Here is a 461,373-nt window from a genome sequence, read left to right as displayed (position 1 = left end):
CCTCTGAACGAGACTTTAATCCCTTCGTATTCCGTACGGAATAGAACTTTTGCGGAACTCAATAGCTGTTTGTTGAGTAGTTCCGTGGGAGCTACATCCAGCGTGATCAGATTGGCTTTTTGATCGAGGTCGATAATGGTCGTCAAAAACGATTGGTTATGCTCGCCAAAGTGCGCGGAAATGATGCACTTCTTCTTTATCAAATCGCTCAGATGACCAAATACCAATTTGGCGCTTCTAACGAGGTAGTCGGATTCTTTTTCCATTAAATTGCTAAATATTGCGGTTCGGTGAAGGCACTATTGTAAAATAGCGCTGATTATAGTGTATATGACGGGAGTTTTGATGGGTTGGTTGCTATTGTTCGCCGCAGGTTGCTCGGAAATCGTGTTTGCCGTGAGTCTTAAATACAACGATGGGTTTACCAAATTATGGCCGAGCGTAGTGACCGGGGTGTCCGGGGCCGGCAGTTTTTATCTGTTAATGTTGGCGATCAGAACCTTACCGTTGGGTACAGCTTATGCGGTGTGGACCGGAATGGGGGCGGTTGGTGTTGCCATCATTGGGATTTTTTTATTTAAAGAATCGGCGGATTGGTTCAGATTGGCTTCGATTCTACTGATTATCATCGGTATCGTCGGCTTGAAGCTGACGCATGTGGAATAATGCTGCATTTACTGTCGCAATTACCATTGCAAGCAGCTGTCGTCGAACGTATAGGCGACGGTGACGATGTTGTTCTGATGGACAATGCTGTTTGCGCCGCTTTGGGCGGTCATGGCGGAAATGTGTTATTGCAGCGTCTACTTGCCGCAAACTGCCGGATTTTTGCGTTGAATGAAATGTTGCAGGCTCACGGTGTAGAGCCGCAGTTTCTGCTGTCTGGCGTCGAGCAGGTTGATTACGCGGGCTTGGTCGAGTTAACCGTCAAAAATCCGGTGATTCATTCGTGGTGTTGACGTTGGACGGCGTCGTGCTGGAGACCACTGATGACGGCTTTCTGCGGGATGCGAAACAATGGAATCGAAACGTCGCGGATGAGCTGGCCCGGCTTGAATCCATCGAAGTTACCGATGCGCATTGGGAAATCCTATTGTACATTCGCGACTACTATAGGCAATTTCAACATCTGCCCAACGCCCGGATGTTTGTGGCGGCTATCCGCAAGCAATTCGGCGAAGAAAAAGGCAATAGCCGTTATTTGCAAAAACTGTTTCCGCAAGGGCCTTTGAAATACGCCTGTAAAATTGCCGGCTTACCGAAGCCGCCTACCTGTTTGTGAAAATATTTTCGAGAGATTTTAATGAGTAATCCCCGCGTTGGATTTATTAGTTTGGGCTGCCCTAAAGCCTTGGTCGATAGCGAGCAGATTTTGACCAGGCTGCGTAGTGAAGGCTACCAAGTCTCGCCGAACTATAAAAATTCTGATTTAGTAATCGTCAATACCTGCGGCTTTATCGATGCTGCGGTTGAGGAGTCGCTGGATAGCATCGGCGAAGCCTTGGCGGAAAACGGCAAGGTCATCGTCACCGGTTGCCTGGGTGCCCGGCAAGACGAGATTTTGGCGCGGCACCCACAAGTGCTGAAAATTACCGGTGCGCATGCTACCGACGAAGTGGTATCGGCGGTACATGAATACTTGCCGCCAGCGCATAATCCGTTTACCGACTTGGTGCCGCCGCAAGGCATCAAGCTGACGCCCAAGCACTACGCCTACCTAAAAATCTCGGAAGGCTGCAATCATCGATGCACGTTTTGTATCATTCCGTCGATGAGGGGCGATTTGGTCAGTCGTCCCGTAGATGAAGTTATGTTGGAGGCGGAGCGGCTGGCCGATGCCGGCGTTAAGGAGTTGTTGATCGTTTCGCAGGACACCAGCGCTTATGGTCTGGATTTGAAATATCAAACTCGGCGTTGGCGCGGGCGAGAATTACAGACTCGGTTTTACGGCTTAGCCGAAGCATTGGGCGAACTGGGTATTTGGGTGCGGATGCATTACGTCTATCCGTATCCGCATGTCGACGAAGTGGTGCCGCTGATGGCGGAAGGTAAAATCCTGCCGTATCTGGATATTCCGTTTCAGCATGCGAATAGCCGGATCTTGAAATTGATGAAACGCCCAGCCGCCGCGGAAAACAATCTGGAACGTATCCGCGCCTGGCGGAAAATTTGCCCCGATTTGACGATACGCAGTACCTTTATTGTCGGTTTTCCGGGTGAGACTGAACAAGAATTCGAAGAGTTGCTGCAATTCCTAAGCGAAGCGCAAATGGATAGGGTGGGGTGTTTTGCTTATTCGCCGGTGAAGGGCGCAGCAGCTAACGAGTTGTCGGATGCTGTACCGGAAGAAGTCAAGCAAGAGCGCCTGGCGCGTTTTATGGAGCATCAATCGGCAATCAGTGCCGAGCGCTTACAGCGTCGGGTCGGCCGAATCGAAACCGTGTTGGTGGATGAAGTGGTTGAAGAGGGGGCTGTAGCGCGCAGCCGTAGCGACGCACCTGAAATTGATGGTCAGGTGTTTATCGATGGCGCAAGCCATTTACAAGTCGGCGATTTCGTCGATGTCGAAATCGAAGAAGCCGACGAGTATGACTTGTGGGGTAAACTGATCTAACGAAAAAGCCGCTGGTTAGGCGGCTTTTTCAGTTCAATTTACAGCGGTGTTACGTTTTCCGCTTGTGGGCCTTTTTGGCCGTTGGTCACTTCCATAGTGACTTTTTGGCCTTCTTTCAAGGTTTTGCGGCCATTGCCGTTGATGGCGCTGAAATGTACGAATACATCTTTGCCGCCTTCTTGCTCAATGAAGCCGAAGCCTTTTTCATCATTGAACCATTTTACTTTGCCTTCTACTTGAACTGACATAAATCTCTCTTGCTAATAAAGTGCTATTCGCTGGTTTGTAACTAGGGTTGGTGAATAAAGCAGGTAGTGGAAAACAATGTTTGTTGATCCGATTGCAGACTTGAAAAGCGACAACTATACCGAGCTAAATCGGCTTCATTATACATCGCAATCGGTGGGTATCCACAAAAACTAGCTAGATTTTGCGCGCTAAATGAATGTGACAACAGTTTGTCAAGCGCAATTGTGGCGTTGTCAAACCGGGCTAACGTAGATAGCCAGTGGCTAAGGTGTGGCTAAGATATTGAAATAAATTGACTTTTGTGTGGCTTCGGTTCTCGGTGACTTCGCCCGAACTCGAATTCGGGCGGCCGTAAGCACAAAACGGCGGTCAGTAAAAAATGCAAAATAAATACTAAATTTTGCAATTGACCTATTGGGCAGTCGTCTAAAACGGCTGATTTTTTAATAAATTGCGTTAAAAATAGCTGCCGTTCAGCAGAAAATGCGCGGCTATGCTACCGAAAAAACCGATCAAAATGACCGGCATCCATTTCAAGTGGGCGCTAAATGTGTATAGACCTTTCAATTGCCCCATCAAACCCACTCCCGCTGCTGAGCCGATTGCCAGCAAGCTGCCGCCGACGCCGGCAGTCAATGTGACCAGCAGCCATTGGCCTTGCGAAATGTCGGGATGCATGGTCAGTACCGCAAACATGATAGTGCCGTTGTCGATGAACGCCGACAGAATGCCGACTACGATATTGGCAATGGTTGGGTCCATGCCCACATACAATACGTCCGAAGCCATGGTCAAATAACCGATGAAACTCAAGCCGCCGACGCTGATCATTACCCCGTAAAAAAATAACAAGGTGTCCCATTCCAGCGTGGCAACGCTTTTGAATACGTCGAATTTCTGACTTCGCTTGGTGTCGGGAACTGCGACGTTAAACAGCTTATAGACGTGGGCGAAATCGCTAATTTTGCCGTTGTCTTTGTTAGCGGTTTTTTGCAGGTAGAAACCTAGGAATTTTAGGTAAGTCAGACCCGCCAACATCCCCGCTGCGGGAGGCAATTTCAGCAAGTTTTCAAAGCAGACAGCTGTAATAATAGTCAGCAAAAACAACACGATCATGGTTAATGCACCGCGCTTCATTTTTGGCGCTTTACCCACGGCAGCCGGCTGTAATTTGGGGATCCAGAAATGCATGATACCGGCCGGCAAGGCAAAATTGACGACTGCCGGAATGAATAAAGAATAAAAATCCTTGAACGGCACCACGCCGCTTTGCCAGACCAGCAGGGTGGTGATGTCGCCGAATGGACTAAACGAGCCGCCGGCATTTGTAGCGACCACCACGTTAATGCAAGCCAGCGTAACGAAATTACGGTTATCCTTGCCCATGGCTGCGATTACGGCCCCCATAAGCAAGGCCGTCGTCAGGTTATTGCAAACCGAAGACATAAAAAACGACATGATGCCGGTAATCCAAAACAATTTTCTGTAACTGAAGCCTTTACTTAGTAGCCATACCCGCAGATTGTCGAATACGCCTCGATCTTCCATCGCGTTGAGATAAGCCATCGAAACCATGATGAACAAAAACAATTCGGCATAGCCTTCGAGGCATGCGCGGAAGGCGTGGCCGGCCTGCTCGCTCATGCCATTGCTAACGTAGATACCGGCTATGAATGCCCAGATCAAACTGGCTGCGAGTACCATGGGTTTGGATTTATTGAGTTCGGTAACTTCTTCGGTCATCGCCAGCATATAGGCGACCGCAAAAATGGCGATGGCCAGATATCCGACCCAATGTTTAGTGAGATTGAGGGCTTGCGCGGTTTGTTCGACGTCCGCCCAGGCGATCAGCGGCGAAAATGTGAGTAGCAACAATAGAAGAATGCGCGAAAACACGGGTGAACTCCTTTCAATAACTGGGTGCTGGACAGTCGCGGCGGCGGACGAGCTCTTCGGCCGTGACTGTTTTTGCCTCGTTAGCGGAGCTGCGGACGAGGCGGTCACTATATTACAAAGTTTGTAACGCTTAGTTTAGCAACGATTAAACGCCACACATGCCGGAGCTGCGTGGCGTTTATCCTGCTTGCCGTAGTCTACCGGGGATCAGCTGAAAATCTTAAGCTTCCAGCAAATATGTTAGCCACAGCGAGGATAGTTTTTCCTGTACCGTGTTTTGTCGCAAGCGGGCTTGCAGGTTGGGAAAGTCGACGTAATCCAATGCCTGGTCCTGGTTGTAGCAAGAGTACATAAAGCTTTCCTCGCCGCTTTCTGGATCGATGTGTTTACACAGGCATTGGGCGCAGACGCCTTTCATCATGCACTGCATCGGCGAGTTGATCGAGCCGATCGCTTCGTGGCCTTCTTTCAGATACGGTTTCAGCGCGGCAAAACGCGCCGCTTTGACAGCCGCCATCATCCGGTCGGAACCGATTACGATCAGGTGATCTACATCTTGCAGTTTCAAGCTGGTTTCGCCCAGTTCGCCGGTAGCGTAGGCAACCATCGCTTCGACGATATTGCCGACGAAGGTTTTATCTTGCGGGCGAGTGACCGGAATCGCGTCGTTACCGGGGCGTTTGTCTACCGCCCAGACGATGACGTCGGACGCGTCTTCAATGTCCGGCACCTTGAACAAGTCTTCGCGGTTACGATAACCGGCAAAATACAATACCTTGTTGCCGGCGGAGCGCATGGCTTTGCCGATTGAGAATAATACCGCGTTACCCAAGCCGCCGCCCAATAGCAGCACGGTTTGGTTGTGCGGGATTTCGGTGGGTGCGCCGGTCACGCCCATCAATACCAGCGGGTCGCCGATTTTCCAGGTGGCGCACAGGCGGCTGGAGCTGCCCATTTCCAACGCAATCAAGGACACCAGACCTTTTTCTTTGTCTACCCAGGCGCCCGTCAAGGCCAAGCCTTCCGCAGCTAGCGTGGTGCCTTCGACCACGGGGGCCAGCGATTCGTAGTTTTGTACCCGGTAAAACTGGCCTGGTTCGAAATGTTTTGCCGCGGCAGGCGCTTTGATCACCACTTCGATGATGGTTGGCGTCAGGCGGTTTACTTCGACGACATGTGCCAAGAAAGCGGCATCCAGCTTGTTCTGTAAATCGCGCAGCTTTGCGTCGCGTTGCGGCTGTTGCGCGGCCTCTAATGTGCCAATCTCGTCGGCGAATAGCTTAACAATATAGGGGTAGCCGTCTTTGGCGCTGGCCATCGCTTTCACCACGTTACCGGCATAAACCGGATGATTGTCGCCGTAAAACGTAATGTAACGGCCGGCACTGTGGTACGAGGTAAACGGCGCCGGTTTGCCGACTTTGACTTGCTCATCGTCGGCCATCGGTACCAATTCGGCTTTGCCTTGCAACCAGTCCGGTTCGTGACGTTTGTAGAATTTGCGATCCATCACGAAAGTCGCGGGGTGCTCGGATTGGTAAATCGTGTTCGGCGCGGTACCGGCGGCGATAAATAAACCGCGCAGCTTTACTTCCACTTCATCGGTTTTCCGCCATTTGCCTTCCTGCTCGGCCAGTTTCTCGAAACGCACGGCTTGCAGATGGCCGTATTGGTCTTCGATGGCTTCCAGCGGACTCATGCCTTCGGCCAGATAAATGCCTTCCGACAGCGCTTCGTGGATTTCTTCGTGGTTTTGGCGGTAGGCCGGCGAATCCTTAATGCCTTTGCGATAGAACAGGGTCACACCGCCCCATTGTTTCAGAAAGGGCAGGAAGTTAGGGGTTTCGCCGGCGGTGGCAGCGCGTTGGCGCTCCTGTTCGACCACGCGGCCATGCGCCAAAAACTCTTCCAGAATTTCCAGTTCTTCGGCATCGTAGCGGCTCCGCACCGAGGCTTCGCCGTATTTGGCGACCAATTTGTCGTAGCGGTGCAGAATCTTGCTGACTTGAACAGGATAATAGGCCAATAACTCGGTGGTAGTGTCAATCGCAGTCAAGCCGCCGCCAATCACGCCGGCGGGCAGGCGCACTTGCAGATTCGCCAGCGAGGACTCTTTCGCCGCACCGGTCAATTGTAGGCCCATCAAGAAATCGGACGCCTTACGGATGCCGCGGATCAGGTTATTTTTCAGATCGATCACGGTCGGTTTGCCGGCGCCGCTGGCAATCGCAATATGATCGAACCCCAGTTCCCAGGCTTCGTCTATGGTGATGGTGCCGCCGAAACGCACGCCGCCGTAGCATTTGAAAGCGTTACGGCGCAGCAGGGTCAGGTAAATGACTTTCAAAAAGTTTTTATCCCAACGTACGGTAATGCCATATTCGGCCACGCCGCCGAAACCCAGCAACACCCGCTTATCCAGGTCTTCGTACAGACTTTGAAAGTCCATGATAGGCATCGGTACGTTATCGCGGTCGCCGGTCAGATGCAGCGGCAACGGTTCGATTTTCAATGCGTCGATGCCGACTACGCCGAAGCCTTCGTTCAACAAATAGTGCGACAAAGTATAACCGGCCGGTCCCATGCCGGCGACCAGCACGTTCTTGCCGTTATAAGGCAGGGCGGTGGAGCGTTTGATATTCAGCGGGTTCCAACGGGTCAACAGGCTGTAAATTTCAAAACCCCAAGGCATGAACAGCACATCGGTCAACACATTGGTTTCGATTTGCGGAATATTCACCGACTCGGTTTTTTGGTAAATACAGCCGCGCATGCAGTCGTTGCAAATCCGGTGGCCGGTGCCTGGGCACATCGGGTTGTCGATGATGATCATCGCCAGCGCGCCGATATTGTCGCCCTGACGTTTGACCACGTGCATCTCGGAGATTTTTTCTTCCAGCGGACAGCCGGTCATCAACGCGCTCAAGTGATTGGTTTTGAACGTACCGTCTTTTTTGTTTTTGATGCCCTTGGAGCAGGAATCGTTATCCCGGTCATGGCAGTAAATGCAATGATCGACTTCATAAAGTGTTTGACGTTGGTTGAAGCGTTTGTCGGTCAGGGCGAAGCCGTCTCGGCGGCGATGGTGGTGATCGTCGCAAGCCCAAACGTCGTAACCGTTTTGCGAAACGGTTTCGTGTTCGACCAGATTTTCCAGATTGGTTTTTTCCGGAATTTTGAAACTTAACCACTTGGCAACCACGGCTTGTAATTCAGGAACCTGTTTGGCGGCGAAGCTCCAACGGCTAACGATGTCGAGCAGTCCCGCAACCAGCGCGGCTGGACTGTCGTAACCGCTGAGCTGGTCTTTGAACGCAGCGATGTCGGTGTCGTTCAATTCCGCTTGTTGCGACAGTCGCCACAAGTCCGCACCCAATTGACTGACGGCCAGTTCCGCATCGGTTTTGAATAATTCCTGCTTGCCGGCGGCGCGGAGCAAGCCGTCCAGCTGTGTGCGCAGTGCGGCTATGTCCCAGCCCTCAATGGTTTGGCCTTTGAATAACTTGCTCAAATTACCGACGATTTCGGTGCGATAGACAAATACCGCGTCGAATTCATTGCGAATATTGCCGATTTGCTGCTCGCGCACATCGCTGACATTGAATAAACGCGCGACAAAAGTGCCGACCAGCGGCGCCATTCTTACCAATAACTCGGAAATTTCCTCCGGCTTCATGCCGTCGCCGCCGCAGCTGCGGTATGCAGCGATTTCCGCAAACAAAGCGGCGTCGTGCTGTTGTACCGACTGATCGAATGCCGCCAGTAAATCGGCTAGGCGTTGAGCATCGTACAGATCTTTATATTCAAAGCCGGGGATGCCGAGAGTAAGTTGGGTCAGGTCGCGAGTATTTAGCTTTTGTGTCATCAAGTTGTTCCGTGAGCGTTCGCTTGAAGTTGTAAATGAAATTCGGATTAAGGCATGTCGTCAACGACGCTGTCTTTGGCTGGCGGCATCAGATCGTCTCGGCTCAGGCCCAGGCTCAAGGCCAGTGAGCTGGCGATATAAATCGACGAATAGGTGCCTTTGACGACGCCGATCAGCATGGCGATCGCAAAGCCGTGGATTGTTTTACCGCCGAGGAAGGCCAGGGCCAACAGGGTTAAAAATACGGTCAGTGAAGTCAGAATGGTTCTGCTTAGCGTGTCGTTCAGGGCGGTGTTGACGATTTCGTTAATCGATTCTTTGATCCGGCTGCTGCGGACGGTTTCCCGGATACGGTCGTAAACCACGATGGTGTCGTTGATCGAATAACCGATCAGCGCCAGGATGGCCGATAGCACGGTCATGTCGAATTCCCAGCCAAATACCGAGAAAAAGCCCATCGTAATAATGCTGTCGTGGAATAAGGCGGCGATAGCGCTCAAAGACAGTTTCCACTCGAAGCGAATGCTGACGTAAACCATGATGCCGACAAAGGCGAAGAACAGTGCCAGTCCGCCGTCGTTGACCAAGTCTTCGCCGACTTGTGGGCCAACGAATTCGACGCGGCGAAGTTCGCCCGGTTGGCTTTGACTGCTGTTAGCGATGCTGAGTACTTTTTCGCTCAGTTCTTTTTGGCTGATGTTTTCCACCGGCTTCAGGCGAATCAAGACGTCGGCCGCACTGCCGAAATGTTGCAGATTGGCATCGGCGAAGCCTTGTTGCTCCAACGTACTGCGCATTTTATCCAGATCGGCGGCCTGGTTGTAATGCAATTCGTAGACGCTGCCGCCGGTAAAGTCGATGCCGAGATCCAGGCCCTTCACGAAAAACGAAACTATGGAAATTAATAACAGGGTGCCTGAGAAGTAAAACGCTAGTTTTCTTTTGCTGAGAAAATCGATGTGTCGAGCGGAAGTCATGCCAAGGTTCCTGATAAATAGTTAAAGATTGCTATCCGGCCGCGTCGGCGCTAAGGCGATATAAACGTAGCTTGCGGACCATAAGGCCGTGAATTGTACTATTTTCTCCAGAAAGTAGGAGTAAAAAGCACGACCAGGGTAAACACCTCCAGGCGTCCGAGCAACATCGTCGTCGAACAGACCCAGGTCTGAAAATCGTTCAGACTGGAAAAGTTGGTTGCCGGGCCTAGCTGATTTAGACCGGGACCGGCATTGTTGATGCAGGCAATCACGGCGCTGAGTGCGGAAATCGGGTCCAGTCCGGTAAAAATCAGCGTGAAAGTCATTACCACGATCGAAATAAAGTACAGAAAAATAAAGGCCAGGACCGCGAAGATAATCTTGTTGGCGATGGGGGTGTCGCCGATGCGGATAGGGTTGACTGCACGTGGATGCAGAATGCTGAAAAGCTCGCGGCCAGCCTGCTTCCACAATAATAAGGTGCGGAACATCTTGATGCCGCCGCCGGTTGAACCGGTGCAGGCCGACACGCAGCTCAGGTAAAGCATCCACCAAGGTACAAACGGCGGCCACTTGTCGAAGTCAACGCTGGCAAAGCCGCAGTCGGTGGCGATCGATACCAGGTTGAAGGTAACGTGGCGCAGGCTGCTAAAGAAATCCGGATATGTTTCGAAATGCCAAAGATAACCGGCGCACAGCAGAATGCTGCCGGCTATCAAACCCAGCATCGGCATCGCTTCCGGGTCTTGTAAATAGGGTTTCGGACTGCGGTGGTGTAACACCGTGTAGTGAGTGCCGAAATTCATTGCCGAAATCAGCATGAATACGGTCAGCACCAATTCGACGGCAACGGAGTCGAAATAACCGATGCTGGCATCGTGCGTGGAAAAGCCGCCCAAGCCTAGGGTGGAGAAGGCGTGGCAAATCGCATCGAACCAGCCCATGCCGGCGATTTTTAGGGACACAATACAAACCACGGTGATGCCGGCATAGACCAGCCAGAGCAAGCGCGCGGTTTCGGTGATGCGCGGTGTTAATTTGCTGTCTTTCACCGGTCCGGCAATTTCCGCCTTGTACAGTTGCATACCGCCGACGCCCAGCAAGGGCAGAATCGCTACCGCCAGCACAATGATACCCAAACCGCCTATCCAAACCATTTCGTGCCGCCACAGATTCAGCGACGGCGCCAGCGTATCGAGGCCGCTCAATACTGTCGCGCCGGTGGTGGTGAATCCCGACATGGTTTCGAAAAACGCATCGGTAAACGATAGTCCGGGCATGCCCCAGATTAAAGGCAGCGTGGCTGCCGCCGACATCAATATCCAGAACGATGCCACCAGCAAATAGCCGTCCCGGGTTTTGACATCGCCGCGAAAGCGCATCGTCAAGCCCGACAGCAGGCTGCCGACGCCGATATTCAGCGACATGCCATTTACGAAATGATCGACCATACCGTCTTCGAAATACAGCGATGCGGCGATTGGTAACGCGTAAGTGACGCCGAAGACCATCAAGATCAGGCCGAGAACAAATCCTAGAGTGCAAAAACGTTGCATAGTGCCCTGAATAAAACCGAAAAGGTTCTGCCGTGTTGTTATGGATCGCAGCTCTCGAACGCTCTACGGAGCAGAACGTGTCGCAGCCGGTAATTGTAACAAACAATCGGCGAAAGTGACCTGTCACATAAGCTTAAACAAAGCTTCATCTTATTGTCATAAAGCATCTCTAAGCTGGACTCGTCGTCAAGGAGAAACCTGTTTGCAAGGGAAAATCGATAATTTCCAACTACTGCACGAAGCTCGCGGTCGACGCGTGCGGTAATTAACGAGGGCCGGACCATGAAGCTGATTTACTCGATCCACAAATACGATGTGACTCTATTTACCTGGCTAAACAACGTCATGATTCATGCCGGCTTGGTACGCCTGTGCCGGACTATTTCCAGAACCGCCGACGGGGTTTTGTACGTTCTGGTAGCGGTCTGGCTGTATTGGGATCAGGGCATACACGACGGTCTGTTGCAGGCCATGATCTTGGCGTTTTTGATTGAACGGCCGGTTTACCTGTTGTTGAAAAAGGGCTTCAAACGCGATCGTCCGCAACAGGCGTTACAGAATTTTTGCAGCGTGATCAAGCCTGCCGATCAATTCAGTTTTCCGTCCGGGCATACCTCGGCGGCATTCATGGTGGCCACGCTACTGGGCTATTTCCTGCCGGATTTGCTGCCGATCCTCTATCTGTGGGCTGCGCTGGTTGGATTTTCCCGCGTCGTGTTGGGGGTGCATTTTCCCAGCGACACACTTATGGGTATGGTTTTGGGCGTTAGTACAGCAATTTTTAGTCTCGATTATCTTTTATTATGAAAATATTTTATGGCGTGCAAGGCACGGGTAATGGCCACATCACCCGTGCCAGAGTCATGGCGAAAGAACTGTATGCAGCCGGTTTCGACGTCACCTTTCAGTTTACCGGGCGGCCGGCGGACAAGTATTTTGACATGGACGTGTTTAACGGTTATCAAGTCAAAACCGGCTTGACTTTCAATACTCACAACGGTCAGGTCAGTTATGTGAAAACCGCATTGGAAGCCAGCCCGATTCGGTTTGTCAGGGACATCAATAGCCTGGATTTAAGCGGCTACGATTTGGTTATTAGCGATTTCGAGCCGGTTACCGCCTGGGCCGCGAAAAGGCAAAAGAAAAAAGTGCTGGGCATCGGTCATCAGTATGCGTTCAGACACAATATCCCGCGTGCCGGCGGCGATCCGATTGCCGAGCAGGTGATGAAATATTTCGCGCCCGCCGACATCGGCATCGGCTTGCACTGGCACCATTTCGGTCAGCCGATTTTACCGCCGATCATCGAAACGCCTGAGTTTCCGCAACATACCCAAGCCAATAAGATTTTGGTGTATCTGCCCTTCGAAGACCCACAAACGGTAGTCAAGCTACTATGCCCGTTCGAAAATTTCGAGTTTCATGTTTATTCGCCGGAGCCGGCCGTTTCCAAATACCCGCATATTAGTTGTAAGCCCTTGTCGCGGGACGGTTTCCAACGAGATTTATACGATTGTGCCGGCATCATCAGCAATGCCGGTTTCGAATTGGCGAGCGAGTCCTTGCAATTGGGTAAGAAGATTTTGGTGAAGCCGCTGCATGCGCAAATGGAGCAGATTTCCAATGCCGAAGCCTTAAAACAATTGGGCTACGGCCAAACCATGTTCGATCTCGACGACGTCACAATCGCGGACTGGCTGCATAATCCGCATGCGGTGCATGTTACTTATCCGAATATCGCCAAGGTGATAGTGCAGTGGCTCATGGACGGTATGCCGGCGATGGATGCCGAATTCACGGAGCAAGTCTGGGCTTCGGTTGAGGTGTTACAGATCAAGCATTAGTGGGGAGGGGGCGGTTTTGAACGTGCCCGGCGTCTGCTAACTATATTGCAGCGTAAGGCTGCTTAACTCAAAAGGTGTATTGCCAATTCGGACCGGCCCTTAGTCCTTATCTTCGTCCGGAATCGATCCTTTCAATTGTTGCGACAGCAGGGTTTGTGCGCCGGTGATCACGATTTCTTCGCCAGGCTGTAAGCCGCCGGCCACGAAATATCCTTGGTTATTGGTGCTGTATTGCCTGAGCAGGCGGCGGCTGAACTGGTTGGTGTCGGCTTTCACAAAGGCAAAAGCCTGGCCCAAGTGCCACACCAAGGCGGATTGCGGAATATTGACCCCGCTACTGGTTTGGCCACCCTCCGGAATCCAGGCGGTAACGTGGGCGCCGAACGGCAAACGGCATTCCTCGCACTTGAAAAAATAGCGTTGACCTTGTGAAAGCGGATCGACTTGCGGTGCTGCGGCAATTAAGGCGGCGGGTTTGGCGGCTTGGCGTTGGCCGCGTTCGTGGATATGGATAACGCTGACGGTCGGGTCTAGCTGACTATTGGCGGGCAAGGTGATTATCAGCAACTGCGCGCGATGTTCCAGCAGTTGCGTGGCGTTTTTATCTTGTGCTTTGGTAAACCAGTTGCTTAGGGTGGCGCCCCAAACCAGCCGGCTGTTGGCGGCGATTAGCTGTTGTTGATAGTTGTTGGAGGCCAGGTTGGCTTTGTCGGCCCGCCAGATGGCTTGTTGTTCCTGCAGGCGGCGGGTGGAGACGATGTCTTGCTGGTGCAGGTCGCGCGTGCGGTTCAAATTTTGCGCGGCTTCGCTATAGCGGGCCTGCGCGCTGTCTTGTTGGGCGCTGGCAGCCAAGTATTGCTGACGGATGTTGAGTAACGGTTCGGGATTGAGTACCGTGCCGTATGCAATAAATTCCGGCGTTTGCTGCGCGGCAATTAGCGTTTGAGTCTGAATGCCTGCTAATTTCTGGCCGGCTTGATCCAACCGTAATATATTGGGGTCGGTGTTTGGGCGGGGCTGCTGGGCTGCGATGATGTTTGGCTGCGCATCGTCGTCGTCCGCCGATGCGGCGTTCGGAAGCAGACTGAAAACGCCAAGGCAGCCGGCGAGAAAAAGTGCTATTCGCATGATTTTTGTGGATGTGGGTTATAACGCCTCAATGGCCTGACTAAGTTAATTAATCGCCGATTGGGCGGAGATTATAAAGTTTGAGCCGACGGGGCCTGTAATTTTTTGTTGTGTAAAAAAAATAGCCGGTTATCCTTTTCGATTACTGTTACGGCTTGAGGGAAATGCTAATGAGTGAAACACCAGAAAACTTGAAATATGCCGAAACCCACGAGTGGGCCAAGCTGGAAGACGGTAATGTCGTGCGCGTCGGCATCACCGACTTTGCCCAGTCCGAATTGGGCGACATTGTCTTTATCGGCTTGCCCGATGTGGGCAGGGCAGTGAAGCAGGGCGAACAACTGGCGGTGGTCGAATCGGTAAAAACGGCGTCCGACCTGTTCAGTCCGGTCAGCGGCAGCGTGGTCGAGATCAACGATTCGGTGTCGGACGAGCCGGAACAGGTCAACGATGGCGCTTATCAAACCTGGCTGTTTGCCATTAAAGCGGATAATCCGGCCGAACTCGATAGTTTGTTGGATGCGGACGCTTACCGAAATTTGATTGAGGATTAGGAACAGCCAATGGCAAATCAAAATGCAAAAGGATTTAAACGGCTGATTAATGCCTGTTTTTTCTCGGTTGCCGGTTTCAAAGCCACCTGGCAACACGAGGAAGCATTTCGGCAGGAAGTGGCGTTGTTCGTGGTAACGACGCCGCTGGCGATTTGGCTTGGTCAAACCGCAATCGAGAAGGTCTTGTTAATCGGCAGCGTGGTCTTGGTGCTGCTGGTGGAGTTGTTGAATTCCGCCGTGGAGGCTGTGGTGGATAGGGTGGGTTTCGAGCATCACGAACTGTCCGGGCGCGCCAAGGATATAGGCTCGGCGGCGGTGATGCTGTCCTTGATCTGGGCAGGCGCGACCTGGGCGTTGATTTTGCTGTAAGCGGCAAGACCACGAAACCAAGGCGAAAGGGGAGCTTTCATTTTTCGTCTTGTGCCCGTTTCCAACATCCGTTACCTTAGGGCCGCTGAAATCGTCTAACAAGGATAATAATGAGTGCATTGATCTGTGGCTCCATGGCCTACGACACCATCATGGTGTTTCACGACAAATTTAAACATCACATCCTCCCCGAGAAAGTGCATATGCTCAATGTCTCTTTCCTGGTGCCGGCCATGCGCCGCGAATACGGCGGCTGTGCCGGTAACATTGCGTATAACTTGAAATTGTTGCAGGAAGAGCCGTCCATCATGGCGACCGTCGGGCACGATTTCGAACCCTATGCGCAATGGCTGAGCCAATGCGGTATTTCCAGCCGGTATATCAAGGTGCTGGACGATCATTACACCGGCCAAGCCTATATCACCACCGACGTCGATGATAATCAAATCACCGCTTTCCATCCCGGTGCGATGAGCTTTTCGCATTTAAACACTGTGCCGGCAGACTCGGGCATAACCGTTGGTATTGTCTCCCCGGACGGTAAACAAGGCATGCAGGAGCACGCGCAGCAGTTTGTCGATCAAGGCATTCCGTTTATTTTCGATCCCGGCCAAGGCATGCCGATGTTCGATGGCGACGAGTTGTTGGCATTTCTGGAGCTGGCCAATTACGCCACTTTCAACGACTACGAGTCGGAATTGATGCAGCAGCGCACCGGTTTGAGCCTTGAGCAAATCGCCGAAAAAGTCGATGCGTTGGTGATCACTTTGGGCGGTAACGGTTCGAAAATCTATACGCGCGGCGAAATTATCGATATTCTGCCAGCCAAACCCAAACAAATTCTGGATCCCACTGGTTGTGGCGACGCCTATCGTGCCGGACTGCTGTACGGTTTGATCAACGATTATGACTGGGATGTGACGGGGCGCATCGCTTCCTTGTTGGGTGCGATCAAAATCGAACATAACGGCACCCAGAACCATACTTTTACGGTAGCCGAATTCAAACAACGCTATCAGGAAACCTTTGGTTCGACATTTTGAGTTTGACTAAAACCCAGGAACTGCTGGCTTTGATGGCCCGCTTGCGCGATTCTGAGCAGGGTTGCGCTTGGGACGTCAAGCAGGATTTTTATAGCCTGATTCCCTACACGATCGAAGAAGCCTATGAGGTGGCCGACGCCATCGAACGTGAGGACTTCGACGATTTGCGCGGCGAATTGGGCGACTTGTTGCTGCAAGTGGTATTTCACTCTCGGATTGCCGAAGAACGCGGCTTGTTCGATTTCGAGCAAGTGGCGGCGGCGATTGGCGAGAAGCTGGTCACTCGGCATCCGCATGTGTTTGCCGACGTCAAATTCGACAACGACGAACAGCGCCAACAAGCCTGGGATGCGGCCAAAGCCAAGGAACGCCGCCTGAAACAGCCCGCACAGCAAACCGAAAGTGTATTGGCCGGCGTTGCGCAAAGCCTGCCGGCGCTGGTGCAATGCGAGAAAATTCAAAATCGCGCCGCCAGCCACGGTTTCGACTGGCCGGCAGCCGAGCCGGTGTTCGACAAGGTGCGCGAAGAGTTGCAGGAAGTCCATGAAGCTTGGCAATCCGGCGATCAACCGCACATACAGGAAGAAATCGGCGATTTGCTGCTGGTAGCCGTAAATCTGGCCCGGCATCTAAAAGTCAATCCGGAAATCGCCTTGCGCGAAGCCACTAAAAAATTCACCCGCCGCTTCAATTACATCGAAAAACAGGTAGAGGCCTCCGGCCGCGAGCTGCGCGATTGCGACTTGGCGGAGCTGGACGGCTTGTGGAACGAAGCCAAACGATATTTGAAGAAAGTTTAAAGATATGAAAACCGCCGTGCTCCGTGGGTGTTTGTTAGTCTATTGCATAGTATTTGCCGTATCGGCACATTCGGAGCTATTGGGCAGAATCTCCGACGAAACTGCCCCCGTCGCTACCCCAGCTGAGCGCAAAGCCGCTAAAAACAACGACAGAAAAATCATCTACCGGGTGATTTGTTCGGCCGAAGACAAAGACTTGCCGGATTGTGATCAATCCGCAGTGGATGACGGTAGCAGCGCGGCGGAATTGCCCATGCCGGATTTGCCGCCAGATAGCGAGGATGCTTTAGAGAAGCCGGAGTCCGCAACGCTAGGCGAATCGGAAAAACCGGAAAGCACGCAAAATGTTTCGTCCAAGAAACCGGCCAAACAGAAAAAATCCGCGAAAAGTGGTCGCGGCAAGAAACCGGCTGGCAAAAAACACCCCCACAAGTAGTGTCCGTGGCAGCATCGTGGCGCTCGGCGGCTAAATCATAAGTTGAAATATCCTTAAGATTGGAACTGCCGGGCCGGTTTACGGTCGAGTAGATCTAAACTTGTATGAGGCTTTCCATGAAACACCCCGTTACACCTACTATCCCCGCATCGGAAATTACACCGCGCGAGCTGTTTTACCAGCGTCGGCAATTTATGCAGTTGGCGCTGGGCGGTTCGGCAGCGTTGCTGGCTGGTGCGGCATTCGGTGGCGAAAAGCTGGCGAATAGTGTCTCCGAAACCTATGGTTTGACCGATCAACTGACGCCCCTAAAAGACGTTACTCGATACAATAACTTCTACGAGTTCGATACCAGCAAGGAAGGGCCGGCCAAAATGGCCGGCAGCCTGAAGACACGGCCGTGGACGGTCAGCGTGGAAGGGGAAGTTCGCAAACCGAAGCAATTCGCCATCGAAGATTTACTGAAACTGGCGCCGATGCAGGAACGCATCTATCGCTTGCGTTGCGTGGAAGCCTGGTCGATGGTGATACCCTGGTTGGGATATCCCTTGGCGGAACTGCTGAAACAGGTGGAACCGACCAGCGAGGCCCGTTACGTGGAATTCGTCAGTCTGCAAGATCCCGAGCAAATGCCCGGCCAGCGCCGGGCGGTCTTGGAATGGCCGTACCGGGAAGGCCTGCGCATCGACGAAGCACAACATCCTTTGACTTTACTGACTTTTGGTTTATACGGCGAAGTATTGCCGAATCAAAACGGCGCACCGGTGCGCATCGTCGTACCCTGGAAATACGGCTTCAAAAGCGCGAAGTCCATCGTCAAAATCCGTTTGTTGAAACAGCAGCCCGCCACCAGTTGGATGCAGGCCGGCCCGAACGAGTACGGTTTTTATGCCAACGTTAATCCCGAGGTCGATCATCCGCGCTGGAGTCAGGCCAAGGAACGCCGGCTCGGCGATTTTCTGAAGCGGCCGACTCTGCCGTTCAACGGCTACGCCGAACAAGTGGCCGGGCTTTACGCCGGCATGGATCTGGTTAAAAACTTTTGAATTGTGAGTGGGAAGAGCTTGGACGATAGATCTTTGCGTAGTTTGAAAATCGTGGTGTTTTTGACTGCTCTGATACCCTTGGCGTTATTGCTGATCGCAGCCTGGCAGGATGATTTGGGTGCCAACCCTATCGAAAAAATCACGCATAACACCGGTTACTGGACGTTGACGTTTTTGTTGATCAGCCTTAGTGCGACGCCGTTGCGGCAAATTAGCGGCGTCAATTGGCCTATCCGCCTGAGACGGATGTTGGGACTATTTGCGTTTTTTTACGCTTGCTTGCATTTTTCTACCTATTTGGTTCTGGATCAGTTTTTCGACTGGGCGGCAATCGGCAAGGATATTCTGAAGCGCCCCTACATCACTATCGGTTTCGCGGCATTTGTACTGTTAATTCCGCTGGCCGCGACCTCCACCAATGCGATGCAACGCCGGCTCGGCGGCAAGAATTGGAAACGTTTACACCGTTTGACTTACTTTATCGCCGTGGCGGGGGTGGTGCATTTTGTTTGGTTGGTAAAAAAAGATTTGAGTAGGCCGTTGTTGTTTGCCGCCGTGCTGGCCTTTTTGTTGGGGATTCGTCTGTTTAAACATTTTCGTACCCGTGCGGATAGGGCTTATTCCTCGATTTAGTCTAGGCTTATGGGTTTAATACGTTGCAAAGGGTTGCTCAATTGCAAACAATTAGACCGAATGTTATTGACTTTGAAGCCTCCGGGTTTGGCTTCGATAGTTATCCCATCGAAGTCGGGGTGGTGCTGGGTTCCGGACAAAAATATTGCGCGCTGATCAAGCCTGCCAGCAATTGGCTGTATTGGGACGCGCAGGCCGAACAAGTTCACGGCCTTAGCCGCGACACCTTAATCAGCCGCGGGAAATCGATTGCGTTGGTCGCGGCCGAATTGAATGCATTCCTTGCCGATCAAACCGTTTATAGTGATGGCTGGGTGGTGGATAAGCCCTGGCTGTCGCGCTTGTTTTATCAATCCGGCGTAAAGCCGACGTTTTATCTGAGTGCGCTGGAAATGATACTGAAAGAAGCGCAGATGGACATCTGGACCCAAACCAAACAGCAAGTTATCCAGGATTTGGCGTTGATGCGGCACCGGGCCAGCACCGACGCACTCATTATTCAAGAAACTTATGCCCGCACCCGGCAGCTGGTTACTGGAGGCGACTATTCATCGGCCTGAACCGCTACGGATGCGCCGAGCCTGCCCGAATTGTCAATCGTTTTGCAGCTTTTTATAAAAGCATTGGAGCCGTTATGAGTACCACAGTCGCACTTTCGGAAGCCGAACTACGGAATATCGACGCCTATTGGCGAGCCTGCAATTATTTGGCGGCCGGGATGATTTATTTGCAGGATAACCCGCTGCTTAGGGAAGCCTTGGAGCCCAAGCACATCAAGCGCCGGTTGCTGGGACACTGGGGATCCAGCCCAGGGCTGAGTTTTTGCTACATCCATTTGAACCGGTTGATCAATAAATACGACCAAAATACCTTGTTCATCGCCGGCCCCGGCCACGGCGCGCCCGGCGTTTTGGCGCCGGTCTATCTGGAAGGCACCTATAGCGAGATTTATCCGAACAAAGGCGAAGATGAAGAGGGCTTGCGCCAGTTCTTCAAAGAGTTCTCCTTCCCGGGCGGCATTGGCAGTCATTGCACGCCGGAAACACCGGGTTCGATTCACGAAGGCGGCGAGTTGGGTTACAGCATTTCCCACGCGTTTGGTGCGGCTTACGACAATCCGGATCTGTTGGTGGCGGCCGTGGTCGGCGATGGTGAAGCCGAGACGGCGGCGCTGGCCACGTCCTGGCATTCCAATAAGTTTTTAAATCCGCTTCGCGACGGGGCAGTGTTGCCGATCCTGCATCTGAACGGCTATAAAATCAATAACCCGACCTTGCTGTCGCGCATCTCTCATGCCGAGCTGGAGGATCTGTTCAAAGGCTACGGCTGGACGCCGTATTTTGTGGAAGGCAGCGATCCGCCAACCATGCATCGGACCATGGCGGAAACTTTGGAAACCTGTCTCGTCGAAATCCGCCGCATCCAGCAGGAAGCCCGCGCCAGCGGTAATCCGAGCCGGCCGCGTTGGCCGATGATAGTGTTACGTTCGCCCAAAGGCTGGACCGGCCCGAAAACCGTCGATAATCATAAAGTCGAAGGCTTTTGGCGTTCGCACCAGGTGCCGCTCAGCGAGGTGCGCGATAACCCGGAGCATTTACAGCAATTGGAAGCCTGGCTGCGCAGTTACAAACCCGAGGAACTATTCGATGCCGACGGCCGCTTGCGGCCGGATCTGAGAGCCTTGGCGCCTAAAGGCAATCGCAGAATGAGTGCTAATCCGCACAGCAATGGCGGCATTTTGCGCCGTGCTTTGCGGATGCCGGATTATCGTGACTATGCGGTCGCGTTGCCTGGCCCCGGCAAGATTCTGGCCGAAAACACCCGGCCATTGGGTAAGTTTCTGCGCGACATCATGGCGGAAAATATGCACAATTTTCGCGTGTTTGGCCCTGACGAAAATTCGTCTAACAAGCTGGATGCGATCTACGAAGTCAGTAAAAAAACCTGGCTGGCCGATACCTTGCCGGAAGATGCCGATGGCGGCGAACTTGCCGCCGACGGCCGCGTGATGGAAATGTTGTCCGAGCATACCTTGGAAGGCTGGCTGGAAGGGTACCTGCTGACCGGTCGCCACGGCTTCTTCTCGACTTACGAAGCCTTTGTCCATGTGATCGACTCGATGTTCAACCAGCATGCCAAATGGCTGGCGATGACGCAGGCCATTTCCTGGCGGGCACCGGTTTCGTCCTTGAATCTATTGATTACTTCCACGGTCTGGCGCCAGGATCACAACGGCTTTACCCATCAGGACCCGGGCTTTCTGGATCTGGTGGTCAACAAAAGCCCGAAAGTGACGCGGATTTATCTGCCGCCAGATGTCAACTGCCTACTGTCGGTGGCGAATCATTGTCTGCAAAGTACCGATTACATCAACGTGATTGTCTGCGACAAGCAAAAGCATGTGCAATATCTGGATATGGATGCCGCGATCAAACATTGCACCAAAGGCATCGGCATTTGGGAATGGGCCAGCAACGACGAGGGTGGCGAGCCGGATGTGGTGTTGGCCTGCGCCGGCGACATTCCCACCAAGGAAGCCTTAGCGGCGTCGATGCTGCTGCGGGATCACTTTCCGCACCTGAAAATCCGCTTTGTGAATGTGGTGGATCTATACAAACTGACGCCGGCCGGCGAGCATCCGCATGGTTTGAGCGATAGGGATTTTGATAGCCTGTTTACTGTCGATAAGCCGGTGATTTTCAATTTTCACGGTTATCCGTGGTTGATCCATAGGCTGACCTATCGGCGCAATAATCACAAAAATCTGCATGTGCGCGGTTATAAGGAAAAAGGCAGTATCAACACGCCGCTGGAGTTGGCCATTCAGAACGAGATCGACCGTTTCAGCCTGGCTATCGACGTGATAGACCGCATCCCGGCGCTGCGTGTCGCCGGAGCGCACGTCAAGGAAAAACTGCGCGATAGACAGATTGAATGCCGGAATTACGCCTACGAAAACGGCGTGGATTTGCCGGAGGTTGATAACTGGCTGTGGCCTTGATAGCCTATGCCGCCGGTCGCGACTCCGAGTTGCGATTGGCTGAGAATCAGGAGCCAGGGGTGGCCCGAGCCCAATAATTATAAAAACGATCAAATCGAGAGCCCGCATCATGAAACTGGAAACCCAATTTAGCAATTCGCAATTGAAACGAATCAACGTGCAAGCGATGCTATACATGTGTTCCTGTCCGTCGCAGGTCAGTGCACAGATCGACAGCCTGCGCCGGCTGTTCGACTATCAGGCCAATTGTTCCGAGCGCAGTCGAGGCGAGGTACAAACCCAGGTGCATCGGCGCATTGCCGATGCCACCCAAAAAGCCCATCTGATTATGGAACAGTGTCTGAAAGATGTGCTGGATTTGGAGGGGTGGGATCCGGAAACCCTGGAAATGCCGGCCGGCCTGCGGGCCTTACTGGAGCAGGAGCTGGACGACGAGTAAAGGACCGGTGGGAGACCGGTCCGTGGTGTCCGGCGGGGGGCGGATAAGGCCGATTGTCCGGTTAATTCGCCGGCTGGGTAGGCATTAAATCCAGCCTTGCTCGGTCGGATTTTTGGCGTTTGCCGCAAGGGCTGTTTGTCGGGCTGTGTTTATCACTGTCCGTATTTTTGTTCCATTTGGCGGGATAAAGCTTCGGCTTCCGCGTCAGACATGTTTTCCAATTCCTGCAGGGTTTTGCCGGTTACTTGCTTCACCGCCGCCTCGCCTTGGCCTTGACTCAGCGCATTGTGGGCTTCCTGTGCCGCGCGATTGGCCTCTTCCGTGGTTTGTTTAAGCTTGGCGTCGTATAAGCGATTCACTTCCGCATCTGATTTGCCCTTGGCCGCCGTTCCCAGGCTTTGGCGCTTGCTGTCCATTATTTCCCTGTTTGCTTTGGCATTGGCTTCGCCGAGCATTTTTTGCGTCTCCCGTTCCCTGGCTTGTTCGGCGCGTTGCGCGGCTTCGCGCTTGGCTTGTTCCTGCGCTTCCAGTTCCGGATCCCAATCCGCTAGGCAGTTGCTGCTAAGTACGCTTAGCAAAATCAGCATGATAACGCGGTTCATAAGTACTTCTCCTGGTGCTGCGGTGGCCGTCGGCTAGTTGGAGCTTGATGCCGTTTTCCGCATTAATTATTGTGAGTTAATTCCATCCAAAATCTTCGCGGACGGTTATTCACTGTAGTCGTCCCCCCTTAAATCTGTCAACCAAGAGCGGCACGGATTTAAGGACCCGCCATGCTTAAATCCAAATTTGTGTCGTATTTCCGGCAATCTTTGTATGGTTTTGTTGGATTTGTTAGTTAGCAGACAGAAGCTTTGTCTGGCAAAACGTCAATTGTCTCACTATCGTAAAGGTTTTCGCGGCGCCATATGGCCGGCATGGATGTTGCTCCGGCTTTGCGGTGCAGCGCCGGTAGCGAAGCTTATTCGGCGCTGCCACCTAAATAATAACAATCAAACGTTTTCAACCGTCCTGAATATCCGGTCGGCACAGCTGCGGGGACGGCTTTGAAAACTTGCTGTTGAAGATACTGGATAACGACAATCGCGCGCTGCCGTCAAGCCAGTCACTTCGATTAGCCACAACGACGACTGGAGTGTCCATGATCGAAACCTTTTACGATGTGATGCGCAGGCAAGGCATCACCCGCCGCAGTTTTCTGAAATTTTGCAGCTTAACTGCCGCTTCGCTGGGCCTGTCGCCGGCTTTCGCGCCGAAAATAGCCCATGCCATGGAAACCAAACCGCGCATCCCGGTGTTGTGGTTGCATGGTTTGGAGTGCACCTGCTGTTCGGAGTCCTTTATCCGTTCGGGTCATCCGCTGGCCAAAGACGTGATTCTCTCGATGCTATCGCTGGATTATGACGACACCATCATGGCTGCCGCCGGTCATAACGCTGAAGCCATCGTCACCGAGATTGTCGAGAAATACAAAGGCAATTACATCCTGGCCGTAGAAGGCAATCCGCCACTGGCCGAAGACGGCATGTATTGCATCATCGGCGGCAAGCCGTTTGTAGAACAACTGAAATACGCGGCAGAAAGCTGCAAAGCCATCATTTCCTGGGGCTCATGCGCCTCCTGGGGTTGCGTGCAGGCCGCGAAGCCCAACCCTACTCGCGCCACGCCGGTACACAAAGTACCTGGTTTGGCCGACAAACCCATCATTAAAGTGCCCGGTTGCCCGCCGATTGCCGAAGTGATGACAGCGGTGGTTGCCTATCTCTTAACCTTCGACAAGTTACCGACCTTGGACAAACAAGGCCGGCCGCAAATGTTCTACAGCCAGCGCATCCACGACAAATGCTACAGACGGCCGCATTTTGACGCCGGTCAGTTCGTCGAGCAATGGGATGACGAAGCCGCCCGCCAAGGCCATTGTCTCTACAAAATGGGTTGCAAAGGGCCAACCACCTATAACGCCTGCTCAACAGTCAAATGGAACGAAGGCACCTCCTTTCCGATTCAATCCGGCCACGGCTGTATCGGTTGTTCCGAAGACGGTTTCTGGGATAAAGGCAGCTTTTACGACCGCCTCACAGGTATCAATCAATTCGGTATCGAAGCCAATGCCGATGTGGTCGGCGGTACGGCCGCAGCGATTGTGGGTGCCGGCGTTGCCGCGCATGCTGGTTTGACGGCCTTGAGTCGCGCTAAACAAGCCGGGGATAAACAACCAGGAGCAGAACAATAATGACAGTCCGAAACACCCCCAATGGTTTTAATTTAAATGATGCCGGCCGTCGCGTCGTGGTCGATCCGGTTACCCGCATCGAAGGCCACATGCGCTGCGAAGTCAATATCGACGACGACAATATCATCCGTAACGCCATCTCCAGCGGCACCATGTGGCGCGGGCTGGAAGTGATTTTAAAAGGCCGCGATCCGCGCGATGCCTGGGCCTTCGTGCAACGCATCTGCGGCGTCTGCACCGGTACCCACGCCCTGACATCGGTGCGGGCGGTCGAAGATGCCTTGAAAATCAAGATCCCGGAAAACGCTAATTCGATCCGCAACATCATGCAGCTTAGTCTGCAAGCGCACGATCATTTGGTGCATTTCTATCATTTGCATGCCTTGGATTGGGTAAACCCGGTCAATGCCTTGAAGGCCGATCCGGTGGCCACTTCGGCTTTGCAGCAACAAATTTCGCCCAGCAATCCCAAGTCCTCGCCGGGCTATTTTCGCGACACCCAAAACCGGCTGAAAAAGTTCGTCGAATCCGGTCAGCTTGGCCCGTTCAAGAACGGTTACTGGACCAATCCCGCTTATCTGTTGCCGCCGGAGGCCGATTTGCTGGCGGTGACCCATTATCTGGAAGCGCTGGATTTTCAAAAAGACATTATGAAAATCCGCACCATCTTCGGCGGCAAAGATCCTCATCCGAACTGGCTGGTCGGCGGCGTACCTTGCGCGATCAATCTGGACGGCGTCGGTGCGGTTGGCGCGGTGAATATGGAACGTTTGAATCTGATTTCTTCGATCATCGACCGCACCATTACCTTTATCGACCAGGTTTACATTCCTGATCTACTGGCTATCGCCCAGTTCTACAAAGGCTGGTTGTACGGTGGTGGATTGTCCGGCGCTAGCATGCTGTCTTACGGTGACATCCCGGACAAAGCCAACGATTATTCCGCCGCCAACTTGCTGATGCCACGCGGTGCGATCATCAACGGCGATCTGACCAAAGTCCACGAAGTCGATTTGACCGACCCCGAGCAAATCAAGGAATACGTGCCGCACTCCTGGTACAAATATCCTGACGAGGCGCTGGGATTGCATCCTTGGGACGGCATCACCGAACCGAACTACAAAATCGGCGCTAAAACCAAGGGCGACCGCACCAACATCCAAGAGCTGGACGAAAGCGCCAAATATTCCTGGATCAAAGCCCCGCGCTGGCGCGGCCATGCGATGGAAGTCGGTCCGCTGGCGCGCTATGTGATCGGTTATGCGCAAGGTAACAAGGAAATTACCGAGCAAATCAATTTTGTGCTGAAAACTCTGGACGTGCCGGTCAGCGCCTTGTTCTCGACCTTGGGCAGGACAGCGGCACGAGGCCTGGAAGCGCAATGGGCCGCCGGCAAGATGCGCTATTTCATGGACAAGCTGATGACCAATCTCAAAGCCGGTGATCTCAGTACCGCCAATGTCGAGCGTTGGGACCCGGAAACCTGGCCGAGCAGCGTCAAGGGTGTGGGTTTTACCGAAGCGCCACGCGGAGCTTTGGGTCACTGGTTGAAAATCGAAGACACCAAAATCGCCAACTACCAATGTGTGGTGCCGACCACCTGGAACGGTTCGCCGCGCGATGAGCAAGGCAATATCGGCGCGTTCGAGGCTTCGTTGATGAACACCAAAGTCGAAGTGCCGGACGAGCCGGTGGAAATTTTGCGCACCCTGCATAGTTTCGACCCGTGTCTGGCCTGCTCGACGCATGTGATCAGCCCCGACGGTACCGAATTAACCCGCGTCCAAGTCAGATAAGGAATAGCCATGAAAAATTTGTGTTCGATTCTGTTCCTGCTAGCGCTGGCCGGCAATGCCCAAGCGCACAGTCATCCCGGTGTCGACAGCTTAATGCATGCGTTGGAACATCTGTTTTTGATCCAAGGCCTATCCATGCCTTACGCATTGGGCGCCAGTTTGTTGGTTCTGGTGTTGGCGGTGGCTGCGGTATGTTGGGCGAGCCGGTGGCGGAGACCGTTATGAGCGCGCCGCTCGCCCCTGTTTATGTCTACGAACTGCCGGTCAGGCTCTGGCACGCTGTTAACGCGCTGGCGATCACGGTGCTTGCGGTAAGCGGTTATCTGATCGCATCGCCGTTGTCCTCTCCGGTCGGCGAAGCGAGCGAGCATTATCTGATGGGCTATATCCGCTTCGCGCATTTCGCCGCAGGCTATGTGTTGGCGATTGGGTTGTTGGGGCGTTTGTACTGGGCCTATGCCGGCAACGAACATGCCCGGCAGATTTTTCTGCCGCCCTTGCTGCAAGCCCATTTCTGGGACGGCGTCTTACAAGAAGTGCTGTGGTATGCGTTTTTGACCAAGTCGCCGCGCCACTACATCGGTCATAACCCGCTGGCAATCTTGGCGATGCATTTCGTGTTGGTGTGGGGCTCGTTATTCATGATCTTCACCGGCTTTGCCTTGTACGGCGAAGGCGAGGGGCAGGGTAGTTGGCAATACACGCTGTTCAGCAGTTGGTTGTTGCCCTTGTTTGGCGATAGCCAAACCGTGCACACCTGGCATCATCTGGTGATGTGGTTCATCGTCTGCTTCGTGTTGATTCATATCTACGTCGCGGTGCGCGAGGACAAATTGTCCGGGCAAAGCATGCTGTCCACCATAGTGAACGGGTGGCGCACTTTTAAGGACGACAAGCCGGTGGACGATGCTCATTAAATTCGTAGGGTGGGCACGGTTTTGGTGCCCACGCGGAATCGAACGGTGGGCACTTGACTGCGCCCACCCTACGTTTGTCTAAGCGGGTCATGGCAAGTACTTCATCCAACATTCTACTACTCGGCATCGGCAACCTGCTCTGGGCCGATGAAGGTTTTGGCGTGCGGGTCATCGAGCATCTGCAAAAGCACTACCGTTTCCCGGATAACGTGCAGGTAGTCGATGGCGGTACCCAGGGCGTGTATCTGATCGAGCATGTGCAGGCGGCGGACGTATTAGTGGTGTTCGACGCGGTGGATTACGGCTTGCCGCCGGCCACTATCAAACGGGTAGAAAACGACGAGGTGCCGAATTTTCTGGGCGCCAAGAAAATGAGTCTGCATCAAACCGGTTTTCAGGAAGTATTGGCGCTGGCGCAAATGCTCGGTCAATACCCGCAGCATTTGCTGCTGATTGGCGTGCAGCCGGAAGAGCTGGAAGATTACGGCGGCAGTCTGCGGTCCGCCATCAAGGCGCAGATTCAGCCGGCTATTGATATGGCTTTAGCGTATCTACAAGACTTTGGCGTGAGTGCGGAGTGTGTGGATCTGCCTGGCGAGTTAGCCGATCCGATCTTGAACATTCAACGCTACGAACAAGAACGCCCCTCGCCCGACCAAGCCTGCCGCTTGGGTGACGACCGCATCGTATTATCCGCCGCGTTCGAAGTGAAACCGCCTTCCGCTTCCGATATGCCCAGCCTGCAAGTCGATGTCGATTATCGGGGCAAATACTGATGTGCATCGGCATCCCCATGCAAGTCATCGAGCCGCGTGGCAGTGCCGCGCTGTGCGAGTATCGCGGCCAAACCACCCTGATCGACATGATGTTGGTTGGCGAACAAGCCGCCGGCACCTGGTTGCTGGTGTTTTTGGATGCGGCGCGAGAAGTTATCTCCGCAGAACGAGCCGCGCAAATTGCCGATGCCTTAGAAGCCATGCGCTTAGCCATGCAAGGCGAAACCAACTTCGATCATTTATTCGCAGACCTGGTCGACCGCGAACCCGAATTGCCGGAGTTTTTAAGAACATGAGCACACCCTTGCTGGAACAACTGCAAACCCGCCACGGCCTGCCGCTGCTGGATGCCGACGGTTATGATTTGTTCGTACACGGTCATGACACCGTCGTACTGTTCTTTGCCAACGATCCGGTGACGTTTCCGGAAAGCCATGATGTGGCGGTGATTTTGCCGGAGTTATTAAAAGCCTTTGCCGGGCGCCTGCATGGCGCGCTGATCGACAAATCCATCGAACGCGAGTTGCAGGCCAGATTTAGATTTACCAGTTGGCCGTCCTTGGTGTTTTTGCGCGGCGGCGAGTATTTGGGCGTGATTACCGGGATTAAGGATTGGGCGGAATTCGGGCAAGAGTTTGCCATGATTTTGGCCGCCGAGACGGGGCAGCCGCCGGGGTTTGATCTTGGCAAGGTTTGTGGTGTTGGGCATGCTTAGCTAGTTTTTGACGGTGCTTGCTATCAATGTTCGAAGGTTTTGAATAACTTAACGGTCTAATTCCCTCTCCCTGCGGGAGAGGGCTAGGGTGAGGGGAATCTCATCGGCTCTTTAACAATTTGGTGTCGTTATCGCGACGAATATGTCGTTAGTTTTCTTATTTCTAACCTCCAGGTTGGAAACTTTTGCCTTGGAAGCTCTAGCTTCCGTGTCTTGTCGAGTAGATGTGTCGCTGTCGCGACGGGTGTTTTAAAGTCGGGTCTCGGCCCGACAGCCGAGATACTTTCTTTTGCTTGGCCAAAAGAAAGTATCCAAAGAAAAGGCCACCCGACATTCCGCCTTAATCCTGTGCTTCTCGCTTTTGGCGAGGGTTTTCGGAAGGACCATTCCTGGCCCTCCGAAAACGAGCGGCATCCCTGCCGCTCCCCTGCGGGCTGATCTCACCAAAAGCTGCGATGCTCGGGGCGGAATAACGGGAATTGACCCTCGCGAAATTTAAAGTTGTTACGAAATTTTGTAAGTTAGACTTGCGATGTTGTTGTAGGATGCTGCCGACTACATACAATGTTGCGCTAAGAATTAATACGATATTTGACGGTATTAATTATTTGGCTTTATCAAAGGATTAAATTTGATGTCTCCTAACTTAACAGAAACTCAGAAAAAAGAATTAACTAAATTAGAAGGAAAATTAAAAGTTTCATCAAGAGTTGGTAATTATGAGGAAGCAATAAAAATTACCTCAAAGATCCAGGAGCTTCTAAGACCAACAGGGCATGAAACAAGATTAATGGAGTCGAAGAATAGGCTGTTTGAAACAGCGATGGTTGCAGGTAAATTTGGCACAGCTAGTCGAGGATTTATTGGTGTAAGAAAAAAGGTATCATCCAAAACAAGATTATATTTAGAGGCAACAGCACTATTGGCAATTTGCTATATCAGAAGCAAGTCATTAAGTGAAGCAAGACCTTATATGATAGAAGCTTTAAATTGCGCAAAAAATATTAAGTCCGAACGCAAAAGGAAAGAATTCAGGATTTATTTATCAAAACGTTTTGAAGATGAGGCTATTTTAGCCTCGCTCTCTAGCGACGATAAGCTAAATTCCTATGTCGATAGAATTCAAGAAGATGCCGGTCTATTGGTAAGACAAAAACATGAAGATGATATATTGATTCAGTTGGGGCAATCGGTCTCTGATAGTGCCTTAGACTTTATAGAAAGTGTTCATGTTGAGTCAATAAAACAGCTTTCCTATGATGAAAGAATCAAATTACCTTCTCCTAAGGAAAGTAGAAACACAATATTTTTTGGTAAAAGAGTTTTTGAGGTTTTTCAAGGTGTGTTGTGGAGAGCTTTATGCGATAAAAGCAGTGAGGTTTACAAGCTTTGGTTTACCAACGGAATTAGTGCGGTTTTAGATAAAAAGTACCTTACAACTGCGATAATAGGAGCAATGGCCGAAGTCAAAGTTGGTGCTTATGCAATTGCAGTTTATGTTACCGCAATAATAATAAAAATTGGAATTGAAACCTATTGCCAACTTGCTAAACCTCATTCCGTAATGGATTGCAGATGATTAGATGACTTTCAGATTTTAATCCTTGAACGGGCAAATCCTGTCGCTAGGCTAGGTTAGGCAAAATTGCCCACCCTTCATTTTCCGAGATTCCTTTTAATTTTTGGAACGGTTTTGGTCCCGTTATTCCGCCCCGAGCATCGCAGCTTTTGGCGAGATCAGCCCGCAGGGGAGCGGCAGGGATGCCGCTCGTTTTCGGAGGGCCAGGGATGGCCCTTCCGAAAACCCTCGCCAAAAGCGAGAAGCGCAGGATAAAGGCGGAATGTCGGGTGGCCTTTTCTTTGAATACTTTCTTTTGGCCACGCAAAAGAAAGTATTTCGGCTGTCGGGCCGAGACCCGACATGCAAAACCAGCCTCGCGATAGCGACACCAAATAAAACAAACACCTCTTAATTCAACAAACCACCAAAACATGACCAGCATATCTCTCCCAATTTTCGGCCAAGGCAGCCAACCCGCCGAGGAAGATGGCGTCGAACTCGACTATCTAGCGATGCCGGAAGAAATGACCACCTACCGGATGCCGACGATTTCGGTGGACTTGAACGCGGCCGATCTGGCGCAGGCCAAAACCGTGTCGCAGCAACTGGAACAGGATTTAGCGACGTACCCGGCAAACAGCCAAACCATAGATTTGATAAGTCTGGATCAAACCAATCGCCAGTTCGTCGACGAACTGCTCGGCGAAGGCGAAGTCAGCATGCTCTGTAACGGCGCGCAAATCCTACGGATTCAGGAATCGGTGTTGGCCGGTGTCTGGCGTTCTCAGCTCCTTGATGCGCAAAAGCAGATTGTCACCGATATTTTGGAGGTCGGCATCATCCCTCAAGCCATCCTGCAAACCGCATTTAACAATGCCGCCGAGAGCATCAGCACCGACATGAGCGCCTTACCGGACGGGGTAATGAATGCGCCGCCGCTGTTGGCGGAATTGAACGCCAAGATCGCCGAGTATCAACCCGGCACCGAAGCGCATATCATCAACCTGAGCCTGCTGCCGCAAACCGAGCAGGATTTGGCGTTTCTGGAACAACGTTTGGGCAAGGGCGCGGTGACGATTTTGTCGCGCGGTTACGGCAACTGCCGGATTGATGCTACCGCCACCCGCAACGTGTGGTGGGTGCGGTATTTTAATTCGCAGGACACCTTGATTCTGAATACGCTGGAAGTCAGCGAGGTACCGAATGTGGCGTGCGCGTCGGCGGAAGATATTGCCGACAGCCACCAACGCTTGCAGGAAATCTTGCAGGTGTATTTGTGAGCGAAGGCTTTTTCGCCGGGGCTTACGGCGGCGATGCTTCGCGCTTGCCTCCAGAGGCCAAGCTGGAATGCAAGATTTGCTGGCATGTCTATGACCCGGCCGAAGGCGATGCGGTTTGGCAAGTGCCGCCTGGCACTGCCTTTGTCGATTTGCCCGACCATTGGAGTTGTCCGCAATGTGGCGCGCCGAAGCAGGGCTTTTTGGTGCTGGACGACTAAGTATGCACTGGCAGGACGGTGAGCAGATTCGGCGGACCTTGGAAGTGGTGTTTAACGACATTCTGACCACGCGGATGCACGATATGCCAGTGTTGAATCCAGCTTTAGTGGTGCGGGCGCTTGGGTTTACTCGGTACAACGCCGATTGGGCTGGCGTGTTGATTACGCCGTGGTTTATGAATGTGTTGCTGCTGCCGAGCGCGGAGAGCCGGTGGGTAACGCAAGTGCCGGGTACCAAGTTTGAACAGGCCTTTCCCTACGGTGGTTTTGAGTTTACCGTTGCTGACGAGGCGCAACTGGCACGCTACGCGCAGTGTTCGTTGTTTTCGCCGATGTTTCAATTTGCCGATCAAGCGGCGGCAGTGGCTGCGGCAGACAGCGCGTTGCAGGCCCTGCTGACCGGTCCCGCGCCGCGCGCGATCAGCCGCCGCGATTTGTTGCGCGGCAATCTGGCAAGGCCTTAGGTGACGCCGGCTGGCGAGATTTCTATCGAAGTGACGCATCGAGCCGGCCAGGTCTGCTCGGTGAAAATAGGCTCAACCCGGCCTGACGCGGCGCGGGTGTTGATCGGTAAAACGCCGGAGCAGGTGTTGAGCATGGTGCCGCTGCTGTTTTCTTTATGCGGCAATGCGCAAGCTTACTCGGCGTTATTGGCCTGCCGCGCCGCCTTACGGATGCCCAGCCAGCCGCAAGCAGCCGCCGCTCGGGAATGTTTGGTTCAGCTAGAATCTGTGCGTGAACACGCCTGGCGGATATTGCTAGATTGGCCTGGCTTGCTGGGCGGGGCGGCGGATAAAGACACCGTTGCCGGTTTATTGAAGCTGGATAGGCAGTTCAAATCATGCCTGTTCGGCGACTCCGAGGCGTTTGAGCTGGATAGTCGTTTGCAGATTGACGCAGTGAGTCTGCAAGGTTTACTGGATGAGTTGACCGGTTTGATTGATCGAGCCATTTTTGCTGGTGGGCAAAATCGCTTTCTGGCTCTGACTGACGAAGGGCAACTGCAAGACTGGCTGGATGGCAACATGGCGCTGGCCGCGCAACTGTTGAATACGCTGTACCTACGAGAGTGGCAGGCGTTGGGGAATAGCCATGTGGCCGGTTTGCCGAGCTTGGACCCGGCTGAACTGAACAGGCAGATGCAAAACATCGATCTATCGGCGTTTTGCCGGATGCCGCAGTGGCGGGGTCAGTGTTGCGAATCGACGCCATTGAGTCGTCAGCAAAGAGGGTCGTTGCTCGCGGATTTACACAGCCACTACGGCAATGGTTTGCTGCCTCGCTTTGTTGCCGTGTTATTGGAGGTGGCTGCTATCCCGCAGGGCTTAACACCATCGCTTGGAACGATGCCGGTGTATGCCGCCGATGGTGTCGGTCTGGCTCAAGTACAAGCAGCGCGAGGCTTATTGATTCATCGCCTGGAGTTGCGCCAAGGCCGGGTGTACGATTACCGCATCGTCGCGCCTACCGAATGGAATTTTCATCCCGACGGCGTGCTGGCCCAAGGCTTAAAGTCTTTGCGAGCCGACGATGCGGATGGCTTGTGGCGGCAGGCGGAATGGCTGATCGACGCGGTCGATCCTTGCGTGCAATACCGGCTTGTACTGACGCCGGAAAACTAACAGAGTATCAATATGCATGAAATGTCGCTCTGCGAGAGCGTGTTACAGATCATCGAACAACAGGCTAAGGCCCAGCATTTCGCCAAAGTCAAAACCGTGTGGCTGGAGATTGGCGCCTTGTCCGGTGTGGAGCCTGACGCGATGCATTTTAGTTTTGAAGTAGTGATGCAAGGCTCGTTGGCGGAGCAGGCCAAGCTGGAAATTATCCCAGTGCCGGGCGTGGCTTGGTGTATGCCGTGCGGCTGCGAGGTGTTGGTGCAACAGTTATACGACGAATGTCCGCACTGCGGCAGTCATCAATTACAGATCGTCGGCGGCGATCAAATGCGGATTAAAGAACTGGAGGTAGAGTAATGTGCGGCGTATGCGGCTGCGGCGAGGGCCCTATTCACTCGCACGACGAACCACATGATCACGAGCATGCTCATGATCATAGCCATGACCACGGACATCACCATCATCACGAACATAGCGCGGAACATGCTCATGCGCCGGGTTTGACTCAGGCGCGGATGGTACAAATCGAACAGGATATTCTCGCGAAGAACAATCGTTATGCCGACGAAAACCGCCGCTATTTCAGCGAGCGCGGGATGTTGGCTTTGAACTTGGTTTCTAGTCCGGGTTCCGGCAAAACCACGCTGTTGACTGAAACCATTCTGCGGTTGAAAGACGAGTTGAGTATCGCGGTGATCGAAGGCGACCAACAAACCGCTCGCGATGCCGACCGCATTCGCGCTACCGGCGTGCCGGCCTTGCAAATCAACACCGGCAAGGGTTGCCATCTGGACGCGCACCGGGTTGGTCATGGCTTGGAAAGCCTGAATTTGCCCGAACATAGCCTGCTGTTCATCGAAAACGTCGGCAATCTGGTGTGTCCATCGGCTTTTGATTTGGGCGAAGCGCACAAAGTGGTAATCCTGTCGGTCACCGAAGGCGAAGACAAGCCGATCAAATACCCGGACATGTTTCATGCCGCCGATCTAATGATCCTGAACAAAACCGACCTGTTGCCGTATCTGGATTTTGACAGTGCCCAATGCATTAGTTACGCGAAGCAAGTTAACCCGCGCATCAAGGTCTTATCGCTATCGGCCAAGACTGGTGAAGGCATGGAAAACTGGCTGACCTGGCTGCGCGCCGAGATGGCTTTGCAGCGGATAGCGTATGCTTAACCGACTTTGCCGCAAATTTTAATACCGCTATGTGCCTAGCCCTGCCTGCTCAAATTACAGATATTGATTTTGCAACCCAGATGGCAACAGCCTCAGTGGATGGCGTCAAGGTGGAAGTGTCGTTGGCTTTGGTGGATGATGTAAAAGTCGGCGATTACGTGCTGGTGCACGTCGGTTACGCGTTGAACAAGATCGACGAGGACGAAGCGTTGAAAACGCTGGCATTGTTTGCCGAAGCCGGTTTGACCGCCTCATGAAATACATCGACGAATTTCGTCAGCATGACGTGGCCAAGCACCTGGCGCAAGTCATTGCCCAGACTGTTAAGCCTGAGAGGCATTATCGCTTGATGGAATTCTGCGGCGGTCATACTCATGCGATTTTTCGTTACGGCGTGCAGGATTTAATGCCGAGTAATGTCGAGTTCATTCATGGCCCCGGCTGCCCGGTGTGCGTGCTGCCGACGGGACGCATCGACAACGCGATTCAGCTGGTCGAGCAGCATGATGTCATTCTCTGCACCTACGCAGACTTGATGCGGGTGCCGGGTGGCGGCAGGCAAAGTCTGCTCAAAGCCAAAGCGGCCGGCGGCGATATTCGCATGGTTTACTCCACTCAAGATGCTCTAAAGATTGCCCGCGACAATCCGGGTCGGCAACTCGTGTTTTTCGCGATTGGCTTTGAAACCACTACGCCGCCGACTGCCGTTGCCATTAAACAGGCACAGACCGAAGGGCTGACTAATTTCTCGGTGTTTTGCAACCATGTTCTCACCCCGTCAGCAATGCAGGCTATTCTGGATGCGCCAGAGCCGGTGGCTATCGACGCTTTTCTTGGCCCCTCGCATGTCAGCAGCGTGATCGGTAGCAAACCCTACGAAACCTTCTCTGACCATTACGCCAAACCTATTGTTATCGCCGGGTTCGAACCACTGGATGTGATGCAGTCGTCGTTGATGCTGATTCGGCAACTCAACGATGGCCGGCATGAAGTGGAAAACGAATACAGCCGGGCGGTGACGCGCGACGGCAACGTCAAAGCGCAAACCTTGATGGCGGAGGTGTTTGAGCTGCGTCCGCAATTCGAATGGCGCGGTCTGGGACTGATTCCGAATAGTGCGTTGAAGCTAAAAGCCGATTACGCCGAATTCGACGCCGAACGCCGCTTCGATATGCCGGCTATCAAGGCTAGCGATGTGAAAGGCTGCGAATGTCCGGCTATCCTGCGTGGGGCGAAAAAGCCGCAAGATTGCAAATTGCTGGGCACGGTTTGTACGCCGGAAAACCCGATGGGCTCGTGTATGGTATCGTCGGAAGGTGCCTGTGCCGCTTATTGGAGTTATGGTCGGCTGCGACAAGGCTAAGGTGAGTTTTTAGAAGAGGTGGACACCGATAGAAATGCCCACCTTGATTCGTCCCGTTTTACGGCGGGATGAGTGAGCCGGGCTTATTTATAGATTTCCGCTGCAGCCGCTTTTAATTTTGCTTCGTTGCCTTGCATGGGTTTCATCATATCGTTTTTAGACGCTTTAGCACCTGCGACTAATTCGTCGGCGGTTTTGAATTTGGCTTTTAAAGCGTCAACAGCCGGCGCTACGGAACCGTTGTGGCAACCTTTACAGGTGTCCGCTTCGCCAGCTGTAGACAGGGATGGGGTTAAGGCGACGGTAGCGACTGCCAGCATTGCAAATAGTTGATTTTTCATTGTAAGTTTCCTCGTGGTTTTAATTATTGTATTTATCGGCATCGCTTCAACACTTTATGAAAGGTGTGGCATGTGCAACCGATGGTGCGGATGGACTTAATCATCAGCGGAAGTTTTCTATCACAGCATGAAATTCGAAGCAAACATCTCGAATTTTTTAATTCACGGCAGAATTATGCGGAAAGTGGATTTGGTCTTATCTGCAAATTACTTTAAGCATTCCAGCCTTGGAATTAAGTTCACTAACGAGACCTAAACCGTGTCAGAGCGCTACGCAACCCCTTTAAATCTTAAATCCGGCTACGTCGATCTCAGCCACGGTGGCGGTGGCAGGGCGATGGCGCAGTTGATCGACGAGCTGTTCATCAAGCATTTTGATAACGAGCTGTTGCGTCAGCATAACGATCAGGCTTTATTCAATCTGCCGGCTGGACGCTTGGCGATCAGCACCGACGGCCATGTCATTTCCCCGTTGTTTTTTCCTGGAGGCGACATCGGTTCCTTGGCGGTGCACGGCACGCTGAACGATGTGGCGATGTCCGGTGCCAAACCCTTATATCTCTCGGCAGCTTTTATCTTGGAAGAGGGTTTACCGCTGGCTGATCTGGAAAAAATCGTCATCAGCATGGCCGCCGCCGCCAAGGCTGCCGGCACGCCGATTGTTACCGGCGATACCAAGGTGGTGGAGCGCGGCAAGGGTGACGGCGTGTTTATCACCACTACAGGTGTGGGCCTGGTGCCGGATAGCGTGACTATCGCCGGCGACCGAGCTGAGCCGGGTTGTGCGATTTTAGTCAGTGGGTCGATTGGTGATCACGGTGTGGCGATCATGGCCAGCCGGGAGAATCTGCAATTTCAGACCACTATCGTTTCCGATTCAGCGGCCTTGCATGGTTTGGTCGCCGATTTGGTGGCAATCGCACCAACGTCCATACGCTGCTTGCGTGATCCGACACGCGGCGGGCTGGCCACCGCTTTAAACGAGTTGGCCAAACAATCCGGTGTCGGTATGGTCATCGACGAAGCCAAGATTCCGGTCAAAGCCGAAGTCAAAGCCGCCTGCGAAATTCTTGGTCTCGATCCTTTATACGTGGCCAACGAAGGCAAACTGGTCTGCATTTGCGACGCCGCTGCCGCCGACGACTTGTTGACCGTAATGCAACAACATCCGCTGGGCCGTGACGCGGCTATCATCGGCCAAGTTGTCGAAGATCCGCACGGATTCGTGCAGATGACCACGGCTTTCGGCGGGCGGCGTATCGTCGATTGGCCGGTTGGCGAACAGTTACCGCGCATCTGCTGATGCCCGGTAAGGCGATCCGCGCCCGAGGCGTGGTGCAGGGCGTCGGCTTTCGGCCGGCGATCTGGCATCTGGCACGCCAACATCGCCTGACCGGCTCGGTATGGAACGATGGCGAAGGCGTAATGATTCATGCCTTCGGCACAGACCAGGATCTGGCCGTCTTTGTCGCGCAAATACCCTTGCAGCTACCGTCGCTCGCTCGCCTGGATAGCTTGGAAGTTGGAGAGCTGGCCGGCTCCGCGCCTAGCGAATTTCAAATTGTTGCCAGTCGCCACAATGGCATTGATACCCCCATCTCGGCCGATGCCGCGACTTGCCCGGATTGTTTGGCTGAAATAGCCGACCCGCTAAATCGCCGTTACCGCTACCCCTTTACCAACTGCACCCACTGCGGCCCGCGTCTTTCCATCGTTAGGAATGTACCTTACGACCGCTGTGATACCAGTATGGTGGAATTCCCGATGTGCCTGAATTGCCAACTGGAATACGCCGATCCTTCCAACCGGCGCTTTCACGCCCAGGCCAATTGCTGTCCGGTATGCGGGCCGAAATTACGGTTGGAGGATAAACATGGTCAGATCCTGGCTGCGGCAGATCCGCTTTACCGCGTTGTCGAATTGATCCGCCAAGGCTACATTGCCGCCATCAAAGGTCTGGGCGGCTTTCATCTGGCTTGCGACGCGAGTAATGCGGAGGCCGTTGATAGGCTCAGACAACTTAAGCGCCGTTACGCCAAACCGTTTGCGCTGATGGCCAGGGATATTGCTATGGTAAGCCGTTATACGTCCGTCAGCCCTCAGGAACTGTCAGCATTACAGGAGCGCGCCGCGCCGATTGTATTATTGCGAGCTGGCAGCGAAGCCTTGGCTGCCGGCGTTGCACCCGGCGATGACAAGCTAGGCTTCATGTTGCCCTATACGCCATTACACACCCTACTGGTGCAAGAACTGGATGCGCCTATCGTGTTGACCTCGGGCAATATTTCCGACGAACCGCAATGTACCGATAACGCCGATGCGCGGGAAAAACTGGCCGGCATTGCCGATTATTGGCTGCTGCATGACCGGGAAATTGTTAATAGACTGGACGATTCGGTGCAGCGATTGATGGACGGCCGGATGCGTACGCTGCGCCGGGGGCGCGGCTATAGTCCCGAGGCTTTGAGGTTGCCGCCGGGTTTTGCAGAGTCGGGCAACATTCTGGCGATGGGCGGCGAGTTGAAAAACAGCTTTTGTTTGCTGAAAAACGGCCGGGCCATCGTCAGCCAGCACATCGGCGATCTGGAAAACGCCGCCGTGCAACAAGACTACCGGCAAGCCATCGATTTATACAGAAAGCTTAACGCCTTTCGACCGGTCAAAATTGCGGTTGATAAGCATCCGGGTTATCTGTCGACCCAATACGGACAGATTCTGGCTGCGACCGAAACAGCGGAATTCAGCCGGCGTCCAGCATCATCATGCCCATCTCGCGGCTTGCCTCGCGGAGTATGGCGTTGGGTTGGATGAGCCGCCGGTATTGGCGGCGATCTTCGATGGCCTGGGCATGGGGGAGGATGGCAAATTATGGGGCGGCGAGTTCTTGCTCGGCGATTATCGCCGTTACACCCGGCTCGGGCATTTTCAGCCTATCGCCTTACTCGGCGGCGCTCAGGCTATGCGCGAACCCTGGCGGAATACTTATGCGCAACTGCGGCACTATTTCGATTGGAAAAGGTTACAGAACGATTATGCGGACGTGGAAATCATGCAGTTGTTGGCGGTTAAGCCTTTGGCGACGCTGGACACGATGCTGGCAAAAAATCTCAACTCGCCGCTCAGCAGTTCCTGCGGCCGTTGGTTCGATGCTTTCGCGGCTGCATTAGGTTTACATGCCGACCGGGTCGATTACGAAGGCCAGGCAGCGATAGCGTTGGAAGTATTGGCGACTCCAGTTTTTGCCGAAGAACAGCCTTACCCGCGAGCCTGGGATATTGCCAATGGCACCGGCCTGAAAGTGCTAAGCTGGCAGGGCTTATGGCAAGCGGTGCTGAATGATCTGCAAAGCGGTACCGACAAGGCTCGCATCGCTGCCCGTATCCATCATAGTCTCGCCGCCGAGACGGTCGATGTGTTGAATGGCTTGAGCGGCCAAACCGGCGCGAATAGCATCGTCTTAAGCGGCGGTGTATTTCAAAACCGCTTGTTGCTGGAAGCCGTGAGCGAGCAATTGCGCCAACGCGGTAAAACAGTATTGGCGCCGCAACGTTATCCAATGAATGATGGTGGATTGGCCTTGGGGCAGGCTGTGATTGCGGGAGCTTCGAAAAGCTAACAAAAGAGCCTATTCTTTCCACTAAACCTGCTTCTCAAAAGCCACATCAAACCGGCCATAACGCTGCAAAATCGCCGGCAACAGCAATAAATTCAATATGGTCGAAGACACCAAGCCGCCGATGATGATGGCGGCCATCGGCCCCATGATTTCCCGGCCCGGATTATCGCTGCCGATAGCGATCGGCAGCATGGCCAGTGCGGTAACCAATGCGGTCATCAGGATCGCCGGCAGGCGTTCCTGGGCGCCGCGAATCAAGGTCTCAGTCGACCAAATCTGGCCTTCGAGTTCAACCAGATGCCGGTAATGCGAGATCAGCATGATGCAATTGCGCACGGTGATGCCAAATAGCGTAATAAAGCCGACGAAGGAGCCGACCGACAGCGTGGCGTCGGTGATCACGACCGCGGCGACGCCGCCCAATAAGGCAAACGGCAGGTTCAGCAAGGTCAGCAGCATATGCCGCAGGCTGCCCAGTGCGATAAACACGAAAATCAACACGCCGGCGCCGGCCAGCAGGGCGTGAATAATCAGTGTCTCGCGGGCCTTGGCTTGTTCCAGCGCGGCGCCGATGAACTCCGGGTAGCTGCCGTCGCGCCAACTTAGCTCGTTTTGTACCCGCTGTTTCAGCTCCGCCATAAATGCGTCCATGTCGCGGTCTTTTACCTTGCTGGTGACGGTCTGAATCCGCTGCGCGCCCTGGTGCAGAATGTTGTAACGGCCTTCATCGTGGCGAATTTCCGCGACTTCTCCAAGCAGTACCCGCTGGCCTTCGCTATTTTTTAACGGCAACTGAGCCAGATAGTCCGGCTGACTGCGCCATTCCGGCGCCAGCGCCACCGCGACATTGAAAATCCGGTTGCCTTGCAGATTTTTACCGACGATGCGGCCCTCGTAAGCCGTTTGCAGCGCGGTCATCACCTGCGCCGGGCTGATGCCGCGAAACTTTAATTGTTCCAGATTCAATTCGACTTGCAGCAAGGCCGTGGCCGGTGGTGAGCGTAGTTGCACATCTTCCGCGCCGGGGATGGTATTGATTAGAGCGGCGAGTTGTTGGGCTTTGCGGTCCAATTCGGCTAGATCGTTGCCGTAGATATTGACGACCACCGGCGCGGTGTAGCCGGAAATGGTTTCGTCGACCCGTTCGGTCAAAAAGGTGTTGGCTTCGTAATTGATACCGGGGAACTGTTCCAAAATGTCGCGCAAGTTGTCCAGCACCTGTTGCTGATCCGGGCCGGCCAAGGGTTTTAGCCGTACTTCGTATTCGCTGTAATGACTGCCGTAGGTATCGGCGCCGCGTTCGGCGCGGCCGGCCCATTGCGATACCGACTCCACGCCGTGAATGGCCATGATGCGTTCGGTGAGTAAGCTGCCGACGCGGATGGATTCCGGCAACGATGTTCCCGGTACGCTGGCTGTATGCACGATGAAATGGCCCTCGCGTAATTCCGGCAGAAATTTATGATCCAGGCGTAGAAAGGCGGCGATGCCGATCAAGCAGGCAAGCGCGCCTATTACTGCCACGGTCTTGAAATGGCGGATTGCCCAGAGCAATTGCATGGCGTACAGCGGTTTAAGCCGCCGCAACACGGGCGGGTCGCTGTCGTCCGGTAATTTGTTCAGGAAGAGTAAGTGGCATAACGCCGGGGTTAGCGTCAGCGCCACCAGCAGCGACATCAAAATCGCCAGAATATAGGATACGCCCAGCGGGGCAAACAGCCGGCCGCTGACGCCATCCAGTGTCAGCAGCGGCACAAACACCAAGGCGACGATGAAGCTGGCGTAAACCACCGAGCTGCGCACCTCCAGCGAGGCGTGATAAATCACCGTTTCGGCGCTGTCAGGGAAGATTTTTAAACGGTTTTCGCGCAGGCGTCTAAAGATGTTTTCGGTGTCGATGATGGCATCGTCCACCACCTCGCCCAAGGCAATCGCCAAGCCGCCCAAGACCATGATGTTCAGATTGACGCCGCATTCCAGCAGTACCAGTGCGGCGGTCAACAGCGACAAGGGAATGGCGGTGGCGGCAATAAAGGCGCTACGCAGATTGAATAAAAACACGTACAGCACTGCCAGCACGAATAGGCCGCCGATCAGTAAATGCCCGGACAGATTATGCACGGAGGTTTCGATGTAATCGGCCGGCCGAAACAGATGTGAATAAAAATCCACCGCCTGTTGTTTGAAGATCGGTTGGAATTCTTCAAGCACCGCTTCCACTTGCCGCGATACCGATAAGGTATTGGCGCCGTATTGGCCGATCACCATCATCACGATGCCGGGCTTGCCCATGATTTGCGCTGCGCCGATAGGCGGTTCCGGACCGTAAGCAATTTGTGCGACGTCGCCCAGCGTGATGTTCATGCCGTCTTGGCGTTTGACGATCAGTTGCTTGAACTGTTCGGGATTGGCCGGCTGGCCGCTGATTTGCAAGGTAAAACGCTGATTGGCGTTTTCGATAAAGCCTGCGCCGTTCATTTCCGCCGCGCCGGCTGCCGCAGTGACAATGTCGTCTATCGACAGATTAAAACGTTGCAGGGCCGCCGGTTGTAACTGCGCCTGTAATTGCTGAATGTCGCCGCCGAACACATTCACGTCGGCGACTCCTGGTACCGCGAGCAGGCGAGGGACTAGAGTCCAGTCCACCAGGCTGCGAAGCTCCATCAGGGTCTTGCTGTCGGAATGCATGCCTATCGTCAATACCGTGGCCGACGAGGACGACAGCGGTACCGCAACCGGCGTGCCTATGCCAGCCGGCAAGCGCTGGCCCAGACTGTTCATCCTTTCGCTGACCAATTGCCGATTGCGGTAGACATCGCTGTTTTCGTCGAACGTCGCGGTGACAATGGACAAACCTTGGATAGACTGCGAGCGTAAGGTTTGTAAGCCTATCAGACCGCTGATGGAGTTTTCGATTTGTTGGGTGACCAGTACTTCCACTTGCTCTGCGGCCAGGCCGGGTGCTTCGGTCTGGATGATGACTTGTTTCGGCGAGAACTCCGGGAAAATATCCAGGCCGGCGTTGGTCAGGCGGTAAATTCCGTAAGCGAATAGCAGTAGCGCTAGGGCGACGACGATGCCGGAATAACGAATGGAAAAACGGACCAGGAGTGCAAGCATGAAGTTGGGAACGGTTAATGTAGCGGGCTATTGTGCCTGTTTGCCCGGCGTTGGTCTATTGCAGGCCTACGCATTAGATTAGGGGCAAGTCGGCAACAAGAATAGCGTCAGGTAGTAAGGATTGGTTTTTCCGGCTTTTTCTCGAAACGCCGAATTGCGCACACGCTGCTGTATTTATCGACTATTGTATGAAGTCGTGAATGGCTTGCGGTCGTTGTCGCGGCTTTGGCAAAGAGGTAGATCATGTCGGTCCCGAATTTGTACAGATGTGTTTTGTTGGTGTTGGTGTTGGTATTGGTTTGCCAGCCGACGCGAGCCGAGGATGATGCGCGGGCGGCTAACGGCACCACTGTCGGCGATTGGTTGAGCCGGCAATGGCAACGAATTGTCACGCCAGCCGCCAAGGCCAGTTACAGTCCCAGTTTTAGCGACCGCAGCCCGCGGCCGCTAAAAGAATATATCGTCGGCATTCATCCGCTGCATAATCCGAAGCGGCTGTTTGCCGTATACGGGCCTATCGTTGAACGTATTAATCGCGATTTGCCCGAGGTGAGAATAAGGCTGGAAGCGTCGCGCAATTATGAGGAATTCGATAAAAAACTCTACAGCGGCCATTTCGATTTCGCGATGCCCAATCCTTATCAAACCGTGCGCTCGCTAGCGCATGGCTACCGTGTATTCGGCAAGATGGCCGACGACGAGGATTTTCGCGGCATCATTCTGGTGCGCAAGGATAGCGGTATCCGCCTGATCGGCGATTTGAAAGGCAAGGCCATAGCCTATCCGGCCGCCACCGCGCTGGCGGCTACCATGATGCCGCAACAATATCTGCATAGTCATGGCCTCAACATCAATACAGATATCGAAAACCGTTATGTGGGTTCCCAGGAATCGTCCATTATGAACCTGCTGCTAGGTGATGTTGCCGCCGCGGCCACGTGGCCGGTGCCCTGGAAAGCCTTTATGGTCGAACATCCGGAGCAGGCCGCGCAGTTGGAAGTCAAATGGCAGACCGAGCCTATGGTAAACAATGGCTGGGTCGTCCGTGCGGACGTGCCGGCCACTTTGGTCGAACGCTTTGCCAGGCAACTGTTTAGTCTGCAAAACGACGAAGCCGGCCGCAACTTGCTGCAAGCAGTCCCGGTTTCGCATTTCGAGTCGGCTACCGAGCAGGCCTATCAGCCGGTGCGGGCCTTTTTGGAGAACTTCAACCGTACGGTACGGCCGATCGAACAATGAGTAACTGTCCGCGCCTAGGCTTTCGACATTGGATAAGAGCGTCGTTGAAACGGCAACTGGCGATAGCGTTCGGCAGCGTGGCTTTGACGGCTATGTTGGGGCTGGCGGGTTTGCTGTTGCGGCAACAGTGGCACTTTCTCGACGAGGCCAACATTCGCCGGGCCATGGCCTTGGCAAACGGTCTGGCCCGCAGCGGCGAATCCTGGGTATTGGCCAACGACCTCGTTGGACTCGATGAAATTGTGCGGGGCTACGCCGATATGCCCAGCCTGGAGCGTATCTTCGTGCTGGATCCGAGCGGCAAAGTATTGGCATCGACTAAACCCGGAGAAGTGGGACGCTATGTGAGTGATGCTGTCAGTCTGGAGTTGCTGACGCAGGTGCCGCAAACTCGAGTCGTGATCGTCAGCAGTAATCTGATCGATGTCGCGGCGCCTGTCATGGTTGAGCAACGGCATGTCGGTTGGGCGCGAGTGGAATTGAATCAACACGATACCAAGGCCAGTTTACGCGCGTTGGCCGTCAATCATTTCGAGTTTATTGCGATTACCTCATTGGTGCTGATGGCCTCCTCGCTCTGGCTGGGGCAGCGGATGAGCGATCGTTTGCGACAATTGGGCGGCGTAGCCCAGCGCATTGCCGACGGCGAACGTTCGGTGAGGGCGGCCAATGGTGGTGCTGCCGACGAAATCGGCCATTTGGCCGACAATGTCAATCATATGTTGGACACCATCAGCCGCTCCGAGCAAGATCTTGGCAAGTTAAACCGGGTTTATGCGGCTTGGACCGAATGCGTCAATACCATAGCCCGCGAGCCAAGAGAATCCGTATTGCTCGAACGGCTTTGCCGGATTTTGGCGGAAACCATAGGTTTACGCTTGGTATTCATCGGTTTTACCGATGTCGGAGGCGATTGGGTAGACATTGCTGCTGCCAGCGATTGGGACATGTCTTTTTTGAAAGCCTTGAAGGTGTCCGCACGTGCGGATAGGCTGGAAGGCCAAGGTTCTTGGGGGCGGGCCCTGCGTAGCCGGCACCCGGAAATTTTGAATGACTTTCAATCCTCGCCCAGCACCGAACTTTGGCACGCGGCGGCGGCAGCGGAGTCGATCCGCTCGGTCGCCACGTTTCCGTTATCACGCGGCGGCAAAGTTGTTGGCGGGATTGCGGTCTACTCGGTCGAACTGGATTTTTTCAATGCCGACATGATCGCGTTGCTAAACGGTTTGAGTCTCGATATTTCCTTGGCGTTGGATAATATCGATCGCGAAACTCTTCGCCGGCAAACGGAGACCGAGTTGAGACTGGCGGCGTCGGTGTTCGAAAATAGTCAGGAAGGCATCATCATTACCGACGCGGAACAAGTCATCATCCGCGTCAACTCCTCTTTCTCCAGCCTGAGCGGATACAGTGCGGAGGAAGTCCTCGGACAAACGCCGCGAATTCTGGCTTCCGGCCGTCAAGACCGGCTGTTTTACCAGGCCATGTGGGAGCGCATTGCCACGCAGGGCTATTGGCAAGGCGAAATTATCAATCGGCGCAAAAGCGGCGAGCTGTTTCCGGAATGGTTGTGCATCACCCGTGTGCTGGATGCGGAGGGCGGCGTTACGCATTACGTCGGTACTTTTGTCGATATCACCGATCGAAAACTCGATGAAGAACGGATACACAAACTGGCGTTTTACGATCCGTTGACCCAGTTACCCAATCGCCGTTTACTGGTGGAACGTTTACGTCAGGCTTTGGTGGAAAGTCAGCGCAGCCAGTTGTATGGCGCGCTGATGTTCATGGATCTGGATCGCTTCAAGATACTAAACGATACCCAAGGCCACGATCTGGGCGATCAGTTATTGATCGAGGCCGGTAAACGCATCACCGAATGTGTGCGTGAACAGGATACCGTGTCCCGGCTTGGCGGGGATGAGTTCGTGGTAATGCTGGAAGCCTTGAGCGAAGATCAGGGTAGCGCCATTGCGATTGCGCAACGTATCGGCGACAAGCTGCTGGCAGCCCTCCGCCAACCCTATCAGCTGGCTAGACTTGACCGCGAAGGCTTGCCGGTATCGGTACTGCATCACTCCAGCGCGAGTATCGGCATGACCTTATTCCGGGGGACGGCGGTTTGCGGTGACGATTTGCTGAAGCAAGCCGATGTGGCGATGTATCAGGCCAAGCAAGCCGGGCGTAATAAATTATGCGCCTACAATACTCAGATGCAGGCACACATCAATGCGCGCGCCGTGCTGGAAACCGAGCTGCGCCAAGCTATGCAAGATCGGCAATTTACCCTGCACTACCAGGTTCAGGTGGATGTCGTTGGCAAAATCATCGGCGCCGAGGTTTTGTTGCGTTGGCGTCATCCGACGCGCGGCTGGGTGGCGCCGGACGAGTTCATTCCGCTGGCTGAAGAGACCGGGCTGATCAATGAGTTGGGCGAATGGATTTTGGCCGAAAGCTGCAAAACGCTGGCGGCTTGGGCGCAAAACCCGGCAACGTGCGGATTGACGTTGGCGGTAAATGTCAGTGCCAAGCAATTCGGTCAAAATCATTTCGTGGAGCAACTGACAGGATTGTTCGAACGCTTTGGCTGCAATCCGCAACAATTTAAACTGGAAATTACCGAAAGTCTGGTGCTGGGCGAAGCCGAGGAGACAATTGCGGTGATGCATAGGCTGCGGAATTTGGGCGTGAGTTTTGCGATGGACGATTTCGGTACGGGCTATTCGTCCTTGGCTTATTTGCAACGATTGCCATTGTCGCAGTTGAAGATCGATCGTTCGTTTGTCCGCAATTCGGCAACCAATAATAACGACGCCGCCATCATTCGCACGATTCTGGCATTGGGCGAGAGTTTGGGAATAGCCGTGATTGCCGAAGGCGTGGAGACCGAGCAACAGTTTGCCTATTTACGGACCTGCGGCTGTCACTATTTTCAAGGTTTTTTGTTCGGCGAGCCTGAAGCGCTGCCCGATTTCCAACGGCGGATCGGCAGAGGAAGCGAATAAGTGCGGGATGTGCTGGCTGGTGTTTCCAGGATAAACAAAGCGAAGGGGCGTCGTGCAAACCGGGCGCAGATAGTCGTCTCCAATCAAACTCCGTATTTCCCGCCTATTTTATGTAGCTGCTTTGCCGAACCGGTAAAAGTGGGTTAGCATCGTGTCTATCACCTCACTATGGAGTCCAGAATATGGATAGTCAGCATATCGATTTGCACCGCTCGATTATTTCCTTGAGTTGCGCGCTGGATTTGGTCGGTATCGATGAAGTGAAGCATGGCAAGCGGGTGGCGATGATGGCCTGGCATATTGCCGGTAAACTGGATTGGCCGGCGGTGGACAGATTGAGTATTTTGTATGCCGGCATGCTGCACGATTGCGGAGTGGCCAAGGTGCGCGAGCATCGGCAATTGACCGAGTCACTGGAATGGGATGGTGCTGAGGCGCATTGCTTACGCGGCGCGGAGTATCTGGAAGCCTGTCCGCCCCTAGCATATCTGGCGGAAGAAATTCGTTACCATCACACGCGGTGGGAGGATTTACTAGAGTTAGCGCTGTCGCCCAGGATTAGGTTACGTGCCAATTTACTGTTTTTGGCGGATCGTATCGATGTACTGCAGGCGCCGTATCTGGCGAGTGAGCAAATTTTGGTGGCCGCGCCGAAAATTGTCGAACGTTTACTAAGTTATTCGGGATCGTTGTTCGCGCCGGAATTACTGACGGTGTTTGCCGAGTTGGCGAAAAGTCAGGCGTTTTGGCTGGCGATGGACCCGGATTATCTGGACGAGGACTTGCGAGAGCTGGGGCGGGATTTGCCAACGGTGGACTTGGCTTATCCGTCGTTGCGGGAAATGGCGCGGCTGTTCTCGCGGGTGGTGGATGCGAAAAGCCCTTATACCGAGCAGCATTCGGAGCGAGTCGCGCAAATTGCCCGGCAATTGGCTCTGGATTTGGGGGTAACAGGCTGCGATCTGGATCAGGTGGAAATTGCCGGTTTGTTGCACGATATCGGCAAGCTGCGGGTTTCCGAGGATATTATCGATAAGCCGGGCAGTCTGACCACCGAGGAGCGGGCCTGCATGCAGCGGCACAGTTACGATACATACCGGATTTTGCAGCGGGTATTTACCGACTCCAAGATCCCGCAATGGGCGGGTTTGCATCATGAAAACCTACTTGGGGATGGTTATCCGTTCAAGACTATCGGCAAGTCATTGGAACTGGAGTGCCGGATTATCAGTGTGGCCGATATTTTTCAGGCCTTGGCGCAATCGCGGCCGTATCGGGAGGGCATGCAACTGGCGGAAATACTTGAGTATTTGCGGCAGAGAGTGGAGGACGGGGTGCTGGATGCTGAAGTCGTCTCGAAGTTAGCCGAGAATTCGGATCACTACTACGAATTGGCTCAGGGTGATTGCCTGATGGATTAGTGCCTGATGTGAGTTATTTTCGTGCAAATATCAAGCGTCATTAGTCATTACACAAAATAGGTCTTCGGCCATTGCCGGCTCAAGTCTTCATGCGGATGGCCTATTTTTGCGAAGTGGATTTTCGATGAACTTTAACAATAACGAATCGACTTGACCCGAACGACTACTGCCTAAACTATCTTAAAATAGGGAGGCATAACTTTAGACGGGTGCCTTTTCCCTGCACACTTTCGATCTTTAACTCACCTCCTAAATATTCCGCACGCCGATTCTGGTTGCGCAAACCGCGCCCCAAGGTGGCGGTATTTAGGTCGAATCCACAACCGTTGTCTTCAATATAAATTTCGACATGATCTTCCGATACTCGGGTGGCCAATCTTACGCGGTCGGCGCGAGCATGCTTAAGCACATTGGCTAAGGCTTCTTGCACTAATCTCAGTACATGCAGGGCGTCAGGCGGTTCCAGCCAGGGCAGTTCCGGTAAATCATGGATGTCCCAGTCCAAAGTTAGGCCGGCATCTGCCAGGCGCGGCCCCATGCGATAACGGATTGTGGCTAACAAAGTCACCAGATCATGCTCCATCGGCTCCAATGAGTCGATCACCAAGCGCAGGTCATCCACACAGCCGCGCAAGGCGTCGATGACGGCTGATTGCGGCAAATCGTCACGTTCAATGGCGCACAGAGTAGCCAATAGAGTCGAGCCCAGGCCATCGTGCATGTCATACATCAACCGTTGCCGCTCCAATAATAAGGCGTTTTCACGCTCGACACACACCAATTGCTTCTGCTGCCGAGTCAATGCTTCGTTAAGGTCCCTAGCACGGTGGCGTTCGGTCATTGTGTTGTGGATAGCCGCTTGCATCCGCAAACCATATAAAAGAACCAAGCTTATTACTGCCAGAAAATAACCCGCGTAGACCAACTCGCTACGGAAGGCCAGCGCCGAGGTGTTTAGCAGCATCACCGGCAGTACTGCGCAAATCAGCATCTTTTGTGTGCAAGGCGAATTAACCACGCAAAACACCAGCATCAAATTGAAAAGACTGACGTAAGCAAATACTGTCGGTATTGGCGGAGATAACAGCCAGGGCAGCGAACCCCAGACGATGCCGCTAACAGCGCCCGAAAACAATAGCCACGGCATATAGCGAGGAATCGCCTTCACTAAGGATTCCTCGGATTCCATTTTCCACGAGACAAACGATTGCGCTAAATAGTTACCAAAGGCCGCTATACACCAAACCAATTGCAAATGCCGGGGCCAATACTCGCCCCAAACATACAAAACGGCCATGGTAAGCAGCGATACCGCCAGCAAAGACATGCGCCAGTGCGCCAAAAACAAGGCCACTGCATCGACACGGGTTCGCTCTCTCAGGCTTTCCTCTAAAGCCACCGTATTCGATTCAATCACGCAACAGCCCCAACTTGCGCGCTTCATAAATCGCTTCGCTCTTGCTGTGGACCTGTAATTTCAGATAGATGCGTTTCACGTATGTGCCGACTGTGTTGCTGGACAACTGCATCAAGCCGGCGATTTCTTCGTAGCTATAGCCCTTGCTGCTCATTTCCAGCACTGTGCGTTCCTGAGTCGACAAGCGTTGCGTCTCCAAGAATTCACCACCGTTGTTCTGAAAGCGCTTGATCAGCAGCTGTCGGGCTATCGCCGGGCTAATCGGGCTGCCGCCCTGATACAAGGCCCGAATCTGTTCGACAATATCCAAGCTGCTCGCGCCTTTGAGTAAATATCCCGTGGCCCCTGCTTCGATACATTGCAGCACATGGCGTTCATCGCCAAACACGGTGATCACCATTACATCGCAGCGTGGCAAAAACTGCCGGGCCCAGCGGATCAATTCGATACCGCTGCCGCTGGGTAAGCCAATATCAACCAAAAGCACATCCGGTTTAGTCTGTTCCAGCAGGCGGCGTCCGGCCGGCAAATCGTCGGCCACGCCCGCTAAACGCAAATCGGCGGCGCTAGCAATGGCATCAGCAAAAGTCGCGCGGAATTGCGGGTCGTCTTCGACGATAAGGACAGAATGGCTCATGGTTTGAGTCTATCACTCAACGGCGGCCCTGGTGATCGTTACCCTGGAAAAACTTTAGGATTTGTCCCGCCTATACGGGACAGGGCTGGCTAGACAAACGGGCTTGGAAACAGAAGAATGTGCTCGTGTTCACAACCCAAGGTAATTCGTTGTCAGCATCACAGAGCTCCTGGTCGCGTGCTGGTATGCCGAAACTCAGTGGATCTTAACCCATAAAACCCAGCCCGCAGATTGCGTTCAGCCGGGAGATTTTTGTAAATAACGCCCAAGAGGAAAATATGCAAAGCAACGCCATACCCATCAATTCAATGCTGCTAACTATGCTGTGCTGCTCGGCTATATCCACTGCCCATGCCGGTTATGCCGCAATATCTCTCGATGCTTCAGCCCAAAATTATATTTATGACTTTGCTACTTACACCGGCGTTGCTAACAGTGTTCAGACGCCTGGCAATTGGGGCGATGTAGCCAATGGCTACTATGATACCGGTGACGTGGTGGGTGACAGGGGTAACCATGCGGGTGTTAGTGGCTCCATCTACACCAATGTCGCGCCGATAATCTCGCTACAAGGCTATGCGGTTTCGGCCGCTAACGGGCCACATCATTGGGTCTATGAGGATAGATTAAGCGCTAGCTTCTCGGGCGCAGGCACCATCGGATACCTTGTCAACGTCACTGGTCCAGGTGGCTATGTTCCTGTTTTTATCTCGGGTAAGACATACGGTCATAAGACCAGTGGTGTTGGCTTTGGCGGAGAGATTAAGAGTTATCTCGACTTGCAAGAAGTTAAGGCAAATGGGATTTTCGATTCACAGGCCGATGCGGCGACTTCAACCTATAACCACTATAACGCATCAAATGGAGATTATAACTACCATGCCAATTTCGGGAATGAGTTTGGCAAAAACAATGACGATAGCTTCTCGACTTCGTTTGTTTACGAGATTTATGTCCAGGCGAATACGACTTTCAAATCGTTGATGACGGCCAGTATTCAAGGGCTTGCCGGAGAAGGTGACGGCCAAGCGTCGGTTTATATGGATCCCTACTTCTATATAGACCCGGTCTGGCTGCAATCTCATCCTGGGTACAGCTTGCAAACTGAATCGGGATTCGGCAATTCAGCCGCAGTACCCGTGCCCGGTGCAATCTGGTTGTTTGGTTCCGGCTTGTTGGGGTTTTTGAGTTTGAAGCGTCGGCATAACTGAAATTGAAGCGGTCGTTTTCAGTGCTGAAGGTTATCCGTTTGACAGTATTTGCCAGGCTGATAACCATAGTTCAGCGCTTTAAATCCTCATTTTGTTACATTCGCATTCGGCAATTGCGGCTTTGTCTTCTGTAACGCCGCGCCTTTTAAGAGAAATATTGACCATGAAATTGTCCCCAATTCTAGCGACACTGGCACTTACCACGGCGACGGCGGGCAGTTACGCTAGTCCGGTAACAGTAACGGCGAACTTTACCCAATTCACTATGGGCGGCTTCGCCAGTGCAGCCGCTACCTTCAACAACCAACTATCGGTCAATGGCACACCTATTGATGTTTGCGGCGGCGATTCCACGTGCGCGGGTGCTATCAATAACCCCTCTAGCATAACCGTCGGCCTATCGGGAAATTCAGTCAGCTTCGGATACGACCAAAACCGGTTTCCGACAGCGCGCATGAATGAATTTTCCTTCAGCGGTAGCCCGGTGGAGGTGGCTGGCCTGGGCCCTGAAAACCCGTTCAAGCTGGGCAGTATTACTTACACCAATGGTATGTTCTATTCATTGGCATTTCTGGACTTTACCCTGACCACCCATTCCAATGACGCAGCTTTGGACAATCACATTTTCAGTGGCCGTATCCGTTTAGATACCAACCAGTCTCTTACTTTTCCCGCCGATCCGTTTGTTGAGGCCGATTATTTTACCGTGAGCCAACAAGGGGGCGGCACGCTGACTACCATGGGTAGTGTGCGGGTATACGATTATGGCTATTGCCCCGCAGGTACCGGGCCAGCTTGCAATACGGGTTCCGTTGACTTAATCGGACACATCAATTCACTTGACTTGGACAATTTTGCCAATCCTACCGGCGGCGCTTTTTTAAATGCCAGTACCACTTCAACGCTCGCACCGGTGCCGATAACACCTGCAGGAATACTTTTTGGGTCCGGCTTATTTGGTCTGCCAATATTCAGAAAAAGGCATAATGCTAGATTATGATAACTTGGTCCGATGACTGGCAAAGCGGGCGATGCGGTAACGGGTTTGTTTGCAATTATCCTCAAACTGATTAAGTCTCCCCGGTTGGCGGTTTGATTTCAAGTTGTTTCGTTTTGCGTCAATTTAGCCTCAGGTTGTTTGCCTAGTGCGCCTAAATTTACGCCTGGTTTTAACTTAAATACCTGCCTATTTGGCGCCGGCGAATGGCGGCAATTCCCGCCAACGCCGAACCGAATAAAAGCAACGATGGCGGCAACGGCACCGTCGCCACTGAGTCATCAAATCCTTGTGCCCTCACTCGGGAAGGGTCGCCGTGGCGCCCTTTACGCTTCTGATTATCGAGACCTTCTAATTCTCGTTGTTCAGGCGTCAGAGAAGGTATTGGCGGCGGCTGGTCCAGGGCAATTAGCGTAATCGGCGGATCAGAGGGCGACGATGTTGACGGGGTTGGCTGCACCGTACTTGGAATGGTCGTCGGTAACGCCTCGTTAAATCCAATGTTGTCTATTGAGAAATCCCATAAATTGCCGGCATCGGAAGTAATAGTAATCACCGACCCGGCCGCCGCAAATCCTATTTGACTGGTTCCACTACTAAGATTTGGCGCCAGTAAAAATGAGCTGGAATGTCCAAGGTTATCTGAAACGGTATAGGTCACGTTAAAAACCTGTCCGTTATACACATCCAGGTAGAAGTTAGAAATCGGATTTGCAAATTTCAGAACAATGGCAGGCGAATAGGCATGAGCCGGTGCCGGATAAGTTGTACCGAAAAATGCAGTGCCATACAGCGAAGTATGGTTTGCCGGTAAAAAGGTCTCATTAGTCAATACCGTCCCACCGGTAATTGAAACCGTTGGCGTAGCACTATCTCCCGTTGCAATATTCAAATCTCTTGTTGGGCCGGCCGAAAAATAGGTATCGGGGCCAACAAGCGAGAGCGAATCAAAGTCGATAATTGAAGCGTTCGCACCGCCACTGGTCGTTGCTGCACAGCAAGCAATTGTGGCGCGTAAAATGTTATGAATATTCATCAGTCATTCCCGAAATAGAATTGAAATCATGGGTTCCTAGGCAGTGAATCCGTCACGCCACATGAATAGTTCATTCTGACAAAGTACTTTTTGTATTTTCGGAAAATCGCAAACTTGAAAAGTTACCGAGAAGCCACGCTAGCGCAGGCAGCTAGGCTGTGTTAGCCCATGTCTCTGCGACTTGCGACCTCATAGAAATATCCAATATCAATAATCGCTCGATTCTGTCCGCAGCCGTTAAAAGTTAAGACGCCTTTAAGTTCATCTGGGTAGTTTAAAGACCAGTTCATGGGATAGTCACCCGCTTGGTGAACAAGATGAAAGCATTTGCGTTAACTTTTGAATAAGGATCGTGCCGTGAAAAAAATGACAGCGATTGGATTAGTGATGATTTTTACCAGTGGAACAGTGATGGCTGATGGTTTTAGATTGGTTTATGGCTATGACAGAGTCGATGCCATGGCGGACAGAGAAATATACGCTATAGATGCCCAAGAACAGGCAGATGTCATGCACGAACTCAGAGAAGGCGACTACAGGGAAGCACAGCAAATTATCCAGCAAGATGAAGCTATTAAGGACGAAATTCGTCGAGAGGAAGCAATGTACGACGCTGCCCGAGACATGAATAGATTCAACGCCGGTTACGGCGGGTACTATGACTACTCCGGATGGTAATAAAAGCGGGACCGTTCCTTGCCTCAAACCAGAACGCTCTATTGCTTTTTACGGCGAGATCCGAACGACAGTAAGCTTTTGCGCGCCTCGGCGGGAGTTTGCCGCTGCCGCTATTGGGGCATAGCCGGGTATAATCCGCCGCTATTGTTTGCAACCGTTCCGTGCCATGTCCGAAGATTATTATTTCACTCCCGATCAAGCTGTCGAATCCTTAAAAGTGCCGCCGCATTCCATTCAGGCCGAGCAATCGGTATTGGGTGGCCTGTTACTGGACAATCAAACCTGGGACTCGGTGGCGGACAAGGTGGTCGAGAATGACTTTTACCGCCGCGATCATCGCCTGATTTTCCGGTCCATCGCTCAACTGGCTGAAAAGCAAGACCCCTTCGACGTGGTGACTTTATCCGAAATACTGGAAACCACCGGTGAGTTGCAGGATGTGGGCGGTCTGGCCTATTTGAGCATGCTGGCGCGGGACACGCCCAGCGCCGCGAATATTGTCGCTTATGCCAATATTGTCCGCGACCGTTCGGTGCTGCGGCAATTGATTCATGTCGGTACCGAAATATCTGATTCGGCGTTTACCACCGAAGGCCGGGAAACCGCGGATTTACTGGAAAACGCTGAGCGCAAGGTATTCGAAATTGCCGAACAACGCCAGCGCGGCCAGGGTGGTTTCCATTCCATCAAGTCCTTGTTGGCCAAAGCGATCGATAAAATCGAAACCCTTTACGAACTGGACGGCGATATAACCGGGGCCAGTACCGGCTTTACCGATCTGGACGAAAAAACCTCCGGCCTACAGCCATCCGACTTGATCATCGTCGCCGGCCGGCCGTCCATGGGCAAAACCACTATCGCGATGAATATGGCCGAGAACGTGGCGCTGAAAAGCGGTATGCCGGTGGCTGTATTCAGTATGGAGATGCCGGGCGAAGCCTTGGCGATGCGGATGATGTCGTCGTTGGGCCGTATCGATCAACATAAGGTGCGCACCGGTAAACTGGACGACGACGATTGGCCGCGTTTGACTTCGGCGATCAACCTGCTCGCGGAAACCAAGATGTTTATCGACGACACGCCGGCCTTGACACCGACCGAGGTCCGTTCCCGCGCCCGCCGTTTGACCCGTGAGCATGGGCAATTAGGTTTGATCGTGCTGGATTATCTGCAATTGATGCAATCGCCATCCAGCGGCGACAACCGGGTGCAACAGATTTCCGATATTTCCAGAGGCCTAAAGGCTTTGGCCAAAGAGTTGAATGTGCCGGTTATCGCGTTGTCGCAGTTGAATCGGAATCTGGAACAACGCCCCAACAAACGGCCGGTTATGTCCGACTTAAGGGAATCCGGTGCGATCGAGCAGGACGCCGATTTGATCATCTTCGTTTACCGCGACGAGGTGTATCACGAAGACAGTCCGGACAAGGGGATTGCCGAGGTGATCATCGGTAAGCAGCGGAACGGACCGTTGGGTACGGTAAGGCTGACTTTTCTGGGGCAATATACCCGCTTCGAGAATTTTGCCGGCGTCTATAACGGCCCGGAGGATTACGAATGACGCCTGCGGCTTTTGTGCGTTTGGATTTGGAGGCAGTGCGCCACAATCTGGCGCAAGTAAAGCGTTACTCGCCGGACAACAAAATCATGGCGGTGATCAAGGCCAATGCTTACGGGCATGGCATGGATCGGGTGGCTGGCGTATTGGATTTGGCGGATGGCTTTGCGGTGGCGCGGGTGGACGAGGGTGTCAGACTGCGTCAGGCCGGATTTAAACAAGCCATCACCGTGTTGCAAGGTTTTGTCTGCGTGGACGAATTGCTGCAACTGTTGAAGTTTCAACTGGCGGCGGTAATTCACACTCCACAGCAACTCGCCATTTTACAACAGCAAGCTTACGCCGTAGGCAAACTTGCGGTTTGGTTAAAAATGGATACCGGCATGAATCGCCTGGGTTTTAAAGGCACCGACTTCAGTGCCGCTTACCGGCAATTGCAGGGTTGCGCGCTGGTCGAACAACCGATCAATCTGATTACGCATTTCGCCAACGCAGATGATTTGCTGGACGATAAAACTCGCCGGCAAATCGATTTGTTTAACGATGCGGTAAAAGACTATCCCGGCGCATGCAGCATTGCTAATTCCGCGGGGATTATCGGTTGGCCCAATGTCCGTTTCGGTTCCGCTCAGGACAGGGCCAGCGATTGGGTGCGGCCGGGATTGATGCTATACGGTTGTTCGCCGTTTGCCGGCAAAATAGGCGCGGATTTTGGGTTAAAACCGGTGATGAGTCTGCATTCCAGGCTGATCGCGGTAAAGGATGTAGCGGCCGGGGAAACGGTGGGCTATAGCGGTACTTGGCAGTGCCAAACCGCGACCCGCTTGGGGGTGGTATCAATCGGTTACGGCGACGGCTATCATCGCCACACCAAAAGCGGCGCGCCGGTGCTGGTTAACGGCCGGCGGGTGACGCTGATCGGCAGGGTGTCCATGGATATGATTACCGTCGATTTGCACAGTCAGCCTGACGCGCAACCCGGCGATCCTGTCACCTTATGGGGCGAAGGGCTGCCGGTCGAGGAAATCGCCCGCCATGCCGATACCATCCCTTACACCTTGCTATGCGGCATTACTCAGCGGGTGCAAGTGATTGAGCAAGGTTTGAGCGACGACCTTCAGACTGTTACTTCCACTTCATAGCCGGCAAATTTGCGTATATTGATTACGCCGGTATCGAACAACAAATACTGGCCCTTGATGCCTTCCAAGATGCCGGACACCAGCGGCTCTTTATCGAAATTAAACGATTTCACCTTGCTGGGGTATTGCAACACCGGGTAGTCCAGGTTCAGGGATTCGGCATCGCTGAGCAATTGCGGCGGACTGTCCGGAAACTGCGCGGAGATGCCTTGCAATTGATCCGCGCATTCCTTCAGCAATTGATCGCGGACGGCGGCCAAATCTAAGGGTACGGTGTTGTTTTTCAGCATTTGCTGCCAGCTGGTTTTATCGCTGACATGTTGCGCCAAGGTTACCTCGATCAAGCCCGATAGATGGCGGGATGCGACTTTGAAAACCGGTAAAGCTTGCACCGCGCCTTGGTCGATCCAGCGGGTTGGAGTTTGCGATTGCCTAGTGATGCCGACTTTGATGCCGGAAGAATTGGCCAGGTAAACGATATGCGGTTGAAAGCAAAACTCCTCGCCCCAGCTTGGTTCGCGACAGGTGCCGGCGGCGTAATGGCAGGTTTCCGGTTTCATGATGCACATATCGCACTGCGCCAGCTTGATGAAGCAAGGGTAGCAATAGCCTTGATTGAAGCTTTTGTTGGTTTTTTTTGCGCAATGCACGCAAAAAATCTGGCCGCTGTAGCGTAGCGACAGTTTTTTACCCAATAAGGGGTTCAATTCGATTTCCTGTTCGCCGATTGGCAAGCGGTATTGCACTGGCTCGGCCAATGCGCTGGTCATTTTTCGCAGACTGCCTAACACCTTATTTAATCCCGATAGCCCAATAACGGCGGCTATAATGACAGCGTTTTCAGCTTACTCAAAGAGGAATTGATGTCATTTATGCAAGTTGCCGCCGGCGGCAATATTCCCTTCGAAATAAATGTGGTGGTCGAGATTCCTGCGTTCAGCGATCCGGTCAAATACGGAGTGGATTAACACACCGGAGCCTTAACCGTGGACAGATTCATGGGCACCGCGATGCAATTTCCTGCAATTACGGTTACATCCCGCAAACCTTGTCCGAGGACAGCGACCCGGTGGATGTGATGATCATCACATCCACGCCCACGCCTTTGCTAAGCGGTTGCGTGATCAATTGCCGGCCGGTAGGTGTTTAGAAAATGATAGACGAGGCCGGTCCGGACCCTAAATTGCTGGCAGTGCCGGCGCCGCGCTTGACGCCGTTTTACAATCATGTTGCCGATTACAAAGACTTGCAGCCGGATAAGCTGGCTAAGATCACCCACTTTTTCCAACATTACAAAGATCTGGAAGAAGGGAAATGGGTCAGCGTGGAAGGCTGGGGCGGGATTGAAGATGCGCGGCAGGACATTTTGGCTAGCGTCGGCCCCTACAATAGCTGGCGTAGCGGCCGCCGCTGATCCGGTTTTCCGGGGACATTCAATTTTCTTGTGAGAGTTTCATTTTTTTTGCGCGATACATCGCGCTGTCGGCTCGTTTGAGTAAGTCGGTACCGCTTTGACCATCGTTGTGATAGATAGCCGCACCGATGCTGGCGGTGATTGAAACCGGTTTGCCATTGATGATGCAGGTTTCCGCCAACTGGGACTGGATTTTTTCTATTACCGCCGCGACACTGTGATCGGCTTCGACTTCGCCCAACAGTACCAAAAATTCGTCGCCGCCGTAGCGGCAAGCGGTATCGCCATAACGAAGGCAAGCCGATAAGCGTCCCGCTACTTCTTTCAGTAACTGGTCTCCAGCGGCGTGTCCGAGTTCGTCGTTGATGTTTTTGAATTCGTCCAGATCGATAAATAACAGCGCGACCGGTTGTTGCTGGCGATCGGCTTGGGCCATGGCTTGCTGTAGTCTATCCTGCAACAAAACTCGATTGGGGAGGCCGGTTAACTCGTCGTGATGGGCGCAATGCAGCGCTCGTCTGTAGTTTTCGTTACTTTCCAGCAGTTGCTGTTCCAAGGTTTTACGCGCATCGGCAAGGGATTCGATTTGCCGGCGGGCATCGGCCAGTTGCTGTTGGCTGATCGCCAGCGCACGTTCCAGCGCGGCAATCTCAGTGCGGCTTTGGTTTAATTGGCAACATGCGCTGAGGCTTTCGCATTCCGGTATGTGGCTGAGCCAACGTTGGGCGATACCCGATGAAATCGCCGTTGGCTTGTGGGGTTGATGCCTGATTTGCATATCCATCACAGCACCTCCATCAGAACGGATAGCGCAACGCCGGTTGAATCGATGGCAGCCACTGCTGCGACGGATAAGATCGAATTATCAACTTTCATGGCAAAAACCTTTATGAATTGAGTGGCCAAAAATCTCGTTAACCGAGGATTGTTGGCTTTATAGGATCAATTCTTATGCCAGGAGTTTTGGTCTTGAGAGTGGCTGTAGTTAACTACTTGTTGTTTAAAGGATTTGTAGCGAATGAAAAGATCGGATGGGAGCTAGGTAATGCGATGTCTTGGGACTCAGGGGATACGGCATGTCGTCAGTATTACGAAATACCGTATTTCTAAGCTTCGGTAGCTTAGGCGAGTTGGCGATAACTTAGGTTTTTTGTTCGATAAGCAGATTTTTTTGCAGTTCTTGCGGCGGTACCGGATGAGTCGGTTTTTGATACGCAGCCAGAATTTGTTTCACATAGTTGCGGGTTTCTTGATAGGGAGGGATTCCCTGATAGCGTTCTACCGCGCCTTCGCCGGCGTTATAAGCGGCCAGCACTAAATCGACTTTACCTTCGAAATGCCGTAACAGCCAGTGCAGATAAGCGGTGCCGCCTTTGATGTTTTGAATCGGATTCCAGCTGTCTTTCACCCCAAAACGCTCAGCGGTTTCCGGAATCAGCTGCATCAGACCTTGGGCGTTTTTGCCGGATAACGCGCTAGGGTTGAAAGCTGATTCGGCTTGAATTACCGCCATGATCAGTTGTGGATCGATACTGTAAATCGGTGCAATCTCTTTAACCCAGGCTTCGACCAGTTCGCGCTTAGGATTGGGTTCGGCAACCAGTTTAACTTTGGGTTCCGGTACCTGCGGTTGGCAGGCTGGGTCGTCACTGGGGGTGACATCGCCAAAACGGGTTAGCATTTGTTGCGCATGTGTGTCGCCATGCTCTGCGGCTAATTTAAACCAATGACTGGCTAGCGGAATGCTGCGGGCTACGCCACGGCCATTGAAATACATAAACCCCATGCTGTAAGCCGATTCGGCATCGCCTTGTAACGCGGCCTTGCAGTACATGTCAAATGCTTGGCGATAATCTTGCTTGACCATCCGGCCGTGTTCGAAATCCGCAGCGGTTTTGCGGATTTGTTCCAGATTAGCCGGCGCCACGTCCTGGGCGTTGCCGATCTGGGCGGCGAGACCTAAACAGATGGCAAGTAGCGATTGGCGTTTCAAGTTCATAAAATTCTCGATCTGTATTGCTGAGACTAGGCTCTTCTAAACCCGGCCGGAAAAGGATTAAGTCGTCAATCCTCCAAGCTTCCAGCTACCGTATACATTGCAAGTGCTTGATCGCCCTTATGGCCGAGATTCCATGCAATTGCACAAATTGCATCCCGTGGGATGTTGGTAAACCTTGAAGTAGTTCCGGGGCGGCCGAGGGTGTTAGCTTTATCGGAACTGCTTCAAGGCTGACCGCACTATACCCTCTGTTTCGCCGAGGCTATATTGCCCATATGGGCAGGTCAGTGTGGCGGGAATATATCACAGGGCTGGGTTTGGGGCGATTTAAAGGATTGTTTTTGTATGGGTTATGGCAATGTATCCATAACAACGGTGGGTTTTGAGGTTGGTCCCATGAAAAATATTTGTGCTTGGGCTATTTAGCCTACGGCATATTCAGAAACGAATGACACAAGGATCAAGCTGGCAAGAATATCCCCTTCAATTCTTCCGGTACCAAGGCGTAATTCCGCCATATCCGCTCGACATCGTCCTGGTGATGCGGCCCAAAGCGGTTTGGAAATTTCTTTAGCAAGGCCACTCCGTTGGTCATTTGTGCGCGATGTAACGCGGCAACCGCCTGAATCACCAGCAACAAATTGTCGTCGGCGATGGGGGCTTCCCGCTCCAGATAATCATTGACCATAGCGGCCAGTTCGATGGACGGCATTTGTACCGGTAGAAATAGCATCCACTTTTCAATTTCATGATCGGACGTGGTACGCATCACTTCGCCCAGGGTTTTATAGATAGGTGTCTCGCAACGCGAATAAGCCCAGAGATAATTTAATACCCAGCCCCTGTCTTCTGCCGTCAAGTTGCCCATCTGTAACACCGGTTCCGCCTGACGCCGCAACTCGTCGGCCACATCCAACAGTTGATACTTGCCGACAAAATCACTGGCCAGATATTTCAGATTGGGATGGCTTTTCGGTTCTACCCAGGTATTGAGAATTTTGATGATCTCCTTGGGCCGCATATTTACCAGGGTGTCGAAAAAATCCATGCTTTCGGTAAAGGTGTACTCGTTGCTCTCCGGTCTGGCCGGATACATCAGGGTTGGCGTCTGATTGATCTGGCTGGCTATCTCCTTCAACAAGCGGAATACTTCGACAGGCGTAAGTACGCTATAGGCTTTGAGCGCCTGATAAACCTGCTCCTGGCTCTCATGCAGCAAATTCTTCAAAATCTCTTCGCGAAACAAGTGCGAGGTATATTCATAGGTCAAGCCGATGACTACCGCCACGATCATGGCGATCGACAAATGCTCGGCCCAGTTCTGCAGCACCTTCGGCAGCATCGGTTCAAAATATTTCAAGAAAAACGCGAACAACAAAATAATGCCAAAGATCAGAAAAGGCACGGCGGCATAAGACGTGTGGTTAGTGGATCGCATGATTGTTCCTCAAAGAAATCCTGATTGGCAGGCTGGCCTTTCGTAAGCCATTTGGCATTGCTTGTTGGTTTATCCTGCCGGGATAAAGGTGATTCCGGTGTTTACCGGGCACGGCAGAGGCTTGAGCTTATCAGCTTTAGATGTGTGGCATACGGTGTAAGTGATTAAGTTTTCGTTAAATTTGGAGGAGGCTTCGGGCTCGCCGCGTTTAGTGGCCTGGGTATTTGGAAATGAGGTGTCGCTGGAGGGGGTTTCACGGAGTGTGCAACGTGTGGCGTGGCGGTTATGACGCAGAAAGTCTCCGGCGAACCGTTTGGCAGGCCGGCGGGTGAAACTTTATGACTTGAAAGCCATTGCTGTCGGTTTGCAGCGCCAAGGCGGCCCGCAAACTCGAGTTCACGACCGGCAGCAAGCACAGCCGGCAGGTATATGAAAATCGACTACAACAGTGCTTTACCGTGGCGATGCCAAATCCATACCGCTAAACCGAAGCAGGACTTTTCAACGATCTTGACTGGAATATTTTCAAAAGCCGTCCGACACAGATATGATTCCTTTGCTGGTTTTGGCAAATGATGCCCGCAACAATTCCTTTATCGAGCAAACACATGACTAATTGCCTGTATTGCAACACTCCCTTGAGTAGGCACGAGCAATTCGCCGGCACCATCTGCGGTAACTGGCGCTGTCGAGAAAAGTTTCTGGAAAACCAGTTGGCTGGCTATCGTCGCGAAGCTGCCCAAGCGTTGGATCTTGCCCAAGCCGAAACTTTTCCCATTGCCGTTGTGCCGTATTGGGAGCCAAAATTAGTCCCGCTAGCACCGGAAGACCGTCAACTGCTGGCGGATTTTTTACACGGGCTGATTGTCTCGGAGTTCTCCGAGGGAGTATCCAGCGAGCTTATGTTAGATTCTAGCCAGCCGGACTCTCCCGATATGACCGCTCAACTAGGTCTGGTGTGTGCCGTATGCCAGGGCTTCTGCTGTTTTCATGGCGCGGCCAATAATGCCTTCCTCGACCATAAGACGCTAATGCGTTTCGTAACTGAAAAACAGGGCCTGGAACTATGCGAAGTGGTGTCTATTTACCTGGATTACCTGCCTAAAGAGCATTGTCACAACGCCTGTCTATACCAGGGCGAGCAAGGCTGCGTCCTGCCCCGCGAAATGCGCGCGGATATCTGTAACAACTATCAATGCGGCGGTTTGCGAACTGCCCGCGAACGGTTCGCGACAAGTGCAGATAACCGTGCTTTCGTCGTCGTCCGTCACGACCATAAAATCCTGCGCTCGGCGTTCATAAACGGCCCCTCAATTCTTCACTACCCGCCTAAAGCATGATTTTGCGTTCAACTCCCCGGCTTCCGGAATGCCAATATACCGGCGAGCGACAATACTTTCTTTATGCGCAGTAAATGTAATTATCAGGCTTACATAGAGGTACTGTTACAGCAACAATAATGCCGGATCAATCCTTTCCATAAAGATTTTCCGATAGCTTTCCGCCTTACGCACCTGCATGCTTTCCATCGGATTGTAATCGTCGGTAATGATGATGCCGTCGGTATCGGTCATCGCATACTCGTGATCCTTCAGCCATTGCACAGCGCGATCTTGATTCGGGTCAACCGGCGTAAGATTGAGCTCTTGCTTGGACGCCAGGAAAATGAAATCGGTAAATTCCTGTTTTTCCGTGATGAATACACGGATATTCGGCAGCACGCTGGCCAGCGTCTTATAAACCGAAGTGACGGCATTGGCGCCTTCGCCCTTGGTATAGCCGACGTAGTTCAGAGCGAGTACGCCTTGCTCACTTAACATGCCTTTTAGCTCGCGCAACATTTCTTGGGTCAGCATGTGCGTGGGTTCGGAGCCGCCGGTAAAGCAATCGTGAACGATGAAATCGTACTGCTTGTGCAGTTTTTTGATTTCATAGCGGGCGTCGCCTACTAAAAACTCGCCGGTCGGTTTGAAATTGAAATAGTTTTGCGCCGCATCGGCGACCGCCGGATCGATTTCGATGGTGTCGGTGGTCAAGCCTTTGGCCTTTAAGTCGCGGGCTACATGACCGCCGCCCAAGCCAATCAATAAGGCTTGGCTGGCGTTGGGACGAAACAGCGGCGGCACCAAGCCGATAATGGTTTGATAACCCAGCAAGCTGCGGCCGTGGGCTTTTTCCACGGCGCTGAGCACGGAGGAATCCGATAGCAGAAGTCTGAAGCCCTTACGTTCGTCGTCCACTACCCGCACCCAGCCGTAAATGCTTTCTTCTTCGTGCAAGACGGTAAAGTCTTTGCTGACGCGTGCCGGTTTGGCGTATCCGTTGGCAGTCAATGTGCTGGTTAGAACGGCGGCAAGCAACAAGGGCAGGGTGGAGTTGCGTGCGGCAAATTTTTGCTTTTCCAGTACCATGAGGATAGTGGCCAGTAACAGCAACAGCATGGCTAGGCAAAACACGATCGCGCGCGTGCCGAACTGCGGCAACAAATAAAAAGCCAGCAATAAGGTGCCAATCACACTGCCTACTGTACTGATTGCGTAGACCGAGCCGACGGCTCTACCGACGCCCTTTAAGTCGCGAGTAGCCAGCTTGATGACGAACGGGCCGACCATGGCTAGCGATGTCAAAGGCAGGGTAAATAGTAACAAGGCGCTGGCAAATGCACCGCCGCGAATACCCAAGGGATTAGTGGCGGCCAAAATCGGGCCGTTGATAAACGGAATCAGCGCGGTCGATACCGACGCCAAAAGTATGACATGGTTAAGCCGTATGCTCTGGTAACGGTCTGTTAGAAAGCCGCCTAAGTAGTAGCCCAACGCCAATGCGATCATCGTGACCGAAATCAACGCAGTCCAGACAAATAAGCTGACACCGTAATAGGGCGCGATGATGCGTGTGCCCAACAATTCCAAAATCATTACCGCGCCGCCGCTAAAGGTGACCGTGGCAAATAACAGCAGGATATTAGTGGTGGCGGAAGCCGTAGAGCTTGTGGTTTGCATGGTTTTACGGTGATGTGGTTTAAAGGGGGTGGAGGCAATTTATCTAGGTCATGGACGCTAAACCGATCAGGCTGGCAAGTATTTTCCGAAAATGAGGTAGTTCTTACTTGCCAACGGCGGCGGTTGAAGATTTACGAGTGATCAGAACATATAACTCCAAGTAGCGGAGAACGCGCCGTTACGTTCCAGTTGGTAGCCGTTAACGTAATCTTTGACCGGTTGCAGCCACTCTATACTTAGGCTGTGGCCGGCAAATCCGCCGCCGGGCGGCCGCAAATTAAGACCCAGACCAATATCCCAATAGTGTCCGCCGTAATTTTGCGTGTAATCGACAGTCGACGAGGTGTTATGGGCAATTAGACTACCATCCCGATAAGGGTCGGTAGGGGTGCCGGTTCCGAGTCGCTGGTATTGCGGCAGGTCGCCTTTGACTTTGTCCTGTTGGGTGTAAACGCCGCGTACGGATGCCGACAGCCAATTAAAAATGTTATAACCGCCCCATACGGTCGATTGGAAATTATCGCCCAATGCGTAGCCGGATTTATTACGTTCTTGCATGCGCTTCGTCGCGTTGAATTGAGCTCCCCAAGAAAAATCCTCATATTGTCCGGTGTAGGTCACACTGGGTTTGAAATCCCAAGTACCGCTGCCTGGCATCATGCCGATATCGTGCAGGATGGTAATTTCGTTCGGATAGTCATAGCCGGCGGTTTGGCCGTGTTTGATCTCCACGCTTCCGGTCGGCGCGCTGCCGCCTATGCCGACATGGAAATGATGGTTGGAGTCGTCATACAATTTAAACATCGCAGTGAAGATCGTATCGCTCAGCTCGAATACGTTGTGTTGCATCCCGGCAAACATCGAGTGAGAATCGGACGATAAATGTTGTTCCGAGTTCTCCACGTGGCCTTTGACCGGTTGTCGCAGGTCGTTGCCGAAAGTCATGTCCATATCCATCAATTGCGGCATCAGCATTAAGGTCAGCCAATCGGTCGGTGCGTACATGATGTCAAGCATGTGCATGCCCATATGCATATCCGCCGGGTGCACTAAACAACCGCGGTGAGAGGCATCGGGCCTATAGCCCGGGCAGCCGAATGCATTGACTTGTTGATCCGTGACGGCATCGCTGCCATGCAACATATTGCCGGCCTGGCCGTTGTACATGTAGCGGTAGCCAAACATCACATCGCCGGCTTGATCCAACATATGCGCGTACATGACACCCGCGGGCGGGTGAGAACCATGGTGCATATGATGGTGATGGTGGGCATGCTCGTCTTCGCCGAACAAACTGCCATCGAACAGACTGCCCGGCGCCGACAAGTCAACATTGATGCCGCCGTGCGCCAAGTAATAACTCATATCTGCGTAGTCGCCGGAACCGCCGCCGCCCAGTTTCAAGCCGCCTTCATGCGTGTAGTACTCGATACCCGCTTCGACTTTCACGCCTTTGGCAAACTGTTTGGACAGGGTGAGGCTACCGCTCAACGAGCCGAAAGCCGACAAGCGGTAATCGCTGGAATAGTGGCCGTCGGCGCGAGGCGCCAGGAAATAAGGGGCGAAAAATTCGGCTTGCGATTGCGAGTAATATCGGACGCCCGGCGTGACGGTTATGCCGTAGGGCAAGGATTGGTACCAAGTTAGCTCGAAGGTATGTGAATTGACCTTCCAGTCATCGGTGTAAAATCGATAATCGAAATGCAGCGATGCATCCAACTGTGGAATGTGCTGGTTTACCCCCGTCGAAAACGACAGTTGATTACGCTCAGATGGTCTTACCTCTCGGAACAGCTCGGGGCCAACGATTTGCAGTTGGGTGATCGAGTTCCAATCCACCGGGTGATTATCGACCGCATCGCTGATTGCCACGTATTCTTCGGGCGTGATTTCACCGCGGATATAAACAGTCTTATACGGATTGCTCAGATAACCGGATTGATGCGTGAAGCTGGTTCCGGCATTCAATATCGTGTTTTTGCCCAAGATTTGCGAAACACCGAAATTGACTGAATGGAAAATACTGGTTTCGTCCAGCCGCGGATTTGCGGCGCAGTCCACGCTGGGATCGGCGCAATCCGAGGAAATAATGTGCGGCAATTTGTTGCCTTGCGTCAGGGCCGGGGCATGCGAATGTCCGGCGTTACGCCAAATACTGTTGCCGGTGACGCTGTAACCTAAAGACAAGGTGGTTAATTTATTATTCAGTTCTTGGCTTAAATTCGCCGAGCCGAAATTGGAGACAAAATCCGGCTCGTCCGATAAGCCGCCGGAGAGGGCTAGCGTCGTGTTATCGAAATAATATTTCAGGCCGACGGTCGGCTGGCTTCGCGTCTCTAAAGGCTGAGTCTGGAAGACTTGTTTGGTACGGCTGTGTTCGATCGGCACATTCAACAAGGCGCGATAAGCGGTCAGTTTGTCGGAGACAGACGCTATAGCCTGAAAAGCGGCAAATTGTTCCAGACCTTCTTGAGTTAAACCGCGTGCCGTGGTTTGGCTGGCGGAGGAAATGACGTCCGCTTTGTAATAAGTCAGCGGCAGTACCGGATCGTTTGGCGCATACCAATTATTACCGTTTTTGTCTATGTTTGTCGGGTAAACTAAAGGATTAGGATTAACCACCGCTTTTTGCCAACCCTCGTCGCCGGGTTGGAAAAAGCCGGGGGAGCCGCTCGCGATCCACCAAGCACCCGGATCGGCATCCTTGGTCATGATTTCCGGGACGCTATAAGCTGGCGAGGCACCGGTATAGGTATCCCTGTCCAAGCTGAAATTCAACTCCAAACGATCGGTCAGCGGCACGATACCATCGGCATGGTAAATATCCACCCGCATCCGGTTGTTACTTTCTTGATAGTGTCCATACTCCACGCTGCCTTCGGCTTTGGTGACAGGCACCGCCGCGATGGCGTTCAACCCAGGCAGGCTAAGGGCGGCGGACGTTAGAGCGGCTAAAGCAGCATGCTTTTCAGGCTTAATTACAGCCACAACCCCCCCCGCTACCTGTCAAGCCACCTTGGGAGGCTTCCCTGCTGGTAAAAATGTGATCGCGCAGATGATTTAATTTGGGGTTAGGATCCAGCGCCATCTCTTCTTTGGCCAGATTGCCCCTTTCCCAAGGCGATACGCTGGTGCATCCCTGACAGCTTAAGGTGCCGGCTAACACCAGCAGTTTTAGCGCTAAAAGACCGATACGCATGTAGGCTACTCGGCGAGCAAGCTGGTGATTTGTTCGCGAATATGGGTCTGGTCGCCGTCGCGATAGCCCAGGTGAATGTTGCGAACCTTGCCGGTTTTGTCGATAAAAAACGAGGAAGGCATGGCTTGTACCCCAAAAGTGCTCGGGCATTCGCCTTTGGCATCAAAGGCCATTTTGTAATCCACGGGATGGGCTTGCAGAAATTGACGTGCAGTATCGCTGTCTTCGTCGACATTGATCGCAATCACCTCAAAATTTTCGTTTTGATGCTGGTTGCGCAGGGTGTTTAAAAAAGGCATGGACTTTTGGCAAGGTCCGCACCAAGTCGCCCAAAAATCTATCAGTATCACTTTGCCTTTATAGGCCGAAAAATCCAGTGCTTGCTGGTTTTCCAATACGGCGGGACAGTTTGGTACGGCTTGTCCTTCCTGTATTGCATGGCATACGGGGCTGGCTAGCAATATCAGTCCGGCAAAGGTGTTTAGGTATTTCATCGGCTTACAATATTAACGGGGTAATCGGCTGATTTTAACATCAAGGATCTCAATGCCTAATCATCAAAATTTTGGCGCTAGTGATTTTTGTCCGTTGCTGTTGCACTGTTCGCCGTCCCGCCCTATTTGGGCTATTGGTGAACTCAGAAGTTTCGTTAAGGTTGCTTGCAGTCATTGCACTTCAAATAGCAGCGTTTTGCGTTGTGTTCGCCGAATGTCGGGCGCCGAGATTTGAACTGAAATTGCCGAATACAAAGAAAGCAGGCCTAAGCCTGCTCCTTGAATCTGGATAAGCAAGTGAGTTATTGCATCTTGCTTATCCATTTTTTTAACGCTTCCTCCCAAGGTTTATTTGCCGAAAAACGCAGTGTTTAGGCAGTAACAAGGGTAATTAAGCGTGGCTTTTACGACGGTTCAAGCCCAGGAAGCCGATCATCGCGGATACAAACATCCACGCTGCGCCAGGCAGTGGCACCGCAGTAACTTGGAAGCCGGTGATGCTCAAACTACGGGCTAAACGGTCAGCTGTATAAGCGGCAGCAAATGAACTGCCTGCAGTGGCGCCGCCAGCGAAAATATCGCTGTAAAGCTGAGCGTAATCAGCCCCGTTCGCGCCGCCAATCGCCAAGGTGTAAATGCCTGCCGCCAGTTGGCCTGACCAACTGACTTTGTTGTCAACTAAGCCATCCGCACCCAGGATTGCAGTAGTGCCGCCGGAAGAGTTGGTGAAGCTAGAGCCGGTTGCTGCGTCGGCACCGGAAATTCCTGTGTATACGATGGTGGCCACTTTAGGTGTATCCAAACCGCCCAGGTAGTTGGGGCCATGAGTGTCGGTCGCGCCGGTGGTGCCGTTATTACCGGTGGTGATATTGCCGTTGGTATCGAATACGCCCCACAGCCCGGTCGGATTGCTAGGTGTGCCTGCGGCCGCGCCGCCGCGCAAACCGTTGACGCCGGCAAATGGGGACCAGGAAGCGAAATCTTTGGCAGTTGCCAAATAAGCCGCAGTATCCGGATCGGTAGCTACCGAAGCCACATCGCCCACGCCGTCATGTGAAGCTCCTGGAACAACGCCTTTGTACAAAGAAAACCCTGGGTTCAAAGTGCTGGCGCCGTTGCTGTTACTCAAGCCGTTAATGGTGAAACTTACGAGAGAGTCGCTGTTCAGGATGAAGTAACGGAAGCGGACGTCGTGGGTGTTGCCCAGGCTATCAGGATTCAAGCCAGCCAGATAACCGCCGTTGCTGGATGCGGTTGCGGTGAAGTTGCTGGCCGCGCCGTAAGCGCTGCTGACTGCAGTGGTGCCGGTGAGTGGGTCGTATGTGCCTGCGCCTTGATATAAGGCGCTGCCGTAACCGACGTGCGCCATTGCCGATCCGGAAACCAGTGCCATACCGCCCAGGATTCCTAACATAGATGCTTTTAGAGCAAAAGATTTCATAACTTCTTTCCTTTTTACATTTTTATATGTTGTCATGATTAGGTTCCCGATTAAGTTACCGTCTTAATGGGAAGCCAGTCGTTTGCAACCCGGCCATCCTGAGTCTCTCCCAGCTCAGCATCCGTGGCTTTCCGACTCCACCTCGCGGTGGATGTGGCGATAGTACCGTCCTTGGTTGAACGTCCTGTTCTATCCAAATTCCGTTAACTAAACTGTGTCAAGCGGCTTGGTAAGTCGCTTTGTTACGGCGATTGAGCCAAAAACCGCTTATGGCGCTAACGAACAGCCAAGCGGAAGCCGGTAGCGGAACCGCAGTGACACTCAAGGAAATGGTGCCGGGCAAATTGGTGTTCGGGCAGCTTACGTTGCTACCGCAATTCACGTTACCCGCCGCGGCGATGGTGTAATCGCCGGCGCGCAGAAAGTAATTGCTTAAGGTGGCAATGTTGGCGCCGCCAGTAGTGGCTACGTGAGTTTGGTATAGGATGACTGCCCATGCGCCTTCTTCATTCGCCATACTCCAATCGTGCAGGGCATCGAATTGCCCTTTGAAATTGTGAATATTGGCTGTGTCGCGGAAGGGTGAGACATGACCGGCGGCGTCCGTGGTCACACCGTTATCCACCGGCGACGCATCGTATACCGTGTGAGGTGTTGGTGTGGCGACGAAGTGGTTAGGGTTTAACGGATCGGTAGTGGCGTCATCATGCGCCTCATCGGGTAGCAATCCGGCGTACAGGCTGAACGATGGGTTTAGCAAGCCGGTGTTGCCGTCGTCGCTGAAGTTAATCGTTATTTTTGAATCCTGGGTCAAGTGGAATTTAAAAAACTGGCCTTGAGCCAATTGATGCGTATCACCTAAAGTTTGAGTCGTACCGTCATACCAGCCGTAGTTGCTGAAGGTGCCGCCATTGACGCCGCCAGGGGACAAGAAAGGATCGCTAAGATCCACATAATCGACATGCGCCGCCGCCGGCGCAGCTACGGCAATCAATGCCGCGGCGCCCAAGGCCTTTACAGAGAGCGCCAAGGCGCTGCTGCGTTTGGAAAGAAATTTGTTTAGCATTAATCACCTCTTAAATAATGTTCAGTTAAGCCAGTCTACGCCCCGACATAGCTTGTAATTCGCGTCCTGTGCGACCTAGGGTTCTTTACCAAGTCCTGGCGCATGTCAAGCGGGTGTCTTATCATTGAGCAATGCGCATGCCATAACGGTAAGGCATTGTTTTTATTGGCTTGGGTATTCGCTATTGGTTTTTAAATAATTAAACTGTGTTATATGGCATTTTGATTGTGGCATTACCCCTGATTTTGCGGCGAGTTTCAAAATGGCGACCATCGCTCGTGCATGGAGTTTTGCAAAATAGCTATGAGGTTGGCGGTTGGCGTGGCTGCGTCAGCCGATTTGGTATTATTCGGAAAGTCGGTGAGGATCTTGAGTCGACTAGCGTTAAATAGTCGCGCTAGGAATGGGAAGGAAGGAGCATCCTTGCTCCTGGTGGTCCGTAACTAAAAACCGGTCGGCATTGCGCCGCCGGCTGAAATCGCAAAAAGCTTAGGCGGCGACGCTTGTTTTGCGGCGGTTTAAGCCCAAGAAGCCTAACATCGCGCTGCCGAACAGCCATACAGCGCCAGGAACCGGTACGGCTGCGGCTGTGGCAACGGCGGAAAACTGCAAGTGACCATGCAGGTTGGTTAAGCCGAATGAATCGACCGAGCCCAGTGTGCCCAAAGAGGCGTTGGCAAGCGCGTTCAGTGCGCCTGAAGCAGCAATAGTGTAGTTGCCGGCTGTCAGAGTGATGACCAAAGTTTCTAAGGTATCGGCGGCGTTGCTGCTAAATCCCGCTGCTGACGCAGCATTTCCGTTGACGGCTTTTAAGAACGCGATGTTACCCCAGTCGCCGGAAACGTTGGATTGACCCCAGTTGGCCAAGGCATTGAACTGGCCGACATAACTTTGAGTGTTGCTCAGGGTATTGCGGTATGACGAGGCTATGCCTTGGGAATCGACTGGCGCTGTTTGCGAATCGAGCGCATCCTGTCTTTTGCCGCCAGGCACGACAACCGGATTAAGTTTTTCGTTGGCATCGTCGTGTCCCTGGTAATTCAGTACGCCGCTATATAGGCTGAAGGCAGAGTCAATATAGGTTCCGTCCGAGTCCACGTTCCATTTAATGGTGACCTTCGAGGTTTGGTCCAGACGGAAGTTGAAGAAGTCAACTTTGTGGCTGTCGCCCAGTGTGGGGTTGGTGCCATTACCCCAACCGTAGTCGGTGACATCGTTCACGTCAACGGTCGCCGAGCTGGCGGCGGAGGTGTAATTTACATTGGTAAAGCTGCCGACGCCGGTATAGGATTGGTTGGTCGCGTTCCAAAGGTTTGGATTATTTAAAGGGCGGTCGCTGGTCGCGCTGATGGCGCCGCCGATGCCGTTGGCGGCACGCTGGGCAGCTGTCAGGCTTGATCCGCCCAATGCCAATACTGCCGCGGGTGTTGCGCCGTATTGAATTTTAGATGCTGCCTTGCCGGCAGTCGTCAAATCGCCGATTTGTGCACCTTGATTGAGGTCGTAATATTCCACATGCGCGAAAGCTTGTTGGCCGGCGCCTAACACAGCAAGTGCGATACCTAGGCTTAGTTTCGCCGTTAAGCTGTTTTTAGTCTTGATGGGGCGGGTGTTTGGTGTTTGATCGATCATGTTTACTCCTAAAAGAACTTAAGAAAAATTGAATACATTTCTGCCTTCCTGGTTGGCACGCCCCCTGGTTGTCGAACGCTGCAAGCTTGATCTCTCTCGCAGTTTGCCCGGTGGTTGTACTGCCAAGGCATGCTCAATCGGTATCTGGGTTTGTTCAGAATGCGAAGGCTGGCCTAGCTTTAGGTCTGAGCTTCTTCCCGCTTCTGATAAGGAGACGATGTGAGCCTTTGTTTAAAAGCAATATTTAAGCCAGTATGATTGCGCCCGGTATATCCCGTTTCACCGCTATGTCTAAGGAGGTTAAAAATAAAACTATGTTAAATAACTACATAAATACGGCATTTGCCTTGTTTGTGCGTTTCTCTGTGTGTGCCTCGGCAAGTACTGTTTTTAGTAAAGTGCGACTGAAAGTTTTTGAGTCGGTTTGAGTTTCGTGTTTGGTGGTGCGTAAGAATTCGATTCGGCATGATTTCGCAGTTGGAGTTGGCTGCACTGTCTGCGGCTTTTGGAAGCAAGTGTGTATTGGCCTTTATTTTGCTGCGATTTGTTGCTATTTTGTGGCAAGCCGGGATAGAACGGAAATTAACTAGGAGATATTCATGCAAAAAACCGATAAAACACCGTTATGGGTGTTTTTGGCCTTATCCAGTATCGAAACTCGCCGGGGAGCGTTATTGTTGATCTGGAGCAGTATTGTTTTTACTTTTTATTGCGTACCCTGGGGGCTTTATTTTGAGAATAACGCTTGGGTTGCCAAGCTATTTTTGATTGATGATTGGGAATGGTTTGCAATGATGCTGCCTATGACTTTTTGGTATTGGTTGAGCATGCGATGGGTCGATAAAAACGGCGGTTGGAGTTTGGCCAGAGCCTGAGTTCGCCGGGTCAGAAGTATAACTGTAGAGGGTATAGCCCACTTTGCGGTTTGATTCGTTATTTCACGGTGTGACGCACGGTAAATCTTGTTTGAGCTGAGTCGCGGACTCCGGTCAATTTGTAGCGTGTTTATCCATGATTTTGTGAGTTTAAAACTGTTTGCCATTCGAGGTTTGATACGGTTTGTCTGTTAGTGCATCGGGCAAACCGGGTTAATATGCGCTCCATACCCCTAGCTCAATCCGTTCAACATTTATGCTTTCACATATCCTGCCTAAAGCCGAAATATCCATTCGGGAAAACCTGCGCTGGTTATACATTCTCAGGAATTTGATGCTGTTTGCCGTAACCGTCGCGGTGTTTATCGCGGTGAATGGTTTAGGTATTAACTTGCCGCAAAATCAGCTATGGCTGGCGATTTTTGCGGTTTCGATTCTTAATCTATACACTTGGTTGCGGCTGAGAACGCCGGAAGAGGTCACCGAGCACGAGATCTTTTCGCAAATCTGTATGGATGTGCTGGCACTGGCTTATTTGCTGTATCTGACGGGTGGTGCCTCCAACCCGATCATTTGGGTGTTTTTGCTGCCTTTAATCGTGACCGCCATCATGTTGCCGCAGGCCTATGCCTGGAATATGGTGATCATTACGTCCTGTGTGTACACGGTACTGATCGCCTACAACGTACCCTTGCCGGCTGTGGAGCCGCATATTGCGCATCCGGCAATGGCTGAGATGACGCCGGAAATGACGCTGCAAATGCACTTGATGAACGACCGGCGCTATTTCAATTTGCATGTATTTGGTATGTGGTTTGGTTTTGTATTTAGCGCCGGCTTGGTGGCTTTTTTCGTGGTCGAACTCTCCAAAACGCTGAAAGAGCGGGAGCGCAATTTAGCTGATGCGCGTGAGAGTGCATTACGCGACGAACGGGTGGTGTCATTGGGTACCTTGGCCGCTAGCGCCGCGCACGATATGGGGACGCCGCTGGGTACGATTGCGATATTGACGCATGAAATGGCGGAAGAACTGTCGGAACATCGTTATCCCGATCTGCATCAGAAGCTGGTGATTGTGCAGCAGCAGATCGATCGCTGCAAACAGGCTTTGTCCGTGATGTCCGCCTCGGCAGGCGAGATGCGGGCGGAATCCGGCAAAGTGATGCTGGTGAGCGAGTATATCGACGAGGTGCTAGGGCAATGGCGAACGCATAAGGCTGCTACCCGGCTCAAGTTATTTATATCGCCGGATGTGGATATGGACGCGCGCGTGATTGCGGAGCGTACTGTGACGCACTCCATTATCAATATTCTGAATAACGCTGCCGAGGCGTCGCCGATTGATGCCGGTATCGAGTTTCATGTGGAATGGAACGAGGACACTTTAAACTTGAAAATCAGGGATTTTGGGCCAGGCTTGCCTGCGGAATTTATCGAGTTTGCCGGGCATCAACCGGTCAAAAGCAATAAGCAGGGTATGGGCGTTGGCTTGTTCTTGACCTATACCACTATCAAGCGGCTCGGCGGTAAAATACAGTTCAGTAATTTAGAGTCGGGTGGCGCCTGTGTTGAGATCAGTTTGCCGCTATTAGCTAAGGAGAGTACGCATGAACCAATTACCTACGGATAAGCCCAATTTATTGCTGGTTGATGATGACGTCACCTTCTGTTCGGTGTTGAAGCCGGCGCTGGAAAAGCGCAATTTTCAAGTGACTGTCGCCAATGATGTGGATACGGCAATGAAGTTGGCGGAGCAAACCGAGCCTGAATACGCGGTGATCGATTTGCGGATTGGTTTTGACTCCGGTCTGGAAATGGTCAAGAAATTGATTTCCCTGGATGACAATACCCAAATTGTGATGCTGACCGGCTTCGCCAGTATTGCTACCGCAGTAGAAGCTATCAAATTGGGTGCGATTCATTATCTGACCAAGCCGGCCAATGCCGATGAGATTGTCAGTGCCTTATATAAAAACGAAGGCGATGCGTCGGTAGCGATCAGCGATAATCCGCTATCGGTGAAGCGTCTAGAGTGGGAACATTTACAAAAAGTACTGATGCAACACGACGGCAATATCTCCGCCGCCGCCAGAGCGTTGAATATGCATAGAAGAACCTTGCAAAGAAAGTTGGAAAAAAAGCCGGTAAAGGAATGATGCGACTGGCTTTGTTTTGAACAAGAGAGCATCATTTTTGTATTTATTACAATTAATCGTTGCAAAGCAGATATTTTTAAGTATAATGGGCGGCTCATTCGGGGTCGTTAGCTCAGCCGGTAGAGCACCGCACTTTTAATGCGATGGTCGTGCGTTCGAATCGCACACGACCCACCATCGAATGACTTGAAAATCAACCAGTTAGCTTGCAAAGGCGACTGGTTTTTTTATGTCTTCAAGTTTTGTGTGCGCAAAATGTGCTGATTCGGCGATACGGTTGGCGTATTCGGCCAGATGCTCTGGCGCAAGGTGTGCGTAACGTAACACCATCGAATAATCACTCCAACCGCCTAACTCCTGCAACACATTAAGTGGCGTTCCTGCCTGCACATGCCAGCTTGCCCATGTATGGCGTAAATCATGCCACCTGAAGCTATCGATGCTGGCGCGTTGAAGTGCTTTTTTCCAGGCGTTGCCGCCGGCTTTCAGCACCGGATTACCTTTGAACGTAAACACATAGCGATCATGTTGGCCAATCTGTTGACGGATCACCGCGATAGCATCCGCATTCAACGGAATACCAATCGCTTTTTTCGCTTTGGCCTGGTCGGGATGAATCCAGCACACCTTGCGTTGCAAGTCGATCTGGTTCCATTCCAAGCCGGTGACGTTAGATTCGCGCAAACCCGTCGCCAAGCTAAACCGCACCATCGCGGCCAAGTGTGCCGGTAATTCAGCACACAATCGCTCCGCTTCCTGGCGTGTGATCCAGCGAATCCGCTTGTTGTCCTCTTTCAGACGGCGAATTGCCGGCGCCTTGTCAATCCAGCCCCACTCGCGTTCGGCTTTTCGAAGCACCGCTCGAATTAGGGCGGTGACTCGGTTAGCGCGTCCGGGCGTGGCATGGTCCAGCTTGTCGGCGATAATGGTTTCCACGACCTCGCGAGTGATGCTGTTCAACGGTTTACCGGACAAAAACGGGTCCAGATAGCGAAACATCACCACATCATCGTTCAACGAACGCTTTTGCGATTCATTGATCCACTTGACGACGGCATCTTCCCAGACAAACTGGGGTTTATGGCCCAGTTTGATCTGATCCCACAACTGCGCCTTATGCTTATCGGCTAACTCTTGCGCTTTGCGCTTGTCGTCAGTTTTAGCAGATTGGCGTATTGTTGTGCCGTCTGGTGCGGTAAAGCGATACCACCAGAATTGACTGTTTGGTCTTTTAAAGAGCATGTAGATTCTCCTTGCCCTACATCCTGCCGGGGACGAGTGTACTGTGATCTGATCCAGTCGATCAAATCCTGTTCGATAAATACCCAACATTTACCCGGTTTGGCTGCCGGAATGTCACCCGCTCTGGCTTTCTGCAAAATCGTCTGAGGGTGCAGTTTGAGTAACGCAGCCGCTTGATGTAGGTCTAACGTGTTCATGGGATTTCTGTTAGTCCGTCGGCTGATCGTCATCGCCAGAAACCAAGGGGCCCAGGGATTCTCCGCCCAATTCCAGGCGAGAAGGGGCGCCATTGCGTCTGAGTATTTCAATGACTCTTTCCTCACTGCCTTCTACTTCCACCATGACATTGATCATTTTGCCGTAGGCTTGGGATAGGTAGTAAGTCAGGTGGTGGTAGCTGATGTTCGCCGTTTTGCGGGTGGTGCGGATACGTTCCTGAATCAGATGCACCCACCCCATGCAGGCATAAGACGCCGCTAAATATTTGCCCGGCTCCAGAATCACATCCCAGGGAATCATCCGGTCTCGGTTGTGCAGTTCTAGTTCCCAGCGCACCCAAGGGCTGGATTTATCGCCCAGTTGTTTGCCTTTCTCGTAAACTCTGAGCAACTTGCCATTTTTCCGTTTGCCAACGTAGAACGTGCGACCGCTACCGTCGGCCTCGATCCAATTGCCCTGTTGATTGCATGATGGCTTATTGCCGCCGGCGTTGAATAAACCGGCTTTGTACCAATCCACCGCATCATCCACGGACGGCTCACCGTCGAACATGTCCACGGCGCCATCCCAGCGGGTAATCCGGCCTTGTAAGACTTCATGGAATAAGTGATAAACAGAACCCCAGTCACCAATTAGCGCGCAAGCAGAACCCGGCAGGCTAACAAAGGCTGTGTCACGTTGGCCGCCGTAAGCGAACATACCACCGGTTTTGCCGATGTCGAAGGAACGCTTGTAGCCGTGTAAGCCTTTGCCGCGATCAGCCAGTGACCCGAAAGCAATACCCAGGTGCAGGCGGAAATACTCGACTAATTGGACGATGTTTTCTTGAGTGGGGTTGAAAGCAAAGGTTGTATTTAAAAAATCGGTCAACGCCGCTAACGGTTCGCCGTCAGGTTTAGCAATGGGTGTCGAAATCAATTTCGATTTGCCACCGCCAATGGCAAAACGTTCAAATGTTTCTCCCGATTCAGGGTGTTCTTGAAAACTTTCCCCCCGTATTACCAGACGGGGGAGAACTCGCCCGGCAGTGCTGCAAATTCCAGTTCACCGCCGTGCCGTGCCGGATGCGGCTCCGCGCCGCACTCCGCCACCGGCGCGGCGGTTCCTTGGTATATGGGATTGCTTTTTGGCGAAGGCTCTCCGCCGACTGAAAATCTTTGTTGTTTGTCTTGCATAAAACACCGTTTTGGCTTCGGCGGAATGGAGTCATCCCGCAACGGTTGGGTAATTTATGCATTTGTAAGTCGAACCTCGACACCGTGAATTAATATTTCACAGTGTTGACATTCGGTTCATTATCTGGAAATCACGATAATCCCGTAACCTATCACCGAGAGCTTTTTCGGTTTCTATACGGTTCTCATAGCGTTCTAGACCCAACTGATCGCAAATGTCTAGGATTTCGCGATGCTTCAGATCATCGAGCCAGCGCATCGATTCGAGTATGGTAAATAACATGTATAGCAATCGGTGCCGGATTTTTCCTTTAAATTGTGGAGATTGGAGGCGGTAATTGAGCGGCCTGAGAAAATTTTCTTCACCTTCTCTTTGAGCCCTTAAGTACCGATTTTTGAAGTAAGGGATCTGTTCTAGGATGTTTCTATCGATATGGGCCGCCAAGTAAAATGAATCATCATTGCCTGTCATGGCTTCGTTAACCAATTGGGTCAATTTCCGACCGTGAACCATCAGCGCAACAAAATTATGGAAGCTTGCCAGCCCGAATGAGAGAGTGAGCTGAAAGGTTCTAATGGCTTTTTGCTGTTCTTCAATGGGGAGTTTTTCGAACTCAAGTTGAGCTTTAGCTCGTCCGGCAGTTGACCAATCAAGTGCGTCAAGATGGACGAACTTTTCATCCATCCATTGCCCAAATTCGGTTGACTCCTGGAGAGTTTGATTCAGAAATTCCGACTGCTCTTCTACCGGACGAGAGGTCAATTCCGTTAAAAACTGGTTAATTTTTTCGTCATCATCAAAAAATGCTCGAAATAGAGCTGTATGAATTCTGGCTTCATCTTGGTAGAGTTCAGGGTAATTTAGGCATTTAAGGCGAGTAGTCAATTCATGCATTCTTGGTGAAAAACGAATCCATCCTCGACTAGCGCCAAAGGCTTTGAACATGAAGTCGTAATCCGGAAGACAAGAGCCATAGAATTGGATCACATGTTCTAAATCAGGTCGGGCTATACGTTTTTCCATTAACAAAAATTTGGCTAATTGGTTTCAATATGGGTATGTCCTGTGTTCCGGCCACCCATCCACAGGAACCTCCCGCCTCTGGGGCTGCCGCTACGCTGCCCCGGCGGGTCCCTCCTGTGGATGGCTGGCAATGGTGGTATAGTCTGTCATTTAACCTGCAATCATGGAAGTTATGTTAAACGTATTCCAAACTTTGCTTTGCGTAGAGACCCCCGTATGCTTTTAAAGATTAAAAATTTTATATGTCTGGATGATGTCGAAATCGAAGTAAATGATTTGACTATAATTATTGGTGAACAAGCATCCGGAAAAAGTATAACTAGCAAAGTGTATTTTTTTTTGAGGGAGGTTGTTTCTAACGAAATAATAGACTCTATAGTCAATTTATCCGGCCTAAAATCGTTACAATCCTCACTTAAAAAAGAGTTTTCTAGTCTATTTCCAGATTATTCTTGGAAAAATCAGGATTTCACAATATCTGTATCGAACTTAATTCAAAAAGAGGGTAATGGTCCTGACATACTGATCTCTCATGCGAGTGGTAACGGGATTAAGTTTTCGTTCTCTGAAGAATTTAAGTTTGAATACAAAAAAATCACGACATACTATAAAAAGCTAAAAACTGAGCGTGAACAGGCAAGAGCTACTGACGATGATGAACTATTCCTGGGTCGTGATATGTCACCGTTCAGGTTATTTCGGAATTCTATAGAGCAGACAAATACAAATTTTCTATTTGAAGATGTCACTTACATTCCATCAGGAAGATCATTTTTCTCTACCATTAGAGATAATGTGTTTGGTTTTTTATCTGAAAATATTGGCATCGACCCTTTCTTGAAGAGCTTTGGAAAGTATTACGAATTTGCAAAAAGCATTGGCCCAATGCGTGAGGAAAAACATAAGGATTCACTTGCTGAGTTTGATACCCTTTCACGATCAGTGCTTAAAGGCAAATTCTCGATTGAGAATAAAAAAGAATGGATTGTTTCATTAGAAAGGAGAATTTCTGTAGCTAATGCATCTTCTGGCCAACAAGAAGCGCTCCCTCTACTACTTGTATTGCGTCAAGAATTAATGACGATTGGATCATCTAACATCAGAACAATTATTGTTGAAGAGCCTGAGGCTCATCTATTTCCTGTTTCACAAAAAGCTGTTGTAGATATCCTGTTTTTATTGAAACAAAAGAAAAAAAATCTTAATTTTTTAATAACAACTCATAGTCCATATGTGCTTTCGTGTATAAATAATGGAATACTTAAAGCCAACGGAAATGTGAAGGTTGATGCGTATTTTATTGCAAATGGGGCAGCAATAAAAATTGTAGATGAAGATTCTGGACTAATTAACGGAGAGGATTTGGATAAAATCTCAGCTGAGATAGCAAATGAATTCTATGCAGCCCTAGAGAATAAGTAATGAGGATTGTAGTGTGTTCTGAGAAAGGGAGGAGCTTTGAGCTCCAATCTCCAAAAAACTGGCAGTCTGAAAAAATAAAAATAGATGGAGGACTTATAAGTGGAAATGAAACTGAAAAATGCGATTATGCGATAACTGTTAAAAATAACTTAGACAATAAATATTTATTTTTTATTGAGCTCAAGGGACACGACTTAATGAAAGCTATTTCCCAACTCGAAAGTACTATTAATCAATTAATAACACATTTTCCTGATTTTCCAGATAGACAAGCGCATGCTGTATGTTCGAGAATTATTCCTAACGTAACAACTACTGCACAAATTGCGGCAGTGCGATTTAAAAAGAAACATGGTTTTCTATTAAAGTGGCATTCTCAAAAAGGAATTGTTTCGATTAAGAGCTAAGCGACCTAAATATTAGCTCCTGCCGTAGCTAAATCGTAGCTACGCCAGATACTAAGTAGATTTTTTCTAGTTGTTTAGGACTGTTTTTAGCTACAGCGAACATTGCAAGGTTTTGATTTAATTGGATGTTAAATGCAAATCTGATATTTGTAATCAGCCGGTCGACGGTTAGGGTCCAATCGCCAGCTCCATATTTATCAAAGGCTTAGGTGTTTTCAATCTTGGCCTTTTTTCTTGCCATGGATAAATGTAGACACAGTGGAGACGCCAAGTTTTCTGAAAAAATTCTTATCACATGCTGAGTTCGACCCATTCCTGCCTATCGCTCCATCTGGTTCACTGACAGCAATTTGATGTTTATCTGTCATAATCGGCAAGTGTAAGCTGAATCCAATGCTTGAATCGGCACAGGCCTGGGGGCGGGTGTTCAAACGACTGAAATTGTCTACTGAGAAGTTGTTTGAGGTGTGATTTAGGTAAGTTAGCCTAACCATAAGAACCAGCGATTTATAAATGTTATTTTAGTAAGCCATTGACCATCTTTTATTTAAAATGATTACAGCAGCCAATTTGATTGTTGGACTTTCTTTGCTTATTTCTGCATTTATGCTTGTTTGGCGTAAATTTAATGACTTTGGAAGCAAAGAATCAATAACACTTGTAGGACTTGGATTCTTAACTGGATTTTTTTTAGTGGCTGGCGATCGGATAACTGAATTGTCACTTGGAGACCTTAAAATATCAGCTGAGAAGGATGCAAGTATTATTAAGAACGCACGCATTGATGCCGAGGAAAACCTGAGACAAATCACAGAACTAAAAAATAAAATAAATAAAATTGAAAATGATACTCCAATATCTACAAGAATAACCTTGAACAATGATGAAATAAAAAGAAAGCAAAATAAAATTACTTACAATAATGAGAATATAATAAAACGAAAAAAAGAAATTTCTGACAATAGCGGCAATGTAGAATTCGAAAAATATTCGCTAGAACTTATAAAATCCGAGATTGCTAATTTTGAAAATAGTAATACAAATATTAATAACGAAATATTTAAACTAAATGAGGATAACAAAAAATTAGAAAAAGAGTTAGCCCGGTAGGATGCGGTAAACAACGTGTTCCGCATCATTCGCGATTGGTACGGTTCGTAAACTCACCACACCCTTCGCCTGCTTTTGGATAGACATTTACCGTTGGCACCATTGTTTCGACAGGCGGGTTTTGGCCGGTAGCCGAAATAGGCGCGGTTTTTTGTGTGCGTAAAATGTGCTTTTCTGTAATGCACATTCCTGATTTATCAGGCTTTGCGAGACTCAGAATGAACGATTGGCAGGACGTAAGGCGTTGATTTAATAGAACTTAATATTTCAGTTTCGGTCTTTTAATGCGATGGTCGTGCGTTCGAATCGCACACGACCCACCATCGAATGACTTGAAAGTCAAGCTGTTAGGCGAAAGCCTTTCGGCTTTTTTTATGCCCGTTAGAAAATTTGGGACACTAGTGGGACACTTCAAGTTAACAAATTACAATAAAGTGCAATACTAAAGGGCTAGCATTGATCGGCAAACAAACCTCAATCATCACTAAGGCGACGGGTGTCCGTTTCTATTAGATCACTACATTAAATTAAAGGCGCAATGTCGACGCAATCCGTGGTTTCAGCATACCCTACCGGAACCATGGATTGCGTCTGAGTAAACGAGATGTCGATTGGTCGAACTAAGCTCGGTATTTATTCGTCCGGGCTGCCGATAAAGCGATAGACCAATGCGCCCAATACCGCGCCGATAATTGGTGCCAGCCAGAACAGCCAGAGCTGCGCCAAGGCCCAATCACCAACATAAACCGCCACACCCAGGCTGCGGGCCGGATTGACCGAGGTGTTGGTGACCGGAATGCTGATCAAGTGAATCAAGGTCAGCCCCAAGCCAATCGCGATAGGGGCTAGGCCAGCGGGCGCACGGGTGTCGGTGGCGCCGAGGATGATCAGTAAAAACATCATGGTCATTACCACTTCGGTAATCAGCGCGGATAGCAGGGAGTAACCGCCCGGCGAATGTTCGCCGTAACCGTTGGAGGCAAATCCCGCAGCCACATCAAAGCCGGCCTTGCCGCTGGCGATTAAATACAACACGCCGCCGGCAGCAATCGCGCCGATCACTTGCGAGACAATGTAAGGCAACAATTGATTGGCCGGAAAGCGGCCGCCCATCCACAAGCCAACCGATACCGCCGGATTGAGATGGCAACCGGAAATATGGCCGATGGCATAGGCCATGGTCAGTACCGTCAAGCCAAACGCCAGCGAAACGCCGAGCAAGCCGATGCCCACATTCGGAAACGCCGCAGCCAAGACCGCGCTTCCGCATCCACCAAGAACCAACCAAAATGTCCCGAAGGACTCGGCTACATACTTTTTCATATGACTCTCCCGTGTGTTGTTATTGTTTTGCCTGTCATCGATCACTTGTTTTTGCTTAACAATCAATCGGCTAGCGCACTGTATTCTGTGTCTTTGTGCGATGTCAATCACAAAAAACGGCTAGATTCTTGCTTGGTGCTTGCTATTTTCATCTAGCTGCCCAATTGCGTGGAATGGTACGGGAATTGTGCCGCCAGAATTACGGAAGAATTAGTCCGGGAAAGTTTGTTCCGTATGGCTAATTTCCCTATTCGATGTGAGAATTAGGGTTTATCACCTTTCCCGACATTCTTCCCGGTTAACCCATGTCCGATATTTCCCAACACGGCCACAGTACCAATTTAGTCGGTATGGCGACGGCTTGTATGGCCAGTCATCTGTTTAATGATTATCCGAAGCCCTTGCATATCGCCGGCACCCGCGAGTCGGCGCCCGGATTATTCGAACAGTTGGCAGGCCAAACCACGTTGGCCGAGTGCGGGCGGGTATTTCAAGATTATATGTGCGTGGTGTTTGGCTTCGAAACCGAGCAGCGCTTGAGTGACGATGCCGAGGGCCGGCGCCGTTATCGCAACAGCTATCTGCGTCTGATTCAGGATTGGGGGCTGGATTCCAATAATGCGCAGGGCGCGGTGCTGAAGGGGTGGGTGGAAAGCCGTTTTGGTTTGTTCCCGAATTACCATAAGCAGCAGATCAGCAGTTTTATGAGCAAGGACTGGGTAACTTACATCGAAGAAAAGATGAACAGCCGCTATCACAACAATTGCATCTACATGCAGCTGGATTTGCTGTACGAGTTTTGCCAGTGGGTGATTGAGCGTTTTCAGGTGCCGGCTGCGACCCACAAAACCCTGTATCGCGGCGTCAATGCCTTGGATGATTGGGTGGTTAAAGATCAGGACAAACAGCACAAGATCGTTCGCTTCAACAGCATAGTCTCGTTTACCGACCGCAGCAGCATCGCCAGCGAATTCGGCGGTTATATATTAGAAGTGGAGGTGCCGATGGTGAAACTGGTGTTTTTTAGCGACCTACTGCCGCACCACGCCTTACGCGGCGAAGCGGAATATTTGGTAATCGGCGGCGATTATCGAGTGACGGTGCTGCGATGAATGAGCAATTATTGAATCGGGCCTTGGGCGCTTACTTAGGTTTTGCTTGCGGCGACGCGTTGGGGGCGACAGTGGAGTTTATGTCGCCCAAGCAAATCCAGAAGCGTTACGGCGTGCACACAGAAATGATAGGCGGCGGCTGGCTCGGCCTGGAGCCGGGGCAGGTTACCGACGACACGCAAATGTCGCTGGCCTTGGGGCAGGCCATCCTCGATCATCAAGGTTGGAATTTAAAGGCCGTCGCCGACAATTTTCTGGCTTGGTTGGAAAGCGATCCACCCGACGTTGGCAATACCTGCCGGAGAGGCATCGTCCGCTATCGCGACGACGGCGTGTTAATTGGCCTGCCGCGCGAAGACGAGGCCGGTAACGGTGCCTGCATGCGTAACTTGCCGGTGGTGCTGGCGACCTTAAATCGGCCGGAGGATTTCGAATCATGGAGTTTGGAACAGAGTCGAATTACCCATCACAACCCGCTGTCCGATGCCGCGACTTTGGCTTTAGGGCACATGACCAATGCGTTGATTAGCGGACAAGGACTTGAGCCCTGTGTGCTGCAAGCCGAAGGGTTGATCGGTCAATACAGCGAATTTGCCTATAGTCCGTATCCGGGCAAGGCCTCTGGCTACATCGTCGATACCGTGCAGACGGTGCTGCATCATTTTTTCAACACCGACAGTTTCGAGTCTTGCCTGATCGCCACCGTCAATCAGGGCGGCGATGCCGATACCACGGGGGCGTTGGCCGGAATGTTGGCGGGGGCGAAGTACGGTTTGGATCAGATTCCGGCGCGCTGGCTAGAACGGTTGGATCGGCAGGTTGTCGCCCATATACGGCGACAAGTGGCGGTATTAGTTCAGTTGGGTGAGTGAATAAGTTGCCGGGCACCGCTCGCGATCTATTTTCAGGCTGGTCTGTCGGGTATCGTAAGTTCTTTTAAAGATTAGCGATGCGGCTGATCACGTTCAGTTTGACCCCACTTCCGCGGCCGTCATACTGAACGACACGTGGTTTTCCTGTCCGATCAGTTCCAGAAACCGGTTGAATTCGGCAATTTTCTCAAGTGGAACCAACGTCCGAGGCATCTGCAAGTCGGTATAGGCGACTACACGGTTGCCGTCAAGGCGGTAATGCCGGTGCAGAGAACCCCATCGTGACACGTAATCGATCTTGGGGCCGACATTATTGACCTTTTTACCGGCGTATAATTGGTAACGGATTTCGCTGTGGTAATGGATGCCTCTAAATTGGTATGGATAGTACTTATTTTGTGTCTTCACGTCTTTAACTAATGAGCTCATCCACGGTTCAATATCGCGGTAGGTTTTGAGTAGCAATGGGTCGAAGACATTACGGTATTCAGCAGTCGAAACGACTGCCACAGTGGAGTCGGCCATATCCAGGCCCTGCACGCTGAAAGCCGGTTTTGCTTTCTCGCCCATCACCGACCGGTAATCCTCGTATAACCACTGTTCCCGCTCCGCTTGGGATTTAGCCAACAATGAACGCCGCACCCCGGCCGCCCAATGCGTGTCGTATTGCCGTTCCAAGGTCTCGGCGACGCTGCCGTCGTCGTTTAGTTGATTATCCGCTTCGGTTCGCACGACCCAGGTAAAAGGTTCGCTATCCAAATTATGCGGAGCGGTCGCATCGTGTCCTACTACCAACGCCACTGCTCCCTGAAGGTTGAAGGGCAAATGGCCGCCGCCGGTGTCGGAATCGGTCAAGTCCACGCAAATCTCGCCAGTTTGTCCCGATTTAACACAGGCCAACATATGGTTGAAATAAATACCGCTTGGCAATGGCAGCTTGGCAAGCGACATGCGTCCGGTGGATGTTAGCACCGGATACGCGTCCAGCCCGGCATCGCGGGCCATTTCGACGAATAGCATGGTCTTGTCTTTACAATCGCCGTAACGGCGTTCCAGCGTGGCCGTGGTCGGTCTGGGAATTACGCCGCCCTTGCCGCGTTCGAGTCCGATATAGCGAATATCGCGCGAGACAAATGCGCTCAAGCGGCTGACAATTTCGCGAATATCGCTGGCGCCTCCGCGCAACCGCATCGCTAAATCCGCAATCTTGTTGTCGTGGCTCAAGGCCGGCTCGGCCAACTTATAGATGCTCTCGGAAACCGCCGCCCAACTGTTCGGTTCCGCCAGAATCAATGTCGGCAATAGGTCGACAGGGGGCGGCATTTGATTTTCGCTGGGAATCGGCACGGACGCGTCCCGAGTCGAGCAGGTTAATTCCTGCCGGCCTTCCCGGCAATCCAGTTTGGCGTAATCGGTCTGCCACGCCGGTCTTTGAGCCTCATCGTTCCAATGTACTTCGGCGGCAAAATGCTCAAGCGGGTAAAAATTCTGCGGATACAGGATTCGCGCCCACGGCATTTGCAGTTTATTGCGGTCCGAGATTACCCGGTAACGCAATACGGCGATACTGCCTGGTCTGAGCTGAGCAAATGGAACGGTCACGTAAATCGTATCGGTAAAAATATTGTAGCTATTCTGATTGTTCAACTGTAGCGTGTTTGGATCGACGTCGGCCACAGTCCCGTCCGGTTGCACCACATAGGCTGCTTCGATTTCCGCTCGCTGATGGTTGGCGTCCAACCAAAATCCGTTGTTACCGTCGCTCTCTATGCCCTTTGCCGTCAGATACAACTGGGTAACGTTGACGGTGTCTCGCACTAGTTTATTGCGGTCTAGATGCAGATCATGGGTCTCGTCGAGCACCACGCTGCCGTAACCCAGTTGTTTCATTACGGCAATGCGTTCTGCCGGAGGTGCTAGCTGTAAATAGTCCCTATGCTGGGTTGCCGGCAACCAGCGCACCAAGTTTGGCGTATAACCGGACAATTTCAGATCCGTACCAGCCGCTACGTTACTGCAAACGCCGGCCTGCAATAAAAAAAAGACTAAGAGAGTTATCGTCTTCATGATTTTTTCCCTGTGCCGGCCAAACGAAAGCTCTCGATCAATTGCGACGCACTGGCGTTTGGTAGCGTTGCAGCGTGGCCGAGCACTTCAAATACTCGCGCCGGCGTCAGCACGGTAGCGACAACCAGAGGTGAATCGCGGGACACCATGCCTCCCTTCTGGCTGTAACGAGCCAATGATATCGGAGTGTCTTCGGTGCCGACCGCAAAGCTTCTACTTTCCTGAACGTCATACGCGCTCCAATTGGCGGCAATAAGCGCTTGGCGCTGGTCGACGAAACCATTCAGCGTTTGTTGTTGGCTGGGACTGATCCGCACCACGACCCACTCGCCGGTAGTTTTGTTGATCAGCTCCATGTCGGTATCGGGATATAAGGTTCCCCGGGCGACCATCCGCCACTGCCGATCCGGAATCGTCAGGTAATACTCGGCGCCGGGTCCGGAAACCGGCTGCCCCGCAGCCAAGGCGGAGGCTATATAGTAAGCGAACTCAGTTTTGCTGCCGATCAAAGCCAGGGCGATGATCGGCACACCAGCCAAAAACACGCCGCGCTGCCGCCAGCTGTAGCTGTTGGTAGGTTCTCGCCATTGAGCCGATTGTGCGTTGCGTAGCCGATTCGTCCAAGCGTTCAAAATCAGCCACGGCAACGCAGACATTGCACAGCTCAACGCAAACAAAAACCGCGGCATTGCGAAATTGGTCAATGTCGCGCCAACCAATATTAACGCCAATATGGCTGGCGAAAACTTAAAAAAGATGCCTTCTTTACGCCCTAGCCGTTCGACTTGTCTGGCGATTTGGTAAAACACGTTGAAGTTGTAAAGCGGAATCAGCATTTGCCAGGCGCAACGTTTCGGATTTAACTGCGAGCCGCCCAACGCGCGTAAATCGCTGACAATGCGGTACAGCAAAAAGGGTGAATACAGCATAGAGCTGAACATCATCAGCAATAATAGGCGCCAAGTGCTTTGCGGAGGGTATAGCAGCAGCGGTCCATTTTCGGCGATTGCGACTGGCGCGGGAGCCGCTTCCGCCTCAGGAAAGCCATGGGCTATCAGCCACAAGCGACGGTGGCGTTTATGGCCGACCCAAAATAACGGTACCGCCAATAGCGTAAAGAGTGTGATAAAAGCAAGGGTTCCGGTGATTTTATTGGCGTCTGCACTCCGGTAGGCGTCGTGCAGCACCGACAATGAAATTACTACCAACCCTAAAAGCAGGTTCGCGAAAACAAACCAAAAACCGGCTCGATAGCGCTTGATAGCTGCGTATCCGGTGTACAAAGTAATCAGGCCGTATCCAGCCGGACCGATATAACCTAAAATTTCGCTGCTGTGAATCGACTGGCTGGAGCCGATTCCCGACCAAACGGCTAATCCTAGATAAAGCAAGCTTTGTGCATACAAGCCGAAGCGGCCCTTTTCGCGGAGTTGTTCTTCCATGACTATACCCAAATGATTAATTCTGTTTGACTGTTGAGGATTTAAGCGCATTGTGCCGGTTGCAGGAATGCGCAACTGAGTACAAACTCTAAATCCAAAAGCGGTGTTTGACAATCTGATCTGCACTTTGTCCGCAAAGCCCAAATGCCTAATACAAGCCGCATTTCGGTAATCCCTGGCGATTCAAGTTAGGAGTTTCGCCTACGTGCGCGCACCAAATGTCGGCATTTGAACCTAATTTTATGACGCGGAGGTTATTTGCCGTCATTCATCTGAGTGTTGCCAGCAGAGAAAAAATTTTGGCTTACTTCATTGCTATGCCTGTTTTTTCACCATTTGTTCTTGTGATGCTGGACCAGCGAAGACACCTATGCGATTAGATTGGCAAAGCTTAAGGTCATGTCTGTCGGCGGTTAATAACCCGTTAAATACTTCAAACTCCCAGGCAGTGATTTGGTCGTTACCAACCGCTAGGGCACCGATAGTTCTTTTACCGGGTAAAGCGAAAAAGTGTTTATGGAGCAGCTTAGACCCAATTTCGGTCAACGCTGTGGGATAAATAAAAGTGCCTTTGGTGAGGAATGTGTCCCGTTGCTGTCAAGCCGATACTCTTACAACATACTCAAACACAGGCTATACCTTTAAAGTGCTTGCCTATTGCACCAATCCAAACTGCTTAAGCAGCCACTCCAAATAAAGCGCCAACCCCGGCAGTTAACCCCATCGCTAACGCTCCCCAAAAACTCACTCGCACGCCTGCAACCAGCATCGAAGCGCCACCAACGCGGGCGGACAGAAGTCCGAGAGATACTAGCAGCAGCAAGGAGCCTCCCGCGACGGCCCAAATCAAAACTGTTGCAGGCGCCAACAATACGAGCAATAAAGGCAAGATTGCGCCAACCGAAAAACTGCCAGCCGATGAAAAGGCCGCTAAAACTGGGCGCGCGGCGGTGGTGTCGGTGATGCCGAGTTCGTCGCGGCTATGCGCGCCTAATGCATCATGAGCCATAAGTTGGCGGGCGACTTCGGCTGCCAGTGCTTCGTCCAGGCCGCGTTCGACGTAAATGGCGGTCATTTCGTCATGCTCGTGTTCCGGATAGGCTGCTAATTCCCGGCGCTCGCGCTCCAGGTCGGCGTGTTCGGTGTCTGCTTGCGAGCAAACAGAAACGTATTCGCCGGCGGCCATGGACATCGCGCCTGCTACCAGCCCGGCAATGCCGGCGATCAGGATATGTTTGGCATCCACGCCGGCTGCTGCGACACCCAATATCAGGCTGGCGGTGGAGACGATGCCGTCGTTGGCGCCCAGCACGGCCGCGCGGAGCCAGCCAATGCGGTGATTTCTATGTCTTTCAATATGCATGTGGCTTCTCGTTGCCCAATAAAGTGAGGATATGCTTGGATAGTAACCTGATTTTCCGGTCTAGGCCGAGCATTGTTGTCGGCTCCGAATGAACTAGATTGGTGCGTTACTTCCTGATTCGCCGTAATCGGCCTAGAATAACCGGCTCATATCTACTGTCATTGGTTGTCGATGAAAGATCAGTCGTTTACTTTCGAGCAAATTCATATCGAAGTCGCCCGCAATGCGTCCGACGATTTCAACCTGTTTCATGACAAGCATAAATGGCTGCAGGTCACGCACAATCCGTTTAAAGGGCCGATTGTGTTGGGGTTTCAGTTGAATACGCTGATCGAATATCAGATTCGCTTATATCGGGAAGCGCATCACGAGGATCAAATCATCGCCGACAATCAACTGCGCTTTAGCAATTATCAGATAATTTTCGTCAATGCCTTGCGGCCGCGACAGGAAATGACGCTGGATATAAAGAAGACCCTGATTGCGACGATACCCGAGCTGACGTTGACTAACCGCATTGCTATCAAGTCGCAAGGCAAAACTATCTTGCTTGGGTATAAAAAAGAAACCAAACATCCATTGTTTTTGGCGGATACCGATTTAAGCGGCCTGCCGGATTTAAATACGCTGCCCGACAAAACCGTCGTACCCGGCACCGAGTTTTTTCTGAAGCGCAAGTGGATGAATAACGGCAATGTGAAGAACTTTCTGTCGGGTTCTTTCGCGGAACAGTCCGATTATTTCGACGAGTTGTTGCAGGTGGCGCAATATCCGGAAGTGTTTCCGTGCAGTTTGACGTCCGGCGCGTTGTTGGAGAAAGCGCAGTTGGAAAATCACGATTTCAAGCGCAATCCGATGGTCTACACCTCACACGACATTTCGGTGGACCGCGTACATCTGGCAACGCTGAAAAACAACGGCAAGCTGCATATTCTGGTCAAGCAATTGCCGGAGTCGCCGGACAAAACCCTCAATCACACCAGCATCATGCTGCGTACCTATGAATGTTTTGGGGTGTTGGAGAACAAGGCGGTTTTATTCAGGATCAAACTTAATTTAGTGCCGTTGGAAGAAATTATCAAAAATTTGAGTGCGAAAACTTAGCGGCAGGCCGCGAATTGCCTAGTCGCGGGCGAATGTTGTGAATTTTTTGGAACATAAAGTATAATCCGCGCTGTCGTTAGGCAAGGCCAGTGACGAGATTGCAAATTCAATTAATACAACACTAAAGATAAGGTAAGTGCTCGCAGTCAGGCATTTGCATTGTTCGAGGAAAAAAATATGAGTAATATCGAAGAACGAGTAAAAAAGATTGTCGCGGAACAATTAGGCGTAAAAGAAGAAATCGCAAACGATGCGTCTTTTGTTGACGATCTTGGCGCTGATTCTTTAGACACAGTTGAACTCGTCATGGCTCTGGAAGAAGAATTCGAATGCGAAATTCCAGACGAAGAAGCTGAAAAAATCACCACAGTCCAATTGGCTATCGATTATATCAACGCCAATCTGCAATAAGTTGTTTCCAAAAGTTAGTGGATGGTTTCCATCCACTAGCCGATTTATCTCCCTTCTCTGGTTGTCTTGTTTATTTACCGGTAGTTTACTGTGAGCACACGTCGAGTTGTTATAACGGGCTTAGGCGCCATTACGCCGTTAGCCAATAATGTTGCCGATACCTGGGATGGCATTGTCAACGGTAAGAGCGGCATTAGCCCGATCGATTCATTTGACATATCCCCATTTGCAACGACGTTCGGCGGTGTGATTAGAAACTTTAATATCGGTGACTACATAGCCGAGAAAGATGCCAAACGTATGGACGGCTTCGTGCATTATGGTATTGCGGCGGGCTGTCAGGCGATTGAAGATTCCGGTTTTGAGGTCACCGAAGAAAATGCCGAGCGTATCGGCGTGGCGATCGGCGCCGGTATCGGCGGTATCACCGGCATCGAAGAATGCTATGCCACCTATGTAGGCGGTGGGCCAAGGCGGATTTCGCCGTTCTTTGTGCCCGGCAATATCATCAACATGATATCCGGTAACCTGTCGATCAAATACGGTTTGAAAGGCCCTAACTTTGCAATCGTCACCGCCTGTTCGACCGGTACGCATAACATTGGCGACGCTGCGCGTTTGATCAAATACGGTGATGCCGACGTGATGGTGGCCGGCGGTGCGGAACGTTGCACCACCTCGCCGACCGCGATGGGCGGTTTTGCTTCGGCAAAAGCCTTGTCACGGCGTAATGACAGCCCCACCACGGCCAGCCGGCCCTGGGACCGCGACCGCGACGGCTTCGTCCTCAGCGACGGTGCCGGCGTAGTGGTGCTGGAAGAATTGGAGCACGCCAAGGCGCGCGGGGCGAAAATTTATGCCGAGCTGGTCGGTTACGGTATGAGCGGCGATGCTTACCACATCACCTCGCCATCCGAAGGCGGCGAAGGTGCTGCGCGCTGTATGCGCAACGCGATGCGTGACGCTAAAGTTAACCCGCAAGACGTGCAATATATCAATGCCCACGGTACCTCGACGCCTGCCGGTGATATTGGCGAAACCCATGCGATGAAATTGGCGCTGGGCGATTCCGCTTATAAAGTAGCAGTTAGCTCCACCAAATCGATGATCGGTCATTTATTGGGCGCAGCGGGGGGGATCGAAGCGGTGTTGACGGCCTTAGCCATCAAGCACCAAATTGCACCGCCGACCATTAATTTGGAAAATCCGGACCCGGAGTGCGATTTGGATTATGTGCCGAACACCGCCAGAAACATGAGCATTGATGTAGCCATTTCCAACTCGTTTGGATTTGGCGGCACCAATGGTTCGCTGGTTTTCAAGCGTTACCAATAAGCGCTTTCGCTTCAACAGTGTCTGGCTATGTTTTTATTAAATGGCGAGCACAGACACTGTGTCGATGTTTCTGATCGAGGTTTTCAATACGGCGACGGTTTGTTCGAGACCATTGAAGTATTGCAGGGTAAGCCATTATTTTTTGATCGGCATCTAAAACGGTTAGCCACGGGGTGTCGGCGATTGTTAATACCGATGCCTGACTGTTCGCTACTCGAAGCCGAGGCGCGGCAACTTTCCCTCGCCGCGGACCGGGCAGTTCTAAAGTTGATTGTCACGCGCGGCAGCGGTGGTCGCGGTTATCGGCTGCCGGACCAAATCCTCCCTACTAGGCTATTCAGTCTGCATCCTTATCCCGATTACCCACAGCAGTTTCAAATTGACGGCATTACCGCGCGTTTTTGCCGACAGCGCTTGGCGATGAATCCGAGTTTGGCCGGTATCAAGCATATGAATCGCTTGGAACAGATTTTGGCTAGAGCCGAATGGCAGGATCAGGCGATTCAAGAGGGTTTGATGCTGGATACCCAGGATAATGTCGTCGAGGGTACGATGAGCAATCTGTTTATCGTCAAGGCCGGTAGTCTGTATACTCCGCCTTTACTGCAATGCGGAGTAGCGGGCATAGTGCGGGAGTTAATTATCGAATTCGCGCAACGGCTCAAACTACCATTGGTGGAACAGTCTATCGAGCAGGCCGCCGTTTTGCAGGCTGACGAAGTATTCGTCAGTAACTCGGTGATCGGTATCTGTCCGATCAAACGGCTGGAAACGCAGGATTTCAGCGTTGGCGTCATCACCCGGCGTCTGCAGGATCTGTTCAATACGGCCCGAATGGCGGAGGTATAACGGTGTTCAAAAGCATAATCGCGTTCACGTTGATGATGGTGCTGTGCTTGGTATCGATTTGGGCCGGCATGCATTATCACCTGATCTTGAAGAAACCGGTGGTGCTGACCGAGACTGTCATTGAAATCAAAAAAGGCGATACGCTGGAATCGGTAGTTAAAAATCTGAGCACCCGGAACGTGACAGTGAATCGCTTATGGTTCCGGCTGTTTGCTTATCGGAAAAATCTGGATCACTTATTGAAAGTTGGCGAGTATGTACTGGCAAAAGGTTCCACCGCCGCCGATATTCTGCAACAACTGACCGATGGCAAAACCCGGCAATATTCGATTACCTTTCCGGAAGGCTGGTCGTTCAAACAGATGTTTCAAACCATCAAAAGTAACCCCAATCTGCAACATACTCTGACCGATAATCAACTGGAAGATTTGATGGCGCAAATCGGCTCGGATAAAAATCATCCCGAGGGTTTGTTTTTTCCGGATACGTATTTCTTTGAAAAAAATACCTCCGATGTCGATTTATTGAAGCGCGCACATGACCGGATGCAAGCGGTACTGAATGAAGAGTGGCAAAAGCGCGACCACGGCGTGCCTTTGGAAAACCCGTATCAGGCTTTGATTCTCGCCTCGATTGTCGAGAAAGAAACCGGTGCCGGCGAAGAGCGCAGAAAGATTGCCGGGGTGTTTGCCCGCCGCTTGCAGAAAGGCATGTTGTTGCAAACCGATCCGACCGTTATCTACGGCATGGGCGACGACTACCATGGTGATATTCGGCATAAGGATTTGCGTGAGCCGACGCCTTATAACACCTATATCATCGAAGGTTTACCGCCTACGCCGATTGCGATGCCGGGCAAGCAGGCCATCGTTGCGGCCTTGCATCCGGATCATGGCGATGCCTTGTTTTTTGTCGCCCGCGGCAATGGCCGACATGCTTTTTCCTCGACCTTGGCGGAACACGAAAAATACGTCGATCAATATCAACGATGACACGCGGACGATTTATCACATTGGAAGGTGGCGAAGGCGTCGGCAAGTCCACCAATCTGCAATTTATCAAGCAACTGTTGGCGGAACGGAGCATTCCGTTCGTACTGACCCGTGAGCCGGGCGGTACCGGCATTGCCGAAAAGATTCGCGGGATTTTGTTGGAACGGCAAGAGGAAAGTTTGACCGAACAGGCCGAGTTGCTGCTGGTATTCGCTGCGCGAGCCCAACATATTCAACAAGTGATTTTGCCGGCTTTGCAACAAGGACAGTGGGTGGTGTGCGACCGTTTTACTGACGCCACCTATGCGTATCAAGGCGGCGGCCGCAATATGGATCTGCAAACCATAGCCTGGCTGGAAAACACCGTGCAAGGCCAATTAAGGCCGGATTTGACCTTTGTCTTCGATGCGCCGATAGAAGTCGGTATGCAACGCGCCAAGCACAGGGGCGAGTTGGATCGCTTCGAAACCGAGCAGTTGGCGTTTTTCGAAAGAGTCCGGCAAGCGTATTTGCAACGCGCCGCCACGGATCTGCATCGTTACAAGATTATCGATGCCAGCTTGCCTCTGCACGAGGTGCAACGGCAGTTGCGTAGCGAGCTGGCCGGCTTGTGATGTCTACCTATATGGGGATTTATCCCTGGCAACAGGATAACTGGCGGCAACTGCACGCTTATATCCAGCAACAACGCATTCCGCAAGCCTTACTATTCTCCGGCGCGTCCGGTCAGGGCAAACGGCATTTGGCCGGATATTACGCCCGAACCCTATTGTGCCATGCACCGCTAGCCGATGCGAGTGCATGCGGGCATTGTGTCGGCTGTAAATTGTTCGATGCGCATACGCATCCCGATTTTCTGACGATAGAGCCCGACGAAGCCGGCAAGGCCATCGGGATCGATAAAATCAGGCAGCTAATCGTCAAATTGGCGTTGAAGCCGCAGTACGACGATGCCTATAGAGTGGTGATTATTCAACCGGCTGACGCATTAAATACTGCTTCGGCGAATGCGTTTTTGAAGTGCCTGGAAGAGCCGACCGAACGCACTTGTTTGTTGTTGATCAGCGAGCAACCTAGCCGATTGCCGGCGACGATCCGTAGCCGTTGCCAGAAAATCGATTGCGCAACGCCCGCGCATGAACTGGCGATGAGTTGGTTACAGCAGCAGGGTGTCGGAGAACAGGCTGAGTTGTTATTGACACTGGCCCAAGGTTCGCCTCTATTGGCGAAGCACTATGCTGAACAGAATATGGTTCAGCTTAGACAGCAGTATTTCGAGGCCTGGTTGCAGATCGCGCAAGGCAAGGAAAATTTATTGACGGTAGCCGAACTTTGGCAGAAACAGGAAAAAATCGACTTGGCCGTGGTTTTGTTGTGGATGGCAAGCTGGGTTGCAGACATAGTCAAATACGCGTACCGGGCGGAATCGCCGGCGATTGCCAATCCGGATCTGAAAAATGCCTTGCAAGCCCTTGCCGAGCGGCTAGAATTGAAACGCCTCTATCGGTTTTACGATAATGTACTTACCACCAAGTCGCAATTGAACACGCAACTTAATAAACAATTGATGGTCGAGCAGCTATTGATTAGTTGGTCGCAACTGAATAGACAATAAGCGTATGGCAGAATCAGCAGCACCCAGACAAGGTATCTTGTCCTTATCGATCAAGGATAAAAATGCGCTGTATGCGGCGTACATGCCGTTCGTGAAAAACGGCGGTTTGTTTATTCCGACCAAGCGCGAATACGAGATGGGCGAGGAGGTGTTCATGTTACTGAATTTAATGGACGAAACCGAGCGCTTGCCGATTGCCGGCAAAATTATCTGGAAAACGCCTTCCGGCGCGGAGGGCTATCGAGCCGCCGGTATCGGTGTGCAGTTCAGCGATCAGGACGGCGGTGCTGCGAGGAACAAAATCGAAACCTATCTGGCTGGTGCTCTGGAATCGGATCGTTCCACGCATACGATGTAAATTTCCCTGTGGGCGGGGTTGTTCCGCCCGTTTTAACTTTTCGCAATTCTCATGTTCATCGATTCCCACTGCCATCTCGATCGCATCGATCTGGCGCCTTATGCTAACGATTTCAACACCTTTGTCGATGCCGCGCGGGCTGCCAAAATCCGCCATATGCTGTGTATCGCCATCGATATGGAAGCCTATCCGGCAATGCTGGAACAGGTGATGCCTTATCCGGATATTTCCTTGTCGGTGGGTGTGCACCCGAATGTCCATGATGGCCGCGAGCCGACGCTGGATGACTTATTGCAATTGGCAGATAACGAAAAAGTGATCGCCATCGGTGAGACCGGTCTGGACTATTTTCGCAGCGAAGGCGATCTGGAATGGCAATTTCAGCGGTTTCGAACGCATATCGCCGCTGCCAAAATCCTCAACAAACCTTTAATTATTCATACCCGCGAAGCCGGGCAGGATTCGTTAGATGTACTGAGGGAAGAGGGGGCGGATCAGGTTGGCGGTATTATTCATTGCTTTACCGAAGATTGGGCGTATGCGGAAAAGGCTTTGGACTTGAATTTTTATATCTCTTTTTCAGGGATTGTGACGTTCAAGAACGCGGAAGCAATCAAGGATGTGGCTCGTAAGATTCCTGCCGACCGCTTTTTGATTGAAACGGATTCACCTTATCTGGCACCAGTACCGTATCGCGGTAAACCGAACTACCCGACCTATGTGCGCTATGTAGCGGAACACATCGCCGATTTGCGCGAGACTTCGGTCGAAGCAATTGCCGAGCAATCGACCGAAAATTTTTATCGTTTGTTTGCCGGGTCTTCAGCGGATAGGTTATGTCAGGCCAGCAAAAAAAACGGCCGGGTCTGAGTGATAGACCGGCCGTTTAGAGAGGTGGGGTATAACTCTCATTCCCCAAAGGGGCGCATACAAGAGTTGACGGCAGTCTACTGAAGCTAAACAGTTCTGAAAATGTGGCATATTGCCGCGTGACAAATTGTCGCTAGCCTAGTGTTTAATCCGATTCTTTAAAATGCTGTCATTGCATCGTCAACTTCTTGGTATCGCCTGTTCTAGCACAATTATTTTTCTCACAATATGGATCTGGAATTAAGTAGTCCGCTAGGTTGTTTTCAACTCAAGCGCCTGCCGTTTCGCAAAAACGAATTGTTACGGGCTTGGGACGCAGCGGACGAATATGTTCTGAATCATTTGGCTGCCGCAGGTATTTCGGCGCATGCCAATATCGTGATACTCAACGACAGCTTTGGTGCGTTGGCGGTTTCGCTTAGCGTTTACCAGCCAACAGCCATTTCCGATTCGTGGCTATCGCAACAGGCGACGCGAAACAACTTGGCATTGAATGGTATTGCTGGCGAGCAAGTGCGTTTGTTGGATAGCTTGTCGATACCGGAAGCCGGTATCGATTATCTGCTGATTAAAATCCCCAAAACACTAGCTTTGCTGGAGTATCAGCTGCTCAGGCTTAAGCCGTTGTTAAAGGCCGATTGTCAGGTGATCGCCGCCGGTATGGTGAAGGCCTTGCCGCCAAGTGCCTGGAAATTGTTGGAGCGTCTGATTGGGCCCACGCAACCATCCTTGGCGGTTAAAAAAGCCAGACTGATTTTTGCCAGTGTCGATCAAAATCTACAGTTGCCGGAAAATCCTTATCCCACACGCTATCAACTGGAGAATAGCGAACTTGCGATCTGCAATCATGCCAATGTTTTTTCCCGCGACAGTCTGGACATAGGCACTCGCTTTTTATTGGAGCATCTGCCGCAGAATCCTACTTATCGGGATTTTATCGATCTGGGATGCGGCAATGGCGTTGTCGGGGTGATGCTTGCCAAGCAAAATTCCCAAGGGCGCATCGTTTTTATTGACGAATCGTTTATGGCTATCGCCTCGGCTAGGGAAAATTTCGCGGCTGCTTTTGCCGATAGCCGGGAAGCGGATTATTTAGTCGTCGATTGTTTAAGTGATTATCCGGAGAACAGCGCGGATTGCATAGTCTGTAACCCGCCGTTCCACCAGCTGCACACGATAGGCGATCATATCGCCTGGCAGATGTTCCAGCAGGCGCACAAGGTGTTACGTAAGGGGGGCGAGTTGAGGGTAATCGGCAATCGCCATTTGAACTATCATCTGGCCCTGAAGAAATTATTCGGCAATTGCCGACAAGTTACGGCTAATGCCAAGTTCGTGATTTTCAGCTGCTTAAAGTGCTGAGCTATTCGATGTTTTTATAATGCAGCGAAGAAATCTGTTCGGACACAATGCCAATTAGAAATATAAATAAAGACGACAAAAACAGCACCGCGCTCATATTGGTAAAGCGGTTCTCCGTGAAATAGGTGTAGCCGTAATAGCCTGCTCCCAAGCTGAACACCGCACTACTGATCGGCAGAAATAGACGCATCGGTGAAAACAATACACCGATGCGCAAGATAATGATAAAGAACCGAAGACCGTCATGCATTAGTTTGATATGACTTTTGCCGCTGCGTTTACCGGCGTGAATCGGTACATAAGCGACCGGAAACCCGGAACGAAAAAATGCCATCGTGCTGGTCGTGGGATAAGAAAAACCGTTGGGTAACAGATACAGAAATTTGCGGAACTTGCTGGCCTTGGTGGCACGAAATCCGGAGGTAAGATCCTCTATTTTGTGGCCGGTCATCAGCGATGCCAGCTTGTTGTAAAACTTATTCGCCACACGTCGGAATAAAGAGGCGTGGCTACCGGAGTTTCGGGCGCCTACTACCATGTCGTAGCCGTCGTTTAGTTTGGCGAGCAAGGCCGGGATATCGCCGGGATCATGCTGCCCATCGGCATCCATAAACACCAAAATCTCGTTTTTCGCGTTACGGGTGCCAGTTTTGATGGCCGCGCCGTTGCCCATACTGTAAGGATGGTCAATCACCGTTACGCCGGCGGCGCGAGCGATGGCTGCTGTATCGTCCGTGGAGCCGTCATTTATCAGCAGTATTTCGGCATCAGGGTAGAGCAAGCACAACATTGGTAAAAAATTCGGTAGATTTTTCGATTCGTTTTTAGCGGGGAGCACGATGCTGATCGAGGGCGTGTTATTCATGAGTATCCAAAGGTTGGCGGGGAAACGTGCCGAAATGTGGAAAACAGTCTAGCAGAATTAAATATTACAGATACCTGATTTAGGGTTACTGAAACTGGTCTTTCAAAAGGCGTAATTTGGCAAACGTAGCTAAGACGGATTGTTCCGTCATATCAATATGTCGGCGAATATTGGCATCGTCTTCCCTGAAAAAAGGATTGTTCGCCAATTCCTGGCCTATAGTGGAGGGAAGTGTGGGGAGATTTTGTCTCCGCAATTCGGCGACTTCCGAAATCCGTTGCCGTAATTGCGGATTGTCCGCGTCAACTGTCAGCGCAAAACGGCCATTAGCGGCGGTATATTCGTGCGCACAGTAGATGCGGGTTTCGGCCGGCAAGGTTTTCAGTTTTTGCAACGAATGCCACATCTGTTCCGCGCTGCCTTCGAATAAGCGGCCACAGCCTAGCGAAAACAAAGTGTCTCCACAAAGCAAAGTCTGGCTATCGGCGTTGTAATAAACGATATGTCCCACGGTGTGGCCGGGCGTATCGATGACCCGAAACGCCTGATTGCCGAGTTTTACAACATCCCCGTCGCTAACCGTAATATCGATCCCGGGAATGCGTGCCCGGTCTGCCGCCGAGCCGACGATCTTGCAATCAGTCTGCTGCTTGAGTTGCAGATTGGCGCCGACATGGTCGCCGTGGTGATGTGTGTTGAAGATGTAATTCAGACGCCAGCCGTTTTTTTTCAGCGCATCCAGCACCGGCCCGGCTTCCGCCGGATCGACTGCTGCCGTTTCGCCGTTGACTGGCTCGTGTAACAGGTAGATGTAGTTATCGGTAAGGGCGGGGATGATAAGGATGTGCAGCATGATATTTCCTCCAAACATGGCGAGAGCTATACATCGTGGAACAAGCCCGGGTTTTAATTGGCTATTTCGCAGAGGCGATAAATTGTGGAGATTCCGGCGAAGAGTTTTAGCGCAAAGCGTATTGCGATTGAGCAATACGCTTTGTAGTGGTTAAGCACAAGCCGCTTCAATTTTCGCCAAGATGCCCTTGGCATCGAGTCCGCACAGTGCCAGCAACTCCTCGCGGCTACCCTGTTCGACAAACCGATCCGGCAGGCCGATATTCAACACCGGCATCAGGATTTTCTGCGCTTGCAAGAACTCGTTTACCGCGCTGCCGGCACCGCCGGCAATGACGTTCTCTTCGACAGTGACGATCACATCGTGGCTTTTCGCCATTTCCAGAACCAGTGCTTCATCGAGCGGTTTCACAAAACGCATATTTACCACCGTAGCCCCCAGTTGCTTGCCGGCTTCCACAGACGGCGCCACCATGCTGCCCCAGGCCAGAATCGCAATCCGGCTACCTTGATGTTTGATTTCTCCCTTGCCAATCTCCAGTGCAGTCAACGCCTTGTCTACCGTGGTCCCTGGTCCCTTGCCGCGCGGATAGCGCACCGAAGCCGGACCGTTGTGTTTGAAGCCGGTGGTTAGCATCTGCCGGCACTCGTTCTCGTCGGCTGGCGCCATGATCAGCATGTTCGGAATACAACGCATATAGCTATAATCGAACGCCCCCGCATGGGTCGGACCGTCCGGTCCCACCAAGCCCGCCCTATCCAATGCAAACAGCACATCCAGATTCTGCAAGGCTACGTCGTGGATTAATTGATCGTAAGCGCGTTGTAAAAAAGTCGAATAAATTGCCACTACCGGCTTCGCGCCCTGACAAGCCTGACCGGCCGCCAAAGTCACCGCATGCTGCTCGGCAATCGCCACATCGAAATAGCGCTTCGGAAACTGCTGGGAAAACGCCACCAAGCCCGATCCTTCGCGCATCGCCGGCGTAATCCCCAATAGACGCTCATCCTGCTTGGCCATATCGCACAACCAAGTACCGAACACTTCCGTGTAGGTCGGATGCGGCGAAGGCGCGGCTTTAGGCAAATAATCCTTCGTCGGATCAAAGGCCGGCACCCCGTGATAAGCCAAGGGATCTTTCTCGGCCGGCGCATAGCCCTTGCCTTTCTTGGTCACCACATGCAAAAACACCGGACCGGTCAAATCCTTCAGCTTCTCTAGCGTGGATACCAACATCTCCACATCATGACCGTCGATGGGGCCGAAATAATTAAAGCCCAACTCCTCGAACAAAGTACCCGGCACAATCATGCCCTTCACATGTTCTTCCGTCTTCCGGGCCAATTCCCACACCGACGGCATACTGGCCAAGGCCTTCTTGCTCTCTTCCCGCACCGACGAATAAAACTTACTCGACAACACCTTGGTCAGATAATTATTCATTGCCCCGACCGGCGGTGAAATCGACATATCGTTATCGTTCAGAATCACCAACAGATTGGCATTGACATCGCCGGCATGATTCATCGCCTCATAGGCCATGCCGCCGGTAATCGAGCCGTCGCCGATAATCGCCACCATCTTCTTATCTTCGCCGCGTAACTGCGAAGCGATCGCCATTCCCAGCGCCGCACTGATCGACGTCGACGAATGACCCACCCCAAACGCATCGTACTCGCTCTCCGAACGGCACGGAAACGCCGAGACCCCGCCTAACGTGCGAATGGTCGGCATCCGGTCCTTGCGGCCGGTCAAAATCTTATGCGGATAGGCCTGATGCCCCACATCCCAGACCAACTGATCGGATGGCGTATCGAACACATAATGCAGCGCCACCGTCAGTTCCACCGTACCCAGGCCAGCGGAGAAATGCCCGCCGGAGAGACTGACGGTGTGGGTCAGGTAAGCGCGTAACTCGTCCGCTAAGGCTTTGAGTTGCTCCGGTTTCAGTGCGCGTACGTCCGACGGACTTTGGATGGATTGAAGTAACGGAAATTCGTTAGTCTGTTTCATAATCAGTACAGGGGTTCACGATAGAACATCAGAATGACGCCTATCTGGAATAAGGCGAATACTGAAATAAATCCGGCAATGTTTTTGCCGGGCGAATCTAGCTTAAGTTCCAGCCAGCGGCCACAGGCCAGGATTAGCGAAAACACACCCATCATGGTATGGCCGACCTGAATCAAAAAGGCAGTTTTAGCCTCGAAACCGACATGCGAATGTGCCAACAGCATCATGCCACCGAACGCCGCCAGCAACGGAAACATGTAAGGCATGAAGCCGCTGTTATTGTTAAGACGGGCTCTGACTTCAATCAAACCCAGCACAAATACCAATAACGTAGCGATCCGGTGTTGCAGGATTTCGCCGTTATTGAATGTACTTTCCCAGAAGCCGATGGGGCCGAGCGGCCAGCTTTCCGCGTCGCTGCGGAAGAACAGGAATACACCCAATGCCATGAACCCGACCGGCCAGAAGCGCGCCCAACTATGGAAGCGGCCGGAGAACGACAACATGGCAAAGAAGCTCATTGTCGCCAGGAAAATCCCCGAGATATTATGGTTGTAATCCGACCAAGCGGTAGCAGCTTCTGATGGAATCTGGCCGACAATGGCTACCCGTCCGGCTTCACCGGCGATCAAGGCTTCATGCGTTGGCGATTCCCAGCGCGGCAAGCGCGGATGGAACATGTTCAGCACTTCTTCGAAGCTGGCGGTCAAGTGCGGAATATCGACTGCGGGCGGTTGCGAGGCCAAGCTGGCGGCAGTGAACAGGATGGTCAGCAGAATCAGGGTTTCCGCTTCGATGTAATAAGGTACCCGAGCGGTAAGGGCATACAGACTGCGGCTGGTAAAATAGGCATTGACGGCTTGGCGATTTAACCAGGCAAAGCCCAGTGCCAAGCCCAACATGATGATTTTTACCAATAACAGATTGCCGTAACCCGCGCCGATGAAGCCCTGGAAGGTTCGGATGTAGTACCAAGCTAGCGGCGTGCCGGTAACCAGTAATACGACGACAGCGCCGATGCCGACTGCCGAGAAACGTTTCAATAATAAAGGCCAAACTTCAACCGCTATTGCGTTGCGTTTTTTCAAACCCCATAAAGCCAGGATTTGAAAAATACCGCCCACCCAAGTGGCTGCGGCGATCTGGTGAGTGACGGTGAGCGTCATCAACAGGCCTCGATCTTCCAAGCGGCTGGCGCCATGCACCAGCCAGGCTGCGGAAATGACCAGCGGCACGATAATCGCGGTCGACAGCACCCAGAACTGTTTGGAGCGAGGATTGCTTTTCAAGGCTTGCCGGATGAACAGCGCCAAAATAAATGCGCAGGTGGCGCGCGCTAAACCGGCCTGGAATTGCACCGTTTGGAAAAACGCCGGAAACGGCGATTTGCCCAAGGTCACGGCCATCAGCCAGATTTTCAGGCCGATTTTCGATAATTGGGTAATTACCAGTGCTTTGCTGCCGAAATGAATCAGGTTGACGGTTTTGGTCAGCAGAGCGGAGTTATATAGCGCTTCTTCGTGCCAGGGGCGCAGCACAAGCAGGCCCCACAGCAAGCCGCCGATGGTGATGGAATAGAAGGTGAGATCGACGCCGCCTATCAGTGAGTCTAAATAATTTGCAATGCCTTCCATGCGGATCACTTGGTTGGTTTAACGAAAAAACGTAACAGGTCTTCGCTGAGATGACCGTCCGCGGCAAATATCTTCAATTTGATCGCATATTCTCCCGGCTCCAGGGCAGGCAGGTGCAACAATACTTGCCCGGGTTTTTCACCTGGCGTAGCAGTGATGGTTTGCATTTTGTCGCCGGCGCTGACCAGGAATACTTCCGATAAATCCAGTTCCACTTTGGAATTGAACGATAGCTCCACATCGCTGGCCAGATTGACCGGTACCGGTTTAAGTTTTAACGAATTATGTGTGACGACCGCGTGGCCGAAAGCGGTGTTACTGGCGATCAGCGCCAATGCGAACAAAGCAGGTTTGAAAACATTCATGTATGGCACCTTATTTTTTGTTTTTCAGAGCGTGACCGGCCAGGTTTTTACCCAGCGTCCAGATCGAACCGGTAACGTTGTGTGTATCGGCAATGGTTTTTTCCACGGAATTGACAATCCAGTCGCGATCTTTTTGCGTCAGCGTCAGCGGCGGTAAAAATTTGACCACGTTCATGCCGTGACCGGCCACTTGCGCCAGTACGCGGTGCTCCTTGAATAGCGGGATCAGGATCATCTGGCAGAACAGGCCTTTGTTGGCGGCCTCCAGCATGGCCCAGGCAGCTTTTAATCCCAAGCTTTTCGGCGACTGGAATTCGATCGCAATCATTGAGCCCTTGCCGCGCGCTTCTTTCAGAAACTCGTATTTCGGTGTCATCGCATTGATGGTGGCGATGATGTCTTCCCCGACTTTGGCGCTGTTTTCGACCAGTTTTTCTTCGTGAACCACATGCAATGCAGACAGGCCGGCGGCCATCGCCATATTGTTTTTCGAGAAGGTCGAGCCATGCACGACGGCTCTATCCATACGGTTGAACACGGTGTCCATGATATGCGTGGTCATCGCTACGCCGCCGACAGGTATGAAGCCGCCGGACAAGGCTTTCGCCATCAGAATCATGTCCGGTTTTACACCCCAGTGCTCGATAGCCCAAAACTTGCCGGTGCGGCCGATGCCGGTCTGGATTTCGTCGGCAACAAATAAAGTGCCGTATTTTTTGCACAAGCGCTCCACTTCCGGCAGGTAGTTATCGTCCGGAATGTTGACGCCTTTGCCTTGGATGGGCTCGACGATGAATGCCGCTACATCTTTGTTGCTTAAGGCTTGTTCCAGCGCAACCAAATCGTTGAACGGCACCGAGGTACATTCCGGCAGCAGCGGGCCGAAGCCTTCACGGAAGATGTGTTCGCCGGTCAAGGATAGCGAGCCCATGGTCAAGCCGTGATAGCCGTGGTCGCAATGTACGATGCGCGAACGCTTGGTGGTGTAGCGGGCGAATTTGATCGCTGCTTCCACCGCTTCGGTACCGGAATTGCAGAAAAACATCTTTTCCAGATTGTCCGGGCAGGTGGCGAGAATTTCCTTGGCCAGCAGGCCGCTCAGCAGGGAAACGTCCATCTGTACCAGACTGGGTAATTCCAGCGTCAGGGTTTCTTGCAGGGCCTTGATAATGGTCGGATGGTTGCGGCCCATCGCAAATACGCCAAAACCGCTCAGCAAATCCAGATATTCGTTGCCGTCTTCGTCGTAAAGATATTGGCCGATCGCTTTTTTATAATTTCTGTCGTAACCGATAGTGCGTAAAACTCGTACCATCTGGTTGTTTAGATAATGCTCATGCAGGTCGAATTTCTCGTCGAAATGCTGAGTAAAAAGATCGGCAATGCTAAAAGACATGTAATACCTCGTAAATGCTTGGTTTATTCCCGGGTTGCGCTATCTATCCCGATTGCTAACCCGTCGATAATTCTCTGGTCTGTACTAAAAAGCGCTGATTTCGTTAAGTTGTTTAGCGATAGTTTTCAGGGTTTTTTGCGCGGCATGGAAGTGCAAACCTAGTTTGATCAAACCGGACGCTTCCCAGGGGTGGGTTAGCAAAAAACGCAATAGTTTGCTGAGCTCTACCTCGCCTTGGCTGTTTAAGGCTTGCGTCACCGCTTGCGGTAAATCCATGCCAACCGGGTCGGCAATCGTGCGAATCGCTAGGCAAGGCAAGTTCGATTGCTCGGCGACTTTGGCCATAGCGCAGCTTTCCATGTCCAACGCAATTGCGCCGGTTTGCCGGTAAATTTGTTGTTTATCGCTACTGTTGCTGACGATATGGCTGCTTTCCGCTAATTTTCCGTTGGAAATCGGAAATTGTTTATCCAACAACTGATGCAAATGCTTGCGCCAGCGGGGGTCGGTGTCGAACACGCGCTGTTGCTCCGATAACAGTTGCTCCGCCAACATCAGGTCGCCAGGCTTTAACTGTGGCGATAAGGCTGCCGCGCAACCCCAGCTGATTAATTTTTTGGCGCCGTTGGCAATTAATAAGTGCGTGGCTCGTTCTGCATTGGCTGGGCCGGCTCCGGCAAACGCCAACAAAATATTGTCGGCTAGGCTAACACAATCACCCTGAGCCAGTTTGCGGCTGGTCAGGGTGGAGAGCTCTTCCGGTAGCGCAACAAGAATTCCTATGGTCACTGCTTGGCTAATTCGTTACGGTATCTGGCCAAAGCCCACAATGGGAAGAACTTGTCATAGCCGTGATATTTCAAATAAAACACCTTGGGAAAGCCTGGAGCAGTAAAGCAGGGGTCGTTCCAAACGCCATCCGCCTGTTGACTGCGCAGCAGGAAGTCGATGCCGGCTTTGACTTCGGGGCTATGAACTTCGCCCGCGGCGATCAAACCAAGCACGGCCCAGGCGGTTTGGAATGCGGTGCTGAAATGGTAGCGGCCACGGAATTTTTTATCGTCGTGATAGCTCAGGTTGTCTTCGCCCCAGCCGCCGTCTTCGCGTTGTACGCTTTTCAGCCAGGCCGCTGCTTTGGTGTACATTGGGTCTGTTTTCGGCACATTGGTTTGTTCCAGGCCCAGCAAGGCAGACCAGGTGCCGTAAATGTAATTGGTGCCCCAGCGGCCGAACCAGGAGCCGTCGGCTTCCTGATCACCCCGGATGTAGTCGATAGTGCGTTGCAGCGCCGGTAAATATTCGTCGTGATCTTTCGCAACCCGGGCCATCAACATCGCGCAGCGGGCGCTGACGTCTACAGTTGGAGGGTCGAGCAGGGCGCCGTGGTCGGCGAATGGAATTTCGTTCAAATAATAATAGGTATTGTCCACATCGAAGGCGCCGTAGCCGCCGTTTTGCGATTGCATGCCGACGATCCAGCGCGTCGCTCTGTGGATGGATTCGTCTAGTTCAGGCAGATTGGAATCGGCCATGGCAAAGCCCACTACCGCAGTGTCGTCGACATCGGGATAATGCGGATTGGCGAATTGAAACGCCCAGCCGCCGCCGGCCAGGTTGGGGCAGCGTACTCGCCAGTCGCCAGGTTCGTCGGACAATTGTACGCTTTTCAGCCAGTCGTAAGCATGAGTCAAGCTGGCTGCATTGCCGGCTTTGTCGGATTCTTGCAGCGCCAGCGCCGCCAGTGCGGTATCCCAAACCGGGGACAGGCAGGGTTGGCAATAGGCGTGGTCATCCTTGATCACCAATAGTTTGTCGATGGACTGGCGAGCGATCAAGACATTAGGGTGATCGGCCGGGAAGCCCAGCAGCAGCATGGCTTGGTAGGCATTGACCATGGCTGGAAAAATTCCGCCGAGGCCGTCTTCGCCGTTCAAACGCTCGGTAAACCAATTGACGGCTTTTTGGATAGCATGCTCGCGCACACGTTGTGGAATCAATGGCTGGGTGATGCGGCCAAACTTATCCAAGCCCAGGAAAAATTTGTTGAGCAGGGTCCGTTCCGGAAAATAATGTTTTTCCTCGTCCGGGTGAACCACGAACAATTCCAATACATTGACTTTATGCGGGTTTTTAGCTTTGGCCTTTAAAGTGCACATGATGAACAGCGGTACCATCACCGTGCGCGACCAATAAGACACTTTGTCTAGGTGGAACGGAAACCAGCTGGGCAGCAGCATGATTTCCACCGGGATATAAGGTACGCCGCGCCATGGCAATTGTTCGAAAATCGCCAGCGCAATGCGAGTGAAGACGTTGGCGCGTGCGGCGCCGCCTTGACTGAGTATCCATTCCCGCAGTTTGACCATGTGCGGCGCGTCTATGGAGTCGCCGGCCATTTTTAGTGCGTAATAAGCTTTGACGCTGCCGCTGATGTCGCCGGGGCCGCCGGTAAATAGCGGATAACTGCCGTCTTCCGCTTGACGGCTGCGCAGGTAAACGGCGATTTTGGCTTGCAGTTCTTCGTTAATATCGTCCAGATAATGCATCATCATGATGTATTCGGACGGTATGGTGCAGTCGGCTTCCAGTTCGAATACCCAGTAACCCTCGGGGCTTTGCAAGGTCAATAATTTGGCTTGGGCGCGTTCAATAGCTGCATTGAGTAAACCAAGGCCGGTTTTGCTGTTGCTGGAGTTGTTTGTGTCGTGGCTGCTGGTATCTATATGGGCTTCAGTAAACATAGTGATTCCTTATTGTCCAGTGTGCGATATAGGTGAATAGTGCCAATCCGGCGTTTTCAAATTACGGCTGGTCAGGTTAAAAAGCAGAGATAGCAGCATATTGCTGCGCACCGTCAGCTTGGTGGCGACAATGGTGGCTTTGACACTGTTGCGGCTGATTTTGACCTGATTGGATTCGTTGAAATTAAGGTTTGCCTTGATTTTCTTCAAGGTCAGTACGGCCATGCCCAGCGCCCACAAACAAAAATTGCGGATGCCGGTCTCATGGCTAGGCAGTAATTGAGTGTAGGTCAATGCGTTCTGCAGATGGCCATGGGCGATAGTCACCAAGTGGCTCAGGCCGAGTCGGAACTGCTCGTTGTTGGTGGTGGGAGTCAGTTCGGCCAGATTGAAACCGGTTTCGGTGAAAATGTCTTGCGGTAACCAGCACACGCCGCGTTTGGCGTCATCCCAAATGTCTTTCAGGATATTGGTCATTTGCAGGCCTTGGCCGAACGATACCGAGAGTTTTAATAGCTCTTCGCGATGCGTGGCGATTTCCGGCGAATAATGGCAGAACAACTTCGCCAGCATCTCGCCGACGCAACCGGCTACGTAGTAGCAATAGTCGTCCATGTCTTTCATGGTTTTCAAGCCGGCATGCAAATCCAGGGCTTGATAGACGGGCATGCCGTTAGCCATGGTTTCCACGCAACAAGCCAGTGCTTCGATTTGCGGAGCGTCCAGCGAGCGGGTTATCGCGATGACGCGTGGTACCAAGTGAATCAGGCTGTGTTCGGCCGGAATGGTTTGTTCAGACAGTAACGGTGCTAACTCAGCACTAAATATTTCCGCGTTATTGCCGGTTTTGACGATGTCTATAAACGCGCTGCAAAAATATTTTTTTTGTGCGGGGCTAAGGGATATTTCGTCCTCAATGGTGTCAACAATACGGCACAGTAGATACGCGTTCGCCACGGCCGGATAAAGCTCGCCAGGCAGTTGCGGAATAGTTAGTGCAAAAGTACGCGATACGCCTTCAAGCAGAGTGGCTTGAAGCTCGCTGTCCGACAGTTGTCTGAGCAGCTCCGGATTGTTGATTGTTGTTTGAAGTCCGTTCATATGCTTTTGAAGCTAACTATTAGTAGGCTAAATGATAGACTGTTTGTTGGTGTTTTGCAAAGCGATGTTGCTTTACGGCAAATTTGCGAAAAAGTTGGTGGCTTTTGGATCTGTATAAGGGTAATTTTTATGTGTTTGTTATTGTTTTGGAAATATAAATTAGGTTTTTAAATAGGGTTTTCCGGCGTGGTCTTAGATATGTTGGATGTGGTTTTCAAGTGAGGCTTAGTAGTGCTTGTTGTTTTTTGCGTATTTTAGCTGGAGTATGTTGTGAAAAAGTAGTATTCTAGCCACATCTAAATGTGCGCCTTTCGGCTAATTGACGGTCTTTGTTGGCCGCAAAGGTCGTCGCTCATGGAATGGTGATCGGTTTACGGCTGTTGTTTTTTTGAAACAGTCGTGTTTGCTAGAAGTCTTGATAGTTTTTCGGAGAATAATGCTGTGAGTGTTCCTTTACGTCAGCAATTGGCTGTAGGTAGTTATCTGATCAAGCAAAAAATTAAAGGGGTGAAAAAATATCCTTTGGTTTTGATGCTGGAGCCCCTGTTTAGATGCAATTTGGCTTGTGCGGGCTGCGGTAAGATCGATTATCCCGACGATATTCTCGACAAGCGTTTGTCAGTCGAGGAATGTTTGGCTGCTGTCGATGAGTGTGGCGCACCCATGGTCTCTATCCCGGGCGGTGAACCATTGATTCACAAGGAAATGCCGCAGATCGTGGCCGGTATCGTAGCTAGGAAGAAGTTTGTTTATCTTTGCACCAATGCGCTGTTGTTAAGAAAGCGCATTAACGATTATACGCCATCGCCTTATCTGACGTTCTCGGTGCATCTCGACGGATTGAAAGACAGACACGATACTTCGGTTTGCCAAGAAGGCGTTTTCGACATTGCTGTCGAAGCTATCAAGCTGGCTTTGAGCAAAGGTTTCAGAGTTACAGTCAACTGCACGCTGTTTCAAGGTGAAACGCCGGCAGAAGTTGCGGAATTCCTGGATTACGCGATGGAGTTGGGTGTAGAGGGTATAACAATAGCGCCTGGGTTTAGCTATGAACGCGCGCCCAAGCAGGATGTTTTCATTAAGGGGCTTGACGTTAAAAACCTGTTCCGGGGTATTTTTAAGATTGGTAAAACTCGTAAATGGAAGCTGAATCACTCGTCGTTGTATCTGGATTATCTGGCCGGCAATCAAAGTTACGACTGCACGCCTTGGGGCAATCCAACCCGTAACGTATTTGGTTGGCAGAAACCCTGCTACTTGTTGGCCGACGAAGGTAATGCCGGTTCATTCAAAGAGTTGCTGGAAGACACACCCTGGGATAAATACGGTACCGTGAAAAATCCTAAATGCGCAAATTGCATGGCGCACTGCGGTTATGAAGCAACAGCGGTTGAGGATACTTTGGCGCATCCCTTGAAAGCGTTGTGGGCTGCGGTTCGCGGACCAAAAACCTCGGGCGAAATGGTTGCCGAGAAAAAGCCTGAGTTTACCGCTTCTTTTAAAAAGTCGGCAATTTCTGAAATTCCGGTGAAAGTTGAACCCTAAGAAGGCTTTGGGTAGTTGTTCTCATCAACAGGTTTTTATAACGGCTATGTTTAGAAAAGTATATTTCAGCTTAAGTTTGTTGTTGCTTGTCTGTTTTTCTCCATTGACCATGGCCGAAGAAATCTCCGCTCGGCAGGTCGTCGATGAGTTTCAAAATCAGCTTTTGGGCGTGATGAAGCAGGGCAAGGAATTGGGTTTCCAGGGACGTTACGACAAACTTGATGTGGCGGTAAAAAAGAGTCACGACCTGCCTAAAATCGCCAGGATCGTCGTCGGCAAGCAATGGGAGGAGTTGACCGCGGAGCAGCAGAATAAGCTGGAAACCGTGTTCAGCAAGCTTAGCGTTTCCGCCTATGCCCATAACTTTAAAGACTATTCAGGCGAATCTTTCACCTTTGCCTCGGAAGAGGAAACCGGCAGAGGCGGTGTGGTGATCCATACGAACTTGCACATTCCAGGGGAAAAGGATGTCAAGTTCGATTACATGATGAAGAAAAAAGACGATAGCTGGCAGATTATCAATATAATAGCCGATGGTGTCAGTGATTTGGCATTGAAAAGATCGGATTACACCAGCGTATTAAGCCGTGACGGCTTTGATGCTTTGATCGCCAAAATCACCGAGAAAATTGAAAGTTACGCAAAACAATAAGTTTGTTAGGAATCGTCAGTAATGTATAACCCCAGTTATCAAGGCAACAGCCAAGCATCCCTGCTGTGGGCCGTGTTATTTTCAAGCGCATTGTCGGTAACCGGGTGTGCTACTCAGGATCAGCGTCCGGTGGAGGCCACCAGCGCTGCCGCGGGCAAGATAGATGCGGCCGATCCTTATGAAGGCTTTAATCGTTCCATGTACGGTTTTAACATGGGCTTGGATAAGCATTTACTTAAGCCGATTGCTAATGGCTATAAAACCGTAACCCCCGATTTTATGCAAACCGGTGTTAGCAATTTTTTTACCAATCTTAAAGGTATTAACGTTGTACTAAACGATTTCCTGCAAGGTAAATTTGGACAAGGCGCTTCCGATACAGGCCGTTTCTTGACCAATTCCACCGTAGGCTTGCTCGGTTTATTCGATGTGGCCAGCGAACTGGGATTGCAAAACAATGTCGAGGATTTTGGACAAACACTCGCGGTATGGGGTGTCGAGCAAGGTCCGTATTTAGTGCTGCCGGTTTTGGGGCCGACTACTGTTCGCGATGGCGCCGCAATTGTGGTGGATAAAGCCGCCAATCCCGGCACTTATGTGCCAGGCACCGGTATTGTCGAAGGTATCAATGATAGAGCAAATGCCGAAGGTGCGCTGAATTTCATCGATGAGGCGGCATTGGACCCCTACGTGTTTACCCGTGAATCATTTTTGCAATATCGCAAAAACTTGATTAATGACGGTAAGACCGATTCTACCAATTATGACCTAGATATCGACGGGGATGTCGATGTCGGTGAAATTGCGCCGGCTAAACCTAAAGAAAATAACGGCGTGCAAAAGCCAAAATCCGATAGCGGCAAAAAGGCGCCAGGGCATGTACAAAATACCATAGAGGCGAATCCCAGTAGTGCGAAGCCCAATGGCACCGCGTTCGATAGCATGTCCTCGTCGTTCGATAAGGCGGCTTTGGAGTTTGAAAAAGCCTCGGACAAAATGGATCAGATTAGTAAAAAAAAAGACGGCATAAACACCGTTAATTTTGTTTGACGAGACGCAGGAATGCGTCTCTGTAGTATTTCTCAATAGTGCAGCAAGGAATGCACTTCATAATTTTCCAGTTTCTCCCGCCCCTGCAGGAAATCCAGTTCCACCACAAAAGCGCAAGCCACTACCGTAGCTCCTAGCTTTTCGATCAACTCGCAGCTGGCTTTGGCTGTGCCACCGGTTGCCAATAAATCGTCGATTAGTAAAACTTTATCGCGGCTGTCCACCGCATCGATATGCACTTCCAGTTCCGCCGAGCCATACTCGAGGTCGTAAGATACACTTTGTACATCGTAAGGCAGTTTACCCGGCTTTCTGAGTGGAATAAACGGTATGCCCAATTCCCATGCGACTAAGGAGCCGAAAATAAAGCCGCGCGCTTCCATACCGGCAACTGCGGTGATGTCGCGACCTAAAAACGGGTGAAGCAACTGATGCACTGTCAGGCGCAATGTCGCGGGATCTTTGACCAGCGGTGTTATATCTTTGAAAATGATGCCGGGCTTTGGAAAATCCGGAATATCGCGAATCTTGTTTCTCAATCTGTCCATAGTCTTACCTTATTGGTTAAGCACAAGCCGCTTCAATTTTCGCCAAGATGCCCTTGGCATCGAGTCCGCACAGTGCCAGCAACTCCTCGCGGCTACCCTGTTCGACAAACCGATCCGGCAGGCCGATATTCAACACCGGCATCAGGATTTTCTGCGCTTGCAAGAACTCGTTTACCGCGCTGCCGGCACCGCCGGCAATGACGTTCTCTTCGACAGTGACGATCACATCGTGGCTTTTCGCCATTTCCAGAACCAGTGCTTCATCGAGCGGTTTCACAAAACGCATATTTACCACCGTAGCCCCCAGTTGCTTGCCGGCTTCCACAGACGGCGCCACCATGCTGCCCCAGGCCAGAATCGCAATCCGGCTACCTTGATGTTTGATTTCTCCCTTGCCAATCTCCAGTGCAGTCAACGCCTTGTCTACCGTGGTCCCTGGTCCCTTGCCGCGCGGATAGCGCACCGAAGCCGGACCGTTGTGTTTGAAGCCGGTGGTTAGCATCTGCCGGCACTCGTTCTCGTCGGCTGGCGCCATGATCAGCATGTTCGGAATACAACGCATATAGCTATAATCGAACGCCCCCGCATGGGTCGGACCGTCCGGTCCCACCAAGCCCGCCCTATCCAATGCAAACAGCACATCCAGATTCTGCAAGGCTACGTCGTGGATTAATTGATCGTAAGCGCGTTGTAAAAAAGTCGAATAAATTGCCACTACCGGCTTCGCGCCCTGACAAGCCTGACCGGCCGCCAAAGTCACCGCATGCTGCTCGGCAATCGCCACATCGAAATAGCGCTTCGGAAACTGCTGGGAAAACGCCACCAAGCCCGATCCTTCGCGCATCGCCGGCGTAATCCCCAATAGACGCTCATCCTGCTTGGCCATATCGCACAACCAAGTACCGAACACTTCCGTGTAGGTCGGATGCGGCGAAGGCGCGGCTTTAGGCAAATAATCCTTCGTCGGATCAAAGGCCGGCACCCCGTGATAAGCCAAGGGATCTTTCTCGGCCGGCGCATAGCCCTTGCCTTTCTTGGTCACCACATGCAAAAACACCGGACCGGTCAAATCCTTCAGCTTCTCTAGCGTGGATACCAACATCTCCACATCATGACCGTCGATGGGGCCGAAATAATTAAAGCCCAACTCCTCGAACAAAGTACCCGGCACAATCATGCCCTTCACATGTTCTTCCGTCTTCCGGGCCAATTCCCACACCGACGGCATACTGGCCAAGGCCTTCTTGCTCTCTTCCCGCACCGACGAATAAAACTTACTCGACAACACCTTGGTCAGATAATTATTCATTGCCCCGACCGGCGGTGAAATCGACATATCGTTATCGTTCAGAATCACCAACAGATTGGCATTGACATCGCCGGCATGATTCATCGCCTCATAGGCCATGCCGCCGGTAATCGAGCCGTCGCCGATAATCGCCACCATCTTCTTATCTTCGCCGCGTAACTGCGAAGCGATCGCCATTCCCAGCGCCGCACTGATCGACGTCGACGAATGACCCACCCCAAACGCATCGTACTCGCTCTCCGAACGGCACGGAAACGCCGAGACCCCGCCTAACGTGCGAATGGTCGGCATCCGGTCCTTGCGGCCGGTCAAAATCTTATGCGGATAGGCCTGATGCCCCACATCCCAGACCAACTGATCGGATGGCGTATCGAACACATAATGCAGCGCCACCGTCAGTTCCACCGTACCCAGGCCAGCGGAGAAATGCCCGCCGGAGAGACTGACGGTGTGGGTCAGGTAAGCGCGTAACTCGTCCGCTAAGGCTTTGAGTTGCTCCGGTTTCAGTGCGCGTACGTCCGACGGACTTTGGATGGTGTTAAGGATCGGGAAGTCGGAGACTGTCATTTTCAAAAAAATTCCTTTATATGGTCGCGTCGCTACATTTGGCGCCCGCTATACAGGCGCCAGTTGAAAGTCCGGGAGATTGCGGCGCAGGAAGTATAAATCGTGCTGGTAGCGGTGATTAGTGCGTACGTTCGATAATATACAACGACAAATCGCGCAGCAAATCCGCTTCGCTTCCAAAGCCGGCCAGGCTGGCGACGGCTTGTTCATGCAGCTCCTGGGCTTTTTCCTTGGCTCCTGCCATTCCCAATAGTGCCGGGTAAGTCGGTTTGTCGTTATCGACATCCTTACCCTGGGTTTTGCCTAGCGTAGCCGTATCGCTTTCCACGTCGAGGATGTCATCTTTGACTTGGAACGACAGACCTATGCATTTGGCGTAATGATCCAGCTTTTTAGCCACATCCGCGTCCAGATCCGGTTTGGATAAAGCTGCCAGATTAACACTGGCGCGGATTAAAGCCCCGGTCTTGTGAATGTGCATATTTTCCAGTTCCGGTAAAGTCAGCTTGTGTCCGACCGAGCCCAAGTCGATGGCTTGGCCTCCCACCATGCCTTGCGAGCCGCTGGCTCTGGTCAAGGCTGCGATCATTTTGACTCGCGCTTCCGCGCCAGCCAAAATGGCTGAGTCGTTGGCCAATACGTCAAATGCCAGTGCCTGCAGGGCATCACCCGCTAAAATGGCGGTAGCTTCATCAAAAGCTTTGTGACAAGTAGGTTTACCTCGGCGCAGATCATCGTTATCCATTGCCGGCAAGTCATCATGAATCAACGAGTAAACATGGATGAACTCAACCGCACAAGCCTGCGCATCCAAAACATCTTCGCTTAAGCCCAACGCCTGGCCGGTGGCGTAAGTCAGCAACGGCCGGGTGCGCTTGCCGCCGTCCAACACGCTGTAACGCATGGCTTGATGCAGGGTTTGCGGCAGAATGTTCTCACCGGGCAGCCTGGCGTCCAGCGCCCGTTCGACGCGGTTTTGACAGGCAATAAGATAGGCTTTTAAGTTACTCATCGGTAAATGGCTCCAAAGTTTGCTGGCCGTTTTTTTCTATTAAAATTTGGATTTTCTGCTCGGCGTCTTGTAAAGCTTGCTGGCAGGTGCGGGTTAATCTGATGCCGCGTTCGAAGGATTTTAGGGATTCTTCCAGAGAAATATCGCCGCGTTCCATTTGCTCGACCAATTTCTCCAGTTCTTCCATCGCCTCCTCAAATTGGGATGCGCTTTTACGTCTCGACATATAATGTGGCTTGCGGTGCTCAAAAATGACCGAGCATTATAGTATGAATTAACAGCAAACGATGAGTAACAATGAGTAACGAATATAACGCCGCGGCGATTGAAGTACTGAGCGGCCTGGACCCGGTGCGTAAACGCCCCGGAATGTATACCGACACCACCCGCCCCAATCATTTGGTTCAGGAAGTAGTGGACAACAGCGTGGACGAAGCGTTGGCCGGCCACGCCAACACCATTAATGTCGTGCTTTATAGAGACGGTTCGGTGCGGGTGGACGATAACGGCCGAGGGATGCCGGTGGATATTCATCCCGAGCAGGGTATTCCGGGCGTGGAAGTGATCCTCACCCAATTACACGCCGGCGGCAAATTCTCCAACAAAAACTATCAATTTTCCGGCGGTTTACACGGTGTCGGCGTGTCCGTGGTGAATGCCCTGTCGGAAAAACTGCTGGTAGAAATCAAGCGCGGCGGTGGCGTGTATCAGATGGAGTTTGCCGGCGGCAACAAAGTCAGCGAACTACAGCAGAGCGGCACGGTCGGCAAGAACAACACCGGCACCAGTGTGCATTTCTGGCCGGACGGTAAATATTTCGATTCAAATCGAGTGTCGGTCAGCAAACTGAAGCACGTGTTGCGCGCCAAGGCAGTGTTGTGTCCGGGTTTGAAAATCACCTTAAACTCCGAACTTAGCGACGAGCACTTCGAATGGTGCTACCAAAACGGCTTGCAGGAATATCTGCTGGACCGCGTCGGTGATGCCGAAATCTTCCCGCAACCACCGTTTATGGCGAATATGGCGGCCAGCAACGAAGCGGTGGAGTGGGGCATAGTCTGGACGCCGGACAGCCTGCCGGAAACTATCGCCGAGAGTTACGTGAACCTGGTGCCGACCGCTCAAGGCGGCACCCATGTCAACGGGCTAAGGGCCGGTCTGACCGAAGCGATGCGCGAGTTTTTAGATTTTCGCAACTTGTTGCCACGCGGTGTGAAGATCGCGCCGGAAGACGTCTGGGAAAGCTGCCATTTTGTGTTGTCGGTAAAACTGGAAGACCCACAGTTTTCCGGACAAACTAAGGAAAGGCTCAGTTCGCGTGAGTGTGTGACTTTTGTCTCCGGCGTCGCCAAGGATACATTCAGCTTATGGCTGAATCAGCATCCGCAGGAAGGCGAGAAAATCGCCGAGATTATCTTGGCTAGCGCACAGAAGCGTTTGAAAGCCGGCAAGAAAATCGTCCGCAAGAAAATCACCAGCGGCCCGGCTTTGCCCGGCAAATTGGCCGATTGTTCCGGACAGGATCTCAGCCGTACCGAGTTGTTTTTGGTCGAGGGCGATTCCGCTGGTGGGTCGGCTAAGCAGGCCCGCGACCGCGAGTTCCAAGCTATCATGCCCTTGAGAGGGAAGATTTTGAACACCTGGGAAGTCGATTCCGGCGAGGTGATGGCGTCACAAGAGGTGCACGACATCGCTGTGGCGCTGGGCATAGAGCCGGACAGCAACGATCTGCAAAATCTACGCTACGGCAAGATCTGCATCCTGGCCGATGCCGACTCCGACGGTAACCACATCGCCACCTTGATTTGCGCACTGTTTTACCAGCATTTTAATGCCCTGGTCAGGGCGGGGCATGTATTTGTGGCGATGCCGCCGCTGTATCGTATCGACGTTGGTAAAAAGGTGTTTTACGCGCTGGACGAATCGGAGCGTCTGGGTGTGTTGGCGCGAATCGAAGCGGAGAAACTCACCGGCAAGATCAATATTCAGCGCTTCAAGGGCCTGGGCGAGATGAATCCATCGCAATTGCGAGAAACCACGATGAATCCCGATACCCGGCGATTGGTGCAGTTGACTATCGAAGAAAACGACGACACCCGTGAGCAGATGGACTTATTGCTGGCAAAGAAGCGTGCCGGCGACCGTAAGAGTTGGCTGGAAGACCGGGGCAATTTAGCGCAAATATAAGTGCGATAGGCACGTTGGGCGGTGTTGGAAAATCCCGCCCTTTCAGCCGGATTTTAGATGTCCATCAACAACATCGGTATGCCGTACGTCAGCACGAAATAACCGAAGGCATATATCACGCTCACACTGGTCGGATGGTTGAAAAACGCCCGAAAAATGTAGCTGACGATGGCGATGTACCATGTGACCAAAAACACCGCGATGCCGATGCCGATTTCCTCATGATAGGGATAGTGTTTTAGTACTAACCAGTAATCGAGAATTTCCGCGCCGATGGCCAAAGTCATAATGAAATTCTCGCAAACGAAAATCGACGTATACAACTGATTAAAGCAGCCCCACTTTTTCTCCATTAGCAGCAGAATAGCGATGGAGCCGAAAGCCATGATGGTTCGGCCCAGTACTTCCAGAGTGCCGTCGGCTGGGTCGGCGATCAAGCCTTCGACGACAATCCCGGAGATGAGATAAAACACCACGTTTTTCCACATAAAGGATTTGGGTGGGACTAGCTCGGTGGGATTGTTCAGGAACCAGCAAGAGGAAAGGTATTTGAGGAATAAGGTCATGTGCGGGGCTCAATAAAGGCGAATTTATCGAATCGAAAAAACCGTCCATTATAGACGCGCTGTACGTTAATCGCGGTTTTGTGCGGATTGTCGGCAGAATTTGCTGCGTAGTAGGCAGTTATAAAACAAGTCGCTGCCTTGATTCGCGGGTTTTCTATTAAACCTTGCAGGCCTTAGCTCCGAGTCGATTGTATAATCCGCTCTCGCTTCTTAATGCTGTAATCGTCTTTTCCGGCGTGGGCATTAACGTATCATTAAATCGAGTTCCCGTCGTAACGGACGGTGATTCCAACCTACCCCGGAAACCTCATGATAGAAATTGGTAAATTCAACACGCTTACCATAACCAAAATACGCGATACCGAACTGTGTTTGGATGGTGGCGAGATGGGCGATATTGCGTTGGCTGACAAACAGCCGCCTGCCGCTAGTAAAGTCGGCGATAGTTTGCGGGTGTTTGTTTACATAGACGGCAAAAACCAAACCATAGCGACCACGCAAGTTCCGAAAGCGCAGGTGGACGAAGTGGCTTTTTTAAAAGTGGTTTCCCTCAGTCACGCCGGCGCATTCATGGATTGGGGGCTGCCGAAAGATCTTTTGGTACCGTTTAGCGAGCAAAAAACCAAAATGGTGGAAGGCAGGTTTTATCTGGTGCGGCTGTTTCTGGACGAAAATAATCGTATTGCCGCCTCCATGGTGCTGGACGATTTTATTCAGGATCAGGCCTTTTATTATAAAGACGGACAGGTAGTGGAGCTGATCATTGCCGACGAAACCGATTTGGGTTTCAAAGCGGTGGTGGATAATCAATATTGGGGCGTGCTGTATAAAAGCGAGACATTTCAGCCTTTGCAGAGAGGCCAGAAATTGACCGGCTATATCAAAAAAGTCCGCCCCGATCACAAGCTGGATTTGGTGCTCAGCCAGGAAAAATACGGTCAGAAAGTCGATGCCACGTCCGAAAAAATACTGGCTATCCTAGCCACACGCGGCGGTTACGTGGCTTTGACCGACAAAAGCGAACCGGAAGTTATTTACGACACCTTCGGCGTCAGCAAAAAGGTTTTCAAGCAAGCAATCGGCGGCTTATACAAACAACGGCGGATTGTGATTGAGGAAACTGGAATCCGCCTGGTCGAGCAAGCCTAACTCGCACTATATCTAAGTAGATACGCACATCTGCGGGGCAGAAACAGAGATTGCGTCTCTGCCCTTCAAACGCGGTGCCTAGGGCCTAGATTGCGAGAACACGTAATCGGTTTTTTGCTCGGATGCATGGCAGGCAAAACAGGATAAGCCGCCGTCTTTGACTAGCCGTTCGGTTTTGCTATTGCCGGCAAAGCCCTCAAAGCCCCAGCCGCCGGTCGCGGCGAATTTTTTCGCGTCTTTCAGCATCACGCCGACCAGTTTGCGTTCGCCTTCCTGGATGGTTTTATCTTTTTCCTGGTATTGCAATAAATCAAATACCAGCACCGAGCCGTCGGCATATTTACCGGCCTTCAAACCGGCTTCCGCTTGTTTATTAGCGTAGACATGGTGCAAGCCTTGAAACGGATTTTCCAATGCATGGCCCGGTTGTATCAACATACTTTTCGTATGCAGCCAGTGCCGATAGCCCTCCGGAAATGGTACGCTTTGATCGGCGGCGAACGCGGTAACGGCAATCGTGCTTAGCAAGCCGGCCATCAGAATTGAAATGCTTTTTTTCATGATCGTATCCCCCATAAAAATAAAACGCGTTAATAATTTCGAATCGAAACTATATGGGCATTTTTAGGCGAATTTTAGCGTTTTGTCAAATTGATATTGATACGCTATTAATTCGCCTGGGTAGGCGACGCGAAGGGGAGCTAAGCAGAATGCGGCGCTGGAGGGATAGGCTAGAAGCCGGTTAGCAATTGCGAGATATTGGGTTGCAAGAGTATGCAACCCAAGTCGCCGGACGATTAAATTTTGCCGTCCAAACCCATTTGAAAATATTTATGGGTAATCTTGTCCTGATTTTCCAATAGCCAATCGATATCCGGGGTATTGGTCATCGCTTTATGAATCGCTTTGGCCATGGCTTGGCGATGAATATCAAACAAAATCTGGTGGTCCAGGTTGTTGTCCTTGATCACGCTGGGATTCAACCATACCGAGCAAATGATGCCCAGATCATTGGCTTTCTCCTTGGGAATATCGCCGGCCCGCACCGCATCCAGCACACCATTGGCGATGGCTGCCTGCACGGTACCCATCAAAATATTGGTGTAGCGGCTGTTTTTGACCGTGACCTTACTAACCATCAAAGTCACCGGCCGCACCTGAATATCGGTGTTTAAAATCGCAAACACCCGGGTATGACCCTGCACTTGATCGCCGGTCAAGGTGGCAATCGCGGTGCCGACCGGTCCGTCCAGTTCGCCGATGATGATCTCCGGTTCCGCTGCGGTGCCGGCCGGGCCGCCCGCCACCAGGGCTTCGCCGGTACGCATAATGATTCTTTCGCTCATGTTGGTCTCCAAAATAATGTTGATGTTTGCAATTTTTCTTGAGTGAGGGTTTTAAAAGCTAAGCCTCGCCGCTCAACACCATCGCCCCATACTCTTCCGGCGTAATAACCCCGCCCAGATTCTCGGCTACTTGGCTATCGCAAGCCGGCAACACATCCTGCACCGCGTCGATACGTTTCCATTGCGGCAAAGGCGTTTCCTGATTGGCTTGCGGCACGTATTTTGAGCTGGCGACGCGGCTCATGCGATGGATATAACGCGGACAATTGATAAATATCTCGCTGATCGCCACCCGCACGATTAGCTCGGCGCCAGGATAATTAGCCAGCAGCGGATCGTTGGCTTGTATACGCGCGTCGCCATGCACTCGAATCCGATGCGGGGTTTCGAAATCGATGAATAACATGCCGATTTTCGAGTTGCCGTTGATATTGCCCATCGACAAAAACATGCCATTGCCGTCGTAACTGGGGAACGCCAGTTCCTGCGGACTAACCACCTTCACTAGGCCGGGATTACCGCCTTTGTATGAGCAAGTTGGGTAACCGCGCTGATCTATCGTCGTCAGAAAGAAAAAATCCCGGCTCTCGATAAACGGCTGATGCTGTTCGTTGACCTGCTGTTCCACGATGATTTGCTCCAAGCGATCCGCCAGATTCACGGTGTCGTGTTGCGCTTGCAATTGGCGATGCTGCGGGCTGTAAAAGTCGCTCATGGGCGGTGCTCCTGGTTGGGTTGGTGCGGCGATTCTAACAGGAATGGCGATAAGGCAGGTTTACGGTTGGATGACGCGGAGCGTGGGAACGATAAAAATCCGCGTGGGCACAAAAACCGTGCCCACCCTACACAGTGGTAGGTTACATACTGGCATCCGTTAGAGACGGAGTGAATCTTTGCCGGTGGCGGGGTTTTTTCCCGTATGCCGCGCCGAGTACCGGAGCTTTCGTCGGGAACAGCCCGAAGGGGCGATGCAGGGATGCATCGCGTTGCCGAAGGGGCAGGAAGCCCCTTTCGGCAACCCCCGGCGAAAGCGAGGAGCGCAGGGAACAAGCGGCATCCGGGTGTCTTTTCTTTTGGATACTTTTCTTTGGACAAGCAAAGAAAAGTATCTCGGTTGTCGGTCCGAGAACCGACATTAAAACATTCGTCGCGATAGCGACACAAACTCCAAACTTCTGTGTGGGCCAAAAAGCCGTGCCCACCCTAAGTATCTATATCGCTGCTTGGATATGGCCCCGTTTAATGCCGCTACATGCATTAACAAAAGAATATCCAAAGGAAAATTAGCTACCTTGCAGGGCTGAGATCATTCTATCTAACTGTATAGACATTCTCTCCCACTGGCTTTCCATTTGTTCGCGCATCTCAGCTAGATATGCTGTGAGGCCCAGATCTCGACGTATCTCAATTATTACTGAGATTTGTTGCTGTCCAACAATACGCATATCTATGAAAAGTTGGCGGCAGAACTGAATGTTGAGGTTATTAAAATCTGCCCATGCATCCTGCCGAGCTTCTGCGTAATTTTGGGTTTGTGCTTGATACGATGCAAACGCACGCTCTAGGGCTCCGAAGACCTGCTCGTTGGATTGGGCGCTCTCATTAAATCTAGCCATTTCTGATAGAACGCGTTGCACCTCAAATTGAGCCTTATTGTAGAGATCATCATTGATGGCAATGGCTAATTTGGCTTTTTGAAGAGGTACCAGGCGTTCCATGAGTCTTAGCAGCAGCTCCCCGTAGGTGCCAACCAATTGATTTACAAGGAGTGCGGTCTTGGGTTCGGCTACGAGTTGCAACTTCGATGCCGCTGCAAAGAAACCTTGAAGACCGTCGGCAGCATTAATTTTGGTTAGATCTGCTTGGGGTAATGATGCCAAATGACTGTTCGCCTTGGTTAATTCTTCAACCGCTTCTAAATACACTTCCTTCCGCATTGATGCAGTACGTTCTTTTGCTTTCTCTGAGGCGTCATGTTTGAGCTGAATCCTTAACCGTGTTGTATTGCTGCGGTTAGAAATAAGCACCCCGCAAAGGGTGAGCAAAGAAGCGATGATGCCAGACCATACTACGTCTGGTAAGAGGTGAAATAGTTGAGTGAACATGGACATATTTTTTGTTTGCCTAGAGGCTATTTTTAACATTCCCTCCATGCAACCCACATTCCTTCTTCGCCGCATCCTCCCACCACCAGCGCCCAGCCCGCTCGTGCTGATTCGGCAACACCGGCCGGGTGCAAGGCTCGCAGCCGATACTGATATAGCCGTGTTTGTGTAGCTCGTTAAACGGTACCTGATAGGCTTCGATGTAATCCCATACCTGCGCCGATGACCAGTTCAGTAGCGGGTTGAATTTGATCAGTTGCTTGCCGGGGCCGGAGAAGCCGGCATCCAGCTGTAGTTCCGGGATGTCGCCGCGGGTGTCAAGGCTTTGGTCCTTGCGTTGGCCGGTGATCCAGGCGTCCAGCGTCGCCAGTTTGCGTTTCAGCGGTTCGACTTTGCGAATGCCGCAACATTGTTGGTGGCCGTCTTCGTAAAAGCTGAACAGACCTTTTTCTTTGACAAAGGCGTCCAGTTGTTCTCGGTCCGGACTCAAGATGTCAATGGCGATGTCGTAATGCTTGCGCACTTGTTCGATGAAGCGGTAGGTCTGCGGATGCAGACGGCCGGTATCCAGCGAAAAGACTTGAATGTCCTTGCGGATTTGCAAGGCCAAGTCGATCAGCACTACGTCTTCGGCGCCGCTGAAGGAGATGGCGATGTTGTCGAAATTGGCCAGCGCGGTTTTTAAAATGGTGCGCGGGTTTTTGCCTTGCAGTTCGGTTTGGGCGGTGGCGAGGTCGAATGCGGTCATCGGTTCAGCTCTGGGCAAAGTAACGGGATAAAAATTCGTCGAAGTCCAGTGTGTCGTTGGCTTCGATGTCGGCTTGTTTTTTCAGCGAGGCGGCGGCCATGCTTTCGAATTGGCGTTGGGTGTCGTCGTCCAGCGGTTCGGCGTTGAAATAATGTTTATGCAGCGCCGATGTGTTGCTGGCAAAGCAGCCGAACTCCTGGCCGTTTTCGCGCATGCAGGCCAGGATGCGCGCCGACGGCGTCAGTGCCGGATTGTCCACCACCGCCAGCTGATGTTGCAGGGCCAATTGATAAGGCCGGTCCAGGCTGCCTCTATCCAGTATGGCGCAGATGGCCTGCATCTCGTACAGAATGTCGTGAGCCCAGTCGTGCAAGGTAATGGCTTGGCCGTTGCGGTTTAACTGCAATCCGGGTTGGCGGCCCTGGTTGGCGACCAGCAATTGATTGCTGTTATTCACCTGAAATTCGTCGCGGCCTTGCGGCGGGCTTTCGTGCAATAGGCAGTACAACAAAAATGCCTCGATGAAGCGGGCGGTGCTTTCGTCTATACCGATGGGGTTCAGCAGATTCAAGTCCAGCGAGCGCATTTCCACATACAACACGCCGCGGCGTTTCAGCGCCAGCGTCGGCTTCTCGCCAGATTTGGCGATTTGCTTGGGGCGCATGGTGCTGTAAAACTCGTTTTCGATTTGCAGAATGTTGGCGTTCAGCTGCTGATATTCGCCGTCCACCTTGACGCCGATGGCTTCGTACTCCGCATAAGGCGTGTTGATGGCGGAACTCAGGCTGTTCACGTAGCCGTCCAGCGAGTTGTAATCGATTTTTAAGCCCGCCTGGTTTTTGCTTTTATAACCGATGTCGCTCATCCGTAGCGATGTGGCATAAGGATGAAATACGGTGTGCTCGTCGAATTCCTTAAATTGTTCCATCAACTGCGGACGGCTTTTGAAAAAGGTCTTGCAGATGGCCGGCGAGGCGCCGAACAGATACAGGATCATCCAGCCGTGGCGGTGGAAGTTGCGGATCAAGCCAAAATAGGCGTCGGAAATAAAGCTTTCCAGGCTGGCTTCGCTGGCGCTGTGCCGATGCAATACCGGCCACAGGTCTTCCGGTACCGAATAATTGAAATGGATGCCGGCGATGGCTTGCATCGTGCGGCCGTAGCGATGCCATAAGCCCTTGCGGTAAACGTGCTTCATCGTGCCGATATTGGACTTGCCGTATTCGGCAATTGGAATGCTCAGGTCGCCGTCTATGCCGCATGGCATGCTGGTGGCCAGCAACATCTCCTCGCCCAAATGCGGATAAACGAATTGATGCAGCTGATGCATGTAATGCAAGGTTTGCTTGATGTCCGCAAACGGCGGAGTGATGAATTCCAGCAGCGCTTCCGAGTAATCGGTGGTGACGTAAGGGTGGGTCAATGCCGATCCAAGCGCTTTGGGATGGGGCTTTTGCGAGATTCCGCCTTGTTCGGTGATGCGCAGGCTTTCTTTTTCTATGCCCTTTAGACCCTGTTTCAGCAAGTATTGTTGATCGTGGTCGATCAGGTATTTAAGACGGTCGGGGAGCTGGCTGTAAATAATATTCATAGAAGATTGTGGGTGCCTTGAGCGGCTTGAGTAAGCGGCGCATTATAAAGGTTGGCGGTTAGTATATTGAAATTGGTATGTGCATAAAGGGAGGAAATAGGGGGCGCGCAATCCTATTTCAAGGTTTGCCGGGTCTGCGCGGCAAAACCAGCCTGATTTTTGGGCTTGGGCTATTTGATTTTGCGGGGTTGATCTGTGTTCTAATAGCGTTTTGACCATCTGCCTGTTTCTTTCGCGGCATTGATTTTTCACGTTCCGATTCATGACCAATAATCCCGCCCTGCAAACCCTGCGCAGCATCTTCGGTTACGACAGTTTTCGCGGCCAACAGCAACAGATTATCGAGCAATTGCTCGGCGGCCAGGATGTACTGGTATTGATGCCGACCGGTGGCGGTAAATCTTTGTGTTATCAAATTCCGGCTCTGGTGATGGATGGCGTCGGTATCGTGATTTCGCCGCTGATCGCGTTGATGCAGGATCAGGTCAGCGCCTTGCATCAATTAGGCGTGAAGGCGGCCTATTTAAATTCCACGCTGGCTTTGGAACAGGTGCGCGAGATTGAGCAACAGCTGCAAAACGGCGAGCTGGATTTGCTGTACATCGCGCCGGAGCGTTTATCCAATGCCAGAACCCAGGCCTTGTTTGCCCGCTGCAAGATTGCATTGTTTGCGATCGACGAGGCGCATTGCGTGTCGCAATGGGGCCACGATTTCCGTGCCGATTATCTGCTGTTATCGGTATTGCACGAACAGTTTCCGCAAGTGCCGCGCATTGCCTTAACCGCGACCGCCGACGAACGTACCCGTCAGGAAATCATTAGCCGTCTGGCATTGGAACAGGCCCAAGTGTTTGTCAGCGGCTTCGACCGGCCTAATATTCGCTATAGGATCATCCAGAAAGACAATGCCCGGCAGCAGCTGCTGACTTTTATTCGTAGCGAACATGCCGGCGATACCGGCATCGTCTATTGCCTGTCGCGCAAAAAAGTCGAAGAAACCGCCGAATGGCTGAATGACAAAGGTCTGAAAGCCTTGCCGTATCACGCCGGTATGGATCATCGGGAACGGCAGAAAAATCAGCATCAATTTTTGATGGAAGACGGTTTGATTATCGTCGCTACCATTGCTTTTGGCATGGGCATAGACAAGCCCAATGTGCGCTTTGTGGCACATCTGGATTTACCGAAAAGCGTGGAAGCTTATTACCAAGAAACCGGCCGGGCCGGGCGGGACGGTCTGCCGGCCAATGCCTGGATGGCTTACGGCTTGCAGGACGTGCTGACGCTGCGGCAAATGCTTAGCGCCTCGAATGCCGATGAGGCGCATAAGCGTATTGAGTTGCATAAACTGGATGCGATGCTGGCCTTATGCGAAATGGTCAGTTGCCGGCGTCAGGCGCTGCTGGCTTACTTTGGCGACGTGTTGGAACAGGGTTGCGGTAATTGCGATACCTGTCTGGAACCGGTGGAAACCTGGGACGGCAGCGTTGCCGCGCAGCAAGCCTTGTCTTGCATCTATCGCACAGGGCAGCGCTTTGGCGTGACGTATTTGATCGATGTGTTGCTGGGTAAAGCCGACGACCGCATGCGCCAATTCGGCCACGATAAACAGTCGACCTTCGGTATCGGCAAAGCGCTGGACGAGAAGCAATGGCGCTCGGTGTTTCGGCAACTGGTCGCCAAGTCCTTGGTGGAAATCGATTTCGAAGGCCACGGCAGCCTGAAGCTGACGGATGCCTGCCGGCCGGTATTACGCGGCGAGCAAACCTTGATGCTGCGCAAGGACGTGCAAATCGCCAAGACCCGCCGCGAAAAAGCGGAAAAGCGCCAGCCGGGCGGCGCGGCGGACAGCGCCTTGTGGAATGCCTTGCGCGCCAAACGCAAAGAGCTGGCCGACGAGCAGGACGTGCCGCCGTATGTGATTTTTCACGACGCCACTTTGATGGCGATGGTCGATGCCCGGCCGCGCAATCATCAACAGCTGAGCATGTTGTCCGGCATCGGTCAGCGCAAGCTGGAGTTATACGGCGATGAATTTCTAGCGGTGCTTGCCGAGTTCGACGACGAACCGCCGGTGTCGGCCACCGATACGGTTGCGGAAAGTCTGGATTTATTTCGATTGGGTTATAGTGTCGAGCAAGTCGCCAAGCAACGCAGTCTGAGCGAGGACACTGTTTACAATCACATGGCCAAAAGCCTGGAGTTGGGCTTGGTGGCGCTGGGTGATGTGTTGAATTTGTCGCCGGCGGAAGTCAGCGAAATCGAGGCGGTATTGTTAAATTTGCCGGAAGAGCAGCGTAATGCGTTGAAGCCGGTCTACGAGCAACTGGGCGGCGCCTACAGTTACGGAATTTTGCGTTGCGTCAGAGCGGCTTTACAGCAGCAGTTGGGTTGAACTTGCCGTTGCTGAAACGGTATTCGGTTTTCAGGCAATGATCCAGCCACTTTTGCAAAAAATAGTTTAAACGCCATTTGTAATTCCTGATTTCCACCAGACTGCCGGGATTTTGATAGACCTTGTCCACCGTCGGTCGGTCGATGTCGCGCAGCACTTCTGCCAGTTGCGCATCCAGATAAATCCGAATTTTCACCGCCGGCACGATTTGTTCCGATAGCTGTTGATCGAAACAATGGCTGAGTTCGATCGTCAGGGTGTAGGGGTTGCGTTCCAGCACTTCCAGATATAGCGCCGGTTTGTTCCGGGTCAGGCCGACGGCGGTCTTATCGAAGGAACGCAGATTCGGAATCAGCCTGAACAGCTTTTGATAATTGGATTCGCAGATCTTTTCCAGACAAAGCGCGGTGTTGACCGGTTGCACCAGGCTCATGCTTAATCTTCCCGATAACAGGCGTTGGCGCTGGCGGTTTCCCACAACACCACTTGATCGACGTTAAAGCCCTGTTGTTTGACGTGCAGGTAAATCATCTTGCTCAGTACTTCGGCGGTCGGATGTTCGTCGATAGCCAAAAACTGCTCGTTGTTGGCGACCAGCGCCGGGATGATGGGATCGTCTTTGTGCAATAGAAAGTTGTGATCCAATATCTTGTCGATGAACGCCTCCACGCAGTCTTTCACGTCCGAAAAGTCGCAGACCATGCCTTGCTCGTTGAGGTTGTTTTGTTTGATCGAAATGCTGGCCTTGACGCTATGGCCGTGCAGGTTACGACACTTGCCCGGATGGTTCATCAAGCGATGGCCGTAGCAAAAATAAACTTCTTTGGTGATGATATACATAGCGTGCTACGTCCCTGCGATGAACGGGTGTTGTCCTTAATTGCCTTTGATGCTCTTGATCGAGGCGGCTATTTCATAACTGCCGTCGCCTTGTTTGACACTGCGTACCACTTCGATAAAAGCCGTCATCGGCGGGGTGATTTGGGTTTTCGGCATGATGCTGACTTCCATGGCCAAACCGATGTCGAAGGGCTTATCGGCAATAAACGAGACGCCGGCGCCGCTTAACGTCGTGCATTTGCCGGTGCTGACTTCGTTGGAATCGGCTAGCTTGTAGGTAATCTCACAGTCCACATCCATGCGGATGTAATCGCGTTTTTCATCATGAGTCAGCATTGGGTTCCCCCGATTCGGATTAGCATTGGTTGGGTAAAAAATCAGTCGTACGGAGTTTACTATAAAAAACCGTGGCTCTGGTTAGGAAATAGTGGCTTATAAGCTCAGGATCGCCGGGTTTTTTGGACAGGCTGTGACGCAGTTGGCAAACGCGCGAGCCGCCGGTCCGGCGGTTTTATTGCCTGACTATCCCAGGCTATTTGTGTAAAATTCCGCCACTTTTCAATACAGACAGCGCAGGCAGCAGCATGAGTAAATCCATTGTCCTTACCGGTATCACCACCACCGGCACGCCGCATCTAGGCAATTATGCCGGGGCGATCCGTCCGGCGATCAATGCCAGCAAAGACGAACACGTCAGGCCGTTTTATTTCCTGGCCGATTATCATGCGCTGATTAAATGCAACGAACCGGCGCGCGTCAAACAATCCAGCTTGGAAATTGCCGCGACTTGGCTTGCACTGGGTTTGGATACCTCTAACGCGGTGTTTTACCGGCAATCCGATGTGCCGGAAATCCTGGAACTGACCTGGATGCTGACTTGTGTTACCGCCAAGGGCTTGATGAACCGAGCCCATGCCTACAAAGCAGCCGTGGCCGAAAACGAGGAAACCGAAGGCAACGATCCGGACAAAGGCATCACGATGGGCTTGTTCAGCTATCCGATCCTGATGGCGGCGGATATCTTGATGTTCAACGCCAATAAGGTGCCGGTCGGCAAGGATCAAATCCAGCATATCGAAATGGCCCGCGATATCGCCAGCCGCTTTAATCATATCTATGGCGAACATTTTGTATTGCCGGAAGCGGTGCTGGACGACAATGCCGCGACCTTGCTGGGCCTGGATGGCCGCAAGATGAGCAAGAGTTACAACAACACCATTCCCTTGTTCGAGCCGGAAAAGAAATTGCGCAAATTGATCAACAAGATCAAAACCAATTCCCTGGAACCGGGCGAACCGAAAGACCCGGAAGGCTGCACGCTGTTCGGTATCTATCAGGCATTCGCGAATCAACATGAACTGGATGCGATTCGTCTGCGTTATGCGGAAGGCATAGCTTGGGGCGAGATGAAGCAAGTGTTGTTCGAGAAAATCAACGACGAAATCGCCCCTGCTCGCGAACGCTACGAAGCCTTGCTGGAAGCGCCGGAACATATCGAGCAACAACTGCGGGAAGGTGCCGAGAAAGCCCGCGCGATCACCCGGCCGTTTATCAATACCTTGCGGGAAGCGGTGGGAATTTCCGGATTGGCTATATAACGGACTAAGCCCGTAGAGACGCAAAATCCTTCGGGATAGGTGTGTGTCTTTACATCCCTCACCCTAGACCTCTCCCGGGGGGAGAGGAGGATTTTTAGAGGTTCCCTGAAATTGTTCAAGGATGAGCGTACCCAATGTCCATCATCGCAATCTACATCATCAAGCTGCTTTTGCTGCCGCCTGCCTCTCTGGTCATCCTGGCGCTGATCGGAGTACTGTTTAGCAAACGCAAATGGGGGAAGCGCATGGCGATAGTTTGTCTGACCTTGTTATGGTTGCTGAGTTTGCCGATTGTCGTTAACCAATTGGCCAGGCTGTGGGAAAGGGTGCCGCCGCTCTCCGTCGAAGACGTGAGGGAGTTCAAACCGGAAGCGCTGGTGGTGATAGGCGGCGGTTTGGAATACGCTGCTCCGGAGTATTCAGGACAGGCCACTTTACATGTCAGGACCTTGCTCCGCGTGCGCTATGCGGCCAAATTATCTTGGGAACTGGGTCTGCCGATTCTGGTATCCGGAGGCGGGGCATTGGATCCGGAACAGTCGTCCGAAGCGGATGTGATGGCGCAAACGCTGGATCGCGAGTTTAAAACCCCGGTCGCCTGGTTGGAGCGCTACAGCAGCAATACCGCGGAAAACGCCCGATTCAGTCGCGAGGTGTTGAACGAGTTCGGCATCGATAAAATCGTGCTGGTCACCCAGGCCTATCATATGCCGCGCGCCGCCTTGGAGTTTCGCAAAGCCGGGTTTGAAGTGTTGCCGGCACCGACGGCGTTTATCGGTCACGAAGGCGAATCCCGCGTGCTGGACTGGTTGCCGTCGCCGACAGCGTGGGCCAACAGTTTCCTGCTGGCGCATGAAATGATCGGCATGTTGTGGTATCGGATTCGCTATTAATCCGGCTCAGGCTTGGCGGCTGACCAGCCAAGTCCGATCATCGACGGCGCGGGCGCCGGGCAATTGGCTATAATGCCGTTAGCTTTGCTTATCTGATGCCAACATGTCCAAATCGTCAACCAAGGAGGGTTTCCGTCGCGCGGCGGAAGCGCCGCCGTTACCTACCAACCCCTGGCGTTTCATCCTGTTTAGTCTGCGGCCGTTCCGCTGGCTGTTACTGTTGATGCTGGTATTGGAAACCGGCCAGGCCGCCGGCGGCATCCTGGTGCCTTATGCCATTAAAGCCTTGATGGACGCGGTGGCTGTTCAGCCGCCCAGCGCCGATTTGCTCGAGACTTTTCGCGAACCCTTGCTGTTTTTGGCTGGTTTGAATGTGGCGGAAATCCTTTTCAGCCGCAGCAGCGGCGCGGTACTTATCACCATGGGGCCTTTATTGCGGCAGCGCACCGCCCGTTTGCTGTTTGCCTATCTGCAGTGCCACGCCCCGCGCTATTTTGGTAATCACTTTGCCGGTGCCTTGGCGCACCGGATCAGCGAAACCGCGATGAGCGTCAATCACACCACCTGGTCCATCATCTGCGACTTCTGGCCGATCGCAGTGACTTTTTCGGTATCGGTGACTTTGCTGCTAACGGTACATCAGGGCTTGGGTTTGTTCGTGGCTTGTTGGGTGCTGATCTATGTTTTGGTTTCATACTGGCTGGCGACCCGCTGCCAACCTTACGCCCAGGAGTTCGCCGCGACCCGCAGCATGGTCAATGGCAAGGTAGTGGATGCGGTGACCAATATTCTGAATGCTAAACTGTTTGCCCGTCTGGATCACGAACGCAAATATTTGGACAGCTTTCTGGATACCGAACTGAAGAGCGCCCGCCGCACCTTTTGGTATATGGAGAGGGTGCGCTGGTTTCAGTTTACTGCCGCCGCGATCCTGAAAATCGGCACTATCGCTTATGCGTTGCAACTGTGGCAGAACGGCGAGATCAGTGTTGGCTCGTTTGCGATGAGTACCGGTCTGGCCTTATTGGTGATAGGCGATGCCCGCAACCTCAGCCGGCGCTTTCTGGAGTTTTTCGAGTATGTCGGCAATGTCGCCAACGGCGTGGAGACCATCATCCAAAGCCACGAAATCGTCGATTTGCCGGATGCCGAACCCTTGCAAATTACACAGGGCCGCATCGAGTTTAAAGACGTGAGCTTTAGCTACGAGCCGGGCCGGCAGGTGTTCGATCAGCTGAATGTGGTGATAGAACCCGGCCAGCGCGTCGGCCTGGTCGGCTTTTCCGGCTCCGGCAAATCCACTTTTGTGAATCTGATTCTGCGCAACTTCGAGCCGCAAGCCGGGCAAATCCTGGTCGACGGCCAAGACATTACTTTGGCTACTCAAGACTCGCTGCACGCCCAGGTGAGTTTGATTCCGCAAGATCCCAGTCTGTTTCACCGCAGCCTGAAGGAGAACATCGGCTACGGCAAACTGGATGCCGACGACGCGCAAATCGGCTTTGCCGCCAAGCTGGCGCATGCCGAGGAGTTCATCGCCGGCATGCCGGAAGGCTACGAGTCGCTGGTCGGTGAGCGCGGCGTCAAACTGTCCGGCGGCCAACGCCAACGCATCGCCATCGCCCGGGTGATGTTGAAAGATGCGCCTATTCTGATCCTGGACGAAGCTACCTCCAGTCTGGACTCTGTCACCGAAAAAACCATCCAGGAAAACCTGGACCGGGTGATGGGCCGTAAAACTGTCATCGCCATCGCCCACCGCCTCTCCACCATCGCCCACCTGGATCGGGTGCTGGTGTTCGATCAAGGCCGTATCGTCGAGGACGGCAGTCATCAGGAGTTGCTGGATAAACAGGGCTTTTATTATCGGCTATGGACGATGCAGGCGGGCGGGTTTTTGCCGGAAGATGCGTTTTAGTCGATCCAAACAAAAAAAGAGTAGGGTCGGGAAGCGGAGCTGCCGAGACAGCGTTCCCAAGCCGGAGCTTGGAAACTAGGCAGTGGAGCCAATTTCCTGAATGATTCGGCTAGGAAGTCAAACCATCTAACTAATTCGCTGAACGCTTGAACTTGGAGCGAGAGCGATCGAGAAATTTTCTCGAACCATCCGGCTTACAGCTCTAATGTTGGAGAAATTTCCCTGAACGATGCTGTTTGGAGCCCCGTTGGCCGAGCTTTTTTCCGCATCGAAGGCCGATAGAGCCGGAGAGACTGCGGTGGAGAGGCCGGATTCGGCGCCGGTCGCGCCCTACTTGGCGATATTTATGTGTCAGCTGGCGCTTCAAGCCCTTAACAAAAATCCAACACCGCTTTCCCCCTGTGAAATTTTTCATATGACGCCGCCAGCGAACGCGGTGAAGTATGTCTGACGAAAAAACGTCGATTATCAAACTATAAGCGCTAATTCGGGAAAGTTTTGCCGTTTCCGGCACATCCGAACCCCGGCAGTCTTAATACTCGGTTTTGCCGGGACGGCGACTGTTTCGAGCGGCGCTTTTTAGCCATTTACTTTTTGGAGATCAACTATGTCAAAGCAAATAGTCCGAGCGGCTTTTATATCCGTGCTGATGGCGGTATTCGTGCCGAATGCCTTCGCTACCTTAATCAATTTCGACGACGTGGCCAACGGCACCGTTATCAATAACCACTATGCCGGTGTGACGTTCTCGAACCCCTTGGGGCCGGCCGACATCTACGCCAGAAGCAGCAGTGTTAACAACAGCGCATCGAATGTGGTGTCGGTATTTCAAACCGGTATCCCGGCATTCGACGCCAGATTCGGTGCGGTCGAAGTGTTATTTTCGCAGGCACAGAAATTTGTCAGCATCGACGCAGCCATCCTTCGAGCACCGGAAGGACTCGGCAACCCGGCAAATTATCCGAAGCTGGAGATCTACGACTCCGCGCTGCACTTTTTGACGGCTGTGGCTTGGAATTTCAATCTCACACCGCAACCTGGCGTCGGCGGTCTCTCGGCTTTCCAAACCTTGAGCTTCGATGCGGGTTCCAACAATATCGGCAAAGTGCGTTTCTTATCCGGCCAGCCTAACGGTGGCCCGTCCAATTTCGGTTATTTCGATAATCTCAATTACACCGTGGTGCCCGTGCCTGCCGCCATCTGGCTGTTCGGCACCGCGCTGAGTGGATTTGGATTGTTTGGCCGCAACAAACGCCGATTGGCGGCCTAAGCCGGTTGCTCGGGAAGGAATAAGTCCGAGGGCTGAGCTTTATGTCAACGCTCACTCCCTCGGACAATTTACAATAGCGGCTGAATTGTTGGGTTTTTGTTGGGGGCATCCAACGGGTTAAGACTTTTGCCGCAACCCGATAGAATGTTCAGGCGATACTCAAAACCGGCTTTATGCTTCCGCGGGAGCGCTCAAGCCCTTGATAATATCCAGCACCGCTTGCGCATGGCCTTCATGGTTAACGCCGTACAGCGCTTCAACCAGCTTGCCGTCTTTATCGATAATGAACGTCGAGCGGACGATTTTCCATTTTTTCACGCCGTCTTTTTCCACTTCCTGCCACACGCCGTAGGCATCGCAGAGGCCGCCGGAGGTGTCGGCCAGGAGTTGCACATTCAGGCCGTATTTGGCGATGAAGTCTTTATGGCTTTGGCAATCGTCCTTGCTGACGCCAATGATGACGGTGTCCTGGGCGTCGAATTCAGCGGCCAGCGCGGTAAAGTCGTTGGCTTCTATGGTGCAGCCGGGGGTGTCGTCTTTCGGATAGAAGTACAGTACGACGTTTTTTTCGCCCTTGTAATCGGATAGATAAATCAATTTGTTGTCTTGATTGGCGGATCTGAAAAAGGGCGCTTCCTGGTTTTTTTCTAATAATTGCGACATGCGATTCTCCTCTTGATTTCGGCCGGATAAGCTCCGGTGCTTGGGCTGCCGGCGGCGTTTGGCGGCGCCGGGTTTTCACGACGGTGAGTCGTTGAAACTGAAAGGCTTCTTGCATAAAGCCCGAATGCGGCGATTATGTACCAACTGTTTCGTTGGCTTCTACCACAAAAGCGGTGGGACAAAGGTAAAGGGGATGTAAGCCAGGATGGAGCGGAAGGATAAATTGCTGTAAGCATTCAGCACGAAGCTCAAGAATTCCTCTCCAGAGGAAGAAGGCAGGGTGAGGGGGCAAAACAAGGCGTTGCGCCGAATAATGACGAATTGTTAAGCGGTTCGTGGTTAACTAGGCTCACCACGAACGGCTAGACTAAATAGCATTGGGCGCCAGGCTCAAGCCCATTGCTCCTCGATTTGACCGTCATGTCCGCAAAATACCGCGCGGGTCAGGCCGCAAAAAATGCCGTGTTCGACGATGCCCGGCACCGCGTTCAAGCGTTCGTTCAAGGTTTTGCCGTCGATATTGGCTTCGAACACGACGTCCAGCACCAAGCTGCCGTGCGAAGTTACCGATAGGCCGTCTTGATTCGGCGTTTGCCGCAAAGTACCGTGGCCGCCGATGGCCGCGACACTGCGTTGCACCAGCTTCCAGGCAAACGGCGTCACTTCTATTGGGATAGGAAAATTCTCGCCGATGCGTTTCACGCGTTTGCTGTTGTCGATCAGGACTAAAAACGAGTCCGCTGCTTTGGCCAGCAATTTCTCGCGGACCAGATCGTAACCGCGGCCTTTCAGTAAAGTCAGATCCTGCGCGACTTCGTCGGCGCCGTCCACGTAAAGGTCCAGGCCGTCGATGTGGTCGATGGCGATCATAGGCAACCCCAGTTGTTGGGCCTTGATGGTACTGACCACCGAGCTGGCTACCGCTTTGAATTTCAAGCCTTCCTGTTGATGGCGGCGGGCCAGTTCCTCAATGAAAAAATTAGCAGTGGAGCCGGTTCCCAAACCGACGATCATGCCGTTTTGTACCTGTTGGACGGCATGTTGGGCAACGAGTTGTTTGTCGTTCATGATCCGATCCTGCTGAGTTGTAAAGAAATCTGTATTGTTGCCGGGGCGAATTTAATCGTTCCCTACATTCTGAATGTCTATTCGTAATTGTTCAGCGAACCGCAAAACTTTACAAATTGCCTCTCTCCCGCTGGAGAGGGGCTGTTGCGCTTCGCGCTGGATAATTAGGCCTACTCTTCCAGTTTGAGTACCCGCGCTTCCAGTGCCTTAAACTTTTGCATCAATTCCGGCAATTTGGCCAGTGCCGCCAACTCTTTCCAGGCCACTTTGCGATCCTTGGCCGGGCTGCCGAATACTTGCGCGCCGGGATCGATGTCGCCGGAGATGCCGCTGCGCGCCATCACCACCGCCCGCGCACCGATCTTCACGTGGTCAGCCACGCCAGTGCTGCCGGCCAGAATCGCGCCGTCTTCGATGGTGCAGGAGCCGGAGATACCGGACTGGCCGCAGATAATCACGTTGCGGCCGACGATGTTGTTATGACCCAGTTGCACCAGATTGTCGATCTTGCTGCCGGCGCCAATGCGGGTCGCGCCCAGCGCGCCGCGGTCGATACAGGTGTTGGCGCCGATCTCGACGTTATCGTCGATTTCGACGTGGCCGACATGCGGCACCTTGACGTGCTGATTGTCTCGAAATTTATAACCAAAGCCGTCGGCACCGATTACCGCGCCGGCATGGATAATCACATTGTTGCCGATGATGCTGTGGTCGTAGATCACTGCGTTGGGGTGGATATGGCAGTGCTTGCCGATGGCGACATGGTTGCCGATCCGGGCGCCGGCTTCTATCGTGCTGCTGTCGCCGATGCTGCTGTCATTACCAATCGTGGCGAATGGGCCGACATGCACGTCAAAACCCAATGTCGATGTTTCAGCCAATACCGCGTGTTCGGACACCTGTCGTTTAAATACCGGTTCCGGATGTAACAATTTCACTGCGTTTAAAAAGCTGATTTCCGGATCCTTGCAGATCAGTAGCGTCAGGTTTTCCGGAATCTCGCCGTCCACCAGTTGTTCGGCGATAAAGCAGGCCGAGGCCTTGGAGTCTTTCAAATATTTTTTGTATTTACCGTCGCTAAGCACGGTGACTTGATGAGGATGGGCGGACATGATGTCGGCCGCGGAATTAATAAACAGGGTTGCGTCGCCGCCTTGGGTGGTGGCGTCGCAGCGCTGGGCAAGTTCCGTAATGAGCATGTACTATCCTATTTCCAAATGCCAATAATATGAGTGAAGTCGTCGGTCCAGGGTTGCAGACCGAACGTCAGCGGCAGTTTCTGCCAGTGCCCGAGCCGGCTTTGTTGCAGGCGTTGCAAGCGCTCGGGCTGTTTCGCTATCACCACCCAGTCGGTGGCAATGACTAGAGGGACATCGGTTTCCGGTTTAAATTCCTGCAGCAAGGCCGTCAGATGCAATTGGTTGACATGGTCGGCCATGACTTTTTTCAAAGCCAGATGGCGGTTGGTGATATGAAAGGCCAGCAAGCCGTTGTCTTTCAACTTGTTGAAGTATAGCTGCAATGCCTCGCGCGTGAGCAAATGCGTAGGCACCGCGTCCGAACTGAAGGCGTCCATGATCAATAAATCGAAGCTGGCGTCGGCCTCCTTCAGTAGCGATTGCCTGGCATCACCGACGATCATTTCCGCCTGCTTGTTGCAGCGGCTCAGGTAGGTAAACCAGGCCGGATTTTGCGCTACTTCCACCACCAGCGGGTCGATTTCGTAGAATTTCCACAACTGGCCGTCCTTGGTGTAGCAGGCCAGCGCGCCGGCACCTAAGCCCACCGCGCCGATGTGCCAGTGCTGGTTTTCACCGTCAAATTCGGCAAACAGCTGGCCGATAGGGCCGGGCCGGCTGTAATAGGTCAAGGGCGTGGTGACGTTGGCGGCGGTCAGGCGTTGCGCGCCGTGCTTGGTGGTACCGTGATACAACTCGCGGACTGTTTCCGGCCGTTGGTTTTCGTCGGGGATGACGGTGTTGCGCACCGACATTACGCCGAAGAATGTGCGTTTCTGGTAAATGGTATTGGAGGCCATGCTGTGCAGGCCCAAAGTGAACAACAAAATCACCCCGGTCAACACGCCCAAACCGATGGGGCTGTGCCGCAGTGAATAACTCAAGCCGGCCAGCAGAATCAGCGCGCCGCCGATCAAGTCCAGGTAGTCGAACAACTGCTCGGTAGTGAAATAAATCGTCAAGCCGACGATCAGTACCAACACCGGGAAAATCGGCTGCAAAAACCATTTTCCCTTGAACAAGCCCGGGCGCAGCAGCAGGGCGGCAACGATCATGATCGGGTATTCGTATACCGCATTGAAGATAAACGGCGCGACGAAGGTATTGAACAAACCGCCCAGCATGCCGGCAAACGACATCACCAGATAAAAGCGGGTCAGATATTGCGGATGCGGACGGCTTTTGGCCAATTCGCCGTGGCAAACCATCACCGCCAGGAAGAAGGCCAGCAAGTGCAGAATCAAATCCAACCAGTAAGGCAATGTGGCAGGGTTGATGAAGGAATAAGCGATAAATACCGTCAATACCGCCGGTTGCGCAGCCAACATCCACGGACGGATGCGGTCGGCCCAGGTACTGAACACCAGAATGAAAGTCAGCAAGTACAGGGTTAGCGGTACGATCCACAGCAAGGGTACGGCGGCGATGTCGGTGCTGATGAACTGCGTCAAGCCCAGCAATAAACTGGACGGTACGAAAGCCAGCGCCAGCCAGCGCAATTGCTCTAGTGTTGATGGCGGTTCGATGCCGGCGTCAGTTAAAACGTCCTCGTCTTCCTTATCGGCTTGGCTGCGCCAGAAGCTGATCGCGCACACTAAAATCAACGCGCACAAGCCGATATAACCGCCGCTCCAAATCAGTCTCTGATTGGCCAAGCCTAGATTCGGTTCGATCAGAAACGGATAGCTCAACAAAGCCAGCAAACTGCCGGCGTTGCTGGCGGCGTATAGATAATAAGGATCGTCACTGCTGTGGTGACCGCTATGCGAAAACCATTTTTGCAGCAGTGGCGCGGTAGTGGAGACCACGAAGAACGGCAGACCGATAGCCAGGAACAAGGTCCACACCAGCCATAAAGTCGGGTCACCGTCGGTGGGTGGCGCGGAATCCGGCGGCAACGCTACCGGCAACGCAATCACGCTGAAAACCAGCAAAGCGGTATGAATCTGAATCTGCCGTTGACTGCCCAGCCGCGAACTCAGCCAATGCGCATACAAGTAGCCCAGAAACAGCAGCGTTTGGTAAAACACCATGCAGGTGTTCCACACCGCCGGCGTGCCGCCCAACAGCGGCAGCAACAGCTTGCCGAACATCGGTTGCAGCACGAACATCAGCGTGGCGCTGATAAACAGGGTGGCGGCGAATAAAATAACGGGAGAAATCAAAGCTTTGGCGGTGGGTTGCGGAGTGTTATTCATTGTAATTATGCGAGTTCCGTACGTGTCCTGGCCCAATGATAAAGCATTTGGCTTTTAAAGTGGTTTTGGATGAAGCTAAGAGAGCTAGCTACTTGGACATCAACACCTTTACTGAGACCGTATTGGAATGACGTTGTTATCAGCGATTAGTTGTTCTTCACGGTAATTGCTTGATAGACTCGTGCGCCACCTGTGACAGTAGTTATGAAAAAATATATCTTTCCAATAAATGTTTACTAATACCTCATACGACGATGTCGCAAATCAGCTTTCAATGGTCACTACGTGGCTATCGTCTCTAGGCATATCACATAAGCGAACCCGACTCGGTGACTATGAGCGCGCACTGAGTATCCTCAAGGAATCTGATAACCGCGAGTCGATACTCATGGGACGGTTACCGGCGATCACAAACGCGATCTATGAAGCATTTGAGTTGATTGATATTTACAGCTCTTTATCAGGTAAATACGATCGACAGGTTTCCGGTCATCTTCATTCCATTGTTGCTGGCCCTAGCTCATACTCCGATGAACGCTCAAGTTCATCGTCAAACAGAGCTCGGAATGAAGGATTTGAACTTGCTGTCATGGGGTACCTTGCTCAAGCCAATATCCCTCTACAATTCGAATCTTCAGCAGACGTTACTTGCAATTTTGGCAATCGAACTCTGTTGTTTGAATGCAAGCGACCTCAATCTCCAGGAGCTGTGGACCGTCGAATAAAGGAAGCGGTTGATCAACTGAAGAAACACATCAACAACGCGAAGAAAGTAAAGCGTCGAGGACTTGTTGCAGTTGATATAACTAAGGTGTTGAACCCTACCTTTCAGATTTTCATTACGTCAACCGAAAAAAGCATCAGCGACTCGATGGAGGCTCGGGTCGATCAGTTCATAGCCGAGCACGAACATTCATGGATAAATCCCCGATGTAATCAGACGATTGGTGTTCTTATTCGGCTTTGCCAGATGAACATTGTCGAGTATTCAGGGCAGTCGAAGTTATTCCATGGGCGACAATTAGCAATTAAACCGTTCAATGGAGCGGGTTTTCTCAACCACAACCTATTAAGTGAGCTCACACAAAGCCTAGCGACGAGAAAAAGTCAGTAGGATGCGGTAAACAAAGTGCACCGCATCAATTGCGATTAGTGCGGTTAATAAACTCACCACGCCTTACGTACTATTGAACCAACAGTACTTGCCTAAACCTGATGAATCCAGTCAATATCAAAGCTATTAAAAAAATCACCCTGAAAAAATGTCTACCAACACCGTCCAAACCATCGCCCAACAAAGTCGCGCCGCGTCGCGCCAATTAGCATCGGCCTCCGAATCGACCCGCAATCTGGCTTTGGCGAAAATGGCCGAGGCGCTGGAGTCGGTCAAGCAGCAAGTGTTGGACGTCAACGCCCAGGAAATCGTCAAAGCCCGCGACGAAGGGCAATCGGACGCGATGGTGAAGCGGCTGACGATAGACGACAAAACCTTTAATTACATGTTGTCCCGCCTGAAAAAGGTGGCGCAGTTGCCGGACCCGTTGAACCGGATATTGACCGGCCATACCAATCCGGCCGGGCTGCGGGTTTACAAAAAATCGGTGCCGCTCGGCGTGATCGGTATCATTTACGAGTCGCGCCCCAACGTCACCAGCGATGCCGCCGGGGTGTGCATCAAAAGCGGTAACGCGGTGATCTTGCGCGGCGGTTCGGAAGCGCTGCAAACCAATGCCATACTCACCGACGCGATGATTGCCGGCGCCGTCGCAGCCGGTCTGCCAGAACATGCGATACAGATTATTCGTACCCCCGGCCACGAAGCGGTCGGCGAGCTGTTGAAAATGGACGAATACATCGATGTGTTGATTCCGCGCGGCGGTAAAGGCTTGATCAAGCGTATCGCTGAAGGCACGCGGATTCCGGTCATCAAGCATTACGACGGTATTTGCCACCTGTATCTCGCTGCCGATGCCGATGCCGATCCGGAGCAGGCGGTCGCGCTGGCGGTCAATTCCAAATGCCAAAGCGTGCAGGTCTGTAACGCGCTGGAAACCCTGCTGGTGGACAGCGCATGCGCCGGACAGCTATTGCCGCTGCTGCAAACGGCATTTGCCGAAAACCATATCGAACTGCGCGGCTGCGAACAAACACAAAAGCTGTTGCCCGGTGTAACTCCTGCGACCGAAGAAGACTGGCATACCGAATACTTGGCGCCTATCCTGTCGGTGAAGATCGTGGATGGCATTCAACAAGCCATAGACCATATCAACCGCTACGGTTCCGGCCACACCGACGGCATCGTCACGCAAAGCCTGAGTATGGCCCGGCAGTTTGAAGAACAGGTGGATTCGGCGTCGGTGATGATTAACGCCTCGACCAGATTGTCGGGCGGCGGCGATTACGGCTTGGGCTCGGTGGTTGGTATCAGCACCGACAAACTCCACGTGCGCGGCCCGGTCGGGCCGGACGAATTAACAACGTACAAGTGGGTGGCGTATGGAGACGGGCATTTGCGGACTTAGAAACCGGTCGTAAAGCGCTGGGCCGATCAACGGTTTCTGTTATTAATATTGTGTTGATACTCAAGAGACTCGGTTAAATTGTAGCCATTATCGTTAAATAGCGCGCCGGTAAAAAACAGGCGCATGTCTATAATCCAGCCAATTTGTTTTTGCTTATTGTTTTCGACAATAATCGTAGAAAGCTTCTGATTATTATCGATAACCTGGGTCACAACCGTTTTCGGGTTGTTAAAGTCTTCTTTTAATGCGCCGGATACTATGCGTTGCGCGGACTCTAAAGTCAGCACTTGAGTGGAATTAGGCGTTGCCGTGTTTTTGTTATTTATAAGCGATTGCGCTTTAAAATAACCAATATCGTAGGCAAACTTAAATATCAGGCTAATTATAATGGCTACGCCCCAAACAGAGAGGCCGATTTTTAATCGCTTTCTGACGCGAGGGTTTGATAGTTTTTGTAGAAAAACTCGGAATTTCATTTTAGTTTGATGCGGTGGCGTTATTTGCCATTCGTTATTTAATATTAAGGTTCGCAGGGTTCGCAGTGGGGCACGAAACACTAGCCGGCACAAGTAACGCCCTCCATGCCTGAAGAGGCTTGAAACGCAGGTATTTAGCGCGTTGCCGCCCATTATCACATTGTAACAACATGTAATCTTTACGTAAGGCTAATTCGTGGCAGGTGTAAGGTTCAGACTACGTCGTCAAATGGTACGACTAGGTTTTGCTGACCGCTCCGTGGTTAATCGTTTATTTCGGCAATTGTATGAATCCATGTTGGTCGAGCGGAAAGAACGGATTGAAGCAAACCTCCCAGAGAAATCCGTCGGGGTCGGCGAAATAGCCTCTGAAGCCGCCCCAAGCGGCTTTTTCGCCGGAACGAACCAGCTTGCCGCCGGCCGACACCGCTTCCAACAAGGTTGTGTCGACCTCCATTTCGGAAGCTACGTTGTGGGCGAGAGAAAATCCGGGAAAGCCGGATCCCTCGGACGATAGGTTCGCATCGTCCGCCAGCGATTCCCGGCCAAACAAGGCAAAGCCTATGGTCCCGACTTGAAAAAATGCTACTTGCTCCTGGCTGCCGGACGATTCTTGCCACCCGAGCGCTTGGTAGAAACGACGGCTCCGGTCCAGGTCGGCTACGCCCAGGGTGACAAAACTGATGGTCTGTTTCATGACATTCCTTGTTACGTTAAAAGAGCCGTATTGACGGCCCATGTATTGCCGATTAGCGAAGAGAGTCGGCAATGCCGGTAAGCTTAACCAATTGGCAGCACTCTGCCAATAACCGGCCGATCCGGTTTTAACGTTATGCTGAACGCTTCTTTGGCGCTAATGTCGGTTTCGAAGCTAAATTCCCTGACAAAACTGGCGATGATCAGCAACATTTCCAGTTCGGCGAAATGCTTGCCTATGCAATTGTGCAAGCCGCCGCCGAACGGGAAAAAAGCGTATTTGTGCCGTTCCGCCGCCGCGGTGTCCAGGAATCTATCCGGGTTAAACTCTTCGGGCTTATCCCAAAGCCGGGGGCTGTGGTGTGTGGTATACATGCTCAGCAAGACCGTAGTGCCCTTGGCGAAGCTGTAGTCGCCGAGTTCGATATCCTGAACGGTTTGCGTGGACAACGCCGACGTGGGCGGGTAGAGGCGCAAGGTTTCGTTTAGCGCGGCTTTGGTATAACGCAGTTGACTTAGGTGAGCCGAATTTAGCGGCTCGTTTGGCAAGGCGCGGATTTCGGCGGCGATCTTGTTACGCACCTGCTCATGCTTGCCGGTTAGGTAAAAAAACCATAACAGCGTATTGATCGTGGTTTCCTGGCCGGCAAAGAACAGATTGACGGTTTCGTCCTGCAACAGTTCGGCCGGCATCGTGTATCCGGTAGTCCTGTCGCCGGACTGAATCAGTTGCGATATCAGGTCCGGTCCGGGGTTTTCCCCTTTCTCCGCGATTGCCTCGCGGAGAAAGGCTTTCAGATAATCGACTGCGGCATGGTAGCGCTTGGATTTTAACGGGATGAAGCGTTTCACGCGGTTGCCAAAAATAATTTCGCTGCCCAATTGCACCGGTAATTCCTGACAGATTATTTCGATAACTTTGATCAGCTCCGCGCTATTGCTAAGGCTATCCACCGGTTTACCGAGCAGGATGCGGATAAAAATCCGCTGAATCAGATTCTTCATCGCCGTGGTTAAATCGATAGGGCTATTGGCTGCCATTTTCAACTTGTCTGCCGCGGCGGCGGCTTCCTCGGTCATGATCAGCTCATAGCTTTTAACGGCTTCTTTCGTAAACAAGGGCTGCATCAAACGGCGTTGTTTACTCCATACGCCGTTTTCGCTGTTGACCAGGCCGTTACCGAACAGCACTCGCTTGGCGTCGTAAAGAAAGTCCCTGTTCAGCAAACCTTTGCCCTCCAGATTAAAGATTTGTTCGATGTATTCGGGGGCGCAGACGTATAGTATTTTTCTGCCAAAAAGCCGTCCGAGCACCAGTTCGCCGTATTTGTTGTGGATCCAGGCCAGGGTTGTCAGCGGTCGCCAGATCAACTGCAGCATCGGCATAATCACGGAATGTTCCGGTAACGACGGTTTTTTCATTGGGTTTTGCGGCGTCAAGTTGTCCATTGGTTTGTATTTCAAGCGTGCTGTTATCGGCTTTGTTACATAAGTTGATGCAATCCGCAACGCTCTCGGTGAAATGGTGCCAGCGCGGCTGGCCGGCGGAATTTAATTGATGGGGTTGGAGACCAAATCGCGATGATGTTCCCGCTACCTGCTATTTTTGCCTTCATGGGTATTTCGAGGATGCTATGACGGTGAATTTTCTAATTAATAGGCAGACTAATGATAGCCTGTTGCTAAAGTCCATGAGCCGCGGACTAACCCTTTGCCGACAAGCCTGCCATGAATGAAATTCTGCGCTTTTTTTCCGACAATAATTTAATGCCGCATGGCTATTGCCTGAGCTGGTCGCCCGGGCTGTTGTGGACCTTTGTGCTGAGCGACGGTCTGATTTTTGCGATGTATTTTTTGTTGCCGATTGCCCTAGGTTATTTTGCGCTGAAACGGTTGGACTTTCCCTATATCCGGGTACTTTGGTTGTTTGCGCTGTTTATCCTGGTCTGCGGGGCCACGCATCTAATGGACGTGGTTGTGCTTTGGGTGCCCTGGTACGGGTTGGATGCAGTGTTGAAAGCGCTGACCGCCGTCGTGTCGGTGATTACGGTGGCGGTGCTATTGCCGTTGATTCCGAAGGCGTTGCAATTACCCAGCCCCTCGCAGTTACGCGAGGTCAACGCACGTTTACAATTGGAAATTGCCGAACGCGAACGGGTTGAGCTGGCGCTAACAGCCGCGAATGAATTGCTGGAGCAGGGCTTGGTCGCCGAACGTACGCAGTCGGCCGCCGTGTTGAATACTTCGGATGACGCGATAGTCGGTAAAAACCTGGATGGAATCGTCACTAGCTGGAATGCCGCGGCCGAACGAATATTCGGTTATAGCGCCGCCGAAATCGTGGGGCAACCGATTACGCTGCTTTTCCCGCCGGAGTTGCTGGCAACCGAGCAAGAACTGTTGACGCGCGTGGCGCACGGGGAGCTGATTTCCAATTACGAAACCCAGCGTATACGTAAGGATGGCCGCCGGATCGAGGTGCTCACGACGATTTCGGCGATCAAGGACAGGGACGGTACAGTGATCGGTGCGTCGAAAATAGTGCGCGATGTTACCGAACACAAACGGATCGAGGCCGCTTTGCTGACGAGCGAGGCTAATTTCCGTAAATTGTTCGATATCGCGCCGGTGCCGATGGCACTGGTTGCCGCCGATGGCGGTATGCTGGCCATGAATCAAGCTATATTGCGGACGTTCGGCTATTCCTTGACGGAAATTCCGACCATTGAGGACTGGTGGCAATATGCCTATCCCGACCCCGGTTACCGGCGATCGGTCATCGAAAAATGGCAAGCCTTACAGTTGCGCGCGGCCGAAGAAAATGCGCCTATCGATTCGCTGGAATATCAAGTGACCTGTAAAAATGGCGAGGTGCGCACGGCGATCATTTCCGGTATCACTATGGGTGATAATTTGTTGGCAACCCTGGTAGACATCACCGAACGCAAGCGAGTGGAGGACGAGTTGCGTAAGCTTTCGCTGGTGGTCGAACAAAGCCCGGAAAGCATCGTCATTACGGATTTGGAGGCGCACATCGAGTATGTCAACGAAGCCGTCATCCAAACTACCGGCTATGCGCGCTCGGAGTTGATGGGGCGAAAAGTCAATCTGCTGAAGTCGGGTAAGACCAAGCCCGAATGTTTCGTCGCGCTTTGGGACAATTTGACTAATGGCCGGTCCTGGCATGGCGAATTTATCAACAAACGCAAGGATGGTAGCGAGTTTGTGGAATCGGCGATTATTTCGCCGATCCGGCAGGAAGACGGCCGGATTAGTCATTACATGGCCATCAAGGACGATATTACCGATAAAAAAGCGATGCAGGAAGAATTGGAGCATTACCGCGAAAAATTGGAAGAGTTGGTTGTCGAGCGCACCGAACAACTGGCGGACGCGATGAAGGCGGCGGAAGTGGCGAATGTCTCCAAAAGCGCGTTTTTGGCGAATATGAGCCATGAGATCCGCACGCCGATGAATGCGATCATTGGTTTGACCCACCTGTTGCAAAATACCGCACTGGAGGCCAAACAGCGCGAGCAATTGAGCAAGATCGGCACTGCCGCGCAACATCTGCTCGGTATCATCAACGACATCTTGGATTTTTCCAAGATCGAGGCCGGCAAGCTGGTTCTGGATATTTGCGATTTCGATCTCGATCAGGTTTTTAAAAGTTTGAACGACCTGATTTGCGATCGTGCCGCCGAAAAAGGGCTGGAAGTGATAGATCGTATCGATCCGGCCCTGCCGCTGGTCTTGCGTGGCGATCCGATGCGGTTGGAGCAGATCCTGATCAATTTCGCCAGCAATGCGGTGAAGTTTACCGATGCCGGCCACATTGTGTTTAGAGCCCGTTTAGTCGATAAAAATACCAGCGGTATTATTGCAAGATTTGAGATCAGCGATACCGGCATTGGTATGAATAAGGAGCAATGCGGTCGTTTATTTCAGGCATTCGAGCAGGCCGATTCTTCCACCTCGCGCCGCTTTGGCGGCACCGGCCTGGGCTTGGCGATTTGTAAGCGTTTGATCGACATGATGGATGGCATAGTGGGAGTGGAAAGCGAACTCGGCCGCGGAAGTACGTTCTGGATGGAGTTGCCTTTCCAGTATGCGTTGAATCCCAAGCCGGCCATGCCCGCGGTTATTCGTGAAGGCCTGAACGTGTTGGTGGTCGACGACGTGGCCGAGGCACGGGATGCAATCGCGCAGATGTTGACGGGTTTCCAGGCTAAAGTTAGCACGGCCGACTCCGGCGCGGCTGCGATAAAAAGCGTTAGCGCTGCAATCGATGCGGGCGTGTCGTTCGATCTGATATTAATGGATTGGATGATGCCGGATATGAATGGTCTGCAAACCGCTCGCCGAATCATCGAACTGATGGGTGCCTGTTCGCCGAAAATAATGCTGGTCACTGCCTACAGTTACGACGGTAATATCGAGGAATTGCGAAGCGCCGGTATTGTCGGGCATATTGCCAAACCGCTGACGCTGTCTACTTTGCACGATGGTATCGCTGCGGTGCAAACGGGCTGGCTGCGCCAGGCCAGAACCGTCTCCAAACATCCGGATATATCGACGCTGCAAGGACGTCGCGTGCTATTGGCGGAAGATAATCCGATCAATCAGGAAGTGGCGCTGGAACTGTTGCAGGAAGCCGGGTTGCTGGTCGATTTGGCCGTCAACGGCCGGATCGCTTGCGAGATGGCCGCCAATAATGCCTACGACCTGATATTGATGGACGTACAGATGCCGGAAATGGATGGCATTGCCGCCAGTCTTGCCATCAGGCAACTTCCCGGACGGGAAAAAACGCCGATACTGGCGATGACGGCCAACGCATTTGAAGAGGACAGACAAGCCTGTTTGGCGGCGGGGATGAACGACCATATACCCAAGCCGGTCAATCCCAATGTACTTTTTAGCGCGATGTTGCGCTGGATAGCGATGCCGACGGCGCACGATATTGCCCGGCCAAAGGTTGTAGAGACGGCGTCCCCTAAGGATAGCGCCGAGGCCTTGCGTGCCCGTCTGGCGGGGATCTCCGGGCTGGATCTGGCGGCCGGGCTAGATAACGTTCAAAATAAACTGCCGTTTTATCTGCGCCAATTGCGGCACTTTACCGAACGTCATGCCGACGAAGCGGTGAATATCCAACACTTGTTGGCGGCAGGCGATTTGCAGGCGGCGCAGATCGCCGCGCATTCCCTGAAGGGAGCCTCGGCTACTCTGGGCGTGACGCAAATTAGTCAGGTCGCGGCGGCTATAGAATTGCCGCTAAAGCAAAAAACCGCGAACACGGCCGAGCAACTGGCCGTTCCGCTACAGCAGTTAGCCGAGCAACTGGCGCGTTTTATCGCCGAGGTGCAAGCCGTAGTGCCGGCGTCTAGTCCGAACTTGGAGTTTGGCTTGTCCCCGTACTCCGCTGAGCACCTGCGCGCGGTAATCGACACATTGAGCAACTTGCTGGCGGAAGGTAATATTCAGTCCCAGGTATACCTGCACGACCATCGGGCGGAGCTTTACCAGGCCTTGGGCCGCGAAGTGGCCGAGGTGTTGAGCCGAGATGTCGAGGTGTTTGCGTTCGATAAAGCGCTGGAGGCGTTACGATGCAGTCGTGATTAGGCGGCCAGTCGCAGGCGGCGTTTACCCGTTTTTACAATTCCTTTGCCCAGATTTACCGGTGTGTCGGCGATAATGGCTTCGTCGACCATACCTCTGACCTTTGCCGGAGCCGCAAAACCATGCCCAGTTGCTTTACGTTCTCTCGTTTGCTGATTTGTTGTTGGGTATTGCTATGCTTCCCGGCATGTTCCTCGCGGCCGACCTTGCCCAGTCAGGAGGAGCAACAGGAAAAACTGGCGGAAGCGCTGAGCAACGGCGGCTATAAAACGGCGCGCAGTTTTGCAATCGACAGCAACCGCGATATCTGGACCTATCAGCAAACCGAGCTGGAAGTGGAAATTATCGCGCCTACCGCGCCGGGTAATTATCCCTTGATTATATATCTGCCCAGTTTGGGCGAAAACGCCGGCGGGGGCCGGCTATGGCGGGAGACTTGGGCCAAGGCGGGTTATGTGGTGTTTAGTATGCAGCCGGTAGAGATCAGTTTGGCGCTCAAAGCCTTGGAAGCGGAGCGCAAATTCGACGATCCGCATGAATTGCCGAATGACGAAAACATGGATATGGCGGACGAGAATATGGAGCCGCGTCCGGAAGAAGAGCGCGGCGGCTGGTTCACCGAGAAGCGGAAGCGACCTTCGCGGACCGCCCGCGAAAGCGAATTGCGTTTTGTCGGGCATCAGTACTTTGCCCCAGAAAATCTCAAAACCCGGCTGGAACAGCTGTATTGGACTTATCGCCAATTAAAAACCCGTAACGATTTGCGGCAACCCTTGTATGCCGCCGCCGATTTGTCCAAAGTGATTTTGGCCGGCTATGATTTAGGGGCGCAAACGGTGACTGCGGCCTTGGGCGAGAATTTCGGCACCGGATTGCCGCACAGCGACGAGCTTAAACCGGCTGCGGCGATTGTGTTGAGTCCATCGCTGGATTTGGCGGAAGGCAATGTGCGTACGCGGTTTCAGAAATTGGATTTACCGTTGTTGGCGATTACCGGCAGCGAGGATAACGATCCGTACGCGATTAGCTCGGCTTCGGTCAGAGTTGCGTTATGGGAGCAAGCGCCTGGCCGGTAAATATTTATTGTTAATGCGCGGTGCCGGACACCGTTTGTTTGCAGGTAACGAAATGGGCGGCCGTTTTGGGTTGAGCGGATCGAGGCGGGGAGATGCCGGCATAGGCGGCATGGAGCCCGGCGGTCATGGTGGCGGGCGCCGTGGCATGAACGGCGGCGGTCCGGGCGGCGGCATGTTCGGCAAGTCCGAACATTTAGATCCCAACCTGGGTTACAAACAGGTCGCGGCAATCGCCAGCGTCTCCAGCGCATTTTTGGATATGCTGATCAAAAAAGATGAGTTTGCCCAAGCCTGGTTGAATGAAAAAGCCGGTAAGTGGCTGCAGCGGGCCGGCTCCTTGCAAATGAGGTAGAGTTTCCGTTCAGATGATGCCTTAGGCGGTCGCTCCGGCTTTTGCCTGCCATTGCCGCCGCAATTTCTCGCGATGAATGTATAGCCACTGAATGGCGATGATCGGAATCCCGGATTCAATTTTGCCGGCTTCCAGCAATTGAAACACCTCGTCGAATTTTAGGGTACTGACGCGGATGTCTTCGTCTTCTTCGTCCAGTCCGTGAATGCCGCCGACTTGGCTGCTATCGACCATGCCGCAGAATAGCGTGATCCATTCCGAAGAGCCGCCGGGGGTGGTGAAGAATTGCATGATTTCTCTCAGCTCCCGGATTTCGCAGCCGGCTTCTTCGCGGGCTTCGCGATACGCGACTTCTTCGGCGGTTTCGCCTTCTTCTATGGCGCCGGCCACAATTTCCAGCAACCAAGCCCGTTCCGGCTGCAAGACCGCACCGACCCGAAATTGCTCGATCAATACCACGTCATCGCGGTCGGGATCGTACAGCAATACGGCCACGCAGTTGCCGCGGCGGAACAGTTCCCGTTTTAAAGGCTGGCTCCAGCCGCCGGCGAACAGGGTGTGTTTCAGAGTGTATTGTTCCAGCCGGAAAAAACCCTCGTACAGGGTTTGGGTATCCAGGATTTGAAAGTGCTTGTCGGTCATCGTCCGTAGCTCACCCGATAGATCACGCCCAAGCTGTCGTCGCTGATTAACAGGCTGTCGTCCGGCATTTGCAGGATGTCGTTCGGGCGGCCTAAGACGGTGCCTTGCGCAGTCAGCCAGCCGTTAATGAAGGGTTGTTCGTTGTAGGCTTGGCCTTCGCGGAATTTAACCACATTAACCTGATAGCCTTGCGGTACGGTGCGATTCCAGGAACCATGCTGGGCTACGAATAGTTGCCGGAAATAGGTGTCCGGGAATTGTTTGCCGGTGTAAAAACGCATACCCAGCGGAGCGATGTGGGCTTTATATTTCCAGGCGGGTGCCTTGAATTTGTAGCATTGCTTGTCTCCGGCAAGCTCGGGGTCGGGGATGGTGCCGGCGTGGCAGTAAGGGAAGCCGAAATGTTCGCCTTTCTGGTTCCACTCGTTCAATTCGTCGGCTGGCACGTCATCGCCTAAATAGTCGCGGCCGTTGTCGTTGAAAAATAGATGGCCGCTACGGGTTTCCCAATCGAAACCCACGGTGTTGCGGATACCGCGCGCCAGAATTTCCATATCGCTACCGTCCGGATCCAGACGAATCAACGCGCCGTAAATAGGCTTATCCGAGTCGCAGACATTACAAGGTGCGCCGACCGCCGTATACAGTTTGCCGTCCGGGCCGAAGCGCAGATATTTCCAGCCGTGGTGGCGGTCGGACGGAAATTGATCGTATACCGTGACCGGCTTGGGCGGGTTGGCCAAGCGTTGGCCAATGTCGTCGAAGCGAATGATGCGTTGAATTTCCGCGACATATAGCGTGCCATCCTTGTAAGCTACGCCATTCGGCAGATTCAATTGTTGGGCAATGACATACTTTTGTTCGGCGACGCCATCGCCGTCTTTGTCTTGCACGGCATAGACGCTGCCCTGCCGGGAGCCGACATAGACCACGCCATTGTCGCCCAGCGCCATTTGCCGGGCGTTCGGGACATCGTCGGCGAAAATTCTGATGTTAAACCCCGGCGGCAGGCGCAGTTGCTTTAGCACCGCCTCATGTTCCGGGGTGGCCGCCAGGCATGGAGGCGCCACGGCAAACAGCATCAACAGCGACTTAATTAGTTTCATTTTTTTGTCCCTCAAGTAAACTTTGAAAGATGTTAACACTCTATAGCCTTGAATTTAATCTTTCAGCTCCCCAGATTAAACCCACTTTATAACAACAGAGGAAAGTTACGCCATGATGAGAATATTGCTATTTCTGGCCACCAACGTGGCCATTATGATCGCGATCAGCATCATATTTAACGTATTAGGCTTGAAAGGCGCGCTGGATGCTCAAGGCGTAAATTTGAACATCGAAGGTCTGCTGGCGATGTCGGCGGTAATCGGTATGACCGGTTCGGTGATTTCGCTTTTCATGTCCAAATGGTCGGCTAAAAACGCGATGGGCGTCCATGTTATTGAGCGTCCGCAAAATCAGACCGAACAATGGTTGGTCGGCGTGGTGGAACGCCAAGCCCGCGAAGCCGGTATCGGCATGCCGGAAGTGGGTATTTTCGATGCGCCGGAAGCCAATGCTTTTGCTACCGGCGCCAGCCGCGACAATGCCTTGGTGGCGGTCAGTACCGGTCTGCTGCGCAGTATGAACGCGGATGAAGTGGAAGCGGTCGTCGGCCACGAGATCAGTCACGTCGCCAACGGCGATATGATTACCATGGCCTTGATGCAGGGGGTGGTCAATACCTTCGTCTATTTCTTCGCCACCATTATCGGCTACGTGGTGGACCGGGTGGTGTTTAAAACCGAACGCGGTTACGGTCCGGCGTATTACGTGACGCAGATGGTTGCACAAATCGCCTTGTCGATTTTGGCTTCGATGCTGGTGATGTGGTTCTCGCGTTACCGCGAATTCCGCGCCGACGCCGGCGGTGCCAATCTGGCGGGCCGGCAAAAAATGATAGGCGCGTTGCAGGCCTTGCAACGTTCGCACGAACCGGCCGAATTGCCTGGCGAGTTGGCCGCATTTGGCATTAACGGCGGTGGCGTGCAACGCTTGTTCATGAGTCACCCGCCGTTGGAAGAACGTATCGCGGCCTTACAAAACGCTCGTTAAAACGCTCCTTTGCCGCGCCGGATATCCTCCGGCGCGGCTTTTTTATGGCCAATCAATACATTCGTTTCAAGCTCGCTTTGAGTTACGACCAATATCTGGCCGTCTATCAAGGCGTAGCCAAAACCGTGACCACTGTTGCCGACGACGGCCGGCGCATCGTGTTTCCAGCCGGCAATGTTCAGCGCTATTTAACCAAGGCCGGCATACAAGGCCATTTTGAAATGGAACTGACCGCACAGAACAAGTTCATCGGCATTAAAAAGCTCGGGTAGGCCGTTCGGTCCCGCCCAGCTCGGCGGAAAAGGCCAATTGGTCCGTCGCGCAGACATGTTAAGATTTATGCACCGATATGCCATGAGCCATGCGGCTCATGTAACTAACACGATGCGGATCAATGAACGGATGGAATGAGATGGCAAACACCCTAAGCTGGCATCGCATTACGCTATCTCGCCAGGAATACGAATCCGGCGAATTGGCCATACTGTTTGGTGCATTTCGCGCGGCCTATGTGGCTAGAAACGGACCCGCCGGCATGGCTATGTTTGGAAACTGGAGCAACGATGGAGATCGCTATCTGGTTTATACCTCGCCACGATCGGCAAAACATATCCTCCCTCTATTAGATGCGTATTCAGCGCGTCGGATCGATGCTCCAGAACCGTCCGGCTTGTCTTTAATCTATGGCGACGAATCCGGTCTCTCCTCCTTCGGGGCCGAATTGGAAGCCTGATATCGGTTTTGCCGGAGCGGTTCGGCATTGCGCAGCTAAAAAGGTCGAAAAAGTGAATATCCTCGCCCAACTCCACACCGATATTGAAACGCGCGTCAACGCCATTCGCGAGAGCAATCCCGACTGGTTATGCCGCCAAGGCTGTGACGGTTGTTGCCATCGGCTCGCCGAAGTGCCCAGGCTCACTGCCGAGGAATGGGATTTATTGCAACAGGGGTTGGAAGCGTTGACGCCGGAGCAACTTATGGAAATCGGCCGGGGAATTGCCGCATTGGCCGGCCAGGTATCGCGTCCCATCGTCTGCCCGATGTTGGATCGGGCGCAAGGCGCATGCTTGGTCTATGCCCATCGCCCGGTCGCTTGCCGGACCTACGGATTCTATGTCCAGCGCGACCTGGGGCTATATTGTAAGGATATCGAAGCCCGCGTCGCCGACGGTGCGTTGGCCGAGGTAGTCTGGGGCAACCACGATTCTGTCGATCGTTGTCTCAACGATCTGGGCGAATTCCGCGAATTGCCCGAGTGGTTTGCAAAATGGCGGGAGTGTGAGTGAAATAATGTTCTCGGCCCGTACCCGTCTGTCACGATTTGTGAGTCTATAGTTGCTCAAGTTCGATAACAGGTCATTCGGTCGCTCTGGGTTGTGCGCCCAGCAAAATTGGACAAGGCCAAATTCCGCGGTAGATTTCTGAGTCCGGTCAGCCGAATCGGCTGTAAATTGGCGTTTAAGCAATCATGTAGGAGGGAAGATGGGACCGTATTACCGAGGTACATCGCAAAGCACTGGGGCGTTTTTCGACATGTTTTATCAACATCCGATTTTGATGTTGGCCTTGGTGGTTGCCACTGTCGGTGCGGGTTTTTTCATTATGCGGCGAAAAAACTCCGAGTAAGAACCGGTATTAGCCAATACTCACTGGAGCTGATCGAGCTCCAGTCTGCGTAGTTTAGGTGCCAATTTGGCAGTAACCGCGACTACCAACAGCGTCATTCCGCCGCCGAATAGTACTGAAGGCACCAAGCCGAGCAAGCGCGCCGCGAGTCCCGACTCGAATGCGCCCAGTTCGTTGGACGAACCGATGAAAATACCGTTGATAGCCGCTACCCGGCCGCGCATGGTATCCGGCGTGGCCAGTTGCATGATGGTGGTGCGCATCACTACCGACACCCCATCGCAAGCTCCGGACAGCAGCAAGGCAAAGCCCGCAACCCAGAAGTTGGTGGATAGCGCAAAGCCGATCATGCACAGGCCAAATCCCGCCACGGCAATCAATAGCCAGCGTCCGGCGTGCTTGTTAAGCGGATACCTGGCCAGGAATAAGCCGGTGATGACGGCGCCAATGGCGGGCGCGGCACGTAAAATTCCCAAGCCTTCCGGGCCGTAATGAAATATGTCGCGAATGAAAGCCGGCAGCATCGCCACCGCGCCGCCGAACAAAACGGCAAACATATCCAGCGACTGTGCGCCGAGAATAATCTGGTTGCTAAATACAAAGCGCAGGCCTTCGGCAATGCTGGTAAAAATCGGCGCGCCTTCCGCCGCTGGCGGTTCCTTGATACGCAACGACAGTAAAGCCAGCGCCGCCAACACGCACAAGCCGCCGGCGATGCCGTAAGCCGCGGTCTTGCCGGTCCAGCCGACTAGAATTCCGCCCATTGCCGGGCCGGCCACCAGGCTGAACTGAAACGCCGAACTGCCTAAGCCAGCTGCCCGCGCATAGTTCTCGCGTTGTAAGACCAGCGCAAACAGTGCGCTATACGATGGGCCGATAAAGGCCCGCGCCACGCCGGTCACGGCAATGGAAGCGTATATCAATAACACCGGATTGCCCGGAATCCATTGCGCCGCCACAGCTGTCAACGTCAAAGCATTTAGCGCCAACAATAAACAGGCTGAAATCGCGAACCAGCGCCGAGAGTAATGATCGACGGCATAACCGGCAAAGAGTGCGCTGCAAAAATAAGGGATAACTTCGGCCAGGCCGATCAAGCCCAGCGCCAGCGGGTCGTGGGTTAGTTCGTAGATATGCCAGCCCACCACAATCGCCACGATTTGATAGGCCAGCACGATCAGTACGCGAAAAGTTAAAAGTTTTAGAAAAGCGGGGTTTGAAATGCCTAAAAAATGCATGAATATCCATTGTCGAAGTTCGACAGTTCTTGGCCGGAGGGCCGAGTTTTCTGGTGTTATTGGGTGCCGAGCGCTTGGCTTTGTGCCAATTGAATCGGATTATTTAGCCGCGATCTGTTTAGCGCTGGCGAAAGCGGATGTCGCCAAATAAAGCCTTTTGCTCGCGCGGCTGGCAACGCCAGTATTGCGGTGGCGCGTCCACTTGCCCGCCCAACTTGGCGGCGGCATGCCACGGCCAGCGCGGATCGTACAGAATGCCGCGCGCCAAACCGACCATATCGGCCCGGCCTTCTGCGACGATGGCCTCGGCGTCTTCGGCTTCGGTAATTAGGCCGACGGCGATGGTGGGCAGGCCGGTTTCTGCTCGGATGCTTGCCGCCAGCGGCACTTGGTAATTTGGGCCGACCGGGATTTTTTGTAATGGCGACAGGCCGCCGCTGGAGACATGGATAAATGCGCAACCGCGCGCTTGCAAGGCTTTAGCAAAGGTTACGCTTTGCGCTAAGTCCCAGCCGCCGTCCACCCAGTCGGTCCCGGATATCCGAACGCCGATCGGCATTTTGGAGGGCACTGCCGCCCGCATCGCCTCGAATACCGCCAGCGGGAAACGCATGCGGTTTTCCAGTGAGCCGCCGTATTCGTCGTCGCGCTGATTCGATAAGGGCGAGAGAAATTCGTGCAGCAAATAGCCGTGGGCGGCGTGAATCTCGATGGCGTCGATGCCCAGTTTATATGCGCGCTGCGCCGCAGACACAAAAGCCTGCAAGGTGCGTTGCAAACCGGCCGTATCGAGTGCGGTTGGCGCCGGGTCGTCCGGCGTAAAGGCCAAAGCCGATGGGGCAACAGTCGGCCAGCCGCCTTGCTCGGTATCGACCAAACCGCCGCCATCCCAGGGTGCGGCGGTGGAAGCTTTGCGGCCGGCGTGAGCGAGTTGAATCGCAATAGGTATTTTCGAATATTTTCGCACCGCGCTTAAAACGCGGGCCAGGGCGGCTTTGGTGGCGTCGGACCAGAGGCCTAGATCGGCGGGGGAGATACGCCCCTCCGGTTCCACGGCGGTGGCTTCGATAATCAACAGGCCGGCGCCGGACATCGCCAGATTCCCCAGGTGCATTAAATGCCAATCGCCGGCTTCGCCGTTGACAGCCGAATATTGGCACATGGGCGCGATCACAATTCGGTTGGCTAGCGTAATCGAGCCGATTGTAAAGGGCGAAAAAAGCTGACTCATGCTGATGTCCTTTTGGAATAGGTGATATTGCAACTGTTTGGCCGCAGTCTACGAGGTCGATTCGCGCTTGGCAATTGCAAGCGTAGTCACGATGTGTTGTTGTCGGCAACGCGGCTGGCGGCGACTGAAATTGCCTGGAATGGCGGCGGCGGTTGCCGTTTTCGCTGTAACCGGGCCCGGCTTGCTATAATGCCGGCTTTTCCAATTCATCGGATCGATAATTGTGGACGTTAAACAGTACATGCAGCAATTGGGACAACAGGCCAGAGCGGCCGGCCGTGAGATCAGCAAGGCCGAGAGCGGGCGGAAAAATGACGCTTTATTAAAAATCGCCGAAGCGATAGCCGCCGGTAGTGCCGAGATTGCAGGCGAAAACCGCAAAGACTTGGAAGCCGGTAAACAGAACGGCATGGATGCTGCCTCTTTGGACCGTCTGGAACTGACGCCGGCTCGCATTCAGGCGATGATTGAAGGTCTGAAGCAAGTGGCCGCGCTACCCGATCCGGTCGGGGAAATTACCAACCTGAATTATCGGCCCAGCGGGATTCAAGTTGGACAGATGCGTGTGCCTTTAGGCGTGATCGGCATCATTTATGAGTCAAGGCCTAACGTTACCGTCGATGCGGCGGCTTTGTGCTTGAAATCGGGGAACGCCTGTATTTTGCGCGGTGGCTCCGAGTCGATTCATTCCAACCGGGCCATTGCGGTCTGCATCGCCAGCGGTTTGGCCGAGGCGGGTTTGCCGCAGCAAGCGGTGCAAGTGGTGGAAACCACCGATAGGGCGGCGGTCGGCGAACTGATTACCATGAAAGACTATGTAGACGTGATCGTGCCGCGCGGCGGCAAAAGCCTGATCGAACGTATCAGCGCCGAAGCGACAATACCTGTGATCAAACATCTGGACGGCATTTGTCATGTGTACATCGACGGTAAGGCCGATATCGACAAGGCCGTGGCGATAGCGATGAATGCTAAAACCCATCGCTACGGCGTCTGCAATGCGATGGAAACCTTGTTGGTGGCGGAAAGCATTGCCGCCACGGTGTTGCCGATTCTGGCCGAACAATACGCTGCCAAAAGCGTGGAACTGCGCGGCTGTTTGAAAACCTGTTCCTTGATTAAAAACGCCGTACGCGCCAGCGAAGAAGACTGGCATACCGAATATCTGGCGCCGATTTTGGCTATCAAGATCGTTGCGGACATCGACGAGGCAATAGCGCACATCAATACTTACAGCTCCGCGCATACCGAGGCCATTGTCACCGAGGACTACACCTTGGCGCGGCGCTTTTTGCGCGAGGTGGATTCCAGCTCGGTGATGGTCAATGCCTCTACGCGTTTTGCCGACGGCTTTGAATACGGATTGGGCGCGGAGATTGGGATTAGTACAGACAAATTGCATGCGCGCGGTCCGGTTGGTTTGCATGGTTTGACCTCGCTGAAATACATTGTGTTGGGCGACGGGCATATCCGCCAATAATGATTGGCGTTTACGGCGGCACATTTAATCCGGTCCATTACGGCCATTTGCGTACCGCGCTGGAAGTGAAAGAGCTGTTCGATTTGGAGCAGCTGCGCTTGATTCCCTGTCATGTGCCGCCGCATCGCGACGAACCCGAAGTGCCGGCGCACTTGCGTTTGCACATGCTGGAAGCCGCTGTCGCCGGCACTGATGGCTTTAGCGTCGATCGGCGCGAGCTGGATAGGGCGGGCCCATCTTATATGGTGGATACGCTGCATTCCTTGCGCAACGAAATAGGCGGCACGCCTTTGCTGCTGTTTATCGGCGCCGATGCCTTTGCCGGCTTGGAGCGTTGGTATCAATGGCAGCGCTTATTCGATTACGCGCACGTCGTGGTGATGACCCGGCCCGGCTATGCCGAATTGGGTGTGTCGGCGTTTTTGCAACAGCGTATCCGCGCAGACCGTACGCAATTAAGCCGGCAGGCAGCCGGGTATTTAGTTTTTCAAGAAGTCACCGCGCTGGATATTTCGGCTACCGCCATCCGCGAGTTGGTGGCGGCCGGACGCGATCCGCAATTTTTACTGCCGGACCGGGTCATCGAATTGATTCGGCGGCATCATCTCTATCAAACCCCCATTCATCACACAGGAAATTGAATGCAAACAGAAGCATTACTCAAGCTGGTCGAAACCGAACTCGACGACCGCAAAGGCTTAAACATTAAGACTATCGATGTGCGCGGCAAAACCAGCATTACCGATTACATGGTCATCGCCACCGGCACTTCGTCCCGTCACGCCAAGTCGCTGTGCGATTACGTCATCGAAAAGGTTAAGGAACAAGGGCAGCAGCCATTGGGATTGGAAGGCGATCAAAGTTCCGACTGGATACTGTTGGATTTGGGCGATGTGATTGTGCATGTGATGACCGGTCAGGCCCGGGAATTGTATCAACTGGAAAAGCTCTGGTCCGTGGCCGGCGACAAGACCCATAGCTAGCATGGCTGGCGTCATCGGCCGCAACGACAGAAATTTTTTGCGGATGATGCTTGGATTCTGCAATTTGCCCTCAAGAAAAACCCCAAGTAGTCGATGACTTAGACGAGTCCATGAGGAGGGGTCATGAAAGCGTGCAAAGCTGTTTGGTGGGTATTGGCATTGTTAGCCTTAAGCGGTTGCGCCTCAGTCGGGGGCAAAATCGCCGAAGCGCCGCTTGCCGGTAAAACGTTGCGTGCCACGGGATACAGCCATTTCGACGATAGCGGCAAACTAGCGGCGAATCAGCGCTGGTTACAGGCGCAACAAACTGCAAAACTCGATGCTTATCGGGGCTTGGCCGATTTGCTGTATCAAGAAAAATTGAGCAATCAAACCACGGTCGGTGCGCAGGTGATGCGTGACGAGGCGTATCGGATTTACCTGGATAGTTATTTACGCGAGGCTCATGCGGCCGATTACCGGACGGTGCGAGATAGTTTAAAAACCACCTTGGAATTGCATCTCAGCGCCCGTTTCTACCGTTGCATGTCCGGCGATACCTTGCTTGTGGGGCAATGCCTGCAAGAAGACAATAAATCGGGATTTACCCGGCTGGGATATAAAACCGCGACAGTAACGTCCGCCAATCTCGCCTGCGGCGCTCGGGATTGCAGCGATCAATATTACGTGCAAGGCTTCTCCAAGCAGCCGGGTGCGGTTGACGAGGTGCTGTTGGATGCCGGTCTTTACGATGTGGAATGGACAGCCAACACCGGTTTGCGTACAGTGCTTCAATACTTGTTGATCAACGGATTTTTAAATGCGCTATAAAGGTTGCCTGACTGGATTGTTGATTGTTTTGCTCACTGCGTGCGGTGCCGGCAACGATAACCGCCGTAGCGATGAGAGTGCTGCGCCGTTAGCGGGTCGGCAGGTTAGCGTACAAGGTAGCGCGCCAATCGCCGGCGGCGGTATGGAAGAGGCTCGCCGCGCCGCCATCGACGCGGCGGTGAGTAACGCGGCGTTGCAACTTAAGCGCAACAATAATTCGGCGATGCTGGTCAGCGACATTAAGGTGGTCGACGAATGGCAGGACGCCGATCTCTACCACGTACAAGTATTGGCAATGTTGTCCGATAAGCAGCGTTGCGGATCGCCGTACCGCAAGAAAATCGTCGCCACCGGCTTTCCGATCATGAATACCGAGCAAATTAGCGGTACCGAGAGCCAGGATTTATATAGCGGTATTCCCAGGGAAATTAATAATCATCTGATGGAAACCGGCGATTTTATCGGCCGTAATCTGACCAATACGTCCTTGTACAGCCGGCCGGATATGGCGCCGGAGCTGCGCTTTGCCGAGGGCACCGGCGAATCGGTTATTCTGAATATCGCCAAACAGCAGAACGCGCAGTTTGTGTTATCCGGCGTGATTCGCGATTTTCGCGTGGAATCCACCGAATATGTGCGCGGTAGCGGGGCGCTGGCGGATTTGAAAGCTTTGGTTCGGGATTTCGTCGCCCGCCGCAGTGTTGGGATCGATGTGTATGTTTACGATGGCTTCAGCGGTGCCTTGCTGTTTCAACATCGATATACCGATTCGATTGTCGGCGACGTGTCCTTACCGAACGGTTATACCGTGGGTAGCGACCGTTTTAACTCAACGCCCGCCGGGCACGCCATCGGCGGGATTATTCAACAAGCCAGCGAAGACATTCACAAACTTTTCGGCTGTTATCCGTTTGCCACCAGGGTATTGCAAGCCGGCAATAATCGGATCGTGATTGCCGCCGGCGCCCAGGATAAAATTAAAATGGGCGATAAGTTGATGATCTATTCGGCCTCAGCCGGGGCGGCGGCTGGCGCCGGTTTGGGCGATTCCCAAGGTATCTTGACGATAACCGACGTTAGCGCCACCACCGCGGTCGGTTCGCTCGACTCAACAGCTGTTGTCGGTGCGGTAAAGCCGGGCGACTGGGTGAAAAGCTTCGCTACGCCTTGACAGGTGCATCGCTCAATTCCAGCAAACGTTCAATGTCCTTGCTGATGCCGGCCGGCGTGTCTATCGGCGCATAACGTTTGAAAACCTTGCCGTCTCGGCCGACCAGAAATTTGCTGAAATTCCATTTGATCGCGTTAAAGCCCAGAATGCCCGGGGCGGCGGTTTTCAAATACTCGAAGAGCGGATGCGCGTTACTGCCATTGACGTCGATTTTTTCGAACATCGGGAAGCTGACGCCGTAATTGAGTTCGCAAAAGTTGGCGATTTCTTGGCTGGTGCCGGGTTCTTGCTGGCCGAACTGATTGCATGGAAACCCCAATATTATCAATCCGCGGCTTTTATAGGTCTGATACAAGGCTTCCAAACCGCGGAATTGCGGCGTGAAACCGCACTGACTGGCGGTGTTGACGATTAGCAGTACTTTGCCGCGATAGCTTTCCAATGCGATGGTTTCGCCCCGAATGTCGGTGGCCGAGAATTGATATAGGGAATTCATTTAAGTGATGATCCGATATGGGCTGAGTTAACGCTCATAGAGCATGGTGTTGAATAACAATCTTTGGATATTTCGCTTAGGGTATCGCCAACCCGAATTGCAAGACTGTTAGACAAATCACAGCCGAGCCTACCGTTCTCCGCGGGATTGTCAAAAACCTATTGCCTATTGCGCGGTGTCGTCGTTTACCGCGCAGACTAGGTTCAAAAACCACGCTTAAAACTAAACGGGTTTCTCGGTAGGGAATTTAAATTTTACCCGAAGGTTCCACTCCTCGGTCATTCTTTATCGGAGTGACCGGGCCCCGTTTTGCCTGACTATAACTGTCGTTGTTGAAATCCGCGACAATTTCCTAGCGCTTATTACCTTGCCAGTCGTTGTTGCAGTAGGGCTTGTACCAAACTGTCGTGGTGGCGTTTCAATACCGAATCGGTAGGCCGAGGCGGCAATTCCGCTTCAATCTTGCTACGCAAAATCGAGTCATCCGGAATATTTGCCGTGTCGCTGTCTGCTGGCTGGGTGGAAGTTTGTGGCTGACTGAATTCCGGCTCGTAAACTGCCTGAGGTCTCGCAATTTTGTGCAGCGTTTCGTAGTGGCGACGCAGCACCGAATCGGTTGGGTACGGATTGCTCAGGGCGTCTTTTTCCGCTTGTAGGGCGGCCAGATAATGCCGTTTTAATACCGAGTCTTCGGGTATTTTTACTGTTGCGGCCTCAGTTGCCAGCGGACTGGTGGCGACCGGTTTTTCCGCTGACGCGACAACGGCGGCTGGAGCGGATTCAACTACCGGCTCCGGTGCCGGGACTGCCAATAGCTGCTCAGTTTGTTGCGTAACAGGGGCAACGGGCGACGGTGTATTCGTTTGCGATTCAGCCGCCGCGGTATTCGTAGATGTAGGTTTGCTCTCGGCCGGTTTGCCGGTTGGCAGGTGCTTGCGCTTCCAGACTTGCCAACCTACCAGCAATACTACGCCTACGATTAGTAAAAGTTCTAACATGATCTGTCCCCCTGAATTTAGTTATTAATCCAATTCGCTAACGCCTGGGGCATTACCGAATGGCTTTTTAGTGTCGCTTCCCGAACATCGATTCCGCCGAATGATGGTAGAGATATAATTAAATCGCAGCGCTTTATACCATAGATCGTTGAAATAGTTGATGCTTGCGCTGGCAATGACGGCGGAGCTTGGCCGACGGATTAGGCCGTGTTGCGTTTATTGACGGGGAAGAAACTGTTCAAGCAAAGTCCCCGCTTGTACGGGGACTGGCTAAATAAGGTATCGATCGCAGCGTTTACGGCGCTGAGTCCGGGACCGACGTTGGAGCCGCCGCCTTTGGGCTTGGGGGCATAGTGGGTGCCTCCAAGGCGGCGGGCGCAGGGCTCGGATTGGGGGCGCTACCAAGTGAAGCGGAGTTGTCGGGTGCTGGCGGTGAATTGGGATATGAACTTGAGGTCGAGGCTGGAGCGGGTCCGGCACTCGTGTTGCTGGACGGTGAATCGCTTGGCACAGAGGGGGGGACAGGAGCCGAACTATAGCTAGAGTGCGGTACTGGTTCCGAAGCAGGTGTCGAACTGCCGGACGATGAAAATGTATTAGTGGGTGTTGAAGAGCTTGAGCTTGGCGCAGACGCTGGAATCGGGTCGGCGCTTGTATCGCTCCTGGACGGCGAACTGGTAAATGATGAAGAGTTCGCAATGGGCGCATCGCCAATCCCTGGCGTGGTAGCCGGATTAATCGGTGACGGTTCGGGGCTTGAAGAAGGCGTTGTGGAGTCGCGTTCAGGCGAGGTGCCTGAAGAGGGCGACAGGCGATCTTTAGACTCTAAAATTGTTTGTAGCGGTGGCGAATGAGAATCGGCTGAATTCAAGTCGCGGTGGTAAGTAGCGGGCAGAGCAGTGTCTTTTACGCTCAAAGAATCCGTTAATGCGGGTGCCTGACCGCCGGTACTTAGCGTGGCGGCATTAGCGGGGTCGCGGGTATTGGGCGCAGCGTCGGGAATAGGCGGTTTTTTTGCCGTTGTTGTGCCGATCGGCGTTTGCGACGAAGAATCGCTTGCGGACGGTGTCGTCGGTGCTGCTATTTTGCCGGTGCCGGCACTGTTGTCCGAGTCCGAAATGGCGGTTGTCTCCTTGTTCAAAATCGGTGGGTGTACATTTATGTCCCGAACTTTTGCGTGATCTCCGCTTGGATGATGGCCAGTATCGGTATGGGTAATAGCTTCTTTTTGCGTGTCCGCGCCGAAAGTGCTTGGCGACGCCGGCTCCTGATTGTCGAGCCTGGCTTCTACTGGATGTTTGTGCTTACCGGTAGGACGGGGAAGCGCGTTGCCGACATCGCTATGGTCTGTAGCCGCATGATGTTCGTCGTACAGCCCAGCGTCGTGTTTGTGCGGGATACCCGGCTCTTCGCCTACGCCCGGGTGTGGGCGGTTCACGTGCTGATATGGGTGGCCGTGGATAGTGTCCGGTATGCGCTCGGGATGAGGACGATCACGGCCAAGATGCCTATCTTCGTGGCGGACATGAATGTCCGGGGTCGGCCGTTCGGGTGGCCGGGCTTTGGTCGAACAATCACTAGTGGCGGTATCAGTGATGTATTCGTCGTGTGAGTGATAGGGTGTCCAATGGCAAACGTTCCCGCGATCCACTTGCCGCGCGTCCGTGTCCCTTAAGCTCAATTTTATTTCGTTCGCGGTGGAACCGGTCACCAGCAGTTGGTAAGCCGAGCCGGCTGCCGCGCTAAAGTCTAAGGCGCAATTGTGTTCCCGCTCGGTAAATTTGAATAATCCTTTGCATACCGTCGTCCGGGTGCAGCTTTCGCTGCGATCTTCCCTAATGTACCGGCTATCTGATGAAGTACAGCTCTTGCCGCCGATCAGCGCCGTATTGCTCTCCGTGTACTGGGCGGATGCATGGTGCGGGCCGGGTAACAGAGAAATGGAATTGAAGCGAGTTAACTCTTGCCGGTCGACTTCGATTTTATAATCCACGGTATGTTTCCAATCCTCATCAAGCCTCGTTGCCAAATTAAGCGGGAATATCCAGAACGGTGGCAACCAAGATATGGATGGTGACGACAAGGGAAACTGTCGCGATTTGGTCGTTAGATAATTCCGGCCCCGGATAAGTTTGCGTGGCGCAGGCCGACAAGCCGGTACTACAAGAAATCAGTATGGCGCGGTATATCAGTGAAGACATGGTAAATCTCCGTGGCAGTGGTGGCAGAGGAAAATCCGCTTAACGGCGTTTAGCCGGTTGTTTAGGTAATTGAAATTTGTCGGTGTAATTTTGTGGCCCGATGCGGCGCCGCCACTTTTAGCCTGGGCGGTTTGTGTGCGGTTTCGCCTGTGGCGGGCTGCAACGCACAAACCCTGGGATTTCGCGGTAGTAGCCGGATGACTATGTTGTCGCCTATTTGCAAATTGTTGTATGGTGGCTGCGTAGCCAACTGTTCGCCTATCCAGACCATGTCTCGGTAATCGAAGCGATAAGCGATGAATTCACGGGGTCTGGTTGCCGTGCCCAATTGCCAGCGATCGATGATTTGTCCGGTTGCCGGCACGCCATCGTTTGCCAGTTCTTCCGCACGGGTTACCAGTTGTTGCGCGTAACCTATAAACTTTCGCGACAGCAAGACCCCGAGTAAACCCAACCCCAATTCGAAAGCCAATTCGCTGTCGATTTGCACCCATGGAATTTTCAGTTGGCTGGTTTCATCGAAGCGCCTGAAAAGCATGCCGAGATACAGTCCCCAAAAAACCGTGATTACGGTAATCACGCCCCAGCGCTCCTCTCTGGCAAAGTGCGGAGGCACGACGAATGGTTGGCACCGTCTGAGTTTGATGTCTATATCGTTGGCGTTTGTCATCGCAACCTCGCTTGCTTAAATTGGATTTGGCTGTCAGGGCCGGATTGGCCCGGCGGCGCACTGTTTTTCGCGCTTATCTTCAGTATTTTCAGAATCGCAAAGAGTTGTCCGCAGGCTTGCGGTAGTGGCGGGTTTTCAGTGACGAATCACCGGAATTGTTAGATTAAAGGCCATGCCGGTTCCCGCCAACTGCGCCGGATTGACGCTTGGCAAATCGGTATTTCAGGGTTAATCCGGGCTTAAGGAATCTTTGTTTAATTTCCTGCAAGACGCGCCGTTACCGGCGGAAATTTAGATAAAGAAAATCCAGCAAATCCGGCATGCCGAGAATCGCGGCTGCATAAAGTCGAGGTCGCCAACATGCATTACTCCGCCGACATGATGTTTCACTGGCTGGACAACACCGCCCAGTTGTCGCAACGGGTTTGTGTGGTGTTAATCGCGGCCCATGTGCTGATTCGGATGGAATGGCTCAGACAGGCGTTGCGCGGCGATCCGCAGTATTGGCGGAACCGGTTGATCTGCTCGACGTTTTTCGGTGTGTTTGCGATTATCGGTACGCACAGCGGATTTTTGCTGGATGTACATCAGGTGGGTAAGCGTATAGCCTGGCCAGCCGATTTGTCAGATACATTGAAGCATACGCAAGCGGTCATAGGTTTTCGGGATTTGATGGTATTGGCCGCCGGTTTGAGCGGCGGTCCGTGGGTAGGTTTCGGCGCCGGATTGTTTGCCGGTTGGGAGCGTTATCTGCTGGGCGGATTTGCCGGTTCCGCCAGCGCGTTCTCGACCGTAATCCAAGGGCTATGGGCCGGTTACGCATTTTCATGGCGGCCGTGCTGGGCCACCGGCATGCGCGGTGCGGCGTTTATCGCACTGACCGGCACTATCTTGCAGAAACTGATATTACTGCTGTGGGTGCAGCCTTATGTCGACGCCCAAACTCTGGTGTTGGAAACCGCGATGCCGGTAGCGGTGGTGAATACGTTGGGTGTGCTGCTGTTTTTATTCGTGATGCAGGATCTGGAGCGCGACAGGCTGCGGAATCAAGCGCAGCAGGCGGAGCTTAGGGCTTTGAACGCGCAAATCGAGCCGCATTTCATGAATAACACCTTAAATGCAATTAAAGCCCTGATACGTCGCGATCCGGAGGCGGCCTCGCAATACGTGGTGAAACTGGCGCGCTTTCTCGACGATACTCGCCGTAGCGTCGGTGCCAACTCGATTTCCCTGCAGCAGGAGTTGGCGCAGGTGGAACGTTATCTGGCTTTTCAGGGGCTGCGGTTTCCGGAGACTTTTCAGTTCCAGCGCAATATCTCGCCCCAGCCTTTGCATTGCCAATTGCCGCCACGCTGTTTGCAAACCCTGGCCGAGAATGCCTTGTTGCATGGTATGCAAGGTCTGACCAGGCCGCTAAAAATCGATATCATCGGTGTCGATCACGGCCTGACATTGACATTGCGGGTTAGCGACAACGGTAATGGCATTCCGGCGCCACGTCTGTCGGAGCTGGGCAAACGCCCGGTCGATTCGGTCAACGGCAACGGCAGCGCGCTCTATCATTTGCGGCAGAGTTTCAATCTGGCCTTTCCGCGGCAATCGACGCTGACCGTCAATAGCTGGGAAGGCCATGGCACCGAAGTTATTTTGACCATACCCAAGAGGAGTACGCCATGGTAGGTAAACGATCCGTGATGATAGTCGATGACGAGTATCTGGCCCGCGACGAATTAAAAAACATACTCAAGCGCCGACACCCGGATTTCGATGTGGTAGCCGAAGCCGCCAGCGCACAAGAGGCCTGGGCGCTGCTTAAAGATTATCCGGGCATAGACGGCGTATTTCTGGATATTCATATCCAAACCGAAAACGAACGCGCCGGTCTGGATTTGGCTTACGCGATCAACCGCCTGGCCGATGCGCCGTGGATCGTGTTCGTTACCGGCCCAGACCGTGTAAAAACGCACAAATTGAGATTGTTCGAGCATGGATAAGGCATTTAGTGGGGTTCTAAAGCTGCCGTGGAATGTAGGAGAGAGCTTCGCTCGAGACAAACAAGAATTTACCATTTCCAAAATGGAACCCTGGAAAGCCTTGTTGACAGATGGGCTTTACACAACCGTACTCTGAAATAGCCACTAACCGGCTATGGTTGATTCATTAGGACGACACAATGCCATCTTGGCTTTTATACCGTCAATCAGCGCTGTAAGACCTATGATATTGATCACTCGCTTCAAATTATAGGCCAGCACATGCAAGCTCATTTCGGTACGAACGTGCGCCAAGGTTTTCATCAGAAAGTGAGTAGCCCCCATCCAGGCTTTGAGCGTGCCGAAAGGATGTTCGACAGTTTGTCGGCGAATTCTCATGCTGTCAGGTGCCAAGTCCAAGCGAGTTTGCATGGCGTCAAGAATGTCCTCATGCTCCCAACGCTTGACGCGCCGTTGGGGGCTGGGCGTACATTGCTCCTTGAGCGCACAGTTTTGACAGGCCGAACTCCAGTAACAATGTAATTTCAAGCCTTTCTCAATAGTGGAAAAGCGCCAAATCAAAGCCTCCCCAGCCGGACAGCGGTATTCGTTTTTCTTGCTATCAAAAATGAAATCAGCTTTGCCAAAACGGCCATCGGCTGTGGCGATTGATGTCACGGTCTTAGGCACAATCGCGGTAATGCCGGCTTCGTGGCAGGCGAGGATTTCTTCGCCTTTGAAATAACCGCGATCGGCAATGACGGTTAAAGCGTCAACCGCCATGGCACTGCGGGCTTTTTTCGCCATGTTGGAAAGCTGGCTGCGGTCCACACCCTCATTGATCACCTCGTGCGCCACAATCAGATGATGCTTAGTGTCAACAGCGGTCTGAGCGTTATAACCCACGATGCCAGTACCCCGCGTTTTCATGGAACGGGCATCGGGATCAGTCAGGGAAATCTGTTTGTCGGGTGTTTGGTTGAGCTGAACTTCAACGTCTTTCAGGGCTTTCATCTGCGCTTTTAGGGCAGCAATTTTATCTTGCAAACGCTCGGTTTTTGCCTCTGCCACGGCGGGTTCTTGCCGATCGGCGCTATCCAGTTCAGTCAAATATCGATTGATACTGGATTCGATTTCTTCCATACGCCGTTGCAATTTGGCGCTGGTGAAGTTGCGATCGCGGTTATTAACGGCTTTGAACTTGCTGCCGTCTATGGCCACCAGAGCTTCTGAAAATAAACCCAGCTGCTGACAGAGCATGACAAATTGGCGGCAGACGTTACGGATGGCTTTACCGTTCTCTTTGCGGAAAGTGGCGATGGTTTTGAAATCCGGCATCAAGCGTCCGGTTAACCACATCAACTCGATATTACGCTGCGTTTCTTTCTCCAAACGACGGCTGGATTGGATGCGATTAAGGTAACCGTAGATATAAATCTTCAGTAAAACCGCAGGGTGATAGGCGGGTCTGCCGGTAATAGCGGGTTGAACACCTTCGAAACCGAGTGGCTTAAGATCCAACTCATCCACAAAGACATCAACGACACGGACGGGATTGGTCTCCACCACATAGTCATCCAGACTTTCAGGTAGCAAGGTAATTTGAGTGCGACATTCACCTTTAATGAATCGATTCATCGGCTAACTCCAATCAATAAACCCTGAGCCAAATTATACCAAAGCTGGCGTTTTGACACAGTCTGGGCCATCCGCAAACCGCTATGGAAGCGCATCGTTTGCATCCGGCGCATTATCTGCTCAAGCCGCTGGAGGACAGCAAAATCGACGAAGCTTTGGATTGGATACGTCAAAAGCAAGCGCCGTCTGTTACGCCGGTTTATCCGCAGCCTAAACGTATCATGATCAAACATCGCATCGACTCCAGTTTTGATGCGCACGAGTGGCATACCGAATGCGTCGACCCTGGAGAAATCGTGTTTATTGCCAAGAATAAATCGGTGAATAACCTGAAAATCCAGTTAGCCAACGGCAATGTGTTGGAACGGGTCAACGGCACGATCAAGGACTGGGAAAACAAATATGCCGGCTTGGGACTTGTGCAAATTCACAGAAGTCATCTGATCAATCTAACCCACTTAAAAAGTCTGAAACCGCGCGGCAACGAAGGGGAGGATTACAAGGTGGCGCTGAAAAATTGTCCGAGTGAATTGGCGGTTGGACCGGAATATTTGGAGTTATTTCGGGAAAAACTGCATAAAGGCGTGCTTTAGGGGGCGACGGTGTCATCGAAACTGGTTGCCTAGAACAAGAGCTTGCCGCTAGGTTTTGCGACGCAGTCAAGATTATCCGCGGTTTCATCCGTTACAATAGCCTGAATTTACCGTGAACCCCGACCACCGAACTCAATGAACGATTCGATTATTTATGCGCTGGATTTTGACGGCGTGATTTGTGACAGCGCGATTGAAACCGCCATCACCGGCTGGAAAGCCGGCTCGACGATTTGGAGCGATATGCCGACGGATGTGCCGCCGGCTATCATCGAGCAGTTTCGTGAAGTGAGGCCGATTATCGAGACCGGTTACGAAGCGATTTTGATCATTCGTCTGATGCACATGGGCAAGAGTACTGCCGCCATCTATGCCAACTATGCCGCCAAGGTACAAAAGATGCTGGATGAGATCCATTTGAGCGTGGATGATTTGAAAAAACTGTTCGGCGAAACCCGGGACAATTGGATTGCCGCTGACAGTGCCGATTGGATAGCCAATAATCCGCTGTATCGTGGTGTTGCCGAAAAATTGCGCCGACTGGGGCAACAGCATGTTTGGTACGTAATCACCACCAAGCAAGAACGTTTCGTGAAAAAAATCCTGGAAGCCAATGACATAGAGCTGCCTGACGCGCGGATTTTCGGTTTGGACCGTAATATGAGCAAACCCGAAGTGTTGAAAGGGTTGAAAGCCCAGTACCCCGGTCAGTCGATTTATTTTCTGGAAGACCGTTTGCCGTCCTTGCGTAATGTGCAAAAACACCCGGAATTAGCCGATGTGAAGCTGTTGTTTGCGCTGTGGGGCTACAATCTCGCCGAAGATCATGCGCTGGCCGCGCGGGAAGCAATTGTGTTACAGAAATTGGATGACTTTCTTGACGGGGGAGCGGCATTGGGGTAGCTGGAACTGCGATAGGCCAACGCGTCATTATGCTTGATGCGAGGGCTATTCAAAGAGCAACTCCTATCGCCGTGACAACGCAGGCAAGAGCCGACGCCATCGCACTTAATCTCGGCGGCAATACTGCCGCGCCATTTATCAATAATGCCTTAATTCCGGCTGCGATGGCGTCTGCCGGCACCGGTCGGCTAAACCGGTATGAGCTTTCGTGCTAAATCCTACAAATCTTAAAAATCGTCATTCGGCAATTGTCGTATTTACGACATTGTCGGATGAAGGCGCCGCCAAAACCGTCGTTTCCACGAATTATTCCCGATCTGAAATTAAGTCAAAATCCTTGTCAACCATGGTCTTGCTAAGGTTTTAATCATGCTGGCAAGTGTTTTGCTTGGAAGCTGTTAAATACCTTTCATTCATTACCATTCATTGGGGATTTAAGCAGATGCTACTTGAAAAATATGACAGCCAAGGGCTTTTATGGATTACAACCTTAGTCGGCAAAACCAGTAAAGCCGGGCTTTCCGCGTTTCGCGGCGACTTGGTATTGGTCGAAGGCGAATTGCGCGAAGGGTCGACTAATATCCGCGACCGGAAAACTCCGGAGATGGTGATTAATCAATCGGCGATATTGGCCGATGCCGACAAGATTTTGTTCATCAACGGCCTGTTTTTTCAATTGGAAGATTTACCGGTATTCGTCGAAAAATATAAAGAGGCCTTGACCCCGGAAACCACCACCCTGTTTTACGTGCAAAACATCGCTAAGCCGATGCAAATCGTTTTAGATGGCGTGGTATTCAATTTATTGCCTCATCAGGAAGGTATGATCTGGAACTTGATGTTGGAAGAGCTTTATATCGAAAAATCCGATTTAAAAGGCCAATCCGGCGAAGACAAGGTGATTACCGCTTATGAAGCGGCCAAGGGCTATAAAATCAAAGCCGAGCCGATCAGCCTGGAGGCTGCGCTGTCGCAAACTATCGAAGTTAAAAAAGATTTAGCCGGTGGCCCGGTTTAGGTTTGGCGTCTTGAGCCTTGCGAGGATGTTAGTGCTATGAAAACTTTCAAAACTATCTCCACGGCCGATTCCGAACAGCTGATTGCCGAACAGCAACCGATGATTCTGGATTGCCGCGATCTAAAGGATTATCGGGCCGGGCATATCGAAAATGCCATGCATGTCCACGAGCAATTGCGCGATTCGCTGTTGAAAAAAGCCGACAAGGCCAAACCCTTGCTGATTTACTGCTATTACGGCCATGCCAGCGAGCATTTGGCGGAGATGTTCGGCGACTTCGGCTTTCAACAGGTCTACAGCTTGGCCGGCGGCTATGCCGACTGGAAAGAACAGCACAAACTTTAAAGGTGACGCTATGGAACAATTATCACGAGATCTGGCTTTGCGTATCGCACTGGCTTCGCGGATTTTGCCGGGAGTAGACGTACCGAAGTTGATCGGTGTGTTGCACGAAAAAGTCGGCTCGCCGTTGGATGACGAGAAACTGAAATCGATTACCGTTACCAACCTGAAGACCGGCATCGGTAGTCTGGATGGCGAGGAAGACGGCGAAGATATCGGCATCGGTCTGGAAAACATCAAGTTGGCGGTCAGGTATTTGTGGGGCGAGGAAGACGAAGATGAAGGATTGCCGGAAATCATGCCTTACAAGGAGGGCGATATTCCGGAATCGATTCGGGTGGCGATTGCTTCCAATAGCGGTCAGCTATTGAATGGGCACTTTGGTTCTTGCATCCGGTTTTTGGTCTATCAGTTGTCGAGAAACGATATGCGCTTGATCGATATTCGCTCTACTGTGGAAGCCGATAGCGCCGATGACAGAAATCTGTTCAGGGCTAATATGATCAAGGATTGCCATGTATTGTTCGTGCAATCGATCGGCGGACCGGCGGCGGCCAAGGTGATTCGCGCCGATATTTATCCGATCAAGGAACCGGATGTGATCGACGCGGTGGAAAAGCTCACCGAGTTTCAGAAAGTGTTTGATGCCGCGCCGCCTTGGATGGCAAAAGCCCTGGGTAAAAGTGCCGAGGAGCGGAAGCGGTTTGCTCATCAGGAATAAACTCTCGTAAAGTAATCGCTTATCCTCTCGATTGAGAGGGTAAGCTCAAAGGCTATTCTAGAAAGCTCCGTTTTTCGGTTAGCCATGTGGGCTGAGAGCTGATAAAAAAATTATTGCTTCTCCATGGTCTTGATAAACGCATCCGCCTCGTTAATCGATTTTTCCATCTCCACTACCAATGCCGATACGTCGGATTTAACCGATTCCAGCTGGCCTTTTAGCGATGCTATGGCCTGGGCGTTCAGGTTATGTTTCAGATACAGCACCTGATCGCGAAACACGCTGAGCACCGGCTCGATTTTGGTTTCGGCTTTGCGCATCGCAGTGATCAATTGCTGGTAGTGAGCTTTAGTGGCAGTTAACTTTTGCTGACTGTTCCGTCTTAGCGAGGCATTACTGTACTGGCCAAGTTCGGTTTCCCATTCGCTAAATAGCGCACTCGAAACGTCTTCGATATCGGCGATGCGTTTGTTGACTTCCTCGGCCTTTTTCACGCTGGCTTCGTATTCGCCGTTAAGTTTGTTGTAGGTCGCTTCCAAATCGCCGCCTTTGAAATCGGTCATCACGGTGAATTGTTCCAGCGCAGATTTAAATTGTTGCTTGGTTTCCTCTTGTGTGTCGCGGGCTTTTTCCACGCGATGCACCATCACTTCGCGTTTGGGAATGCCGATTTTCTCCAGGCCGCTGTAATAGGCGCTGGAACAGGCTGTTAGGCCAAGCACCGTCAATAAAAACAACATAAAACGCGAATTGAATTTCATAAAAGCTCCTTGGATTGATGTTCGTATTATAAGTTTGAGTAGGTGTGGTTCAACTCAAATAGGTTGGCGGGTAGACCGAGTGTAAACATTCGATTGTGAATAAATTCACATATTCGACTTCGAATTTTATTGTGCGATAACCGGTAATAGTCAAAAGCCATATTAAATCAGGGCTGTAGAGGATATCTATGATTTTTAAAGTTAAATAATGCGATTTCTATTCAAAATTTATCTATTGCCTATGGCGAAGAATCGGGTTTTAGGTTTTACTTAAGTCGTGTTTTAGAGCAAGGTCTTAAAAAAATTTCCGGGATGCTTTTTAATTAAAAACATTATCGACGGATTTAATTATTATTTTCTACATTAGGTGGCAAAAATGAACGAATTAAAAAAAGATGTGTTTATCGGTTCTGTATCATTTTTAGGTATAGTCGCATTCGTTTCAGGGCAGTTTATATTGTCGACAATGATGTTTGGCGTGGCGGCAATATGGAGTACGATTTTATTAAATAATCGTGTGCAAACGGTTAAGAGTTGAAGGCTTTCTCCTATTGGCGGAGACTTACAAACGATCTTCCATCAGTCGTTTGTTTTTATACTCCCGTAGCTTTAGGTTATGGGAGTTTTTTTGATCAATGTATTTACACTAGCATGGCCGCCAATCTATAGTTTCCGTAAAAAATCCAGTTTCTCTTTTATTTTTATTTCCAAGCCCCGTTCCACCGGAAAGTAATAACGTCGGTTTTTCAAAGTATCCGGAAAATAAGTTTCACCGGCGGCATAAGCATTTTTTTCGTCATGCGCATAGCGATATTCCGCGCCGTGTCCTAATTCCTTCATTAATTTGGTTGGTGCGTTGCGCAAATGGATGGGTACTTCCAGTGAACCGCTATTGCGGGCGTCGGCCATCGCGGCTTTATAAGCGACGTATACCGCGTTGCTTTTCGGTGCGCAGGCCAAATAAACGACGGCTTGCGCTAGAGATAGTTCGCCTTCCGGGCTGCCTAAGCGCTCGTAAGCGTTCGTGGCGTTTAACGCTAATTCCAGGCCGCGAGGATCGGCATTGCCTATATCTTCCGATGCCATACGAATCACTCGGCGGGCGATATACAAAGGGTCGCAGCCGCCGTCCAGCATTCTGGCAAACCAGTACAGCGCGGCGTCCGGGTCGGTACCTCGCACCGATTTATGCAAGGCAGAGATTTGATCGTAGAAAATATCGCCGCCCTTATCGAAGCGGTTGGCATGGCCTTGCAGCACTTCGTCCAGCACTTCCCGATTGACGATTTCCCGGCCATCAATATTTTCCGCCAGATCGGCGGCAATTTGCAGGATGTTTAAACAGCGGCGAGCGTCGCCATCAGCCGCTTTGGCGATCATAGCCAATACTTCGGTTTCGATCTGTAAATTACGGCTACCCAGTCCGCGGTCTTGGTCGGTCAAGGCATTCAGTAGCAAAGCTTGTAAGTCCTCGATCTCGATGCTGCGCATCACGTAAACCCTTAAACGTGACAGTAAAGCGTTATTCAATTCAAAAGACGGGTTTTCCGTCGTGGCGCCGAACAAAATAATCGCGCCGCTTTCGATGGGCGCCAACAACGAATCCTGCTGGCTTTTAGAAAAGCGGTGAATCTCGTCGATAAACACCACGGTATTCAGGTTGCGGCTGAGTTTAACTTCTTCCGCCTCGGCCACTGCCGCCCGGATTTCCTTGACGCCGGCCATTACCGCCGACAATTCGATGAAATGGCAGTGTGCGCTGGCGGCGATGATTTTGGCTAGCGTGGTTTTACCGACGCCGGGCGGTCCCCAGAACACCAATGAATGCGGCATGCCTTGTTCTATGGCGACACGTAGCGATTTACCCTTGCCAAGCAGGTGTTGTTGGCCGATGAAATCGTCCAGCGTAGTTGGCCGCATCCTGGCCGCAAGCGGTGCATAGGCGGTGGTATCGAAGGCTGTGGTGTTATTCATTTGTTGAGGCTCGGTAAAACAAATAGGCAATGGCGGCATTTTTCATTAGAATTGCCGGCCATTTTATTGATTCTGATGCCGGATTGACATGGATTTAAAATTCTTAGATTTCGAACAGCCGATTGCCGAACTGCAAGCGAAGATAGAAGAGCTGCGCAAGGTGGAACTGGATAATAATTTCGACATTTCCGAAACTTTGAAGCAGCTCGAGCAGAAATGCGAAAGTTTGACGGAAAGCATTTTCGCGGATTTGTCCGACTGGCAAATCTCGCAATTATCCCGGCATCCCGGTCGTCCGTATACCCTGGATTACATCGATCTGATATTCACGGAATTCCATGAACTGCACGGCGACCGCTCCTACGCCGACGATCCGGCGATAGTTTGTGGCATGGCGCGTTTGGAAGGTCAGCCGGTTGTCGTGATCGGGCATCAGAAGGGCCGCGATACCAAGGAAAAAATTTATCGCAATTTCGGTATGCCGCGTCCGGAGGGCTATCGCAAAGCCTTGCGGGTGATGAAATTAGCCGAGCGATTCAAGCTTCCTATCATTTGTCTGATTGATACACCGGGCGCCTATCCGGGGATAGGCGCCGAAGAGCGCGGCCAAAGCGAGGCGATCGCCCGCAATCTGTTTGAAATGTCGAAATTGCGCACACCGGTGATTTGCACGGTTATCGGCGAGGGCGGTTCCGGCGGCGCATTGGCGATTGGCGTCGGCGATAGATTGCTGATGCTGGAATACAGCACTTATGCGGTTATTTCGCCGGAAGGTTGCGCGTCGATATTATGGAAAAGTGCCGACAAGGCCCAATTGGCGGCGGAAGCGATGGGTATTACCTCGGATCGGGTGCGCGAACAAGGTTTTCTGGACGAAGTGATTCGCGAGCCGGTGGGTGGCGGTCATCGCAATTTCGATAAAATTGCCGCTAATCTAAAAGACGCCTTGTCCAGGCATTTGACCGATCTGAATCAGCAGGCGGAAAATATGGATTTGCTGCTGGAAAGACGCTATCAACGTATCATGCGTTTTGGTTCGTACATCGAAGAGCCGGTTAAATAAAGTCGCTAAGCGCTTGAGTGGATTGTTCAAAAAGGCCGAGTCGAATCGGCCTTTTTTTGTGAGTAAAACATGCCCGATCTTAATTCGCAGATCATTGCTCCGTTAGTGCCGCTCTCGTGCCGAAAAGTATTCGTCGCTTACAGCGGCGGCTTGGATTCGCATGTGCTGTTGCACATGTGTGCCGCATTGCCGATGCTGGTCGGCAAAATCGTTGCCGTCTATGTTAATCATGGTTTGCAAGCCGCGTCTGCGGCATGGGGCGAGCATTGTCGGCGGCAAGCGGCAGAGCTGGGGGTGGCTTTTCAGTTGCTGCGGGTCGATGCGAAAGCGGGCGGGGGCGAAAGTCCGGAAGCCGCTGCACGCGAAGCGCGTTACCGGGCGTTTCGGGAATTACTGGATATCGACGATATTATCCTGGTTGCTCAGCATCGCGAAGATCAGATGGAAACCTTGCTTTTGCAATTGATCAGAGGCGCGGGGGTAGCCGGCTTGGCCGGTATGTCGGTTGTCAGTGCTTTCGGAAAGGGGCAAATATTGCGGCCCTTATTGGATGTGGCCAAGGACGAGATACGGGATTATGCGCAAAGGCATGGGTTGCTCTGGGTGGAAGACCCCAGTAATCAAAGTAGCGATTTTGATCGCAATTTCTTGCGTAACGAAATCCTGCCATTGTTGAAACAGCGCTGGCCGTCGCTGGACAAAACCGTGGCGCGTTCGGCCAAGCTATGCGGAGATGCGGCGCAGATGATAGGAGATTGGGCCGAGCAGACTTTGCAGACGGTTTTTGATCCGGCCGATGGCAGTATCGATATCGCCGCTATACCGGCTATCTCCGCGGTGCAGATGAATTGCCTTTTGCGGCAATGGTTGAGCAGGATGGGTCTGAAGCCGCCTAGTCGGGCTGTGTTGCAAACGCTAGTCGATCAGCTGGTCGGCGGGCGGCTGGATGCGATGCCGCAAATCAATATTCAAGGTCATTCCATCCGGAAATATAGGCAAAAATTGTATTGCCTCTCCGCGGAACGATTGCAAAAGGAAACTCAGTCCACGACCTGGAAGCAGCAGCATGCGCAGGTAACGTTACGCAATGGCTATGTATTGTGTAGAGCGAATGCCTCGGTCGGGCTATCTAAAAACTTGTGGCATAACGCAGAAGTGACGGTGGCGCCTCGGCAAGGCGGTGAAAGCTTGAAATTGCCGGGCCGAGTCGGCCATCATTGCCTAAAAAAACTCTATCAGGAGGCAGGGGTTCCGCCTTGGGAAAGAGATGTTCGGCCGCTGATTTATCTGAATGGCCGGCTGGCCGGGGTAGCCGGCTTATGGGTCGCGGAATGGGCTTGGCTTGACGCGGTCGACGGCTGCTACCAATTGGATTGGCGTGTACCCGAAAGCATGTGATGATAAGTAACAAAATGCGTTAGGAGGCGTCATGTTGATGTTCCCAGAGATACTTCAGGCCGTTATTGTTGGCATGATGATCGCGATTCCGGCGATTCTGATTTACAAAAAAGCCGGTTTGAATCCGGCGTGGGCTGCGCTGGTGTTTTTGCCGGTCTTTGGTTTGTTGATCGTGTTTTTGCAACTGGCCTTCCAAGCTTGGCCGAATGCTAAAAAGGGGCGTTAATCATGGAATTGTTTTTTGTGCTACTGCCGGCATTCGTCCTGTTTTGCTTATGGTTGGGCTACCGTATTTTAGAAAAGGCCGGATTTGATGGGCGGTGGGCGCTGGTTTTATTGGTGCCGGTGCTGAACATCATTATGATCTGGGTATTTGCCTTTAGCGCTTGGCCCAATCTGCAGCGCGGCGTAGAGCAAGATTTATAAGCGGCGTTTTGCATATGGCGGAAAAAACGCTCGGTAAATTTCCGGCTATTTTCATTCCGGTGCTGTTATTTATTCTGTTCGATACCGTGGCACTGGGTTTGAATTTCTGGATTTCCGCAAAGCTGGAAAAGAGTGCGGTGGCGATTAATTTATCCGGCCGCCAACGCATGTTGTCACAACGCATGACCAAATCCTTGCTGATGCTGCAAGTCGCGCAAACCGAGGGTCAAAAACTTAGCGCCTTTACCGAGTTTTCTAATGCTGTTGACTTGTTCGATAAAACTTTAACTGGTTTTCTACAGGGCGGCATGACCTTTAGCGGTGACGGTAAGCCGGTTTATCTGCCTGCTACCGAAGCGCCCGATACGCAAATGATTACCGGCTCGGCGGTTCAGCTTTGGACTTTGATCCACAAACAGTTATCGCCGGTGGAGATTGGCGGTGCCGGTGTCGGCGCTGAGGTTTTGCGGCCGGCATTGGATGCTTTGTTGATGCACAATACGCAATTGTTGGGCTTGATGAACGATCTGACCACCGCGTTGGAGCTGAATGCTACCAGGGAAGTGTATTTTCTGCGCACCTTGCAAGTCAGTTTGCTATTGCTGGCGCTGTTGAATTTTGCCTTAGTCTGCAAGCGATTGCTGGCGCAGGTCAGACAATCGCAGGGCAACGTCCAGGCCTTGCGCAATATCATCGATTCCATCGAGACGGGTATTGTACTGTACGACGGCGACGAACGTGTGCGTTCGGCCAATAAGGCCGCCAATCAGCTATTCGGCTACAACGATCAGGCCTTGGTGGGAAAACCCTTAAGGCAACTGATATTTGCGGACAATACCCGAGTGTTGGGACTGCGGTGCGATAGCTCTACCTTTGTCGCGAAAATCAACACGCAAACTTTGTTCGAATTTAACGATCAGATCAGTTTATGCACGATTACCGATGTCAGCGAACAGGAACGCAAGGAAAAGCGGTTAATGTATCTGGCGTTTCACGATCAGCTCACCGGTTTGCCCAATCGCGGCCTGCTGGTGGAGCGTTTGCATCAAGATTTATTGCGCGCCAAGCGCGATTCCACGTTTTTGGCGGTGCTGTTTCTGGATTTGGATGGCTTTAAAGTCGTCAACGATGAAATGGGGCACGACGCCGGCGACGAATTGTTGAAAGCGGTTGCCAAGCGTTTCGAACAATGTTGTCGTGAGGTCGATACTGTGGCGCGTTTAGGTGGGGACGAATTCGTGTTTGTCCTGACGTCGTTGCACACGGTTCTGGCGGCCAAGCAAGTGGCGCAAAATGTGTTAAAGGCTGTCAATCAAGCATTTTTGATTCATGGGCAGGCGGTGAAAATCGGTGCCAGTATCGGTATCGCCATGTATCCGACCGATCATTCCGAAGTCGAGTTATTGATTAAGTGCGCGGATGATGCCATGTATTTGGCTAAGCAACGCGGCAAAAATCAGTTGGTGTTTACCGGGGAATGCCACTGATAATTTGCGGTTGCCGAGGGCTTGGAGATGCTGGCGGCAGCAATTAAAAAGGCAAATCCGCCATAAAACTGTTAGAATTTGCGCCTTTTTCGACCCCCTTGCTATTTGCTAAACAGGGCGCAAAACCTTCATGACAAAATTCATATTCATCACCGGCGGAGTGGTTTCATCCTTGGGAAAAGGGATAGCCGCTTCCTCTCTCGCGGCGATTCTTGAAGATCGTGGCTTGAAAGTCACTCTCACCAAACTCGATCCATATATCAACGTCGATCCCGGCACCATGAGTCCGTTTCAGCACGGCGAGGTGTTCGTTACCGAAGACGGTGCGGAAACCGATCTTGATTTAGGCCATTACGAGCGGTTTTTAAAAACCACGATGGCCAAGAAAAACAACTTCACCACCGGCCAGGTTTACGAGCAAGTATTGCGCAACGAGCGCAAGGGCGAGTACCTGGGCGCTACGGTACAGGTGATTCCGCATATTACCGACGAAATCAAACGCCGCGTCTACGCTAGCGCGGAAGGTACCGATGTGGCTTTGATCGAAGTCGGCGGCACCGTCGGTGACATCGAATCCTTGCCATTTCTGGAATCCATCCGGCAAATGGGTGTGGAATTAGGCCGGGATCGGGCGGTATTTATCCACCTGACTTTGGTACCGTACATCAAGTCGGCCGGCGAGATTAAAACCAAGCCGACGCAGCATTCGGTAAAAGAACTGCGCACCATCGGTATCCAGCCAGATATTCTGATTTGCCGTTCCGAGCAGCCGATCCCGGCCAGCGAGCGCAAAAAAATCGCCTTGTTCACCAACGTCAATGAAAAAGCGGTTATCTCCGCGATTGACGCCGACACCATTTACCGCATCCCACTACTGTTGCGCGAACAAGGCTTGGACGACATCGTCGTGGCTCAATTGCGTCTCGACGTGCCGCCGGCTGATTTGTCGGCTTGGGAGAAAGTGGTCGATGGCCTGACTCACCCGACCGACGAAGTTAACATCGCCATCGTCGGTAAATATGTCGATCACACCGATGCCTACAAATCCTTGAACGAGGCTTTGATTCACGCCGGTATCCACACCCGTCACAAAGTACAAATCACTTATATCGACTCCGAAACCATCGAAGCCGAAGGTACGGCAAAACTGAAAGATGTCGATGCGATTCTGGTGCCGGGCGGCTTTGGCGAGCGCGGCGTGGAAGGCAAGATTTCCACAGTACGTTTCGCCCGCGAAAACAAGATTCCGTATCTGGGTATTTGCTTGGGCATGCAGTCCGCAGTGATCGAGTTCGCCCGCGATGTGGTCGGTTTGGAAGGCGCGCACAGCACCGAGTTTTTACCGAATAGCCCACATCCCATTATCGGTTTGATTACCGAGTGGATGGATGAGGCTGGGCAGTTGAACGTGCGTGACGAAGGATCGGACATAGGTGGCACCATGCGTTTAGGTGCTCAAAAATGCCGCCTAAAATCCGATTCATTGGCGTTCGAGTTGTATCAAAAAGATGTCATCACCGAGCGGCATCGTCACCGTTACGAATTTAACAATCAGTATTTGAAACAGTTGGAAGCCGCCGGTATGCGCTTCTCCGGTAAATCGCTGGATGGCCGCTTGGTGGAGATTATCGAGCTCCCCGATCACCCCTGGTTTTTGGCCTGCCAATTCCATCCCGAATTCACCTCGACACCGCGCAACGGTCATCCGTTGTTTTCAGGCTTCGTCGAGGCGGCCGCCAAACACAAGAAACAAGGTTAAACATGCAATTATGTAATTTCGAAGTCGGCTTGGATCAGCCGTTTTTCCTGATCGCCGGCACCTGTGTCATCGAAAGCGAACAAATGACCCTGGATACCGCCGGTAAATTGAAAGAAATAGCGGACGAGTTGAATATTCCATTTATTTATAAGTCCTCGTTCGACAAAGCCAACCGTTCATCATTAGGCAGTTTTCGCGGTCCGGGCGTCGAAAAAGGTTTGCAGATACTGGAAAAGGTGAAGCAGCAATTACATGTGCCGGTTTTGACCGACGTGCATGAAGACACGCCACTGGCAGAAGTCGCTGCGGTGGTCGATGTGCTGCAAACCCCGGCGTTTTTGTGCCGCCAGACCAATTTCATCCAAAGCGTAGCGGCCTTGGGCAAACCCGTAAATATCAAAAAAGGCCAATTTTTAGCGCCTTGGGATATGGCCAATGTCGCCGCCAAAGCCAAAGCCACCGGTAATCAGCAAATCATGGTTTGCGAGCGCGGTGTGTCGTTTGGCTATAATAATTTGGTTTCGGACATGCGTTCGCTGGCTGTGATGCGCGACACCGGGTGCCCGGTGGTATTCGACGCCACACATTCCGTACAGTTGCCCGGCGGTCAAGGCAATGTATCCGGCGGTCAGCGCGAGCACGTGCCAGTTCTGGCGCGCGCCGCAGTCGCAGTGGGCATTGCCGGGCTTTTCATGGAATCGCATCCCAAACCCGAAGAAGCGTTGAGCGACGGCCCCAATTCCTGGCCCTTGCACCGCATGAAAGAATTATTGGAAATGTTAGTAACGATAGACCGGGCTGTTAAATCCACCAGCCTGATTGAAACCACTCTATAGGGCAAAATAATGGCAAGAATAGTAGATGTAAAGGCAAGAGAAGTTCTGGATTCACGCGGTAACCCGACCGTTGAAGCGGAAGTGTATTTGGCATCCGGCATCATCGGCAGCGCGATGGTGCCATCCGGCGCCTCCACCGGCGAGCGCGAAGCGATCGAATTGCGCGACGGCGATAAATCCCGTTATCTGGGCAAAGGCGTATTGAATGCCGTTAACTTCGTCAATACCGAAATCCGTGAAGCCGTCGTGGGTATGGATGCCAACAACCAAGCCGCATTGGATGCAAAAATGATTGCCTTGGACGGCACGCCTAGCAAAAGCCGCATTGGCGCCAATGCGATTCTGGGCGTTTCCATGGCTGCCGCGCGCGCTGCTGCTCAAGAAGCCGGCGTACCGTTGTACAAATTCCTGAACAAATCCGGCGAATTTATTCTGCCTGTACCGATGATGAACATCATCAACGGCGGTTCGCACGCTGATAACAGCGTTGACTTGCAAGAATTCATGATTCTGCCTGTCGGCGCACCGACTTTCCGCGAAGCGATCCGTTACGGTGCCGAAGTATTCCACAACCTGGCTAAAGTATTGAAAAGCCGCGGTTTGGCCACCACTGTAGGCGACGAAGGCGGTTTCGCGCCTAACCTGTCGTCTAACGAAGAAGCCATCGAAGTAATCCTGGAAGCGATCGAAAAAGCCGGTTACAAAGCAGGCGTTGACATCTATTTGGGTATGGATGCTGCTGCTTCCGAGTACTTTGACGACGGCAAGTACGTGTTGTCTGCGGAAAATCGCAGCTTCAATTCTACAGAGATGGTCGATTTCCTGGCCGCGTGGGTTGATAAATACCCCATCATCTCGATCGAAGACGGTCTGGACGAAAACGACTGGGACGGCTGGAAATATCAAACCGAAAAATTAGGCGACAAAATCCAATTGGTCGGCGACGATTTGTTCGTAACTAACCCTGCTATCCTGAAAGAAGGTATCGAGAAAGGCATTGCCAACTCCATCCTGATCAAGGTTAACCAAATCGGCACTTTGACCGAAACCCTGGCTGCTATCGATATGGCGTCTGCTGCGGGTTACAGCGCGGTGGTTTCTCACCGTTCCGGTGAAACCGAAGACACCACTATCGCCGACTTGGTTGTTGCCACCGGCACCGGCCAAATCAAAACCGGTTCGTTGAGCCGTTCCGACCGGGTTGCTAAATACAACCGTCTGATGAAAATCGAAGACGAGTTGGGCGATAAAGCCAAATACGCCGGCCGCAGCGCGTTCAAAATGCTGAAATAAAAAAGCGTAGGTTGGGTTAGGCGTAAGTCGAAACCCAACGGATTGCTTTATTGTTGGGTTGCACTCTTTCGGGTGCAACCCACCTTACAGATCGAGAGCAGCCATTAAAACCCTGATCGCCATCATCATCCTGTTGATTGTTCACTTCCAGTATCGGTTGTGGCTAGGTGATGCCAGCGTCTCGCAGATTAGTGACTATCGGGAACGCCTCGATACCCTGACCAAGGAAGCGCAGGAAAAAAAGGAACGCAACGATTCCCTGTATGCCGAGGTGCTGGATTTGCGCCGTGGTCTGGAGACCATCGAAGAACGCGCCCGCTACGAGCTGGGCATGATCAAGGAAAACGAAACCTTCTTTCAAGTGCTTGAGTAGAGCATGAATCAAATTCTCAAATGCTGGGCGGTAGTCCCGGCAGCCGGCGTTGGCAAACGCATGCAAGCCGACCGCCCCAAACAATATCTGCCGCTGGCCGGCAAAACCGTCATCGAACATACCTTAAACCGCTTATTGGAATCCGGCGCTTTTCAAGCTGTGGCGGTGGCGATTTCAGTTGAAGATCCCTATTGGCCGGAGTTGGATGTGTCCAGGAATCCTCAGGTAATTACCGCACCGGGCGGCAAGGAACGGGCCGATTCGGTGTTGTCGGCGCTGAAGTCTTTGCAAGGCCAGGCCGCTGAAGACGACTGGGTGTTGGTGCATGACGCCGCCCGGCCTTGTCTTACCGCCTCAGACATCCGTCTGCAAATCGATACCCTAAAAGACGATGCAGTCGGCGGCATTCTGGCGCTGTCTTCACACGATACGCTGAAACACGTCGAAGCCGACACGATTACCGCAACGATAGACCGAAAACATGTCTGGCGGGCGTTGACACCGCAAATGTTCAAATACGGCATGCTGCGAGATGCTTTGCAGCAAACCGAAGGCAATCCGGCCATTACCGACGAAGCTAGCGCATTGGAACTGTTGGGCTTTCAGCCGAAGATCGTCGAAGGCCGCCCCGATAACATCAAAATCACCCGGCCCGAAGATCTGGCGCTGGCGCAATTTTATATGGAGCAACAAGCATGATTCGAGTCGGCCAAGGCTACGACGTCCACCGTTTCAACGACGGCAACCACATTATTCTCGGTGGCGTTACCATTCCTTACGAAAAAGGCCTGGAAGCCCATTCCGACGGCGATGTGGTGCTGCATGCGCTGACCGATGCAATTCTCGGCGCGGCAGCGCTGGGCGACATCGGCAAACATTTCCCAGATACCGACCCTGAGTTCAAAGGTGCCGACAGCCGCGTGTTGCTGCGGCATGTTTATAAAATCGTCCAGGAAAAAGGTTACAAATTAGTCAATGCCGATGTGACCATCATCGCCCAGGCGCCGAAAATGCTCCCGCACGTGCCGGCCATGCGCGCCAATATTGCTGCCGACTTGGCTGTCGATGTCGATTTCATCAATGTCAAAGCCACCACCACCGAAAAGCTGGGTTTTGAAGGCCGCAAGGAAGGCATCGCTGTGCAGGCGGTGGTGTTGATCGAGAAATAATAGCTTTTAGCTAAAGCATGGTTCGCCTCGACTGTTCCGGTATCACCTTCGGCTCCCAACTTGATGAGAAACACTTGTTCGAGTGGGCCAGAGAAATCTCCTGCTTTGTACAGTGGGATCAAGATACTTTGATTGTCAGGTCGCGTAACATTTCCGCAGAAGCTTTGCGTGACCTGATTGCTCTTTTCTGGCGTTATCGGATTCCTATGCATCAACTCGCACAGTTTGAAAACAGCCGAAACGCTCACTGGTTCAGTGCTCCTGGCATGTATTGGCATCAAAGTGTCTTCCCTCAGTCAGGTAGGTCAGGGTGCGCTTAGCGTTCCCTGACAATTTCACTGCAACATGACCTAAGACATTTTCATACCCAATGACAGATTTTAGCTTACCCGAATGGCCCTACGCCTTCGGTGGTCCGTCCGGCACTGGCGACATCAAAACCGAGCCCGAGGATTTTGTCGTCGAAGAAATCCTGTCTTTCGAGCCGGAGGGCAGCGGCGAGCATATCTTTCTACATATCGAAAAAATCGGCGAAAACACCGAATATGTTGCGCGGCAGTTGGCTCGTCATGCTGGTATCAGACAGCGTGATGTCTGCTTCGCCGGCCTGAAGGACAGACACGGTCGCACTCGGCAATGGTTTAGCGTGTGGCTGCCGGGTAAGGAAGGTCCGGATTGGTCAGCTATCGAAACCGATCAGTTGAAAATACTGCAAACGATGCGTCACGCTCGTAAGCTGAAGCGTGGCGTTTTGGCCTGCAATCGATTTACGTTGCTGATCCGTAATTGGACGGGCGACCAAGAACTTGCCGAAAAGCAATTGCAACTGATTAAAGCCCAGGGTTTTCCGAATTACTTCGGGCCCCAGCGTTTCGGGCATCACGGCCAAAATATTGATCGCGCATTGGCTATGTTTGCCGGCGCCAAGGTCAAGCGGGAACAACGTTCTCTGTATTTATCGGCGGCGCGCTCGTATTTGTTCAATTTGATCCTGGCGCAGCGCGTTGAGCAAGCCAATTGGCAGCGTGCAATAAACGGCGATGTATTCAAGTTGGACGGTAGTAATAGCTGTTTTACCGACACTAGCAACGATGCCAGCCTGCCGACACGTGTCGAGCAGGGCGATATTCATCCCACCGGCATCATGTGGGGCCGTGGTGGTAAGGTTGCCACGGCTGAGGCCGGTGCGATAGAAAACGCCGTGATTGCCGTTAACGCATCCATGGCCGACGGCTTGCTGGCGTTTGATCTGGAAGCCGACCGTCGGGCCTTGCGGACATTGCCGCGAGACCTGAGCTGGCAATGGTTGGATAAGCAATTAAAGTTGAGCTTCGCACTGCCCGCCGGTAGCTACGCTACAGCCTTATTACGGGAAATTATCGGCGATGCACCAGACGTCGGTTTTTGAAATTGCTTTGATAAAAATGCATTTTGGGTTGTAATCGCATCAATTTATAATACTTAAGTACAATAGCGTGTTCTAGCGTTATACAAACCCTAACTTCTATTCACATCCTACATGCCTGATAGCGGCCAGATATCCGGACCAGCAGATTCCACATTTGACGATCCTCTATTATTGGCTTTACTGTCGGTCTGCAAACTGTTACATATCCCGCAAACCGCAACGGCTTTGGTGGCCGGACTGCCCTTAGTCGATAATAAATTGACGCCGGCATTGTTCGTGCGCGCCGCTGAACGTGCCGGTTTGACCAGCCGCTTGCTGCGTCGGCCCTTAGAGAAAGTTTCCAATTTAGTCTTGCCGGCGGTGTTATTGCTAGAAGACGGCAATGCCTGCGTATTGATAGCGAAAAGTGATGAAAGTTACACGGTGATTTTGCCGGAAACCGACAGCGGCGAAAAGACCGTCAGTCCGCAGGAACTGCAGGCAATTTATAGCGGTACGGCCTTTTTTGTGCAGTTGCGGCACCGCTTTGACGGCCGCACCTCGGAATCGGCGGTACCTAAGGTCAAACACTGGTTTTGGGATGTCTTGTTCAAGTCCTGGCCTATCTACGCGGAAGTGCTGGCCGCCTCCTTACTAATCAATCTATTCGCCTTGGCGTCGCCACTGTTTTTTATGAACGTGTACGACAGAGTGGTGCCGAATCATGCGCTGGAAACCCTGTGGGTACTGAGCTTGGGCGTGCTGATTGTGTTGAGTTTCGAATTGGCGATGAAGCTGCTCCGCAGTTATTTTGTGGATGCAGCGGGTAAGCGGGCGGATATTATTTTATCCGCCACTATTTTCGAAAAATTGATGAATCTGCGGATGGAAGCCAGGCCGCCATCGGTTGGCGCATTTGCCAACAATTTAAGCGAGTTTGAGACGTTTCGCGAGTTTTTGACCTCGGCGACGTTGGTGGCAATAATCGACTTGCCGTTTTTGTTTTTGTTTTTACTGATTATTTATAGTGTTGGCGGATCCTTGGCATTAATTCCATTGGCCATTTTGCCTATGGCAATTTTAATCGGTGTCGCCTTGCAAGCGCCGTTAAAACACACCATCAGCGCCCTATTCAGGTTCGGCGGTGAAAAAAATGCCACATTAGTAGAAGCCTTGACGAATCTGGAAGCCATAAAGACCGTTGGTGCGGAAGGGCAGTTGCAACAACGATGGGAGCAGAATATCGGCGAAATTGCCAGGCTGGGCTTAAAATCCCGTTTCTATGCCGGTTTGACCGTAAATTTAACCGCATTCTTGCAGCAGTTGGCGGCGGTTCTGGTCGTATTCGCCGGCGTTTATCGGATTACCGATGGCGATTTAACTACCGGCGGCTTGGTGGCTTGCACGATGCTGACCTCGCGGGCGTTGGCTCCGGTCGGACAAGTGGCGGCTTTATTGACTCGCTACCATCAGGCTGTCGCAGCTCTGGGGTCATTAAATCGAATGATGGCTTTGCCGGTGGAGCGCGAGAGCGCTAAGGAATATTTGCATAGGCCGCGTTTTAACGGCGAGATAGAATTCAAACATGTCGGTTTCAGCTATCCGCAACAGCCGGTCAAGGCTCTGGACGGAGTGTCCTTTAAGATCAGGGCCGGCGAACGTGTGGGTTTTATCGGCCGGATTGGTTCCGGTAAGAGTACGCTGGAAAAGTTAATGCTGGGTTTATATCAGGCCCAGGAAGGTTCTATTTTAATAGATGGCGCCGATATTCGCCAAATCGACCCTGCCGATTTACGTCGGCAAATCGGTTATGTGCCGCAAGATATTTCATTGATGTTTGGTAGTGTGAAAGACAATATCGTGCTGGGCTCGGCTTATGTGGACGATGGTGCGGTGTTAAAGGCTGCCGAGATTGCCGGCGTCGATCATTTTGTCAGCAAGCATCCGGCCGGCTTCGATTTGCAGGTCGGCGAACGCGGGGCGTCTTTATCCGGTGGACAGCGGCAGAGTATCGTGCTGGCCAGAGCATTATTGTTGTCGCCGCCGATTTTTATTATGGACGAGCCGACCAACGCGATGGATAACAGCAGCGAAGAGGCGTTTAAACAACGTTTCGCCTTGCAATTGCAGCAACAGACTTTGATTTTGGTCACGCACCGGATGTCGCTGCTCAGTTTGGTGGATAGATTGATTGTGATGGACGGCGGACGTATGGTGGCCGACGGGCCGAAGGAACATGTGTTGGAAGCTTTGCGTCAGGGTCAAATCAAGGTAGCCGGCTGATGCTGAACAAAATCGCCGAATGGCGGGCTAGGCATCGTTACCGCGCCGAAGATCAGCGCTTTCTGAGCGATGTTAACGCTGCCAATTTGTACGAATTGCCTTTGCAAAGTCATTTGATTTTGTGCTGTTCCGTGGTTTTTGTCGTTGTAGCCTTGGTATGGGCCGGATTTGCTACATTGGACGAAGTCACGCGCGGCGAAGGCAAAACTATACCGTCCAGCCAAGTGCAGGTGGTGCAGAATCTGGAAGGCGGCATCGTCTCGGAGATTCTGGTGCAGGAAGGCCAGCTGGTGGATAAGGATCAAGTGTTGTTGCAATTGGATCAAGTGCGTTTTGCGTCGTCGTTTAAGGAAGCCAAGTTAAAGTATTACGAATTGCTGGCAAATACTGCGCGCTTGAATGCCGAGATTAATGGCACGCCGTTGCTCATACCGGAAGAGGTTTTGAAAAACGCACCGCAAATCGCTGAAAATGTTAAACAGCTGTTGGCTTCCAAGCAGAATGAAATAAAATCCAATACCGATATTTTTGCCGAGCAAGTTAGGCAAAAAGAGCAGGAAATTATCGAGATTCAGTCGAAAAGCGATCAGTTGGCGCGTAGCTACAAACTATTGCAGGATGAAGTGAAAATGTCCGAACCGCTGGTGGCGGATGGTGCGATGTCTCAAGTTGAATTGCTGCGATTACAGCGGGCCGCCAACGATTTGAAAGGCGACTTGAATTCCGCTAATTTAGCGGTGCCGCGTTTGCGTTCGTCGTTGGACGAGGCGCGCAATAAACTGGCGGAGATCAAGAGCCGTTTCAAGACCGAAGCCTTGAAAGAGTTAAATGAAGTCAAGGCCGAGTTGGATCGTACTTCCGAGTCGGCGGTGGCCTTGGAGGACAGGGTGAGTCGTACTAGGGTGTTGTCGCCGGTAAAAGGGACGGTAAAGCGCATCAAGGTGGCTACAGTCGGCGGCGTCATCCAACCCGGAATGGATCTATTGGAAATTGTGCCTTTGGAAGATCAGTTGTTGATCGAAGCAAAAATTCGCCCTGCGGACATTGCTTTTCTTCGCCCTGGACAGAAAGCTGTGGTAAAACTAAGCGCCTATGATTTTTCGATATACGGCGGCCTGGATGCGTCCTTGGAACATATCAGCGCGGATAGCATCCCCGGCGACCGGAAGGACGAGGAAAGTTATTATTTGATTCGTTTGCGCACCGCTAAAAATTATCTGGAAAAAGGCGGTGTTAGACTCGAAATCATTGCCGGGATGACGGCTGAAGTCGATATTTTGACCGGAAAAAAAACAGTGCTCGATTACCTCTTAAAGCCGATATTGAAAGCCAGGGATAGGGCTTTAAGAGAACGATAACCCAAGACAATATCTTATATTTGTGGCCAACATACTGATTTATTCCAACAACCCTCAGCTGACGGCGCAATGGACTCATGCGTTGATCGCGGAATATAACGTAAGTATGCTGCATAGTATCCGCAGCGAATACACGGCCGATGCAGTCATTTTCGATGCGAAAAAACTGGATGACGACGCCAGTTTGCTATCGGTTTTTTCTAACAAAAACGCCCGTTTTCTGGTTATGGGGGCGGACTGGCCGGAACAAAAGCAGATCGAAGTGCTGATTAACGGCGCTGCCGGTTATTGCGATCAATCCGAGGCGCCGGAGCTGTTGACGCGGGCTGTAGCCTGTATTTTGGCCGGCGATATTTGGATCCGCCGCGCTTTGGTACCCAAGGTAATCGGCGTACTGACCAGCGCCAGACGGACACATTTGACACCTAATACTGTCGATACCGAACAAAAGCTGAAAAAGCTGGCCAGTTTATCCGCGCGGGAACTGGAAGTGGCCAACATGATACGTCAAGGCGAAAGTAATAAACGGATTGCTTTTGCGATGAATATATCCGAACGAACAGTGAAAGCCCATTTGTCTTCGATTTTTAGGAAATTACATGTCGATGACAGATTGCGGTTAGCCATATTGTTAAAAGAAATCGATCAATACCACAGAGGAGCCTCATGAAATTCAGCCGGAAATTGGGTATGGGCGTTGCAATGCACTTGGCTTGCGCATCGGCCAGCCAAGCATTGAGCCTACAGGAATCTATTCAAAAGGTGTTGGATGAAAATCCGAAAATTCAAGCCGCCAAATCCGAGAGGCGTGCTGTGGAGGAGGAAATCGGCCAAGCCAAAGCGGGATATTTCCCTACTGTGGACGTGACGGCCGGCATCGGTTGGGAAGAATCCAATAATCCTACAACGCGTGGTCGTGGCGATGGTTCGGTTTTTTACCATCGGGAAGAAGGGGCCATTCAGGTTAGGCAAATGCTGTTCGACGGTTTAGCGACTCCCAGTGAAGTAAATAGGCAGGAAGCTCGCACCGATTCGCGGGCTTACACGGTGTTCGGCCAATCGGAAATTACCGCGTTAGACGGCGTAGAAGCCTACATCAAGGTGTTGCGGCGCCAGGAGTTGTTAAATCTGGCCAAGGAAAACCTGCAACGGCATCAGGGGACGAATGATCAGATCAAGTTGCGTAGCGAACGAGGCGTGGGTAAAAGAGCCGACGTCGATCAGTCCATGGGCCGGGTGGCATTGGCGGAAAGAAACGTGTTGTCCGAAATAGGTAATTTGAAAGATGCCGAAACCAGTTTCTTGCGAGTCATCGGCACCTTGCCGGAAGGCATTCAGCCGATACAGGCGCCAGGTAGCGCCTTACCGCAGTCGCTGGATCAAGCCATAGAAGAGGCGTTGGCAGATCATCCGATTTTGAAGTCCGCCAATTCGGATATCGATTCGGCTTTTGCCCAGCATAGCACGGCTAGAGCCCCTTATTTTCCGCGTTTCGATATCGAAACCGGCGTTAGTCATAATTACAATCTGGACGGTATTCGCGGCACTAACTCCGATATGACCGCGATGCTGCGCATGCGCTATAACATTTTCAACGGCGGTAAGGACATGGCTCGTCGCGAGCAAACTGCTCAATTAATCAATCAAGCCAAGGATATTCGCGATAATACCCATAGGCAGGTGATAGAGAGTATGCGTTTGTCGTGGGTGGCTCATCAAACGGTGAAAAGCCAATTGGAGTTTTTTAAACAGCACGTCGATTCCAGCGAGAAGACCATCACTGCTTATCAACAGCAATTCAATATCGGTCAGCGTACGCTATTGGATTTGTTGGATACCTTTAACGAAGCCTATATCGCCAAAAGTTCGTATATCAATGCCAAATACGACGAGTTGTTTTCACAATTTCGGATTCTGGCCAGTAAAGGCCAGTTGAATAAACATTTGGGTACAACCTTACCGACAGAAGTTCAACCGCTAAGCTCCGCCGATTAAGACGTTTGCTATCTTAAGTGAACAATTTGCGAGATTTCTGAAGAAGTTTTCCCCAAATAACCGGCATTTGGGGAAAGATATTTCCGATTAAATTGTTCGAATAGCGCGGGCGAATGCAGATGCTTATTTTAATAAGCCATCCGAGGATAAGCTCAAGAGGGTTTAGCGATATGCAATACGGCCTCCGACACGATATCCAATAATTCGGTGCCGCCTTGTTGCACATACTCGACAATGGCCTTACGCATGCGCGGTTCCCAAAAGTTTCTGATATGTTGCTCAATACCTTTAACGGCCTGTTCCCGGTCGGGTTCTGATTTAAAAAAAGCACCAATATTGTTGGCCATTTTAATGAGATTGTCGTTATCCATGATTTATGCGGCTGATTCTTGATAATGTTGTAAACGATGAGGGTGAGTGTAGATCATGTGATTCTCGTGGCGGGTAAAGCCAACCAGGGTCAGTCCGCACTCGTCCGCCAATTGGATGGCCAACGCGGTGGGTGCGGATATGGCTGCCAGCAAGGTGATGCCGACGCTGGCAGCCTTTTGTACCATTTCATAGCTGGCGCGACTGGTCACCAGTAACCAGCCGTTTTCAAAGTTGGTGTTAGCCTTGGCTAGCGAGCCGATCAATTTATCCAGCGCATTATGCCGGCCTACGTCTTCCCGCACCGTGACTATGCCGCGTTCCGGATGTAGCCAAGCTGCCGCGTGAACTGCGCCGGTGAGTAAGTTGAGGGATTGCTTTTGCGCCATGTCAGAGAAACCGCTAGTCAATAGCTGGGCACTAAGCGCCAACCCTTGACCAACCTGACGCGGACGCCGAATGGCTTGCTCCAAGGTGGTGGCGCCGCATAATCCGCAGCCGGTCCGGCCTGTCATGTTTTTGCCTTTGCCGTGTAGATTCTGGAACCGCGTTTCCGGAATAGTCATCCGCACTTCCACGCCTTTGGAGCGCTGAACGACGCGCACCGATTGCAATTCCGCCGGATGACCGATGATTTCCTCGGTCAAGCTGAAACCCAGTGCAAAATCTTCCAAATTCAGAGGGGTAGTCAGCATCACCACATGGGGAATGGTGTTGTAGACCAACACCACCGGTACTTCTTCGGCGACATAATCTTCCTTGGCGGTATGAACGGGGCCTCGCCAGCTATCGAACGTACCGGTTCGATAGCTGGTCCAGCCTAGTTCAGTTGAGACTGCATCCATAAGCCGGCGGAAAACTTACTCGTTGACCGCGATGCGGTTTTCCAGCAAAGACAACTGATTATCGGAAAAGTCTTGATATTCCCGTTGCCATGCCGACGGTTGCGCGACTTTGGCGACATGCACCGCAGTGACCTTATATTCCGGGCAGTTGGTTGCCCAGTCCGAGTTATCGGTAGTGATCACGTTGGCACCCGAATGTGGGAAGTGGAAAGTGGTATAAACCACCCCTGGTTGCATGCGGTCGGTCACTCTGGCCCGCAATACCGTTTCGCCGGAGCGGCTTTTTACACCGCACCAATCGCCATCGCTGATGCCCAAGACTTCGGCATCGTGCGGGTGCAATTCCAGACGGTCTTCTTCATGCCAGGCAACGTTTTCGGTACGGCGGGTTTGCGCCCCGACGTTGTATTGCGACAAGATTCGGCCGGTTGTCAGAATCAGCGGATATTTGCTGCTGGTACGCTCTTCCGTGGCAACGTATTCTGTAAGCATGAAACGACCTTTGCCGCGGACGAAGTGATCGGCGTGCATAATCGGTGTGCCGTCCGGGGTTTCGTCGTTGCAAGGCCATTGAATACTGCCCATTTCGTCGATTTTTTCGTAACTGACGCCGGCAAATTGCGGCGTCAGCGCAGCGATTTCATCCATGATTTCCGAAGGATGACTGTAATTCATCGGATAACCCAACGCGTTGGACAAATCCTGGGTCACTTCCCAATCTTCCTTGCCGCCCAGTGGCGTCATGACTTTACGAACCGGTGAGATCCGCCTCTCAGCGTTGGTAAATGTGCCGTTTTTTTCCAGGAACGAGGAGCCTGGTAAAAATACATGGGCAAATTTAGCCGTTTCGTTCAGGAAAATGTCTTGTACGACCAAGCATTCCAGTTCACGCAGTGCGTGATGTACATGGGTGATGTCAGGGTCGGATTGGGCGATGTCTTCGCCTTGTACGTACAAGCCTTTGAAACTGCCGTCGATAGCGGCAGCAAACATATTAGGGATGCGTAAGCCAGGTTCGGAGGACAGTGCCACGTTCCAGGCTGTTTCGAATTGAGCGCGAGTTTGCGAGTCGGAAACATGGCGATAACCGACGAACTCGTGCGGGAACGAACCCATATCGCAAGAGCCTTGCACGTTATTTTGTCCGCGCAATGGATTGACGCCGACGCCGTCGCGGCCAATATTGCCGGTAGCCATCGCTAAATTGGCGATACCTATGACGGTAGTCGAACCTTGGCTATGTTCGGTAACGCCCAAACCGTAATAGATTGCACCATTACCGCCCGTTGCGTACAAGCGGGCTGCCGCCCGCATGCTCTCGGCGGGCACGCCGGTCACTTCGGCAACGGCTTCCGGTGAATGTTGAGGCAGCGCAACGAAGGTTTTCCATTTGTTAAACGACTCGACATCGCAACGTTCCAACGCGAATTTTTCGTCCGCCAAGCCTTCGGTGACGATCACGTGAGCTAATGCGGTTACAACCGCAACGTTAGTGCCAGGACGTAGTTTCAGATGATAGTTGGCTTTGACGTGCGGGCTGTTGCTGACCAGGTCGATACTGCGCGGATCAATCACAATCAATTTCGCACCTTGGCGTAAGCGGCGTTTCATCATCGAACCGAATACCGGGTGGCCGTCGGTCGGGTTAGCGCCTATTACCATAATCACATCGGACTGCATTACCGAGTCAAAGGTTTGGGTGCCGGACGACTCGCCAAATGTGCTTTTTAAACCGTAGCCGGTTGGCGAATGGCAGACGCGGGCGCAAGTATCGACATTGTTGTTACCAAAGCCGGCGCGGATCAATTTTTGCACTAGATAGGTTTCTTCGTTGGTGCAACGAGACGAGGTAATGCCGCCGATAGAATCTTTACCATATTTAGCTTGAATGCCTTTCAATTTGCTTGCGGCAAATCCGATAGCTTCTTCCCAACTGACTTCGCGCCAAGGATCGGAAATTTTTTCCCGGACCATCGGTGTGGTGATGCGGTCTTTGTGAGTCGCATAACCAAACGCGAAACGGCCTTTGACGCAAGAGTGACCGTGGTTGGCCTGACCGTTTTTGTCGGGCACCATGCGTACCAGTTGCTCGCCTTTCATTTCGGCCTTGAATGAGCAACCGACGCCACAATAGGCGCAGGTGGTAATAGTGCTGTGTTCCGGTACGCCATTATCGATTACCGATTTTTCCATCAGCGTCGCGGTCGGGCACACCTGCACGCAAGCGCCACAGGACACGCATTCGGATTCCATGAACGGCTGATTTTGACCGGGAGAGACTTTGGAGTCGAAACCGCGGCCATCGATGGTCAAGGCGAAGGTGCCTTGCACTTCTTCGCAAGCGCGCACGCAACGCGAACAGACGATACATTTCGATGGATCGAAACTGAAATACGGGTTGCTGACGTCTTTTTCGGAGCCCAGATGATTTTCGCCATCGAAGCCGTAACGCACCTCACGCAAGCCGACTTGGCCGACGGTATCCTGCAATTCGCAGTCGCCGTTGGCGGCGCAGGTCAGACAGTCTAAGGGGTGATCGGAGATATACAGTTCGGCGATGCCGCGTCTGATGCTGGCCAATTTATCGTTCTGGGTACAGACCTTCATGCCATCCGCGACCGGTGTCGTGCAGGAGGCCGGATAGCCGCGCGCGCCTTCGATTTGTACCAGACACATCCGGCACGAGCCGAATGGATCGAGGCTGTCGGTGGCGCACAGTTTAGGGATGCTGACCCCGGCTTCTGCGGCGGCGCGCATCACGGAACTGCCGGCAGCGACAGTGACCTTGTGGCCGTCGATTTCCAGAGTGACTTGATTTGCAGACGAACTCGCGGGAGTTCCGTAATCTATTTCGTTATTGGCAGACATATTTATCTCCTGGTAATCGATCAGGCTTTGGCGGGGAGGCCAAAGTCTTCAGGGAAATGATTCAGCGCGCTCAACACCGGGAAAGGTGTCATGCCGCCCATCGCACACAAAGATCCGTAAGTCATGGTGTCACACAAGTCGCGCAACAACACGGTATTTTTATCCTTTTGCGCGCCATCGACGATGCGGTCTATAACTTCAACGCCACGTGTCGATCCGATCCGGCAAGGTGTGCATTTGCCGCAGGATTCTTCCACACAAAATTCCATCGCATAACGCGCCATGTCGGCCATGTTGACGGTGTCGTCATGAACCACAATGCCGCCATGTCCCAGCACCGCTGAAATTGCCGCGAAGGCTTCGTAATCCAACGGGGTATCGAACTGGCCTTCGTGCAGATAAGCGCCCAATGGACCGCCAACCTGAACCGCCCGTATCGGCCTACCGCTAGCGGAGCCGCCGCCGTAATCGTAAAGCAGCTCGCGCAGGGTCATGCCGAAAGCCACTTCAAACAACCCCGGATGTTTGATGTTGCCCGCCAGTTGTAAGGGTAGGGTACCGCGCGAACGGCCCATGCCGTAGTTTTTATAATATTCGCCGCCTTTGTCCAGGATCACCGGAATGGAGGCCAAAGAAATGACATTGTTGACGATGGTGGGTTTGCCGAACAGGCCAACGATAGCGGGAAGAGGCGGCTTAAAACGTACCAATCCGCGTTTGCCTTCCAAACTTTCCAACAACGATGTTTCTTCGCCGCAAATATAAGCCCCCGCGCCGCTACGAACCTCTAAGTGGAAGGTTTTGCCGCTGTTTTGGATGTTTTCACCTAAATAACCGTTTTTGTAGGCGGCTTCGATGGCTTGGTTTAGGGCAATCTTGGCGTGGGGGTATTCGACGCGCAGATAAATGTAACCTTGGGTTGCGCCCACAGCGAGGCCAGCAATGGTCATGCCTTCGATCAAAACGAAGGGGTCTCCTTCCATTACCATCCTATCGGAAAATGTGCCCGAGTCGCCTTCGTCGGCGTTGCATACAATGTATTTTTGCTCAGCGGGGGCGTTTAACACCGTGTTCCATTTAATACCGGTCGGAAACGCTGCGCCTCCGCGACCGCGCAAGCCTGAGTCAGTCACTTGCTTGACGATCTCGGTTGCTTGTAACGCCAACGCATTTTTTAAGCCTCGGTATCCATCGTGAGCTAAATAGTCGTCGATATTGATTGGGTCGGTTAAGCCCACGCGAGCAAAGGTAAGACGGTTTTGATTTTTGAAATAAGCTATTTCTTCAATGTTGCCTAAGTAAAGTGGGTGTTGCTTCCCTTCCAACAAGCCGGCATCGAGTAAAGATGCCACATCTTCTGCTTGCACGGGGCCATAGGCAATTCTGCCCTGGCTGGTTTCGACTTCTACAAGGGGTTCCAGCCAGAACAATCCGCGCGAGCCGTTGCGGACGATTTCGGCTGATAGGCCTTTGCTGGCAGCATGCTGTTCCAAGGCCTTGGCAACTTGTTCAGCACCCAGGGAAAGTGCGGTGGAATCGCGGGATATGAATACGCGGGTCATTATTTTGCACCTTTATAAGTGGCTAGCAGTCGATCGAATTTATCGGGTGTAACGCGACCAATGACTTCGTCATCTATTGTAATCGAGGGAGAACAAGCACAGTTACCGAGGCAATAAACCGGTTCTAGCGAAAAAACTCCGTCGGCTGTCGTTTCGTGAAAATCGATGCCAAGCTGTTGTTTAGCATGGCTTTCCAGGGCTTTACCGTTCATTGCTTGACACGATTCCGCCCGGCAAATGCGAATGGTGTGTTTTCCTGGCGGTGTGTCCCGAAAATAATGATAAAAACTAATAACCCCATGTACTTCCGCTTGGGAAAGATTCAGCGATTTGGAAATGTCTGCTACGGCCGCCGGTGGGATGTAGCCCAGGGTGTCCTGAATATCATGCAAAATCGGCAACAGATTGCCCGGCATCGCTTGATGAGTATCCAGGATTTCAAGCACCGTGGATTTTTGGGTTTGATAGTCTTGCATCATTGGCTCTGTAATAAATGACGAAAAGGTTATCGTCCTATTTAATCATGAACAAACCCGGGTTTGCAATTCGGGTTCGAGGCGCAATCCCGCGTATTTCCTCAGCAAAGCTGAGTAATTGCATGTTGAGACTGTCTTTACTTTGCGAAGTTCGAAAGGAAAAAATTTGATGAAGGATGCTTTACATTTAAATGATAATTGTTATCATTAATACGCATATGATTTAAGAGAGGGCATCATGTACGTTTGTGTATGTAAAGCAGTCACCGATAGGCAGGTTACTCAAGCAATTAATCAGGGTGTGTGCAATCGCAGGCAATTGATGCAATGTACAGGTGCGGGTGGCGTGTGCGGAAAATGCGCAACGAGTATTAAGGCGTTGTTGGATGAAAATATGCAAAATCGCTCGATGCAGGCTCACGCAGCTTAATTCCAATAAGCTCTGAGCTAGTGATGAATTGATGGTGTAAAGCATATAAAACAGGGCGACATGATCGCCCTGTTTTGTGGAGGTGTATTACTTTGCGGTAGTGGCTGGTTCGGCTGGTTTTGCTTCAGCGGTCGGGGCGGTCGCGCCGGACGGTTCTACGTTAGCGGGTTCAGCTGCGGGAGCTGTCTGTTCTACAGGAGCCGCCGCTGGTTGAGTTTCTTCTTGTTTTGGCGGTGTGGGTGGCAACAAGACTTCAACTTTGGCATTTTTACGCAGATTTTCGATCATGGCTTGAGCTTTCTGGCGCTGCAGCATTGGACGAATCTGCTCTTTTACCGCGTCGAACGGAGGTGGGGTGAGTGCTCTGGACTCTTCGCGCAAAATGACATGCCAGCCGAACTGGGTTTGCACCGGTTGTTTGCTGAATTTGCCGTTTTCCAATGCAACAACTGCCTCAGAGAACGGTGGAACCATGCGGTCGGCGGTAAACCAGCCTAAATCACCACCTTCCGAGCCCATTGGGTCGATGGAGTGTTTCTTGGCCAATGCGGTAAAGTCGGCGCCTTTTTCCAGCTCAGCAATCAGCTTTTTCGCTTCGTCTTCGGTTTTTACCAAGATATGACGGGCTTTGTATTCGCTGCCCATATTCGCCATTTTGGAATCGTATTCCGCTTTGATCTCTTCGTCGGTTACAGGGTTGGCTTTCAGATAATCTTGCAGGGCGGCTTGTGACAATAGGGAGTTTCTAACGGTGGCCATCCGTTCGATTACTTCGGGAGATTTATCCAGCTGTTTTTGCACGGCTTGTTGAATCAACAATTCGCGTTGAATCAGCTCTTCCAATAACTGTTCTTTTGGGAAAGTTTGGCCTTGGCTGCGTTCGGTGATTTCTTTTTCCAGCGTTTCCAGGGTTTTTTTGCTGATGTAGGTGCCGTTAACCGATGCTACAGCATCTTCCTTGCTGACTGTCGGTGCTGCGGCAGTCCCAGTATCCTTGGCTTTTTCTTCGAAGCAGCCTGGTAGCAGTACGCTACTTGCCAGTATTAGAGGGATAAGTTTCAGTTTCATCTTAAGAATTTCCTTTAGCTGTTTTCAGAGGGGGTTAAAGCGTTAATGCCGAGGGCGTGGATTTCATTCTTCATCATGTCGCCCAAGGCTTGGTAAACCAGCTGATGCCTTTGTACCAGGGATTTACCTTCGAATTGAACGGATACGAGAGTGACATGGTAATGACCGCCGCCCTGGTTGCCGGCGTGACCGGCGTGCGCGGCGCTATGATCGATGATTTCGATTAATTCTGGCTTAAAAGCTTCTTCCAGCTTCTGTCTGATATGGTCGGCTGTCATTGGGGAAATACTTGTTTGAATGGTTTAACGGTAACGCGGGCGTATACGCCCGCGGAGATATAGGGATCGGCATTGGCCCAGTCTTGGGCGTCTTGCAAGGTGGCAAATTCGGCAACGATAAGGCTGCCGCTAAATCCGGCGTCGCCTGGGTTGGCGCTATCAATCGCTGGATGTGGGCCAGCTAATATTAGACGGCCTTGTTCCTGCAATATGTTCAATCGTTGTAAATGTTGCGGACGGGCGGCCAGACGTTTGCTCAGGCTATCCGCTACGTCTTCGGCAATGATCGCATACAACATTATTCTTTAGCCTCTGGGGCCGGGACAAACTTATACAAAAACACCATTTGTACGGCAATAAAAATTAGCATCAAGCCTGGAACGCCGAAAGTTTTAAAGCTGACCCAATCGTCGGTGCTGTAGTTCGCCATGATATATAAATTTAAGCAGCCAACCCCGATAAAAAACATAGACCAACTCAAGTTCAGTCGTTTCCAGATGCGATTGGGCAGTTCCAGGTTTGCGCCCATCATGCGTTCTATAAAAGTTTTGTTGCCGACAAATTGACTGACCAAAAATGCGCCGCCGAATAGCCACTCGATGATTGTCAGCTTCCATTTAATAAATTGCTCATCCTGCAAATACAGCGTTGCCCCTCCCATCACCAGAATTAAGCCCAGCGTAATCCACTGCATGGTTTCCACTTTGCGATACATTAGCCAGTAGGTGGTGACTTGCACAATAGTGGCGGCGATCACTACCGCGGTAGCAATATAAATGTCGTATAGCTTATAGGCGACAAAAAATAAAACGATAGGAAAAAACTCTAAAAGCGGCTTCATTGTGGGTGGTTACAAAGTTGGGCGGGATGGTTAAGCGTAAAGATCGATACCGGAAATGATTTCCGTAACCCGGAGTTGCGCGGGTTGGTTGCGGTTTTCGGTGTAGGCGTTCAATGCTTTCAAAGTACGCGAATTGCTTGGTTGGTTGTTATTGCTCACTGTCAATCCGTTGTCTGCCAAAGCTGCCCTGATTTGAGCGGTTGACGAAGTTTTAGGTAAATCAGGATTCTGCCGGGGTATCCCCGTATCGTCGCTATTGGGTTTTTTCTGCTGTTCCGCATTATTGTCCAGCCGTGCAGCTTTCGGCTGGCTATAGCCAACTGGATAAAAAGCCAGGGATGAACTGTGTATAGTGTTCACAAAGCGCGATTACAAGCCCAAGTATCAATCCCATCATTGTAGAATCTTTGTTTGCAATTGTACATGAGCCTAGCGGCTTTACTGCTAAAATGCCGCTTTTAAAGGAGGATTTCATGGTTCAGATCAATAACATCGAGCTGGAAGCCGCTGCTTTCAGACAATTGCTAGCGCATTTGCAACAGCATACCGAAGTGCAAAATATCGAACTGATGGTGCTTGCCGATTTTTGCCGGAATTGTTTGGCAAAATGGTATACGTCTGCGGCAACCGAACGCGGTCTCGACATCAGCTACGAGCAAGCCCGGGAAATAGTCTACGGCATGCCGTACGGCGAATGGAAAGATAAATATCAACGCGAAGCCACTCCCGAACAGTTGGCCGCATACGACGCTAAACAAAAACTGAAAGCGCAGTCATGACGGCCGATACCCCCTTCGATGCGATGTTTTCCGGCGTGATCGGCCAGGAATATCAAATGCTGAAACTGATATGCCCGTTTGCGACGGAAATGAGTCGATTGGTCGGCGAGAACGTCGGCGCTTACTGTCTTACGCAAAACGGTCCGCAGACCGCGGTTGAACTTGGCGGTGGTACCGGTATTACCACGTTGGCGATCCTATCCGCCGCACACGACTTAAATATATTAAGCGTCGATAACGAGCCTACTATGCAAAGTCAGGCAAAACAGAGTTTGCAGGCGTGGGTTGCCGCCGGCAGATTGAGTTTTTCCGGCGAGGATGCGTTGAGTGCGTTGCAAGCGCTGGCGAGCGAGAGCGTCGATATTTTGGCGTCGGCATATACTTTGCATAATTTCCATATCGATTACCGTCGCCAGGTACTGGCCGAAATATATCGGGTGTTAAAGCCTGGCGGCAAATTCGTCAACGGTGACCGATACGCATTGGACGATATTTCCGCGCATACCCGCAGTATCCAGCGCGAGGTCGGTGGATACTTTAAGGCGTTGAAAGAAGTTAACCGGCTGGATTTGCTTGAGCATTGGATAGTGCATTTGTTTAACGACGAGTCGGAAAATCACGTTATGCGCGAATCAGTTGCGTTGGCGCAGATGACCGACGCAGGTTTCCGGGAAATCAAATTACAGCAACGCATGGAGGTTAATGCGTTGGTCACCGCCGTCAAATGAAGCTTGGCGGTGTTTGCTGCTGAAGACATTGCCGGTCAATGTCTGGCTTAAACGAGAAAAAACATGGCTGAATCGACTGGTAGTAAAAACAAAAAAACCTTGGATGCGTTCGCCGACGACTTGGATGCCATGCTTAATATTGGCGACACCGACAGTCAGCAGGTCGGCAGCATAGACGATGACGAGGCCATCGACCGTTTATTGGTTGGCGATGAAACCTTCGAACGCGACGTCAATGATGATGTTGACGAATTTGCCGATATCGATAGTTTGTTGGGCGACGATGAGCCTGACGCTAAGTCCAACCTGGCGCATGACCTGGATGAATTTGGCGACGATTTTGATGCTGACATCGGCATAAATCCCGGACGCGACCAACAACTTATCGATGATGAATTCGCCGATATCGTCGATGCGAATAGTCAGCAAGATGCGGTGGAATTGGCGGCCGAGGTATTCGATGAAGTTGCCGAGCTGGAACGGGTCGGCAAGATCGAGGATTTCGCCGAGGACGAGCCGGTTGCCGTTGCGGTGGATGACGAGTTGGAAAACATGACCGAAATCGACGAATTCTCCGACGATGCGGAACTGGTTGCCGACAAAGCCGATTTTTTGATCGCCGATTTCGATATTTCCGCCGATGATGAGTTTGTAAAACCGGATGTAGGTCAAAGCGCCGAAATTACCGAGGCGGCGCAACAACCGGTTGCCGCCGAAGTGTTTCAAAGGGAACGGGAAACAGAGCCGAGTTTGGCCGCTGAAGCCGATTTGGCGGCGATGATAGACGATCAAGGTGCCGACGAAGAATTAATTGTGGTTCAGCAGAGCGCGCCGGAACCGCCTCCCGCCGTCGAAGCAGTGCACTCGGTGCAAGCTCCCGTGCCTCCGGTGCAAGTCATCGACCATAGTGCCGAAATTGCCGCATTAAACCGAAATATCGTTGATATTAAAAAACATCAACAACAGATCAGGCACGATTTGACCGAAATGGCCGGCAAGGGGGAATTGCTCGCTTGCTTGGATAATCTGGAAAGTGTGCAGACCGAACAGAAAAAGACCAAGCGGGCAGTTGATGCCGTGGCCGCTAAAAAGCCGGTAGCCGCTTATGTTGCCAACGGTATTGCGGTAGTCGCTTTGTTGATTGGTACCGGATTAGGAATACAAGGCATGATTGCCAAATCGCAAGTTGGTGAATTGGTCGCGATCATCGGTAAACTGCAGGAACAAGTGAATGTGGCGCCGGCCAGCGATGCCGCGGATAAGGAAATGTTGCGCAAACAGTTGGACGAATTGACGGTGAGTAATGGTGTAATGGCCACGCAGATAGCGGAATTGAGTAAGGCAGGTCAAGCCAATGCTGGCACCGCGAAAACAGGCGGCGATCAGGCCAAGCCATCAGCCGAAAACGCTAGCCAAATCATGCAAATCGGCGCGGCAATCGAAACTTTGCAAAACAAGGTAAGCGCGCTGGAAAAAGGTCGGGCGCTTGCTGCCGCGCCGGCGCCGAAGCCGGAGAAGAAAAAGCCGGAACCGGTCGAGGAAAATTGGGCGGTCAATTTAATTGCGTTTAAACAAGATTGGTATGCCAAGAGTAAAGCCCAAGAGTTCGCGGGCAAGGGTGTGCCGGCCAAGGTGGTCAAGACCGAGTCCAAGGGTGAAAATTGGTATCGTCTGTTTGTGGACGGTTTTAAAACCCAGTACGAAGCGGCGGCTTATGCGGCCAAAATCAAAAAGACCCTTAATCTCGATTCGGTTTGGGTTACCCGCAATAAAGATTAACCATGGATAATCAGAAACTAGTGGTTGCGGTATCTTCCAGGGCCTTGTTCGACTTGGACGAGTCGCATGCGATTTTCGAAACGCAGGGCAAGGAAGCTTTTTGCCGCTATCAGATTGAGCATGAAAACGAAATTCTGCCGCCGGGCTTCGGGTTTTCCTTGGTCAAGAAGTTTTTGGATATCAACAAAGCCTTTCCCGCCGCGCCGCTGGTGGAAATTATTTTACTTTCGCAAAATAGTGCGGATACCGGTTTACGTATCTTTAACTCTATCAACCATTACGAACTGGCGATTAGCCGGGCGGCGTTTACCAGTGGTGTCTCTCCTTACGAATACATTCCGGCATTCGGCGCCCATTTGTTTTTATCGGCCAACGGCGAAGACGTCAGAAAAGCCTTGGCTGCCGGCTATGCCGCCGCTACCATTGTATCCGGCGCGGTAGCTAACCCGTCCCCACAATTGCGGATTGCTTTCGATGGCGATGCGGTGCTGTTTTCCGACGAATCCGAACGGATTTACCAACAACACGGGCTGGCGGCTTTTGCGGCCAACGAGCGCAACGAAGCCCACAAACCCTTGTCGGACGGCCCATTAAAAGAGTTTTTAAGTGCGTTGCACCGCATTCAGACTCATTTCGATCAAGAGCTGTCACCTATCCGCACCGCGCTAGTTACCGCGCGCGCCGCACCGGCTCACGAGCGGGTCGTGCGCACCTTGCGAGCCTGGGGAATCAGGATAGACGAGGCCTTGTTTTTGGGCGGTATGCCCAAGGGGGCGTTTTTAAAAGCGTTCGGAGCCGATATTTTCTTTGACGACCAGAAAGGGCATTGCGATTCGGCCGAATTACACCAAGTTGCCGCCGCACACGTGCCGCATGGTGTTACGAATCAAAGCCGATCCTAAAGCGGGCGAACCAGGGGTTGCTTTCCACGCAGGCCGTTAAGTAAACAGTCTTACCGTAAAGCAGGTTGATTTTAGTACCTACAGTGTACCTGCCGTTGGCTAACAGGATCTCGGGTTTAACGGTTTCCATCCCGATGACTATCGCTTTTTGGCTGTTGTCGCCGGCATTTTCAATATCGTGGATAGCCACGCTGCCGATAATCGGTTCCAGCAAAATTAGCGTGACATCCTCGTACAAGGTTTGTTGACGGACTATTACGAGTCTAGCGGGTTGCTGCTCCCGGCAAAGCAAGCCGATGTCGCCGGTTGAACAATTGGGCGACGGGCTTTCCGCCACCAAGAATTGCTTACTGACATTGCGTAGTAGGCTCAGACTGGTACCGTGTTCTGGGAAACTGATGATCGAAGAATTCAGCGGTTTATAAAAATTTTTTTCATGTTCCAGCGGTACCAGCGACATATCGCGGGCGAGGGAGCGGTTGCGCGATAACTGTGAACTAAGGTTCATGATTTTCGATAATTTTTCTTCGCCTTGCAGATGCGCGCTGACGGCAACGAAGCCTTCCAGTAAGTGTGCCGGCATCGGCGGTCCGATGGCCACCGATGCAAAAATATTGCCGTATCCGGTCAAATGCGATGCCAGTTTGGTTTGCATATTTGGGTTCAGCTCGGTCTCGATTTCACCGAGTTGCAAGGCGTGACCGAGACTCTGACAGCCGATATACACCGAGCCGAGAGGCAGGGTGCAGTTGGGACGCGGTAGCGGGCCGGGTTCGCTGCCGAGATTCCAAATAAAACCAAAGCCTTGCTTGGCTTTGCTGCTGATTTCCAGTCTGTCCCGATACCGATTGGCGAGTTGAAATATCTGGTCTATTTCCGTTGTCGGATAGCGATTGGGCGAGCCGATTGCAAACAATAAATTGCGTTTGACAACAGCTTCAATCGTCGGGTGTTGCTTAAATTCCTGATGTTTCGACGACATAGGCTTTTTCAGCAGTTGTTGCTCGCCGGCTATCGAATAAAGCATGCCGCTCTTTTTCCATAAGGTGGTCGAGGGCATTTCGTAAAACAGCGCGCTGCTGCGCAGACAATATCCGATCAGCTGCAAGGCATAAAATATCGCTTGCTGGTTTTGCCCGGCGTCGAGCTGCTTGGCCTCGACCAGATGGCAAAAAGCCAAGCCCAAATGTCTGAGTAACTGGATGCCCAGTTTGGCTACTTTCAATGCTTTGCTGTTGGCCTTATCGCTTTCGGAACGCGCGGCATTGCTTAAACCATTGGCTAAATGCAAGGTCAGCGGCGTCAAGTTGATTAATAGCGGTAAGAGGTTTGCCTCCGCGGCATCGCAGCGGTTCAGTTGTTTAAGGGTGTGATTCAACTGATTGGCGGCATTGGCTACCGGTAGGGCGCTTAAGGATTTAATCCATCCGCCGAGGGATTCTGGTGACATCTCAAAAGGCAGCGATGCGTTATCGGTCATGTACTTGCGAATTAAGTTGTGTGGAAAACATGCCCTCAGTTTAGTTCAGATTGACGGTTAAAGGCAGTCGCCAATTTTACGAAAGACCGGCGGCTGCATAAAATGCCGGGGTAATCGATCCAATACACCAAATTAATGAACCGAATATTGAGCTTTAAATGGGAAATTGCGGCGCCGTTATTCGGCGCGTTGCTGACTTCGGCTTTTGCGCCTTACGATTATGCCTATGCCGCAATTGCCGCGCTGATATTCGTTTACTGGGTTTGGTGTCAGCAAACGCCGAAAAGAGCAGCATTGACCGGTTATTTGTTTGGTCTGGGCTTGTTCGGTAGCGGTATTTGGTGGACATATATCAGTATTCACGATTTCGGCGGCGGCGACCCCTATAGTGCTGTCGCACTGACGGCCTTATTGGTAGGGGTTTGGGCTTTGTTCCCCGCCTTAACCGGTTGGCTGATTGCGAAAACGTCGGTTTGGTCCGGGCTTTGGTTAAGAATTATCGCGGCCGCCGTCGCTTGGGTTGCGGTGGAGTATTTTCGCGGTTATTGGCTGTTGAACGGTTTTCCCTGGTTGCAAATCGCCTATAGCCAAATCTCAACGCCATTGGCCGGCTTCGCGCCGTTGATCGGCGTCTACGGCGTGGGATTTTTGTTGGCGTTATCGGCCTTTGCCGTCGTGGAGATATTGCGAGATAAAGTCCATGTCATGGCTTGTTTGCCGGTTTTGTTGGCGATTTGGAGCGGCGGCTGGTATCTGCAATCGGTATCATGGACTCGCGCCGCCGGCGCGCCGATTACGATCACGCTCGTGCAAGGCAATATCGGGCAGGATAATAAATGGCAGAATAGTCAGCAACTCAACACGCTTAGGCTTTATCGAACGCTCACCGAGCAACATTGGGATTCCGACGTGATCATCTGGCCGGAGACAGCGATTCCGGCATTTTTATCGCAGGTTCAGGCGGCTTATATCGACCCGCTTCAACAGGCTGCGCATGAACATGGCGCGGAACTGGTGGTCGGTTTGCCCAGTGAAGGCCAGGGCAAGGATTACTACAATAGCGTAATGACCTTGGGCGAAAAGCCAGCGCTGTACCACAAAAACCATTTGCTGCCGTTTGGCGAATATTTGCCGCTGCAACCTTTATCAGGATGGATTTTGGATAAGCTGCAAATTCCGCTGGGCGATTTCGCCGTCGGCGGCGACCGGCAAGCCTTATTGACGGCCGGCGGCCATGCCTTCGTCACCACTATTTGCTATGAAGATGTTTTCGGTGAGTTGGTTGCCAGGCAGATCGCGGATGCCGGCTACATCGTGAATCTGACCAATGATGCCTGGTTCGGTGATTCTTCCCAGCCACACCAGCACATGCAGATGGCGCAAATGCGCGCGTTGGAGACCGGCCGTTATCTGGTTCGCGCCACCAATACCGGCGTGACCGGTTTTGTTGGACCTGACGGTACACTGCTTAAGCAAGCGCCCTTGTTTACGACGACGACGTTAACGGACAGGATCGTGCCGATGAGCGGTGTGACGCCTTATGTCTGGTTGGGCGATAAAGGCTTGTTTGCATTATTGGCGATGTTACTGCTTTTTACTTATGGCTGCAGTTATTGGTCAGCCGTAAATCCGGCTAACCAGGCCGTGTTATCCGACGGAAACGGCGGTGCTTGAGGGTATCAATTTAACGGAATATCTTATGCGCGGTAAACCATCAAAAAAAATCCTACTGGCCGCGGTGTTAAGCGTCGCATCCACGTTATCGGCAGCAGAACAAGTTATCGAAACGCCAGCGTTCTGGTTGGAGTCCGGGCAAAACAGCATCAAAGCCGCGGCGCGGCTTAAGGCGAATAATGGGTTTGCTAAAAATGTGATTCTGTTTGTCGGTGACGGGATGGGGGTTTCGACCATTACCGCTGCGCGCATTCTGGAAGGACAAAGCAGACCAAATAACCGCGGCGGCGAGGAAAATTCGCTGAGTTTCGAAATAGCTCCTTATGTCGCGCTTGCGAAAACCTACAGCGCCAATCAACAAACTCCGGATTCCGCGCCGACCATGTCGGCCATCATTACCGGCGTAAAAACCAACGACGGTGAATTGTCGGTCGGCATGCAGGTGGCGCGCCAGGAAAAAAATGCGGAAGTGGTAAATACCTACAAGGTGAAAACCTTACTGGAACAAGCCGAAGAACATGGTCTTTCAACCGGTGTGGTATCCACGGCGCGGCTCACCCACGCGACGCCGGCTGCTTGTTACGCGCATACCTCTGAACGCGATTGGGAGTCCGATGCGCAAATTCCGGCTGGCGCCGGTGTTAAAGATATTGCCAGACAATTGCTGGACTTCGGTTACGGCAACGGCCTGGAAGTGGCTTTGGGTGGTGGCCGCAGTATGTTCTTGCCCAATAGCACTCCCGATCAGGAAGATAGCGATAAATTCGGCGGCCGCAAGGACGGTTTGGATTTGACCCAGCGTTGGCTGACGCAGTATCCGAAATCGGCGTATGTATTTAACAAAGCCGGTTTCGATGCCGTAGATCCCCAGCAAACCGAACATTTATTGGGATTGTTCGAGCGTTCGCATATGGAATACGAACACGACCGACTTGGCGACAAGGCGGGCGAGCCTTCTCTAACCGAGATGACCGAAAAAGCCATCGACATGCTGTCGAAAAACAAAAAAGGCTATGTGTTGATGGTGGAATCCGGCCGGATCGACCATGCCCATCACGCTGGTAACGCTTACCGGGCTTTAACCGAAACGGTGGCATTATCCGATGCGGTGCGCAAAGCGCTGGAGAAAACCAATCCTAAAGACACTTTGATCGTAGTTACCGCCGATCACAGTCATACCTTCACCATCGCCGGTTACCCGCAACGCGGCAATCCGATCATGGGTCTGGTGAAACAGCCCGGCGAAGCCGGTTTTGCCAAGGACAGCAACGGCTTGCCTTACGCGACTTTGGGATACGCCAATGGCCCCGGTTATCGCGGCGGAAACGGCCGTCCCGGTCTGAGCCCCGTCGATACCGCGCATCCCGATTTTCTGCAAGAAGCCGCGGTGCCGCTCGGCAGCGAAACCCATGGCGCGGAAGATGTTCCGATCTTTGCTTTCGGCCCCCAATCTCACTTATTTCATGGGGTACAAGAGCAAAGCTACATTTATCAGGTAATGGCGCATGCTTTGAGGTTTAAAGCCGGTCGCTAGCGATGACGCCGTGCTAGCCTTCGCGGCTTCATCCAACGATCCCGCACCAGTCCGTAAACTCAGCCGGTAGCTGAACGAACGTCAATCAAGCCATTCGGCGCAGCCACATTTTTCAATTCGAAGGCGAATCCTGCCGCCGCACTTAAGCCTTAATGAAGTTGAAACATAGTCAAATTATGCTTGCCGGCTCTAAAGTATTTTTTAAGGCTAAGTAAATGTTCGATTCAATAACAAATGCGTTAAAACGACAAAATATTCTTGCCGTTTCTTTTTCCATGGTTGCGGCTATCCAGGCGGCACCTTCCTATGCGGTCACGGCCGCCGATCCGGTCGTGTTGACCTTTTCGACCGTCGGCGACTCAAGACAAGATCCGCAAAACATCGATCCGAGTGTTGCCCAGCCTGATCAAGTGGGCAACGGCAATTGCCCGATTCCTTCCGGAAACGGTTTGACACCCAATCCGGGCTTATCCGGTCAGGATTGCAAATGGCTGCAAAATACCAAAGCTTGGTCGCGCATCATGCGCGCGATCCAATCGCAAAAAGCCAATTTACTGTTTTTTAATGGCGATATGACCATGGGCTACGGCAAAGCTGGCGTGCCGGTAGCCAGAACCTCAAACGGCGTTGGAGAAGCGGCAATCGCCAATCCGAGCGTTAGCGACATTGTTACTTCGGATTTGATGCAGTTTTATCAACAGTACAGCTTTTGGCGCGGTATGGTAGCGAATATGATGGAAACCGGTACCTATGTCGTGCCTGTTCCCGGTAATCACGAAACTCAGTGCAAACGTTGTAGCAAAGCGGCGCAAATCGAAAACGAAAATGCCTGGCGCGACAACATGGGCGATCTTATTCTCGATGCCAGCCGATTGACTAATTTGCTGGGTGTGGCTCCGCAAAATTGGGATGTGAATAACGTTCCCGGCGTTGCCGACAGTATTACCACCGACCAGAAGCAACTCAGCTACTCATTCGATATCGGTACCTCGCATTTTGTGGTGATCAATACCGATGCCGTCGGCAGAGACGGCCGCGCTCCTTACAATTGGCTGGAAGCGGATTTGACCGCTGCTGAAAACCACGGCGCCAAACGTATTTTTGTCTTCGGGCATAAAAGTTACACGTTTTACGATTTCCCCACGTCCGCGCCCAGCTCCACATCGTCGCTCAAAAACAAAAATGTCGCCGATGCCGATGCGTTCTGGCACGTGATCGCCAAACACAATGCTACTTATTTTTGCGGTCATGAGCATATCTACAACGTAAAGAGTTATCTTGATCTGACTTCCGGTAAGTCGGCTTATCAAGTATTGGTAGGTGCCGGCGGTTCGCCGTTCGAAGCGGCACCCAATACCTTGGGCTTAAAACCAAGCGATCGGATGTACTCTTGGGCTACCGTCAAAATTTACCAAAGCGGTAAGGTGGTGATGGATACCTACGGTTTCGACGACACGATGGCGAATCCCGTCGTTAAGTTGGAAACCATTCAATTGCCTACGTTGCCGTAAATTTAGATTAACCAGGAGATGCATATGAAAAAGTTAGTCATGACATTGCGCTGGCTCGCCTTACTGGCAATGAGTTATCAGGTGCAAGCCGGTGTGATCGTCGATACCGGTGCGCCAAATTCCGCAGGTTTTCCCTTGACGCTGTCCAGCGGACAATGGTTGGCAGCCAAATTCAGCACCAGTCAAGATTGGCGGATTGCCGGTTTGGAGGGTTTTATCAATGCCGATAGCGGCAACCCGGAGAATGCAACCTATACCATTGCACTTTACGGCGATAGTGCGGCAGGGCTGCCCGATACCGACGCGCCGCTGTTTTCTCGGCAGGCAAGCTTGGGCGCCGATGGTTGGAACGGGCTGCATGATCTGAATCTGGCGTTGAACGCCGGCAGTTACTGGCTGGCCTTTGAAGTGCGTGCGGCCGATACCTTGCAGGGATTGCTGCCGGTTTACGTTTCCAATCCGTTGTCTACCGCATGGAATGATCCGATAAGCAATGACGGTTATTTGTCCGCGCACGGTAATGCTTATAACTTTGCTGTACGTATTAGTTCTGTGCCGGTGCCCGCATCTGTTTGGTTGTTTATGTCCGGCCTGTTTGCTTTAGGCCGATGGTCTAAGCGTCAAACAAACTAAGCATCTCGAGACATACTCAGCGCAAAGGTTTTGGCTATTGCGCTGAGTGATTATTGTTGTGCCAAAATGTCTTTCACTACCCTAAGCGCCGACAGGCTGGCGCCATTGGAATGCGTATCCTCGGTAAAATCCCCGGCGAAATAGATCCGGCCTTGCGGCTTTCTTAAGGACTCGGACAGGCTATCGAAACGCGACCGGCCGACCGGCCAGGAAGCGATGGCGCGCGGGTGATAGCGGTAGAAACTCATTTGCTTAACCGATTGCCGAAAGCCGGGCCATAGTTTGTCAAACGTGGTCAATAGGGTTTCTTGGATCTGATCCGGATCGCTCATCCGCGAATTAAAGCGCTCCGCATCGGCACCGCTGACCAGTAAATTTAACAATGCGTCATTGCCGGGGTCGGAATTCGGTACCGACGCTCCTTCATAAATAACCCCCAGCACACTATCGGTCATAATCGGCAGTACACTCGCGCCGTCTAGGCTCCAAAAGCGGCTGGCAACCTTATCGACCCTGACATGGGCGGTAAAATAAGCACCGGCGGACTGGGTTTGAATCGCTTGTTTTCTCTCCGGGCTCAATGGCGGTGTAAATTGAATGTCGCTGAGCCGGAACAATGGGATCGCGGTAATCACATATTTGGCGCGGAAAACCTGTTGCTGAAAGCTGCCTTGGTCGGTGGCAATGACTTCGACGCCGCTGTCGCCGGCTTTGATATGGGTGACCAGTTGGTTCAACAGGATGCGGTCGTTGCCGATAAAATCGGCTAAAGCCTTTACGGCGCGCTGATTGCCGTCGATCACATGGCGCGGCGCCAAGCCGTTGCCGGAAAAATAATGCCACTCGGCTATGCCGTCCAATGCGCTGATTTTCTGCCAGGAGGCGGCGTACTCCGGTTCGGTTTCGATACGTACCATTTCTTGGGCTTTAGGCGAAAGGCCGCTAGTGTTTTTGATCCAGTCGGCGAAGGAAATGTCCGTTAGAGCCAGTAAGTCATTCGGCAACGGACGCTTATCCAGTTGCCGATAGAGCTTGGCCATGTCGGCGTCCCATTTTCTAAAGACTTTAAGTTCGTTAGCGTCGAAAACCGACGCCAGAAACGCTTGATTGCTGTCTTGGGTAAAAGGATAGAGTTTGCCTTGGTAATAAAAACTGGAAAAGCTGCTGTAAGCGGTTTCCATTGGGATATTTAGTTCCCGAAAAATCTCGACAGCCGGGTTGTTTTCCCAGAATTCTTCCAGACCTACTTCGGCGTGGGTGCTGTCCGGATAAGAAGCGGTGCGGATTCGGCCGCCGATATGCGGACTCATTTCCAGAATTACGGCGGTTTTACCTGCTTTCTTCAAATGATAGGCAGCGCTTAAACCCGACAGGCCGGCGCCGACTATCAGTACATCGGCGCTAAGCGGTTCCGCTCGTAGACCAGCGGAACGCAGGCTCAGCGACAATGTCAGGATAATGAAAATTAAGAAACGATAGGAAAGTTCGCGGTAGAAATTGGTCATCTGCGTCGCCTTGAGGATATTTGCAAGTTGCAAGGCCTTGCGCTATGGAGTTAAAAAACGCCGGCTCTGTGTCTAATTGTCTAATTGTCGAATTAGCGGTAGTGGCCGGACTGAATTCGTTCCGCCTGACTGGGCTAAATCATTGCCAGAGTATTGCTTAAATATTGCAGGCAAATGACCGAATGGAGACGGAAGCGTGTCACGTCACATAATGGTCACAAACCTATCGTATTCTCGGGCTTTATCTCATCACAACCCGCCGGGCTTATGAATTACGCCGTAACCGTACAAGGTAAAAGCTTTAATTTTCGTGATTTGCGTACCTTGCTGGCCAAGGCTACACCGCGCCGGGCAGCCGATGAGTTAGCCGGTTTGGCAGCCGATTCGGAAGTCGAACGCGCAGTCGCTCAGCAAGTGTTGGCCGACATACCCTTGCGGCAGTTTATAGAAGAGCCTTTGATCGCGCCGGAACAGGACGAGGTCTCGCGCCTGATTCTGGAGCGGCATGATGAACAAGCATTTGCGCCGATTGCGAGTTTGAGCGTGGGCGAATTTCGCGACTGGCTGTTAACTGAGGATAGCGATTTGGCGGCAGTTTCGGCGGGTCTGATACCGGAAATGGTGGCGGCGGTCAGCAAGATCATGCGCAACCAGGATTTGATAGCAGTGGCGCGGCGTTGCCGAGTTATTACGCGCTTTCGTAATACCATTGGTTTGCCGGGTCGCTTGTCCACCCGCTTGCAACCCAATCATCCCACCGATGATCCGCGCGGGATCGCCGCCAGCATTTTGGACGGTTTGGTCTACGGCAGCGGCGATGCGGTGATCGGCATCAACCCGGCTACCGATAATCTGCACAATGTCCACACCTTGTTAAGTCTGTTGGATGACATCATCGCCCATCACCAAATTCCTACCCAGTCGTGCGTGTTGGCCCATGTCACTACTAGCATGGAACTAATGCGGCGCGGTGCGCCGGTGGATTTGGTGTTTCAATCCATCGCCGGCACCGAAGCGGCCAATCGCAGTTTCGGTATCGATTTGACCATGCTGCACGAAGCCAAGGCCATGGCCGAAAGTTTGGGGCGTGGCAGTGTCGGCAAACAATTGATGTATTTCGAAACCGGGCAGGGCAGTGCTTTGTCCGCCAACGCCCATCACGGCATCGATGCGCAAACCTGCGAGGCGCGGGCGTATGCGGTAGCTAGAGAATTCGACCCACTGCTGGTCAATACCGTCGTAGGTTTTATCGGCCCGGAATATTTATACGACGGCAAGCAAATCATCCGCGCCGGTTTGGAGGATCATTTTTGCGGCAAGCTGCTAGGTGTGCCGATGGGATGCGATATTTGTTACACCAATCATGCCGAGGCCGATCAGAACGATATGGATACGCTGTTGACGCTGCTGGGTGTGGCAGGCTGCAACTTTATCATGGGCATACCCGGTGCCGACGATGTGATGCTGGCTTATCAAAGTACCTCGTTTCACGATGCGTTGTATCTAAGGCAAGTTTTGGGCTTGCGGCCGGCGCCGGAGTTCGAAGCTTGGCTGGAGCTGATGGGCATATTCGACGGTCAAAACCGCTTGGCGGCTGCTCGTAATACTACGCCGCTGCTGAGTAACTTTTATGGTTTGCCGAGGGCTTAACGATGAACGATCCTTGGTTTGCATTACGCCAATTTACCCAAGCCAGAATTGCGCAGGGCAGGGCTGGTTGTAGCCTGCCGACTGCCGCGCTACTGGATTTCCAACTGGCGCATGCCAGCGCTCGCGATGCGGTGCATCAAGCTTGGGATGTGGATGGTTTTGCCAAGGACGTGGAAAAGCTGGCGCCGGAAACATTGATCTTGGCAACGCCGGTTATCAGTCGCGAGCAGTATCTGCAGCGTCCTGACCTTGGCCGCTGTCTGTCGCAACCCAGCCGCGAATTACTTGAGGCGCGGGTAAGCCAGGCCATAGACGTGGCCTTGATTGTCAGCAACGGCTTGTCTTCCACCGCTGTGGACGGGCATGGATTGGCCTTGCTGCAAACGGTGGTTGCCGGATATGCCGAGCGCGGATTGCGGATAGGGCCGATTTGTCTGGTTGCTAACGGCCGGGTGGCTTTGGCGGATGAAATTGGAGCATTGCTGAATGCGCGGCTGGCGGTGATCATCGTTGGCGAACGGCCGGGTCTCAGTGCCGCCGACAGCTTGGGGATGTATTTAACCTATGCGCCCAAGCCGGGCAATACCGACGCCGAACGCAACTGCATCTCCAACATTCGCCCGCCGGCAGGCCTATCTTATAGCGCGGCCGCAGCTAAGGCGGCCTATTTGACCGATCAGGCTTTGCTGCGCGGTTTATCAGGCGTGGCGCTCAAGGACGATATGCCGGAATCATGGCTAACTGGGCTTGGCGAACCAGCTTTGGACGTTCTGAAATAAGCGCGTATGCCCGGGTTTGCCGTTTTTAGTGTGAGTACGTGGCGCGACATCAATAAGCGGAATCAGCGCGCCTAGCAGCGATTTTCTACAAAATCATCGGCGGGGCCGGTATTGCAAGCACTTGCCGGCTTTTCAGCGCGTGAATCCGTTACAACAATTCATATTGCTGTAACGTAAAGCATATATCTTAAGCAGGCTGCGCAACTGCTTTCCTTAGATTTTGCCGTATCCCATTAATCGCATTGATTCCTTATAACGATGATTTTGCCAGGCAAGATGTTCGAAGCAAATGTGCAAATTGCCGGTTCCCGGATTCAGCCGATGAAAGGATTGTCCGATGCCGAGACGCCTTCAGTCAGACGGCTACTGCAGTATGTGGCGCCCGTTATCGCGCAAGAGCGCTGTGTCGACGTGCTGGATCGTTTTATCCATGAAAAGGAATTGCTCGCCGTGGCGGTTGTCGATCAACAGCAGACGCCGGTTGGCATCGTGGATAGGGGGCAGATCAGCGACATTTTTCTCAGGCCGTTTTCCCGCGATTTGTTACACAACAAACGCGTCATTGAGATTATGGATGCCAGTCCGATTATCGTCGACATTAACTCAAGCATCGATGACGTGGCCCAGATCATTATCGATGCCGGCATGCGGCACATGGTCAATGGTTTCATCATCCTGGAAAAAGGAGTCTATGTCGGGATGGCAACCGGCCATGCCCTGTTAGAGGAAATCACTCATCGCCGACAGCGCGATCTCTACGTGCTTGCCCATTACGATCAGTTAACCGGTTTGCCGAATCGCCTGTTATTTAACGATCGATTGGAACAAGGCTGCCGCAATGCGCAGCGGAATCATAAAATGCTGGGCTTGGTTTTCGTTGATCTCGATCGCTTCAAATATATCAACGATACGATGGGCCACAGTTTTGGCGACCGTTTATTGGTGAACGTTGCCGAACGCTTATTGGCCACCATTCGGCAAAGCGATACGGTGGCCAGGCTGGGTGGCGACGAGTTTGTGCTTATTTTGCAGAATATCGAAAGCGAAGAAGATGCTACCACCGTGCTTGCCGGTATTGTCGACAAACTTCTGGAACCCATGCCGATATTCGAGCGTGAAATACAGATAACCGCCAGTTTGGGAATGGCTTTTTTTCCTAAACACGATCAAACCACGGATGGCTTGATTCGTAAAGCCGATGCGGCGATGTACGAAGTCAAAGAGCGTGGGCGTAACGCGTTTTTGGTTTATACGCCGACAATGGATCATGGCAAAGTCGAGCGCATGAGTCTGGAAACCCAGCTACGTATGGCGCTGAATAATGGTGAGCTCTCGCTATCGTATCAACCGCAGATTCAGTTGCCGGAGCATCGAGTCGTGGGCGTGGAAGCGTTATTGCGCTGGCAACATCCACAACTCGGTGCTGTGCCGCCAACGACTTTTATTCCGATTGCCGAAGAAACGGGTTTGATCGTATCCATCGGCGAGTGGGTAATTAATGAAGCTTGCCGCCAGCATTTAGTCTGGATTGAACAGGGTCTGCCGGCATTGCGCATGGCGGTTAACATCTCAGGGGTCCAATTCAAACAACGAGAGTTTTGCGGCTTAATTAAGCGTTTGCTTGAGGAGAGTGGCATAGACCCGCAATATCTCGAATTGGAATTAACGGAAAGCGTGGTGATGACTCAAGCGGAACACGCCGTCCAAACTCTAATGGATTTGCGGACCTTGGGCGTTAAATTGGCGATCGATGATTTCGGTACAGGCTATTCAAGCCTGAGTTATCTTCGTAAATTCCCATTGGATCGAATCAAGATCGATCAGTCTTTTATACGGCATATCAAAAAAACGCCGGCCAACGAAGCGATTGTGCGTGCGATTATTGCCCTGGGAGAAAGTCTGGGGCTGGAAACTGTTGCCGAAGGCGTGGAAAACGGCGAAGAACTGGCATGCGTCACCAGTCATCACTGCCATGAGGTACAAGGTTATCATTTTGCCAAACCGCTGTCGGCGAATGATTTTAGCGATTGGCACCGGCGGTTTGTCAGTGCTGTCCGGTAAGTGTTGCCGGCATTAAGACCAGAGTTTTTGGAGCCGGCGTCTATATCGGGAATGCGCTGTTTCAAATATGCGATTAAGCCGGTCTTTTAATATCGAAGGCGTGCAGCCGCCATTTTGAGTGCAACGATTGCAGTTTTGCACAATTAATCGCCTGATGCTTTCTTGCAAAGACCAAGCTTGTTCGACCAATTTTTTATCTGATATTTTCACGTAATATTTTTCTGTTATGGGGGCTTGCCATGTCTTCGGAAAAAACAAAAGATGATAGGAAAAAGGTTTCGTTGAATAAAGAAACCAGTAAAACACTGACCACGTTTTCAAGGCTCAACGCTTTAAAGTTGCGCTTGGTAGTGGATGCGATGGTTGATATTGTCTTGAGCGACGAATATCTCAGCAGTCGCATCGTCGAACTTGCCGCCGAAAAACAGTCCATGGAGGAAGAATAGCAGAACCTACGGTTTTAGACCGGAAGTGACGGTAGGCCAGTGTGTTTTGCCGAATCCTCGTGGAGTATTTTCGACGTGCAAGAATAATTATTTCTCGCTACTGTTGGGGCGATCTCTGTGACCCGAATACCGCTTGATATGGTGGAGGCGGGGATATGTGTCAAATGTTAGTGCGAAATAACCTTGGAAAATAGATTCATAACAATGACGCCGGAGATGATTAGAACCATGCCAATAATGGCTGCGAAGTCAAGTTTTTGATCATAGGTCGCCCAAGAAATGATAGTAACAAGGACTACGCCTATCCCCGCCCATACCGCATATGCCACTCCAACAGGGATAGATTTTAGGGCCAGCGAAAGGAAATAAAATGAGGTCAAATATCCCACCGTAACAATAATTGATGGAATAAGTTTTGAGAATCCTTCACTTGCTTTAAGCGTGGAAGTTGCAATCACTTCACCAATAATGGCAATCCCTAAAAACATCCAATATTTCACACTCTACTCCCGGTTAAGAATTTCATTTAAAACAGTGTAAATGCTTGAATCGGAAAAAAACAGCTCAGCGATATTTCTTCATTGCGAGTATTAACGAACTTGTTAATAGCTTTTCCGGATAAGAAGAGCGAAACGAAAAATCCACTGCCGTGGAAGGTTTGGCTTTTTTCGCCGAAATATCGATTTTCTCAATATTTCCAGCTAGGATGAATGTTTGACAATTCGAACTGTGTAGGCCGCTGATTTTGGGGAATGTTGCTTAATTTTGTGACCCTGGTTATATTTTTGCGTGGAAATTTTTGGATGTTCTGTATATGCGACTAGACTCAATCACATTCAGGCAGTGAGCAGTAGATACACACTAAACGGCCGGTAAGCCTTTTCGGATTATCGGCTTTTTTTGTGCCCAGGCTTTAGACGATTTCTGCGTGAATTTATAGAGCATTTTTACCAGTTTCCTGTTGCTGCCGAATTAACAGGGGCGTTATAGTTCCGCGCTAGGGATTGAGTTTTGTGTTCGGAGGAACTCCAAAAAATCGGAGGCTCGCAATGACATTACCTGACAAATTGTTAGTCCAGCAGGCATGGAGCTTGAGAAAAACACTTGATCATCGTATCGAGGCTGAAAGGCTGCGCAGGATGCCTGATTCCATGAAGCCCACACTAAAAATTGAACGGTTAACTTCAGTTCACGACTTGGCTTATTCTCGGTACGTGCGAAGACTCAAGAAGCTTTGGGGGTATGAGCCAATAATAACGCATTGATTAAACCAGGGCTGATTATTGGCGCCGGTATTTTTAAGCACTCTAGCCGGATTTATCCGGCTTTTTTGTGCTTTGCGCCAATGATGGCTTATTTAGTATGACGCGCTGTCTGAAGTTTTGGTATGCGAGAGTTGCGAGCCTTAAATTTTGCAAGCTGGCGCGGGTAACATTGGTCGATGTCCTGGGACATGCTGTGAAAGCATTTTGCACCTGACATAAAAAAGCCCACATTTAGTGGGCTTCGTCCGGTCTTATTTTTTATGTATTTATTTGGACGCCTACCGTTAAACAGTAGGTTAATGTCTTGCGTTTATTATTGTTTTTGTGCCGGGTTTACCGGTCGCCTATCTCCCCCCTCATTTAACGACTACGAGCCTTTCGATTCGGTGCCGCTTTGCTGAAAGTGGGCTAATTCTATTGGATATTAGCCGGGCTGTCCACAAAAAACTGTGACAATTTGTCGCATAAAAAATTTAAGGGAATGTGGATTCCAATAGTGCTTAGTGTCATGCTGAGCCATCGTGGCTCCGATTCTAATGTTAGGCCTACCGATCAACGGCTGACCCTCGATTTTAGCGGGGCCGGGTGTGGGCAAAAGCCGCAGTCTCCGCGATACAAGGAGTCCTTGCTTGACTAAGCTTGATCGCAAGGTAACTTCTCCGAAGTGGTGCTGGTGATGCTCATGTTTAGGTCGGGAGATAGCTAAATATGACTTATTAGTACCACTGTCCGAATATTGAACCCCCGCAGCAAGTGCTACACTCAAACACCGTCGGCAGGATGTTTTAAATTTAACGTTGCGTCCAACCGGTCGGCGTTTCCACGAATTGTCCTGACGCAGCCTGTCCGATCACCTTTTGCGCGGTCAGTCTGGCAACCTCTTCTGCGGGCACGCCATTTTTGGCGGCGATGCGTTGGTATTCCGCCTGACGCTGGGCGTTGATGCTTTTAACCAATGCTTGTACGTCGGAAGGGGCATCCGGTTTAACCAAGCCCAGGAAGCCGTTCATCTGTTCGCCAACCAGTCCCGCGGATTTCGCCGTAGCCAGATCGGCGGCGTTCACCGACATGGTGACCAAGCATAAGCCAAGAAACAACGGTGCCAAAAGTGACAGCAATTTTTTGTTTTTCATCGGTTGCTCCTTTAAAACAAGCCTTTCTGGTTGGTGATCAATTCGTCTACGTCTTTTTCCACTTTCAAACGAATTTCGTGTTCGATCTTGACGTTCATATTAATTTCAATCGGTTTGTCCGGCGCTTCCAGCCTGACGGAGGGTGAACACCCTGTTATATAGGTGCTGCTGCACAAGATGGCCGCGCAGGTTGGCGCTTTCCAATTCATTAATTTCTCCGTTCCGCCGACGGCGGCTTGGGTTGTTGATTCCCCTCTGGGGGGGGCGGAAATTTTTCAACATCCTTTGGTTTGGCGGTAGCCTGTTCCAAAATAGTCCGTTCGAAATCGCCGGCTAAAATACCTTTTTGCAGTAGCTCTGGCAGTTGGCCGCTGATATTCAGGTTAAATGCCAGCGGATGTCCGGAGAGCACCTCCGGGTTACTGCCCTCCAAACGCAAACCCAGATGATAATCGCCATTGGGGCGATAATTTACCTTGGCTTGTAGATTTTGATATACCAGATTCCGTAGCGCCTTAAACGCAATATTTTCACTATCCGCGACCGGTCCGGCATAGCGTAACACACCCGGACGCGTCCCGCTGACAGCGCCATCCTGCAGGTCGATAGATCCGGCGGATAGTTGCAACGGCAATTCACCGTCGATATTGCCGGTTCCGGAAATATTCGGGTAATGCAGGCTAGCCAATAGTTGCGACAGATCCACGCTACGCAAACGCAAGGTCAACCGTATGGGCAACTGCTCTAATTGTATTTTGTCCGGCATCAATTCCAGAATGCCGCCGAATATCGCTAAGCTGGCTTGATTTAGTGTCAATGACTGATCAAGATAGCGCGCGTTTATTTTAAGATTGCCGGCCGCCAGTTCCTTGCCTAGATTCAGCGCTGGTATCTCAGCCGAAAAGTCTACAGTTCTATCGGCTAATTCCGGCATATGCAATGTGACGCTGCCTTTTTCGATCCTCGCCGCACCGGCCGTCATCGCCAAATCGCTGACGTTCAACTGGGCCGAGCCGGAAGCGTCTTGTTTGGCCGGTCGGCGCAATGTGAGGTTTCCTTGTATTGCGCCGCCGGAAAGCGTCCAACTGGCGGCGGTAGCGGGCAACCAAGGCTTAATTAATTCGAATGCTTCCGTGGCAGCCATGTCTAGCCGACCGTTAACATTCAAGCTTTGGTCCTGTGCCATCGACATATCGATAGTCAGCAGAGACAGCTTATCCCGCTTCAGTAAGGCACCGGCAGTGAGTGTCGCGAAATTATCCGGCGTTTGGGCGAATACGCTCAATTGTGTAGAGCCGAGTAACGGGCTTAGCTTCGATATGTCGGATCTTGGCGTTTTTGCCCTTAAAGCATCCGGTATCAATAAGCTGGTACTAAACCAGTCAATAAATGCAAGTGCGCCGGCATCTAACTTGAGTTGTTTGGCGGGCGGTTTCAACTGCGTGGTATGCAATTCGAAAACCTTACCGTTTGGTAGCCGTTCGAGACTGAGCACGGCGGCACTGAATCCGGGGTCGATTGTCAGCCGAATCGATTGTTGGGCATCCTGAAACTTTGCTTCGATCAAGTCGGTTGCGTCGCACTTTAGGTCGGCCTGGCCGGAGAATCGGCTCATCCCCCAGGGCGTATCGATGTTCATTTCCAGTTTTTCGATGTTTAAGCGGTTCAGCGGCAGGCTGATGGCGGCAGAGTCTTCCGTTGCGTTCGTTACGGTATTTTCTTTTGATTGGTAGTGGAATTTCACCTCGGCGCGGCCGATGCTGAGAGTATTGACGGTGCGGTTTTTCAGGTCGTACTCGGCTGTAATGTCCTGCAAGGCGACGGATAGCTCGCCGCTAGGAGTTGCCAGGCCGAAACCGATATTCGAGAGTTGGGCTTGCTTAAAATCGAAGGAAAGTCCCGACAGCGACGGTGACGTTAACGCAGATTTTTTCAGCGCCTGTTGCAGCAGTAACTCGATCAGATTTGAACGTTGCCACCACATCGCCAAGCAAAGCAATATCACAGTGGTTAACGTAGCGGCAAACGTTCGCCGCCGTGAATAGCTCCGTTTCGAATCTTTTGGGGTATGGGGTAGTGTCATGGTTACGGATGACTGAATAAAGGCGGTAATTCGGCTGCAAAAACGTTATGGCTGGTTATCGATTAGTTGCGATTATAGGCGTTGGCTTTGCCATAGTCCGGCCGTCTTAAATTTGCGGGATACTTTACGGCCAATTCCCGCGTTGCAACCGGCAAACAGATTAAACAAATCAAACCCTATCCCAACACAGAATAACCTGCATCTTGACATCAAGATGATATCTTTCGTTTGTGTCGATAGCGCTGGTACCGATCGGATAATTCTCGGACAAAATCGATGCACGGCGATGTGCCGGATAAATTGGCGCCGCCTACAAAGCCAGGTTTTACGCCAATTATGCGATGCTGCTAAGCTGATTTGGAGCGGACGAGACCCCGGAAAAAGGTATATAAGTGCCAAAGTGTGGCGCCATAGTTCGCTAGCTAAGTCGATATTCGATGTAAAGCTAAGCACATCGTGGCTGGTGATCGTTAATCACTGCCTATAATGTTCAGTGTTTTTTAAGTTCCGCCGCAACCGAATGCTGCTATTATCACGTTTAACGACAGCCTGTTTATTTAACTGTTAGATTCCAGACTTGCCAATGGCCGATCAAACCATCAAATACGCCGAACTTGTCGATCTCGCAAGTTTGCAGACGCTGATGAATAGCCTTAATCAGGTTATCGGCATAGCCAATGCAATCATAGATACAGAAGGGGTGGTCATTACCAGTTCCGGTTGGCAGGAAGCTTGCGTTAAGTTTCACCGCTGCCATGTTAAAACCGGTGCAAACTGTATAGAAAGCGACACCGCTTTAGCGAAAAGTATGCTGCAAGGCGAAGCTTTCGCGATCTATGGCTGCTTAAACGGTTTGGTGGATGCGGCTATGCCGATTATTGTCGATGGGCAGCATGTCGCCAATATTTTTACCGGCCAATGCTTTACCGCGCCGCCCGATCTAGAGTTTTTTCGCCGTCAGGCCGCGCAATACGGTTTCGACGAAAATAGCTACCTGCAAGCCATCGCCAAAGTTCCCGTGATCTCCAAACAGCGCTTGCAGACCATCACCAAGATGTACGTGGAGTTGGCGCAGGCTTTTGCCAACAACGGTTTGGATCGTTTACGGCAACAACGGGCCGCGGCGGAGTTGGCCACGCTGAACAACGAACTTAACCTGCGCGTCGAGCAAAGAACCGACCAGTTAATTCAAAACAATCAGCAATTGCTGGCGGAAAAACGCGCTTTGGCGGCCAGTGAGGCCCGCTTGTCGGCGTTATTCAAAAACATGAGTAGCGGTGTCGCGGTATATCGAGTGAGCGACGACGGTCGCGATTTCATCATCATAGGCTTCAATAAAGCCGCCGAGCAGATAGAAAAAATCACGCGTAAGGAATTGATAGGTAAAAAACTCACGGAGATGTTTCCGGGCATATACGAGTTCGGTTTGCTGGAGGTTTTGTGGCGTGTGGCTAAAACGGGGCAACCCGAAGCGTTTCCGCCGGCATATTATGCCGATCAGCGTATTCAGGGCTGGCGGGAAAACTACGTCTATAGGCTGCCGGGTGGCGAAATCGTCTCGATTTACAACGATGTCACCGAGCGTAAACTCGCGGAAAAAGCTTTGCATTTGACCCAGTTCTCGGTGGATAGAGTCACCGATTGTTTGTATTGGCTGACTGCGGATGGCCGCATTCAGTTTGTTAACAATACCGCCTGCCAAGTTTTGGGCTACAGCCGCGAGGAATTGCTGAGTTTTTCGGTGATGGATATAGATCCGCATTTTCCCGCCGAAAGCTGGCCGGCGCATTGGCAAGAAGTGAAGCAAAAGGGCGCGCTGAAGACGGAAGCCACCCATCGCTGCAAGGACGGCCGGGAAATACCGGTGGAGATTGCGGCGAATTATTTGATTTTCGAAGGCGCGGAATACAACTGTGCATTTGTGCGCGACATCAGTGAAAACAAAGCCTTACAGGCGGAATTGGAGCGGCAGGCGCGCATCGACTATTTGACCGGTATAGCCAACCGGCGTTATTTCATGGAACAAGGCGAAGCGGAATTGGCGCGCAGCTGCCGTTACGGCAATGCCTTATCGATATTGATGCTGGATATCGACCACTTTAAAGCGGTTAACGACGATTACGGACATTCGGCTGGCGATCAGGCACTACAAAAATTAGGCGGCATCTTGGTGGAATTATTGCGGGAGATTGACGTGCCCGGCCGCATGGGTGGCGAAGAGTTCGCGATTTTATTGCCGGAAACCCGCCACGACAGAGCCGTGGATGTGGCGGAACGGCTGCGCACGGTGATCGCTGAAAGTCCTATTTTGCTGGAGTCTGGCCAGGATTTGCATTTTACCGTTTCTATCGGCGTGGCCACCCTCACGGATATGAACACCAGCGTCAGCAGTTTACTAAACCTGGCCGACAAAGCGCTTTATCAAGCCAAAAAAACCGGCCGCAACAAAGTCTGTAGTTTTTCGCAACCGCGTCAGGATTGCATGACTTTGTAGGTCGCCTACACTGCATTTAGCGACCGAGGTCGTCGTGGTAAACGGGTGTCCGCACGATGGCCGTTGAGTCTGTTTCGGCTGTATAAGTATGAATGGCGCCTAAAATTGATCCTCGATTCGGCAAAACGCTCAGCCGCGCGCGGATTCGATAAACCGGGCCAATGTCGCCACCGAGGCGAAAATTTTTACCACGTCGTCTTGTTCGGCATCAATTTTAACCTGATAGGTTTTGCGAATCGCCAATCCCAGCTCCAGAGCGTCGATGGAGTCCAGGCCCAGGCCGTCGTTAAACAGCGCAGCATTGCTGTCGATATCCGCCGCATTGACATCTTCCAGCGCTAGCGTGTCGATAATCAGGCGCTTTATTTCAGTTTCCATCTCGCTCATGGCGTTCTCGCTGTTGGGTAAAATAATCCTGTAAATAGTGGGTCAAACGTCTCACCGCGATTGAACGTGGCTGTAAATCCCGGAACGGCTGCGGATCGATGTCGTCGTTGACTACCATTTTTAAATGAAACCGTTGCGCCGGTATTTGATGCCAAGCTTGATTTTTAGTCAGCGTGCTGGGTACGCACGTCAGTGTCACGGGAGTGATTATACTACCGGCTTGCAAGGCAATCGCCGCGGCGCCGCGTTGAAAACGGTAAGGCTGGCCCGGTACCGAGCGGGTACCTTCCGGGAAAATAATCATGGCGCCGCCGTCGCTTAGCCAGGAAGCGCAGTCGTTAACCATGGTTTCCGAATCGGCATTGCTGATATAGCCGGCGTTCAAGATCGGTCCGCGCATCGCCGGGTTGCGCCGCAGGCTGGCTTTGACGATACAGTTGGCTTGTTTGATGCGGCTGAGTAGAAACACCACGTCCACCAGGGTCGGATGATTGGCGACGATCAATTGGCCGGGGCGGTTGAGTTTCTCCAGACCGATGACTTCGTAAGTCATCACGCCCAGTCGGTGCATTAAACCGATAAACAGATAAAAACTCATATGCACGGTGTATTGGGCGCGACAGGCTTTTTGTGGCCGGCTGCCCGGCCATATTGCCAACAGCGGAAATACCAGTAGCCAGAGTAAGACGCCGCCGATCCCAAAGCTGGTAAAGCTGATGGCGGTGGCCAGCAAACGCCAGCCGTAATCGATATTTTGAATGAAAGTTTTCGCCATTGCCGTTTGCGGCCCCGATCGACCAGCTGCGGCATGGCTTGGTCGAATAGCAGGAGTTTGATAAAGGCCGGCAATTGTAGCGGTTGTTCGCCGTCGTGACGAGTGGTAGACGTAAACCCAAACTTACTGCTTGCTTGTTGCCGCTGTTGTTCAGTCGCTGATGAGGGGAACGGATCTAAATCCTGTCACTGTCCATTTCGTGGACGGCGCGTTTGTCGTTGGCTAGTTGCCCGATCCGATAAAAACGCATGATTGCTTTATGCTCTAAAGGCTTATGCGTCTCATCGGCTGAGGCTTTGCCGTTTATAACCAACCCGGCAACGGGCGAGAATCTTCCTTGCCGAACTGCGGTAGGGTGGCGAATGCTTGTTTCAGTTTTTCGTGCCACATTTTGCGGATTTGGCTCAAATATTCGTTGTCTTCCTGGAAGCAGTAGTACTCGTCCAGCGCTAGGCTGTCTTTGTGATAAATCAACAGCTCAACCGGTGCGCCGACGCTGGCGTTGCTGCGCATGGTCGAGTCCATCGAAATCAAGCAGCAGCGGCCGGCCTCGTGCAGCGAGGTGTCGATTTTTAAAAACCTATCCAGCACCGGCTTGCCGTATTTGTTTTCGCCGATTTGCAGATACGGGGTCTGCCGGGAGGTGGTGATGCAATTGCCTTCCGGGTATACCAAATATGCACCGTGCGGTTCCTGACCGATTTGCCCGGCCAGGATAAAGGTGGCCGAGGGATTAAAGCTGCTTTGCCCGGCATCCACATGGCGGCGTTGTTTTTCCACACTGATTCGGCCCAGATAGGCGGCCGCTTCCGATAAATAACGTACGCTATCCAGACTTAGCTCGGCTTCTTCCTTGATGTCGCGTTTCAATTGGTCGATTACCGCCTGCGTGGTAGCCAGATTGCCCGCGCTCAGCAACACGATCTTACGATCGGATGCGGTGGTAAATGCATGCATTTTGCCGTAAATGCTGACATTGTCGATGCCGGCGTTGGTTCTGGAATCCGAAGTTAATACCAGTCCGTCCTTTAGAGAGACAGCGATACAGTATGTCATACGCTCTGCGCCTGAAAATTAGGGGTGTCGGCAGTGTACTAAAGATGCGCGAGAAAGGCCAAGTCTAGTCTCGATTAAACGCATGGCCAAGCGGAAAGCTTTTGGCCCGGTGGCTGGTTTGACGTGGCTGGAATAAGGCAATTTTGCCAAGTTTAGTCGGGATATTATTGGTGCGTGCCTGCTAATCTTTGGTGCAACTGATCTGGCGTCAAATCGGAATTTTAAGCGCTAAACCAGGAAGAATGGCGTTTTCGGAGATTTGGTGCGGATAGTGCTTATTAGGCGCCAAGACGGATTCCTCAGTTTTTACGACTACACTAATGCCGGTATTTTTCTCGCGCTCTGATGGATCGTTATTTCTCAACCGTAAGTAAAGGAAACTTATGAATGCACTGTTGGAAACTCAGTCGGCCAAGCTGTTGTCGGCGATGCCGGTCGTAAAAAACTTCGAAAGCAAATTGGCTGCCTTGAACGATTGGTGGGGCAAGATTGCGCTCATCGGTAAAATTAACAGCCACAACGTGGCGACCACGATTCTGGACGATATGCATCGTACCCAGAATAAGTTCGGCGAACTTCAGAAACAGCTGACCCGCAATCTGCTGATAGAAAATGTGCAGAAATTGGTGCTGGATAATTCATCGAAAGCGCAAGTTGCAATCGATCTGCTGATTCGAAATTTATTTGAGCGTACCGCCGACGTGGGTTTTCTAGCGACCGACCAAGATATTAGGGAGTTCCTGATATTGGAACAACCGAGTGCCGAGCAAGAACTGTTCATCGAAAATCGGCTGCAAGAGTATGTGAAAAAATACAGCGTCTACGACGAAATCATTGTGTTCGATACCCAGGGCCGGATGAAAGCCCATCTGAACAAGATCAATCCGATACGATTTTCCAACGATCCCTTATTGGCGGAAACCCTGGCAAGCGATCAAGATTATCTGGAAACGTTTCGCTATACGGATATCCAGAGCAATCGCCTGCATTCGTTGATTTATTCCTGCAAAATCACGCGCACCGATGATAAGCATTCCGAGATCTTGGGGGTTTTGTGTCTGTGTTTTCGATTCGACGACGAGATGAAGGGGATTTTCGACGGATTGTTGATGCCGGGAGATCACGGCACGATAGCGATAACCAATGCCGAAGGCCGGGTAATCGCCAGCAGCGACGAACGCTTATTGCCCTTGAATACCGGGCTGAAGAGCGATCAGCCGGTGCGGATTGTTAGCTATAGGCGGCAGGATTATATTATCAATACCCGTAGTACGACCGGATATCAGGGATTTTTCGGCCTAGGCTGGCGCGGATTGATGATGACTGCGCTGGATAAAGCGTTTAGCAACGACGAATCGTCGGCATCGGCAAATAATTATGTCGACATCATCGATCAAGCCAGTACCTTTCCCAAGGAGCTGCGCGATATCCGCAAAGCATCGGCAGACATCAACACCGATTTGGGTTTGCTGGTGCTGAACGGCCAAATTGCCTCCGCCCGGAAAAAGGCGGCCGAGTTCATGCCGGTGCTGGAAGCGATCAAGCAAATCGGCAGCGATATCACGGGTATTTTTACCGCTTCGGTAAACTGTTTACAGGAAGTAACGGTAATGTCTTCGCATTTGAACAACGCGGGGTTTTTAGCTTCGCTGGCCGTTGACATCATGGATCGCAATTTGTACGAACGCGCCAACGATTGCCGTTGGTGGGCGCTGACTTCCGCGTTTCGGCGTTGCCTGGCCGGCACGGATTTATCATTTGTCGCCTCCCGGCAGATTACCGAAATTCTGCAATACATCAATGCGCTGTATACGGTTTACACCAATCTTTATCTCTATGATCGCCACGGTAGGATTTTGGCGGTATCCGATCCGAAACAACAAGCACTGGTCGGGATGATGTTAGATGAGGCCAGTGGCGCGGCCGAGGCTTTAAAAAACGGCGATGCTCAGAGCTATAGCGTTTCCTCGTTTGCGACGACGCCGTTGTATCGGGAACGGCACACCTATATTTACAATGCCGCCATTACGGATTTGGACAACCCGAAACAAATCTTGGGCGGCATCGGCATTGTGTTCGACAGCGAGCCGCAGTTTCAATCCATGCTGAACGATGTGTTGCCGAGAGATAAGCACAGCAAAGTTTTTGCCGGTTGTTTTGCGGTGTTTGCGGCGCCGGACAAAAGTATTATCGGGGTTGCCAATAATGCCATGCTCAAAATAGGCGATAAGCTGGATTTGGACGATGCCTGTTTTAGTTTGAAAGCCGGTCAACGCCTGTCGAAGATTGTCCAGTACCAAGGCGTGAATTACGTGTTGGGCATAGCAGCATCCAAAGGATATCGCGAATATAAAGTGGCGGATGCCTATCGTAACGATGTAATGGCGGTGATATTCATCCCGTTTTGATGGGGAGCGCAGCGATTGGATGCGACGCTTAATTCCGGCAGTTCGAATAAATTCGCACTGCGCTTACATGTAACGGCCGCTGCCGAGTGACTTTTGGCACCGCACAGACTTATAAGGCTGGTTTGCCGGACGTTCCGAACAGGCTGAATCAATGAATCCCGCTTAACATGCCGTGTACTTCGTAACTCATGATCGCGAGATAGCCCGTTAAGACGAAGTAATACGCAGCGTAGTTGATGCGTAAATTGAGTGGGGCATCATAATAGCCGGCGGGCATTGCCGACGCCGCCCCGTCTTTTTGCAGTGCCAGCTTGATCTGCGGAAACGCCATGATCGCGATCAGGATCAGCATCGAGCTGGGATTGTATAAAAACAAGGCCGCCAGCAAGGGCGCGCCCAGCAACCAGACCTTGGGCGAGATGATCGCTGTAATGCGGCCGCCGTCCAGCGGCGAGATCGGAATCATGTTGAACAGGTTGATCATGAATCCGGAATACGCCAGCGCCAGCAGCAGCGAATTGCCGCTGCCGCGCGCCAACCCATAACAGGCCACCGCCGCCAGCGTACCGACCAGCGACCCGGCGATGCCAACGTAGGCCTCCGTGTGTACGTCATGAGGTAGCTTTTTTAGCTGGATCCAGGCGCCGACGAAAGGAATGAAAGTCGGCGCGCCGACTTCCAGTCCGCGTTGGCGGGCCGCTATGTAGTGGCCCATTTCATGAAAAAACAGTAACAGCACGAAACCCGCTGCATATTGCCAACCGTAGAGCATGGCGTAGGCGGCCATGGAAATGATCATGGTGCCGCCAGTGGTGAGGAGTTTGCCCAGTTTCCCGGCGGCGAACAACCATGCTAAAAGCTTGCTCATCTTGATTACCTTAGTGCGCTTATTTTTTACGGCCGAACCAGTTTTTCAGTACGGCGCCGATGCCGACGACTCCCAAAATAACGAATTTTTTAAACGCAATTGCCAATGCAAACAGCTTGGCGAAAACACCCAGCTTGGCTGCGGCGCCGCCGGCTACCAATGCGGCGATACCGTAAGCGGCGACCTGGTCGGTACTTTCGTTGAAATCGCCGTACGCATTGCCGGGATTAAAATTGGTGAAAGCCACCACGTTTTGCATTTCCGTTTTAATCGCGTCGATCTGATTTATGCCTGCCACCGCGTTTAGCACCAGTACGCCTTTCCGGCCGAGGACGCGAATATTGTAGTTCAGCGAATGCTGATCGCCGCGATCGGAAGCGAGTTCCTTGGCCCAATACAGTTTATGGCTAACTCTATCGTAGGTGGGTTTCTCCGCCCAGCCGATCAAGGTCAAGCCATCGTAACCCTGTTTTTTTCGCTCTTCGCTTTCCTGCGGCATGGCTTCCTGCATTTCTTTTAATAGGTTGTCGTAGTCGATACTGTCGGCGTCGTTGTCGTTCACATGGCCGTCTTCCTCGTAAGTAATGATAACGCCCCAGCCGTTGGCACCAAGCGGATTGACCGCCGTCGGCAATATCATGCCGAGCGTGGCGGGGCCGGGTGGATTGCCCCAGCCTTGAGTCAGTACCCGTTCGGTGTCGTTCGGGGCCAGATAGCGAAACGAGTTGGGTAAGTTTAATGTGGCGATACTGCCCGGCAGTTCGATTTTGCCTTCCTGGAACTTTAGCGAGGCCAGAAACTGTTCGGCCGTGATTTGGCTGTCGATGCTTTGCGCCGATACTTGCGCACCAAAAAGTAGAGGAAAAATGAAAATTACGATACCAGGCAGCCGATACAGCATGTCGAGCCTCTAACGGATTAGTTAATGATCATCGTATAGTAGTTGGCTAATCTCATTCTGCAAGTGGTGCCTGTTGTATTGTCCGAAAAAATATCCGGCTTCCGGGAACACGCAGTAATCTGCGTAAATACCGTCTAATTACCTCCGCTTGTTTGTGTCCTTACAAACATTGACATGTGATATTTGCGACAATCAGCGGCGTTATCAATAAAAACTATATGTATATCAGTTATTTAAAATAATTTTATAACTGGCATGGCCTGTGCTTTCTCACTGTATAACCAATCAAGTGAGGTGAAGAATATGGAACTGCCAGTATTAAACGAAACTCCAGCAGCCAGCGCAGGCGGCTGCTCCTCCCATTCTTGCGGTACTAGCGACGATCAACTCGGCCATTTGTCCGACGAGATTCGCTCCAAGGTGGAAAACCATCCTTGTTACTCGGAAGACGCTCACCACTACTTTGCCCGTATGCACGTGGCGGTGGCGCCGGCTTGTAACATCCAGTGCCATTATTGCAACCGCAAATACGATTGCTCCAACGAATCGCGTCCCGGTGTGGTTTCCGAGCTGCTGACGCCCGATCAAGCCGTGAAAAAAACCATGGCGGTGGCGGCCAATATTCCGCAAATGACCGTGCTGGGTATCGCCGGTCCCGGCGACCCATTGGCCAATCCGGAGCGCACCTTCGAAACATTCCGCCGCCTGAGCGCTGAAGCGCCGGACATCAAACTGTGCGTTTCGACCAACGGCCTAGCCTTGCCGGAGTCGGTCGAAGAGCTAGCCAAACACAATATCGACCATGTCACGATTACGATCAATTGCGTTGATCCGGAAATCGGTGCGCAAATTTATCCTTGGATTTTCTGGGAAAACAAACGCATCAAAGGTGTGAAAGGCGCGAAGATTTTAATCGAGCAGCAACAAAAAGGCCTGGAAATGCTGACGGCCAGAGGCATTTTGGTCAAGGTCAACTCGGTGATGATCCCCGGCGTCAACGACAAACACTTGGCTGAAGTCAGCAAGATCGTTAAAGCCAAAGGTGCCTTCCTGCATAACGTGATGCCGCTGATCGCCGAAGCTGAACACGGCACGTTCTACGGTGTGATGGGCCAACGCGGTCCTACCCAGGACGAGTTGATGGACCTGCAAGACTCCTGCTCCGGCGACATGAATATGATGCGTCACTGCCGGCAATGCCGGGCCGACGCGGTCGGTCTGTTGGGCGAAGATCGCGGCGACGAGTTTACGATGGACAAAATCGAGGCGATGGAAATCGATTACCAATCGGCGATGGAAAAACGCAAGGTCATCCATGAAGCGATCGCGGAGGAAATGCATAGCAAGCGCGCCGCTAAGGTGGAAAAAGCCGCCAGCCATGCCGACGAGCCCAAGCTGAACACCCGTCCGGTGCTGATGGCGATTGCGACCAGCGGTCAAGGCGTCATCAATATGCACTTCGGGCATGCCAAGGAATTCCTGATCTACGAAGCATCCCCTAACGGCGTGCGTTTCATGAGCCATCGGAAAACCGATCTGTATTGCGGCGGCGACGATACCTGCGGCGACGGCGAGAGCGTATTGCAACAAACCATTCGTTCCCTGGCAGGCTGCGAAGCGGTGTTGTGCTCCAAAATCGGCTATGAGCCTTGGGATTTGCTGGAAAAAGCCGGCATTGTGCCCAACGGCGAGCACGCAATGGAGCCTATCGAAGAAGCTGTGATGGCGGTTTACAAGGAAATGGCTGCCGCCGGCAAGTTGGACGAGGCCGCACCGCAAGAAGAACGGGCTACGGCGTAAACAACGTAAGTCGGGTCAAGGCTGGTGCCTGACCCGACGATCAATGATCCGAGTACCGTCAAAGCATCAAACTCAAGAGGTAATGTCATGGCCTTACAAATTATCGAATCCTGCGTCAACTGTTATGCCTGCGAGCCCTTGTGCCCCAGCAAAGCTATCTATATGTCCGAAAAAGCCGGGCATTTCAGGATCAACCCGAAAAAATGCACCGAGTGCGAAGGCGATTATAAGGATACGCAATGCGCCAGTATCTGCCCGATCGAAGGCGCCATTCTCGACGCGTTAGGCGTCCCGATTAACCCGCCCGGCTCGCTGACCGGTATTCCGCCGGAAAAAATGGCGGAGGCGATGGCGGAATTACAAGCACATTGACGGCCATGGCCACCGTGCATTTCTATGAAAAGCCGGGCTGCTTGAATAATACCCGGCAAAAGCAGTTGCTGAGTGCCGCCGGTCATTTGTTGGTGGTTTACGATCTGTTACAGCAACCGTGGGCTAGGGAGCAGGGCAAGTTACGTTCGTTTTTCGGCGACATGCCGGTCGCGGACTGGTTTAACCGCAGCGCGCCGGCTGTCAAACAAGGGTTGGTCGATCCAAACGCCGTCAGCGAAGACGAAGCAATAGCGCTGATGGTGGCGCAGCCGTTGTTGATCCGTCGGCCTTTGATGGAGGTTAACGAACAGCGTGTCTGCGGGTTCGACCAACAACAGGTCGATGCTTGGTTGGGTTTGGCGGCCTTGGCGTCGAACAAGGATTTGGAAACCTGTCCCAAGCAAGCGCATGCCGAGGCTTGCAAGCCGTGAACAGCGTCAGATTGGAGAGCGAAGAGGGCGCGCCGCTTGCGGTAGCGTTATCTGAGCGCGTGCATTGGGTCGGCGCGCTGGACCCAAACCTGCGTACCTTCGACATCATCCTGAAAACCGCCAACGGCACCAGCTACAACGCCTATGTGATTCGCGGCAGCGAAGGCGTGGCGGTAATAGACACTGTGAAGGAAGGCTTTGCCAACGACTTTTTCGCCCGCCTGGAAAGTGTCGCCGATTACTCGGAGATTAAGGTCATCGTCCTCAATCACTTGGAACCCGATCACACCGGCGCGTTGCCGGAGTTGATGAAACGGGCTCCGCAGGCACAACTGTTCATTTCCCAGAAAGCCCAGTCCATGCTGAAAGGCTTACTGAAGCAGGACGAGTTGAGTTTTACCCCGGTGGTCACCGGCGATAAGGTGTCCTTGGGCGACCGTAGCCTGGAGTTTTTGCACACCCCCTATTTACACTGGCCCGACACGCAATGCACGTATGCGCCGGAAGAGGCGATGCTGTTTTCCGGTGACGTATTCGGCTGCCATTTTTGCGACAACCGTTTGTACAACGACAAGGTCGGCGATTTCCGCTTTTCCTTCGAATATTACTATGCCCACATCATGCGGCCGTTCAAGGAATACGTGGTCAGGGCCTTGGAACTGATCGAACCCTTGCCGCTGAAATTGATCGCGCCCACCCACGGCCCGATATTGCGCGACCGCCCGCAGCATTACATTCAGCGTTACCGCCAACTGTCCACCCCGGCGCTGCATAACGAACTGAAACCCAATCAAAAAACCCTGCTGATTTTTTATATCAGTTCTTACGGCAACACCCGGCGCATGGCGGAAGCGATTTATCAAGGCGCGATGCAGGTCGAGGACGTGCGGGTATCGCTTTACGACCTGGAAGGCGGCGAGGTGGCACCATTTGTCGATCTGATCGAAGAGGCCGACGGTCTGGTGTTGGGCACGCCCACCATCAACGGCGATGCGGTCAAGCCGATTTGGGATTTGTTGTCCTCGCTGACCGTAGTCAATCTGAAAAACAAGCTCGGCGGCGTATTCGGTTCTTACGGCTGGACCGGCGAAGGCGTGCGATTGGTGGAAGACCGCTTGCGCGGCTTGAAGCTGAGGGTACCGATCCAGGGCCTGCGCGTCAAGTTGATTCCGACCGACGACGAGATACTCGAATGTAAAGCCTTCGGCTTGGAGCTGGCTCAGGAATTGACCGGCGTCAGAGAGTCGAGGGTGATTAATTTTGCGGACCTGTAAACCGGATTAAACAGACGCTTGCTATTGAGCCTACAGCGGTATTCGTAGGCTAAACCGATCCAAGGACGTGTCGGTGATCTCATCGGCTGCAAGGCCGGTGAAAATCGGGAATCGCTTCGATTCCAAACCGGGAGTCCTCAGATTAGAGGCTGCCGAGATTACTTTCAATACCTTATGGAGTTTTTACAATGGCCAAAGCGACCATTACATTTGAAGATATAAACGTGACTGTTACCGTCCCCGCCGGCACCCGGGTTATTGAGGTGTCCGAGAAAGTAGGTTCCGGCATTACGTACGGTTGCCGGGAAGGCGATTGCGGAACCTGCATTATGAAAGTGACAGCCGGTTGGAATAACCTGACCGAGCCGTCAGTACTGGAAGACAAAATTTTGCGGGAAAACATGGCGGGCAAACACAACCGTCTGGCTTGCCAAGCGCAAGTATTGGGCGGCGAAATTTCCCTTAAACCAGTATAAGTAACGCAAAAGGAGTAACACATGGCATTAGTAACTTTTACCAGTCCCGAATACCGGGATAAAACCGTTTACGCCGTTGCCGGCAGTCACACCCAGACTATTTTGAAGCTGGCATTGGAAAACAAGATCCCCATCAATTTCGAATGCGAAGACGGCGAATGCGGCACTTGCGCGGTCCGCGTCACCAGCATCGATAAAAAGATGGAACGCATGGGTGGCACGATGACAGAGAAGGAAAAATCCCTGCTGAAACAAATCGGTAAAGTCACTACCGAACAGTTGGAGCAGATGATCGTCGACGACCTGCCGCCGGAATGGCGTTTGGCTTGTCAAATGATCGTTAGGGATGAAGATATTCGCGTCGAATATTAATTCCTTCGTCATCGTTAAAAAGGCCGGAGAATCGAGTATGAGTTGCACACTTAGCATGGCACCGAACGATAGGGTAGAACCCTCGGTTATTAAGTCGCGGCAACACATTTATCAGGATCTGATGGCCTGTGCCGGCCAGTCGCCCAACAGCGTCTGGTTGGCACAAATCATCGCCAGTTGGAGCGTCGGCGATGGCGTGCTTCCCGATAGACTGGGTTTGAACCCAACACAATTTGAACAGCTTATCGACAGTTACTTTCCGGGTTATGCTTTGGCGTCTCAAGCCTTTTCCGGTAGCAGTTTGGATTACAGTCGGATGTTGGAAAAACGGGATTTGGAAATCCTGCTCGCGCAATTCGCCGCGAATCCCGGTACGGAAACCGATTGGCTGATAGCGATGATCGTGGCGGCCTGCCTGGGTAGCGACCATCTTTGGCAGGATTTAGGCTTATGGTCGCGTAGCGATTTATCGGCCATGCTGGGCTACAACTTTCCGCAATTGCTGATCCGCAATAGTAAGGATATGAAATGGAAAAAGTTTTTATACAAGCAGCTTTGCGAAGCGGAAGGCTTGTATGTCTGCCGGGCGCCGTCCTGCGAGGTTTGTAAGGATTATTCGCAGTGTTTCGGCGCGGAGGAATGAGCCGAGAGTGGTCTTAACCGCGTCTAAGGCCTGGCTAATGTAAGGGTGACGTGCCCGAAACCGACTGCTAGAGCCGATTTCGGGGGAAGCAAGGCCTAGAACTTATAGCCTACTTGTGCAAAGAATGTGCGCTGCGGTAATGGATGGTTAAAGAACGCTTGGTAGTCGTTGATGTTGTCTATCCCTGCGGAAATATGGCCGGCTTTATTGAATCGATAGGTGGCTTTCAAATCGACATAGACCGATTCCGTAAAGGCTGCGTAATACGGCAGTTGTAGATCTTTGTTATCCAACTGGGAAAACATTCTGCCTTGGTAGCGGGTGCCCACCGAAAAATCCCAGTCCATGCCGTAGTGATAGGTGGTCAGCAGATTGGCTCGATAATCGGGTAGCAGCGGGAAACTTTTGCCGACGTAGTTACGGTCGTTATCGTTCTTCAGGATTTTCGAGTTCAGGATGGTGGTGTCCAGTTTAACGTCGAAATTCGAGCCGAATATGCGATCCTGATTAATGGTCAAATCGATGCCGTTGACTTCGACTTCGCCAATCGAGGACAGCGTGCTGCTGAAGTTGCTGGCTGTCAGGTTGCCGAATCGCGCGGGATCCTGAGCGATCAAAACCGAGTTTGAAATATACGAGCTATATATGGCATTGCGGATATTTTCATGAAACAAATTCAACCGGATATATCCGTTGTTGAAGTCATATTCGCCCAATAAGTTGTGGTGGGTGCCGTCTTCCGGTTTGAGTAAGGAATTTGCCAGGCTGACGCTGCCTCTCAAACTGTTTGAGTTGTCGAATAATTCGCCAACCAATGGGAAGCGATAAGCCTTGCCGACGGAGTAACGGAATTTCCAGCGGCCCGGTTCATAACCCAACGAGAATTTCGGCGAGAATGTCGAGGCTTGCCGATCTTGCGGCGAATAATTGTTGGCACCGGACACATAAATACCGTCCGATACGTTCCAGCGTTCCAGACGGGTGCCGACCGTGGCGTCCCAATCGGGCAGAAAGCGCCAGGATAACTGTCCGAATAGACCATAGGTGTCGGTCGCGCCGCCGCTACGCAGAGAAAGGCTGTCTCTCTTGGTATTTGTGTAGTTCGTTGAGCTGTACTGGCTGGTGAACATTTTCGAATGTTGATATTCGTAGCCGGTGGCGAACGATAAATCCTTGCGGCCGAAAAACGCTTGATTGTCGAATTTCGTGGAAATATTGATCCAGCCCATGCTGTCGATATCGGTAATTTGCCCGGCATTTCTGTTGTTCGGGTCGCTGGGGTTTAAGGTCGAGGAAATGGATTGGTCATGTAGGACGTCGAAGAAGCTGACATGGCTGTCGGTATTCCAGTCGCCGAACAGATGGCCTTTTAAACCGCCGCCCAACGTTAGGGTTTGTCTGTTTTGAGTGCTATAGCCGAAGTTGCTGGCGGTTGGAGCGACTCGCAAGCCATTGTAGTTGTAAAGTGTAGTGCCGGCGGCATTGCCGTATATCGGGGTGCCGGCAGCATTATGCAGATAGGTTTGGCCAGCGCTGGTCACGTCCAAATTTTCGAACGCCGCCGTAAATAACGCGTCCAGTTGCGGGTTAATCGAATAGCCGCCTTTCCATTTGTAGAGGTCGTCTACCGAGTGCATGACGCCGCTATCGCCGTAGGAAATGCGCGGTTGACCGGCGTAGCCGCCTTGGTTGGCTTGAGAGCCAATGGCTTTGGGATTGCGTTCCAGGTAGGCGCCGCTTACCGAGCCGGCGCCCGAGGTATAAGCTTGTAGTGCGCCGCCGTTTGCGCCGGCGGTATTCGAGTAGTTATAGGTTGTCATCGGCTGTCCTTCATTCTCCAGATGGTTGTAGGAGAAGTAGGTGCTGAAATCGCCGAATTTATCGCCGTATGAGCCGAAGGTTTTAAAGCCTTGCAGATTTTTACTGGTGCCTTCGAATTGATAAGGCTGCAACATATAGGTTGCTTCGGTATAAATCTCTCTTTTTTGCGGCAACAGGGTATTGAAGTTGATCACGCCGCCCATCGCGTTGCCGCTGTATTCGGCGGAGAAGGGGCCGGATAATACGTCCACCGATTTGATTTCGCCCGGGCCGATCAAACCCCAGCGCGGCGAACCGTTAAAAGTGTACTGCAAGGAATTCCAGATTGGCATGCCGTCCATAAAAACCATAACCCGGCCGCCCTGATAAGGATTCGAGCCGCGCATGCCGACCGGCGCATTGGGGTCACCGATATAGCGTTGCCGTACAAACACGCCGGATTCATATTTAATCGAGTCGGAAGTCGTCACTGCATTGGTTTCTTCAATTTCCTTTTTTGTGACTTTGGTCTTCGGCGTGGCGAAATCGGTTTTGGAAGGCGTTTCCGGTCTGCCGTCTTCCGAAGTTTCGCTAACGACTACATCGGCTAAAGTGGCGGCTTCCGGTTTGTCGGCCGCCTGGATAGTCAGCGGTATGCTCATCATGCCCGGTAGCATGAATAGTACGGTGGTGATTTTTGTTTTTTTACGCATGTTTAACACATCTCAATAGGGCAATAAAAAATGCAGTCGGCCAAGAGTTTTCAGGCAAGAAGGCATCCCAATAGTCCCGCAAGAATAGAGCCAAAATTGAAGAGCATTGATTTAATTGAGAAAAGATGAAAACAGATGATCAATTTTAAAAAAAACATTGTTATTTAACGCATATTTTTTATGCGTTTATGCGATATGGCTGATGTTTTTCATCTTATGAATAGGGTTTGGCTTGGCGTATCGATGCCGGAATTGCCTGATAGATCACATAAAATTCAAGGGCTTAAATTTTAGTGTGAGTTATTGGCTAATTCAGCAAGGTGAATTTCCTAATAGTTGGCGTGATTTTTTGGCAACGAGACTCTGGTGGATTTGTGTAATTAAACTGCGTTAAATGACACAAATCGATGCCTGGCTTGTGCGTTAAGGCCGGCACCATGGCGCTTTGCCTTTCAAGACGGTGCAAATCTGTCCGGGCGCGAGGTAAGCAATTGTCAGGAATTTGTCACATCCTTGCTCTATACTCGATTAATTGCGCGCGGAGGTTGTTTAGCAAGGATACAGAAATGAGCTTTTATAAGTGGATAATTACCGGATTTATACTCGCGACTATCAGTTGCAATGCGGGTGCTATCGATAAAAGTCAGTTAAGGGCGCGTTACGAGAATCTGAAACAGCGCTATCAGGCGTTACGACTGAAAGGCGTTGATTTGCGTGCTACCGACGCCTTGGTCGTCGCGATAGAAAACGCCAAGCATCAAAAAAACCTGGGAAATATCGAGGTTTTATTGGGTGATTTCGAAAAATTGCTGGTGCCTCTAGAGCAAACGGCTGAAAGCGGCGAGACACTGGCACCGGCAAAGGCATTGCCGGTTAAACCGGTCATTGCGGTTGCCGCGGATCAAGTACGGTCCGAATACGATTTGGTGAAAGCCTTGTTCGACAAAGCGGAGTTCAAACAGCTGTTGCAACTCAAAGCCAATCCGCAGGGCATTGACGCTGTCGGCGCCGCCGGCCGTAATATTCCGGCGTTTTCAGACGTGGCGGCGCAACGGGATGCCGGTTGGATGTTATTGTTGGGGCTGTGCGAAGAGCGACCGGAGTTAGTTGATAAAGCCATTCTTGCGCTTGAATACGCTTTTGCCAGACAGGACCCGCAAGGTTTTTTTCAAAACGGACTGGGAGTTGCCGCGCGGAAGGCAATTAATGCGGATACTTTTTTTCTGCAAGCCTATGCCCAAGTTTATGGCTTGCTGAAGTCCAGCCGCTTTGCCCCGCAGTATCTGGGTCGTCTCGATACCTTGCACCCCAAGCTGCGTATGGCAATGAACTGGTTACGGCAGAACGCCGACGAGATGAGCCGGCAGGATAAGCTGACCGCCAATCGTTTGGCTTTCGACGCGTTGGCCTTCCTGCTGAACGGGAATTTGCTTAACGATCAAGCGCTTATCGATATCGGGAAACGCTTTGTAATGGATACGTTGGCCATGCAAACGGACGCCGGGGTATTTCTGGAAAAAGGCGGTTACGACAGCAGTTATCAGGCTGTTTCGCTGTTAAATTTACAAATTGCCTGGTTGGTTTTAGACGATCCGCAATTGCGTCAGGGAACTTTTCTGGCTATGGTACGAGGTATGGAGTGGTTAAAATCGCGCATTTTGCCGAGTGGCGAGGTGTCGGCAATAGGTAATAGCCGCACCGGGCAAGGGCAGGAGACCTTTTTTGGTAAGACCAAGGAAGTCAATTATGGAGAAGTGGCGTTTGCATTATTCGCTTGGTCGGTTATCGCCAACGATAAGGACGCAGAATCACTAGCTAAAAACGTTATCGGGTTTGCGCTGCAACACAGTTCGACCTAAAGACATGCTTTTATGGAGCGACGGTTCACTAGCTGAGTGACGGAGAGTTTAAATGGAAAATATATTGCATTTTGCATTATTGGGTTGCGGTCGAATCGCGACCCGTCATGCTGAAGTTTTATCGGGTGCCGTGGAAGGCGCCAAATTGGTAGCGGTCTGCGATGTTGATGCAGAGCGGGCGGAAAGTTTCGGCATTAAATATAAAGTGCCCTACTTTACCGACGTTCACGACATGATGGCGGCAATGGGTGAAAAAATCGACGTCATCAACGTGTTGACGCCCACCGGTTGCCACGCCCAGCACGTGCTGGATGTGGTGCAGTACAAAAAACACGTGGTGGTCGAGAAGCCGATGGCGCTGACCCTGGACGATGCCGAAGCCATGATAGAAGCTTGCGATTTGGCGCAAGTGAAACTATTCGTGGTCAAACAAAACCGCTACAACGTGCCGGTACAGAAGCTGCACGAAGCTACCAAAGCCGGTCGCTTCGGCAAAATCGCCATGGCCACCGCTCGAGTGCGCTGGATGCGGGATCAGGCCTATTACGATCAGGATGCCTGGCGCGGGACTTGGCTGTGGGACGGCGGCGTGTTTTCCAATCAAGCCAGTCATCATGTCGATTTGTTGACTTGGCTGTGCGGCGATGTGGATTCGGTGTTTGCCTATACCGCGCGCAGTCTGGTCGATATCGAAGTCGAAGATACCGGGGTGGCGGTCTTGCGCTTTCGCAACGGCGCCCTGGGGGTAATAGAAGCCACGACCGCGGCTCGGCCCAAGGATCTGGAAGCCTCGATCAATATTCTCGGCGAACGCGGCACGGTCGAAATTGGCGGCTTTGCCGTTAACCAGATGAAAACCTGGATGTTCGATACGCCTACCGCCGACGATGAGCGCGTTCTCAGCGATTTCAACCAAAACCCGCCCAATGTGTATGGCTTTGGCCATCTGGAATATTTGCGCAATGTGGTGCACGTGATCAACCATGGCGGCGGTGCGATGGTAGACGGCCTGGAGGGATTGAAATCTTTGCGCTTGATCAGCGCAATCTACGAATCGGCAGCAACCAGTCAGGAAGTGTGGTTGCGCTTTCAACCCACTCATAGCCGATTGGGCCGCAGCCAGTCGCGGCGGCGGGGCGATGTGATCGACGATCCGCGATTGCCGCCACAAATTAAATAAAAATGCCGTTTTAAACGCATTTGTCACGTATTTAGGTAATTTGCTAATGAACATACCGGAAAATTTCAAGGATTCCGCCGGCATCGCTGCGACCGCGATTGTCCATCCCAACGTCAAACTCGGTAAAAATGTCGTCATAGACGATTTTTGCGTGATCGGCTATCCGCCCAAGGGTTTTCAATCGGGCGAGCTGGAAACAGTGATAGGCGATAACACTCATGTGCGTACTCACGCCATTATTTACGCGGGCGTTAGCATCGGTAACAACTGTCATATCAGCCATAGCGTATTCATCCGCGAGCATACCCATATCGGCGATAACTGTTCCGTCGGGGTAAACTCGGTTATCGAGCATCATTGTACGCTGGGCAATAATATCCGCATCCAGGCCCAAGCCGCCTTGTGCGAATACACCATATTGGAAGACGATGCCTGGATTGGGCCGAAGGTGATTACTACCAATGTTGCGCATCCGACTTGCGAAAAAGCCAAAGACTGCTTGAACGGTCCGACCATTCGCCGGGGTGCAATCCTGGGAGCCAACGTCACCGTCAATCCCAATCTGGAAGTGGGCGAGCGGGCGCTGATAGGTGCCGGTAGCGTGTTGACCAAGGCCGTGGAAAACGGGGCGATCATGTTTGGCGTGCCCGCCAAACGCATCGGCGACGTGGAAGCAATCAACTGTCCTTACGAATTGGTCGCGGAAAGTCCGTATAAACAGACGGTCTCGGGTGACTTGAATAAACCCGCTCAACCCGGACTGCGGGTCCCCTTCAACGATCTGGCAGCCCAATATCAACGTTATAAGCAGGAATTCAGGATCGCGATGGACCGGGTGATTTTGAATAACCGGTTTATCAGCGGTCAGGAGGTTAAAGAATTCGAACAAGCTTTTGCCGAGTTTTGCGAAACCCAATTTGCTATCGGCGTCGGCAGCGGCACCGACGCGTTGGAACTGGCGCTGATGGCCTTGGGCGTCGGGCAGGGCGACGAAGTCATTACTGTCGCGCATACCTTTATCGCTACGGCGGAAGCGATAGCGGCAGTGGGGGCCACGCCGGTATTTGTCGATATCGATCCCTTAACCTACAACATCGATGTCAACGGCATAGCCGCCAAAATCACTGCCAACACTAAAGCCATCGTGCCGGTGCATTTGTACGGCCACCCGGCACCGATGCCGGCCATCATGGCGATTGCCCGTGAGTATGGTTTGAAAGTCGTGGAAGATGTCGCCCAAGCGCATGGGGCGAAGATCGACGGTTTGACGGTTGGCGGTATCGGCGATCTGGGTTGCTTCTCGTTTTATCCGGGCAAGAACCTGGGCGCATACGGCGACGCCGGTGCGGTCACCACCAACAATCCTGAGTTGGCAAAGCAGGTGGCTTTACTGCGCGATCACGGCCGTTCCAGTAAATATCTGCACGAAACCTTGGGCATGAATAGCCGCTTGGATACGCTGCAAGCCGCGATTCTGTCGGTAAAATTGAAACATTTGCATAAATGGAATAAAGGCCGGCAAGCGGCGGCGGCCTATTACCATGAAAAATTGCAACATTTGCCGCTGACTTTGCCGGAGGTCAACGCCGATTGCAGCCATGTTTACCATTTGTACGTGATTCGCTGCGAAAACCGTGACGGTTTGGCGGCGCATTTAAGGGCTAACGGCATAGAATGCGGTGTGCACTATCCGACACCGCTGCATTTGCAGCCGGCCTTAAGCTTTTTGGGTTATCGCGAACGGGATTTGCCCGAGACGGAACGAGCGGCCGCCAGTATTTTGTCTTTGCCGATTTTCCCGGAAATAAGTCATGCGCAGATCGACTACGTTGCCGATACCATCCAGCGCTTTTATCAGGGCTAGGCATTGAATCAACAAGTGCAATTATCCATCGTCACCTCGGGGTATAACGAGGTCGGCAATGTTCGGCCTTTTTTGGATAGTGCCCGCGAAGCGATTCGCAAATTGGGGGTGGCTGCCGAGATCGTGTTTTTCGACGACGGCAGCAACGATGGCACGGGCGATGCCGTCGAAGCCTATGCCGCGCTGCATCCTGACGCGTCAATAACCTTAATTCGGCGGCCCTACAAAATGGGCATCACCGCCGCGATTGCCGACAGCTACGCATCTACCCGAGGTCAATATGTTTGCCTGGTACCCGCCGATCTGGAATCCCTACCGGAAGACGATGTGCCGGCGCTATACGCAGCGTTGGACGAGGCTACCGATGTGGTGGTCGGCTGGCGTAAGGATAGGGGCGACGGTAAATTACTGGCGTCGAAAATATACAATTTTGTCAACTGGGGGTTATTCGGCGTGCGGCTGCACGATATGAACTGGATCAAGCTGATTCGCCGCGACAAATTGCAAGGTCTGCAATTGCGTTCCGATTGGCACCGTTTCCTGATTCCGATCCTGGCCAAACGCGGTTGCCGCTTCAAGGAAGTCGTGACCCAATGGCATCAACGCCGCTACGGACGTTCCAATTTCGGTTGGCGGCGTTTTTCGGTGTCGATTGCCGACGCTATCACCGTGAAGTTAATGCTGGATTATGCGCAACGGCCATTGCTGGCTTTCGGATCGGCCGCGGTATGGCTGCTGCTGGCGGCAGCGGTGTTGGCAGGCGCCGGTTTGGTGAAAGGTTTTAGTTTGCCGGTATGCTTAGGCCTGGCCGGTTTGCTGACGACATCGGCGCTGCTAGTGGGCATCGGCGCGGCGGTGGAGTTTTTGCTGATCAGTAGGGAACGCTAAACGATGAAGATAGGCATGATGACATCGGTGTACGCGCTGGCGGAGGACGATAGAAACGGCTCGTTCCTGGTGGAGTGTAATCGTTACCTAAAAGAACGCGGCTATCGGGTTCATGTATTCGCGCCGAGTTATCAGGGCCGGGAAAATCATACAGTACAGGGTATCCCGGTTTATCGGTTTCGCTATTTTCTGAAGCGCTTCGAGAATTTAACGCACTTTCAAGGTGCGCCGAATCGGATTCGCAACCCTTTTTATCTGTTTGTTGCGGCGTTTTACATCTTGTCCGGCCTAGTGCAATCGATCCGGTTTTGTCGGAAGGAGCAGTTCGATCTGGTACACGTGCATTGGCCGTTTCCGCATGGTATCTGGGCTTATTTTGCTGCCAATTTGCGCGGCACACCGGTGGTGTTAACCTTTCACGGCGCGGAACTGCTACTGTCAAAAAAGTTTCCGTTTGTAAAATATTTCATCCGCCATGCGGCCCGCCAAGCCCAGGGCCTGATTTGCAACTCAAATTACACCGCTGGGCAGCTGGCCGGTTTGGCCGGCATCCCGGTAAATTCGATTCATGTGATTCCGTTCGGCGCCACCGTCAGCATCCGTCCCTGCGAGAAAAAGGCCGATAAGCCGGTCAAGGATATTCTGTACGTCGGCCGCTTGATCGAACGCAAGGGCGTGATTTATCTGCTGGATGCCTTACCCAAAATTGCCGCACGGGCGGACGTGCATTTGCATATCGTCGGCGACGGCGACAGGGCCGACGAGTTGAAGCAGCAAGTCCAGCAAATGGGCCTAAGCCAACAAGTGAGTTTTCACGGCGTGGTGTCCAACGAACAACTGGAACAGTTGTATCGCGACGCCGATGTGTTTGTATTGCCGTCGATAGTCGACGGCCGAGGCGACACCGAAGGATTGGGGATTGTGTTAGTCGAGGCACTGGCATTTCGTACGCCGGTGGTGGCCTGCGATGTCGGCGGTATTTCCGATGTAATACGCAATGGCGAGACCGGCATACTGGTGCCAGAGAAAGATGCTGAAGCTTTGGCCGCCGCCGTATTACAATTGCTAGACAATCCCGAGTTGGCTTTGCGGCTGGTGAATGCCGGCATGGCCCATGCTCAATCCTATTTCGACTGGAATCGGATCATCGATTCCCTGTCACAGGTTTATCGGTCAGCTATCAGTGAAAAATATTAAAAATTTATTCAATAACGGCCGTTTATCGGAATGGTTGTTATTTTATGCGGGCATTCTGGTTTTATTTGTGTATTTGATTTATGCGGCGATTTTGCCGGCCTATTGGTCGCCCAATTCCCGTTTATGGTCGTCTCCGGTCGGTTATCCGGCGATATTGCGAAAATTGCATACCGCTATTCCGGTCGAAGTAGCCTCGCCCAAGCTACAAACCATGTCCAGGGTGATCTCCGCCGCCGGCGCGATTAATTTTCTGCACGAGATACCCATCAACATCGAAGTCGCCAGCATTGTGACCCAGGTATTCGTGGAAAGCGGTTCCAAAATCAAGGTCGGCGACGTCTTGGCGCGTTTGGATAACGGCGGCAATCCCACCCGTATCGCACGGCTGGATGTCGAAGATAAACGCAGTGCCTATGAAAAAGCTAAAAAAGATTTTCTACGCGAGAAAGAGGCCTTCAAAAGCGGTTTGATCGCCCAGACCGAATTTGCGCAATTCGAAGCCGATATGAATCAGGCGCGTATCGAGTTGGAAAAGGCTCAGGAAAGCCTGAGCGGATCGTTCGAGTCGCGCAGCAAAAGTATTTTTGGCAAATCGGTAAACGGCCATGGCAATGCCAAAACCGAAATCGTCTCGCCGATCAACGGCAGCGTGATTGCAGTTGATGCTTATGCCGGAGAAAATATCGTCGAGCCGCGCGATAGCGTTATGGTGTTGGGCGACACGCTGATGTTCAAGGCCGCCGTCGATCAGCGTTATTTTGCCTCGGTGCAAGTGGGAAACGAAGCGACGGTATACCTGCATGCTTACCCGGATATCGCGGTAAAAGCCAAGGTAGCGAAAATCGATAATATTGTGGCGGTCAATCAAGACGCTGCCGGCACTGTGCCTTACACCTTTAATGTTTGGCTGGAATTAAGCGCGGATCACGCTCAAGCGATTCAATTCGTAAAAGGCATGAACGGCTATTGCCGGTTCGAATATCCGTTCCAGGCTCTGGCTATTCCGGAGAAAGCGCTGATTAAGTATTCCGGACAACGCGGCTTGGTGATGGCCGTTAGCCAGGACGATACCCTGGAAATGCGCCAAGTCAGTTACAGCGCCAGTATCGACGGCATGGTGGCGATTAGCGCCGGACTGAGCGCCGCCGATAGGGTAGTATTGAGCGGACAAACCGGGCTGTTGCCTGGCGACAAAATTTCAGCGAAAACACCATGAAACTGCGTTCTTTATTGTTATTAGGCGGGCTGGCGATAGCTTACTCGCACCGGTTATTTGCCGATCAGGACGCTGCCGGTACCGAATCGGCGGCGGCTAATCTGCAACCGGCCTATTGCGAAAGTGTCTCGCAGGGCCCGGTTAGATCCTTGAATTTACACAGCGCGCTGAAGTTGGCGCTGTGCAAAAATCCGGCGATCGTCAAGGCCCGTAGCGATATACAAGCGGCCAGGCTGGCCTATGATGCGGAAGATGCCAAATACGCGTCGGAGCTGGAGTTTACCGTCAACGAAAACTATCAAACCGGGGACACCAGTAAAATCCAAAATTTGTTTGCCACCAGCACCGATCCGGTCGAGATTCGCGGGACTTCGGAACGTTTATATATGAGCCTGCGTTGGACTGCACCGTGGTGGTACAAATCCGAATTCAAATACGAGGCGGCCAAGAGCCAGTTGGGTATTCACCTGGCGCAAGTGCGTTACGCCAGAACCGAACAGGATACGATATTCTCTGTATACAAAGCTTTTCTCGCGGCAGTTGTGCAGGATCGGAAATTGCGCATAGAAAATCAAAAGCTGCAAGCCATCAACGAGCAAAGCCTGGTCCAGCAAAAAAACTTTAATTTGGGGCGATCCTCGGAATTGGGCGTCGTGATTGAGGAAGGCAATTTGCTGAATCAACAGTTGACCACCGGCGATACTCAGGAACTGCTGGAAACCAAAAAATCGGAATTGCTGGCCTTGCTGGGCATCAAGGACGATCCGGCTATCGTCGTCGAAGACCATCCGCTGCAAGCCCGTACCGTCGATTTACAAGCCTTCGGTATCGATAAGGCTTTGCAATACCAATCCCAGGAAACCCATATCCAGATTGCACAGCAAGCCATCGAAATCGACAAGCACGACGATGTCTGGAAGCCCAATATTTCTACTTGGGCCGGTTACAGTCCTTACATCAAATCGGTTGGTACCTCGCAGGGTCGGGAAATCAACGATTGGGTTTCGGTGGGTGTGGAAGTGCAGGTGGAACTGCCCAATTTTTCCGCCAGCGATGCAGCGGTTAAAGTCGCGAATCACGATAAGATGGTGTTGAGTGAGCAATTGCAGAATATTGCCGAGGATACCCGTAGTCAGTCGCGGCAATTGCAACAGAAATTAAACAAGTTGATAGGACAAATGGACTTACTCGATAAATTGCAAAAGGTCCAGGAGCGCCGGGTGGAAGCCGGCCGGAAAAGTGTCGAACTGGGCAGTATGAATCAACTGGAGTTTCAGGTGCTGCAAAGCAATCTGGACGCCACGGCGATGCAACGTTACGACAAGCTATTCGATTATCTAGTGGCCGAAGCCGAGCTGAAACATTTATACGGCATGGAAATAGTCGAAAATATCCGTTAGTTCGCTTGAGAGCAGGCGAATAAGCCGCATACGCTTGAATCCAAGCAAAACTGAGCATAATCTTCCTACCTGCCTTGCCGATATCCGGCCGGCGCGTATCTGAATTGAACTAAGACACTATGAACATAAAAACCATTTTTGCGGCATTGTGCTTGTCGCTGTCCGCCTGTTATGCGGCCGCGGCTGATGAAGCGACGGTTAAGCCTTTCATTTCCGGCAGCTACCAACAAATCTTGGCGGCAAACCCCAAGCAAGCGCTGATGCTGGCGATCTGGTCCGTGGATTGTCCGTCCTGCCTGAAAGACATGGATGTATTGAACAAACTGCACGAAAAACGGCCGGATTTGAAAATCGTGATGTTAGCCACCGACGACGCGGAAGCCTTGCCGGAGATCAAACGCATCATCGACAGCCACAAATTGGGCGGACTGGAAAACTGGGCGTTTGCCTCGGATAACCCGGAAAAGCTGCGTTACGAAATCGACCCGGCCTGGTACGGCGAATTACCCAGAACTTATTTCTTTGATGCCGGCCATCAACGGGTGAGCAAAAGCGGGGCGATGTCGCTGGAAGAATTTGAGGCGCAATTCAGCAAGCTGAAGATGTAATGTATTTATATGCGCATCAACTCAGAGGCAAGGATTAGTCCGTCTTTGCGGTTTGCCCTACGCCGAAGAGGAAATACACCGCAACGCCTATCAAATTCCAGAACAAAAAATACAGCTGGGTGGTACTCGGCAGGCTGATAAATAGATACAGGCAGCCGACTATCGCAATCGGTCCAGTGAGCCAGGCAAACGGCGCGGAAAACTTCCGAACCAATGCCGGCTGCCGGTGCCGCAATAGCAGCATGCAGACCGACACGGTGATAAAAGCCAGCAAAGTGCCGGCATTTGCCAGCGCGGCGATCTCGGCCAAGGGAAATAGGCCGGCGATAATGCTGACGATGACGGCGGTAAATAACACGGTGCGCACCGGCATGCCCCGTCGCGAGACCTTGGCCAGAGCGCGTGGCAGTAAGCCGTCGCGGGCCATCGCAAAGAAGATCCGGCTTTGACCGTAAAAAAACGCCAGCACCACGGTCGGCAAAGCGATTACCGCCGATGCCGCCAACCAGCGCGCGGCGATAGGTCTGCCCAGCTCGCGCAGGATCAGCGCCAGGGGTTCCGGGCTGTCGGCGAAGCGGTGAAAGTCCAACGCACCCAATGCCGCCACCGCTACCGCTACGTAAATTGCGATGCAAATAAACATAGACCCGACTATGCCCAGCGCCAAATCTCGGTCGGGATTGCGGGTTTCCTCCGCAGCAGTGGCAATCGCATCAAAGCCGTAGAACGCAAAAAAAATGATAGCCGCCGAAGCCATAACCCCGCGCTCGACGCCGTCCGCGCCCATGGTTTTAATGAAGCCAAACGGCATAAAAGGCTGGAAATGTTCGGCTTTGAACAGCGGCAACACCACAACGATAAACACCAATAAGGCGGCGAGTTTTACCACCACTAACAAGGCGTTGATACTGGCGCTTTCCTTGGTGCCGACCAGCAGTAATGCGGTGACGACCAGGATGATGAAAATGGCCGGTAGGTTCATCAACCCGCCCAATTCCGGGCCTTGCATCCACTGCATCGGTACGCCCAAGCCTTCCTGCAACAACGGCGCTGCGTAACCGGACCAACCCACCGCTACCGCACTGACCACCAGCGAATATTCTAAAATCAAACTCCAACCCACAAACCAAGCCGCCCATTCGCCGATGACGATGTACGCATAAGTGTAAGCACCGCCGGCGGCAGGCATCAGCGTGGCCATTTCCGCATACGCCAAGGCCGCGCAGGCGCAAATCGCCCCGGCAATCACAAACGCCAGGATCACCGCCGGCCCGGCTTTGGCGGCACCAACCCCGATCAAAGTCAAAATGCCGGTGCCGACAATTGCCCCCACGCCCAACGCCATCAGGTGCGGCCAGCTTAAACTAGCCTGCAACCGATGTTCTGTCGCTAGGCTGTCAGCGGTCGACCAGGGTTTACGCATGCGCCAGTTGTTCACGATCTATCCCCTTTGCGGCGTGCAAGTCGGTAAAATACCGAGCTAATTCGGTCTATCCCAATGGAATCCCACATGAAAATTATCTCCTGGAATGTCAACGGCATCCGCGCCGTGCAAGATAAAGGTTTTGCGGACACGCTCAGCCAACTCGACGCCGACTGCGTGTTGCTGCAAGAAACCAAAGCCCAAGACGAGCAGGTCAGCAAGGCTTTGGAAAATATACACGGCTATCACCTTTACACCAACTCGGCGGAGCGCAAAGGCTATTCCGGCGTGGCGATCTTGAGCCGACAACAGCCGCTGCAAGTGGTCCACGATATGGGCATTGCCGAACACGACGAAGAAGGCCGGGTCATCGTCGCTGAATTCGAAACGTTTTATTTGTTGAATGTCTACGTACCCAACTCCGGTGACGGCTTGTCGCGATTGGATTATCGGCAGACCTGGGATAAAGAATTCTTGGCGTACATGCAAAAGCTGCAAAGCCAAAAGCCGCTGATTGCCTGCGGCGATTTCAATGTAGCGCATCAAGCCATCGACATTGCCCGGCCCAAAGCCAACTACAACAAGTCTGCCGGCTATACCCAAGTCGAGATCGACGGCTTCAGTAATTTTGTTGAAGCAGGTCTAATCGACAGCTTCCGTTATCTGCATCCAGATACCGTCGCCTACAGCTGGTGGAGCTACCGCGCCAATGCCCGCGAAAAAAACATAGGTTGGCGGATTGATTATGTGTTGACTAGTCAGGCCTTAACCGGCCAGATCAAGGATGCATTTATTTTGCCGAACGTGACCGGTTCCGATCATTGTCCGGTCGGCATCGAGCTGGCGCTTTGAACAGCAGCGACCGCCAATGCCAGCTGCAACAGCATCGGCAGGCGCTGCTGGCCTGTAGCAGTTGTCCGGCCATGATCCGCCCGGTGGTCAGCGGCAAGCCGGTATTGTCGCCCATCCTGCTGATCGGCCAAGCGCCGGGCGACAAGGAAGGCGCGCTCGGCCGGCCGTTTGCCTGGACGGCGGGCAAAACTATGTTTAACTGGTTTGCCCAAATCGGGCTGGACGAATCCAGTTTTCGGCAGCGGGTGTATATGGCGGCAGTGTGCCGCTGCTTTCCGGGGAAAAATCCCAAAGGCGGCGACCGCGTGCCTAACGCGCAGGAAATCGAGCAATGTGCGTCCTGGTTGCAGGCCGAGGTAGCACTGTTACAGCCCAAGTTGATCATCCCGGTTGGCAAATTGGCGATACAGCAAATGCTGCCGGTCGATAAACTCAGCGACGTCATCGGCGGCTTGCATCGCCTGAATTTTCACGGTCACGACACCGACGTCATCCCGCTGCCGCATCCCTCCGGTGCATCCACCTGGCATCGCACCCAGCCGGGCGCCAGTTTGTTGGAAGCGGCTTTGGCAACCATTCAGGCGCATGCAGCTTGGCAACAGGTGTTGATCGGTTGATGCTGGGTATAAGCCGTAATATGGGCTATTGTCGGGTGTTTTAGTCTTCTAAAGGCCAACCTATAGGATGTGTCGACTTTAGGAGGCGCATCGATCGAGTCACCATTACGCCATGACCGAATACCGTCGATTTTACATACCCAACGCCATGTGGTTTTTCACAGTCAATCTTGCAGAGCGGAAAAGCAATCGCTTATTGATCGATAACATTGATGAATTGCGAAATGCTTTTCGATATGTAAAACAACGCAAACCTTTTCATGTCGATGCCATCGTTGTCATGCCTGACCATTTACATTCGACTGAATGGATGCAGGAGGTAGGGCAACGCATGGAGCGGTTGCCGAGCATTTGGACCTTGCCGCCCGATGACGGTGATTTTTCTGTCAGATGGAATATGTTGAAAGGGCGGTTTTCCAGGTCAATTGATCATGGAGAACGAATTTCAAAAAGTCGTCAAAAACGCCGCGAACGAGGTATTTGGCAGCGGCGATTATGGGCACATTTGATCGAAGACCAAGACAATTACAATCGCCATGTCGATTATATTCATTGGAATCCGGTAAAACATAGCCATGTGAAAAATATGATTGATTGGCCGTATTCGAGTTTTCACCGTTTTGTGGAACAAGGTGTTTATGTGGAAAGTTGGGGGAAGAGCGAAAAGCCTGATATTCAATTCAAGGTATCGAGTAACTCGACAGATTCGCCTCCTAGCGTCGGCACATCCTATTTGGCGTAGTTTATCGCATTGAAAACCCGTCTTGTCACTATTCCAGAAACAATACAGGTACACAGTCCAAAATAGGTTGTGCCGAGCCATGCGAGGCGCAACGATCGTGATCGACGCGCCCGATGGTAGTCGCCTATTATCGCCATGATTTAGCGCACCTTATCGCGTTCTGAGGTTGTCGACAATCAAAAGACCTTTCGCCCGGCATCGTTGATCAGGGCTTGGAGAAATTCGATAAATCGATCGGCATTGAAGGCCACAGGCGTTTGACCCTTAGGTGCATACCCGCGGCCGCGCACATCCGTATTCACCAAGGCGGTTTCATCGCCCCAATGAATTTCCGCGTTTTCCTGGCGAGCACGCTGAGCAATGGCCGGATACTCGGAGTCCAACCATGCTTGTACCGCTTCTGGTCGTTGTTCATAGGCGCGACGTATCGGTTTTTGCGGGGTGAATCCCCAGCGCTTGAGGTATTCACCGACGGTGCGAACTGGCAAAGCCAGTCCGAACTCCTGTTCGATCAATTGAGAAACCGCGATTCGATTCCATAAGGCAAAGTCCAGTTTCATTTGTTCAGGACGTTTGTCACAGATTAGTTTACGAATACGGGTTTCTTGCTCTTGTGTTAAGCGTCTTCCAACGCCATGTCGCCGGCCTCGTAATTGCGGCGTGATTCGGCCTTCGGCTTGATAGCGACGTATGATTTTGTCCACGCCTGAGTAACTGAGCCCAAAATCTTCGGCAATCTGCGCTTTGTTACTGCCACGTTTCCACGTCCCCATTACCTGCCGCCTCCGTTCGTGCTGCGCTTCGGGTGGCAATCGTCTCCCGTATCCTATTTCCATGTCCTGTACCTGTTCTAAACACAGAAGTAGCACAGTTTGCTCTTCAAAAAGTTCTGACTATTTAGTCGCCGAGTCTATATTACCCGCTGTCAAATCAACATCGTTAGTTTCGGGCTAATGACCGAAAGGAATTACACTGACAGATGTTTCATCTGCAATTTTGTTTGGTAAGCCGGCCAAACGTGAGGAAAGGTAAAGCTTGGTAAATTCTCTCGGCAATCGCAAGGGATAAACTAGACTATCGATATTTCCCTTTCGCTTGAACCACGAGCCGATTTTTTGCTGGGATTCCGCCAGATTGGTAGCCGTTCAATGAACGTTCGTTGGATTTGTACTAGAATCACAGCTCTGTGTGTTTGCGTCGCCGAGGGATATAGGCCTTTGTCGAAACGCTATGAGGATCAGCAAAGCGGGGTTTTCGCAGTCTATGGTGTAGAAAATTCTACTTGTCTAAGCAATCAATCGGATAACGGTATCTAGCTGAAATGTTTTTTAAGAATTGGTGGCCTTTCCGTCGCAAGCAAAAAAATCAAGCAAGGAAAGACGATTCTTTTGATGTGAATCAACGGGTGTATACGCCGGTTACCCAATTGAGCGTCGGCATGTATGTGATTGAATTGGACAGGCCATGGCTGGATAGTCCGTTTCTGTTTCAAGGCTTTGAATTGGAAACAGAAGACGATATTCGTGCGGTAAGAGACGTCTGCGAATATGTCTATATCGACGCCACTCGCAAACGAAAACGTCCGGCGCCGAGCAAAAGCGGGCAGGAGAGTCTTCTAACCGAAAATAATATCGATTTTAGTCTTCCGCCTCCGGCCAAGCTGAGCGTTTTCGAAAAAGAATTTACCCGCGCGGAAAATACCTACGAAGAAGTGGGCGTTTTGGTATCCGACTTTATGGAGAGAATTGCCAACGGTGAAGGGATCGATACTAAGGCGGCAAAAGCCGCCGTTGCGGAATGCGTTAACAGCATATTGCATTCGCCGGATGCATTTTTGTGGCTTAGCCAGTTAAAAAATAAAGACAAATACACCGCTCAGCATAGTTTAAATGTGTGCGCGCTATCGATTGTGCTGGGCAGGTATTTGAATTTTTCCACCGCGAATCTGAACAATGTCGGCTTGTGCGGCATGATGCACGATATGGGGAAAATGCTGGTGCCGTTGGATATTCTGAATAAGCCCGGCAAGCTGGAGCCCGACGAAATGGAAATCATGCGTTCGCATGCGGCGCTTGGCTATGAACTGCTGAAATCCAGTCACGATATGTATCCGGGCGCTATCGATACCGCCTACACTCACCATGAAACGTTGGACGGTAAGGGGTATCCGCGGAAAATCGGTCAAAAAGGCATTTCGCTGTTTACCCGAATGGTGACGATAGTGGATATGTACGATGCAATTACCAGTGATCGGGTCTATCAAAAGGGCAGAACTCACTTGGAGGCAACCAACATCTTGGCCAATATGGCCGGTTCGCAACTCGACGAGCGTTTGGTGATTAAGTTTATCGAATGTCTGGGGGTGTATCCGCCGGGCAGTATTGTGATGATGACCAACGGTTGTGTGGCGATTGTAATAGAAGTCAACGAATTACAGAAACTGCGACCAAAAATCATCATTCTGCTCGACGCTCACAAACAACGCGTGCCGGAGAAAATTATCAATCTTGCCGATATGTTACTCGACGAAAATGGCAAGGTGCTAACCATAAAAGGCATTGTAAAAGCGCAAGATTACAATATCGACATCGGAAAATATTATCAGCAAGGCGTTTTACAACGTGGTTTTGCCAATGACAAATGATGGCAAGCGTTTTAAATCGACAGTTCGACTTTAATCGGCAGATCAAAATAGGCGTTAGACAATCCGGCGGACCTTGTTATAAACTCTAACGGCTAGATCGCAACGTCTAGTACGTGAAGGGTTGTTTTAAACAGCCTGCTTCCATTTTTTATAATCGCTGCCATAGCTACCAACACCAAAAAGGAGTTTATATGCCTCACTGTCAAAATCCGATTAAATTTTTGCCGATTGGACTTTGTATTCTTGGCTTTGCCGTCCATAGTAACGCACAGGCTTCGATATTTTCCGAAACCGGTTCGATTTCATCCACCGGCGGTGTCAACGAAATCATCTATTCTCCAGGGTACAATTTTTTGATCGCTCGAAATTCAGGCAGTGCAATAAAAGCTTTCGATCTTGCCAGTGGCGCAAGAAAGACTTGGTTTGCTCAATCGTCGGTTACGGATTTGGATTTGAGTCCCAGCGGCCGTTTTGTCTATGCTGCTGATTACGGTGGCGAAAACATTGGCTATGGTACGCCGGCATCCCAACATTATGTTTATCGCATTGATTTAGCCACTAAAACCGTTCAGGCTAAAACTACCGATCAAGTAGCCGGACGCATCGAGGCAATTTCCGATAACCAGTTTGTTTTGAGCTCTCTAGACCAATGGGTCACTTTGTCGTCTAATACTTGGGGTGGCGGTAGCGCGACCCAAACCAATTCCACTTACTGGGCGTCGTTTTATTACGGAGACATCGAATACGACGCCAACAGTCACCGCATTTTGCATGGGAGCTCCGGCTCAAGTTCACAAGAAATCGGTGCGATAAAAATTAATGGGAGCAATTTTACGCATCAGGAAGGTTCCGGGATGTACGGTTCCGCTCAAGGGTATGGCGGCAGCGTCGTGTTATCAACCGACAGCAGTTCGTTATATTACGGCGCACTGCAAGTCGATGCACTCGATGTATCTTACAACCAGCGCGTGTTCCCGGAAATTATCTACGCAGCCACGGGCCACTATGCGTTTGGCGCTGAACATTATTACGATGCGGTAACAGGCGCCTTATTAGGTTCTCTGGGATTTTCTACCTCGGTATACGGTTTGAATCCGAACGGTGACGACTTTTGGGCCTTTGACGGATCCACCAACTCCCTAAGGCATTTTGAGCTGGCTGCCGTGCCGTTACCTAGCGGCATGGTATTGTTTAACTCCGCATTGGCGCTTATGGCTCTGGTAAGCCGCCGACGGTTCCTTAAAGCATAAACAAATCAGGCCCGCATGTACACTACGTTTATGTCCATGCGCGGCCACACAATGCCAGCAAGTTGGTGGCGTCCTGGACGAGAAAAATTACGCAAGGAAGAAACCGGGCCGCAGGTTTTACATGTCGGCCATGGCTAGTTTGCCGGCTTTTCGGTGTTCCGAGTTGCCGGCTTGATTTTATCGATCAGTTTGACCGGGCTACCTTCACGCAGTTTATCCGCGCCTTCGGTTACCAGTTTTTCGTTCGGCGCCAAGCCTTCCGGAATCGCGACGGTTTCGCCGTCTGTCGGTCCGGTTTTTATCTGCCGCACCGTAACGCTATTGTCGTCCTTCACCAGATATACGAATGGGCCGTTGGCACCGTGCTGGATCGCCGTGTTAGGCGCCAAAGTTGCCGAGCGTAAGGTGTCCAGGCGCATTTTGATGTTGACGAACTGGTTGGCAAACAGGGTACGGCTCTCGTTACCGAACTGAGCTTTTAATTTCAGTGTGCCGGTATTGGCGTCGATCTGATTGTCCACTGCCAGCAGTTTGCCCCTGGCTAGTTGTTGTTGACCGGCCCGGTCGTAAGCGTCGATATCTATGGCATCGCCGGAGTGCCAGCGCCGCATCACGGCCGGGATCACATCTTCCGGCACAGTGAATATCACCGAGATTGGCTGCAGTTGCGTGATGATTGCCAGGCCGTTTGTATCGCCGGCGCGGATCATATTGCCTTGGTCAACCAGCCGCAAACCTATGCGGCCGGATACCGGTGCGGTGACGCGGGCGTAATTCAGTTGCAATCTGGCGTTGGCGAGTTGGGCGCGGTCCATCTCGACAGTGCCGCGATATTGTTTGACCAGCGCGGCTTGGGTTGCGGTTTGTTGGGCGGCGATGGAATCCTGCTCCAGCAAGGTTTGATAGCGGGCCTGATCGATTTCGGCGTTTTTCAATAGTGCTTCGTCGCGCAGTAATTGCCCCTCGGCTTGTTGCACTGCAACCTGATAGGGGCGCGGGTCGATTTCGGCCAAAAGATCGCCTTGGCGCACGACTTGCCCCTCGGTAAAAGCCACCCGTATCAGTTCTCCATCGACTCGCGAACGCACAGTAACAGTATGCAGCGGTGTGACAGTACCCAGTCCGTTAAGATAAATCGGCAGGTCGCCTTGCCTGGTTAACGCGATCGCGACGTTAATCGGGGCGTTTTGGAATTTGCCGGATTTGGCGTCTTGCGGATGTTCTTGATCGGAGCCGGCTAGAAAATAATAACTGACGGTGACAAGAATCAGCCCTGCAAAACCCGCTCGGTACCAAAGTTTGCCCGGCGCCAATGCCGTTTTATCCGGATCCTTGTTCATTGCTATGCGTATTGGGGTGAGTTTGTTCCGGCCTGATACCGGAAAGCCGAATCGATCGGCATAACTAAAAAAGGCATCCTAAAGATGCCTTTTCGCGGATTACCGGCCGATGCCGCGTAAATCAATCGTAATGGTAGTGCTTGCGCAAGGGCTTGACCACTTCCCATTGGCTGTCCAGACCGGCATGAAACACAACTAAGTCGCCGGGCAAAATCCGCACCGGTTCGCCGCCGACAGGCGTAACAAGAATTTCGCCTTCCAATACATAAGCCGTTTCCGTTTCGTCGAAATCGATGGTGAACGTGGAAATTTCTTTTTCCCAGATCGGCCAGCTTGATACGCCGAGCTCTTTTAAACGATCTTCGCTAGGGTTGTGTTCAACAGTAATTTGACTCATGGATTTCCTGTTTGCATAAAGTTTATTGAGCGGCAAATTCTAGCATTGTTGCCGCTTTGCAGCTACGACTCGGACAAATCATCCGGCAATTGTTTTGGATCGTCCGCCCGTCGCAGCCTATTTACCCGCTCGAACCCCAAGGAATCGCGGTCGTGGTCGTTTTCCAGTTTAGGTTCGCTTTGATGGTAGAGCTGAAATTCTGTCACGGAATTTATGGTGGTGAGAGTCGGTTCCTTATTCAGATAATCGCTGAGCCAGACCACGAGTAAAGCTATCGCCAAACTGGCGATGGCGGCAATGCTGCCTTCCTGACCGTAATCGGGTTTTACCGGTTTATCCGGCAGCGAAGCCCAATCGACCACATCCAATTGCGGATTGCTTTGGCGTTGTTTGACGTCGATCTCAATCAGCCGCTGTTTAGTCTGTTGAAACAATTCTTCCAATTTGACCAGTTCTTCTTGCATGGCTTTATGCTTGGCGAACTGATTGGTGTAATCGGCGGCTTTTTGTTTATGCTCGGCCATTTGCTTTTGAATGGTCAACACGGTGCGATGCGCCGCGCCGTAGGCATTTTCGGCTTCCTGGAGTGCGTAAGTACTGCCGACTTGTGCCTTGCTGCTGATTTTTTGGTCCAACTCGGCCAGCTGGTTTTTTAAATTACGCAAGGTGGGATGAAATTCAATGTATTCGTCGGTATATTGGTTGCGTTGCGCTTCCAGGCGTTCGCGCAGACGCTCGGCTTTCTCGGTCAATACCGCCAGACTTTGCGAATCGGCGTCCGGCACCACTGCTTTACCTTCGGCGATAGCCGCTTGGATGGCGTCCAGCTTGGCTTTAGCTTTGGCTTCTTCTTCCAATGCCGTGTTTAGGGAGTTATTCAAGCCTTGTAGACGGGCGTGAGCTTCGTTGTCGGTGCTTTCCACTGAAACGATATTATTCTCCAGCCTGAATGTTTCTATTTCCCGCCGCTTTTCATGCAATTGCTGTTCGAGTCGGCTTATCTCTGCGCTTATATTTGCCGTGGCTTTTTCGGTAATCTCGGTGATGTAATTGGCTCGGATGTGTTGGTAGGTTTTTATCCAGGTATCCAAGGCGAGCTGCAAGAATTGGGGATGCTTACCCTCGGCCGCAAGTTGTACCAGATTGGTGTCTGCTACCGGTTTGACCTGGAATAAGGCTTTCAATTCATTAACGGATGGGGGCGGGGCGTTTTGCTGCTGCTTAAGCGCTTCGACCGTCTTTTCTAATACCGGTTGCCCCAGCAAAACCTGTTTTTGGATGTTCACGTGCTCAGGGTCGGCATCCGCATGGGTTTGATCGATATCGGTCGCCGCGGTGGTCAAGACCAAGGCTTGGCTTTCGTATATCGCCGGTTGCAAAAATATATACGTTTCGGAAATGAGCAATAAGGGTAAAAAAACCAATAAAAATAAGCTTCTGCGATTTATATGATGTGGCCAGGGCAGCTTCTCCGGTCTGTAAAAATCGTCTCCGACGATTCGGAAATCATTACGATATGGAAACATCACGTCTTCTCCTGAAAATGAGTCCGAAAGTTATCGTTTTTGTTGTGGCCCATTCGCTTACAGTTTTACAAAATTCGGTCAGGCAATCCCTAACCCCGCTGAGGCGTTGACGAAACTTTTAGGGATCAAGGCGTCAACTACCGCGTGCTTGATTTTACTGGCTTCCTGTGCAGCGTGAACGTATTTGCGGTTTGTCTCAGGCCGATTTTACGATCTTTCGTGCCGGCGGGCTGTCGGTAGCCGATGCTAGTAAATTTTACTTAGCCGCCAGTTTAAACCAATCCCAAATTCTGGCAATTCTAAAATGTGTTATTAACGCTAAGGTTAACAGCGGAGCTTTAACCGAACGCGAGTCCGGCTGCTAATTGTATTGTTTTTTGCGAGTAAGGCGTTTGTCTGGCATTAATTCCTGTCGTGGACTGTTTATTTCTTCATCGTATGCAATGTTAAGAATTGCTTCGCCTATAATAAATTCCGAGAAAGATTTGTGATCGGGAGCAGCTTTGCGGGTTTTGGGTTCGGACAGGATTCAACTATCTGGGTATGCTGGCGAAGTATGGGTATACGAGGACTGGGACCAGCGTTTTTAGGTTCTAGCTCAAGCGGCTATTTTTAACTTTTGGATTTTCAACAAATCCCGATTGAAAATTTGGATAGATATGGCAGATAAAGAGGATGGAATAATCAGGATTCACGTGTATGAGCTAAGAGTTGGCATGTGTGTCAGCCGACTGGAGGCTCCGGTGGAAGATTCCCCCTTTGCATTGGACCGAATTGTCATTGAAAATCATGCCGATATTCAGGCTATTCAAGCGATTTGCGATTATGTCTACATCGATGTCAAATACCAAAAGTATTTTTCCGGTGCGATCCCCACCAAAAATACCGAAGCTAAAAAACATTTAGGCTTCTCTAGGTCCTTCAATCAAACCGCCAATACTTTTCAGCGCACCGGTAATTTAATTAAAACGGTGCTGGACGATATTCGCTTCGGCAATCAATTCAGCGTCAGCGCGGTTAAACAAGCTGTTTCCGAATGTGTCGATAAAGTATTGGAAAACCCCGATACGATGCTATTGTTGACTCAGCTTAAGGATCAGGATCAATATACCGCGCAACACTGTATGAATGTTTGTATATTGTCCATTCTATTAGGGAGAGAGTTAAATTTTTCGGTAGAAGACTTAAATAAACTGGGTTTCTGCGGCTTAATGCATGACGTCGGCAAAATGAAAGTGCCTTTGGAGATACTCAATAAGCCGGGGGCTTTGGAAGACTATGAAATGGATATTATGCGTAAACACACGATCTATGGCCGCAATGTTCTAATGTCGGCCCGTGACGTGTATCCCGGTGCGGTTGATGTCGCCTACGATCATCACGAGCATTTGGCCGGCACTGGTTATCCGCGGGGATTGAATAAAACCACGCTGTCGGTATTTACCAAAATGGTAGCGGTAGTCGATTCCTACGACGCCATCACCAGCGACCGGGTATATCAAAGAGGTAAACCGCATCTTATGGCGCTGGGTATTTTGGTGAAAGGCATGAGTCATCATTATGAAGCCAATTATGTGACTCAGTTTATTAATTGCATTGGCTTTTATCCGCAAGGTAATTTAGTAGAGTTAAGCACAGGTGAAATCGGTATCGTAGTCGAACAAAATAAAGTCGACAGGCTCAAGCCTAAAATTCTGCTAATTCAGGATAAAAACAAGAGTCCTATGGAAGAGAAAATACTTGATTTGTCGTTAAATGTATCCGATACGGACGGCAAACGTTATGGCGTAAAACAGGTGGTAAGAGCACAAGATTACGGTGTCGATTTAGCTAAATATTACCAGGAAGGAAAGTTTACAAAGGAATATGCAGTAGTTAGTTAATTCGAGAATGCGAATAAGAATGTCGATGGATATTATTTTTTAATAATGGTTAAAGAAATTAATATTAACCAGCTAAGAAAAGGTATGTTTGTTTGCGGCACCGATCGGAAATGGATAGATCTTCCCTTCTTGCGTGCTAAGTTTCTGGTCTCCTCGGATAAGCAAATTCATCGCTTGCAAGAATATTGTCAGATTGTTTATATCGATACGGCAAAAGGTCTGGATGTCGTTCAGCAAACTGATAGCGAAAACGCAAATCAAGCAATAGACCCCGAAATATCGGCCATAAGTGCGATAGAGAAAATCTACAACCAGGCACAAATATTGTTTGGCGAGCTCTTGAAAGAGGTGCGGTTTGGTAGAGAGCTCGACGGGGAAAAGGTCGATAAAATAGCAGCCGATTTGTTGCTCGGTGTGACAAGTGACAGTCAGGCCATGATTAAGCAGATTCGGCCCAGCCATGGCAAACAAGATGAATTGGCGCATAAATCCGTTAACGCTTGTATCTTGGCATTGGCTTTTGGGCAGCATTTAGCGTTGTCGAGCGAGTCGTTGCGGCTGTTGGCATTGGGAGGACTGCTGCACGATATCGGCATGGTCGGTATTCCCGAGTACATAAAGTCAAAACCCCAAGCTTTGACCCGAGCGGAGCGCATTGTTGTGGCACAACATCCCGAGCATGGTGCTGCTATTTTGGCCAAAGTGGCTAAGCTGCCCGCCGAGGTAATAGACATCGCCGCCACGCATCATGAAACAATGAGCGGCGACGGTTATCCGGAACGATTGCCAGCTGCACGTATCGGCGAATTAAGCAGGATGATCAGCATCGTCTCGGTCTATGAAGCCATGACCTCCAGGCGTCCATACCGCGAGGCTATGATCCCGCTTACGGCGATGGACTATCTGTACGGCTCCGGCGAGTCGGCATTCGATGCGCTGCTGCTGGCAAATTTCATTCAGGCTTTAGGCGTTTACCCCGTTGCCTGCGTCGTACAATTACAGACCGGTGAACTCGCAATTGTGGAGGGCGACAATCCCCTGCATCCCCGGCGTCCGCAGTTACGTATCGTTACCAATCCGCAGAAGCAATTGATGTTTCAAGCGCAATTGCTCGATTTGGCTGATGCTCGTAATGCAGATACGGTTATAACCGGCGTGTTAGCCAGTAATGAACCGTTTATTGAGCTGTTGAAAATGTTTACGGCTCAGGAAAAGGTGTAGTGCGCCTAAAGCCGAATAACTCAGGCAGTTTGTTCGGTTTTACCGAATAGTTCGTCTGCCAAACGAATGACTGCTTTAGGTTCGATCTCGGCAATCGAAAAATCGTTTTTATCCAGTTTGAACGGATTCACCTGCGACGGCGACTTCAATACCTTGTTGATGTCCGTCTGATAAACGCGGCTGACCGGTGTAGGGCCGAACAAAGTGATTGAGGGCCGATTCAAGCCCCATGCCATATGTGTTGGCCCGGTATCGTTACCTATCACCAAATCGGCTCTGGCGAGCGCGGCTTTCAAATCGTTCAGGCTCAATTGCGGTAATACCCGCGCCAGGCTGCGCTCGGCCAGCCATTGCGCCATCCAATGTTCCTTTTCGTTGCCCCAACAAATCAGGAAATTAGCTTCCAGACCGAAAATCACCTGTAGATATTTTTCCAATGGGTAGTTACGGCTGGGCCAGGTTGAACCGATTACCAGTATTACATTGGATTGGCCGGCCGGGAAATATTCATCCAAGGCCGCAGATGCCGGCTGAAAATACAAGAATGGCTGTTTCGCCAGAATTTGCTCTTTGCCGATTTCAAGACCCAAACTTTGGGTTAAAACCGCCACATTGCGATCGATGGTGTTGGCGTCGTAAGCGTAAGCCACGTGTTGGCTATAAAACAAGGCTGCCCATTTTTCGCGGATCGAGTCTTGATCGAAACCGACGCAGTTTGCGGACAGTAAGCGCGCGACCAGTGCGGATTTGATCAAGCCTTGCGCATCGATGACCAAATCGTAGCCGTTTTCGGCATAAGCCCGCACTTTGGCAATTTCGGCAAAGATGCGCAATTTGTCGGTTTTTAAGGCTTTTAAGTTTAACCCCAGGATGTTGTCGATGTGGGGATTATCGGCCAGCACACCGGCGAAACGCTCCTCGACGATCCAGTCGATTTGTGCACGCGGTAAGGCTTCCTTGATGAATTGCAGCGCCACCATTGCATGTACGATGTCGCCCAAGGCCGAGAGCTTGACGATGGCGATTTTCATCCGCTATGTGTCCAACGCCGCCAGCACCTGTTCCGGTCTGATTTCCGTCAAACAGCGAGTATGGCCTAGCGGGCAATCGCGTTTAAAGCACGGCGAACAATCCAGATGTAAATCGATAATTTCCGCCGCGGCATGTAACGGTGGAGTAAAGCCGGGGTCGGAAGAACCGTATACCGCAATCAATTTTTTATCCAACGCTGCGGCGACATGCATTAAGCCGGAGTCGTTGCTGACCACCGCATCGGTCAAAGATAGCAAATCCACCGCTTCGGCCAGAGAGGTATTGCCGGCAAAATTACGGCAAATATCGCCCGATAATGCATTGATCCGCTCGGCGACCGCCTTATCCTTATCGGAACCGAACAACCAGACTTGCCAGCCTTGTTGCTGTTTTTGCCTGGCGACGGCGGCGTAATGTTCAATCGGCCAGCGTTTGGCGGGGCCAAATTCGGCGCCTGGGCATAGGGCCAGGATTTTACTAACGATCGGCACGACTTCCTCCGAACCTCCAAGGTTATTAAGTAACGCACTGGGGTGGGGGATTTCGATGAAATCCGCGCCGGTAATCTCGAATTTCCGGCAGACGTTTAGCTGTTGTTCGGTCGTGATTGTCAGCTTCGGAAATTCGTAAGTTGGCGGTTGGGACGCTTCGTCAGGCAAACTCAGCGCGACGAAGCGCTGTACTGTCATGGTCAGCAAAGTCTTATTTAGTTTGCGTACATCGTTCAACAGGCCACGGCGTAATTCGCCGAGGAAACCGGTTCGTTTCGGAATGCGCGCAAAAAACGGAATCAGCGACGACTTCCAGGAATTGGGCAGCACAATGGCTTGATCGTAATGATGGCTTCGCAATTGCCGCCCAATCCGGATACGGCTGCGCAGATCGAATTGCCCATGACCGAGCGGCATGGTAATGCCTTGCCGAACTTCCGGCATGCGCTCCAACAAGGGGAGCGACCAAGCCGGGGCCAGCACGTCGATATGGCAGTCGGGGTGTTGTTGCTTGAGTGCGATAAACAGGCTTTGCGCCATCACCATGTCGCCGACCCAGGAGGGGCCGACGACCAGGATTTTATAAGGCTGTTGCGTCACTTAAGAAACGAGCGTCAACCATTCCTTATGGTCGGCGCGGCGGCCTTGGACGTAGTCAAAATACAAGGCTTGCAGTTTTTCGGTGATCGGTCCGCGGCTACCGGAACCGATGTCGCGGTTGTCGTATTGCCGAATCGGCGTGACTTCGGCGGCCGAGCCGGTAAAGAAAGCTTCGTCGGCTACGTAGACTTCGTCGCGGGTGATGCGTTTTTCTATCACTTCGTAGCCTTGTTCGCGGGCGATGGTGATCAAAGTGTCGCGGGTGATGCCTTCCAAGGCCGAGGTGGTTTCCGGGGTGTAGATTTTGCCGTTACGGACGATGAACAAGTTTTCGCCGCTGCCTTCCGCGCAGAAACCTTCGTGGTCCAACAATAAAGCTTCGTCGTAGCCGGTAGACAGCGCTTCTTGCAGGGCCAGGATGGAATTGATGTAGTTGCCGTTGGCCTTGGCTTTGCACATGGTGCTGTTGACATGGTTGCGGGTATATGAAGAGGTGCGGATGCGGATGCCTTTTTCCATGTTTTCCGCGCCCAGATACGCGCCCCAGGTCCAGGCAGCAACCATCACGTGCACCTTCAGGTTATCGGCGCGCAGGCCCATGCCTTCGGAACCGAAGAACACCATGCTGCGGATGTAGGCGCTGTCCAAATTGTTTTTGGCAACCGCGTCGCGATGGGCTTGATTGATTTCTTCTTTCGAGAATGGCATTTTCATATTCATGATATGCGCCGAACGATAGAGACGGTCGGTGTGTTCGGCCAGTTTGAAAATCGCGGTGCCATTGTTGGTTTTATAAGCGCGCAGACCTTCGAAGACGCCACAGCCGTAATGCAGGGTGTGAGTCAGGACGTGGACTTTTGCATCCCGCCAGTCAACCCATTTCCCGTCTAGCCAAATAAACCCGTCTCTGTCATCCATCGTTGTCATCGTCTGAACCTGTTTTGTTTAATGATTGTTGCTGCGCCGCGAAGGCTTAAAAGTGACGGAAATTGTACTATAAAGCGGCGTCCGGCAATACCGGCCGCAAGGAAATCCTCGGTTTGGCTTGGGATTAAGTTTAGAGAGCTTTCCTGGATCATCTCCCTTTGTCGGCAAGGGGCGATATGGTTTTTACGCAAGGGTGAAATATATCACCGGCTATTAGTGGCATAGACAACCGACAGCGGGCTCCGAGTGCGGTATCGTAATCTCAGCGTCAATTTTTTAGCTGTTGCCTCGTGTTTGAGATAGGTTGAAGCTTTATCTTTATGACTTAAAAAGGTTTTTTGTTGTTGGCGCCATTTATGCTCAAGATGTAATTAATCAAACCGGCATATTCGGGAGAGTGTCATGGAAACAAGCAATGAAGTCAATGAAATCAGCACATTACGTATTGTGTTTATTGAGGCCTTGAGTCGGCAATTTATCGCTATCACCGGCTGCGGCATTTATGTCCATCTAAGCCCTGTTACCGTTAACGAGTTATTCAACCGTTATCTTAACAGCAGCGTTTCCATCAATACCTTTGCCAGGCAATGCGTTAGGAATGTGCTGACATAGAAATGGGTAAGGGTTGGTCGAGTCCGCCAGCGCCGGCGTGTTGCTGTCGTAGGGTTGTTAGGCTAAAGCGCTGGAGTTCGCTCAGACACTTTAGCCAGTCTGCGGTTCAAGCCTTATGCCCGCGACGAAAACTTTCCGGTTTCGGTATTGATCTTCACCATCTCGCCGCTTTCGATGTATTCCGGCACCTGGATTTCCAGGCCGGTGGTCAATTTGGCGGGTTTGGTGCGGTTGGTGGCGCTGGCGCCTTTCATGGCGGGTGGGGTTTCGACGATCTGCAGAGTGATGGTGGTCGGCAATTGGATACCCAGCGCGGCGTCGTCCATCAAAAGCATGATGATGCCTTCCAGGCCGTCGGATAAATACTCGGTTTGCCCTTCCAAATCCTCAGCCGATAAGCTGTATTGTTCGTAAGTTTCGGTGTTCATGAAGTAATAGGTGTCGCCGTCCTGATAGGAATATTGCACATTGCATCGCGAACAATCGGCGGCTTTCAACATTTCGTCGCTTTTATAGGTTTCATCCAGCTTCTGTTTGGTCTTCATGTGGGTGAAACGGACTTTATAGAGCGTGGTGGCGCCGCGCGAAGTAGGGTTGCGCACGTCGATGTGTTTGACCACATACGGCTCGCCGTTGATTTCGATGGCGGTTCCCTGTTTCAGTTCGTTGGCTTTTGGCACGGCTTAATCCTCGTTGAATGTTTGAGTTGAAATGGTTTGCCACTGTCCGCTTATCAGGCCGGACAACGGTTGATAATCGATTTTGTAGCGCATTTTACGACAGTCTTTAATCCAGTAGCCCAGATAAACATATTCCAGACCGAATTGCTTGGCGGTTTCGATCTGCCATAACACCGCGTAAACGCCGGGGCTGTAGTCGGCAAAGTCCGGGTCGAAAAAGGTGTATACCGCCGACAAACCATCCGCTACTACATCGACTACCGCCACCGCCGCCAGTTGTCCGCCAATCAGAAATTCCACGAACTTCGTGTCGCACCAGCTACTACCCAGGAATTTGATGTAGTCGTCCGGACTGGCCGGTTCTTCGCCGGGCTTATCATGGCGGGCGTTTAGATAGCGTTGATACAGCTGGAAATGGCGCGGATCGAAATCGGCGTCCTTGATCACCACCCGGGTTTGCACGTTACGCCTGGCGCAACGCTTTTGTTTGCGGTCCGGCCGAAATGCATGGACCGGCAAGCGAGTTGGCACGCAGGCCCGACAATCCTGGCAATAGGGCTTGTAGACGTGATTGCCGCTACGGCGGAAGCCCTGTGCGATCAATTGCGAATATAGCGGCGTGTCCATATCCACGGAGGGATGCACAAAACCGGATTGCGACAGGCGTCCCTCAAGATAGCCGCAGGCGTGTTCGACGCTCAACCAAAGCGGCAGCGACATCATCGTTGCCAGGCCGCCGGGTCCGGCTGGTGGTCGCAGTAGTCGTTCAGCAATTGTGCGAAACGTTGGCGCGGAATCTCTTCGGCGCCGAGGCTGAGCAAATGCTCGCTGCTGACCTGACAATCGATCAAGCGATAACCCCAGGCGCTGAGTTGTTGAACCAGATGCACGAACACCACTTTCGACGCATCGGTTTTACGATGAAACATCGATTCGCCGAAAAACACCCGGCCAATCGCAATGCCGTATAGGCCGCCGGCCAGTTCGCCGTCATGCCAGGCTTCGCAGCTGTGGGCGATGCCGAGATGATGTAGCGTCAAATAGGCTTGCAACATATCGTCGGTGATCCAGGTGCCGCCGCTTCCACTACGCGGTGCCGCGCAAGCCGTTATCACTTGCCGAAAAGCGCTGTCGAAACGAATTTCGAACAATTGTTTGCGCAGGGTTTTCGCCAGGCTGCGGGAAATTTTCAGATGTTCCGGAAACAACACCAGACGCGGATCGGGCGACCACCACAGAATCGGTTCGCCGGGGTTAAACCAAGGGAACACGCCATGCCGGTAGGCATTGACAATGCGCTGCGGAGACAGGCAGCCGCCAAACGCCAGCAAGCCGTTGGGCTGTTGCAAAGCCTTGTGCAACGGCGGAAAGGCTTGGTGCGGATGGTCCGGATCGAGCAGGGTCAGTTGCATAAACGGTGGGTAATGGTGAGCTTGGCGCTCCGGTATTCGGTTATATGTATGCAGTATAAAAACGCAATATATTGCGTCGTTAGGTCAAGACGCATCCATTTTGTAACCGAAACCGCGTACGGTCTTTAATAGCTTCAGCTCGAAATCGTCATCGATTTTTCGCCGCAATTGGCGGATATAAACGTCCACCACGTTGGTTAGCGGATCGGCGCTATAGCCCCAAACTTGTTCCAAAATCCGGGTCCGACTCAATACTTTGCCCGGCATGCGCATAAAGCATTCCAATAAGGCAAATTCCTTGGGGGTCAGGTCGATCACGGTATCGCCGCGCCGCACTTCGTGGGTCTCGCCGTTCAATACCAAGTCTTCGATGCGTAATTCCTTGTCGTCCTGTTTGATTTCGCCGCCGCGCCGCCGCAACAACACCTCGATACGCGCCAGCAATTCCTCAAACGCGAACGGCTTGGTCATGTAGTCGTCGGCGCCGGAACGCAAGCCCGACACTTTGTCTTGCACGGTATCGCGGGCCGTTAGCATCAACACCGGCGTGTCTATGCCGTTGCTGCGCAAGCGCTCGCAAATCTGCCTGCCGTTCATGTCCGGCAGACCCAGGTCCAGAATGATTACCTGGAATGTTCCCTCGGTACCCAAGGCAATCGCTTCTTGACCGCTGCGGGCCACTTCCACGGCATAGCCTTCGGCTTTCAAGCCGCGTTGTACGAAATCGATGATGCGTTCATCGTCTTCAACCATTAGCACACGCATATAACCTATCCCCGTCAGAGTATTGGATGTCATGTATTTCTCATGTATATGAAAATCGGCCCTATGCTACCGTAAGCAGGGGCAAGGTAACCGTAAATGTCGAGCCCGAGTTTTCGACGCTACGCACGGCAATCTGGCCGCCGTGCGCTTGCAGGATGGATTTGGCCATCGGCAAGCCCAGGCCCGAGCCGTCGTCTCGCGAATGTTGGGCGTTACTGCTGCGGAAATGACGTTCGAAGATCCGCTCCAGATCTCCCGCAGGTATGCCTATGCCCTGGTCAGTCAGGCTGAAACAGGCTTGTTTGCCGTCGCGCCACAATGCTACAGCTATATGGCCGAGCGGTTTGGAGTAACGGCAAGCGTTTTCACCCAAAATAAATAAAACTTGCCGTAGCCGTTGTTTATCGCCGCGCACCCATAACGGTGAGGCCGGGGCGTCCAAGCTGACCGCAATCGAATATTCTTCCGCCATCACCTGAAAGTCCTCGACGCTGCTGGCGACCAAGTCGGCCAAATCCACTTTATTCCATTCGAACTGCAGATTGGCGGTGTCTGCTCGGGCCAGGAACAGCAGGTCGTTGACGTATTTACCCAATTGCATCGACAGTTCGACGATGCGCTGCAATGCGTCCTTATACTCGTCGGCGTCCCGGTCCTGGCCGCGCAGCGTAACTTCCGCCTCGCCGCGAATCACGGTAATTGGCGTGCGTAGCTCATGACTGATGTCCGCCAAAAACTCACGGCGGGCATTATCCATGCGCTTTAATTCCTGGTTCAACAAATTCAGCTCGGAAGTGCGCTCCGCAACCCTTTTTTCCAGCACTGCCCGGCCTTCGCGCAGTTTATCCTGTTGAACTTCCAGTTCCTTGGCCATTTGATTGAAATGGCTAGCCAGATAGGCGAATTCGTCACGGCTGTCCAGCGCGATCCGGTATTCCAGATTGCCGGAGGCGATTTCGTCGGTGCCTTTCATCAGGGCCTCGATCGGCTTTTTAAAGGCGCGTAACAACAGGATGCCGGATACCAGGCTGAACAGCGCAGCGGTCAAGGAGGCCAGAATGGCGGTCCAGCGCGAGCGCTCGACCAATACTTCCAGTTCCTGCTTGGCTTTCTTGGCTTTCTCCCGTTCGGCTTCGATGGCGGCATCAATCAAGGGTTGGAACTTGCCGTCGATTTCTTCCTCGGTAAATTTTGCCAGCGCTTGTACAGCGGTTGTCAGCTTGCCTTGCAAGCGCAGCCGCTCAACTTCTTCAAAGCGATATTCGCTGGCCTCCAAAAACGCGGTGAGATGAGCGACTTTCTCCAGCTCGGCTGGTTTATTGGTCCATTCTTCGCTGGCGCCGTCTTTGCTTGGTGTTTTTACCGCCGAATCTCTCAGCTCGTGCATGGCGTCGAACAGACGGCGCTTGGAGGATTCCACGCCGGTTTCGGAATTGGGATTGGCGGTAATCAGCCTGTCCATGCGCTGTTTGAAGTGGCGATAGGCCTCCTGCGACAGTTGTTCGTAATCGTCGAAGGTTTCGTAGGCGGTTTGGCTGTGTTGGAAATATCGGGCTACCTCGTTGGAACCCCAATACAAGGCGATGCCCAAGCTCAAAACGAAGCCGAAGGAAACAACGATGACTATCGCCAACCGGAAACGAAACATCGGCTTTATTTTCCGTCGCTAGTCTCGTCCAGCTGTTTTTCCATGGAACGAATGGCTTCCAGTTTTTCGCGCAGCAGCCGCGATTCTTCTTTTTTCGAGCCGGCGGCATCCTTGGTTTCCAGGACGTTTTGCACGGTTTTTTGTTTGCGTTCCAGTGCGCCGAGTTTTTTGGTGGTGCTGCCGATGCGCTTTAGCGCCTCGCTGTGGATGTCTATCAATTTCCGCATGCGGTCATCGGACAAACTGCCGGGCGAGATTGCCGCCAGTTCGTCCAGGATTTTTGGGATGTCGCCGCAGGCGTCGGACAGCAAGCGGCCTATCATTAGATGCAGTAACACCCCGGTATCCGGTGCGTCTTTTTGCCGTTTCACCAGGGATCGGCAGGTCTCGGTGCGCGACGAAGCGGTCATATTGACCATGTTGACACCGAAATCCAGCAGTTCGTCGGCATCGGAATGGCTGGCGGGTGCGCTGTAAACGGTCGGAAATTTTTCCCGAACGCCCGGATCGACCTCGGCACAACCGCTGAGCAGCACCCAAAATCCCGCCAGCGCCAAGCAACGCATAAATAATGACTGCATGTCTTTCAAATCTCCCCGTCTAATGGAATTTGAACCCGGATGCGGGCTCCATGTTGATCTTGGCGGGCATCGATAACTTCGACCTTGCCCTGATGGTTGGCGACGTATTCCTTGACGATAGCCAAGCCCAAGCCCGGTCCGTCTTGATTTGTCGCTTCGGCATGTTTGCCCCGGTAAAACGGCTCGAACACATGAGGGCGCTCGTCGGCGGCAATGCCGGGGCCTTCGTCTTCCACTTCCAGTTCCATCAGGGCCCCGGCGTCGCGCAACATGATGCGGATTTCGCCTTCCTCCGGCGAGTACTTCACCGCATTGGCCAGCAATTGTTCGATAATGCCCCGCAACTGTTCGGCAATGCCGGAAACTTCGACCGGGCGTACCAGCATGCGTAGCGCCAAAGCCTTTTCGGTCAATGCCGGTTGAAACTCGTCCACCACCGTTTCCAGCAGGTCTTTGACGTTGACGCTTTCCTTGCGCTTTATATCGGGCAGGGAATTAATCTGACTGTAGCGCAATAGTTCCGCAGATACCGCGCTCAGTTTTTCAATGCCGGCGCACAGCTGCAGCGCGGTTTGCTGCCGTTTGCTATGCGGGTCGTAATCGGTTTCTTCCGCCAGCAGTTCGGCATCACGGCGCAGACTTGCAAGCGGCAGTTCGATCTCGCGGGCCACGTTTTGCATAAACTGCTGTTTGGAGACTTCCAGTTCCAGCAGATGGGTGCGCAGCCACTCCAGACGGTTGCCCAGATAGCGCAAATCCGACGGGCCGTTGACCAGAATCGGTTCGACTAAATCGCCCGATCCCAGGCGCCGAATCGACAGGTCGAGTTGCCGCATCGAACGCGACAGCACGATCAACAGAATCGCGATCACGCTGAACGAGATCACGAGTAAGGCGGCGCCCTTGACCAACAGGCCGTGTTCCATCGATTCGGATAATTGCCGCAGTTCGTTGAATTCGTGGTCGACATGGTTCTCGAATTCGCGCGACAGTGTGGCGGCGGATTCGCGCAAGCCCTGGAAAGCCTCGTCTATCGGTAGCTCCAGATTGTTTTCGTCGTCGGAGCCAATGATTTGTTGATAAATCAGGTTTTCCTTTTCCGATAATTCGTTGACCAGCAGTGCGATCCGGTTATCGACGTGCAGTTTCAGTAAGTCGTTCAAAGCCTGTTTGAACGAAGCCCGCACCGTTTCGTAGGATTGCCGCTCGTACGGTTGGCGTAGCGTCGGGTCGGATAGCAGCACGAACAGCTTGGCCTTGCGTTCGATATCGGAGGCTTTTTGTAATACCAGACGGATGGTCTTGGTTTGTTCGAAGACGTGGGAGTTCACCGTGCGGCCGAGCGCCGAGGTTTCGCGCATGCCGAATGCGGCGTACATTACGGCCAGAAACAGCGGAATCACGGCAATGACAAAACCCAAAACGATCAGGGTCTTTAGCGATAATAAATTTTTAAATTTCATCCGTGGGCTAAGAGCAATAAATCATCCCATAGTATAGATGAAACGACCTTGTTAAAAATGTTCATAAAACAGTCACAAACTGTTTCGAAGTTGTCGGTCACGAAAGATCGATGCTCCAAATGCCAGTCAATGCGAATTTCGACTATCGGGATACGACCAGGCTTCGACCGTGCGCGTTTCCGAATAGCGGCTGGATAGCGCACCGCGCGGATGCAGATGCCAAGTCCAGCGCGATAAGCAATCGGCCTTTTGCTGAAAATCTTGGAGTAAGGGGCGATGGTCTACGCTGCCGATAAGGCTGCCGTTGCGATCGAAATGTTGCTCTTCAACTTCGGTAATAAGACACGCCCGGACTTGCCAGCCCATCAACCAGTTCAGGTGGTCTTGAATCAACGCTCGGTAAAATTCGTCCAGGCTGCGATCTTCGATCCCACAATGTTGCAACCATCGCATCGGCAAAATCGGCAATTGGGTTAAACAGTTGACCGAAGCTACCCAGCAGACGGGCGGCATCTTGGCGTTGGGCTGCTGAAATGCGCTCAGGCGTTCGATTGGGGGTAAACAACGGTATTTCGCTAAGCTATCGATAACGCCGGTCACATCGTAATAGCAACACAAGATGCGGCCTGGCCAAAGTTGGGCGAGGCGCCGGGCTTGATAAGTAAACACGATGTCGAGGAGGATAATACATTCAAAACGTTCTAATAATTCCGAAACCGGCAAATCTTTTACGATGCCGCCCCCCAGGATTAATGCCGTGCCGCGCGTGTCGATGTTTGCAGCAGCCAACAGTGCTTGACGCGTGGCATGAAGATGCGGACGCCATGCCGTCCGGTATCGGCGATGTTTGGCCTGCAGCGCGGCCGTTTCGTAAACATAGCCCAATCGTCGCGCGGCAGGGCTTTGAGTTTTGGCGCCAAGGTAGTAAACCAATTCCTCAATCATGGCTTTGATCGGTCTTGCCGCGGGTTTTTTGACCGATGCCCACAACGAGTAATGCGGCTAACGCCGTCCACAGCAGTCCCGGCATCAAGCCAAAATGACGCTGATAAAAAGTAGTCTGCGGTTTGGTTTGATAGCTAATCTGGTAAACCCCGGTCCAGCGGGTAGCGGTGGGCGACAAGGATAAGACCTCGCCGTTCGCCAATGAGGCGGTCGAAACGCCGGTGTTCGTCACCCGCAACACCGGGCGTCTGAATTCTATGCCGCGGGCTAAAGTCATGTACAAATGTTGATAAGGCTCCTGCCAGGTGCCGTACCAGGAATCGTTGGTGACGTTGACAATAAACTGCGCGTCCAAATCGGCTAAGCCTTTGGAAAACTCAGGGAATAAACTCTCGTAACAGACTTGGGGGCCCATCGCATAACCATTAAAGTGCAATAACATGGTCGGCCCTGGGCCGCGGCCGAAATGGCCCACCATGGGCAGCAGGGTTCTCAGCCAAGGAAATGTCTCTTCGAAGGGAATATATTCGCCCAAAGCCAGCAGAATGGTCTTGCTGTAATGCGGCTCGGTCACTGTTCCCTGTTGGTCGACGGCAAATAGCGAATTGGTGATTAGCCCGGATTTTTCGTCCTTGGCGTACGCGCCGGTAATCAAGGCCACCTGATGGGCTTGCAAAAATTCCCGTAGCGATTGTGCATAAACCGACTGGTTGAAATCCCCGCCCAGCAACGAAGGGAATGCTGTCTCCGACCACATCACAAAATCGACTTGCGGATTTTGCGCGAGACCTACAGCGGTGACCTGGAGATATTTTTTTAAGATTTCACCGCGAAAACCTTTGCCATGCTCCATCCCCTGTTTTTCCAGATTGCTGATATCCGCCTGCACCATCAATACACTGACGGCGGCATCCGGCGCCGGCAAGCGGTTTTTTAGCCAGACACCGCCGGCATTCAGACCCAAAAATCCCAGCACTATTGCCAGAAAACCAAGTTTGCCGGCCAGCCGGGCCCGCAACCGCCAAGCCACCAGCACCAGCAAATTCGTCAAGATCGTCAACATGCTCAAACCGGTGAAGCCGATAAACTCAGCCCACTGAAAAATCGGGATGCCGGCACCGAACCAGCTATAGCCGAAATTCCATTTAAACAGCATCGGTACATACAGTTCCGCCAATGCGGTAAATACCGCCATCAACGCAAACGACAACCCTGCGGAACCGGTGTAGAGCTTGCGGCTCCAGAACCACAGCGCCCCGGCAACCGGCACAAACACATGGCCGAATAAGGCGAATACAGCCATGCCTATACCCGCCACCAACCAATTCACCATAGCGAATTCATGCAAGGTATACGTCACCCAGTTGAAGCCGATTAAGGTATAAATAAAGCTGGTCAGCAGGCCGCTGAATAAAACATTTTTTAAGGTCTGCTGTTGCTGCCAGAACAGCCACAACGGCACAAAACAGAATAAAGACGCCCACGGCGGAAACGGAATGTAACTGGTGCCGATGAAAATACCGGAGCAAACCGGCAACAGCCATTGAGAATATTTCGCCCGCCACGGATTTTTCATGCTTAGCCAACTCGCCCTAACTGCCAAAAGCGCGATTGTACTTGCTTGACTTACGCAATGCTCTCGAAAGCCTTTAGGGCTGAGTCGATCCGGCTATATCGACGTTGGGCTGGGTTTACATCCGCAATGGCTTGGAACGATAGAAACAAGCCGAGCGGACAAACAACAATTGAAGCTTCATAGCTAATCGATCAAGCGCTACCGCCACCCAATTGCCGTTCAAAATATTTTCTCGATGGTCTAATTTTGTAGAAAACTGACGATCGAAAAATGGAAACCGTATATCATCCACTTCGGGATTTTTTATTCGTTGGGAGTATATTTCTTGCGGAGTTTTATCAAGCATTTCAGCGCGATTATTGTCGTATTAAACGCGTCCTGCGTCTTCGCGGACGGTGCCGCTAGCCCGCTTCCTTCCATTCAGTGCGGCGCTACGCGAATTGTTGTCTCTCCGGCCAGAACGAAAGGTGGCGATGTTGTCTTACAAAACTTTAGGGTTGAGTTGTATGCAACTGGCCGCCATAAAGTATTTGAGTACAGTGCGGAGAACGATTTTCTGTCTGTCGGTTGCGAACCAAGAGGGCAATTGGAGCCCTATTTGGTAATTAACCATCATTGCGGGGGTAGCGGATGCGCCGAAGGCAATTACAGCATAATCGATCTATCTTCATTGACGGAAATTCTCAAAGCAAATGAACGCTGGCGTGGAAATGCAAACGAAGCGGCTATTGTGCTTCAAAAGCCCCCGGCGCGGGCTAACTGCAGTCTTGTACAGGGGGCGAACGCTTGCTTTCCTGCGGAGCAGGAATAGCGCGCTCGCTACCCTATGCGTTAGGGCTGTCGAAACTGCTCTGGCAGAATTGAAGGAGTAAAACCGACTCCAAGCGCACCTCCCTCAATATCTGAAGACTAGTTCTACAGTGTTTCAATTAGCGGCCATTCTACATTGTTATTGATCCATACCCATTCAGATCAAACGGCGTAGCGGTTGTAAAAAGAAAGGTAAAACCGCAAAACCCGAAGCCTAGAATACCAAGGCCTCGCTAATGCAATTGGCGTTGGTCTGCACACACAAAAGGCTGGCTATGCTGGAGTCGGGTACTTATCTAGCATGAAATAACGCCCCCACCTCGCAATTGTCCGATTGAGGGCAATGAATACACTTCTCTACCGATTCGGAAAAGAGATTAGTCCGCCGGTCCTCTGCAATCTGCTGCACCAATTGTTCAGTAAATGTATTGTTGGGTAACTGCCGAAAACTTGGATTGTCGAGTTCGTAAAGCAAAACGCCTGCGAACTGAGCTTTTAGAGTGCTTCCATCTGACATCGATATTTCTTTCAAATATCGCGTAAGCGGGCACTTTCCGCCCAAGGCTATTTTTCTCATTATCAATAAATTGCGGCTAACCCTATAAAAGTAGGTACAGCCTACGATAATGAAACAAAAAAAGAACCACCACTCTGTGGCAATTATTTAGTGCATATATGCCAAATATAATTATTTAACGGGTTTGGTTGTCCTATTTGGTTGCAAGCAGACCGTGATCGATAGCAAAGCGTGTGACTTCAGCCGTGCTATGAAGATCTAGCTTTGCCATCAGATTGCGGCGATGAGAGATCACCGTCGGCGTGGCCAGGTGCAGTTGCTTCCCGATTTCCGCCGAGGTCATCCCGATAGCGATCATCCCGAGAATCTGCCTCTGCCGCTTCGTCAGGCTATCAACTGCTTTACCTTCTTCTACTTTGACTGGCGAGTGCAATGAACTCTCGCGTATGAGCGATTCAATCCGCTTTAGCAAATCCATGCCTTCTTCATTCAGGCGCTTGCGTTGAGTGATATCCAGTACCGTGCCGACCATGCGCAATGGCGTGTTGTCTTTATCCCTGAGGGTAATCTTGCCTTTTGATTCCACCCAAACCCAATGGCCAAGTTTATGCCTTAACCGGAGTTCGATCTCGAAACCGGCGGTTTCACCCTGTAAATGCAATGACTGTTTCTGTTTGAAACGTTCAAAGTCATTGGGATGGATCAATGTCATCCAGTTATCTTCGTCGTCGCCGAGTTCCTCGTTCGTATAGCCGAGCAATTCGAACCAGCGATTTCCTGCCATAACTTTACGTTCAGGAATGTTCCAGTCCCACAAGACCAGTTCCGATCCCCTTAGCGCCAATTCGAGCCGTTCATCGCTTTCGCGAAGGTCTGACTCGACTTGTTTGAAGTAGGAGATATCTTGTACTGTTCCAACAGCTTTGGTCAGTTCTCCATGATCATCGAATTGCAGTTCAGCCAGGGCCCGGATCCAACGGATCTGGCCTTGCACCTCAATGCGATAGGTGATGTCATACGGCGCGCCCTGCAAAGCAGCTCGCCAAGCAGTTTCGACTTTGCCTTGGTCGTCGGCATGTACGCGAGAGAACCATTCAGCAAACGTCGTTACCCTCTTATCGTCAAGATCGAACAGTCGGGCCGTCTCTTGGGTGATTCCGAAAGTTTGGGTGTCATTGCCCATCGTGAAGCTGCCGATGCGTCCTACCACCTGGGCACGTTGCAGCATTTCCTCGCTCTCTCGCAAGTTTGACTCGATTTGCTTGAGGTAAGTGATATCCCGACCAACTGCCTGAATTTCCTTGAGGGTGCCGTCAACCTCGTAAAACCCCCTATTGACGAATTGCATCCAGCGTAACTCATCCCCGGCGACAAACACCCGGTTCTCGATCGTTACGACAGGGTGATCCGGCGACATCTTGCTCAGCCTGGCCTCGATCATGGAAAGGTCATTGGGATGGGCAACCGGATGCCAGCGATGACCGATTAGTTCCTCGGCGGATTTTCCGAATAGCCGGCAAAAGACGTCATTGACGAACACAAAAGTTCCGTCCGGCAAAAACCGGCTGATAACCTCAGTTTGGTCTTCTACGACAGACCGATAACGTGACTCGCTCTCTACATTCAGGTAGTTTGCGGTTCTGTCAACAATGGCGCCAACCACCGCATCAGGGGAACCGGATAGATTTGAAAGGTTAAATTCGTACCAGCCCGTTGTGCCATTCTTACGTTTCTGTGGAATAGTTCCGCCATAGCTCGAGCATTCTGCGATGATGGAGTGAGCCTCACGGTCGAATGCCTCGTAGCTCTCTTGATCGAAAAACAAGTTTCGGGTGGCTTGCCCAATCAATTCATTCGGCTCGTAACCGAAAATGCGATGCATGGTCTCGTTAGCCCAAACGATACGCCCGTCCTTGAGGATTACGATAGCGATAAAGTCACTATTCAAGATCACGGCTGATTGGCGAATTGAATTTTCGAACATAGAGCGGATTCGACGTGCGGATAATTGTGTATTGTGACAGAAGGCGATACTTTTTGAGTGTCGAGTAGTTGCTTCCTAATGTCGCTCAACGCATGAGCCTGGATTTTGCCGCCTCATATCGCTGATATCACGAATTGAGTTCCCGCGAAGAAGGGATATTCTGGGATATGACTGCTTAGAGCAACCGAGCGAACCTTGGATGATTGACTTTTGTTTGCAGGGTATTTCTGAATTTGGCCGAAACCGAGAGTTCACCGATCTCGAAAAATTAGTATCGATAACTGCCCTTTAAAGATCAATGGTTTTGGAAAAATCAAGGTCAGCTCTTGGCTGGTCGCCATTTATTCTAGTCATTTTCAGCAGAGACCGAGCTTTTTTCTTGGCCGTTGCACAAAATAACGCCAGCGTTTTAAGTCGGCGCTCGAATAATGAGGCTCTGAGGCGGAATGATGGAGAAAATAGCTTGAACGATCGAGCTCGGAACATGAACATCCAAGAAAATTTCTTGGCCGTTGCCGCTCGGAGCTCGAGCGTTGGACAAAATAACTCCGATGTTCCGGGTTGGAACTGAAACGTTGGAGAAAATTTCTCGGTGATTCGAGCTCTAAGCTTGATCGGGCAAGAAAATTTCTTGGTCGTTGCAGCTCGGAGTCCTGACAGCGACGTTTGCAAAGAACCGCCACTGTCAGGCTGGGATTGACTCAATTCAGCTAAACCGATTAATCCCGGCCAGCTTCATGTTTGTTATTGAAAACGTCCGGGCCGAAGGGTATTAAACCGTCTTTCGACGCAAAGCCGAGATGACCCAGGCCGTCATCGCCGCCTTCGTGCAGTCCGAGTAAGTCTTCGTAGCTGCGTAATGCCGAGAAATGATTGTAAGTTCCGCTGGTATTGATGCTGCCGGGTTTGATGTAGTGCTTATTGAAAACTACCGCACCGATTTTGCCGCCGCCAGGATAGACATTGTCTGTTTTAGGCGGCTGCTGGAGACCAAACAGGCCCAACACTTGGCTGTAACCGAAGTTGCTGACATTGGGGCCGTTAGGCGCATCGCAGTCTGTTTGATCGGCTGCGGAGCAGGCGGAGGCATCGGTTAAGCCCGATTCGTCAAACGTCAGGACCACCAGCATCTTACCGCTTCGGTAGGCCGGGGAATTAAAGATCAACGGCATCCAGTGTTTTAACCATAAGTCCGCGGCAGCCAGTCCGCCGATATTTTTTCCGGCGGCATTTTTGCTGCCTTCCACGTTAGGGCCAACGCAAGTTGCATCATGACCGTCATTGCAGAGATTAGGCGAAACGAACATAAATTTAGGGGTGGTTTCTACACGCTTTAAATCTTCGTATAAATGACCGCTAAACTGATCCGCGCCGCCGTTGCTACCGACTTGCACTTTACCCAGCGGTACAACGTGACTGTCGCAGCGGTTTTGATCGTCGATCACCGAATGGAAGTACACAAACGGATTATGCCGGGTAGCGTACTGATCGTCGGCCGCGGCGGCGTTGGAGTTATCGACGCCGCCAATCGGCGGATGGGCGCAAGCCGTTCCGCCCAGCGGGTCGGGGGTGCCGTAATCCCTAAGCGGATCGTTACCCATATCTTCAGCATAGGAGCGCCAATTCAATTTAAGGCGTATTTCGCTCCGGTGCTCCTTATCATGCTTTTCCCTTTCATCGCGTGCATATTTGGCATCCAACTGCTCGCCAATGGTGATCACACCTTCGGCATCAGCGCTTGGCGCGGGGAACACGCAGCCATCGCCTACCACTTGGCCGGGATAAGCGGCTTGATCCGCGGCCGCCAAACCTGGCAATACATCTTCAAAACCACCAACCAAGGGCGGTTTACTCAGCGAGCCGAGATTTAAGCAGTCGTTGTTGATGGCAACCGTCGGACCCTGGCCGGATACTTGTGCGATATAGTTCCCAGCACTGACGTGGCTGGTACCATAGTAATTGGCGATTAACTCACCTTGTTTGAGCAGGGTTTTATTCAGGTAAACCGCCGGCGAGTTTGCGCCAAAGGTGGTGTTGTAATTTTCATTTTCAAGATCGATCACCAGGATGTGTTCGATAGCGCCATTCGGTAAAGCGGCACGTAAAACAGAGTGATGATGTTCGGCAAAACTAATGGAAGGTACAGTTGCCGCCAGGCCAATAGCGGTTAAAACAGCGCCGGTGATCAAGCTGGTTGAGGCATTAAAATTCATGATATTTCTCGGAATGCGCTTTTAGGGATTTGCTTTAGAAGAAAGCCGGTTACAGCTTTTCAACGCCACCTTAGCGCCTGAAAATGACAAGATAATTAAGAGCAGGCACTTGTGAAAACGGAACGCCGCTTATCGGACTAACGCCGGCAGGAATAAAAGGTTATCGTTTCGGACTATTGTTTGTCGGCTGAAACATAAGTTTTCCCATCATGGCAATTTGCCATCTTTATTCAGGATAGAAACGAATGAACAGCACTTCGTTATGGCAACGCATCGATGTCTTCAATCAGGGACGAGACCCCGAGCGTCTTCGTCTGAAATATCAAGCCATGCGGCAAAATAGCTTTGCCTTTTTGCGCGGAACGGCCCATCTGTTCTACCAGGATTGGCCGCAACACTCGATGTTGAACGATGCGCCGTTGGCCTGGGTTTGCGGTGATTTGCACTTGGAAAACTTTGGTAGTTACCGAGGCGACAATCGCTTGAGCTATTTCGATATTAACGATTTTGATGAAGCGTTGTTGGCTCCTTGTACCTGGGATTTGGCTCGATTTTTATGTAGCTTATTGATCGCAGCACAGAGTTTGGAGATTAAGGAAAGCCAAGCGTTAGTGTTATGTAAGAGTTTTCTGTTGTGCTATAGCCAGGAACTCCAGGTCTGCAAAGCCCGCTGGATCGAACGTTCGACGGCTTCAGGCATGATTCGAGATTTGCTGAAAAATCTAAAGCATCGTTCGCGCACCGATTTATTGGATGAACGGACGTTTAAGCGCGGCAATCAGCGGGTATTAAAAATCGATGGTCATAAAACCTTAGCCGCAGCGCCGGCGGATCGGCAAAAGGTCAAATCGATCATAGACCAGTTTGCCGCTACCCAATCCAATCCTGCGTTTTTTGAAGTGCTGGATGTGGCACGCCGCATCGCAGGTCTCGGTAGTCTTGGTCTGGAACGCTATGTAGTGCTTATTCAGGGTAAAGGTACGCGGCAAAATTATCTATTGGATTTGAAATACCAACCGGGTTCGGCTCTGGCACCGTACTCATTAATTTCGCAACCGGCTTGGAAAAATGAAGCGGAACGCGTTGTGATGTTGCAGCGTCGAGGGCAAGCCATCGCACCGGCGTTTTTGTCGGCCATCCAAGACGGTCAGCGTTCCTATCTGCTTAAGGAACTGATGCCGACCCAAGACCGGCTAAAACTGGATCATTGGCATGGAAAATTCAAACGCCTGGAAAAGGTGGTGGTAGCGATGGCCCATCTCGTCGCCTGGCTGCATATTCGCAACAGCGGTTGGCACGGTTCAGCGACTGCCGATCAATGGCAAGTCTTCGGTCGGCGCACAGACTGGCAGGATGCTGTTTTAGATTATGCACAAGGCTATAGCCGCCAAGTGCAGTCGGATTGGTTAACGTTTAAATCGGATTCTATTTGTTTTCCTGAATGACATTAATAAGGATTTGCCCGTGAAATCTGGAAATATCCAGTCTGGAAGACAAGTGTTCATCGCGGATTTAGTGGCCGGTTTGTCGGTTGCCTTTATTTTGCTACCGGAAGCAGTGGCATACGCGGGGATTGCCCATCTGCCGATTCAAGCAGCCGTCACCGGGGCGATTGTCGGTTTAATCGGTTACGCATGTTTAGGCGGCAGTCCGTTTGCCGTGGTCGCGCCTACTTCGTCGGCCGCGGCTTTGTTGGCGGCGGTCGTACTGTCCTTGCGTCCCGGTAATAGCCATCTCGCCGCTGGTTTTGGCGCAGCTTTAGTCATATTGACCGGCATAGGCCTAATTATCTTTGCCAAAGCGGGATTAGGCCGCCTTTCGGCATTTGTATCCAGACCCGTGTTGCGTGGCTTTTCATTTGCATTAGCGATCACCATTATCATCAAACAACTACCGCTGTTAGTGGGCATTTCGGTGAGCGGCACCGCGCCGCTTCCGCTGCTGTTAGAAGTAGTGGGACGTACGCACGATTGGTCGATTTGGAGTGCAATGATTGGCTTCAGTGCATTGCTTATTTTGGCAATCCTAAAACACTGGCCAAGCGTTCCCGGCGCTTTTTTGGTTTTGATAACCGGCATTGTCTTAAGCAACCACCTCAATCTCGGTGATTTACAGGTGGCGACCGTCGGTGCCGTCTCTATAAAAATGCCCGAATTGAACATGCCGGGCATTGCTTTGGAGCAATGGCTTCAGTTAGCTGAGATGGCTTTTGGTTTAATGGTCATCCTGGTGGCCGAATCGTGGGGTAGTATTCGAAGTTTGTCACTCAATCACGGTAAAGCGGTGGAACCTAATCGGGAGCTTTCAGCATTAGGAATAGCCAATCTTTTTTCCGGATTTCTGCAGGGCATGCCGGTTGGGGCGGGTTTTTCCGCCAGTTCCGCCAATGAATCCGCTGGCGCGCAAACCAAACTGGCGGGTGTCTGTGCTGCGGTGGTTTTATTGGTCATGGCGACTTTTGGTCAACATTGGATTGGGGAAATTCCCGAAACACTGGTCGCGGCAGCCGTTATCAATGCCTTAAGTCATGCGTTAAATCCAATGGCCTTAATCAGGCTTTGGCGAATGGATAGGGATCAGTATCTGGCCATAGCCGCCGTAGCCGCCGTACTGGCCTTTGGCGTGCTGCACGGCATGTTGATTGCGATAGGTTTATCGCTCGCGGCGGCAATGCGCGCTTTCAGCCTGCCTTTAGTTAGGGAATTGGCGGAGCTGGATGATACGCGAGACTATGTTGATCGGCAGAATCATCCGGACTCTAAAGTTCGTCCCAATATACTCATCCTTCGCCCTGAAGAACCGCTGTTTTTTGCCAGCGTGGAAGGTATTTTGTCTGAGTCGCTAAAACGCTTACTGGCGCGTGACGATGTGCAGCTTCTGATTATCAGCCTTGAAGAAACCGCGAATTTGGATAGCACAACGGTCGAATGCTTATCGGAGTTCGTCGACCAACTCAAGCATCGGCAGAAGATATTGCTACTGGCTCGGGTAAAGGATCCTATCAGTCACTTACTACTAAATTGGTCGGCGGATAAATTCCAAGACAAGTTATTCTGGAGCGTCAACGACGCAGTTATGGCCGCGGAAAAACTAGGGGGAGGAAATTAGCCTCGAGTTTTTCCACGGATCCGAGTCGGAATGTGGTGAATGGTCGTGGTAAAAACCGCTTGCCCTCAATAGCATGGTGGCTATTTTTTGCCAATCAAAAACATTCGAGACGTTAGGCATTGACTTAATAGGGTGCGGAACGGTTTATGCGCCAAAGCCGAGTCAATGCGGAAATTTTTGGCCGGCTGATTTATCATAGTCAGGACAGGGATGTGTAGGACTCGGGGCGAGCCTCGGGTGTGACTAACCGACAAGGATTTGCGATGCATCCCAGTGTTATACCCTTTCGGCTGTTCCCGGCCGTTATCCGTTTCATTTTGCCGGCCTGCTGGCAATGGCTATCGCCAGCCCATGTCCGGCTGGATTAAATGAAGCTACCCGTTTACCCGTCAATCCAACAGCGCAACAACCGGCATTACTGCTGCAGCTCGGCAGTGCTTCCGTTTCGCAAAATCGCGTTGCGGGCGGTGTCGAATCCGTTCAAGGCCAAGTGCTGCAAGAACCGCAAACCGGCGTGAGCTGGCAAAACGATCCGGAATCGGTCAATGTATTGCATCCGGGATTCGGCCAATGGCGAGCGGCTTTTAGATTCAATTTAATTCACACTGTCGCGGGTAATTTTCGGTTTTGGGCGCGCTGGCGGCAGGGCGGCGATCCTGCCGTATGTCGGCAGACTTTCGAAGTTTGGGTCGGGCCGGATGCGACGCATCTGGAACCGCGCGGTAATGTGCAACTCACGCCCAAAGGCTGGGAAGCCGCCTGGATCGGTAGCACGGAAGCCATTGCGTTAAAAGCCGGCGACCGAGTGCTGGAGGTTCGCAATAGCGGCGCCGGACACGACGCCAAAGTATTCGAGGCGTTTTTATTGGCCTCGGCTTGGTCGGAGTTACCGGTCGTCGCCACTGCCGAACAGCCGGCGTTGTTATTGGAATTGGGTAAGGCTCCGGCCTTGCTGGATTTACCCAAGCCGGCGCATTGGGAGACGGTGGTGGGTACGGCCGAGGCTGGCATGAATACCGGGGCATTGGCGCTCGAGAACGATGAAGCGCTGCTGTTTCATCAGGGTTTTGGCGATTGGGGCGGGCGCTTTAGTTTTGAGTTGCCGGCCACGCTGCGGCCCGGTCAATATCGGCTGCATGCCCGCTACAAAAGCGGCGGCGAGGTGTCCCAGGTTAAACAACACTTTATCGTTAAGGCCGGTGCCAAACCCGAGGAATTGGCCGTCCGCGCCGAGTTTTCGTTGACCAATACTACGCCGTGGGCATATCAATGGTTGCCGGCCGCCGCTACCGTCACGCTGTTACCGGGCGACCGCCGGCTGACGATAGAGAACAGCGGTAAGGCCGACGGCGCCAAGGTATTCGATGCTTTTCTATTAAAGCTGGATACGCCGTTGGCGGACTGGATGACTGCCGAGCAGGCTCGGGCCAGAAACCGGTTTTTGGCTTTGACCAAACCTGCCGCCAATGGGCAGCAACGGCTTTATGTGCTGGATGGCAAGGGCGACAACGCCGAGATTTTATTTCGCGGCTTGGCCGCGGATGCGACGCGGCCTGTTTACGAAAGCTTGCCGGTAACTTATTTGATCGGTCCGGAAGCCGAAACGATGGCGCGGCAATTGAGTATCGAGACCTTGCCGGCGGCGGTCATTACCGACGATCGTTTCACCGTGCTCGGTGTCCTGAGCAAGCCCGCGCAGGAAATGGATGTGATCAAGTTTTTGGCCGATCCCGGCAAATTCGGCACAATGCCGAAACCAGCTCCGGTAGCTCTCGTACGACCAACACCGCTGAACAATGGTGTACCACAGGCTTGGCTGGTCGGCGGTTTGCAAGACGGCCCGGCCGGGATGTCGGTGTTTGGCTTGGATACGGAAACCGTGCTGCGGCCCAATCCGGAACAGCCTTACCTCAGCCTGGAAATGATGGGCGGAACAATGCGCGGTTGGCGGGTTGCGCCGACCCAGGCCGAGGGTACTGCCGATATTGAAGCCAGCACTTCGCATGCTTACGGCTGGTCGCGCGGCAGCGGCTATGTCCAGCTTTATCTGTATGCCGACCAATCGACATCCGTTTTGTTGCATCTAACCCAATCCGGTATTAAATCCGCAGGCTGGTTGGATGGGCAGACGTTTAGCTTTAGCGACGATCCAAAACCGTTGGCGGGATTTGTTAAGTCTGTCGGCGACCGGACTAAGGTCCTATTGCAGGGCCTGACCACGGAAGGTTTGCCGGCAACGGCGGCAGCGGAGCGCACGGAGCCGCCGCAGGTGGCGGCGCTGAATTTGACGCCAGGCTGGCATAGCCTGCTGCTTAAACTGGTGATGCAACACGAGCAAGGGCAGCGTTTTTATTTCTCCGGTTTATTCACCGATCCGGCTGGGCGGCCGGTGGATAATCTGAAGACGCAAGTTGCCGATCCTAGTGCGGATTTGGCGTTGCAAGACATTGCCGCCAAATTGCGGCCGTTGATGTTCGTGGATGCACCGGCCAATCTGCCGCATCCTGGCGATACGGTGAAGTTAAAAGTGGATTTACGCTGGCAGCCGATTTTGGAGGAAACCGCACTGCCGGTTCCACTATTAAGATTCCCGGCAACATTACGTTTGCGCTTGGTGGATTACAGCGGCAAACAGGTCGCCGCACGAGAAATTAGCGGTACTTTTCCCGGCCGAATCGAAGTGGATTTCGGCAAGCTATCGGAGCCGGGGTATTACGCGGTTTATCCGTCTTTGTATGCAAAAGACGGCCGCTTGATTGCGCATTATCCGGCAGACGGCTTTTCCGTGGTTGGCGGCAACATCGCCCAAAAAAAACGGTTGGCGCGGAAAAAGCTCTGGAACAATGATTATTACGCGCTGGCCGATGGCGATAAAAGCTTTAGACGGGCGGGCGGATATTTCGATTGGCTGGAACGTATGGGGATTTTTAGAAGTTACGGCGGCTATCCGGGCTTCGATGCGCAGTATCGGCCGCTCTGGGAGCAAGCCAAACAGCGCGGCTTAGAATTGTTTGCCGACTCGTCCGGCGATAGCAACTGGCTGAACGACGAGCCGAACGACGGACAAAGCTTTGTCAATGCTGCCGCTACTTACACTCGCTATTTCAAAGCCACTAACGAGATAGACATTCGTCACGAAGCGGACTGGCAAAAGCTGCGCGCGCCGGCACACTGGGTCGAGCGGGCGCAATGGGAATACCGGCAGGCGCATCAAGCACGCGGCGATGCGCATTACGTCGGCGGCAGTCTGGTCAGGCCGGGCGAGGGCGATTGGTTCAAGCAGGTATTGCAACTGGGTTTGGATAATTATCAGGATGCCTGGGACGTGCATGCCTATCCGCAACAAGCGCCGCGTTTCGGCGGCGCCATCGGCAACGGCGTTAACGAAGACGAACGCGGCGTATTGGCGGCTTATGCCAGCCTGGGCCGAAGCAACAAATTGCCGTTCTGGTTGGGCGAGACCGGCGCCAAGGCCATGCACGGCTATAACGGCCGGCGCTGGCAGGCGGAGCAGGCGGCCAAAATCGTCGCTTGGGTCAACAGCCGGCCGGATTATCTGGGGGTGGGGTTTTGCATTGCGCACGAATACGATCTGGCTTACGGCCGAATCTGGGATTACGCGCTGGGCCATAAACCCGGCGAGGCTGCGCTTTATACCGCTGGGGCCTTGATCGACGGGCTGCCGTACCGTGCTGTCGAGACTAAGGACGACAATATTCAGGCCGCCTATTTTGGCGATACCTTCATGATTTGGCGTAGCGACGAAACCAGCGGCAGTTTGACGCTGCAGTTGGACCCGAAAAAAACCTGGGTGGTGGTGGACGTGGTCGGGCTGGTCCGCGAGTTACCGGTAGATGCCGCCGGCAAAGCGAGTGTGGCTATATCCGCCAGTCCGGTGTACGTGCTGTTAGGTTCGGATTATCGGGGTTTAGTGCGGGACTGATGCCGGTTTATCCCTCGCTATCGGCAGTTCGTTCCAGCTTAATCGCTATTTCCAGACTCTTCCAGCTTTTGTAAACATGACGGTGGAACCATCTCGAGGGTAGTGGTTTCCCGAATTTGTGGGTGGCGAGTATCCTTCCGGTTAGCCAGTCCAGATTAAAGCCCTTCCACTCCGGCGTAACGGTATAGCGCAGGTTAAACGATACCGCCGGCCGCACTTCGTTCAGGAAGATGGCCTGTAGCTCGGACAGCGAGTACTCGGATTGAGCGCAGATTTTGGCGATGCCCGGGATTTCGTAGTCCGGATCTACATCCATCCAAAGCATTTGCATCGCATCCCATATCGGCTGTCTGGCGGTAATATCTTGGTTGGGGGGTAGCATGGCGGATTTGGTTATTTATTATTTTCGTTGCAAGGAAAACGGTTTTTCTACCCAATAAAATAATGCGGTTGCCGGCAATAAAGTCAAAACAAAGCTGGGCAAGATCAAAATCCAGAATATCAAGTCGCCTCCGTGGCTGGCCGGTAAGATTTTCGGTAAGGCCATAAATAATGCTTTTAAGCACAAGCCGTGGATTAAGTAATACGAGTAGCTCATATTGCCTAGCCACCTGAGATAGGCTGGTGAAAATAAGCGATTGGTAAAGCCTTGAGCGAATGGCGTTATGTCCGGCATGCGATATTTCAAAGGTGTCGCGTATCCAGTTTTATTAAAAGTTGCTTTCTTAAATAGCCGCCAATCGAAATCTGACCGAAATGCGAAAAATTGAATGCGATTTGGTTTTCAGCGCGACTTGCCGTCGCGGCATCCGGCCGATTGTAATAGCCGATAGGATTATGACCAAACTTTACCGCGCTAAGAAAATCCAATTGGCACGTGGATGTGCGGAAAATTGCCAAATGCCCCGGCTTGCGGCAGTAATGCAAAATCGCTTGGATTGGCTAGGCCCCGGGTCTAGACTTATAAAATTGCTAAACAACTCAGGATGGTCACAGTGACTAGTTCAAAGCAAACGCCTTTGTACGATTTACATCTGCAATTGGGCGCCAAGATGACCACGTTTGCCGGCTATCAAATGCCGGTGCAGTATAAAAACGGCATTATTCGCGAGCATTTACACTGCCGCAGTCGGACCGGTTTTTTCGATATTTCGCACATGGGCCAGTGCAGAGTATCAGGCGAACACGCAGCAGAGGCCTTGGAAAAACTCACGCCCGGCGGCATCGTCGATTTAAAGCTGGGCGGGCAGAAATACACGGTGTTGACCAATGCCGGAGGCGGAGTGATCGACGACATTATCGTTACCCGCATCGAAACGGGCTTATCCCTGATCGTCAATGCCGGATGCAAGGACAAGGATTTTGCCTATCTGCGCAGCCAGTTACCACTGGATTGCCAGTTCGAGGAGTTAAACGATTTAGCCTTGTTTGCGTTGCAAGGACCGGGCGCGGCGGCGGTGATGGTCAAGTTTGCGGCGGAGGCTGGCGGACTAAGATTCATGCAGGCTTGTGCGGCCGAGATTGCCGGGACCGCATGCCTTATCAGCCGTAGCGGCTACAGTGGCGAAGACGGTTTTGAGATTTCCCTGCCGCAAGCCGAAGCGGAACGCATCGCGCGTTTGCTGTTGGCGGAAGACGGTGTCGAACCGATAGGCCTGGGGGCGCGGGATACCTTGCGGCTGGAAGCCGGCCTTTGTCTTTACGGTCATGAACTCAACGAGACGATTACGCCGATAGAGGCGGGCTTGCAATGGATATTCAAAAAAGGCCACAGCGATTTTCCCGGCGCGGAAAAAATTATGGCGCAACGGCAAGATGGCGCGAAGCGAGTGCGCGTCGGTTTGCTGGTTGACGGCAGAATTCCAGTACGGGAAGGCTGCGAGATAGTTCATCAAGATCAACAAGTCGGCACTGTGACCAGCGGTAGTTTTTCCCCCAGTCTGAATCGTCCGGTGGCGATGGCGTTGCTGGATCGCCGGTTTGCTGGACTCGGCACGAAATTAGCCGCTATGGTGCGGAACTCGCCGATCAGCGTCACGGTCAGTCCGTTACCTTTCGTTCCCCACCGCTACTTGAGAAAATAAGCCCATGCCTGCCAAACGCCCTCGTCTCGACCAACTGGAAATGCGCGGTAATTTTATTCAGCGCCATATCGGTCCCAACCCGCAACAGACTCGGGAAATGTTGGCCGAGTTGGGCTTGAACGACCTGGAAGATATTGTCGGCCAAGTCATTCCGGCCAATATTCTGAATCACGAACCGCTGAAACTTACCGGCACCATCAGTGAACGCGCGGTGATCAAATACCTGCGCAAGATGCGCGAGCGTAACAAGGTACTGGTGTCGATGATAGGCATGGGTTACTACGACACCATTATGCCGGCGGTGATCAAACGTAACGTGCTGGAAAATCCCGGCTGGTATACCGCCTACACGCCCTATCAAGCCGAAGTCGGGCAGGGGCGGCTGGAGGCTTTGCTGAATTTTCAACAAATGGTCATCGATCTGACCGGCATGGAAATCGCCAACGCTTCGCTGTTGGACGAGGCGACCGCGGCGGCGGAAGCCATGACCATGTCACGGCGCCTAGCCAAAAGCCTCTCCAACACAGTATTGATTGATAAAGACTGCCATCCGCAAACCATCGCGGTGGTGCAAACTCGGGCCGGTTCCTTGGGCTATGAAGTGGTGGTCGCCGATCCGTTCTATAATCTAGCGCAACACGATTTCTTCGCCTTGATTCTGCAATACCCCGGTTCCAGCGGCGAAATCCGTGATCTAACCGAGGCGACCGCGATTGCCCATGACAAGCAAGCACTGGTCACGGTAGCCGCCGATTTGCTGAGTTTGGTGTTACTAAAACCGCCTGCTGCTTTCGATGCCGACATCGCTGTGGGTAGCGCCCAGCGTTTTGGGGTGCCGATGGGTTACGGCGGTCCGCATGCGGCTTTTTTTGCCACCCGCGACGAGTTTAAGCGTTCGATGCCGGGCCGCTTGATCGGCGTTTCCAAGGATAGTCACGGCCAAATCGCCTTGCGGATGGCCTTGCAGACCCGCGAGCAGCACATTCGCCGCGACAAGGCCACCAGCAATATCTGTACTTCGCAGGTGTTGTTGGCGGTGATCGCCGGTTTTTACGCGATTTATCATGGGGCAGAAGGCCTGCGGATGATTGCCGGCAGGGTGCATCGCTACGCACAGATTCTGGCTGCGGGTCTGGCGCAAAGCGGCCATCAAGTGCTGAGTCGGTGCTATTTCGATACCGTCGTGGTCAGCCTGCCGAATCGCGCCCGCCGCATCGCCGCACAGGCGGTTGATGTGAATATCAATCTGCGGATTATCGATGCCGACACCTTGGGTATTTCCCTGGACGAAACCACCACCCGCGAGCATTTACGAACCCTGTGGCAGGTGTTTGCCTCGCCCATCGCCGAGTTGCCGGATATTGGCGCGCTGGATGCGACGCTGAACGAATGCATACCGGATGCGCTGTTGCGCGACGATGCGATCCTGCAAAATCCGGTGTTTAGTCTGTATCACTCGGAAACCGAGATGATGCGCTACATGCGCCGGCTGGCGCGGCGCGATATTGCTTTGGATAGGGCGATGATCCCGCTAGGCTCATGCACGATGAAACTGAACGCCGCCACCGAAATGCAGGCGATCTCGTTCTACGAATTCAATTCCATGCATCCGTTCGTGCCGTTGTATCAGGCGCAAGGTTATCAGCAATTATTCGCGGAGCTGGAAGACATGCTCTGCGATTTAACCGGCTTCGATGCGTTTTCCCTGCAACCCAATGCCGGCTCGCAAGGCGAATATACCGGTCTGCTGGTGATTCGCAAATATCATCAGGTTAACGGCCAGGGGCAACGCAATATTTGCCTGATTCCGGCGTCCGCGCACGGCACCAATCCGGCCAGCGCAGCCTTGGCCGGCTTGACCGTGGTGGTGGTGGCTTGCGACGAACAAGGCAATGTCAGTGTCGACGATTTGCGCGCCAAAGCCGAGCAGTATCGGGACACGCTGGCGGCGCTGATGATTACTTACCCGTCCACCCACGGCGTTTACGAACAAGCCTTCCGCGAGATCTGCGACATCGTTCATCAACATGGCGGCCAAGTGTATATGGACGGCGCCAATTTCAATGCCTTGGTCGGTATCAGCCGGCCCGGCAAGATCGGCGCGGACGTCGCGCATTTGAATTTGCATAAGACTTTTTGCATCCCGCACGGCGGCGGCGGTCCCGGAGTCGGGCCTATAGGTGTGGGCGCGCATCTGGCGCCCTACTTGCCGGATCATCCGTTGGTGGAAGGTGTTAACCCGGCCAAGGGCGAACACGGCACGGTCGGCACCGTATCGGCGGCGCCATGGGGCTCGGCCAGCATCTTGACGATTTCCTGGGCTTATATTGCGATGATGGGCGCGACCGGTCTGCGTCGAGCCACCTTGGCGGCGATCATGAACGCCAATTACATCGCCCGCCGGCTGGCGCCGCATTACCCGGTTCTGTACACCGATGCCAACGGCTGGGTGGCGCACGAATGCATCATCGATTGCCATCAGTTCCGCAAATCCGCCAATGTCACGGTCGAAGACATTGCCAAACGTTTGATCGATTACGGTTTCCACGCCCCGACCGTGTCGTTTCCGGTGGCCGACACTTTGATGATAGAACCGACCGAAAGCGAGAATAAAACCGAGATCGACCGTTTCTGCGCAGCTTTGATTGCGATTCGTGAGGAGATTAAAGAGATCGAAGACGGCCTGGCCGACACCCATAACAACGTACTGCACAATGCGCCGCACACGCATCGGCTGCTGTTGGAGGAATGGACGCTGCCGTATTCCCGGCAAAAAGCTTTCTTCCCGGACAGCCATCAGCACGACGATAAATATTGGCCGCCAGTAGGGCGTATCGATAACGTTTATGGCGACCGCAACATCATGTGCAGTTGCCCGACCGATTGGGCCGAGCCCATTGAGGGGATCTCCTGAACGCCTGCCCGCAAGCCTTAGCCTTTGTCGATCTGGAAACCACCGGCGCTTCAGCCACCAAAGACCGTATCACTGAAATCGGCATCGTCTTAGTCGACGAAGACGGGGTGCGCGAATGGAATCAGTTAGTGCATCCGCAAATCCGCATTCCGCTGTTTATCGAACAATTGACCGGCATCAGCAACGAGATGGTCGCCGAGGCACCCAGCTTTGCGCAAGTAGCCGGCGAAGTGGCGGAATTGCTGGAAGGGCGCTTGTTTATCGCTCACAACGCCCGCTTCGATTACGGCTTTTTGAAGAACGAGTTTAGCCGGGTGGGCATGACATTTCGGCCGCAAGTGCTATGCACCGTCAAACTGTCGCGGGCTTTGTATCCGCACTTCCACCGGCATAACCTGGACAGCCTGATCGAACGCCACGGTTTGCGGGCCAAAGACCGGCACCGGGCGTTGGCCGACGCGCAATTGATTCATCAATTTTGGACCCAGGCCTACGAACAATTTTCCGACGAAACAGTCGATGCTGCCGTGCAGCGCTTGGTGGGTCGCTCCAGCCTGCCGTCCAATATCGATCCCTTACTGATTCACGATTTACCGGAAGCGCCTGGTGTGTACCTGTTTTACGGTGAAAACGACTTACCGTTGTACATTGGTAAAAGCGTGAATATTCGTAACCGGGTATTGGCGCATTTCGGTGCCGATCATAAGAACAATAAGGAAATGAGTCTGGCCCAGCAACTGCGGCGCATCGACTGGATCGAAACCGCCGGCGAGTTGGGTGCGCTATTGCTGGAAGCGCGCTTGATCAAGGAAAAAACACCGGTCCACAATCAGCGCCTGCGCCGCAAAAACGCCCTGTGCGCCTGGCAGTTGCAACAACAGGGCGAACAGCTGAAGCCGGTACTTAGCTGGGCCGGCGAATTGGATTTCGGCGCCCAGGACAATCTCTACGGCTTGTACCACAGCCAACGCGACGCCCAAAAAGCCTTGCGCGGCGTCGCCGAACAGCACGGCCTGTGTCTGAGCGTCTTGAGTCTGGAGAAAACCGCCGCCGGCCGGCCGTGTTTTGCGCATCAATTGAAAAAATGCCGGGGTGCTTGCGTGGGCAAAGAGCAGCCTTTGGCACATGCCGCGCGGCTGATGATCGCGATGCAAAAACTCAAGCTAGCCGTCTGGCCTTATCCGGGGGCGATTGGCGTGCGCGAAGGCGAGGAATTGCATGTGATCGACCGCTGGTGTTACTTGGGTACGGCCAAAAACGAAGTGGAGATCGCAGAACTGTTGCAGGCCGGCGTTCCGGCGTTTGATCGGGATACTTACATGTTGCTTAGCAAGTCGTTGCAAAAGGTTGATGTTGTGGTGTTGCCGCGAACATTGGAAATGGCTGGTTGATGACTAAATTCCTCTGTTAACACTTTCCTAATTGAAAGGCAGCTAAAAAATAGGATTCTGTTGTGACTATTTTTTTACTAATGGTGTTTATCGGAATTGGGCTTGCTGTGTTTGGGTGGCGGTCTTTATTGGTATCCATAATTGCTATGTTTTTTATTGTTCAAATATTACTTTTTTTTGACATAGGACGCGGGGGGCCCGGAGGGGCAGCAGGAATCGGCGCCATTATTATTGTTTTTGCCGTTGGTTTAGTTCTAGGCACTATCATTCGCGCAATGATAGTTGGGCTGACCAAATTAAAAAAATAACTTGCAAGACGAAACGAGCCAGGGCCGTAGGGTGGATAAGCGAAGCGCCATCCACCAAATTGGCATAATCTTTAGCAATGCCAAAGTATCGAAGCACGTGTAGGGCAATAGTGTGATGTGCCGAATGTTAATCGATTCCTTATGACGTATTATGGTTTCGTCTATTGGCGTCATTCCTATTACAACTTAAGGCCTTCCACACCCTGATCTTGCGCATTATTCCGGCCTGTTGCCGCGTCCCGTCTCCGTTTTGGTCTATAAAATAACGGCGGCCGGATATAAACCAAAGCCGCTGGCGTATAAAACTATCCGGGGGGCATCTCCCAGGCGTCCGGCGGTGTCTTCGGCTGTTTTCGCCGCACTCTCGAACCTATTGGCCATGCCTTCCTGGTTGGCGAAGGTGCGTTCGGGATATTGGGATACGCCTTCCTGGGATTTTTACATGCCGCCGGGACTGTTTAATATGCCTTCGCGGTCACCGGTAAACCGAGCGGACGCTTTGGAAGTCTGTGCAAAATGAATGGCTATGTTTGGCCGAGTTTATTTTTTACAGATTCACCGTTGGGAACGTTTTTGGTGAGACGTAATGTTTGGGATGGAAAGGCATGACAGAGACGCAAGGTCTTGCGTCTCCGCGGAATCCAGCGTTCTAGCAGGGAAATGCGTTTTTCAAGTGGCGCTTGTAGAAGCGGCTTTTGGAGCGGGCGTTTAGAAACTGGTTGTACAGCTGTTCCGGTACGTGGCAGAAATCTTGGGCCGGCTGATCCTTGAATGTGACTCGCATTTTGTGGGTTTGTTCGTCGTAGCCGACGACATCAATGGTGCTGGATTTGATGGCTTGCATTTGCATGGTGACCTCCCAGAGGATGCCTCTAAACAGTGCGGGTGAGGCATGGCAAAATGGAAATAGTTCCCGGCAGGCGCTGGCGGCGTTGCTTGCGAATAGTATCTGTTCGCCGGTCTGACAGCTGCCGCCGAGTAACAGCAACTTACCGTAATTTCTTTTTTCGACTGGATTTTTAAGGAGGATGACAATGCAAACCCTGTTAATCACTGGCGCCAATCGCGGCCTGGGTCTTGAGTTTTGCCGGCAGTACGCAGCGGCCGGCGATCAGGTGATTGCCGCTTGTCGGCGGCCGGGCCAAGCCGAACAACTGCAAGCGCTAGCCGGCCGCTATGCCAATATCGAAATTCAAACCTTGGATGTCGCCGATTTGAGCCAAATCGACGCGTTGGCCCAAAAGCTGGTGGGTCGCAAAATCGATGTGTTGCTGAACAATGCCGGCGTTTACGGCGATCAAGCCGGGCGCGGCTTCGGGCAACTGGATTACCAAACCTGGGCCGGCGTATTGGCGGTCAATGTGATGGCCCCGTTGAAGTTGGCGGAAGCTTTCTTGCCGCAGGTGCAGCGCAGCGACAAGCGCTTGATCGTGGCCTTGAGCAGTTTGATGGGCAGTATGACCGACAATACCAGCGGCGGAAGCATTCTGTATCGTTCGAGTAAAGCCGGCCTGAATGCGGCGCTGAAAAGCCTGTCCATCGATTTGCGGCCTGCAGCGGTCGGGGTGTTGATTTTACACCCGGGTTGGGTCCGCACCGATATGGGCGGACCGAACGGTTTGATCGATGTTCAGGAAAGCGTATCCGGTATGCGCAATGTGATCGACAAGTTTAACTTGGCCGATACCGGCCGGTTTGTTAAGTACGACGGCTCGGCGTTGCCTTGGTAAACCATTGACAGGTATACGTTTGTCGCATTTTTGATTGATCCCGCCTAAGTTTCCGCGCACTGATTGCTCAGGGTAGATAGTGCGCGCTTAAACTGCATTTTGCTTCCCTCTGGCACTATCTATTACTAGCGACATAAGTAGCGATTCGAAACTTTATTGCTTGCGAAAAAATTTCGATTCGCTATTATTAAGACGCGCCGGGAAGAAGTTTGTTTATACCGGTTGCTCAAGTGCGGCGTCTAAGAATCGCATCGAATAAATTGCAACGACACAAGAGGAGGGGTTTATGCAGACTCCCAATAAGTTACTGCTGGAAAACAAAGCCTGGTCGGAAGCCATAACCGGTAAACAGCCCGATTATTTTGTGAATATGGCCAAGGAGCAGCATCCGGAGTTTCTATGGATAGGCTGCTCCGACAGCCGCGTGCCGGTCGATACTATCGTCCACGCCCAACCCGGCGAAATATTCGTGCATCGCAACATAGCCAATCAGGTGATCACCACCGATTTCAACGGCCTTAGCGTGCTGCAATATGCGATTAACGCGTTGAAAGTGAAACATGTGATTGTCTGCGGCCATTACGGCTGCGGCGGAGTGGAAGCTGCCTTGCGTCCGCAGCGTGCTGACCTGGCCATCGCCAACAAGTGGTTGACGCACATCAAGGAAATTTATCGTTTGCATCAAGCGGAACTGGATGATTTACAGCCCGAAAACAAAGTCGACAGATTGATCGAATGGAATGTGATCGAACAAGTACAGCGTCTGGCGCACACCTCCGTCGTGCAATCGGCCTGGATGTCCGGCCAAAAAATCAGTCTGCGCGGCTGGGTATACGGTTTGCACGACGGCTTACTGAATGAACTGATACACATCGACGACACGGCGCCGATTCACGACATCTACCAATACGCCCATTAAGGCTCCCAGTTATCCGCATGGAGACCGTCTATGAAAAATCAATTTAGTTTCTACTTGAAACATTTTCGTCAGGATATTTCGGCCAGCATTGTGGTGTTCCTGGTGGCCCTGCCTTTGTGTCTGGGGGTGGCCTTGGCTTCCGGCGCGCCCTTGTTTGCCGGGGTAATCGCCGGCATGCTGGGCGGTATCGTCGTGGCTTGGTGCAGCGGCTCTCAGCTTAGTGTATCTGGACCGGCCGCCGGCCTGACAGTGATCGTGTTCAACGCCATCGAAACCCTGGGCAATTTCAAGGCATTTTTATTAAGCCTGATGTTTGCCGGGATTCTTCAAATAATCTTCGGCTGCATTAGGGCAGGGGTCATCGCCGCGTTTTTCCCAACCGCAGTGATCAAAGGCATGTTGGCCGCTATCGGCATGATCCTGATTATCAAACAAACCCCGCATGCTACCGGTTACGATGAAGGCTACGCGGCCGATGAGAGTTATATGCCGGAAACCGCCGGGTCCAGCTTTATTGAGTTTACCCAGTCCTTGCACGGCATTTCGCCGGGAGCGACTCTGGTGGCTTGCGTGGCCTTGTTGATCCTTATTTTTTGGGAAAGCGCTTTCATCAAACAATTTAACGCATTGCGGATGATTCCAGGACCACTATTGGCGGTGATTTGGGGGGTAGCTTTCAATAACTGGGCATTGGCCGCCGCGCCGGAATGGTCGATTGGTGTCAAGTATCTGGTGTCATTACCGGAGCTTGGTTCTACCAGTAATTTCGTCAACCAGTTGCGCTTGCCCGATTTCAGTTACCTAGGCAATCCCAAGATTTATAGTATTGCGTTGACCCTGGCCATCATCGCCAGCCTGGAGACCTTGTTAAGCGTCGAAGCGGTGGATAAGCTGGATCCGCATAAACGCGTTTCGCCCACCAATCGCGAGTTGAAAGCCCAAGGCCTGGGCAATCTGCTTAGCGGCTTGATGGGCGGCTTGCCGATCACGGCCGTGATTGTGCGCAGTTCGGCTAACATCAATGCCGGCGGTCAAACCCGCTTGTCCTGCTTTTTCCACGGGGTGCTGTTGCTGATCAGCGTACTGTTTTTCGCCCATATTCTAAACATGATTCCATTGGCCTGTCTGGCGGCGATTTTGTTGCAAACCGGTTATAAATTGGCCAAACCGGCCATGTTTTTTGAGTTCTATAAAAAAGGCCTGAATCAGTTTGTGCCCTTCGTGATCACGGTGTTCTCCATTCTATTTACCGATTTGTTGGAAGGCATTGCGATAGGCATGGCATGCGGCATTTTTTTTGTATTGCGGGCCAACTTTCATGCCGCTATCACCCTTACCCAGCATGGGTCCAACTATTTGCTGAGGCTGCACAAGGATGTGTCTTTTTTAAATAAAGCCTTGCTGCGCAATTATCTGGGCAGTATTGCCGACGATAGCGAATTGATTATCGACGGCGGTAAAGCCCTGTTTATCGACCTAGATATTTTGGAGACACTGAGCGATTTCCTGCAAGCGGCGCCGGAACGGAATATCGATGTGGAACTGCATGGATTCAATCTGGGTTTGCCTGGTGTGACATATCAAGAGCTGATGCCTCCCAAGCTGGTGGGCGCCGCCAGTCTAGCCTGATGGTTGGCCCGCCGGATTGAGATGCCGGGTTTGCGGAATAGGATCTGCAAACCCCTCATCCGCAATTAACGTGCGGCCTTCTCGGTCTGAATGGCTTTCGGATTGGGAGTGGCCGCGTTCCATCTTTGATGCGCTTGGCGATATGCCGGCAGCTGCAGCAGGCTATTGCTAGGCGCTCTCGCAGTCCACCCAAATGGTTCGGGAAATGTAATAGTCAATTTAGATGAAGCTCTAAAAAATCGATAAACACCCGGGTCTTGGTCGGCATCAGACGCCGTCCGGGGAATACCAACCAAGCCGTGGTTTGCGGTAAACACCATTCCGGTAGCACCCGCACCAGTTCATTGTTCGGCACGGAAATGCTGGCGTAAGAGTCCGGCGCGGCGACGATGCCTTGATGTTGCGTAGCCAGCTTCACCAATAATTCCGGTGAGTTCGCTTTGATTCTTACCGGGGGCTTGCCCAGCCATTGTTGGTCGCCCCGGCTAAGCCGCCATTCCGATGCTTCGCGATTGCCGGCCAGCAAGCTCAGGGTATCGTGTTGCAATAATTCTTCGGGGCGCTGCGGCGTGCCGTGTTTTGCCAGATAAAGCGGCGAGGCGTAAAGTCCCCAGGTTTGCAGATTCAGGCGTTTGGCCGTCAAGGTCGCATCGTCCGGTAATGCGCCCATGCGGATCGCCAAATCGAAACTCTCGCTAAGCAAATCCACTCGCCGCGCGGACAAATCGATTTCCAACTCAATGGCCGGGTAAGTGTCGCTGAATTTCGCCAGCAGCGGCGCCAGAAACAGACTGGCAAAGTCGTTGGGCATCGAGATGCGCAATACGCCGCTGGGCTGGATTTGCCGGTGTTGCGCCAACGCCATCGCCGCTTCGATTTCCTCGCTGACCTGCCGGCCGTGTTGCAGCAGGCGCAAACCGAATTCGGTCAGATTCAGTTGGCGGGTGGTGCGTTGTAACAAGCGCTCGCCCAGCTGTTTTTCCAGATTGCTGATGCGCCGCGACAGGGTCGATTTGGGCAAGCCCAGTAATTCCCCTGCTTTGGAAAAGCTGCCGGCATCGGCGATTTTGGCGAATAGCCACAAGTCGTTGGGTTCAATCTGCATTATTGTTCCTCCAGTGGAACAATGTTATCCATTTTCCGGTCTTCTGCCCAATATTATCCAGGCGTATAGTCGTCCCAACTTCAAAAACAAGTGGGAGACTAAAATGAACATTCTGCAAATTAATTCCAGTATCCGTGCCGAAAGCGCTTATTCCAGCCGTCTGGCCGATAGCTTGGTCGCCGGTTTACGTCAGCAAGCGCCCGCTGCGCAATTGGTAGTGCGCGATTTGGCCAAAACTCCGCATCCATTTTTGGATGAAGCCGCCTTGATTGCATTGAATACGCCAGCCGAGCAGCGCAGCCCGGCGCAAGCCCAACGGGTGGCGCTGGACGACGCCTTGATTGCCGAAATTCAACAAGCCGACGTCCTGGTGTTGACCGCGCCGATGTATAACTTTGGGATTCCGGCACAATTGAAAGCTTGGATAGACGCTATCGCTCGGGCCAAGGTAACGTTTCAATATACCGAAAACGGCCTGGAAGGCTTGCTGAAGAACAAGCAGGTTTATGTGATCCAAACCGCCGGCGGTAAACACAGCGGCACCGAGAGCGATAGCCAAAGTGCATATTTGCGTACCGTCTTGGGATTTTTAGGCATGACCGATGTCACGTTCATATATGCGGAAGGATTGGCGATGGGCGGCGACGCCGAACAACTGGCTCTGCAAGCCGCCGCAACTCAGATTGCCGCGTTGGCGGCTTAGACGTCTATCTTAAATGGGAGATTAGCCATGAATACAGCAACTTTTAAAACCGATAGGGTGCAACGTTCGCGCGTTATCGAACAACTTGTGCTTGGCCAGGCAACCTCGGACGGTGCCGGCGTGAAATTGACCCGCGTACTGGGCCAAGCCTTGCAACAACGGCTCGATCCGTTTTTGATGCTGGATGCCTTCGGCAGCGATAAACCTAACGATTACATCGCCGGCTTTCCGAACCATCCGCACCGCGGTTTCGAAACCTTGACTTATTTGATCGCCGGACGGATGCGGCATAGCGATAACGCCGGCCATCAAGGTTTGCTGGAAACCGGCGGCATCCAATGGATGACGGCCGGGCGCGGGATTATCCATTCGGAAATTCCCGAGCAAAAAGACGGCTTGCTGGAAGGCTTTCAATTGTGGATCAATCTGTCGGCTGCCAACAAAATGCAGCCCGCGGGTTATAAAGATGTGCAAAGCGAGCAGATTCCTGAATTGGTCACGGCGGACGGCGTCAAGGTACGGGTGATTGCCGGCAGCAGCCATGGCGTAGAGGGCGCAATTCAGCGGCCGGATACCGAACCATTGTTTCTCGACGTGCATGTGCCGGCCGGCCTTAGTTTTAGTCAGGCACTGCCGGTGGGTCATAATGTGTTTTTCTATGTGTATCGCGGCGAGGTGGCGGTGGCAGAGCGGACGGTATCCGCGCAACGCATGGCGATTCTGCGAAACGATGCGGCCGCGGATGGCGTAATTTTGCAAGCTAAGCAAGATAGCCGCTTGATCTTGGTGGCCGGCGCGCCGCTACGCGAGCCGATAGCGCAGCATGGCCCGTTCGTGATGAATAGCCGAGAGCAGATCGAACAGGCGGTCGAGGATTATCACGCGGGTCGTTTTGCGGCGGGTATTTAGAGGAGCGGGTCACTGCGGGAGTAAATAAGCGATGAAGTTAGAGCAACAGGTTTCGCAGGCCGATTTGCCGTGCATGCCGGTCTTATTCGTCGGCCACGGTAGCCCGCTGAATGCGATTGAAGGTAGCGAATTTAGCCGGGCCTGGGCAGAGTTGGGACAAAGTCTGCCCAGGCCCAAGGCCGTTTTATGTATCTCGGCGCATTGGCAAACCCTGGGTACATGGATAACCGCGATGCCGCAGCCACGGACGATCCACGACTTTTACGGTTTTCCGCAAGCCTTGTTCGATTTTGCGTATCCGGCGTCCGGCTGTCCGGCATTGGCGGCAAAGATTCAAACGGCGATGCCGCTAATCCAGCTGGACCGGGGGTGGGGCTTGGACCACGGCAGTTGGTCGGTTTTGTGCCATATGTTCCCGAACGCCGACATTCCGGTTTTGCAACTTAGTTTGGATCGCGGTCTCTCCCCTCGGCAACATTACCAATTGGGTCAAGCGCTGCGCTGGTTGCGAGCCGAGGGCGTGTTGATTGTCGGCAGCGGCAATATCGTGCATAACTTGCAGGCGGTGATTTGGCGCGATACTGCGCACGATTGGGCCGTGGCGTTTGCCGAAAGGGTTAAACAGTTGATCGCCGAGCCGGATCACCAAGCGCTAGTAAGATACCCGGAGATAGCCGGCTCGACCTTGGCCATACCTACGGACGAACATTTTCTGCCCTTGCTGTACATCCTCGGATTGCAGGACGAAACCGAAGAAGCGAAGTTCTGGACCGACAAAACCACGCTAGGAGCTATTTCCATGCTGTCCGTTCAGTTTGGATAGTGGGCGAAACGCGCAAAAACTGGCGTTTACACCTGATTGCCGCCAAGCCGGTCATTATTTATTTGCTGTCTGCTTTGACGGCGAACTCATTAATCAGGCTGGTAAATTGCTGCAACTGCGCATCGATTTTGCCGTTGAACGAATCGGGTGGAAATTGACCTAGCGCGTCGGCAGTGCCCACTTCCATATCGCTCAATAATCCCAAGGCTTCATCGACGCGGCTGACCGGGTAAATGTGAAACTGCGCGGCTTGCGCGGCGTGTACCACGTCCCAACGCAACATCAGATGCGGAATATTGCTGGCCGGAATGATCACACCCTGCGTACCAGTCAGGCCGCGGGCCGAACATATATCGAAAAAGCCTTCGATCTTTTCGTTGACGCCGCCGATGGGCTGTACTTGGCCCAGCTGATTTACCGAACCGGTCATCGCCAAGTCCTGGCGTAGGGGCACTTGCGCTAGCGATGACAGAATCGCGCATAGCTCCGCCAGCGATGCGCTGTCGCCTTCCACATGACCGTAGGATTGTTCGAATACCAGACTGGCGGCCAGCGAAAACGGACTGGTGCGGGCATAGCGGGCGGCGATGAAGCTGGATAAAATCAGCACGCCCTTGGAATGAATGGCACCGCCCAGTTCGGTTTCCCGTTCGATGTCCACCACTTTGCCGTTACCCATCCGGGTAGTGGCGGTGATCCGCGACGGTTGGCCGAAACTGAATTCGCCCAGCTGCAGTACCGACAGGCCGTTGATTTGCCCGGCCACTTTGCCTTGGGTATCGATCATCACCGTGCCGCGCTGAATCGCTGCGTACAGCCGCTCGCGCAGCTTGTCCAGCCTATGGGTTTTTTCGTCGATGGCTTGCTGCACATCGCTGTTGGCAATCACTGTATGGCCATTTTCGCCGGCCCAGTAATCGGCTTCGGTCAACAAATCCTTGATGCTACGCAGATGGGTCAACAGTTTTTCCGCGTCGTCGGCCATTCGCGCGCTGTGCTCGATAATCCTGGCCACGGCTTGTTGGCTGAGCGGCCGCAATTTTTCGCGGCGGGCAATCGTGGCCAGCAGACGGGCATATTCCAGGCTGTTGTGCTCGCGGTCGACGTGGCCGGCAAAGTCGGCGGCAACTTTGAAGAAGTCCTGAAACTCCGGGTCGTAAAAGCTCAACAGATAATACAACATCGGATCGCCGAGTAGGATGAGCTTGACCTCCAGCGGAATAGGCTCAGGCTCCAGCGATGAGGTACTGATCAGGCTCAAGGCCCGTTCCAGCGACTCGATGCGGATTTCGCCGGCTTGCAAGGTGCGTTTCAGGGTTTCCCATGCATAGGGTTGCAACAGCACTTTGCGGGCATCGAGAATCAAATAACCGCCGTTGGCTTTATGAAAAGCGCCGGGTTTGATCATCGTAAAATCAGTGACCAGCGAACCCATCTGTGCCTGATGATCGATGCGGCCCAGCAGATTGCCGAAATTGGGCAAATCCTCGCAAATCACCGGCGCCGAACGTCGGTGATTTAAATCCACCATCAGATTGACTCGATAGCGTTTTAACGGATTGGGGTCTTGCGGCAATTCCATGAAGGACAACACCTTGTCGCTGTGCGGAATAAAGTCGCGAACATGATCGATGATGTCTTGTTGCACCGCGCTCAGGTAATCCAGCACTGCCTGATGCTTGGCGTATTTGTCTTTTAGCTCGTCTATCGAGTGATGCACCGCCAGTTCCGCGACTTCCCGGTTCAGGGCTTGCAGCTTGCGCTTGGTTTCCTTACGCCATTGCGGAAATTTTTTGATCGCATCCTGTACCCGTTCCTGCAAAGCCAGCACCGTATCGTGAAATTTGTGCTGGCGGTCTTTATCCAGCTTATTGAATTGTTCCGGCGTCAGTGCTTCGTTATCGTCGTCGGCCGGCAAGAATGCGTAACCGTTGGGGGTTTCGGTGAAAATGATGTGCGCTTGCTCGGCTTCTTCGCGCAAACTGTTCAGCACTTCCACTTCGCGCTGGCGCGATTCGTTTTCCAGCTCGCCGGCGCGGGAGCGGTATTCGTCGCCGTCGAACGCGGCCGGAATACCGACGCTGAGTTCGTCGATCAATTCGGCCATGTCTTCCTGAAACACCTTGCCTTCGCCGGGTTCCAGCCGAATCGCCTTGGGTTTGGCCGGTTGTGTGAAATTATGCACATAGCACCAATCGGCAGGTACCGGCCGGCGGCCGGCTTCGTGCTCGGCGAGCTGTTTCACGATCGTCAGTTTGCCGGTTCCATCCGGGGCCATCGCGAAAATGTTGTAACCGCTTTTGTCGATGCGCAAGCCAAACTTGATCGCGGCTATTGCCCGATCCTGTCCCAGTACGCTATCGACATCGTCCAACTCGTCGGTGGTCTTAAACGTCAACTCTTCAAGCTTGCATGGTGTATATAACTGCGCCGGCGTTAGCGGTTTGATTTTCATGGCTTTACATCCCTGTCCGTAAAAGACGCGGAGTTTGTTTTTATTAGATCGCTTTGTTTAAGCTTTGGGTCTTGTCGACTAGGTTTCGGTCGGGCCGCAGGCATGTTGCAGGATAAGCAAAACCAGGTCAAATTGTGTAGCATTTTGTTGATTGTTTGTGAATTGGCAACTGCCATCGGCTCATATTCGGCGTCGGCATTGGCCGGCATCGGCTTTAGGGAATAGAATTCGCGGTTTAATCGTGTGTTGGGTGTCAGCGATTGGCCACCTACCAGACTCAGAGCGGCCCATTATCAAACTATGTCGAAGGAACTCATTCAGCGCAAATCGTCACACAGTCACTTTGGCGGCGGAACGGCGGCGGCAGGTATAGGCCCGCAGGAATATGCGGTCGGCTGGCCTGACTATGAGCTGCTCGATGCCGGTGACGGCAAGAAACTGGAGCGCTGGGGCGAGGTTGTGACGATACGTCCGGAGATTCAAGCCCATTTCAAGCCGAGTTGGACTTGGTCGGATTGGCAGGCTAGGGCGGACTGGGAGTTCGAAGAACTTTCGTCTACCCAAGGCACTTGGAAAAACTTGAAGCTACAGGCGCCGGATCATTGGCAGATTGCCTACGAGCAATTGAAATTCGGTTTGAAGCTAACCAAATTTAAACACGTGGGTTTGTTTCCGGAGCAGCAAGCCAATTGGCGGTTTATCGCCGAGCGGGTGAAACCCGGCGATAAGGTATTAAACCTGTTTGCCTACACCGGCGCGGCGTCTTTGATTGCTCGGGCGCATGGCGCGGAGGTGGTGCATGTGGATTCGGTCAAGCAAATGCTGGATTGGGCCAACGACAACCAGGCACGTAGCGCGCTGACCGACATCAAATGGGTGCTGGAGGACGCGTTGAAGTTTGCCAAACGCGAATTGAAACGCGGCAACCGCTACGATGGCATCATCATGGACCCGCCGGCCTGGGGCTTGGGCGCGAAGGGCGAAAAATGGAAACTGGAAAATCATCTGGCCGAGTTGATCGATACGGCACGCGGTTTGATGCATCCGGGTGCGTTTTTGATCCTGAACACCTATTCGCCGAAAGTAGAGTCCGCAGATTTGGCCCATGCCGCCGAATCCTGCTTTGCTAAAAACCAAATCGAAATAAAGCAACTTTGGATGCAGAGCAAAACCGGCAAGGCCCTGTTTTACGGCAATTTGCTGCGGGCGACGGGTTAGGGCGTCGCTGATTGTCATCGCCAATAGCTGGGCGTTACCTTGCTATCAAGTTAGCTGTTTCTACGGATAAAAAACGGTCGAGTGGCAAATATCCCGTCGGCAAAACGCTTGCCCTGCCAAGCCAAACTGCGTTTCAACACAAAATCGAAGCGGAACGGGTGGTATTCCTGTAGCGCCAGTAACGGTTCCACGGCGTCTTCCGCCAGCAGGCCGGCATTGGCAAAAGCCTCGGGCGAGATCAGCGGCAAAATCCCGGTCAAGGGGTAATCCGAGCCGTATAACAAGCGGCTATGCCAGGCTGTTTCCGTTAGTAAGGTTTTGATCACGCCCAAATCGCGATTGCGCAGTGTGATCGCGGAAATATCCGCAAACAGCCGATCCTGCCACTGTTTATCGGCCATCAACTTGGCGAACAAATCAAAACTTCTGACTTCCCGGCCGTCTTCGTCCACATCGGTACCCAAGGTCGCGCAATGGGCGATCACGATACGTACGCCGGCATCCAGCGCCCGCCTTAATCTTAGCGGATTGCCGAATAAAGGTTGGTCGGTACCATGTAATGCGTTCTCTTCGCCGCCGTGGGTGATGATCGGTATATTCAATTGCGCAGCCGCTTTATAAAACCGGTCGCATTGCGGCGAAGCGGGGTCTATGCCCATCGCCGGCGGTAGCCATTTCACCGCCCGAGCGCCGTTCAAGGCGGCTTGTTCCAGTACCTTGACGCAATCCTGGCGGTAGGGATGGATGCTTGCCACCCATTCGAAGCGTTCCGGATAGGTTTGAGCCAAGCTTTGAGCGTATTCGTTGGGCACAAAAAATGCCGTATTGGCATGATCCGGGTCGCCGCTGGCGCCATGCGCACGGTCGAAGGCATACAGCATGGCCTTGGCGCCCTTCGGTGTGGTGTCCATCAATGCCCTCAAACGTTTTACAAAAGCAATATCTTGGTCGGAATCGGGGATGCAAGCGGCATTGGCGTAAGCCCAATGTTGCAGGGTTTGCACCGGGTGCCGTAGCGGCGCGTGCATATCCGGCGTTTGCGTAATGCCGCTACCGCCGTCGCCGGAGCCGACGATATGCGTATGGCAATCCCACCAGTCGGCCGGATTGATGCCTTGCCAGGCCGCGGTTTCCAGGGCCGATTGCGGTGTCCCGGCCGGATCGAGACATTGATTGTTCAGCCGAAACAGCGCCGTCGCCGGTGTGCTGGCGGACGCCAAGCCGGCTGCGGCCAGTTTTAGAAAGAGGCGGCGGGAGTGACTAGCGATGGCGATTGAATTGCTAACGGAAAATGATTTCATGGCGGTAGAGATAACTTGAAGCGTTTTGTAAAGAATAGACACTCCTTTGGCAAATAAAACAAGGACAGTGGCACAAGTTGCCAAACACTAAAGAAATACTTTATTTTGCAGGGTTTAGGCCCTTAAAAGTAAATCCCGAAATAAGGTGTGATTAGCGAAAATACGCGAATGAATAGCCGCCCACGCTTTCAGCGGATTCTGTCTATACTTGCCGGAACATAGCATTATCCCTAGATAAATGCCTTTCTATAACTAAAGACGCGAAGGTGTCTGTCCGCCAATATCTCTCAATGAAACATCTAGAGCCATTACCCAAATCCGCCTCGCAATCGCTGGGAAAACCAAAGCCCGCCGTTTCCTCGAGTATGTCGAAATTCAAGCTTTTTATGGCGGGAATGTTGTTGGTCGCTGGTCTGGGTTACGGGATGACAGCTATATGGGGTACGGTGTCGAGCGATAGTGTCTCCAAGGCAGAGCAAGCGACGCTGGTAGCGGAATTTGCCAAGCTTAAGTCTATTGATGTTGAACCTGTCTCTGTTCAGGATACCGATACCGCTCTAGATTCGATGCAACTCCAGCCTCCTCAACGCCAACAGTTGCAAACTGCGTTGTTGAATCGAAGCACGCCATTAGCAACCGCTATGCCAAGGTCACAAGTTAGCGAGACCGGTTTGGTCTGGATCACGCTATGGGATTTTGCCGCGGCTGATGGCGACGTTGTACATGTCTCGTCAGCCGGATTCGAAATGGATATTGTCCTCCAAAAAAGTCAGACTCGCATCGCCGTGCCTGTTGACTCGTCGAAAACTGTCAAGATCAGCGGTGTGCATGATGGGGGCGGAGGAATTACGTTAGGTGTGAAAAATGGTGCAGGCATGGTTTCCTTGCCGGTATTGCAAACTGCTCAAACCCTGACAGTGCCCGTGTCGTTTTAATTTGATTGGCATGCTTAACACTCTGAATCGCTGGATGCCGGCACTATTTGCGATCATGACCTTCGTCATGTTGTTTCAGTTCGTCGAAGATCATTGGCCCAAAACACCATTCATTCCAGTCGTTGTGTCAGTGCTGCGCGCCGGCGTATGGTACATCGTCGCCTTCGCTTCACTCGGTTGGCTGCTATTGCTATTAGCCTGGATGCACGATCGCTCACGATTACCCACATTTCTTAAAACGGAACTTCTGATGGATATACTCGATAGACTGACCAATAAGAAAATAATCGAAGACGGTTTGGCCGAACAAGACAACGCGACATTTATCGATGCCGAGAGCTTGTCTAATGCCTTGAAGCAACGTGTCATCGGCCAGGACGCGGTTTGCGACGATATGTCTTCGCAAATTCGCCGGCGGTTGGCTTTGTCGCAGCGTGGTAAGCCAGTAGGGGTGTTTATGTTCGCCGGGCCGCCGGGGACCGGGAAAACCTATCTGGCTAAAGTGCTGGCTAAAGAGCTGGAGCGGCCCTTATTGCATTTCGATATGACGCAGTTTGCGTCGGGTAGCTATTCCCTGTCGCAACTGTTTGGCATGACCAAAGGCTATGTCGGCTCCGATTCTTACGGCAAATTGACGGCCGGCTTGCGCGATACCCCAAACGCCGTGGTATTGCTCGATGAAATCGAAAAGGCCCATCCCGATGTGCTTAAAGCATTTTTGACCGCTTGGAATGACGGGTTTGTTACCGAACGCTCCGATAGCCGGCAGATTTCCACCACGTCAGCGATCTTCGTCTTGACCAGCAATGCCGCTACTGACCGGTTGACGGAACTTGCCGATACTTATGCGCAGGATCCCGACACGATGCGCGTTACTGCGGTTGAAGCGTTACGCGAAGCTCAGTTTGCCCCTGAAGTGTTAAACCGGCTGGATCGTATTTTCGTGTTTCGGCCATTGCAGGGCTTGGACGTTGCCCGTGTTGCTGCATTGGAAATTGAAGACATGATACGCGGCTACGGGCTGGAAATCGTCGAGCAGGGCATAGAGCCGCAAATTATCCTGACATTGATGGCACGTTACCGAAAACTGGGCAAAAACAGTTCGTCTCGAGATTTGGTACGGGCTATCGAAGAACAATTGGCGGACTCGTTGATCGAGGCTAAGAAACAAGGTGTGGCGCGCATAGAACTGGGTCTCGATGAGCAGCAGCGTGCCGTTGCCTATGCGAAAGGATAACCGATTACACGCATATGATTAGCGAAGAAGGGCTGTGGGCGCGCTCCGCCGCTTGGCGCTGGACCTTGGTTATAACGTGTCTGGCGACAGCGATGGCTATTCTATTGGGGCCATGGAATGCGCCGTCTAAGTCGTCGGCAAAGTCCTCCGCAAGCTATAAACCGCTTGGTGAGGCGGCCGCGCCAACATCAGGCCAAAGTTCGCCGGTACCCGCCGCGACAGCGCGCAATGGCGTTTGGCATGACGAAACCTTCGATGTCGTTGTCTCGCCACCGCTCGCGAGGTTCCCACCGGGGACGGAACTTCATGTAATAGGTGTCTACGAAGGTGCGTCAGCCAACGGTGAGCAGGAGCAGCCCTGGTGGGCCAAGTGTGTTGGCGATAGAAGTAATTCCTCCGCAATGCTGGCGTGTCATCAGAAGTATGCGGGACAACACACCCAAAAGACCGTTACTGTAACGCTGGCTCGATCGTCGGTGCCGAACGTGGTTGCTTTGATGGCCTATGAACCGGTCAAGTGGAAGATTATTGGCGCGGAAGCCGCGAATCTGCAAAAAGTCATTCTGGCCGGCTATCACGGTCAGGATGTCGAAGGTTTGCCTATAGACCTGCCGGTGGACGTATATTCCGGCAATTCTTCGCCTTGTCAAACCTGCAGCCGGCAAGCAGGTTATTTTTATGCTTATAAAAACGACACCAGCGAGTATACCCAGGCGGTTGAAAAACTACGGGTGATTACTGGCCTTAGCCCTGCGTCGTTTCAGGGTGCCTATCGTTCCGACCGATTCTTTATCAACAGTAGTCCACAGACTGCACAATCGAGCAAGCCTGCAGGCAAGGTCAAAAGCCCTACCGATTCGATTACCGGTCAGGTGTTTATAGATGAAGCCGCTATCGGCAATACCAATCTGCCGCTGCCCGAAGGAAGCTGGCAAGGTTTGCTGTACGTTCAAGCGCCATCAAACCGTGGGAGTGACGATTTAGCGGTTTTAATTAGACTGGAGCAGGATCAACTTGCCGAAATGATTGTGGTGCGCGCTCAATTTGTCAGCGATGGCCAGGGGTTCTCGCGCCATCTGGCTTGCGAAGCCAAGGAAATACATGCGGGCGACGTAGAAAGTAATGAAGCGTCCGGTTCGCAAGCTTGTTACTGGGTGAACCACGACACCGATCCCTGGATTCAGCCAATATTTGCATTAGCGGCAAACCGACTAGTTGCCAGGGGTATCGCTCTGCCGGCTTTGTTGGTGAACGCTGCATTCCACAAAGCCGATAAACACTCGGCTCTGACGGCCCAGTATTTTGCCAACCCAGAGGTTAAGGGGATTATTTCGCCGAAAACCCACTGGGATGCGAGTCCCTGGCATCCGAATCACGTAAAACAATTTCCCGACAAGGCGGCGTTTATTCAAGATAGAGTGCAGTGGGCATCGAGTTGGTTTCAAATTTTTAAAGCCACTCGGCCCTAAGTTGCAATACTTATCGCTTGGCTTGCATAGCGTTTGACGAATTTGACCGGGTTGTTTGGCTGCAAATTGAAAGGCTGGCCTATTACATCAAACCCAAAATCCGATAAGCCCCTTTGGTGTTTAATACCACGGTAACCGGCGCGGTGGTTTTGTTTTCCCAATACCAGCCGTGCGAGCCATCAAAGGGGGCAGAGAGTGAGCCGCTGGATTGACTGTCGGTGGTTTCTTTGTAGCTTTTGAAATAACCGGTCTTGTCGCCCTGCGGTTCGCCGTGGAAATCAAAATACAGCGCGGCGCCGTCAGTGCTCCAGGCATATTCCAACGCAGCGTCTTTAGCCAAGTGGAATTTATATTCTAGGCCTTCCCCGGCCGGCACCACGATTTTCACCGTATCTTGCCATTGTGAAGTTGCCGCTGGTTGAGGCGCACTCACAGTCGTTTGCGGCTCGGCGCAAACAGTTCCAGTGGTGTTTGCGGCGGTTTTGGTGGGTGAGGCCAGGTTGGTCAGGCCGGTCATTTGCCCAAAGCCTGTTGGATCTATGCCGTATTCGGCGGGCAACACCGCAGTGACGAGCACAACGCCAGCCAATACGGTTGCCGACAGGCTGGCGATGGTCAGCGATTTTATTGACTGAACGGGTGGGTTGCTGTCTTGCATCGAGTTATTCATGGATGATGTAGCCTGTGATTTGGTAGCCGAATAGAATCAAGCCGCCGGACATTAGCAGGGTGTTGGTGGCAGCTGAAAAGGCGTAATAGCTGCGGTGGCTGCGCCAAAAGTCCAGCGTGATCAGGATAAACAGCAGGGCCAGGAATTGGCCGATCTCCACACCCACGTTAAACGCCAACAAGTTTTTCCACAGCCCGGCGGCGGGTAGGGAAAAATCCTGCAATTTGGTTGCCAAGCCAAAGCCGTGAAACAAGCCAAAAATCATCACTGCCCATTGGGTATTGGGCTGAAACCCTAGCAGCTGCTGAAAACCGCCCAGGTTGTCGAAGCCTTTGTAGACAATCGACAAGCCGATGATGGCGTCGATCAGAAACGGATTGACCGAAATGTGGCTCAACACGCCGAATAGCAGCGTCAAGCTATGTCCCAGGGTAAACAGGCTGACATACACCAGCACGTCGCGGGTGCGGAATAAAAAGAAAATCACCCCCACCAAAAACAATAAATGATCGTAGCCGGTGACCATGTGCTTGGCACCGATATACAGAAACGGGCCGATAGCGATCCCTTGGTTGGCCAACAAAAACCGTTCGGTGTTGGCATCGACGCCGTGGGCGAATGCGGCAGGGCTGAGTAGAGTTAATAACAACGATAAGCTGAAAAACCAGGTCGTGCGTAATGATGCGGAAGACATGTTTAAAGGTGTGGATTTAATGTGGCGGTGATTCAGAGCTGATACCTATCAACAGCGATGGCGGCAGCATATCCTGAATAGGCCATTTTTCGAAAAAATACCTTATAGGGTTAATACCCGATGAGGCTTATTTTTTTGGTATGGCCGGATGCCGATTGCCCAAGTGATCGATGTCGTCCAGACTCATAATCGGCGAATACATCAGATCGTTGATGTCGCTGGAACGCTCCCAACCCAAATACATTTGACCGATGGCGCGCTTAGTCATTTTTACGAAGCGCAATTCGAGCAATTGGCGGTTGCCGGGCGAGTTTTCCGGCTCCGGGTGCATACGTGCCGCGGAGATTACAGAACAGCGGCAGGCTTTGTCGTGATGGGAAAACTGGAATCTGAAATTTCGGGAGCGGGTGTTGAGATCGCGGTTGGTGAGAAAGATAAAATAGGTATTGCCGTCCGCTTCCGGCAAGCGCTGCATCACGGTTTTGGCCTGTTCGAAGATGTCTTCCGCCGCGAATTGTTGAGTGCCGGACATCGGTATCAGGCCTTGCGTGCCCATCGCTATCGTGCCCTTAACCCACAGGCCGAATTCCTTACTCAAATCCCTGCCCATTTGCGCGGCAATATTCTCCGGGAAATCATTTAATGGAATCAGATAAACATTCACGGGGCCGGTTTTTTCCGCGGGAACTGGCGTGTAGCTAAGGTTGACCGGTTTCGGCTCGGTATTTTGTGACGAGCTGGCAGTCGCGATCGGCTGGGTATATGGAGAGCTTGTAGTGCAGCCGGCGAGACAGAACAGCAAAGTAATCGGCATTGATAAATGTTTCATTCGGATTGTCCTTGTTCTTTGTAAGCTGAATTGTCTGGCTTGAAAGTGGCACTTGATTAGCGATGTGCACTTTCACATGCATAGTTAAAAAACGGGTGGCAATGTTCAGTTTGGTTTTTCAAACAGTTGCAAATCGTTAACGACTGTAGACGAATTTACTTAAAATGCGGGAGCCGGATTGAGTTTCCCAGGGCCAATAAGGATCTTACCCATCACGGTAAATGGTGAGCTGAGAGGTTCTGGTAGTGCTGACACGGCCAAAGTATGCGTGTCGCGCACCGGGCTAGCGAGTTATTAGTTAAGGCTAAAATTTTTTATTTCATATTTTTGCGGTATTATCTGCCGCCTAATCGTGTTAACGATAGGGCTTGGCCTTACGCTAGCCAACTTTGTAAGTTTGGAATAAATCTGGGGCGGTTGCCTTTATTTTCGGAACGGGAGCGGTCCCCGTTCGGACTTGCGGTATCGTTATTGAATTTGTATTTTTTAATTGAATCGATAAATTAGATTTCTATTGTTCCCTTCATTGCCATGAAATCCGATCTTACAAGCAAATTAGCCAATTCAGGACGCAGTCCTGGCAAGCTGTTGCTTTCGTGCGGGTTACCGGTTTTATTGCTATTGGCTTTCTTGGGTAAGCAATTTATCGATTTCGACAGTATCGGGTGGAGCAACGGCTTCAATCACCCGCTAATGGGGTTGGATCACTTGGTCACCATGCTAGCGGTCGGGATATGGGCCGCGCAATTGCGCGGAAAGGCGATCTGGGTGTTACCGGTGGCCTTTGTCGGCGTGATGAGTCTGGGCGGACTAGCCGGGGCATCGGGGCTGGCCATTCCAAGCGTGGAAGGTATTATCCTGTTGTCTTGCGCGGTGTTCAGCGTGCTGATAACCCGCAAAGTACGGTTCAGCACCAAGGTCAATGTATTGATCGTGTCGTTTTTCGCATTTTTCCACGGGTTCGCCCACGGCCAGGAAATCTCCGCATCCGCCAGCCTGATTTCTTACACACTGGGTTTTATGCTGGCGACTTTGCTGCTGCACGGCGCCGGTATCTTAGTTGCCAAGTTGGTTGTGTTCTGCGCCACCTGTCTGCTGACGGCGATGTTTGCCAATGCGGCGCTGGCCAAATCCGACGGCGCTATCCGTAACGAAAAGCATAACGGTGCTGCCACACTGGTACAAACCGATGATCTGCATAACGCCGCTTATTGGATGGCATATATTGCGGCTGGTCTGCGGGAGGCCTCGCTCCTCGAACAGCAGCGAACCCTTGCGGCCGCTTCCGAGCCCTGTCAAGATGCGGGGATGGGCGTCGGTGCCGTAACTGAACGGTTAAATCTATCGAGTAATGTGTCATCTAGCGGCGATCACGCAGCTGTTCATCAACGGCTAGCCAAGCCTCAGCCGGTTCAGGCGCCGTTTATCTGCCTAGACCGGGCGATATTCGATGGCGATCATCTGGTCAATGCCGGTTTGGATTTCAAACACTATTATCGGGATGTGAACCATACCCCCGGCAAGCATTTGCTGAGCAACGGCGTCGGCCTCACTTCGCCGCCCGTTCGTCATGTTTTAGCCCCGCAAGCAGTTCAAAATCTTCGCACCACCCCGATTTCAGCCATTGAAGAGCTTCATCTTCAAGCGATCTTTGCCAAATTCGCTACCGGCAATTACTACAAAAACACCATCAATCATATCTGCACCATTGCGCATCGCCTTCCGGCATTGCGGCGCGATACATTGCCTGCCGCTGCGCTTGTGCCGCGCTGTTTCCTGACGGCTTTGGCGCCGATAAGTAATTCTGACCAAGCAAATTTGCCGTTAACCGGCTATCCCAAAACGTCGTTACCAATCCGAACCCCGCACACACTTGCCGCAGCCTATGTCGGCGGCGCGGTGACTTACCGCATCAATTGCTCAACATAACAATAAAAATCAAAGACATATAAGCCATGAGGACCCTAATGTTCATTCAAATTTATCAGGCACTACCTGCCGCCACTTATCCGGTTAGCACTATTTTTAGTGAACTTAACCTTAATCCCATCAACGGTTAGTCGAGGAGCCGATATGAAACCGTGCATCAACGTATCGAAAAAGAAGCCGCTAATTATCGCCCTTGAAATCATTTTGGGCCTCGGCTATGCGACAGTTCAGGCCGCGCCGAGCGCCGAACAGACCGAGCAAGTAGCGCAGTCCGAGCAAATTGAACAGGCACAGCAAGGCAAGCAGGCGAAAAAGAAAAAAGGCGAGGCTAAGCCTGAGAAATCCGAAGAGCTGGAAGCGGTGCAGGTGGAAGAGGACGGCCGCGGCAAAAACCTGATCGGCATAGCCGGTTCCGCCTCGCAAGGCGAAGTCAGCCAAAAGCAGTTTGAACACCGGCCGTTTTCCCGCAATGGCGAACTGATTGAAGTGGTGCCCGGTGCGGTAGCTACCCAGCATAGCGGCTCCGGCAAGGCCAATCAGTACTTCCTGCGCGGCTTTAACCTGGATCACGGTACCGACTTTACCACCTATGTCGACGGCATCCCGATGAACATGACTACTCATGCCCACGGCCAAGGCTATATGGACATCAATAGCATCATTCCCGAGTTGGTGAAGAAAGTCGAATACGGTAAAGGCCCTTATTACGCGGAAGTGGGCGATTTCTCGGCGGCGGGTTATGCCAAAATGTTCACGGTAGACAAACTGGATCAAGGTATCGCCAAATTTACCGCCGGGTCGTTCGATTATTACCGGACGCTGGTTGCCAATTCCAGCAAGGTGGGCGATGGCGATTTGTTGTATGCCGGCGAATTCAATCTCTACAACGGCGTTTGGCAAGTTCCCGAAGACTCCAAAAAGTTTAACGGTCAGATGCGTTACACGCTGGATCGCGGCGACTGGGGCATGTCGATCAACGGTAAGGCTTATACCAATAGCTGGACCGCGACCAATCAGATTCCGCAAGCGGCCGTCGATAACGGCAGCATTGGATTATACGGCAGCATGGACCCTACCGACGGCGGCGAGTCCAACCGCTACAGCGTCTCTAGTAGTTTCTGGAATCAGGGCGATAACTGGAAGAACGATGCCAATGTGTACGCGCTCTACACCGATTTGCACTTATTCTCCAATTTCAGCGGTTTTACTCGCGGCCCGGAAGGTGATCAGATTCTGCAATCCGAACGCCGCATCCAAACCGGTGGTCATTTCGAACATACCCGCTACAACAAATTGTTCGGCTTTGAAATGGACAACAGCATCGGCTTGCAATTTCGCAACGACCAGATTCTGGATTTAGGTTTGTACGAAACCCAGGCCCGGCAAATCCTGAATACCGTCAGCAAGAGTAATGTCGGCGTAACGACTGTGGGCACCTACTTTAAAAACACCACGCATTGGCATGACAAAGTTCGCACGGTTGCGGGCCTGCGCGGCGATTTCATCAATAACGAAGTTGAGGTGCTGGATAACAAAAACCACGATCCCGGCATCAGCGCCGCCAACTCCGGTAGCCGCGGCAAAGCTATGATTAGCCCGAAACTAAGCCTGGTGGTCGGCCCCTGGTACGACACCGAATATTTCTTCAATGTCGGTTACGGCTACCATTCCAACGACGCGCGCGGCACCACCCTGCAAGCCAATCCCAATGATGGCAGCCCGGTCGATGCGGCGGCCGCCAGAATCAGGCCGGCTGCCTGGTCGCGTGGTGGCGAAGCAGGTATCCGCAGCAACTACATTCCCGGCTTGAGCAGCACCTTTGCGTTGTGGTGGTTGGAATCCAGCCAGGAACTGGTATTCGTCGGTGACGAGGGCACGACTGACGTCACCGGCAAATCGCATCGTTATGGCGTGGAGTTTACCAACTATTACAAACCCTTCGAGTGGCTGACGCTAGACGCCGATTTTGCGTTGACCACCGCCAAATACGCTGCCGACAACACTTACATCCCCAACTCGGTAGGTCGCGTCGTTTCTACAGGCGCCACCATCGAAGCGCCGAACGGGCTGTTCGGTACCATCCGTTTGCGCCACTTCGGACGAGTCTATTTGGGGCAGGATGATAACGGCACCGATCAATGGTCCGGCGACACCAATATCGTCAACCTAGGTGCCGGCTATAAGCAAAAGCAATACAAGTTCGAAATCGACATCTTCAATATCCTGGGTTCGCAAAGCAACGATATCGCCTATGCCTACGGCTACGAATATCCGCAAGGCTCTGCCGGTTCGGGCATTCTGAAGCATCCGGTCGAACCCCGCATGGTGCGCGGCACCATCACGGTTAATTTTTAAGGATAGTCTGATGAGATTTCCTAGCTTTAACGATGGAAGATGGCTGGTTGCGGCACTGTTGATGCTGCAACCGGTCTGGGTTCATGCGCATCCGCCGGGTCTCAGCTCGCTGGATGTTGGGATTAAACCCGCGCAAATCGACGCCAAAATCACGTTTGCCTTGCAGGACATTGAAGCGTTTGCGCCGATGGACAGCGATCTGGATGCCGAAGTGACTGACGCCGAGCGCGAAGCCGCCAAACCCAGCATCGCCAAATTGCTGGCCGAGCAATTGCGTATCAATGCGGACGGTCAGGATGCGGCGCTAGCGGAACCGGGACAAGTTCGCTTCGACGACCAGAACAATGCCCATGTCGAGGCACGCTATTCGGGTTCGCCAAAACAAGCGTTATTGGTGCAATCGAAGTTTTTGGCCTTGCTGCCGGATGGCCATCAGCAATATTTGACAGTCAGGGATGCCAACGGCAAAGCGCTTACCGAGAAAATGCTGAGCAAATACGACGATCAAATCAGTTTACCAATCGCCAACGCCGCGGCTGCGGAGTCCCCCCAAGCTTCGTTCGCGGCGTTCGGCGATTTTTTTAAGCTGGGTATCGAGCATATCCTCACCGGTTATGATCATCTGCTGTTTTTGTTCGCGTTGCTGGCGGTTACCCACAGCTTCTGGCCGGCGCTGAAGATCATCACCTTCTTCACGATTGCCCATTCCATCACGCTGGCTTGCGCCGGGCTCAATCTGATCGAATTGCCGAGTAGTTTCGTTGAGCCCTTCATCGCCGCGACGATTATCTATGTGGGCTTAGAGAATATCGTACGCGGCGACCACCCCAAGGGCCGGCATTGGCTGACTTTTGGCTTCGGTTTGATCCACGGCTTCGGTTTTGCCGGGGTGTTGCAGGAAATGGATATCAGCTCCGGCGATACCGGAATTTTGCTGCCTTTGCTGTCGTTTAATTTAGGCATCGAAACCGGCCAAATCGCCGTGGCCTCTATCGTGTTACCGCTGATCTGGTGGTTGAACAAACAAGTTGCGACCTCCGAGAAATTTTTGAGAGGCGGTTCGGTCGCGGTCAGCCTGATGGGCGCGTTCTGGTTGGTGGAGAGAACCATGTTGTAAATAACATTGAATGGCGGGTTTGCTAACCCGCCTCAGCATTCTCAAGTCTGGCCCAAGCGGGCTGGATTCAATCCTTAACCGAAAAAAACGATTCTTTCGAGCCGCGGATAGCTATTGCCTGTCGTTTAGATAAAGCGGCAAGCCTTACTCGAATAAGCGATTGAGCAATAAAGCTTTTTTATAAAACAACAATAATTTTTACATAGGAGGAAGGCCGTGGAACTTACCCATACGCTAGAACAAATTTTGTACATGATTTCGTCCTCGCTGTACCTGCCTGTATTACTGATCGTCACCTTGCTGGCCGCGTATTCGGTTTACGTCTGCGGCCGGCTGTTACAGGAATGGCTGGAGCGGCGTAAGGCGGGATCGCGTGCCGTGCGCCTGTTCAATCTCGATCTGGCCGTTGCTCTGGGTCGCCAGCAACGCGCCAATGCCGCGCCGCTGGATGTCGAGCTGGAACTGTTGTTGCAAACCCATGAACACCGGCAACTGATCAAACTGGATCAGGTACGTTTCGTCATTAAGTTGGGGCCTGCGCTGGGTTTGATGGGTACCTTGATTCCGATGGGTATTTCCCTGGCCGCCTTGGCGCAAGGCAATATTCCGAGTATGGCCGGCAGCATGGTCACCGCGTTTACCGCGACGGTGACCGGTTTGGGCTGCGGCGTGATTACCTATTTGGTGGCGCTGGTCAGAGAGCAGTGGCTGCGCGCCGATTTTGCGGCGATGCGGCATCAAGCCGAACTGGCCGCCAGTAGGGTGTTGGATGCACAGGATTTGGCAATCGCGGAGGACGGCCATGCGCTATCTGAGACGCTCTAATCTGCATCGTAACAGCGAGCCGTTGGAAGACCCGATTGCCGGCGTCGCCAACCTGTTCGACGCCAGCGTGGTGTTCATCGTCAGCATGATGGTGGCCTTGTTTATGGCCTACAACATGCTGGATCTGATGAACCCGGAATCGACGGTGACAATGACCAAAGAAAATGCCGACGGCACGATGGAAATCGTCAGCAAGAAAGGCTCGCAAATCAAGGTTTCCAAAGTGACCGACCGTAAGCTCAGCGGCTCCGGCGAGCGCTTGGGTACAGCGTATCGATTGAACGACGGCAAGGTGGTTTATGTGCCCGAATAAACACCTCGGCTTAATACTGTTTGTCTGGCTATGGCTGGCGAGTAGTCTGGCGCAAGCGGAATCAGGACCGATAAACCTGAGCCTGATTTTGGGCGATTTGGATTCGCAAACCGCTGTCGAAGCCACCGCCAAAATTCAAAACGATCCATTATTGAAGGATGTAATCATCCGGGTTTATTCCAGCTCCAAACTGGCGCAAGCCGACCAATCCGCGTTACAAAAATCCAACCTGGTACTGGCGCAGATTACCGGCCGCGGCATTCTGCGCGAAGGCGGCGAGCTGTTCAAACAGATCGCCGCTAACGGTGGCCGGCTTTATGCGGTAGGTCTCAGTTACGACGCCGACTTCGCCGATTACGGTCTGCAACTGGACAAACAGCTGCAAGCCTATATGTCGGCCGGCGGGGCCGACAATGCCGCCAACATGATTCGTCTGGCTGTCGCTAAGTTCAAAAACCTACAAGCAGAGATCGCGCCGCCGCAGGCTCAACCCGAAATCGGCGCCTTCGACGTGCGCAGCAAACAACTGTTTGCCGATTTCGACAGTTACCAAAAGGCTTATGCAGGCTATAAGCCAGGCCAGCCGTGGATCGCGATTTTGTTCTACCGTTCTTCGGCTTTGTCCGGTCAGACCGACACGGTCAAAATGCTGGCCGAACAACTGGAAGCCAAGGGCTACAACGTGCTGCCGGCGTTCGGTTATCCCTACGACAAAACTCTGGAAAAAATGCTGGTCGACGGCAACGGCAAATCACGCGTTGAAGCTATCGCCGCGTTGGCTTTAAAAATCGGTGCCAGCCCGGAGAAAACCGTGCCGACTCTGACGCGTTTGGGGGTGCCTGTACTGAATGGTATTGCCTTGAACAGCCAAAGCCGGTCGCAATGGACCGAATCGGCCACCGGACTGGATGTGATGGAACGGGCCTGGCAAGTAGCCTTACCGGAATTTGCCGGTGAAATAGCGCCGACCGTGGTCGCCAGCAAGGAAAGCGTGCACGACCAGGCCACTGGTCAGGATTTCGTCCGCGAAGTGCCGATACCGGAACGCGTCGCCCGCTACGCCGATCGCCTGGACAAGTGGGCGAAATTGCGCAGTACCGCCAATGCCGACAAGAAAGTCGCCCTGCTGTACTACAACTACCCGCCCGGCAAGGAAAACATCGGCGCCTCGTATTTGAACGTATTGCCGGAATCGCTGTTGCAGATCATGGGCCGTTTGCGTCAGGAAGGTTATCAATTAGGCGATGCGCCCACCGACGGCCAAGCGTTGAAAGCCGCCGTGAAGAACCACGGCACCAACCTGGGCAACAGGGAGCCGGGCGTGATTGCCGAAGCCGCCGCCAGTGGCCGCGCGGTGTTGTTGCCGATTGCCGAATATCAAAAATGGTTTGACATGCTGCCGGAGACGTTTAAAGCCGCCATGCTCAAGTCTTGGGGCAAACCGGAAGACAGCAAAATCGGCGCCTGGACCGACAACAAAGGCCAGCGTTTTTTGATCCTGCCGGCTTTGCAATACGGCAACTTGTTGCTGGCACCGCAACCGTCGCGCGGCTGGGAGCAGGACGTCAAAAAACTCTACCACGACGTGACCATGCCGCCACACCATCAATATGTGGCGTTCTACTTGTGGCTGCAAAAAGGTTTTGGCGCCGACGCGATGATTCACCTGGGTACGCACGCTACTCACGAATGGTTGTCCGGTAAGGAAGTCGGTTTCAGCGCCGCCGATCCGGGCGAGATTTTGATGGCCGATGCGCCACAGATTTATCCCTACATCATGGATGACGTCGGCGAAGCCTTGCAGGCCAAGCGCCGGGCGATGGCGACGATTATTTCCCACATGACGCCGCCGCTGGATAAAGCCGATCTGAATCCGGAATTGGCCAAATTGGCCGGCTTGCTGGACGACTACAACGTCGCGGCTCAAAAGAGCGAGCAACTGGCGAAGATCAGATTGGATGAGATCAATCAGATTGCCGGCAAGGCCGGTTTGTTGAAGGACCTAAAAATGGAGAGGGCCGAAACTGGCGACCAGTTGGAAGAGCTGGAACACTATCTGAAGGAAATCCGCGAGAAAAAAGTGCCGATGGGTTTACACACCTTCGGCAAAGCACCGGGCGAAGCGGCTAGGCAACGTTTCGCCGAAGCCATTGTTGCCCGCGATCCCAAGCTGAAAGGCGAAGCGCTTAAACAAAAAATCCAGGCTACGGCCAAATTGATCGCCGATAGCGCGAATGCGGAAATGAACGCGCTGATCGATGCCTTGGCCGGCCGCTACATCCCGGCCGGCAGCGGCGGCGATCCGCTGCGTAATCCGGACGCCTTGCCGACAGGTAAGGATTTATACGGCTTCGATTCGTCGCGGATACCCAGCGAAGCGGTTTACAACGAAGGTGCGCGCTTGGCCGAGCAAGTGGTCAATGACTTCAAAAAACAGCACGGTCATTACCCGGAACGCCTGGTATTTAATTTGTGGGGCGTGGAAAGCTCGCGCCACGAGGGCGTGATGGAAGCAGAGATCATGCATCTGCTCGGCGTGAAACCGCATTGGGACGAGCGCGGCCGCACTCAGGGCGTGGATGTGATCGCCCGCGACAAGCTGGGCCGGCCTCGGGTGGACGTCACCATAATCCCGTCCGGCCTCTACCGCGACTTGTTCGCGTCGGTCATCAAATTGCTGGATCAAGCCGAAACCAAGGCTCAGGAACAGGACGAGCCGGATAATCCGCTGCGTCGGCATATCAAAGAAACTCAGGCCGAATTGGTCAAACGGGGTTTGAAACCGGAGGAAGCGCTGGATATGGCCTCAGCCCGTTTGTTCAGCGTACCGTCCGGTGCCTACGGCACCAATCTGGACCGGGCGATTCCGCTGTCCAACACCTGGAGCGACGAAAAGCAACTGGCCGACGTGTTCTTCAATCGCATGCACCACGTATACGGCCGCGGGCATTGGGGCGAAGCGGCCAGCAAGGATGCGGCGCTGGCGGTGGACTTGTTCAAGTTGTCGTTGAAAGACACCGACGCGGTGATCCATAGCCGTTCCAGCAATGTCTACGCCTCGTTGGACGGCGACGATTTCTTTCAATATCTGGGCGGTACTGCAATGGCGGCAAGGCAGGTCAACGGCAAGACCCCGGAGGTGTTGGTTGCCGATCTGGCCGACCCGACCGCCGCCAAGACCATGAGCCTGGAGCGCTACCAGGGCCGGGAAATGCAGAGCCGCTACCTGAATCCGAAATGGATAGAGTCGATGTTGAAAGAAGGCTATGCCGGAGCACGCTTCATCAATATGGTGGCGGAAAACCTGTGGGGCTGGCAGGTGACGGTGCCGGAAGCGGTCGGCGCCGAGAAATGGCAAGCCATGTACGAGACCTATGTCGAGGACAAATACCAGCTGGACATCCAAAACAAGTTCGAGCAGGCCGACAACCTGTTGGCCTATCAAGCCATGGTGGATCGAATGTTGGTGGCTGTGAACAAAGGTTACTGGAAAGCCAATCCGGCCGTGAAAGCCAAGCTGGAACAGGTTAACAAGGAAGTCATCGCCAAGGCCGGCGTGGCCTGTAACAAGGATACGTGCAGCAGCCCGGAAATCGTCAAGCTGGCCGAGCATCAGGGCGCGGTTAAAGCCGCCAAAGCAGCAGCGCCGGGTGTGCAAATGCAGCCGGCGGCAACTGCACAACCGATTCAGCCTCAGCCGAGTCAGGCCCAGCAGCAAACCCAACAGCCGCCAGCTCAGTCTCAAGCGCAAACCGCGCCGGATGCTGCCAAGCCTTTGGAAGGCTATGAGATGGAAGAGAAGAAAACCGCCAGCGACAGTACTGAGCAGCAATCGTTGAGTTCGGAGCAAAGCTGGTGGTTGGGCTTCGCGATCCTGCTGTTGTTTGTTGCCGGTTATCTGCGTGGCAGTTGGGAGCAGAGCAAGCAAAAAACCTAGGGACGGCTCGAAACAGCCTGGTTTTGTGGTTCCCGCGAAAGCGGGTCCACAGGAAGTCAGAAGTATGGATCCCGGCTTTTGCGGGGATGACGGGTTGTTCGAGCTTTTGTGCAGCGCCGCATTGATAGACGAAGTGCAAGAAGCAGTCCGCTCTTGATGTAAGAAAAATTAAAAATAAATCCAACATAACCATAAAAAACCGCTTTGTTTAGCGGTCGATTACAGGAGGAGTACGTTGTCTCGTTTACCTTTAATAACGCTGTTAGCCTTAAGTAATCTGGTCTATAGCAATCAAATCCTGGCGGAAGATAGTGATCAAGCGGCCGTGGAACAAGCCGAAAACTCGCCGACCGATAAATCCGGCGGCAACGGCGACACGCTGGGTGCGACGGTAGTTACCGCCACCCGCTCGGAAATGAGCGCGGCGATGGCCCCGGCCAATGTCAGCGTGATCAATGCCGACAATACCGAAAATCGTCTGACGCAACGTATCGGCGATGCGTTGAAGGATATTCCCGGCGTCTATTTGCGCGGTAGCGCCTACGGTACCAATTTTCCCGGTTCCAGTGTGGCCTCATCCAGTTTTCATGGGGTGAGCGGCACCAATCGTTCCTTGTATTTAATCGATGGCTTGCCGGTTAATACCGGCAGCAACGGCAATGTCGATTGGAATATTCTGAACATGGACGACGCCCAGCAAGTCGAATACGTGCCCGGCCCCTTCTCGGCCTTATACGGCAGCGGGGCGATGGGTGGAGTATTGAACGTGATTTCCAAAGTGCCGACCAAACGCGAGGGCCGTTTGTCGTTCGGTGCGGGCGGCGCGGCAGCCGATCAATGGGGCATCAAAGGCCGTTACCGGGACCGTTTCGAAAACGGACTGGGCATTTCCTTGACCTTTAATCATATGGACAGCGATAACTGGGCGGTTTCGGATTATGTCACGGTGGCCCGCAGCACCACGGCCACCAACGGTGCATCGATACCGGTGTTTGGCGCGGTGCCGACCATCAACAACCAAGGCGCGCCGGTATATCTGATCGGCGATAAGGGCCGGCGTCCCTGGGAGCAAAATAATGCGTCCTTGCATCTGTATTACGATCTGACGCCCAATACCCAAATCGACGGCGGCATGAGTTGGAGCCGCAGCGAAACCAACGACACCGGCAGCTATAACAGTTATTTAACGCGCGGCAACGGCAATCCCTTGGCGATAGGCATCGGTAACGCTGGCAACCCCAGCAACAACATCAATATTGGTGGCCGCCGCTACAATGTCTACGAGCAATTATTCCTGCATTCTTTGCCGTCGATAGAAGACACGCGGCGTTATTTCACGCATCTGAAACACGATTTCGGTCATGATGTGAAGTTGAATATCGATTTCCAATACCAGCAGCACGAGACCTATTCGCCGTTCGCCAATGTCGCATCGGACTCGCTCAGCGGCGGCAGCGGCCAGTTGACGGTGACGCCCAGCAACCGGATCGACGGCAATGTTGCCTTGCGCTTTCCGTTTCTATGGGATCAGCGCAATTTTCTGACTGTCGGTTTTGGCACCAACCACAGCGAACTGGAAGGCCAATCGCGTTATGCTCTGGGCAATTGGCGTAATTGGGACTCGATCAGCAGTCGTACCGCGCTGGGCAAGGGTCAATCAAGCATCTATTCGGCTTATCTGCAGGACGAGTTGTGGATTCTGCACAACTTGATTGCCCATATAGGAGTGCGTTATGACGATTGGTCGACCTCGGGTCTGAATCAAAGTACCAGTCCGGCGGTAAACCGCACCTATCAAGAGCGTTCGGTCGGACAGTTCAATCCGAAGTTCAGCCTGACCTGGCTGCCGGCCGACGGCTACAAATTGTTTGCCTCCACCGGTTGGGCTTTCCGCCCGCCGACCAATTTCGAGTTGTACGGTAATACCCAAACCTCAACGGTATTGACAGAGCCGAATCCCAACTTAAAGCCGGAAACCATGCATTCCTGGGAAGTGGGTGGTGAGGCCACGCCTATCGAAGGCACCACGATTGCGGTCAGCTACTTTCATCATTACATCAGCGATCTGATTTACGCGAAAAGCGGTATACCGATTCCCGGTTTGTTGCAAACCTTGACCGAACGGCAAAACGCCGGCAAGGCCGAGGTAGAAGGCGTGGAAGTGAAGTTACGGCAGAAACTTTATTGGGACTGGCTGCATTTTAACGGCACTTACACCTTGAACGATTCGATAATTAAGGAAAACACCGCCAACCCGCTGATCGTCGGTAAGCAAATGGTGCAATTGCCGAAAACCATGTTTAGTGGGGCATTGGACTTAAAATACGACAAATGGAGCGGTGGCATCATCGGCCGCTACGTCAGCCAGCCTTATTTTAACGATCAAAATCTGGATCAATACACCAAGGTGCCAGGCAGCTACGATCCGTATTTCCTGGTTGATACCCGGATTGCCTACCAAGCTACTAAGAATATCGATTTGTCGTTTTCGGTGAATAACTTGTTGGATAGAGCGTATTCGGCATTCTACCAACAGGCTGGGCGCACAGTATATGGGGAAATTTCTTATAGCTTCTGATCTGGGTTGCTGGGGCTTTAGGCGTCGATATATTTCGGACGCTAGCAAGTTAGCCAGCGTCCGGGGGCGCGGTTGATTGGGTTTCCAGCGTTGGCATTGCGTGCACAGTTCACAAAAATAAGCGATATGTCGGTAGAAGCCGTCTTCTTCATCCGTTCTTAATCTGTTCCTAATCAAGACTTAAACAATGCCTTCTAGAATAAATTCAGAACTTTTATCTAAAGCAGGCTTTTTATGTTCAGAGTGACAAGTATCGTTGCAATTTTTCTGCTGCATGCGCCATTTGCCATGGCCGATGGTCATGGACATCACAAGCATCATCGACAACATGGCCGGGATGTCGAGGTTGAACGGGTCGTTCAATACGTGCCGGCACCCCAGCCGGCGTCGCGTTACAACAGTTACGACCAAAGATCGGCACAGGGTCTGGTAGGCGGTGCATTGGGGAGTGTGGCCGGTTACGAGATGAGCAAGGGCAACCCCTTGGGGGCCGGCATCGGCGCGGCGGCCGGGGCATGGATAGGCAACGGTATGAGCCGATAATCGCTAGTCTTCGATTTCCGCATCGAAACAATTATTACATTGCTTAATGTTGAGGTAACTCATGCGACAGGAGGGCCAAATGAGAACGAAAAATGGTAAAAAATATCAGCAAGAGCAAAACAGCAGGACTGAAAAGCTATTGAATGTGCTGCTGTTTTTCGCCGTGGTTTACTACAGTTATTACGTGCTGTCCTTCTCTCAAATGGGAGCATAAATAGATTAAAGCCTTCGGCGCGTTAGGGTAAAAAAGTAACCTGTTTTATTTTGGACTTGCGTAATGCGTTGAGGTAGTACTGCTTGTTAGATTGTTCGTAACGCAAAACCCCGTCAAGCCTTAGGGCTTGACGGGGTTTTTTTATGCGCGGCGAAAGTTACTGAAAATTAGGCTGGAATTGTTCCGATACTCAGGCTAAATACTCGCCAAGGGATTGCCCGCGCAGTTTAGCTAGGTAATAGACAAACCGCGGCGTTGACAATGCCGGACCCACCTGATAGCTTTGCTATCTGGCACTCGCTAATATCGAGTGCTAACGAAATTGGGGGGTGACGTGGCTGGCGGACAAGATTTAAACGAAAGATCGCTGTATTTATTGAAAACCTTGGTTGAGCGTTACATCCAGGACGGCCAGCCCGTGGGGTCGCGATTATTGTCTAAAGACCCGCAACTTAAGCTCAGTCCGGCCAGTATCCGTAATGTGATGGCGGATCTGGAGGAAATGGGCTTGATCCATTCGCCGCATACTTCGGCCGGTCGAGTGCCGACGGTAAGCGGCTATCGTTTGTTCGTCGACAGCTTATTAACCGTGAAGCCTTTGGCGTCCAGCGAATTGGATCAATTGCAACATGGCTTGCAAGGGCAGGCGGATAAAGCCAGCGACGTGTTGAGTAAGGCTTCCAAGTTGTTGTCGGATGTGACGCAAATGGCCGGCGTCGTGACCTTGCCGCGACGGGAGACTGCGACCTTACGGCATATCGAATTTTTGCCTATGTCCAACACTCGAGTCTTGGTGATTTTCGTCACCGACGGCGAGGAAGTGCATAACAAAATCATCCACACCCAAAAGCCCTTTAGTCCTGCAGAGTTGCAGCAGGCCGCAAACTATCTGAACTCGGTATTTTCCGGGCGTAGTTTGGCCAAGATACGCGAGTTGATTATCAAAGAAATGGAGCAAGATCAGCGGCAGGTCAATCAAGGCATGATAGACGCGGTGAGCATGGCGCAACTGACTTTCGCGCAGCAGCCCAACGACGATTACGTGTTAAGCGGCGAGACCAATTTAATGGGTTTTTCGGAGTTGTCGGACATGGAACGCTTGAAACAACTGTTCGAAGCTTTTAGTCAAAAGCGCGGCGTGATTCATTTACTCGATCAATGTCTGCAGGCCGACGGCGTACAAATCTTTATCGGCGAAGAGTCCGGTTACAGCGCATTCGATCATTGCAGTCTGGTAACGGCGCCGTATTCGGTCAATGACGAAGTGGTTGGGGTGTTGGGCGTGATAGGCCCCACCCGAATGGCCTATGAAAAAGTCATTCCGTTCGTGGACGTGACGGCAAAATTATTGGGCGCGGCCTTGAATCCCAAATAAATGGCCCTATCGTTAGGCCAACCTAAAAATTTAGAACCCTGGAGTAAGTAATGAGTCATCAGCAATCGAGCCACGAACAACAGTCGGATAGCGAATTGATCGCCGAAGTCCTGGAGCAAACCAAGCCTATCGACGCCGAAGAACAGCCTAGCGAAGCGTCTGGCGCTGGCGCGACGGTCACTGTGGAAGCTTTGCAGGAACAATTGGAACAAGCTCAGCAACAAGCCGCCGCCAACCTAGATAAAGCCATCCGCACCATGGCTGAGATGGAAAACTTGAAAAAACGCGTGCAAAAAGACTTGGACGACGAGCGCAAATACGGCTTGGCTAAATTTGCCAAGGAATTGCTGAGTGTATTGGATAGTCTGGAATTAGGCCTGCAAGCCGCAACCGGCGATAGCCCCGAAATCGTGAAACTGCGAGAAGGCAGCGAATTGACTATCAAACAATTCGAATCGGTGTTCGCCAAATTCAATATCGAAACCATCGATCCGCTCGGTCAGCCATTCAATCCCGAATTGCATCAAGCGATGGTGATGCAGCCTAGCGCTACCGCGCAACCGAATTCTATATTAAACGTATTCCAAAAAGGTTATGTATTGAACGGCCGTTTATTGCGTCCGGCCATGGTGGTAGTCGCCAAAGCCGAAGATAAACCGGCGGATAGCGCAAAAATTGATGAGCAGGCTTGAAATTAATACGATCAACCGCATATCGCTAACAACTTTTTAATTTATTACCAATTCAAGTCTGGAGAATATCAATGGGCAAAATGATCGGCATCGATTTAGGAACCACTAACTCCTGCGTCGCAGTACTGGAAAACGGCACCGCGCGGGTTATCGAAAACAGCGAAGGCGCGCGCACCACGCCTTCCATCATCGCTTTCACCGGGGACAATGAAGTGTTGGTCGGTCAATCGGCCAAACGTCAGGCCGTTACCAACCCTGAAAACACCTTGTTTGCGATCAAGCGTTTGATCGGCCGCCGTTTTAAAGAAGACGCGGTGCAAAAAGACATCAAAATGGTGCCTTACAAAATCATGGAAGCCAACAACGGCGATGCTTGGGTGGAATGTCACGGCAAGAAAATGGCGCCGCCCGAAGTATCATCACGCGTGTTGATGAAGCTGAAAAAAGACGCCGAAGCGTTTTTGGGTGAAGAAGTCACCGAAGCGGTCATCACCGTACCGGCTTACTTCAACGACTCGCAACGCCAAGCGACTAAAGACGCCGGCCGTATCGCAGGTTTGGACGTCAAACGTATCATCAATGAGCCGACTGCTGCGGCATTGGCGTTCGGAATGGACAAGCCTAAAGGCGACACTACCATCGCGGTCTATGACCTGGGTGGCGGTACCTTCGATATTTCCATCATCGAAATCGCCGAAATCGAAGGCGAACACCAATTCGAAGTATTGGCCACCAACGGCGATACTTTTCTGGGTGGTGAAGACTTCGATTTACGCATTATCGAATTTTTGGCAGGTGAGTTTAAACGCGATACCGGCATTGATCTACACAACGATCCATTGGCGCTGCAACGCCTAAAAGAAGCGGCTGAAAAAGCCAAAATCGAATTGTCGTCAGCCGAGCAAACCGACATCAATCTGCCTTACATCACGGCCGATGCGTCAGGTCCTAAGCATTTGAACGTGAAATTGACTCGCGCCAAACTGGAGTCGCTGGTTGACGAATTGATCGAAAGAACCAAAGGCCCTTGCTTGCAAGCGATTAAGGATGCCGGTATTTCGACCTCTAAAATCAACGACGTGATATTGGTGGGCGGTCAAACTCGGATGCCGAAAGTGCAAGCTTTCGTAAAAAGTTTGTTCGACAAAGAGCCGCGTAAAGACGTTAACCCGGACGAAGCTGTCGCATTGGGTGCGGCGATTCAGGCTGGCGTATTGGGCGGGGATGTTAAAGACGTGCTGCTGCTGGACGTCACTCCGTTGTCTCTGGGTATCGAAACCCTGGGCGGCGTGATGACCAAGTTGATCGAGAAAAACACCACGATCCCGACTAATGCTTCGCAAACCTTCTCGACCGCGGATGATAACCAAACTGCAGTGACCGTGCACGTGTTGCAAGGCGAGCGGGAAGTGGCGGCGGGTAATAAATCCTTGGGCCGTTTCGACTTGCAGGACATTCCGCCGGCACCGCGCGGCATTCCGCAAATCGAAGTATCGTTCGACATTGATGCCAACGGTATCTTGAACGTATCGGCGAAAGACAAAGCCACCGGCAAGAAACAATCCATTGTGATTAAAGCCTCCAGCGGTTTGTCAGACGACGAAGTCGAGCGCATGATCAAGGACGCAGAAGCGCACGCAGACGAAGACCGGAAACTGAAAGAACTGGTTTCGGCGCGCAACTCTGCGGAAGGCATGATCCACGCCACCGAAAAATCGTTGAAGGAATTGGGTGACCAAGTATCCGGTGACGAAAAATCGGCCATCGAATCGGCGATCAAAGACCTGCAAGCGGTGCTCAAATCCGACGATAAAGACGCGATTGAAGCAAAAACCCATGCCTTGACCGAGTTGTCCGGTAAATTGGCGGAACGTGTTTACGCACAGAAAGGCGCGGAAGGCGGTGCTGAGGCTGGACATGCTGCTGGCGCGACCGAAGCTGCCGCCGAGCACGATCATAACGTGGTCGATGCCGAATTTGAAGAAGTTAAGGACGATAAAAAGTAAAGACTATACCCGTTCCCCTCTCCGCTAAGGAGAGGGGTGAGGCGAAGGTGTATGCTATGCTGGTATCATCCCTCATTCCTTTAATTCAATACCTACTATAACCGCTGGTTAGCGCCGGCGGTTTTTCTCGTTATGGCAAAAGAAGACTTTTACAAACTGCTGGAACTGGATCGCAACGCGAGCGAAGCCGAGATCAAGAAGAGCTATCGCAAGATGGCGATGAAATTTCATCCCGACAGAAACAAGGATAATCCGGACGAAGCGGAAAAGAAGTTCAAGCTGGTCAAGGAAGCTTACGAGATTCTGTCCGATCCTAAAAAACGCGCGGCCTACGATCAATTCGGCCATGCCGGCGTCGATTCGTCCATGGGCGGCGGTCGCGGCGGCTTTAGTGGGGCGGAGAACTTTAGCGATATTTTCGGCGACGTGTTCGGCGATATTTTCGGCGGCGGTCGGCAGCAACGCAGCAGCGTGCAACGCGGCGCCGATTTGCGTTACAACCTGGAACTGACCCTGGAAGAAGCGGTTGGCGGCACCGAAGCGACCGTCAAAGTGCCAGTGTTGGTGGCTTGCGGCGAATGTAACGGTAGCGGTGCGAAAAAAGGCAGCAGCCCGGTGACCTGTAACACCTGTCACGGCCACGGTCAGGTCCGGATGCAGCAAGGCTTTTTCTCGGTGCAACAAACCTGTCCGACGTGTCGCGGTACCGGCAAGCAAATCAAGGACCCTTGTCCGAAATGCTACGGCCAAGGCCGAGTCCAGGAAACCAAAACCCTTAACGTCAAAGTACCGGCCGGAGTCGATACCGGCGACCGGATTCGTTTGGCTGGAGAAGGCGAAGCCGGTGCGAATGGTGGTCCGGCTGGGGACTTGTATGTACAAGTGCAGGTCAAGGATCATCCAATCTTTACCCGCGATGGTGCGAATCTGTATTGCGAAGTGCCGATCAGCTTCCCGATGGCCTGTTTGGGCGGCGAGCTCGAAGTGCCAACTCTGGATGGTAAAGTCATGCTGAAAATTCCGCCGGAAACCCAAACCGGTCGCATGTTCCGTTTGCGCGGCAAAGGTGTGAAACCGGTGAGAGGCGGCGCGGTTGGCGATCTGTTATGCAAAGTACAGCTGGAAACCCCGGTGCATCTGACCAAGGAACAGAAAGCCATGATCGAGAAGCTGGGCGAGTCCTTGTCCGGCGGCGGCAAACACCACAGCCCGCAAGAGCATGGCTGGATGGATGGCGTTAAAAACTTCTTCGATAAGTTAACAGGATAAGTCATGGTACGGATTGCGGTTGTAGGCGCTTCCGGGCGTATGGGTTTATGTTTGTTGAAAGCGGCGCTGGCGGCGGAAAACGCCGAGTTGACGGTGGCGGTGTCGCGGCCGGATAGCTTGGCGATCGGCAAGGATGCTGGCGAGTTGGCCGGCGTAGCGGCGGCCGGCATTAAAGTCGGCGACGACTTGGCGGTATTAACTGATCGGTTTGACGTGTTGATCGACTTTACCCGGCCCGATGCGTCTATGAGTTATATCGAGATCTGTCGGCAAGCCGGTAAACAGGTGGTGATCGGTACCACCGGTTACAGCGATGCGCAAAAAGCCGCGATAGCCGAAGCAGCAAAGGATGTGGCGATAGTCATCGCTCCGAATTTTAGCGTCGGTGTCAATCTGTCTTTGAAGTTGCTCGAAATGACCGCCAAGGTGATGGGCGATTACACCGACATCGAAGTGATAGAAGCCCACCACCGCCACAAGGTCGATGCGCCGTCCGGTACCGCGTTGCGGATGGGTGAAGTCGTTGCTGCTGCGTTGGGGCGCGACCTAAAAGACTGTGCCATCTATGGCCGCGAAGGCGATACCGGTGCCCGCGACCGCAAAACCATCGGTTTTTCCACGATTCGGGCCGGCGATATAGTCGGTGAGCACACCGTGATGTTTGCAGACGAAGGCGAGCGAGTAGAAATCACCCACAAAGCTACCAGCCGTATGACCTTCGCCAACGGTGCGGTAAGAGCTGCGGCGTGGCTGGCGGACAAACAACGCGGCCTGTTCGATATGCAGGACGTGTTGGGTTTGAAAGGCTAACCAGCGCTTAAACCGGGGCGAACGGATCGCTGAATCAGGTAAGGCTTATATTCTTAGAGGCGTTACCTCGCCGGTCAGTTTATAATGGTGGTAATCCGCTATTACCTGCGCGTGATCGAAGGCCAACTGGCTGGGTAGATTGTCGAAATTAAAGAGCCCATAGTTTTTAGCGTCGTCTGCCGCCATCGGCATGCCGTGAGCTTGCGCTAGATAGACGGCGGTGACGGTGTGATTGCGAGGGTCGCGTTGCGGGTTGGAGTAAAGACCCAGTAGTACGGTTAGTTCCACATCCAGGCTGGTTTCTTCCTTGGCTTCGCGGATTGCCGCGTGCTCAAGCGTTTCGCCGACATCGACAAAGCCGCCGGGTACCGCCCAACCGTAGGGTGGATATTTCCGCTCAATCAACACGAAAGGGCGCTGCGGATGGTCGATCAATTCGATCAAAATATCGGCGGCTAATAACGGTGTGATCGGCTTTGCCATGGTGTTCCTGATAATGATGAGTTTTAGCGCGTAGAAAATATGAGTGTTCTGCTAAATTTAACCATGTTTTCAAGCATTGCTGAAATTCTCGATTCTTTTTCCTCGATAAATTAATCATGAATTAATCCGCTTTTCATATCATACGGCCTGTTCAATGCAGCGCTTTTAAAGTCGTATTACATTTCCAAGAAGTAAAACATGAATGAGTTTATTCCCGGCCAACGCTGGATTAGTAATACCGAATCCGAACTCGGTTTAGGTATGGTGATGGATGCTGAGTTTAACCGTGTCACCGTGCTGTTTTTAGCGACCGGCGACAAGCGGGTTTATGCCAGAGATAACGCGCCTTTGACCCGTGTGCAGTTCAACGAAGGCGATGTGATCGAATCTGCCGATTACGCCAAGATTAGTGTGCAACAGGTGCAGCAGCACAACGGTTTGTTGACCTACATCGGTATCGATGAAGACGGTCAGTTGCAGCAAATCGACGAGATGGAACTTAACCATCATATTCAATTTAACAAACCGCAAGATCGTTTGTTTACCGGTCAATTCGACCCGACGGCCTGGTTCTTATTACGCTACGAAACCTGGCGGCGTCAGCAACAGCACCAACAAGCGGCTACCAAAGGTTTGCAGGGTGCGCGAGCGTCACTGATTCCGCATCAGCTCTATATTGCTCATCAAGCCGCCAGCCGCGCCTTACCGCGCATTATGCTGGCCGATGAAGTGGGTTTGGGTAAAACCATTGAAGCAGGTTTGATCATTCAGCATCGCTTGATCAACGGCTTAAGCAAGCGGGTGTTGATTTTGGTGCCGGAGAGCCTGCTGCATCAATGGTTGGTGGAGATGCTGCGCCGCTTTAATCTGCGTTTTAGCATTTTCGACGAAAGCCGCTGCTTTGCCAGTCCGGACGAGAACCCGTTTCTCGGTGAGCAGTTGGTGCTGTGCAGCCAGCGCTTTTTCGCCGATTCCGCACATCGCCAGCAACAAGCCTTGGATGCCGGCTGGGATTTGGTGGTGGTCGACGAAGCCCATCATCTGGAATGGAGCGAAGACGCACCTAGTGCTGATTATCTGTTTGTCGAGCAATTGGCCGTGGCCTCTCCCGGCCTGATTCTGTTGACCGCTACGCCCGAACAATTAGGTAAGGAAAGCCATTTTGCACGTTTGCGCTTGCTCGATCCCGACCGTTTTTATCGGTTCGAACAGTTTCTGCGCGAAGAAAGCCAGTTTGAGCCGGTGGCCAGACTGGCGAATTTGCTGATTTCCGGCGCAGCGCTGGATGCCGAACAGCAGGAGCAATTGAAAAACCTATTAAAACAGGACAATGTCGACAAACTGCTGCAACAGGTGAACGATAGCCAAGCCCATGCCCGGGAAGAATTGATCAAATTGTTGCTTGATCATCATGGTACCGGACGGATTTTATTCAGAAACTCCCGGCAAACGGTGCAGGGGTTCCCGGATCGGCAGCGCCATGCCTACCCGCTGCACGGCGAAGACACTGCGGATTTGGCCAACAGCCCTTATCTGCATTGGTTGGTTGGAAAGTTGAAAGCCTTGGGCGACGAAAAAGCCCTTTTGATCTGCAAACGCGCGGAAACCGCGATTCAGCTGGAACAATTGTTACGGCAGCATGTTGGGCATACCGCAGCGGTGTTTCATGAAGGCATGAGCATCGTCGAGCGTGACCGGGCTGCGGCGTTTTTCGCAGACGAAGAAAGCCGGGCGCAAGTGCTGATTTGTTCCGAGATCGGCAGCGAAGGGCGCAACTTTCAATTCGTGCGTCATCTATTTCTGTTCGATCTGCCGGAAAATCCCGATTTACTGCAGCAACGCATCGGCCGTCTGGATCGGATCGGCCAGAAGCATGTGATTCAAATCCATATTCCATACCTGGTCGATAGCGCTCAGCACGTGTTATTCCGCTGGTACGACGAGGGCCTGGACGCATTCCGGCATAACTGTTCGGGTGCCGCGCAAGTCCTGAAGTTGCTGGGCGATGCCCGCGATAACGCGTTGCTTAGCCGCGATGCGGCGGCAGTCGAGGCCTTGATTGCCACCACCAAAACTTTAAACAGCCAGGTTGAAGATGAATTGCATAAAGGCCGCGATTTGCTGTTGGAACTAAATTCTTGCCGTCCGCAAGAAGCCGCGCGGCTGGTGGCAGAGATTACTGCCGGCGAAAGCGACGGGAGTTTGTGGCCGTTTATGGAAGCCATGTTCGACTGTTATGGCGTCGATGTCGAAGATCATTCGCGCGACTGCCATATACTATGGCCCAGCGAGAATCTGCGCATCGCCCATTTCCCGATGCTGCAGGACGACGGTTTGACGGTAACCATCAATCGCGATATCGCGTTGGCCAGGGAAGACATGCAATTTCTCACTGCGGAGCATCCTATGGTGTTGTCCGCGATGGATTTGGTGTTGTCCAGCGAGACCGGCAATGCCGCGGTCAGCGTCGTTAAACATTCGCAGCTCAAAGCAGGCCAATTTTTGTTGGAGTTACTGTTTGTCGCTGAATGCAGTGCCCCCGCCGAGTTACAAATCGGCCGGTTTTTACCGCATACACCGCTACGCGTTTTAGTTGATCAAAATAAAAAGGATCTAACGGCCGTTATTAGCCACGATAGCTTGGTCGAAACCGGGGATAGTTTCGATAAAGCGCAAATCAGTCAGTTTTTGCACAGTCAGCGCCAGCATATCCAGGATATGATCAAAGTTGCCGAACAGTTGGTGGCCACGCGGATGCAGAAACTGGTCGCGGACAGCAGCAATTTGATGATTGCGACGCTGACCGGCGAAATCAAACGTTTGGTGCGACTGAAAAAGATCAATCCCGGTATCAAGGCGCAGGAAATAGAGCAACTCAAGGAAATGACCATGCTGTCGCACGAAAGCATACAGGAGACACAGCTTAGGCTGGATGCGGTGCGGTTTGTGATTACCAGCTAGGTGTGTGTCGATGGTGCTTATTCGGCAGGCACAGCGCTCTTCGATCAGGCTTTGCCGGCTAAGCGGTTTTGATCAGTACCGTAGTTTCGTCCAGTTCCACGCATTCAAACATCAGGTCGTCGATGGAGCCTTCCACATGATCGACATAGTGTAGGCCGCACTCCGAGTCAACATGCTGATGTTTCAGAATACCGTGCACACTGAACGGCATTCCGGATTCCGGCAATACCATGGTGATTTTAATCTTGCCGACAACATCCGCACTGATCGGATCTTGAAGCTTAACCCGAATGCCGCTGTAACTGATATCCAGAATTTCCGCATTCAGCGAAATTTCCTTTGGAGTCCGGCTGTTGAAAATAATGCCTGCTTGCAGGCCTCTAGGTTTTACTCTACGGTGAATTCGTTTTTCGAAACTCATGTGATTGGTCTCTTCTAAAGAATCGCGGTCACGCTATCCGGGGTTTATTGTAGGCGCAAAGTTAGATTTTGCTACTCTTGGCTTGGGCATCATGCCATATCTTTTCTTTTCATACACCCGTTAATTACGGGTTTTACATAAGGTTTTTGCATGTTATTTTCAGAATTGGGTTTATCCGAGCAACTTCTCCAAGCCGTTGCCGAGCAAGGCTATGAAACACCTACACCGATTCAGGCGCAGGCGATTCCGGTTATTTTGCAAGGCCGGGACGTACTGGCCGGTGCACAGACCGGTACCGGTAAAACCGCCGGATTTACCTTGCCTTTGCTACAGCTATTGCAAGGACAACCGGTGCCGCAAAAACCGCGTCCGGTTCGGGTGTTGATTTTAACGCCGACCCGCGAATTGGCGATGCAAGTATATGAAAGCGTCAAAACCTACGGCAAGCATTTGCCGTTTTTTGCCGAGGCGATTTTCGGCGGTGTCAGCATCAATCCGCAGATTCAGAAGATACAGCGCGGCACGGATATTGTGGTCGCTACGCCGGGCCGTTTGCTGGACTTGATACAGCAACGGCATTTGGATTTGTCTAAGGTCGAACATTTTGTGCTTGACGAAGCCGACCGGATGCTGGATATGGGCTTTATCCGTGACATTCGCAAAATCATCGCGTTGCTGCCGAACAAACGCCAGAATTTGTTGTTTTCGGCGACCTATGCCCCGGAAATTAGTGCGTTGGCCGAACAAATACTCAACGATCCGGTAGAAATCGCTGTCGCGAAGCGTAATGCGGCTGCCGATACCGTATCGCAACTGGTCTACGGCATTAGCCGCGAATATAAACGCGAATTGCTGTCTTACCTGATAGGCAACGGCCATTGGCAACAGGTGCTGGTATTTGTCCGCACCAAACATGGCGCGGATCGTTTGTGCAAACAACTGATCAAGGACGGCATTCGCTGCGCAGCTTTACACGGCGACAAGAGCCAGGGTGCGCGAGTACGGGCGTTGGAGGAGTTTAAAAACGGCTCGATTACCGCGCTAATTGCCACCGACATCGCTGCGCGCGGCCTGGACATCGACCAATTGCCGCATGTGGTGAATTTCGATCTGCCGCAAGTGGCGGAAGATTATGTGCATAGGATTGGCCGCACCGGAAGAGCCGGCGCTGAAGGTCAGGCGATTTCGCTGGTCGATCCGGAAGAAGCCTATCTGTTGGCGGCCATCGAAAAGCTGTTGAAGCGGCAGATTCCGCGAGTCGATGATACCGGTTATCCGAACGTATCGCTGGAGGTGACCAACAGCAAACCGCAACCTAAAGCGAAAAACCCTCAACCCGGTAAGCCGTCAGGACGTCCGCAAGCCGGCCGGGCTGGAGAGCCTGGCAAGCGTCCGCCAAACTCTCGAAAACCCCGCCAACAAGCGGCCAAGCCACGCTAAGCTAAAGTTTCCAGGATATGAATGGCCAGCCAGACCGATTCGGTGTCCGGTCTGGTCCAATCTACTCTGTGCTTGCAATGGGCTGGAATCAATAAATAGTCGCCGGGATTCAATTCGACAGGATCCGCATCGGTGAATGTCAATCGTGCTTGGCCCTGTAATAATATTACCCACTCATCCTGACTTTGGTCATACCAATCGTCCTCGGTGCTGCAATGGCCCTTGGAAATAATGCGTTCGATACGAATATTAGGCTTGGCAAGCAACGTTTGGCATAATTCCGTTGGCAACTGAGCTGGAATGTCTGTAAAAATGCACGAACTGCTGATTTTCATAAAAACGGGCAGATAATAATAAAATTGGGGGAGGGGATTAAAATGAATAGTACGTCTTTTGTGTCGTTAATGGCTATGGTTGTCGATAAGCTGCCGGGTATCATGCAATTGTCCCGACGCAGCTGCGATGCCGGAAAATACGTGGATTTTTTGGCGCCGCTGTTACTGCGGCTCTATTTGGCGCCGGTATTCTGGATGGCGGGGACTAAAAAAATCGCGAACTTTTCCGATACCGCCGAATGGTTCGGTAACGCGGAATGGGGCTTGGGCTTGCCGGCGCCCTATGTGTTGGTGTTTTTGGTCGCGCTGTGTGAAATTGCCGGCGCTTTGTTTTTGCTGCTCGGCTTTGCCACCCGGCCGATTACGTTGCCGTTAATGGCGATTATGGTGGTGGCGGCAGTCAGTGCGCATCTCAAAAACGGTTGGTTAGCTATTGCCACCGGTAGCGGTATTTTCGCCACCGAACGGACGATAGGGGCGATAGAGCGCTTGGAGCGGGCCAAGGAAATTTTGCAAGTGCAGGGCGATTACCAGTGGCTTACGGAAAATGGCGCGCTGGTAATCTTGAATAACGGAATCGAATTTGCCGCCACGTATTTTGTGATGCTGCTGGCCTTGTTTTTTCTGGGGGGCGGGCGTTTCGTCAGCCTGGATTATTGGCTGGCGCGTAAATACTTGCCTGAACTAGCACCCAGGGCCTGACCACGACCGCCCATACCGAGTTGTTTGTGTCTATCCATTCGCCGGCCTGTCGATCGGTAACATGGCCGATTAGGCCGGCATTCAACCATTGCTCGACCTGGGCTTTATTGTCGCGCGAGAACTGGTAGGCTACTTCGACCAGGTCCAACTCGTCTGCTACCGCGATGGCCAATCCGGCTGCGAAAAAACGCTGCAATTCGGCCCAGGGAATGGACGAGGTTTCCAAATTTACCTTGGCTTTTTCCAGGTCGGGAAGCGTGTCGGTCATTAACATTTTCCGGTTGTTGTAGGATGTTGTAGTATGCCGAGCTATTTTATCGCAACCCGGTTTACAAAACAGAAGTGAGGATTCATCCATGTCGCTATTGAGTTCATTTAAAAAGCGTTCCACCTTAGATGCGGCGATCAAGCAAGTTGCCCAAGCCCGGAAAAACGAGGGCAGCAAAGCCGAGCAACTTTATAAAGGTGCGTATCAAGGCTTTGCCAATGTGATTGCGGATCATTTGATTGTAGCCGAAGCGCTTTATCATTGGGGTTTCGGTCTATTGCACGAAGCCCGGACTCAAGAGCCGAAATCCGCTATTGAGATTTACGAAGACGCCATTTCCAAGTTTTCGTTTTGCTTGCTGATTTCGCCCAACTATTTGGGAGCCGCGATAGATGGCGGTGTGGCGTTTATGGAATTGGCCCGCATCAGCTCGGAAGCGGCCAAACCGGATCTTTACGATTTGGCGGAAGACTTTTTCGAAAAGGCCTGCGGCATTCAAAAAGGCAGCGCGGCGTATAATTTGGCCTGCATTTATGCGTTGCGAGGCGATAACGATGCCTGTTTGGCTGCGCTGCAAACCGCCAGGGACTTTGGCAGCTTACCCGACGAGCATAATGTGCTGCAAGACGAAGATATGGCAAGTGTAATCAATGCCCAGTGGTTCAAAGAGTTTATGGAGGAAGTTCGTTCCAAGCCCGCGACGGAAACTACTAGAATCAAGGATGTTGAAATCAGCGTCGAACCGCGTTTCAAGCTGGAGAAAAAAGAGGATTTTGATTATTACTCTTAGGAATCTTCTAATGTGTTCCATTTAGTTCGTTATTGTTTCAAAGCCCAGCAAAATATAAAGACATGCATGGGCTTTCTTGTTCATGGTATTAGCTATCCCATGAACCCACCAAATTACCCTCTATCATGCTCCTCACGCGCTCAACAATCAGATTATGTCAGATGCTAATATTTGAATTTCAATGAGATATGGTTGACGATCCTGTCATTCGGTATACTCGCTAAAGTCCTGTTTCGAATTTCAACAGCCTGTCAACTTTTCAGTTCTAAAAGCGTCTAAATGCCCGCCAAGCCCGAGCCACAACACAATCATCTTCTAGCGGCCTTATCGCCAGATGTTCAAAGTCGCTTGTTCCCATACCTGGAACTGGTCCCGCTGCCTTTACGCGCGCTTTTGTATGAATCCCGGCGCCCCATGCGCCATGTCTACTTTCCCACCGACTCCATAGTTTCACTCCAGTATATGATGGAAAACGGGGCGTCGACTGCGATCTCCGTGGTGGGCAATGAGGGGTTGCTAGGTATTACATTGTTTCTGGGTGGCGAGAGCACACCGAGCAGGTCGATGGTACAGAGTGCCGGTTTTGCCTATCGACTTCCTAGGCTGCAAGTGAAAGAGGAATTCAACCGCCATGGCCAGTTGCTGATGTTGATGCTGCGCTACACGCAGGCCTTGATCACACAAATCTCGCAGACCGCGGTGTGCAATCGGCAGCATTCGATTGACCAGCAACTTTGCCGTTGGCTTCTGCTTTCCATGGATCGTCTGTCTCACAACCACTTGACGATGACGCAGGAATTCATCAGCAACATGCTAGGCGTTCGCCGCGAAAGCGTCACCCAGGCCGCGCTAAACTTGCAGCAACTCGACGTGATTTCATATTCGCGCGGATTGATTAAGGTGCTTAACCGGCCGAAACTTGAAACGCTGAGTTGTGAGTGCTATAGCGTAGTTAAGCTGGAAACTGATCTGCTGCTAAATTACCTACCGCAGCGTAGCGTGATTACGAATACCAACTCTATCCCCAATGCGACGCTTCCAACGCTTTAGACAGAGCGGCGTCAGTAAAAGAGCTCTTATGGAAGTGGTAACAGGCTGGGCAGATCCAGCAATACAGCTTATTTAGCTACCTGATTAACTAAACTGTCAGTAGTACCAGTTATGCGGGAAGGCTGCTTATGGAAACGGCACCAGTCGAACTGTTTTCATTGAACAGCAATTGTTCGGGGGGGCTTGATTTAATTAATCCTTGTTGGTCGCGAAATGGAGTAATTGAGAGCTGATTTCGAGAGGGGGCCGAGGTAGGCAAAGTGTATGTGGTGCATTTTAACTACCCCGCGACGATTAAGTTTCGATGGGGTTTTAGGCAGAAGAATTTAGGTTGTGTCTCATGCATGCTTCTATATGACCGACCAATTTTTTGTCCTCGGACGAGGTATGGAAAGCGAACCAATTGAATAAAAAATTAAAGGCCTCGTTTGGGCTTATGCTGTCCGATTGTAATTGATAGAGTTTGTTATTGGCCTCTGCCAGTAATTTTCGGTGGGAATTGGCGTGTTGTTCTTGTTCAGGATATAAATTATCTATCATGAGGTTTTCTTCGCTGAGAAAGTGGAACTCTGCATATTTGCAAATTTCCTTAAATATCCTGATCATTTTTTCCTTGGGCAGACCTAGACTTTCAGCTTCGTGGAAATCCACAATTAAACTCAAAAAGATACGATGCTCAGAATCGATCTTTTCGTTGCCGAGTTCGTATTTACAATCCCATTTCAACATCTATCCTCCTGCTACTACATTTCACCTATAAAAACCGGTTGGCTTGTTAATTAAATCAACTGGTTCTCTGCATCCATGCCATCCATGAAGAATTACTTGCAAGGAAAAAGCGTAGACCATGCTACCGTGAATTCAAGCGTTTTCGAATTCACGCTTCGTATACAGGTTGGTTTGCGCGGCCGGGAGCCGGCTGCTGAAAAATCCGCCGGTAAGCCGGACTATTAATTCACTCCGACAGGTGCAAATGGCGGCGGCGAGTATGTTTATCGGGGCTTTGTAAAACAGGGGGCTTTTACGTCCTAATTTTGATAAAAAGATTTCTTCAAATTATAAATTAACGCCTAATTACGCTTGATAGCTGGCATGTAAAATAGCCTGCAATTTCTCGAGCCCCAGTTCCCGGGTAAGCGCTATATTACGCTCGGGGATACCGTTAGGGTCGGGATGGCTGGCAACGGCTTTTTCGATACTGTCCTCGCGAATTAGGTGCAGCATTGGGTAGGGCGAGCGGTTGGTGTAATTGCTGGCGTCGTTTTCCGGCGTTTGCGCAAAACAATAATCAGGATGGAAGCTGGCCAGTTGATAGATGCCTTCGTAGCCTTGATCGATTAACAATTGTTCGGCGATAGCCAGCAAATCCAGGAAATCTTCAAAGTCGGTAAACGCCTCGCTAAAAATCAACAGGGTAGTTTCGGTGTCGGGCTCCGAGTCGAGATGTACGCACTCGGCGATCACCGCTTCCAGGTTGTCTTCTATGCTGTTGCTAGACACGACTTGGTAGCGAATGCTGCCTTTTTCCTGTTCGCGGCGCGCAAACGGGCAGATATTGTATTCAATAACAAAAGTTTTTAGCCAAGCCTGAGTGGCGGCGATAATCTGTTGGTTAGTCATGGTGATCGGAAAAATGGTGAAATGCGCTAAACACTGTCTTTGGCTGTTGGCTTTCTTGCCGGTTATGTTGTCGGCGGACGTTTACCAATGGACCGACCGGCAAGGCCGACACCATTATGCAGATCATGGCGATGCAAATGCCAAAGTCTTAAGCATCAATCCCGGCTCCACTTATTATTGGGTGGAGAAGGTGTTCGATGGCGATACTATCTTATTAAGCAACGGCCGGAAAGTCCGCTTGTTGGGTATCAATACGCCGGAGGTTGCCGGCCGTAACAAATCCGCCGAAGCCGGCGGCGAACAAGCCAAGGATTGGCTGAAGAGCAAATTGGAACATCGTAAGGTTCTTCTGCAGGGCGATGTGGAAAAGCAGGACAAATATCAGCGGACCTTGGCCTATGTGTTTACCGAAGACAAGGAACATATCAACTTGGAGCTGGTAAAGCGTGGTTTGGCCACGGTCAATATTTATCCGCCCAATCTGAAATATCTCGAGCCATTGCTCACGGCGCAGCGTAGTGCCGAACAAGCCAAACTGGGAATTTGGGCGGATCCTGCCTATGCCACGCTAACCTTCGACCGGCTCGATGGGAGTAATTACCAAGGTTGGAAGCGAATAAACGGACGCATCCGTGCCGTAAAAAAGACTGCTAAACATAGCTATCTACAATTTTCCGACAAGGTGTCCGTGAGTGTGGAGCCGTTATCCTCGGCATTATTTCCGCCGTTGGAAACTTATGTGGGTAAAGAAGTGGAGGCCAGAGGCTGGGTTAAACGCTCGAAAGAGAGTTTTGCCGTGCAGGTTAGGCATCCGGCGGACATCCTGTTACGTTGACAATGGCCGCTGGTGACGGGTTTACTCTTCTTCCGCGAAAAGAGCCTGAATCATTTGTTTTTCGTCGTCGTTGAGGATGTGCTCGGCTGAAAACCAGCGTGTGCGTTGAAACGGCATTTCCCGTTCGGCATTCCGTAACGCAGCCCGACGATCAATTTCTCGGCGCTCCGCACGTCGACGATCCAGCGTGCGTCTATCTTCCTTCGGCCACAGCATATACTGCTGCTGCACAAAAGCGATCCACTCCGTCGAATTGAATGTGAAGGGATTGGTTCGTCGCTCCTGCTGACGACGTACTCCGCGGCGGCGCGCTGATTCATCGCTAGTCATCTTAATCGCTACCACTGGCTTATGCCGTCGCATACGCTAAGGCTATTTGAGACATCAGGCGAATTGATGTAGAAGAAAAAATACCTGGATAACATGAAGCTAAAATAATAATTTCACCAAGATAATTTGAGTGTTTTGGTCGGGATTTTAAATGCCCGGATAAAAATCCTCAATCAAACTTAAGCTTTAGATGCCAAATCAGCGTGTATAGTTCCCGTAATTAGGTGGATTGAGAGGCATTAAGCCGGGTCTAAACTGATTGGAGCTCACTCTGCAAGCCTGATTTGTATTGGCCTCGCCTTAATCCAACGCATCTGACTTAATGCGAGAATCACTTGCTTAGTGAATGTGCACTTCCCGAGATTTAGACTTATCGCTTCGTGCCAAGGTATAGTCGTCCTGGTCACCGGGCATAGGCGAGCCATCGCTATTAAGCTGAATCAGGGTGCCTTCGTCTTTAATGCTGAATTGACGTTTGACCTCATCCTTATTGGATGTGAGCGAAAGTGTACGAGCTTTATCGTCCCAAATGTATTTGCCTTTTTCGTAATATTCTCTGGACGAGGCTTTCGCATATTGGGTAACCAGTAGGTAATTGTTCTTTTGTTTCAATGACAACGTCATTTTGAAACCATCGCAATCTTTCTCCTTACAGGGCAAATAGCCATAAAACACACCACGAAACCCTTCGGTTTCGTCGGCTAATTTGGCATGGGCCGAATGGTCCATAGATTGCTGATGAATCATTTCTCGGGCCTTAAGCGTTTTTTCCTGGAGTTGCTTGTCGGATTCCGCCCACGCAACGTTGAACGCCGGAAGCACTACACCGAAAAAAATCAACGTCACATTTTTTTTAATTTTTTTAGTTAATGTTTGCATATTAGATTTTTCTGATTCTATGAGTAAATTGTCTGGTTCAAGCCGCTTGAGTTTGAAGATTACCAGCATAATTGCTGATATCAACATTCCGTTTATCCAAATTCCGCTGCGCGATTTGTCGCGGCAACATTGGGACGTTTAGCCGGCCATATAATTCCACGGAAAAAACGTTGCCGCATTGGAATGTTACCTGGTGTTAGTTGCCGATTGTCAAAACCACGGATAGGAAATTTCGAAATATATATCAGGATCGCGTTATCGGCCGGGCATTAATCGATTATGCAAGATGGCATCCCAAGATGGTGAAGCCTATTCTTCGCCACAAGGCGCATTTTTTTCGCGGTTGAAGCTAAGAGAAACTAGTAAACATTTGCTTGCCGTGGGACTCTGCGATTAATGGCGGCTCGGCTTAGGTTGGTTTACGATTGATTCAATGCCGCCAAGGCGGAGGCATAATCCGGTTCGTCGGCAATTTCACTGACTAGCTGGGTGTAGATGACTTTGTCGTTTTCGTCGATGATCACGATGGCGCGGGCGGTCAGACCGGCCAGGATGCTATCCAGCAACTCGACGCCATAATCGTGAGCGAAATTGGAGCGGAAAGTTGATAAGGGCACAACATGTTTGATGCCTTCGACCTCGCAAAACCTTACTTGAGCGAAGGGCAGGTCGGCGGAAACCACCAACACCACGGTATTGTTCAGGTGAGCGGCTTTTTCGTTAAATTTACGGGTCGAGGTGGCACAGGTCGGCGTATCCAGGCTGGGTACGATATTCAATACTTTCCGTTTGCCGGTAAAGTCGGCCAAGCTAACATCCTGCATTTTGCGGTTGGTCAGCTGGAAATCCGGCGCTTGCGCACCTACCGCTGGTAAATCGCCGACAGTGTTGATCGGTTTGCCTTGGAAAGTGATGGTTGCCATAAGGATGCTCCAGGTATCTTGAGTTGTTATTTTTTTCGTTTACTGAAATCAATCAGGCGTTTGCGTTTTTTCACCTGACGATCACTTAGCGGGTTTTTCTGGCCTTGAAACGGGTTTTCCGGCGACTTGAATACCAGGCGTATCGGTGTACCTGTCAGTTGTAGTTGGTCGCGGAAATAATTCATCAAATAGCGTTTGTAGGCGCCGGGCAGGGAATCGGTCTGGGTGCCGTGTATTACTACTACCGGCGGATTGCGGCCGCCCTGGTGCGCGTACTTCAATTTAATCCGGCGGCCACCAACCAGCGGTGGCTGATGAGCGGTTAGTGCGTCGGTCAAAATCCGGGTGAGCAATGGCGTTGACATGTCGGTCATGGCCGAGTCGTACAGAGTATGCACCACATCAAACAACTTACCGACGCCGCTGCCGTGCAAGGCAGAGATCGGATGCTTTTCGGCGAATTCCAGGAACGATAATTTGATTTCGATCTGCTTTTTCACGAAATCGCGGTGTTCGGCGTTCAGACCATCCCATTTGTTCAAGCCTATGATCAAGGCGCGGCCGGCTTCCAGCACCAAGCCCAAAATATGCGCATCCTGATCGGTGACACCCTCGCGGGCATCGATCAAATAAATCACCACATGGGCTTTTTCGATGGCTTGCAGCGATTTGATGATACTGAACTTTTCCACCGTCAACGATACCCTGGAGCGGCGGCGCATGCCGGCGGTGTCGATCAAGGTGAATTTCTGGCCGTTGCGTTCGAACGGAATATAAATACTGTCGCGAGTCGTGCCGGCTTCATCGAAAACCACTACGCGTTCTTCGCCGAGCAGCCGATTCACTAGGGTCGATTTGCCGACATTCGGCCGGCCGACGATAGCGATGGCAATACCCGGATCTTGTTCTTCGAATTCGTCCTCGACCACCGGCAGTAATTCGTCGATGCGATCCAGTAAATCGTGAACATTGCGGCCGTGGGTGGCGGCAATCCCGATGGGTTCGCCAAGCGCCAGGCTATAGAAGTCGTTGGTCACGGTGTTACTGTCGATGCCGTCGACTTTATTCACCACCAGCACCACCGGTTTGCCGAGTTTGCGCAGCATGTCGGCAATGGCTTCGTCGGTGGCGTTAACGCCGTCGCGAGCATCGACCATGAAAAACACTACGTCGGCTTCCTGCAGGGCAATTTCCACCTGTTTTTTGGCGAAAACGTCTATGCCTGCCTGCTCGTCGGTAATACCGCCGGTGTCAACTATCAGACAGTCGCGTTCGCCGCGTTTGACGCGACCGTATTGCCGGTCGCGGGTCAGGCCGGGATAATCCGCGACCAGCGCTTCGCGGCTGCGCGTCAGATAATTGAACAGCGTGGATTTGCCGACATTGGGGCGGCCCACTAGGGCTATTACGGGTAACATAGGTTTATTTTGCTCTCAAGGCGGCCAGGGTGCCGTCTTTGGCGTAAATGAAAACAGTGTCGTCCACGACTACCGGCTTGGCTTCTATCGCCGCTTTACTGACCTGGATTCGGGCCATTTGGCGGCCGTCGCTATTGGACAGCCAATGCACATAGCCTTCGAAATCGCCGACTACGACATAACTTTGATACACCACGGCCGCCGTTAATTGGCGATTATGTAGGTCTTTTTGCTTCCACAGCGAGGCGCCACTGCGTTGATCCAGTTGCCAGACGTCGCTTTGGGTATCGCTGACGTAGAGATAACGATAATCCAGGCTCAGGCCGGTGTATGAAGAAACCGCTTCGTTGCGCCACAGTACGTCGCCGTCCACTTCCGAAACCGAGGATGCGCCGCCGGTAAAGCTGGCAATATAAATCGCGCCGCGACTGGCGACTGGGTCGACGTCCAGATCGACCAGACGTTCGACTTCGGAACGGCCGCTCGGAATGGCGATAGTCGCTTCCCAAATGGCCTTGCCGTCCTTCAGTTGCAGGGCTTGCAGCTTACCGTTGGCCGAGCCGGCGATCACGTTGTCGTCGATGATGATGGGGGCGCCGGTGCCGCGGATGCTCAAAGCCGGCACGCTATGCTCGAAGGTCCACAGTTGCGCGCCGTTTTCTTCTTTTAGACCGATGATCTTGCCGTCGGTGGTGCGGACGATTACGATGCCGTGACTGACCACGGGGGCCGCCAGTACTTCGCTGGGTACATCGATTTTCCAGCGTTGTTCGCCGGTGCCTTTCTCGAAGCCTATTACTTCGCCGTTGCTGGTACCCATTACCAGAGTATGCACGCCCAGGCCCGGTCCTGCCGAGAAGCTGTAATCAGTGTTATTTTCCCAGGTCAGGCTGCCGTTGCCGGCGCCTCTCGCTTGCAAATGCCCCTTGTTGTCGCCAACATACACAGTGCCTTCCGCGACCGCTGGCGTTAGCTTCAGATATTTTTCATCCGCGCCGTTGCCGATCGACTCCTTCCAGACAATTTCCAGTTGCACTTCCGGCGTGTATTCCTGCAACGTGGCCGGCGGATCGGCGTTGTCGTCATCGCCGGTAATATATTCCGTTAGACCGGAGACAAAGTCGCGTCCAGCGTCCAGTCCCGCGCAGCCAGCCAGCAAGGGTAGACAAGTCAGTAGCGGAAAAACAGAGCGGTATCTTAAGTTCCAGGTATGCATGCTAAAGCGCGTATCTCTTAATTGGCTGTTATCGGTGCGGCGCTGGTCTGCGTTGCGACATCATCCAGTTTGAACTGAGTCAGCGGGGTCGCTTGGCCGGTCCTGACCGCACTTTGATAAGCGCTACGAGCCTCGTCGATGCGATCCAAAGCCACATACAGGTCGCCTTGCAATTCGTCGTAGCTGGCGGAGAAACCTTCGGATTTCGCAGGATCCACTTGGGCGATTAGCTGCAAGCCTTCTTCGTATTTGCCGGTGACCAAAAGCAACTGAATCAGGCGTAAACGCGCTACGTGCCTTAGCTCATCGCTATCGGTGTTTTTTATTTCTTTTTCCAGCACAGCCTTAGCACCTTCCAGGTCGCCTTTCTGCACTTTGGCTTTGGCCTGTTGCAAGCCGGCATAATTGGCGTAAGCAGTGCCGGGGAATTCCGCTGGCAAGCGTTCCGCCAATTTTTCGGTGGATTCGCCATTGTCTTTGGCCGCGCTTTCCAATAATTGTTGGAACATTTGCGAGGCTTGGTTGCGTTTGTCCAGTTGGTGGTTTTGCCAGAGATTCCAGCCGCTCACCAATACAATTGCGGTGACAACACCGGCGATCAATGAAGTCTGATTGGCTTCCCACCATTTTTTCAACTGTTCCAGCTGTTCTTCTTCGGTATCGTAAATTGCCACGGTATTTCTCTTCTATTTACAGGTTACAAGGGATTATTAGCTATGCCAGTCTTGCAGCGTTTGCAGGAGCTGGTCGTGATTCAGGGTGTTTTGCGCTTCATCGATACGCAACGGTTTTAACGCAACTTCACCGCGTTGGGCTTCGTCGTCGCCGATGATAATCGCATACTCGGCACCGGATTTATCGGCCTTTTTAAACTGACTTTTGAAGCTGCCGCCGCCGCAATTGACTTGCAGTTTCAGGCCGGGGATCGCATCGCGGATGCGTTCGGCCAAGCTCATGCCGGCTGCCTCGGCGCTTGTGCCGACGCGGATCATGTAGACATCGGTGGTAGTTGCGACCGGTACATGGTCCAGCAATTCGAGCAGGGCCAGGATGCGCTCCATACCCATCGCAAAGCCGATAGCATGGTTAGGCTTGCCGCCCAATTGCTCGATCAAGTTGTCGTAACGGCCGCCGGCACAGATGGTGCCTTGCGAACCTAAATGTTCGGTGACCCATTCGAACACGGTTTTTCCGTAATAGTCCAGACCACGCACCAAACGGGTGTTCAATTGGTAGGCAATGCCCAGATCATCCAGTGTCGCTTTCAAGCTATTGAAATGCGCCAGGCTTTCTTCGCCCAGATGCTCAAGCAGCACCGGGGCTTGCTGCAGCATGGCCTGCATGTCGGGGTTTTTACTATCCAGAATGCGTAGCGGATTGGTTTCCAGGCGGCGCAAGCAGTCTTCGTCCAAAACCGCCAGATGTTGTTGGAAATATTCGACCAGTTTGCCGCGATAGGCCAGACGTTCTTCGCTGGTGCCCAGGGAATTGATTTGCAGCTCGACCTTATCGCGGATCCCGAGTTGCTTCCACAGCCGGTCGGTCAGCGCGATGATTTCCGCGTCGATGTCCGGGCCTGGCATGCCGTAGGTTTCCACACCGAGTTGGTAGAACTGCCGGTAACGGCCTTTCTGCGGCCGTTCGTGGCGGAACATCGGGCCGTAATACCACAAGCGGTGAGTTTGATTGTGGAGCAGGCCGTGTTCCAGACAGGCGCGCAGGCAGCCAGCGGTGCCTTCCGGACGCAAAGTCAAAGAGTCGCCGTTACGGTCGTCGAACGTATACATTTCCTTTTCGACGATGTCCGTGACTTCGCCGATCGAGCGTTTGAACAGCTCGGTTTTTTCGACGATAGGCAGCCTGATTTCCTGATAGCCGTATGCGCCGAGCACCTGTCTGGCTTGTCCTTCCAGCCACTGCCAATAGGGCGATTGCTCGGGAAGGATGTCGTGCATGCCGCGGATGGCTTGGATAGCCTGTTGTTGTTTTGCCATGATACTTTATTTAAATGCCGGGATTATTTGCTGATCGCGGTTTTGACTTGTTGCGCTTCTTTGGACGCAGGAAATAAGCTTAATAATTGTTCGCGATATTCTTCGGATACTTTGCTGTTGCCCAGTGCCCGTTCGGTTTGGAACGCTATCCACAATGTTTCCGCGGTATGTTTAGCTACGCTTAGATAGCGTTCCAGAAACGCCCTGGCCGACATGAATTGTTGGTTTTGGTAGCTGATGCGTTGCATTTCCTGCAAGGCAGGCGAGTAATCGGGTTGGGTTTGTAAGGCTTGGCGAAAATACTCTTCGGCGCGTGAGCTGTTGTTTTGTTTGACGTAGCAAATGCCCATGTTCGTCAGTGCAAACCAAGGCCGATTGTTCATTGGCGATTCCATCGATTGCTGCAACAGCGCCATGCCTTTTTCGAATTGACCTTGTTCGCACAGGAAGCGGCCGTAGTTGCTTTTAATACTGAAACTATCGGCGTCGCGTTTCATCGCGGCTTGATAACTGTCGTTGGCTTCTTCGTATTTTTTGATGCGTTCATAAAAAGCCGCCAAGGTATTATGCGTTTCCGGATTGCTGGAGTCCAGTCGCACCGCAGTTTCCAACTTTTCCTTGGCGACGTCGAGCATGCCCATGTCCAGATAGCGTGCGCCCATCTGTAAATTCAACTTGGCCTTTTCCGCATTGCTCATCGTCTCGCGGGTGTCCGGCAGCAAGCCGCACGCCCCTAACAACAGACTCATCAGAACTAATCCGCGAGCCGCTTGCCTATTGGCCATGCGAGAATCCTTGGGCTTGCAGCTTTAAATGTCTGCGGCTCTTGTCTTGCACTTGCCCGACCAATTGCCCGCAGGCCGCATCAATGTCTTCGCCGCGAGTTTTTCTGACGGTAGTAACGATCCCGGCGTTTTGCAAAATGTCGCGAAATTTCAGAATCGCGGTATTGCTGGAGCAGCGGTAGTGCGATTGCGGAAACGGATTGAACGGAATCAAATTCAGTTTGGACGGTACGCTTTTTAGTAGTTTGACCAAGGTGCGCGCGTCTTCAAGGCTGTCGTTGATGCCGTCCAGCATCACATATTCGAAAGTAATGTGTTTGCGCGGGCCGGTCTTGGCGTATTCGCGGCAGGCTTCCATCAATTCCACAAGCGGATATTTGACGTTGATCGGCACCAACTGGTCGCGTAAGGCATCGTTTGGTGCATGTAGCGAGACAGCCACGCTGACGTCGCAGACTTCGTTCAGGCGCTTCATCGCCGGGACGATGCCGGAAGTGCTGATGGTGACGCGGCGTTTGGACAAACCGTAACAGAAGTCGTCCATCATTAAATTCATTGCCGCCACCACATTGTCGAAGTTCAGCAGAGGTTCGCCCATACCCATCATCACCACGTTGGTAATGCGGCGTTCCGGTCCCAATCGTTGTTGAGCCAGATAGAGCTGGCCGATGATTTCGGCGGTGGACAAATTACGGTTAAAACCTTGTTTGGCGGTGGAACAAAAGGTGCAGGCCAACGCGCAGCCCACCTGGGAGGAGACGCATAAAGTAGCTCGGCGTTCTTCCGGGATGTAAACAGTTTCCACCCGGTTGCCGCAGTGCATTTGCACCGCCCATTTGCAAGTGCCGTCGGACGCCAATTGTTCGGCGACGATTTCAGGCGCCCTGATTTGGCAGTGTTCCGTTAAATAAGTGCGTAGCGATTTGCTCAGGTTGGTCATTTCATCGAAGTCGACGATGCCTTCCTGATAAATCCATTTCATGACCTGAGTGGCGCGAAACGGCTTTTCGCCGAGTCCGACAAAAAAGGCTTGCAGGCCTTTTCTGTCGAAATCCAGCAGATTAATCAGTGCCGGTTTAGCGGATGCGGGCACAGAGTTCATCGGCGGAGAAGAAGTAAGCGATTTCTTTTGCGGCGGATTCCGGCGCATCGGAGCCATGCACGGCATTTTCGTCGATGCTGACCGCGAAGTCGGCGCGGATGGTGCCTGGTGCCGCTTCTTTAGGGTTGGTGGCACCCATCAATTCACGGTTTTTCAGTACCGCATTTTCGCCTTCCAATACTTGGACAACGACAGGGCCGGAAATCATGAAGCTGACCAAGTCTTTAAAGAAACCGCGTTCTTTATGCTCGGCATAAAAGCCTTCGGCTTGTTCCTGGCTCAATTGCAGCATTTTGGATGCGACGATGCGCAGGCCGTTTTTTTCAAAGCGGCTGACAATTTCCCCAATCACATTTTTAGCGACTGCATCAGGCTTAATGATTGAGAAAGTACGTTCGATTGCCATTGTTTAACTCCCGTGAGGATAGTGATTGAAAAATAATTAAGCGATTATATCGCGTCAGGCGGGGCGTTGAAAAACGCCCCGCCGCAATGCAGGATCAGAGGCCGATCTCTCCGCCCGTTTGCGGAGCCGAAAATAGCTTGAAAAGAACGGTTGATCTTTTCAGCGTCGGTCTAAATGGAAATTTTTTCGACTTGACGGTTGCCGCCGTAGAACCAGTTGACCAGCATCCGGGTACCGGTTACCGCAGTAAACAGAGAAGTCAGAATACCTATGGTCAGGACCAGCGCAAAACCTTTAACCGGGCCGGTACCGAAGCCGAACAGCAACACCGCGACAATCAAGTGCGTGACGTTGGAGTCGAGAATGGTGGCGAAAGCTTTCTCGTAACCGACGAAGATACTGGTTTGCAGGCTAAAGCCGTTGCGCAGTTCCTCGCGGATCCGTTCGTTGATCAAGACGTTGGCGTCCACCGCCATGCCGACCGTCAACACGATGCCTGCCATGCCGGGCAAGGTCAAGGTGGCTTGCAGCACCGACATGATAGAGATCAGCAGCACGACGTTGAAGAACAAAGCAAAATTGGCGATCAAGCCGAAAGCGCGGTAATACACGATCATGAAAAACACCACCAACAAGAAGCCGGCGGTAATCGACAGCATGCCTTGATCGATATTTTCCTGACCCAAACTAGGGCCGACAGTGCGTTCTTCGACGATTTCTACGGGCGCCGCCAACGCGCCTGCTCTCAGCAATAAGGCCAAGGTGCGGGCTTCTTCGGGGCTATCCAGGCCTGTGGTTTGGAAGCGTTTGCTGAAACTGTCGCGGATAGTGGCGACACTGATGACTTTTTCGACTTTTTCCTTGTGTTGGACTTTTTCGCCGTTCACAACTTTGGTTTCGGATTTGTATTCGATGAATACTACCGCCATCGGCTTACCGATATTTTCCTGGGTCATCTTACCCATTTTCTTGGCGCCGACACCGTCCAGCGTGATAAATACCGCTGGTGAGCCGTCTTGATCCAGGCCGGACGACGCATCGGTAATTTGGTCGCCGGTGACGATGACCGCGCGCTTCAATAAAACCGGGGCGCCGTTCTTATCTTTATATAAGCGGCTGCCGATGGGTTCGTGACCGCCGATGGCCGACTGGACATCGTGTTCGACATCCACTAAACGGTATTCCAGGGTGGCGGTGGTGCCCAACAGCTCTTTCGCTCGGGTGGTGTCTTGTACGCCGGGTAATTGCACCACGATGCGGCTGTCGCCTTGTTGTTGGATGATGGGCTCGGCTACGCCCAGTTCATTGACCCGGTTACGTAAGGTGGTGATGTTTTGACCCAACGCCGATTTCTTGATTTCGCGCAGGTCGCGCTCGGGTATCGACAGGATAAACTCATTAGGTCCGGCTTCAGTTAGGTTCAGGTTGCGGAAGTCTTTGTTCAGCACTTCATTGGCGGCAACTCGGGCTTCTTCGTTAGGCAGTACGACTTTGATGCCGCCGTTTTCTTTAGACACCGACTGATAACGAACCTTGGCATCCCTGAACGCGGAGCGGATATCGTTGGTGTAGCGTTCTTCGGCCTGTTTCAGCGCGCTATCCATATCGACTTCCAGCAGGAAGTGCACGCCGCCGCGTAAATCCAAGCCCAGATGCATCGGATTTGCGCCCAGCGCCCGCAGCCAGCCCGGTGTTGCCGGCGCTAAGTTCAGGGCGACAGTGGCTTTGCCCGACAATTGCTCGCGCAGCAGATCCGCTGCTTTCATTTGTTCGTCGGTATTGTTGAAGCGAGCCAGGATTTTGCCTTCCTCGAATTCGAAGCTTTTAAGCGCAAAGCCGGCATTCTTGATGCTGGCGGCAACCTCATCGGCCTGAGCCTGCTGCAACGGCGTCGGGGTGGACGATGCCAATTGCACTGCCGGGTCGTTGCCGTAAATATTGGGCAGCGCGTAAATCGTGCCGATCAGCAGAATGATCAGCACCAGAATGTTTTTCCAGACAGGGAAATGATTTTGCATGGTTATTCCATTAAAAGCAGTGACAGCCGAGCTATTGCGAATAAAAGCAGGGTATATCGCAGGGTTAAAGCAAACTTACTCTTTGGTTTTTTTGCTGTTCAAGGTTTTGTAAGTGCCTTTAGGCATCATGTTGGCGATGGCATGACGTTGTACTTGAATAAAACTGTTATCGGAGACTTCCAGTTTGACGAAGTTGTCGTCCAATTCCGCCACTTTACCCAGAATGCCGCCGGTGGTGACAACTTCGGCGCCTCGGCCCAGCGCCGCCAGCATTTGTTTTTGCTCCTTGTTACGCTTGGATTGCGGGCGGATAAACAAGAAATAGAAAAATATCAAAATTCCCAATGGGAACAGCATGCCTTCAAAACCGGGTTGTACGGCGGAGGGCGCTGTTTGGGCCAGCGCGTCAGAAATCAAAAAACTCATGGTAATCCTCTTATTGTTATCGTCGTGTAAAGGTCCGGCCGGGCGGACAGGCGCGCATTATGCCACACTAGCAACGCTTATCGCATTCCGGCGTCAATTTGCCCGGCTTACCCCAATGTCCGGCCGATAGCCTGACCAAGCCGTACGGCTTTGCCTGCGGAAAGATCTTCGTGCCAAGTGGTTTTGTCTTTGCCGAACAACACAATAATGGTCGAGCCCATATTAAATCGGCCCATTTCCGCGCCTTTTTCAAACGTCGGCGCGTTGTCTCCATAACGCCAGGTTCTGGGGGCGCTGATGCTTGGTGGGGTCACTACACCGTGCCAGACGGTTTCGACGCTGGACACGAAAATCGCGCCGACTAGTATCAGCGCCATCGGGCCGGCTTCGGTGTCGAATAAGCATGCTACGCGTTCGTTGCGAGCAAATAAATTCGGCACCGAACCCACGGTAGTGTTGTTCACGCTGAACAGGCGGCCGGGAATATGCACCATTTCCGTTAAGGCGCCGGCCAGCGGCATATGCAGGCGGTGATAATCCTTCGGCGATAGATATATGGTGGCGAAGGAACCGTTTGCAAAGGCCTGTGCCCGTTCGGCATCGCCGCCGAGCAATTCCAGTGCGGTGTAGTCGTGGCCTTTGGCCTGGAAAATTCGGCCGTTGCTGATCTGTCCGGCTTGGCTGATTGCGCCATCCGCCGGACAGGCTATCGCATCGGCAGCGGCGGCAATTGGGCGGACGCCATCCTGCAACTCACGGGTAAAAAAATCGTTAAAGCTGGCGTAATGCTCGAGATTTTGATACTTGGCCTCGTTCATATTCACGCCATATAAATTGACAATCGATTTGATGAACAGGTTCTTCCAGGTTTTGTTTTGGCAATGGGTCAGTTTGGACATCAAGCCGGAGAGTGCGTGATGAGGCAACGCGTATTGCGGCAGCACGGTAAAAATTTCTTTTAAGGTCATGATTCGGAATCGGGGGTTTTGCCGCTGATAAAATACGCAAACGCGATGACTTCGGCGACAGCAATATAGAGTTGTTGGGGGATTTCCTCGCCGAGCGGCACTTGTGCCAGAATTCGCGCCAGTTCAGGTTCGTTTTGCAGCGGCACGCCGTGTTTCTCGGCGATGGTCAGGATTTGTTGAGCGGTAAAGCCTTCACCTTTGGCCGTGACTTTCGGCGCATTCTTGCCGTCGTATTGCAGGGCGATGGCAATGTCACTGTTGTAGAAGGTTCTACCGTTCACGTCGATTTAGGGTAGATTCACTAATTCGGGTGCCTGCCAGTTCGGATCGCGATGCTCGGCGATTACGGTGGTATAAATGCCGCCGCGCACGTTGAATTCGGCGCGAAGACGCATGAAGCTGGGTGAGATGGCGGCGGCGATGTGGTCGAGAATTTCGTTGGTGACTGCTTCATGAAAAGCGCCGCGTTCGCGGAAAGTCCACATATACAGCTTCAAGGATTTTAATTCGACGCACAGTTTATTGGGTACGTATTCCAGAACCAGTTTGGCAAAGTCCGGTTGTCCTGTCATTGGACAGAGGCAGGTGAATTCCGGTATGTCGATGCGAATCGTGAAGTCGCGGGCGGGTCTTGGATTTTCGAAAGTGGTGAGGTCTGAGCTGGGTTTTGTGGTCATTGTTGCCGTTGGTTGGTAATGAAGATCCGATCGGGCGGAATGGAATTAAGGGTTTTAGGAGCGCAATTTTACCAGCTAAGAGGCCGGAAAAAATCAAACATTTAAATTCAATGACTTGTAAGGCGGATGTTTCGGGTTCTGCCATGGATTGCTGGCTGCATGAGCGCCGATTATTTCAGCGCATTTTCGCAATACAATAATCTACAACAAGCTATTATTACGGTAGAATTATGTTTGGGCAGATTACAAATATTGCTAGACAACATTGTTAAATTGTATGGGAGCCGAAGATGGAAATAAACTCAAGCTATCCAACCCCAAATCCTTTGTTAGGCCAAGTGTCCGGGCGAGACAAAAAGCTGGGCGGTATCGAAGAGTCCGCTGAGCGTAGCAAGTTGACCTCTCAAAGCGGCGATGTCGAAAAGACGCCGCAGGCCCGCGGTAGCGACACTGTTAGTTTGTCCTCGGAGTCGTTAAAACTTGCGCAAGCGGCAAGCCTGCAAAGCAGCAATAGCGATGCGCGGATTGAAAATCGGGAACAGGCTCAGCAAGTGGTTGGGCAGCTGATTTCCGGCATTTCGGCTAATCAAGGTCAAGCTCAATCCGTATACCGTAACGTGTCTCGAACTGGCGTAGCTTCGCTGCTTAACTGATTGCGTTGGTGGCCGGCGAGTTTGCGACGCTCGCCGGTTTGCAATTCTGACAGGGCGCCTCATAACTTCGGTTTGGCGGCAAATCCCGGTACCCGGCGCTACCCTTGCCGCATCATTATCTGATTTATTAAAATCCATTCGAATCTAATCGTCATTTCGTCGATAATAGCCGGCTTTGTAAACGGTCTTGAGCGTCTTTAATCAGGCATGAAGCTGGAAAAAATCAAACTTTCGGGTTTCAAATCCTTTGTCGATCCCACCACGATACCGATCAACGGCAATTTAACCGCGATTGTCGGCCCCAACGGGTGCGGCAAATCCAATATCATCGACGCGGTGCGCTGGGTGATGGGCGAAAGCTCGGCTAAGCATTTGCGCGGCGGCAATATGGCTGACGTGATTTTCAACGGCTCGTCAGGGCGCAAGCCGGTCAGTATGGCCTCTGTAGAGTTGGTGTTTGATAACAGCGAAGGCAAGGCCGGTGGCGAATATTCGCAATACGCCACTATTTCCATCAAACGCCAGGTCAGCCGCGACGGCCAATCGCTATTCATGCTCAACGGTTCCAAATGCCGACGCAAGGATATTACCGACTTGTTCTTGGGTACCGGCCTCGGTTCGCGCAGCTACGCAATCATCGAGCAGGGCACGATTTCCCGAATGGTGGAAGCCAAACCCGAGGATCTTCGGGTGCATATCGAAGAAGCGGCCGGCGTTTCCAAATATAAAGAAAGGCGTTCGGAAACCGAAACCCGCATGCGCCATACCCGCGAAAACCTGGAGCGGCTGAACGATTTGCGCGATGAGGTGGAAAAGCAAATCAAAAATCTGGCGAAACAGGCCGAAAAAGCCGAAAAATACACCGAGCTAAAAAAGCAGGAACGCCAATACAAACAAGAGTTGCTAGCGATGCGCTGGCAGAACTTTCAGCGTTCGGCGCAGAAGCTGGAAGAAAAACTGCAAAGTATTGCCGCCGAGCACAATCGCTTGTTTGTGCTGTTGCGCGACACCGAAAAAGCCATGGAGCTGAAACGCGGCGAACAGAAAGCTCAGCAGCAGCATCTGGATAACACCCAAGCCGAATATTATGCGGTGGTTGCAGAAGTCAGTCGGTTGGAACAGACCATCAAGCACAATCAGAAAAGCCACGAAGAAACCCTGATCGAAATCAATCGCTTGAAACTGCAAGCCGAGCAGGCACAGTCCGAATGTGAGCAGGACCGGCAGCAGTTGGAGGAAATTCGCCAGACCCTGCTGGAAGCCGAAGAAACCATGATTGTGGCTCGCGAACGCGAGGAAGACTTGCTGGGCATTCAACAAGACGCGCATCTGCAAAAGCAGCAATGGCAACAGCAGTGGGAAGCCTTTTTGGCCGAGAACGCCGGCTATCGCGAACAAGCCGAAGTACAGCGGACCAAGCTGGTACAGTTGGAAAATCAAAACCGGCAGTTGCAGACGCGCTTGGACAAATTAAACGGCGAACGCGGTGGCCTGGCCGATACTCAATTGCAACTGGAGTTGGAAACACTGGATAGCAGCATCGAATTGATCGAAGCCGAGCGCGAGCAATTGCAGCAGCAACTGGAGGTGGTGCTGCAACGCATCGCCGAACTGCGGCCGGCCATCAAACAGTTGCACGATAGTCTGCACACCAATCGCGCCGAGTTGCAAAAGGTCAACGGTAAAATCAGTTCCTTGGAATTGTTGCAGCAGCATGCGATGGGTAAGGACAAAAAAGAGTTGGGCGTCTGGCTGGAACAGGTAGGGTTGGAGCAACAACCGCGCTTGGCTGAGTTTCTGGATGCCGAGGAAGGCTGGGAAACCGCCGTGGAAACGGTGTTGGGCAGCTATTTGGAGGCGATCTGTGTGGATAGCGCCGATTCGATACTGGGCGAGTTGCAGGACTTGACCAAACAATCCTTGGTGGTGTTTGAAACGCATGCTACTCCAACCGGCGCGAGTGCCGACTCGGCGGCTTTGGCGAGTAAGCTGCGGAGTCGCTGGGATTTATCCAGTCTGTTGAGCGGCATCTATTGCGCAGAAACGATGCAACAAGCCCGGCAAATGAATTTGCAGGCGCACGAGTCGGTGGTGTTGGCCGACGGCACCTGGCTGGGTAAGGACTGGATTAAGATCAGCCGGGGCAGCGACAGCAAGGCTGGGGTATTGCATCGGGAAAAGGAATTACGTGAACTGAAGCAGCGGCAAAGCGAATTGCAGATGACTATTGCCGAGGAAGAAGAAGAACTGGCCAATTCCGAACAGGAACTGAAAGCCGCCGAAAGCAATCGCGAGCAATATCAACAAAAAGAAAAGCTGCTCAGTGCCGAGTTTTCCGCAAAACGCGCCGAATACAGCGCACAATCGGCGCGCTTTGAGCAGCAAAAGCGCCGCCTGGAGCAACTCGATCACGAAATCGAAGAAATCAGCCAGCATCTGGCAGAAAACGCCGAAAGCATCTCCGAAGCGGAGATGATCAAGCTGGATGCCGAGCAAGCTTTGGGCGATCTGGGAGAGAAGAAAGCCGACTTGGAGCAACTGAATCAACAGATTCAAGCCCAACAACAAAACACTGACGCCTCAGTCGATGAGGCGCGCCGGCATTTGCATAGATTGCATGCGCAAATCGAATCGCTGAAGTCCTCGGAAGTGCTGACCGCCAAGCAGATCGAGCGTTTGCAATTGCAACATCAGCAATCGGCCGACCGTATCGCCGAGCTGGAAAATAAGTTGCACTATGCCTTGGCGCCGCTCGACGACGAGAAAATGCAGCTGGAAGAATTATTAGAGAGAAAAGCGGAATTTGAGGACAACTTGCAGTCCGAGCGCCAGGCCCAACAAGCCAGCGAACAGACGGTCAGTCAGTTGGCCGAGCAATACTCGCAAACCCAACGGTCCTTGGAAAAACAAAAAGAAGCGCTGGATCAAGTGCGTTTCGAGCAACAAGATAGCCGGGTACGTCAGCAAACCATTGCCGAGCAGCTTACCGAGGTCGATGCCGATCCGGAAGTAATATTGGCTAATCTTACGGAAGGCGCTACGGAAGCCAAATGGAAAAATGCCGTTGATGATTTGACCGATCAGATCGAACGGCTGGGTTCGATTAATTTGACCGCGATCGAGGAATTCAAAACTCAATCCGAACGGATGAAGTTTTTAAATGAACAGCATGACGATCTGGTCGATGCGTTGAATACGCTGGATCAGGCGATCAGCAAGATCGACAAGGAAAGTCGCCAACGCTTTAAAGAGACTTTCGATAAGATCAATAGCGGCTTGAAGGAGAAATTTCCGCGCTTGTTTGGCGGTGGGCAGGCTTATCTGGAATTAACTGAGGATGATTTGCTGGAGGCTGGCGTGAATATCATTGCCCGCCCGCCCGGCAAACGTAATAGTTCGATTCACTTGCTGTCCGGCGGCGAAAAGGCTTTGACGGCGGTGGCCTTGGTATTTTCGATTTTCGAACTGAATCCGGCGCCGTTTTGTTTGTTGGATGAAGTGGATGCGCCGTTGGATGACGCCAATGTCGTGCGGTTTTCGCAGATGGTGGAGGACATGTCGGCAACCGTACAGTTTTTGTATATTTCGCACAACAAAGTCACAATGGAAATTGCAAAACATCTGGCAGGTGTTACCATGAAGGAGCCTGGAGTATCCAGAATGGTGGCGGTTGATATTGATGAAGCAGTGAGCATGGCAGAAAGCTAATGGATAAAGAATTATTAAGAGTCGTGATTATTTTGATCGGCGTGCTGGTGATGATCGGCATGGTGTTGTGGCATTTCATCAAATCGTTGCGGGAAAGACGCGCGCCTGACGATTATTACGATGATGACTCTTATGACGACCGTGTGGTTGACGAGTTTTCCGTCGAAGAAGACGAAGATGAGATGGATGTATTTGCCTTGGGCTCTGAATTGGTTGACGGCGACGGGTTGTTAGATGATAAGGCCATTAAGCCCAGCCCGAAATCTCCCGCCGATGTCTCGCGCCGGGAAACCGAGAAAAAACAGGCGGCTACGCAGGCTAATTCCCGACGACTGGAATTGCCGGCGCTGATCGAATTCAGCATTGTTGCGCGCGCCGATCAGGGCTTTAACGGCGAGGATTTATTCGAAGCGTTTGAACGGGTTGGTCTCAGATATGGTAGCGTGCGGGTGTTCGAGCGGGTGGATGCGAATCGTATGGTTGATTTTGCTGTCGCCAGCATGGTCGATCCAGGTACGTTTCCCGACACCGGGCTGCAGGACTTTTATTGTCCCGGTATCGTGTTTTTCATGCAGCCGCGGGAAGTGGACGAGCCGTTGGCGGTATTCGACGACTTTATGGAAACCATCGACATTCTGGCCGATGAGCTGGACGGTGTGGTTTGGGATAATCAGCGTCAACCATTGACAGCGGAAACCGTCGCCCAATTTCGGCAAATACTGGCTAAGGCCGCCTAAGACTTTACATCGCGCGAGGCAGGGAGCCGCCGCATTTATCCAGTAAACCTAACGAATTAACTAGAAGCTAAGTGGATCAAAAAAATATCAGAAATTTCTCCATCATTGCCCATATCGATCACGGGAAATCGACATTGGCAGACCGATTTATTCAAATTTGTGGCGGATTAAGCGACCGGGAAATGGAGGCGCAAGTACTTGATTCCATGGATCTGGAGCGGGAACGCGGTATCACCATCAAGGCGCAAAGCGTTACCTTGGATTACAAAGCCAGCGATGGCATCACCTATCAATTGAATTTTATCGATACGCCGGGCCACGTGGATTTTTCCTACGAAGTCTCGCGTTCCTTGGCGGCCTGCGAGGGAGCTCTGCTGGTGGTGGATGCCGCGCAAGGCGTGGAAGCGCAAAGCGTGGCCAACTGCTATACAGCGATCGAACAAGGATTGGAAGTGGTGCCGGTGCTGAACAAGATCGATCTGCCCTCCGCCGAGCCGGAACGGGTGATGGAGGAAATCGAGAATGTCATCGGCATTCCGGCCGACGAAGCTTTGAAAATCAGTGCCAAGACCGGAATTGGCGTTGAGGCGGTGCTCGATCAATTGATTCAAAAGATTCCGCCTCCGGCCGGGGACGAAAATGCGCCCTTGCAAGCCTTGATCATTGATTCCTGGTTTGACAATTATCTAGGTGTGGTGTCGCTGGTGCGCATTGTCAACGGCAATCTGCGCAAAAAACAAAAGATTACCGTGATGTCGACCGGTAAGTCGTTTTTGGTGGAGAAACTGGGAGTCTACACGCCAAAGCAGTTGGAGAAGCAGCAGTTGCACACCGGTGAAGTGGGCTTCATCGTCGCCGGCATCAAGGATATTTTTGGCGCGCCGGTCGGCGATACCATTACCGCGACCGACAACCCGGCCAGTGATGCTTTGCCTGGATTCGAAAAAGTCCAGCCGCGGGTATTTGCCGGTTTGTATCCGGTCAGTTCCGACGATTTTGGCGCCATGCGCGAAGCCTTGGATAAGTTGCGCCTGAACGACTCGGCGTTGAATTACGAGCCGGAAACCTCGCAAGCCTTGGGCTTTGGATTTCGTTGCGGCTTTCTGGGTATGTTGCATATGGAGATTGTGCAGGAGCGCTTGGAGCGCGAATACAATATCGATCTGATTACCACCGCGCCGACCGTCATTTACGAAGTCGAAACTCATGGCGGCGAAATCGTGATGGTCGATAATCCGGCGAAATTGCCGGATGTCGGCACCATTGTCGAGATTCGCGAGCCGATTATTCTGGCGAATATTCTGGTACCGCAAACCTATCTGGGTAATGTGATCAATCTGTGTATTGAAAAACGCGGCGTTCAAAAAAATATGCAATACGCCGGTAGCCAGGTGTCGCTGAGCTATGAGTTGCCGATGAGTGAAGTGGTATTGGATTTTTTCGATCGTTTGAAGTCGGTCAGTCGCGGTTACGCGTCCTTTGATTACGAGTTCCTGCGCTTCGAGCCGGCACCGCTGGTGAAATTGGACGTATTGATCAACGGCGACAAAGTCGATGCTTTGTCTATTATCGTGCATAGAGATTTGAGCCAGAATCGTGGTCGCGACCTGGTCGAAAAGATGAAAGATCTGATCCCACGGCAAATGTACGAAGTAGCGATTCAGGCGGCAATCGGTGTCAAGGTGATCGCTCGCTCTACCGTAAAAGCCATGCGCAAAAATGTCACAGCCAAATGTTATGGTGGCGACATTACTCGGAAGAAAAAGCTGCTGGAAAAACAGAAAGCCGGTAAAAAACGGATGAAGCAGGTGGGTAGTATTGAGATTCCGCAGGAAGCCTTCCTGGCGGTGTTGCAGGTCAATAAAGAATAATAACGATTAATTATGGATTACGATTTTTCATTTTTTCTGGTGGTGGCCAGTTTTGTCACCGGCGTCGTCTGGGGTGGCTATTGCTTATACCTGAAGCGGGCCAATCTGCCTTATCCTACCGAGAAAGAACCGCTATTGGTCGAATATGCCCGTTCGTTTTTCCCGGTGGTATTGATTGTATTATTGCTGCGCTCGTTTTTGGTGGAACCGTTCAGGATTCCGTCTGGATCGATGATGCCGACATTATTGGTTGGCGATTTTATTTTGGTGAATAAATTCAGTTACGGGGTGCGCTTGCCGGTACTGAATAACAAGATTATCGAGATGGGCGAGCCGAAACGTGGTGATATCGTGGTGTTTAGATTTCCGAAGCAACCCGAAGTGGATTACATCAAGCGTGTCATCGGTTTGCCGGGCGACCGCATCGCATATTTCGATAAAAAGCTTTACGTCAATGGCGTGCCGGCTAAGCAAGTGTCGTTGGGACGCTATCAGGGTGTCGGGCAGGGTGCTAATATGAGCGGTGCCGAGCGCTTGGAAGAGGATTTGTTGGGGGTAGAGCATTCAATCCTGATTAGTCGCGGAACTTCAACAGTGGAGGATGTGTTCGTCGTACCGCCGGGGCATTATTTCGTCATGGGCGACAACCGGGATAATAGTAACGACAGCCGTTATTGGGGTACCGTGCCTGAGGCCAATCTGGTGGGCAGAGCCTTTTTTATCTGGATGAATTGGGACTGGCAAAATAACGGCATTGCTTTTGATCGACTTGGTACCGTACTGCGTTGAGTAATTTGGGATCTATCAGCCTTGGTTTTTTAAGGTTAGGTCTGTCAGGGTTTACAGTACTTGCCGGTCTTAAAGCTAATTTTTTCAAGGGGTAGTGTTATGCCGTCATCATTAAACAAACAACGCGGTTTAACCTTTCTATCGATTGCCTTTATCCTGGCATTGATCGGGTTTTTTACGTTATTGATTCTAAAAATAGCGCCGATCTACATTAATCATAGTCGGGTGGTCAACGCCTTGAAAGCGGTCGAAAAAACCACGGACATAGTCACTAAAAGCAAAGCGGAAATAAAAACCAGTTTGGAGAAACGCTTCGATATGAATTACGTCGAGCATGTCACTAACGACAATATCAAAATCGTCGCGCAGCCGGGATATGTGCGGGTTGAGATCGACTATGAGCGAGTGGAACACATAGTGGGGAATTTGAGTGTGTTGGTTGAGTTCCACGAGGGATTCGAAGCTGGCAACAAGTGATTAAAAAACCCGAGACTCTTGCCCAAAAACTGGGGTTGATTTTTAGTGATCCTAGCTTGTTTGCCATGGCTTTGACTCATCGGAGCATGGGAGCCAGAAACAATGAACGTCTGGAATATCTGGGGGATTCGGTGTTGGGCTTCGTGATTGCCCAGAAGTTGTACGAGCTGTTTCCCGACGCGGGAGAGGGTGCCTTGAGTCGCTTGCGGGCCAGTTTGGTGAACCAAAACTCGCTGGCTGAGTTGGCTCGGCAGCACAATATTGGGGATTATCTGATTTTAGGTTCCGGCGAGCTGAAAAGCGGCGGATTTCGGCGCGACTCCATTTTGTCGGATGCGCTGGAAGCTATCATGGGGGCTCTGCTGAAAGACCAAGGCATCGATGCCTGTCAGCGCTGGATTCTTCAATTATTTACCGAAAAACTGGCTGCGCTCAAGGTCGACGATTGGACCAAGGATCCTAAAACGCGGTTGCAGGAATTGATGCAGGCCAGCCGCAAACCTTTGCCGGTTTACGAATTGGTGGGGATGTCCGGTGCCGATCATGCGCAGACTTTTGAAGTGAAATGCAGTGTGGCGGTGACTCAGGAAACCTGCAATGGTGTCGGTATTTCCCGGAAAAAAGCCGAGCAGGCCGCCGCCGAAAATATGTTAAATCTTTTACAAACCAGGGATAAATGAACTGCGGATATGTCGCATTAATCGGTAGGCCGAATGTCGGCAAATCGACGTTGATGAATCACTTGCTGGGGCAGAAGCTCAGCATCACCTCAAGAAAACCGCAAACTACCAGGCACAGGATTCTGGGTATCAAGACCACCGAGGCTGGTCAGGCTATCTTCATGGATACGCCGGGCATGCACAGCGACGAAAAAAAAGTTTTAAACCGTTATCTAAATAAAACCGCCGACAGCACCTTGCTGGGTGTGGATGTGGTGGTGTGGTTGCTGGACGGTCTGTATTGGCACGAATACGACGAGAAAATTTTCAAGAAATTAGAGCGCGCGGGATTGCCGGTGATTCTGGTTGTCAATAAAGTCGACAAGATCAAGGAGAAGGATGCGGTACTGAAATTTTTCGCCGAGGCTCAGCAGAAATACCCGTTCCAGCAGATTGTGCCGGTTTCCGCTTTGAAACGTACGAATCTTGAATTGCTGGAACAGCATATTATGGCTTTGTTACCGATAGCAGAGCCGATTTATCCGGAAGATCAGATCACGGATCGCCCGGAGCGTTTTTTTGCCGCTGAAATTATTCGCGAAAAATTGACTCGGCGTTTGGGAGATGAACTGCCTTATGCGCTGACCGTCGAAATCGAACGTTACGAGGAATTTCCGGAGCTTTGTAAAATCTATGCGGCGATTCTGGTGGAGCGCGATAGCCAAAAAAGCATCGTGATCGGTAAACAGGGCGAAATGCTGAAAAAAGTCGGCAGTGAGGCGCGTGTCGATATTGAGAAATTGATCGGCCAAAAAGTTTACTTGCAACTGTGGGTTAAGGTTAAAAAAGGTTGGTCGGATAATGAGCGAGCCTTGCAGAGTCTGGGTTTTATAGACTTCGGCGATTAACGAATGGCCGGCTCAGCCGTTTATTTGCAGCCGGCATTTGTTTTGCAACACCGGCCTTACCGGGAAACCAGTTTACTGCTCGATGTCTTCACCCGGGATTTTGGCGTAATTTCGATGTTGGCCAAAGGGGTGCGCAAGGAAAAGTCGAAAATGGCCGGCGTATTGCTGCCTTTCTGCGAATTGCGGTTGTCATTTATCGATAAAAACGAGTTGAAAATTCTGTCTCAGGCGGAATATGTCGGCGGCTATCCGTTAAAACGCTTAGCTTTGTATTGCGGCTTTTACGTTAATGAGCTGGTGCAAATATTCATTCACAAAAACGATCCCCAGCGGGAGATTTTTTTTTGCTACGAGCGTTGTTTGCGTGACCTATTGGTTGATGAACGTATCGAGCAGACCTTGCGCTATTTCGAGCTAGATTTATTGCAAGAAGCCGGTTACGCGATTTCCTTGGATCTGGAGGGAAATGGTAAGCCGATACGGCAAGAGCGGCGCTATACTTTTGAAGCCGATTTTGGCATGGTTGCCGATAGCCAAGGATTCGTGAGTGGTGATACTTTGTTGAATTTAGCTGCTAAATCTCCGCTCCTCGGTCAGTCTTTGCCTGAAGCCAAATTGCTGCTGAGAAAAATGCTGGATGGGCATTTGCAGAATAGGCCTTTGAAAAGCAGGGACGTGCTGGCGAAAATTATTAAATATTTATAGGCGAACGGCCGGGTTTGCCATTCTGGGCCTTTAACCTATCTCACTCCGCTTGCGGAACAATACTCAATGGAAAAACAAAACATCTTGTTAGGGGTTAATATCGATCATGTCGCGACGTTGCGTCAGACCAGGGGCACTCGCTATCCGGAGCCCGTGCAAGCGGCGCTCGTGGCCGAACAGGCCGGTGCCGACGGTATTACCGCGCATTTGCGTGAGGATAGAAGGCATATTCAGGATAGAGATATTTATTTGCTAAGGGATATGTTGCATACCCGCTTGAATCTGGAAATGGCGGTGACAGACTCTATGCTGGCGCTGGCCGTCAAAGTTAGGCCTCAAGCATGCTGTTTGGTGCCCGAACGGCGCGAAGAGTTGACGACCGAGGGGGGGCTGGATGTGGCAGGTGCGCAAGATAAAATGCGTAAGGCCTGTCAGCAATTGGCCGCGGCCGATATTGAAGTGTCGCTGTTTATCGATCCGGACTTCCGGCAAATTGACGCGGCACTTAACGCCGGTGCGCCGGTGGTGGAATTGCATACCGGTCGTTATGCCGATGCTGTTACCAAATCTGAACAGAAACAAGAGTTGCAACGTATCCGCGATGCAGCGGCCTATGCGCATGAGGCGGGATTGCAAGTCAATGCCGGGCACGGCTTGAATTTGGCTAATGTCGAGGCAATTTGCCGCATCGGTCAAATCGTGGAATTAAATATCGGTCATGCTTTGATTGCCCAAGCCTTGTTTTCCGGTTTGGAACAAGCGGTCAGGGATATGAAGTGGGTAATGCGGGAGTCGCGTTTACACGGTTGATCGGATGCTGACAGAGCTTGAGTTTTATCAATTAACTTCGATCGGCAATCGCGAAGTCAATCAGGACTGCATGGCGCATCGAGTATGCGCCGATTATGCGGTGTTCGTGGTCGCCGATGGTCTGGGCGGGCATTATTCCGGCGAAAAGGCTTCGCAATTTTTCTGCCGTAGTTTGATTGCTTTGGCGGAAAAATACCGGCAACACATGTCGGATAGGGTTGAGCAGGCCATGGCGGCGTGGATTGTGGAAGCGGTGAAAAAAATGAGCGAACTGTTTGCCGATGATCCCTTCGCGACTGATGCACATACTACTTGCGCTATCTTATATCTAAGCCAAGAGCGAACGATAGTCGCGCATTGCGGGGACTCGCGAGTTTATCGTATCAATCCAGAACAAGTACTGTGGCGAACCAAGGATCATTCGGTACCACAACAGTTATTTAACGAAGGCAAAATAAGCGAATGGGAAATGGGTGTGCATCCGGATCAGCATAAGCTGACCCGCAGCATTAATCTGTTGAGTGCGCCGGCAGTCGATATTGCTAGTTTCCCGGCCATGAAAAGCGGGGAAACCTTTGTACTTTGTAGCGACGGTTTTTGGGAGTTTGTTAAGGAGCAGGAGTTGCTGGCCTTGTCGCAAGAAGGTAGCGGAAAGCCGGAACTGCAAAAAATGGCAAAAATGGCTGTGTTACGCGCGCAAGGTAAAAGCGATAATGTAACCGTGCAGTGGGTACGACGGCGTTAACTGATGGGAAAGTGCGGTTTTGCGCCGGGGCTAAAAGCTTTGACCCCGGCAAACCTTGTATTATCTAGTGTGTTGCCAAGCCGTGTTTTTGAATACGGTATAGTAAGGTGTCTCGGGAAATTCCTAATAGGCGCGCCGATTTACTACGATTGCCTTTGGTTCTGTTTAAGGCTTGCAGGATCATATCTGCTTCCAGCGCATCCAGTTGCAGGCCCAATTCCGGCAAAGTAAAGTCGGAGCTGGCTGCTGTGGTACAACGGTTGAACTCGTGGGGCAAATTTTCCGGTTCGATAACTTTTCCCGACAACAAAATGCTCAATCTTTCGCAAAGATTGCGTAATTCCCGCACATTGCCAGGCCATTTGTAACTGCGTAAGGTTTTTAACGCTTGTCTGCTAAATGTAGGCGGTTCCAGGGAGTGTGCGGTTGAGAAATGCGTGAAAAAATGTTTTGCCAGCAATTCGATGTCTTCGGTACGTTGGTGTAATGCCGGCAATTCAATCGGCACGACGTTTAAACGGAAATATAAATCCTGACGAAATAGGCCGTTTGCGATCAATTTAGTAAGGTCGGCGTTGGAGGCCGCAATAACGCGGACATTAACGGTATAAGGCTTGGTGGCGCCAACGGGCAGACACTCGCCTGACTCAAGGAAACGTAACAGCTTGGCTTGAATGCCCACCGGCAAGGAATTTATCTCGTCCAGAAATAAAGTACCGCCGTCGGCAGCTTGAAATAAGCCTTGTTTGTCTGATACCGCACCGGTAAAAGCGCCTTTTTTGTGTCCGAATATTTCCGATTCCACCAAGCCTTCCGGCAGGGCTGCGCAATTTAAGGTAATAAATGGTTTGTCGGCGCGTGGGCTATCCTTTTGAATGGCTGTTGCCAGCACTTCTTTTCCGGTGCCGGTTTCCCCTTTAATCAGCACGGTGACATCGGTTGCAGCGACGATGCGAGCGCTACGAATGAGTGCTTCTATGGCCGGAGATTGTCCAATAATTGGATTGAAATTATCCACTGTAAAACCTCTCAAAACGTCATGATGTGTTCAACTCGCATCGGGTTCAGCCACGGGAAGGCTGCCAACAATGCAAATATAATAAACAAGGCAGCTACAGCGTGTTTAAAGTGCCGTATTTTCGAAAGCCTCGCCAGAATTGAGGTCATTATACCGACTCCCATCACGGCAGGTAAAGTACCTAGGCCGAAAGCAAACATCGTGAGAGCGCTGTGGGTGATGCTGCCCGTGGTGGCCGCTAGAGCTAATGCCGTATAAATCAGGCCGCACGGCAGCCAACCCCAGACCATACCGAACAGAAAGGCTTGGGTGCGGCTTTGTACCGGAATCAAGCGGCGGCCGAACGGTTCGATCAGTTTCCAGAAGCGCGCGCCCATTTTTTCGATATAGGCAAAACGCGGAAACCAGCCGCCAAGATAAAGTCCCGCGCCAGCCATCACGATGGCAGAGATTAGTTGTAACAGTCTATGTGCTTGGCCTTGGGTAAACGGTAGGCTTAGAAAGCTTTCCAGTATTCCGACTAATATTCCGGCACAGGCATAGCTAAGTATCCGGCCCATGTTGTAGTTCAGCACGATGCCGAACAAACGGCGTTTGTCGTTGCGCAGTTCGGGTTTTAGGCTATAGGTTAGCGTACCGATAATGGACCCGCACATGCCGATGCAATGAAGGCTGCTGAATAGACCCATTGCAAACGCGGCAAGATAGGAAGCATTAAAGTCGAGGTAAAGATGCATAAACAACAAGCCGGGCAATTAGGTGTATAAATCGTTAGGGGGAGGATTATAGACTGTTTCATGATTGTTACTGCGGCGGTGATCACCGAAATCAAAGCGTGCTGGTCAGATTATTGCCGCAGACCCGGTTGCGACCTTGGTTTTTGGCTTGATAGAGCGCGTCGTCCGCCGCTTTTAGCAAACTGGCGACATCGTCATGGGCATGGGCCTGTAATGTCGAGACGCCAATGGAGATAGTGACGAAAGTGTTGGGATTGTTCTTAGTGTGATGAATTTTTAGCTTTTCGACCGTCTCTCGATATTGTTCAGCGCGGAGCATGGCGCCGATATTGTCGGTATTGGGCAGCAAGATTGCAAATTCTTCACCGCCTAGTCTGGCTACGAGATCTTCGGGTCTATGGGTAAGATTTCGCAGTGAGCCTGCCACGCGTTTCAGACATTCGTCGCCCATGGGGTGGCCGTAGTAGTCGTTATATTGCTTGAACGAATCGATATCGACGATCAATAAAGACAAGGGCATCCCGGTACGTTTGGACTGATTCCATTGGCGTTCCAGAGCCGCATCGAATGCCCGCCGGTTGGGGATTTCCGTCAATCCGTCCAAAGAGGCCAGTTTTTCCAATAAATCGGATTTAGTCTTCAATTGAATTTGGGTTCTGACTCGGGCCAACACAATAGACGGTGAAAACGGTTTGGTGATGTAGTCGCTCCCGCCGATTCGGAAACCGTTCACTTCGTCTTCTTCGGAGCGCTTTGCGGTTAAAAAGATGACCGGAATATTACGGGTTTTATCCGCCGACTTGAGTTGACGGCACACTTCATATCCATCCATTTCGTCCAGCATAATATCCAATAGAATCAGGTCGGGCAGTTGGGTAGCGGCGATATGTAAAGCCAAGTCACTTTGCACGGCCACTTTGACTGTGTAATAGGGCTCGAGAATATTCTTGATCAGATCGAGATTCTCCGGACTGTCGTCCACGGCGAGAATGGTGTGGGTGCTCTTCTTGTCCATTATCCTACATCCCATGATCCAGTAAGTGGTTAAGCGCTTGGGCGGCATCGACGAACTGGTAGTTGGCAATTTGTTTTTTGATCGGCAATAACGCTTCTACTAGCTCTTTTTCTTCGATGTTGGCCAAAATTTGATCGAGTTGTTGGTCCGCATCGGAGTCGAATACCTGTAACTTATCGATCAAAATGGCTAGTCGCTGCCGGATTTCCAGCGGCGACAAACGCGATTGGCCGATAACGATACGTTCGCTGCCTGCCAAGGTGCTGTTTATGCTGTTAACCACCTTAGTCATTTCTAATGTGGTTGCGGCTATATTGCTATCGATATGCGGTACGTTGGCAATATTGGGGCGATAGTCAATTAGCGACTCTTCCAGCCGCACTAAGTGGCTTTGCAATTGGAGCGCACCAAGCGAACCGGCCAAGCCTTTTAAAGTATGGACTAATTGGTAAGCTTTGTCGTATTCGTTGCCAATAAAAGCTTGCGCGATGTCGTTCATCGTTTCGGTGTGGTTTTCGGCGAATTTCAAGAGCACTTTTCGATAGACCGCCCGACTGCCGGCGGTATGTTGCAAGCCCGTAGCGCTGTCTATACCGTAAAGATAGGGAATCTGGAGATTTTCCTGCTCGCCGTCGCTAGATGAGAAGAAACCCTGACCGCTATAGCGCGGTAATATCCACTTGACCAGTGTCGTATATAGAGTTTCCGGCAATATCGGTTTACTGATGAAGTCGTCCATGTCGGCCTGTAAGCATTTGTTGCGGTCATTGCTCATCGCATTTGCGGTCATTGCTATCACTGGGAGCGTTTGACAGCCGGGGATCATGCGTAAATGTTTTGTGGTCTGGTACCCGTCCATCACCGGCATTTGCACGTCCATCAAAACGCAGTCGTAAACGGTTTGTCGCAATTTGTGCAAAGCAATTTCCCCATTCTCGGCAACTTCGATATTTAAATGCGCTTGCTCCAGCAATTCTATCGCCACAATGCGATTTACTTCGTTATCTTCGACCAACAGAATGCGAGCGCCGCTGATGTGCTGAAGTTTGCCGGTGTCCACCGGGTTTTTTTGTTGATATTGAGCGTGGCGTATCGAGGCCAGGCTGGTAATCCCCAGCTTGACGCTAAATGTAAATGTCGATCCCACGCCCTCTCTGCTACTAACGCCGATGGTACCGCCCATTTGTTCCACTAGTTGTTTTGAAATGATTAGTCCCAGTCCGGTGCCGCCGTAATTGCGGGTGACGCTGCTGTCACCTTGGCTAAACGCTTGAAATAACTTGGCCTGTTTTTCCGTATCCATGCCGATGCCGGTATCGCTGATACTGAACTGCAAACAGGTATGTTGCGCGGAGCGGCTCAGTTCGGCTAGCGTAACTCTTACTTCGCCTTGTTCGGTGAATTTGATGGCGTTGCCCAGCAGGTTGATAAAAATTTGCCGTAGCCGCTGCGGATCGCCGACGACGGTATGAAAAGTGTGATCGGCTGGCGGCCTGATCAATGCCAAGCCTTTGCGGGCACAAAGTTCGGCCATCGTGGAAAATACGTTGTCCAGCATTTCTTCCAGTAAAAAAGGCACCGATTCTAGGTGCATCTTGCCGGCTTCCATTTTGGAAAAGTCCAGAATATCGTCAATGATAGTCATGAGCGAGCGCGATGCGGTTTCCACCCGCTCCAAATAATCGCGCTGTTTGGCGGTTATGTTGCTGTTCAGGCAGAGTTCGACCAAGCCGATGATCGCATTCATCGGCGTCCTGATTTCATGGCTCATATTCGCCAAAAACTCTGATTTGACTCGGGTTGCCTGCTCTGCTTGCCGTTTTGCTTCCAGCAGGCGTTGTTCGGTTTGCAGGCGGTCGGTAATGTCCTGCATGGTACCCTGGATGCCGGAGGTTTTATTGTTCGCGTCGCGGATTGCCTTGCCGCGTTGATGCACATGGCGAATTGTCTGGTTGTGGAGGATTATTCTGTGTCTGAAATCGATAATTCCGCTATCAACGCCATTTTGCATGGAGGTCTTAAAAAAGCTCTTGTCATCGGGATGGACGAGTGTGCCGAGAAAGCTGGCGAAATTCGGGGTAAAACTCGCTCTATCGGTCGCGGTGATACGGTACATTTCATCCGACCAACTGAAGTGATTGTCGGGCAAATGCCAGTGCCAATCGCCAATATGCGAGATGCTTTGCGCGGCCAACAGGCGTTGCTTTTGGTCTTGGAGGGCATCTATTGCTCGGCTACGCTCCAATTCGGCGGTAATTTGCAATGCAAATAGTTTCAAGGTGTCGTTGGCAAAAGTCGTGTCTGGAATGGGTCGGCAATACGACACGGAAATAAAGCCGAAGCTGTTTTGTTGTTTATCCAGTAACGGAATGCCCAGATAACCCTCTATCTGCTTGCGCCTTAGCCAGTCGGCGGCGGGAAATTGTGTCGCAACATCATGTTCGTGGCAGCAAATATTGCCGCTGGCCACATCTTGGCACGGCGAATCCTGCAGGCTGAATTCGCGATTGGCGACAATTTTGCCGTTTGCGCATAGCGACAGACTGCGCGCTCGATTATCGTCCAACACTTCGGCGATCATCGCGTAGTCGGCGCCCAAGGTTTCCGCAGTCAATAAGGTCAGGTTATCCAATAAGGACGTGGCATTTTGCGGCAGGTTGCTGGAAACGATATTGCGGATCACGCTGCTTTGCTGGCGCTGCTGGGTGATGTCGGTAACCAGGCCTTGGTAATCGATAATTTTGCCTTGTTCGTTGCGGACCACCATCTTCCGGTCCTGAACCCATTTGATACTGCCGTTGTGGGTAACGATACGATAGGGTTGATGCAGAATCTCCGAGCAATTGAGATCGTCGTGACATCTATTGATCTCGTCCAGGAAGGCGCCCGTGTCATCGGGATGAACAAAGTTTAAATAAAACACATGGCCGGTGATCAGTTGCTCGACGCTGTAGCCGAAAAGCTGGCGAGCATTCTCAGTGGCGAACTCGATCGGGAGGCCTTGCGAATTGTTCCATTTCAACACCACCGCAGCACTCTGGCTGATGATTTGATAGGCACGTTGCAGATTATTTTCCGACTGTTTCCGCGCGCTAATGTCTTGGTGGGTACCGCATAGCCGGCTGGGGTCGCCGCTAATCGCGTCATAAGCGACAACCGCCCCGGAACCTTGTATCCAAACCCAGTGGCCAAGCTTATGCCGCATACGAAATTCCACGACATAAGGGCGGCCGGATACTATATGTTCGGCCAGAAGTTTTTGCACCCGGTTCCTATCGTCAGGATGCAGACGTTTATCCCAGTCGCTGACATAATTATCGAGTTCGTTTGGCGTTAGGCCCAGCATGTCCAGCCAGCGCTGGTTGACGATGTGTTTGCCGTTTAGATAATTCCAATCCCAATAGCCTAGCTCAGCACCGTCGATTACCAGTGCAAGTTGTTCTTCAAGCAGTTTGCGCGGGGTGATGTCGATGTGAAACTGGATTAACTTACTGTTATTGTGTGTTGAAAGACGGGTAAGTGAAATTTGTTGCCAAGTTTGGTTTGGGAAGGCGAAGTCTGCCGCTGGCATGGCCTTACCGGCTCTGATGTGCTGACATAAAGGACATTCGGTTTCTTGATGATTGGGCGGATGGAACCAGGCATGGATAGTTTGCCCGACTAAAGCCGAAGCATCCGCGCCGGCCATCGACGCTGCGGCTGTATTGGCTTTGCGTATGATACCTAGGCTATCGACCAGGACGGTGGCTTGATCGAGATGATCGTAGCAGTCGTCTGTTCGGGGCGATTGCAACGGGAGTTGCCGACGATTGGACAACAAAGTACCAAAAATCAATAACACGGCCAATGCTGGCAATACTATCTTTAATATTTGTGAGGGTTGTCCGCTGCCGTTAATATTTTGATACAGTGCGACCGCGACGTCGCCGGCTAACAGTAAACACGCTGCGACCATCACGATGGGGGGTATCTGATTGGCAGGAGGGTCGTGTTTATCTGTCATAGTTGGTTGGTGTCGGGAACGAAACCTTGCGGGTTTGGAAAAATCTTAGCTTGGGTAGCGAGAAATGTGAATTGATGTTGGCGGAAAAGTGTCCCGTGCTTAGCAAATTAAGATTTTATAAGCCGCTCCCGCCTGCTCTTTAACTAATTTCGGGACCAGATAGCCCGGCAGGTGTCGTTGCATATGTTCAAGTAGCTGTTTGGCAGCAGTTTCGGGTATTTCAAAATGGCCGGTGCCGCTGGCGCGGTCCAGCAAATGCAGATAGTAAGGTAACACACCGAATTCAAATAGTTTCTCGCTTAGTTCGCAGAGTGTATTGCCTGCATCGTTCACGCCCCGCAGCAGTACGCTTTGGTTTAACAAAGTGATGCCTTGCCGGCGCAGTTCGCGGCAAGCGATTCCAACGGCAGGACTCAGTTCGTTGGCGTGATTGGCGTGAAACACCATGACAATTTGCTGCGGCAGGCCGGATAGCATTTCGAGCAGTTGTTCAGAGATTCGCATTGGCAGCACGATGGGTACGCGGCTGTGAATGCGGATACGGCGGATGTGTTCGATTTCACCCAGACGTTGTAATAACTGACCAAGTTTATCGTCATTCAGCAGCAAGGGGTCGCCGCCGCTCAGGATCACTTCGCTGACTTCCGGACGATTGGCGACATAGTTAACGGCTTGCTCAAGCTTTTGCGTCGATAGCTGCTGCTCGGCGTACGGAAAATTACGGCGAAAACAATAACGGCAATTTACCGCGCAAGCGCCGGTGCTAATTAACAGTACCCGGCCGTGGTACTTATGAATGATGCCGGTTGCGGCAACGGCATCGAGGTCGCCCACCGGGTCGTGGCTATAGCCGGGATAGTCGATCAGTTCGTCTTGAATTGGCAGTACTTGTTTCAGCAATGGGTCATTCGGGTCGCCAGGGCGCATGCAATCGGCAAAGCCGCGCGGGACCCGGAGCGGAAAGGCTTTGAAATTGGATAATAGGGCTACGTTGTCCAGCGGAATTTTCAGATGCTCGCAGAGGGCTTCGACGCTGGTGAATGCATCGGCAAGCGCCTGTTGCCAAGCGGCGGTTTGGGTATTCAATGTTGCTCCGGTTTCCGATTAAAAATCTTATCCATTATAATCGCCCGACTATTATTTGTTTCACGAGGAAAAAATGGCGACTTTTAGCACCAACGAGTTCAAGGGCGGTTTGAAAATCATGCTGGACAACGACCCTTGTTCGATTATCGAAAACGAATTTGTGAAGCCGGGCAAGGGGCAGGCGTTCAATCGGGTCAGGATCAGAAATCTGAAAACCGGGCGGGTGATCGAGCGCACTTTCAAATCCGGCGATACCGTGGAGGGTGCGGATGTCGTCGATAAGGAAATGCAATATTTGTATAGTGACGGCGAATTCTGGCATTTCATGGTGCCGGATACCTTTGAGCAGTATCAAGCCGATAAAAACGCGGTTTCCGATGCCATTAAATGGTTGAAAGAACAAGATGTTTGCACCATGACTCTTTGGAACGACTCGCCACTGTCCGTAACACCGCCTAACTTCGTGGAATTAGCGATTACTGAAACCGATCCGGGCCTGAAGGGCGATACCTCCGGCGGCGGCGGTAAACCGGCGACCTTGGAGTCCGGTGCGGTGGTGCGGGTGCCGTTGTTTGTGCAAATCGGCGAAGTGATTAAAGTCGATACCCGTACCGGCGAATACGTTTCCCGCGTCAAAGAGTGACGGTACGCTGGCAACCGAGTTGCCCAATCCAGCATTTACGCGTTCGCGCGCAAATGCTGGCGGCGATACGACGTTTTTTCGACACACGGGAAGTACTGGAAGTCGAAACACCGCTACTGTGCCGGGCCACCGGCACGGATCCGCAGCTGGATTTTTTCAGCAGTCAATTTAATTTTCCACCCAATCAACAAACCCTGTATTTGCAAACTTCCCCGGAATTTGCGATGAAGCGGCTGTTGGCTGCCGGCAGCGGCAGTATTTACCAAGTCTGCAAGGCATTTAGAAACGGCGAAGCCGGGCGTTATCACAATCCTGAGTTTACTATTTTGGAGTGGTATCGGGTCGGCTACGATTTACAACAATTAATGGCGGAGGTCGCCGAATTATTGCAGCAGGTTTTAGCGCCGTTCCATGCGGTATTGCCAGTCAATCAGACTAGCTATCGGCAACTGTTTCTAGCGTCCACCGGCTTGGATCCCTTGCGTTTTTCCGTGAACGAATACCATGCATATGCTGTTGCCAATGCATTTCCAGAAGCAATTGATCTATGCGGCGATGATCATGCTTTATGGCTGGATTTCATTTTTAGCCACCGCGTTCAGCGCATGATGGACAGTGGGGCGATTTATCTGCTGCACGGATACCCGGCGATCCAGTCCTCATTGGCTCGTTTTAGTGCCGGCGATCCGCGGATCAGCGAGCGCTTTGAGCTGTTTGTCAACGGGGTGGAGTTGGGAAACGGTTTTTTTGAACTGGCCGATCCCTTGGAGCAAGAGGCTCGTTTCGACCGGGAAATTGCCTATCGGCTCGACCGGGGCTTGCCCGCGGTGAGCAAGGATGAGGCATTTCTGGCGGCATTGAAATCCGGCTTGCCCGACTGTAGCGGTGTGGCGATCGGTTTGGATAGGTTATTGATGATTGCGCTCGATAGTACGTCGATCGACGAGGTACTGACATTTCCAGTTGGCCTAGCTTAATGGCCGAGTCCGTATCGACATTGAAAAACTCCCCCTTCGCCGAAGGGGGAAAAGTAGGTAGGATTTCCCTAAAAACGATTAATCGGTTTGCTTAATAAGGCCAGCTAAGTGAGCTTTTTTGTTGGTCCGGATGATCCGCTGCATCCAGTGCGTTTTGAATGTCGTCCATAAAAAAACGTCTGAGGCCACGGCCAAGGCGTTGCGCCAGCATCGGTAGAGCTTGATCTTTATCCAGGTAAGTCACGGGTTCGCGACCGTTACGGTAATTGCTCAGAGCCCGTCTGACTGCGGAACACAGATAGCACTCTGTGCCTTCCGGGACTGTGGCGTTTAAATCGCGAAGTAGATGTGGAGTTATTTTATTCATAGCATCCCCCTCCTCATTCGGAGTGTTGGGCGGTAATCCTTATGCCATGCGAAGATCCGCGACCGGGATCTGTTATTTAATAAAAATAACGTGATTAAATTATCAATATGGCAAAAAAAGTCAACGAGTATTTGCGGTGATTTATTGATGTATATCAATGCCAGTATTGAACTGTTGTGCGGACGGTTGGGGCGGAGCGAGGGGGATAACAAGTAAGGCAGTCATGGAAAAGAGCGGGCAAATTTGCCCGCTCTTAAGCGTGGGTTAATCCTGCTTTTCGGTTTTGCCGGCAGGGTTACGCAATCTGATGCCTAGTTCCTTCAGTTGCTCTTCGCTGACCAATGCCGGGGCATTAAACAGCGGGCAAGCAGCGGTTTGAGTTTTCGGGAACGCAATTACGTCGCGGATCGAGCTGGCACCGGTCATCAACATCACCAAACGGTCCAAACCAAACGCGATACCGCCGTGGGGCGGCGCGCCGTATTTCAAGGCATCCAACAGGAAGCCGAATTTTTCGCGGGCTTCTTCGTGGCCGATACCAAGAATGTCGAATACGGTTTGTTGCATCGCGGTGCGGTTGATCCGGATCGAGCCGCCACCCACTTCGGTGCCGTTCAATACTAAATCGTAAGCGCGCGACAAGGCGGTGCCAGGATTGGCGACCAAATCTTCCACCGAGCAGCTCGGTGCGGTAAACGGATGGTGGATAGCGGTAAAACGTTGGGCTTTTTCATCCCAGGCGAACATCGGGAAGTCCACGACCCACAAAGGTTTCCAGGGGCCGGTCAACAGGTTGCGGTCCAGGCCCAGTTTAACCCGTAGTGCGCCCATCGCTTCGTTGACGATACCGGTTTTATCGGCACCGAAGAAAATCAAATCGCCGTTCTGAGCGCCGACTTTCTCCATCACTTTGGCCCATACTTCGGCTGGAGCAAATTTGACGATAGGCGATTGCAAGCCTTCGACGCCTGCGGCCAAGTCGTTAACTTTGATATAAGCCAAACCTTTGGCGCCGTAAATGCCGACAAATTTGGTCAATTCGTCGATCACGCTGCGGCTCAAGTCGCCACCTTCCGGTAGGCGCATCGCAACTACGCGGCCGTTCGGGTCGTTGGCCGGGCCGGAGAAGACTTTGAAATCGACGTCTTTCATTTCCTCGGCAATATCCACCAATTCCAGCGGGATGCGCAGGTCCGGACGGTCGGAGCCGTAACGGCGCATCGCTTCCGAGTAACTGATTACCGGAAATTGATCGCCCAAATCGACGTCAATAATTTCCTTGAACAAGCGGCGGATCATTTCTTCCATGATTGCCATGATTTCTTGTTCGTTCATGAACGAAGTTTCGATATCCAGCTGGGTAAATTCCGGCTGGCGATCAGCCCGCAAGTCTTCGTCGCGGAAGCAACGTACCACTTGATAGTAGCGGTCCATGCCGGCAATCATCAGCAGCTGTTTGTAAAGCTGCGGCGACTGCGGCAAGGCGAAGAACGAGTTTTGGTGAGTCCGGCTGGGCACGATGTAATCGCGTGCACCTTCCGGCGTAGCCTTGGTCAAATAGGGCGTTTCGATTTCGAAAAACTCGTGATCGTCCAGATACTGGCGCAGATTGCGGGTCACATCGCGGCGTACCTTCATTTTTTGCTGCATCGCGGTGCGGCGCAGATCAATGTAACGGAAGCGCAAACGGGTTTCTTCGTTGACTTCTATATCGCTTTCTAAGGGGAACGGTGGCGTTTCCGATTCGTTCAGTACTTCGATGTGTTTGCCCAGCACTTCGATTTGGCCGGTGGACATATTCGGGTTATGCGTACCCTCCGGGCGGTCGCGCACGACGCCTTCGATGCGCAGCACATATTCGCTACGCACGTGTTCGGCAATCGCAAAGCTTTCAGCCATATCGGGATCGAACACCACTTGCACCAGGCCGGCGCGGTCTCTCAGGTCGATAAAAATAACGCCGCCGTGATCACGGCGACGGTGTACCCAGCCGCATAGGGCAACGGTTTGACCTAAATGTTGGGTGTTCAATTCTCCACACTTGTGGCTACGCATAGTTGTTCTCAGGTTAATCAAAATCGGGGGTGGGTAAAAAATAGGAAAGGCTCGTTTTTGGAAAGACGAGGCATGGGTTTCCTAGTGGTTATGGTTGGGACAGCCGCTGCAACTGCTGGCTTTTTCCGGTGCTTTGCTTTCGCCGGCGACGTTTTTTTTGTTGCCGCTTTTAAAATCGGTTTCGTACCAGCCGCCGCCTTTCAGACGAAATCCCGCCGCGGATATTTTCTTTTTTAACTCCGCTTCGTTGCAGGCGGGGCAAACGACTAAGGGTTCGGCACCCAGTTTTTGCAGGGCTTCGTGTTCATGTCCGCAAGCATTGCATTGGTATTCGTAAATAGGCATCTGCTTCTCCAGTTAAAAGTGTCTAAATCGGCTTACTAAGGGCGGGGTTTTAAATTTTCAAGGCCCTTAATGTTAGAATAACTAGCTATTTTAAATGAAAACGCCCGAACATTATGGATAAATTGACCATCGGCCAAGCCGACGATTGGCATTTGCATGTCAGAACCGGCAGTATTTTAAAAATGGTGATCGGGCATACGGCCAAGCAGTTCGGGCGCGCGATTATCATGCCCAATCTGAAACCCCCGGTAACAACGGTGGAGCAGGCTTTACTTTACAGGCAGGAAATTTTGGCTGCATTGCCGCAAGGCTCGGCGTTTCAGCCTTTGATGGCCTTGTACCTCACGGCGAATACGTCAGTGGATGAAATCAAAAAAGTGGCCGATGCCGAGCATGTGCACGCTTTCAAATTGTATCCCGCCGGTGCGACTACCAATTCCGATGCCGGTGTAGCCGACATCGAAGCAGCTTATCCGTTGTTCGCGGCAATGGAGAAATACCGAGTACCGCTACTGATTCATGGCGAGGTTACCGATGCCGAGCACGATATTTTCGATCGCGAAAAAATTTTTATCGATAGCAAATTAAGCAAACTAACTCAGCAATTCCCGGCACTGCGCATCGTTGTCGAGCATCTGACGACCCAGGAAGCGGTGCAATTTGTCGAAGCTGCCGGCGCAAATGTCGCCGCGACTATTACTCCGCAGCATTTGCTCTACAACCGTAACGCGATTCTGGCTGGCGGTATTCGTCCGCACTATTATTGTTTGCCTATCCTGAAACGCGAACACCATCGTCAAACCTTATTAAAGGCGGCAACAAGCGGCAATCCCAAGTTTTTCCTCGGCACCGATAGCGCTCCGCATTTAACGGGCATGAAAGAAAATAGCTGCGGTTGTGCCGGGTGTTATAGCGCGCATGCGGCCTTGGAGTTATATGCGGAGGCTTTCGAACAGGCCGGCGCGCTGGATAAACTGGAAGGGTTTGCCAGTTTTTACGGAGCGGATTTTTACGGCTTGCCGCGCAATTCCGCCAGCGTAACGTTAGAAAAACAACCTTGGACTGTTCCGGAGGCGTATGTCGGTGACGACATTGCGATCACGCCCTTGCGTGCCGGCGAGGAATTGCGTTGGCGCTTATTGGCTGCATAATGCCTCATGTTAGCCGGGACAATTCAATCCACGGAGCGGTTTTTTCAACCGTCACCGCCGGTTTTTGTTTTGACTTTCCTAGTTTGGGTCCGTGTCGTTTGCAATGTCGTTGGCATAAAACCCGCTTTAAGTCTTTATTGATAGAACTGCCGTCGACAAGTTTTGCAGAAAGCTTAGCTGTAAGTTATCCATATTCTCTCGAACAATGAACATACCCGATACTGTTATATATCGCTGGGGCATCATGCCGCTTTGGCTGCTGCTGACCGCAACCGTTTTTTTTCGTTCACCGATTCCTATCGATGAAACCCGCTATTTGAGCGTGGCATGGGAAATGTGGCTGCGCGACGATTTTTTAGTACCGTATTTAAACGGCCAAACTTATAGTCACAAACCGCCCTTGTTGTTTTGGTTGATTCAAGCCGGTTGGGCTGTGTTCGGCGTCAACGCCTGGTGGCCAAGTTTGGTGGGGCCGTTTGCGGCATTGGCCAATTTGTTCCTGACGCGGAAACTGGCTGAGAAACTTTGGCCAGAGTCGGCGCTCGTGGCATTACTTGCGCCTTGGATACTGATTGCCACTTTGTTGTGGGCCTTGTTTGCCTCTTCCACTATGTTCGATATTCTGCTGACAGCGTGGGTATTGCTGGGAATGTTGGGCTTACTGGAGGCTATGCGGGGTAAGGCGAGGAAAGGTTGGATAATGCTTGCCATGGCAATGGGCATGGGCATCCTGAGCAAAGGGCCGGTGGTTTTTCTGCATTTATTGCCTGCCGCTATTTTGGTTTTCGTCTGGAGGCAACGTCCGCTTAGTTATTCGCGCTGGTTCGGCTGTTTGTGTTTGGCTGTTTTGATGGGGGCGGCAATAGCGCTGATTTGGGCAGTTCCGGCGGCCATTGCCGGTGGCGAGGAATACGCCAATGCGATACTTTGGCATCAGACCGCCGATCGCACGGTAAGTACTAAAATTCATACCCGCTCATTCTTCTGGTATCTGCCTTTTTTGCCGATGTTTTTGTTCCCCTGGTTGTTCTGGCCGCATTTCTGGAGCAGTCTGCGCGGTAGCCGGTTTTTTACCGACCATGGCCTGCGTTTTTGTCTAGTGTGGCTGGTGTCAACCTGCCTGATTTTTTCCTTGTTGCCCAGTAAGCAGATTCATTATCTGATTCCTATGTTGCCGGCATTTGCTTTGTTAGTGGCGCGCGTGTTGACGTTGTCGGAACAAAAACAGCGTATCGGCAGTGATTTGCTGGTGCCTGGTATGTTCGGCTTGGTAGGTGTATTTTTGGCCTTATTGCCCAAGGTGCCGGGGCTGGCCAAATTGAATTGGGTGCAAACCGTTCAGCCGTTTTGGGGGCTTAGCGTACTTGGAATCGCCTTTGCGTTAGCGATGTCTGTTTGGTATCGGCGTAAATTGTCGGCGTTGGCGGTCTCGACGGCTTTGGTGGCGGCGATTTTTGTCGGTTTTATCTTTTTCTTTAGGTATGCCGGTTTGGCATATGACCTACGACCGGCAGCAATACAAGTGCAGGGATTTAGCGAACAAAATGTACCGTATGCGTATGTTGGCAATTACCAGGGACAGTTAAATTTCTTGGGACGTTTAACTCGGCCGCTACCCGTTCTGCCAGCCGAACGGCTTGCCGACTGGGCAGGGCAGCATGCGGGAGGCTATCTGATTTCTTTGGAACGGGATAAGCCGGACGAAGCTGAAGCTGCTTATGCACAGCCGCATCGGGAGTATTGGCTGGTTTTTAGGCATGCAGAGCGGTTTGCGGAACTGAAGCCGCTGTAGACCTATTCCAATAAATTCGTTATCCATGCATAAGCGTTTGATACAATTCACAACTTTTTCAACTTTTACCGAACTATGAAGATTTCTGTAGTGGTGCCCGTGCATAACGAGACGGACAATGTCGAAACGCTGATAGCGGAAATTCATCAGGCTCTGAGCAGTCATGATGCTTACGAAATGATTTTTGTCGATGACGGCAGCACGGACGATACCGGTGCTAAATTGCAAAACGCCATGCAACAATACCCGGCACTGCGTGTATTACGGCACCAGCGTAGCTGCGGGCAAAGCCGGGCGGTTCATAGTGGGGTACTGGCTGCGCAATATCCTTGGATTGCGACCTTGGATGGAGACGGGCAGAACGATCCTGCGGATATTCCCAATCTGGTGGCGGTCTGGCAGCAACAAAACGATAGTCGTTTGTGGATGCTGGCCGGGTTTCGCCATCAGCGTAACGACACGGGGTGGCGGAAGTTTTCTTCAAAATTCGCCAATGCCATTCGTCAGGCCATTTTGCATGATGCCACACCCGATACCGGTTGCGGGCTGAAGCTTTTTCTGCGTGAGCGGTTTTTGGCTTTACCTTATTTCGATCATATCCATCGCTTCTTGCCAGCCTTGATGCAGATGGCGGGCGGAAACGTGATTTCCGTTAAGGTGAATCACCGGCCAAGAAACTTCGGGCAATCCAAATATGGGACGCTGGACCGCGCGTTGGTCGGTATCGTCGATCTGGCTGGCGTGGTTTGGCTGAAAAAGCGCCACAGTCTGCCTGTGGTCAGTGAAGTTGCGCGTGGTTGATAGTTGGCACCCATTGTGTTGTCTCGCGCCGTATTTTAGGAGTCGCTAACATGGAAAATGGCATAGTCTATTTTTTTACTCACTTAATCGATAAATGGCAGCACCATTTATCAAGCATGGATTCGAACGACATTATTTGGCTTAGTATCGGCTTGGTGGGGCAAACGCTATTCATGATGCGTTTTATTGTCCAATGGATACACAGCGAACGCCATCAGAAGAGTATCATTCCGGTCAGCTTTTGGTACTTTAGCCTGTCGGGCGGTGTCATTGTATTGGCGTACGGTATTCATCGGGTCGATCCGGTGATTATTTTGGGGCAAATGCCCGGCACTTTTGTTTATGCCAGAAACTTGATGTTAATTCGTCGAGAACATCGGGATGCGTTGACAGAAATTACCGACGAAGAGTTGGGAACCTAAGCGATTCAGCTATGATTGCCGCATCGCCGGTTGTTGCGAAAGGATTTTTTCGACGTATTGAAAAGCGGCTAGGTTTTTCCCCTAAACTATGGGCCAGCAAATAGTGTTCTGGCGAGGTGCCCGATGAAGGTGTTTATATTGATGGCGATGGTTCTGGGTTGGCAGACAGCCAATGCGGAAGTATTCAAATGTATTGGTAAGGACGGTAAAACCGTTTATCAAGCGAGACCTTGCCAAACTAACGATAAAGCCGTTCAACTGGATATACATGCAAGTGAAGCGCAAGAGGCGGCGGCTAAAGCCAGAATGGAAGCGCTACAGAACGAACAAGAAGCCGCCAAAGCGGCTAAGCAGGAGGCGGAGCGCCGCGATGCAATGCTGAAAAATCAAACCGAATCGACTAATGCGCTAAAGCAAAGCGCGATTGCTCAGCAGCAGCAAGTTGAAGCGGAACAGCGGCAGGCGGCTGCTTTGGAGAGGCAAGCGCAGCAAAACAACAACCGGGTATTCATAGTCGCCCCGCAGACCGGGATGCCGCTAGTGCCGCCGCCGCGGGTGATTTCGCCGGGGGAGAATAACGATGTATTACGTTAGTGCTATAGGCGACTCATGCTCTGGTTAAAAGCGCTGCATTTGATTTTTATGGTTACCTGGTTTGCCGGGCTGTTTTATTTGCCTAGGTTATTTGTTTACCACGCGATGACCGACGACCAAATAAGTAACGAGCGCTTCAAGGTGATGGAGCGCAAACTGTACTACGGCATCATGACGCCGGGTATGATTTGCACGTTTATCTTCGGAGGCTGGATGTTGGGCGATTATGCCTGGATGCTGTATTCCGGTAGCGGTTGGTTGCATCTTAAGTTGGCTTTGTTAGGTTTGCTGGTGATTTACCATTTGTGTTGCGCCAAATGGTTGCTCGATTTCAAATATGATCGCAATCGCCGTTCGCACGTCTATTTTCGCTGGATCAACGAGATTCCGGTGTTGTTTTTATTCGCAATTGTGGTGTTGGCGGTAGTTAAACCTTTTTAATTGGGCGCTAAGCCAATGCCGGCCGATTATTAAATTCTCCGTCCGTCACCATATCCGCCAAACGTTGCAAACGTTCCGGAGTGCCAATATCCATCCACAAGCCGGAAAATTTCTCGCCGCTAATTCGTTGTTGCTGTATTGCCCGGTTTAATACCGGTTTTAGTTTCAAGGGTGCGGCGGGGATATCGTAGAAAAGCTGGGGATGGTAAACACCGATGCCGCTGAAAGTGAGTTTATTCGGTTCTTGATCCGACAATAAGCCCTTGGCGTTGATGGCGAAATCGCCTTCCGGATGATGCGGCGGGTTGTTAATCATCACCAAGTGCGCCAGATCGATGTCCCGTTTGCGTAAATCGGCTAGCGGATAGTTGCAAACAATATCGGCGTTAAGCACTAAAAACGGCTGGTCGCCCAGCAGGGGCAAGGCCTTGGCGATGCCGCCGGCGGTTTCCAGTGCGGTTTCGCCTTCGTCCGAATAAATAATGGACGCATTCCAGCGCGTGCCGTCGCCACAATAATATTTAATCTGGTCGCCCAGGTGGGCGATGTTGATAATTAGCTCGGTAAAACCAGCGGCCACCAAATTTTCAATATTGTATTCGATCAGCGCTTTACCGGCGGCTGTTAGCAGGGGTTTGGGGGTGTGGTCGGTCAATGGCCGCATTCTTTCGCCGCGTCCGGCGGCTAATATCATGGCTTTCATGTTAAGGCTCGGTAAACGGGAGAGACTTGTTGTTGCAGAAATTGGCTAACTTCGGCCAATTCCGGATAATGCTCGCAAACCGAGCCGATGTAGCTTAAGGTGCGAGGGATATCGGCCAGATAACCTGATTTGCCGTCGCGCAGATGTAGTCTGGCGAAGATACCAACTGCTTTCAAATGGCGCTGCATGCCCATCAGATCAAACCAGCGTTTGAATTGTGAGTATTCAGCCTCGAGTAGGCCGGCCGCGCGGAGGCGTTGATAATAGTTGTGAACCCAGCTATTTACCTGCGGTTCAGGCCAGGCTATGTAGCAGTCGCGCAGCAGCGAGACCAAATCGTAGCTGATCGGCCCTATCACCGCATCTTGAAAGTCGATTACGCCCGGCGCAGCGTGTTCCAGAAACATCAGATTGCGGGAGTGGTAGTCGCGGTGCACGCAGACTTGCGGCTGTTCAAGCGCTGAATCGATTAGGATTTGATTGAGTTTGAGCGAGATGGACTTGGGAATCGAGACGCCAACTAGTTTTTCCAGAAACCATTCGTAAAAAATGCCCAGTTCTCTGGTCAACAAAGCGCTATCGTAAGTCGGTAGCCCGCAGTTTTTAATGTCGATGCCAAGTTGTAATTTCAGTAGGCTATCTTGGGCTTGCTGATAGAGCGCGTCGGCATTGTTGGCTTGAAGTTGATCGAGAAAGCTTACCGAGCCTAAATCCTCCAGTAAGAGAAAACCTTGCCTAAGATTTTGCCGATAAATGTCGGGTACATGAATATCCGCGGCTTTTAGCAGCGCGGCAACCCGAACAAACGGCTCGATATTTTCCTTGTCCGGCGGCGCGTCCATTGCAATGTGGCAACCACCGCTGTGAGCCACTCTAAAATACCGCCTGAAACTAGCATCGCTGGATGCCGGCGTGAGTTGTTGAATATCAAGCGCGAGGTCGTTATTTAGCCAATCGACAAGCTCCGCCAGGCGGCGGTCTGAGCTGGAAACATACATTATTTATTAATTGCGGGGCAACCTAAGGTAAAATGGCGGGAAGCATTTTATTCGATTTCCATTCCGCTAAGTCAATTTAGCTGCATTCGCCAACACATGAATTATCGGTTTTATACAATTTCATCAGCATTACTGTTTTTTACGGGCGTTGCCTCTGCCGCCAATAATGCGGCCTGGAATTGTGAGCAAACCAAAAATGGCGAATGGACCTGCTTGAATCAAACCCCGGCCGGTACTGAGCCTGCGCAGCCGCAGGTTATTAAGCCTGCCGTACCGGCCGACTCCAAACCAAAACAACCGGAAACTGTCGCTCAGCCGCCGGCTCAAGCGACGCCTGCGCCGGTTCAGCAAGCCGCTAAGCCGCAACCCGAGCCTGAAAAAGTCAATGTCGTAGAAAAGGCGGTTGAGAAAGCGGCTGCCGAGCCGCAAAAGCTGCGGGTTAAAGTGACTGAAAATCAAAAACCCGTGCTGGAAAAAGTCGAACCCAAGACTGAAACGGCCAATGCATCGGGCAAGGTGCCGGGGTGGACCTGTAAAACCGGCGACGACAAGAGCGGTTGGAATTGTAATTTGGTTGGGGCGGATCCGAAAGGCGAAGCGCATGTCGTGGCTGATGGCGGTAGCAGCGATGTGGCAACTAATTCGTATTGGTTTACGCCGACCTTTGATCGCAGGCAGGAGCGTGATTTTCAAACCCTGCGCGCCGAATTCGATCGGGATCCTTGGCAAAGCTGCGAAGTATGGGGCGGGAAAAAACACAAAATCAGGGCAACCTCTGCCGAAGTTCGCGATGCGGCTGTCACCGACATTAACGCCGACTTTTCGCAAGTATTCGATGGCGAGGTTTTGAACTTTGCCGGCAACGTCGACATGGTGCGTGCCGATCAACATTTGATCGCGGACAAGGCTAGTTATGATACTGTCGCTGAGACCTTGGATGCACAAGGCAGCGTGTTATACAGTGAAGATCAAATGGCGTTCTCCAGCGAGACCGCATCCTTGAGCCTCGGTAAGGACGAAGCGCGCCTGAGAAAAGCGCAATTTATCGTAGCCGAAGCGCCGTTTCGCGGTAATGCCGACGTGGTCTATCGCGACAGCAAAAGTTTGTCGCGTTACAACGATGCTGCCTTCACTAGCTGCGCGCCCGGCAATCAGGATTGGATCGTGCATGCTTCGCGGATGAAAATCAACCGGGAGAGCGGACAGGGTTCGGCGAAAAACGCCTGGTTGGAATTCAAAGGTGTGCCGGTACTTTATACGCCGTACATTTCCTTCCCTACCGATAATCGGCGTTTGTCCGGTTTGTTGGCGCCGACCTGGGGTAGTACGCAACGTAACGGTTTTGACGTTTCGGTACCGTTTTATTGGAATATCGCGCCCAACTTCGACGATATTGTCACGCCGCGTTACATGAGTAAGCGGGGCGAACAACTGCGTAATAAATTCCGCTATTTGACCGACATGTCCAGAGGAACGTTTTCGGCCGAATATATGCCTAACGACCAATTGGTCAATAAGGCCCGCTACTCCGCCAGTTGGAAGGATCAGACCACCTTTCTGCCGGGTTTCAGTTCCTTGCTGGATTTGAATTATGTGTCCGACAAGACCTACTTCAACGATTTGAACAACGCCTTGGGTTTTCAAAATACCAGCTATTTGCCAAGCACTGCGCTAATCGGTTACGGCGGGTCGGTTGCCGGAACCGGCGTGAACATGTCTGTCGGCGCCTATCATTACCAATCGGTGGATAAAACCATCACCGATGCAATGTTGCCGTACGATATGCTGCCTAGGGTTACTTTGAATTTTGCTCATGCCTTCGACAGCATGCCGATCACTTTGGGGATGAATAACGAATTTACTCACTTCTACCACAACACCTTGGTCAACGGTCAGCGCTTCAATATCGCGCCGTCGCTGAGTTTGCCGCTGGAGAGCAGCGCGGGTTATTTCATTCCTAGAATTACCGGTCAATACACCCAATACCAACTGAGCAATCAAACCTCTGCCGGTCAGCCGAGCACTATCAGCCGTACCTTGCCGATATTTTCGGTTAATAGCGGCATGATGTTCGAGAAAGATGTGAGTTTTGGCGGTTCGTCGTATTTGCATACTTTGGAGCCGCAGGCGTTCTATCTATACATTCCGCGTAAGGATCAAAGCAATATCCCCATTTTCGATACGGCACTGTTCGATACCAACTTCTACAGCTTGTTCCGCGAGAACCGCTTTTCCGGCTCCGACCGGATTCAGGATGCCAATCAGGTTACTTTGGCGGCTACATCGCGCTTCATCGATTCGAATACCGGCCTGGAGCCGTTGAAATTGAGTGTCGGGCAGATTCTTTATTTTCAAGATAGAACGGTGGATTTGTACGATAAAAACGATCCCACGCTGCATCCGTACACGGCGCCGCAAACAAGCAATACCTCCAACCTGATAGGCGAGCTTAGTGGTCAATTTAGTAAAAATCTATCCTATATGACCGGCACCCAATGGGATCCCGAAACCAACGGTTTTGCCAGAGGCCAAGTGGCTTTGAAATATCGCAGACAGCCCAATGAAATCCTTAACCTTGGCTACCGTTATCGCCGTAATCCGTTGGATAGTCTACAAACCATTTCCCAAACCGATGTGTCGTTCCGCTTGCCGTTATTCGGTGAATGGTATGGTTTTGGACGTTGGCAGTATTCGTTAAATTTCGACAAAACCACGGAGAGTTTTATCGGTCTGGAAAAGGAAAACTGCTGCTGGCGCTTCCGTATTCTGGGACGTCGATTTATTAATGGTGCCAACACTATTGCCTTTGTCGATCCGACAACCAAGCCCGAAACCGCGTTTTTCGTGCAACTGGAGTTGAAAGGCCTCAGCAGTTTCGGCGACAACGTCGATACTTTCCTGCAAACCAACCTGAACGGCTACCGCAAAGCCAGCTATTTTGAGTAAGCGAAGCATGATAAAAAAAGGGATATTGATTTTCTGTTTGCTGTTAAGCGGCTATGCCGGCCCGATTCAGGCGCAGTTGTTGGATCGGATAGTTGCCGTGGTGGAAGAGGATGTGATTTTGGAGCGCGAGCTGAATAACGAAGTTGCGGCTATTACCAACAAGCTGAGAAGCAGCAATGTGATGATTCCGCCTGAATTCGTGTTGCGCAAACAGGTTCTGGAACGGATGGTAGTCGACAAATTACAGCGGCAATTAGCGGCTAAATCGGGAGTTCAGGTGAGCGATGAAATGCTGAGCGCGTCGGTAAGCGACATTGCCAGCCGCAACGGTATGTCGGTAGAGGCCTTTCGCAGCGAATTAGCCAAGCAAGGTATGGATTACAAAAGCTTTGAGGATAATCTGCGCAACGAAATCATCATCAATCAGTTGCGCGGGCGGGAAATAGGTTCGCGGGTCAAGGTGACCGATGCCGAGGTGCTGCATTATATGGAGACCCAGAGCAAAGCCGGTCAAAGTAACTCCCAATACCATTTGGGGCATATTTTGATCGCCGTGCCGGAGGGCGCTTCGGCCGCCGCAATCCAAAAAGCCAAGGACAAGGCAGATCAAGTCATCGCGGATCTGCGCGGCGGCAAGGATTTTAAGCAAGTGGCTGTCGGCGTGTCCGATGACGACAATGCATTGAAGGGCGGCGACCTGGGTTGGCGCAGCATTGGTCAAATTCCATCGCTGTTTACCGAAGTCGTTACGACAATGAATCAAGGCGACGTGTCGGAAGCGATTCGCAGCCCCAGCGGTTTTCATATCATTAAGATGCTGGAAACCGAGGGTGCCGGTCAGCATATCGTTACCAAAACCAAGGTCAGGCATATTCTGATCAAGACCAACGAACTGGTTGACGACGCCGAAGCCCAAAAACGCTTATTGGCGCTGAGAGAGCGGATCAACGACGGCGACGACTTTGCCAATCTGGCCCGCGCCCATTCCGACGACAAAGGTTCCGCGATCAACGGCGGTTCGCTGGATTGGGTAGGGCCGGGCGCCTTGGTGCCGCCGTTCGAGGAGGCGATGAACAAACTGGCGATTAACGAGATCAGTCAGCCGGTGCAAACCCAATTCGGTTGGCACATGATCCAGGTGTTGGGCCGCGAAAATCAGGATAACAGCGAACAATTCAAAAAAGACAAGATTCGCGAGGAAATCCGCAAGCGTAAAATCGAGGAAGAAACCGAATTATGGTTGCGACGTTTACGCGACGAGGCATTCGTAGAAATCGATCTGGACAGACTGTAAGGGATTATGAGCGCTTTCTCTGTCGAAAGTCGTAAGGAAGATAAGTTCAAACGACGCTTGCAGCGGATAGTCGCCGAGGAAGATCTGGCGATGCAGCGCGACTTGATCCAGCGTGCCGCCGCCGAACTGGATATCGATCTGCTTACTTGCGCCGCGGCCTTGGTTTATTTAAGTCAACCAAATTTGTATCCGGCGCGTAAGCAACAGCCCAAGTTGTTGCTTCCTTTGCCGCATAGCCGCAATCCGCATGCAAGCTATAAAATGGTGCGCTATCGTTTGGCCGTCGGCAGTCAACATCAGGTCAGCCGCGAGGATATTCAAGCGGTTTTGATCGAAGAGTCGGGCGTAGACAGGAAGCGTATCGGTAGAATCGATATTCGCGATACGCATACGCTGGTGGAGTTGCCGGATGGAATGCCGGCGGATATTTTTCAAGTGTTGACGGAAGCGGCGATAGGGCCGCATCGGCTCAATATCAAACGCGTCAAGCCGAATAAATTCAGGCAACTGCGCAATGCCAGTCAAGAGGAAGATAACCGATAGCTTGGGAAAGAGCTATTGGCCGCACTTTCATTGCCTTTATCCGGGCACCTCAATCTACGGCTGCTATTTGGAATTGCTATAAAAGGGAATTATTCCTAATTGGTGCTGGGAGGCGTTGAACTTAGAATGGCGGGTCTCCAATACAGTGAACCAAACGTAGCTTATGAAATTGATCTATCCGAAGTCACTTTACGCCATCCCCATGGCGCTTATGATGAGCCAGGCTTTTGGCGCGGAGCAGACAGCCCCCGACGAACTCTCTGAAGTCGAAGTGATTGAAACCACGCCATTGGACGGGGTAGGTAAAACCAAAGACAAAATTCCCGCGCCAGTGCAAACGGCTACCGATAAAGACATTAGCAAAACCAATGCGATCAACATCACTGATTTTATGAGTCGGTCATTGGGTAGCGTTTATGTCAACGACACGCAAGGCAACGGTTTTCAGCCGGATATCAATTACCGTGGCTTCACGGCTTCGCCTTTGTCGGGAACGCCGCAAGGTATTTCCGTATATATGGATGGGGTAAGACTCAATCAACCGTTTGGAGACGTGGTAAGTTGGGATTTGATTCCCAGGTCGGCTATTAAATCGATGGCCATGATGCCGGGTTCAAACCCTTTATTTGGTAGAAATACCTTGGGCGGTGCTCTGTCACTGGAATCCAAGGATGGAAAGAGTAATCCCGGCACCTCTATTCAGGGCTTGGGTGGTGCATATGGTCGCAATGCCTACGAGTTTGAACATGGCGGCTACAGTAAAGAGCAGGGCCTGAACTGGTTTGTCACCGGCAACTACTATCAGGATCAAGGCTGGCGGCAGTATTCGCCGTCCAATGTTCGGCAAATCTTCGGCAAAGTTGGCTGGGAAGGTGAAAAAACCGATCTTAAATTGACCACGGCTTATAACGATAACAGCTTAATCGGTAATGGCTTGCAGACGGTTGATGGTTTAAAACAGGATTACACCAGTGTTTATACCACGCCGGATATCACTGAAAACCGGTCGCTGTTTTTAAACCTGGAAGGGAAATATCAAGTTAACAGCAAAGTTGTGTTGGCTGGAAATACTTATTACCGGAATATTAAAACCGGCAGCGTGAATGGGGATATCAATCAGGATGCTTTCGGCGGAACTGTTTATCAGTTTGGTCTTGGTGGGGACAGGAGCATTAGAGATCCTAGTTTGGATCCGGCATTTCCGAGCAATAGATGTATCACTCAAGCAGCGGCAACTACAGCCGGCGGCGATCCTAGTGGCGAACCCAGTGAAAAATGTACTGGGATTATTACTCAAAGTACCACCCAACAACAAAACTGGGGCGCGCAAGGCCAAGCGATTTTCGATGATAAATTGTTTGGCTTGGATAATCAGTTCTTATTTGGTGGGGCCTACGACCAAAGTGTGATTGGCTATAACCAGTTCGGGCAATATGGTTATTTGAACCCTAACGGTAGCGTGACGGCGGTAAGCGGTGCGTCGGCAACTGCAACCAATAACGGCTTGTATTTCAATGACGCGGGTGATGGCGGCGCTCAAGTTGATAATCGCGTTTCGCTTGGTGGCGATACTATCACTTGGAGTTTTTTTACCGAAGATACCTTTAGCCCCGCCAAAAATCTGCATATTACGGCTTCAGGTCGATATAACTACACCTCGGTCAGTAATAAAGATGCTTTGAGCAATCAACATTATCTCAACCATGAATTGGGCGCTGATAATTATGATCCAGGTGTGATTGATCCGAGCGCATCCCTGTCTGGCAAGCATGTCTTCGACCGATTCAATCCAGCGGTTGGTTTGACGTATAACCCCTATGAGGCTATTGGTTTCTACGCAGGCTATAACGAAGGCACTCGCGCGCCAACCACTATTGAGTTGGGTTGTGCCAATCCCAACCAGCCTTGCAGAATGCCAAACTCCATGGCGGGCGATCCCAGTTTGAAACAGGTTATTACCCAAAATTGGGAAGCCGGATTTAGGGGACTACTGCCGGGCAAGGTAAATTGGAGTCTTGGATATTTTAATATTATCAATACCAACGATATTCAATTTGTCGCCGCGCCGGATACTATAGCCAATGGGTATGGCTATTTTAGAAACTTTGGTAAAACACAACGTCAGGGGATTGAAGCCAGCCTAGATCGTAAGGTTGAAGACTGGAGTATCGGTGCAAATTACACGTATTTGGATGCGACTTATCAGTCCACCGAGATACTCAACAGCCAATACAATCAGGCGGGAAGTGATCCGGGGGCTGATGGTAGTACTATTACCGTGAATCCAGGCAATCGTATTCCATTGGTGCCCAAGCATACTTTTAAAACCTATATTGATTACCAGCTCAGCAAAGAATGGGGAACCAATTTGAATATTATCGGTTTCTCTCAATCCTTTGTTAGAGGTAACGAAAACAATGCTCAACAAGCAAACGGCACGATTCCCGGTTATGTTGTCGTCAATTATGGGGTGCGCTATGCGCCTGAGTTTGTTAAAGGCTTGCTGGTGTTCGGTCAGGTCAATAATATCCTTGACGAACATTACTATACGGCGGGCCAATTCGGCGCTGCTGGGATTGCCAATGGCCAATATCAAAATTCGCCAAGCGGCACGACATTCTATGGCCCCGGAGCACCAAGAACTTGGTGGTTGGGGATGAAATATAGTTTTTGATATTCAGTGTGTTTTAAGGAGTTTCTCTTGCCCATGGATGGGTTTTCCTGCCATATCTATCGCCAGTGCCAAGCAAATTGTCGGCAATGAATAATATTTAAGCCCTGTGCTTAAGCGGACGGGTTAAAATAGCCAGTCACGCCGTTTCGCGGCAAGCTTCGTTCATTGCCATAGTGACTATGACCATTCAATATATCAACCGCCCCGACCAACTCGATAGCCTTTGTCAACTCATTAGTCAGGAGCCATGGATAGCTCTGGATACCGAATTTCTCCGCGAAAAAACCTACTACCCAAAATTTTGTTTGTTGCAAATCGCCGCGCCGGGATGGGTGGCCTGTGTCGATCCGTTGGCCATTACCGACTTATCCGTATTGTTCGAGGCGATTTACAATCCCAATATTGTCAAAGTGCTGCATTCTTGCCGCCAGGACTTGGAAATTTTTTATCAGATTACCGGCAAAATTCCGGCCCCGATTTTCGATACCCAGATTGCCGCGCCCTTGCTAGGGTTTCAAGAAAATCCCGGCTATGCAATGTTGGTGTCCAGCTTTCTGAACGTGAATTTAAGCAAGGCGCATACCCGTACCGATTGGTCGGAGCGTCCCTTAAGTGAGGATCAAATTCAATATGCCGCCGATGACGTGATTTATCTGTGCAAGATCTACAAAATCATGTGCGAGCAGCTGGATAAATTGGGCCGCCTGAATTGGTTGGAGAGCGATTTTGCGTTGCTGAACGATCCGGAACTGTATCAGCTGTCGCCGGAAAATGCCTGGCTGAAAATTCGCGGCAAAAATAAGTTGACCGGCAAGCAATTGTCTATCATGCAAAGTCTGACCGAATGGCGCGAGCGTACCGCGCAGCAGGAAAACAAGCCGCGTAGCTGGCTGTTGCAGGACGACTTACTGTTGGAACTAGGCAAATTGCAGCCGCTTTCGTTGCCAGAATTAGCCAAGATTCGCAATATCAACGACCGCACCGTTAATCGTTACGGCAAAGTCATCTGCGAATTGATCGACAGCGCCCGGCAGCGCCCGCCCAAACCCTTGGCGGAAAAAGATCAAGCCGCCAAAAAGACCCAGCAGCACGAGGCGATACTCGACGTGTTGAGCGCGGTGGTCAGAATCCGCGCCGAGGAAAATTCTTTAAATCCGATCATTCTGGCTACCCGCAAGGATCTCGAACAACTATTGTTCGGCGATGAAGACTGCGTGTTGTTGCATGGCTGGCGCTACAACATGGCCGGGCGCGAACTGCAAGGTCTGTTGCGGGGCGACTATACCTTGAGTTTGAAACCGGACGGCGTAGTGATCAGCGAGGCCTAGGCTGCGCTGATTTGTCGCCGACTTACATATCCCATTATTTCGAGACGGCGAAGCGTTGGGCGAATATGTCTGCGGTTAGCGGCCGGGCAAACAGATAGCCTTGACCGTAATCGCAGCCGATTGCGCACAGCAAATCCCTCTGCTGTTCGGTTTCCACGCCTTCGGCGATTACTTTCAACCCCAGTTTATGCGCCATCACGATGATGGCCTCGCACAGCACAAAATCGTTGGAATCGACCGACAGGTTGCGCACGAACGATTGGTCTATCTTCAGGTAGTCGATGTCGAATTTTTTCAGGTAGGACAATGCGGAATAGCCGGTGCCGAAGTCGTCGATCGCTACCTGCATGCCGGCGTCGCGAAATGCCATCAGATGATTGTGTACGGCAAGGTTGGCGTCCAATAACAGGCCTTCCGTAATCTCCACGACAATACTTTGGCCGGATAGTCCTAGCCGGTTGAGAAATGCGAACCAATCGTTAGGGGTGTGCTCCGGGCTTTGAAACTGCACCGGCGATTTGTTAACGCTGATTTGAAAGTCGGAATGAATGTCGGTTCGCCAGGTTTGAACTTGCCGGGCCGCGGTTTCAAATACCCAGTCGCCAATTTCTCGGATCAGGCCGGTTTCTTCCGCCAGCGGAATGAACTCGCCCGGACTGATTAGTCCCCGTTGCGGATGCCGCCAGCGTAACAAGGCTTCCGCTTTATGTACCGCGCCGCTGTGCAAATCGACGATAGGTTGATAACAGAGTAAAAATTGATCTTGGGCCAGTGCGATACGCAAGTCGCCAAGCAATGCAGCCCGCGCCTCCAGGGCGTCCTGCAAAGCTTTGGTAAAGAAGCGGTAGTTGTTGCGGCCTTGGTTTTTGGCGGCATACATGGCTTGATCGGCGTTCTTCAGCAATTGGCTCAAGTCGGTGCTGTCGTTTGGATAAAACGTGATGCCTATGCTGGCTGAGACGTAGGAGAGCTCCTCGTTCAGACAGTACGGCGCGCTGATTTTTTGCAAAAGATTTTTCGCTATCGGTTCGGTTCTTTCAATACAGTCCAGCTCGCTCAAGATGATGGTGAATTCGTCCCCGCCCAGGCGCGCCACGGTATCCGATTCGCGTACGCAGGTTTGCAGCCGCTCGGCCGTCTCCTTGAGCAAGTTGTCGCCCATGTCGTGGCCTAGCGTATCGTTGATTTCCTTAAAACGGTCCAGGTCGATGAACAAGATGGCGAATAACTGACCCATCCGGTGGGCTTTTTTGATTTCCTGTTCCAACCTGTCGCGGAACATACGGCGGTTAGGCAGGCCGGTCAGCGGATCGAAGTTGGCCTGCCGCCAGATTTGTTCTTCGGATTGCTTGCGTTGAGTAATGTCGGAGAACAAGGCCACGCGGCGTTGCGGTTTGCCATCGCTGTTGTAAATCGTATTGATCGCCAATTCTTCGATAAACAGGCGGCCGTCTTTACTCAGATTTTTCACTTCTCCGCGCCAGGCCCCGGTAGTGCTCAGTGTTGTCCATAGCTCTTGGTAAAAGGCCGCATCGTGCTCGCCGGAGCTGAGAATGCGCGGATTTTTACCGATGACTTCTTCCGCCGTATAGCCGGTCATGGCGGTAAAAGCCGGGTTGACGCTGAGGATGGTATTTTCGTTGTCCACTACCACCATCGCTTCACTGCTATTGTCGTAAACCAGGGCCGCCAGTCTCAGGTTTTCTTCGGTTTTGCGCAACTCGCTGATGTCGCGAGCGAAACCTACCGTACCCAACAGTTGGCCTTGTTCGTCCATCACCGGCGCTTTGTAGGTTTCGAACCACTTTCGGACGCCGCGATCCAAAATTTCTTCCTCAACGATCAGTTTATCCCGCGAATTCAGCACGCGCCGGTCGTCGGCCTGATAGCTCGCCGCCAGTTCCGGAGCGGCGATGTCGAAATCGTTTTTGCCGACCAGCGCTTCCGGATTTTCCGCGGAAAATACGTTGGCAAATTCCTGGTTGACCGCCAGCAGTCGGCTTTCGGTATCTTTTAACCAAATGGCGTGCGGAATGTTATCCAGCAGTGCGCGCTGATAGTATTCTTTTCTTTGCAATGCCTGTTCCGCACGGTACTGACTGCTGACATCGCGAAAACTCCATACGCGGCCGACAATCTTGTCGGCGATATTTTGCGGTTTCGAATAGCGCTCAAATATTCGGCCATCGATGAATTCGATCAGGTCATAACTTTCTTGTTCGGGTCGATGGTAGAGCTCCTGAACTTTATCGAAAAACTCGCCGGGATTTTTCAGCTGTTTCACCGCTAAATTCAAAAGCTTGGTATCGTCATGAATTTCTCCAACCGCAGCTTGGGGTAACTTCCACAATTCGAAAAAACGTTGATTGAACGTAATGATTTGACCTTGCAGGCTTACGACCAGAATGCCGTCGGCGGTGGCTTCCAGCGTCGCCTTTAACAACGAAACGGATTGGGCTAATACATCTTCACGGGCCTTACTCGTGGTAATGTCTTCGTAGATGCCTAAAACCCCGATAATTTCGTAATCGGAATTTCGCAAGGGTATTTTCGATGTGCGCAGCCAAATGGTATTGCCGTCCGGCGTGGTTTGGGGTTCTTCAAAACCCAGCTTGCTCTTGCCTGAAGCCATAACCTCGCGGTCATCCGCTTGGTAGATTGAAGCCTGTTGTTGCCAATTGAGTTGAGTATCGTCTTTCCCGACCAAGTCGCGGGAGCTGAGTTGTCCGGCATCGGCGGCAAATAGCGCGTTGCAGCCTAAATACCGTGAATCTTTGTCCTTCCAGAATACCCGTATCGGTAATGTTTCCAGGATGGTTTGTAATAATAAGTTGGATTCGATCAGGGCCTTTTCGGACTTGAGTTGTTCCGATATATCGAACAGGATTTTCAAGTGGCTGCCGACGTAAGAATTGCCCAAGGATACCGAACCGGCCCGCACGGTGCGTATTTCGCCATTTTTACAACAAATGTTGCCTTCCAGGGTTTCAAACTCTTGCTGGTTATCGGCTTTATGTTCTAAGGCTTGCCAGTTGTGCGTGATCATTTGCCGGTAGGCCGGGTCGGGGTAGGCTTTTTGCCACCACTCCTCCAATGTTGGAATATCGTCCAAGCTGTAGCCAAAGGCCTTATGAAAAGCGGGATTGATCTGGGTGATCTTGCCTTGGGAGTCGTAAACGGCTTGCGGCACCGGCGATGCGTCGATGATCGCTTTCAGTCGGCGTTCGCTTTCCAGTAGGCCCAATGCAACCTGACGATTTTTATGCAGCGTTAATGCCAGTATGACCCCGCTGGAAGACAGTACCGCCATGTAAAGCCAGAAATTAAACAGATCGCTTTGTTCCAGATCGTATGCGAAGCGGCCGGTATGATAAGCGGCGCCGTGTAGTGCTTGGAAGGCAGTGATCGCCAGGACCAGCGCGACGCCATGACGGCCGAAGCGCATCGCGCCCCAGAACACAAAGAAAAAAGTCCAATAAGTATGCGGCGTAAAGGTTAGCTGCGGTAAGAACCAATCGGAGAAAAGCACTTGGCCGCTGAGGATGGTAAAGCACAGGAAGAGCAATGCTTCCGGCAAACGGCTTTTTCGGAACCAACTGTTGGGCCAGTGTTGCCAAATCAGGAACAGGGGGGTGGTGAAGATAATACCGAATACATCCGCCATCCACCAATGCAAGACGGCTTCCGCTAAGTCTTCGGAATTAATGAAGCCCGCAAGCCATAGTGCCGAAGGACCGAGACTGGCGCTGATAGCGGAACAAACGATGCCTACCAATGCTAACTGGAGAAAATGTTCGGGTTGTCTTAAGTCGGCGGAAAAGCGCGGATTACGCTTTAGAAGCCAGGCGGCGCAGACCGATTCCAAGGTATTGCCGGTAGAGATACCTAAGGATAGCCAGAAGGAATCGTCCACCATTAGGCCGGCGGCAAAGGCACCGATGAATATGCCCGGCCAGTAATGCAATCCTCTTTGCAGTAGCGCTGCCAGCCCCAATCCTCCGGAAAACCAGATCAAAGTGACATTGCCGGATGCCGCGAAATAAGCCAGGACGACTTTGGCAAGCAGCCCGTAAATCAGAGCCAAGCCTAAAATCAGCCGGCAGATCCAACCAGCGATAACGAGAAAATGGCATCAAACTAACCGGTATATTTGCGGAACTGAGCGTATTAGAGCGCGGGAATTATTCCGGCGGCAAGCAAACTTTCGTAAGCCTTATACGCCGCCACTCCGGATAAAATCAGAAAAAACAGGCCGCTGGCTTTGTGCAGCAGCGATAACGGGATTTTTTGCAATACGGTGCGGCCTGCCAGAACGCCAAGAGCGGAGGTAAATGCCAAGGCTAGTGTCGATCCCAGCCAAACCGATAGCGGTTGAGCGGTACTACTAAAGGCAACCACCGCCAGTTGGGTTTTATCGCCAAATTCGGCAACGGTAATTAATAGAAAGGTCGTAAAAAAAATGCCGTGACCGCTTTTTTCCTCCACTTCCCCGTCATCGTCGTCATCGTCACGGTTGAGTAGGGCATGCAAACCGAATGCGGCGAATAACACGGCGACGGTGGCGGCAACGACGTAGTCCGGCAGCCATTGGGCGATAGCCGCGCCAAAAACCACGGCTAAGGTATTCAGCAGGGCAAAGGCGGCAATCGCCCCCAATAGCACCGGAGCCGGCCTGTGCCGGGAAGCCAGCGTCATGCAAACCAATTGACTTTTGTCGCCTATTTCCGCGGCAGCTATCAGTGCAAAGCTGGTTCCGCCGGTGGTTAGGAGTTCGGTGAAATTGAAATCGCTGAATTGGCTGACTAATTGCGAAAGGTATTCCATTCTATATTTACAGTCGTATGCGGAGAGTGATGTATAACTAGCCCAGGAAGGCCTGCCGGCCTTCCTGGCTGGGAGCGAGTTTAAGTGATCACCTTGTCCAGAATCATCATGACGATGAAGCCTATCATCAACGAAAACGTTGCAACACGGGAGCGGCCCTTGGCGTGGGTCTCCGGGATGATCTCTTCGCTGATCACAAACAGCATAGCGCCGGCGGCAAAACCCATCGCTATCGGCAGCACCGACGAAAACACCGTGACCATGGTGATCCCGAGCAATCCGCCAACCGGCTCGACTAAACCCGTGAGTGTCGCCAGCGCAACGGCTTTCCACTTGTTATACCCCAAACCGACTAGCGGTAATGCCACCGCCAGGCCTTCCGGCAGGTTTTGCAAGGCAATGGCAATCGACAATACCAAGCCGTTTTTCATATCGCCGGAACCGAAACTGACCCCGACCGACATACCTTCCGGGAAGTTGTGAATGGTGATGGCGATAATGAACAGCGAGATTTTTTGCAGTGAATCCAGGGAATGATCGCTAACTGTGTCAAAATGCAAATGCGGCAGACGGCTGTCGGCATAATGCAAAAACAGCGCGCCGATCAGCATGCCGGCCGAAACGACCCATAAGCCTTTACCCGGCCAAACCTGTTCGCCGAAATCGATGCCGGGCACTAATAAGGAAAATGCCGTGGCCGCCAACATGACGCCGGCGGCGGCGCCCAGCAAGCTATTGAACAGACGGTCGGAAATGTTTTTAAAGAATAAAGCGGGGAGGGCGCCAACCCCGGTGGCCAGGCCCGCTAAAACGCTGGCTAGAAAGCCAATCACCACGACCTTGTCGAAAATGAGGTAGAGACTGCCGAAAACCAGGATTTGCGACAGCAGAAACAGGCCGATAAATACGCCCCAGCGCTGCAACAAAGGCAAAGTCATAACGTGCAGGTACTTGGGATGGGCCTGGAGACGAAGATAGTAATCTTCGAGTGTCTTTTGGATGTTTTGCATGTTTTTACCTGATGGGTCGTGTGGCTAAAGCTGAGATTATACTTAAATCGACAAGATAGCCGACCTTTGCCGACGACGAACTGGTGCAAGGGTACCGTAAGCGGCGTCGCTGTGCTGATTTAGGCTAGGAAAATGTGGTCCTATGCGCAACAGCATTTGAATTTATTCGCGCTGGATACGGTTGTGCCGCCGCCGTGTTTCGATTTAAAGTTTGCGCTAGTAACCGGCAGCCGGATTATCGGTGGCGGATCAGGCTAAGGCCGATCCGATAATAATGACTTATCAGGAGTTTAAACACATGAAATTTTCAACGAGTTTTTGCGTTCTCGGCCCCGTATTGTTGTTGACAGCCTGCGCTCAGGGACAGCAACCCTACACCGGTCAGACTTTTGCGTTGGGTGGATCGCAAGTCGGTGCGGCTCAACAGGCGCCTTATTACGGTGCCGGTGCGGCGAGCCAGGCAGCGGGTACCGGCGCCAGTGTCGAGCAGGGATTGATTAATATTTTGGTAGGCCAATTGGGTATCAGTCCGCAACAGGCCTTGGGAGGGGTCGGCTCGATTTTTTCCGTGGCGCAGCAACGTATGAGTCCCGGTGATTTTTCGCAATTGAGCACTAGCGTGCCGGGGATGGATCAATATCTGAGTTCCGTGCCGCAACAGATTGCCGCGTCCGGCTCGTCATCCTTATTGGGTGCGGCGGGCAATATGATGGGCGGCCAATACGGCAGCTTGGCGGCGCTTGCCGGATCGTTTCAAACGCTGGGTATGAATCCGTCCATGGTTAGCCAGTTTGTGCCGGTGGTTTTGCAATACGTGCAGAACCAAAGCGGCGCCAGCGCAATGAATTTGCTGCAAAATGCACTGTATTGATGCTGTTGCCGGCTTATACAACTGATCCTGGCTGCGCTTAGGCTGGCCCGCTTACGGTTTTAATCGGCCCGATAGACGGTTTGTGCAAGGAACTGTCTGTTAAAAATGCTGCCCAAAGCTTTACAATTCTCCGTTTTTTGTTTTCAGGTTGAAAAATGACTGCTGCCTTACCTATACATGATTACGCCTTGCTCGATGACGCCGAATGCGATGCCCGCATCGTTGCCGCCAAAGCCAAGCTTGGCAAACGCTGTATCGTACTTGGCCACCATTATCAGCGCGACGAGGTGTTCAAGCACGCCGATATATTCGGCGATTCATTGAAATTATCGCGGGAGGCCGCGCAATCCGAAGCCGAATACATCGTATTTTGCGGGGTACATTTCATGGCCGAGGTTGCCGATATTCTGTCGCGCCCCGAGCAAATCGCCATATTGCCGGACATGGCCGCCGGATGCTCGATGGCGGATATGGCGAATAAGGTCAAGGTTCAGCAGTGCTGGGACGAATTGGCGAAGATCATAGATGTCGAAAACGCGGTGACTCCTGTGACTTACATCAATTCGGCGGCCGATTTAAAGGCATTCTGCGGTCAGCACGACGGCATCGTTTGTACCTCGTCGAATGCCGAAAAAATTCTGAATTGGAGTTTTGCCAAACGCGAGAAAGTATTGTTTTTCCCGGATCAGCATTTGGGCCGGAATACCGGCTATCGGATGGGTATCCCGCTGGAGCACATGGTGACCTGGGACTTCAACAAGTCGCAGGGCGGCTTGACCGAGCAGCAAATTCGCGATGCCAAGATCATTTTATGGAAAGGCTATTGTTCCGTGCATCAAGCGTTTCAGCCGGAGCAAATCGACGCGTTTAAGGAGAAACATCCGGAAACCATCGTGATTTCGCATCCGGAAGCCTGCTTTGAAGTCTGTGAAAAGTCCGATTTCATCGGCTCCACCGAAATGATATTAAAAATCGTCCGCGAAGCCGAAGCCAACACCCGCTGGCTGGTCGCGACCGAGTTGAATCTGGTCAACCGCTTGAATCAAGAATGCAAAGCCCAAGGCAAAAGTGTGCATTTCATGGCGCCGACCCTAAGTATGTGCTCGACCATGTTCCGCACCGACCCGCAACACCTGGCTTGGGTGCTGGAAAATCTGGCGGCCGGACATGTTGTCAATCAGGTTTCCGTGCCGGCCGAGCAGGCGGCGCTGGCAAGGAAGACTTTGGACAATATGCTGTTGGCGTCTTAGTCTCGGCGGAACGACTCGCGAGCGCCCCATTGCCGAGTAGGGGCGTACAAAACTAAAAACAACCGCCTCTCCGGAAGCTGTTGTAAAAGCCCCCTCTCCTTGCGGGAGAGGGTTGGGGTGAGGGGATTAAATCAGCAATTACTCCCACCCTAGCTTTCCCGGAGGAAGAAGGGAACTTACTGGTTCCCTTGAGGCAAAATTCAATAGAAAACATCCGCTACCGGTTTTTAAGCTGTTTCCTGTATAGCCTTGCTTTCAGGGCGCGCAATTGATGACCAGATCATTGCTAAACTGCCCGACTTCCTTGTCTTTCACCATATAAATCGCGGTATAGCGGCGCAATTCCGGTTTGCCGGGTTGCAGCAGCGGCCGGTTGTCCGCAAACGGCGTCATGCGAGAACCCATGTTTCGACCCCTATGTTGGGTCGAAACGAGGTGACGCCTTCGACACCCCGGCCGCTTTAACATCGGTGTAATGCAATCGAATGTCGGTATAGTGTAGACCTTAATTTTTTTAAGGGGCTATGAGGATTTTCTTGCCGCCGAACTATTTTCACTAAAGAGTCCTTTTTCAGCGCAATCAATCCAAAAGCGACAGTCGGATGAGCTTTCCAATGACCGTTAATGGATAATTAGCTGAATTTGCGTTTGTGGAAGGCTGGGTTGAATGACAATGAATCCCAGCTAAGACCCTATTCATGTTTGCATGATTGCGGAGCCTTAAACGGACATTTGCCATCCGTCGCTGAGCAATCAAAGTTTTCAAATTGCGAGTAGATAGCTTTAATTGTCGGGTAGTGGGCTCGCGGGTGAAGAGACAAAAAATAAATAAAAAGCCCCAGCGAACTGGGGCACAGTAAGTGCCGCGCTGGCGTTGATGAATATCGCTGCCAGCGGGTGAGGTTGATATCCTGGCTGACTTAGGCCGATTGGACTTGACGCCGGCGGAACAAAAAGCCAAACAGTGCAGAGCCGAACAACCAGGCACTAGTCGGTAACGGTACGTTAGACGGACCGGAACCCAAGGTGGAATTACCTGCGATCAAGTTGAAGTTCAATCCTGAGTCCGCGGTGTGGCTGTACAGGTTCAAGTTGAATGTAAGACTCAACACCTTATTGCTGTTACTGATCCAGCTGTGCCAATCACCCAAGTCCAACGTTTTGTCGTTAAAGAAATTGACGGCGCTGGCGGCGTTGCCGGTAGTAGTAAGGTCAGTAAAGTTATAAGTGTTGCTGTATCCACCACTTGCGCCGGTGATATTGACGCTAAAGCTAAGCTCGTCGCTGCCGCCGGTCAAGTTGTTGGCACTGAACACCGGACTTAACAGACCGAGCAAAAGATGTTGATTCATGCTGTAGGCTGAAGTGTCCAGATTCATGTTGAGTGTTGCTGTATAGCTGTGATAATCGGTAACTGCGGTATTTACTACTCCCATCGTACCTAACAGCCAAGCTTGGCTCGAACCGCCGATGTCGAAATCATGCAATACGGTTGGGTTGCCGGCCAATGCCGACATGGCATCGCTGTCAGTCGGCAGTACTGTACCAAATGCGACGGCTTGTTTACCCGCGGCTTCAGCTTGCGATCCCGCCAATTCGCCAATAGACGAGCGGCTGGCGCTAGTTCCGGCAATATTAGCACTTGATGTTGCGGTGAGTTGATTGACGCCCTGGTCGGCAAGAGCATAAGCGTTCGAGCTGCTTCCACCTTGAGCCAAAGCGCTGGCTTTAATAGTGGTTGGAGCGCTAGAGCCGCTGCCTCCGTACGAATAAGCATTGGCAGCTGCGTAACCGGCACTACTGTTGGCATTGGCATTGGATGTTGCACTGCCGCCTATGCCTTTCTGGCCGCCAACTGAAGTGCCGCCGCTACCGCCATAGGCAGAAGAGGAAACACTGACCGACTGGTTGCCGACGTTGCTGCCGATAGCGCTGGAGATGGCATTGCCACCGTTACCGCCTTTACCTGTACCGTTGTTGTTTGCGCCACCATAGCCGCCATGGGCTTGATCACTGACGTTGACTGAACTGTTGCCGGAAGCGGTACCGGTACTGCTGCTGGTCGCCGAACCGCCGTTGCCGCCGTTGCCGCCGTAGGTGTAACCGCCGCTGCCACCGGAGGCGTAGCCGGAGGCCGAAATGGTATGGCTGGCGCCGCTGCTGGTCGCGCTAGTGGTATTGGTGGCATTCCCACCGGCCCCGCCATTGGCGGCGTCGTTGGAATAACCGCCGGCCCCGCCAGCGGCCGTACCGCTGGCATAGGCGCTGCCGGCGCTGTTGGTGGCGCTGGCCAATGACGTGCCGGTTGCACCGGCGCCGGCGGTACCGGTCGCGGTGTTGTAACGGTAAGCGCCGCTGCCGCCGGTGGCGCTGCTGGTCACGGACAACGCACTGGACGCCGTGGATTTAGTCAGGCTGCTGCTGGCGCTGCCGGCCGTGCCGCTGGTGCCGCCGTAGCTGCCGCCGGCATTACCGCCGGTGGCGGTCTGGCTCAGGGTCAGGCTGCCGCTGGTTTTGCCATCGACTTTATTCAGCAGGCTGACGGCCGCGCCGTTACCGGCCGCGCCGGTGCCGGTGGCCGTGCCGCCGTTGCCGCCGTTGGCAACGCCACCAATATTGACGGTGGCATTATTGGTCGATTCGCCGTAAACGCTGGTCAAATCAATGCCCAGATCGGCCGCGCCGCCGTTGCCGGCAATGCCGTCGGTGCTGTTACCGCCATTGCCGCCGTTGGCGGTGGCATCGGCCGTGACGTTGCCGGCTTGCACCAGTGAAATGGCCGCTTTGGCGCCGCCGCCGTTACCGCCGTTGCCGGTGTCGCTGGCCGAGCCGCCATTACCGGCGTTGGCCGTGCTGTTACCGGTGACGCTGCCGCCGCCGACGTTGACGTTGGTCAAGGTTGATTCGGCCTTGCCGCCGACCGCCGCCGCACCGGCGCCATTGGTACCACCGCCGTTACCGCCGGTAGCGGTTTGGGTTAAGTTGAGGCTGCCGCCGGTCGAGCCGCTGACCAGATTGGTGGCAACGGCATCGCCGCCGAGGCCGCCATCGGCGCCGGCATAGCCTTGGCCGCCGGTGCCGCCGTGTTGACTGGCATTGACGCTGACACTGCCATTGCCGGTGGACGAACCGCTGGCCTGAGCAGTGGCGCTGCCGCCATTCCCGCCTTTTTTGCCGACGCCTTGGCCGGTTGAACCACCGCCGCCATAAGCATTTGAAGTGACACTAACGGACAGAGAGCCGGCATTGCCGCCGGAGGCGCTGGACGAAGCGATACCGCCATTGCCGCCGTTGCCGGCGGTGCTGCTGTTGTTGGCGCCGCCGCTGCCGCCGCTGGCTTGATCATTGACCGTGACCGAACTGTTGCCGGAAGCGGTACCGGTACTGCTGCTGGTCGCCGAACCGCCGTTGCCGCCATTGCCACCGTAGGTGTACCCGCCGCTGCCGCCGGTGGCGTAGCCGTAGGCCGTAACAGCATGGCTGGCGCCGCTGCTGGTTGCGCTAGTGGTATTGGTGGCATTCCCACCGGCCCCGCCATTGGCGACGTCGCTGGAATAACCGCCGGCCCCGCCAGTGGCCGTACCGCTGGCATAGGCGCTGCCGGCGCTGTTGGTGGCGCTGGCCAATGACGTGCCGGTTGCACCGGCGCCGGCGGTGCCGGTCGCGGTGTTGTAACGGTAAGCGCCGCTGCCGCCGGTGGCGCTGCTGGTCACTGACAACGCACTGGACGCCGTGGTTTTGCTCAGACTGCTGCTGGCGCTGCCGGCCGTGCCGCTGGTGCCGCCGTAGCTGCTGCCGGCATTACCGCCGGTGGCGGTCTGGCTCAGGGTCAGGCTGCCGCTGGTTTTGCCATCGACTTTATTCAGCAGGCTGACGGCCGCGCCGTTACCGGCCGCGCCGGTGCCGGTGGCCGTGCCGCCGTTACCGCCGTTGGCAACGCCACCAATATTGACGGTGGCATTATTGGTCGATTCGCCGTAAACGCTGGTCAAATCAATGCCCAGATCGGCCGCGCCGCCGTTGCCGGCAATGCCGTCGGTGCTGTTACCGCCATTGCCGCCGTTGGCGGTGGCATCGGCCGTGACGTTGCCGGCTTGCACCAGAGAAATGGCCGCTTTGGCGCCGCCGCCGTTACCGCCGTTGCCGGTGTCGCTGGCCGAGCCGCCATTACCGGCGTTGGCCGTGCTGTTACCGGTGACGCTGCCGCCGCCGACGTTGACGTTGGTCAAGGTTGATTCGGCCTTGCCGCCGACCGCCGCCGCACCGGCGCCATTGGTACCACCGCCGTTACCGCCGGTAGCGGTTTGGGTTAAGTTGAGGCTGCCGCCGGTCGAGCCGCTGACCAGATTGGTGGCAACGGCATCGCCGCCGAGGCCGCCATCGGCGCCGGCATAGCCTTGGCCGCCGGTGCCGCCGTGTTGACTGGCATTGACGCTGACACTGCCATTGCCGGTGGACGAACCGCTGGCCTGAGCAGTGGCGCTGCCGCCATTCCCGCCTTTTTTGCCGACGCCTTGGCCGGTTGAACCACCGCCGCCATAAGCATTTGAAGTGACACTAACGGACAGAGAGCCGGCATTGCCGCCGGAGGCGCTGGACGAAGCGATACCGCCATTGCCGCCGTTGCCGGCGGTGCTGCTGTTGTTGGCGCCGCCGCTGCCGCCGCTGGCTTGATCATTGACCGTGACCGAACTGTTGCCGGAAGCGGTACCGGTACTGCTGCTGGTCGCCGAACCGCCGTTGCCGCCATTGCCACCGTAGGTGTACCCGCCGCTGCCGCCGGTGGCGTAGCCGTAGGCCGTAACAGCATGGCTGGCGCCGCTGCTGGTTGCGCTAGTGGTATTGGTGGCATTCCCACCGGCCCCGCCATTGGCGACGTCGCTGGAATAACCGCCGGCCCCGCCAGTGGCCGTACCGCTGGCATAGGCGCTGCCGGCGCTGTTGGTGGCGCTGGCCAATGACGTGCCGGTTGCACCGGCGCCGGCGGTGCCGGTCGCGGTGTTGTAACGGTAAGCGCCGCTGCCGCCGGTGGCGCTGCTGGTCACTGACAACGCACTGGACGCCGTGGTTTTGCTCAGACTGCTGCTGGCGCTGCCGGCCGTGCCGCTGGTGCCGCCGTAGCTGCTGCCGGCATTACCGCCGGTGGCGGTCTGGCTCAGGGTCAGGCTGCCGCTGGTTTTGCCATCGACTTTATTCAGCAGGCTGACGGCCGCGCCGTTACCGGCCGCGCCGGTGCCGGTGGCCGTGCCGCCGTTACCGCCGTTGGCAACGCCACCAATATTGACGGTGGCATTATTGGTCGATTCGCCGTAAACGCTGGTCAAATCAATGCCCAGATCGGCCGCGCCGCCGTTGCCGGCAATGCCGTCGGTGCTGTTACCGCCATTGCCGCCGTTGGCGGTGGCATCGGCCGTGACGTTGCCGGCTTGCACCAGAGAAATGGCCGCTTTGGCGCCGCCGCCGTTACCGCCGTTGCCGGTGTCGCTGGCCGAGCCGCCATTACCGGCGTTGGCCGTGCTGTTACCGGTGACGCTGCCGCCGCCGACGTTGACGTTGGTCAAGGTTGATTCGGCCTTGCCGCCGACCGCCGCCGCACCGGCGCCATTGGTACCACCGCCGTTACCGCCGGTAGCGGTTTGGGTTAAGTTGAGGCTGCCGCCGGTCGAGCCGCTGACCAGATTGGTGGCAACGGCATCGCCGCCAAGGCCGCCATCGGCGCCGGCATAGCCTTGGCCGCCGGTGCCGCCGTGTTGACTGGCATTGACGCTGACACTGCCATTGCCGGTGGACGAACCGCTGGCCTGAGCAGTGGCGCTGCCGCCATTCCCGCCTTTTTTGCCGACGCCTTGGCCGGTTGAACCACCGCCGCCATAAGCATTTGAAGTGACACTAACGGACAGAGAGCCGGCATTGCCGCCGGAGGCGCTGGACGAAGCGATACCGCCATTGCCGCCGTTGCCGGCGGTGCTGCTGTTGTTGGCACCGCCGCTGCCGCCGCTGGCTTGATCATTGACCGTGACCGAACTGTTGCCGGAAGCGGTACCGGTACTGCTGCTGGTCGCCGAACCGCCGTTGCCGCCATTGCCGCCGTAGGTGTACCCGCCGCTACCGCCGGTGGCGTTGCCGTAGGCTGTAACGGTATGGCTGGCGCCGCTGCTGGCCGCGCTAGTGGTATTGGTGGCATTCCCACCGGCCCCGCCATTGGCGGCGTCGTTGGCATAACCGCCGGTACCGCCAGTGGCCGTACCGCTGGCATAGGCGCTGCCGGCGCTGTTGGTAGCGCTGGCCAATGACGTGCCGGCCGCGCCGGCACCGGCGGTACCGGTCGCGGTGTTGTAACGGTAAGCGCCGCTGCCGCCGGTGGCGCTGCTGGTCACTGACAACGCACTGGACGCCGTGGATTTAGTCAGGCTGCTGCTGGCGCTGCCGGCCGTGCCGCTGGTGCCGCCGTAGCTGCCGCCGGCATTACCGCCGGTGGCGGTCTGGCTCAGGGTCAGGCTGCCGGTGGTGCTGCCATCGACTTTATTCAGCAGGCTGACGGCCGCGCCGTTACCGGCATTACCCGTGCCTCCGGTATTGCCACCGTTACCGCCATTGGCGGTTCCGGAAACCGAGACTGTACCGTTTCCTGCCGAGCTTCCAAAAATAGTTTCGGCGATGATTGCGCCGAGATCAGCGGAACCACCATTGCCGGCGGTGCCATTGCCATAGCCATAACCGCCATTGCCACCATTGGCCGTCGCGTTCACTGTTGCGCCGCCAGTGCCTGTGTTAATAGCTTTTGCTTGCACGATGGCATTGCCGCCCGTGCCAGAGTTGCCATCCAAACCAGAAGTGCCGCCTCCCGATGCCGAACCGCCCTGGCCGTTGTAGCCGCCTGTGCCACCGTTGGCGGTGGCCGTGGCCGAAAGGGTGGTCGCGCTGTTCAAGTTGGCGCCGGCTTGGGCCGTAGCATTTCCGCCATTGTTACCGTTACCGCCGTTACCGCCGTTGGCGCCGGAAGGAGTTCCCGTACCGCCATTACCGCCGATACCGCCAGAACCGCCGGTAGCTGAAGCGGTATTGCTGGTGCTGGAGTTGGTTATCGTAAAGCCGGCATCCGCGGTAGCGTTGTCTCCCGCTGAACCATTCGTACCATTTGTGCCGGGGTTGCCCGCGGCTCCGGGGATACCATTGGTGCCGGCGCCACCGTTTTGGGTGACAGTCGCCGCGAACAATGCCTGGCTTTGCAAGATCAAGCCGGCAGCCAAAAATGCCGAGCAAATAGCATTGGGTTTGAAAATCGTCTTATAGGCTTTCATAACTTCCTCAAATTAAGGTACTGACGGATTTTGAGCGGTTGCTAGCGGCGTTTTTGGCGTTAACCTCGTTTGGGATCATAGCTCCGGGTGGCTTTTTATCTGGTAGGGCCAGAAAAAAACCTCTTGATCGTCGATAATTATCCTTAAAGGCCAGCGGAAACCGTATGTTTGACAACATGTTTTGCTTGGTTAAGTCAACACAAGATAGTCAAAATGTATTCTAACTCACAAAAAACAGAATGTGTAATACTACTTTTGGCCGATAATGACTTATTTAGCGCTTTGTATCGGTTAGTTTTTTCGTCGAGATGGCCAGGTATTCAAGCATATCTGCCTTAAGGATTTTCCGCATCTCCGAAAGGATCGATAATGCAGGATTGATTGGGGGGCCGGCCAAAGCTGCTTGGTAAATTGATCGGATTTGGCGTTACGGCAGCAACGAATACCATGCACTTCCGGTGAGTTGTTTCAGATTGGAAAAAACCGGTGGACGGACATCTTCCACCGGTTTTAGGTTTTATCGATCCGTGTCCTATTGTTTATTGTTATCCCGTTCGGGCTGACCGCCACTATTTAAATAAACGGTCGAAGTCCGATTTATCAGTGTGGTCAACAGACTGCGTTTTTGGGCTGGGTCGGGATTTTAAGCGGCCATTTTTATGGCGCGCAATTGATTACCAGATCATTGCTAAACTGCCCGACTTCCTTGTCTTTCACCATGTAAATCGCGGTATAGCGGCGCAATTCCGGTTTGCCGGGTTGCAGCAGCGGGCGGTTGTCCGCAAACGGCGAAACCGTGGCGCGGCCCAGCAATACCCAGTCGGCGTCGCCGTCGCGTTGGCAATAAATGTTGATGCCCTCGCTGTTATATTTGGTAAAACTTAAAGAGACTTTCCCGCCGGTTTGATCGACGCCGTTTAGATTGGGATTGGAAGTGGCGAGATCGTTGGTATATTCGGCCCCCTCTATGCCCAGTTGCGCCCCCAAGCCGCCGGTATAATCCGCACGCGCCTTGATCCGCCGAACTTCCGCACGGATCAACGATTCGGCTAAGCGGCGGCTGTCATTTTTATCGGCGGTCGCCTGTTTGGCGGTGGCTGCCGCATTATTGGCAAACGCGGTTTTGGCGTGAAAATCGTCGCTGGCGGATTTGAGCGAGGTCAAATTGTCCGCCGCTACGCCGCGCTCCGGCGTCAGATTGGCGAGAAAATGATCGAACCAGACTAAAAAGTCATGGTCCGCGGCAGGGATGAAAGTAGACTTAGGCATATTAGATTCCTCATTTACTGAATGTAAAAGACCCACCTCGGATAATTGCTCGCCGTACTTAGAACTTGTGGCGAGGGTGTCTGCCGTCCTATGGCCTGTATTTATAATTCAAACTTGTGTTTCCGGCGTTCAGTGGCGCCTAGGAAAGGTCTAGCCGCCCGTATCCGGCGTTCCGTAAATCGCCGCCGGCTGTAAGCCTTGATATTCCTTGTTTCCAGCGTTTGGTCCCCAGGCCCGGATTGGCGCCGCTGGAATGCTCCGCGCTTCGTCTGGAAGCGCCGGCGAGCAAAGGGAGTTATTTTTCCTTAAGCAGGTTTGCAAACGTGCGTTGTTTAAGGATTAAAGCCTAACATATCAAGTGATTCTATATGCCGCAGGCTGTAACGGCAATGTAATGCAATCGATTGTCGGTATAGTATAGACGTTAATTTTTTGAAGGGGCCAGTGTGATTTTACTTGCCGCCGAACTACGACAATCGGTAAGCGGCAAGTGCTTTAGGTATTACGAGACTTCTAAGGTGATGCCGCTGATGAGCACTTTGATTGGGAGGCTGGAGTCGACCCAGGCTGTGTAAAAACAACGGACAATTAAAATATCGATTGGATATTGAGCAATTTTGTTCAGCTAAAGCCGCTTTGAGCGACTAACGCTGCTGAATGATGTTTACTGGTTTATTAACTTGATTTAGCCACATTGACGCTAATAACCACCGGTAATAGGTAAAAAAAGAGCAATAAATGGCCATCAGGCCACCATTGCTTCCATCAGAGTTGTGGTTTCCATTAGATTCATCACTCTTTTGAGGTTGTAGGCCAATACATGCAAACTCATCTCCGTACTGATGCGATCCAGTGTCTTGGTCAGAAAATGAGTTGATCCCATCCAGGCTTTGAGGGTGCCAAAGGGATGTTCCACTGTTTGCCGTCGGATGCGCATGCTGTCAGGCACTTTGTCCAGACGTGTCTGCATCGCTTCGAGGATCTCTTCGTGCTCCCAACGCGTGATACGCCGCTGGTCGCCGGTCGTGCATTTGGCTTTGAGCTCACATTCTTTGCAGGATGAGCTCCAGTAACGATTGACCGTCATCTCATGATCGACCGTACTGTATCGCCAAATCAGTCGTTGTCCTGCCGGACACCGATATTCATTGGATTCGGCGTGGTAAATGAAATCCGCTTTATCGAACCGGCCTGCCGCCTTGGCTCCTGAGGTTAAGCATTTGGGTACGAAGGCCGTTATACCGGCTTCATGGCATTTGCGAATTTCTTCGCCGCTGAAATAACCTCGATCAGCCACCACGTTGAGATCAGAAGCGCCCATCGCGGTTTTGGCTTGCTCGGCCATGTTGGCTAATTGGCTTCGATCATGGCCGACGTTAGTGACTTCGTGAGCCACGATTATATGATTTTCAGTGTCGACAGCGGTTTGGACGTTGTAGCCCACGATGCCGGTGCCTCGACCACTCGTAGCCATGGATCGTGCATCAGGATCGGTGAGAGAGATTTGTTTGTCCGGGGTCTTCTCCAATTCGGTTTCGATACTTTCGAGCCTGGTCATTTGCTGTTTCAGCATGGCGATCTTTTCCTGCAAGCGTTGTATTTTGGCTTCGGTGAAATCAGCCTGTTCCTGACGATCAGCTGTTTCCAATGCCGATAGATAGCGCTCGATGCTGGCCTCGATTTGCTCGCGGCGGCGTTTAATCTTGTTCGTGGTGAAGTTATTGTCGCGGTTGTTAACCGCTTTGAATTTGCTGCCATCAATCGCAACCGTAGCTTCCGTTAACAAATTCAACTTCCGGCAAAGCGCCACGAACTGACTGCAGACTTTGCGAATGGCGGTGCCGTTGTCTTTGCGGAAATTGGCAATGGTTTTGAAATCGGGCGTCAAACGCTCCAATAACCAGATCAGCTCCAGATTACGTTGGCTTTCACGTTCCAGTCGCCGACTGGATTGAATGCGGTTCAAATAACCGTAGATGTAAAGCTTGAGAAGTATCGCAGGATGATAGGCGGGGCGTCCCGTTTTCAAAGGCGTAACCCCTTTGAATCCTAATTTGTCCAGGTCGAGTTGCTCAACAAAGACATCAACGACCCGAACAGGATTGTCCTCAGCTACATAGTCTTCCAGTTGCTCAGGAAAGAGGGTTATCTGATTTCGGTCTGTACTTTGAATGAAGCGTTTCATCTGCACTTCCGGTTGATTGGCCGTGAGCTTATTTTACCAAACCTTGCGTTTTTACACAGCCTGGACCCAAACCGGCCGGTCGCAAATGTACTGCCCAAGAGACAGGTATCTGATTAGAGCAGCCGTCGGTACTGATGACCACCAGGTAGTCGGTCATATGAGTTCTCCTAGCTTTTGCAGTTGAGCCTCATCAACAGGATATTTCCGTGGATGGTATTGATTCAGAGTCCTGAGCGTGTGCACAATGTTGGACACATCGATTGATGCCAAATTGAGATCGTCTTTCAACCTTGAGACATCTGGATTGTTGAACAAGAGAGATTGTAGGATGCTGGCCAGTTCGACCACGTTACCTTTGGCGTCGGCAAGAATGTTGGACACGGTAGGGGTATCGCTAGACTTGAATACCTGAAAATTTCCTGACGCGCTTTCGGTGCCAGCGGGGCTCTCCCAAATAATTCTCCTGACCGCCAAGTGTTGAACAACCGAAAGCCATTCATCATGGTTCAATGTGCTGTCGATTTCCCGCATTTCATGAGTTGCGCAATTGAGTGCGTTAAACAGACAGGCAAGAGTCCTGGCTTCGGGAGATTTGTTGTCGTAAGTGCTAGCTGCGGCTTGATCGAAGATCGCTAGACCGATGCGGAAGAGTAAGAGCAAAAGCCGTCCGGCCTCCGAGCGCGAGCTGTATTCGTCTTCGATTGCATCCGAATCGCCGAACTCCACAATTTCGCGTAAGGCGATGGTGTCATTCCATAAGCCTATCCATGCTTCTGTAGGAGAGGCCGATTGAGCGATTGGATAAGCCAATAAGTTTGCAGAGACTCCCGGCGTTTCTTTGTTTAACGTGACAATTAGGCTAGCGTGCTCACGCAAAAGACTACCTTTGTTGCTCGCCCAATCTTCCGGCGAAAGCCGCCATTGATTGCCGAAGTCTTCCCAGGCTAGTATCGGGATATGCCCATTGTAAGCGAACGAAGCCAGTACGCAGCGGTAACACCAAGCTTCCCACGTGGGGGCATCTTCCGGGCTTGTTTGAGGTAAGGTACGATCTTCCAACTTATGCCCAATTACATCAATCAGGGCATCATCGGCGAATGCAGAGGATTTAACATCCTGGATTTCTCTGGAAGTGTGCCCAATGATGTGCTGCATCAGCCATGGCGTCCAACGGGCAAAAATGCTGGGGGCATCTTGGCGTGCGGCCAAAGCAGTTACGATGAGTTCGGCGGTGCTGGTTATTTCCTGTTTGATTTCATCAAGCTTGCTAGGAGTGAAGTTTGGAGCCATAGCGTCGCGCCCGGTTTGTAATAACTGGTTGCGCGCTTCAACCAAGAGTAATGGCATCATGACAGAGCCATTCCATTTCCCATCTTCTGAAAATGCGACAGGTGCAGCGGAAACCGTTCGTTTCCATTCTGAGAAGCACGGAGAGAATGCCCCTATGCCTGCTACGAATAACAATGAGCTGACAAGATAGGGGTTGGATGAGCTCGTTATCGTGCGAAAGAATTCATCAGGGTTCAGTTTGTAGAACATCTGGAATAATGGAAGCTCTTCTTCGTAATTCATGAAGCCATGCCAGCCGCGCAAACCCCACCATATTTCTTCGAGCTTATCCTGGCGTTCATTCCAGTATCCCCATGCCCCAGCACGCTCATCGTTGACGCGGGAGGATTTGGATTCCAGTGTGAAATTGTCCAAGGCGACAAAAGCTTTCTTGGCAAGCGTTACATATGCGTCGGATAAAGAAGAAGTTAGCTCGGCATACGCCGTCATGGCTTCGCCCAGCCAATGCTCAAGCTGCCATGAGTTGTATTTGAATGCATTGACCTTGTTCCAGGTTTGTAGCAAAGGAGAATGGGCGAGGGCTGCTGCACAAGCGAGCGTCATCAGCATGGTTTTGCTATCTGGGATTGTCGGCGCTATTTCGTCGGCAAGTTGAGCTGTGCGTTGTTCCAGTTCAGAAAGGTCGCCATCCTGTTCCACTATCCAGCTCACGATGTCATCGAAAGCCTTGGGTAGACCGAGAGGGAGCGCATTCAGGAGGCTGAGAAAATCTTGCGCAGTTTTGAACGAGGAATCAGCAAAGATTTCTCGTTTTTCGGAGTGGCGCTCGCTTGGCCATTGCTCGTTCATTTCCGCTCTCCCGTGTCCCAGATTTTCTCAAAAAAACTGATGGCGCCATGATCCACAGCCCGCCAGCCCCGACTGACGGCGCTGACGGACGCTTGGAAACCACCTGCCGTTCCGCCAAAATGCCATAGCTCATCGTCAATGATGGCGAAGCGGTCGTGGATGAAATTGCAATTCTTCGTGAGGTGTGTCCTGACCTCGATACGGCATTCCTTTTCACGCCTTACTGCGTGGTTACTGATTGCCTGCGCCTGCTGCTGAAATCTATTCAGATCAGCTTCATCAACTTCCCGATGCTGCTTCGTCAGCAACCGAATATCACTCGCAGCAAGCCATAAGGGTAGCCATGCCAGGATTTTGTCGATTCGCTCTGCGGGATTCCCGCTATCGGGCATCAGCAAATATTCGTCAACGATCCAGACACGCTCTTGGGCATCTGCAACTGCATCACCAAACTCCAGCAAGGGAACAGGATTGCCGGAATATTTGCGGTCCCATGCCTCATCCGGTGTCGGGAAACGGTTTTGTCCGCCCTCCTGGCTGCACCAGAGAATTTTCTTAGCGGGGAAAGGACGCTCTGCCTTGCGGGCAATTGAGATACCTGGAGCAAACCCTTTCATGATGCGGCGTCTTCCTGATTCTTGGCCTGGCGTATCTTATAATCACCAAAGGGTATCGCCTGCTTCAGCATACTTTCAAGCTGGTCAATGACCTCATCCGGGTTGGGAAGTTTGACGATCAGGGATGCCCTGTCACCCAAGGTGTTCAGTGAATTGCCAAGGAACCAGACAGCATCGTCTATTACCAGGAATCGGTCGTGCAAGATGGATGACTGAAGTACATATGCTTTGGCAATAACTTTGGCATCCTTTTCTAGTTGAGCGAGCCTCAGGCTGAAATCATCAGTCTTCGAAAGCTCCTGCTCCTTCGATTTGAATGCGAGGCCAGAAGTCAGCAAGGTCACCGTGGTGGTTTCCGGATTGACTGCATACAGGAATTGCCCCAACTGTAATCCGGCAAGGTAAGGGTCAGCAATCATCACCCTAGATTGAGCCCGCCTCAGTTCGCCCTGGACAAAGCGCATGGCTTCTTCACGGGAGCCGTCAGGGAACCAACGCTGACCATATTGTTTGGCGTTTTGGAGCTTATCGCGGTGTGATGCCGCAATGGCGATGCGCCTGTTGACGTTAGGTATACGCGCCGCATCGCCTATGAGGCTATGTGAGGCTAGTTCCGGACGTTTCGCCGCTGGGTATTCCATGCGCGGGGAGTTGGCAGATTCGCCAGTCGGAACACTGACTATCTTGCCTCCCTGAGATACCAAGTGCGAGGTCATGCCAATTTGGCGAACGAACGGAAATGGAGGGCTATATGCAAGCAAACCATGTTCCGGGTGAGTCACCACATAACCATAGGTTCCGGTGCAGTCGCCTTTGTCGATATCCAGAATGCCATCGTCGGGGATTTCCCGAGTATTGAAGTCGGTAAGCAGGTGGTTTTGCTCGTCGAAAGTGGTGAGTTTCAGACCGGCAAGCGATTCACCTGAACGCGGGACGAAGCGATAAAAGATGCCTTCTCCCCTGCCGGCAGAAGCCGGAATCATGAAGTTATCGATCTGTTTGAGTACGGGATCTGGTGCTACCAGGGCAACGCTTCCCAGATATTCCCAATAGAGCCGCAGATCAACGTGCAGCCGTCGTGCTACAAAGGCCATGGCTTTGTCGTCGGCCCGCATCAGATCGAATCCCTCCTGGCTGCCGAAACGGCGATGGATGCGGGCGGGAACGGTACCCATGAAGGGAGCAGGATGGCTGCGTCCAGAAAGATGTGCAAACAGCCCTTCCCCCATCGGCAGACCGAGGTAAGGCCAGGCCGGATCATCAGTCAGCATCGGAATTTCTATCTTGATCCCATCGTACTTGCTATTGCGTTCCTCGCTTCGGGAGGGCGTCGGGGATTTGTCATCTTCGCTGCCAAGAGTGCGGTACCAGTCGATCGCTTCTTGAACACTCAATAGCACACGGCGGAAAAAAACGGTTTCGCCGGTCTTACCGACGGGGCATTGATCTAGCCCCTTCATCGGAGGTGGTAGCGGTCTACCGCGGGGAAGTAGGGAAATGGTGGCGAAAAGCAGGCGGCCCGCTTGTCCTCTTTGCTTTTGTAGGGTCGCCAGCCGTATGACGGCCCCTGCGTAGAAGTCTATGTTTAACACTGAAAGCTTTCCTTTTAGAGATTAGGAGGCAATGATATTTCTTTTCCCGCTATGTTTTCACCGTTGGTGATTATATTTTCGTCATTGCCCTGGCGTGACGTTAACGTTCCACGCTGGCCGACGTAGGATGTTTAATCGAAGTTTTTGCAGTGAGTGTAGGATAGGTGTATGAACGACAGCTACATGAGTAGTGCCGACATCCCAGTGGCAGCTTCCACAGCAGGATGAACGACCGGAATTGGCCGAACTTGCTCTGTCAGATTTGAAGGAGCAAACCGATCCAATAGAGTCAGACACTCATCGCCAATGAGCGATGGGTTTAGCCCGTGGAAGTCCGCTTGCTGCCCCCAAAAAGAACCGAATTACCCAGCGTACCCGAGACGTTTCAAACCCAGTAAGCCCAACATTCCAGTACTAAACAGCCCGGCAGCACTTGGTGGCGGCACGGCTGATATTTGTCCAGGGCTAACTGGCCATGCATACAACAAGGAGTCCTTTTCCCAAGGATTCTGGAGGCCTTGACTGGTATAGAAGACCCACGCAGATGGGCCTAATATATAGTGAGGCATCCCAGCCTCTTCATTCAACCAGTACGGGTCAGATTTCAAATTGGTAAAGTTGCTGTTAGTGGGGATGGTGTGGTAGCCACCGTTTTCGTCGGCGATGCCACCCAGTTCGTTATAGAATAATTCACCGAATTGTGTGTTGGTTTGGTTGTAACCCCATTGCGGATTCGTGCCCGCACTTGGCAAGGTCCATTGGCTGGAACCGGCGTAGTTGATGGTGTTGAGGTATTTAGTAAACGCCTGGGCGCCGAACCAGGTGACCCAGCCGTTTGCACCGAAATCTTCCGCAGTTAGTGTGTGACTGCCGCTACCAGCCGGGGTGTCAAAACGGTTTGGGCTGTCAACGATAGAACCTACTTTGCTTATGATGGTGTCTACCAAATTAGGATTGCTGGCTTCCAGAGTACCTAGTAGGTTGGCGTCACCAGACCAGGTAACACCGCTGACGTCACTGTATATTAGGCGTTGCGTGCCAGAGGTGTAGGCGATCAACGAGGCGTGGGAATTCAAGGTGGTTAAACCTAGCATGAGGCCGACCGTCAGCAGGGATTGCTTAAAACGCATATCTATTCTCCATGTATTGAACAGTAAAGATGTTGCCGACAGTTTGGTGTCTTGGATTTAGGGCTAGCTCTTTTTCTGAGTTGACAATATATCACTAAACACTTAGGGTTTAGTGATATGTGCTTTGATTGGCAGACTTCATTATGTAAGAGCTCTTACCGGGACTCAAAAGATGGAATCAGGGTGTGTGTTAACTCCATAAGCTGTGCCGAACGAAGGTCGCGATCTGTGAGCTTCACTTCGTTCAGTCCTGGCATTTTTACCCCGACCATGTAGAGGCCGGGGCAAACTTCCTTTGGAGTGTTTAAATATCAAATAAGCGCGGGATTTCTATGCACAGTCCCGCGGTTAAAGCCCAGAAAAGCCAGTAAACCAGTAATCATAAGCCAGATCGTTGCCGGCAACGGCACTGCGGTGACGGTCAAATCATCCATGGCGAAATATGCCGGGGTGTTCATGCCGAACAGGCCTGTATCCGACGATGATATGGCAAACTTCAGACCATCTATGGTACCCAATGAGGATAAATTGAGCCATTCCCAGCCATTGACAATGTAGTCCAGACTGTTATTGCTAGAGCGGTAATCCGCCAGATAGAAATCGATGGCTCCGGATTCAACACCACCACTCAGGCCGGAAACGGTCAACTTAAGCCAATCCGCATCATTACCGCTGGCGCCACCGAATTTTTTGGCAAAACTATCGCCGTTTAGCATGGACAGAGCCGTGTAGGTGGTATTCGTCAAATACAAACCATCTGCCTGCACGGGACCGGCAAAACTGATTTGCGCGGCATCACCCGAGAGATAGGCAATGCCAAAATTGCTGCCACTATGCGCTTGCCCGGTGTAGGCGCTATATTGATTTTCGAACCCCGGCGTGGTGTTGTCGGTCTGGTTGGAATAGGCCCAACCTGACCATGAGCTGACCCCGCCCCCCCAATCGGTCATTTGATTGGAGAATGTCGCTAGCCCTGAGTTAAAGCTACTGGCGTTCGGTTCGAACAAGGGGGCGGACGGGCTGGTCTCGCCCGCCCAATGACTGTTAGCCGCCAGGATTAAGTTGTCAAAATTGCTGGTAACGGCCGATTCAGCTGTACCGGATAATGTCAGCCCGATAACAGCGATGGGTAATATTAGGGTTTTCATCATTGCTTGTTCCTTTGGAAGTTAGAATACTATTTAAGGTCTTGCGGTGCGGCGGCGAATGCCGGCAAAACCCAGTAAGGCGCTGCCGAATAGCCACAGAGAGGCAGGTAATGGCACGGCAGCTACTTGGGCGTTAATGACGCCGATCGCATCAAGGTCGAAGCCCGCGCTGCCGGTGGTTTTATACGGGTCGTAAATTTTGTTACCCAAAGAATCGGTCTCGGTGCCGTTACCCAGCACATCAACAATACGAACATAACTAACGTTGTTTATATTCAGACCACTGATGCCGACCAATTCGGATAGATCGAAAGGGGTACCGTAGCCTTGACGGTATTTGCCGGCAAGGCCGTAAATATTGGTTGGATCAACAGCACCAAATGCACTAACTGCTGCCGGGGTGTAAGAATAATTGTTGAAGCGATAAAAATTAGTGCCGTCGGAAGACACTTCCACAAAGCCTAATTCCAGAAAGGTGTCGCTAAAAGAGTTTTCGAATACGGCAAAATCGTTGCCGGCGCCGTTGATGATTGGACGATCAAAGGTCAGCGTGATACTGCCGCCATTGCCTAGCGAAACAATATCGAAGGAATCGCCGACCGCTTGACCAATCGCCTTTTGCGGTGTTGCGAAGCTGGTAGTCAAATCGGTGCCCCGGATATAATTGGTCCAACCGCTGGCCCATTCCGTAAATAGCGGACTGTTTTTACTGATGGCTGTTGAGCCGTTTTGTCCGGCCGCCGGCGCAAAAGGTCCGGCATGGGCATTGGCCGCAAAAAGAAATGCGGATGCGGCGAGAAGTTTCTTCATGGTTTATCTCCTGTGGATGGGAAGGTGTATGTCAGTCCGACATAAGCTTGTCGTCCTGGCATGGGATAGAAGGCGCCGCCATAAGCGGACGTTTCATAAAAGCTGTTAAACAGATTGCTGATGCCGGCGAAAATCTCCGCCCCGCCGATTTGGTAGAACGCTTTCAGATCGACTTTTTGATAAGCCTTGAGTTTTGGTTCTTGAACGTCAGCCGAGAGATTGGCGCCGTTATTGCGGGCGCCGACATACTCCGCCGATACGCTCAAACTGAAACGGGATGTAGCATGCCAAAGCGCACCGACCTGGCCTTTCAGTGCCGGAACCAGCGGCATGCGCAACCCGCTACTTTGGAAGCGGGCATCGATATAACCGAAGTTACCTGACAAGGTCACGGCATCGGCAGGATGAAATCGCCCTGTCAATTCCAAGCCGTGCCTTAATGTGGCGTTTTCATAGTTTCTGTTGACGTTGCTGTCGAAATAAATCTCCTTGTCAGTTGCCATCCGAAACAAGGCCAGCGACACTTCGTTGCCGTCCTGACTGCGCAAGCGCATGCCGGTTTCCCAGTTATTGCCGTGTTGCGGCTGAATATCCGGCGCACTTAATACCAGTTCCTCCGGATTCGGATTACGGTAGCTGTGGTTATAGCTGCCATACCAGATCAAGCTATCGTTGATGTTCCAGGTCAAGCCCATATCGGTCGCAAAGCTGCGCCAATCATCGTGGCTGCGATTTAGATTCAGCCAGCGCGCATCACAGCCCAGTGGCTGGAAAGGAAAGACCGGCGCATAGCGGCAAACCAGATCGTATTTGTTCGCTTCGCGTTGCAGCGAGAAGGTGTCGCGCCGGTAACCGGCATTGAAAACCAGCGGAATCGGCAAGTACCAAGCGGTATTGATAAAACCACTCTGGTTATCGAATTCCGCCTGTTGGCGCATGCTTTGCGTGGGGATATTGTTGCCATTTTCGTGTCTGGCGACGGAACCGATACGGCGATAGTAGCCAAGCGTCCAATTTTGGCTGATTGGGCCGATATCCAGGTTAAATTGATGCCGCAGATCCAGCTCGCGATGATCGAAGGCATTGCGCCAGGGATTAACCGAACTCTGGTCCGGCGACCAATAATTGGTGGTTTCATAGGGATTATCCCGGTAACGGTAAGCCAATTTCAGCCGCGTCGTTCCTGCTTTGCCCCAATCCAGCGACCCGCCGACGTCGCCGGCGTAGTCGTGGGTTTTGCCGCCGCCATAAGGCGTGGATGCCTTGCGGCGCAGCGTTGCGTCATGGATGGCATTCAAGTCAACCGGGCCGGCCAAGCCGTACTCGTCGTCATGCATGCGGAAATTGGCTTGTAATTCGCTAGCCTGATTGAATTGATAGCTGGCTTTGGCGCTCAGCTGATTTTTGTCCAGAAATGTATTTTCCCGGTAGCCTTGCGTTTGGTAATGCGCGGCATTCAACGACGTGCGTATCGAATCGGTAGCCAACGCCGCATTGAGACGCGAATCGAAGGTATCGTAGCTGCCGTAGCTGTTATAGATTTCCGCTTTGGTTTTGCCCGCTTTGCGGGTAACGATATTGACCACACCGCCGGTCGCGCCATCGCCATAAAGCACCCCGCCACCGCCGCGAATGACTTCGATACGCTCTATTTGGCCCAAACTCAAGGTCGAAAAATCAGCGCCCGACAGGTCGGGCGCATTCAGTCTTACACCATCGACCAGTATCAAGACGTTGCTGGAAAAGCTATCGCCCATACCACGAATATCAATGCCGCCGTATTTGTCGTCACCGGTAAAGCTGCGCAGACTGATGTTGGCTTCGCGGGACAACAGATCGATCAACGAATTACTGGGCGCATTCAAAATCGCCTGATGGTCAATAACGGTGATGCTTTTAGGTTGTTGTAATACCGTGTCCGAGGTCCCGTAAACGGTCACTTCTGATAAGGGCTGAGGTTGATCTCTGATGGTGTCGCAAAGCGCCAGTTGGCTGATCGCTAACGCTGCGACCAGACAAATGCCGGCAGGCCAGCTCGACGCGTTACGGCGGGAGGCCTGGCTGACAAAACGCCGCTGAGCGCAAGCTGAAAACGTAGGCGATGGGTGGTCACGGGATAATATGCTCCCGTGGCGCAGTGCGCTGTTATTCACGATAATTGCCTGGTAAAGCTAGCAGCGGAGCAAAGGCAAAACCGACTGAACCGGTGTCGCGTTCGCTTGAAGTATCGAGGGGGGAAGTAGTTGAAGTTGGGTTAAACGACAAATAGCGTTACAGGCTATATAGCCAGCCGCACAAAACGCCAAGTAAGAAATGCGTGAATCTTCGGGGTAAGCCGAAGCGAGGGAAACCGTAAACATAAAATTCCTCAGCGCCCGCCGCGCATGGGTTAAAAACCGAGAGAGGAATTGGATGTACGAAAAAGGCAGAGACGGCTCCGACCGTTTCGTAAACAGCCCTCCGCTGTCTCGAACGATCTTCCAGGCCAGTCTCCGGGCTTATAAGCGGCTTATCGCCTGAGCCACGGCCTTCCCATGCACAAGTGCACAGTGGCATATTCGTGGCCCTTTAACTTATCTACCGTTGCGGGGGCAGCGCCGGCTTTTGCATTGAGTGCATCACCGGCTTCCTGTTTAAGCGCGGGCGAAAATATTCACCCGCGGCACCAGAAAGAGTGAAAAGATTATAGGGATATAAGGATTGCGAAACAATAAATAAATCCGAAGAATACGGGTTAAGGTTTTGGAATCAAGCATATAGCTGAACTGTCAGGCAGTTTTCAATTCAAGTGCGGTCATTCTCAACGGCAACTCAAGGACCCGCAATCGGCCGTTCAGGTCGAAACTGCGATCTGCCGTTTTCTAGTGTTCACCGGCTTTGAATCTGGAATATACAATCGGCAGCAGCGCTTAAATACCATCAGGTGACCGGGCGGCCTTGATTAGTCCCGGTTTAATCTTGTCGAGTCCCGCGCCGTTTTGCCGCTTTCTTGGCTTCTTTTTCTTCACGAATCGCCGTCAACTCTACTAGTTCCGCTTCTATCATCTCCGGCGTTTCCAAGGTGATCTGGCCCAGCGTACCGCTACGGAATTCGTTCAGCAGCAGTTTGGCGGCCTTGTCCAATTCGACCACGCCGCCACTGCGTAGGCAGCCGCGTTTGGCGCCGATGGCTTGCAGCAATGTCATCGCCTCGCCGGGTAGTTCCGCCAGCCGGTAACGGGTTTTTAGATTCTCCGGGTAGGCGGTGGTCAGGTATTCCAGGGCATATAGCGCAATGTCGTCGTGTTGAAAGGCGGTGTCCTTGATCGCGCCGGTCACCGCCAGCCGATAACCGCTGTGGCGGTTTTCCACGTTGGGCCAGAGTACGCCCGGCGTATCGGACAGTACGATGTTGTTGCCTAGATTGATGCGCTGCTGTTGTTTGGTGACAGCGGGTTCGTTGCCGGTTTTGGCGATGGTGCGGCCGGCCAGCACGTTAATAATCGTGGATTTTCCGACGTTGGGGATACCCATGATCATGGTGCGGATGACTTTGTTGGCGGCGGTTTTCTCCGGCAGCATCTTCGCGCACAAGTCGATAATCTGTTTGATTTTTTCCGGCTGCTGGGTGGTGACGGCCAGGGTTTTTACCGCCTGTTCCCGTTCCAGATAGGTTTGCCAGGCTTTAGTCAGTTCCGGGTCCGCCAGGTCGGTTTTGCTGAGTACGCGGATGGTAGGCTTGTCGCCGCGCAAAGCAGCCAGCATCGGATTTTGACTGCTGTAAGGAATCCGGGCGTCGAGAATTTCGATCAATAAATCGATGTCGGGCAAGGCGTATTTGATCTCCTTGCTGGCTTTGTGCATATGGCCGGGATACCATTGGATTTGCATGTTTTGCGTCTCTATATCGGGATATGGCTTGGTATTGTACCGTACTCGGACTTTGCTATTTTTTGCCGGCTAACTGCTTTGCGTGTTGCCTGGGCTTTCCGATGAGGTTTTTGCCGGGTTAATTAGGTATTGGTGGGCCTAAGCGCGCGGTGACGGTAGACGCTGCTTGCGGGTTTTTGCTACAATCCAGTCTATTTTTGGTGCTTTTGGCACACCTCGACGCAAGTCTTTCACACTCATCCCGGAGAAAACTCTATGGCAATTAAAGTTGCAATTAACGGTTATGGTCGTATCGGTCGCAATGTCATGCGCGCTTTGTACGAATCAGGTCGCACCAACGAGATCCAAGTTGTTGCTATCAACGATTTGGGCGATTCCAAAACCAACGCACACTTGACCAAATACGACACCGTACATGGTAAATTCCCGTTTGATGTGTCTGTCGATGGCGATTACATTGTGATCAACGGCGACAAAATTCGCGTATTTGCTGAAAGAGATCCTGCTAAATTGCCTTGGGCTGAATTGGGTATTGATGTTGTGCACGAGTGCACCGGTTTTTTCACCAGCAAAGCTAAAGCTTCCGCGCACATTACTGCCGGTGCCAAAAAAGTCATTATCTCCGCTCCGGGCGGTAATGATGTCGATGCAACGATCGTTTATGGTGTTAACCATCAAACCCTGAAAGCATCCGACACTGTTATTTCCAATGCTTCTTGCACCACCAACTGCTTGGCGCCTTTAGTTAAACCTTTGATGGACTCCATCGGTGTCGATCACGGTTTGATGACCACCATTCACTCATACACCAACGACCAAGTATTGACCGACGTGTATCATAGTGACTTGCACCGTGCGCGTTCCGCTACGCAATCCATGATCCCAACCAAAACCGGTGCGGCTGCCGCGGTAGGTTTGGTGTTGCCGGAAATGAAAGGCAAACTGGATGGGTTCGCAATGCGCGTACCTACCATCAACGTGTCTGTTGTGGATTTGTGCTTCCAAGCATCACGTAACACCACTAAAGAAGAAATCGACGGCATTTTGCGTGAAGCGGCAGCGGGTCCTCTGAAAGGTATTCTGGCCATCAACGACGAGCCATTGGTGTCCATGGACTTTAATCACAACCCACATTCTTCAATCTACGAAGCTGGACTGACCAAAGTCACCGGCGGCAATTTCGTGAAAGTCCTGTCCTGGTACGACAACGAATGGGGTTTCTCAAACCGTATGCTCGATACCACGGTTGCTTTGTTCAACGCTAAATAAGGGTTTACATGCTGTTACGTAGAACGAAAATCCTGGCTACGCTGGGACCTGCCACGGACAAGCCCGGCGTACTCGAGGAATTGTTCGAGGCGGGCATTGATGTTGTCCGTTTGAATTTCTCGCACGGTTCGGCGCAGGATCACATTGATCGCGCCAACCGGGTCAGAGCAATCAGTAAACAAACCGGCCGCCGCGTCGGTATTCTGGCCGATTTGCAAGGTCCGAAAATCCGCATCGAGCGTTTCAAAGAGAATAAAGTCTGGCTGGAAGAAGGTCAGGACTTTGCCCTGGATATTAATCTGGGTAAATTGGATGGCGACAATACCCAAGTTGGTATTAGCTATGAGCCTTTGGCGCGCGAAGTAAAACCCGGTACCCGTCTGTTGTTGGACGATGGCCGGGTGGTGTTGGATGTGGTCGATGTGATCGACAATACCCGCGTCAATACCAAAGTCGTGGTGGGTGGCGATTTGTCGAACAATAAAGGTATCAACCTGTTGGGCGGCGGTTTGTCTGCGGCGGCTTTGACTGACAAAGATAAGGAAGACATCAAAACCATCGCGGTGATTCAAGCGGATTACGTGGCGATTTCCTTTCCGCGTACCGCCGACGATATGCATGAGGCCCGTGAGCTGTTGCAAGCAGCGGGTTCTTACGCGGGTTTGGTCGCCAAGGTAGAACGCGCGGAAGCGATGGACGTTATCGACGAAATCATCCTGGCGTCCGATGCGATCATGGTGGCCCGTGGCGACTTGGGTGTGGAAATCGGCGACGCCAATTTGCCCGCGGCGCAAAAACTGCTGATCCAGCGTTCGCGCGAACTGAATCGGGCCGTGATCACCGCGACACAGATGATGGAATCGATGATCGAAAATCCGATCCCGACCCGTGCGGAAGTGTTTGACGTGGCTAATGCGATTGTCGACGGTACCGATGCGATCATGTTGTCTGCGGAAACCGCATCCGGCAAGCATCCGGTGAAAACCGTACAAGCCATGGTGCGTATTTGCCTGGAGACCGAAAAGCAACCGAGTGTGACCAAATCCATGCACCGGATGACCGATAAGTTCTCGCGTATTGATGAGGCTATCGCGATGTCCGCGATGTACATGGCCAATCATACCGAAATTGCCGGTATTGCATCGCTGACCGAGTCGGGTTCTACACCGCTGTGGATGTCCAGAATCAGCTCCAATATCCCTATCTTCGCGTTCAGCAGTTGCGAACGTACGTTGGGCCGGGTGACTCTGTACAAAGGTGTGTTCCCAATTCCGTTTGCCAAGGAAAAGATGGAATCATCGAGCGTGACTCAAAGCCTGATTAAGGCCTTGAAAGCGCGCGGAGTGGTGAAACCGGGGGATGCGCTGATTCGTACCAAAGGCGACTTGACCGGGGCCAGCGGCGGTACCAATTCGTTGAAAGTCATCACCGTCACCGACTAATTTTTCTAGTCGGCTTGCTTTGTTTCGCGGCGTTCGGTTTATCCGAACGCCGCGTTACCTATCCAAATGATCTAAGTTATGCGGCATCCAGCTTGGCGTAAGCCAGCATCAGCCATTTGATGCCGGCGTTGCGGAAATTGATCTGCACCCTTTCTTGCTCGCCTTCGCCTTCCATTTGCAGTACCACGCCTTCGCCGAATTTTTCGTGTCTGACCGGCTGGCCCAGTTTGTAAGTGCCCTTGCTGCCCAGGCTTTTTGTTTGCGGTACGCTATTAGTAGCCGGTCGGCTGACATTGGCGCGTAATCTGATTTCCTGAATCGACTCCTGCGGCAGCTCGCGCAAAAACCGCGAGGCGCGCGGATAACTGTCCTTGCCGTACAGGCGCCTGGATTCGGCGTGCGTCAGATACAGTTGTTGCATCGCCCGGGTAATGCCGACGTAGCACAGGCGGCGTTCTTCCTGTAAGCGGCCTGCGTCGTCCAAGGCTTGTTGCGAAGGGAATAGGCCTTCTTCCAGGCCCACCAAAAATACTAGCTTGAATTCCAAACCTTTGGCTGAATGTAAAGTCATTAATTGCACGCAATCTTCATCTACCTCGCCTTGCATTTCGCCGGCTTCCAATGCCGCATGCGCTAAAAACATGTCCAGTTCGCCCATGTTCTCGGCGTTTTCGCTATCGTAATCGAACAAGCGCGCGGCGTTGACCAGCTCCTCCAGATTCTCTACCCGCGCTTCCCCCTTGTCTTGTTTTTCTTTCTTATAAAGTTCGATCAGGCCGCTGGTTTCGACGACTTGTTTGACCGTTTCGTGCAGACTCAAATCCTTGGTAGTTTCGCCGAGCGCAATGACTAGGTTTAAAAAGCCACGCAGGGCGTTGGCGGCGCGCGCCGATAACTGATTTTGTTCCAGCATCGCCAAGGCGGCTTGCCAGAGTGACAACTGCTGTTCACGGGCCAGAATGCGCATGTCGTCCAGGGTCTTCGCGCCGATGCCGCGAGTTGGCGTGTTGACGACCCGTTCGAACGACGGGTCGTCGTGCGGATTGGTGGATAGGCGTAGATAGGCGAGAGCGTTTTTGATTTCCATGCGCTCGAAAAAGCGCAGGCCGCCGTAAACTCGATAGGGCGTGGCGGTGGTCATCAAGCGTTCTTCGAATTGCCGGGACTGAGCATTGGAGCGATATAGAATCGCGGTGTCGCTGCGCAAACCGCCGTCTTTCACCCATTGCCGAATTTTCTCGACCACGAAATACGCTTCGTCTTGCTCGTTGAATGCCGAGTACAGGGAAATGGCCTGGCCTTCGCCGGCGTCGGTCCATAATTCCTTGCCCATCCGGTTGTCGTTATTGGCGATCAGGGTGTTGGCCGCTTTCAGGATATGGCCGCTGGATCGGTAGTTTTGCTCCAGGCGGACGATGCCATGCTCCGGATAGTGCTTTTGGAAATTGAAGATGTTTTCGATTTTGGCTCCGCGCCAGCCGTAAATCGATTGGTCGTCGTCGCCGACCACGAACAGATTGTTGTTGCCTTCGGTAAGCAGGCGTAGCCAGGCGTATTGAATGGTGTTGGTGTCCTGGAATTCGTCGACATGGACTTGTTGAAAGCGTTGCTTGTAAAACGCCAGCAAATCTTCGTTATCGCGCAGCAATTCATGGGCTCTGAGCAGCAACTCGGCAAAATCCACCAGGCCGGAGCGTTGGCACACTTCTTCGTAAGCCAGATAAACCTGTTTCATCTGCCGGTTATAAAAGTCGCCGTTGTCCTGCATGTGTTTCGCGCGGATGCCTTCGTCTTTTTGCGCATTGATAAACCATTGCGCCTGCTTCGGCGGCCATTTACTGTCGTCCAGATTCAGGTTCTTCATCAGCCGTTTGATGATGCGCAATTGGTCGTCGCTATCCATCACTTGAAAGGTTTCCGGCAGATTGGCTTGCTTGGCGTGTTGCCGCAACAAACGGTGGGCCAGACCGTGGAAGGTGCCTATCCACATGGCGCGGGCCGGCGTCTCGAGTAAGTCCTCGATTCGGCTGCGCATTTCGCTGGCGGCTTTATTGGTAAATGTAACGGCCAGAATATTGTAAGGCGAAATGTGATTCACCTGGATATGCCAGGCGATGCGGTGAACCAGCACCCGTGTTTTGCCGCTGCCAGCGCCGGCCAGCACCAGCATGGCTTGCATCGGCGCGGAAACCGCCAGGCGTTGGTCGTCGTTTAAAGCGGTGATGATAGAAGAGACGTCCATTTTTTATAACTTGCAGATTTTGAAGAGCTGTGTATATTTGCTTGCCTTTTAAGGGAAAGCCTTGCGTCGGGACTAATAACTACAACACAGAGAGGATTGGAAATGAGCTTCGATTATAAACGTTTGATCAAATTTGAGCACAACATCGGCGAGAAAGATAAGAAAGTCCGGATGGTTTCAGGTGTGGTGTTGCTGAGCGTTTCGCTATTTACCGCCAGCATATTGATGTTGTTGGTTGGCTTGGCCTTGGTTGCGACCAGTTATTCCGGTTGGTGCCCCGCATATTCCAGCATGGATAAAAACACCCTGGGTAGCAATGCGGCTTCCGAGGGCTAATCAGCCTTAGTTGCTGGCCCCGAATCCGCGATTCCGGCGCGGATTCGGATTCAAGAGACTTTGTTAATCTTGTTTGTTGTATTCGCCTTCGATAATAGTCTGCGAATTGCGCGCCTGTTGAAATACCGAGCCCACCTGGGTTTGCAGTAAATGGTGCTCGATAATGTACTGAGCAATCTTTCTGCGTAAGGTTGGGATTAGGCAAGCGAAGCCGAGCATGTCGGTGAAGAATCCCGGTGTCAACAACAGCGCGCCGCCTACCAGCAATATTGGTCCTTCGATCATTTCATACGCCGGAATTTCGCCTTGCGCCAATGCCGATTGGAAGCGCTGCCAGGTGGCGAAGCCTTGGCGCCGTAGCAACCACGCTCCCAATACAGCGGTAAAGACCACCAATAAAATAGTCGGGAAGGCGCCGATCAGGCCTCCGACTTGCAATAACACGTAAATTTCCACAAACGGCACGATCAAAAAAGCGATAAACAGAATTTGCATGGTTTTCATGGTGAGCTCGGTTGCGGTAAAAAGCCGCTAATACTAAGAGCATCTTGTTGCAAATTCCAGGATAATATCGCGATGTATCAATTGATTCTTTGTACCTGTCCGGACGCCGAGGTTGCCGATAAGCTTGCCGGCACGTTGATAACCCAAAAACTGGCTGCCTGCGTGAATATATTGCCCGGCGTGCGCTCCGTTTACGAATGGCAGGGCGAAGTCGAAATATCGCAGGAACAATTACTGCTCATCAAAAGTCATCAAGACCGCTATGCGGCCATTGAAGCGACGCTGCAAAGCCTGCATCCCTACCAACTCCCGGAAATTATTGCGGTCGCGATAGAAAACGGCTCGCCGGATTATTTGAAATGGATAAACTCATGCCTTGGCATAGACTGATTTTATTGTGTTTGTTGGCCGTTTTTTTGCGCACTGCGGCGGCGCTGGATGGTCAGGATTTTTTACCGCCGGAGCAGGCATTCAAATTAACGGCCACAGCCGAAACCGCCGATAAAGTCGAATTGCACTGGCGGATAGTGGAGGGGTATCACCTTTATCGCGATAAAACCAAGTTTCAGTCGCAAACCGAAACGATTCAACTCGGCCAGGCGAATATGCCGGAAGGGATTAGCGAGCACGATCCAAGTTTGGGTGAAGTGGTGGTGTACCGGAACGGGCTCGATGTGGTGTTGCCGCTGATTAATCAAAACCACGAAACGCAATTAAAACTGTTGGTTAAGTACCAAGGCTGCGCGGACGCCGGTGTTTGTTATCCGCCGCAAAAGGTGCTGCTGGATGTGGCCTTGCCGTCCTCACCGCCTATCGTAAATGGCAATGCGCTTAATCAGTTTGTCAAAGGATTGAAGGGCTTGACACCCGGTTTGTTTTCCGACGAATTATTGCCGCCGGACCAGGCGTTTCAGTTTTTCGCCGCCTTGAAAGACCCGCATACCGTGCAAGCGACTTGGCAAATTGCCGAGGGTTATTATCTTTATAAAGATAAGCTGTCGCTCAATGTGGCGGGGGTGACGCAGACGCACTTAACGCCTTTGCAACTTCCGGAAGGTGCTGCGTACCACGATGCGGAATTCGGGCAGGTGCAAATCTACCGTAATCAAGTTAGCGTGGATATTACGTTGGTCCGCGAAGGTACGGCCGCTGAAACCATCAGGCTGCTGGCAAAATTTCAAGGTTGTGCCGACCGTGGCGTCTGCTATCCGCCGATGCAATCCGAGGTGAGTCTTGATTTGCCGGTAGCGGATACCTTGCCGCAAACCAAACCGGTAGTGTCTACGGAGTTGTCGGAGCAGGACAAAATCGTCAATGCCCTGCGGCACGACAGTTTGGCACTGACCTTATTCAGTTTCTTCGGATTTGGTTTGTTACTGGCGTTCACGCCCTGCGTGTTTCCGATGATTCCCATCTTGTCGGGCATCATCGTCGGCCACGGCGACCGAATCGGCACCCGCAAGGCCTTCTTGCTGTCCTTGAGTTATGTGTTTGCGTCGGCCTTGATGTACACCGTATTCGGCGTATTGGCCGCATTGTTCGGCAGCAACCTGCAGGCGACATTCCAAGAGCCGTGGGTGATAGCGGTATTTTCGGGCTTGTTCGTGGTGTTGTCGCTGTCGATGTTCGGTTTTTATCACCTGGAATTGCCGAAGTCGTTGCAAGCGGTTTTGCATAACTCCAGCGATAAGCATCGCGACGGCTCCTATCTCGGAGCGGGTATCATGGGGGCCTTATCGTCCTTGATCGTCGGGCCTTGCGTGGCCGCTCCGCTGGCGGCAGCGTTGATTTATATCGGCCAAACCGGCGATGTGGTGTTGGGCGGTTCGGCTTTATTCGTGATGGCTATGGGTATGGGCGCGCCGCTATTACTGTTGGGGGCGTCGGCCGGCAAACTGCTGCCCAAAGCCGGCGATTGGCTAAACGCCACTAAGGCGGTATTCGGCGTGGCAATGTTGGCCGTGGCGGTGTGGATGCTGTCGCGTATCTTGCCGGCCGCGGTGGCGATGTTTTTGTGGGCCTTGCTGTTGGTTATCCCGGCTATCTTTCTCGGGGCGATCGACTCCCTGCCGGAATCGGCCTCCGGTTGGCGCAAACTATGGAAGGGATTGGGCATCATTCTGCTGGTGTTCGGTATCTTACAGCTGATTGGTTTGAGTGCCGGTAACAGCAATCCATTACAACCGCTGCAGGGCATGACTTTGAATGCGCAAGCACAAGCAGTGCAGGAGGGACTCGATTTTCAACGGGTGGCTTCGGTTGCGGAATTGGATCAGCGTATTCGGCAGGCATCGGCCAGCGGCAAATCGGTGATGCTGGATTTCTACGCCGACTGGTGCATTTCCTGTAAAGAAATGGAGGCTTATACCTTCACCGATCCGCAGATAAAGCGACAATTGGCCGATTTTGTCGTGCTGCAAGCCGATGTGACGGCGAATAACGATGCCGACAAAGCTTTGTTGAAACGCTTCGATCTGATCGGGCCGCCGGGCATTATTTTCTGGGGCGCGGATGGTCGGGAACGGACCGCACAACGTGTGATCGGCTATCAGGATGCCGCTACTTTTCTAAAAACTTTGCAACAATTATGAATAAGAAAATTTTACCGATCATTGTCTGTATTGCCATCGTCGCGCTAGGCGGCGGTTTGTTTGCCAGGCAATATTTTGTCGGCGCTGAAACTGTCCAGCCGGTTCCACAATTGAATTTCAGCTTGCCCGACCTGGCGGACAAACCGCAGTCGGTCACTCAGTGGCAAGGCAAAATCTTAATTATCAATTTTTGGGCAACCTGGTGTCCGCCCTGCTTGAAGGAAATTCCCGAGTTCATCAAGCTTCAGGACGAATATAAAGACAAAGGGCTGCAATTTGTCGGTATAGCGATTGAGGACAAACAGCCGGTGGAAGATTACTTAAAGCGGATCAAGATCAATTATCCCGTGTTGATCGGGGGCGAAGGTGCGACGATGTTGGCCCAGCAGTTGGGTAACGTGATCAATACCGTGCCGTTCACTGTAATCGTTAATCAACAAGGGCAAATCGTGCATCATCAGTTAGGCGAATTGACGCGAGAGAAAGTGTTGGAAGTGATTGAACCGTTATTGACGGTAAAATAACTGAAAAGTCGATAAAACGATGCCTAATGATGTGAAAAGCAGTTTATCTGGACAAAAACCTACAAATTAGGCAGAATTCCTGTTTTATTTAGCATTTTGTTCAGCACCGGCAATGGCAAACCTCACCGTTCTCAATGGACCCAATTTAAATTTGTTAGGTGTTCGAGAGCCGGGGTTATACGGCAGTAAGACATTGCAGACCATTCAGCAGGGAATGGAACAATTGGCCCAATCGCTTGGACATCAATTGAGTTTTCTGCAAAGTAATGCCGAGCACGAAATTATTGAGCAAATACATCAAGCGTATCGGCAGGGCGTCGATTTTATCATTATCAATCCCGCCGCATTTACCCATACCAGCGTGGCTATTCGCGATGCCTTGCTGGCAACCAAGATTGCATTCATTGAAGTACATTTATCGAACGTGCATGCCCGTGAGCCTTTCAGAAGACATTCGTATTTTTCGGATATCGCCGTTGGCGTTATCTGCGGATTGGGGGCGAACGGTTACGAATTGGCTTTACAAGCCGCTCATCAGATATTAATAGAGAGAACTCAGAACAATGGATATTAGAAAAATAAAAAAACTGATTGATCTTATCGAGGAATCGGATATTGCTGAAATAGAGATTCGCGAAGGCGAAGAGTCTGTAAAAATCAGCCGATATTCAGCGGCGGCTCCCGTGCAATATGCTGCGCCTGTTGCCGCTCCCGTTGCGGCTGCGGCAGTGGTCGCGGCGGCTCCGGTTGAAGAAAAAGTCAGCGGCCATGTGGTTAAGTCGCCGATGGTTGGTACTTTTTACCGCTCGGCTTCGCCCGGCTCGGCAGCGTTTGTCGAGATAGGTCAGTCGGTTAGCAACGGTCAAACTTTGTGCATTATCGAGGCGATGAAAATTCTCAACCAGATCGAAGCCGATAAAAGCGGCAAAATCAAACAAATCCTGGTTGAAAACGGCCATCCGGTCGAATACGGCCAACCTTTGTTTATCATCGAATAACCGACAAAGGGGCTCGACTATGTTTGAGAAAATTGTTATCGCCAATCGCGGCGAGATTGCATTGCGCATTTTGCGGGCGTGCCGTGAGTTGGGTATTAAGACCGTGGCCGTCTATTCAGAAGCGGACCGCGACTTAAAACACGTACGATTGGCCGACGAAGCGGTTTGTATCGGGCCTGCCGCATCTGCCGGCAGTTATTTAAATATCCCGGCGATTATCAGTGCGGCCGAAGTCACGGACGCCGAGGCGATCCATCCCGGTTACGGCTTTTTATCCGAAAACGCCGATTTCTCCGAAAAAGTCAGTCAAAGCGGTTTCGTGTTTATCGGGCCGAGACCCGAAACAATCCGCATGATGGGCGATAAAATCGCCGCGAAAAAAGCCATGCAGGCGGCAGGTATCCCTTGCGTGCCGGGTAATGGCGACCCGTTGGGTGAAGATGAAGAAACCAACCTGAAAATGGCGCGGGAAATTGGTTATCCGGTCATTATCAAGGCTGCCGGCGGTGGCGGCGGTCGTGGTATGCGCACTGTACATACCGAAAGTGCCTTGCTCAATGCGATTGCAATGACCAAGGCCGAGGCGGGTACCGCGTTCGGCAATAGCACTGTCTACATGGAAAAGTTTCTGGAAGATCCGAGGCATATCGAGTTTCAGGTATTGGCCGACTCACACGGTAACGCGATACATCTGGGGGAACGCGATTGCTCCATGCAGCGCCGCCATCAAAAAGTCGTCGAAGAAGCGCCTGCGCCGGGTATTACCGAAGAACAGCGTAAACAGATGGGAGAGCGTTGCGCGCTGGCTTGCCGGGAAATCGGTTATCTAGGCGCGGGGACCTTTGAATTTTTGTATGAGAAAGGTCACTTTTATTTCATTGAAATGAATACGCGGGTGCAGGTTGAGCATCCGGTGACCGAGATGATTACCGGTTTTGATATAGTAAAGGAACAGCTGCGCATTGCTGCCGGCGAGCCTTTATCGATCACGCAAGAACAGGTGAAGTTTACCGGCCATGCGATCGAATGCAGGTTGAATGCCGAGGATCCGAAAACCTTTATGCCTAGCCCCGGCGTTATCGATCAATTCCATATGCCGGGCGGTCCGGGTATCCGTTGCGAAACCCATATTTACAACGGCTATAAAGTGCCGCCGTACTACGATTCCATGATAGGTAAACTCATTGCGCACGGTGACGATAGGGCCAGCGCGATAGCCCGGATGAAAACTGCGCTAAGCGAAATGGTGATAGACGGGATTAAAACCAATATACCGTTGCAGCAAAGCATCATGGCTGACGCGGCATTCGCTCAGGGTGGGCAAAATATCCATTATCTGGAAAAGAAATTGGGCATTCATTAAACAGCTTGGGAAGTATTGGTTCGAACATGGCGTCAGTCCTTCCCAACTAGCATTCTTTGATCAATATGGCTTGGCATCAGCTTTCCGTCATCACCGACGAATCCACCGCTCCCGAGGTGTCCGAATTTTTTAGCGAACTGGGCGCGGTTTCGGTGACTTACAGCGATGCCGAAGATGAGCCGGTTTATGAGCCGGCTATCGATCAAACCAAAATCTGGACCCGTACCCGGGTTACCGCCTTATTTGAACTCGATACCGATCCCGATATCGTGCATACCTTGCTATTTAATGAATTCGTCGGTCAGCCTTTACAGGAATGGTCGGCCGAAGTTTTGCAGGATCAGGCTTGGGAGCGGGCGTGGATGGAGCATTTTCAGGCAATGAAATTTGCCGATCGCCTGTGGATTTGTCCCAGTGGTCAGGAGCGGCACGAACCCAATACGGTTTGTATGACCTTGGATCCGGGATTGGCGTTCGGCACCGGTACCCATCCAACCACGGCGTTGTGTTTGGAATGGTTGGCTGGCAACGATATTCAGGATAAGGTAGTAATCGATTACGGCTGCGGTTCGGGTATTCTTGCCGTGGCAGCGCTGCTGTTGGGGGCTAAGTACGCACACGCAGTTGATATTGATCCGCAAGCGTTGACTGCCAGCCAATATAATGCCGAAAAAAATCAAGTTCAAGAACGGATAAGTTACTATTTACCGGAGATATTTTCGGCTTTTCCGGCCGACGTGGTGGTTGCCAATATTCTCGCCAAACCGTTGATCGAGCTGGCAGCGAATATTTCGGCCTTGGTGAGGCCGGGCGGAAGACTGATTTTGTCAGGGATTTTGAATGAACAGGCTGAGTCGGTAGCCGCCGCCTATCGGGCTCGGGGATTAGCGGTAGCCGCGCCGGTCAGTCAGGAGGACTGGTGCCGATTGGATGCTTATAAACCTGGTTGAATGGATGTACAGCCGTTGTCCGCATTGCGATAAACAACACAGACTTACCGTCAAGCAATTACGGCAGCAACGCGGATTGTTAATTTGTTCGGCATGCGGTGAATACTTCGATGGCTTGCGTTTTCTTAGCGATCACAAAGGCAAATTAGCCGAAGATAGCACCACTCATTTCCTGGAAAAGGGAACAACGCGGCAACAGACTTCGGCGGTTTGGCTGAGCGCAAGCGTGGTGATGTTGTCGCTATTGGCGGCACAAGTTATTTATTTCGAGGGTTACCGTTTATGCATGCAGTCGCAGCTTAGAACGGCGCTGGAAAAACTATGTGCGGCGGTGGCTTGTCAATTACCCATTTATAAAAAGCTGGATGATTTGACCGTTACACACGGCGCCTTGCATCTCCAGGCAAATCGCAGTTATTTGTTTACGGCGGCACTAAGTAACCAGTCCCCATTTTCTCAGGCAGCACCGAATTTGAAGCTGACGTTGTTGAACTTTAATGGGCAACCGACAGCTGAGCGCGTGTTTTCAGCCCCCCAATTTCTGGTGGGATCGGCCACATTGGCTGCCGAACAGACTGTCGAAATTCATCTGAATTTTGTTGCGCCCAACTTAGCTGTTGGCGGCTATATCCTTACCTTACTTTAAAACATCATGAGCTACCCGGAACTCTTTCTGAAAAAAAACGAAGACAAACGTCTGCGGCAGGGACATTTGTGGGTGTTCAGTAACGAGGTGGATATTCAACGCAGTCCGTTGGAGCAATTCACGGCCGGTGACGTAGTCGTTGTCCATGAAGCAGGTGGGAAAGCCTTGGGTATAGCCTATCTGAATCCGCATGCCTTGATTTGCGCTCGGATGCTGACGCGCAAAACCAATGTCAAAATCGGCGAAAGTTTTTTTAAATCGCGTTTGAGTCAAGCTTTGAGTTTGCGCGAGCGCTTGTTCGACAAGCCTTATTATCGTCTGGTGTTTGGCGAGAGCGATGGTCTGCCGGGATTGGTGATAGACCGCTTCGGCTCGGTGCTTTCCGTACAAATCACCACGGCCGGGATAGAAAAATACAAGGAAGTGCTGGTTAAGGTGTTATTGGAACTCGTGGCACCTAGCGCTATTTTGTTGAAAAACGACAACAGCCAGCGCCAGTTGGAAAATCTGTCCTTGGAACCTGAGCTGGTTTACGGCGCGTTGCCAGAGCAGTTGCTGATCGAAGAAAACAATGTGCGCTTTTTGGTGAATGTCGCCGAGGGTCAGAAAACCGGCTGGTTTTACGATCATCGCAACAGCAGGGCCCAATTTGCCCAATATGCCCGTGGCTTAAAAGTGCTGGATTTATTCAGCTACGCCGGTGCTTGGGGTATTCCGGCGGCAGCGGCCGGGGCTGTGGAAGTTTGCTGCGTGGATAGCTCGGAAAGTGCATTGGCTCTGGCGGCGGCCAGTGCCGAACTGAATCGGGTGCAAGATAAAATGCAATTTGTGCGTAGCGATGTCTTCGAATTTTTGAAACTGGCGCGTGAACAGCAACAACATTACGATATGATTGTACTCGATCCGCCCGCCCTGATTAAACGCAAGAAAGATTTTAAGGCCGGATATGAAGCGTATCGGCGTCTGAATCATTTGGCGCTGCAAGTTTTGTCCAACAATGGGATTTTGGTGTCGGCGTCTTGCTCGCATCATCTAAGCAGAGATAATCTGCATGAGATTTTGCGTTCGTCCGCGCGCCACATCGATCGGCATTTGGTGTTTTTCGGCAGTGGCGGGCAAGGGCCTGATCATCCGATTCATCCTGCCTTACCCGAAACCGACTATCTGAAAACCTATTTTTGTGCCGTATCCAGCCGGTTATAGGAATCATGGCGGATTCCAAGCCTAAGTGCGGTCTGTGTAGTCAACCGGTATTGATTAAGGGATTTGAGCTCAATACCCTGCTGGGTCAAAAAAAATTCTGTTGCGAAGGTTGTCGCAGCATTTTTCAATTGCTTAATAGTGAGCAAATAATAATAACTACTCCAGAGGAGAAACAAACATGAAAGCCTGCGAATCTTGTGCAGACCGCGTCAATATCGGTTGTCACCATAAACAGATGCCGGTGTTATCGAGAGCTATCGGATTGCTGTTTATCTATTTGCCGATTTTGACTTTGCCTTTCGTGATTACCAGCGCCTATTTGACGTATTTCAGTTTGAAATTGGTCGGCGCCGAAAATGTTAAAAAATGGAGCGATTTTTTACCTGCCAGAGCAAGTCATCGATATGATTTGAAAAACCAGATTACGATGGACGGTTCGTTTAAATTCAGCATGGCGCAATCAAAATTGTTCTGGATTTTGAATTGCACCTGGTACTGCCCGGTGAGTGTCGGATTGTTCGAATGGCATGCTTATTTGGTAAAAGTGGTGGAAAACTGGTGGTGTCCGTTCACTCATGACCGTAAAAATAGCTATACCGACGGCGCGATTGACCAATCCTTTTGGCACATTTATCCGGAAGAAAAGGCCAAGCTGAATGAAGAAGATAAAAACAATCCGATTTTCACGGTCGATCCTGACGCTTAGCAACGTCAGCACCTTATGTCACTCGTCTTTAATATAGTCCGGTGATAATGGTGTGATAAGCTGGGGTTGCCCATTTAGTAAGAAAAACTGCTCATATCGGCTGGTATAGAAGTACGCAAGTCAAGCAAAGCGAAGTAGTAGTAAAGAGTTACAAGTCCTGCTGTTATGGGATGAGTTTTACATATCAATTCTTATTTTCGACACGGAATGAATACAGAGAATACGAACGCGAATGGCATATGGTCATTATGGGGTATAGCTTTTTTAGTGCTATGCGTGGTATTTCGGGACAGTCTCTTGGAAATGGCGACGACCTGGATGGACAAGGAGGAATACAGCCACGGTTTTTTTATACCGCTTATTACGGTTTATTTGTTATGGATGCGCCGGGGTGAACTGGCGTTAATACAAGGTTTTAAAGCCTCGCTTCCCGGTTTGGCCATTATCGGCGTAGGGCTGATACTGTTTATTCTCGGGGGGCTGGCAACTATAAAAACCCTGGAGCAATATGCGTTTCTGATCGTTTTGACCGGTCTGTTCGCCAGTGCGTTTGGTTTACATGGCCTGCGGATTGGGGCTGTGCCTTTGTTGTTTCTGATTTTCATGGTGCCGTTCCCAAACTTTATTCTGAATAATCTTTCCTCCAAATTGCAATTGATCTCCTCCTGGTTAGGTGTCGAATTCATTCGCGCTTGCGACATCATGGTGTATTTGGAAGGCAATGTTATTGATTTGGGCAGTTATAAGTTGCAGGTAGTCGATGCCTGTAGCGGTTTGCGGTATCTTTTTCCATTGGCGAGTCTGGCTTTTCTTTGCGCTTATCTGTTTAAGGGTCCGTTCTGGCAAAAACTGCTGATTTTCTTGTCATCCATGCCGCTGACTATTTTTATGAATAGTTTTCGGATAGGCGTTATCGGCGTGTTGGTCGATAACTGGGGCACCGAGATGGCGGAGGGTTTTCTGCACGATTTCGAAGGCTGGGCGGTGTTTTTGCTGTGCATGGTGCTGCTGTTTATCGAAATGTGGATTTTTAGTCGAATCAGTGGCAGAAAATTGGCGATGGGCGAATTGGTGCAAATTCCGGAAGAATGGGGGCATTCGGTTTCGCGTGTTGCCCCTGCTGTCGTATTGAACAAATCCGTATTCGCCGCCTTGCTTTTGCTGGGTATTGGCGCGGCTGCTTCCGAGATTTTTAAGGGGCGCGACGACATCGTGCCGGAACGCAAAGCGTTTCTAAACTTTCCGACTACATTGGGAAGTTGGCAGGGCCGTAACGATTACCTTACTCAGTTTTATCTAAATGAATTGAAATTAACTGACTATGTCATTATCAATTTCATTCAACCTGAAGCCCGCAGCAGTGTTAATTTTTACAGTGCTTATTACCAATCCCAACGTAAAGGTGCCGTTGTGCATTCGCCGCGCAGCTGTATTCCCGGTGACGGCTGGCAAATCAGCAGTTTCGAGCAACGAGAGATTCCGGATCTCCATGTGGATGGTCAGGCATTGCAAGTCAATCGAGCTATTATTCAAAAAGGCGAAAGCCGGCAATTGGTGTATTTTTGGTTTCACCAGCGTGGCCGGATGATAACCAACGAGTACATGGTGAAATGGTATTTGTTCTATGACGCCATTACGATGAACCGTACCGATGGTGCTTTGATCAGGTTAGTGACCCCCGTTGATAAGGTTGAGGATATCGCTGTCGCCGATCAGCGTTTACATCAGTTTTTAAAAGATTTGTTGCCGGAATTGCCGGCATATTTGCCGGGTAAAACTATTGTGCCCGTTGGATATTCGGCTGCGCCGGGCAAGTAAGTATGTGTCGGTGCTTTGGCTGCCTGACGACTTTGAAGCGGTTTTATGTCGAATTTGACTCAAATGTAAAGGAGCTGTAAATGAGTAGAAAAAAAGCGTTGATTACGGGCATTACCGGTCAAGATGGATCCTATCTTGCGGAGTTCCTGTTGGAGAAGGGCTATGAGGTTCATGGCATTAAACGGCGTTCATCTTTATTTAATACAGAGCGTGTCGATCATATTTATCAAGATCCACACATTACGGATCCGCAGTTTTTTCTGCATTATGGCGACTTGACCGATAGTTCTAACCTGACGCGGATTCTCAGTGAAATCCGCCCGGATGAAGTCTATAACTTGGGCGCGATGAGCCATGTTGCGGTATCGTTTGAGTCTCCCGAATATACTGCGGACGTTGATGCTATTGGTACTCTGCGGTTGTTGGAAGCGATTCGATTTCTGGGAATGGAGAAGACCACGCGTTTTTATCAGGCTTCAACCTCCGAGCTTTACGGCTTGGTACAAGAAATTCCACAAAAAGAGACTACGCCGTTTTATCCACGCTCTCCCTACGCGGTTGCCAAACTTTATGCCTATTGGATCACCGTAAATTATCGTGAAGCGTATGGTATGTATGCATGTAACGGTATTTTGTTCAATCATGAGTCACCACGTCGAGGTGAAACTTTCGTGACGCGTAAAATCACGCGTGGACTGAGCAATATCGCTATCGGTTTGGATAAGTGTCTTTATATGGGCAATATGGATTCGCTAAGGGATTGGGGGCATGCTAAGGATTATGTGCGGATGCAATGGATGATGTTGCAACAGGAAAAGCCCGAAGATTTTGTGATCGCTACAGGCGTGCAGTATTCGGTAAGAGAATTTATCGAACTGTCGGCCAAAGAACTTGGCGTGAGTATTCGCTGGGAAGGCACTGGCGTAGAGGAAAAAGGATATGTGGACGCGATAGAGGGCGATACGGCGCCGGGGATTGTTGTCGGTCAAAATATTGTTGCCATAGATTCACGCTATTTCAGACCGGCTGAGGTTGAAACCCTGCTGGGGGATCCAAGTAATGCCAAAAACAAATTAGGTTGGGTGCCGCAGATTACTTTGCAGGAAATGGTGGCCGAGATGGTTGCGCACGACCTTGAGCAAGCGCAGAAGCATGCTTTGCTAAAAAAACAGGGATACAACGTGGCGGTCAGTAGGGAGTAACGGTATGGTTGATAAGCAAGCAAAAATTTATCTGGCTGGTCATCGTGGCATGGTCGGATCGGCAATTTATCGGCAGTTAGTTGATGTCGGTTATGAAAACATAGTGGTTCGTACTCATGCCGAATTGGATTTGACCGATCAAGCGTCGGTGAAGCAATTCATGGAACAGGAGCGGCCGAGTCAGGTCATTCTGGCAGCTGCTAAAGTTGGCGGGATTCATGCCAATAATGAATATCCTGCCGAGTTTATCTACCAAAATTTAATGATGGAAGCCAATGTGATTCATCAGGCTTGGCAAGTAGGTTGCAAAAGTCTGTTGTTTTTGGGTAGTTCTTGTATTTATCCAAAATTCGCCGAGCAGCCTATGCAAGAAAGTGCACTGCTAACCGGGGTATTAGAGGCGACTAATGAGCCTTATGCAATTGCCAAGATTGCCGGAATCAAGTTGTGCGAGTCTTACAATCGTCAGTATGGGGTAGATTACCGCTCAGTAATGCCGACTAATTTATATGGGGAAAACGATAATTTTCATTTGGAAAATAGTCATGTTATTCCTGCATTGATTAGAAAATTTCACGACGCTAAGGTCAGTAACTCCCCAACTGTCAACGTTTGGGGGACAGGTAAGGCTATGCGCGAGTTTTTGCATGTCGAGGACATGGCTGCGGCTTGTCTGCATGTGATGGCTTTGAATAAAGCACAATATCAGTCATGCACTGAGCCTATGTTGTCGCATCTAAATGTTGGAACCGGTGAAGACGTAACGGTTCGTGAGTTGGCCGAAACAATCCAAGATGTAATTGGTTATACAGGGCAAATTAGCTGGGATAGTGCCAAGCCGGATGGTACGCCACGAAAATTGATGGATATTTCAAAGCTTAAATCTTTGGGGTGGCAGCCGAAAATAGGCTTGAAAGAGGGGCTTGATCGCACTTATCAATGGTTTCTCGAAAACCAAGGTCAGTTTAAAGCTCAATAGTATTTGCAGTATCGGCGCTCGCTCAAGGCGCAAAGCTTGTGGTCGAAAGTGGAAAATTTGCGCGGATAGAAATAATTTCTTGACGAGTAGTGATTGTATGATTAAAATGCACGGCTCTTCACTGCTCTGGCTTTTAAGTTTTAGCAGCGAGGCGGTCGGCATGGTTCGGCGGGTTTAAGGTTGTTGATTGGCAGGTTCGTTTTTGGTATTTCGGTTTTTTGAAATGGCTTAAAAATAAATTTGACAGAAACTGAAAACGCTGTAGAATATGTCGGCTCAACAGGGCGAAATGCTCTGGCTCTTTAACAAACTAAATCGAAATAATTTGTGTGGGTATGTGTAGCGACTATGTGCTGTTAGAAATAGTCGACACAGAAACCACGTCAATTCGCAAGAAAAGATGTTCTGTAGTCGAGCCAAGATTGGTCACTAATCTTATTTAGTGACAAGTTAAAATTAAACTGAAGAGTTTGATCATGGCTCAGATTGAACGCTGGCGGTATGCTTAACACATGCAAGTCGAACGGTAGCAGGCCTTCGGGCGCTGACGAGTGGCGGACGGGTGAGTAATGCATAGGAATCTGCCTATTAGTGGGGGACAACGTGGGGAAACTCACGCTAATACCGCATACGCCCTACGGGGGAAAGCTGGGGATCTTCGGACCTGGCGCTAATAGATGAGCCTATGTTGGATTAGCTAGTTGGTAGGGTAATGGCCTACCAAGGCGACGATCCATAGCTGGTCTGAGAGGATGATCAGCCACACTGGGACTGAGACACGGCCCAGACTCCTACGGGAGGCAGCAGTGGGGAATATTGGACAATGGGCGAAAGCCTGATCCAGCAATACCGCGTGTGTGAAGAAGGCCTGAGGGTTGTAAAGCACTTTCAATAGGAAGGAATACCTGCCGGTTAATACCCGGTAGACTGACATTACCTATACAAGAAGCACCGGCTAACTCCGTGCCAGCAGCCGCGGTAATACGGAGGGTGCAAGCGTTAATCGGAATTACTGGGCGTAAAGCGTGCGTAGGCGGTTGTTTAAGTCAGATGTGAAAGCCCTGGGCTTAACCTGGGAACTGCATTTGATACTGGGCAACTAGAGTTTAGTAGAGGGGAGTGGAATTTCAGGTGTAGCGGTGAAATGCGTAGAGATCTGAAGGAACACCAGTGGCGAAGGCGGCTCCCTGGACTAAAACTGACGCTGAGGTACGAAAGCGTGGGTAGCAAACAGGATTAGATACCCTGGTAGTCCACGCCGTAAACGATGTCAACTAACTGTTGGGTTCTTAAAGAACTTAGTAGTGGAGCTAACGTATTAAGTTGACCGCCTGGGGAGTACGGCCGCAAGGCTAAAACTCAAATGAATTGACGGGGGCCCGCACAAGCGGTGGAGCATGTGGTTTAATTCGATGCAACGCGAAGAACCTTACCTACCCTTGACATCCAGAGAATCTGTTAGAGATAGCGGAGTGCCTTCGGGAGCTCTGAGACAGGTGCTGCATGGCTGTCGTCAGCTCGTGTTGTGAAATGTTGGGTTAAGTCCCGTAACGAGCGCAACCCTTATCCTTAGTTGCCAGCGAGTCATGTCGGGAACTCTAGGGAGACTGCCGGTGATAAACCGGAGGAAGGTGGGGACGACGTCAAGTCATCATGGCCCTTATGGGTAGGGCTACACACGTGCTACAATGGCCGGTACAGAGGGCTGCGAACTCGCGAGAGTAAGCTAATCCCAAAAAGCCGGTCCCAGTCCGGATCGCAGTCTGCAACTCGACTGCGTGAAGTCGGAATCGCTAGTAATCGCGGATCAGAATGCCGCGGTGAATACGTTCCCGGGCCTTGTACACACCGCCCGTCACACCATGGGAGTGGGTTGCAAAAGAAGTAGGTAGTTTAACCTTCGGGAGGGCGCTTACCACTTTGTGATTCATGACTGGGGTGAAGTCGTAACAAGGTAGCCCTAGGGGAACCTGGGGCTGGATCACCTCCTTACAAAGACGGCACACCGTTACACGTACTCACAACAAATTATTTCGATTGAAAGACGCACCTGGGTCTGTAGCTCAGTTGGTTAGAGCGCACCCCTGATAAGGGTGAGGTCGGAGGTTCAACTCCTCCCAGACCCACCAACGCATAAAAGGCGAAAGCGACAAGGCGGAAAATGATCAGACAACAATTCTGGGTAGACTGGAACGTTGAATGGATTCGGATTTCGGCTTGAGTCTTGGTCTTTAGTCTGTTTTAGGGGCCATAGCTCAGCTGGGAGAGCGCCTGCCTTGCACGCAGGAGGTCGGGAGTTCGATCCTCCCTGGCTCCACCATTACGCTGAACGCTGAGGGTAACCAGTTCGTCAAATGTAAGCACTTGGATGTGGACATCAGCGCTATACAGTTTTATCCCAAAATAGAGATAAAGACTTTATAGCATTGGTATTCCTACCAATAGCTCTTTAACAATATGGAAATCTGTAACTATAGTAACGATCGGAAACGATCGAAACTGAAACGAGTTGCGGTTTGAATGATGTCAATGTCGAAAGATAAAGACAGCAAGCAAACAGCATGTCGTTCTCAAGCAGAAAAAATCAGCGAAAATGTCAGCTGACAGTATAACCAAAGTACAGACGTATTCGGGTTATATGGTCAAGTGAATAAGCGCATACGGTGAATGCCTAGGCAGTAAGAGGCGATGAAGGACGTTGTAGCATGCGAAAAGCTTTGGGGAGCCTGCAAACCGGCTGTGATCCAGAGATGTCCGAATGGGGAAACCCGGCGTGCATAAGCACGTCATCTTTGAGTGAATACATAGCTCACTGAAGCGAACCCGGAGAACTGAAACATCTAAGTACCCGGAGGAAAAGAAATCAACCGAGATTCCCTAAGTAGTGGCGAGCGAACGGGGACTAGCCCTTAAGCTAGGATAAGGTTAGTGGAACGGTCTGGAAAGTCCGGCGATACAGGGTGATAGCCCCGTACACGAAAACCTTTTTTTAGTGAAATCGAGTAGGTCGGAGCACGTGAAACTTTGACTGAATATGGGGGGACCATCCTCCAAGGCTAAATACTCCTTACTGACCGATAGTGAACTAGTACCGTGAGGGAAAGGCGAAAAGAACCGCGGAGAGCGGAGTGAAATAGAACCTGAAACCGTATGCGTACAAGCAGTGGGAGCCCCTTCGTGGGGTGACTGCGTACCTTTTGTATAATGGGTCAGCGACTTACATTTTGTGGCAAGCTTAACCGAATAGGGGAGGCGTAGCGAAAGCGAGTCTTAATAGGGCGTTTAGTCGCAAGGTGTAGACCCGAAACCGGGCGATCTATCCATGGCCAGGCTGAAGGTTGGGTAATACTAACTGGAGGGCCGAACCCACGTCTGTTGAAAAAGACGGGGATGAGCTGTGGATCGGAGTGAAAGGCTAATCAAGCTCGGAGATAGCTGGTTCTCCTCGAAAGCTATTTAGGTAGCGCCTCGTGTATCACTGCTGGGGGTAGAGCACTGTTTCGGCTAGGGGGTCATCCCGACTTACCAACCCGATGCAAACTCCGAATACCAGCAAGTGCAAGCACGGGAGACACACGGCGGGTGATAAGGTCCGTCGTGAAAAGGGAAACAGCCCAGACCGTCAGCTAAGGTCCCCAAATCTATGCTCAGTGGGAAACGATGTGGAAAGGCACAGACAGCCAGGAGGTTGGCTTAGAAGCAGCCATCCTTTAAAGAAAGCGTAATAGCTCACTGGTCGAGTCGGTCTGCGCGGAAGATTTACCGGGGCTAAGCATAGTACCGAAGCTACGGATTTACACGTAAGTGTGAGTGGTAGAGGAGCGTTCCGTACGCCTGCGAAGGTGCATTGAGAAGTGTGCTGGAGGTATCGGAAGTGCGAATGCTGACATAAGTAACGATAAAGGGGGTGAAAAACCCCCTCGCCGAAAACCCAAGGTTTCCTGCGCAACGTTAATCGACGCAGGGTTAGTCGGCACCTAAGGCGAGGCTGAAAAGCGTAGTCGATGGAAAACAGGTTAATATTCCTGTACCAGTAGTAACTGCGATGGGGTGACGGAGAAGGCTATATCAGCTGTCGGTTGGAAGTGGCAGTTTAAGCAGGTAGGCATGCATCTTAGGCAAATCCGGGGTGCTCTATGCTGAGACGTGATGACGAGCGGTTCGAAAGAACAGCGAAGTGATAGATGCCCTGCTTCCAGGAAAAACCTCTAAGCTTCAGGTTACTAGTGGCCGTACCCTAAACCGACACAGGTGGGTGGGATGAAAATTCTAAGGCGCTTGAGAGAACCCAGGTGAAGGAACTAGGCAAAATGATACCGTAACTTCGGGAGAAGGTATGCCGTTGATAAGTGAAGTCCCTCGCGGATGGAGCGTAAGGCGGTTGCAAAAAATCGGTGGCTGCGACTGTTTAGCAAAAACATAGCACTCTGCAAACACGAAAGTGGACGTATAGGGTGTGACGCCTGCCCGGTGCTGGAAGGTTAATTGATGGGGTTATCTTCGGAGAAGCTCTTGATCGAAGCCCCAGTAAACGGCGGCCGTAACTATAACGGTCCTAAGGTAGCGAAATTCCTTGTCGGGTAAGTTCCGACCTGCACGAATGGCGTAACGATGGCCACACTGTCTCCACCTGGGACTCAGTGAAATTGAAATCGCTGTGAAGATGCAGTGTACCCGCGGCTAGACGGAAAGACCCCGTGCACCTTTACTATAGCTTGACACTGGACTTTGAACCTACTTGTGTAGGATAGGTGGGAGGCTTTGAAGCGGGAACGCCAGTTCTCGTGGAGCCAACCTTGAAATACCACCCTGGTATGTTTGGAGTTCTAACCTCGACCCGTTATCCGGGTTAGGGACAGTGTCTGGTGGGTAGTTTGACTGGGGCGGTCTCCTCCTAAAGAGTAACGGAGGAGCACGAAGGTACCCTCAGCCTGGTCGGAAATCAGGCAATGAGTGCAAAGGCATAAGGGTGCTTGACTGCGAGACGGACAAGTCGAGCAGGTACGAAAGTAGGTCTTAGTGATCCGGTGGTTCTGTATGGAAGGGCCATCGCTCAACGGATAAAAGGTACGCCGGGGATAACAGGCTGATACCGCCCAAGAGTTCATATCGACGGCGGTGTTTGGCACCTCGATGTCGGCTCATCACATCCTGGGGCTGAAGCAGGTCCCAAGGGTATGGCTGTTCGCCATTTAAAGTGGTACGCGAGCTGGGTTCAGAACGTCGTGAGACAGTTCGGTCCCTATCTGCCGTGGGCGTTTGAGATTTGAGGGAAGCTGCTCCTAGTACGAGAGGACCGGAGTGGACGAACCTCTGGTGTTCCGGTTGTCATGCCAATGGCATTGCCGGGTAGCCACGTTCGGACAGGATAACCGCTGAAAGCATCTAAGCGGGAAGCCCCTCCCAAGATGAGATCTCACTGGGACTTTAAGTCCCCTGAAGGGCCGTCGGAGACTACGACGTTGATAGGCACGGTGTGGAAGCGCAGTAATGTGTGAAGCTAACGTGTACTAATTGCCCGTGAGGCTTGACCATATAACACCCAATGCGTTTGGGTCAGGTCAGATGACAAGCTGATAACCAACTGAGAACGACAAACTCGATACAGATTTCCATGAAGGCAGGTCAAAGCGAAATGCTTAGGACCTGTGCATGACGGCTGCAAAACAGCCTAACCAGTTTGCTTGGTGAACATAGCGAGCGTGAACCACCCGATCCCATCCCGAACTCGGAAGTGAAACCGCTTAGCGCCGATGATAGTGTGGCAGGTTGCCATGTGAAAGTAGGTCATCGCCAAGCGCCTAAACCAAAAGCCCTGCTGATACCAGCAGGGCTTTTTTTTTGACCGTTTGCTCCGCAGCGGTAACCGCTTTAAATTTGCAACAGCGGTTGCTAGAATCGGGCGATGTTAATTTTTTGAGTGAGAATAGCCATGAGTGCAATAGAACGAATCCAAGCCCAATTAACCGGTAACCCGGTAGTGTTGTACATGAAGGGCACGCCCGATTTTCCGCAGTGCGGGTTTTCCAGTCGAGTGGTTCAAGTCTTGGAGGCCTGTAATGCGGCGTATGCGCACGTTAACATCTTTGACGATCCGGAACTGCGCGAAGCCCTCAAGGCCTATTCAAACTGGCCTACCTATCCTCAGCTATATGTCCAAGGCGAGTTGATCGGCGGCTGCGACATCGTTTTGGATTTGTACAGCAAAGGCGAGCTGACGACATTACTGGCAGGTGCCGGCGCTACGCTTTAAATATATTCAATGGCTTTAAACTGCTAGGAATGTAGAGTTCTTTTAATCAACAAACCTTCGTCGTTACTTTCTGTCCGATAAACACAGTGAGGACTTAGCCAATAAATAACGGAGGTTAAGCGCGGCTCGCCGTCACAGGTTTCTGATGGGCGTTATGTGTTCTAGGTCGCTAATTGAATAGATTTATGAAGCTTCTAACTCGCTTAATTTTTTCCAACGGTTGATAATCAAACAAAATAATTCAGCGGTTTGTTCGGCGTCGTAAAGTGCTGAATGGGCTCGTTCGTTATCCCACGCTAAGCCGGCTGCTTGAGCTATTTTTGCTAGTACAGTTTGGCCATAAACTAAGCCGCCCAGTGTTGCGGTATCGAAGCTGCTGAAAGGGTGAAACGGGCTTCTCTTATGGTTGGTACGCTCAATCGCAGCATTTAAGAAGTTTATGTCGAATGCGGGGTTATGGCCGACCAGAATTGCCCGTTTGCAGTCATTACGTTTTACTGCTGCTTTGATTGGAATAAATAGTTTGTTAAGCGCATCCTTTTCTTCTATTGCCATACGGAATGGATGAAAGGGATCGATGCCGGTAAATTTCAGCGCGGCTTCATCCAGCTCGGAGTTTTTAAAAGGAATAATGTTGCTGTGATGTTTTTCGGTGATATGCAACCAACCCTCGGCGTCCGGCTCGACGATCACAGCTGCGATTTCCAGCAGTGGATTTTTTTTTGAATTAAAGCCGGCGGTCTCTATATCGACAATGACAGGAAGGTAGCCTCGGAAACGGTTACCTAACGGATTTTGGGTTATTTCCATTGAGTTGTGGTTGGCTAGAAAAGTTAGTTGTATGGTATGTTACGTGAGTTTTGGATAGGTATAAACAATATTCAATTGATGAGGTGATGGTTATGCAAGACGGGAAAAAAGGTTGGATGATCGTAGGGCTCTTAACAATACTGAGCGGTTGCGCAACAACCCATGGCGCTAACCCAAAAGACCCTTGGGAGGGTTGGAACAGAAGTGCGCAATCATTTAACGACGGCGTAGACGACTATGTCATGAAACCGGTTGCCAAGGGCTATGATTGGGTTATGCCCGATTTTGCCAACCAAGCTGTTACCAATTTCTTCAGCAATATTGACGACATTGGGGTTTGCACCAACGATGTGTTACAAGGAAAGTTCGCCCAATCCGGTCAGGACGGCGCACGTTTTCTGGTTAATACTACTGCGGGTGTGGCCGGTCTGATCGACATCGGGACGATGATAAACTTGCCTAAACACAATGAAGATTTTGATCAAACTCTCGGTTATTGGGGAATTCCGACGGGTCCTTATCTGGTATTGCCATTTTTTGGACCAAGTTCGCCGCGCGGCGTATTTGGGTTGGTAGGGGACGCGGCGATGAATCCCTTTACCTATGCCGGCATTTATTTGAATCCTAGCTGGATAGGCGCTGCCTCCTCAATAGGTCCTGGAGCATTGAAAGTGATCGATGCGCGTTCCGACCTCCTTGGTATGGAAAGAGTGGCCTCGGAAGCCGCGATCGATCGCTACGAATTTTTCAAAAATGCTTATCTTTCCAGACGTAACTATCTGATTCACGATGGCAATGTGCCGGAAGACGACGTGTTGAAATACGATGAGTCGCAAGGCGGTGGGCGCGGACCGCTCGACCCCAATCCGTATTAATACGGCTCTTTTACTCGGATATAATTCGGCCGTAAAGCGTTTGCTTTACGGCCTTTTTTATTGCGCTAATTTTATTTGGACGAAATCTTGTTCGGCCTGAATCAACATCGCAGGGATAATTTGATTCTCCAATAATGTATCTGCGGATACATCGCAAGCAGTCCGGATATAGTTTGGTGTATAGCCAAAATAGCGGATATAACCGTTAGTTAGCGATTCCGTATGCCCTTCCCATAAAACATGTGCCAGTAAGCCCATGTTTTCCTCGACAAACTTCCGCTTCATCGTTTCAGCTAGTTCGTGCAATAGCCGGCTTCGATATTTTTTGATTTCTTGGCCGATCTGATCGGGCAAATTGGCAGCTTTCGTGCCTTCGCGCGGCGAGTAACTGAAAATGTGGATGTGACCGAAACCGATGCTTTTAATGTATTCGTAACTCTCCTGCCATTCTTGTTCGGTTTCGCCCGGAAAGCCGACGATAATATCGGTGGTGATATTGAAATGAGGAATGGTCTTTCTGGCCAGATTGACAATTTCCCTAAATTCCTCGGTTTTGCAGCGTCTGGCCATGCGTCTCAGCACGCTGTCGCTGCCGCTTTGCAAAGGCAGGTGCAGATGAGGCATCAATCTTGGATTCTTAAATAAATCGAAGAATCCGTCTGGCAGTTCCCAAGGTTCCAGTGAACCTAGCCTTAAGCGGGGAATCTCGGTTTTTTCCAGGATTTCTGAAATCAACTCAACCAGATTGCTGCCGATTTCGCCGCCGTACCCGCCCAAGTGTACGCCGGTAATGATGGCTTCTTGAATGCCTTGGCTGTGCAATAAATTGATTTCGTCAACCACTTCCTGAGTTGAGCGGCTGCGTTCTTCGCCACGAGCGACGGTGACGATGCAAAATGTGCATCGGTAGCGGCAACCGTCTTGAACCTTGACGAATGCACGTTGACGGCCACGGCTGAACAATGAGACTTCCCCTGGCTCGGCGGACATCACCGGCATGCTATCCAGATTCAGCTCGGTCAGGGTTTTTTCCACCAATTGGTTTTTATCCTTGTTGCTGACGATTAAATCCACGCCCATTAATTGCGCGGCTTCGCTTTCGTTCAAGGTCGCGTAGCAGCCGCTCACCACCAATTTGGCTTGCGGGTTGTCGCGGTGAATACGCCGGATCAGTTGCTTGGACTTTTTTACCGCATCCTGAGTTACTGCGCAGGAATTGATGATCACCAATTGTGCGTCGCTCAAGTTGCGGGTGATGCTGTGACCGCCGGCTTGAAAGGCTTGCGCCCAGGTTTCGAGTTCTGCTTCGTTGAGACGGCAGCCTAGAGTTTTAAGATGTATCTGCATGTATGTGTTTAAAAGCCTAGGGTATGTTGGCATGGCGCCATGCACCTTTAATCAAAATAATTAACCAAAAAACCAATAAGTTACCAAAATAGAGGAAACAATCCCGCCTAGATCGGCAATGATGCCGCAGGCGGCGGCATGGCGTATCTGTTTAATGTTCACCGCGCCGAAATACACGGCCAACACATAAAACGTGGTCTCGGTGCTGCCTTGCACCACCGACGCTAGTCGGCCGGCAAAGGAGTCGGCCCCGTGGGTTTGCATGGTGTCTATCATCATCGCCCGCGCACCACTGCCGCTGAACGGCTTCATTAACGCGGTCGGCAGGCCGTCGATGAAGCGGTTGTCGATGCCGGCAACATTGACCAATAGCCTGGCGCCGGCGGTAATCAATTCCAAGGCGCCGCTGGCCCGGAACACCCCAAATGCAACCAGCATCGCCACCAGATAAGGAATGATAGTAATTGCGGTGTGAAAACCGTGTTTGGCGCCTTCCACGAACAGTTCGTAAGCGTTCAGACGCTTGTGAGCTGCCGCGGCGATAAACGAAATTACTAGGCTGAACAGGATAACGTGACTGACCAAAGCCGATTGCTTGAGCATGTTCGCCTGATCCAGCCCTGCGAAGTAAGCTAAAATTCCGCCGACCAGTGCCGTGATGCCGCCCAAATAAGTCATCACAACCTTGTCTAGCAGATTGATCTTCTGCACAGCAGCGACGGCGAGCAGGCCGGTTAGCGTCGACATGTAGGTGGCGATCAATATAGGGATGAATACGTCGGTCGGATTGGCGGCGCCAAGCTGAGCCCGGTAAGCGAAGATCGTTACCGGAAACAGCGTCACCGACGAGGTGTTGATCACCAGAAACAATATCTGCGCGTCGCTGGCTCGTTCGGGATGTGGATTCAGGGTTTGCATTTCCTGCATGGCCTTGATGCCCATTGGCGTCGCGGCATTATCCAGGCCCAGCATGTTGGCGGCGATGTTCATTACCATTGCGCCCAGAGCCGGATGATCTTTTGGTATCTCCGGCATCAGGCGGCTAAACAATGGATTAAGGGCCTTGGTCAATAGATCGATGAAACCGCTGTGCTCGCCGATTTTCATGATGCCCAGCCACAAGGCCAGCACGCCGCTAAGCCCCAGCGAGATTTCGAACGCGGTTTTGGATAGACTGAACATCGCGTTCATCAACTCGGAAAATACCTTAGTGTCACCTAGCACCAGCAGCTTGAAGGCGGCGGTGGCGAAGGCGGTCAGGAAGAAAAATATCCAGATGAAGTTCAGCAACAACCTGTCCTGGTGTTTAACCGATTTTCTTGGCTAAATCTGCCGCATAACCGGTGTAACTGTGCGGTGTCAGCGCCAGCAATTCGGCCTTGGCGGAATCTGGGATTTCCAGCTTTTCGACGAAGGCGCGCATGCCGTCGCCGGTGACACGTTGGCCGCGAGTGAGTTCTTTCAGTTTTTCGTAAGGCTTTTCGACACCGTAACGGCGCATCACGGTTTGAATCGGCTCGGCCAACACTTCCCAGTTTTGATCCAGATCTTGGTCCAGCAAAGCCGGGTTGATTTCCAGTTTGGAAATGCCTTTCAAGGTCGATTGGATGGCGATGCTGGTGTGAGCGATGCCGACGCCAATGTTGCGCAACACGGTCGAGTCGGTCAAATCGCGCTGCCAACGCGATACCGGCAATTTGTCGGCCAGAAAACCGAAGATTGCATTCGCCATACCCAGATTGCCTTCGGAGTTTTCGAAGTCGATAGGATTGACCTTGTGCGGCATGGTCGAGGAGCCGACTTCGCCGGCGATGGTTTTTTGCTTGAAATAACCCAGTGAAATATAGCCCCAGACGTCGCGGTCGAAGTCCAGCAAGATGGTATTGAAGCGCGACAAGGCGTGGAAAAATTCGGCCATGTAATCGTGCGGTTCGATCTGAATGGTGTAGGGATTGAAAGTCAGGCCCAGCGACTCGACAAAAGTTTGCGCGAACGCCGCCCAATCGACATCCGGATAGGCGACGCTATGGGCGTTGTAATTGCCGACCGCACCGTTGATCTTGCCCAGAAGTTCGACTTTAGCCAGCTGGTTGCGTTGGCGCTGCATACGGGCGACGACGTTGGCGAATTCCTTGCCAACCGTGGTTGGCGTCGCCGACTGACCGTGGGTGCGCGATAGCATCGGTTGTTCGGCGCTATCCAAAGCCAGTTTTTTGATGGTGTCTATCGTGGCGTCGATCTCGGCCAGCATCAGGCTGCGGCCTTCTTTCAACATCAAGGCATACGACAGGTTGTTGATATCTTCCGAGGTGCAGGCGAAGTGGATGAATTCGTTGACGGCATGCAGTTCAGTGTTGCCTTTGATTTTTTCCTTCAGGAAATACTCGACCGCCTTGACGTCGTGGTTGGTGGTTTTTTCAATGTCTTTGACGGTTTGGGCATCGGCTTCGGAGAAATTGCTGACGATGCTGTTCAACATCGTAATCGCATCGGCCGACAAAGCCGGCACTTCGACTATCTTGGCTTCGGCGGCCAAAGCTTGCAGCCAGCGAACTTCTACTTCAACCCGATAGCGGATCAAGCCGTATTCGCTGAAAATAGGGCGCAAGGCGTCGACTTTGTTGGCGTAACGGCCGTCG

General features: G+C 52.1%; 409 protein-coding genes, 3 tRNA genes, 3 rRNA genes, 2 pseudogenes and 2 riboswitches (2 of these 419 cut by a window edge). Of the genes and pseudogenes, 238 read left to right on the top strand and 179 right to left on the bottom strand.

The genetic code is table 11. The features are described from left to right. Window positions 1–266: the start of a flagellar brake protein gene (locus ACH50O_RS14215; protein ID WP_446808440.1), read on the bottom strand. 484 nt of this gene lie to the left of the window's left edge; only the first 266 of its 750 coding nucleotides appear in the window; the start codon lies at window positions 264–266; its stop codon lies beyond the left edge, outside the window. A gap of 79 nt (window positions 267–345) precedes the next feature. Between ACH50O_RS14215 and ACH50O_RS14210 the strand changes: the two genes are divergently transcribed. Genes ACH50O_RS14210 through rimO form a run of 4 tightly spaced genes read left to right on the top strand, consistent with a single transcriptional unit; the run spans window position 346 to window position 2,614 of the window. Next, a complete protein-coding gene (locus ACH50O_RS14210) occupies window positions 346–666 on the top strand; it encodes a DMT family transporter (RefSeq protein ID WP_446808439.1) in 321 nt (106 codons plus the stop codon). Continuing rightward, window positions 666–959 (top strand): sulfurtransferase complex subunit TusB, encoded by a 294-nt coding sequence (gene tusB / locus ACH50O_RS14205; protein WP_446808438.1) that lies wholly within the window; start codon window positions 666–668, stop codon window positions 957–959. The genes ACH50O_RS14210 and tusB overlap by 1 nt, the downstream gene beginning before the upstream one ends. Beyond that, window positions 950–1,282 carry a TusE/DsrC/DsvC family sulfur relay protein gene (locus ACH50O_RS14200; RefSeq protein WP_446808437.1) on the top strand — a complete coding sequence of 111 codons (333 nt, stop codon included), beginning with the start codon at window positions 950–952 and terminating at the stop codon, window positions 1,280–1,282. The genes tusB and ACH50O_RS14200 overlap by 10 nt, the downstream gene beginning before the upstream one ends. A gap of 21 nt (window positions 1,283–1,303) precedes the next feature. Then, a complete protein-coding gene (rimO, locus tag ACH50O_RS14195) occupies window positions 1,304–2,614 on the top strand; it encodes a 30S ribosomal protein S12 methylthiotransferase RimO (RefSeq protein WP_446808436.1) in 1,311 nt (436 codons plus the stop codon). Between the two features lie 38 nt (window positions 2,615–2,652). On the opposite strand, the gene ACH50O_RS14190 is transcribed toward rimO, so the two are convergent. The 5 genes from ACH50O_RS14190 to ACH50O_RS14170 form a co-directional block, all read right to left on the bottom strand. Further along, window positions 2,653–2,862 carry a cold-shock protein gene (locus ACH50O_RS14190; RefSeq protein WP_020483452.1) on the bottom strand — a complete coding sequence of 70 codons (210 nt, stop codon included), beginning with the start codon at window positions 2,860–2,862 and terminating at the stop codon, window positions 2,653–2,655. 457 nt (window positions 2,863–3,319) lie between these two features. Further along, window positions 3,320–4,615: a sodium:proton antiporter NhaD gene (gene nhaD, locus ACH50O_RS14185; RefSeq protein WP_446812152.1), complete on the bottom strand. Its 1,296-nt coding sequence runs from the start codon at window positions 4,613–4,615 to the stop codon at window positions 3,320–3,322. 364 nt (window positions 4,616–4,979) lie between these two features. Further along, window positions 4,980–8,624: a pyridine nucleotide-disulfide oxidoreductase gene (locus tag ACH50O_RS14180; RefSeq protein ID WP_446808435.1), complete on the bottom strand. Its 3,645-nt coding sequence runs from the start codon at window positions 8,622–8,624 to the stop codon at window positions 4,980–4,982. 47 nt (window positions 8,625–8,671) lie between these two features. Next, complete coding sequence (secF, locus tag ACH50O_RS14175; RefSeq protein WP_446808434.1) at window positions 8,672–9,601, bottom strand: protein translocase subunit SecF; 930 nt, start codon at window positions 9,599–9,601, stop codon at window positions 8,672–8,674. A 98-nt stretch (window positions 9,602–9,699) separates the two neighbouring features. Then, window positions 9,700–11,157 carry a TrkH family potassium uptake protein gene (locus ACH50O_RS14170; protein WP_446808433.1) on the bottom strand — a complete coding sequence of 486 codons (1,458 nt, stop codon included), beginning with the start codon at window positions 11,155–11,157 and terminating at the stop codon, window positions 9,700–9,702. A 282-nt stretch (window positions 11,158–11,439) separates the two neighbouring features. Between ACH50O_RS14170 and ACH50O_RS14165 the strand changes: the two genes are divergently transcribed. After that, window positions 11,440–11,964 (top strand): phosphatase PAP2 family protein, encoded by a 525-nt coding sequence (locus ACH50O_RS14165; protein WP_446808432.1) that lies wholly within the window; start codon window positions 11,440–11,442, stop codon window positions 11,962–11,964. After that, on the top strand, window positions 11,961–13,001 hold the full coding sequence (locus ACH50O_RS14160; protein ID WP_446808431.1) for an MJ1255/VC2487 family glycosyltransferase: 1,041 nt from the start codon (window positions 11,961–11,963) through the stop codon (window positions 12,999–13,001). Before ACH50O_RS14165 ends, ACH50O_RS14160 begins: the two co-directional genes overlap by 4 nt. Window positions 13,002–13,100: 99 nt before the next feature. Here the strand turns inward: ACH50O_RS14160 and ACH50O_RS14155 are convergent, their stop codons facing one another. After that, window positions 13,101–14,129, bottom strand: coding sequence for a hypothetical protein (locus tag ACH50O_RS14155; protein ID WP_446808430.1), 1,029 nt, complete (start codon window positions 14,127–14,129; stop codon window positions 13,101–13,103). Between the two features lie 170 nt (window positions 14,130–14,299). Between ACH50O_RS14155 and gcvH the strand changes: the two genes are divergently transcribed. From gcvH to ACH50O_RS14105, 10 genes are all read left to right on the top strand, one after another. Beyond that, window positions 14,300–14,683 (top strand): glycine cleavage system protein GcvH, encoded by a 384-nt coding sequence (gcvH, locus tag ACH50O_RS14150; RefSeq protein WP_446808429.1) that lies wholly within the window; start codon window positions 14,300–14,302, stop codon window positions 14,681–14,683. A gap of 9 nt (window positions 14,684–14,692) precedes the next feature. Continuing rightward, window positions 14,693–15,052, top strand: coding sequence for a diacylglycerol kinase (locus ACH50O_RS14145; protein ID WP_446808428.1), 360 nt, complete (start codon window positions 14,693–14,695; stop codon window positions 15,050–15,052). Window positions 15,053–15,162: 110 nt separating this feature from the next. Further along, window positions 15,163–16,095 carry a carbohydrate kinase family protein gene (locus ACH50O_RS14140; RefSeq protein ID WP_446808427.1) on the top strand — a complete coding sequence of 311 codons (933 nt, stop codon included), beginning with the start codon at window positions 15,163–15,165 and terminating at the stop codon, window positions 16,093–16,095. Further along, entirely contained in the window at window positions 16,092–16,895 is an 804-nt protein-coding gene (mazG, locus tag ACH50O_RS14135) for a nucleoside triphosphate pyrophosphohydrolase (protein ID WP_446808426.1), read from the top strand. The genes ACH50O_RS14140 and mazG overlap by 4 nt, the downstream gene beginning before the upstream one ends. A gap of 4 nt (window positions 16,896–16,899) precedes the next feature. After that, window positions 16,900–17,331, top strand: coding sequence for a hypothetical protein (locus tag ACH50O_RS14130; RefSeq protein WP_446808425.1), 432 nt, complete (start codon window positions 16,900–16,902; stop codon window positions 17,329–17,331). Window positions 17,332–17,447: 116 nt separating this feature from the next. Then, a complete protein-coding gene (gene msrP, locus ACH50O_RS14125) occupies window positions 17,448–18,377 on the top strand; it encodes a protein-methionine-sulfoxide reductase catalytic subunit MsrP (RefSeq protein ID WP_446808424.1) in 930 nt (309 codons plus the stop codon). Window positions 18,378–18,395: 18 nt separating this feature from the next. Beyond that, window positions 18,396–19,010 (top strand): sulfite oxidase heme-binding subunit YedZ, encoded by a 615-nt coding sequence (locus ACH50O_RS14120; RefSeq protein WP_446808423.1) that lies wholly within the window; start codon window positions 18,396–18,398, stop codon window positions 19,008–19,010. 41 nt (window positions 19,011–19,051) lie between these two features. Continuing rightward, window positions 19,052–19,570, top strand: a complete 519-nt coding sequence (locus ACH50O_RS14115) for a 3'-5' exonuclease (protein ID WP_446808422.1) — start codon at window positions 19,052–19,054, stop codon at window positions 19,568–19,570. Between the two features lie 74 nt (window positions 19,571–19,644). Then, window positions 19,645–22,011: a phosphoketolase family protein gene (locus ACH50O_RS14110; protein ID WP_446808421.1), complete on the top strand. Its 2,367-nt coding sequence runs from the start codon at window positions 19,645–19,647 to the stop codon at window positions 22,009–22,011. 109 nt (window positions 22,012–22,120) lie between these two features. Then, window positions 22,121–22,450: a hypothetical protein gene (locus tag ACH50O_RS14105; protein ID WP_446808420.1), complete on the top strand. Its 330-nt coding sequence runs from the start codon at window positions 22,121–22,123 to the stop codon at window positions 22,448–22,450. Between the two features lie 152 nt (window positions 22,451–22,602). Here the strand turns inward: ACH50O_RS14105 and ACH50O_RS14100 are convergent, their stop codons facing one another. Continuing rightward, window positions 22,603–23,052, bottom strand: coding sequence for a hypothetical protein (locus ACH50O_RS14100; RefSeq protein ID WP_446808419.1), 450 nt, complete (start codon window positions 23,050–23,052; stop codon window positions 22,603–22,605). Between the two features lie 539 nt (window positions 23,053–23,591). Between ACH50O_RS14100 and ACH50O_RS14095 the strand changes: the two genes are divergently transcribed. The 16 genes from ACH50O_RS14095 to hypD all read left to right on the top strand — a co-directional run bounded on the left by ACH50O_RS14095 (window position 23,592) and on the right by hypD (window position 36,106). After that, window positions 23,592–24,683: a hydrogenase small subunit gene (locus ACH50O_RS14095; RefSeq protein ID WP_197492485.1), complete on the top strand. Its 1,092-nt coding sequence runs from the start codon at window positions 23,592–23,594 to the stop codon at window positions 24,681–24,683. Further along, entirely contained in the window at window positions 24,683–26,479 is a 1,797-nt protein-coding gene (locus ACH50O_RS14090; RefSeq protein WP_446808418.1) for a nickel-dependent hydrogenase large subunit, read from the top strand. The genes ACH50O_RS14095 and ACH50O_RS14090 overlap by 1 nt, the downstream gene beginning before the upstream one ends. Window positions 26,480–26,488: 9 nt before the next feature. Beyond that, on the top strand, window positions 26,489–26,704 hold the full coding sequence (locus ACH50O_RS14085; protein WP_446808417.1) for a hypothetical protein: 216 nt from the start codon (window positions 26,489–26,491) through the stop codon (window positions 26,702–26,704). After that, window positions 26,701–27,396, top strand: coding sequence for a Ni/Fe-hydrogenase, b-type cytochrome subunit (cybH, locus tag ACH50O_RS14080; RefSeq protein WP_446808416.1), 696 nt, complete (start codon window positions 26,701–26,703; stop codon window positions 27,394–27,396). Before ACH50O_RS14085 ends, cybH begins: the two co-directional genes overlap by 4 nt. Before the next feature lie 89 nt (window positions 27,397–27,485). Then, complete coding sequence (locus ACH50O_RS14075; protein WP_446812151.1) at window positions 27,486–28,172, top strand: HyaD/HybD family hydrogenase maturation endopeptidase; 687 nt, start codon at window positions 27,486–27,488, stop codon at window positions 28,170–28,172. 17 nt (window positions 28,173–28,189) lie between these two features. After that, entirely contained in the window at window positions 28,190–28,468 is a 279-nt protein-coding gene (locus tag ACH50O_RS14070) for a HypC/HybG/HupF family hydrogenase formation chaperone (RefSeq protein WP_446808415.1), read from the top strand. Continuing rightward, window positions 28,465–28,887: a hydrogenase gene (locus ACH50O_RS14065; protein WP_446808414.1), complete on the top strand. Its 423-nt coding sequence runs from the start codon at window positions 28,465–28,467 to the stop codon at window positions 28,885–28,887. The genes ACH50O_RS14070 and ACH50O_RS14065 overlap by 4 nt, the downstream gene beginning before the upstream one ends. A gap of 634 nt (window positions 28,888–29,521) precedes the next feature. Then, complete coding sequence (locus ACH50O_RS14060) at window positions 29,522–30,466, top strand: hypothetical protein (RefSeq protein ID WP_446808413.1); 945 nt, start codon at window positions 29,522–29,524, stop codon at window positions 30,464–30,466. A gap of 413 nt (window positions 30,467–30,879) precedes the next feature. Continuing rightward, window positions 30,880–31,728: a hydrogenase expression/formation protein gene (locus tag ACH50O_RS14055; protein ID WP_446808412.1), complete on the top strand. Its 849-nt coding sequence runs from the start codon at window positions 30,880–30,882 to the stop codon at window positions 31,726–31,728. After that, window positions 31,725–31,946 (top strand): rubredoxin, encoded by a 222-nt coding sequence (locus ACH50O_RS14050; RefSeq protein ID WP_446808411.1) that lies wholly within the window; start codon window positions 31,725–31,727, stop codon window positions 31,944–31,946. Before ACH50O_RS14055 ends, ACH50O_RS14050 begins: the two co-directional genes overlap by 4 nt. A 2-nt stretch (window positions 31,947–31,948) precedes the next feature. Then, a complete protein-coding gene (gene hybE, locus ACH50O_RS14045; RefSeq protein WP_446808410.1) occupies window positions 31,949–32,410 on the top strand; it encodes a [NiFe]-hydrogenase assembly chaperone HybE in 462 nt (153 codons plus the stop codon). Next, a complete protein-coding gene (locus tag ACH50O_RS14040) occupies window positions 32,411–33,568 on the top strand; it encodes a Ni,Fe-hydrogenase I large subunit (protein WP_446808409.1) in 1,158 nt (385 codons plus the stop codon). A gap of 12 nt (window positions 33,569–33,580) precedes the next feature. Further along, window positions 33,581–33,922, top strand: a complete 342-nt coding sequence (gene hypA / locus ACH50O_RS14035) for a hydrogenase maturation nickel metallochaperone HypA (RefSeq protein ID WP_446808408.1) — start codon at window positions 33,581–33,583, stop codon at window positions 33,920–33,922. After that, entirely contained in the window at window positions 33,922–34,743 is an 822-nt protein-coding gene (gene hypB, locus ACH50O_RS14030; RefSeq protein WP_446808407.1) for a hydrogenase nickel incorporation protein HypB, read from the top strand. The genes hypA and hypB overlap by 1 nt, the downstream gene beginning before the upstream one ends. A gap of 29 nt (window positions 34,744–34,772) precedes the next feature. Then, window positions 34,773–35,000 carry a HypC/HybG/HupF family hydrogenase formation chaperone gene (locus ACH50O_RS14025; RefSeq protein ID WP_020483413.1) on the top strand — a complete coding sequence of 76 codons (228 nt, stop codon included), beginning with the start codon at window positions 34,773–34,775 and terminating at the stop codon, window positions 34,998–35,000. Further along, the gene (gene hypD, locus ACH50O_RS14020) at window positions 34,997–36,106 is read left to right on the top strand and encodes a hydrogenase formation protein HypD (RefSeq protein ID WP_446808406.1); all 1,110 of its coding nucleotides are present in this window, start codon (window positions 34,997–34,999) and stop codon (window positions 36,104–36,106) included. The genes ACH50O_RS14025 and hypD overlap by 4 nt, the downstream gene beginning before the upstream one ends. A gap of 83 nt (window positions 36,107–36,189) precedes the next feature. Here hypD and ACH50O_RS14015 read toward each other — a convergent pair whose 3' ends face one another. Next, complete coding sequence (locus ACH50O_RS14015) at window positions 36,190–36,447, bottom strand: hypothetical protein (RefSeq protein WP_446808405.1); 258 nt, start codon at window positions 36,445–36,447, stop codon at window positions 36,190–36,192. A gap of 337 nt (window positions 36,448–36,784) precedes the next feature. Between ACH50O_RS14015 and hypE the strand changes: the two genes are divergently transcribed. Genes hypE through ACH50O_RS14000 form a run of 3 tightly spaced genes read left to right on the top strand, consistent with a single transcriptional unit; the run spans window position 36,785 to window position 40,063 of the window. After that, window positions 36,785–37,750, top strand: a complete 966-nt coding sequence (hypE, locus tag ACH50O_RS14010) for a hydrogenase expression/formation protein HypE (protein WP_446812150.1) — start codon at window positions 36,785–36,787, stop codon at window positions 37,748–37,750. After that, on the top strand, window positions 37,750–39,258 hold the full coding sequence (hypF, locus tag ACH50O_RS14005) for a carbamoyltransferase HypF (RefSeq protein WP_446808404.1): 1,509 nt from the start codon (window positions 37,750–37,752) through the stop codon (window positions 39,256–39,258). Before hypE ends, hypF begins: the two co-directional genes overlap by 1 nt. Beyond that, window positions 39,251–40,063, top strand: a complete 813-nt coding sequence (locus tag ACH50O_RS14000) for a Kae1-like domain-containing protein (RefSeq protein ID WP_446808403.1) — start codon at window positions 39,251–39,253, stop codon at window positions 40,061–40,063. Before hypF ends, ACH50O_RS14000 begins: the two co-directional genes overlap by 8 nt. 21 nt (window positions 40,064–40,084) lie before the next feature. On the opposite strand, the gene ACH50O_RS13995 is transcribed toward ACH50O_RS14000, so the two are convergent. Next, window positions 40,085–43,183, bottom strand: a complete 3,099-nt coding sequence (locus ACH50O_RS13995; protein WP_446808402.1) for an efflux RND transporter permease subunit — start codon at window positions 43,181–43,183, stop codon at window positions 40,085–40,087. A gap of 243 nt (window positions 43,184–43,426) precedes the next feature. Here ACH50O_RS13995 and ACH50O_RS13990 point away from each other — a divergent pair, with 243 nt between their 5' ends. From ACH50O_RS13990 to ACH50O_RS13980, 3 genes are all read left to right on the top strand, one after another. After that, window positions 43,427–44,422 carry a phosphate/phosphite/phosphonate ABC transporter substrate-binding protein gene (locus tag ACH50O_RS13990; RefSeq protein ID WP_446808401.1) on the top strand — a complete coding sequence of 332 codons (996 nt, stop codon included), beginning with the start codon at window positions 43,427–43,429 and terminating at the stop codon, window positions 44,420–44,422. Continuing rightward, on the top strand, window positions 44,419–47,427 hold the full coding sequence (locus ACH50O_RS13985; RefSeq protein ID WP_446808400.1) for an EAL domain-containing protein: 3,009 nt from the start codon (window positions 44,419–44,421) through the stop codon (window positions 47,425–47,427). The genes ACH50O_RS13990 and ACH50O_RS13985 overlap by 4 nt, the downstream gene beginning before the upstream one ends. A gap of 182 nt (window positions 47,428–47,609) precedes the next feature. Beyond that, entirely contained in the window at window positions 47,610–48,848 is a 1,239-nt protein-coding gene (locus tag ACH50O_RS13980; protein ID WP_446808399.1) for an HD-GYP domain-containing protein, read from the top strand. A gap of 175 nt (window positions 48,849–49,023) precedes the next feature. Here the strand turns inward: ACH50O_RS13980 and ACH50O_RS13975 are convergent, their stop codons facing one another. Then, window positions 49,024–50,292 (bottom strand): sensor histidine kinase, encoded by a 1,269-nt coding sequence (locus ACH50O_RS13975; protein WP_446808398.1) that lies wholly within the window; start codon window positions 50,290–50,292, stop codon window positions 49,024–49,026. Next, on the bottom strand, window positions 50,258–50,902 hold the full coding sequence (locus tag ACH50O_RS13970; RefSeq protein WP_446808397.1) for a response regulator transcription factor: 645 nt from the start codon (window positions 50,900–50,902) through the stop codon (window positions 50,258–50,260). Before ACH50O_RS13970 ends, ACH50O_RS13975 begins: the two co-directional genes overlap by 35 nt. Window positions 50,903–51,180: 278 nt before the next feature. Between ACH50O_RS13970 and ACH50O_RS13965 the strand changes: the two genes are divergently transcribed. Together ACH50O_RS13965 and ACH50O_RS13960 are read left to right on the top strand one after the other, a co-directional pair. Beyond that, a complete protein-coding gene (locus ACH50O_RS13965) occupies window positions 51,181–52,113 on the top strand; it encodes a PEP-CTERM sorting domain-containing protein (protein WP_446808396.1) in 933 nt (310 codons plus the stop codon). Window positions 52,114–52,276: 163 nt separating this feature from the next. Then, entirely contained in the window at window positions 52,277–53,113 is an 837-nt protein-coding gene (locus tag ACH50O_RS13960; RefSeq protein WP_446808395.1) for a hypothetical protein, read from the top strand. Window positions 53,114–53,282: 169 nt separating this feature from the next. Here ACH50O_RS13960 and ACH50O_RS13955 read toward each other — a convergent pair whose 3' ends face one another. Next, window positions 53,283–54,146, bottom strand: coding sequence for a VPLPA-CTERM sorting domain-containing protein (locus tag ACH50O_RS13955; RefSeq protein WP_446808394.1), 864 nt, complete (start codon window positions 54,144–54,146; stop codon window positions 53,283–53,285). A 357-nt stretch (window positions 54,147–54,503) separates the two neighbouring features. On the opposite strand from ACH50O_RS13955, the gene ACH50O_RS13950 reads away from it, so the two are divergent. The 3 genes from ACH50O_RS13950 to alr all read left to right on the top strand — a co-directional run bounded on the left by ACH50O_RS13950 (window position 54,504) and on the right by alr (window position 57,524). Continuing rightward, entirely contained in the window at window positions 54,504–54,824 is a 321-nt protein-coding gene (locus ACH50O_RS13950; protein WP_446808393.1) for a hypothetical protein, read from the top strand. Between the two features lie 166 nt (window positions 54,825–54,990). Then, window positions 54,991–56,385 carry a replicative DNA helicase gene (gene dnaB, locus ACH50O_RS13945; RefSeq protein ID WP_446808392.1) on the top strand — a complete coding sequence of 465 codons (1,395 nt, stop codon included), beginning with the start codon at window positions 54,991–54,993 and terminating at the stop codon, window positions 56,383–56,385. After that, window positions 56,382–57,524 (top strand): alanine racemase, encoded by a 1,143-nt coding sequence (gene alr, locus ACH50O_RS13940; RefSeq protein ID WP_446808391.1) that lies wholly within the window; start codon window positions 56,382–56,384, stop codon window positions 57,522–57,524. The genes dnaB and alr overlap by 4 nt, the downstream gene beginning before the upstream one ends. On the opposite strand, the gene ACH50O_RS13935 is transcribed toward alr, so the two are convergent. Beyond that, a complete protein-coding gene (locus ACH50O_RS13935) occupies window positions 57,500–58,294 on the bottom strand; it encodes a DUF2797 domain-containing protein (protein ID WP_446808390.1) in 795 nt (264 codons plus the stop codon). The two genes, alr and ACH50O_RS13935, sit on opposite strands and share 25 nt — an antisense overlap. A 299-nt stretch (window positions 58,295–58,593) precedes the next feature. Here ACH50O_RS13935 and ACH50O_RS13930 point away from each other — a divergent pair. Then, window positions 58,594–58,938: pseudogene (locus ACH50O_RS13930) on the top strand (inorganic diphosphatase). Between the two features lie 19 nt (window positions 58,939–58,957). Here the strand turns inward: ACH50O_RS13930 and ACH50O_RS13925 are convergent. From ACH50O_RS13925 to ACH50O_RS13915, 3 genes are all read right to left on the bottom strand, one after another. Further along, window positions 58,958–59,722, bottom strand: a complete 765-nt coding sequence (locus tag ACH50O_RS13925; RefSeq protein WP_446808389.1) for a diguanylate cyclase domain-containing protein — start codon at window positions 59,720–59,722, stop codon at window positions 58,958–58,960. A gap of 357 nt (window positions 59,723–60,079) precedes the next feature. Next, window positions 60,080–60,937, bottom strand: a complete 858-nt coding sequence (locus ACH50O_RS13920) for a transglycosylase SLT domain-containing protein (protein WP_446808388.1) — start codon at window positions 60,935–60,937, stop codon at window positions 60,080–60,082. A gap of 460 nt (window positions 60,938–61,397) precedes the next feature. Beyond that, on the bottom strand, window positions 61,398–62,375 hold the full coding sequence (locus tag ACH50O_RS13915) for a hypothetical protein (RefSeq protein ID WP_446808387.1): 978 nt from the start codon (window positions 62,373–62,375) through the stop codon (window positions 61,398–61,400). 608 nt (window positions 62,376–62,983) lie between these two features. Between ACH50O_RS13915 and ACH50O_RS13910 the strand changes: the two genes are divergently transcribed. After that, the gene (locus tag ACH50O_RS13910; RefSeq protein ID WP_446808386.1) at window positions 62,984–63,715 is read left to right on the top strand and encodes a hypothetical protein; all 732 of its coding nucleotides are present in this window, start codon (window positions 62,984–62,986) and stop codon (window positions 63,713–63,715) included. A 105-nt stretch (window positions 63,716–63,820) separates the two neighbouring features. Here the strand turns inward: ACH50O_RS13910 and ACH50O_RS13905 are convergent, their stop codons facing one another. The 7 genes from ACH50O_RS13905 to ACH50O_RS13875 form a co-directional block, all read right to left on the bottom strand. Further along, window positions 63,821–65,377 (bottom strand): fused MFS/spermidine synthase, encoded by a 1,557-nt coding sequence (locus tag ACH50O_RS13905; RefSeq protein ID WP_446808385.1) that lies wholly within the window; start codon window positions 65,375–65,377, stop codon window positions 63,821–63,823. A 141-nt stretch (window positions 65,378–65,518) separates the two neighbouring features. Continuing rightward, a complete protein-coding gene (locus ACH50O_RS13900; RefSeq protein WP_446808384.1) occupies window positions 65,519–68,365 on the bottom strand; it encodes a DUF3570 domain-containing protein in 2,847 nt (948 codons plus the stop codon). Beyond that, a complete protein-coding gene (locus ACH50O_RS13895) occupies window positions 68,352–68,576 on the bottom strand; it encodes a DUF4266 domain-containing protein (protein WP_446808383.1) in 225 nt (74 codons plus the stop codon). Before ACH50O_RS13895 ends, ACH50O_RS13900 begins: the two co-directional genes overlap by 14 nt. 5 nt (window positions 68,577–68,581) lie before the next feature. Then, window positions 68,582–69,070: a TlpA family protein disulfide reductase gene (locus ACH50O_RS13890; RefSeq protein WP_446808382.1), complete on the bottom strand. Its 489-nt coding sequence runs from the start codon at window positions 69,068–69,070 to the stop codon at window positions 68,582–68,584. A 391-nt stretch (window positions 69,071–69,461) separates the two neighbouring features. Further along, window positions 69,462–70,511 carry a hypothetical protein gene (locus ACH50O_RS13885; protein WP_446808381.1) on the bottom strand — a complete coding sequence of 350 codons (1,050 nt, stop codon included), beginning with the start codon at window positions 70,509–70,511 and terminating at the stop codon, window positions 69,462–69,464. A gap of 80 nt (window positions 70,512–70,591) precedes the next feature. Continuing rightward, window positions 70,592–70,679: riboswitch (cyclic di-GMP riboswitch) on the bottom strand. 49 nt (window positions 70,680–70,728) lie between these two features. Beyond that, entirely contained in the window at window positions 70,729–71,577 is an 849-nt protein-coding gene (locus tag ACH50O_RS13880) for a hypothetical protein (protein ID WP_446808380.1), read from the bottom strand. Window positions 71,578–72,066: 489 nt separating this feature from the next. Beyond that, window positions 72,067–73,209, bottom strand: coding sequence for a hypothetical protein (locus ACH50O_RS13875; protein WP_446808379.1), 1,143 nt, complete (start codon window positions 73,207–73,209; stop codon window positions 72,067–72,069). A 599-nt stretch (window positions 73,210–73,808) separates the two neighbouring features. Here ACH50O_RS13875 and ACH50O_RS13870 point away from each other — a divergent pair. From ACH50O_RS13870 to ACH50O_RS13855, 4 genes are all read left to right on the top strand, one after another. Further along, entirely contained in the window at window positions 73,809–74,084 is a 276-nt protein-coding gene (locus ACH50O_RS13870) for a hypothetical protein (RefSeq protein ID WP_446808378.1), read from the top strand. Between the two features lie 256 nt (window positions 74,085–74,340). Next, window positions 74,341–75,714 (top strand): ATP-binding protein, encoded by a 1,374-nt coding sequence (locus tag ACH50O_RS13865; RefSeq protein WP_446808377.1) that lies wholly within the window; start codon window positions 74,341–74,343, stop codon window positions 75,712–75,714. Continuing rightward, window positions 75,692–76,240, top strand: a complete 549-nt coding sequence (locus tag ACH50O_RS13860; RefSeq protein WP_446808376.1) for a response regulator transcription factor — start codon at window positions 75,692–75,694, stop codon at window positions 76,238–76,240. The genes ACH50O_RS13865 and ACH50O_RS13860 overlap by 23 nt, the downstream gene beginning before the upstream one ends. A gap of 101 nt (window positions 76,241–76,341) precedes the next feature. Continuing rightward, window positions 76,342–76,417: transfer RNA gene (locus tag ACH50O_RS13855), tRNA-Lys, on the top strand. A gap of 24 nt (window positions 76,418–76,441) precedes the next feature. Here ACH50O_RS13855 and ACH50O_RS13850 read toward each other — a convergent pair. The 5 genes from ACH50O_RS13850 to ACH50O_RS13830 form a co-directional block, all read right to left on the bottom strand. Then, on the bottom strand, window positions 76,442–77,482 hold the full coding sequence (locus ACH50O_RS13850) for a tyrosine-type recombinase/integrase (protein WP_446808375.1): 1,041 nt from the start codon (window positions 77,480–77,482) through the stop codon (window positions 76,442–76,444). Further along, window positions 77,368–77,679: a helix-turn-helix domain-containing protein gene (locus tag ACH50O_RS13845; RefSeq protein WP_446808374.1), complete on the bottom strand. Its 312-nt coding sequence runs from the start codon at window positions 77,677–77,679 to the stop codon at window positions 77,368–77,370. The genes ACH50O_RS13850 and ACH50O_RS13845 overlap by 115 nt, the downstream gene beginning before the upstream one ends. 10 nt (window positions 77,680–77,689) lie before the next feature. Further along, the gene (locus tag ACH50O_RS13840) at window positions 77,690–78,619 is read right to left on the bottom strand and encodes a replication initiation factor domain-containing protein (protein ID WP_446808373.1); all 930 of its coding nucleotides are present in this window, start codon (window positions 78,617–78,619) and stop codon (window positions 77,690–77,692) included. Between the two features lie 80 nt (window positions 78,620–78,699). After that, window positions 78,700–78,876 carry a hypothetical protein gene (locus ACH50O_RS13835; protein ID WP_446808372.1) on the bottom strand — a complete coding sequence of 59 codons (177 nt, stop codon included), beginning with the start codon at window positions 78,874–78,876 and terminating at the stop codon, window positions 78,700–78,702. 97 nt (window positions 78,877–78,973) lie between these two features. After that, window positions 78,974–79,822, bottom strand: a complete 849-nt coding sequence (locus tag ACH50O_RS13830; protein WP_446808371.1) for a hypothetical protein — start codon at window positions 79,820–79,822, stop codon at window positions 78,974–78,976. Between the two features lie 294 nt (window positions 79,823–80,116). Between ACH50O_RS13830 and ACH50O_RS13825 the strand changes: the two genes are divergently transcribed. The 3 genes from ACH50O_RS13825 to ACH50O_RS13815 all read left to right on the top strand — a co-directional run bounded on the left by ACH50O_RS13825 (window position 80,117) and on the right by ACH50O_RS13815 (window position 82,839). Then, window positions 80,117–81,322, top strand: a complete 1,206-nt coding sequence (locus ACH50O_RS13825; RefSeq protein ID WP_446808370.1) for an AAA family ATPase — start codon at window positions 80,117–80,119, stop codon at window positions 81,320–81,322. Further along, window positions 81,322–81,729 (top strand): hypothetical protein, encoded by a 408-nt coding sequence (locus ACH50O_RS13820; RefSeq protein WP_446808369.1) that lies wholly within the window; start codon window positions 81,322–81,324, stop codon window positions 81,727–81,729. The genes ACH50O_RS13825 and ACH50O_RS13820 overlap by 1 nt, the downstream gene beginning before the upstream one ends. 552 nt (window positions 81,730–82,281) lie before the next feature. After that, entirely contained in the window at window positions 82,282–82,839 is a 558-nt protein-coding gene (locus ACH50O_RS13815; RefSeq protein WP_446808368.1) for a hypothetical protein, read from the top strand. Window positions 82,840–83,472: 633 nt separating this feature from the next. Here ACH50O_RS13815 and aqpZ read toward each other — a convergent pair. Further along, entirely contained in the window at window positions 83,473–84,162 is a 690-nt protein-coding gene (gene aqpZ / locus ACH50O_RS13810; protein WP_036273347.1) for an aquaporin Z, read from the bottom strand. A gap of 305 nt (window positions 84,163–84,467) precedes the next feature. On the opposite strand from aqpZ, the gene ACH50O_RS13805 reads away from it, so the two are divergent. Both ACH50O_RS13805 and draG read left to right on the top strand, forming a co-directional pair. Further along, window positions 84,468–85,274 carry an NAD(+)--dinitrogen-reductase ADP-D-ribosyltransferase gene (locus ACH50O_RS13805; protein ID WP_446808367.1) on the top strand — a complete coding sequence of 269 codons (807 nt, stop codon included), beginning with the start codon at window positions 84,468–84,470 and terminating at the stop codon, window positions 85,272–85,274. Then, entirely contained in the window at window positions 85,271–86,146 is an 876-nt protein-coding gene (gene draG, locus ACH50O_RS13800; RefSeq protein ID WP_446808366.1) for an ADP-ribosyl-[dinitrogen reductase] hydrolase, read from the top strand. Before ACH50O_RS13805 ends, draG begins: the two co-directional genes overlap by 4 nt. A 93-nt stretch (window positions 86,147–86,239) precedes the next feature. Here the strand turns inward: draG and ACH50O_RS13795 are convergent, their stop codons facing one another. From ACH50O_RS13795 to ACH50O_RS13785, 3 genes are all read right to left on the bottom strand, one after another. Continuing rightward, window positions 86,240–88,213, bottom strand: coding sequence for a DUF3857 domain-containing transglutaminase family protein (locus tag ACH50O_RS13795; RefSeq protein WP_446808365.1), 1,974 nt, complete (start codon window positions 88,211–88,213; stop codon window positions 86,240–86,242). Then, window positions 88,210–89,655, bottom strand: a complete 1,446-nt coding sequence (locus ACH50O_RS13790) for a hypothetical protein (protein ID WP_446808364.1) — start codon at window positions 89,653–89,655, stop codon at window positions 88,210–88,212. The genes ACH50O_RS13795 and ACH50O_RS13790 overlap by 4 nt, the downstream gene beginning before the upstream one ends. Window positions 89,656–90,331: 676 nt before the next feature. Next, the gene (locus tag ACH50O_RS13785; RefSeq protein ID WP_446808363.1) at window positions 90,332–91,018 is read right to left on the bottom strand and encodes a VIT1/CCC1 transporter family protein; all 687 of its coding nucleotides are present in this window, start codon (window positions 91,016–91,018) and stop codon (window positions 90,332–90,334) included. Between the two features lie 171 nt (window positions 91,019–91,189). Here ACH50O_RS13785 and ACH50O_RS13780 point away from each other — a divergent pair, with 171 nt between their 5' ends. The 10 genes from ACH50O_RS13780 to ACH50O_RS13735 all read left to right on the top strand — a co-directional run bounded on the left by ACH50O_RS13780 (window position 91,190) and on the right by ACH50O_RS13735 (window position 99,914). After that, complete coding sequence (locus ACH50O_RS13780) at window positions 91,190–92,122, top strand: hypothetical protein (protein ID WP_446808362.1); 933 nt, start codon at window positions 91,190–91,192, stop codon at window positions 92,120–92,122. Between the two features lie 177 nt (window positions 92,123–92,299). Continuing rightward, window positions 92,300–92,533: an acyl carrier protein gene (gene acpP / locus ACH50O_RS13775; RefSeq protein WP_013820083.1), complete on the top strand. Its 234-nt coding sequence runs from the start codon at window positions 92,300–92,302 to the stop codon at window positions 92,531–92,533. A gap of 90 nt (window positions 92,534–92,623) precedes the next feature. Next, window positions 92,624–93,868: a beta-ketoacyl-ACP synthase II gene (gene fabF / locus ACH50O_RS13770; protein ID WP_446808361.1), complete on the top strand. Its 1,245-nt coding sequence runs from the start codon at window positions 92,624–92,626 to the stop codon at window positions 93,866–93,868. A 27-nt stretch (window positions 93,869–93,895) separates the two neighbouring features. Continuing rightward, a complete protein-coding gene (pabC, locus tag ACH50O_RS13765; RefSeq protein WP_446808360.1) occupies window positions 93,896–94,717 on the top strand; it encodes an aminodeoxychorismate lyase in 822 nt (273 codons plus the stop codon). A 2-nt stretch (window positions 94,718–94,719) separates the two neighbouring features. Continuing rightward, on the top strand, window positions 94,720–95,709 hold the full coding sequence (gene mltG, locus ACH50O_RS13760) for an endolytic transglycosylase MltG (RefSeq protein ID WP_446808359.1): 990 nt from the start codon (window positions 94,720–94,722) through the stop codon (window positions 95,707–95,709). Next, window positions 95,706–96,323 carry a dTMP kinase gene (tmk, locus tag ACH50O_RS13755; RefSeq protein ID WP_446808358.1) on the top strand — a complete coding sequence of 206 codons (618 nt, stop codon included), beginning with the start codon at window positions 95,706–95,708 and terminating at the stop codon, window positions 96,321–96,323. Before mltG ends, tmk begins: the two co-directional genes overlap by 4 nt. Next, a complete protein-coding gene (locus tag ACH50O_RS13750) occupies window positions 96,323–97,324 on the top strand; it encodes a DNA polymerase III subunit delta' (RefSeq protein ID WP_446808357.1) in 1,002 nt (333 codons plus the stop codon). Before tmk ends, ACH50O_RS13750 begins: the two co-directional genes overlap by 1 nt. 4 nt (window positions 97,325–97,328) lie before the next feature. After that, window positions 97,329–97,682: a PilZ domain-containing protein gene (locus ACH50O_RS13745; RefSeq protein ID WP_033157114.1), complete on the top strand. Its 354-nt coding sequence runs from the start codon at window positions 97,329–97,331 to the stop codon at window positions 97,680–97,682. 51 nt (window positions 97,683–97,733) lie between these two features. Next, a complete protein-coding gene (locus ACH50O_RS13740) occupies window positions 97,734–98,552 on the top strand; it encodes a TatD family hydrolase (protein WP_446808356.1) in 819 nt (272 codons plus the stop codon). 228 nt (window positions 98,553–98,780) lie between these two features. Continuing rightward, a complete protein-coding gene (locus tag ACH50O_RS13735; RefSeq protein WP_446808355.1) occupies window positions 98,781–99,914 on the top strand; it encodes a methyltransferase in 1,134 nt (377 codons plus the stop codon). A gap of 1 nt (window position 99,915) precedes the next feature. Here the strand turns inward: ACH50O_RS13735 and ACH50O_RS13730 are convergent, their stop codons facing one another. The 9 genes from ACH50O_RS13730 to ACH50O_RS13690 form a co-directional block, all read right to left on the bottom strand. Beyond that, window positions 99,916–100,779, bottom strand: coding sequence for a glycosyltransferase family 2 protein (locus tag ACH50O_RS13730; protein WP_446808354.1), 864 nt, complete (start codon window positions 100,777–100,779; stop codon window positions 99,916–99,918). 85 nt (window positions 100,780–100,864) lie between these two features. Next, window positions 100,865–101,632 carry a hydroxyacylglutathione hydrolase gene (gene gloB, locus ACH50O_RS13725; protein ID WP_446808353.1) on the bottom strand — a complete coding sequence of 256 codons (768 nt, stop codon included), beginning with the start codon at window positions 101,630–101,632 and terminating at the stop codon, window positions 100,865–100,867. 150 nt (window positions 101,633–101,782) lie between these two features. Next, entirely contained in the window at window positions 101,783–103,645 is a 1,863-nt protein-coding gene (dxs, locus tag ACH50O_RS13720; RefSeq protein ID WP_446808352.1) for a 1-deoxy-D-xylulose-5-phosphate synthase, read from the bottom strand. A gap of 2 nt (window positions 103,646–103,647) precedes the next feature. Then, window positions 103,648–105,279: a copper resistance D family protein gene (locus ACH50O_RS13715; RefSeq protein ID WP_446808351.1), complete on the bottom strand. Its 1,632-nt coding sequence runs from the start codon at window positions 105,277–105,279 to the stop codon at window positions 103,648–103,650. A 5-nt stretch (window positions 105,280–105,284) separates the two neighbouring features. Next, complete coding sequence (locus ACH50O_RS13710; protein ID WP_446808350.1) at window positions 105,285–105,644, bottom strand: copper resistance CopC family protein; 360 nt, start codon at window positions 105,642–105,644, stop codon at window positions 105,285–105,287. 10 nt (window positions 105,645–105,654) lie between these two features. Then, complete coding sequence (locus tag ACH50O_RS13705; protein WP_446808349.1) at window positions 105,655–107,040, bottom strand: aspartate aminotransferase family protein; 1,386 nt, start codon at window positions 107,038–107,040, stop codon at window positions 105,655–105,657. An 84-nt stretch (window positions 107,041–107,124) separates the two neighbouring features. Next, window positions 107,125–107,829, bottom strand: coding sequence for a phosphorylase family protein (locus ACH50O_RS13700; protein ID WP_446808348.1), 705 nt, complete (start codon window positions 107,827–107,829; stop codon window positions 107,125–107,127). Next, the gene (gene shc, locus ACH50O_RS13695; protein WP_446808347.1) at window positions 107,826–109,781 is read right to left on the bottom strand and encodes a squalene--hopene cyclase; all 1,956 of its coding nucleotides are present in this window, start codon (window positions 109,779–109,781) and stop codon (window positions 107,826–107,828) included. Before shc ends, ACH50O_RS13700 begins: the two co-directional genes overlap by 4 nt. 9 nt (window positions 109,782–109,790) lie before the next feature. After that, on the bottom strand, window positions 109,791–110,882 hold the full coding sequence (locus tag ACH50O_RS13690; protein WP_446808346.1) for a phytoene/squalene synthase family protein: 1,092 nt from the start codon (window positions 110,880–110,882) through the stop codon (window positions 109,791–109,793). Window positions 110,883–111,323: 441 nt separating this feature from the next. Between ACH50O_RS13690 and hpnH the strand changes: the two genes are divergently transcribed. The 3 genes from hpnH to ACH50O_RS13675 are packed head-to-tail and all read left to right on the top strand — an operon-like array spanning window position 111,324 to window position 114,129. Beyond that, window positions 111,324–112,427: an adenosyl-hopene transferase HpnH gene (gene hpnH / locus ACH50O_RS13685; RefSeq protein ID WP_446808345.1), complete on the top strand. Its 1,104-nt coding sequence runs from the start codon at window positions 111,324–111,326 to the stop codon at window positions 112,425–112,427. A 46-nt stretch (window positions 112,428–112,473) separates the two neighbouring features. Next, window positions 112,474–113,079 carry an ABC transporter substrate-binding protein gene (locus tag ACH50O_RS13680; RefSeq protein ID WP_446808344.1) on the top strand — a complete coding sequence of 202 codons (606 nt, stop codon included), beginning with the start codon at window positions 112,474–112,476 and terminating at the stop codon, window positions 113,077–113,079. A gap of 21 nt (window positions 113,080–113,100) precedes the next feature. After that, window positions 113,101–114,129: an MlaA family lipoprotein gene (locus tag ACH50O_RS13675; protein ID WP_446808343.1), complete on the top strand. Its 1,029-nt coding sequence runs from the start codon at window positions 113,101–113,103 to the stop codon at window positions 114,127–114,129. Between the two features lie 32 nt (window positions 114,130–114,161). Here the strand turns inward: ACH50O_RS13675 and ACH50O_RS13670 are convergent, their stop codons facing one another. The 4 genes from ACH50O_RS13670 to ACH50O_RS13655 form a co-directional block, all read right to left on the bottom strand. After that, complete coding sequence (locus tag ACH50O_RS13670; RefSeq protein ID WP_446808342.1) at window positions 114,162–114,677, bottom strand: adenine phosphoribosyltransferase; 516 nt, start codon at window positions 114,675–114,677, stop codon at window positions 114,162–114,164. A gap of 16 nt (window positions 114,678–114,693) precedes the next feature. Then, window positions 114,694–116,553: a 1-deoxy-D-xylulose-5-phosphate synthase gene (gene dxs / locus ACH50O_RS13665; RefSeq protein ID WP_446812149.1), complete on the bottom strand. Its 1,860-nt coding sequence runs from the start codon at window positions 116,551–116,553 to the stop codon at window positions 114,694–114,696. 118 nt (window positions 116,554–116,671) lie between these two features. Then, entirely contained in the window at window positions 116,672–117,565 is an 894-nt protein-coding gene (ispA, locus tag ACH50O_RS13660) for a (2E,6E)-farnesyl diphosphate synthase (RefSeq protein WP_446808341.1), read from the bottom strand. Next, window positions 117,558–117,791, bottom strand: a complete 234-nt coding sequence (locus ACH50O_RS13655; RefSeq protein ID WP_446808340.1) for an exodeoxyribonuclease VII small subunit — start codon at window positions 117,789–117,791, stop codon at window positions 117,558–117,560. The genes ispA and ACH50O_RS13655 overlap by 8 nt, the downstream gene beginning before the upstream one ends. Window positions 117,792–117,862: 71 nt before the next feature. On the opposite strand from ACH50O_RS13655, the gene parE reads away from it, so the two are divergent. Then, complete coding sequence (parE, locus tag ACH50O_RS13650; protein ID WP_446808339.1) at window positions 117,863–119,752, top strand: DNA topoisomerase IV subunit B; 1,890 nt, start codon at window positions 117,863–117,865, stop codon at window positions 119,750–119,752. A gap of 53 nt (window positions 119,753–119,805) precedes the next feature. Here the strand turns inward: parE and ACH50O_RS13645 are convergent, their stop codons facing one another. After that, window positions 119,806–120,318: a hypothetical protein gene (locus tag ACH50O_RS13645; protein WP_446808338.1), complete on the bottom strand. Its 513-nt coding sequence runs from the start codon at window positions 120,316–120,318 to the stop codon at window positions 119,806–119,808. Window positions 120,319–120,627: 309 nt separating this feature from the next. Between ACH50O_RS13645 and ACH50O_RS13640 the strand changes: the two genes are divergently transcribed. Then, window positions 120,628–121,467, top strand: a complete 840-nt coding sequence (locus ACH50O_RS13640; RefSeq protein WP_446808337.1) for a CvfB family protein — start codon at window positions 120,628–120,630, stop codon at window positions 121,465–121,467. 78 nt (window positions 121,468–121,545) lie between these two features. Here ACH50O_RS13640 and ACH50O_RS13635 read toward each other — a convergent pair whose 3' ends face one another. From ACH50O_RS13635 to gshA, 6 genes are all read right to left on the bottom strand, one after another. Then, window positions 121,546–122,028 (bottom strand): cytochrome P460 family protein, encoded by a 483-nt coding sequence (locus tag ACH50O_RS13635; RefSeq protein WP_446808336.1) that lies wholly within the window; start codon window positions 122,026–122,028, stop codon window positions 121,546–121,548. A gap of 236 nt (window positions 122,029–122,264) precedes the next feature. Next, window positions 122,265–122,813 carry a formaldehyde-activating enzyme gene (gene fae, locus ACH50O_RS13630; protein ID WP_446808335.1) on the bottom strand — a complete coding sequence of 183 codons (549 nt, stop codon included), beginning with the start codon at window positions 122,811–122,813 and terminating at the stop codon, window positions 122,265–122,267. Window positions 122,814–122,871: 58 nt separating this feature from the next. After that, on the bottom strand, window positions 122,872–123,528 hold the full coding sequence (locus ACH50O_RS13625) for a pyridoxamine 5'-phosphate oxidase family protein (protein WP_446808334.1): 657 nt from the start codon (window positions 123,526–123,528) through the stop codon (window positions 122,872–122,874). A 568-nt stretch (window positions 123,529–124,096) separates the two neighbouring features. Beyond that, window positions 124,097–124,957, bottom strand: a complete 861-nt coding sequence (locus tag ACH50O_RS13620; protein WP_446808333.1) for a hypothetical protein — start codon at window positions 124,955–124,957, stop codon at window positions 124,097–124,099. Beyond that, window positions 124,938–125,666 carry a phosphoadenylyl-sulfate reductase gene (locus tag ACH50O_RS13615; RefSeq protein ID WP_446808332.1) on the bottom strand — a complete coding sequence of 243 codons (729 nt, stop codon included), beginning with the start codon at window positions 125,664–125,666 and terminating at the stop codon, window positions 124,938–124,940. The genes ACH50O_RS13620 and ACH50O_RS13615 overlap by 20 nt, the downstream gene beginning before the upstream one ends. Window positions 125,667–125,670: 4 nt before the next feature. Next, window positions 125,671–127,257, bottom strand: coding sequence for a glutamate--cysteine ligase (gene gshA / locus ACH50O_RS13610; protein WP_446808331.1), 1,587 nt, complete (start codon window positions 127,255–127,257; stop codon window positions 125,671–125,673). A gap of 262 nt (window positions 127,258–127,519) precedes the next feature. On the opposite strand from gshA, the gene recQ reads away from it, so the two are divergent. Then, window positions 127,520–129,652, top strand: a complete 2,133-nt coding sequence (gene recQ, locus ACH50O_RS13605) for a DNA helicase RecQ (RefSeq protein ID WP_446808330.1) — start codon at window positions 127,520–127,522, stop codon at window positions 129,650–129,652. Here recQ and ACH50O_RS13600 read toward each other — a convergent pair. The 3 genes from ACH50O_RS13600 to ACH50O_RS13590 are packed head-to-tail and all read right to left on the bottom strand — an operon-like array spanning window position 129,621 to window position 130,828. Continuing rightward, window positions 129,621–130,085, bottom strand: coding sequence for a DUF1249 domain-containing protein (locus ACH50O_RS13600; protein WP_446808329.1), 465 nt, complete (start codon window positions 130,083–130,085; stop codon window positions 129,621–129,623). The two genes, recQ and ACH50O_RS13600, sit on opposite strands and share 32 nt — an antisense overlap. A 2-nt stretch (window positions 130,086–130,087) precedes the next feature. Then, window positions 130,088–130,492: a 6-pyruvoyl trahydropterin synthase family protein gene (locus ACH50O_RS13595; protein ID WP_446808328.1), complete on the bottom strand. Its 405-nt coding sequence runs from the start codon at window positions 130,490–130,492 to the stop codon at window positions 130,088–130,090. Between the two features lie 36 nt (window positions 130,493–130,528). Next, entirely contained in the window at window positions 130,529–130,828 is a 300-nt protein-coding gene (locus ACH50O_RS13590; RefSeq protein WP_446808327.1) for a PilZ domain-containing protein, read from the bottom strand. Between the two features lie 248 nt (window positions 130,829–131,076). On the opposite strand from ACH50O_RS13590, the gene ACH50O_RS13585 reads away from it, so the two are divergent. The 4 genes from ACH50O_RS13585 (at window position 131,077) to ACH50O_RS13570 (ending at window position 136,171) form a co-directional block, all read left to right on the top strand. Beyond that, the gene (locus tag ACH50O_RS13585; protein WP_446808326.1) at window positions 131,077–132,090 is read left to right on the top strand and encodes a tryptophan--tRNA ligase; all 1,014 of its coding nucleotides are present in this window, start codon (window positions 131,077–131,079) and stop codon (window positions 132,088–132,090) included. Window positions 132,091–132,224: 134 nt separating this feature from the next. Then, the gene (locus ACH50O_RS13580) at window positions 132,225–132,983 is read left to right on the top strand and encodes a YdcF family protein (protein WP_446808325.1); all 759 of its coding nucleotides are present in this window, start codon (window positions 132,225–132,227) and stop codon (window positions 132,981–132,983) included. A 103-nt stretch (window positions 132,984–133,086) separates the two neighbouring features. Further along, a complete protein-coding gene (locus ACH50O_RS13575) occupies window positions 133,087–134,901 on the top strand; it encodes an ABC transporter ATP-binding protein (RefSeq protein WP_446808324.1) in 1,815 nt (604 codons plus the stop codon). 607 nt (window positions 134,902–135,508) lie between these two features. Further along, window positions 135,509–136,171: a hypothetical protein gene (locus ACH50O_RS13570; RefSeq protein ID WP_446808323.1), complete on the top strand. Its 663-nt coding sequence runs from the start codon at window positions 135,509–135,511 to the stop codon at window positions 136,169–136,171. A 171-nt stretch (window positions 136,172–136,342) separates the two neighbouring features. Here the strand turns inward: ACH50O_RS13570 and ACH50O_RS13565 are convergent, their stop codons facing one another. The 4 genes from ACH50O_RS13565 to ACH50O_RS13550 all read right to left on the bottom strand — a co-directional run bounded on the left by ACH50O_RS13565 (window position 136,343) and on the right by ACH50O_RS13550 (window position 141,338). Next, window positions 136,343–136,834, bottom strand: coding sequence for a peroxiredoxin (locus ACH50O_RS13565; RefSeq protein ID WP_446808322.1), 492 nt, complete (start codon window positions 136,832–136,834; stop codon window positions 136,343–136,345). A gap of 390 nt (window positions 136,835–137,224) precedes the next feature. Then, complete coding sequence (gene rpiA, locus ACH50O_RS13560; protein ID WP_446808321.1) at window positions 137,225–137,902, bottom strand: ribose-5-phosphate isomerase RpiA; 678 nt, start codon at window positions 137,900–137,902, stop codon at window positions 137,225–137,227. Between the two features lie 170 nt (window positions 137,903–138,072). Beyond that, window positions 138,073–139,101, bottom strand: coding sequence for a UDP-3-O-(3-hydroxymyristoyl)glucosamine N-acyltransferase (lpxD, locus tag ACH50O_RS13555; RefSeq protein WP_446808320.1), 1,029 nt, complete (start codon window positions 139,099–139,101; stop codon window positions 138,073–138,075). A gap of 8 nt (window positions 139,102–139,109) precedes the next feature. After that, on the bottom strand, window positions 139,110–141,338 hold the full coding sequence (locus tag ACH50O_RS13550) for a fused MFS/spermidine synthase (protein ID WP_446808319.1): 2,229 nt from the start codon (window positions 141,336–141,338) through the stop codon (window positions 139,110–139,112). Between the two features lie 388 nt (window positions 141,339–141,726). On the opposite strand from ACH50O_RS13550, the gene ACH50O_RS13545 reads away from it, so the two are divergent. Together ACH50O_RS13545 and ACH50O_RS13540 are read left to right on the top strand one after the other, a co-directional pair. Continuing rightward, window positions 141,727–142,452, top strand: a complete 726-nt coding sequence (locus ACH50O_RS13545; RefSeq protein ID WP_446808318.1) for a hypothetical protein — start codon at window positions 141,727–141,729, stop codon at window positions 142,450–142,452. Between the two features lie 148 nt (window positions 142,453–142,600). After that, a complete protein-coding gene (locus tag ACH50O_RS13540) occupies window positions 142,601–143,860 on the top strand; it encodes a glutamate-5-semialdehyde dehydrogenase (protein ID WP_446808317.1) in 1,260 nt (419 codons plus the stop codon). 26 nt (window positions 143,861–143,886) lie between these two features. On the opposite strand, the gene ACH50O_RS13535 is transcribed toward ACH50O_RS13540, so the two are convergent. The 3 genes from ACH50O_RS13535 to ACH50O_RS13525 form a co-directional block, all read right to left on the bottom strand. Continuing rightward, the gene (locus tag ACH50O_RS13535; protein WP_446808316.1) at window positions 143,887–144,336 is read right to left on the bottom strand and encodes a hypothetical protein; all 450 of its coding nucleotides are present in this window, start codon (window positions 144,334–144,336) and stop codon (window positions 143,887–143,889) included. Between the two features lie 271 nt (window positions 144,337–144,607). Beyond that, the gene (locus ACH50O_RS13530; RefSeq protein ID WP_446808315.1) at window positions 144,608–145,033 is read right to left on the bottom strand and encodes a VOC family protein; all 426 of its coding nucleotides are present in this window, start codon (window positions 145,031–145,033) and stop codon (window positions 144,608–144,610) included. An 83-nt stretch (window positions 145,034–145,116) separates the two neighbouring features. Then, window positions 145,117–146,454, bottom strand: coding sequence for a cytochrome P450 (locus ACH50O_RS13525; protein ID WP_446808314.1), 1,338 nt, complete (start codon window positions 146,452–146,454; stop codon window positions 145,117–145,119). 306 nt (window positions 146,455–146,760) lie between these two features. Here ACH50O_RS13525 and ACH50O_RS13520 point away from each other — a divergent pair, with 306 nt between their 5' ends. From ACH50O_RS13520 to ACH50O_RS13510, 3 genes are all read left to right on the top strand, one after another. Beyond that, a complete protein-coding gene (locus ACH50O_RS13520; protein ID WP_446808313.1) occupies window positions 146,761–150,654 on the top strand; it encodes a PAS domain S-box protein in 3,894 nt (1,297 codons plus the stop codon). A 119-nt stretch (window positions 150,655–150,773) separates the two neighbouring features. Beyond that, complete coding sequence (locus ACH50O_RS13515) at window positions 150,774–151,727, top strand: hypothetical protein (RefSeq protein WP_446808312.1); 954 nt, start codon at window positions 150,774–150,776, stop codon at window positions 151,725–151,727. A 34-nt stretch (window positions 151,728–151,761) separates the two neighbouring features. Next, window positions 151,762–152,079 (top strand): hypothetical protein, encoded by a 318-nt coding sequence (locus ACH50O_RS13510; RefSeq protein WP_446808311.1) that lies wholly within the window; start codon window positions 151,762–151,764, stop codon window positions 152,077–152,079. Between the two features lie 21 nt (window positions 152,080–152,100). Here ACH50O_RS13510 and ACH50O_RS13505 read toward each other — a convergent pair whose 3' ends face one another. Then, complete coding sequence (locus ACH50O_RS13505) at window positions 152,101–152,721, bottom strand: NUDIX domain-containing protein (protein WP_446808310.1); 621 nt, start codon at window positions 152,719–152,721, stop codon at window positions 152,101–152,103. Continuing rightward, a complete protein-coding gene (locus ACH50O_RS13500; RefSeq protein WP_446808309.1) occupies window positions 152,718–153,827 on the bottom strand; it encodes a PQQ-dependent sugar dehydrogenase in 1,110 nt (369 codons plus the stop codon). The genes ACH50O_RS13505 and ACH50O_RS13500 overlap by 4 nt, the downstream gene beginning before the upstream one ends. Before the next feature lie 112 nt (window positions 153,828–153,939). On the opposite strand from ACH50O_RS13500, the gene htpX reads away from it, so the two are divergent. The 5 genes from htpX (at window position 153,940) to ACH50O_RS13475 (ending at window position 156,441) form a co-directional block, all read left to right on the top strand. Then, complete coding sequence (gene htpX, locus ACH50O_RS13495; protein WP_446808308.1) at window positions 153,940–154,815, top strand: protease HtpX; 876 nt, start codon at window positions 153,940–153,942, stop codon at window positions 154,813–154,815. A gap of 44 nt (window positions 154,816–154,859) precedes the next feature. After that, a complete protein-coding gene (locus ACH50O_RS13490) occupies window positions 154,860–155,087 on the top strand; it encodes a DUF2835 domain-containing protein (RefSeq protein WP_446808307.1) in 228 nt (75 codons plus the stop codon). A gap of 140 nt (window positions 155,088–155,227) precedes the next feature. Continuing rightward, a complete protein-coding gene (locus tag ACH50O_RS13485) occupies window positions 155,228–155,548 on the top strand; it encodes a hypothetical protein (RefSeq protein WP_446808306.1) in 321 nt (106 codons plus the stop codon). 52 nt (window positions 155,549–155,600) lie between these two features. Then, window positions 155,601–156,101 carry a YkgJ family cysteine cluster protein gene (locus ACH50O_RS13480; RefSeq protein WP_446808305.1) on the top strand — a complete coding sequence of 167 codons (501 nt, stop codon included), beginning with the start codon at window positions 155,601–155,603 and terminating at the stop codon, window positions 156,099–156,101. A 196-nt stretch (window positions 156,102–156,297) separates the two neighbouring features. Then, complete coding sequence (locus ACH50O_RS13475) at window positions 156,298–156,441, top strand: hypothetical protein (RefSeq protein ID WP_446808304.1); 144 nt, start codon at window positions 156,298–156,300, stop codon at window positions 156,439–156,441. 20 nt (window positions 156,442–156,461) lie between these two features. Here the strand turns inward: ACH50O_RS13475 and ACH50O_RS13470 are convergent, their stop codons facing one another. Beyond that, complete coding sequence (locus ACH50O_RS13470; protein ID WP_446808303.1) at window positions 156,462–157,679, bottom strand: MFS transporter; 1,218 nt, start codon at window positions 157,677–157,679, stop codon at window positions 156,462–156,464. Window positions 157,680–157,797: 118 nt separating this feature from the next. Continuing rightward, window positions 157,798–158,910 carry an NADH:flavin oxidoreductase/NADH oxidase gene (locus tag ACH50O_RS13465; protein WP_446808302.1) on the bottom strand — a complete coding sequence of 371 codons (1,113 nt, stop codon included), beginning with the start codon at window positions 158,908–158,910 and terminating at the stop codon, window positions 157,798–157,800. 241 nt (window positions 158,911–159,151) lie between these two features. Between ACH50O_RS13465 and ACH50O_RS13460 the strand changes: the two genes are divergently transcribed. The 5 genes from ACH50O_RS13460 to ACH50O_RS13440 all read left to right on the top strand — a co-directional run bounded on the left by ACH50O_RS13460 (window position 159,152) and on the right by ACH50O_RS13440 (window position 163,354). Next, window positions 159,152–160,390 (top strand): glutamate-5-semialdehyde dehydrogenase, encoded by a 1,239-nt coding sequence (locus ACH50O_RS13460; RefSeq protein WP_446812148.1) that lies wholly within the window; start codon window positions 159,152–159,154, stop codon window positions 160,388–160,390. Continuing rightward, window positions 160,390–161,031, top strand: coding sequence for a nicotinate-nucleotide adenylyltransferase (nadD, locus tag ACH50O_RS13455; RefSeq protein ID WP_446808301.1), 642 nt, complete (start codon window positions 160,390–160,392; stop codon window positions 161,029–161,031). The genes ACH50O_RS13460 and nadD overlap by 1 nt, the downstream gene beginning before the upstream one ends. Continuing rightward, window positions 161,032–161,373 carry a ribosome silencing factor gene (rsfS, locus tag ACH50O_RS13450; RefSeq protein ID WP_446808300.1) on the top strand — a complete coding sequence of 114 codons (342 nt, stop codon included), beginning with the start codon at window positions 161,032–161,034 and terminating at the stop codon, window positions 161,371–161,373. It begins immediately after the preceding gene. A gap of 123 nt (window positions 161,374–161,496) precedes the next feature. Beyond that, window positions 161,497–162,183 carry a hypothetical protein gene (locus ACH50O_RS13445; protein ID WP_446808299.1) on the top strand — a complete coding sequence of 229 codons (687 nt, stop codon included), beginning with the start codon at window positions 161,497–161,499 and terminating at the stop codon, window positions 162,181–162,183. Then, entirely contained in the window at window positions 162,173–163,354 is a 1,182-nt protein-coding gene (locus ACH50O_RS13440; RefSeq protein WP_446808298.1) for a flagella assembly protein FlgT middle domain-containing protein, read from the top strand. Before ACH50O_RS13445 ends, ACH50O_RS13440 begins: the two co-directional genes overlap by 11 nt. Here the strand turns inward: ACH50O_RS13440 and ACH50O_RS13435 are convergent. From ACH50O_RS13435 to ACH50O_RS13415, 5 genes are all read right to left on the bottom strand, one after another. Then, window positions 163,344–163,850, bottom strand: coding sequence for a glutathione peroxidase (locus tag ACH50O_RS13435; RefSeq protein WP_446808297.1), 507 nt, complete (start codon window positions 163,848–163,850; stop codon window positions 163,344–163,346). The genes ACH50O_RS13440 and ACH50O_RS13435 overlap by 11 nt on opposite strands. A 362-nt stretch (window positions 163,851–164,212) precedes the next feature. Next, the gene (locus ACH50O_RS13430; RefSeq protein ID WP_446808296.1) at window positions 164,213–164,848 is read right to left on the bottom strand and encodes a hypothetical protein; all 636 of its coding nucleotides are present in this window, start codon (window positions 164,846–164,848) and stop codon (window positions 164,213–164,215) included. Between the two features lie 295 nt (window positions 164,849–165,143). After that, on the bottom strand, window positions 165,144–166,841 hold the full coding sequence (locus ACH50O_RS13425; RefSeq protein WP_446808295.1) for a hypothetical protein: 1,698 nt from the start codon (window positions 166,839–166,841) through the stop codon (window positions 165,144–165,146). A gap of 37 nt (window positions 166,842–166,878) precedes the next feature. Further along, window positions 166,879–167,049, bottom strand: a complete 171-nt coding sequence (locus tag ACH50O_RS13420; protein ID WP_446808294.1) for a hypothetical protein — start codon at window positions 167,047–167,049, stop codon at window positions 166,879–166,881. A 61-nt stretch (window positions 167,050–167,110) separates the two neighbouring features. Beyond that, the gene (locus ACH50O_RS13415; RefSeq protein WP_446808293.1) at window positions 167,111–167,719 is read right to left on the bottom strand and encodes a hypothetical protein; all 609 of its coding nucleotides are present in this window, start codon (window positions 167,717–167,719) and stop codon (window positions 167,111–167,113) included. Window positions 167,720–168,079: 360 nt separating this feature from the next. On the opposite strand from ACH50O_RS13415, the gene ACH50O_RS13410 reads away from it, so the two are divergent. After that, a complete protein-coding gene (locus tag ACH50O_RS13410; RefSeq protein WP_446808292.1) occupies window positions 168,080–169,399 on the top strand; it encodes a LytS/YhcK type 5TM receptor domain-containing protein in 1,320 nt (439 codons plus the stop codon). Next, a complete protein-coding gene (locus ACH50O_RS13405; protein WP_446808291.1) occupies window positions 169,393–169,713 on the top strand; it encodes a response regulator in 321 nt (106 codons plus the stop codon). The genes ACH50O_RS13410 and ACH50O_RS13405 overlap by 7 nt, the downstream gene beginning before the upstream one ends. Before the next feature lie 144 nt (window positions 169,714–169,857). Here the strand turns inward: ACH50O_RS13405 and ACH50O_RS13400 are convergent, their stop codons facing one another. Next, window positions 169,858–171,330, bottom strand: a complete 1,473-nt coding sequence (locus ACH50O_RS13400) for an IS1182 family transposase (protein WP_446808290.1) — start codon at window positions 171,328–171,330, stop codon at window positions 169,858–169,860. An 83-nt stretch (window positions 171,331–171,413) separates the two neighbouring features. Here ACH50O_RS13400 and ACH50O_RS13395 point away from each other — a divergent pair, with 83 nt between their 5' ends. The 5 genes from ACH50O_RS13395 (at window position 171,414) to ACH50O_RS13375 (ending at window position 174,907) form a co-directional block, all read left to right on the top strand. After that, entirely contained in the window at window positions 171,414–171,923 is a 510-nt protein-coding gene (locus ACH50O_RS13395) for a LytR/AlgR family response regulator transcription factor (RefSeq protein WP_446808289.1), read from the top strand. A gap of 135 nt (window positions 171,924–172,058) precedes the next feature. After that, on the top strand, window positions 172,059–172,826 hold the full coding sequence (locus tag ACH50O_RS13390; RefSeq protein ID WP_446808288.1) for an HAD family hydrolase: 768 nt from the start codon (window positions 172,059–172,061) through the stop codon (window positions 172,824–172,826). A 442-nt stretch (window positions 172,827–173,268) separates the two neighbouring features. Further along, window positions 173,269–173,844 carry a hypothetical protein gene (locus ACH50O_RS13385; protein ID WP_446808287.1) on the top strand — a complete coding sequence of 192 codons (576 nt, stop codon included), beginning with the start codon at window positions 173,269–173,271 and terminating at the stop codon, window positions 173,842–173,844. 36 nt (window positions 173,845–173,880) lie between these two features. Next, window positions 173,881–174,189, top strand: a complete 309-nt coding sequence (locus ACH50O_RS13380) for a rhodanese-like domain-containing protein (RefSeq protein WP_446808286.1) — start codon at window positions 173,881–173,883, stop codon at window positions 174,187–174,189. 10 nt (window positions 174,190–174,199) lie between these two features. Continuing rightward, window positions 174,200–174,907 carry a dinitrogenase iron-molybdenum cofactor biosynthesis protein gene (locus ACH50O_RS13375; protein WP_446808285.1) on the top strand — a complete coding sequence of 236 codons (708 nt, stop codon included), beginning with the start codon at window positions 174,200–174,202 and terminating at the stop codon, window positions 174,905–174,907. Between the two features lie 110 nt (window positions 174,908–175,017). Here the strand turns inward: ACH50O_RS13375 and ACH50O_RS13370 are convergent, their stop codons facing one another. Continuing rightward, window positions 175,018–175,668 (bottom strand): DUF2959 domain-containing protein, encoded by a 651-nt coding sequence (locus ACH50O_RS13370; RefSeq protein ID WP_446808284.1) that lies wholly within the window; start codon window positions 175,666–175,668, stop codon window positions 175,018–175,020. A gap of 376 nt (window positions 175,669–176,044) precedes the next feature. Here ACH50O_RS13370 and ACH50O_RS13365 point away from each other — a divergent pair, with 376 nt between their 5' ends. Continuing rightward, complete coding sequence (locus ACH50O_RS13365) at window positions 176,045–176,206, top strand: hypothetical protein (protein WP_446808283.1); 162 nt, start codon at window positions 176,045–176,047, stop codon at window positions 176,204–176,206. Between the two features lie 125 nt (window positions 176,207–176,331). On the opposite strand, the gene ACH50O_RS13360 is transcribed toward ACH50O_RS13365, so the two are convergent. Then, window positions 176,332–177,642, bottom strand: coding sequence for a replication-associated recombination protein A (locus ACH50O_RS13360; protein WP_446808282.1), 1,311 nt, complete (start codon window positions 177,640–177,642; stop codon window positions 176,332–176,334). An 88-nt stretch (window positions 177,643–177,730) separates the two neighbouring features. Here ACH50O_RS13360 and accA point away from each other — a divergent pair, with 88 nt between their 5' ends. From accA to ACH50O_RS13280, 16 genes are all read left to right on the top strand, one after another. After that, complete coding sequence (gene accA / locus ACH50O_RS13355) at window positions 177,731–178,705, top strand: acetyl-CoA carboxylase carboxyl transferase subunit alpha (RefSeq protein WP_446808281.1); 975 nt, start codon at window positions 177,731–177,733, stop codon at window positions 178,703–178,705. A 69-nt stretch (window positions 178,706–178,774) separates the two neighbouring features. After that, window positions 178,775–180,103 carry a tRNA lysidine(34) synthetase TilS gene (gene tilS, locus ACH50O_RS13350; RefSeq protein WP_446808280.1) on the top strand — a complete coding sequence of 443 codons (1,329 nt, stop codon included), beginning with the start codon at window positions 178,775–178,777 and terminating at the stop codon, window positions 180,101–180,103. 31 nt (window positions 180,104–180,134) lie between these two features. Beyond that, a complete protein-coding gene (locus ACH50O_RS13345) occupies window positions 180,135–180,329 on the top strand; it encodes a hypothetical protein (RefSeq protein WP_446808279.1) in 195 nt (64 codons plus the stop codon). Window positions 180,330–180,331: 2 nt separating this feature from the next. Further along, on the top strand, window positions 180,332–180,529 hold the full coding sequence (locus ACH50O_RS13340; RefSeq protein WP_446808278.1) for a hypothetical protein: 198 nt from the start codon (window positions 180,332–180,334) through the stop codon (window positions 180,527–180,529). Between the two features lie 14 nt (window positions 180,530–180,543). Next, window positions 180,544–182,016 (top strand): diguanylate cyclase domain-containing protein, encoded by a 1,473-nt coding sequence (locus ACH50O_RS13335; RefSeq protein WP_446808277.1) that lies wholly within the window; start codon window positions 180,544–180,546, stop codon window positions 182,014–182,016. A gap of 130 nt (window positions 182,017–182,146) precedes the next feature. After that, window positions 182,147–183,775 carry a CTP synthase gene (locus tag ACH50O_RS13330; RefSeq protein WP_256607863.1) on the top strand — a complete coding sequence of 543 codons (1,629 nt, stop codon included), beginning with the start codon at window positions 182,147–182,149 and terminating at the stop codon, window positions 183,773–183,775. A 2-nt stretch (window positions 183,776–183,777) separates the two neighbouring features. Then, entirely contained in the window at window positions 183,778–184,611 is an 834-nt protein-coding gene (gene kdsA / locus ACH50O_RS13325; RefSeq protein ID WP_446808276.1) for a 3-deoxy-8-phosphooctulonate synthase, read from the top strand. 9 nt (window positions 184,612–184,620) lie between these two features. After that, entirely contained in the window at window positions 184,621–185,904 is a 1,284-nt protein-coding gene (gene eno / locus ACH50O_RS13320) for a phosphopyruvate hydratase (protein WP_446808275.1), read from the top strand. Between the two features lie 103 nt (window positions 185,905–186,007). After that, window positions 186,008–186,277, top strand: a complete 270-nt coding sequence (locus ACH50O_RS13315) for a septum formation initiator family protein (RefSeq protein ID WP_026146944.1) — start codon at window positions 186,008–186,010, stop codon at window positions 186,275–186,277. 3 nt (window positions 186,278–186,280) lie between these two features. After that, complete coding sequence (gene ispD, locus ACH50O_RS13310; protein ID WP_446808274.1) at window positions 186,281–186,976, top strand: 2-C-methyl-D-erythritol 4-phosphate cytidylyltransferase; 696 nt, start codon at window positions 186,281–186,283, stop codon at window positions 186,974–186,976. Next, entirely contained in the window at window positions 186,973–187,446 is a 474-nt protein-coding gene (gene ispF / locus ACH50O_RS13305; protein ID WP_446808273.1) for a 2-C-methyl-D-erythritol 2,4-cyclodiphosphate synthase, read from the top strand. Before ispD ends, ispF begins: the two co-directional genes overlap by 4 nt. A 370-nt stretch (window positions 187,447–187,816) precedes the next feature. Then, window positions 187,817–188,854 carry a tRNA pseudouridine(13) synthase TruD gene (truD, locus tag ACH50O_RS13300; RefSeq protein ID WP_446808272.1) on the top strand — a complete coding sequence of 346 codons (1,038 nt, stop codon included), beginning with the start codon at window positions 187,817–187,819 and terminating at the stop codon, window positions 188,852–188,854. 111 nt (window positions 188,855–188,965) lie between these two features. Then, window positions 188,966–191,116, top strand: coding sequence for a type I secretion system permease/ATPase (locus ACH50O_RS13295; RefSeq protein WP_446808271.1), 2,151 nt, complete (start codon window positions 188,966–188,968; stop codon window positions 191,114–191,116). Next, on the top strand, window positions 191,116–192,474 hold the full coding sequence (locus ACH50O_RS13290) for an HlyD family type I secretion periplasmic adaptor subunit (RefSeq protein ID WP_446808270.1): 1,359 nt from the start codon (window positions 191,116–191,118) through the stop codon (window positions 192,472–192,474). The genes ACH50O_RS13295 and ACH50O_RS13290 overlap by 1 nt, the downstream gene beginning before the upstream one ends. Window positions 192,475–192,496: 22 nt before the next feature. Further along, the gene (locus ACH50O_RS13285) at window positions 192,497–193,144 is read left to right on the top strand and encodes a response regulator transcription factor (protein WP_446808269.1); all 648 of its coding nucleotides are present in this window, start codon (window positions 192,497–192,499) and stop codon (window positions 193,142–193,144) included. Next, window positions 193,141–194,469: a TolC family outer membrane protein gene (locus tag ACH50O_RS13280; RefSeq protein WP_446808268.1), complete on the top strand. Its 1,329-nt coding sequence runs from the start codon at window positions 193,141–193,143 to the stop codon at window positions 194,467–194,469. The genes ACH50O_RS13285 and ACH50O_RS13280 overlap by 4 nt, the downstream gene beginning before the upstream one ends. Before the next feature lie 152 nt (window positions 194,470–194,621). Here ACH50O_RS13280 and ACH50O_RS13275 read toward each other — a convergent pair whose 3' ends face one another. Genes ACH50O_RS13275 through ACH50O_RS13255 form a run of 5 tightly spaced genes read right to left on the bottom strand, consistent with a single transcriptional unit; the run spans window position 194,622 to window position 200,589 of the window. Further along, on the bottom strand, window positions 194,622–194,840 hold the full coding sequence (locus ACH50O_RS13275; protein WP_446808267.1) for a formate dehydrogenase subunit delta: 219 nt from the start codon (window positions 194,838–194,840) through the stop codon (window positions 194,622–194,624). Between the two features lie 3 nt (window positions 194,841–194,843). Beyond that, window positions 194,844–195,683 carry a formate dehydrogenase accessory sulfurtransferase FdhD gene (fdhD, locus tag ACH50O_RS13270; RefSeq protein WP_446808266.1) on the bottom strand — a complete coding sequence of 280 codons (840 nt, stop codon included), beginning with the start codon at window positions 195,681–195,683 and terminating at the stop codon, window positions 194,844–194,846. Between the two features lie 15 nt (window positions 195,684–195,698). Continuing rightward, window positions 195,699–198,551 (bottom strand): formate dehydrogenase subunit alpha, encoded by a 2,853-nt coding sequence (gene fdhF, locus ACH50O_RS13265; protein WP_446808265.1) that lies wholly within the window; start codon window positions 198,549–198,551, stop codon window positions 195,699–195,701. A 20-nt stretch (window positions 198,552–198,571) separates the two neighbouring features. Then, the gene (locus ACH50O_RS13260; RefSeq protein ID WP_446808264.1) at window positions 198,572–200,113 is read right to left on the bottom strand and encodes a formate dehydrogenase beta subunit; all 1,542 of its coding nucleotides are present in this window, start codon (window positions 200,111–200,113) and stop codon (window positions 198,572–198,574) included. Further along, window positions 200,113–200,589 carry a formate dehydrogenase subunit gamma gene (locus ACH50O_RS13255; RefSeq protein WP_446812147.1) on the bottom strand — a complete coding sequence of 159 codons (477 nt, stop codon included), beginning with the start codon at window positions 200,587–200,589 and terminating at the stop codon, window positions 200,113–200,115. Before ACH50O_RS13255 ends, ACH50O_RS13260 begins: the two co-directional genes overlap by 1 nt. Window positions 200,590–200,827: 238 nt before the next feature. Here ACH50O_RS13255 and ACH50O_RS13250 point away from each other — a divergent pair, with 238 nt between their 5' ends. Beyond that, complete coding sequence (locus tag ACH50O_RS13250; RefSeq protein ID WP_446808263.1) at window positions 200,828–201,019, top strand: (2Fe-2S)-binding protein; 192 nt, start codon at window positions 200,828–200,830, stop codon at window positions 201,017–201,019. An 87-nt stretch (window positions 201,020–201,106) separates the two neighbouring features. Here ACH50O_RS13250 and ACH50O_RS13245 read toward each other — a convergent pair whose 3' ends face one another. From ACH50O_RS13245 to ACH50O_RS13225, 5 genes are read right to left on the bottom strand one after another with little or no spacing between them, the layout of a single operon-like run. After that, window positions 201,107–202,087, bottom strand: a complete 981-nt coding sequence (locus ACH50O_RS13245) for a peptidylprolyl isomerase (protein ID WP_446808262.1) — start codon at window positions 202,085–202,087, stop codon at window positions 201,107–201,109. Between the two features lie 14 nt (window positions 202,088–202,101). Next, the gene (locus ACH50O_RS13240; RefSeq protein WP_446808261.1) at window positions 202,102–202,365 is read right to left on the bottom strand and encodes a BolA family protein; all 264 of its coding nucleotides are present in this window, start codon (window positions 202,363–202,365) and stop codon (window positions 202,102–202,104) included. Continuing rightward, complete coding sequence (locus ACH50O_RS13235) at window positions 202,362–202,664, bottom strand: YciI family protein (protein ID WP_446808260.1); 303 nt, start codon at window positions 202,662–202,664, stop codon at window positions 202,362–202,364. Before ACH50O_RS13235 ends, ACH50O_RS13240 begins: the two co-directional genes overlap by 4 nt. Continuing rightward, entirely contained in the window at window positions 202,664–203,206 is a 543-nt protein-coding gene (locus ACH50O_RS13230; protein WP_446808259.1) for a septation protein A, read from the bottom strand. The genes ACH50O_RS13235 and ACH50O_RS13230 overlap by 1 nt, the downstream gene beginning before the upstream one ends. Before the next feature lie 30 nt (window positions 203,207–203,236). Continuing rightward, a complete protein-coding gene (locus tag ACH50O_RS13225; RefSeq protein WP_446808258.1) occupies window positions 203,237–203,566 on the bottom strand; it encodes a hypothetical protein in 330 nt (109 codons plus the stop codon). 113 nt (window positions 203,567–203,679) lie between these two features. On the opposite strand from ACH50O_RS13225, the gene ACH50O_RS13220 reads away from it, so the two are divergent. The 4 genes from ACH50O_RS13220 to ACH50O_RS13205 all read left to right on the top strand — a co-directional run bounded on the left by ACH50O_RS13220 (window position 203,680) and on the right by ACH50O_RS13205 (window position 207,394). Then, the gene (locus ACH50O_RS13220; RefSeq protein WP_446808257.1) at window positions 203,680–203,985 is read left to right on the top strand and encodes a DUF1244 domain-containing protein; all 306 of its coding nucleotides are present in this window, start codon (window positions 203,680–203,682) and stop codon (window positions 203,983–203,985) included. Next, on the top strand, window positions 203,982–204,713 hold the full coding sequence (locus ACH50O_RS13215; protein ID WP_446808256.1) for a methyltransferase domain-containing protein: 732 nt from the start codon (window positions 203,982–203,984) through the stop codon (window positions 204,711–204,713). Before ACH50O_RS13220 ends, ACH50O_RS13215 begins: the two co-directional genes overlap by 4 nt. 63 nt (window positions 204,714–204,776) lie before the next feature. Next, entirely contained in the window at window positions 204,777–206,492 is a 1,716-nt protein-coding gene (locus ACH50O_RS13210; RefSeq protein ID WP_446808255.1) for an SPOR domain-containing protein, read from the top strand. 2 nt (window positions 206,493–206,494) lie between these two features. Continuing rightward, window positions 206,495–207,394, top strand: a complete 900-nt coding sequence (locus ACH50O_RS13205; protein WP_446808254.1) for a 5'-nucleotidase — start codon at window positions 206,495–206,497, stop codon at window positions 207,392–207,394. Here ACH50O_RS13205 and ACH50O_RS13200 read toward each other — a convergent pair. Beyond that, on the bottom strand, window positions 207,372–208,844 hold the full coding sequence (locus tag ACH50O_RS13200) for a hypothetical protein (protein WP_446808253.1): 1,473 nt from the start codon (window positions 208,842–208,844) through the stop codon (window positions 207,372–207,374). The two genes, ACH50O_RS13205 and ACH50O_RS13200, sit on opposite strands and share 23 nt — an antisense overlap. 165 nt (window positions 208,845–209,009) lie before the next feature. Between ACH50O_RS13200 and lnt (ACH50O_RS13195) the strand changes: the two genes are divergently transcribed. The 4 genes from lnt (ACH50O_RS13195) (at window position 209,010) to ACH50O_RS13180 (ending at window position 214,226) form a co-directional block, all read left to right on the top strand. Next, the gene (lnt, locus tag ACH50O_RS13195) at window positions 209,010–210,548 is read left to right on the top strand and encodes an apolipoprotein N-acyltransferase (RefSeq protein WP_446808252.1); all 1,539 of its coding nucleotides are present in this window, start codon (window positions 209,010–209,012) and stop codon (window positions 210,546–210,548) included. Window positions 210,549–210,573: 25 nt separating this feature from the next. Beyond that, on the top strand, window positions 210,574–212,082 hold the full coding sequence (locus tag ACH50O_RS13190) for an alkaline phosphatase (protein ID WP_446808251.1): 1,509 nt from the start codon (window positions 210,574–210,576) through the stop codon (window positions 212,080–212,082). A gap of 215 nt (window positions 212,083–212,297) precedes the next feature. Beyond that, window positions 212,298–213,593, top strand: a complete 1,296-nt coding sequence (locus tag ACH50O_RS13185) for a metallophosphoesterase family protein (protein WP_446808250.1) — start codon at window positions 212,298–212,300, stop codon at window positions 213,591–213,593. Window positions 213,594–213,617: 24 nt separating this feature from the next. Continuing rightward, window positions 213,618–214,226 carry a hypothetical protein gene (locus ACH50O_RS13180; RefSeq protein WP_446808249.1) on the top strand — a complete coding sequence of 203 codons (609 nt, stop codon included), beginning with the start codon at window positions 213,618–213,620 and terminating at the stop codon, window positions 214,224–214,226. Window positions 214,227–214,276: 50 nt separating this feature from the next. On the opposite strand, the gene ACH50O_RS13175 is transcribed toward ACH50O_RS13180, so the two are convergent. After that, window positions 214,277–215,731, bottom strand: coding sequence for a flavin monoamine oxidase family protein (locus ACH50O_RS13175; protein ID WP_446808248.1), 1,455 nt, complete (start codon window positions 215,729–215,731; stop codon window positions 214,277–214,279). A 267-nt stretch (window positions 215,732–215,998) separates the two neighbouring features. On the opposite strand from ACH50O_RS13175, the gene ACH50O_RS13170 reads away from it, so the two are divergent. The 4 genes from ACH50O_RS13170 (at window position 215,999) to ACH50O_RS13155 (ending at window position 220,667) form a co-directional block, all read left to right on the top strand. Beyond that, on the top strand, window positions 215,999–217,381 hold the full coding sequence (locus tag ACH50O_RS13170) for an ethanolamine ammonia-lyase subunit EutB (protein WP_446808247.1): 1,383 nt from the start codon (window positions 215,999–216,001) through the stop codon (window positions 217,379–217,381). 2 nt (window positions 217,382–217,383) lie between these two features. Continuing rightward, entirely contained in the window at window positions 217,384–218,160 is a 777-nt protein-coding gene (eutC, locus tag ACH50O_RS13165) for an ethanolamine ammonia-lyase subunit EutC (RefSeq protein WP_446808246.1), read from the top strand. Window positions 218,161–218,481: 321 nt separating this feature from the next. After that, window positions 218,482–220,221 carry a putative bifunctional diguanylate cyclase/phosphodiesterase gene (locus ACH50O_RS13160; protein WP_446808245.1) on the top strand — a complete coding sequence of 580 codons (1,740 nt, stop codon included), beginning with the start codon at window positions 218,482–218,484 and terminating at the stop codon, window positions 220,219–220,221. A 281-nt stretch (window positions 220,222–220,502) separates the two neighbouring features. Continuing rightward, complete coding sequence (locus ACH50O_RS13155) at window positions 220,503–220,667, top strand: hypothetical protein (protein WP_446808244.1); 165 nt, start codon at window positions 220,503–220,505, stop codon at window positions 220,665–220,667. Window positions 220,668–220,834: 167 nt separating this feature from the next. On the opposite strand, the gene ACH50O_RS13150 is transcribed toward ACH50O_RS13155, so the two are convergent. The 4 genes from ACH50O_RS13150 to ACH50O_RS13135 all read right to left on the bottom strand — a co-directional run bounded on the left by ACH50O_RS13150 (window position 220,835) and on the right by ACH50O_RS13135 (window position 225,070). Continuing rightward, window positions 220,835–221,167, bottom strand: a complete 333-nt coding sequence (locus ACH50O_RS13150) for a DMT family transporter (RefSeq protein ID WP_446808243.1) — start codon at window positions 221,165–221,167, stop codon at window positions 220,835–220,837. A gap of 1,556 nt (window positions 221,168–222,723) precedes the next feature. Continuing rightward, on the bottom strand, window positions 222,724–223,065 hold the full coding sequence (locus ACH50O_RS13145) for a YdbL family protein (protein ID WP_446808242.1): 342 nt from the start codon (window positions 223,063–223,065) through the stop codon (window positions 222,724–222,726). Between the two features lie 11 nt (window positions 223,066–223,076). Continuing rightward, window positions 223,077–223,274 (bottom strand): YnbE family lipoprotein, encoded by a 198-nt coding sequence (locus ACH50O_RS13140; RefSeq protein ID WP_446808241.1) that lies wholly within the window; start codon window positions 223,272–223,274, stop codon window positions 223,077–223,079. After that, window positions 223,274–225,070 carry an intermembrane phospholipid transport protein YdbH family protein gene (locus ACH50O_RS13135; RefSeq protein WP_446808240.1) on the bottom strand — a complete coding sequence of 599 codons (1,797 nt, stop codon included), beginning with the start codon at window positions 225,068–225,070 and terminating at the stop codon, window positions 223,274–223,276. Before ACH50O_RS13135 ends, ACH50O_RS13140 begins: the two co-directional genes overlap by 1 nt. 661 nt (window positions 225,071–225,731) lie before the next feature. Here ACH50O_RS13135 and ACH50O_RS13130 point away from each other — a divergent pair. Then, complete coding sequence (locus ACH50O_RS13130) at window positions 225,732–227,642, top strand: diguanylate cyclase (protein ID WP_446808239.1); 1,911 nt, start codon at window positions 225,732–225,734, stop codon at window positions 227,640–227,642. Between the two features lie 129 nt (window positions 227,643–227,771). Here the strand turns inward: ACH50O_RS13130 and ACH50O_RS13125 are convergent, their stop codons facing one another. The 3 genes from ACH50O_RS13125 to ACH50O_RS13115 form a co-directional block, all read right to left on the bottom strand. Further along, on the bottom strand, window positions 227,772–228,020 hold the full coding sequence (locus ACH50O_RS13125) for a phosphopantetheine-binding protein (protein ID WP_446812146.1): 249 nt from the start codon (window positions 228,018–228,020) through the stop codon (window positions 227,772–227,774). Continuing rightward, complete coding sequence (locus ACH50O_RS13120) at window positions 228,010–228,804, bottom strand: lysophospholipid acyltransferase family protein (RefSeq protein WP_446808238.1); 795 nt, start codon at window positions 228,802–228,804, stop codon at window positions 228,010–228,012. Before ACH50O_RS13120 ends, ACH50O_RS13125 begins: the two co-directional genes overlap by 11 nt. A 303-nt stretch (window positions 228,805–229,107) precedes the next feature. Continuing rightward, entirely contained in the window at window positions 229,108–229,860 is a 753-nt protein-coding gene (locus ACH50O_RS13115) for a peptidase (protein WP_446808237.1), read from the bottom strand. A gap of 383 nt (window positions 229,861–230,243) precedes the next feature. Here ACH50O_RS13115 and ACH50O_RS13110 point away from each other — a divergent pair, with 383 nt between their 5' ends. Next, window positions 230,244–232,268 (top strand): cache domain-containing protein, encoded by a 2,025-nt coding sequence (locus ACH50O_RS13110; RefSeq protein ID WP_446808236.1) that lies wholly within the window; start codon window positions 230,244–230,246, stop codon window positions 232,266–232,268. 148 nt (window positions 232,269–232,416) lie between these two features. Here the strand turns inward: ACH50O_RS13110 and ACH50O_RS13105 are convergent, their stop codons facing one another. Both ACH50O_RS13105 and ACH50O_RS13100 read right to left on the bottom strand, forming a co-directional pair. Then, on the bottom strand, window positions 232,417–233,136 hold the full coding sequence (locus ACH50O_RS13105; protein ID WP_446808235.1) for a site-2 protease family protein: 720 nt from the start codon (window positions 233,134–233,136) through the stop codon (window positions 232,417–232,419). A 19-nt stretch (window positions 233,137–233,155) separates the two neighbouring features. Further along, the gene (locus ACH50O_RS13100) at window positions 233,156–234,037 is read right to left on the bottom strand and encodes a DUF2167 domain-containing protein (protein ID WP_446808234.1); all 882 of its coding nucleotides are present in this window, start codon (window positions 234,035–234,037) and stop codon (window positions 233,156–233,158) included. Window positions 234,038–234,340: 303 nt separating this feature from the next. Between ACH50O_RS13100 and nifB the strand changes: the two genes are divergently transcribed. The 7 genes from nifB (at window position 234,341) to ACH50O_RS13065 (ending at window position 239,405) form a co-directional block, all read left to right on the top strand. Then, window positions 234,341–235,837, top strand: coding sequence for a nitrogenase cofactor biosynthesis protein NifB (gene nifB, locus ACH50O_RS13095; protein WP_446808233.1), 1,497 nt, complete (start codon window positions 234,341–234,343; stop codon window positions 235,835–235,837). A gap of 87 nt (window positions 235,838–235,924) precedes the next feature. Then, window positions 235,925–236,209 (top strand): 4Fe-4S dicluster domain-containing protein, encoded by a 285-nt coding sequence (locus ACH50O_RS13090; protein ID WP_020484742.1) that lies wholly within the window; start codon window positions 235,925–235,927, stop codon window positions 236,207–236,209. Window positions 236,210–236,214: 5 nt separating this feature from the next. Then, a complete protein-coding gene (locus ACH50O_RS13085) occupies window positions 236,215–236,640 on the top strand; it encodes an ArsC/Spx/MgsR family protein (protein ID WP_446808232.1) in 426 nt (141 codons plus the stop codon). Next, window positions 236,628–237,914: an FprA family A-type flavoprotein gene (locus tag ACH50O_RS13080; protein ID WP_446808231.1), complete on the top strand. Its 1,287-nt coding sequence runs from the start codon at window positions 236,628–236,630 to the stop codon at window positions 237,912–237,914. The genes ACH50O_RS13085 and ACH50O_RS13080 overlap by 13 nt, the downstream gene beginning before the upstream one ends. Before the next feature lie 188 nt (window positions 237,915–238,102). Continuing rightward, entirely contained in the window at window positions 238,103–238,390 is a 288-nt protein-coding gene (locus ACH50O_RS13075) for a 2Fe-2S iron-sulfur cluster-binding protein (protein ID WP_020484745.1), read from the top strand. A gap of 21 nt (window positions 238,391–238,411) precedes the next feature. Further along, the gene (locus ACH50O_RS13070; RefSeq protein ID WP_446808230.1) at window positions 238,412–238,762 is read left to right on the top strand and encodes a 2Fe-2S iron-sulfur cluster-binding protein; all 351 of its coding nucleotides are present in this window, start codon (window positions 238,412–238,414) and stop codon (window positions 238,760–238,762) included. Window positions 238,763–238,799: 37 nt separating this feature from the next. Then, a complete protein-coding gene (locus tag ACH50O_RS13065) occupies window positions 238,800–239,405 on the top strand; it encodes a nitrogen fixation protein NifQ (RefSeq protein WP_446808229.1) in 606 nt (201 codons plus the stop codon). 95 nt (window positions 239,406–239,500) lie between these two features. Here ACH50O_RS13065 and ACH50O_RS13060 read toward each other — a convergent pair whose 3' ends face one another. Next, window positions 239,501–241,918 (bottom strand): TonB-dependent receptor, encoded by a 2,418-nt coding sequence (locus ACH50O_RS13060; protein WP_446808228.1) that lies wholly within the window; start codon window positions 241,916–241,918, stop codon window positions 239,501–239,503. A 566-nt stretch (window positions 241,919–242,484) separates the two neighbouring features. Between ACH50O_RS13060 and ACH50O_RS13055 the strand changes: the two genes are divergently transcribed. The 8 genes from ACH50O_RS13055 to ACH50O_RS13020 all read left to right on the top strand — a co-directional run bounded on the left by ACH50O_RS13055 (window position 242,485) and on the right by ACH50O_RS13020 (window position 252,130). Beyond that, a complete protein-coding gene (locus tag ACH50O_RS13055; protein WP_446808227.1) occupies window positions 242,485–243,777 on the top strand; it encodes a hypothetical protein in 1,293 nt (430 codons plus the stop codon). Window positions 243,778–243,829: 52 nt separating this feature from the next. After that, complete coding sequence (locus ACH50O_RS13050) at window positions 243,830–244,957, top strand: Gfo/Idh/MocA family protein (RefSeq protein WP_446808226.1); 1,128 nt, start codon at window positions 243,830–243,832, stop codon at window positions 244,955–244,957. Window positions 244,958–245,003: 46 nt separating this feature from the next. Further along, on the top strand, window positions 245,004–246,821 hold the full coding sequence (locus ACH50O_RS13045) for an aminotransferase class I/II-fold pyridoxal phosphate-dependent enzyme (RefSeq protein ID WP_446808225.1): 1,818 nt from the start codon (window positions 245,004–245,006) through the stop codon (window positions 246,819–246,821). Between the two features lie 3 nt (window positions 246,822–246,824). Next, complete coding sequence (locus tag ACH50O_RS13040; protein ID WP_446808224.1) at window positions 246,825–247,709, top strand: glycosyltransferase family 2 protein; 885 nt, start codon at window positions 246,825–246,827, stop codon at window positions 247,707–247,709. Window positions 247,710–247,724: 15 nt separating this feature from the next. Beyond that, window positions 247,725–248,906: a glycosyltransferase family 4 protein gene (locus ACH50O_RS13035; protein ID WP_446808223.1), complete on the top strand. Its 1,182-nt coding sequence runs from the start codon at window positions 247,725–247,727 to the stop codon at window positions 248,904–248,906. Continuing rightward, a complete protein-coding gene (locus ACH50O_RS13030; protein WP_446808222.1) occupies window positions 248,893–250,122 on the top strand; it encodes an efflux RND transporter periplasmic adaptor subunit in 1,230 nt (409 codons plus the stop codon). Before ACH50O_RS13035 ends, ACH50O_RS13030 begins: the two co-directional genes overlap by 14 nt. Next, complete coding sequence (locus ACH50O_RS13025; RefSeq protein ID WP_446808221.1) at window positions 250,119–251,522, top strand: TolC family protein; 1,404 nt, start codon at window positions 250,119–250,121, stop codon at window positions 251,520–251,522. Before ACH50O_RS13030 ends, ACH50O_RS13025 begins: the two co-directional genes overlap by 4 nt. 119 nt (window positions 251,523–251,641) lie before the next feature. Then, window positions 251,642–252,130, top strand: a complete 489-nt coding sequence (locus ACH50O_RS13020; RefSeq protein WP_446808220.1) for a TlpA family protein disulfide reductase — start codon at window positions 251,642–251,644, stop codon at window positions 252,128–252,130. A 34-nt stretch (window positions 252,131–252,164) separates the two neighbouring features. Here the strand turns inward: ACH50O_RS13020 and ACH50O_RS13015 are convergent, their stop codons facing one another. After that, the gene (locus ACH50O_RS13015) at window positions 252,165–253,568 is read right to left on the bottom strand and encodes an amino acid permease (RefSeq protein WP_446808219.1); all 1,404 of its coding nucleotides are present in this window, start codon (window positions 253,566–253,568) and stop codon (window positions 252,165–252,167) included. A gap of 72 nt (window positions 253,569–253,640) precedes the next feature. On the opposite strand from ACH50O_RS13015, the gene ACH50O_RS13010 reads away from it, so the two are divergent. The 3 genes from ACH50O_RS13010 to ACH50O_RS13000 all read left to right on the top strand — a co-directional run bounded on the left by ACH50O_RS13010 (window position 253,641) and on the right by ACH50O_RS13000 (window position 255,764). Then, entirely contained in the window at window positions 253,641–254,405 is a 765-nt protein-coding gene (locus tag ACH50O_RS13010) for an exodeoxyribonuclease III (RefSeq protein WP_446808218.1), read from the top strand. Between the two features lie 71 nt (window positions 254,406–254,476). Then, window positions 254,477–255,022 carry a uracil-DNA glycosylase family protein gene (locus ACH50O_RS13005; protein WP_446812145.1) on the top strand — a complete coding sequence of 182 codons (546 nt, stop codon included), beginning with the start codon at window positions 254,477–254,479 and terminating at the stop codon, window positions 255,020–255,022. A gap of 112 nt (window positions 255,023–255,134) precedes the next feature. Beyond that, on the top strand, window positions 255,135–255,764 hold the full coding sequence (locus ACH50O_RS13000) for an REP-associated tyrosine transposase (RefSeq protein ID WP_446808217.1): 630 nt from the start codon (window positions 255,135–255,137) through the stop codon (window positions 255,762–255,764). Window positions 255,765–255,943: 179 nt separating this feature from the next. Here the strand turns inward: ACH50O_RS13000 and ACH50O_RS12995 are convergent. Next, window positions 255,944–256,600, bottom strand: a pseudogene (locus tag ACH50O_RS12995) (IS630 family transposase); the annotation flags it as partial. A gap of 557 nt (window positions 256,601–257,157) precedes the next feature. On the opposite strand from ACH50O_RS12995, the gene ACH50O_RS12990 reads away from it, so the two are divergent. Together ACH50O_RS12990 and ACH50O_RS12985 are read left to right on the top strand one after the other, a co-directional pair. Then, window positions 257,158–258,408: an HD-GYP domain-containing protein gene (locus tag ACH50O_RS12990; RefSeq protein WP_446808216.1), complete on the top strand. Its 1,251-nt coding sequence runs from the start codon at window positions 257,158–257,160 to the stop codon at window positions 258,406–258,408. Between the two features lie 191 nt (window positions 258,409–258,599). Next, window positions 258,600–259,658, top strand: a complete 1,059-nt coding sequence (locus ACH50O_RS12985) for a hypothetical protein (protein ID WP_446808215.1) — start codon at window positions 258,600–258,602, stop codon at window positions 259,656–259,658. 134 nt (window positions 259,659–259,792) lie between these two features. Here the strand turns inward: ACH50O_RS12985 and ACH50O_RS12980 are convergent, their stop codons facing one another. The 3 genes from ACH50O_RS12980 to ACH50O_RS12970 form a co-directional block, all read right to left on the bottom strand. Next, window positions 259,793–260,998 (bottom strand): MdtA/MuxA family multidrug efflux RND transporter periplasmic adaptor subunit, encoded by a 1,206-nt coding sequence (locus ACH50O_RS12980; RefSeq protein ID WP_446808214.1) that lies wholly within the window; start codon window positions 260,996–260,998, stop codon window positions 259,793–259,795. Between the two features lie 121 nt (window positions 260,999–261,119). Continuing rightward, a complete protein-coding gene (locus tag ACH50O_RS12975) occupies window positions 261,120–261,395 on the bottom strand; it encodes a cupin domain-containing protein (protein WP_446808213.1) in 276 nt (91 codons plus the stop codon). 62 nt (window positions 261,396–261,457) lie between these two features. Next, window positions 261,458–262,774, bottom strand: a complete 1,317-nt coding sequence (locus ACH50O_RS12970) for a GumC family protein (protein ID WP_446808212.1) — start codon at window positions 262,772–262,774, stop codon at window positions 261,458–261,460. Between the two features lie 890 nt (window positions 262,775–263,664). Between ACH50O_RS12970 and ACH50O_RS12965 the strand changes: the two genes are divergently transcribed. Then, window positions 263,665–264,804, top strand: coding sequence for an HD-GYP domain-containing protein (locus ACH50O_RS12965; RefSeq protein WP_446808211.1), 1,140 nt, complete (start codon window positions 263,665–263,667; stop codon window positions 264,802–264,804). A gap of 45 nt (window positions 264,805–264,849) precedes the next feature. Beyond that, window positions 264,850–266,025 carry an HD-GYP domain-containing protein gene (locus ACH50O_RS12960; RefSeq protein WP_446808210.1) on the top strand — a complete coding sequence of 392 codons (1,176 nt, stop codon included), beginning with the start codon at window positions 264,850–264,852 and terminating at the stop codon, window positions 266,023–266,025. 20 nt (window positions 266,026–266,045) lie between these two features. On the opposite strand, the gene waaC is transcribed toward ACH50O_RS12960, so the two are convergent. The 3 genes from waaC to ACH50O_RS12945 are packed head-to-tail and all read right to left on the bottom strand — an operon-like array spanning window position 266,046 to window position 269,075. Continuing rightward, a complete protein-coding gene (gene waaC, locus ACH50O_RS12955) occupies window positions 266,046–267,056 on the bottom strand; it encodes a lipopolysaccharide heptosyltransferase I (protein ID WP_446808209.1) in 1,011 nt (336 codons plus the stop codon). Between the two features lie 3 nt (window positions 267,057–267,059). Further along, on the bottom strand, window positions 267,060–268,094 hold the full coding sequence (gene waaF, locus ACH50O_RS12950) for a lipopolysaccharide heptosyltransferase II (RefSeq protein WP_446812144.1): 1,035 nt from the start codon (window positions 268,092–268,094) through the stop codon (window positions 267,060–267,062). Between the two features lie 54 nt (window positions 268,095–268,148). Beyond that, the gene (locus tag ACH50O_RS12945; protein WP_446808208.1) at window positions 268,149–269,075 is read right to left on the bottom strand and encodes a branched-chain amino acid transaminase; all 927 of its coding nucleotides are present in this window, start codon (window positions 269,073–269,075) and stop codon (window positions 268,149–268,151) included. 402 nt (window positions 269,076–269,477) lie between these two features. Between ACH50O_RS12945 and ACH50O_RS12940 the strand changes: the two genes are divergently transcribed. Continuing rightward, the gene (locus tag ACH50O_RS12940) at window positions 269,478–269,687 is read left to right on the top strand and encodes a hypothetical protein (protein ID WP_446808207.1); all 210 of its coding nucleotides are present in this window, start codon (window positions 269,478–269,480) and stop codon (window positions 269,685–269,687) included. Between the two features lie 113 nt (window positions 269,688–269,800). Here ACH50O_RS12940 and efpL read toward each other — a convergent pair whose 3' ends face one another. The 12 genes from efpL to ACH50O_RS12880 form a co-directional block, all read right to left on the bottom strand. Continuing rightward, window positions 269,801–270,367, bottom strand: coding sequence for an elongation factor P-like protein EfpL (gene efpL, locus ACH50O_RS12935; RefSeq protein ID WP_446808206.1), 567 nt, complete (start codon window positions 270,365–270,367; stop codon window positions 269,801–269,803). A 3-nt stretch (window positions 270,368–270,370) separates the two neighbouring features. Further along, entirely contained in the window at window positions 270,371–271,087 is a 717-nt protein-coding gene (locus ACH50O_RS12930) for an arginyltransferase (RefSeq protein ID WP_446808205.1), read from the bottom strand. After that, complete coding sequence (gene aat, locus ACH50O_RS12925) at window positions 271,087–271,779, bottom strand: leucyl/phenylalanyl-tRNA--protein transferase (protein WP_446808204.1); 693 nt, start codon at window positions 271,777–271,779, stop codon at window positions 271,087–271,089. The genes ACH50O_RS12930 and aat overlap by 1 nt, the downstream gene beginning before the upstream one ends. An 84-nt stretch (window positions 271,780–271,863) precedes the next feature. Continuing rightward, the gene (locus tag ACH50O_RS12920; protein WP_446808203.1) at window positions 271,864–272,577 is read right to left on the bottom strand and encodes a response regulator transcription factor; all 714 of its coding nucleotides are present in this window, start codon (window positions 272,575–272,577) and stop codon (window positions 271,864–271,866) included. 28 nt (window positions 272,578–272,605) lie between these two features. Beyond that, window positions 272,606–274,192 (bottom strand): sensor histidine kinase, encoded by a 1,587-nt coding sequence (locus tag ACH50O_RS12915; RefSeq protein WP_446808202.1) that lies wholly within the window; start codon window positions 274,190–274,192, stop codon window positions 272,606–272,608. A 5-nt stretch (window positions 274,193–274,197) separates the two neighbouring features. Then, window positions 274,198–274,773 carry a hypothetical protein gene (locus ACH50O_RS12910; protein ID WP_446808201.1) on the bottom strand — a complete coding sequence of 192 codons (576 nt, stop codon included), beginning with the start codon at window positions 274,771–274,773 and terminating at the stop codon, window positions 274,198–274,200. Between the two features lie 5 nt (window positions 274,774–274,778). After that, on the bottom strand, window positions 274,779–276,236 hold the full coding sequence (locus ACH50O_RS12905) for a sensor histidine kinase (protein ID WP_446808200.1): 1,458 nt from the start codon (window positions 276,234–276,236) through the stop codon (window positions 274,779–274,781). 126 nt (window positions 276,237–276,362) lie between these two features. Next, window positions 276,363–277,181: a hypothetical protein gene (locus ACH50O_RS12900; RefSeq protein WP_446808199.1), complete on the bottom strand. Its 819-nt coding sequence runs from the start codon at window positions 277,179–277,181 to the stop codon at window positions 276,363–276,365. Beyond that, a complete protein-coding gene (gene lnt, locus ACH50O_RS12895) occupies window positions 277,174–278,757 on the bottom strand; it encodes an apolipoprotein N-acyltransferase (protein WP_446808198.1) in 1,584 nt (527 codons plus the stop codon). The genes ACH50O_RS12900 and lnt (ACH50O_RS12895) overlap by 8 nt, the downstream gene beginning before the upstream one ends. 115 nt (window positions 278,758–278,872) lie before the next feature. Continuing rightward, a complete protein-coding gene (locus ACH50O_RS12890; RefSeq protein ID WP_446808197.1) occupies window positions 278,873–279,103 on the bottom strand; it encodes a hypothetical protein in 231 nt (76 codons plus the stop codon). 1,174 nt (window positions 279,104–280,277) lie between these two features. Continuing rightward, complete coding sequence (locus tag ACH50O_RS12885) at window positions 280,278–282,068, bottom strand: helix-turn-helix transcriptional regulator (protein ID WP_446808196.1); 1,791 nt, start codon at window positions 282,066–282,068, stop codon at window positions 280,278–280,280. Window positions 282,069–282,787: 719 nt separating this feature from the next. After that, entirely contained in the window at window positions 282,788–284,281 is a 1,494-nt protein-coding gene (locus tag ACH50O_RS12880) for a hypothetical protein (RefSeq protein ID WP_446808195.1), read from the bottom strand. Window positions 284,282–284,526: 245 nt separating this feature from the next. Between ACH50O_RS12880 and ACH50O_RS12875 the strand changes: the two genes are divergently transcribed. The 3 genes from ACH50O_RS12875 (at window position 284,527) to ACH50O_RS12865 (ending at window position 291,332) form a co-directional block, all read left to right on the top strand. Then, the gene (locus ACH50O_RS12875; protein ID WP_446808194.1) at window positions 284,527–285,726 is read left to right on the top strand and encodes a DUF2252 domain-containing protein; all 1,200 of its coding nucleotides are present in this window, start codon (window positions 284,527–284,529) and stop codon (window positions 285,724–285,726) included. 19 nt (window positions 285,727–285,745) lie between these two features. After that, the gene (locus tag ACH50O_RS12870) at window positions 285,746–287,389 is read left to right on the top strand and encodes a SulP family inorganic anion transporter (RefSeq protein ID WP_446808193.1); all 1,644 of its coding nucleotides are present in this window, start codon (window positions 285,746–285,748) and stop codon (window positions 287,387–287,389) included. Between the two features lie 334 nt (window positions 287,390–287,723). Then, a complete protein-coding gene (locus ACH50O_RS12865) occupies window positions 287,724–291,332 on the top strand; it encodes a hypothetical protein (protein WP_446808192.1) in 3,609 nt (1,202 codons plus the stop codon). A 7-nt stretch (window positions 291,333–291,339) separates the two neighbouring features. On the opposite strand, the gene ACH50O_RS12860 is transcribed toward ACH50O_RS12865, so the two are convergent. Together ACH50O_RS12860 and ACH50O_RS12855 are read right to left on the bottom strand one after the other, a co-directional pair. Next, window positions 291,340–291,714 carry a DUF7079 family protein gene (locus tag ACH50O_RS12860; protein WP_446808191.1) on the bottom strand — a complete coding sequence of 125 codons (375 nt, stop codon included), beginning with the start codon at window positions 291,712–291,714 and terminating at the stop codon, window positions 291,340–291,342. An 18-nt stretch (window positions 291,715–291,732) separates the two neighbouring features. After that, the gene (locus tag ACH50O_RS12855) at window positions 291,733–292,008 is read right to left on the bottom strand and encodes a hypothetical protein (protein ID WP_446808190.1); all 276 of its coding nucleotides are present in this window, start codon (window positions 292,006–292,008) and stop codon (window positions 291,733–291,735) included. Between the two features lie 310 nt (window positions 292,009–292,318). Here ACH50O_RS12855 and gcvT point away from each other — a divergent pair, with 310 nt between their 5' ends. From gcvT to ACH50O_RS12835, 4 genes are all read left to right on the top strand, one after another. Continuing rightward, a complete protein-coding gene (gcvT, locus tag ACH50O_RS12850; protein WP_446808189.1) occupies window positions 292,319–293,416 on the top strand; it encodes a glycine cleavage system aminomethyltransferase GcvT in 1,098 nt (365 codons plus the stop codon). A 4-nt stretch (window positions 293,417–293,420) separates the two neighbouring features. Further along, window positions 293,421–296,330 (top strand): aminomethyl-transferring glycine dehydrogenase, encoded by a 2,910-nt coding sequence (gcvP, locus tag ACH50O_RS12845; protein WP_446808188.1) that lies wholly within the window; start codon window positions 293,421–293,423, stop codon window positions 296,328–296,330. Then, window positions 296,327–297,721: an exonuclease domain-containing protein gene (locus tag ACH50O_RS12840; RefSeq protein ID WP_446812143.1), complete on the top strand. Its 1,395-nt coding sequence runs from the start codon at window positions 296,327–296,329 to the stop codon at window positions 297,719–297,721. The genes gcvP and ACH50O_RS12840 overlap by 4 nt, the downstream gene beginning before the upstream one ends. A 62-nt stretch (window positions 297,722–297,783) precedes the next feature. Continuing rightward, window positions 297,784–298,029, top strand: coding sequence for a hypothetical protein (locus tag ACH50O_RS12835; RefSeq protein ID WP_446808187.1), 246 nt, complete (start codon window positions 297,784–297,786; stop codon window positions 298,027–298,029). 649 nt (window positions 298,030–298,678) lie between these two features. Here the strand turns inward: ACH50O_RS12835 and ACH50O_RS12830 are convergent. Further along, window positions 298,679–299,017 (bottom strand): KTSC domain-containing protein, encoded by a 339-nt coding sequence (locus tag ACH50O_RS12830; RefSeq protein WP_446808186.1) that lies wholly within the window; start codon window positions 299,015–299,017, stop codon window positions 298,679–298,681. 46 nt (window positions 299,018–299,063) lie between these two features. On the opposite strand from ACH50O_RS12830, the gene ACH50O_RS12825 reads away from it, so the two are divergent. From ACH50O_RS12825 to ACH50O_RS12815, 3 genes are all read left to right on the top strand, one after another. Then, window positions 299,064–299,759 carry an SDR family oxidoreductase gene (locus tag ACH50O_RS12825; protein WP_446808185.1) on the top strand — a complete coding sequence of 232 codons (696 nt, stop codon included), beginning with the start codon at window positions 299,064–299,066 and terminating at the stop codon, window positions 299,757–299,759. Window positions 299,760–300,045: 286 nt separating this feature from the next. Further along, window positions 300,046–300,678: a carbonic anhydrase gene (locus ACH50O_RS12820; RefSeq protein ID WP_446808184.1), complete on the top strand. Its 633-nt coding sequence runs from the start codon at window positions 300,046–300,048 to the stop codon at window positions 300,676–300,678. A 30-nt stretch (window positions 300,679–300,708) separates the two neighbouring features. After that, window positions 300,709–302,307, top strand: coding sequence for a SulP family inorganic anion transporter (locus tag ACH50O_RS12815; protein WP_446808183.1), 1,599 nt, complete (start codon window positions 300,709–300,711; stop codon window positions 302,305–302,307). A gap of 214 nt (window positions 302,308–302,521) precedes the next feature. Here the strand turns inward: ACH50O_RS12815 and ACH50O_RS12810 are convergent, their stop codons facing one another. After that, window positions 302,522–303,412, bottom strand: coding sequence for a LysR substrate-binding domain-containing protein (locus tag ACH50O_RS12810; RefSeq protein WP_446808182.1), 891 nt, complete (start codon window positions 303,410–303,412; stop codon window positions 302,522–302,524). A gap of 103 nt (window positions 303,413–303,515) precedes the next feature. On the opposite strand from ACH50O_RS12810, the gene ACH50O_RS12805 reads away from it, so the two are divergent. From ACH50O_RS12805 to ygiD, 3 genes are read left to right on the top strand one after another with little or no spacing between them, the layout of a single operon-like run. Continuing rightward, a complete protein-coding gene (locus ACH50O_RS12805) occupies window positions 303,516–304,115 on the top strand; it encodes an FMN-dependent NADH-azoreductase (RefSeq protein ID WP_446808181.1) in 600 nt (199 codons plus the stop codon). Window positions 304,116–304,142: 27 nt separating this feature from the next. Further along, complete coding sequence (locus ACH50O_RS12800) at window positions 304,143–305,024, top strand: pirin family protein (RefSeq protein WP_446808180.1); 882 nt, start codon at window positions 304,143–304,145, stop codon at window positions 305,022–305,024. A 31-nt stretch (window positions 305,025–305,055) separates the two neighbouring features. Continuing rightward, a complete protein-coding gene (gene ygiD, locus ACH50O_RS12795; protein WP_446808179.1) occupies window positions 305,056–305,847 on the top strand; it encodes a 4,5-DOPA dioxygenase extradiol in 792 nt (263 codons plus the stop codon). Between the two features lie 58 nt (window positions 305,848–305,905). Here the strand turns inward: ygiD and ACH50O_RS12790 are convergent, their stop codons facing one another. Further along, window positions 305,906–308,302 (bottom strand): Lon protease family protein, encoded by a 2,397-nt coding sequence (locus ACH50O_RS12790; protein ID WP_446808178.1) that lies wholly within the window; start codon window positions 308,300–308,302, stop codon window positions 305,906–305,908. Window positions 308,303–308,602: 300 nt separating this feature from the next. On the opposite strand from ACH50O_RS12790, the gene ACH50O_RS12785 reads away from it, so the two are divergent. Beyond that, entirely contained in the window at window positions 308,603–309,520 is a 918-nt protein-coding gene (locus ACH50O_RS12785; RefSeq protein WP_446808177.1) for a class I SAM-dependent methyltransferase, read from the top strand. Window positions 309,521–309,570: 50 nt separating this feature from the next. On the opposite strand, the gene ACH50O_RS12780 is transcribed toward ACH50O_RS12785, so the two are convergent. Next, window positions 309,571–310,821, bottom strand: a complete 1,251-nt coding sequence (locus tag ACH50O_RS12780) for an amidohydrolase family protein (RefSeq protein WP_446808176.1) — start codon at window positions 310,819–310,821, stop codon at window positions 309,571–309,573. 290 nt (window positions 310,822–311,111) lie between these two features. On the opposite strand from ACH50O_RS12780, the gene ACH50O_RS12775 reads away from it, so the two are divergent. Genes ACH50O_RS12775 through ACH50O_RS12765 form a run of 3 tightly spaced genes read left to right on the top strand, consistent with a single transcriptional unit; the run spans window position 311,112 to window position 314,462 of the window. Beyond that, entirely contained in the window at window positions 311,112–311,756 is a 645-nt protein-coding gene (locus ACH50O_RS12775) for a hypothetical protein (RefSeq protein ID WP_446808175.1), read from the top strand. 10 nt (window positions 311,757–311,766) lie between these two features. Further along, the gene (locus ACH50O_RS12770) at window positions 311,767–312,993 is read left to right on the top strand and encodes an AAA family ATPase (RefSeq protein ID WP_446808174.1); all 1,227 of its coding nucleotides are present in this window, start codon (window positions 311,767–311,769) and stop codon (window positions 312,991–312,993) included. 14 nt (window positions 312,994–313,007) lie between these two features. After that, the gene (locus ACH50O_RS12765; RefSeq protein WP_446808173.1) at window positions 313,008–314,462 is read left to right on the top strand and encodes a hypothetical protein; all 1,455 of its coding nucleotides are present in this window, start codon (window positions 313,008–313,010) and stop codon (window positions 314,460–314,462) included. A gap of 82 nt (window positions 314,463–314,544) precedes the next feature. Here ACH50O_RS12765 and ACH50O_RS12760 read toward each other — a convergent pair whose 3' ends face one another. The 3 genes from ACH50O_RS12760 to ACH50O_RS12750 all read right to left on the bottom strand — a co-directional run bounded on the left by ACH50O_RS12760 (window position 314,545) and on the right by ACH50O_RS12750 (window position 316,655). After that, complete coding sequence (locus ACH50O_RS12760; protein WP_446808172.1) at window positions 314,545–315,132, bottom strand: hypothetical protein; 588 nt, start codon at window positions 315,130–315,132, stop codon at window positions 314,545–314,547. Next, entirely contained in the window at window positions 315,125–315,826 is a 702-nt protein-coding gene (locus tag ACH50O_RS12755; protein ID WP_446808171.1) for a HupE/UreJ family protein, read from the bottom strand. Before ACH50O_RS12755 ends, ACH50O_RS12760 begins: the two co-directional genes overlap by 8 nt. Window positions 315,827–315,953: 127 nt before the next feature. Next, window positions 315,954–316,655 carry a hypothetical protein gene (locus ACH50O_RS12750; protein WP_446808170.1) on the bottom strand — a complete coding sequence of 234 codons (702 nt, stop codon included), beginning with the start codon at window positions 316,653–316,655 and terminating at the stop codon, window positions 315,954–315,956. A 531-nt stretch (window positions 316,656–317,186) separates the two neighbouring features. On the opposite strand from ACH50O_RS12750, the gene ACH50O_RS12745 reads away from it, so the two are divergent. The 14 genes from ACH50O_RS12745 (at window position 317,187) to dapB (ending at window position 336,618) form a co-directional block, all read left to right on the top strand. Then, complete coding sequence (locus tag ACH50O_RS12745) at window positions 317,187–318,584, top strand: HupE/UreJ family protein (RefSeq protein WP_446808169.1); 1,398 nt, start codon at window positions 317,187–317,189, stop codon at window positions 318,582–318,584. A gap of 144 nt (window positions 318,585–318,728) precedes the next feature. Beyond that, window positions 318,729–320,939: a TonB-dependent receptor gene (locus ACH50O_RS12740; RefSeq protein ID WP_446808168.1), complete on the top strand. Its 2,211-nt coding sequence runs from the start codon at window positions 318,729–318,731 to the stop codon at window positions 320,937–320,939. A gap of 10 nt (window positions 320,940–320,949) precedes the next feature. Next, on the top strand, window positions 320,950–322,056 hold the full coding sequence (locus ACH50O_RS12735) for a HupE/UreJ family protein (RefSeq protein WP_446808167.1): 1,107 nt from the start codon (window positions 320,950–320,952) through the stop codon (window positions 322,054–322,056). Between the two features lie 216 nt (window positions 322,057–322,272). Then, window positions 322,273–322,881 carry a MotA/TolQ/ExbB proton channel family protein gene (locus tag ACH50O_RS12730; RefSeq protein WP_446808166.1) on the top strand — a complete coding sequence of 203 codons (609 nt, stop codon included), beginning with the start codon at window positions 322,273–322,275 and terminating at the stop codon, window positions 322,879–322,881. After that, a complete protein-coding gene (locus ACH50O_RS12725; protein ID WP_036278116.1) occupies window positions 322,859–323,194 on the top strand; it encodes a DUF2149 domain-containing protein in 336 nt (111 codons plus the stop codon). The genes ACH50O_RS12730 and ACH50O_RS12725 overlap by 23 nt, the downstream gene beginning before the upstream one ends. After that, a complete protein-coding gene (locus tag ACH50O_RS12720; RefSeq protein WP_446808165.1) occupies window positions 323,181–327,131 on the top strand; it encodes a cobaltochelatase subunit CobN in 3,951 nt (1,316 codons plus the stop codon). Before ACH50O_RS12725 ends, ACH50O_RS12720 begins: the two co-directional genes overlap by 14 nt. Before the next feature lie 235 nt (window positions 327,132–327,366). After that, window positions 327,367–329,709 (top strand): TonB-dependent receptor, encoded by a 2,343-nt coding sequence (locus ACH50O_RS12715; protein ID WP_446808164.1) that lies wholly within the window; start codon window positions 327,367–327,369, stop codon window positions 329,707–329,709. Between the two features lie 234 nt (window positions 329,710–329,943). Next, window positions 329,944–330,252, top strand: a complete 309-nt coding sequence (locus ACH50O_RS12710; protein ID WP_446808163.1) for a glycine zipper 2TM domain-containing protein — start codon at window positions 329,944–329,946, stop codon at window positions 330,250–330,252. Window positions 330,253–330,331: 79 nt separating this feature from the next. Continuing rightward, window positions 330,332–330,466: a hypothetical protein gene (locus ACH50O_RS12705; protein WP_446808162.1), complete on the top strand. Its 135-nt coding sequence runs from the start codon at window positions 330,332–330,334 to the stop codon at window positions 330,464–330,466. A 334-nt stretch (window positions 330,467–330,800) separates the two neighbouring features. After that, the gene (hrcA, locus tag ACH50O_RS12700; protein ID WP_446808161.1) at window positions 330,801–331,841 is read left to right on the top strand and encodes a heat-inducible transcriptional repressor HrcA; all 1,041 of its coding nucleotides are present in this window, start codon (window positions 330,801–330,803) and stop codon (window positions 331,839–331,841) included. Between the two features lie 50 nt (window positions 331,842–331,891). Continuing rightward, window positions 331,892–332,533 (top strand): nucleotide exchange factor GrpE, encoded by a 642-nt coding sequence (grpE, locus tag ACH50O_RS12695; RefSeq protein ID WP_446808160.1) that lies wholly within the window; start codon window positions 331,892–331,894, stop codon window positions 332,531–332,533. 71 nt (window positions 332,534–332,604) lie between these two features. Next, on the top strand, window positions 332,605–334,539 hold the full coding sequence (gene dnaK / locus ACH50O_RS12690; RefSeq protein WP_446808159.1) for a molecular chaperone DnaK: 1,935 nt from the start codon (window positions 332,605–332,607) through the stop codon (window positions 334,537–334,539). A gap of 132 nt (window positions 334,540–334,671) precedes the next feature. Then, window positions 334,672–335,808 (top strand): molecular chaperone DnaJ, encoded by a 1,137-nt coding sequence (gene dnaJ, locus ACH50O_RS12685; RefSeq protein ID WP_446808158.1) that lies wholly within the window; start codon window positions 334,672–334,674, stop codon window positions 335,806–335,808. A gap of 3 nt (window positions 335,809–335,811) precedes the next feature. Next, on the top strand, window positions 335,812–336,618 hold the full coding sequence (gene dapB / locus ACH50O_RS12680) for a 4-hydroxy-tetrahydrodipicolinate reductase (RefSeq protein ID WP_446808157.1): 807 nt from the start codon (window positions 335,812–335,814) through the stop codon (window positions 336,616–336,618). Window positions 336,619–336,663: 45 nt separating this feature from the next. Here dapB and ACH50O_RS12675 read toward each other — a convergent pair whose 3' ends face one another. Beyond that, entirely contained in the window at window positions 336,664–337,101 is a 438-nt protein-coding gene (locus ACH50O_RS12675) for an NUDIX domain-containing protein (protein ID WP_446808156.1), read from the bottom strand. Window positions 337,102–337,299: 198 nt separating this feature from the next. Between ACH50O_RS12675 and rapA the strand changes: the two genes are divergently transcribed. After that, window positions 337,300–340,062: an RNA polymerase-associated protein RapA gene (gene rapA, locus ACH50O_RS12670; protein ID WP_446808155.1), complete on the top strand. Its 2,763-nt coding sequence runs from the start codon at window positions 337,300–337,302 to the stop codon at window positions 340,060–340,062. A 58-nt stretch (window positions 340,063–340,120) separates the two neighbouring features. On the opposite strand, the gene ACH50O_RS12665 is transcribed toward rapA, so the two are convergent. Then, window positions 340,121–340,483, bottom strand: coding sequence for a PilZ domain-containing protein (locus ACH50O_RS12665; protein ID WP_446808154.1), 363 nt, complete (start codon window positions 340,481–340,483; stop codon window positions 340,121–340,123). A 150-nt stretch (window positions 340,484–340,633) separates the two neighbouring features. Here ACH50O_RS12665 and ACH50O_RS12660 point away from each other — a divergent pair, with 150 nt between their 5' ends. Next, complete coding sequence (locus ACH50O_RS12660) at window positions 340,634–341,923, top strand: DEAD/DEAH box helicase (protein WP_446808153.1); 1,290 nt, start codon at window positions 340,634–340,636, stop codon at window positions 341,921–341,923. On the opposite strand, the gene ACH50O_RS12655 is transcribed toward ACH50O_RS12660, so the two are convergent. Beyond that, the gene (locus ACH50O_RS12655) at window positions 341,920–342,258 is read right to left on the bottom strand and encodes a cupin domain-containing protein (RefSeq protein ID WP_446808152.1); all 339 of its coding nucleotides are present in this window, start codon (window positions 342,256–342,258) and stop codon (window positions 341,920–341,922) included. The genes ACH50O_RS12660 and ACH50O_RS12655 overlap by 4 nt on opposite strands. 42 nt (window positions 342,259–342,300) lie before the next feature. On the opposite strand from ACH50O_RS12655, the gene ACH50O_RS12650 reads away from it, so the two are divergent. After that, window positions 342,301–342,960 carry an HvfX family Cu-binding RiPP maturation protein gene (locus tag ACH50O_RS12650; protein ID WP_446808151.1) on the top strand — a complete coding sequence of 220 codons (660 nt, stop codon included), beginning with the start codon at window positions 342,301–342,303 and terminating at the stop codon, window positions 342,958–342,960. Here ACH50O_RS12650 and ACH50O_RS12645 read toward each other — a convergent pair. Continuing rightward, a complete protein-coding gene (locus ACH50O_RS12645) occupies window positions 342,902–343,228 on the bottom strand; it encodes a DUF2288 domain-containing protein (protein WP_446808150.1) in 327 nt (108 codons plus the stop codon). The two genes, ACH50O_RS12650 and ACH50O_RS12645, sit on opposite strands and share 59 nt — an antisense overlap. Window positions 343,229–343,316: 88 nt before the next feature. Between ACH50O_RS12645 and ACH50O_RS12640 the strand changes: the two genes are divergently transcribed. Further along, window positions 343,317–344,018 (top strand): TPR end-of-group domain-containing protein, encoded by a 702-nt coding sequence (locus ACH50O_RS12640; protein WP_446808149.1) that lies wholly within the window; start codon window positions 343,317–343,319, stop codon window positions 344,016–344,018. A gap of 279 nt (window positions 344,019–344,297) precedes the next feature. Next, window positions 344,298–345,068 (top strand): Crp/Fnr family transcriptional regulator, encoded by a 771-nt coding sequence (locus ACH50O_RS12635; RefSeq protein WP_446808148.1) that lies wholly within the window; start codon window positions 344,298–344,300, stop codon window positions 345,066–345,068. A 312-nt stretch (window positions 345,069–345,380) separates the two neighbouring features. Here ACH50O_RS12635 and ACH50O_RS12630 read toward each other — a convergent pair whose 3' ends face one another. Then, window positions 345,381–345,797: a bacteriohemerythrin gene (locus ACH50O_RS12630; protein ID WP_446808147.1), complete on the bottom strand. Its 417-nt coding sequence runs from the start codon at window positions 345,795–345,797 to the stop codon at window positions 345,381–345,383. Between the two features lie 345 nt (window positions 345,798–346,142). Beyond that, window positions 346,143–346,688: a DUF1415 domain-containing protein gene (locus ACH50O_RS12625; protein ID WP_446808146.1), complete on the bottom strand. Its 546-nt coding sequence runs from the start codon at window positions 346,686–346,688 to the stop codon at window positions 346,143–346,145. Between ACH50O_RS12625 and ACH50O_RS12620 the strand changes: the two genes are divergently transcribed. Further along, window positions 346,687–347,523 carry a thermonuclease family protein gene (locus ACH50O_RS12620; RefSeq protein WP_446808145.1) on the top strand — a complete coding sequence of 279 codons (837 nt, stop codon included), beginning with the start codon at window positions 346,687–346,689 and terminating at the stop codon, window positions 347,521–347,523. The two genes, ACH50O_RS12625 and ACH50O_RS12620, sit on opposite strands and share 2 nt — an antisense overlap. Window positions 347,524–347,544: 21 nt before the next feature. Here the strand turns inward: ACH50O_RS12620 and ACH50O_RS12615 are convergent, their stop codons facing one another. From ACH50O_RS12615 to queF, 15 genes are all read right to left on the bottom strand, one after another. Next, window positions 347,545–347,853, bottom strand: coding sequence for a hypothetical protein (locus ACH50O_RS12615; protein ID WP_446808144.1), 309 nt, complete (start codon window positions 347,851–347,853; stop codon window positions 347,545–347,547). A gap of 339 nt (window positions 347,854–348,192) precedes the next feature. After that, window positions 348,193–348,819, bottom strand: coding sequence for a copper resistance protein NlpE (locus ACH50O_RS12610; protein WP_446808143.1), 627 nt, complete (start codon window positions 348,817–348,819; stop codon window positions 348,193–348,195). A 332-nt stretch (window positions 348,820–349,151) separates the two neighbouring features. Continuing rightward, entirely contained in the window at window positions 349,152–349,655 is a 504-nt protein-coding gene (gene tpx, locus ACH50O_RS12605; RefSeq protein ID WP_446808142.1) for a thiol peroxidase, read from the bottom strand. Between the two features lie 26 nt (window positions 349,656–349,681). Continuing rightward, the gene (der, locus tag ACH50O_RS12600; RefSeq protein WP_446808141.1) at window positions 349,682–351,073 is read right to left on the bottom strand and encodes a ribosome biogenesis GTPase Der; all 1,392 of its coding nucleotides are present in this window, start codon (window positions 351,071–351,073) and stop codon (window positions 349,682–349,684) included. A 4-nt stretch (window positions 351,074–351,077) separates the two neighbouring features. After that, complete coding sequence (gene bamB / locus ACH50O_RS12595) at window positions 351,078–352,289, bottom strand: outer membrane protein assembly factor BamB (RefSeq protein WP_446808140.1); 1,212 nt, start codon at window positions 352,287–352,289, stop codon at window positions 351,078–351,080. Window positions 352,290–352,306: 17 nt separating this feature from the next. Then, window positions 352,307–352,963, bottom strand: a complete 657-nt coding sequence (locus ACH50O_RS12590) for a YfgM family protein (RefSeq protein ID WP_446808139.1) — start codon at window positions 352,961–352,963, stop codon at window positions 352,307–352,309. A 36-nt stretch (window positions 352,964–352,999) separates the two neighbouring features. After that, the gene (gene hisS / locus ACH50O_RS12585) at window positions 353,000–354,283 is read right to left on the bottom strand and encodes a histidine--tRNA ligase (protein ID WP_446808138.1); all 1,284 of its coding nucleotides are present in this window, start codon (window positions 354,281–354,283) and stop codon (window positions 353,000–353,002) included. Window positions 354,284–354,306: 23 nt separating this feature from the next. Continuing rightward, window positions 354,307–355,032, bottom strand: coding sequence for a type IV pilus biogenesis/stability protein PilW (gene pilW, locus ACH50O_RS12580; RefSeq protein ID WP_446808137.1), 726 nt, complete (start codon window positions 355,030–355,032; stop codon window positions 354,307–354,309). 25 nt (window positions 355,033–355,057) lie between these two features. Continuing rightward, window positions 355,058–356,170 (bottom strand): 23S rRNA (adenine(2503)-C(2))-methyltransferase RlmN, encoded by a 1,113-nt coding sequence (gene rlmN, locus ACH50O_RS12575; protein ID WP_446808136.1) that lies wholly within the window; start codon window positions 356,168–356,170, stop codon window positions 355,058–355,060. Next, a complete protein-coding gene (gene ndk / locus ACH50O_RS12570; RefSeq protein ID WP_446808135.1) occupies window positions 356,145–356,576 on the bottom strand; it encodes a nucleoside-diphosphate kinase in 432 nt (143 codons plus the stop codon). Before ndk ends, rlmN begins: the two co-directional genes overlap by 26 nt. A gap of 170 nt (window positions 356,577–356,746) precedes the next feature. Next, window positions 356,747–358,594 carry a protein translocase subunit SecD gene (gene secD / locus ACH50O_RS12565; protein WP_446808134.1) on the bottom strand — a complete coding sequence of 616 codons (1,848 nt, stop codon included), beginning with the start codon at window positions 358,592–358,594 and terminating at the stop codon, window positions 356,747–356,749. Window positions 358,595–358,669: 75 nt separating this feature from the next. Then, window positions 358,670–359,020, bottom strand: a complete 351-nt coding sequence (gene yajC, locus ACH50O_RS12560) for a preprotein translocase subunit YajC (protein WP_446808133.1) — start codon at window positions 359,018–359,020, stop codon at window positions 358,670–358,672. A gap of 107 nt (window positions 359,021–359,127) precedes the next feature. Beyond that, window positions 359,128–359,988, bottom strand: a complete 861-nt coding sequence (gene asd, locus ACH50O_RS12555) for an archaetidylserine decarboxylase (protein WP_446808132.1) — start codon at window positions 359,986–359,988, stop codon at window positions 359,128–359,130. Then, window positions 359,985–360,269, bottom strand: a complete 285-nt coding sequence (locus tag ACH50O_RS12550; protein ID WP_446808131.1) for an EscU/YscU/HrcU family type III secretion system export apparatus switch protein — start codon at window positions 360,267–360,269, stop codon at window positions 359,985–359,987. Before ACH50O_RS12550 ends, asd begins: the two co-directional genes overlap by 4 nt. A gap of 6 nt (window positions 360,270–360,275) precedes the next feature. Next, complete coding sequence (queF, locus tag ACH50O_RS12545; protein ID WP_446808130.1) at window positions 360,276–360,665, bottom strand: preQ(1) synthase; 390 nt, start codon at window positions 360,663–360,665, stop codon at window positions 360,276–360,278. Window positions 360,666–360,955: 290 nt separating this feature from the next. Between queF and ACH50O_RS12540 the strand changes: the two genes are divergently transcribed. The 11 genes from ACH50O_RS12540 (at window position 360,956) to ACH50O_RS12490 (ending at window position 372,727) form a co-directional block, all read left to right on the top strand. Then, window positions 360,956–361,318, top strand: a complete 363-nt coding sequence (locus ACH50O_RS12540; protein WP_446808129.1) for a hypothetical protein — start codon at window positions 360,956–360,958, stop codon at window positions 361,316–361,318. A gap of 207 nt (window positions 361,319–361,525) precedes the next feature. Then, on the top strand, window positions 361,526–365,026 hold the full coding sequence (smc, locus tag ACH50O_RS12535; RefSeq protein WP_446808128.1) for a chromosome segregation protein SMC: 3,501 nt from the start codon (window positions 361,526–361,528) through the stop codon (window positions 365,024–365,026). Next, window positions 365,026–365,763: a cell division protein ZipA C-terminal FtsZ-binding domain-containing protein gene (locus tag ACH50O_RS12530; RefSeq protein WP_446808127.1), complete on the top strand. Its 738-nt coding sequence runs from the start codon at window positions 365,026–365,028 to the stop codon at window positions 365,761–365,763. Before smc ends, ACH50O_RS12530 begins: the two co-directional genes overlap by 1 nt. A gap of 71 nt (window positions 365,764–365,834) precedes the next feature. Beyond that, a complete protein-coding gene (lepA, locus tag ACH50O_RS12525) occupies window positions 365,835–367,634 on the top strand; it encodes a translation elongation factor 4 (protein ID WP_446808126.1) in 1,800 nt (599 codons plus the stop codon). Between the two features lie 12 nt (window positions 367,635–367,646). After that, the gene (gene lepB / locus ACH50O_RS12520) at window positions 367,647–368,423 is read left to right on the top strand and encodes a signal peptidase I (RefSeq protein ID WP_446808125.1); all 777 of its coding nucleotides are present in this window, start codon (window positions 367,647–367,649) and stop codon (window positions 368,421–368,423) included. Window positions 368,424–368,522: 99 nt separating this feature from the next. After that, window positions 368,523–368,900: a DUF4845 domain-containing protein gene (locus ACH50O_RS12515; protein WP_446808124.1), complete on the top strand. Its 378-nt coding sequence runs from the start codon at window positions 368,523–368,525 to the stop codon at window positions 368,898–368,900. Continuing rightward, window positions 368,897–369,580 carry a ribonuclease III gene (gene rnc, locus ACH50O_RS12510; protein ID WP_446808123.1) on the top strand — a complete coding sequence of 228 codons (684 nt, stop codon included), beginning with the start codon at window positions 368,897–368,899 and terminating at the stop codon, window positions 369,578–369,580. The genes ACH50O_RS12515 and rnc overlap by 4 nt, the downstream gene beginning before the upstream one ends. Next, entirely contained in the window at window positions 369,577–370,467 is an 891-nt protein-coding gene (era, locus tag ACH50O_RS12505; protein ID WP_446808122.1) for a GTPase Era, read from the top strand. The genes rnc and era overlap by 4 nt, the downstream gene beginning before the upstream one ends. A gap of 3 nt (window positions 370,468–370,470) precedes the next feature. Further along, a complete protein-coding gene (gene recO, locus ACH50O_RS12500) occupies window positions 370,471–371,172 on the top strand; it encodes a DNA repair protein RecO (protein ID WP_446808121.1) in 702 nt (233 codons plus the stop codon). 66 nt (window positions 371,173–371,238) lie between these two features. Next, window positions 371,239–371,982, top strand: a complete 744-nt coding sequence (pdxJ, locus tag ACH50O_RS12495; protein ID WP_446808120.1) for a pyridoxine 5'-phosphate synthase — start codon at window positions 371,239–371,241, stop codon at window positions 371,980–371,982. Window positions 371,983–371,986: 4 nt separating this feature from the next. Beyond that, window positions 371,987–372,727, top strand: a complete 741-nt coding sequence (locus tag ACH50O_RS12490; protein ID WP_446808119.1) for a PP2C family protein-serine/threonine phosphatase — start codon at window positions 371,987–371,989, stop codon at window positions 372,725–372,727. Window positions 372,728–372,791: 64 nt separating this feature from the next. On the opposite strand, the gene ACH50O_RS12485 is transcribed toward ACH50O_RS12490, so the two are convergent. The 5 genes from ACH50O_RS12485 to epmB all read right to left on the bottom strand — a co-directional run bounded on the left by ACH50O_RS12485 (window position 372,792) and on the right by epmB (window position 380,586). Continuing rightward, entirely contained in the window at window positions 372,792–373,745 is a 954-nt protein-coding gene (locus tag ACH50O_RS12485) for a sigma-54 interaction domain-containing protein (RefSeq protein WP_446808118.1), read from the bottom strand. 11 nt (window positions 373,746–373,756) lie between these two features. Next, window positions 373,757–374,482 (bottom strand): sulfite exporter TauE/SafE family protein, encoded by a 726-nt coding sequence (locus ACH50O_RS12480; RefSeq protein WP_446808117.1) that lies wholly within the window; start codon window positions 374,480–374,482, stop codon window positions 373,757–373,759. Between the two features lie 91 nt (window positions 374,483–374,573). Continuing rightward, window positions 374,574–375,497: a diguanylate cyclase domain-containing protein gene (locus ACH50O_RS12475; RefSeq protein WP_446808116.1), complete on the bottom strand. Its 924-nt coding sequence runs from the start codon at window positions 375,495–375,497 to the stop codon at window positions 374,574–374,576. A gap of 4 nt (window positions 375,498–375,501) precedes the next feature. Further along, the gene (locus ACH50O_RS12470; RefSeq protein WP_446808115.1) at window positions 375,502–379,500 is read right to left on the bottom strand and encodes a PAS domain-containing protein; all 3,999 of its coding nucleotides are present in this window, start codon (window positions 379,498–379,500) and stop codon (window positions 375,502–375,504) included. A 99-nt stretch (window positions 379,501–379,599) separates the two neighbouring features. Further along, the gene (gene epmB / locus ACH50O_RS12465) at window positions 379,600–380,586 is read right to left on the bottom strand and encodes an EF-P beta-lysylation protein EpmB (RefSeq protein ID WP_446808114.1); all 987 of its coding nucleotides are present in this window, start codon (window positions 380,584–380,586) and stop codon (window positions 379,600–379,602) included. A 73-nt stretch (window positions 380,587–380,659) separates the two neighbouring features. On the opposite strand from epmB, the gene efp reads away from it, so the two are divergent. Both efp and epmA read left to right on the top strand, forming a co-directional pair. After that, window positions 380,660–381,229, top strand: coding sequence for an elongation factor P (gene efp / locus ACH50O_RS12460; protein ID WP_446808113.1), 570 nt, complete (start codon window positions 380,660–380,662; stop codon window positions 381,227–381,229). Beyond that, window positions 381,226–382,206, top strand: a complete 981-nt coding sequence (gene epmA / locus ACH50O_RS12455) for an EF-P lysine aminoacylase EpmA (RefSeq protein WP_446808112.1) — start codon at window positions 381,226–381,228, stop codon at window positions 382,204–382,206. The genes efp and epmA overlap by 4 nt, the downstream gene beginning before the upstream one ends. A gap of 91 nt (window positions 382,207–382,297) precedes the next feature. Here the strand turns inward: epmA and ACH50O_RS12450 are convergent, their stop codons facing one another. The 3 genes from ACH50O_RS12450 to ACH50O_RS12440 all read right to left on the bottom strand — a co-directional run bounded on the left by ACH50O_RS12450 (window position 382,298) and on the right by ACH50O_RS12440 (window position 384,973). Beyond that, complete coding sequence (locus tag ACH50O_RS12450; protein WP_446808111.1) at window positions 382,298–382,573, bottom strand: hypothetical protein; 276 nt, start codon at window positions 382,571–382,573, stop codon at window positions 382,298–382,300. 264 nt (window positions 382,574–382,837) lie between these two features. Then, entirely contained in the window at window positions 382,838–384,628 is a 1,791-nt protein-coding gene (gene aspS / locus ACH50O_RS12445; RefSeq protein WP_446808110.1) for an aspartate--tRNA ligase, read from the bottom strand. 81 nt (window positions 384,629–384,709) lie between these two features. Then, window positions 384,710–384,973, bottom strand: coding sequence for an FmdB family zinc ribbon protein (locus ACH50O_RS12440; RefSeq protein ID WP_205450958.1), 264 nt, complete (start codon window positions 384,971–384,973; stop codon window positions 384,710–384,712). A 113-nt stretch (window positions 384,974–385,086) separates the two neighbouring features. On the opposite strand from ACH50O_RS12440, the gene pyrC reads away from it, so the two are divergent. From pyrC to hemJ, 6 genes are all read left to right on the top strand, one after another. Next, on the top strand, window positions 385,087–386,124 hold the full coding sequence (gene pyrC, locus ACH50O_RS12435; protein WP_446808109.1) for a dihydroorotase: 1,038 nt from the start codon (window positions 385,087–385,089) through the stop codon (window positions 386,122–386,124). 205 nt (window positions 386,125–386,329) lie between these two features. Then, complete coding sequence (locus ACH50O_RS12430; RefSeq protein WP_446808108.1) at window positions 386,330–387,916, top strand: ArnT family glycosyltransferase; 1,587 nt, start codon at window positions 386,330–386,332, stop codon at window positions 387,914–387,916. Between the two features lie 75 nt (window positions 387,917–387,991). Continuing rightward, on the top strand, window positions 387,992–388,717 hold the full coding sequence (locus ACH50O_RS12425; protein WP_446808107.1) for a glycosyltransferase family 2 protein: 726 nt from the start codon (window positions 387,992–387,994) through the stop codon (window positions 388,715–388,717). 50 nt (window positions 388,718–388,767) lie between these two features. Then, a complete protein-coding gene (locus tag ACH50O_RS12420) occupies window positions 388,768–389,139 on the top strand; it encodes a lipid-A-disaccharide synthase N-terminal domain-containing protein (RefSeq protein ID WP_446808106.1) in 372 nt (123 codons plus the stop codon). A gap of 123 nt (window positions 389,140–389,262) precedes the next feature. Then, complete coding sequence (locus ACH50O_RS12415) at window positions 389,263–389,733, top strand: DUF4124 domain-containing protein (RefSeq protein ID WP_446808105.1); 471 nt, start codon at window positions 389,263–389,265, stop codon at window positions 389,731–389,733. Between the two features lie 15 nt (window positions 389,734–389,748). Next, window positions 389,749–390,174: a protoporphyrinogen oxidase HemJ gene (hemJ, locus tag ACH50O_RS12410; RefSeq protein ID WP_446808104.1), complete on the top strand. Its 426-nt coding sequence runs from the start codon at window positions 389,749–389,751 to the stop codon at window positions 390,172–390,174. A 7-nt stretch (window positions 390,175–390,181) separates the two neighbouring features. On the opposite strand, the gene murU is transcribed toward hemJ, so the two are convergent. Both murU and ACH50O_RS12400 read right to left on the bottom strand, forming a co-directional pair. After that, window positions 390,182–390,877: an N-acetylmuramate alpha-1-phosphate uridylyltransferase MurU gene (murU, locus tag ACH50O_RS12405; protein WP_446808103.1), complete on the bottom strand. Its 696-nt coding sequence runs from the start codon at window positions 390,875–390,877 to the stop codon at window positions 390,182–390,184. Further along, complete coding sequence (locus tag ACH50O_RS12400; RefSeq protein ID WP_446808102.1) at window positions 390,874–391,875, bottom strand: aminoglycoside phosphotransferase family protein; 1,002 nt, start codon at window positions 391,873–391,875, stop codon at window positions 390,874–390,876. The genes murU and ACH50O_RS12400 overlap by 4 nt, the downstream gene beginning before the upstream one ends. Before the next feature lie 96 nt (window positions 391,876–391,971). On the opposite strand from ACH50O_RS12400, the gene lptD reads away from it, so the two are divergent. The 5 genes from lptD to rnd all read left to right on the top strand — a co-directional run bounded on the left by lptD (window position 391,972) and on the right by rnd (window position 400,660). Next, window positions 391,972–394,821, top strand: a complete 2,850-nt coding sequence (gene lptD, locus ACH50O_RS12395) for an LPS assembly protein LptD (RefSeq protein WP_446808101.1) — start codon at window positions 391,972–391,974, stop codon at window positions 394,819–394,821. Between the two features lie 7 nt (window positions 394,822–394,828). Next, the gene (locus tag ACH50O_RS12390; RefSeq protein WP_446808100.1) at window positions 394,829–396,115 is read left to right on the top strand and encodes a peptidylprolyl isomerase; all 1,287 of its coding nucleotides are present in this window, start codon (window positions 394,829–394,831) and stop codon (window positions 396,113–396,115) included. A gap of 6 nt (window positions 396,116–396,121) precedes the next feature. Then, the gene (locus ACH50O_RS12385; RefSeq protein ID WP_446808099.1) at window positions 396,122–396,658 is read left to right on the top strand and encodes a DbpA RNA binding domain-containing protein; all 537 of its coding nucleotides are present in this window, start codon (window positions 396,122–396,124) and stop codon (window positions 396,656–396,658) included. A gap of 163 nt (window positions 396,659–396,821) precedes the next feature. Beyond that, on the top strand, window positions 396,822–399,332 hold the full coding sequence (locus ACH50O_RS12380; RefSeq protein WP_446808098.1) for a TonB-dependent receptor: 2,511 nt from the start codon (window positions 396,822–396,824) through the stop codon (window positions 399,330–399,332). Window positions 399,333–399,511: 179 nt separating this feature from the next. Further along, the gene (gene rnd / locus ACH50O_RS12375) at window positions 399,512–400,660 is read left to right on the top strand and encodes a ribonuclease D (protein ID WP_446808097.1); all 1,149 of its coding nucleotides are present in this window, start codon (window positions 399,512–399,514) and stop codon (window positions 400,658–400,660) included. 34 nt (window positions 400,661–400,694) lie between these two features. Here the strand turns inward: rnd and ACH50O_RS12370 are convergent, their stop codons facing one another. From ACH50O_RS12370 to ACH50O_RS12360, 3 genes are all read right to left on the bottom strand, one after another. After that, window positions 400,695–404,744 carry a bifunctional diguanylate cyclase/phosphodiesterase gene (locus ACH50O_RS12370; RefSeq protein ID WP_446808096.1) on the bottom strand — a complete coding sequence of 1,350 codons (4,050 nt, stop codon included), beginning with the start codon at window positions 404,742–404,744 and terminating at the stop codon, window positions 400,695–400,697. A gap of 83 nt (window positions 404,745–404,827) precedes the next feature. After that, window positions 404,828–405,484: a TMEM165/GDT1 family protein gene (locus ACH50O_RS12365; RefSeq protein WP_446808095.1), complete on the bottom strand. Its 657-nt coding sequence runs from the start codon at window positions 405,482–405,484 to the stop codon at window positions 404,828–404,830. Window positions 405,485–405,564: 80 nt separating this feature from the next. Then, the gene (locus ACH50O_RS12360) at window positions 405,565–406,494 is read right to left on the bottom strand and encodes a ZIP family metal transporter (RefSeq protein ID WP_446808094.1); all 930 of its coding nucleotides are present in this window, start codon (window positions 406,492–406,494) and stop codon (window positions 405,565–405,567) included. Window positions 406,495–406,626: 132 nt separating this feature from the next. Here ACH50O_RS12360 and ACH50O_RS12355 point away from each other — a divergent pair, with 132 nt between their 5' ends. The 3 genes from ACH50O_RS12355 (at window position 406,627) to nadA (ending at window position 408,615) form a co-directional block, all read left to right on the top strand. Further along, window positions 406,627–406,752, top strand: coding sequence for a hypothetical protein (locus ACH50O_RS12355; RefSeq protein ID WP_446808093.1), 126 nt, complete (start codon window positions 406,627–406,629; stop codon window positions 406,750–406,752). Between the two features lie 40 nt (window positions 406,753–406,792). Further along, entirely contained in the window at window positions 406,793–407,365 is a 573-nt protein-coding gene (locus ACH50O_RS12350) for a DUF2780 domain-containing protein (protein ID WP_446808092.1), read from the top strand. A 155-nt stretch (window positions 407,366–407,520) separates the two neighbouring features. Next, window positions 407,521–408,615 carry a quinolinate synthase NadA gene (gene nadA / locus ACH50O_RS12345; protein ID WP_446808091.1) on the top strand — a complete coding sequence of 365 codons (1,095 nt, stop codon included), beginning with the start codon at window positions 407,521–407,523 and terminating at the stop codon, window positions 408,613–408,615. A gap of 255 nt (window positions 408,616–408,870) precedes the next feature. On the opposite strand, the gene ACH50O_RS12340 is transcribed toward nadA, so the two are convergent. The 13 genes from ACH50O_RS12340 to ylqF form a co-directional block, all read right to left on the bottom strand. Then, complete coding sequence (locus ACH50O_RS12340) at window positions 408,871–409,020, bottom strand: hypothetical protein (protein WP_446808090.1); 150 nt, start codon at window positions 409,018–409,020, stop codon at window positions 408,871–408,873. A gap of 515 nt (window positions 409,021–409,535) precedes the next feature. Then, entirely contained in the window at window positions 409,536–415,916 is a 6,381-nt protein-coding gene (locus tag ACH50O_RS12335) for a hypothetical protein (RefSeq protein ID WP_446808089.1), read from the bottom strand. 657 nt (window positions 415,917–416,573) lie between these two features. Continuing rightward, window positions 416,574–417,185 (bottom strand): hypothetical protein, encoded by a 612-nt coding sequence (locus tag ACH50O_RS12330; RefSeq protein ID WP_446808088.1) that lies wholly within the window; start codon window positions 417,183–417,185, stop codon window positions 416,574–416,576. A gap of 745 nt (window positions 417,186–417,930) precedes the next feature. Further along, entirely contained in the window at window positions 417,931–419,370 is a 1,440-nt protein-coding gene (locus ACH50O_RS12325) for an IS1182 family transposase (protein WP_446808087.1), read from the bottom strand. A 28-nt stretch (window positions 419,371–419,398) separates the two neighbouring features. Then, a complete protein-coding gene (locus ACH50O_RS12320; protein ID WP_446808086.1) occupies window positions 419,399–419,527 on the bottom strand; it encodes a hypothetical protein in 129 nt (42 codons plus the stop codon). After that, complete coding sequence (locus ACH50O_RS12315) at window positions 419,524–421,509, bottom strand: hypothetical protein (RefSeq protein WP_446808085.1); 1,986 nt, start codon at window positions 421,507–421,509, stop codon at window positions 419,524–419,526. Before ACH50O_RS12315 ends, ACH50O_RS12320 begins: the two co-directional genes overlap by 4 nt. Then, window positions 421,506–422,126, bottom strand: a complete 621-nt coding sequence (locus ACH50O_RS12310) for a hypothetical protein (protein ID WP_446808084.1) — start codon at window positions 422,124–422,126, stop codon at window positions 421,506–421,508. Before ACH50O_RS12310 ends, ACH50O_RS12315 begins: the two co-directional genes overlap by 4 nt. Continuing rightward, a complete protein-coding gene (locus tag ACH50O_RS12305) occupies window positions 422,123–423,718 on the bottom strand; it encodes a VPA1262 family N-terminal domain-containing protein (RefSeq protein WP_446808083.1) in 1,596 nt (531 codons plus the stop codon). The genes ACH50O_RS12310 and ACH50O_RS12305 overlap by 4 nt, the downstream gene beginning before the upstream one ends. Before the next feature lie 362 nt (window positions 423,719–424,080). Beyond that, window positions 424,081–424,848: a hypothetical protein gene (locus ACH50O_RS12300; RefSeq protein WP_446808082.1), complete on the bottom strand. Its 768-nt coding sequence runs from the start codon at window positions 424,846–424,848 to the stop codon at window positions 424,081–424,083. A gap of 311 nt (window positions 424,849–425,159) precedes the next feature. Further along, window positions 425,160–425,999 carry a DUF4465 domain-containing protein gene (locus tag ACH50O_RS12295; protein ID WP_446808081.1) on the bottom strand — a complete coding sequence of 280 codons (840 nt, stop codon included), beginning with the start codon at window positions 425,997–425,999 and terminating at the stop codon, window positions 425,160–425,162. A gap of 30 nt (window positions 426,000–426,029) precedes the next feature. Further along, a complete protein-coding gene (locus tag ACH50O_RS12290; protein ID WP_446808080.1) occupies window positions 426,030–426,806 on the bottom strand; it encodes a VPLPA-CTERM sorting domain-containing protein in 777 nt (258 codons plus the stop codon). Then, window positions 426,803–428,959: a TonB-dependent receptor gene (locus ACH50O_RS12285; protein ID WP_446808079.1), complete on the bottom strand. Its 2,157-nt coding sequence runs from the start codon at window positions 428,957–428,959 to the stop codon at window positions 426,803–426,805. The genes ACH50O_RS12290 and ACH50O_RS12285 overlap by 4 nt, the downstream gene beginning before the upstream one ends. Before the next feature lie 313 nt (window positions 428,960–429,272). Beyond that, window positions 429,273–429,491, bottom strand: a riboswitch (cobalamin riboswitch). Between the two features lie 267 nt (window positions 429,492–429,758). Then, window positions 429,759–430,676 carry a ribosome biogenesis GTPase YlqF gene (ylqF, locus tag ACH50O_RS12280; RefSeq protein ID WP_446808078.1) on the bottom strand — a complete coding sequence of 306 codons (918 nt, stop codon included), beginning with the start codon at window positions 430,674–430,676 and terminating at the stop codon, window positions 429,759–429,761. Between the two features lie 255 nt (window positions 430,677–430,931). On the opposite strand from ylqF, the gene gap reads away from it, so the two are divergent. Further along, window positions 430,932–431,945 carry a type I glyceraldehyde-3-phosphate dehydrogenase gene (gene gap, locus ACH50O_RS12275; RefSeq protein WP_415878816.1) on the top strand — a complete coding sequence of 338 codons (1,014 nt, stop codon included), beginning with the start codon at window positions 430,932–430,934 and terminating at the stop codon, window positions 431,943–431,945. Between the two features lie 8 nt (window positions 431,946–431,953). After that, window positions 431,954–433,387 carry a pyruvate kinase gene (gene pyk / locus ACH50O_RS12270; protein WP_446808077.1) on the top strand — a complete coding sequence of 478 codons (1,434 nt, stop codon included), beginning with the start codon at window positions 431,954–431,956 and terminating at the stop codon, window positions 433,385–433,387. Between the two features lie 76 nt (window positions 433,388–433,463). Here pyk and uvrD read toward each other — a convergent pair whose 3' ends face one another. Further along, a complete protein-coding gene (gene uvrD, locus ACH50O_RS12265; RefSeq protein ID WP_446808076.1) occupies window positions 433,464–435,629 on the bottom strand; it encodes a DNA helicase II in 2,166 nt (721 codons plus the stop codon). A 102-nt stretch (window positions 435,630–435,731) separates the two neighbouring features. Between uvrD and ACH50O_RS12260 the strand changes: the two genes are divergently transcribed. Beyond that, entirely contained in the window at window positions 435,732–435,965 is a 234-nt protein-coding gene (locus tag ACH50O_RS12260; protein WP_446808075.1) for a YgaP family membrane protein, read from the top strand. Between the two features lie 63 nt (window positions 435,966–436,028). Here ACH50O_RS12260 and ACH50O_RS12255 read toward each other — a convergent pair whose 3' ends face one another. Then, window positions 436,029–436,469, bottom strand: a complete 441-nt coding sequence (locus ACH50O_RS12255) for an FxsA family protein (protein ID WP_446808074.1) — start codon at window positions 436,467–436,469, stop codon at window positions 436,029–436,031. A gap of 72 nt (window positions 436,470–436,541) precedes the next feature. On the opposite strand from ACH50O_RS12255, the gene cutA reads away from it, so the two are divergent. The 19 genes from cutA to grxD all read left to right on the top strand — a co-directional run bounded on the left by cutA (window position 436,542) and on the right by grxD (window position 455,702). Further along, window positions 436,542–436,859, top strand: a complete 318-nt coding sequence (gene cutA, locus ACH50O_RS12250) for a divalent-cation tolerance protein CutA (RefSeq protein ID WP_446808073.1) — start codon at window positions 436,542–436,544, stop codon at window positions 436,857–436,859. Then, window positions 436,841–439,060 (top strand): protein-disulfide reductase DsbD, encoded by a 2,220-nt coding sequence (locus ACH50O_RS12245; protein ID WP_446808072.1) that lies wholly within the window; start codon window positions 436,841–436,843, stop codon window positions 439,058–439,060. The genes cutA and ACH50O_RS12245 overlap by 19 nt, the downstream gene beginning before the upstream one ends. After that, window positions 439,057–439,584, top strand: coding sequence for a TlpA family protein disulfide reductase (locus ACH50O_RS12240; protein ID WP_446808071.1), 528 nt, complete (start codon window positions 439,057–439,059; stop codon window positions 439,582–439,584). The genes ACH50O_RS12245 and ACH50O_RS12240 overlap by 4 nt, the downstream gene beginning before the upstream one ends. Window positions 439,585–439,696: 112 nt before the next feature. After that, the gene (gene aroQ / locus ACH50O_RS12235; protein WP_446808070.1) at window positions 439,697–440,158 is read left to right on the top strand and encodes a type II 3-dehydroquinate dehydratase; all 462 of its coding nucleotides are present in this window, start codon (window positions 439,697–439,699) and stop codon (window positions 440,156–440,158) included. Next, window positions 440,148–440,582 (top strand): acetyl-CoA carboxylase biotin carboxyl carrier protein, encoded by a 435-nt coding sequence (accB, locus tag ACH50O_RS12230; protein ID WP_446808069.1) that lies wholly within the window; start codon window positions 440,148–440,150, stop codon window positions 440,580–440,582. The genes aroQ and accB overlap by 11 nt, the downstream gene beginning before the upstream one ends. A 19-nt stretch (window positions 440,583–440,601) precedes the next feature. Continuing rightward, window positions 440,602–441,945, top strand: coding sequence for an acetyl-CoA carboxylase biotin carboxylase subunit (gene accC, locus ACH50O_RS12225; protein ID WP_446808068.1), 1,344 nt, complete (start codon window positions 440,602–440,604; stop codon window positions 441,943–441,945). 65 nt (window positions 441,946–442,010) lie between these two features. Next, window positions 442,011–442,895 carry a 50S ribosomal protein L11 methyltransferase gene (gene prmA, locus ACH50O_RS12220; protein WP_446808067.1) on the top strand — a complete coding sequence of 295 codons (885 nt, stop codon included), beginning with the start codon at window positions 442,011–442,013 and terminating at the stop codon, window positions 442,893–442,895. After that, window positions 442,876–443,541 (top strand): zinc-ribbon and DUF3426 domain-containing protein, encoded by a 666-nt coding sequence (locus ACH50O_RS12215; RefSeq protein WP_446808066.1) that lies wholly within the window; start codon window positions 442,876–442,878, stop codon window positions 443,539–443,541. Before prmA ends, ACH50O_RS12215 begins: the two co-directional genes overlap by 20 nt. 6 nt (window positions 443,542–443,547) lie before the next feature. Then, window positions 443,548–444,744 (top strand): class I SAM-dependent rRNA methyltransferase, encoded by a 1,197-nt coding sequence (locus ACH50O_RS12210; protein ID WP_446808065.1) that lies wholly within the window; start codon window positions 443,548–443,550, stop codon window positions 444,742–444,744. 178 nt (window positions 444,745–444,922) lie between these two features. Continuing rightward, window positions 444,923–445,450, top strand: a complete 528-nt coding sequence (locus tag ACH50O_RS12205) for a hypothetical protein (RefSeq protein WP_446808064.1) — start codon at window positions 444,923–444,925, stop codon at window positions 445,448–445,450. A gap of 207 nt (window positions 445,451–445,657) precedes the next feature. Then, complete coding sequence (gene xrtD / locus ACH50O_RS12200; RefSeq protein ID WP_446808063.1) at window positions 445,658–447,268, top strand: VPLPA-CTERM-specific exosortase XrtD; 1,611 nt, start codon at window positions 445,658–445,660, stop codon at window positions 447,266–447,268. Window positions 447,269–447,348: 80 nt separating this feature from the next. Next, window positions 447,349–448,470, top strand: coding sequence for a GDP-mannose 4,6-dehydratase (gene gmd / locus ACH50O_RS12195; protein WP_446808062.1), 1,122 nt, complete (start codon window positions 447,349–447,351; stop codon window positions 448,468–448,470). A 4-nt stretch (window positions 448,471–448,474) separates the two neighbouring features. Next, a complete protein-coding gene (gene fcl, locus ACH50O_RS12190) occupies window positions 448,475–449,449 on the top strand; it encodes a GDP-L-fucose synthase (protein ID WP_446808061.1) in 975 nt (324 codons plus the stop codon). 458 nt (window positions 449,450–449,907) lie between these two features. Then, window positions 449,908–451,441 (top strand): 16S ribosomal RNA (locus ACH50O_RS12185). A gap of 60 nt (window positions 451,442–451,501) precedes the next feature. Further along, window positions 451,502–451,578: transfer RNA gene (locus ACH50O_RS12180), tRNA-Ile, on the top strand. 115 nt (window positions 451,579–451,693) lie between these two features. After that, window positions 451,694–451,769, top strand: a tRNA-Ala gene (locus ACH50O_RS12175). 320 nt (window positions 451,770–452,089) lie between these two features. Next, window positions 452,090–454,984: ribosomal RNA gene (locus ACH50O_RS12170) — 23S ribosomal RNA — on the top strand. A gap of 148 nt (window positions 454,985–455,132) precedes the next feature. Next, window positions 455,133–455,248, top strand: a 5S ribosomal RNA gene (gene rrf, locus ACH50O_RS12165). The 16S, 23S and 5S rRNA genes sit together here with 2 tRNA genes alongside, the layout of an rRNA operon. Window positions 455,249–455,381: 133 nt before the next feature. Further along, a complete protein-coding gene (gene grxD / locus ACH50O_RS12160; RefSeq protein ID WP_446808060.1) occupies window positions 455,382–455,702 on the top strand; it encodes a Grx4 family monothiol glutaredoxin in 321 nt (106 codons plus the stop codon). 183 nt (window positions 455,703–455,885) lie between these two features. On the opposite strand, the gene rnt is transcribed toward grxD, so the two are convergent. Continuing rightward, window positions 455,886–456,512 (bottom strand): ribonuclease T, encoded by a 627-nt coding sequence (gene rnt, locus ACH50O_RS12155; RefSeq protein WP_446808059.1) that lies wholly within the window; start codon window positions 456,510–456,512, stop codon window positions 455,886–455,888. 50 nt (window positions 456,513–456,562) lie between these two features. Between rnt and ACH50O_RS12150 the strand changes: the two genes are divergently transcribed. Beyond that, window positions 456,563–457,387, top strand: a complete 825-nt coding sequence (locus ACH50O_RS12150) for an MlaA family lipoprotein (RefSeq protein ID WP_446808058.1) — start codon at window positions 456,563–456,565, stop codon at window positions 457,385–457,387. A 57-nt stretch (window positions 457,388–457,444) separates the two neighbouring features. Here ACH50O_RS12150 and mtaB read toward each other — a convergent pair whose 3' ends face one another. The 3 genes in view from mtaB to purB are tightly spaced (at most 60 nt apart) and all read right to left on the bottom strand, a layout consistent with a single transcriptional unit that may run on beyond the window. Beyond that, the gene (gene mtaB, locus ACH50O_RS12145; protein ID WP_446808057.1) at window positions 457,445–458,734 is read right to left on the bottom strand and encodes a tRNA (N(6)-L-threonylcarbamoyladenosine(37)-C(2))-methylthiotransferase MtaB; all 1,290 of its coding nucleotides are present in this window, start codon (window positions 458,732–458,734) and stop codon (window positions 457,445–457,447) included. 60 nt (window positions 458,735–458,794) lie between these two features. Continuing rightward, window positions 458,795–460,024 (bottom strand): nucleoside recognition domain-containing protein, encoded by a 1,230-nt coding sequence (locus ACH50O_RS12140; protein ID WP_446808056.1) that lies wholly within the window; start codon window positions 460,022–460,024, stop codon window positions 458,795–458,797. Between the two features lie 16 nt (window positions 460,025–460,040). Further along, on the bottom strand, window positions 460,041–461,373 hold the 3' portion of the coding sequence (purB, locus tag ACH50O_RS12135; protein ID WP_446808055.1) for an adenylosuccinate lyase. The gene runs 26 nt beyond the window's last position; 1,333 of the gene's 1,359 nt are visible here — the last part of the coding sequence; the start codon falls outside the window, past its right edge — the gene reads right to left on this strand; its stop codon occupies window positions 460,041–460,043.

Source organism: Methylomonas sp. 2BW1-5-20, assembly GCF_052474515.1.
This window is presented reverse-complemented; position numbering and strand designations above follow the sequence as displayed.

Excerpts from the sequence above, each read along its gene's own strand:
- ACH50O_RS14210 (WP_446808439.1), top strand. The coding sequence starts at position 346 with ATGGGTTGGTTGCTATTGTTCGCCGCAGGTTGCTCGGAAATCGTGTTT.
- tusB (WP_446808438.1), top strand. The coding sequence starts at position 666 with ATGCTGCATTTACTGTCGCAATTACCATTGCAAGCAGCTGTCGTCGAA.
- rimO (WP_446808436.1), top strand. The coding sequence starts at position 1,304 with ATGAGTAATCCCCGCGTTGGATTTATTAGTTTGGGCTGCCCTAAAGCC.
- ACH50O_RS14190 (WP_020483452.1), bottom strand. The coding sequence starts at position 2,862 with ATGTCAGTTCAAGTAGAAGGCAAAGTAAAATGGTTCAATGATGAAAAA.
- nhaD (WP_446812152.1), bottom strand. The coding sequence starts at position 4,615 with ATGCTGGCGATGACCGAAGAAGTTACCGAACTCAATAAATCCAAACCC.
- ACH50O_RS14180 (WP_446808435.1), bottom strand. The coding sequence starts at position 8,624 with ATGACACAAAAGCTAAATACTCGCGACCTGACCCAACTTACTCTCGGC.
- secF (WP_446808434.1), bottom strand. The coding sequence starts at position 9,601 with ATGACTTCCGCTCGACACATCGATTTTCTCAGCAAAAGAAAACTAGCG.
- ACH50O_RS14170 (WP_446808433.1), bottom strand. The coding sequence starts at position 11,157 with ATGCAACGTTTTTGCACTCTAGGATTTGTTCTCGGCCTGATCTTGATG.
- ACH50O_RS14165 (WP_446808432.1), top strand. The coding sequence starts at position 11,440 with ATGAAGCTGATTTACTCGATCCACAAATACGATGTGACTCTATTTACC.
- ACH50O_RS14160 (WP_446808431.1), top strand. The coding sequence starts at position 11,961 with ATGAAAATATTTTATGGCGTGCAAGGCACGGGTAATGGCCACATCACC.
- ACH50O_RS14155 (WP_446808430.1), bottom strand. The coding sequence starts at position 14,129 with ATGCGAATAGCACTTTTTCTCGCCGGCTGCCTTGGCGTTTTCAGTCTG.
- gcvH (WP_446808429.1), top strand. The coding sequence starts at position 14,300 with ATGAGTGAAACACCAGAAAACTTGAAATATGCCGAAACCCACGAGTGG.
- ACH50O_RS14145 (WP_446808428.1), top strand. The coding sequence starts at position 14,693 with ATGGCAAATCAAAATGCAAAAGGATTTAAACGGCTGATTAATGCCTGT.
- ACH50O_RS14140 (WP_446808427.1), top strand. The coding sequence starts at position 15,163 with ATGAGTGCATTGATCTGTGGCTCCATGGCCTACGACACCATCATGGTG.
- ACH50O_RS14130 (WP_446808425.1), top strand. The coding sequence starts at position 16,900 with ATGAAAACCGCCGTGCTCCGTGGGTGTTTGTTAGTCTATTGCATAGTA.
- msrP (WP_446808424.1), top strand. The coding sequence starts at position 17,448 with ATGAAACACCCCGTTACACCTACTATCCCCGCATCGGAAATTACACCG.
- ACH50O_RS14110 (WP_446808421.1), top strand. The coding sequence starts at position 19,645 with ATGAGTACCACAGTCGCACTTTCGGAAGCCGAACTACGGAATATCGAC.
- ACH50O_RS14105 (WP_446808420.1), top strand. The coding sequence starts at position 22,121 with ATGAAACTGGAAACCCAATTTAGCAATTCGCAATTGAAACGAATCAAC.
- ACH50O_RS14100 (WP_446808419.1), bottom strand. The coding sequence starts at position 23,052 with ATGAACCGCGTTATCATGCTGATTTTGCTAAGCGTACTTAGCAGCAAC.
- ACH50O_RS14095 (WP_197492485.1), top strand. The coding sequence starts at position 23,592 with ATGATCGAAACCTTTTACGATGTGATGCGCAGGCAAGGCATCACCCGC.
- ACH50O_RS14090 (WP_446808418.1), top strand. The coding sequence starts at position 24,683 with ATGACAGTCCGAAACACCCCCAATGGTTTTAATTTAAATGATGCCGGC.
- ACH50O_RS14085 (WP_446808417.1), top strand. The coding sequence starts at position 26,489 with ATGAAAAATTTGTGTTCGATTCTGTTCCTGCTAGCGCTGGCCGGCAAT.
- cybH (WP_446808416.1), top strand. The coding sequence starts at position 26,701 with ATGAGCGCGCCGCTCGCCCCTGTTTATGTCTACGAACTGCCGGTCAGG.
- ACH50O_RS14075 (WP_446812151.1), top strand. The coding sequence starts at position 27,486 with ATGGCAAGTACTTCATCCAACATTCTACTACTCGGCATCGGCAACCTG.
- ACH50O_RS14070 (WP_446808415.1), top strand. The coding sequence starts at position 28,190 with ATGCAAGTCATCGAGCCGCGTGGCAGTGCCGCGCTGTGCGAGTATCGC.
- ACH50O_RS14065 (WP_446808414.1), top strand. The coding sequence starts at position 28,465 with ATGAGCACACCCTTGCTGGAACAACTGCAAACCCGCCACGGCCTGCCG.
- ACH50O_RS14060 (WP_446808413.1), top strand. The coding sequence starts at position 29,522 with ATGTCTCCTAACTTAACAGAAACTCAGAAAAAAGAATTAACTAAATTA.
- ACH50O_RS14055 (WP_446808412.1), top strand. The coding sequence starts at position 30,880 with ATGACCAGCATATCTCTCCCAATTTTCGGCCAAGGCAGCCAACCCGCC.
- hybE (WP_446808410.1), top strand. The coding sequence starts at position 31,949 with ATGCACTGGCAGGACGGTGAGCAGATTCGGCGGACCTTGGAAGTGGTG.
- hypA (WP_446808408.1), top strand. The coding sequence starts at position 33,581 with ATGCATGAAATGTCGCTCTGCGAGAGCGTGTTACAGATCATCGAACAA.
- hypB (WP_446808407.1), top strand. The coding sequence starts at position 33,922 with ATGTGCGGCGTATGCGGCTGCGGCGAGGGCCCTATTCACTCGCACGAC.
- ACH50O_RS14025 (WP_020483413.1), top strand. The coding sequence starts at position 34,773 with ATGTGCCTAGCCCTGCCTGCTCAAATTACAGATATTGATTTTGCAACC.
- hypD (WP_446808406.1), top strand. The coding sequence starts at position 34,997 with ATGAAATACATCGACGAATTTCGTCAGCATGACGTGGCCAAGCACCTG.
- ACH50O_RS14015 (WP_446808405.1), bottom strand. The coding sequence starts at position 36,447 with ATGAAAAATCAACTATTTGCAATGCTGGCAGTCGCTACCGTCGCCTTA.
- hypE (WP_446812150.1), top strand. The coding sequence starts at position 36,785 with ATGGCGCAGTTGATCGACGAGCTGTTCATCAAGCATTTTGATAACGAG.
- hypF (WP_446808404.1), top strand. The coding sequence starts at position 37,750 with ATGCCCGGTAAGGCGATCCGCGCCCGAGGCGTGGTGCAGGGCGTCGGC.
- ACH50O_RS13995 (WP_446808402.1), bottom strand. The coding sequence starts at position 43,183 with ATGCTTGCACTCCTGGTCCGTTTTTCCATTCGTTATTCCGGCATCGTC.
- ACH50O_RS13990 (WP_446808401.1), top strand. The coding sequence starts at position 43,427 with ATGTCGGTCCCGAATTTGTACAGATGTGTTTTGTTGGTGTTGGTGTTG.
- ACH50O_RS13985 (WP_446808400.1), top strand. The coding sequence starts at position 44,419 with ATGAGTAACTGTCCGCGCCTAGGCTTTCGACATTGGATAAGAGCGTCG.
- ACH50O_RS13980 (WP_446808399.1), top strand. The coding sequence starts at position 47,610 with ATGGATAGTCAGCATATCGATTTGCACCGCTCGATTATTTCCTTGAGT.
- ACH50O_RS13975 (WP_446808398.1), bottom strand. The coding sequence starts at position 50,292 with ATGAAGCGCGCAAGTTGGGGCTGTTGCGTGATTGAATCGAATACGGTG.
- ACH50O_RS13970 (WP_446808397.1), bottom strand. The coding sequence starts at position 50,902 with ATGAGCCATTCTGTCCTTATCGTCGAAGACGACCCGCAATTCCGCGCG.
- ACH50O_RS13965 (WP_446808396.1), top strand. The coding sequence starts at position 51,181 with ATGCAAAGCAACGCCATACCCATCAATTCAATGCTGCTAACTATGCTG.
- ACH50O_RS13960 (WP_446808395.1), top strand. The coding sequence starts at position 52,277 with ATGAAATTGTCCCCAATTCTAGCGACACTGGCACTTACCACGGCGACG.
- ACH50O_RS13955 (WP_446808394.1), bottom strand. The coding sequence starts at position 54,146 with ATGAATATTCATAACATTTTACGCGCCACAATTGCTTGCTGTGCAGCA.
- dnaB (WP_446808392.1), top strand. The coding sequence starts at position 54,991 with ATGTCCGAAGATTATTATTTCACTCCCGATCAAGCTGTCGAATCCTTA.
- alr (WP_446808391.1), top strand. The coding sequence starts at position 56,382 with ATGACGCCTGCGGCTTTTGTGCGTTTGGATTTGGAGGCAGTGCGCCAC.
- ACH50O_RS13935 (WP_446808390.1), bottom strand. The coding sequence starts at position 58,294 with ATGACCAGCGCATTGGCCGAGCCAGTGCAATACCGCTTGCCAATCGGC.
- ACH50O_RS13925 (WP_446808389.1), bottom strand. The coding sequence starts at position 59,722 with ATGGATATGCAAATCAGGCATCAACCCCACAAGCCAACGGCGATTTCA.
- ACH50O_RS13920 (WP_446808388.1), bottom strand. The coding sequence starts at position 60,937 with ATGAACTTGAAACGCCAATCGCTACTTGCCATCTGTTTAGGTCTCGCC.
- ACH50O_RS13915 (WP_446808387.1), bottom strand. The coding sequence starts at position 62,375 with ATGCGATCCACTAACCACACGTCTTATGCCGCCGTGCCTTTTCTGATC.
- ACH50O_RS13910 (WP_446808386.1), top strand. The coding sequence starts at position 62,984 with ATGACTAATTGCCTGTATTGCAACACTCCCTTGAGTAGGCACGAGCAA.
- ACH50O_RS13905 (WP_446808385.1), bottom strand. The coding sequence starts at position 65,377 with ATGCAAACCACAAGCTCTACGGCTTCCGCCACCACTAATATCCTGCTG.
- ACH50O_RS13895 (WP_446808383.1), bottom strand. The coding sequence starts at position 68,576 with ATGCGTATCGGTCTTTTAGCGCTAAAACTGCTGGTGTTAGCCGGCACC.
- ACH50O_RS13890 (WP_446808382.1), bottom strand. The coding sequence starts at position 69,070 with ATGAAATACCTAAACACCTTTGCCGGACTGATATTGCTAGCCAGCCCC.
- ACH50O_RS13885 (WP_446808381.1), bottom strand. The coding sequence starts at position 70,511 with ATGAAATCTTTTGCTCTAAAAGCATCTATGTTAGGAATCCTGGGCGGT.
- ACH50O_RS13880 (WP_446808380.1), bottom strand. The coding sequence starts at position 71,577 with ATGCTAAACAAATTTCTTTCCAAACGCAGCAGCGCCTTGGCGCTCTCT.
- ACH50O_RS13875 (WP_446808379.1), bottom strand. The coding sequence starts at position 73,209 with ATGATCGATCAAACACCAAACACCCGCCCCATCAAGACTAAAAACAGC.
- ACH50O_RS13870 (WP_446808378.1), top strand. The coding sequence starts at position 73,809 with ATGCAAAAAACCGATAAAACACCGTTATGGGTGTTTTTGGCCTTATCC.
- ACH50O_RS13865 (WP_446808377.1), top strand. The coding sequence starts at position 74,341 with ATGCTTTCACATATCCTGCCTAAAGCCGAAATATCCATTCGGGAAAAC.
- ACH50O_RS13860 (WP_446808376.1), top strand. The coding sequence starts at position 75,692 with ATGAACCAATTACCTACGGATAAGCCCAATTTATTGCTGGTTGATGAT.
- ACH50O_RS13850 (WP_446808375.1), bottom strand. The coding sequence starts at position 77,482 with ATGCTCTTTAAAAGACCAAACAGTCAATTCTGGTGGTATCGCTTTACC.
- ACH50O_RS13845 (WP_446808374.1), bottom strand. The coding sequence starts at position 77,679 with ATGAACACGTTAGACCTACATCAAGCGGCTGCGTTACTCAAACTGCAC.
- ACH50O_RS13835 (WP_446808372.1), bottom strand. The coding sequence starts at position 78,876 with ATGCAAGACAAACAACAAAGATTTTCAGTCGGCGGAGAGCCTTCGCCA.
- ACH50O_RS13830 (WP_446808371.1), bottom strand. The coding sequence starts at position 79,822 with ATGTTCAAAGCCTTTGGCGCTAGTCGAGGATGGATTCGTTTTTCACCA.
- ACH50O_RS13825 (WP_446808370.1), top strand. The coding sequence starts at position 80,117 with ATGCTTTTAAAGATTAAAAATTTTATATGTCTGGATGATGTCGAAATC.
- ACH50O_RS13820 (WP_446808369.1), top strand. The coding sequence starts at position 81,322 with ATGAGGATTGTAGTGTGTTCTGAGAAAGGGAGGAGCTTTGAGCTCCAA.
- ACH50O_RS13815 (WP_446808368.1), top strand. The coding sequence starts at position 82,282 with ATGATTACAGCAGCCAATTTGATTGTTGGACTTTCTTTGCTTATTTCT.
- aqpZ (WP_036273347.1), bottom strand. The coding sequence starts at position 84,162 with ATGAAAAAGTATGTAGCCGAGTCCTTCGGGACATTTTGGTTGGTTCTT.
- ACH50O_RS13805 (WP_446808367.1), top strand. The coding sequence starts at position 84,468 with ATGTCCGATATTTCCCAACACGGCCACAGTACCAATTTAGTCGGTATG.
- draG (WP_446808366.1), top strand. The coding sequence starts at position 85,271 with ATGAATGAGCAATTATTGAATCGGGCCTTGGGCGCTTACTTAGGTTTT.
- ACH50O_RS13795 (WP_446808365.1), bottom strand. The coding sequence starts at position 88,213 with ATGAAGACGATAACTCTCTTAGTCTTTTTTTTATTGCAGGCCGGCGTT.
- ACH50O_RS13790 (WP_446808364.1), bottom strand. The coding sequence starts at position 89,655 with ATGGAAGAACAACTCCGCGAAAAGGGCCGCTTCGGCTTGTATGCACAA.
- ACH50O_RS13785 (WP_446808363.1), bottom strand. The coding sequence starts at position 91,018 with ATGCATATTGAAAGACATAGAAATCACCGCATTGGCTGGCTCCGCGCG.
- ACH50O_RS13780 (WP_446808362.1), top strand. The coding sequence starts at position 91,190 with ATGAAAGATCAGTCGTTTACTTTCGAGCAAATTCATATCGAAGTCGCC.
- acpP (WP_013820083.1), top strand. The coding sequence starts at position 92,300 with ATGAGTAATATCGAAGAACGAGTAAAAAAGATTGTCGCGGAACAATTA.
- pabC (WP_446808360.1), top strand. The coding sequence starts at position 93,896 with ATGTTTTTATTAAATGGCGAGCACAGACACTGTGTCGATGTTTCTGAT.
- tmk (WP_446808358.1), top strand. The coding sequence starts at position 95,706 with ATGACACGCGGACGATTTATCACATTGGAAGGTGGCGAAGGCGTCGGC.
- ACH50O_RS13750 (WP_446808357.1), top strand. The coding sequence starts at position 96,323 with ATGTCTACCTATATGGGGATTTATCCCTGGCAACAGGATAACTGGCGG.
- ACH50O_RS13745 (WP_033157114.1), top strand. The coding sequence starts at position 97,329 with ATGGCAGAATCAGCAGCACCCAGACAAGGTATCTTGTCCTTATCGATC.
- ACH50O_RS13740 (WP_446808356.1), top strand. The coding sequence starts at position 97,734 with ATGTTCATCGATTCCCACTGCCATCTCGATCGCATCGATCTGGCGCCT.
- ACH50O_RS13735 (WP_446808355.1), top strand. The coding sequence starts at position 98,781 with ATGGATCTGGAATTAAGTAGTCCGCTAGGTTGTTTTCAACTCAAGCGC.
- ACH50O_RS13730 (WP_446808354.1), bottom strand. The coding sequence starts at position 100,779 with ATGAATAACACGCCCTCGATCAGCATCGTGCTCCCCGCTAAAAACGAA.
- gloB (WP_446808353.1), bottom strand. The coding sequence starts at position 101,632 with ATGCTGCACATCCTTATCATCCCCGCCCTTACCGATAACTACATCTAC.
- dxs (WP_446808352.1), bottom strand. The coding sequence starts at position 103,645 with ATGAAACAGACTAACGAATTTCCGTTACTTCAATCCATCCAAAGTCCG.
- ACH50O_RS13715 (WP_446808351.1), bottom strand. The coding sequence starts at position 105,279 with ATGGAAGGCATTGCAAATTATTTAGACTCACTGATAGGCGGCGTCGAT.
- ACH50O_RS13710 (WP_446808350.1), bottom strand. The coding sequence starts at position 105,644 with ATGAATGTTTTCAAACCTGCTTTGTTCGCATTGGCGCTGATCGCCAGT.
- ACH50O_RS13705 (WP_446808349.1), bottom strand. The coding sequence starts at position 107,040 with ATGTCTTTTAGCATTGCCGATCTTTTTACTCAGCATTTCGACGAGAAA.
- shc (WP_446808347.1), bottom strand. The coding sequence starts at position 109,781 with ATGTTTACTGAAGCCCATATAGATACCAGCAGCCACGACACAAACAAC.
- ACH50O_RS13690 (WP_446808346.1), bottom strand. The coding sequence starts at position 110,882 with ATGAACGGACTTCAAACAACAATCAACAATCCGGAGCTGCTCAGACAA.
- ACH50O_RS13680 (WP_446808344.1), top strand. The coding sequence starts at position 112,474 with ATGTTTAGAAAAGTATATTTCAGCTTAAGTTTGTTGTTGCTTGTCTGT.
- ACH50O_RS13675 (WP_446808343.1), top strand. The coding sequence starts at position 113,101 with ATGTATAACCCCAGTTATCAAGGCAACAGCCAAGCATCCCTGCTGTGG.
- ACH50O_RS13670 (WP_446808342.1), bottom strand. The coding sequence starts at position 114,677 with ATGGACAGATTGAGAAACAAGATTCGCGATATTCCGGATTTTCCAAAG.
- dxs (WP_446812149.1), bottom strand. The coding sequence starts at position 116,553 with ATGACAGTCTCCGACTTCCCGATCCTTAACACCATCCAAAGTCCGTCG.
- ispA (WP_446808341.1), bottom strand. The coding sequence starts at position 117,565 with ATGAGTAACTTAAAAGCCTATCTTATTGCCTGTCAAAACCGCGTCGAA.
- ACH50O_RS13655 (WP_446808340.1), bottom strand. The coding sequence starts at position 117,791 with ATGTCGAGACGTAAAAGCGCATCCCAATTTGAGGAGGCGATGGAAGAA.
- parE (WP_446808339.1), top strand. The coding sequence starts at position 117,863 with ATGAGTAACGAATATAACGCCGCGGCGATTGAAGTACTGAGCGGCCTG.
- ACH50O_RS13645 (WP_446808338.1), bottom strand. The coding sequence starts at position 120,318 with ATGACCTTATTCCTCAAATACCTTTCCTCTTGCTGGTTCCTGAACAAT.
- ACH50O_RS13640 (WP_446808337.1), top strand. The coding sequence starts at position 120,628 with ATGATAGAAATTGGTAAATTCAACACGCTTACCATAACCAAAATACGC.
- ACH50O_RS13635 (WP_446808336.1), bottom strand. The coding sequence starts at position 122,028 with ATGAAAAAAAGCATTTCAATTCTGATGGCCGGCTTGCTAAGCACGATT.
- fae (WP_446808335.1), bottom strand. The coding sequence starts at position 122,813 with ATGAGCGAAAGAATCATTATGCGTACCGGCGAAGCCCTGGTGGCGGGC.
- ACH50O_RS13625 (WP_446808334.1), bottom strand. The coding sequence starts at position 123,528 with ATGAGCGACTTTTACAGCCCGCAGCATCGCCAATTGCAAGCGCAACAC.
- ACH50O_RS13620 (WP_446808333.1), bottom strand. The coding sequence starts at position 124,957 with ATGTTAAAAATAGCCTCTAGGCAAACAAAAAATATGTCCATGTTCACT.
- ACH50O_RS13615 (WP_446808332.1), bottom strand. The coding sequence starts at position 125,666 with ATGACCGCATTCGACCTCGCCACCGCCCAAACCGAACTGCAAGGCAAA.
- gshA (WP_446808331.1), bottom strand. The coding sequence starts at position 127,257 with ATGAATATTATTTACAGCCAGCTCCCCGACCGTCTTAAATACCTGATC.
- recQ (WP_446808330.1), top strand. The coding sequence starts at position 127,520 with ATGACCAATAATCCCGCCCTGCAAACCCTGCGCAGCATCTTCGGTTAC.
- ACH50O_RS13600 (WP_446808329.1), bottom strand. The coding sequence starts at position 130,085 with ATGAGCCTGGTGCAACCGGTCAACACCGCGCTTTGTCTGGAAAAGATC.
- ACH50O_RS13595 (WP_446808328.1), bottom strand. The coding sequence starts at position 130,492 with ATGTATATCATCACCAAAGAAGTTTATTTTTGCTACGGCCATCGCTTG.
- ACH50O_RS13590 (WP_446808327.1), bottom strand. The coding sequence starts at position 130,828 with ATGCTGACTCATGATGAAAAACGCGATTACATCCGCATGGATGTGGAC.
- ACH50O_RS13585 (WP_446808326.1), top strand. The coding sequence starts at position 131,077 with ATGAGTAAATCCATTGTCCTTACCGGTATCACCACCACCGGCACGCCG.
- ACH50O_RS13580 (WP_446808325.1), top strand. The coding sequence starts at position 132,225 with ATGTCCATCATCGCAATCTACATCATCAAGCTGCTTTTGCTGCCGCCT.
- ACH50O_RS13575 (WP_446808324.1), top strand. The coding sequence starts at position 133,087 with ATGTCCAAATCGTCAACCAAGGAGGGTTTCCGTCGCGCGGCGGAAGCG.
- ACH50O_RS13570 (WP_446808323.1), top strand. The coding sequence starts at position 135,509 with ATGTCAAAGCAAATAGTCCGAGCGGCTTTTATATCCGTGCTGATGGCG.
- ACH50O_RS13565 (WP_446808322.1), bottom strand. The coding sequence starts at position 136,834 with ATGTCGCAATTATTAGAAAAAAACCAGGAAGCGCCCTTTTTCAGATCC.
- rpiA (WP_446808321.1), bottom strand. The coding sequence starts at position 137,902 with ATGAACGACAAACAACTCGTTGCCCAACATGCCGTCCAACAGGTACAA.
- lpxD (WP_446808320.1), bottom strand. The coding sequence starts at position 139,101 with ATGCTCATTACGGAACTTGCCCAGCGCTGCGACGCCACCACCCAAGGC.
- ACH50O_RS13550 (WP_446808319.1), bottom strand. The coding sequence starts at position 141,338 with ATGAATAACACTCCGCAACCCACCGCCAAAGCTTTGATTTCTCCCGTT.
- ACH50O_RS13545 (WP_446808318.1), top strand. The coding sequence starts at position 141,727 with ATGGGACGGTTACCGGCGATCACAAACGCGATCTATGAAGCATTTGAG.
- ACH50O_RS13540 (WP_446808317.1), top strand. The coding sequence starts at position 142,601 with ATGTCTACCAACACCGTCCAAACCATCGCCCAACAAAGTCGCGCCGCG.
- ACH50O_RS13535 (WP_446808316.1), bottom strand. The coding sequence starts at position 144,336 with ATGAAATTCCGAGTTTTTCTACAAAAACTATCAAACCCTCGCGTCAGA.
- ACH50O_RS13530 (WP_446808315.1), bottom strand. The coding sequence starts at position 145,033 with ATGAAACAGACCATCAGTTTTGTCACCCTGGGCGTAGCCGACCTGGAC.
- ACH50O_RS13525 (WP_446808314.1), bottom strand. The coding sequence starts at position 146,454 with ATGAAAAAACCGTCGTTACCGGAACATTCCGTGATTATGCCGATGCTG.
- ACH50O_RS13520 (WP_446808313.1), top strand. The coding sequence starts at position 146,761 with ATGAATGAAATTCTGCGCTTTTTTTCCGACAATAATTTAATGCCGCAT.
- ACH50O_RS13515 (WP_446808312.1), top strand. The coding sequence starts at position 150,774 with ATGCCCAGTTGCTTTACGTTCTCTCGTTTGCTGATTTGTTGTTGGGTA.
- ACH50O_RS13505 (WP_446808310.1), bottom strand. The coding sequence starts at position 152,721 with ATGACCGACAAGCACTTTCAAATCCTGGATACCCAAACCCTGTACGAG.
- ACH50O_RS13500 (WP_446808309.1), bottom strand. The coding sequence starts at position 153,827 with ATGAAACTAATTAAGTCGCTGTTGATGCTGTTTGCCGTGGCGCCTCCA.
- htpX (WP_446808308.1), top strand. The coding sequence starts at position 153,940 with ATGATGAGAATATTGCTATTTCTGGCCACCAACGTGGCCATTATGATC.
- ACH50O_RS13490 (WP_446808307.1), top strand. The coding sequence starts at position 154,860 with ATGGCCAATCAATACATTCGTTTCAAGCTCGCTTTGAGTTACGACCAA.
- ACH50O_RS13485 (WP_446808306.1), top strand. The coding sequence starts at position 155,228 with ATGGCAAACACCCTAAGCTGGCATCGCATTACGCTATCTCGCCAGGAA.
- ACH50O_RS13475 (WP_446808304.1), top strand. The coding sequence starts at position 156,298 with ATGGGACCGTATTACCGAGGTACATCGCAAAGCACTGGGGCGTTTTTC.
- ACH50O_RS13470 (WP_446808303.1), bottom strand. The coding sequence starts at position 157,679 with ATGCATTTTTTAGGCATTTCAAACCCCGCTTTTCTAAAACTTTTAACT.
- ACH50O_RS13465 (WP_446808302.1), bottom strand. The coding sequence starts at position 158,910 with ATGAGTCAGCTTTTTTCGCCCTTTACAATCGGCTCGATTACGCTAGCC.
- ACH50O_RS13460 (WP_446812148.1), top strand. The coding sequence starts at position 159,152 with ATGCAGCAATTGGGACAACAGGCCAGAGCGGCCGGCCGTGAGATCAGC.
- nadD (WP_446808301.1), top strand. The coding sequence starts at position 160,390 with ATGATTGGCGTTTACGGCGGCACATTTAATCCGGTCCATTACGGCCAT.
- rsfS (WP_446808300.1), top strand. The coding sequence starts at position 161,032 with ATGCAAACAGAAGCATTACTCAAGCTGGTCGAAACCGAACTCGACGAC.
- ACH50O_RS13445 (WP_446808299.1), top strand. The coding sequence starts at position 161,497 with ATGAAAGCGTGCAAAGCTGTTTGGTGGGTATTGGCATTGTTAGCCTTA.
- ACH50O_RS13440 (WP_446808298.1), top strand. The coding sequence starts at position 162,173 with ATGCGCTATAAAGGTTGCCTGACTGGATTGTTGATTGTTTTGCTCACT.
- ACH50O_RS13435 (WP_446808297.1), bottom strand. The coding sequence starts at position 163,850 with ATGAATTCCCTATATCAATTCTCGGCCACCGACATTCGGGGCGAAACC.
- ACH50O_RS13430 (WP_446808296.1), bottom strand. The coding sequence starts at position 164,848 with ATGTTAGAACTTTTACTAATCGTAGGCGTAGTATTGCTGGTAGGTTGG.
- ACH50O_RS13420 (WP_446808294.1), bottom strand. The coding sequence starts at position 167,049 with ATGTCTTCACTGATATACCGCGCCATACTGATTTCTTGTAGTACCGGC.
- ACH50O_RS13415 (WP_446808293.1), bottom strand. The coding sequence starts at position 167,719 with ATGACAAACGCCAACGATATAGACATCAAACTCAGACGGTGCCAACCA.
- ACH50O_RS13410 (WP_446808292.1), top strand. The coding sequence starts at position 168,080 with ATGCATTACTCCGCCGACATGATGTTTCACTGGCTGGACAACACCGCC.
- ACH50O_RS13405 (WP_446808291.1), top strand. The coding sequence starts at position 169,393 with ATGGTAGGTAAACGATCCGTGATGATAGTCGATGACGAGTATCTGGCC.
- ACH50O_RS13400 (WP_446808290.1), bottom strand. The coding sequence starts at position 171,330 with ATGAATCGATTCATTAAAGGTGAATGTCGCACTCAAATTACCTTGCTA.
- ACH50O_RS13395 (WP_446808289.1), top strand. The coding sequence starts at position 171,414 with ATGGAAGCGCATCGTTTGCATCCGGCGCATTATCTGCTCAAGCCGCTG.
- ACH50O_RS13390 (WP_446808288.1), top strand. The coding sequence starts at position 172,059 with ATGAACGATTCGATTATTTATGCGCTGGATTTTGACGGCGTGATTTGT.
- ACH50O_RS13385 (WP_446808287.1), top strand. The coding sequence starts at position 173,269 with ATGCTACTTGAAAAATATGACAGCCAAGGGCTTTTATGGATTACAACC.
- ACH50O_RS13380 (WP_446808286.1), top strand. The coding sequence starts at position 173,881 with ATGAAAACTTTCAAAACTATCTCCACGGCCGATTCCGAACAGCTGATT.
- ACH50O_RS13375 (WP_446808285.1), top strand. The coding sequence starts at position 174,200 with ATGGAACAATTATCACGAGATCTGGCTTTGCGTATCGCACTGGCTTCG.
- ACH50O_RS13370 (WP_446808284.1), bottom strand. The coding sequence starts at position 175,668 with ATGAAATTCAATTCGCGTTTTATGTTGTTTTTATTGACGGTGCTTGGC.
- ACH50O_RS13365 (WP_446808283.1), top strand. The coding sequence starts at position 176,045 with ATGAACGAATTAAAAAAAGATGTGTTTATCGGTTCTGTATCATTTTTA.
- ACH50O_RS13360 (WP_446808282.1), bottom strand. The coding sequence starts at position 177,642 with ATGAATAACACCACAGCCTTCGATACCACCGCCTATGCACCGCTTGCG.
- accA (WP_446808281.1), top strand. The coding sequence starts at position 177,731 with ATGGATTTAAAATTCTTAGATTTCGAACAGCCGATTGCCGAACTGCAA.
- tilS (WP_446808280.1), top strand. The coding sequence starts at position 178,775 with ATGCCCGATCTTAATTCGCAGATCATTGCTCCGTTAGTGCCGCTCTCG.
- ACH50O_RS13345 (WP_446808279.1), top strand. The coding sequence starts at position 180,135 with ATGTTGATGTTCCCAGAGATACTTCAGGCCGTTATTGTTGGCATGATG.
- ACH50O_RS13340 (WP_446808278.1), top strand. The coding sequence starts at position 180,332 with ATGGAATTGTTTTTTGTGCTACTGCCGGCATTCGTCCTGTTTTGCTTA.
- ACH50O_RS13335 (WP_446808277.1), top strand. The coding sequence starts at position 180,544 with ATGGCGGAAAAAACGCTCGGTAAATTTCCGGCTATTTTCATTCCGGTG.
- ACH50O_RS13330 (WP_256607863.1), top strand. The coding sequence starts at position 182,147 with ATGACAAAATTCATATTCATCACCGGCGGAGTGGTTTCATCCTTGGGA.
- kdsA (WP_446808276.1), top strand. The coding sequence starts at position 183,778 with ATGCAATTATGTAATTTCGAAGTCGGCTTGGATCAGCCGTTTTTCCTG.
- eno (WP_446808275.1), top strand. The coding sequence starts at position 184,621 with ATGGCAAGAATAGTAGATGTAAAGGCAAGAGAAGTTCTGGATTCACGC.
- ispD (WP_446808274.1), top strand. The coding sequence starts at position 186,281 with ATGAATCAAATTCTCAAATGCTGGGCGGTAGTCCCGGCAGCCGGCGTT.
- ispF (WP_446808273.1), top strand. The coding sequence starts at position 186,973 with ATGATTCGAGTCGGCCAAGGCTACGACGTCCACCGTTTCAACGACGGC.
- truD (WP_446808272.1), top strand. The coding sequence starts at position 187,817 with ATGACAGATTTTAGCTTACCCGAATGGCCCTACGCCTTCGGTGGTCCG.
- ACH50O_RS13295 (WP_446808271.1), top strand. The coding sequence starts at position 188,966 with ATGCCTGATAGCGGCCAGATATCCGGACCAGCAGATTCCACATTTGAC.
- ACH50O_RS13290 (WP_446808270.1), top strand. The coding sequence starts at position 191,116 with ATGCTGAACAAAATCGCCGAATGGCGGGCTAGGCATCGTTACCGCGCC.
- ACH50O_RS13280 (WP_446808268.1), top strand. The coding sequence starts at position 193,141 with ATGAAATTCAGCCGGAAATTGGGTATGGGCGTTGCAATGCACTTGGCT.
- ACH50O_RS13275 (WP_446808267.1), bottom strand. The coding sequence starts at position 194,840 with ATGGATAACGACAATCTCATTAAAATGGCCAACAATATTGGTGCTTTT.
- fdhD (WP_446808266.1), bottom strand. The coding sequence starts at position 195,683 with ATGGATGCAGTCTCAACTGAACTAGGCTGGACCAGCTATCGAACCGGT.
- fdhF (WP_446808265.1), bottom strand. The coding sequence starts at position 198,551 with ATGTCTGCCAATAACGAAATAGATTACGGAACTCCCGCGAGTTCGTCT.
- ACH50O_RS13260 (WP_446808264.1), bottom strand. The coding sequence starts at position 200,113 with ATGACCCGCGTATTCATATCCCGCGATTCCACCGCACTTTCCCTGGGT.
- ACH50O_RS13255 (WP_446812147.1), bottom strand. The coding sequence starts at position 200,589 with ATGCAAGACTATCAAACCCAAAAATCCACGGTGCTTGAAATCCTGGAT.
- ACH50O_RS13250 (WP_446808263.1), top strand. The coding sequence starts at position 200,828 with ATGTACGTTTGTGTATGTAAAGCAGTCACCGATAGGCAGGTTACTCAA.
- ACH50O_RS13245 (WP_446808262.1), bottom strand. The coding sequence starts at position 202,087 with ATGAAACTGAAACTTATCCCTCTAATACTGGCAAGTAGCGTACTGCTA.
- ACH50O_RS13240 (WP_446808261.1), bottom strand. The coding sequence starts at position 202,365 with ATGACAGCCGACCATATCAGACAGAAGCTGGAAGAAGCTTTTAAGCCA.
- ACH50O_RS13235 (WP_446808260.1), bottom strand. The coding sequence starts at position 202,664 with ATGTTGTATGCGATCATTGCCGAAGACGTAGCGGATAGCCTGAGCAAA.
- ACH50O_RS13230 (WP_446808259.1), bottom strand. The coding sequence starts at position 203,206 with ATGAAGCCGCTTTTAGAGTTTTTTCCTATCGTTTTATTTTTTGTCGCC.
- ACH50O_RS13220 (WP_446808257.1), top strand. The coding sequence starts at position 203,680 with ATGGTTCAGATCAATAACATCGAGCTGGAAGCCGCTGCTTTCAGACAA.
- ACH50O_RS13215 (WP_446808256.1), top strand. The coding sequence starts at position 203,982 with ATGACGGCCGATACCCCCTTCGATGCGATGTTTTCCGGCGTGATCGGC.
- ACH50O_RS13210 (WP_446808255.1), top strand. The coding sequence starts at position 204,777 with ATGGCTGAATCGACTGGTAGTAAAAACAAAAAAACCTTGGATGCGTTC.
- ACH50O_RS13205 (WP_446808254.1), top strand. The coding sequence starts at position 206,495 with ATGGATAATCAGAAACTAGTGGTTGCGGTATCTTCCAGGGCCTTGTTC.
- ACH50O_RS13200 (WP_446808253.1), bottom strand. The coding sequence starts at position 208,844 with ATGTCACCAGAATCCCTCGGCGGATGGATTAAATCCTTAAGCGCCCTA.
- lnt (WP_446808252.1), top strand. The coding sequence starts at position 209,010 with ATGAACCGAATATTGAGCTTTAAATGGGAAATTGCGGCGCCGTTATTC.
- ACH50O_RS13190 (WP_446808251.1), top strand. The coding sequence starts at position 210,574 with ATGCGCGGTAAACCATCAAAAAAAATCCTACTGGCCGCGGTGTTAAGC.
- ACH50O_RS13185 (WP_446808250.1), top strand. The coding sequence starts at position 212,298 with ATGTTCGATTCAATAACAAATGCGTTAAAACGACAAAATATTCTTGCC.
- ACH50O_RS13180 (WP_446808249.1), top strand. The coding sequence starts at position 213,618 with ATGAAAAAGTTAGTCATGACATTGCGCTGGCTCGCCTTACTGGCAATG.
- ACH50O_RS13175 (WP_446808248.1), bottom strand. The coding sequence starts at position 215,731 with ATGACCAATTTCTACCGCGAACTTTCCTATCGTTTCTTAATTTTCATT.
- ACH50O_RS13170 (WP_446808247.1), top strand. The coding sequence starts at position 215,999 with ATGAATTACGCCGTAACCGTACAAGGTAAAAGCTTTAATTTTCGTGAT.
- eutC (WP_446808246.1), top strand. The coding sequence starts at position 217,384 with ATGAACGATCCTTGGTTTGCATTACGCCAATTTACCCAAGCCAGAATT.
- ACH50O_RS13160 (WP_446808245.1), top strand. The coding sequence starts at position 218,482 with ATGAAAGGATTGTCCGATGCCGAGACGCCTTCAGTCAGACGGCTACTG.
- ACH50O_RS13145 (WP_446808242.1), bottom strand. The coding sequence starts at position 223,065 with ATGAAAAACAAAAAATTGCTGTCACTTTTGGCACCGTTGTTTCTTGGC.
- ACH50O_RS13140 (WP_446808241.1), bottom strand. The coding sequence starts at position 223,274 with ATGAATTGGAAAGCGCCAACCTGCGCGGCCATCTTGTGCAGCAGCACC.
- ACH50O_RS13130 (WP_446808239.1), top strand. The coding sequence starts at position 225,732 with ATGGCCGATCAAACCATCAAATACGCCGAACTTGTCGATCTCGCAAGT.
- ACH50O_RS13125 (WP_446812146.1), bottom strand. The coding sequence starts at position 228,020 with ATGGAAACTGAAATAAAGCGCCTGATTATCGACACGCTAGCGCTGGAA.
- ACH50O_RS13120 (WP_446808238.1), bottom strand. The coding sequence starts at position 228,804 with ATGGCGAAAACTTTCATTCAAAATATCGATTACGGCTGGCGTTTGCTG.
- ACH50O_RS13115 (WP_446808237.1), bottom strand. The coding sequence starts at position 229,860 with ATGACATACTGTATCGCTGTCTCTCTAAAGGACGGACTGGTATTAACT.
- ACH50O_RS13110 (WP_446808236.1), top strand. The coding sequence starts at position 230,244 with ATGAATGCACTGTTGGAAACTCAGTCGGCCAAGCTGTTGTCGGCGATG.
- ACH50O_RS13105 (WP_446808235.1), bottom strand. The coding sequence starts at position 233,136 with ATGAGCAAGCTTTTAGCATGGTTGTTCGCCGCCGGGAAACTGGGCAAA.
- ACH50O_RS13100 (WP_446808234.1), bottom strand. The coding sequence starts at position 234,037 with ATGCTGTATCGGCTGCCTGGTATCGTAATTTTCATTTTTCCTCTACTT.
- nifB (WP_446808233.1), top strand. The coding sequence starts at position 234,341 with ATGGAACTGCCAGTATTAAACGAAACTCCAGCAGCCAGCGCAGGCGGC.
- ACH50O_RS13090 (WP_020484742.1), top strand. The coding sequence starts at position 235,925 with ATGGCCTTACAAATTATCGAATCCTGCGTCAACTGTTATGCCTGCGAG.
- ACH50O_RS13085 (WP_446808232.1), top strand. The coding sequence starts at position 236,215 with ATGGCCACCGTGCATTTCTATGAAAAGCCGGGCTGCTTGAATAATACC.
- ACH50O_RS13075 (WP_020484745.1), top strand. The coding sequence starts at position 238,103 with ATGGCCAAAGCGACCATTACATTTGAAGATATAAACGTGACTGTTACC.
- ACH50O_RS13070 (WP_446808230.1), top strand. The coding sequence starts at position 238,412 with ATGGCATTAGTAACTTTTACCAGTCCCGAATACCGGGATAAAACCGTT.
- ACH50O_RS13065 (WP_446808229.1), top strand. The coding sequence starts at position 238,800 with ATGAGTTGCACACTTAGCATGGCACCGAACGATAGGGTAGAACCCTCG.
- ACH50O_RS13060 (WP_446808228.1), bottom strand. The coding sequence starts at position 241,918 with ATGCGTAAAAAAACAAAAATCACCACCGTACTATTCATGCTACCGGGC.
- ACH50O_RS13055 (WP_446808227.1), top strand. The coding sequence starts at position 242,485 with ATGAGCTTTTATAAGTGGATAATTACCGGATTTATACTCGCGACTATC.
- ACH50O_RS13050 (WP_446808226.1), top strand. The coding sequence starts at position 243,830 with ATGGAAAATATATTGCATTTTGCATTATTGGGTTGCGGTCGAATCGCG.
- ACH50O_RS13045 (WP_446808225.1), top strand. The coding sequence starts at position 245,004 with ATGAACATACCGGAAAATTTCAAGGATTCCGCCGGCATCGCTGCGACC.
- ACH50O_RS13035 (WP_446808223.1), top strand. The coding sequence starts at position 247,725 with ATGATGACATCGGTGTACGCGCTGGCGGAGGACGATAGAAACGGCTCG.
- ACH50O_RS13025 (WP_446808221.1), top strand. The coding sequence starts at position 250,119 with ATGAAACTGCGTTCTTTATTGTTATTAGGCGGGCTGGCGATAGCTTAC.
- ACH50O_RS13020 (WP_446808220.1), top strand. The coding sequence starts at position 251,642 with ATGAACATAAAAACCATTTTTGCGGCATTGTGCTTGTCGCTGTCCGCC.
- ACH50O_RS13010 (WP_446808218.1), top strand. The coding sequence starts at position 253,641 with ATGAAAATTATCTCCTGGAATGTCAACGGCATCCGCGCCGTGCAAGAT.
- ACH50O_RS13005 (WP_446812145.1), top strand. The coding sequence starts at position 254,477 with ATGATCCGCCCGGTGGTCAGCGGCAAGCCGGTATTGTCGCCCATCCTG.
- ACH50O_RS13000 (WP_446808217.1), top strand. The coding sequence starts at position 255,135 with ATGACCGAATACCGTCGATTTTACATACCCAACGCCATGTGGTTTTTC.
- ACH50O_RS12985 (WP_446808215.1), top strand. The coding sequence starts at position 258,600 with ATGCCTCACTGTCAAAATCCGATTAAATTTTTGCCGATTGGACTTTGT.
- ACH50O_RS12980 (WP_446808214.1), bottom strand. The coding sequence starts at position 260,998 with ATGAACAAGGATCCGGATAAAACGGCATTGGCGCCGGGCAAACTTTGG.
- ACH50O_RS12975 (WP_446808213.1), bottom strand. The coding sequence starts at position 261,395 with ATGAGTCAAATTACTGTTGAACACAACCCTAGCGAAGATCGTTTAAAA.
- ACH50O_RS12960 (WP_446808210.1), top strand. The coding sequence starts at position 264,850 with ATGGTTAAAGAAATTAATATTAACCAGCTAAGAAAAGGTATGTTTGTT.
- waaC (WP_446808209.1), bottom strand. The coding sequence starts at position 267,056 with ATGAAAATCGCCATCGTCAAGCTCTCGGCCTTGGGCGACATCGTACAT.
- waaF (WP_446812144.1), bottom strand. The coding sequence starts at position 268,094 with ATGGTGATGGCGCAAAGCCTGTTTATCGCACTCAAGCAACAACACCCC.
- ACH50O_RS12945 (WP_446808208.1), bottom strand. The coding sequence starts at position 269,075 with ATGACAACGATGGATGACAGAGACGGGTTTATTTGGCTAGACGGGAAA.
- ACH50O_RS12940 (WP_446808207.1), top strand. The coding sequence starts at position 269,478 with ATGGAAACAAGCAATGAAGTCAATGAAATCAGCACATTACGTATTGTG.
- ACH50O_RS12930 (WP_446808205.1), bottom strand. The coding sequence starts at position 271,087 with ATGTCGCTGCCGCTTTGGTTGAGCGTCGAACACGCCTGCGGCTATCTT.
- aat (WP_446808204.1), bottom strand. The coding sequence starts at position 271,779 with ATGCAACTGACCCTGCTCGATCCGGACCATCCGCACCAAGCCTTTCCG.
- ACH50O_RS12920 (WP_446808203.1), bottom strand. The coding sequence starts at position 272,577 with ATGACATCCAATACTCTGACGGGGATAGGTTATATGCGTGTGCTAATG.
- ACH50O_RS12915 (WP_446808202.1), bottom strand. The coding sequence starts at position 274,192 with ATGTTTCGTTTCCGGTTGGCGATAGTCATCGTTGTTTCCTTCGGCTTC.
- ACH50O_RS12910 (WP_446808201.1), bottom strand. The coding sequence starts at position 274,773 with ATGCAGTCATTATTTATGCGTTGCTTGGCGCTGGCGGGATTTTGGGTG.
- ACH50O_RS12905 (WP_446808200.1), bottom strand. The coding sequence starts at position 276,236 with ATGAAATTTAAAAATTTATTATCGCTAAAGACCCTGATCGTTTTGGGT.
- ACH50O_RS12900 (WP_446808199.1), bottom strand. The coding sequence starts at position 277,181 with ATGATTGAGGAATTGGTTTACTACCTTGGCGCCAAAACTCAAAGCCCT.
- lnt (WP_446808198.1), bottom strand. The coding sequence starts at position 278,757 with ATGAAAAATCCGTGGCGGGCGAAATATTCTCAATGGCTGTTGCCGGTT.
- ACH50O_RS12890 (WP_446808197.1), bottom strand. The coding sequence starts at position 279,103 with ATGCTTGATAAAACTCCGCAAGAAATATACTCCCAACGAATAAAAAAT.
- ACH50O_RS12885 (WP_446808196.1), bottom strand. The coding sequence starts at position 282,068 with ATGTTCGAAAATTCAATTCGCCAATCAGCCGTGATCTTGAATAGTGAC.
- ACH50O_RS12880 (WP_446808195.1), bottom strand. The coding sequence starts at position 284,281 with ATGAATTTTAATGCCTCAACCAGCTTGATCACCGGCGCTGTTTTAACC.
- ACH50O_RS12875 (WP_446808194.1), top strand. The coding sequence starts at position 284,527 with ATGAACAGCACTTCGTTATGGCAACGCATCGATGTCTTCAATCAGGGA.
- ACH50O_RS12865 (WP_446808192.1), top strand. The coding sequence starts at position 287,724 with ATGGCTATCGCCAGCCCATGTCCGGCTGGATTAAATGAAGCTACCCGT.
- ACH50O_RS12860 (WP_446808191.1), bottom strand. The coding sequence starts at position 291,714 with ATGCTACCCCCCAACCAAGATATTACCGCCAGACAGCCGATATGGGAT.
- ACH50O_RS12855 (WP_446808190.1), bottom strand. The coding sequence starts at position 292,008 with ATGCCGGACATAACGCCATTCGCTCAAGGCTTTACCAATCGCTTATTT.
- gcvT (WP_446808189.1), top strand. The coding sequence starts at position 292,319 with ATGGTCACAGTGACTAGTTCAAAGCAAACGCCTTTGTACGATTTACAT.
- gcvP (WP_446808188.1), top strand. The coding sequence starts at position 293,421 with ATGCCTGCCAAACGCCCTCGTCTCGACCAACTGGAAATGCGCGGTAAT.
- ACH50O_RS12825 (WP_446808185.1), top strand. The coding sequence starts at position 299,064 with ATGCAAACCCTGTTAATCACTGGCGCCAATCGCGGCCTGGGTCTTGAG.
- ACH50O_RS12820 (WP_446808184.1), top strand. The coding sequence starts at position 300,046 with ATGCAGACTCCCAATAAGTTACTGCTGGAAAACAAAGCCTGGTCGGAA.
- ACH50O_RS12815 (WP_446808183.1), top strand. The coding sequence starts at position 300,709 with ATGAAAAATCAATTTAGTTTCTACTTGAAACATTTTCGTCAGGATATT.
- ACH50O_RS12810 (WP_446808182.1), bottom strand. The coding sequence starts at position 303,412 with ATGCAGATTGAACCCAACGACTTGTGGCTATTCGCCAAAATCGCCGAT.
- ACH50O_RS12805 (WP_446808181.1), top strand. The coding sequence starts at position 303,516 with ATGAACATTCTGCAAATTAATTCCAGTATCCGTGCCGAAAGCGCTTAT.
- ACH50O_RS12800 (WP_446808180.1), top strand. The coding sequence starts at position 304,143 with ATGAATACAGCAACTTTTAAAACCGATAGGGTGCAACGTTCGCGCGTT.
- ygiD (WP_446808179.1), top strand. The coding sequence starts at position 305,056 with ATGAAGTTAGAGCAACAGGTTTCGCAGGCCGATTTGCCGTGCATGCCG.
- ACH50O_RS12790 (WP_446808178.1), bottom strand. The coding sequence starts at position 308,302 with ATGAAAATCAAACCGCTAACGCCGGCGCAGTTATATACACCATGCAAG.
- ACH50O_RS12785 (WP_446808177.1), top strand. The coding sequence starts at position 308,603 with ATGTCGAAGGAACTCATTCAGCGCAAATCGTCACACAGTCACTTTGGC.
- ACH50O_RS12780 (WP_446808176.1), bottom strand. The coding sequence starts at position 310,821 with ATGAAATCATTTTCCGTTAGCAATTCAATCGCCATCGCTAGTCACTCC.
- ACH50O_RS12775 (WP_446808175.1), top strand. The coding sequence starts at position 311,112 with ATGAAACATCTAGAGCCATTACCCAAATCCGCCTCGCAATCGCTGGGA.
- ACH50O_RS12770 (WP_446808174.1), top strand. The coding sequence starts at position 311,767 with ATGCTTAACACTCTGAATCGCTGGATGCCGGCACTATTTGCGATCATG.
- ACH50O_RS12765 (WP_446808173.1), top strand. The coding sequence starts at position 313,008 with ATGATTAGCGAAGAAGGGCTGTGGGCGCGCTCCGCCGCTTGGCGCTGG.
- ACH50O_RS12760 (WP_446808172.1), bottom strand. The coding sequence starts at position 315,132 with ATGAATAACTCGATGCAAGACAGCAACCCACCCGTTCAGTCAATAAAA.
- ACH50O_RS12755 (WP_446808171.1), bottom strand. The coding sequence starts at position 315,826 with ATGTCTTCCGCATCATTACGCACGACCTGGTTTTTCAGCTTATCGTTG.
- ACH50O_RS12750 (WP_446808170.1), bottom strand. The coding sequence starts at position 316,655 with ATGAAACATTTATCAATGCCGATTACTTTGCTGTTCTGTCTCGCCGGC.
- ACH50O_RS12745 (WP_446808169.1), top strand. The coding sequence starts at position 317,187 with ATGAAATCCGATCTTACAAGCAAATTAGCCAATTCAGGACGCAGTCCT.
- ACH50O_RS12740 (WP_446808168.1), top strand. The coding sequence starts at position 318,729 with ATGAAACCGTGCATCAACGTATCGAAAAAGAAGCCGCTAATTATCGCC.
- ACH50O_RS12735 (WP_446808167.1), top strand. The coding sequence starts at position 320,950 with ATGAGATTTCCTAGCTTTAACGATGGAAGATGGCTGGTTGCGGCACTG.
- ACH50O_RS12725 (WP_036278116.1), top strand. The coding sequence starts at position 322,859 with ATGCGCTATCTGAGACGCTCTAATCTGCATCGTAACAGCGAGCCGTTG.
- ACH50O_RS12720 (WP_446808165.1), top strand. The coding sequence starts at position 323,181 with ATGTGCCCGAATAAACACCTCGGCTTAATACTGTTTGTCTGGCTATGG.
- ACH50O_RS12710 (WP_446808163.1), top strand. The coding sequence starts at position 329,944 with ATGTTCAGAGTGACAAGTATCGTTGCAATTTTTCTGCTGCATGCGCCA.
- ACH50O_RS12705 (WP_446808162.1), top strand. The coding sequence starts at position 330,332 with ATGAGAACGAAAAATGGTAAAAAATATCAGCAAGAGCAAAACAGCAGG.
- grpE (WP_446808160.1), top strand. The coding sequence starts at position 331,892 with ATGAGTCATCAGCAATCGAGCCACGAACAACAGTCGGATAGCGAATTG.
- dnaK (WP_446808159.1), top strand. The coding sequence starts at position 332,605 with ATGGGCAAAATGATCGGCATCGATTTAGGAACCACTAACTCCTGCGTC.
- dnaJ (WP_446808158.1), top strand. The coding sequence starts at position 334,672 with ATGGCAAAAGAAGACTTTTACAAACTGCTGGAACTGGATCGCAACGCG.
- dapB (WP_446808157.1), top strand. The coding sequence starts at position 335,812 with ATGGTACGGATTGCGGTTGTAGGCGCTTCCGGGCGTATGGGTTTATGT.
- ACH50O_RS12675 (WP_446808156.1), bottom strand. The coding sequence starts at position 337,101 with ATGGCAAAGCCGATCACACCGTTATTAGCCGCCGATATTTTGATCGAA.
- rapA (WP_446808155.1), top strand. The coding sequence starts at position 337,300 with ATGAATGAGTTTATTCCCGGCCAACGCTGGATTAGTAATACCGAATCC.
- ACH50O_RS12665 (WP_446808154.1), bottom strand. The coding sequence starts at position 340,483 with ATGAGTTTCGAAAAACGAATTCACCGTAGAGTAAAACCTAGAGGCCTG.
- ACH50O_RS12660 (WP_446808153.1), top strand. The coding sequence starts at position 340,634 with ATGTTATTTTCAGAATTGGGTTTATCCGAGCAACTTCTCCAAGCCGTT.
- ACH50O_RS12655 (WP_446808152.1), bottom strand. The coding sequence starts at position 342,258 with ATGAAAATCAGCAGTTCGTGCATTTTTACAGACATTCCAGCTCAGTTG.
- ACH50O_RS12650 (WP_446808151.1), top strand. The coding sequence starts at position 342,301 with ATGAATAGTACGTCTTTTGTGTCGTTAATGGCTATGGTTGTCGATAAG.
- ACH50O_RS12645 (WP_446808150.1), bottom strand. The coding sequence starts at position 343,228 with ATGACCGACACGCTTCCCGACCTGGAAAAAGCCAAGGTAAATTTGGAA.
- ACH50O_RS12640 (WP_446808149.1), top strand. The coding sequence starts at position 343,317 with ATGTCGCTATTGAGTTCATTTAAAAAGCGTTCCACCTTAGATGCGGCG.
- ACH50O_RS12635 (WP_446808148.1), top strand. The coding sequence starts at position 344,298 with ATGCCCGCCAAGCCCGAGCCACAACACAATCATCTTCTAGCGGCCTTA.
- ACH50O_RS12630 (WP_446808147.1), bottom strand. The coding sequence starts at position 345,797 with ATGTTGAAATGGGATTGTAAATACGAACTCGGCAACGAAAAGATCGAT.
- ACH50O_RS12620 (WP_446808145.1), top strand. The coding sequence starts at position 346,687 with ATGGTGATCGGAAAAATGGTGAAATGCGCTAAACACTGTCTTTGGCTG.
- ACH50O_RS12625 (WP_446808146.1), bottom strand. The coding sequence starts at position 346,688 with ATGACTAACCAACAGATTATCGCCGCCACTCAGGCTTGGCTAAAAACT.
- ACH50O_RS12615 (WP_446808144.1), bottom strand. The coding sequence starts at position 347,853 with ATGACTAGCGATGAATCAGCGCGCCGCCGCGGAGTACGTCGTCAGCAG.
- ACH50O_RS12610 (WP_446808143.1), bottom strand. The coding sequence starts at position 348,819 with ATGTTGATATCAGCAATTATGCTGGTAATCTTCAAACTCAAGCGGCTT.
- tpx (WP_446808142.1), bottom strand. The coding sequence starts at position 349,655 with ATGGCAACCATCACTTTCCAAGGCAAACCGATCAACACTGTCGGCGAT.
- der (WP_446808141.1), bottom strand. The coding sequence starts at position 351,073 with ATGTTACCCGTAATAGCCCTAGTGGGCCGCCCCAATGTCGGCAAATCC.
- bamB (WP_446808140.1), bottom strand. The coding sequence starts at position 352,289 with ATGCATACCTGGAACTTAAGATACCGCTCTGTTTTTCCGCTACTGACT.
- hisS (WP_446808138.1), bottom strand. The coding sequence starts at position 354,283 with ATGGCAAAACAACAACAGGCTATCCAAGCCATCCGCGGCATGCACGAC.
- pilW (WP_446808137.1), bottom strand. The coding sequence starts at position 355,032 with ATGAGTCTGTTGTTAGGGGCGTGCGGCTTGCTGCCGGACACCCGCGAG.
- rlmN (WP_446808136.1), bottom strand. The coding sequence starts at position 356,170 with ATGAACTCTGTGCCCGCATCCGCTAAACCGGCACTGATTAATCTGCTG.
- ndk (WP_446808135.1), bottom strand. The coding sequence starts at position 356,576 with ATGGCAATCGAACGTACTTTCTCAATCATTAAGCCTGATGCAGTCGCT.
- secD (WP_446808134.1), bottom strand. The coding sequence starts at position 358,594 with ATGCAAAATCATTTCCCTGTCTGGAAAAACATTCTGGTGCTGATCATT.
- yajC (WP_446808133.1), bottom strand. The coding sequence starts at position 359,020 with ATGAGTTTTTTGATTTCTGACGCGCTGGCCCAAACAGCGCCCTCCGCC.
- asd (WP_446808132.1), bottom strand. The coding sequence starts at position 359,988 with ATGACCTTAAAAGAAATTTTTACCGTGCTGCCGCAATACGCGTTGCCT.
- queF (WP_446808130.1), bottom strand. The coding sequence starts at position 360,665 with ATGACCACAAAACCCAGCTCAGACCTCACCACTTTCGAAAATCCAAGA.
- ACH50O_RS12540 (WP_446808129.1), top strand. The coding sequence starts at position 360,956 with ATGGAAATAAACTCAAGCTATCCAACCCCAAATCCTTTGTTAGGCCAA.
- smc (WP_446808128.1), top strand. The coding sequence starts at position 361,526 with ATGAAGCTGGAAAAAATCAAACTTTCGGGTTTCAAATCCTTTGTCGAT.
- ACH50O_RS12530 (WP_446808127.1), top strand. The coding sequence starts at position 365,026 with ATGGATAAAGAATTATTAAGAGTCGTGATTATTTTGATCGGCGTGCTG.
- lepB (WP_446808125.1), top strand. The coding sequence starts at position 367,647 with ATGGATTACGATTTTTCATTTTTTCTGGTGGTGGCCAGTTTTGTCACC.
- ACH50O_RS12515 (WP_446808124.1), top strand. The coding sequence starts at position 368,523 with ATGCCGTCATCATTAAACAAACAACGCGGTTTAACCTTTCTATCGATT.
- era (WP_446808122.1), top strand. The coding sequence starts at position 369,577 with ATGAACTGCGGATATGTCGCATTAATCGGTAGGCCGAATGTCGGCAAA.
- recO (WP_446808121.1), top strand. The coding sequence starts at position 370,471 with ATGGCCGGCTCAGCCGTTTATTTGCAGCCGGCATTTGTTTTGCAACAC.
- pdxJ (WP_446808120.1), top strand. The coding sequence starts at position 371,239 with ATGGAAAAACAAAACATCTTGTTAGGGGTTAATATCGATCATGTCGCG.
- ACH50O_RS12490 (WP_446808119.1), top strand. The coding sequence starts at position 371,987 with ATGCTGACAGAGCTTGAGTTTTATCAATTAACTTCGATCGGCAATCGC.
- ACH50O_RS12480 (WP_446808117.1), bottom strand. The coding sequence starts at position 374,482 with ATGCATCTTTACCTCGACTTTAATGCTTCCTATCTTGCCGCGTTTGCA.
- ACH50O_RS12475 (WP_446808116.1), bottom strand. The coding sequence starts at position 375,497 with ATGGACAAGAAGAGCACCCACACCATTCTCGCCGTGGACGACAGTCCG.
- ACH50O_RS12470 (WP_446808115.1), bottom strand. The coding sequence starts at position 379,500 with ATGACAGATAAACACGACCCTCCTGCCAATCAGATACCCCCCATCGTG.
- efp (WP_446808113.1), top strand. The coding sequence starts at position 380,660 with ATGGCGACTTTTAGCACCAACGAGTTCAAGGGCGGTTTGAAAATCATG.
- ACH50O_RS12450 (WP_446808111.1), bottom strand. The coding sequence starts at position 382,573 with ATGAATAAAATAACTCCACATCTACTTCGCGATTTAAACGCCACAGTC.
- aspS (WP_446808110.1), bottom strand. The coding sequence starts at position 384,628 with ATGCGTAGCCACAAGTGTGGAGAATTGAACACCCAACATTTAGGTCAA.
- ACH50O_RS12440 (WP_205450958.1), bottom strand. The coding sequence starts at position 384,973 with ATGCCTATTTACGAATACCAATGCAATGCTTGCGGACATGAACACGAA.
- pyrC (WP_446808109.1), top strand. The coding sequence starts at position 385,087 with ATGGATAAATTGACCATCGGCCAAGCCGACGATTGGCATTTGCATGTC.
- ACH50O_RS12430 (WP_446808108.1), top strand. The coding sequence starts at position 386,330 with ATGAACATACCCGATACTGTTATATATCGCTGGGGCATCATGCCGCTT.
- ACH50O_RS12425 (WP_446808107.1), top strand. The coding sequence starts at position 387,992 with ATGAAGATTTCTGTAGTGGTGCCCGTGCATAACGAGACGGACAATGTC.
- ACH50O_RS12420 (WP_446808106.1), top strand. The coding sequence starts at position 388,768 with ATGGAAAATGGCATAGTCTATTTTTTTACTCACTTAATCGATAAATGG.
- ACH50O_RS12415 (WP_446808105.1), top strand. The coding sequence starts at position 389,263 with ATGAAGGTGTTTATATTGATGGCGATGGTTCTGGGTTGGCAGACAGCC.
- hemJ (WP_446808104.1), top strand. The coding sequence starts at position 389,749 with ATGCTCTGGTTAAAAGCGCTGCATTTGATTTTTATGGTTACCTGGTTT.
- murU (WP_446808103.1), bottom strand. The coding sequence starts at position 390,877 with ATGAAAGCCATGATATTAGCCGCCGGACGCGGCGAAAGAATGCGGCCA.
- ACH50O_RS12400 (WP_446808102.1), bottom strand. The coding sequence starts at position 391,875 with ATGTATGTTTCCAGCTCAGACCGCCGCCTGGCGGAGCTTGTCGATTGG.
- lptD (WP_446808101.1), top strand. The coding sequence starts at position 391,972 with ATGAATTATCGGTTTTATACAATTTCATCAGCATTACTGTTTTTTACG.
- ACH50O_RS12390 (WP_446808100.1), top strand. The coding sequence starts at position 394,829 with ATGATAAAAAAAGGGATATTGATTTTCTGTTTGCTGTTAAGCGGCTAT.
- ACH50O_RS12385 (WP_446808099.1), top strand. The coding sequence starts at position 396,122 with ATGAGCGCTTTCTCTGTCGAAAGTCGTAAGGAAGATAAGTTCAAACGA.
- ACH50O_RS12380 (WP_446808098.1), top strand. The coding sequence starts at position 396,822 with ATGAAATTGATCTATCCGAAGTCACTTTACGCCATCCCCATGGCGCTT.
- rnd (WP_446808097.1), top strand. The coding sequence starts at position 399,512 with ATGACCATTCAATATATCAACCGCCCCGACCAACTCGATAGCCTTTGT.
- ACH50O_RS12365 (WP_446808095.1), bottom strand. The coding sequence starts at position 405,484 with ATGGAATACCTTTCGCAATTAGTCAGCCAATTCAGCGATTTCAATTTC.
- ACH50O_RS12360 (WP_446808094.1), bottom strand. The coding sequence starts at position 406,494 with ATGCAAAACATCCAAAAGACACTCGAAGATTACTATCTTCGTCTCCAG.
- ACH50O_RS12355 (WP_446808093.1), top strand. The coding sequence starts at position 406,627 with ATGTGGTCCTATGCGCAACAGCATTTGAATTTATTCGCGCTGGATACG.
- ACH50O_RS12350 (WP_446808092.1), top strand. The coding sequence starts at position 406,793 with ATGAAATTTTCAACGAGTTTTTGCGTTCTCGGCCCCGTATTGTTGTTG.
- nadA (WP_446808091.1), top strand. The coding sequence starts at position 407,521 with ATGACTGCTGCCTTACCTATACATGATTACGCCTTGCTCGATGACGCC.
- ACH50O_RS12340 (WP_446808090.1), bottom strand. The coding sequence starts at position 409,020 with ATGGGTTCTCGCATGACGCCGTTTGCGGACAACCGGCCGCTGCTGCAA.
- ACH50O_RS12335 (WP_446808089.1), bottom strand. The coding sequence starts at position 415,916 with ATGAAAGCCTATAAGACGATTTTCAAACCCAATGCTATTTGCTCGGCA.
- ACH50O_RS12330 (WP_446808088.1), bottom strand. The coding sequence starts at position 417,185 with ATGCCTAAGTCTACTTTCATCCCTGCCGCGGACCATGACTTTTTAGTC.
- ACH50O_RS12325 (WP_446808087.1), bottom strand. The coding sequence starts at position 419,370 with ATGAAACGCTTCATTCAAAGTACAGACCGAAATCAGATAACCCTCTTT.
- ACH50O_RS12320 (WP_446808086.1), bottom strand. The coding sequence starts at position 419,527 with ATGACCGACTACCTGGTGGTCATCAGTACCGACGGCTGCTCTAATCAG.
- ACH50O_RS12315 (WP_446808085.1), bottom strand. The coding sequence starts at position 421,509 with ATGAACGAGCAATGGCCAAGCGAGCGCCACTCCGAAAAACGAGAAATC.
- ACH50O_RS12310 (WP_446808084.1), bottom strand. The coding sequence starts at position 422,126 with ATGAAAGGGTTTGCTCCAGGTATCTCAATTGCCCGCAAGGCAGAGCGT.
- ACH50O_RS12300 (WP_446808082.1), bottom strand. The coding sequence starts at position 424,848 with ATGCGTTTTAAGCAATCCCTGCTGACGGTCGGCCTCATGCTAGGTTTA.
- ACH50O_RS12295 (WP_446808081.1), bottom strand. The coding sequence starts at position 425,999 with ATGATGAAAACCCTAATATTACCCATCGCTGTTATCGGGCTGACATTA.
- ACH50O_RS12290 (WP_446808080.1), bottom strand. The coding sequence starts at position 426,806 with ATGAAGAAACTTCTCGCCGCATCCGCATTTCTTTTTGCGGCCAATGCC.
- ylqF (WP_446808078.1), bottom strand. The coding sequence starts at position 430,676 with ATGCAAATCCAATGGTATCCCGGCCATATGCACAAAGCCAGCAAGGAG.
- gap (WP_415878816.1), top strand. The coding sequence starts at position 430,932 with ATGGCAATTAAAGTTGCAATTAACGGTTATGGTCGTATCGGTCGCAAT.
- pyk (WP_446808077.1), top strand. The coding sequence starts at position 431,954 with ATGCTGTTACGTAGAACGAAAATCCTGGCTACGCTGGGACCTGCCACG.
- uvrD (WP_446808076.1), bottom strand. The coding sequence starts at position 435,629 with ATGGACGTCTCTTCTATCATCACCGCTTTAAACGACGACCAACGCCTG.
- ACH50O_RS12260 (WP_446808075.1), top strand. The coding sequence starts at position 435,732 with ATGAGCTTCGATTATAAACGTTTGATCAAATTTGAGCACAACATCGGC.
- ACH50O_RS12255 (WP_446808074.1), bottom strand. The coding sequence starts at position 436,469 with ATGAAAACCATGCAAATTCTGTTTATCGCTTTTTTGATCGTGCCGTTT.
- cutA (WP_446808073.1), top strand. The coding sequence starts at position 436,542 with ATGTATCAATTGATTCTTTGTACCTGTCCGGACGCCGAGGTTGCCGAT.
- ACH50O_RS12245 (WP_446808072.1), top strand. The coding sequence starts at position 436,841 with ATGCCTTGGCATAGACTGATTTTATTGTGTTTGTTGGCCGTTTTTTTG.
- ACH50O_RS12240 (WP_446808071.1), top strand. The coding sequence starts at position 439,057 with ATGAATAAGAAAATTTTACCGATCATTGTCTGTATTGCCATCGTCGCG.
- aroQ (WP_446808070.1), top strand. The coding sequence starts at position 439,697 with ATGGCAAACCTCACCGTTCTCAATGGACCCAATTTAAATTTGTTAGGT.
- accB (WP_446808069.1), top strand. The coding sequence starts at position 440,148 with ATGGATATTAGAAAAATAAAAAAACTGATTGATCTTATCGAGGAATCG.
- accC (WP_446808068.1), top strand. The coding sequence starts at position 440,602 with ATGTTTGAGAAAATTGTTATCGCCAATCGCGGCGAGATTGCATTGCGC.
- prmA (WP_446808067.1), top strand. The coding sequence starts at position 442,011 with ATGGCTTGGCATCAGCTTTCCGTCATCACCGACGAATCCACCGCTCCC.
- ACH50O_RS12215 (WP_446808066.1), top strand. The coding sequence starts at position 442,876 with ATGCTTATAAACCTGGTTGAATGGATGTACAGCCGTTGTCCGCATTGC.
- ACH50O_RS12210 (WP_446808065.1), top strand. The coding sequence starts at position 443,548 with ATGAGCTACCCGGAACTCTTTCTGAAAAAAAACGAAGACAAACGTCTG.
- ACH50O_RS12205 (WP_446808064.1), top strand. The coding sequence starts at position 444,923 with ATGAAAGCCTGCGAATCTTGTGCAGACCGCGTCAATATCGGTTGTCAC.
- xrtD (WP_446808063.1), top strand. The coding sequence starts at position 445,658 with ATGAATACAGAGAATACGAACGCGAATGGCATATGGTCATTATGGGGT.
- gmd (WP_446808062.1), top strand. The coding sequence starts at position 447,349 with ATGAGTAGAAAAAAAGCGTTGATTACGGGCATTACCGGTCAAGATGGA.
- fcl (WP_446808061.1), top strand. The coding sequence starts at position 448,475 with ATGGTTGATAAGCAAGCAAAAATTTATCTGGCTGGTCATCGTGGCATG.
- grxD (WP_446808060.1), top strand. The coding sequence starts at position 455,382 with ATGAGTGCAATAGAACGAATCCAAGCCCAATTAACCGGTAACCCGGTA.
- rnt (WP_446808059.1), bottom strand. The coding sequence starts at position 456,512 with ATGGAAATAACCCAAAATCCGTTAGGTAACCGTTTCCGAGGCTACCTT.
- mtaB (WP_446808057.1), bottom strand. The coding sequence starts at position 458,734 with ATGCAGATACATCTTAAAACTCTAGGCTGCCGTCTCAACGAAGCAGAA.